Source organism: Pseudomonas sp. CCI4.2, from assembly GCF_034350045.1.
In the GTDB taxonomy this organism is placed as follows: Bacteria; Pseudomonadota; Gammaproteobacteria; order Pseudomonadales; family Pseudomonadaceae; genus Aquipseudomonas.
Window position 1 is genome coordinate 3,329,724 of the sequence record NZ_CP133781.1, and the last position, 453,631, is coordinate 3,783,354.

General features: G+C 56.6%; 425 protein-coding genes, 2 tRNA genes, 1 other RNA gene and 12 pseudogenes (1 of these 440 running past the window's edge). 202 read left to right on the forward strand and 238 right to left on the reverse strand.

The window, feature by feature from the left end:
* From RHM65_RS15075 to RHM65_RS15100, 6 genes are all read left to right on the forward strand, one after another.
* Window positions 1-33: the final stretch of a sigma-54 interaction domain-containing protein gene (locus RHM65_RS15075; RefSeq protein ID WP_322165176.1), read on the forward strand. The gene continues 1,287 nt to the left of window position 1, outside the view; 33 of the gene's 1,320 nt are visible here — the last part of the coding sequence; its start codon lies beyond the left edge, outside the window; it ends in the stop codon at window positions 31-33.
* A 166-nt stretch (window positions 34-199) separates the two neighbouring features.
* Window positions 200-376, forward strand: a complete 177-nt coding sequence (gene cydP / locus RHM65_RS15080; protein WP_322165175.1) for a cytochrome oxidase putative small subunit CydP — start codon at window positions 200-202, stop codon at window positions 374-376.
* Entirely contained in the window at window positions 373-1,944 is a 1,572-nt protein-coding gene (locus RHM65_RS15085) for a cytochrome ubiquinol oxidase subunit I (protein ID WP_322165174.1), read from the forward strand. Before cydP ends, RHM65_RS15085 begins: the two co-directional genes overlap by 4 nt.
* Window positions 1,937-3,073 carry a cytochrome d ubiquinol oxidase subunit II gene (cydB, locus tag RHM65_RS15090; protein ID WP_322165173.1) on the forward strand — a complete coding sequence of 379 codons (1,137 nt, stop codon included), beginning with the start codon at window positions 1,937-1,939 and terminating at the stop codon, window positions 3,071-3,073. The genes RHM65_RS15085 and cydB overlap by 8 nt, the downstream gene beginning before the upstream one ends.
* Window positions 3,074-3,095: 22 nt before the next feature.
* A complete protein-coding gene (cydX, locus tag RHM65_RS15095) occupies window positions 3,096-3,218 on the forward strand; it encodes a cytochrome bd-I oxidase subunit CydX (RefSeq protein ID WP_322165172.1) in 123 nt (40 codons plus the stop codon).
* The gene (locus RHM65_RS15100) at window positions 3,218-3,502 is read left to right on the forward strand and encodes a cyd operon YbgE family protein (protein ID WP_322183766.1); all 285 of its coding nucleotides are present in this window, start codon (window positions 3,218-3,220) and stop codon (window positions 3,500-3,502) included. Before cydX ends, RHM65_RS15100 begins: the two co-directional genes overlap by 1 nt.
* A 39-nt stretch (window positions 3,503-3,541) precedes the next feature.
* On the opposite strand, the pseudogene RHM65_RS15105 reads toward RHM65_RS15100, so the two are convergent.
* The 3 genes and pseudogenes from RHM65_RS15105 to RHM65_RS15115 form a co-directional block, all read right to left on the reverse strand.
* Window positions 3,542-3,628: pseudogene (locus tag RHM65_RS15105) on the reverse strand (hypothetical protein); the annotation flags it as partial.
* A gap of 195 nt (window positions 3,629-3,823) precedes the next feature.
* Window positions 3,824-5,110 carry an MFS transporter gene (locus RHM65_RS15110; protein ID WP_322165170.1) on the reverse strand — a complete coding sequence of 429 codons (1,287 nt, stop codon included), beginning with the start codon at window positions 5,108-5,110 and terminating at the stop codon, window positions 3,824-3,826.
* A gap of 84 nt (window positions 5,111-5,194) precedes the next feature.
* Window positions 5,195-6,568 (reverse strand): M20 family metallopeptidase, encoded by a 1,374-nt coding sequence (locus tag RHM65_RS15115; RefSeq protein ID WP_322165169.1) that lies wholly within the window; start codon window positions 6,566-6,568, stop codon window positions 5,195-5,197.
* A 120-nt stretch (window positions 6,569-6,688) separates the two neighbouring features.
* On the opposite strand from RHM65_RS15115, the gene RHM65_RS15120 reads away from it, so the two are divergent.
* On the forward strand, window positions 6,689-7,573 hold the full coding sequence (locus RHM65_RS15120; RefSeq protein ID WP_322165168.1) for a LysR family transcriptional regulator: 885 nt from the start codon (window positions 6,689-6,691) through the stop codon (window positions 7,571-7,573).
* 16 nt (window positions 7,574-7,589) lie between these two features.
* Here RHM65_RS15120 and RHM65_RS15125 read toward each other — a convergent pair whose 3' ends face one another.
* A complete protein-coding gene (locus RHM65_RS15125; RefSeq protein ID WP_322183768.1) occupies window positions 7,590-8,927 on the reverse strand; it encodes a Gfo/Idh/MocA family oxidoreductase in 1,338 nt (445 codons plus the stop codon).
* Between the two features lie 84 nt (window positions 8,928-9,011).
* Window positions 9,012-9,173, reverse strand: a complete 162-nt coding sequence (locus tag RHM65_RS15130; protein WP_416194709.1) for an SDR family oxidoreductase — start codon at window positions 9,171-9,173, stop codon at window positions 9,012-9,014.
* A 98-nt stretch (window positions 9,174-9,271) separates the two neighbouring features.
* On the opposite strand from RHM65_RS15130, the gene RHM65_RS15135 reads away from it, so the two are divergent.
* The 5 genes from RHM65_RS15135 to RHM65_RS15155 all read left to right on the forward strand — a co-directional run bounded on the left by RHM65_RS15135 (window position 9,272) and on the right by RHM65_RS15155 (window position 13,249).
* The gene (locus RHM65_RS15135; protein WP_322165166.1) at window positions 9,272-9,655 is read left to right on the forward strand and encodes a helix-turn-helix domain-containing protein; all 384 of its coding nucleotides are present in this window, start codon (window positions 9,272-9,274) and stop codon (window positions 9,653-9,655) included.
* Window positions 9,656-9,658: 3 nt separating this feature from the next.
* Window positions 9,659-9,988 (forward strand): hypothetical protein, encoded by a 330-nt coding sequence (locus RHM65_RS15140; protein ID WP_322165165.1) that lies wholly within the window; start codon window positions 9,659-9,661, stop codon window positions 9,986-9,988.
* A gap of 217 nt (window positions 9,989-10,205) precedes the next feature.
* Window positions 10,206-10,787, forward strand: coding sequence for a hypothetical protein (locus RHM65_RS15145; RefSeq protein WP_322165164.1), 582 nt, complete (start codon window positions 10,206-10,208; stop codon window positions 10,785-10,787).
* A gap of 174 nt (window positions 10,788-10,961) precedes the next feature.
* Entirely contained in the window at window positions 10,962-12,566 is a 1,605-nt protein-coding gene (locus RHM65_RS15150; protein ID WP_322165163.1) for a response regulator, read from the forward strand.
* Entirely contained in the window at window positions 12,563-13,249 is a 687-nt protein-coding gene (locus RHM65_RS15155) for a HAMP domain-containing sensor histidine kinase (RefSeq protein WP_322165162.1), read from the forward strand. Before RHM65_RS15150 ends, RHM65_RS15155 begins: the two co-directional genes overlap by 4 nt.
* A 69-nt stretch (window positions 13,250-13,318) precedes the next feature.
* Here the strand turns inward: RHM65_RS15155 and hypE are convergent, their stop codons facing one another.
* The 23 genes from hypE to RHM65_RS15270 all read right to left on the reverse strand — a co-directional run bounded on the left by hypE (window position 13,319) and on the right by RHM65_RS15270 (window position 36,246).
* Entirely contained in the window at window positions 13,319-14,386 is a 1,068-nt protein-coding gene (hypE, locus tag RHM65_RS15160) for a hydrogenase expression/formation protein HypE (RefSeq protein ID WP_322165161.1), read from the reverse strand.
* Window positions 14,383-15,522: a hydrogenase formation protein HypD gene (gene hypD, locus RHM65_RS15165; protein WP_322165160.1), complete on the reverse strand. Its 1,140-nt coding sequence runs from the start codon at window positions 15,520-15,522 to the stop codon at window positions 14,383-14,385. Before hypD ends, hypE begins: the two co-directional genes overlap by 4 nt.
* Window positions 15,519-15,752 (reverse strand): HypC/HybG/HupF family hydrogenase formation chaperone, encoded by a 234-nt coding sequence (locus RHM65_RS15170; protein ID WP_322165159.1) that lies wholly within the window; start codon window positions 15,750-15,752, stop codon window positions 15,519-15,521. The genes hypD and RHM65_RS15170 overlap by 4 nt, the downstream gene beginning before the upstream one ends.
* On the reverse strand, window positions 15,743-16,903 hold the full coding sequence (locus RHM65_RS15175) for a carbamoyltransferase HypF (RefSeq protein ID WP_322165158.1): 1,161 nt from the start codon (window positions 16,901-16,903) through the stop codon (window positions 15,743-15,745). The genes RHM65_RS15170 and RHM65_RS15175 overlap by 10 nt, the downstream gene beginning before the upstream one ends.
* Window position 16,904: 1 nt before the next feature.
* Window positions 16,905-17,891, reverse strand: coding sequence for a hydrogenase nickel incorporation protein HypB (gene hypB, locus RHM65_RS15180; protein WP_322165156.1), 987 nt, complete (start codon window positions 17,889-17,891; stop codon window positions 16,905-16,907).
* 35 nt (window positions 17,892-17,926) lie between these two features.
* The gene (locus RHM65_RS15185; protein ID WP_322165155.1) at window positions 17,927-18,274 is read right to left on the reverse strand and encodes a hydrogenase maturation nickel metallochaperone HypA; all 348 of its coding nucleotides are present in this window, start codon (window positions 18,272-18,274) and stop codon (window positions 17,927-17,929) included.
* A complete protein-coding gene (locus RHM65_RS15190; protein ID WP_322165154.1) occupies window positions 18,267-19,361 on the reverse strand; it encodes a nickel-dependent hydrogenase large subunit in 1,095 nt (364 codons plus the stop codon). Before RHM65_RS15190 ends, RHM65_RS15185 begins: the two co-directional genes overlap by 8 nt.
* Window positions 19,358-19,867 (reverse strand): [NiFe]-hydrogenase assembly chaperone HybE, encoded by a 510-nt coding sequence (gene hybE, locus RHM65_RS15195; RefSeq protein ID WP_322165153.1) that lies wholly within the window; start codon window positions 19,865-19,867, stop codon window positions 19,358-19,360. Before hybE ends, RHM65_RS15190 begins: the two co-directional genes overlap by 4 nt.
* Entirely contained in the window at window positions 19,854-20,084 is a 231-nt protein-coding gene (locus RHM65_RS15200) for a rubredoxin (protein ID WP_322165152.1), read from the reverse strand. The genes hybE and RHM65_RS15200 overlap by 14 nt, the downstream gene beginning before the upstream one ends.
* 1 nt (window position 20,085) lies before the next feature.
* A complete protein-coding gene (locus RHM65_RS15205) occupies window positions 20,086-20,928 on the reverse strand; it encodes a hydrogenase expression/formation protein (RefSeq protein ID WP_322165151.1) in 843 nt (280 codons plus the stop codon).
* 14 nt (window positions 20,929-20,942) lie between these two features.
* Complete coding sequence (locus tag RHM65_RS15210) at window positions 20,943-21,422, reverse strand: hydrogenase (RefSeq protein WP_322165150.1); 480 nt, start codon at window positions 21,420-21,422, stop codon at window positions 20,943-20,945.
* Window positions 21,419-21,778 (reverse strand): HypC/HybG/HupF family hydrogenase formation chaperone, encoded by a 360-nt coding sequence (locus tag RHM65_RS15215; protein ID WP_322165149.1) that lies wholly within the window; start codon window positions 21,776-21,778, stop codon window positions 21,419-21,421. The genes RHM65_RS15210 and RHM65_RS15215 overlap by 4 nt, the downstream gene beginning before the upstream one ends.
* A 1-nt stretch (window position 21,779) precedes the next feature.
* Window positions 21,780-22,415 (reverse strand): HyaD/HybD family hydrogenase maturation endopeptidase, encoded by a 636-nt coding sequence (locus RHM65_RS15220; RefSeq protein WP_322183770.1) that lies wholly within the window; start codon window positions 22,413-22,415, stop codon window positions 21,780-21,782.
* 20 nt (window positions 22,416-22,435) lie between these two features.
* Window positions 22,436-23,119: a Ni/Fe-hydrogenase, b-type cytochrome subunit gene (gene cybH / locus RHM65_RS15225; protein ID WP_322165147.1), complete on the reverse strand. Its 684-nt coding sequence runs from the start codon at window positions 23,117-23,119 to the stop codon at window positions 22,436-22,438.
* 60 nt (window positions 23,120-23,179) lie between these two features.
* The gene (locus RHM65_RS15230; protein ID WP_322165146.1) at window positions 23,180-25,036 is read right to left on the reverse strand and encodes a nickel-dependent hydrogenase large subunit; all 1,857 of its coding nucleotides are present in this window, start codon (window positions 25,034-25,036) and stop codon (window positions 23,180-23,182) included.
* Window positions 25,033-26,142 carry a hydrogenase small subunit gene (locus RHM65_RS15235; RefSeq protein WP_322165145.1) on the reverse strand — a complete coding sequence of 370 codons (1,110 nt, stop codon included), beginning with the start codon at window positions 26,140-26,142 and terminating at the stop codon, window positions 25,033-25,035. The genes RHM65_RS15230 and RHM65_RS15235 overlap by 4 nt, the downstream gene beginning before the upstream one ends.
* A 429-nt stretch (window positions 26,143-26,571) precedes the next feature.
* Window positions 26,572-27,642: a HoxN/HupN/NixA family nickel/cobalt transporter gene (locus tag RHM65_RS15240; protein WP_322165144.1), complete on the reverse strand. Its 1,071-nt coding sequence runs from the start codon at window positions 27,640-27,642 to the stop codon at window positions 26,572-26,574.
* A 611-nt stretch (window positions 27,643-28,253) separates the two neighbouring features.
* Entirely contained in the window at window positions 28,254-29,573 is a 1,320-nt protein-coding gene (locus RHM65_RS15245) for a sensor histidine kinase (RefSeq protein WP_322165143.1), read from the reverse strand.
* Between the two features lie 14 nt (window positions 29,574-29,587).
* Complete coding sequence (locus RHM65_RS15250) at window positions 29,588-31,045, reverse strand: nickel-dependent hydrogenase large subunit (protein ID WP_322165142.1); 1,458 nt, start codon at window positions 31,043-31,045, stop codon at window positions 29,588-29,590.
* Between the two features lie 9 nt (window positions 31,046-31,054).
* Window positions 31,055-32,062: a HupU protein gene (locus RHM65_RS15255; RefSeq protein WP_322165141.1), complete on the reverse strand. Its 1,008-nt coding sequence runs from the start codon at window positions 32,060-32,062 to the stop codon at window positions 31,055-31,057.
* Window positions 32,062-33,525, reverse strand: coding sequence for a sigma-54 dependent transcriptional regulator (locus tag RHM65_RS15260; RefSeq protein ID WP_322165140.1), 1,464 nt, complete (start codon window positions 33,523-33,525; stop codon window positions 32,062-32,064). Before RHM65_RS15260 ends, RHM65_RS15255 begins: the two co-directional genes overlap by 1 nt.
* Window positions 33,526-34,173: 648 nt before the next feature.
* Entirely contained in the window at window positions 34,174-34,602 is a 429-nt protein-coding gene (locus RHM65_RS15265) for a DoxX family membrane protein (RefSeq protein ID WP_322165139.1), read from the reverse strand.
* Between the two features lie 21 nt (window positions 34,603-34,623).
* Entirely contained in the window at window positions 34,624-36,246 is a 1,623-nt protein-coding gene (locus RHM65_RS15270) for an NADP-dependent glyceraldehyde-3-phosphate dehydrogenase (RefSeq protein WP_322171027.1), read from the reverse strand.
* 190 nt (window positions 36,247-36,436) lie between these two features.
* Here RHM65_RS15270 and RHM65_RS15275 point away from each other — a divergent pair, with 190 nt between their 5' ends.
* Together RHM65_RS15275 and dmeF are read left to right on the forward strand one after the other, a co-directional pair.
* A complete protein-coding gene (locus tag RHM65_RS15275; RefSeq protein ID WP_322165138.1) occupies window positions 36,437-36,712 on the forward strand; it encodes a metal/formaldehyde-sensitive transcriptional repressor in 276 nt (91 codons plus the stop codon).
* A 12-nt stretch (window positions 36,713-36,724) separates the two neighbouring features.
* Window positions 36,725-37,663, forward strand: coding sequence for a CDF family Co(II)/Ni(II) efflux transporter DmeF (gene dmeF, locus RHM65_RS15280; RefSeq protein ID WP_322165137.1), 939 nt, complete (start codon window positions 36,725-36,727; stop codon window positions 37,661-37,663).
* 14 nt (window positions 37,664-37,677) lie between these two features.
* On the opposite strand, the gene RHM65_RS15285 is transcribed toward dmeF, so the two are convergent.
* Together RHM65_RS15285 and bkdR are read right to left on the reverse strand one after the other, a co-directional pair.
* The gene (locus RHM65_RS15285; protein ID WP_322165136.1) at window positions 37,678-38,757 is read right to left on the reverse strand and encodes an FUSC family protein; all 1,080 of its coding nucleotides are present in this window, start codon (window positions 38,755-38,757) and stop codon (window positions 37,678-37,680) included.
* A 40-nt stretch (window positions 38,758-38,797) separates the two neighbouring features.
* The gene (gene bkdR / locus RHM65_RS15290) at window positions 38,798-39,286 is read right to left on the reverse strand and encodes a Bkd operon transcriptional regulator BkdR (protein WP_322165135.1); all 489 of its coding nucleotides are present in this window, start codon (window positions 39,284-39,286) and stop codon (window positions 38,798-38,800) included.
* Window positions 39,287-39,501: 215 nt separating this feature from the next.
* Here bkdR and RHM65_RS15295 point away from each other — a divergent pair, with 215 nt between their 5' ends.
* From RHM65_RS15295 to lpdA, 4 genes are read left to right on the forward strand one after another with little or no spacing between them, the layout of a single operon-like run.
* A complete protein-coding gene (locus RHM65_RS15295) occupies window positions 39,502-40,734 on the forward strand; it encodes a 3-methyl-2-oxobutanoate dehydrogenase (2-methylpropanoyl-transferring) subunit alpha (RefSeq protein ID WP_322165134.1) in 1,233 nt (410 codons plus the stop codon).
* A 1-nt stretch (window position 40,735) separates the two neighbouring features.
* Window positions 40,736-41,794 carry an alpha-ketoacid dehydrogenase subunit beta gene (locus RHM65_RS15300; RefSeq protein ID WP_322165133.1) on the forward strand — a complete coding sequence of 353 codons (1,059 nt, stop codon included), beginning with the start codon at window positions 40,736-40,738 and terminating at the stop codon, window positions 41,792-41,794.
* On the forward strand, window positions 41,795-43,063 hold the full coding sequence (locus tag RHM65_RS15305; RefSeq protein ID WP_322165132.1) for a dihydrolipoamide acetyltransferase family protein: 1,269 nt from the start codon (window positions 41,795-41,797) through the stop codon (window positions 43,061-43,063).
* A 2-nt stretch (window positions 43,064-43,065) separates the two neighbouring features.
* On the forward strand, window positions 43,066-44,463 hold the full coding sequence (lpdA, locus tag RHM65_RS15310; RefSeq protein ID WP_322165131.1) for a dihydrolipoyl dehydrogenase: 1,398 nt from the start codon (window positions 43,066-43,068) through the stop codon (window positions 44,461-44,463).
* A gap of 229 nt (window positions 44,464-44,692) precedes the next feature.
* On the opposite strand, the gene RHM65_RS15315 is transcribed toward lpdA, so the two are convergent.
* Window positions 44,693-45,904 (reverse strand): MFS transporter, encoded by a 1,212-nt coding sequence (locus RHM65_RS15315; RefSeq protein WP_322165130.1) that lies wholly within the window; start codon window positions 45,902-45,904, stop codon window positions 44,693-44,695.
* A gap of 211 nt (window positions 45,905-46,115) precedes the next feature.
* Here RHM65_RS15315 and RHM65_RS15320 point away from each other — a divergent pair, with 211 nt between their 5' ends.
* Entirely contained in the window at window positions 46,116-47,480 is a 1,365-nt protein-coding gene (locus RHM65_RS15320) for an AAA family ATPase (RefSeq protein WP_322165129.1), read from the forward strand.
* Window positions 47,473-48,114: a TIGR02646 family protein gene (locus tag RHM65_RS15325; protein WP_322165128.1), complete on the forward strand. Its 642-nt coding sequence runs from the start codon at window positions 47,473-47,475 to the stop codon at window positions 48,112-48,114. Before RHM65_RS15320 ends, RHM65_RS15325 begins: the two co-directional genes overlap by 8 nt.
* Before the next feature lie 26 nt (window positions 48,115-48,140).
* Here RHM65_RS15325 and RHM65_RS15330 read toward each other — a convergent pair whose 3' ends face one another.
* Window positions 48,141-50,045, reverse strand: a complete 1,905-nt coding sequence (locus RHM65_RS15330) for a sigma 54-interacting transcriptional regulator (RefSeq protein ID WP_322165127.1) — start codon at window positions 50,043-50,045, stop codon at window positions 48,141-48,143.
* A gap of 237 nt (window positions 50,046-50,282) precedes the next feature.
* Here RHM65_RS15330 and RHM65_RS15335 point away from each other — a divergent pair, with 237 nt between their 5' ends.
* The 11 genes and pseudogenes from RHM65_RS15335 to RHM65_RS15385 form a co-directional block, all read left to right on the forward strand.
* Window positions 50,283-50,765: an MSMEG_0572/Sll0783 family nitrogen starvation response protein gene (locus RHM65_RS15335; protein WP_297843590.1), complete on the forward strand. Its 483-nt coding sequence runs from the start codon at window positions 50,283-50,285 to the stop codon at window positions 50,763-50,765.
* Window positions 50,766-50,890: 125 nt separating this feature from the next.
* Entirely contained in the window at window positions 50,891-51,871 is a 981-nt protein-coding gene (locus tag RHM65_RS15340) for a Nit6803 family nitrilase (RefSeq protein ID WP_322165126.1), read from the forward strand.
* Window positions 51,858-52,940: an MSMEG_0568 family radical SAM protein gene (locus RHM65_RS15345; protein WP_322165125.1), complete on the forward strand. Its 1,083-nt coding sequence runs from the start codon at window positions 51,858-51,860 to the stop codon at window positions 52,938-52,940. Before RHM65_RS15340 ends, RHM65_RS15345 begins: the two co-directional genes overlap by 14 nt.
* 232 nt (window positions 52,941-53,172) lie before the next feature.
* Window positions 53,173-53,733 carry an MSMEG_0567/Sll0786 family nitrogen starvation N-acetyltransferase gene (locus tag RHM65_RS15350; protein WP_322165124.1) on the forward strand — a complete coding sequence of 187 codons (561 nt, stop codon included), beginning with the start codon at window positions 53,173-53,175 and terminating at the stop codon, window positions 53,731-53,733.
* Entirely contained in the window at window positions 53,726-54,757 is a 1,032-nt protein-coding gene (locus RHM65_RS15355) for a sll0787 family AIR synthase-like protein (protein ID WP_322165123.1), read from the forward strand. Before RHM65_RS15350 ends, RHM65_RS15355 begins: the two co-directional genes overlap by 8 nt.
* Before the next feature lies 1 nt (window position 54,758).
* The gene (locus RHM65_RS15360) at window positions 54,759-55,094 is read left to right on the forward strand and encodes an MSMEG_0570 family nitrogen starvation response protein (RefSeq protein ID WP_322165122.1); all 336 of its coding nucleotides are present in this window, start codon (window positions 54,759-54,761) and stop codon (window positions 55,092-55,094) included.
* Between the two features lie 153 nt (window positions 55,095-55,247).
* Window positions 55,248-56,543, forward strand: a complete 1,296-nt coding sequence (locus tag RHM65_RS15365; protein ID WP_322165121.1) for an MSMEG_0569 family flavin-dependent oxidoreductase — start codon at window positions 55,248-55,250, stop codon at window positions 56,541-56,543.
* 192 nt (window positions 56,544-56,735) lie between these two features.
* Window positions 56,736-57,467, forward strand: a complete 732-nt coding sequence (locus tag RHM65_RS15370; RefSeq protein ID WP_322165120.1) for a GntR family transcriptional regulator — start codon at window positions 56,736-56,738, stop codon at window positions 57,465-57,467.
* 54 nt (window positions 57,468-57,521) lie between these two features.
* Window positions 57,522-58,811, forward strand: a complete 1,290-nt coding sequence (locus RHM65_RS15375; protein WP_322165119.1) for an MFS transporter — start codon at window positions 57,522-57,524, stop codon at window positions 58,809-58,811.
* Window positions 58,812-58,867: 56 nt separating this feature from the next.
* On the forward strand, window positions 58,868-59,716 hold the full coding sequence (locus RHM65_RS15380; protein WP_322165118.1) for an amidohydrolase family protein: 849 nt from the start codon (window positions 58,868-58,870) through the stop codon (window positions 59,714-59,716).
* 264 nt (window positions 59,717-59,980) lie between these two features.
* A pseudogene (locus tag RHM65_RS15385) lies at window positions 59,981-60,247 on the forward strand (hypothetical protein); the annotation flags it as partial.
* Between the two features lie 169 nt (window positions 60,248-60,416).
* Here RHM65_RS15385 and RHM65_RS15390 read toward each other — a convergent pair.
* The 3 genes from RHM65_RS15390 to RHM65_RS15400 form a co-directional block, all read right to left on the reverse strand.
* Complete coding sequence (locus tag RHM65_RS15390) at window positions 60,417-61,814, reverse strand: HAMP domain-containing sensor histidine kinase (protein WP_322165116.1); 1,398 nt, start codon at window positions 61,812-61,814, stop codon at window positions 60,417-60,419.
* Window positions 61,792-62,475 carry a response regulator transcription factor gene (locus RHM65_RS15395; RefSeq protein WP_322165115.1) on the reverse strand — a complete coding sequence of 228 codons (684 nt, stop codon included), beginning with the start codon at window positions 62,473-62,475 and terminating at the stop codon, window positions 61,792-61,794. The genes RHM65_RS15390 and RHM65_RS15395 overlap by 23 nt, the downstream gene beginning before the upstream one ends.
* Window positions 62,476-62,626: 151 nt before the next feature.
* Window positions 62,627-63,499 (reverse strand): formate/nitrite transporter family protein, encoded by an 873-nt coding sequence (locus tag RHM65_RS15400; RefSeq protein ID WP_322165114.1) that lies wholly within the window; start codon window positions 63,497-63,499, stop codon window positions 62,627-62,629.
* A 163-nt stretch (window positions 63,500-63,662) separates the two neighbouring features.
* Here RHM65_RS15400 and RHM65_RS15405 point away from each other — a divergent pair, with 163 nt between their 5' ends.
* Window positions 63,663-64,145, forward strand: a complete 483-nt coding sequence (locus RHM65_RS15405; protein WP_322165113.1) for a GNAT family N-acetyltransferase — start codon at window positions 63,663-63,665, stop codon at window positions 64,143-64,145.
* Here the strand turns inward: RHM65_RS15405 and pncA are convergent.
* The 3 genes from pncA to RHM65_RS15420 all read right to left on the reverse strand — a co-directional run bounded on the left by pncA (window position 64,097) and on the right by RHM65_RS15420 (window position 66,980).
* Window positions 64,097-64,804 (reverse strand): bifunctional nicotinamidase/pyrazinamidase, encoded by a 708-nt coding sequence (gene pncA / locus RHM65_RS15410; protein WP_322165112.1) that lies wholly within the window; start codon window positions 64,802-64,804, stop codon window positions 64,097-64,099. The two genes, RHM65_RS15405 and pncA, sit on opposite strands and share 49 nt — an antisense overlap.
* Before the next feature lie 425 nt (window positions 64,805-65,229).
* Window positions 65,230-66,492, reverse strand: a complete 1,263-nt coding sequence (locus RHM65_RS15415; protein ID WP_322165111.1) for a M20 family metallo-hydrolase — start codon at window positions 66,490-66,492, stop codon at window positions 65,230-65,232.
* Window positions 66,489-66,980 carry an L-2-amino-thiazoline-4-carboxylic acid hydrolase gene (locus tag RHM65_RS15420; RefSeq protein WP_322165110.1) on the reverse strand — a complete coding sequence of 164 codons (492 nt, stop codon included), beginning with the start codon at window positions 66,978-66,980 and terminating at the stop codon, window positions 66,489-66,491. The genes RHM65_RS15415 and RHM65_RS15420 overlap by 4 nt, the downstream gene beginning before the upstream one ends.
* 152 nt (window positions 66,981-67,132) lie before the next feature.
* Here RHM65_RS15420 and RHM65_RS15425 point away from each other — a divergent pair, with 152 nt between their 5' ends.
* Window positions 67,133-68,038 carry a LysR substrate-binding domain-containing protein gene (locus RHM65_RS15425; protein ID WP_322165109.1) on the forward strand — a complete coding sequence of 302 codons (906 nt, stop codon included), beginning with the start codon at window positions 67,133-67,135 and terminating at the stop codon, window positions 68,036-68,038.
* A 394-nt stretch (window positions 68,039-68,432) separates the two neighbouring features.
* Here the strand turns inward: RHM65_RS15425 and RHM65_RS15430 are convergent, their stop codons facing one another.
* The 7 genes from RHM65_RS15430 to puuE all read right to left on the reverse strand — a co-directional run bounded on the left by RHM65_RS15430 (window position 68,433) and on the right by puuE (window position 75,345).
* Window positions 68,433-69,233: an outer membrane protein OmpK gene (locus RHM65_RS15430; protein WP_322165108.1), complete on the reverse strand. Its 801-nt coding sequence runs from the start codon at window positions 69,231-69,233 to the stop codon at window positions 68,433-68,435.
* Between the two features lie 156 nt (window positions 69,234-69,389).
* A complete protein-coding gene (locus RHM65_RS15435) occupies window positions 69,390-70,751 on the reverse strand; it encodes a nucleobase:cation symporter-2 family protein (RefSeq protein ID WP_322183773.1) in 1,362 nt (453 codons plus the stop codon).
* Between the two features lie 137 nt (window positions 70,752-70,888).
* The gene (locus RHM65_RS15440) at window positions 70,889-72,178 is read right to left on the reverse strand and encodes a urate hydroxylase PuuD (RefSeq protein ID WP_322165106.1); all 1,290 of its coding nucleotides are present in this window, start codon (window positions 72,176-72,178) and stop codon (window positions 70,889-70,891) included.
* A gap of 52 nt (window positions 72,179-72,230) precedes the next feature.
* Entirely contained in the window at window positions 72,231-72,731 is a 501-nt protein-coding gene (locus RHM65_RS15445; RefSeq protein WP_322165105.1) for an ureidoglycolate lyase, read from the reverse strand.
* Window positions 72,732-72,845: 114 nt separating this feature from the next.
* Window positions 72,846-73,841, reverse strand: coding sequence for an allantoicase (alc, locus tag RHM65_RS15450; RefSeq protein ID WP_322165104.1), 996 nt, complete (start codon window positions 73,839-73,841; stop codon window positions 72,846-72,848).
* Window positions 73,842-73,885: 44 nt separating this feature from the next.
* A complete protein-coding gene (gene uraD / locus RHM65_RS15455; protein WP_322165103.1) occupies window positions 73,886-74,401 on the reverse strand; it encodes a 2-oxo-4-hydroxy-4-carboxy-5-ureidoimidazoline decarboxylase in 516 nt (171 codons plus the stop codon).
* Window positions 74,398-75,345 carry an allantoinase PuuE gene (gene puuE / locus RHM65_RS15460; RefSeq protein ID WP_322165102.1) on the reverse strand — a complete coding sequence of 316 codons (948 nt, stop codon included), beginning with the start codon at window positions 75,343-75,345 and terminating at the stop codon, window positions 74,398-74,400. The genes uraD and puuE overlap by 4 nt, the downstream gene beginning before the upstream one ends.
* A gap of 382 nt (window positions 75,346-75,727) precedes the next feature.
* Here puuE and uraH point away from each other — a divergent pair, with 382 nt between their 5' ends.
* Window positions 75,728-76,081: a hydroxyisourate hydrolase gene (gene uraH, locus RHM65_RS15465; protein WP_322165101.1), complete on the forward strand. Its 354-nt coding sequence runs from the start codon at window positions 75,728-75,730 to the stop codon at window positions 76,079-76,081.
* Window positions 76,082-76,513: 432 nt separating this feature from the next.
* On the opposite strand, the gene RHM65_RS15470 is transcribed toward uraH, so the two are convergent.
* The gene (locus RHM65_RS15470; RefSeq protein ID WP_322165100.1) at window positions 76,514-77,860 is read right to left on the reverse strand and encodes an NCS2 family permease; all 1,347 of its coding nucleotides are present in this window, start codon (window positions 77,858-77,860) and stop codon (window positions 76,514-76,516) included.
* 279 nt (window positions 77,861-78,139) lie between these two features.
* Here RHM65_RS15470 and RHM65_RS15475 point away from each other — a divergent pair, with 279 nt between their 5' ends.
* On the forward strand, window positions 78,140-78,904 hold the full coding sequence (locus RHM65_RS15475) for a GntR family transcriptional regulator (protein WP_322165099.1): 765 nt from the start codon (window positions 78,140-78,142) through the stop codon (window positions 78,902-78,904).
* Window positions 78,905-79,055: 151 nt separating this feature from the next.
* Here RHM65_RS15475 and guaD read toward each other — a convergent pair whose 3' ends face one another.
* The 4 genes from guaD to xdhA form a co-directional block, all read right to left on the reverse strand.
* The gene (gene guaD, locus RHM65_RS15480; protein WP_322165098.1) at window positions 79,056-80,390 is read right to left on the reverse strand and encodes a guanine deaminase; all 1,335 of its coding nucleotides are present in this window, start codon (window positions 80,388-80,390) and stop codon (window positions 79,056-79,058) included.
* A gap of 15 nt (window positions 80,391-80,405) precedes the next feature.
* Window positions 80,406-81,248 (reverse strand): xanthine dehydrogenase accessory protein XdhC, encoded by an 843-nt coding sequence (xdhC, locus tag RHM65_RS15485; protein WP_322165097.1) that lies wholly within the window; start codon window positions 81,246-81,248, stop codon window positions 80,406-80,408.
* Between the two features lie 184 nt (window positions 81,249-81,432).
* Window positions 81,433-83,829 (reverse strand): xanthine dehydrogenase molybdopterin binding subunit, encoded by a 2,397-nt coding sequence (xdhB, locus tag RHM65_RS15490; protein ID WP_322165096.1) that lies wholly within the window; start codon window positions 83,827-83,829, stop codon window positions 81,433-81,435.
* On the reverse strand, window positions 83,822-85,279 hold the full coding sequence (xdhA, locus tag RHM65_RS15495) for a xanthine dehydrogenase small subunit (protein WP_322165095.1): 1,458 nt from the start codon (window positions 85,277-85,279) through the stop codon (window positions 83,822-83,824). The genes xdhB and xdhA overlap by 8 nt, the downstream gene beginning before the upstream one ends.
* Before the next feature lie 265 nt (window positions 85,280-85,544).
* On the opposite strand from xdhA, the gene RHM65_RS15500 reads away from it, so the two are divergent.
* From RHM65_RS15500 to RHM65_RS15520, 5 genes are all read left to right on the forward strand, one after another.
* Complete coding sequence (locus tag RHM65_RS15500; RefSeq protein WP_322165094.1) at window positions 85,545-86,204, forward strand: GntR family transcriptional regulator; 660 nt, start codon at window positions 85,545-85,547, stop codon at window positions 86,202-86,204.
* A gap of 3 nt (window positions 86,205-86,207) precedes the next feature.
* Window positions 86,208-89,696, forward strand: coding sequence for a chromosome segregation protein SMC (smc, locus tag RHM65_RS15505; RefSeq protein ID WP_322165093.1), 3,489 nt, complete (start codon window positions 86,208-86,210; stop codon window positions 89,694-89,696).
* Between the two features lie 239 nt (window positions 89,697-89,935).
* The gene (zipA, locus tag RHM65_RS15510) at window positions 89,936-90,778 is read left to right on the forward strand and encodes a cell division protein ZipA (protein WP_322165092.1); all 843 of its coding nucleotides are present in this window, start codon (window positions 89,936-89,938) and stop codon (window positions 90,776-90,778) included.
* 164 nt (window positions 90,779-90,942) lie between these two features.
* Window positions 90,943-93,303: an NAD-dependent DNA ligase LigA gene (ligA, locus tag RHM65_RS15515; protein WP_322165091.1), complete on the forward strand. Its 2,361-nt coding sequence runs from the start codon at window positions 90,943-90,945 to the stop codon at window positions 93,301-93,303.
* Between the two features lie 83 nt (window positions 93,304-93,386).
* Window positions 93,387-94,553, forward strand: a complete 1,167-nt coding sequence (locus RHM65_RS15520; protein WP_322165090.1) for a zinc-binding metallopeptidase family protein — start codon at window positions 93,387-93,389, stop codon at window positions 94,551-94,553.
* 684 nt (window positions 94,554-95,237) lie between these two features.
* Here RHM65_RS15520 and RHM65_RS15525 read toward each other — a convergent pair.
* Entirely contained in the window at window positions 95,238-95,729 is a 492-nt protein-coding gene (locus RHM65_RS15525) for a GNAT family N-acetyltransferase (protein WP_322165088.1), read from the reverse strand.
* A 215-nt stretch (window positions 95,730-95,944) separates the two neighbouring features.
* Here RHM65_RS15525 and ffs point away from each other — a divergent pair.
* Window positions 95,945-96,041, forward strand: an RNA gene (gene ffs, locus RHM65_RS15530) — signal recognition particle sRNA small type.
* 223 nt (window positions 96,042-96,264) lie between these two features.
* Here the strand turns inward: ffs and RHM65_RS15535 are convergent.
* From RHM65_RS15535 to RHM65_RS15555, 5 genes are all read right to left on the reverse strand, one after another.
* Window positions 96,265-96,804, reverse strand: a complete 540-nt coding sequence (locus RHM65_RS15535; protein WP_322165087.1) for a hypothetical protein — start codon at window positions 96,802-96,804, stop codon at window positions 96,265-96,267.
* A 4-nt stretch (window positions 96,805-96,808) separates the two neighbouring features.
* Window positions 96,809-97,498, reverse strand: a complete 690-nt coding sequence (locus RHM65_RS15540; protein WP_322165086.1) for a hypothetical protein — start codon at window positions 97,496-97,498, stop codon at window positions 96,809-96,811.
* 144 nt (window positions 97,499-97,642) lie between these two features.
* Entirely contained in the window at window positions 97,643-98,539 is an 897-nt protein-coding gene (locus RHM65_RS15545; protein ID WP_322171025.1) for a DUF2167 domain-containing protein, read from the reverse strand.
* Window positions 98,540-98,645: 106 nt separating this feature from the next.
* Entirely contained in the window at window positions 98,646-100,346 is a 1,701-nt protein-coding gene (locus RHM65_RS15550) for an acid phosphatase (protein WP_322165085.1), read from the reverse strand.
* Window positions 100,347-100,466: 120 nt separating this feature from the next.
* On the reverse strand, window positions 100,467-101,243 hold the full coding sequence (locus RHM65_RS15555) for a substrate-binding periplasmic protein (RefSeq protein WP_416194810.1): 777 nt from the start codon (window positions 101,241-101,243) through the stop codon (window positions 100,467-100,469).
* Between the two features lie 163 nt (window positions 101,244-101,406).
* Between RHM65_RS15555 and dnaX the strand changes: the two genes are divergently transcribed.
* From dnaX to recR, 4 genes are all read left to right on the forward strand, one after another.
* Window positions 101,407-103,518, forward strand: a complete 2,112-nt coding sequence (gene dnaX, locus RHM65_RS15560; RefSeq protein ID WP_322183776.1) for a DNA polymerase III subunit gamma/tau — start codon at window positions 101,407-101,409, stop codon at window positions 103,516-103,518.
* 65 nt (window positions 103,519-103,583) lie between these two features.
* Window positions 103,584-103,910, forward strand: a complete 327-nt coding sequence (locus RHM65_RS15565) for a YbaB/EbfC family nucleoid-associated protein (RefSeq protein ID WP_299831232.1) — start codon at window positions 103,584-103,586, stop codon at window positions 103,908-103,910.
* Between the two features lie 218 nt (window positions 103,911-104,128).
* Window positions 104,129-105,163, forward strand: a complete 1,035-nt coding sequence (locus RHM65_RS15570; RefSeq protein WP_322165083.1) for an NADP-dependent oxidoreductase — start codon at window positions 104,129-104,131, stop codon at window positions 105,161-105,163.
* A 62-nt stretch (window positions 105,164-105,225) separates the two neighbouring features.
* Window positions 105,226-105,828: a recombination mediator RecR gene (recR, locus tag RHM65_RS15575; RefSeq protein ID WP_322165081.1), complete on the forward strand. Its 603-nt coding sequence runs from the start codon at window positions 105,226-105,228 to the stop codon at window positions 105,826-105,828.
* 348 nt (window positions 105,829-106,176) lie between these two features.
* On the opposite strand, the gene RHM65_RS15580 is transcribed toward recR, so the two are convergent.
* From RHM65_RS15580 to ccoN (RHM65_RS15650), 15 genes are all read right to left on the reverse strand, one after another.
* Window positions 106,177-106,725 carry an adenine phosphoribosyltransferase gene (locus RHM65_RS15580; protein WP_322165080.1) on the reverse strand — a complete coding sequence of 183 codons (549 nt, stop codon included), beginning with the start codon at window positions 106,723-106,725 and terminating at the stop codon, window positions 106,177-106,179.
* A 64-nt stretch (window positions 106,726-106,789) separates the two neighbouring features.
* On the reverse strand, window positions 106,790-107,524 hold the full coding sequence (gene fnr, locus RHM65_RS15585) for a fumarate/nitrate reduction transcriptional regulator Fnr (protein WP_322165079.1): 735 nt from the start codon (window positions 107,522-107,524) through the stop codon (window positions 106,790-106,792).
* A gap of 322 nt (window positions 107,525-107,846) precedes the next feature.
* Window positions 107,847-109,229: an oxygen-independent coproporphyrinogen III oxidase gene (hemN, locus tag RHM65_RS15590; RefSeq protein WP_322165078.1), complete on the reverse strand. Its 1,383-nt coding sequence runs from the start codon at window positions 109,227-109,229 to the stop codon at window positions 107,847-107,849.
* Between the two features lie 100 nt (window positions 109,230-109,329).
* Complete coding sequence (locus RHM65_RS15595; protein WP_322165077.1) at window positions 109,330-110,013, reverse strand: sulfite exporter TauE/SafE family protein; 684 nt, start codon at window positions 110,011-110,013, stop codon at window positions 109,330-109,332.
* Complete coding sequence (gene ccoS / locus RHM65_RS15600; RefSeq protein ID WP_322165076.1) at window positions 110,006-110,245, reverse strand: cbb3-type cytochrome oxidase assembly protein CcoS; 240 nt, start codon at window positions 110,243-110,245, stop codon at window positions 110,006-110,008. The genes RHM65_RS15595 and ccoS overlap by 8 nt, the downstream gene beginning before the upstream one ends.
* Before the next feature lie 25 nt (window positions 110,246-110,270).
* Entirely contained in the window at window positions 110,271-112,721 is a 2,451-nt protein-coding gene (locus RHM65_RS15605) for a heavy metal translocating P-type ATPase (protein ID WP_322165075.1), read from the reverse strand.
* A 3-nt stretch (window positions 112,722-112,724) separates the two neighbouring features.
* The gene (locus RHM65_RS15610) at window positions 112,725-113,264 is read right to left on the reverse strand and encodes a FixH family protein (RefSeq protein ID WP_322165074.1); all 540 of its coding nucleotides are present in this window, start codon (window positions 113,262-113,264) and stop codon (window positions 112,725-112,727) included.
* Window positions 113,265-113,276: 12 nt separating this feature from the next.
* A complete protein-coding gene (gene ccoG / locus RHM65_RS15615; protein WP_322165073.1) occupies window positions 113,277-114,692 on the reverse strand; it encodes a cytochrome c oxidase accessory protein CcoG in 1,416 nt (471 codons plus the stop codon).
* Between the two features lie 352 nt (window positions 114,693-115,044).
* Window positions 115,045-116,022 carry a cytochrome-c oxidase, cbb3-type subunit III gene (gene ccoP, locus RHM65_RS15620; RefSeq protein ID WP_322165072.1) on the reverse strand — a complete coding sequence of 326 codons (978 nt, stop codon included), beginning with the start codon at window positions 116,020-116,022 and terminating at the stop codon, window positions 115,045-115,047.
* Window positions 116,019-116,210, reverse strand: coding sequence for a cbb3-type cytochrome c oxidase subunit 3 (locus RHM65_RS15625; RefSeq protein ID WP_322165071.1), 192 nt, complete (start codon window positions 116,208-116,210; stop codon window positions 116,019-116,021). The genes ccoP (RHM65_RS15620) and RHM65_RS15625 overlap by 4 nt, the downstream gene beginning before the upstream one ends.
* Before the next feature lie 5 nt (window positions 116,211-116,215).
* A complete protein-coding gene (gene ccoO, locus RHM65_RS15630) occupies window positions 116,216-116,824 on the reverse strand; it encodes a cytochrome-c oxidase, cbb3-type subunit II (protein ID WP_322165070.1) in 609 nt (202 codons plus the stop codon).
* Window positions 116,824-118,266, reverse strand: coding sequence for a cytochrome-c oxidase, cbb3-type subunit I (gene ccoN / locus RHM65_RS15635; protein WP_322165069.1), 1,443 nt, complete (start codon window positions 118,264-118,266; stop codon window positions 116,824-116,826). Before ccoN (RHM65_RS15635) ends, ccoO (RHM65_RS15630) begins: the two co-directional genes overlap by 1 nt.
* Before the next feature lie 500 nt (window positions 118,267-118,766).
* Entirely contained in the window at window positions 118,767-119,717 is a 951-nt protein-coding gene (ccoP, locus tag RHM65_RS15640) for a cytochrome-c oxidase, cbb3-type subunit III (protein ID WP_322165068.1), read from the reverse strand.
* Window positions 119,718-119,720: 3 nt separating this feature from the next.
* Window positions 119,721-120,329, reverse strand: a complete 609-nt coding sequence (ccoO, locus tag RHM65_RS15645) for a cytochrome-c oxidase, cbb3-type subunit II (protein WP_322165067.1) — start codon at window positions 120,327-120,329, stop codon at window positions 119,721-119,723.
* Window positions 120,330-120,339: 10 nt separating this feature from the next.
* Window positions 120,340-121,764 carry a cytochrome-c oxidase, cbb3-type subunit I gene (gene ccoN / locus RHM65_RS15650; RefSeq protein ID WP_322165066.1) on the reverse strand — a complete coding sequence of 475 codons (1,425 nt, stop codon included), beginning with the start codon at window positions 121,762-121,764 and terminating at the stop codon, window positions 120,340-120,342.
* Between the two features lie 100 nt (window positions 121,765-121,864).
* On the opposite strand from ccoN (RHM65_RS15650), the gene RHM65_RS15655 reads away from it, so the two are divergent.
* Window positions 121,865-122,557, forward strand: a complete 693-nt coding sequence (locus RHM65_RS15655; protein WP_322165065.1) for an alpha/beta family hydrolase — start codon at window positions 121,865-121,867, stop codon at window positions 122,555-122,557.
* Window positions 122,558-122,628: 71 nt separating this feature from the next.
* On the opposite strand, the gene RHM65_RS15660 is transcribed toward RHM65_RS15655, so the two are convergent.
* Together RHM65_RS15660 and RHM65_RS15665 are read right to left on the reverse strand one after the other, a co-directional pair.
* A complete protein-coding gene (locus tag RHM65_RS15660; protein ID WP_322165064.1) occupies window positions 122,629-125,289 on the reverse strand; it encodes a hypothetical protein in 2,661 nt (886 codons plus the stop codon).
* Between the two features lie 64 nt (window positions 125,290-125,353).
* Window positions 125,354-127,213: a hypothetical protein gene (locus tag RHM65_RS15665; protein WP_322165063.1), complete on the reverse strand. Its 1,860-nt coding sequence runs from the start codon at window positions 127,211-127,213 to the stop codon at window positions 125,354-125,356.
* 1,075 nt (window positions 127,214-128,288) lie between these two features.
* Between RHM65_RS15665 and RHM65_RS15670 the strand changes: the two genes are divergently transcribed.
* Complete coding sequence (locus RHM65_RS15670; protein ID WP_416194708.1) at window positions 128,289-129,962, forward strand: autotransporter outer membrane beta-barrel domain-containing protein; 1,674 nt, start codon at window positions 128,289-128,291, stop codon at window positions 129,960-129,962.
* 101 nt (window positions 129,963-130,063) lie between these two features.
* Here the strand turns inward: RHM65_RS15670 and RHM65_RS15675 are convergent, their stop codons facing one another.
* The 4 genes from RHM65_RS15675 to acnA all read right to left on the reverse strand — a co-directional run bounded on the left by RHM65_RS15675 (window position 130,064) and on the right by acnA (window position 136,882).
* Window positions 130,064-130,711 (reverse strand): hypothetical protein, encoded by a 648-nt coding sequence (locus RHM65_RS15675; RefSeq protein ID WP_322165062.1) that lies wholly within the window; start codon window positions 130,709-130,711, stop codon window positions 130,064-130,066.
* Window positions 130,712-131,133: 422 nt separating this feature from the next.
* A complete protein-coding gene (locus RHM65_RS15680; protein WP_322165061.1) occupies window positions 131,134-131,799 on the reverse strand; it encodes a hypothetical protein in 666 nt (221 codons plus the stop codon).
* Between the two features lie 272 nt (window positions 131,800-132,071).
* Window positions 132,072-133,637, reverse strand: a complete 1,566-nt coding sequence (locus tag RHM65_RS15685; protein ID WP_322165060.1) for a PAS domain-containing methyl-accepting chemotaxis protein — start codon at window positions 133,635-133,637, stop codon at window positions 132,072-132,074.
* 476 nt (window positions 133,638-134,113) lie between these two features.
* Complete coding sequence (gene acnA / locus RHM65_RS15690) at window positions 134,114-136,882, reverse strand: aconitate hydratase AcnA (protein WP_322165059.1); 2,769 nt, start codon at window positions 136,880-136,882, stop codon at window positions 134,114-134,116.
* Between the two features lie 233 nt (window positions 136,883-137,115).
* On the opposite strand from acnA, the gene rlmM reads away from it, so the two are divergent.
* Both rlmM and tusA read left to right on the forward strand, forming a co-directional pair.
* Window positions 137,116-138,180, forward strand: coding sequence for a 23S rRNA (cytidine(2498)-2'-O)-methyltransferase RlmM (rlmM, locus tag RHM65_RS15695; RefSeq protein ID WP_322165058.1), 1,065 nt, complete (start codon window positions 137,116-137,118; stop codon window positions 138,178-138,180).
* 75 nt (window positions 138,181-138,255) lie between these two features.
* A complete protein-coding gene (gene tusA / locus RHM65_RS15700) occupies window positions 138,256-138,510 on the forward strand; it encodes a sulfurtransferase TusA (RefSeq protein WP_322165057.1) in 255 nt (84 codons plus the stop codon).
* 144 nt (window positions 138,511-138,654) lie between these two features.
* Here tusA and RHM65_RS15705 read toward each other — a convergent pair whose 3' ends face one another.
* Complete coding sequence (locus RHM65_RS15705) at window positions 138,655-140,067, reverse strand: MATE family efflux transporter (RefSeq protein ID WP_322165056.1); 1,413 nt, start codon at window positions 140,065-140,067, stop codon at window positions 138,655-138,657.
* A 142-nt stretch (window positions 140,068-140,209) separates the two neighbouring features.
* Between RHM65_RS15705 and pdxB the strand changes: the two genes are divergently transcribed.
* Entirely contained in the window at window positions 140,210-141,352 is a 1,143-nt protein-coding gene (gene pdxB, locus RHM65_RS15710) for a 4-phosphoerythronate dehydrogenase PdxB (RefSeq protein WP_322165055.1), read from the forward strand.
* An 81-nt stretch (window positions 141,353-141,433) separates the two neighbouring features.
* On the opposite strand, the gene RHM65_RS15715 is transcribed toward pdxB, so the two are convergent.
* Entirely contained in the window at window positions 141,434-141,610 is a 177-nt protein-coding gene (locus RHM65_RS15715; RefSeq protein WP_322165054.1) for a PA1571 family protein, read from the reverse strand.
* A 288-nt stretch (window positions 141,611-141,898) separates the two neighbouring features.
* Between RHM65_RS15715 and RHM65_RS15720 the strand changes: the two genes are divergently transcribed.
* Entirely contained in the window at window positions 141,899-143,677 is a 1,779-nt protein-coding gene (locus RHM65_RS15720; RefSeq protein ID WP_322183778.1) for an ABC transporter transmembrane domain-containing protein, read from the forward strand.
* Between the two features lie 166 nt (window positions 143,678-143,843).
* On the opposite strand, the gene RHM65_RS15725 is transcribed toward RHM65_RS15720, so the two are convergent.
* Together RHM65_RS15725 and RHM65_RS15730 are read right to left on the reverse strand one after the other, a co-directional pair.
* Window positions 143,844-144,128 (reverse strand): pyrimidine/purine nucleoside phosphorylase, encoded by a 285-nt coding sequence (locus RHM65_RS15725; RefSeq protein WP_322165052.1) that lies wholly within the window; start codon window positions 144,126-144,128, stop codon window positions 143,844-143,846.
* A 98-nt stretch (window positions 144,129-144,226) separates the two neighbouring features.
* A complete protein-coding gene (locus RHM65_RS15730) occupies window positions 144,227-144,772 on the reverse strand; it encodes an exonuclease domain-containing protein (protein WP_322165051.1) in 546 nt (181 codons plus the stop codon).
* Window positions 144,773-145,204: 432 nt separating this feature from the next.
* On the opposite strand from RHM65_RS15730, the gene RHM65_RS15735 reads away from it, so the two are divergent.
* Entirely contained in the window at window positions 145,205-146,026 is an 822-nt protein-coding gene (locus RHM65_RS15735; RefSeq protein ID WP_322165050.1) for a transporter substrate-binding domain-containing protein, read from the forward strand.
* Between the two features lie 53 nt (window positions 146,027-146,079).
* Here RHM65_RS15735 and RHM65_RS15740 read toward each other — a convergent pair whose 3' ends face one another.
* Window positions 146,080-146,247 (reverse strand): DUF2897 family protein, encoded by a 168-nt coding sequence (locus RHM65_RS15740; RefSeq protein ID WP_322165049.1) that lies wholly within the window; start codon window positions 146,245-146,247, stop codon window positions 146,080-146,082.
* A 177-nt stretch (window positions 146,248-146,424) separates the two neighbouring features.
* Between RHM65_RS15740 and pyrF the strand changes: the two genes are divergently transcribed.
* Complete coding sequence (gene pyrF, locus RHM65_RS15745; RefSeq protein WP_322165048.1) at window positions 146,425-147,123, forward strand: orotidine-5'-phosphate decarboxylase; 699 nt, start codon at window positions 146,425-146,427, stop codon at window positions 147,121-147,123.
* A gap of 92 nt (window positions 147,124-147,215) precedes the next feature.
* On the opposite strand, the gene RHM65_RS15750 is transcribed toward pyrF, so the two are convergent.
* A complete protein-coding gene (locus RHM65_RS15750; protein ID WP_322183780.1) occupies window positions 147,216-148,220 on the reverse strand; it encodes an NADP-dependent oxidoreductase in 1,005 nt (334 codons plus the stop codon).
* 240 nt (window positions 148,221-148,460) lie between these two features.
* On the opposite strand from RHM65_RS15750, the gene RHM65_RS15755 reads away from it, so the two are divergent.
* A complete protein-coding gene (locus RHM65_RS15755) occupies window positions 148,461-149,222 on the forward strand; it encodes an SDR family oxidoreductase (RefSeq protein ID WP_322165046.1) in 762 nt (253 codons plus the stop codon).
* Between the two features lie 196 nt (window positions 149,223-149,418).
* Entirely contained in the window at window positions 149,419-150,876 is a 1,458-nt protein-coding gene (locus tag RHM65_RS15760; RefSeq protein WP_322165045.1) for a mechanosensitive ion channel family protein, read from the forward strand.
* 48 nt (window positions 150,877-150,924) lie between these two features.
* On the opposite strand, the gene RHM65_RS15765 is transcribed toward RHM65_RS15760, so the two are convergent.
* On the reverse strand, window positions 150,925-152,142 hold the full coding sequence (locus RHM65_RS15765; protein WP_322165044.1) for an alanine--glyoxylate aminotransferase family protein: 1,218 nt from the start codon (window positions 152,140-152,142) through the stop codon (window positions 150,925-150,927).
* Window positions 152,143-152,321: 179 nt separating this feature from the next.
* Between RHM65_RS15765 and RHM65_RS15770 the strand changes: the two genes are divergently transcribed.
* The 3 genes and pseudogenes from RHM65_RS15770 (at window position 152,322) to RHM65_RS25395 (ending at window position 155,433) form a co-directional block, all read left to right on the forward strand.
* Window positions 152,322-153,272, forward strand: coding sequence for an LD-carboxypeptidase (locus tag RHM65_RS15770; protein WP_322165043.1), 951 nt, complete (start codon window positions 152,322-152,324; stop codon window positions 153,270-153,272).
* Between the two features lie 1,075 nt (window positions 153,273-154,347).
* A pseudogene (locus RHM65_RS25390) lies at window positions 154,348-154,575 on the forward strand (HAMP domain-containing protein); the annotation flags it as partial.
* A 96-nt stretch (window positions 154,576-154,671) separates the two neighbouring features.
* A complete protein-coding gene (locus tag RHM65_RS25395) occupies window positions 154,672-155,433 on the forward strand; it encodes a methyl-accepting chemotaxis protein (protein WP_416195143.1) in 762 nt (253 codons plus the stop codon).
* A gap of 225 nt (window positions 155,434-155,658) precedes the next feature.
* Here RHM65_RS25395 and RHM65_RS15780 read toward each other — a convergent pair whose 3' ends face one another.
* Complete coding sequence (locus tag RHM65_RS15780) at window positions 155,659-156,852, reverse strand: benzoate/H(+) symporter BenE family transporter (RefSeq protein ID WP_322165041.1); 1,194 nt, start codon at window positions 156,850-156,852, stop codon at window positions 155,659-155,661.
* Between the two features lie 244 nt (window positions 156,853-157,096).
* On the opposite strand from RHM65_RS15780, the gene RHM65_RS15785 reads away from it, so the two are divergent.
* Both RHM65_RS15785 and RHM65_RS15790 read left to right on the forward strand, forming a co-directional pair.
* Complete coding sequence (locus RHM65_RS15785) at window positions 157,097-157,699, forward strand: glutathione S-transferase family protein (RefSeq protein ID WP_322165040.1); 603 nt, start codon at window positions 157,097-157,099, stop codon at window positions 157,697-157,699.
* Between the two features lie 26 nt (window positions 157,700-157,725).
* Window positions 157,726-158,115, forward strand: coding sequence for a lysozyme inhibitor LprI family protein (locus tag RHM65_RS15790; protein WP_322165039.1), 390 nt, complete (start codon window positions 157,726-157,728; stop codon window positions 158,113-158,115).
* Window positions 158,116-158,452: 337 nt separating this feature from the next.
* Here RHM65_RS15790 and RHM65_RS15795 read toward each other — a convergent pair whose 3' ends face one another.
* From RHM65_RS15795 to RHM65_RS15830, 8 genes are all read right to left on the reverse strand, one after another.
* Window positions 158,453-158,824 carry a glutathione S-transferase N-terminal domain-containing protein gene (locus tag RHM65_RS15795; RefSeq protein ID WP_322165038.1) on the reverse strand — a complete coding sequence of 124 codons (372 nt, stop codon included), beginning with the start codon at window positions 158,822-158,824 and terminating at the stop codon, window positions 158,453-158,455.
* Between the two features lie 85 nt (window positions 158,825-158,909).
* Window positions 158,910-159,455, reverse strand: a complete 546-nt coding sequence (folE, locus tag RHM65_RS15800; RefSeq protein WP_322165037.1) for a GTP cyclohydrolase I FolE — start codon at window positions 159,453-159,455, stop codon at window positions 158,910-158,912.
* A 488-nt stretch (window positions 159,456-159,943) separates the two neighbouring features.
* Window positions 159,944-165,007, reverse strand: a complete 5,064-nt coding sequence (locus RHM65_RS15805; RefSeq protein ID WP_322183782.1) for an RHS repeat-associated core domain-containing protein — start codon at window positions 165,005-165,007, stop codon at window positions 159,944-159,946.
* 22 nt (window positions 165,008-165,029) lie between these two features.
* A complete protein-coding gene (locus RHM65_RS15810; RefSeq protein ID WP_322165035.1) occupies window positions 165,030-166,094 on the reverse strand; it encodes a hypothetical protein in 1,065 nt (354 codons plus the stop codon).
* Between the two features lie 38 nt (window positions 166,095-166,132).
* Window positions 166,133-167,113 carry a hypothetical protein gene (locus RHM65_RS15815; RefSeq protein ID WP_322165034.1) on the reverse strand — a complete coding sequence of 327 codons (981 nt, stop codon included), beginning with the start codon at window positions 167,111-167,113 and terminating at the stop codon, window positions 166,133-166,135.
* A gap of 356 nt (window positions 167,114-167,469) precedes the next feature.
* Entirely contained in the window at window positions 167,470-168,027 is a 558-nt protein-coding gene (locus RHM65_RS15820; RefSeq protein WP_322165033.1) for a Smr/MutS family protein, read from the reverse strand.
* Between the two features lie 105 nt (window positions 168,028-168,132).
* Window positions 168,133-168,453: a hypothetical protein gene (locus tag RHM65_RS15825; RefSeq protein ID WP_322165032.1), complete on the reverse strand. Its 321-nt coding sequence runs from the start codon at window positions 168,451-168,453 to the stop codon at window positions 168,133-168,135.
* Between the two features lie 214 nt (window positions 168,454-168,667).
* Window positions 168,668-169,258 carry a cysteine hydrolase family protein gene (locus RHM65_RS15830; protein ID WP_322165031.1) on the reverse strand — a complete coding sequence of 197 codons (591 nt, stop codon included), beginning with the start codon at window positions 169,256-169,258 and terminating at the stop codon, window positions 168,668-168,670.
* Between the two features lie 259 nt (window positions 169,259-169,517).
* On the opposite strand from RHM65_RS15830, the gene prmB reads away from it, so the two are divergent.
* The gene (gene prmB, locus RHM65_RS15835) at window positions 169,518-170,426 is read left to right on the forward strand and encodes a 50S ribosomal protein L3 N(5)-glutamine methyltransferase (protein WP_322165030.1); all 909 of its coding nucleotides are present in this window, start codon (window positions 169,518-169,520) and stop codon (window positions 170,424-170,426) included.
* 315 nt (window positions 170,427-170,741) lie between these two features.
* Here the strand turns inward: prmB and RHM65_RS15840 are convergent, their stop codons facing one another.
* Both RHM65_RS15840 and RHM65_RS15845 read right to left on the reverse strand, forming a co-directional pair.
* Complete coding sequence (locus RHM65_RS15840) at window positions 170,742-171,551, reverse strand: hypothetical protein (protein WP_322165029.1); 810 nt, start codon at window positions 171,549-171,551, stop codon at window positions 170,742-170,744.
* A 127-nt stretch (window positions 171,552-171,678) separates the two neighbouring features.
* The gene (locus tag RHM65_RS15845) at window positions 171,679-172,674 is read right to left on the reverse strand and encodes an alpha/beta hydrolase (protein ID WP_322165028.1); all 996 of its coding nucleotides are present in this window, start codon (window positions 172,672-172,674) and stop codon (window positions 171,679-171,681) included.
* 144 nt (window positions 172,675-172,818) lie between these two features.
* Here RHM65_RS15845 and aroC point away from each other — a divergent pair, with 144 nt between their 5' ends.
* The 6 genes from aroC to RHM65_RS15875 all read left to right on the forward strand — a co-directional run bounded on the left by aroC (window position 172,819) and on the right by RHM65_RS15875 (window position 177,929).
* Window positions 172,819-173,910 carry a chorismate synthase gene (gene aroC, locus RHM65_RS15850; RefSeq protein WP_322165027.1) on the forward strand — a complete coding sequence of 364 codons (1,092 nt, stop codon included), beginning with the start codon at window positions 172,819-172,821 and terminating at the stop codon, window positions 173,908-173,910.
* A 64-nt stretch (window positions 173,911-173,974) separates the two neighbouring features.
* Entirely contained in the window at window positions 173,975-175,132 is a 1,158-nt protein-coding gene (locus RHM65_RS15855) for an MFS transporter (RefSeq protein ID WP_322165026.1), read from the forward strand.
* A complete protein-coding gene (locus RHM65_RS15860; RefSeq protein ID WP_322165025.1) occupies window positions 175,129-175,758 on the forward strand; it encodes a methylthioribulose 1-phosphate dehydratase in 630 nt (209 codons plus the stop codon). The genes RHM65_RS15855 and RHM65_RS15860 overlap by 4 nt, the downstream gene beginning before the upstream one ends.
* Window positions 175,755-176,300, forward strand: a complete 546-nt coding sequence (locus RHM65_RS15865; RefSeq protein ID WP_322165024.1) for an acireductone dioxygenase — start codon at window positions 175,755-175,757, stop codon at window positions 176,298-176,300. Before RHM65_RS15860 ends, RHM65_RS15865 begins: the two co-directional genes overlap by 4 nt.
* A gap of 16 nt (window positions 176,301-176,316) precedes the next feature.
* Entirely contained in the window at window positions 176,317-177,000 is a 684-nt protein-coding gene (mtnC, locus tag RHM65_RS15870) for an acireductone synthase (protein WP_322165023.1), read from the forward strand.
* A 206-nt stretch (window positions 177,001-177,206) separates the two neighbouring features.
* Window positions 177,207-177,929 carry a helix-turn-helix transcriptional regulator gene (locus RHM65_RS15875; RefSeq protein WP_322183784.1) on the forward strand — a complete coding sequence of 241 codons (723 nt, stop codon included), beginning with the start codon at window positions 177,207-177,209 and terminating at the stop codon, window positions 177,927-177,929.
* Here RHM65_RS15875 and RHM65_RS15880 read toward each other — a convergent pair.
* Together RHM65_RS15880 and RHM65_RS15885 are read right to left on the reverse strand one after the other, a co-directional pair.
* A complete protein-coding gene (locus RHM65_RS15880) occupies window positions 177,922-178,866 on the reverse strand; it encodes a hypothetical protein (RefSeq protein WP_322165021.1) in 945 nt (314 codons plus the stop codon). The two genes, RHM65_RS15875 and RHM65_RS15880, sit on opposite strands and share 8 nt — an antisense overlap.
* Window positions 178,867-179,260: 394 nt before the next feature.
* The gene (locus RHM65_RS15885) at window positions 179,261-179,539 is read right to left on the reverse strand and encodes a DUF3509 domain-containing protein (RefSeq protein ID WP_322165020.1); all 279 of its coding nucleotides are present in this window, start codon (window positions 179,537-179,539) and stop codon (window positions 179,261-179,263) included.
* Window positions 179,540-179,906: 367 nt separating this feature from the next.
* On the opposite strand from RHM65_RS15885, the gene RHM65_RS15890 reads away from it, so the two are divergent.
* The 14 genes and pseudogenes from RHM65_RS15890 (at window position 179,907) to RHM65_RS15955 (ending at window position 194,395) form a co-directional block, all read left to right on the forward strand.
* Window positions 179,907-180,440: an ankyrin repeat domain-containing protein gene (locus tag RHM65_RS15890; protein ID WP_322165019.1), complete on the forward strand. Its 534-nt coding sequence runs from the start codon at window positions 179,907-179,909 to the stop codon at window positions 180,438-180,440.
* A 110-nt stretch (window positions 180,441-180,550) separates the two neighbouring features.
* Window positions 180,551-181,081: a hypothetical protein gene (locus RHM65_RS15895; protein ID WP_322165018.1), complete on the forward strand. Its 531-nt coding sequence runs from the start codon at window positions 180,551-180,553 to the stop codon at window positions 181,079-181,081.
* Between the two features lie 171 nt (window positions 181,082-181,252).
* Window positions 181,253-181,444 (forward strand): PLDc N-terminal domain-containing protein, encoded by a 192-nt coding sequence (locus tag RHM65_RS15900; protein ID WP_322165017.1) that lies wholly within the window; start codon window positions 181,253-181,255, stop codon window positions 181,442-181,444.
* Between the two features lie 212 nt (window positions 181,445-181,656).
* A complete protein-coding gene (gene speE / locus RHM65_RS15905) occupies window positions 181,657-182,517 on the forward strand; it encodes a polyamine aminopropyltransferase (RefSeq protein ID WP_322165016.1) in 861 nt (286 codons plus the stop codon).
* A gap of 165 nt (window positions 182,518-182,682) precedes the next feature.
* Window positions 182,683-184,770, forward strand: a complete 2,088-nt coding sequence (locus RHM65_RS15910) for an LTA synthase family protein (RefSeq protein WP_322165015.1) — start codon at window positions 182,683-182,685, stop codon at window positions 184,768-184,770.
* A gap of 141 nt (window positions 184,771-184,911) precedes the next feature.
* Window positions 184,912-185,148 (forward strand): hypothetical protein, encoded by a 237-nt coding sequence (locus tag RHM65_RS15915; RefSeq protein WP_322165014.1) that lies wholly within the window; start codon window positions 184,912-184,914, stop codon window positions 185,146-185,148.
* A 242-nt stretch (window positions 185,149-185,390) separates the two neighbouring features.
* The gene (locus RHM65_RS15920) at window positions 185,391-185,729 is read left to right on the forward strand and encodes a ribonuclease E inhibitor RraB (protein ID WP_322165013.1); all 339 of its coding nucleotides are present in this window, start codon (window positions 185,391-185,393) and stop codon (window positions 185,727-185,729) included.
* A gap of 466 nt (window positions 185,730-186,195) precedes the next feature.
* Window positions 186,196-187,605, forward strand: a complete 1,410-nt coding sequence (locus tag RHM65_RS15925; protein ID WP_322165012.1) for a circularly permuted type 2 ATP-grasp protein — start codon at window positions 186,196-186,198, stop codon at window positions 187,603-187,605.
* Window positions 187,606-187,617: 12 nt separating this feature from the next.
* A complete protein-coding gene (locus RHM65_RS15930) occupies window positions 187,618-188,577 on the forward strand; it encodes an alpha-E domain-containing protein (RefSeq protein ID WP_322165011.1) in 960 nt (319 codons plus the stop codon).
* Window positions 188,574-189,379 (forward strand): annotated as a pseudogene (locus RHM65_RS15935) (transglutaminase family protein). Before RHM65_RS15930 ends, RHM65_RS15935 begins: the two are co-directional and overlap by 4 nt.
* Window positions 189,380-189,790: 411 nt before the next feature.
* A complete protein-coding gene (locus RHM65_RS15940) occupies window positions 189,791-190,165 on the forward strand; it encodes a hypothetical protein (RefSeq protein WP_322183786.1) in 375 nt (124 codons plus the stop codon).
* 12 nt (window positions 190,166-190,177) lie between these two features.
* Complete coding sequence (locus RHM65_RS15945; protein ID WP_322183788.1) at window positions 190,178-191,383, forward strand: acetyl-CoA C-acetyltransferase; 1,206 nt, start codon at window positions 190,178-190,180, stop codon at window positions 191,381-191,383.
* Between the two features lie 29 nt (window positions 191,384-191,412).
* Window positions 191,413-193,569: a 3-hydroxyacyl-CoA dehydrogenase NAD-binding domain-containing protein gene (locus RHM65_RS15950; protein ID WP_322183790.1), complete on the forward strand. Its 2,157-nt coding sequence runs from the start codon at window positions 191,413-191,415 to the stop codon at window positions 193,567-193,569.
* Window positions 193,570-193,666: 97 nt separating this feature from the next.
* Entirely contained in the window at window positions 193,667-194,395 is a 729-nt protein-coding gene (locus tag RHM65_RS15955) for an amidotransferase (RefSeq protein ID WP_322165007.1), read from the forward strand.
* Between the two features lie 108 nt (window positions 194,396-194,503).
* On the opposite strand, the gene RHM65_RS15960 is transcribed toward RHM65_RS15955, so the two are convergent.
* From RHM65_RS15960 to RHM65_RS15980, 5 genes are all read right to left on the reverse strand, one after another.
* A complete protein-coding gene (locus RHM65_RS15960) occupies window positions 194,504-195,475 on the reverse strand; it encodes a magnesium and cobalt transport protein CorA (protein ID WP_322165006.1) in 972 nt (323 codons plus the stop codon).
* A 140-nt stretch (window positions 195,476-195,615) separates the two neighbouring features.
* Window positions 195,616-196,311, reverse strand: a complete 696-nt coding sequence (locus tag RHM65_RS15965) for a crotonase/enoyl-CoA hydratase family protein (protein ID WP_322165005.1) — start codon at window positions 196,309-196,311, stop codon at window positions 195,616-195,618.
* 127 nt (window positions 196,312-196,438) lie between these two features.
* Window positions 196,439-196,732, reverse strand: a complete 294-nt coding sequence (locus tag RHM65_RS15970; RefSeq protein ID WP_322165004.1) for a DUF6388 family protein — start codon at window positions 196,730-196,732, stop codon at window positions 196,439-196,441.
* 552 nt (window positions 196,733-197,284) lie between these two features.
* Entirely contained in the window at window positions 197,285-197,815 is a 531-nt protein-coding gene (locus RHM65_RS15975) for a M15 family metallopeptidase (RefSeq protein ID WP_322165003.1), read from the reverse strand.
* 137 nt (window positions 197,816-197,952) lie between these two features.
* Window positions 197,953-198,849 (reverse strand): LysR family transcriptional regulator, encoded by an 897-nt coding sequence (locus RHM65_RS15980; protein WP_322165002.1) that lies wholly within the window; start codon window positions 198,847-198,849, stop codon window positions 197,953-197,955.
* Between the two features lie 99 nt (window positions 198,850-198,948).
* Between RHM65_RS15980 and RHM65_RS15985 the strand changes: the two genes are divergently transcribed.
* Window positions 198,949-199,809, forward strand: a complete 861-nt coding sequence (locus RHM65_RS15985) for an aldo/keto reductase family oxidoreductase (protein ID WP_322171016.1) — start codon at window positions 198,949-198,951, stop codon at window positions 199,807-199,809.
* Between the two features lie 65 nt (window positions 199,810-199,874).
* Here the strand turns inward: RHM65_RS15985 and RHM65_RS15990 are convergent, their stop codons facing one another.
* Window positions 199,875-200,375, reverse strand: a complete 501-nt coding sequence (locus RHM65_RS15990) for a GNAT family N-acetyltransferase (protein ID WP_322165001.1) — start codon at window positions 200,373-200,375, stop codon at window positions 199,875-199,877.
* 499 nt (window positions 200,376-200,874) lie between these two features.
* Window positions 200,875-201,465 carry an NAD(P)H-dependent oxidoreductase gene (locus tag RHM65_RS15995; RefSeq protein WP_322165000.1) on the reverse strand — a complete coding sequence of 197 codons (591 nt, stop codon included), beginning with the start codon at window positions 201,463-201,465 and terminating at the stop codon, window positions 200,875-200,877.
* A 722-nt stretch (window positions 201,466-202,187) separates the two neighbouring features.
* Between RHM65_RS15995 and RHM65_RS16000 the strand changes: the two are divergent.
* From RHM65_RS16000 to RHM65_RS16010, 3 genes and pseudogenes are all read left to right on the forward strand, one after another.
* Window positions 202,188-202,403, forward strand: a pseudogene (locus RHM65_RS16000) (VOC family protein); the annotation flags it as partial.
* A gap of 553 nt (window positions 202,404-202,956) precedes the next feature.
* Window positions 202,957-204,213, forward strand: a complete 1,257-nt coding sequence (locus tag RHM65_RS16005; protein WP_322164999.1) for a tetratricopeptide repeat-containing protein — start codon at window positions 202,957-202,959, stop codon at window positions 204,211-204,213.
* Window positions 204,185-204,619: a TIR domain-containing protein gene (locus tag RHM65_RS16010; protein WP_322164998.1), complete on the forward strand. Its 435-nt coding sequence runs from the start codon at window positions 204,185-204,187 to the stop codon at window positions 204,617-204,619. The genes RHM65_RS16005 and RHM65_RS16010 overlap by 29 nt, the downstream gene beginning before the upstream one ends.
* Before the next feature lie 172 nt (window positions 204,620-204,791).
* Here the strand turns inward: RHM65_RS16010 and RHM65_RS16015 are convergent, their stop codons facing one another.
* Both RHM65_RS16015 and RHM65_RS16020 read right to left on the reverse strand, forming a co-directional pair.
* Window positions 204,792-205,622, reverse strand: a complete 831-nt coding sequence (locus tag RHM65_RS16015; RefSeq protein ID WP_322164997.1) for a TIR domain-containing protein — start codon at window positions 205,620-205,622, stop codon at window positions 204,792-204,794.
* Window positions 205,623-205,969: 347 nt separating this feature from the next.
* Window positions 205,970-206,413 carry a PH domain-containing protein gene (locus tag RHM65_RS16020; RefSeq protein WP_322183792.1) on the reverse strand — a complete coding sequence of 148 codons (444 nt, stop codon included), beginning with the start codon at window positions 206,411-206,413 and terminating at the stop codon, window positions 205,970-205,972.
* A 608-nt stretch (window positions 206,414-207,021) separates the two neighbouring features.
* On the opposite strand from RHM65_RS16020, the pseudogene RHM65_RS16025 reads away from it, so the two are divergent.
* Window positions 207,022-207,543 (forward strand): annotated as a pseudogene (locus tag RHM65_RS16025) (GNAT family N-acetyltransferase).
* Between the two features lie 51 nt (window positions 207,544-207,594).
* Here RHM65_RS16025 and RHM65_RS16030 read toward each other — a convergent pair.
* Window positions 207,595-208,185, reverse strand: a complete 591-nt coding sequence (locus RHM65_RS16030) for an NAD-dependent epimerase/dehydratase family protein (RefSeq protein WP_322164996.1) — start codon at window positions 208,183-208,185, stop codon at window positions 207,595-207,597.
* A gap of 131 nt (window positions 208,186-208,316) precedes the next feature.
* Between RHM65_RS16030 and RHM65_RS16035 the strand changes: the two are divergent.
* Window positions 208,317-208,583, forward strand: a pseudogene (locus RHM65_RS16035) (helix-turn-helix domain-containing protein); the annotation flags it as partial.
* A gap of 150 nt (window positions 208,584-208,733) precedes the next feature.
* Here the strand turns inward: RHM65_RS16035 and RHM65_RS16040 are convergent.
* The 5 genes from RHM65_RS16040 to glcD all read right to left on the reverse strand — a co-directional run bounded on the left by RHM65_RS16040 (window position 208,734) and on the right by glcD (window position 215,239).
* Window positions 208,734-210,908 carry a malate synthase G gene (locus tag RHM65_RS16040; RefSeq protein WP_322164994.1) on the reverse strand — a complete coding sequence of 725 codons (2,175 nt, stop codon included), beginning with the start codon at window positions 210,906-210,908 and terminating at the stop codon, window positions 208,734-208,736.
* 87 nt (window positions 210,909-210,995) lie between these two features.
* The gene (locus tag RHM65_RS16045) at window positions 210,996-211,397 is read right to left on the reverse strand and encodes a heme-binding protein (RefSeq protein WP_322164993.1); all 402 of its coding nucleotides are present in this window, start codon (window positions 211,395-211,397) and stop codon (window positions 210,996-210,998) included.
* 31 nt (window positions 211,398-211,428) lie between these two features.
* Window positions 211,429-212,646, reverse strand: coding sequence for a glycolate oxidase subunit GlcF (gene glcF / locus RHM65_RS16050; RefSeq protein ID WP_322164992.1), 1,218 nt, complete (start codon window positions 212,644-212,646; stop codon window positions 211,429-211,431).
* A 2-nt stretch (window positions 212,647-212,648) separates the two neighbouring features.
* A complete protein-coding gene (glcE, locus tag RHM65_RS16055) occupies window positions 212,649-213,740 on the reverse strand; it encodes a glycolate oxidase subunit GlcE (RefSeq protein ID WP_322164991.1) in 1,092 nt (363 codons plus the stop codon).
* Entirely contained in the window at window positions 213,740-215,239 is a 1,500-nt protein-coding gene (glcD, locus tag RHM65_RS16060) for a glycolate oxidase subunit GlcD (RefSeq protein WP_322164990.1), read from the reverse strand. The genes glcE and glcD overlap by 1 nt, the downstream gene beginning before the upstream one ends.
* A 236-nt stretch (window positions 215,240-215,475) precedes the next feature.
* On the opposite strand from glcD, the gene glcC reads away from it, so the two are divergent.
* From glcC to hppD, 3 genes are all read left to right on the forward strand, one after another.
* The gene (glcC, locus tag RHM65_RS16065; protein WP_322164989.1) at window positions 215,476-216,243 is read left to right on the forward strand and encodes a transcriptional regulator GlcC; all 768 of its coding nucleotides are present in this window, start codon (window positions 215,476-215,478) and stop codon (window positions 216,241-216,243) included.
* Between the two features lie 121 nt (window positions 216,244-216,364).
* Window positions 216,365-216,997 (forward strand): maleylacetoacetate isomerase, encoded by a 633-nt coding sequence (gene maiA, locus RHM65_RS16070; protein ID WP_322164988.1) that lies wholly within the window; start codon window positions 216,365-216,367, stop codon window positions 216,995-216,997.
* A gap of 142 nt (window positions 216,998-217,139) precedes the next feature.
* Window positions 217,140-218,240, forward strand: a complete 1,101-nt coding sequence (gene hppD / locus RHM65_RS16075) for a 4-hydroxyphenylpyruvate dioxygenase (protein ID WP_322164987.1) — start codon at window positions 217,140-217,142, stop codon at window positions 218,238-218,240.
* Between the two features lie 70 nt (window positions 218,241-218,310).
* Here the strand turns inward: hppD and RHM65_RS16080 are convergent, their stop codons facing one another.
* Complete coding sequence (locus RHM65_RS16080; RefSeq protein WP_322164986.1) at window positions 218,311-219,108, reverse strand: IclR family transcriptional regulator; 798 nt, start codon at window positions 219,106-219,108, stop codon at window positions 218,311-218,313.
* Window positions 219,109-219,299: 191 nt separating this feature from the next.
* Here RHM65_RS16080 and hmgA point away from each other — a divergent pair, with 191 nt between their 5' ends.
* Window positions 219,300-220,607 (forward strand): homogentisate 1,2-dioxygenase, encoded by a 1,308-nt coding sequence (gene hmgA, locus RHM65_RS16085; protein WP_322164985.1) that lies wholly within the window; start codon window positions 219,300-219,302, stop codon window positions 220,605-220,607.
* On the forward strand, window positions 220,604-221,905 hold the full coding sequence (gene fahA / locus RHM65_RS16090; protein WP_322164984.1) for a fumarylacetoacetase: 1,302 nt from the start codon (window positions 220,604-220,606) through the stop codon (window positions 221,903-221,905). The genes hmgA and fahA overlap by 4 nt, the downstream gene beginning before the upstream one ends.
* Window positions 221,906-222,315: 410 nt before the next feature.
* Here fahA and RHM65_RS16095 read toward each other — a convergent pair whose 3' ends face one another.
* Together RHM65_RS16095 and RHM65_RS16100 are read right to left on the reverse strand one after the other, a co-directional pair.
* Window positions 222,316-223,782, reverse strand: coding sequence for a D-aminoacylase (locus RHM65_RS16095; protein WP_322164983.1), 1,467 nt, complete (start codon window positions 223,780-223,782; stop codon window positions 222,316-222,318).
* Window positions 223,764-224,765: a GlxA family transcriptional regulator gene (locus RHM65_RS16100; protein WP_322164982.1), complete on the reverse strand. Its 1,002-nt coding sequence runs from the start codon at window positions 224,763-224,765 to the stop codon at window positions 223,764-223,766. Before RHM65_RS16100 ends, RHM65_RS16095 begins: the two co-directional genes overlap by 19 nt.
* 132 nt (window positions 224,766-224,897) lie before the next feature.
* Here RHM65_RS16100 and RHM65_RS16105 point away from each other — a divergent pair, with 132 nt between their 5' ends.
* Window positions 224,898-225,584 (forward strand): DJ-1/PfpI family protein, encoded by a 687-nt coding sequence (locus RHM65_RS16105; protein ID WP_322164981.1) that lies wholly within the window; start codon window positions 224,898-224,900, stop codon window positions 225,582-225,584.
* Between the two features lie 34 nt (window positions 225,585-225,618).
* Here RHM65_RS16105 and RHM65_RS16110 read toward each other — a convergent pair whose 3' ends face one another.
* Entirely contained in the window at window positions 225,619-226,377 is a 759-nt protein-coding gene (locus RHM65_RS16110; RefSeq protein WP_322164980.1) for an SDR family NAD(P)-dependent oxidoreductase, read from the reverse strand.
* A gap of 121 nt (window positions 226,378-226,498) precedes the next feature.
* On the opposite strand from RHM65_RS16110, the gene RHM65_RS16115 reads away from it, so the two are divergent.
* Entirely contained in the window at window positions 226,499-227,404 is a 906-nt protein-coding gene (locus RHM65_RS16115; RefSeq protein ID WP_322164979.1) for a LysR family transcriptional regulator, read from the forward strand.
* 16 nt (window positions 227,405-227,420) lie between these two features.
* On the opposite strand, the gene RHM65_RS16120 is transcribed toward RHM65_RS16115, so the two are convergent.
* A complete protein-coding gene (locus RHM65_RS16120) occupies window positions 227,421-228,041 on the reverse strand; it encodes a TetR/AcrR family transcriptional regulator (RefSeq protein WP_322164978.1) in 621 nt (206 codons plus the stop codon).
* A gap of 180 nt (window positions 228,042-228,221) precedes the next feature.
* Between RHM65_RS16120 and RHM65_RS16125 the strand changes: the two genes are divergently transcribed.
* Window positions 228,222-229,301 (forward strand): MBL fold metallo-hydrolase, encoded by a 1,080-nt coding sequence (locus RHM65_RS16125; RefSeq protein WP_322164977.1) that lies wholly within the window; start codon window positions 228,222-228,224, stop codon window positions 229,299-229,301.
* A gap of 253 nt (window positions 229,302-229,554) precedes the next feature.
* On the opposite strand, the pseudogene RHM65_RS16130 reads toward RHM65_RS16125, so the two are convergent.
* The 3 genes and pseudogenes from RHM65_RS16130 to RHM65_RS16140 form a co-directional block, all read right to left on the reverse strand.
* Window positions 229,555-229,836, reverse strand: a pseudogene (locus tag RHM65_RS16130) (glutathione binding-like protein); the annotation flags it as partial.
* A 10-nt stretch (window positions 229,837-229,846) separates the two neighbouring features.
* Window positions 229,847-229,987 carry a hypothetical protein gene (locus RHM65_RS16135; RefSeq protein WP_322164976.1) on the reverse strand — a complete coding sequence of 47 codons (141 nt, stop codon included), beginning with the start codon at window positions 229,985-229,987 and terminating at the stop codon, window positions 229,847-229,849.
* Between the two features lie 21 nt (window positions 229,988-230,008).
* Window positions 230,009-231,550: an FAD-dependent oxidoreductase gene (locus RHM65_RS16140; protein ID WP_322183794.1), complete on the reverse strand. Its 1,542-nt coding sequence runs from the start codon at window positions 231,548-231,550 to the stop codon at window positions 230,009-230,011.
* 277 nt (window positions 231,551-231,827) lie between these two features.
* Here RHM65_RS16140 and RHM65_RS25400 point away from each other — a divergent pair.
* From RHM65_RS25400 to RHM65_RS16150, 3 genes and pseudogenes are all read left to right on the forward strand, one after another.
* A pseudogene (locus RHM65_RS25400) lies at window positions 231,828-232,595 on the forward strand (MCP four helix bundle domain-containing protein); the annotation flags it as partial.
* Window positions 232,590-233,453, forward strand: a complete 864-nt coding sequence (locus RHM65_RS25405; protein ID WP_416194808.1) for a methyl-accepting chemotaxis protein — start codon at window positions 232,590-232,592, stop codon at window positions 233,451-233,453. The pseudogene RHM65_RS25400 and the gene RHM65_RS25405, both read left to right, overlap by 6 nt.
* 123 nt (window positions 233,454-233,576) lie before the next feature.
* The gene (locus RHM65_RS16150) at window positions 233,577-234,821 is read left to right on the forward strand and encodes an AGE family epimerase/isomerase (RefSeq protein ID WP_322164973.1); all 1,245 of its coding nucleotides are present in this window, start codon (window positions 233,577-233,579) and stop codon (window positions 234,819-234,821) included.
* 332 nt (window positions 234,822-235,153) lie between these two features.
* Here the strand turns inward: RHM65_RS16150 and RHM65_RS16155 are convergent, their stop codons facing one another.
* Complete coding sequence (locus RHM65_RS16155) at window positions 235,154-235,939, reverse strand: exodeoxyribonuclease III (protein ID WP_322164972.1); 786 nt, start codon at window positions 235,937-235,939, stop codon at window positions 235,154-235,156.
* 56 nt (window positions 235,940-235,995) lie between these two features.
* On the reverse strand, window positions 235,996-237,096 hold the full coding sequence (locus RHM65_RS16160) for an AbrB family transcriptional regulator (RefSeq protein ID WP_322164971.1): 1,101 nt from the start codon (window positions 237,094-237,096) through the stop codon (window positions 235,996-235,998).
* 126 nt (window positions 237,097-237,222) lie between these two features.
* On the opposite strand from RHM65_RS16160, the gene RHM65_RS16165 reads away from it, so the two are divergent.
* Window positions 237,223-238,125 carry a LysR family transcriptional regulator gene (locus RHM65_RS16165; RefSeq protein WP_322164970.1) on the forward strand — a complete coding sequence of 301 codons (903 nt, stop codon included), beginning with the start codon at window positions 237,223-237,225 and terminating at the stop codon, window positions 238,123-238,125.
* 48 nt (window positions 238,126-238,173) lie between these two features.
* Window positions 238,174-238,401 (forward strand): hypothetical protein, encoded by a 228-nt coding sequence (locus RHM65_RS16170; RefSeq protein ID WP_322164969.1) that lies wholly within the window; start codon window positions 238,174-238,176, stop codon window positions 238,399-238,401.
* Between the two features lie 112 nt (window positions 238,402-238,513).
* Here the strand turns inward: RHM65_RS16170 and RHM65_RS16175 are convergent, their stop codons facing one another.
* Window positions 238,514-239,038, reverse strand: coding sequence for a nucleoside 2-deoxyribosyltransferase (locus RHM65_RS16175; RefSeq protein ID WP_322164968.1), 525 nt, complete (start codon window positions 239,036-239,038; stop codon window positions 238,514-238,516).
* Window positions 239,039-239,158: 120 nt separating this feature from the next.
* Here RHM65_RS16175 and RHM65_RS16180 point away from each other — a divergent pair, with 120 nt between their 5' ends.
* Window positions 239,159-240,835: a VRR-NUC domain-containing protein gene (locus RHM65_RS16180; RefSeq protein WP_322164967.1), complete on the forward strand. Its 1,677-nt coding sequence runs from the start codon at window positions 239,159-239,161 to the stop codon at window positions 240,833-240,835.
* A gap of 31 nt (window positions 240,836-240,866) precedes the next feature.
* On the opposite strand, the gene RHM65_RS16185 is transcribed toward RHM65_RS16180, so the two are convergent.
* Complete coding sequence (locus RHM65_RS16185) at window positions 240,867-242,300, reverse strand: PLP-dependent aminotransferase family protein (RefSeq protein ID WP_322164966.1); 1,434 nt, start codon at window positions 242,298-242,300, stop codon at window positions 240,867-240,869.
* 227 nt (window positions 242,301-242,527) lie between these two features.
* On the opposite strand from RHM65_RS16185, the gene RHM65_RS16190 reads away from it, so the two are divergent.
* Window positions 242,528-243,028, forward strand: coding sequence for a VOC family protein (locus RHM65_RS16190; protein WP_322164964.1), 501 nt, complete (start codon window positions 242,528-242,530; stop codon window positions 243,026-243,028).
* Between the two features lie 425 nt (window positions 243,029-243,453).
* Here RHM65_RS16190 and RHM65_RS16195 read toward each other — a convergent pair whose 3' ends face one another.
* Window positions 243,454-243,771, reverse strand: coding sequence for a hypothetical protein (locus tag RHM65_RS16195; protein WP_322164963.1), 318 nt, complete (start codon window positions 243,769-243,771; stop codon window positions 243,454-243,456).
* 227 nt (window positions 243,772-243,998) lie between these two features.
* Here RHM65_RS16195 and pstS point away from each other — a divergent pair, with 227 nt between their 5' ends.
* The 4 genes from pstS to pstB all read left to right on the forward strand — a co-directional run bounded on the left by pstS (window position 243,999) and on the right by pstB (window position 247,760).
* Window positions 243,999-245,018, forward strand: coding sequence for a phosphate ABC transporter substrate-binding protein PstS (gene pstS, locus RHM65_RS16200; protein ID WP_322164962.1), 1,020 nt, complete (start codon window positions 243,999-244,001; stop codon window positions 245,016-245,018).
* Window positions 245,019-245,092: 74 nt separating this feature from the next.
* Window positions 245,093-246,088, forward strand: a complete 996-nt coding sequence (gene pstC / locus RHM65_RS16205; protein WP_322164961.1) for a phosphate ABC transporter permease subunit PstC — start codon at window positions 245,093-245,095, stop codon at window positions 246,086-246,088.
* Window positions 246,085-246,981, forward strand: a complete 897-nt coding sequence (pstA, locus tag RHM65_RS16210; RefSeq protein ID WP_322183800.1) for a phosphate ABC transporter permease PstA — start codon at window positions 246,085-246,087, stop codon at window positions 246,979-246,981. Before pstC ends, pstA begins: the two co-directional genes overlap by 4 nt.
* A complete protein-coding gene (gene pstB, locus RHM65_RS16215) occupies window positions 246,981-247,760 on the forward strand; it encodes a phosphate ABC transporter ATP-binding protein PstB (protein WP_322164959.1) in 780 nt (259 codons plus the stop codon). Before pstA ends, pstB begins: the two co-directional genes overlap by 1 nt.
* Here pstB and RHM65_RS16220 read toward each other — a convergent pair.
* On the reverse strand, window positions 247,741-248,712 hold the full coding sequence (locus RHM65_RS16220; protein WP_322164958.1) for a LysR family transcriptional regulator: 972 nt from the start codon (window positions 248,710-248,712) through the stop codon (window positions 247,741-247,743). The two genes, pstB and RHM65_RS16220, sit on opposite strands and share 20 nt — an antisense overlap.
* A gap of 201 nt (window positions 248,713-248,913) precedes the next feature.
* On the opposite strand from RHM65_RS16220, the gene RHM65_RS16225 reads away from it, so the two are divergent.
* The 5 genes from RHM65_RS16225 (at window position 248,914) to RHM65_RS16245 (ending at window position 254,568) form a co-directional block, all read left to right on the forward strand.
* Window positions 248,914-249,714: a glucose 1-dehydrogenase gene (locus RHM65_RS16225; RefSeq protein WP_322164957.1), complete on the forward strand. Its 801-nt coding sequence runs from the start codon at window positions 248,914-248,916 to the stop codon at window positions 249,712-249,714.
* A complete protein-coding gene (locus RHM65_RS16230; protein WP_322183802.1) occupies window positions 249,707-251,530 on the forward strand; it encodes a glycoside hydrolase family 15 protein in 1,824 nt (607 codons plus the stop codon). The genes RHM65_RS16225 and RHM65_RS16230 overlap by 8 nt, the downstream gene beginning before the upstream one ends.
* A 34-nt stretch (window positions 251,531-251,564) precedes the next feature.
* Entirely contained in the window at window positions 251,565-251,783 is a 219-nt protein-coding gene (locus tag RHM65_RS16235; RefSeq protein ID WP_322164955.1) for a DUF2945 domain-containing protein, read from the forward strand.
* Window positions 251,784-252,621: 838 nt separating this feature from the next.
* Window positions 252,622-254,172: a nitric oxide reductase transcriptional regulator NorR gene (gene norR / locus RHM65_RS16240; protein WP_322164954.1), complete on the forward strand. Its 1,551-nt coding sequence runs from the start codon at window positions 252,622-252,624 to the stop codon at window positions 254,170-254,172.
* A 171-nt stretch (window positions 254,173-254,343) separates the two neighbouring features.
* The gene (locus tag RHM65_RS16245; RefSeq protein WP_322164953.1) at window positions 254,344-254,568 is read left to right on the forward strand and encodes a DUF6555 family protein; all 225 of its coding nucleotides are present in this window, start codon (window positions 254,344-254,346) and stop codon (window positions 254,566-254,568) included.
* A gap of 3 nt (window positions 254,569-254,571) precedes the next feature.
* Here RHM65_RS16245 and RHM65_RS16250 read toward each other — a convergent pair whose 3' ends face one another.
* Window positions 254,572-256,008 carry an MFS transporter gene (locus RHM65_RS16250; protein WP_322164952.1) on the reverse strand — a complete coding sequence of 479 codons (1,437 nt, stop codon included), beginning with the start codon at window positions 256,006-256,008 and terminating at the stop codon, window positions 254,572-254,574.
* A 108-nt stretch (window positions 256,009-256,116) separates the two neighbouring features.
* Here RHM65_RS16250 and RHM65_RS16255 point away from each other — a divergent pair, with 108 nt between their 5' ends.
* The gene (locus RHM65_RS16255; RefSeq protein WP_322164951.1) at window positions 256,117-256,968 is read left to right on the forward strand and encodes an urea carboxylase-associated family protein; all 852 of its coding nucleotides are present in this window, start codon (window positions 256,117-256,119) and stop codon (window positions 256,966-256,968) included.
* Between the two features lie 43 nt (window positions 256,969-257,011).
* Here RHM65_RS16255 and RHM65_RS16260 read toward each other — a convergent pair whose 3' ends face one another.
* From RHM65_RS16260 to RHM65_RS16280, 5 genes are all read right to left on the reverse strand, one after another.
* A complete protein-coding gene (locus tag RHM65_RS16260) occupies window positions 257,012-257,587 on the reverse strand; it encodes a nuclear transport factor 2 family protein (protein ID WP_322164950.1) in 576 nt (191 codons plus the stop codon).
* Between the two features lie 127 nt (window positions 257,588-257,714).
* Window positions 257,715-258,563, reverse strand: a complete 849-nt coding sequence (locus tag RHM65_RS16265) for an NAD-dependent protein deacetylase (RefSeq protein WP_322164949.1) — start codon at window positions 258,561-258,563, stop codon at window positions 257,715-257,717.
* A 201-nt stretch (window positions 258,564-258,764) separates the two neighbouring features.
* A complete protein-coding gene (locus RHM65_RS16270; RefSeq protein ID WP_322164948.1) occupies window positions 258,765-260,246 on the reverse strand; it encodes an NAD(P)/FAD-dependent oxidoreductase in 1,482 nt (493 codons plus the stop codon).
* A gap of 55 nt (window positions 260,247-260,301) precedes the next feature.
* Window positions 260,302-261,285, reverse strand: a complete 984-nt coding sequence (locus tag RHM65_RS16275) for a class I SAM-dependent methyltransferase (RefSeq protein WP_322164947.1) — start codon at window positions 261,283-261,285, stop codon at window positions 260,302-260,304.
* A 136-nt stretch (window positions 261,286-261,421) separates the two neighbouring features.
* Window positions 261,422-262,522, reverse strand: coding sequence for an NADH:flavin oxidoreductase/NADH oxidase (locus tag RHM65_RS16280; RefSeq protein WP_322164946.1), 1,101 nt, complete (start codon window positions 262,520-262,522; stop codon window positions 261,422-261,424).
* A gap of 426 nt (window positions 262,523-262,948) precedes the next feature.
* Here RHM65_RS16280 and RHM65_RS16285 point away from each other — a divergent pair, with 426 nt between their 5' ends.
* Together RHM65_RS16285 and RHM65_RS16290 are read left to right on the forward strand one after the other, a co-directional pair.
* Window positions 262,949-263,206, forward strand: coding sequence for a LysR family transcriptional regulator (locus RHM65_RS16285; RefSeq protein ID WP_322171010.1), 258 nt, complete (start codon window positions 262,949-262,951; stop codon window positions 263,204-263,206).
* Entirely contained in the window at window positions 263,185-263,457 is a 273-nt protein-coding gene (locus tag RHM65_RS16290; RefSeq protein ID WP_322183804.1) for a LysR substrate-binding domain-containing protein, read from the forward strand. The genes RHM65_RS16285 and RHM65_RS16290 overlap by 22 nt, the downstream gene beginning before the upstream one ends.
* A 36-nt stretch (window positions 263,458-263,493) precedes the next feature.
* Here RHM65_RS16290 and RHM65_RS16295 read toward each other — a convergent pair whose 3' ends face one another.
* Window positions 263,494-264,414, reverse strand: coding sequence for a LysR substrate-binding domain-containing protein (locus RHM65_RS16295; protein ID WP_322164944.1), 921 nt, complete (start codon window positions 264,412-264,414; stop codon window positions 263,494-263,496).
* Between the two features lie 152 nt (window positions 264,415-264,566).
* Here RHM65_RS16295 and RHM65_RS16300 point away from each other — a divergent pair, with 152 nt between their 5' ends.
* The 3 genes from RHM65_RS16300 to RHM65_RS16310 all read left to right on the forward strand — a co-directional run bounded on the left by RHM65_RS16300 (window position 264,567) and on the right by RHM65_RS16310 (window position 269,384).
* Window positions 264,567-266,096, forward strand: a complete 1,530-nt coding sequence (locus RHM65_RS16300) for a histidine ammonia-lyase (protein ID WP_322183806.1) — start codon at window positions 264,567-264,569, stop codon at window positions 266,094-266,096.
* 722 nt (window positions 266,097-266,818) lie between these two features.
* Window positions 266,819-268,246 carry a pyridine nucleotide-disulfide oxidoreductase gene (locus RHM65_RS16305; protein ID WP_322164942.1) on the forward strand — a complete coding sequence of 476 codons (1,428 nt, stop codon included), beginning with the start codon at window positions 266,819-266,821 and terminating at the stop codon, window positions 268,244-268,246.
* Window positions 268,247-268,451: 205 nt separating this feature from the next.
* Window positions 268,452-269,384, forward strand: a complete 933-nt coding sequence (locus RHM65_RS16310; RefSeq protein WP_322164941.1) for a ketopantoate reductase family protein — start codon at window positions 268,452-268,454, stop codon at window positions 269,382-269,384.
* 330 nt (window positions 269,385-269,714) lie between these two features.
* Here RHM65_RS16310 and RHM65_RS16315 read toward each other — a convergent pair whose 3' ends face one another.
* Window positions 269,715-270,953 carry a YbfB/YjiJ family MFS transporter gene (locus tag RHM65_RS16315; protein ID WP_322164940.1) on the reverse strand — a complete coding sequence of 413 codons (1,239 nt, stop codon included), beginning with the start codon at window positions 270,951-270,953 and terminating at the stop codon, window positions 269,715-269,717.
* Between the two features lie 142 nt (window positions 270,954-271,095).
* On the opposite strand from RHM65_RS16315, the gene RHM65_RS16320 reads away from it, so the two are divergent.
* The 3 genes from RHM65_RS16320 (at window position 271,096) to RHM65_RS16330 (ending at window position 273,145) form a co-directional block, all read left to right on the forward strand.
* On the forward strand, window positions 271,096-271,686 hold the full coding sequence (locus tag RHM65_RS16320) for a TetR/AcrR family transcriptional regulator (RefSeq protein ID WP_322164939.1): 591 nt from the start codon (window positions 271,096-271,098) through the stop codon (window positions 271,684-271,686).
* 140 nt (window positions 271,687-271,826) lie between these two features.
* Window positions 271,827-272,069, forward strand: a complete 243-nt coding sequence (locus RHM65_RS16325; protein ID WP_322164938.1) for a DUF465 domain-containing protein — start codon at window positions 271,827-271,829, stop codon at window positions 272,067-272,069.
* A 164-nt stretch (window positions 272,070-272,233) separates the two neighbouring features.
* Window positions 272,234-273,145: a LysR family transcriptional regulator gene (locus RHM65_RS16330; protein ID WP_322164937.1), complete on the forward strand. Its 912-nt coding sequence runs from the start codon at window positions 272,234-272,236 to the stop codon at window positions 273,143-273,145.
* Between the two features lie 95 nt (window positions 273,146-273,240).
* On the opposite strand, the gene RHM65_RS16335 is transcribed toward RHM65_RS16330, so the two are convergent.
* The 4 genes from RHM65_RS16335 to csrA form a co-directional block, all read right to left on the reverse strand.
* Window positions 273,241-274,215: a DUF3618 domain-containing protein gene (locus RHM65_RS16335; RefSeq protein ID WP_322164936.1), complete on the reverse strand. Its 975-nt coding sequence runs from the start codon at window positions 274,213-274,215 to the stop codon at window positions 273,241-273,243.
* A complete protein-coding gene (locus RHM65_RS16340; protein ID WP_322164935.1) occupies window positions 274,212-274,631 on the reverse strand; it encodes a phage holin family protein in 420 nt (139 codons plus the stop codon). Before RHM65_RS16340 ends, RHM65_RS16335 begins: the two co-directional genes overlap by 4 nt.
* Window positions 274,631-275,317 carry a hypothetical protein gene (locus tag RHM65_RS16345; RefSeq protein WP_322164934.1) on the reverse strand — a complete coding sequence of 229 codons (687 nt, stop codon included), beginning with the start codon at window positions 275,315-275,317 and terminating at the stop codon, window positions 274,631-274,633. Before RHM65_RS16345 ends, RHM65_RS16340 begins: the two co-directional genes overlap by 1 nt.
* A 267-nt stretch (window positions 275,318-275,584) precedes the next feature.
* Window positions 275,585-275,773: a carbon storage regulator CsrA gene (gene csrA / locus RHM65_RS16350; RefSeq protein ID WP_297843550.1), complete on the reverse strand. Its 189-nt coding sequence runs from the start codon at window positions 275,771-275,773 to the stop codon at window positions 275,585-275,587.
* 340 nt (window positions 275,774-276,113) lie between these two features.
* Here csrA and RHM65_RS16355 point away from each other — a divergent pair.
* The 3 genes and pseudogenes from RHM65_RS16355 to RHM65_RS16365 form a co-directional block, all read left to right on the forward strand.
* Window positions 276,114-276,303: pseudogene (locus RHM65_RS16355) on the forward strand (hypothetical protein); the annotation flags it as partial.
* The gene (locus RHM65_RS16360) at window positions 276,283-276,459 is read left to right on the forward strand and encodes a hypothetical protein (RefSeq protein WP_322185378.1); all 177 of its coding nucleotides are present in this window, start codon (window positions 276,283-276,285) and stop codon (window positions 276,457-276,459) included. The pseudogene RHM65_RS16355 and the gene RHM65_RS16360, both read left to right, overlap by 21 nt.
* Window positions 276,428-276,613 carry a hypothetical protein gene (locus RHM65_RS16365; protein ID WP_322185380.1) on the forward strand — a complete coding sequence of 62 codons (186 nt, stop codon included), beginning with the start codon at window positions 276,428-276,430 and terminating at the stop codon, window positions 276,611-276,613. The genes RHM65_RS16360 and RHM65_RS16365 overlap by 32 nt, the downstream gene beginning before the upstream one ends.
* Before the next feature lie 40 nt (window positions 276,614-276,653).
* Here the strand turns inward: RHM65_RS16365 and RHM65_RS16370 are convergent, their stop codons facing one another.
* Together RHM65_RS16370 and RHM65_RS16375 are read right to left on the reverse strand one after the other, a co-directional pair.
* Window positions 276,654-278,006: a GntP family permease gene (locus tag RHM65_RS16370; protein WP_322164932.1), complete on the reverse strand. Its 1,353-nt coding sequence runs from the start codon at window positions 278,004-278,006 to the stop codon at window positions 276,654-276,656.
* Window positions 278,007-278,044: 38 nt separating this feature from the next.
* Window positions 278,045-278,536 carry a gluconokinase gene (locus RHM65_RS16375; protein WP_322171006.1) on the reverse strand — a complete coding sequence of 164 codons (492 nt, stop codon included), beginning with the start codon at window positions 278,534-278,536 and terminating at the stop codon, window positions 278,045-278,047.
* A 270-nt stretch (window positions 278,537-278,806) separates the two neighbouring features.
* On the opposite strand from RHM65_RS16375, the gene RHM65_RS16380 reads away from it, so the two are divergent.
* Window positions 278,807-279,823: a LacI family DNA-binding transcriptional regulator gene (locus tag RHM65_RS16380; protein ID WP_322164931.1), complete on the forward strand. Its 1,017-nt coding sequence runs from the start codon at window positions 278,807-278,809 to the stop codon at window positions 279,821-279,823.
* A gap of 138 nt (window positions 279,824-279,961) precedes the next feature.
* Window positions 279,962-281,482: a xylulokinase gene (locus RHM65_RS16385; RefSeq protein ID WP_322183808.1), complete on the forward strand. Its 1,521-nt coding sequence runs from the start codon at window positions 279,962-279,964 to the stop codon at window positions 281,480-281,482.
* Between the two features lie 333 nt (window positions 281,483-281,815).
* Here RHM65_RS16385 and RHM65_RS16390 read toward each other — a convergent pair whose 3' ends face one another.
* The 5 genes from RHM65_RS16390 to RHM65_RS16410 all read right to left on the reverse strand — a co-directional run bounded on the left by RHM65_RS16390 (window position 281,816) and on the right by RHM65_RS16410 (window position 287,140).
* On the reverse strand, window positions 281,816-282,796 hold the full coding sequence (locus tag RHM65_RS16390) for a sugar-binding transcriptional regulator (RefSeq protein WP_322164928.1): 981 nt from the start codon (window positions 282,794-282,796) through the stop codon (window positions 281,816-281,818).
* Window positions 282,797-282,833: 37 nt separating this feature from the next.
* Entirely contained in the window at window positions 282,834-283,697 is an 864-nt protein-coding gene (locus tag RHM65_RS16395; RefSeq protein WP_322183810.1) for a carbohydrate ABC transporter permease, read from the reverse strand.
* 1 nt (window position 283,698) lies between these two features.
* Window positions 283,699-284,607, reverse strand: a complete 909-nt coding sequence (locus tag RHM65_RS16400) for a sugar ABC transporter permease (RefSeq protein WP_322164926.1) — start codon at window positions 284,605-284,607, stop codon at window positions 283,699-283,701.
* A gap of 81 nt (window positions 284,608-284,688) precedes the next feature.
* Window positions 284,689-286,017 carry a sugar ABC transporter substrate-binding protein gene (locus RHM65_RS16405; protein ID WP_322164925.1) on the reverse strand — a complete coding sequence of 443 codons (1,329 nt, stop codon included), beginning with the start codon at window positions 286,015-286,017 and terminating at the stop codon, window positions 284,689-284,691.
* Between the two features lie 94 nt (window positions 286,018-286,111).
* Window positions 286,112-287,140 carry a zinc-dependent alcohol dehydrogenase gene (locus tag RHM65_RS16410; RefSeq protein WP_322164924.1) on the reverse strand — a complete coding sequence of 343 codons (1,029 nt, stop codon included), beginning with the start codon at window positions 287,138-287,140 and terminating at the stop codon, window positions 286,112-286,114.
* 130 nt (window positions 287,141-287,270) lie between these two features.
* On the opposite strand from RHM65_RS16410, the gene RHM65_RS16415 reads away from it, so the two are divergent.
* Both RHM65_RS16415 and RHM65_RS16420 read left to right on the forward strand, forming a co-directional pair.
* The gene (locus RHM65_RS16415) at window positions 287,271-288,398 is read left to right on the forward strand and encodes a sn-glycerol-3-phosphate ABC transporter ATP-binding protein UgpC (protein WP_322164923.1); all 1,128 of its coding nucleotides are present in this window, start codon (window positions 287,271-287,273) and stop codon (window positions 288,396-288,398) included.
* A 62-nt stretch (window positions 288,399-288,460) separates the two neighbouring features.
* Window positions 288,461-289,153, forward strand: coding sequence for a GNAT family N-acetyltransferase (locus tag RHM65_RS16420; protein ID WP_322164922.1), 693 nt, complete (start codon window positions 288,461-288,463; stop codon window positions 289,151-289,153).
* A 170-nt stretch (window positions 289,154-289,323) separates the two neighbouring features.
* Here the strand turns inward: RHM65_RS16420 and RHM65_RS16425 are convergent, their stop codons facing one another.
* The 3 genes from RHM65_RS16425 to RHM65_RS16435 form a co-directional block, all read right to left on the reverse strand.
* Window positions 289,324-289,782 carry a metallophosphoesterase family protein gene (locus RHM65_RS16425; protein ID WP_322164921.1) on the reverse strand — a complete coding sequence of 153 codons (459 nt, stop codon included), beginning with the start codon at window positions 289,780-289,782 and terminating at the stop codon, window positions 289,324-289,326.
* A 44-nt stretch (window positions 289,783-289,826) separates the two neighbouring features.
* Window positions 289,827-290,555, reverse strand: a complete 729-nt coding sequence (locus tag RHM65_RS16430) for a TorF family putative porin (RefSeq protein ID WP_322164920.1) — start codon at window positions 290,553-290,555, stop codon at window positions 289,827-289,829.
* A gap of 230 nt (window positions 290,556-290,785) precedes the next feature.
* Window positions 290,786-291,673, reverse strand: coding sequence for a LysR family transcriptional regulator (locus RHM65_RS16435; RefSeq protein ID WP_322183811.1), 888 nt, complete (start codon window positions 291,671-291,673; stop codon window positions 290,786-290,788).
* 89 nt (window positions 291,674-291,762) lie between these two features.
* Here RHM65_RS16435 and RHM65_RS16440 point away from each other — a divergent pair, with 89 nt between their 5' ends.
* From RHM65_RS16440 to RHM65_RS16460, 5 genes are all read left to right on the forward strand, one after another.
* The gene (locus RHM65_RS16440) at window positions 291,763-292,746 is read left to right on the forward strand and encodes an NAD-dependent epimerase/dehydratase family protein (RefSeq protein ID WP_322164917.1); all 984 of its coding nucleotides are present in this window, start codon (window positions 291,763-291,765) and stop codon (window positions 292,744-292,746) included.
* Window positions 292,747-292,852: 106 nt separating this feature from the next.
* Window positions 292,853-293,587, forward strand: a complete 735-nt coding sequence (locus tag RHM65_RS16445) for an IclR family transcriptional regulator (RefSeq protein WP_322164916.1) — start codon at window positions 292,853-292,855, stop codon at window positions 293,585-293,587.
* A gap of 61 nt (window positions 293,588-293,648) precedes the next feature.
* The gene (locus RHM65_RS16450) at window positions 293,649-294,404 is read left to right on the forward strand and encodes a transporter substrate-binding domain-containing protein (RefSeq protein WP_322164915.1); all 756 of its coding nucleotides are present in this window, start codon (window positions 293,649-293,651) and stop codon (window positions 294,402-294,404) included.
* Between the two features lie 81 nt (window positions 294,405-294,485).
* Entirely contained in the window at window positions 294,486-295,151 is a 666-nt protein-coding gene (locus RHM65_RS16455) for an amino acid ABC transporter permease (RefSeq protein ID WP_322164914.1), read from the forward strand.
* Entirely contained in the window at window positions 295,151-295,924 is a 774-nt protein-coding gene (locus RHM65_RS16460) for an amino acid ABC transporter ATP-binding protein (protein ID WP_322164913.1), read from the forward strand. The genes RHM65_RS16455 and RHM65_RS16460 overlap by 1 nt, the downstream gene beginning before the upstream one ends.
* A 38-nt stretch (window positions 295,925-295,962) precedes the next feature.
* Here the strand turns inward: RHM65_RS16460 and RHM65_RS16465 are convergent, their stop codons facing one another.
* From RHM65_RS16465 to RHM65_RS16475, 3 genes are all read right to left on the reverse strand, one after another.
* Entirely contained in the window at window positions 295,963-297,306 is a 1,344-nt protein-coding gene (locus RHM65_RS16465; RefSeq protein ID WP_322164912.1) for a chloride channel protein, read from the reverse strand.
* Between the two features lie 170 nt (window positions 297,307-297,476).
* The gene (yghU, locus tag RHM65_RS16470) at window positions 297,477-298,316 is read right to left on the reverse strand and encodes a glutathione-dependent disulfide-bond oxidoreductase (RefSeq protein ID WP_322164911.1); all 840 of its coding nucleotides are present in this window, start codon (window positions 298,314-298,316) and stop codon (window positions 297,477-297,479) included.
* A 254-nt stretch (window positions 298,317-298,570) separates the two neighbouring features.
* Window positions 298,571-299,458: a LysR family transcriptional regulator gene (locus RHM65_RS16475; protein WP_322164910.1), complete on the reverse strand. Its 888-nt coding sequence runs from the start codon at window positions 299,456-299,458 to the stop codon at window positions 298,571-298,573.
* Between the two features lie 26 nt (window positions 299,459-299,484).
* Here RHM65_RS16475 and RHM65_RS16480 point away from each other — a divergent pair, with 26 nt between their 5' ends.
* The 8 genes from RHM65_RS16480 (at window position 299,485) to RHM65_RS16515 (ending at window position 305,403) form a co-directional block, all read left to right on the forward strand.
* Complete coding sequence (locus RHM65_RS16480; RefSeq protein ID WP_322164909.1) at window positions 299,485-299,634, forward strand: hypothetical protein; 150 nt, start codon at window positions 299,485-299,487, stop codon at window positions 299,632-299,634.
* Between the two features lie 30 nt (window positions 299,635-299,664).
* The gene (locus RHM65_RS16485) at window positions 299,665-300,204 is read left to right on the forward strand and encodes a carbonic anhydrase (protein WP_322164908.1); all 540 of its coding nucleotides are present in this window, start codon (window positions 299,665-299,667) and stop codon (window positions 300,202-300,204) included.
* Window positions 300,205-300,298: 94 nt separating this feature from the next.
* Window positions 300,299-301,003 carry an SDR family NAD(P)-dependent oxidoreductase gene (locus RHM65_RS16490; protein ID WP_322164907.1) on the forward strand — a complete coding sequence of 235 codons (705 nt, stop codon included), beginning with the start codon at window positions 300,299-300,301 and terminating at the stop codon, window positions 301,001-301,003.
* Window positions 301,004-301,051: 48 nt separating this feature from the next.
* Window positions 301,052-301,987 (forward strand): LysR family transcriptional regulator, encoded by a 936-nt coding sequence (locus RHM65_RS16495; RefSeq protein ID WP_322183813.1) that lies wholly within the window; start codon window positions 301,052-301,054, stop codon window positions 301,985-301,987.
* 117 nt (window positions 301,988-302,104) lie between these two features.
* Window positions 302,105-303,121, forward strand: coding sequence for a succinylglutamate desuccinylase/aspartoacylase family protein (locus RHM65_RS16500; protein ID WP_322164905.1), 1,017 nt, complete (start codon window positions 302,105-302,107; stop codon window positions 303,119-303,121).
* A gap of 28 nt (window positions 303,122-303,149) precedes the next feature.
* Window positions 303,150-303,794 (forward strand): MFS transporter, encoded by a 645-nt coding sequence (locus RHM65_RS16505; protein ID WP_322164904.1) that lies wholly within the window; start codon window positions 303,150-303,152, stop codon window positions 303,792-303,794.
* A gap of 34 nt (window positions 303,795-303,828) precedes the next feature.
* Window positions 303,829-304,503, forward strand: a complete 675-nt coding sequence (locus tag RHM65_RS25410; protein ID WP_323554591.1) for an MFS transporter — start codon at window positions 303,829-303,831, stop codon at window positions 304,501-304,503.
* A 36-nt stretch (window positions 304,504-304,539) separates the two neighbouring features.
* Window positions 304,540-305,403, forward strand: coding sequence for an MBL fold metallo-hydrolase (locus RHM65_RS16515; protein ID WP_322164902.1), 864 nt, complete (start codon window positions 304,540-304,542; stop codon window positions 305,401-305,403).
* A 124-nt stretch (window positions 305,404-305,527) separates the two neighbouring features.
* On the opposite strand, the gene RHM65_RS16520 is transcribed toward RHM65_RS16515, so the two are convergent.
* The 5 genes from RHM65_RS16520 to RHM65_RS16540 all read right to left on the reverse strand — a co-directional run bounded on the left by RHM65_RS16520 (window position 305,528) and on the right by RHM65_RS16540 (window position 311,393).
* A complete protein-coding gene (locus tag RHM65_RS16520; protein WP_322164901.1) occupies window positions 305,528-306,907 on the reverse strand; it encodes an OprD family outer membrane porin in 1,380 nt (459 codons plus the stop codon).
* A gap of 107 nt (window positions 306,908-307,014) precedes the next feature.
* Window positions 307,015-308,469 (reverse strand): D-aminoacylase, encoded by a 1,455-nt coding sequence (locus RHM65_RS16525; protein ID WP_322183815.1) that lies wholly within the window; start codon window positions 308,467-308,469, stop codon window positions 307,015-307,017.
* Window positions 308,462-309,766: an MFS transporter gene (locus RHM65_RS16530; protein WP_322164899.1), complete on the reverse strand. Its 1,305-nt coding sequence runs from the start codon at window positions 309,764-309,766 to the stop codon at window positions 308,462-308,464. Before RHM65_RS16530 ends, RHM65_RS16525 begins: the two co-directional genes overlap by 8 nt.
* Before the next feature lie 7 nt (window positions 309,767-309,773).
* Window positions 309,774-310,124: a RidA family protein gene (locus RHM65_RS16535; RefSeq protein WP_322164898.1), complete on the reverse strand. Its 351-nt coding sequence runs from the start codon at window positions 310,122-310,124 to the stop codon at window positions 309,774-309,776.
* A gap of 27 nt (window positions 310,125-310,151) precedes the next feature.
* Entirely contained in the window at window positions 310,152-311,393 is a 1,242-nt protein-coding gene (locus RHM65_RS16540; RefSeq protein WP_322164897.1) for a D-amino acid dehydrogenase, read from the reverse strand.
* Window positions 311,394-311,501: 108 nt separating this feature from the next.
* Between RHM65_RS16540 and RHM65_RS16545 the strand changes: the two genes are divergently transcribed.
* On the forward strand, window positions 311,502-312,410 hold the full coding sequence (locus RHM65_RS16545; RefSeq protein WP_322164896.1) for a LysR family transcriptional regulator: 909 nt from the start codon (window positions 311,502-311,504) through the stop codon (window positions 312,408-312,410).
* Window positions 312,411-312,446: 36 nt separating this feature from the next.
* Here the strand turns inward: RHM65_RS16545 and RHM65_RS16550 are convergent, their stop codons facing one another.
* The 3 genes from RHM65_RS16550 to RHM65_RS16560 form a co-directional block, all read right to left on the reverse strand.
* Entirely contained in the window at window positions 312,447-312,608 is a 162-nt protein-coding gene (locus RHM65_RS16550) for a DUF2986 domain-containing protein (protein ID WP_322164895.1), read from the reverse strand.
* Between the two features lie 102 nt (window positions 312,609-312,710).
* The gene (locus tag RHM65_RS16555; RefSeq protein ID WP_322164894.1) at window positions 312,711-313,409 is read right to left on the reverse strand and encodes a tRNA (adenine(22)-N(1))-methyltransferase; all 699 of its coding nucleotides are present in this window, start codon (window positions 313,407-313,409) and stop codon (window positions 312,711-312,713) included.
* Complete coding sequence (locus RHM65_RS16560; protein ID WP_322164893.1) at window positions 313,406-314,065, reverse strand: aspartate/glutamate racemase family protein; 660 nt, start codon at window positions 314,063-314,065, stop codon at window positions 313,406-313,408. The genes RHM65_RS16555 and RHM65_RS16560 overlap by 4 nt, the downstream gene beginning before the upstream one ends.
* A gap of 219 nt (window positions 314,066-314,284) precedes the next feature.
* Between RHM65_RS16560 and RHM65_RS25415 the strand changes: the two genes are divergently transcribed.
* Entirely contained in the window at window positions 314,285-314,536 is a 252-nt protein-coding gene (locus RHM65_RS25415) for a DUF4124 domain-containing protein (RefSeq protein WP_369124680.1), read from the forward strand.
* 1,703 nt (window positions 314,537-316,239) lie between these two features.
* On the opposite strand, the gene RHM65_RS16565 is transcribed toward RHM65_RS25415, so the two are convergent.
* From RHM65_RS16565 to RHM65_RS16580, 4 genes are read right to left on the reverse strand one after another with little or no spacing between them, the layout of a single operon-like run.
* Window positions 316,240-316,425 (reverse strand): hypothetical protein, encoded by a 186-nt coding sequence (locus RHM65_RS16565; RefSeq protein ID WP_322164891.1) that lies wholly within the window; start codon window positions 316,423-316,425, stop codon window positions 316,240-316,242.
* A gap of 41 nt (window positions 316,426-316,466) precedes the next feature.
* Window positions 316,467-316,937, reverse strand: a complete 471-nt coding sequence (locus RHM65_RS16570) for a RidA family protein (protein WP_322164890.1) — start codon at window positions 316,935-316,937, stop codon at window positions 316,467-316,469.
* A 14-nt stretch (window positions 316,938-316,951) separates the two neighbouring features.
* Window positions 316,952-318,223, reverse strand: coding sequence for a biotin carboxylase (locus RHM65_RS16575; RefSeq protein ID WP_322183817.1), 1,272 nt, complete (start codon window positions 318,221-318,223; stop codon window positions 316,952-316,954).
* Window positions 318,224-318,260: 37 nt separating this feature from the next.
* Window positions 318,261-319,358 carry a hypothetical protein gene (locus RHM65_RS16580; protein ID WP_322164888.1) on the reverse strand — a complete coding sequence of 366 codons (1,098 nt, stop codon included), beginning with the start codon at window positions 319,356-319,358 and terminating at the stop codon, window positions 318,261-318,263.
* Between the two features lie 170 nt (window positions 319,359-319,528).
* Here RHM65_RS16580 and RHM65_RS16585 point away from each other — a divergent pair, with 170 nt between their 5' ends.
* On the forward strand, window positions 319,529-320,947 hold the full coding sequence (locus RHM65_RS16585) for a PLP-dependent aminotransferase family protein (protein WP_322164887.1): 1,419 nt from the start codon (window positions 319,529-319,531) through the stop codon (window positions 320,945-320,947).
* 459 nt (window positions 320,948-321,406) lie between these two features.
* Window positions 321,407-322,294 carry a serine hydrolase domain-containing protein gene (locus RHM65_RS16590; protein ID WP_322171004.1) on the forward strand — a complete coding sequence of 296 codons (888 nt, stop codon included), beginning with the start codon at window positions 321,407-321,409 and terminating at the stop codon, window positions 322,292-322,294.
* 81 nt (window positions 322,295-322,375) lie between these two features.
* On the opposite strand, the gene RHM65_RS16595 is transcribed toward RHM65_RS16590, so the two are convergent.
* Window positions 322,376-322,810, reverse strand: coding sequence for a GNAT family N-acetyltransferase (locus tag RHM65_RS16595; protein WP_322164886.1), 435 nt, complete (start codon window positions 322,808-322,810; stop codon window positions 322,376-322,378).
* A 67-nt stretch (window positions 322,811-322,877) separates the two neighbouring features.
* Complete coding sequence (locus RHM65_RS16600; RefSeq protein ID WP_322164885.1) at window positions 322,878-323,288, reverse strand: ester cyclase; 411 nt, start codon at window positions 323,286-323,288, stop codon at window positions 322,878-322,880.
* Between the two features lie 389 nt (window positions 323,289-323,677).
* Between RHM65_RS16600 and katG the strand changes: the two genes are divergently transcribed.
* Complete coding sequence (katG, locus tag RHM65_RS16605; protein WP_322164884.1) at window positions 323,678-325,948, forward strand: catalase/peroxidase HPI; 2,271 nt, start codon at window positions 323,678-323,680, stop codon at window positions 325,946-325,948.
* Between the two features lie 74 nt (window positions 325,949-326,022).
* Here the strand turns inward: katG and RHM65_RS16610 are convergent, their stop codons facing one another.
* From RHM65_RS16610 to xylA, 8 genes are all read right to left on the reverse strand, one after another.
* Window positions 326,023-326,145, reverse strand: coding sequence for a hypothetical protein (locus RHM65_RS16610; protein ID WP_322164883.1), 123 nt, complete (start codon window positions 326,143-326,145; stop codon window positions 326,023-326,025).
* A 581-nt stretch (window positions 326,146-326,726) separates the two neighbouring features.
* The gene (locus RHM65_RS16615) at window positions 326,727-327,578 is read right to left on the reverse strand and encodes a CAP domain-containing protein (protein WP_322164882.1); all 852 of its coding nucleotides are present in this window, start codon (window positions 327,576-327,578) and stop codon (window positions 326,727-326,729) included.
* A gap of 61 nt (window positions 327,579-327,639) precedes the next feature.
* Entirely contained in the window at window positions 327,640-327,999 is a 360-nt protein-coding gene (locus RHM65_RS16620; protein WP_322164881.1) for a MerR family transcriptional regulator, read from the reverse strand.
* Between the two features lie 425 nt (window positions 328,000-328,424).
* On the reverse strand, window positions 328,425-328,691 hold the full coding sequence (locus tag RHM65_RS16625) for a hypothetical protein (protein WP_322164880.1): 267 nt from the start codon (window positions 328,689-328,691) through the stop codon (window positions 328,425-328,427).
* Window positions 328,692-328,706: 15 nt separating this feature from the next.
* Window positions 328,707-329,843, reverse strand: a complete 1,137-nt coding sequence (locus tag RHM65_RS16630; protein WP_322164879.1) for a sugar ABC transporter permease — start codon at window positions 329,841-329,843, stop codon at window positions 328,707-328,709.
* Window positions 329,840-331,399: a D-xylose ABC transporter ATP-binding protein gene (gene xylG, locus RHM65_RS16635; protein ID WP_322164878.1), complete on the reverse strand. Its 1,560-nt coding sequence runs from the start codon at window positions 331,397-331,399 to the stop codon at window positions 329,840-329,842. Before xylG ends, RHM65_RS16630 begins: the two co-directional genes overlap by 4 nt.
* A gap of 159 nt (window positions 331,400-331,558) precedes the next feature.
* A complete protein-coding gene (xylF, locus tag RHM65_RS16640) occupies window positions 331,559-332,560 on the reverse strand; it encodes a D-xylose ABC transporter substrate-binding protein (protein ID WP_322164877.1) in 1,002 nt (333 codons plus the stop codon).
* 69 nt (window positions 332,561-332,629) lie between these two features.
* Window positions 332,630-333,946, reverse strand: coding sequence for a xylose isomerase (gene xylA, locus RHM65_RS16645; RefSeq protein WP_322164876.1), 1,317 nt, complete (start codon window positions 333,944-333,946; stop codon window positions 332,630-332,632).
* A 165-nt stretch (window positions 333,947-334,111) separates the two neighbouring features.
* On the opposite strand from xylA, the gene RHM65_RS16650 reads away from it, so the two are divergent.
* Complete coding sequence (locus RHM65_RS16650; RefSeq protein ID WP_322164875.1) at window positions 334,112-335,311, forward strand: XylR family transcriptional regulator; 1,200 nt, start codon at window positions 334,112-334,114, stop codon at window positions 335,309-335,311.
* A gap of 82 nt (window positions 335,312-335,393) precedes the next feature.
* On the opposite strand, the gene pcsA is transcribed toward RHM65_RS16650, so the two are convergent.
* Window positions 335,394-336,113 carry a phosphatidylcholine synthase gene (gene pcsA / locus RHM65_RS16655; protein WP_322171001.1) on the reverse strand — a complete coding sequence of 240 codons (720 nt, stop codon included), beginning with the start codon at window positions 336,111-336,113 and terminating at the stop codon, window positions 335,394-335,396.
* A 232-nt stretch (window positions 336,114-336,345) separates the two neighbouring features.
* On the opposite strand from pcsA, the gene RHM65_RS16660 reads away from it, so the two are divergent.
* Together RHM65_RS16660 and RHM65_RS16665 are read left to right on the forward strand one after the other, a co-directional pair.
* On the forward strand, window positions 336,346-336,675 hold the full coding sequence (locus RHM65_RS16660; protein WP_322164874.1) for a hypothetical protein: 330 nt from the start codon (window positions 336,346-336,348) through the stop codon (window positions 336,673-336,675).
* 195 nt (window positions 336,676-336,870) lie between these two features.
* Window positions 336,871-337,491, forward strand: coding sequence for a cell wall hydrolase (locus tag RHM65_RS16665; RefSeq protein WP_322164873.1), 621 nt, complete (start codon window positions 336,871-336,873; stop codon window positions 337,489-337,491).
* A gap of 3 nt (window positions 337,492-337,494) precedes the next feature.
* On the opposite strand, the gene RHM65_RS16670 is transcribed toward RHM65_RS16665, so the two are convergent.
* Window positions 337,495-338,256, reverse strand: coding sequence for a substrate-binding domain-containing protein (locus RHM65_RS16670; RefSeq protein ID WP_322164872.1), 762 nt, complete (start codon window positions 338,254-338,256; stop codon window positions 337,495-337,497).
* A gap of 79 nt (window positions 338,257-338,335) precedes the next feature.
* Here RHM65_RS16670 and RHM65_RS16675 point away from each other — a divergent pair, with 79 nt between their 5' ends.
* Window positions 338,336-338,497, forward strand: coding sequence for a hypothetical protein (locus tag RHM65_RS16675; RefSeq protein ID WP_322164871.1), 162 nt, complete (start codon window positions 338,336-338,338; stop codon window positions 338,495-338,497).
* 480 nt (window positions 338,498-338,977) lie between these two features.
* On the opposite strand, the gene RHM65_RS16680 is transcribed toward RHM65_RS16675, so the two are convergent.
* Window positions 338,978-339,616, reverse strand: a complete 639-nt coding sequence (locus RHM65_RS16680; protein WP_322164870.1) for a TetR/AcrR family transcriptional regulator — start codon at window positions 339,614-339,616, stop codon at window positions 338,978-338,980.
* Between the two features lie 147 nt (window positions 339,617-339,763).
* On the opposite strand from RHM65_RS16680, the gene RHM65_RS16685 reads away from it, so the two are divergent.
* Complete coding sequence (locus RHM65_RS16685; RefSeq protein ID WP_322164869.1) at window positions 339,764-340,204, forward strand: hotdog fold domain-containing protein; 441 nt, start codon at window positions 339,764-339,766, stop codon at window positions 340,202-340,204.
* Between the two features lie 349 nt (window positions 340,205-340,553).
* Window positions 340,554-341,381 carry an isocitrate lyase/phosphoenolpyruvate mutase family protein gene (locus tag RHM65_RS16690; protein ID WP_322164868.1) on the forward strand — a complete coding sequence of 276 codons (828 nt, stop codon included), beginning with the start codon at window positions 340,554-340,556 and terminating at the stop codon, window positions 341,379-341,381.
* 26 nt (window positions 341,382-341,407) lie between these two features.
* On the opposite strand, the gene RHM65_RS16695 is transcribed toward RHM65_RS16690, so the two are convergent.
* On the reverse strand, window positions 341,408-341,932 hold the full coding sequence (locus RHM65_RS16695; protein ID WP_322164867.1) for a GNAT family N-acetyltransferase: 525 nt from the start codon (window positions 341,930-341,932) through the stop codon (window positions 341,408-341,410).
* Window positions 341,933-342,153: 221 nt separating this feature from the next.
* On the opposite strand from RHM65_RS16695, the gene RHM65_RS16700 reads away from it, so the two are divergent.
* Window positions 342,154-343,011, forward strand: coding sequence for an SDR family oxidoreductase (locus RHM65_RS16700; RefSeq protein ID WP_322164866.1), 858 nt, complete (start codon window positions 342,154-342,156; stop codon window positions 343,009-343,011).
* 38 nt (window positions 343,012-343,049) lie between these two features.
* Here RHM65_RS16700 and RHM65_RS16705 read toward each other — a convergent pair whose 3' ends face one another.
* The 4 genes from RHM65_RS16705 to RHM65_RS16720 form a co-directional block, all read right to left on the reverse strand.
* Window positions 343,050-343,943 (reverse strand): TIGR03915 family putative DNA repair protein, encoded by an 894-nt coding sequence (locus RHM65_RS16705; RefSeq protein WP_322164865.1) that lies wholly within the window; start codon window positions 343,941-343,943, stop codon window positions 343,050-343,052.
* Window positions 343,940-345,160, reverse strand: coding sequence for a putative DNA modification/repair radical SAM protein (locus RHM65_RS16710; protein ID WP_322164864.1), 1,221 nt, complete (start codon window positions 345,158-345,160; stop codon window positions 343,940-343,942). The genes RHM65_RS16705 and RHM65_RS16710 overlap by 4 nt, the downstream gene beginning before the upstream one ends.
* A 291-nt stretch (window positions 345,161-345,451) precedes the next feature.
* Entirely contained in the window at window positions 345,452-347,077 is a 1,626-nt protein-coding gene (locus tag RHM65_RS16715) for a phosphoethanolamine--lipid A transferase (RefSeq protein WP_322164863.1), read from the reverse strand.
* Between the two features lie 151 nt (window positions 347,078-347,228).
* A complete protein-coding gene (locus RHM65_RS16720; RefSeq protein ID WP_416194707.1) occupies window positions 347,229-347,870 on the reverse strand; it encodes a DUF5666 domain-containing protein in 642 nt (213 codons plus the stop codon).
* A gap of 235 nt (window positions 347,871-348,105) precedes the next feature.
* On the opposite strand from RHM65_RS16720, the gene RHM65_RS16725 reads away from it, so the two are divergent.
* Window positions 348,106-349,563: an MFS transporter gene (locus RHM65_RS16725; RefSeq protein WP_322183819.1), complete on the forward strand. Its 1,458-nt coding sequence runs from the start codon at window positions 348,106-348,108 to the stop codon at window positions 349,561-349,563.
* 8 nt (window positions 349,564-349,571) lie between these two features.
* Here RHM65_RS16725 and RHM65_RS16730 read toward each other — a convergent pair whose 3' ends face one another.
* The 3 genes from RHM65_RS16730 to pbpG all read right to left on the reverse strand — a co-directional run bounded on the left by RHM65_RS16730 (window position 349,572) and on the right by pbpG (window position 351,716).
* Window positions 349,572-349,991, reverse strand: coding sequence for a DUF3010 family protein (locus tag RHM65_RS16730; RefSeq protein ID WP_322164861.1), 420 nt, complete (start codon window positions 349,989-349,991; stop codon window positions 349,572-349,574).
* A 55-nt stretch (window positions 349,992-350,046) separates the two neighbouring features.
* Complete coding sequence (locus RHM65_RS16735; RefSeq protein WP_322164860.1) at window positions 350,047-350,505, reverse strand: DUF2214 family protein; 459 nt, start codon at window positions 350,503-350,505, stop codon at window positions 350,047-350,049.
* Window positions 350,506-350,780: 275 nt separating this feature from the next.
* Entirely contained in the window at window positions 350,781-351,716 is a 936-nt protein-coding gene (gene pbpG, locus RHM65_RS16740; RefSeq protein ID WP_322183821.1) for a D-alanyl-D-alanine endopeptidase, read from the reverse strand.
* Window positions 351,717-351,974: 258 nt separating this feature from the next.
* Between pbpG and RHM65_RS16745 the strand changes: the two genes are divergently transcribed.
* The gene (locus RHM65_RS16745; protein ID WP_322164858.1) at window positions 351,975-352,535 is read left to right on the forward strand and encodes a hypothetical protein; all 561 of its coding nucleotides are present in this window, start codon (window positions 351,975-351,977) and stop codon (window positions 352,533-352,535) included.
* A gap of 125 nt (window positions 352,536-352,660) precedes the next feature.
* Here the strand turns inward: RHM65_RS16745 and RHM65_RS16750 are convergent, their stop codons facing one another.
* From RHM65_RS16750 to RHM65_RS16765, 4 genes are all read right to left on the reverse strand, one after another.
* Window positions 352,661-352,843 (reverse strand): hypothetical protein, encoded by a 183-nt coding sequence (locus RHM65_RS16750; RefSeq protein ID WP_322164857.1) that lies wholly within the window; start codon window positions 352,841-352,843, stop codon window positions 352,661-352,663.
* Window positions 352,844-352,971: 128 nt separating this feature from the next.
* Window positions 352,972-353,166, reverse strand: a complete 195-nt coding sequence (locus RHM65_RS16755; protein WP_322164856.1) for a hypothetical protein — start codon at window positions 353,164-353,166, stop codon at window positions 352,972-352,974.
* Window positions 353,167-353,393: 227 nt separating this feature from the next.
* Window positions 353,394-353,744: a hypothetical protein gene (locus RHM65_RS16760; protein WP_322183823.1), complete on the reverse strand. Its 351-nt coding sequence runs from the start codon at window positions 353,742-353,744 to the stop codon at window positions 353,394-353,396.
* A gap of 208 nt (window positions 353,745-353,952) precedes the next feature.
* Window positions 353,953-354,612: a YceH family protein gene (locus RHM65_RS16765; protein ID WP_322164854.1), complete on the reverse strand. Its 660-nt coding sequence runs from the start codon at window positions 354,610-354,612 to the stop codon at window positions 353,953-353,955.
* Window positions 354,613-354,727: 115 nt separating this feature from the next.
* Here RHM65_RS16765 and RHM65_RS16770 point away from each other — a divergent pair, with 115 nt between their 5' ends.
* Together RHM65_RS16770 and RHM65_RS16775 are read left to right on the forward strand one after the other, a co-directional pair.
* Complete coding sequence (locus tag RHM65_RS16770) at window positions 354,728-355,237, forward strand: DUF1993 domain-containing protein (RefSeq protein WP_322164853.1); 510 nt, start codon at window positions 354,728-354,730, stop codon at window positions 355,235-355,237.
* Window positions 355,238-355,424: 187 nt separating this feature from the next.
* Entirely contained in the window at window positions 355,425-356,579 is a 1,155-nt protein-coding gene (locus RHM65_RS16775) for an MFS transporter (protein ID WP_322164852.1), read from the forward strand.
* Here the strand turns inward: RHM65_RS16775 and nhaR are convergent.
* Entirely contained in the window at window positions 356,576-357,478 is a 903-nt protein-coding gene (gene nhaR, locus RHM65_RS16780) for a transcriptional activator NhaR (protein WP_322183825.1), read from the reverse strand. The two genes, RHM65_RS16775 and nhaR, sit on opposite strands and share 4 nt — an antisense overlap.
* A gap of 148 nt (window positions 357,479-357,626) precedes the next feature.
* On the opposite strand from nhaR, the gene RHM65_RS16785 reads away from it, so the two are divergent.
* Together RHM65_RS16785 and RHM65_RS16790 are read left to right on the forward strand one after the other, a co-directional pair.
* Window positions 357,627-358,370, forward strand: a complete 744-nt coding sequence (locus tag RHM65_RS16785) for a TerC family protein (RefSeq protein WP_322164850.1) — start codon at window positions 357,627-357,629, stop codon at window positions 358,368-358,370.
* 388 nt (window positions 358,371-358,758) lie between these two features.
* Window positions 358,759-359,448, forward strand: a complete 690-nt coding sequence (locus RHM65_RS16790) for a peptidase C39 family protein (protein ID WP_416194706.1) — start codon at window positions 358,759-358,761, stop codon at window positions 359,446-359,448.
* Between the two features lie 54 nt (window positions 359,449-359,502).
* Here the strand turns inward: RHM65_RS16790 and RHM65_RS16795 are convergent, their stop codons facing one another.
* Window positions 359,503-360,786: an FAD-binding oxidoreductase gene (locus RHM65_RS16795; protein ID WP_322164849.1), complete on the reverse strand. Its 1,284-nt coding sequence runs from the start codon at window positions 360,784-360,786 to the stop codon at window positions 359,503-359,505.
* Between the two features lie 183 nt (window positions 360,787-360,969).
* On the opposite strand from RHM65_RS16795, the gene RHM65_RS16800 reads away from it, so the two are divergent.
* Window positions 360,970-361,046 (forward strand) — tRNA-Val (locus RHM65_RS16800).
* A 214-nt stretch (window positions 361,047-361,260) separates the two neighbouring features.
* Here RHM65_RS16800 and RHM65_RS16805 read toward each other — a convergent pair.
* Window positions 361,261-361,947 (reverse strand): SOS response-associated peptidase family protein, encoded by a 687-nt coding sequence (locus tag RHM65_RS16805; RefSeq protein WP_322183827.1) that lies wholly within the window; start codon window positions 361,945-361,947, stop codon window positions 361,261-361,263.
* A gap of 187 nt (window positions 361,948-362,134) precedes the next feature.
* Window positions 362,135-362,338, reverse strand: a complete 204-nt coding sequence (locus tag RHM65_RS16810) for a hypothetical protein (protein WP_322164847.1) — start codon at window positions 362,336-362,338, stop codon at window positions 362,135-362,137.
* A 681-nt stretch (window positions 362,339-363,019) separates the two neighbouring features.
* Here RHM65_RS16810 and RHM65_RS16815 point away from each other — a divergent pair.
* Window positions 363,020-363,286: a hypothetical protein gene (locus RHM65_RS16815; RefSeq protein ID WP_322164846.1), complete on the forward strand. Its 267-nt coding sequence runs from the start codon at window positions 363,020-363,022 to the stop codon at window positions 363,284-363,286.
* Window positions 363,287-363,849: 563 nt separating this feature from the next.
* Here the strand turns inward: RHM65_RS16815 and RHM65_RS16820 are convergent.
* The gene (locus tag RHM65_RS16820; protein WP_322164845.1) at window positions 363,850-364,080 is read right to left on the reverse strand and encodes a hypothetical protein; all 231 of its coding nucleotides are present in this window, start codon (window positions 364,078-364,080) and stop codon (window positions 363,850-363,852) included.
* A gap of 34 nt (window positions 364,081-364,114) precedes the next feature.
* Window positions 364,115-364,438 (reverse strand): helix-turn-helix transcriptional regulator, encoded by a 324-nt coding sequence (locus tag RHM65_RS16825; RefSeq protein ID WP_322164844.1) that lies wholly within the window; start codon window positions 364,436-364,438, stop codon window positions 364,115-364,117.
* 208 nt (window positions 364,439-364,646) lie between these two features.
* On the opposite strand from RHM65_RS16825, the gene RHM65_RS16830 reads away from it, so the two are divergent.
* The 8 genes from RHM65_RS16830 to map all read left to right on the forward strand — a co-directional run bounded on the left by RHM65_RS16830 (window position 364,647) and on the right by map (window position 368,593).
* Window positions 364,647-364,889: a hypothetical protein gene (locus RHM65_RS16830; protein WP_322164843.1), complete on the forward strand. Its 243-nt coding sequence runs from the start codon at window positions 364,647-364,649 to the stop codon at window positions 364,887-364,889.
* Between the two features lie 88 nt (window positions 364,890-364,977).
* Window positions 364,978-365,682 (forward strand): metallophosphoesterase, encoded by a 705-nt coding sequence (locus tag RHM65_RS16835; RefSeq protein WP_322164842.1) that lies wholly within the window; start codon window positions 364,978-364,980, stop codon window positions 365,680-365,682.
* Between the two features lie 89 nt (window positions 365,683-365,771).
* Window positions 365,772-366,017: a hypothetical protein gene (locus RHM65_RS16840; RefSeq protein ID WP_322164841.1), complete on the forward strand. Its 246-nt coding sequence runs from the start codon at window positions 365,772-365,774 to the stop codon at window positions 366,015-366,017.
* Between the two features lie 259 nt (window positions 366,018-366,276).
* Complete coding sequence (locus RHM65_RS16845; protein ID WP_322164840.1) at window positions 366,277-366,408, forward strand: hypothetical protein; 132 nt, start codon at window positions 366,277-366,279, stop codon at window positions 366,406-366,408.
* Window positions 366,409-366,481: 73 nt separating this feature from the next.
* On the forward strand, window positions 366,482-366,790 hold the full coding sequence (locus RHM65_RS16850; RefSeq protein ID WP_322185349.1) for a hypothetical protein: 309 nt from the start codon (window positions 366,482-366,484) through the stop codon (window positions 366,788-366,790).
* A 307-nt stretch (window positions 366,791-367,097) separates the two neighbouring features.
* Entirely contained in the window at window positions 367,098-367,427 is a 330-nt protein-coding gene (locus RHM65_RS16855) for a helix-turn-helix transcriptional regulator (protein ID WP_322164839.1), read from the forward strand.
* Window positions 367,428-367,550: 123 nt separating this feature from the next.
* Complete coding sequence (locus RHM65_RS16860; protein WP_322164838.1) at window positions 367,551-367,805, forward strand: ParD-like family protein; 255 nt, start codon at window positions 367,551-367,553, stop codon at window positions 367,803-367,805.
* Entirely contained in the window at window positions 367,802-368,593 is a 792-nt protein-coding gene (gene map, locus RHM65_RS16865) for a type I methionyl aminopeptidase (protein WP_322164837.1), read from the forward strand. The genes RHM65_RS16860 and map overlap by 4 nt, the downstream gene beginning before the upstream one ends.
* A gap of 6 nt (window positions 368,594-368,599) precedes the next feature.
* On the opposite strand, the gene RHM65_RS16870 is transcribed toward map, so the two are convergent.
* Window positions 368,600-368,827 carry a DUF6555 family protein gene (locus tag RHM65_RS16870; RefSeq protein ID WP_322164836.1) on the reverse strand — a complete coding sequence of 76 codons (228 nt, stop codon included), beginning with the start codon at window positions 368,825-368,827 and terminating at the stop codon, window positions 368,600-368,602.
* Between the two features lie 292 nt (window positions 368,828-369,119).
* Between RHM65_RS16870 and RHM65_RS16875 the strand changes: the two genes are divergently transcribed.
* Entirely contained in the window at window positions 369,120-369,308 is a 189-nt protein-coding gene (locus tag RHM65_RS16875; protein WP_322164835.1) for a hypothetical protein, read from the forward strand.
* A 75-nt stretch (window positions 369,309-369,383) separates the two neighbouring features.
* Here RHM65_RS16875 and RHM65_RS16880 read toward each other — a convergent pair whose 3' ends face one another.
* Together RHM65_RS16880 and RHM65_RS16885 are read right to left on the reverse strand one after the other, a co-directional pair.
* On the reverse strand, window positions 369,384-370,073 hold the full coding sequence (locus RHM65_RS16880; protein WP_322164834.1) for an endonuclease I family protein: 690 nt from the start codon (window positions 370,071-370,073) through the stop codon (window positions 369,384-369,386).
* 4 nt (window positions 370,074-370,077) lie between these two features.
* The gene (locus RHM65_RS16885; protein WP_322164833.1) at window positions 370,078-370,359 is read right to left on the reverse strand and encodes a DUF1654 domain-containing protein; all 282 of its coding nucleotides are present in this window, start codon (window positions 370,357-370,359) and stop codon (window positions 370,078-370,080) included.
* Between the two features lie 223 nt (window positions 370,360-370,582).
* On the opposite strand from RHM65_RS16885, the gene RHM65_RS16890 reads away from it, so the two are divergent.
* From RHM65_RS16890 to RHM65_RS16920, 7 genes are all read left to right on the forward strand, one after another.
* Window positions 370,583-371,539 (forward strand): sugar ABC transporter substrate-binding protein, encoded by a 957-nt coding sequence (locus tag RHM65_RS16890; protein WP_322164832.1) that lies wholly within the window; start codon window positions 370,583-370,585, stop codon window positions 371,537-371,539.
* Between the two features lie 67 nt (window positions 371,540-371,606).
* Complete coding sequence (locus RHM65_RS16895) at window positions 371,607-373,160, forward strand: sugar ABC transporter ATP-binding protein (RefSeq protein ID WP_322164831.1); 1,554 nt, start codon at window positions 371,607-371,609, stop codon at window positions 373,158-373,160.
* Complete coding sequence (locus RHM65_RS16900; RefSeq protein ID WP_322164830.1) at window positions 373,157-374,164, forward strand: ABC transporter permease; 1,008 nt, start codon at window positions 373,157-373,159, stop codon at window positions 374,162-374,164. The genes RHM65_RS16895 and RHM65_RS16900 overlap by 4 nt, the downstream gene beginning before the upstream one ends.
* Window position 374,165: 1 nt before the next feature.
* A complete protein-coding gene (locus RHM65_RS16905) occupies window positions 374,166-375,188 on the forward strand; it encodes a LacI family DNA-binding transcriptional regulator (protein ID WP_322164829.1) in 1,023 nt (340 codons plus the stop codon).
* Window positions 375,189-375,241: 53 nt separating this feature from the next.
* A complete protein-coding gene (gene rbsK / locus RHM65_RS16910) occupies window positions 375,242-376,162 on the forward strand; it encodes a ribokinase (protein WP_322164828.1) in 921 nt (306 codons plus the stop codon).
* The gene (rbsD, locus tag RHM65_RS16915; protein ID WP_322164827.1) at window positions 376,159-376,563 is read left to right on the forward strand and encodes a D-ribose pyranase; all 405 of its coding nucleotides are present in this window, start codon (window positions 376,159-376,161) and stop codon (window positions 376,561-376,563) included. Before rbsK ends, rbsD begins: the two co-directional genes overlap by 4 nt.
* A 45-nt stretch (window positions 376,564-376,608) precedes the next feature.
* Window positions 376,609-377,637, forward strand: a complete 1,029-nt coding sequence (locus tag RHM65_RS16920; protein ID WP_322164826.1) for a nucleoside hydrolase — start codon at window positions 376,609-376,611, stop codon at window positions 377,635-377,637.
* 40 nt (window positions 377,638-377,677) lie between these two features.
* Here RHM65_RS16920 and RHM65_RS16925 read toward each other — a convergent pair whose 3' ends face one another.
* The gene (locus RHM65_RS16925) at window positions 377,678-377,872 is read right to left on the reverse strand and encodes a hypothetical protein (protein WP_322164825.1); all 195 of its coding nucleotides are present in this window, start codon (window positions 377,870-377,872) and stop codon (window positions 377,678-377,680) included.
* 165 nt (window positions 377,873-378,037) lie between these two features.
* Between RHM65_RS16925 and RHM65_RS16930 the strand changes: the two genes are divergently transcribed.
* Both RHM65_RS16930 and RHM65_RS16935 read left to right on the forward strand, forming a co-directional pair.
* Complete coding sequence (locus RHM65_RS16930; RefSeq protein WP_322164823.1) at window positions 378,038-378,343, forward strand: hypothetical protein; 306 nt, start codon at window positions 378,038-378,040, stop codon at window positions 378,341-378,343.
* Between the two features lie 154 nt (window positions 378,344-378,497).
* Complete coding sequence (locus RHM65_RS16935; protein ID WP_322164821.1) at window positions 378,498-378,812, forward strand: I78 family peptidase inhibitor; 315 nt, start codon at window positions 378,498-378,500, stop codon at window positions 378,810-378,812.
* Between the two features lie 75 nt (window positions 378,813-378,887).
* Here RHM65_RS16935 and RHM65_RS16940 read toward each other — a convergent pair whose 3' ends face one another.
* On the reverse strand, window positions 378,888-379,100 hold the full coding sequence (locus RHM65_RS16940) for a cold-shock protein (protein ID WP_322164819.1): 213 nt from the start codon (window positions 379,098-379,100) through the stop codon (window positions 378,888-378,890).
* A 277-nt stretch (window positions 379,101-379,377) separates the two neighbouring features.
* A complete protein-coding gene (locus RHM65_RS16945; protein ID WP_322164817.1) occupies window positions 379,378-379,683 on the reverse strand; it encodes a hypothetical protein in 306 nt (101 codons plus the stop codon).
* 381 nt (window positions 379,684-380,064) lie between these two features.
* On the opposite strand from RHM65_RS16945, the gene thrS reads away from it, so the two are divergent.
* The 9 genes from thrS to RHM65_RS16990 all read left to right on the forward strand — a co-directional run bounded on the left by thrS (window position 380,065) and on the right by RHM65_RS16990 (window position 387,522).
* Entirely contained in the window at window positions 380,065-381,987 is a 1,923-nt protein-coding gene (gene thrS, locus RHM65_RS16950; RefSeq protein WP_322164816.1) for a threonine--tRNA ligase, read from the forward strand.
* Window positions 381,987-382,538, forward strand: a complete 552-nt coding sequence (gene infC / locus RHM65_RS16955) for a translation initiation factor IF-3 (RefSeq protein ID WP_296251578.1) — start codon at window positions 381,987-381,989, stop codon at window positions 382,536-382,538. The genes thrS and infC overlap by 1 nt, the downstream gene beginning before the upstream one ends.
* A gap of 59 nt (window positions 382,539-382,597) precedes the next feature.
* Window positions 382,598-382,792 carry a 50S ribosomal protein L35 gene (gene rpmI, locus RHM65_RS16960; protein WP_003442181.1) on the forward strand — a complete coding sequence of 65 codons (195 nt, stop codon included), beginning with the start codon at window positions 382,598-382,600 and terminating at the stop codon, window positions 382,790-382,792.
* 28 nt (window positions 382,793-382,820) lie between these two features.
* Window positions 382,821-383,177 (forward strand): 50S ribosomal protein L20, encoded by a 357-nt coding sequence (gene rplT, locus RHM65_RS16965; RefSeq protein WP_322164815.1) that lies wholly within the window; start codon window positions 382,821-382,823, stop codon window positions 383,175-383,177.
* A gap of 105 nt (window positions 383,178-383,282) precedes the next feature.
* On the forward strand, window positions 383,283-384,299 hold the full coding sequence (gene pheS / locus RHM65_RS16970; RefSeq protein WP_322164813.1) for a phenylalanine--tRNA ligase subunit alpha: 1,017 nt from the start codon (window positions 383,283-383,285) through the stop codon (window positions 384,297-384,299).
* A 36-nt stretch (window positions 384,300-384,335) separates the two neighbouring features.
* The gene (gene pheT / locus RHM65_RS16975; RefSeq protein ID WP_322183829.1) at window positions 384,336-386,714 is read left to right on the forward strand and encodes a phenylalanine--tRNA ligase subunit beta; all 2,379 of its coding nucleotides are present in this window, start codon (window positions 384,336-384,338) and stop codon (window positions 386,712-386,714) included.
* A gap of 3 nt (window positions 386,715-386,717) precedes the next feature.
* On the forward strand, window positions 386,718-387,020 hold the full coding sequence (ihfA, locus tag RHM65_RS16980) for an integration host factor subunit alpha (protein ID WP_002553164.1): 303 nt from the start codon (window positions 386,718-386,720) through the stop codon (window positions 387,018-387,020).
* Window positions 387,001-387,357, forward strand: a complete 357-nt coding sequence (locus RHM65_RS16985) for a MerR family transcriptional regulator (RefSeq protein WP_297841348.1) — start codon at window positions 387,001-387,003, stop codon at window positions 387,355-387,357. Before ihfA ends, RHM65_RS16985 begins: the two co-directional genes overlap by 20 nt.
* An 88-nt stretch (window positions 387,358-387,445) precedes the next feature.
* Window positions 387,446-387,522, forward strand: a tRNA-Pro gene (locus tag RHM65_RS16990).
* A 104-nt stretch (window positions 387,523-387,626) separates the two neighbouring features.
* On the opposite strand, the gene RHM65_RS16995 is transcribed toward RHM65_RS16990, so the two are convergent.
* Window positions 387,627-388,532: a PhzF family phenazine biosynthesis protein gene (locus RHM65_RS16995; RefSeq protein WP_322164810.1), complete on the reverse strand. Its 906-nt coding sequence runs from the start codon at window positions 388,530-388,532 to the stop codon at window positions 387,627-387,629.
* Window positions 388,533-388,563: 31 nt separating this feature from the next.
* Between RHM65_RS16995 and RHM65_RS17000 the strand changes: the two are divergent.
* A pseudogene (locus RHM65_RS17000) lies at window positions 388,564-389,126 on the forward strand (hypothetical protein).
* 100 nt (window positions 389,127-389,226) lie between these two features.
* On the opposite strand, the gene RHM65_RS17005 reads toward RHM65_RS17000, so the two are convergent.
* The gene (locus RHM65_RS17005) at window positions 389,227-389,961 is read right to left on the reverse strand and encodes a WecB/TagA/CpsF family glycosyltransferase (protein WP_322164809.1); all 735 of its coding nucleotides are present in this window, start codon (window positions 389,959-389,961) and stop codon (window positions 389,227-389,229) included.
* A 14-nt stretch (window positions 389,962-389,975) separates the two neighbouring features.
* On the opposite strand from RHM65_RS17005, the gene RHM65_RS17010 reads away from it, so the two are divergent.
* Window positions 389,976-391,052, forward strand: a complete 1,077-nt coding sequence (locus RHM65_RS17010) for a glycoside hydrolase family 5 protein (protein WP_322164807.1) — start codon at window positions 389,976-389,978, stop codon at window positions 391,050-391,052.
* Between the two features lie 24 nt (window positions 391,053-391,076).
* Here RHM65_RS17010 and RHM65_RS17015 read toward each other — a convergent pair whose 3' ends face one another.
* The 14 genes from RHM65_RS17015 to RHM65_RS17080 all read right to left on the reverse strand — a co-directional run bounded on the left by RHM65_RS17015 (window position 391,077) and on the right by RHM65_RS17080 (window position 409,510).
* Complete coding sequence (locus tag RHM65_RS17015) at window positions 391,077-392,297, reverse strand: hypothetical protein (protein ID WP_322164805.1); 1,221 nt, start codon at window positions 392,295-392,297, stop codon at window positions 391,077-391,079.
* 91 nt (window positions 392,298-392,388) lie between these two features.
* Window positions 392,389-393,330 carry a glycosyltransferase family 2 protein gene (locus RHM65_RS17020; RefSeq protein ID WP_322164803.1) on the reverse strand — a complete coding sequence of 314 codons (942 nt, stop codon included), beginning with the start codon at window positions 393,328-393,330 and terminating at the stop codon, window positions 392,389-392,391.
* A 10-nt stretch (window positions 393,331-393,340) separates the two neighbouring features.
* Complete coding sequence (gene gmd, locus RHM65_RS17025) at window positions 393,341-394,438, reverse strand: GDP-mannose 4,6-dehydratase (RefSeq protein ID WP_322164802.1); 1,098 nt, start codon at window positions 394,436-394,438, stop codon at window positions 393,341-393,343.
* A gap of 95 nt (window positions 394,439-394,533) precedes the next feature.
* On the reverse strand, window positions 394,534-395,895 hold the full coding sequence (locus RHM65_RS17030) for a lipopolysaccharide biosynthesis protein (protein WP_322164800.1): 1,362 nt from the start codon (window positions 395,893-395,895) through the stop codon (window positions 394,534-394,536).
* Between the two features lie 94 nt (window positions 395,896-395,989).
* The gene (locus RHM65_RS17035) at window positions 395,990-397,381 is read right to left on the reverse strand and encodes an undecaprenyl-phosphate glucose phosphotransferase (protein ID WP_322164798.1); all 1,392 of its coding nucleotides are present in this window, start codon (window positions 397,379-397,381) and stop codon (window positions 395,990-395,992) included.
* A gap of 74 nt (window positions 397,382-397,455) precedes the next feature.
* Window positions 397,456-399,669 (reverse strand): GumC family protein, encoded by a 2,214-nt coding sequence (locus RHM65_RS17040; protein WP_322164796.1) that lies wholly within the window; start codon window positions 399,667-399,669, stop codon window positions 397,456-397,458.
* 1 nt (window position 399,670) lies between these two features.
* Window positions 399,671-400,198 (reverse strand): polysaccharide biosynthesis/export family protein, encoded by a 528-nt coding sequence (locus RHM65_RS17045; protein ID WP_322164794.1) that lies wholly within the window; start codon window positions 400,196-400,198, stop codon window positions 399,671-399,673.
* A 120-nt stretch (window positions 400,199-400,318) separates the two neighbouring features.
* Window positions 400,319-401,473 carry an outer membrane beta-barrel protein gene (locus tag RHM65_RS17050; protein WP_322164792.1) on the reverse strand — a complete coding sequence of 385 codons (1,155 nt, stop codon included), beginning with the start codon at window positions 401,471-401,473 and terminating at the stop codon, window positions 400,319-400,321.
* An 832-nt stretch (window positions 401,474-402,305) separates the two neighbouring features.
* Window positions 402,306-403,334 carry an ABC transporter permease gene (locus RHM65_RS17055; protein WP_322164790.1) on the reverse strand — a complete coding sequence of 343 codons (1,029 nt, stop codon included), beginning with the start codon at window positions 403,332-403,334 and terminating at the stop codon, window positions 402,306-402,308.
* Entirely contained in the window at window positions 403,331-404,827 is a 1,497-nt protein-coding gene (locus RHM65_RS17060; RefSeq protein WP_322164788.1) for a sugar ABC transporter ATP-binding protein, read from the reverse strand. Before RHM65_RS17060 ends, RHM65_RS17055 begins: the two co-directional genes overlap by 4 nt.
* A complete protein-coding gene (locus RHM65_RS17065; protein WP_322164786.1) occupies window positions 404,820-405,818 on the reverse strand; it encodes a sugar-binding transcriptional regulator in 999 nt (332 codons plus the stop codon). Before RHM65_RS17065 ends, RHM65_RS17060 begins: the two co-directional genes overlap by 8 nt.
* Window positions 405,815-407,335, reverse strand: coding sequence for an FGGY-family carbohydrate kinase (locus tag RHM65_RS17070; RefSeq protein WP_322164785.1), 1,521 nt, complete (start codon window positions 407,333-407,335; stop codon window positions 405,815-405,817). Before RHM65_RS17070 ends, RHM65_RS17065 begins: the two co-directional genes overlap by 4 nt.
* 99 nt (window positions 407,336-407,434) lie before the next feature.
* The gene (locus tag RHM65_RS17075; RefSeq protein WP_322164784.1) at window positions 407,435-408,451 is read right to left on the reverse strand and encodes a galactitol-1-phosphate 5-dehydrogenase; all 1,017 of its coding nucleotides are present in this window, start codon (window positions 408,449-408,451) and stop codon (window positions 407,435-407,437) included.
* 81 nt (window positions 408,452-408,532) lie between these two features.
* Entirely contained in the window at window positions 408,533-409,510 is a 978-nt protein-coding gene (locus tag RHM65_RS17080) for a substrate-binding domain-containing protein (protein ID WP_322164783.1), read from the reverse strand.
* Between the two features lie 292 nt (window positions 409,511-409,802).
* On the opposite strand from RHM65_RS17080, the gene deoC reads away from it, so the two are divergent.
* On the forward strand, window positions 409,803-410,483 hold the full coding sequence (deoC, locus tag RHM65_RS17085) for a deoxyribose-phosphate aldolase (protein ID WP_322164781.1): 681 nt from the start codon (window positions 409,803-409,805) through the stop codon (window positions 410,481-410,483).
* Window positions 410,484-410,511: 28 nt separating this feature from the next.
* Window positions 410,512-410,868 (forward strand): hypothetical protein, encoded by a 357-nt coding sequence (locus RHM65_RS17090; protein ID WP_322164779.1) that lies wholly within the window; start codon window positions 410,512-410,514, stop codon window positions 410,866-410,868.
* 86 nt (window positions 410,869-410,954) lie between these two features.
* On the opposite strand, the gene RHM65_RS17095 is transcribed toward RHM65_RS17090, so the two are convergent.
* Window positions 410,955-413,612 carry a hypothetical protein gene (locus RHM65_RS17095; RefSeq protein ID WP_322164778.1) on the reverse strand — a complete coding sequence of 886 codons (2,658 nt, stop codon included), beginning with the start codon at window positions 413,610-413,612 and terminating at the stop codon, window positions 410,955-410,957.
* Window positions 413,613-413,809: 197 nt separating this feature from the next.
* The gene (gene ppnN, locus RHM65_RS17100) at window positions 413,810-415,183 is read right to left on the reverse strand and encodes a nucleotide 5'-monophosphate nucleosidase PpnN (protein WP_322164777.1); all 1,374 of its coding nucleotides are present in this window, start codon (window positions 415,181-415,183) and stop codon (window positions 413,810-413,812) included.
* 351 nt (window positions 415,184-415,534) lie between these two features.
* Here ppnN and RHM65_RS17105 point away from each other — a divergent pair, with 351 nt between their 5' ends.
* Window positions 415,535-416,059 carry a DUF3087 family protein gene (locus RHM65_RS17105; protein WP_322164776.1) on the forward strand — a complete coding sequence of 175 codons (525 nt, stop codon included), beginning with the start codon at window positions 415,535-415,537 and terminating at the stop codon, window positions 416,057-416,059.
* 371 nt (window positions 416,060-416,430) lie between these two features.
* Here RHM65_RS17105 and RHM65_RS17110 read toward each other — a convergent pair whose 3' ends face one another.
* From RHM65_RS17110 to gcl, 5 genes are all read right to left on the reverse strand, one after another.
* Window positions 416,431-418,950: an HWE histidine kinase domain-containing protein gene (locus tag RHM65_RS17110; protein WP_322183831.1), complete on the reverse strand. Its 2,520-nt coding sequence runs from the start codon at window positions 418,948-418,950 to the stop codon at window positions 416,431-416,433.
* A 161-nt stretch (window positions 418,951-419,111) separates the two neighbouring features.
* On the reverse strand, window positions 419,112-419,948 hold the full coding sequence (locus tag RHM65_RS17115) for an aldo/keto reductase (RefSeq protein WP_322164774.1): 837 nt from the start codon (window positions 419,946-419,948) through the stop codon (window positions 419,112-419,114).
* 160 nt (window positions 419,949-420,108) lie between these two features.
* The gene (locus RHM65_RS17120) at window positions 420,109-421,011 is read right to left on the reverse strand and encodes a 2-hydroxy-3-oxopropionate reductase (protein WP_322164773.1); all 903 of its coding nucleotides are present in this window, start codon (window positions 421,009-421,011) and stop codon (window positions 420,109-420,111) included.
* A gap of 142 nt (window positions 421,012-421,153) precedes the next feature.
* Window positions 421,154-421,936 (reverse strand): hydroxypyruvate isomerase, encoded by a 783-nt coding sequence (hyi, locus tag RHM65_RS17125; protein ID WP_322164772.1) that lies wholly within the window; start codon window positions 421,934-421,936, stop codon window positions 421,154-421,156.
* A 40-nt stretch (window positions 421,937-421,976) separates the two neighbouring features.
* Window positions 421,977-423,752 carry a glyoxylate carboligase gene (gene gcl, locus RHM65_RS17130; protein WP_322164771.1) on the reverse strand — a complete coding sequence of 592 codons (1,776 nt, stop codon included), beginning with the start codon at window positions 423,750-423,752 and terminating at the stop codon, window positions 421,977-421,979.
* Window positions 423,753-423,860: 108 nt separating this feature from the next.
* On the opposite strand from gcl, the gene RHM65_RS17135 reads away from it, so the two are divergent.
* Window positions 423,861-424,769 carry a LysR family transcriptional regulator gene (locus tag RHM65_RS17135; RefSeq protein ID WP_322164770.1) on the forward strand — a complete coding sequence of 303 codons (909 nt, stop codon included), beginning with the start codon at window positions 423,861-423,863 and terminating at the stop codon, window positions 424,767-424,769.
* Window positions 424,770-424,825: 56 nt separating this feature from the next.
* On the opposite strand, the gene RHM65_RS17140 is transcribed toward RHM65_RS17135, so the two are convergent.
* From RHM65_RS17140 to RHM65_RS17150, 3 genes are all read right to left on the reverse strand, one after another.
* Complete coding sequence (locus tag RHM65_RS17140; RefSeq protein ID WP_322164769.1) at window positions 424,826-425,590, reverse strand: 2-keto-4-pentenoate hydratase; 765 nt, start codon at window positions 425,588-425,590, stop codon at window positions 424,826-424,828.
* An 81-nt stretch (window positions 425,591-425,671) separates the two neighbouring features.
* On the reverse strand, window positions 425,672-426,979 hold the full coding sequence (locus tag RHM65_RS17145; protein WP_322164768.1) for an MFS transporter: 1,308 nt from the start codon (window positions 426,977-426,979) through the stop codon (window positions 425,672-425,674).
* A 189-nt stretch (window positions 426,980-427,168) separates the two neighbouring features.
* The gene (locus tag RHM65_RS17150; protein ID WP_322164766.1) at window positions 427,169-428,377 is read right to left on the reverse strand and encodes a pyridoxal-phosphate-dependent aminotransferase family protein; all 1,209 of its coding nucleotides are present in this window, start codon (window positions 428,375-428,377) and stop codon (window positions 427,169-427,171) included.
* Between the two features lie 153 nt (window positions 428,378-428,530).
* On the opposite strand from RHM65_RS17150, the gene RHM65_RS17155 reads away from it, so the two are divergent.
* Both RHM65_RS17155 and tam read left to right on the forward strand, forming a co-directional pair.
* Window positions 428,531-429,256 carry a GntR family transcriptional regulator gene (locus RHM65_RS17155; RefSeq protein ID WP_322164764.1) on the forward strand — a complete coding sequence of 242 codons (726 nt, stop codon included), beginning with the start codon at window positions 428,531-428,533 and terminating at the stop codon, window positions 429,254-429,256.
* 115 nt (window positions 429,257-429,371) lie between these two features.
* A complete protein-coding gene (tam, locus tag RHM65_RS17160) occupies window positions 429,372-430,136 on the forward strand; it encodes a trans-aconitate 2-methyltransferase (RefSeq protein WP_322170991.1) in 765 nt (254 codons plus the stop codon).
* Window positions 430,137-430,174: 38 nt separating this feature from the next.
* Here tam and RHM65_RS17165 read toward each other — a convergent pair whose 3' ends face one another.
* The 5 genes from RHM65_RS17165 to RHM65_RS17185 all read right to left on the reverse strand — a co-directional run bounded on the left by RHM65_RS17165 (window position 430,175) and on the right by RHM65_RS17185 (window position 437,024).
* Complete coding sequence (locus RHM65_RS17165) at window positions 430,175-432,346, reverse strand: ATP-binding protein (protein ID WP_322164762.1); 2,172 nt, start codon at window positions 432,344-432,346, stop codon at window positions 430,175-430,177.
* Between the two features lie 430 nt (window positions 432,347-432,776).
* Window positions 432,777-433,877, reverse strand: coding sequence for a catalase family protein (locus RHM65_RS17170; RefSeq protein WP_322164760.1), 1,101 nt, complete (start codon window positions 433,875-433,877; stop codon window positions 432,777-432,779).
* A 270-nt stretch (window positions 433,878-434,147) separates the two neighbouring features.
* The gene (locus tag RHM65_RS17175; protein ID WP_322164758.1) at window positions 434,148-434,477 is read right to left on the reverse strand and encodes a hypothetical protein; all 330 of its coding nucleotides are present in this window, start codon (window positions 434,475-434,477) and stop codon (window positions 434,148-434,150) included.
* 454 nt (window positions 434,478-434,931) lie between these two features.
* Window positions 434,932-435,975, reverse strand: coding sequence for a zinc-dependent alcohol dehydrogenase family protein (locus RHM65_RS17180; protein WP_322164757.1), 1,044 nt, complete (start codon window positions 435,973-435,975; stop codon window positions 434,932-434,934).
* 83 nt (window positions 435,976-436,058) lie between these two features.
* Window positions 436,059-437,024: an alpha/beta hydrolase gene (locus RHM65_RS17185; RefSeq protein WP_322164755.1), complete on the reverse strand. Its 966-nt coding sequence runs from the start codon at window positions 437,022-437,024 to the stop codon at window positions 436,059-436,061.
* 514 nt (window positions 437,025-437,538) lie between these two features.
* On the opposite strand from RHM65_RS17185, the gene ggt reads away from it, so the two are divergent.
* The 3 genes from ggt (at window position 437,539) to RHM65_RS17200 (ending at window position 440,621) form a co-directional block, all read left to right on the forward strand.
* A complete protein-coding gene (ggt, locus tag RHM65_RS17190; RefSeq protein WP_322164753.1) occupies window positions 437,539-439,266 on the forward strand; it encodes a gamma-glutamyltransferase in 1,728 nt (575 codons plus the stop codon).
* 181 nt (window positions 439,267-439,447) lie between these two features.
* Window positions 439,448-440,092 (forward strand): glutathione S-transferase, encoded by a 645-nt coding sequence (locus RHM65_RS17195; RefSeq protein ID WP_322164752.1) that lies wholly within the window; start codon window positions 439,448-439,450, stop codon window positions 440,090-440,092.
* A 172-nt stretch (window positions 440,093-440,264) separates the two neighbouring features.
* Window positions 440,265-440,621: an MFS transporter gene (locus tag RHM65_RS17200; protein WP_322164751.1), complete on the forward strand. Its 357-nt coding sequence runs from the start codon at window positions 440,265-440,267 to the stop codon at window positions 440,619-440,621.
* A 51-nt stretch (window positions 440,622-440,672) separates the two neighbouring features.
* Here RHM65_RS17200 and RHM65_RS17205 read toward each other — a convergent pair.
* Window positions 440,673-441,399: pseudogene (locus tag RHM65_RS17205) on the reverse strand (cysteine hydrolase).
* Window positions 441,400-441,545: 146 nt separating this feature from the next.
* Here RHM65_RS17205 and RHM65_RS17210 point away from each other — a divergent pair.
* Window positions 441,546-442,439 carry an AraC family transcriptional regulator gene (locus RHM65_RS17210; RefSeq protein WP_322164749.1) on the forward strand — a complete coding sequence of 298 codons (894 nt, stop codon included), beginning with the start codon at window positions 441,546-441,548 and terminating at the stop codon, window positions 442,437-442,439.
* A gap of 73 nt (window positions 442,440-442,512) precedes the next feature.
* Here RHM65_RS17210 and RHM65_RS17215 read toward each other — a convergent pair whose 3' ends face one another.
* Window positions 442,513-442,953 (reverse strand): CBS domain-containing protein, encoded by a 441-nt coding sequence (locus tag RHM65_RS17215; protein WP_322164748.1) that lies wholly within the window; start codon window positions 442,951-442,953, stop codon window positions 442,513-442,515.
* A 263-nt stretch (window positions 442,954-443,216) separates the two neighbouring features.
* Here RHM65_RS17215 and RHM65_RS17220 point away from each other — a divergent pair, with 263 nt between their 5' ends.
* From RHM65_RS17220 to RHM65_RS17230, 3 genes are all read left to right on the forward strand, one after another.
* Window positions 443,217-443,882 (forward strand): HAD family hydrolase, encoded by a 666-nt coding sequence (locus tag RHM65_RS17220; protein WP_322164747.1) that lies wholly within the window; start codon window positions 443,217-443,219, stop codon window positions 443,880-443,882.
* Between the two features lie 301 nt (window positions 443,883-444,183).
* Entirely contained in the window at window positions 444,184-445,113 is a 930-nt protein-coding gene (locus tag RHM65_RS17225) for a metallophosphoesterase (protein WP_322183833.1), read from the forward strand.
* A 67-nt stretch (window positions 445,114-445,180) separates the two neighbouring features.
* Window positions 445,181-446,641, forward strand: coding sequence for a glycosyltransferase family 39 protein (locus RHM65_RS17230; RefSeq protein WP_322164744.1), 1,461 nt, complete (start codon window positions 445,181-445,183; stop codon window positions 446,639-446,641).
* Here the strand turns inward: RHM65_RS17230 and arnT are convergent.
* From arnT to RHM65_RS17255, 5 genes are all read right to left on the reverse strand, one after another.
* Entirely contained in the window at window positions 446,623-448,290 is a 1,668-nt protein-coding gene (arnT, locus tag RHM65_RS17235) for a lipid IV(A) 4-amino-4-deoxy-L-arabinosyltransferase (RefSeq protein WP_322170988.1), read from the reverse strand. The genes RHM65_RS17230 and arnT overlap by 19 nt on opposite strands.
* A gap of 42 nt (window positions 448,291-448,332) precedes the next feature.
* Window positions 448,333-449,007 (reverse strand): histidine phosphatase family protein, encoded by a 675-nt coding sequence (locus RHM65_RS17240; RefSeq protein WP_322164742.1) that lies wholly within the window; start codon window positions 449,005-449,007, stop codon window positions 448,333-448,335.
* Between the two features lie 261 nt (window positions 449,008-449,268).
* Window positions 449,269-451,200 carry an LTA synthase family protein gene (locus RHM65_RS17245; protein ID WP_322164739.1) on the reverse strand — a complete coding sequence of 644 codons (1,932 nt, stop codon included), beginning with the start codon at window positions 451,198-451,200 and terminating at the stop codon, window positions 449,269-449,271.
* A gap of 352 nt (window positions 451,201-451,552) precedes the next feature.
* Window positions 451,553-452,914 carry a sensor histidine kinase gene (locus RHM65_RS17250; protein ID WP_322164737.1) on the reverse strand — a complete coding sequence of 454 codons (1,362 nt, stop codon included), beginning with the start codon at window positions 452,912-452,914 and terminating at the stop codon, window positions 451,553-451,555.
* Window positions 452,892-453,584, reverse strand: a complete 693-nt coding sequence (locus RHM65_RS17255) for a response regulator transcription factor (RefSeq protein ID WP_322164735.1) — start codon at window positions 453,582-453,584, stop codon at window positions 452,892-452,894. Before RHM65_RS17255 ends, RHM65_RS17250 begins: the two co-directional genes overlap by 23 nt.
* Window positions 453,585-453,631 lie beyond the last annotated feature (47 nt).

Consider the following 453,631-nt stretch of genomic DNA (forward strand, 5'->3'; position numbering starts at 1 on the left):
TATAGACGCCTGGAAGCGCAAGGACTGGCCTGACCACATGTCAGCCTATGACTGCCAATCACTGCCATCATGGCAGATTGGCAGCATATTTACCTGCCAAGGCGTCTGGTGTCTTCGCACTTAAATAGTTAAGTGCTTGTTATTAAACAATAAAAATCACATTTCCCCGCTTGGCATGGCGTGTGCTAATTGCATAGTCATGACTAATTCCGACAAACGACTGCGGCGCCATCTGCTAATAGCAGTGCTCATCAAGCTGATGGTGCTGACAGTGCTTTGGTGGTTGTTCATCCGAGATTCGCGCGTCAGCGTGGACTCGAACACCATCGGCGACAGGTTCGGCGTACCCACCTCGACTCAAGGGGCAAGCAAGTGATTTCAGAACATCTGGTGGATTTGTCACGGCTGCAGTTTGCAGCCACCGCGCTGTACCACTTTCTCTTTGTACCTCTCACTGTTGGCATGGTATGGCTGCTGGTCATTATGGAAAGCGTCTATGTGATGACGGGTAACGTCATCTGGAAAGACATGACGCGTTTCTGGGGCAAGCTATTCGGTATTAACTTTGCCTTAGGCGTGACTACCGGTATCACGCTGGAGTTTCAGTTCGGCACCAACTGGGCGTATTACTCGCATTACGTCGGCGACATCTTCGGTGCTCCACTGGCGATCGAGGGGATGATGGCGTTCTTCCTCGAATCAACAATGATTGGGCTGTTCTTCTTTGGCTGGGACCGATTAAAAAAGGAACACCATTTTCTGGTCACGCTGTTGATGGCCATTGGTACCAACCTTTCAGCGCTGTGGATTCTGATTGCCAATGGCTGGATGCAAAATCCGGTGGGTTCTGAATTCAGCTATCTCACCATGCGCATGGAAATGGTCGACTTCTGGGCTGTGGTTTTCAATCCAGTGGCACAGGCAAAGTTTGTGCACACCGTCTCGGCCGGTTACGTCACCGGTTCGATGTTTGTATTGTCGATATCGAGTTGGTATCTGCTCAAGAATCGAGATGTCGAGTTTGCAAAGCGAAGCTTTCGGGTTGCGGCAGCCTTCGGCTTGGCGTCAGTGCTGAGTGTCATCGTCTTGGGTGATGAGTCTGGTTACACAGTGGGCGAGGCCCAGCAGACTAAGATGGCGGCCATGGAGGCCATGTGGGAAACGAAACCAGCACCCGCCGGCCTGACATTGGTAGCTAGCATCAACGAAGCTGAGTCGAAGAACAATTGGGAAGTTGAAGTGCCGTGGCTGATGGGGCTGATTGGCACCCGATCAGTCAGCAAGCAAATTCCCGGTATTCATGAGATCAAGGAAAAAAACCGGGCCCGCATCCTGCGCGGTATCACCGCGGTCAATGCGTTGGAAACGTTGCGTAAGCATCGCGGTGATCCAGCTGCATTGCAGGTGTTCGAAGAATATAAGGCAGACCTCGGTTTCGGCCTGCTGCTTAAAAAGTATGTCGAGGATGTCAACCAAGCCACGCCGGCCATTATAGATAAGGCCGTCAACGATACCGTGCCACGTGTAACACCTATGTTTTGGGCATTTCGGATCATGGTAAGCCTGGGTTTTGCGATGCTGCTGCTGTTCGGGCTGGCGTTCTGGAGCACCTTGAAGTCGACTTGCACACGACGCCGTTGGTTATTGCGTTTGGCTCTGTGCATGCTGCCTGCGCCTTGGATCTCCTGCGAACTTGGCTGGTTCGTCGCCGAATACGGCCGTCAACCCTGGACCATCTATGGTGTGCTGCCAACCCACATGAGCGTATCCACGCTCGGCGTCAACAACCTGTATGGCTCGCTAGCAGGATTCATCGTCTTCTACACCGCGCTGCTGGTGGTTGAAATGTTCTTGATGGTCAAGTTCGCACGTCAAGGCCCAGGGAGTCTCGGAACCGGCCGTTATGCCTACGACGCTAATTTGAAGGATAGCCACCATGCTTGATTACTACACCCTGAAAATTATCTGGTGGGCGCTGGTTGGCGTACTGCTAATCGGCTTTGCAATCATGGACGGCCACGATATGGGGGTCGGCACCTTGCTGCCTTTCGTTGGCCGCAATGATATGGAGCGGCGCGTGGTTATAAACACCGTCGGTCCGCATTGGGATGGGAATCAAGTCTGGTTCATCACCGCTGGTGGCGCATTGTTCGCAGCATGGCCCGTGGTTTATGCGACAGCCTTCAGCGGATTTTACTGGGCAATGATATTGGTTCTATGGGCGTTGTTTTTTCGCCCGGTGGGCTTCGATTATCGCAGCAAGATCAACAATCCAGCCTGGCGCAGCACTTGGGATTGGGGACTTTTCGTAGGGGGTACGGTACCCCCACTGGTGTTCGGGATCGCGTTCGGCAACTTGCTGCAAGGCGTACCGTTCCAGTTCGACGACTATTTGGTGTCAACCTACACGGGCAGCTTCTGGCAGTTGCTGAATCCCTTCGCCCTACTGACGGGCGTCGTCAGCAGCGCAATGATCACTCTGCAGGGCGCAAGCTATCTGGCACACCGCACTGAAGGCGTTATCCAATCCAGGGCCATCAAGGGCGCGATTAGCGCAGCTATCGTGCTGATCTGCTCATTCGTAATCGCCGGAATCTGGCTACAGTCGATCGATGGCTATCGTATTACGTCGGTGATTGATACCGCTGGGTTGCCGGACATTCTCGGTAAGTCGGTTGTACGCGAAGCGGGTGCCTGGATGGCTAATTATCGCCACTACCCTTTGTTGTGGCTGTTGCCTGCGATGGGATTGGTGGGCGCGGCGGGCGCAGCCATGCTGGTGATAGTGCGCCGTACACTCTCAGCATTTGTGGCGTCATCGTTTGCTATTGTCGGTGTCATCAGCACTGCGGGTGTATCGATGTTTCCGTTCATCATGCCGTCGTCGTCAATGCCGGCTGCGAGCCTGACGGTTTGGGACAGCGTCTCAAGCCATCTTAGCCTTGCCATCATGTTCTGGGCCGCGCTGATCTTCATGCCGCTGATTATTCTGTATACCTCGTGGGCGTACCGCGTCATGCGGGGCAAGGTGACCATCGCGCATATCAAAGCCAACGACCATTCAGCTTACTAGTGCCAGCAAAGGAGTAAAAATTATGTGGTATTTCGCCTGGATGCTGGGAGTCGGTTTCGCATTGTTGCTGGCTATATTGAATGCGATGTGGGGTGAAAACGAAGCAGGCCGAGCCAAGACCGACACCGACGAGGCGCAGTCATGATGCCTCGCGTCACTAACGCCCCACCACCTTCACAAATACATGTACTGAGTTTGGTTGTCGCTGTGGCAATCATGCTCGGCTGCACTCTCTACCCCCCGTTCATCGCAACCTCTGATGGGAGAGCTGACCATGCTCTCGCTACCGCGCTGTTCGCAGCCATGAGCGTTGCCTTTGTGAACGGGGTGGGTTTTGTCCCGCGCCTGACCGTTTGGCGTTTGCTCTTCTCGGGCTGGACCTGCCTTGCGGCGCTAGGGCTCGCCGGTTGGATAAAGTTCCTACATTGAGTGCTGATGGCATGAGTGAACGATTGAGTACCCAGGGTCCCAGCGGTCGGTTCGACGGTTGGTCAACGGCGAGAGAAATTGGCTGAGCAAATAGCCGTGCGTCGCATGGATCTGCACCCATTTAAAAGCTGGGATGGGGGTCCACTTCTAAGTGGGCACCCTCGTCTGGGCTTCGGCTTATCTGCCGCGTTGGCGATTTTGAATTGAAGATCACGAGCGATGTCGTGGCGCTGGGGTTTCTCACCGTCACCGGCGTCGCCCTCTATGCCATGACGCGGCGGACTGCGTAAAAAACAGGCTCAAAACCTGGCGACGTGAAAGTTACACCAACTTTAATTTCTGCTTGGCGACTAACAAGGCACCGATGCTAAGGGCCGCCGCCACTATCAGATAAAAGCTCGGCGCCAGTAGAGAGCCTGTAAGCGCGATCAAGCCGGTCGCAATCACTGGCGCAAAACCTCCGAAGATAGTCACGGATAAGTTGTAGCTCAGAGACATGCCCGTCACCCGAGTCGGGCGTGGGAATACATCAGCCATTAACGATGCCAGGGGCGCGAAGTAAACCGCTTTGATAAGCGCCATCATCGACACGACCAATAAGAGCGAGGTTGCACTGGGCATTTTATTGAGCCAGAAAAAGGCTGGAAAAATCGCCAGGATGTAAACGATCGAGGCCCAAAGCATAATCTTGATGCGGCTGATATGACCCGTTATCCACCCGACAATCGGCGTCACCACCGTGAGGATCAGGCCCCCAGTGAGGGTGGCTAGAAAACCCGACGATTGTGGGATGTTCAAGGTGGTTGCTGCATAAGAGGGCATGTACTTGATCATGAAGTTTGATGCTGTCGATACGATGAGCACCCCCATCGCGACCAAGAGCAACGTCTTTTGCGAGAGAAGCACTTCTCTTAAAGGCTGGGCGCCGGGTTCGCTTTCCTTGAAGTCGGGGGATTCATCAACAGTGCGGCGAATGTAAAGTCCAACTGGGCCCAGGATCAAACCGAAGAAGAAAGGTACGCGCCAGCCCCAATCGAACATTTGCTGATCGTTAAGATGCATCGTCAAGAAATAGCCAAAGGTCGATGCGATGACCACGCCAAAGCCTTGGCTAGCAAACTGCAAGCTGGCGACAAAATTGCGGGTCTTTTGTGGGGCGTGCTCCATCATAAACGCTGTTGAACTACCGAACTCCCCTCCGGCGGAGAAGCCTTGCAGCAGACGCGCGAGCAAAATACCAATGGGAGCAACGATCCCTATTGCCGCGTAACCGGGGATTACTGCAATCATCGCAGTCCCGATCAACATCAGCAGTATTGATAGACTCAGCGCCTTCTTTCGCCCTTGTCTGTCGGCATATGAGCCCAGGACGGCGGCGCCCAGCGGACGGATTAGAAATGAAATGCCAAATGTAGCGAACGCCAGGAACAGCGATACGGCGGGAACCGCGGCAGGGAAAAACACCTTGCTAATGGTTAACGCAAAATAGGCATAGACCGACAGGTCAAACCACTCAAGTGTGTTTCCAATCAACGCGGCAGCCACAGGTTTCCAGATGGATTTCCCCAATTCGACCGCAGGTGTAACGGTGGATGATAACGCTGGCATTCTAGACGCTCCTGATTTTTTGTAAGTGTGTGAGCGGCAGATTCAAAAGACTCGGCATGACCCTGATTTTTATTATGTTCAGGCCTAAGCCACGTGACCCAGATCCCAGAAAAGCGCGGTCATGATTTCCAGGCCCTCAAGGATCACCGATCCCAACATATGTTCATCCGGGGCATGTTGAGAGCAACCTGGGTAGGAGTGCGGTATCCACACTGTCGGCAACCCGAGGACGTCAGAAAAAATGTCGTTGGGCAGGGTGCCTGCAAGATTGGGTAAAACGGCTAGTTGTCGAGGCGTGGTGTCGGCAATCGACTTTTTCGCGAAGCGTACCCACTGGTTGTCGGGATCCAGGCGAGTGGCAGGCGTGCAACGATCAATCACTATGTTGACCTGGTGAAAGCCTTCGGCATCCAGATGTTGACGCAGTAGGCTTTCCAGTTTCTGCCAATCAGTTCCTAACACGAACCGTAGCTGGCAATAAGCAATCGCCGACGGCGGAATGGCATTCACCGGCTTTGCAGGATTACCCGCAGTAAACGCCAGGATTTCCAGCGTGTTCCAGCCAAAAAGCTTTTCACCCAAGGTCAAACCGGGCTCGCCCCATTGAACATCCAGCGTTAACCCCAATGAATGCTCATCAACGCCCAAGTCGTGGATCGCTGCGCGCACGGAGTTGGGTATCGCGCAGGGGACAAGCCCTCGACAGCGAATACGGCCGTTTTGATCGACCAAACTCGCCAGCGCATTGCTCAAGACCACCGCGGGATTGGACATAACCCCACCCCAATTGCCTGAGTGCAATCCTTTATCGCGCGCATTGACCTGGAGAGAAAACAACGCCGAGCCTCGGGAGCCTAGAAATAGTGTGGGGCGGCTGTCGTTCAGACGTGGGCCATCCGACGCGATGAATACATCGGCTTTAAAAAGCTGCTGATGAGCCTCGCAGACTTCTCGTAGCCCGGGAGATCCGCATTCTTCGCCCGTTTCGAAGAGGACTTTTACGTTAAACCCTAAACGGCCTTCTCGTGCCTTGATGACCTGTTCGAGCGCCGTGAGGTTGATGCTGTGTTGGCCCTTGTTGTCGGCGGTGCCGCGTCCGTACCAGCGATCACCTTCAATCGTCAACGCCCAAGGGCTGAGTCCTTCTCGCCATTGCTCGTCGTAACCCAGTACGACGTCGCCATGCCCGTAGGTCAGCACCGTCGGTAAGTGTTCGCCTTCGATTCGCGAAGCGAACAGCAGCGGGCCAGCCCCTTTCGGGTTCTTAAGCGATTGGCATTCGAAGCCCATCCTCATTAGGGCAGGCGCTATCTCTTCATCGAGATACCGCGCCAGTTCTGGAGCCTGGTCAGGGTCTTGGCTTTCACTGCGAATGGCGATACGACGACGCAGGTCGGCGGCAAAATGTCCATCGGACAAGTATTGGCGAACGCTGGCGAGAGCCTGAGGCTTGGACATAACAGTTCCAGTTACGGCTGAAAGATTCAGGCCAATATAGAAGTCACGTATCGCACTGTATATTGCTGTTTTTTGACGATAGGCATCTAATTTGTAGATGCCTTATTGAAGGGTATCCTCATGGACTATCGTTACTTCCTGGCAGTAATCGACTCGGGATCGCTTGCCGCCGCCGGTGAACGCTTGCATATCGCACCCAGCGCCGTCAGCCGCCAGGTCGCACTACTGGAGGGCAGCATCGGGGTGCCGTTGTTCGAGCGTCGGCCACGCGGCATGGAACCTACCGCCGCGGGTAATGCACTGGCCCATCACGCACGACGTGTCTTGCTGGAAGAGCAAAACCTGCTGTCGGAGTTGCGAGTCGGTGACTATCCCGGCGCGAACGTCATTCGTTTGGTTTCAACGGAGGGGCTTTCACGTTATTTCCTGCCTCATGTGCTGAGCCAGCATTACCAGCAACATCCCATTTTCCAGTACGTGCTTGAAGTGACCTCACCCCAAGAATGTGTGGAAAAGGTGATGCGCGGTGACGCCGATGTAGGCTTGACCTTTAGTACCGAGCCCACTGAAGGTGTCGAGGTTCTTTACTCAGGTCGTTCGCCTATCCGAGCTGTGATGCGCGCGGGACATCCGCTCTCCCAGCACAAGCAATTGCCGCTGCGGTCTCTGTTGTCTTTTCCTCTGGCGCTCACGCCCAAAGGAACCACCCAGAGGCAGCTGTTTGACCTCGTCTGTCAAATGGAAAGTCTGAAGTTCAATCACGTGATGACCTGCAATTACTCCGGCGCTATCCATGAGTTTGTACGTCACTCCGACACGATTGCGTTTGGCGGTGCTATCAGCCAACGCGTGAATCATAGCGATGACCTTATCTCGATCCCATTATCGAATCCGCGATTCGCAGATCGGGCTATTCAAGTATTGGTCATGCCCAGGCGCTCGCTGCCAGGATCACTTCAGCTATTTACGGATACCTTGATCGAGCACTTGGAACGCGTAGGCTAACTATTTCCCCTCTCATCTACGTCTTGGACGGCGGGCTGCCGCGCAATACATCGGTGCCTTGTATCGGTGTCAGTTGCACCGGCTTGCCACTGCGCGCTGACTCATAAATGGCCTCCATGATGCGTTGGTCCTGTAAGCCTTCTTCGCCTGGCGTCCAGGGTTGCTTGCCGGTAGCAACGCATTCGGCAAAATGGTCCATCTCAAGGGCGAACTGATTATTTTTCTTGGTAGTGATCTGCTCAATACCAGGCGCAACGAAGTCACGGGTGTCCTCTGCGATGCGACTGCGTTTGAGTTGCAGCCCTTCATACGAAAAAGCCGGGTCCATATCGGCCCAGCCGGTGTCACCCAGAACGCGGTAGCGATTGGACCCGAAGGTTGCGTAGCTGGAGGTGCATTGCACACGGACCCCGCTTGGGAAACGCATCTGCCACAGCATGGCTTCCTCGACCTCCACAAAGCGCGGATCGCCTTCAGTGCTGTATTGGCTAGCCGACACTTCAACCGGTTCCTCGCCCAGTAAAAACCGCGCAGTGTTCAAACAGTAAAGGCCGATGTCCGGCAAGGCTCCGCCGCCAGCCAGGGCTTTTACATGGCGCCATTGGTGGGTGTTTTCCTTTGACTGGTTTTGGCAATTCGACATGTCAATCAGCTTGATCTTGCCCAGTACCGCGCCCTCGCGCACCCAGGCCATGACTTGGCGATGCTGCGGTTCGTACTGGATTCTGTAGGCGATCATCAACAACCGATTGGCGGCCTTGCACGCATCAATCATGGTCTGGCAATCGACGACGGAGGTTGCCATGGGTTTTTCACACAAAACGTGCTTTCCGGCCTTCGCGGCCCTGATCACGAAGTCTCGGTGCAGGGCGTTAGGTAATACGATGTACACCGCGTGCACCTCAGGGTTGTCACGCAGTTGGTCAAACGTTTCGTAGTTATAAAGGCTGGTTTCGGGCACGTCGTACATCGCCGCCACCTGTCGCGCCTTGTCAGGGTCGCCGCTGACCAGTGCCGTGACTCGGCAGCGTTTGGAAGTCGCCAGCGCCGGCATGATTTCCTCCAGACTCAACCGGCCCAAGCCCACGATGGCAAGCCCCAGGCGCCCATCGCGGCCCAATTGCACGGGCATCTCGGATTTCTCGGTTTTGTCTTCTTGCATGGGCGGGAGGCTGACTGCCTTGGGCAAATCCTTGGCGGGCTCCGCATTCATTTGCCCATCCGCGGCGGTCGCGGCTTGCGCCCAACTTGATTGGCCAGTGAGTCCAAGCACGCTGGCAGCCGCTACCGTTGAACCGGCCGTAAGCAAGAAGCGGCGACGCTCCGCAAAGGGGGCAGAAATAGTTATGTCCATTGGCGCGGTCCTGGGCAGTGGGATTTGCCTATAGAAGCCCAGGTCACGAGATCAGTTCCACGTTTCTGCCAAGCGACGTAAAGGCTATACCTGCGCCATGCCCCCATCGATACACAAACCGGCCCCGGCGATGTAGCGGCTTTCGTCGCTGGTCAGGAACAGGGCCGCAGCGGCGACTTCTTCCGGCGTGCCAATTGCGCTACTGCCGCCGGTGACGAGTGCACTCTTTCCTTCCAGTGCTGACATGGGTAGATCTCTGAATCAGGTTTACACCAAGATATATTTCATATATCTGGTGTCAATCACGCACCTGACTTAGCCTAGGCATAGCCGAGGAAACCCCAATGCCCAAAACGCAAGACACCGTCATTGTCGAAGCCGTCGCCACGCGACCCATTCTTGAGCAGATTGCTAACAAATGGTCGGTGCTTATTCTGACCGTCGTTTGCTCGGAGCCTGCGCGTTTCAACGCCATCAAACGGCGTCTGGAAGGGATTACTCACAAGGCGTTGACCGAAGCGCTTCGCCGCCTGGAGAGAAACGGGCTGGTCTCGCGGCGCGTGATTACCTCATCGCCCATTGCGGTGGAGTATTCGCTTACCGCCCTCGGACATTCACTTCGGGAACCTTTTTCAGCGCTGTATGCGTGGGCAGTTCAGCACCAGGGTGAGGTACAGACCGCTCAAGTGGCGTTCGATCAGCACAAGTTAGCCAACTACAAGGATTAATCCATGGAATCGTCATTGGAAACGGTCGCTCTTTTTTGCCTCAAGTTGGCGCACGAGAAGGACGGCGACAGTCCGATTTTGCGTAAAGACATGGTGATGGATGGTTATCAGAAAGAAGTATTCGGCTTGCTTGTGCGCAGAGGTGATGTCAAAGCGATCCAGCTTAAAGTGGCCCAATGCCTAAGCTTGGCGCAATACGCTTTAGGCGGTACCGAAACGCCGCTCGGGAAAGAGCTTTATAAATTGTCAGATAGCTTTAGTCGCGTTGAGACGATAGCCGCGTTGGATGCCCCCTTAGCGGTACTCAAGCATTATTTAAAAGACGCTCAATAGCGTGGCCAAAGGCGAAAAGCAGGAAATCGATTGACCGGTCTTTAAAGTCTGTTTGCAGCGATGGATACGCTAGTTGTTAAAATTTTTTGAGGAAAATAGGCTGGATTTAAAACAGTCTTAGCGTTGTTAAAAAATCCAAGCCAAACCGGGGGCGGCACATGGGCAACAGAGTAGGTTATGGTCAGTTGGAGAGTAGACTTCAACGGCCTCGGTACTCTTGAGTATTGTGCGACTGTGGGGCGGACTTCTGATCTTCAAGCGTTACTTGATTTCGATATTCTCAAGCAATCCAAGCAGTTTATTGAATCTTTCAAAGCCGGCTTGCGCATTCTGGGAGGTGAGCTGGTTGGATGCCGAGCAGATGCATTTTACGTTCACTGGCAGCCCAAGCATCTATCGTTATTGGGATGCAACGGAGTGCGTGGTCTTTACTTTGGAAATGGCAAAGCAAGCGCTGGAAGTCGAGTTAAGAGAAGAGACCCAATTTCTGCACCGTTTTGATGTTTTGGTAAGCGCTGTCAGTGAGAGATATGACATCCGGGGTAACGTGCTGAATAAGCCAGTGAGGCAATGCCTTGATCAAAATGGCGTCGTTTCGCAAAACCGACGAAAGCAGTACCAGGGATTTGTAGACCCCGACGTATTTGACTTTCTTGAGCAATATGCTCTGGCGTTATTGGCTGATGGCCTTATCGAACAACCAAAAGGATATAGGGCTCCTGGTTCTGATATTTCGGCCGAATCCCACAAGGTCAGTAGCCTCCTCATCGCTTTTATACCGGTGTCTGGCTACTCTTAGGTCTTGCACAGGCGATGTTTCAATCAATAGGCATAAGATCCCTGCGTAAAATCGTTTGATGGCTCATTGATGTTAGTTATGATGTGCGCGCCGTAATGGGCAGCGAAGCTGGACCCGACCTTGCATGGGTATTTGCCTTGGTACTTTTTCTTACTTTCCGTGACAGGAATCTCGATGCTGGCGTACTCCAAAAAAAGCTTCCTTATCGCCGATGATTTTTCCGACTTTCGCAGTTCGGTCAGGTCGATGCTGCGCGAGTTGGGTGTGGTGGAAGTAGACACCGCCGACACGGGTGAGCAAGCTCTGCTCATGTGCGCGCATAAGCGCTACGACTTTATCCTGCATGATTTCAACTTTGGTGACGGTAAGAAAAACGGTCAGCAGGTGCTTGAAGACTTGATGGTCGACAAGTTGATGAGCCATGAATCGGTGTTCATCATGGTCACGGCCGAGAATAGCCAGGCCATGGTGATGAGCGCGTTGGAGTGGGAGCCGGATGCCTACCTGACTAAGCCCTTCAACCGTGCCGGGCTGGCCCAGCGCCTTGAAAAACTTGACCAGCGCAAGACGCTGCTCAAGCCGATTCTTCAAGCGCTTGACCACAATAAACCTCTCGAAGTATTGGCCGCCTGCGCCAAATTGACCGAGCAGGACCAGCGCTTTGCTCCGCTCTGCTTGCGTTACAAGGCCAATGCCTTGCGCGATCTGAATCAGCACGACGCGCTGGAAAGTTTCCTTAAAGGCGTACTGGCCGACCGCGCTACGCCTTGGGCGTATGCCGGGCTTGGCAAGTTATTGTTTAAACGTGGCAAGGTCGTCGAGGCGCAAGCGATTTACGAGCGGGCAATCATTGCCTTCCCGATGATGCCAACGCTCTACGACGGTCTGGCCGATGTACTCGTGGCCCAAGGTGAGGTCAAGCGCGCTCAAGGCGTGCTTGAAAGTGCGGTGCGTCTGTCGCCTTTGGCCGTACGTCGGCAACGGCTGCTGGGCAAGCTGGCGCTGGGTAATGAAGATTTTGAAGGCGCCTCCAAGGCCTATCGCCATGCGGTGTCCCAAGGTAAGTATTCTCGCTTTAAGGACCCAGAGAGCAACCTGGGCCTGGCGCAGGCGCTGATTAACAAAAATGGCGATAACGGCCTGGATGCGCGCTCCCGGGTCGAGGTCAACCAGACATTGGGAGAGGTCGCGAAGGAGTACGGCAGCAACCAAGGGCTGCAATTGCGCACCGGTTTGATGAAAGCCACCAGCCTGAAGCGCTCAGATCCTGAAGCTGCGGCGAAATTGACCCTGGAAGCGCTGGCACACCTTGAGGGCATGGATCACTTTTTTGGCGCCGAGGCGGCGCTATTAGTTGCCTCCCAACTCCAACAACTGGGTCACCCAGACGCAGGCGCCGGGATATTGAAAAGCTGCGCAGAAATCTACGGTGATGATCCCGCGATCATGCAAGGGATTGGTCGCCTGACCGATGATCCGGCGATTCTTGGTGCGGGCAAGGCCGCGTCTGACCTCAACCTGCAGGGCGTGCGCCAATACAAGGCCGGCAATATTGCCGAAGCCCAGGCCTTCTTCCGTCAGGCACTGGCGTTGCAATCGAAGAACATCAGTATCGCGTTGAACATGGTGCAATCCTTGCTCCATGCCAAGGGAATGCCTGCAGATGCCGAAGGGCTTGAAGAGTGTCGGGTGTGCCTGAAAATGATCGGCATGATGCCTGAGACTGATCCGCGCTATGAGCGCTACCAGAAATTGCAAAGCCGGGCGTTTGGCGCATGAACGATAACGGGCTCGACTTTTCGATGGTGATTGCTTCCGTCGTACATGACATGAAAAACTCGCTGTCGACATTGATGCATGCCCACAGCCAGTGGCTGATGCAACTGACCAAAGTTCAGCAAGACGTCCCAGAACATGGGGCCATTGAATATGAGTTTGCCCACCTCAACGGGATGTTGGTGCAACTGCTCGGGTTATATAAGCTGGGCGTTAATCAGTTGCCGCTACGCCCGGACTATCATGAACTTGATGACTTTATCGAAGCCCTGTTGGCCTGCCATCAGGACGTTCTGCACAGTCACGGACTGGTCGCGAACTACGAGGTCCAGGGTTTTGATGAACTTGGCTTCTTCGACCGTGAACTGATCAGCTCGGTGGTGGCGAACATCATCATCAATGCGGTCCGTTATGCGCGCCACGCGATATTGATCACCGCCCACGAAGAGGACGGCCAGTTGGTGTTGACGGTCAATGACGACGGCCCAGGCTACCCGGCGCAAATGCTTGAGCGCCAATCGGACTATCTGCACGGAATCAATCAAAGCAGCGGCAGCACGGGGCTGGGTCTTTATTTCGCCGCGCGCATTGCTGAACGGCATGAGCGCAACGGCGTGCGTGGGCACATTGAGCTCGCCAACGGCGGAAAGTTAGGCGGCGGTAACTTCAGTCTTTACCTTCCTTAGAACGCCGCTGGCATAATGCGACGCGACCACCGGGTGGTCGCGTCATTTTCTTTCTTGGTAACCCGGGAATCAGCAGATTCTAGGCAATTGCTCCCCAGTCAACCAATCCACGATCCGCCGTCCACCAAAGCGGGTCTGCATCTGCACGAACCCATGTGAGTCATCCAGAACAGTGCCGATGCGCACTGCGTTTTGGCCCAACGGATGGTTGCGCATGGCACGCAGCAATGGTTCGGCGTCGACGTCAGAGCAAATGGCGACCAACTTGCCCTCGTTAGCAATGTACAGCGGGTCGAGCCCGAGCAGTTCACACGCGGCTTCAACCTGCGGCAGCACCGGGATCATCGCTTCGTCGAGCAACATCCCCACCCCAGATTGACCGGCAATTTCGTTCAAGGTTGTGGCCAACCCGCCCCGTGTCGGGTCGCGGAGCACGCGCAGTTCGGGAGCCGTTGCGAGCATATGGGCCACCAGTTCGTGCAACGCGATGCTGTCGGAAAGAATCTCGGTGTCGAATTCCAGCGCCTCGCGCTTGGACATGATCGCCACGCCGTGCTCACCGATGCTGCCGGAGAGCAAAATCGCGTCGCCAGGGCGAGCGCGATGGCCGCCGGTATTAACCCCCGCAGCGACTACGCCAATCCCGGTGGTGCTGATGAAGACGCCGTCGCCTTTGCCGCGCTCAACCACTTTGGTATCGCCGGTGACAATCGGTACACCGGCATCCCGGGAGGCGCGGGCCATGGACTCGACGATGCGCTTGAGGTCGGCCAAAGGATAGCCTTCCTCGATGATAAAGCTGGCGGACAGGTAGAGCGGGCGCGCGCCGGTCATGGCCACGTCGTTGACCGTGCCATGCACCGACAGGCTGCCGATGTCGCCGCCGGGAAAGAACAGCGGCGAGACCACGTGGGCGTCGGTGGCCATGACCATGCGTTCGCCGGGGGCGAGTGCCGGGCTGAAGACGGCGCCGTCGTTGCCCTCACGCAGCCAAGCATTGTCGAAGGCGGCGACGAACAGTTCTTCGATCAATTGCGCCGAAGCGCGGCCGCCCGCGCCGTGGCTCATGTCGATGCGTCCGTCGCGCAGGTTTAGGGGGCGGACATAGCCGCGCTTGACCGGGGAACGAGCGTTCATAAAGCGACCACCTCAATATCCTTGTAGCGCCCGTAGGCGTAATGCGCAGCGCACGCGCCTTCGTTGGACACCATGCACGAACCCATGGGGTTCTCCGGTGTACACACGGTGCCAAACAGGCGGCAATCGGTGGGCTTTTTCTGGCCCCGCAGAATTGCGCCGCACTCACAGGCTTTGTGGTCCGGCACCGCCTTATATTCCAGGCCAAAGCGCACTTCGGCGTCGTAGCGGGCGAAGGCCGGGCGAATACGCAGGGCGCTGAGCGGGACTTCGCCGAGACCGCGCCATTCGAAACTGGGACGTAGCTCGAACACTTCATCCATCAACGCCTGGGCACCGGTATTGCCATGGCGCCCGACTGCGCGGATGAACTCGTTCTCAACCTCGGCCCGGCCTTCGTTGACCTGGCGCACCAGCATCAAGATGGCTTGCATCACGTCCAGCGGCTCAAAACCGGCGATCACCACCGGCTTGCGGTACTGAAGGGCGAAGCCTTCATAAGGCGCCGAGCCAATGACGATGCTGACGTGCGCCGGGCCGATGAAACCGTCCAGCTCCACCGCCGACGCGGCGTCATGTTGCGGTGCGGCGAGGATGTGGGAGATCGCCGCCGGGGTCAGGACATGGCAGCAGAGCACGCTGAAGTTATCCAGATTACGTGCCGCCGCTTCGCGAATAATCAGCGCGGTGGGCGGGGTCGTGGTCTCAAAGCCAATGGCAAAGAACACCACCTGCCGTGATGGATTCGCTTCGGCAATTTTCAGCGCATCCAGCGGCGAATAGATCATGCGGATGTCAGCGCCGTGAGCCTTTGCCCGCAACAACGACAGACCTTCAGAGGCGGGCACGCGCAGGGTGTCGCCGTAGCTACAGAGGATCGCCCCGTCTTCCAGCGCCAGCTTGATCGCCAGGTCGATGCGACCAATCGGCAGCACGCAGACCGGGCAACCCGGACCGTGGATCATGCGCACGTTATCTGGCAGCAATTCGCTCACGCCATAGCGGGAAATCGCGTGGGTGTGGCCGCCGCAGAATTCCATGAACCGGTAGGCGCGGTCTGGGTGCGCTTCTTCGCGGATGCGGGCTGCGATGCGTTGCGCCAACTCGCCGTCGCGGTATTCGTCGATGTACTTCATGAGGCTTCCGATTGCGCGCGGTTCAATTCGTCGAACATTTCCAGCGTGCGCTGGGCTTCTTCTGGATCAATCAAACCCAAGGCATAGCCGACATGGATAATCACGTAATCGCCGACCTGTGCTTCAGGCACCAGCGCCAAGGAGATTTCTTTGCGGATACCGCCGAGATCGACCAGCGCTGTGTCGACACCACGCAGTTCGATGACGCGGGCGGGAATGGCTAAGCACATGGGAGTTCCTCCAGCGGCGGGGCCGCTTGGCTTTCAAATTCGGGCCAGTGGGCGGCGATCCAGCCTTGGCCGAGGGCCAGACCGGCATCGCCGCAGGACACGCTGTGCGCGCTAAACACCTGCACGCCCTCGGCGCCAAGCAGGTGAGTAAGGCGCGCACTGAGCAGGCGGTTGGCGAAGCAGCCGCCACCGAGCACCACCGGCAAATTTCCAGGTTTTTGCAGCACCCAGTCTGCCAAAGCGGCGGCCAGCGCCAGATGGAACACGGCGGCTCCTTCGGCACTGCGGCCATGATCGGCCAAATCGAACAGTCGGGAGAGTAACCGGCACAGATCCAGCACGCCGTCAGACTGAATCCGCCATAGACCGTCGACGACCGGGTCGGCGTTCAGCGCCAAGTATTCGGTGGCCACACGCTCCAGCGCGATGGCCGCTTCGGCTTCCGCTTGCTGGCGCACACTGAGGCCAAGAATGCCCGCAGCCGCGTCGAACCAGCGCCCCGCGCCGCTGCTCGGCGGGCAATTGAGCTCACGGCGGAGCATGCCGGCGACGGTGCCAGCGCTTTGCTCACCCACCAGCGGACCCAGGCGCGGGGTGATTTCCGCGTCGCGGCCCAACAGGTGCAGCGAGGCGGCGGTCAAGCGCCACGGTTCACGGGCGGCGATGTCGCCACCCGGCAACGGCAGCGGCAGCAGATGACCAAGCCGACGCCAAGCGTGAGGCCCGACCCACAGTAACTCGCCGCCCCAAGCGGCGCCGTCACTGCCCAAGCCAACACCGTCCAGTGCCAGACCCATCACCGGCCCGTCGAGCCCATGTTCGGCCATCAACGCGGCAACGTGGGCGTGGTGATGCTGAACCGCCAGCGCCGGTACATCCAGCCGCTCGGCCAGGCTCACGGCCAGTTGTGAACTGTAGAAATCCGGGTGCAGGTCATGGGCGACCGCGCACGGGGTCGTCTCGGCCAGTGTCAGCAGACGTTCCAACGACGCTTCAAGGTCCAGGCAACTTTGCGGATCGCCCAGATCACCATGGACCGGCGACCACAGCACCTGATCGTGCTGGAGTAAACACGCGGCGTTTTTCAGCCAGGCACCGCAGGCCAATACCGGTGGCCAGACGTTCATGTTCGCAAGTTTTTGGCTGCGCACGTCAGACGCCCTCGGCCGGCGCCTTTAGCGCGGCCAGTTCGGCTTCCAGCGCGGCAATGCGCGCCGCTCGGCGATCCATTTTTGGCGCGCCGGCCAGCAACCAGTCGATCCAGGCATCCAGGCCGGTGCCGTCACGGGCGCTGAGCTGAATGATCTGCAACTGCGGATTGACCTGATGGGCGTAGTCCAGGCAGCGCTGCACATCGAAGTCCAGGTGCGGCAACAGGTCGATCTTGTTGAGAATCATCAATTGCGCGGCGGCGAACATGTCCGGGTACTTGAGCGGTTTGTCCTCGCCTTCGGTGACCGACAAAATCGCGACTTTGCCGGCTTCGCCAAGGTCCCACAGTGCCGGGCACACCAAATTGCCGACGTTCTCGATGAACAAAATGCCCGCAGGCTCGCCCGGGGTTTTTGGCTGATGGTTATGCGCGTGATGATTCGTAAGCAGCGGGGCTTTGGCGTGATGATGCTCGTGGCCTGCGGCATGCAGTTCATCGTGCAGCGGCAGGCGCGCATAGGCTTGGGTGATCATCCGCGCGTCCAGGTGGCAACCCTTGCCGGTGTTGATCTGGATCGCCGCCACCCCGGTTTCGCGGATGCGCTCGGCGTCGTGACGGGTCTGTTGGTCGCCTTCGATCACCGCCAAGGGCAGCCCGGACTGGCGTGCGCGCAGGGCCAACAGCGTGGCGCACAACAGCGTGGTTTTCCCCGAGCCGGGGCTGGACACCAGGTTGAGCGCCAACACGCCATGGGCGGTGAAGTTCTGCCGATTGCGGGCGGCGTGGCGGTCGTTCTCGCCGAGCACATCTTGTTCGATGCGGATCGTGCGTGCCTGGCTCAAGCCGGGCACTGAAACCCGCGCTTCGCCCGCGCCGTAATGCAGATCGCCAGTGGCGTCTACCTGCACGTCGCTATCGGGGGCTGCTTCGTTGCTTGGGTCTTGCTCGTGTGAATGGCCGGTACCGCAGCCGCAGACGACGCACATGGCGTTTCTCCAGATTTCTAATCAGAAATCAAATGTCAGTGATCCTCGACCTGGAGGTCGAGGATGCGTAATTCGGTGCCGCCGGTAGGCTGCAACCAGAAGCCGCCGCAGGTCGGGCAAGGTGCGCCGCGTTCGACCAAGGGCACGCTGGCGGCGCAGTCCAGGCACCAGGCCTGACCGTGGGGTTCTTCGATATCGATCTGTGCGCCGGCCAACAAAGTGCCCGGCGCCAATGCTTCGAGGGCGAAACGCAGCGCATGCACTTCGACCCCGGCCAATTTTCCGGCTTCAAGGCGCAAACGGCTGACGCGCACGAACGGATCGGCCGCCGCTGCTGCTTCCACAGCACTAAGAATGCCGCCCGCCAGACTCAATTCATGCATGGCTGGGTTCCTGGGTGGTTGTCCGGTCTGTTTTCAGCCCGGTTTCCATCGTAAACGCGATGCAGGGATCGAAGGCCGCCATCAATAACTCGGCCTGGCGCTGGCTGCGTGGATCGTCACTGGGTAACGATGATAGCGCCTGGGACAGAGCGCCCTGCGGGTGCATGTTCCATTCGGTGGGCGCAACGATTTGATAGTCGCTGATCTTTACGCCGTCGCCGTGACACTCCAGACATACCCGATGCAGCAACAGACCGCGAGCGGTTTCGCTCCAGGCCAAGGCTTCGCCCGTATCCAAGGCCAGTGCGCCAAGCGCCGGGGCGCGGGCATCGGGCAGCGACAGTCGGGCCAGTTCGGCGACCCGCGCGCCCAGTCTTAGCCAGGCGGTGCTGTAGCGTTCGGGATGGGGCTCACCCAATCGTGTCCAGCTGCCAGTTTCACGGGGTTGGTTGTTGAATTCGGGGCGCAGGGCAAAATCGGCGCAACGACTCAGGCTCTCGGCCACGGCGTGCAGCGCTGGGGTGTCGTTGATCAGTTGCAGCGCCTGCACCGGTAAATTCATGGTTTGTGCGTCTTCGCGGCAGTGGGCGAGGGCGCGGCTTAGCCAGTGGTCCTTGCGCGAGGTCCATTCCAGCAACGTGCGTTGGGGATCTTCTTCCCAGTGTTCTAGCCATGCGCGTACCGGGCCGCCGAGCCACAGACTCATGGTGGCTTCGGGCGCTTGATCCCAGGCCCGCAGTTCAACCGGCGAGCAGCGTTCAGCGCTGGGGTCAAGCAGCGGCGACCAGTTCAGCACGATACGCCGTAGGTGCTCACGGCGAGTCTCGGCCAACAACGCCTGGCTTGCGCCCCAACTGGCTTGGGCTTCACCCTGCAATGCCGCGTTAACGGCCAGTTGCGCAGTCAACCCATGGGCCTGACCGCACAGGCTGTAAAGCAACGGCAGACGTTGAGCCGCGGCCTCAGGAGGTTGGCCGCGCAGTAAACGGGCGGCCAGCAGTGGGCGCCCACCGATGATCGACGGCTGCTGGCCCGGTCGGATTCTGAGTGAACCGCCGAGTCCCGACAGGTTGTTGGCTGCTGTCATTGCAGATCACCGGACAGGCGGCCGAACAGCAGCGACCGACGACTGAGCGCTGGATGCGGCTGCGGCTTCTCTTCTTCTACGGGGCCGCGCAACAGCAGTAGCACCTGTTCGGCCGTGGCACGGGCGGCCGCTTGATCCGCGAACTCAAAAACTGGCGAAAACAACGAGCAGCTTTCGTAGGTGCCGAAGTCTTCATCGACTGCACCAATGAACGTCAGGTGTTGGCCACCGAACAGATGTTCACGGGAGGCGCCTTGGGCCAAGGGTGCACTCAAGGCTGGGGCCAACCACATCAGGTTCATGAACCAGGGCGTGATCAGAATCCCGAGCACCCCGCAGGACGCGTCTTCACTGGCAATCTGCGTGGAAAAACCGACGGCCTCGACCTCCAATACCGGATTGAGAAAGGGCAGGCCGCGCATTCGAGTGTCGGCGATATCCCGGAAATGGGCGGCCAATTCCTCACCGCGCAACTGCGCTGTGTCGGGCAATTCAGTCTGCGTCATTGAGCACCATGAACTGCTCGGCGGCGCCGTCGCAGTTCGGGCAGCACCAATGGTCCGGCAAGGCGGAAAACGGCGTGCCGGGCTCAATTTGCCACACCGGATCACCGTCCTTCGGGTCGTACACCCACCAGCAGATCTTGCACTCCAGGCGAGTGTCATCGCTGATGCGAGTGGAATCGCCTCGGTAGCTGCCTTCAAAGCTGGGTCTGTCCGTCATGTCACTGCCCTTCAAACCATTGGATAACATCTTCGAAACGTTCCAGCGAATCGCTGAGGTCTTCCGGCGCTGCGCAGATCACTTCTGGCAGGTCGGTGATCTCGATGGTGTCGAGAATGAGCGCATCCTGGGAATTGAAGTACGTGACGCGCCAGCAGTTGTGGATCAGGGTGCTGCTGATCCGGCAATTGCCGTAACCACGCGCCAATGCCCGCACTGGGCCGACCGGCAAACACACGTCGAGGAAACCAATGTCTTGCTCGGACAACGGCAGCAGCGTCAGGTTGATCACATGGGCCGGGCTGCCGGGTTGCCAGTGCTGAGTCTGGTCTTCGATCTCGGTGAGAATCGCCGGAGCGTTCATCACGCCCATCGGCAGCGCAGACCGGATATCAAAGGCTGCTGGCTGGGCTGCGTTACGGGCAACGCTGCGCAGTTGTGCGGGGGCGGCACCGACCTCGACATAATCTTGGCCTTCACCATAGAGGCGCCAGACCCCAGCGAAGATCGACTCCTGAATCCGCAACGGCGGTTCCACGACCAGCATGATGCTGACTTCGCCTTCACCGAGCAGTTGATCCAGCAGCGTGCGATCACCGACTTCAAGCCCGCTCAAATCGAGGCTTTCTGTTGCTTCACCGCGGTTGCAGGCATACAGCCGGTGCAGAAGGTCTTGCAACGCCTGACGTGCGCCGGGCAATTCGTCCAATTCTTCCGGCTCGGGCAGTATCGGCGCGCTGTGGGTGTACATGCCTTGGGGCATGCTGATGTATTCGAGGACTTCCTCTTCCACTTGGGAGCCGGGACCGAGATCGACCAGCGGAATATACATTTGCGGGGCCATAGGCGTTCCTCCGTTCACTGGCAACCACCGGTAGCGCCAGGCGTTTCGGCGAACAGGGGGATGCGGGCATTGCTCTGGGCCAAGGCTTTATCAGCCAGGCTCAGGTATTCGTCCCAGTCGTGCATGCCGTCGATGGTAGTGACGTAACCGCCGTCGCGCAGCCAGACCAAGGTCGGCCAGCGGCGCAGGGCAAAACGTGCCGCGATGGCTTCTTCTTCCGCGCGATGAACGACACCCAGCCGCAAGGTGCAGCCGTGGCGGCGGGACACTTCCTGGCGCAGTTCGGGCAAGACCACCGCCACGTCCAGGGATTCAGGGTGGCGCACCGGGTCGCCACACAGCAGCAACAGACAGTTGCCGCCCAGGGCGAGCCAGGCGTCGAGGTTCTCGCAGCCAATCCAGCTGGCGTCGAATTGCTCCACCAGCCGCGTGATCAGCGCAGGGATGGCCGGCGTGACAGGGATGGGCGCCATGAAAGCGGCGGATTCACTCATGTGGATTCCTTGAGGTTGGGCCGCACGGGCGCAGCAGCGATGGGTGATTGGCCCAACAGGGTGGCGAGCTGTTCAGCGTTCATCGCTGAAGGCAGGCTGAAGCCGGGCGCGGTGTCCGGCTCCGGCGCGTTGCCGAACATGGCCGATTCAAGCATGACCAGGGTCGAGTCGATTTCTGCCGCCCGCTGTGGGTCGAGGCGTTCGCGGGCGGCGTCGAGAAAGATCAGCAACCAGTCATCGACCTCGCAGGTGCCGACCAGCGAGGTGTCAATGAGCCGGTCCCGGCCGTGGCGGTCGCGGCACACGGAAGAGCCAAGGTTGGCACTTACCACTTGCATGGGCAGTCCGATGCACATATCAAACGCGCCTGGCGAGAATGCGTTCGTCACCGATCCGGCAAGCGTTCTGCGCAGAAGGGCGTTCGCCTTCGTAGCGGTCCAACTCCAAGTGCGGCAAGGTCACTGCCTCTTCATCGGTGAGCGGCGAAGCGCGTTGACGCGGCTCGGCACGCCAGGTTTCCAGGACCCGCACCGCTTCGGTCAACGCGCCTTCCATGGCCGCCCTGACGACCGGCCGCAGGCTGCCGCCGTAATCCATCATGTGCTCCGGCTGGCAACCGATCAGCAGCACCCGTTGCGGGAAATGACCGGTTAGTTGGGCCAGCATCAGCACCTCCTGAAAACCGGTCTGGTGCAGGCTCAACTTCTTGATGCCGAGAAATTTAGGCACTTCATCGTCGGTGACGAACTTCAACTCACCGGGGGTCAGGTTGTAATCGACCGCATCGAAAATCAGCAGGTAATCGGCTTCCTGCACATGCTGGATCAAGTACAAACCCTGGGTGCCGCCATCGATCAGCGCGACGTTGTCCGCGAACTCATAGCGTTGCTGTAACGCTTCGACACAGCGCACGCCGAAGCCTTCATCGGCCCACAGCAGATTGCCAATGCCCAACACGGTGATGCGTGGACGGGGCGATGCTGAGGTTTTCATGAGTGACTCTGCTGGTGTGTTCATTTTTTGAAGGTCTTGTAGCCGGAGATCATCCCGCCGATCAGGCTGAGGCGACCGTTGATTTCTTCGCGGACGGCGGCGTACACGTGCAGCCCTATGAAGATCAGGATCACCCACATACCGAAGTGGTGCAGGGTGTGGACTTGCTGGGATTGCCCCAGCAGCGGCAGCACCCAGCCGAACATCCGTTCTTGCCACGAGCCCATTTGCGACCCTTCGCCATACAGCGCGAAACCGGTCAGGACCATGAATATCGAGGTCAGCAGGAACACGAAAAACATGGCGAAACGCGACAGCGGGTTGTGCCCGAAGGTCGGCTCCGGGATCGGCCCGGCGAACAGGTAATAACGCAGCCAGATGTAGAAATCAGCCCAGTAAGCTTTGCTCAGCACCGGAACCGAGAACAGCTCGCGGGCGTGATGATTGCCCACCAAGGCCCAGTAGGTACGGCCCAGCAGGCCAATGGCAAACACATAGCCGGCGCTAAAGTGCGCGAAGCGGATGTAGCCCATGACGAAATGGGCGCTGGCTTCACCCGGTTGGGTGGCCAGTGGGGAGCCGATTAAATACCCGGTCACCGCCAGCACTAAAATGCAGGCGGCATTGATCCAATGCCACACGCGCACCGGTGCCTCGTAAACGTACTCCGGCAGGCCCATGGGGGTTTCAGTCTGAAGGGTCATATCTTCACCTTTGGAAGGGCAGGTGCCGTATCGCACCTGCCGGATGCCTGGGTTAATTACTCAGCTCACCTTGACGGTGCTCAGCTCGGCGCCGTCCTCGCTCATCACGTGGGTGGCGCAGGCCATGCACGGGTCGAAGGAGTGCAGGGTGCGCAGGATTTCCACCGGCTGATCGGGGATGGCCACGGGGGTGTTCATCAGTGCGGCTTCAAACGCGCCGATCTGTCCCTTGGCATCACGCGGGCTGCCGTTCCAGGTGCTTGGCACCACGCACTGGTAATTCTCGATGCGCCCGTCCTTGATGCGAATCCAGTGACCCAATGCGCCACGCGGTGCGGCGACGATGCCGACACCTTTGGCTTCTTTCGGCCAGGTCGCCGGGTCCCATTTCTCCACGTTGGCGGTGGAGCGGTCGCCGTTGCGGATGTTGGTCATTAACTCGTTCCAGTCGTCGACCATCAGCTCGGCGCAGTATTCGGCTTCCAGCGCGCGGGTCAGGGTGCGGCCGATGGTGCTCGGCAGCAAAATCTTGGCGCTGTAGTCGGTCTCAACTATGCCGAGGGTTTTCGGCAGGTCGTGGTTGACCGCTTGCATCGCGCCGTCGAGCTGTTCTTTGATGCGTTGGGCGCGGGGGTTGCCTTGGACAGCATGGGCATAGCCAAGGATGTAGCGAGCCAGTGGCCCGACTTCCATGGCATGACCGCGCCAGCGAGGGGATTTGACCCACGAGTATTTCGCGCTTTCGTCGACTTCCTCAATGGCGGTGCGAGTGCCTTTGGTTTTGGCGCCCAACTCGTAGTTGGCTTCAGTGATGCCATCCCACGGGTGCAGGCCCTTGTCGTTATCCGGGTAGTTGTACCAAGAGTGGGTGACGAATTCCTGCACCTGTTCAGGGTCGCGCGGGTCAACCGGATGAATTTCGTTCCAGTTGCCGTTGAGAATCGCGCCGCCCGGCAGTTGGTTGGTGCTCTCGTCGTAATTGACCTTCGGGTAGTTGCCGTAGTCCATCACGTTGGTCGCTGCCAGCCCGCCGCCGTGCAGCCAGCCTTTCTGTTTGTAGATGGTGCCGATGGCCAACACGTCCGGTACGTAAACGTTTTTGCAGAAGGTCAGGGCTTCATCGATGCGGGCGCGAACGAAGTTCAGCCGCTCCATGTTCAGCGGCGCCCCGGCGGCCAAATCGCCGTCGATGTTAATGGCGCACGGCACGCCGCCCACCAGGTAGTTAGGGTGTGGGTTCTTGCCACCAAAGATGGTGTGAATCTTGACCCACTCTTTTTGCAGGTCGAGGGCTTCCAGGTAATGCGTGACCGCCATCAGGTTGGCTTCTGGCGGCAGCTGGTAGGCCGGGTTACCCCAGTAACCGTTCATGAACGGGCCGAGCTGGCCGCTCTCGAAAAACTTCTTCAGGCGGTTCTGCACGTCACGGAAATAGCCCGGTGACGACAGCGGGTGAGCCGGCGAAACCTGTTGCTGCAATTCCGATGTGCGCTTGGGGTCAGCCTTGAGTGCCGACACCACATCAACCCAGTCCAACGCGTGCAGGTGATAGAAGTGCACCGCGTGGTCGTGGATTTGAAGGGTCTTGGCCATCATTTCGCGGATCAAGTGAGCGTTCGGCGGGATACGAATACCCAGTGCATCTTCCACCGCACGGACCGAGGCCAGCGCGTGGCAACTGGTGCACACGCCGCAAATACGTTCGACGAACGCCCAGGCGTCGCGTGGGTCGCGGCCCTTGAGAATTACTTCGAGGCCGCGCCACATGGTGCCGGTGGAGACCGCGTTGCGAATGATGTTATTGGCGTCGAGATTGACCTCGACGCGCATGTGGCCTTCGATACGGGTCACTGGGTCAACGACGATGCGTCGGCCAGTGCTGTTCAGGTCGAAACCCTGAGTCGAATAGTTGCTCATCGTTGGTCGTCCTGTCTTGTCGCTGGAGCGTCATGCGGCGCAATCGGCGCCTTGCTGTTGCTGGCGCGCTTGAGCGCTGTCACGGCGGCGTGCGCCGTTGCTGCGGCACCGATGGTGACACCGGCAGCGAGGCCGATTTGATCGGCATTGGCTTCCACGCCAAAGGCATTGATGTCCGTCAGGTGCTGATAGAACGAGCCCTTGTCCCAGAAACCTTCCTCGGAACAACCGATGCAGCCGTGGCCGGATTGAATCGGGAAGCTGGTGCCGCCGTTCCAACGCACCGTCGAGCAGGCGTTGTAGGTGGTCGGGCCCTTGCAGCCGACTTTGTAAAGGCAGTAACCCTTACGCGCGGCGTCATCGTCCCACGCTTCAACAAACTGGCCGGCGTCGAAGTTTGGACGGCGGTAGCATTTGTCGTGGATGCGCTGGCTGTAGAACATTTTTGGCCGACCCTGACGATCCAGCTCAGGTAAGCGGTCGAAGGTCAGCATGTACGTGATGACCCCGGTCATCACTTCGGCAATCGGTGGACAGCCCGGCACTTTGATAATCGGTTTATCGAAAATCACTTTGTGGATCGGCACCGCTTGGGTCGGGTTCGGCTTGGCCGCCTGTACACAACCCCAGCTGGCGCAGGAGCCCCAGGAGATGATGGCCTTGGCATCTTTGGAGACGCGCTTCAATTGCTCAATGAACGGCTTGCCGCCAATGATGCAGCTCATGCCGTCCTGGTTCAGCGGCGGGTTACCTTCAACGGCAAGAATGTAATTGCCTTTGTATTTGGTCATGACCTCATCAAGGATCGCTTCGGCCTGATGCCCGGCAGCGGCCATTAAAGTGTCGTCGTAATCCAGCGAGATCATCGACAGCACCACGTCCTTGGCCAGCGGGTGTGCGGAGCGAATGAACGACTCAGAACAGCAGGTGCACTCCAATCCATGGAGCCAAAGCACCGGTGTACGCGGCTTGTTTTCCATCGCCCATGCGATTTTTGGCATGAACGCAGGGCCGAGCCCCAATGACGTCGCGGTCAGCGAACAGAACTTGAGAAAGCTCCGACGTGAGATGCCCTGTCTGCGCATCACTTCATAAAATGTTTCCATCACCTAATTTCTCCTCCCCAGGAATCGTCTTCTACTGAGGCTGCACGCTGTTTTTAAGTTAAAAGCCATGCGGGCCCTGTCGGACAGACGAGGAAACGTCTGCCAGCAGGCGCGAGCGTTGATTCGGGGTGTGGGTGTTGCGTGAGCGAGGGTGCAGCCGTACGCAAAGGATCAAGGTGGCTGCAATTGACATGGACGGTTCAACTACTGGAAGTAATACCTGGTAACTACAAGACCTGTGCCATTTCGTCGCGGGTTAGACTATTGGCTATGAAAATCGCTTATCTAGCTGTTTTCAAAGGGTTTTATTTTTTTGGCCAGCCAGCGCAGGTTGGCGCTGGATTGCCGTGGGCGGACACTTTGTTTCCAGTGGTCTGCTGTACTGGTAACGAGGTGACCGTTATGGGGAGGGGCGTACGCGCGATGACGCTAGGCGGCCGGATAATTGAGGTCTAGCCGGTCGTAGCCTTTGAAGCGATAGAACAGCAGGGAAAGGATCCAGGTCACGGCGAAAAGTCCGACAATCAGGTAGCCAAGCAAGCCGAAATTGTCGTTCAGCGACGCGATCACATCCCACACGCCACCTTCCAGATTCAAGTTCGACGCCAGCAGGTTCGCGACTTCCAGGCCGCCCACCAACAGCGCCACCAACACCGACACCGAGGTGATGGTCAGGTTGTAGTAAAGCTTGCGCGCCGGTTTCACCAGCGCCCAGTGATAGGCACCGGTCATCATCACGCTGTCAGCGGTGTCGACCAGCGCCATGCCCGCAGTGAACAGGGCCGGGAAGACCAGGATCGACCAGATCGGTAAGTTCTGCGACGCCTGTGCGGCGGAAATACCCAGCAAGCCGATTTCCGTGGCGGTGTCGAAGCCCAGGCCAAACAGAAAGCCCAGTGGGTAAAGGTGCCAACTGCGGCTGATCAGGCCGAACAGCGGTCGCACCAGCCGGGCAATCAGACCCCCACCAGCCAGCAGCGTATTCATTTCCAGTTCGCCGACCCGCTCGCCGCGCCGAACTCGGCGAAACGCCAGGTAAACCGAACGCAGAATCACCAGATTGATCACCGCCACCAGCAGCAGAAACAGCGCGGACACCGAGGTGCCAATCAGCCCACCGATACCGTGCAGCGCTTCGATATTGGCCTTGAAGGTCGAGGCGGTTAGGGCGATGACCAAGGTCGCGAGAATCACGATGGTGCTGTGGCCGAGGGAAAAGAACAGACCCACGGTGGCAGTGGGCTGGCCTTCTTGAATCAACTTGCGGGTGACGTTATCAATGGCGGCGATATGGTCCGCGTCCACGGCGTGACGCAACCCGAAACTGTAAGCGAGAAACGCCGTGCCCAGCAGCAGCGGAAAGTCGCGAAAAGCGATGAAGGCCCAGATCCAGACCAAAAGGTTCACGGCGAACAGCCCGACGAAAATCGCCGCAACGCTGCGCTTGAAGGTCAACGGCGTAGCGTTTTTCACGGCTCCGGCGGTGGTGGATAAAGGCATGGAGACTCCGCGAGGAAGGGTGACAGTCAGAAAATCAGAAGAAAGCATCATACAAACCCTGTGCCAGTACCGTACGGCGGCGCAGTTACGGAGGGAGCGTTATAGGCACTGGAAACTGGTTTTGCACTGATTATGGCCAAGTGAATACTTACTTTGCAGCAGATTCGCTCCGCGCTGGGGGTTGGACGCATGCAGCCATAATTCTGTGGGAGCAGGCTCGCCTGCGAAGAGGCCGGAAATCGCGCCGCTGATATTGAACCGAAACCTACGGCGCCTGAATTGACGCTTTCGTTGGCAAGCCAACTTCCCACACAGGGTGATTTGGGTTCGCACGAGCTCAGCGATGGCATCGCAGAACCGAATGTGTGGGAGCAGGCTTGCCTGCGAAGAGGCCGGAAATCGCGCCGCTGATATTGAACCGAAACCTACGGCGCCTGAATTGACGCTTTCGTTGGCAAGCCAACTTGTATGTTTAGACTTGAAGGGGTGGGAGCAGGCTTGCCTGCGAAGAGGCTGGCAATCGCGCCGCTGATATTGACCCGAAACCTACGGCGCCTGAATTGACGCTTTCATTGGCAAGCCAACACAGGAATTGGGCAGCTTCTACGAATTTAATTATGACCAGGCAGAATCAGCGTGAACTCCGCTCCACCATCCGGGTGGTTGCTGGCAATCAACCGGCCTGCGCAGCGTTCGACGATGCTGTAACTGATCGACAGCCCCAAACCGGTGCCTTTGCCAACCGGCTTGGTACTGAAAAACGGATCGAACACTTGCGTCAGATGTTCGACCGCAATGCCGCCGCCGTTATCACGCAGTCTTAATGTGACCCAATGGGGATCCTGTTCGACACTTATCCACAGTTCCGCCGTTTCCCGTCCGGCGGCTTGGGCGGCGTCGTAGGCGTTTTGCATCAGGTTCATCAGCACTTGCAGCAACTGCCCGCTGTTGCCATGTACGACCGGCTCGCCGCTGGGTTGCCAGTGAATGCGCAGGTCTGGTGCACTGCCACGGGTGATCCAGTGAATGGCCCGTTCGACCACCTCATTGAGCGCCACCTCGCCCAACGATTCGCGGTCCACCGCTGAGAACCTTTTCAGCGCGCTGACAATATCGGCGGTCCGTTGCGCGCCTTCGATGGTGCCTTCGATCAATGACGGCAAATCGGCCAGCAATGGGTCAATTCGCAGTTGTCGGCGCAGGGTTTCACGGACTTCCTGGGGTTCGTTAGTGTTGACCGCCTCCAGATAACGTTCCAAACGCTCTCGGTATCCGCCCAGCACGTGGGCATTAGCCAGCACGAAGCTGATCGGGTTGTTCAGTTCATGGGCGACCCCGGCGACCAAGCGCCCCAGCGAGGCCATTTTCTCCGCGTGGAGCAATTGTTGTTGAGTACGCTTGAGCGCCTCGTGGGCTTCATGCAATTGCCGATAGGCGTGCTTCAACTCCCCCAGCGGACGCCCGACCAGTACATGCCCGACACAACGGCCCGTGCCAACGCTACGCACGGTGCAACTGATGTCCACCGGCAGTGGCGCACCGAGGGGATCCTTGAAATTCAGTTCCAACGTGGCGCTGGTATTGGGCCGACGCAGACCGCCGAGGGTCTTGCGCAGCTGTTCTTCACTGTGGGAGTCGGCCAGCAATGCATAAACCGGGCTCCCGAGCAGCGCGCTTTCGTCACGCCCCACCAGTTTGCGCAGGGCATTGTTGGACTCTTCGATGCGCCCCTCCGGGTCGCAGGCCAATAGCACGTCAGACATGGACGACAGCAGCCCGGCGATGAACTGCTGGGACTGTTCCAGCTCGGCGTTCTTTTCTTCCAGGGCGATTTCGTCCTGCACCAGCTGCGAATAGACCTCGTCCATCTTGCCGATCACTTCGAGCCAAGCGTCCTCGTCGAGGGTGCCGGGCGGGGCTTTGCGTGCCATGGCGTTCTCCCGGTTCAATGCACTGTACACACCATGCACGGGTCGAATGAACGAACGATATGTTGCACTGCAACCGGGGTTTTTTCGCCAGGCAACACCGCCGCACCTTCCAGTGCTTGCTCAAGGGCACCGGGTCGGCCCTGGGCGTCACGCGGGGAAAAATTCCAAGTGGTCGGGGCAATGATCTGATAACTGGCAATGCGCCCTTGCTCGACCTGAAGCCAATGGCCCAAAGCACCGCGCGCCGCTTCAGTGAGGCCCACGGCGCTGCCATTGTCCGGCAGTTCCGCGGTGCGGTAGTAGGGTTCACCGGGTCGCAGGGCCTGCAACCATTGCTCCATCAGCGGCACCACGTGGGCCAGTTCCATCAGCCGCGCCAACACCCGGGTGTAAACCGTGGCCCCGCAACGGGCGGCGGCATCGCGCAACAATGGGTGTCCGGAGATCAACTGCCGGGCGAGCGCGCCGGTTTCGAGCACTGCCCCCGCCAGTCGGGGCGCTTTGTTCCAGGTATAAGCGGCAGGCTTTTCTACCAGCGGCTGAGTCTGGCCTTGGGCTGGATGCAGCGGGCCGTCGGCGTCATCCAGCCAGGCATGGGCGGCGTCTTCGCGAATATCCGACAGCTCCAGATCTTCTATCTGCTGCGTAACCCCATTCCATACACCCTGCGCAAATACCATCTGCCCATCAGGTTGCGGATAGGCGCCATAGGATAGATACAGCCCCGGCCCCGGCCCGGAATGTTCCAGACCACTGTCCAGCGCGATGTCGAGGAACTGGCGCAGGTCGCCCTGGCCCGGCGCTTCAGCCAGCCAGGCCCACAGTTCGTTTTCGCTGCCCAGCCCGATGATGCGCTCCAGAGGGGTGGCGAACAGCTCAGTTTCCAAGAACTGACGGAACTCGCGAACCCGCATCAGCAGGCGCATGCGCTCGGCAGCATCAATGGCGCGGGTCGAGCCGCCAGGCTGGATCGAGCCTGTGTGCGGCCATTTACCGCCCAGGGTGCCGATCAAATCCAGTAAGCGTTTGCGCGCGGACAGTGCCAGCCGTTGCTGGCTGCCGTGGCCCGGCGTGAAGCGCGCCTGAGCGGCGGCGTACCAGCGGCGTTCGGCATACACCGGGCGAACGAAGTCCGGCATGAAAAATAAGTAGAAATGGCTGAGATGGTCGGCCAGATTTTCCGTCGCGGCCATCAGGTTGATCGTCGCCAAGCCGTTATCCGGCGGTTGAACACCGGCCAATGAAGCCAGCGCGCGGGCGGCGGCAATCGACTGCGAGACCGAGCAAATCCCGCAGATGCGCGGCGCGTACACCAGCGCATCGAGGGGCGAGTGCTGCAACAGAATCTGCTCAAAGCCCCGAAACATCGTCGCGTTGACCTGCGCCGAACGCACGCGGCCCTCCTCGACCTCAAGTTGCACTTCGAGGTCACCTTCGACGCGATTGAACGGACCCACCACCAGACGAGACATAAAACATTCCTAGTGCCGTGGAAGACGCACGATGGGGGCGATGAGTTGATGGTCGGCCGTGGCGTTCAGCTTGACCCGTTTAGGCGTCGCCGATTTGGACAACGCAGACAGGGCGACAAACCAGGCTTTGGGCATATCAGTCGGCAAACCAACGGGAATCCCGGCCACCTTGGGCGTGAGGTTGAACGCATGCCCCGGCTCCTCGAAGCCCGGCGCCGTGCAATTGATGCAGGCATAGCCGCCACGGGTGCAGGAGCCTTCACCGTTCCAAAGGCGCGTGTTGCAATCGGCGTGGGCCTGAGTGCCGACGCAGCCGAGGTTTTCCATCATGCAGCCAATGTCCGACGGCTTCTCGGCACTGGCTTTGTATTCGTAGAATTCGTTGCGGGTGCAACCGTGATGAACCAACTGATCAGCGTAAAGGCGCGGCCGAGCGAGGATGTCCAGGTCAGACTCGACGAATAATCCCGCAGCCAAAGCCATGAGCGTATCGGTGACCCAGCCCGGATGCGTCGGGCACCCGGCAACGTTGATCACCGGCAAACCCCGACGTGAGCGGTAATCTGCGCCCAATAAGCCGCCGATTCGGTGCCCGTCGTATTGCAAGCCGCAGGCATCGGTGGGGTTGTTGCCGGCAGCGGTGATTCCGCCATATGCCGCGCACGTGCCGATGCCCAGTGTGTATTCGGCGATACCGGCCAAATCCCGGACCCAGTCGATCATCGCCCGACCGCTGCCAGCCAGCATGTGGAAACGCCCGGTGCCGTTCGGCCCGCGCAGCAAGGAGCCTTCGATGCATAACGCATCCAGGCGGGTGCGGCCCTGTAAGCAGTCGTTGAGGATGTCGAGCATTTCGTCGCCACTTTCCAGCGACAGCGAGGGATGCCAAAGCAGCTCGATTCCGGCGTTGCGCCACATGCCGGCGAAGTCTTGGGTGTCGGCGCACAGCAATGACATCGTGCAGCCGCCGCAGCCGCCCGATTGCAGCCAAAGCACGTTGAACGCTTTACCTTCCATCAAGATTCCTCCAGCCCGAAGCGACGCAGCTTCTGGCGCAACCCTACGCGGGACAGACCCAATTCACGCGCCGCGTGGGTCTTGTTCCAACGATGACGCAACAACGACTCTTTTAGCAGTGTTGCCTCAATGGCGTCGAGTTGCTCTTGCAAGGTGCCGGTCGGACTTGAAGTGGGAAGGCTGGCGGCCAGGGCAAGCCGGGCCTGACCTTGCAGCACTCGCCAGGAGAACGCACGGGCATTAATTTGTGCGCCGTCAGATAGGGCGGCGGCGCGGTAGATCTCGTTGCGCAATTCGCGAATATTGCCGGGCCAGGAGTAGCCGATCAGGCTGGCCATGGCATCGCTGGCGAACGTGAGTCCCGGCAAGTCAAGTTCCAGACGGGCGTCATCGAGCAGTTTGTTGGCAATTGGCAATATATCGGCACTGCGTTCGCGAAGCGGCGGCAGCGCCAGACTGACGCCCGCCAGCCGGTAATAAAGGTCGCTGCGAAAGCGCCCGGTGCGCACGTCTTCTTCCAGGTCGCGGTGGGTCGCGGCGATCACCCGCACATCGACCCGCACCGTGCTCGATGCGCCCACCGGGCGTAGCTCGCCTTCCTGGAGAACCCGCAGCAACTTGACCTGAAACGCCGGCGACGTATCACCGATTTCGTCGAGCAGCAGCGTGCCGCCATTCGCGCGTTGAAACAGGCCTACGTGATCCTGATGAGCGCCGGTAAAGGCGCCGCGCTTGTGCCCGAACAGCTCGGACTCCAGCAGGGTATCGGGCAACGCCGCGCAGTTTTCCATGACAAACGCGTTGGCGGCGCGGGGGCTGGCATAGTGGATGCCGCGAGCAAGCAGCTCTTTACCGGTACCCGACTCACCCAGCAGCAGCACCGACAGGTCATAGCGGGCGACCCGTGCCGCCATTTCACAGATGGCGTCGAGCGGGCCGCCGGCAGAACGCACGATGCGTGAAAAGTCGAAGGCATCCCGAACCCGTGTAAGGGCCTCTTGGCTGCGCCGACGCAATACCGGCGTCCCGGCGCGCAGCTCAAGATCAAGTCGCTGCATGTGGTTTTGCAGTGACTGGCTTTCCACCGCGCTGCGCACCGTGCTCAGCAAATGCTCCGGCAACCAGGGCTTAAGCAGGTACTGATAAATCCCTGCGTGGTTGATGCCGTTGATGATGTCTTCTGAATCGGTGTAGCCGGAAAGGACAATCCGTACCGACTCCGGCCAGCGCTCCCGGACTTCCTTGAGGAACTCAATACCACTCATGCCGGGCATGCGCTGATCACACAGAATCACCGACACCGGATGCTGTTCAAGCAGCGTGCGCGCCTCAAGCGCCGAATCGGCCAGCAGCACCTCAAACTCCTGATTCAACACCCGCGACAACGATTCTCGCGAGCGCCGTTCGTCGTCCACCACAAGAACTGTTGGCAGATCAGATGGCGTGTCAGAGGTCGAAGTCATGGGCAGACAAAGAAGAGAATAGGAAGGTTCACGACGATGCCGAGCTGTTGCGAATGAGGGGCGATAGTAGCATGGCCGTGGTCGACGGGCGGGTGGTTTGCGGGGTCATCCGATTCATCCGTGTTTTAATCTTCAGGATGTAGCAGAAACTCCGAAACGTGCCTGCTGCTGTCAGCCACATAACTCAATGACTTGAAAGTTGCGATGTTCTCGTGAAGCCGCAACGGCTCTGGGATTTCATTGTGGGAGCAGGCTTGCCTGCGAAGAAGCCCGTAGTCACGCCGCTGATATCGACCTCAAACCTTGGGTTACCTGCAATGACGCTTTCGTTGGCAAGCCAACTCCCACAGAGACTTTTGGCAGACACGGAAGAGTAGGCACTGACATCTGATCGCAGCCTTGCGCAGCTACAGAGACCTTTGCAGCGCCAGAATCCGTGGGACCGAATTCATTCGGGAAGAGGCTATGTCACTCTTTAAATCCACTCCCGAATACATTCGGTCCCACCGGGATTGGTTGTTCCTCGGTAGGAGCGAGCGTGTTCGCGAGGCGGTGTACCTGATACAACCAAATGGATTTTTCGCCAACAAGTTGGCTCCCACAGGTGTATGTCTTCGTAGCACTCGGTCCCAAATGTCGACCAACCCCTCAGCCGTCGACCTCATTTCGCCCCCTAAACGGCCAATCCACCACCGCCCCACTAAACAACGCCACCCACACCAGCACCGGCTGAAACGCCAATCTGGGGCCGTGATAACCCCAACCCAGCACCATCCCGCCAATGGGCAAATGGTCAATCGCGTGTTTGATGTTCGCCGGGAACACGCACACTGCGTACAGCGCGAGCATGATTGCGGCAAGTTTTCGAAAGCGGTGGGTCAACAAAGCGACCGCCCCGATCAGTTCACACAAACCCGTGATAATCACCGTGGCGTGCGGGTAGGGCACCCAGTCGGGCACGATGCCGACGAAACCGTCGGTGGCGTACAGGTGAAAGATGCCCGCCGTGAAGTAGAACACCGCGACCACCCAGCGCAGGATGCTGCGAGTACGCTCGCGTTTGCTGTGATCGGTCACGGTCTGCCCCCGTTCAAATGATCAGAAAATATAATCAGTGGTCAAAAAATTCGACTCGTGATTATGAATAATCTCGCTGATCAGTGCTTTGTTGCCGTCCTGGAATTTGGTCGCGACCAAGGTCCTAATTGAAAACACCCGCAACGCGTCATGGACCGATAACGTCCCTTCGGCCGAGTTTTTCCGGCCGTTGAACGGGAAGGTGTCTGGCCCGCGTTGGCATTGGGCGTTGATGTTGATGCGCCCGACCTGGTTAGCGAAGATGTCCACCAAGCGTCCGACTTCAGCCGAGTCGTTGCCGAACAGGCTCAGTTGCTGGCCGAAATCCGACTCAAGTACGTAATCGATCACGGTGTCCAGATCGCGGTAGGGGACGATGGGCACGACCGGGCCGAATTGTTCTTCGGCATAGATGCGCATCTCGGTGGTGACCGGGTATAGCACCGCCGGGTAGAAGAATGAGCTGCGAATTTCTCCGCCTTTGGCGTTAACCACCTTCGCGCCTTTACTGACAGCGTCGGCCACCACTGAACTCAGGTAATCGGTTTTGCCTTTTTCTGGCAGCGGCGTCAAAGACACGCCGGGTTCCCATGGCATGCCGGGTTTGAGGGCTTCGAGTTTGTGGTTGAATTTCTCGATGAAGCTGTCCACCACCTCTTCGTGAACGAACAAAATCTTCAGCGCGGTGCAGCGTTGGCCGTTGAACGACAACGAGCCGGTCAGGCATTCACTGACGGCGTTGTCCAGATCGACGCTTGGCAGCACGATGCCGGGGTTCTTCGCGTCCAAGCCCAACGCAGCGCGCAAACGGTGAGGTTTCGGGTGCAGTTTTTTCAGGGCGCTGGCGGCTTTGTTGGTGCCGATGAAGGCGAAGATGTCCACCTTGCCGCTGGCCATCAGCGCGCTGACGGTTTCTCGGCCGCTGCCGTAGATCACGTTGATCACCCCCGCCGGGAAGCTGTCGCGGAAGGCTTCGAGCAGCGGACGGATCAACAACACGCCCAGCTTGGCCGGTTTGAAGACCACGGTATTGCCCATGATCAGCGCCGGAATCAGCGTGGTGAAGGTTTCGTTCAATGGATAGTTATAGGGCCCCATGCACAGGGCGACGCCCATGGGCACGCGACGGATCTGGCCGAGGGTGTCTTGCTCTAGCTCGAAACGACTGGAGCGACGGTCCAATTCTTTGAGCGCATTGATGGTTTCGACGATGTAGTCACAGGTGCGGTCGAACTCTTTTTCGGAGTCCTTGAGGGTTTTGCCGATTTCCCACATCAGCAGTTTGACCACCGCCGAGCGTTGCTCGCGCATGCGCAGCAAAAACGCTTCAACGTGCTGGATTCGTTCGGCAACGCGCATCGTTGGCCAGCTTCCCTGGCCACGGGCGTAGGCGTCAACGGCGGCGTCCAGCGCGGTCAAGGCGGTGGCGGCATCCAGTAACGGCGTACTGCCGAGAATGACTTGCTCGTCGCCGTGATCAGTCGTCAGGTGAACCGGGCTATGAACACGGGCCAGCGGCCCCGGCCAGATTTCCAACACGCCGTTAACCAAATACTCGCGCTGTTCAATTTCACCGTTGAGTCGATAGATTTCCGGGATGCCGGCAGCGGCGGGAAACAGGTGGTCGAGAACGCTCGCGGTGATCATGGCTTTACCCCCAGATTGAAAATGTAACCTAAAAAATCCAGCTCAATTGCGATTCACTTTCCAACGCAAAGACACTTCTGTCCAGCACTGCCGAGCGATGGAAGTCTCACGTCTCGCGGTTTAAGACTTGCGCGACGTGGCACTTTTTGTGAATATCCCCTCCCTGTATAGGGAGGGGGGGTATGGTATGTCTCACATAATGTCTAACAAAGACGAGTTGCTGAAACGGGTGAAACGCATTGCCGGGCAAATCAACGCCGTGGAGCGCGCTCTGGAGTCCGACCAAGACTGCGCAAAGACCCTGCACTTGGTCGCGGCAACACGGGGTGCAATCAACGGCTTAATGGATGAACTCATTGAAGCCCACGCCCGCGAGCACGTGGCAAACCCTGAGTTGAGTGACGAAGAGCGCGCCATAGGCGTTGAAGAACTGCTTGAAGCCATTCGCCGCTATTCAAAATAGAAGGTCTACACGATGATGAGTTCACAGCTGAATTACACCCACGACCATGTTTTTTTGGGTGCGGCGCACGATGAAAATGCCCAGCGCACCCTATGGGTGGTAGCACTAACCGTGGTGATGATGGTCGGTGAAATTACGGCAGGTTATCTGACCGGTTCAATGGCCTTGCTCGCTGATGGTTTTCATATGGCAACGCACGCCGGGGCTTTGGGCATTGCAGCGGCGGCGTATAGCTACGCCAAGCGCAATGCAGCCAGTGCCCGGTACAGTTTCGGCACCGGAAAAGTGGGTGATTTGGGCGGGTTTGCGTCGGCGCTGATACTGGGTCTGGTGTCCATAGGGATTGGTTTCGAGTCAGTGCTGCGGTTGTTTGAACCGACCCACGTGCAATTTGGCACCGCGACGTTGATCGCAATCGTTGGTCTTGCCGTGAACATCGTCAGTGCGCTGTTGCTGTCCGGTAGCCATGGTCACTACCACCATGAGCACGGGCATGATCATGGTCATGAAACTCACGGCCACGGGGCCCATAGCCAAGACAACAACCTGCGATCAGCCTATGTCCATGTGTTGGCGGATGCACTGACCTCCATTCTTGCCATCGCGGCCTTGCTCGCCGGTCGATATTTGGGTTGGGTCTGGCTGGATCCGGCCATGGGCGTGGTCGGCGCGTTGGTGATTGCGCGCTGGGCCTGGACGCTAATGCGCGACACCGCTGGGGTATTGCTCGACAAGACCGATGACCCTGTCGCGCAAGAAATCCGCGAGATTCTTGGCGAGACCGACGACGCGACGATTACCGATCTCCACGTATGGCGTGTCGGCCCTGAAGCACGGGCGGCGATTGTCAGCGTCTTGGGCAGTCCGGCGATCAATGCTGACATCATTCGCCAGCGATTGGCGCCGGTACACGAAGTGACGCACCTGACGGTGGAGTACCGCACAGCCTAGTGTCGGACCCACCCTCAAATCGTCCATTGCCCGGAAACCTTGGCCAGCCGTTGGCGCATGTCGTCGATATTGGCCGCCAATTGCAGCGTCAATAATCGGTAGCCGTCCAGTGCCGAGTAAACCGGTGTGCCGGTCATGGGGTCTTTTTCCACTCCACTGACCGGCCGCTCAAGCCGCTCTGCGTTGCCGGTTTGCAGGGCGCGAGCCATGCCGACTAATTGCATGCGAATTTGTCGGTTTTCGGCTTGCAATGACACTTGTAGCGAGGCTATTGCCCGTCCGTCGTCGGTGGAAGGGCGGGTGCTGGCAAGGATTTCCAGAGTGCTGATGCACATCCGCAGATTGCGCTGGATCGCATCCAGTTGGCTCACCGAGATCTTCACTTCCTTGGACACCGAAGGCATTAGCGACCGCAATTGCACCATGGCGCCGTTCAAGCGGTTCATTAGCTTCAAATACTCATCGTCGGTGACCGATTGACCACTGATGATCCGGGTATGTATCGCCGCGCAATCGCGTAGAGCACTGGCCAGGTTGTAGCGCCAGGAGAACACCGCATACAGCGGCAAGGCGAAGGAAAACGCCAGGGCCAGGACGATGCCGATCAGGATGTCCACGGTGCGCCAAAGGCCATCGGCCACCGGATTGTCGCCATGCCCGGCGACGATAAACACTGTGATCGCCGACAGCAGCGCCGTGTAACCACCTTTGCCAATCGCGTGGTAGGCAAAAAAGCCGCACACCACCGAAATGCCGACGTAGGTGAGGGTCGGGCTGCCAAAAAAGGCGAACTGGGCAATAAACAGCAGGCCCACCGCTGCACCGATCAGCGTGCCGTACGCGCGTTCGGCGGCTTTTTTGCCGATGTTGCCGTGGTGTTGCAGGCCGCCAATCACCACCAACATGGTGATCGAGGCCCATTCGCCGTGGGGCAGGTTGATACCGGTGGTCAGCAAGATTGATGCGAGTAAGCCCAGCGACACGCGCACCGAGTGAATCAGCCGTGCGTGGCGGTAACGCCGATACGGGTCCAGCAACGGCCGCAAGACTTTGCGCAGCATCGACGGAAATCGCGAAGATCGGGAATATTTCATCGGATCAATCAGGCCTTATTGTAAGCGGCAATCGACCGCCTTAGAGGCCGAGGCTCAAGCCATTGGCGGGCAACGGCAACGCGGTTTTATAGCGAACCTGCTTCAGCGCGAAACTGGAGCGAATATTCGCCACGCCGGGCACTTTGGTCAGGAAGTCGAGGAGAAACCGTTCCAGTGATTGAATGGTCGGAACTAGCACCCGGAGCATGTAATCCGGATCGCCGGCCATTAAATAACACTCCATGACCTCCGGCCGGTCGGCGATGGCGTCTTCGAACACGTGCAACGCTTCTTCGACCTGCTTTTCCAAGCTGACGTGGATAAACACGTTCACGTGCAGGCCCAATAATTCGGGGTCTAGCAGGGTGACTTGTTGGCGGATAAGCCCCAATTCCTCCATCGCCTTGACCCGGTTAAAACACGGGGTAGGGGACAGGTTGACTGAGCGTGCGAGGTCCGCGTTGGTGATGCGGGCATTCTCCTGAAGGCTGTTGAGAATCCCTATATCCGTCCTATCCAGCTTCCTCATGAGACAAATACGCCTGTTTGTTGTAGTTATTTAGAATAATTGTCTTTAAATGACCGTTCGCGCAACCAACATGAGAAAAATATTCTCCACACTCAGGAATATGATTTGTGTAGGACAAGACCTGCATCGGTTTGTCCAACACATTGACACCGCTCCAACGCTTAACCTAACGCCCAATAATAAATACATGACAAGACCGAGCGTAGAGAACAGCCATGAACGAATACGAACCCCTGCGTCTGCACGTTCCTGAACCTTCCGGCCGTCCAGGCTGTAAAACCGATTTTTCCTACCTGCGGCTGACCGGCGCCGGTCTGGTGCGCAAGCCGCCGATTGACGTCGAGCCGGCAGACACCGCCGACCTCGCCAAAGGTTTGATCCGCGTTCTTGACGATCAAGGCCAAGCCTTGGGGCCTTGGGCCGAAGGCGTTCCAGTAGAAATTTTGCGCAAAGGCATGCGCGCCATGCTCAAGACGCGAATTTTCGACAACCGCATGGTGGTCGCCCAGCGTCAGAAAAAAATGTCGTTCTACATGCAGAGTCTCGGCGAAGAGGCGATTGGTAGCGCGCAAGCCCTAGCCTTGAACGTGACCGACATGTGCTTTCCGACCTACCGTCAACAAAGCATCTTGATGGCCCGTGAAGTGCCGTTGGTGGACCTGATTTGCCAACTGCTGTCCAACGAACGCGACCCGCTTAAAGGCCGTCAGTTGCCGATCATGTACTCAGTGCGCGACTACGGTTTCTTCACCATCTCCGGCAACCTCGCAACGCAATTCGTGCAAGCGGTGGGCTGGGGCATGGCTTCGGCGATCAAAGGCGACACCAAAATTGCCTCGGGCTGGATCGGTGACGGCGCCACCGCTGAATCCGACTTCCACACCGCCCTGACATTCGCCCACGTGTACCGCGCACCGGTGATCCTCAACGTGGTCAACAACCAATGGGCCATCTCTACTTTCCAAGCGATTGCCGGCGGTGAAGCGACGACCTTTGCCGGTCGTGGCGTCGGCTGCGGGATTGCCTCGTTGCGCGTGGATGGCAACGATTTTGTCGCCGTTTATGCCGCCTCGGCCTGGGCCGCTGAACGTGCGCGGCGCAATTTGGGGCCGACGCTGATCGAGTGGGTCACTTACCGCGCCGGTCCGCATTCGACCTCCGATGATCCATCGAAATACCGCCCGGCCGATGACTGGAGCCACTTCCCGTTGGGCGATCCGATTCTGCGCTTGAAGCAGCATCTGATTCACATCGGCCAATGGTCCGAGGAAGAGCACGCCGCCACCAGCGCTGAGCTCGAAGCCGAGATTATCGCTGCGCAGAAGGAAGCCGAGCGCTACGGCACGCTGGCTGGCGGACAAACGCCCAGCGCCGCAACGATGTTCGACGACGTCTATAAAGAGATGCCCGAGCACCTGCGTCGGCAACGTCAGGAACTGGGGATTTGACATGAACGACTTCAACAACGACATCCAGTTGGACACCGCCATGACCACCACCAACATGACCATGATCCAGGCGCTGCGTTCGGCCATGGACGTGATGCTTGAGCGCGACAATGACGTGGTGGTATTCGGTCAGGACGTGGGTTACTTCGGCGGTGTGTTCCGCTGCACCGAAGGGCTGCAAAGCAAATACGGCACCTCGCGGGTGTTCGACGCGCCAATCTCCGAAAGCGGGATCGTCGGCGTCGCCGTGGGCATGGGCGCCTACGGGCTGCGGCCAGTGGTCGAGATTCAGTTCGCCGATTACGTCTACCCCGCGTCGGATCAGATCATTTCCGAAGCCGCCCGCTTGCGTTATCGCTCGGCCGGAGAATTCACCGCCCCGATGACCCTGCGCATGCCCTGCGGCGGCGGCATCTACGGCGGCCAGACCCATAGCCAAAGCATCGAAGCGATGTTCACCCAAGTCTGCGGTTTGCGCACGGTGATGCCGTCGAATCCGTATGACGCCAAAGGTCTGTTGATCGCCTCCATCGAATGCGATGACCCGGTGATTTTTCTAGAACCCAAGCGCTTGTACAACGGCCCGTTCGACGGCCATCACGACCGCCCGGTAACGCCGTGGTCGAAACACCCGTCCAGCGCTGTCCCGGATGGTTATTACAAAGTGCCGCTGGATGTGGCAGCGATTGTTCGTCCCGGCAGCGACGTAACGGTGCTGACCTATGGCACCACTGTTTACGTTTCACAAGTCGCCGCCGAGGAAACCGGGGTCGATGCGGAAGTCATCGACCTGCGCAGCTTGTGGCCGCTGGACTTGGAAACCATCGTCAATTCCGTGAAAAAAACCCGCCGTTGCGTGGTAGTGCATGAGGCGACCCGGACCTGCGGCTTCGGCGCCGAGTTGGTGGCGCTGGTTCAAGAACACTGCTTCCATTACCTGGAATCACCCATTGAACGCGTTACCGGTTGGGATACCCCGTACCCGCATGCGCAAGAGTGGGCGTATTTCCCAGGTCCGTCCCGAGTGGGCGCGGCGTTGAAACGGGTTATGGAGGTCTGAATGGGCACGCATGTTATTAAAATGCCGGACATTGGCGAAGGCATCGCGCAAGTGGAATTGGTGGAGTGGTTCGTCAAGGTCGGCGACCGGGTGGTCGAAGATCAGGTCGTGGCCGATGTGATGACCGACAAGGCCACGGTGGATATTCCGTCTCCGGTGGCAGGCATTGTCATTGCCTTGGGCGGGCAGCCCGGTGAAGTCATGGCAGTTGGCAGTGAATTGATTCGGATTGAAGTGGAGGGCGAGGGCAATCACCGGGAATCAGCAGGTGTTGCCAAGACTGAGCCCGTGCAGGTAGCGACGCCCGTTGTCCAGGTAAAGGTTGAGGCGGCAGCGAAGCATTCACCTGCTGACGTTAAGCCCGCGCCACAGGCGCCTGTCTCCCGCGCACCCGATGAACGCCCTTTGGCTTCCCCGGCCGTACGCAAACGCGCACTGGACTTGGGCATCGCCTTGCGTCTGGTGCAGGGTCGCGGCCCGGCCGGGCACATTCGCCATGAAGACCTTGATGCTTATATAGAACAGCGCGACACGCCCATCCCGGCACCGACCTCCGCCTATGCTCAGCGCAACGACGAACAGCAAATTCCGGTCATCGGCCTGCGCCGCAAAATCGCCCAACGCATGCAAGACGCGACTCGCCGGGCCGCGCATTTCAGTTATGTCGAAGAAGTCGACGTCACGGCGCTGGAAGAGCTGCGGGTTCACCTCAATCACACGTGGGGCGCCAGTCGCGGCAAGTTAACCCTGTTGCCGTTTCTGGTCCGGGCGATGGTCGTGGCATTGCGTGACTTTCCGCAGATCAACGCGCGTTACGACGACGAAGCCCAAGTTATCACCCGTCACGGCGCGGTCCATGTTGGTGTCGCCACTCAAAGCGATAACGGCTTGATGGTGCCAGTGTTACGCCACGCGGAAACCCGCAGCCTGTGGTCCAATGCCGAGGAAATCTCACGCTTGGCCAACGCCGCTCGCACTGGCAAAGCCAGTCGCGATGAAATGTCCGGTTCCACCATCACTTTGACCAGTCTTGGCCCCTTGGGCGGTATCGTCAGCACCCCGGTGTTGAACCTGCCGGAAGTGGCCATCGTCGGCGTCAATCGTATTGTCGAACGGCCGATGGTGATCCACGGCCAGATTGTGATTCGGAAAATGATGAACCTCTCCAGCTCCTTCGATCACCGCGTGGTCGATGGCATGGACGCGGCGCAATTCATCCAGGCCATTCGCGGCTTGCTCGAACAACCCGCCACGCTATTTTTGGAGTAATCATGCCGCAGACGTTAAGTACCACGTTGCTGATTATCGGCGGCGGCCCTGGCGGTTACGTGGCGGCGATTCGTGCCGGTCAACTGGGCATCCCAACGATTCTGGTGGAAGGCCAGGCATTGGGCGGCACCTGTTTGAACGTCGGGTGCATTCCCTCCAAAGCGTTGATTCATGTTGCAGAGCAGTTTCACCAAACCCGTTTGTTCACCACGCCTTCTGCCTTGGGTATTAGCGTACCGTCGGCGACATTGGACATTAGCCAAAGCGTGAACTGGAAGAACGGCATCGTTGATCGCTTGACCACCGGCGTCGCGGCGCTGCTGAAGAAAAACAAGGTGCAGGTGATCCACGGCTGGGCCCGGGTCATCGATGGCAAAACCGTTGAAGTGGCCGGTGAAAAAGGCAGTCAGCGTATCCAATGCGAGCATTTGCTGCTGGCCACTGGATCGACCTCGGTCAACCTGCCGATGCTGCCGCTTGGCGGGCCGATCATATCGTCCACCGAAGCGCTGACGCCCGAGGCGATTCCCAAGCACTTGGTCGTGGTTGGCGCCGGTTATATCGGCCTGGAACTGGGCATCGCCTATCGCAAACTGGGTGCCGAGGTCAGTGTGGTCGAGGCCCGTGATCGGATCTTGCCCGCGTATGACCAGGAACTCACTCAACCGATTGCCGAGACCTTGAAACACCTGGGCGTGAAGCTGTACCTGCAACACAGCGTTCAAGGCTTCGACCCTGAAACCCGGATACTGCAAGTCCGTGATCCCGAAGGCCAGGCCTTAACCCTGACCGCTGATCAAGTGCTAGTGGCGGTGGGGCGCAAACCGAACAGCCAGGGCTGGAACCTTGAAGCGCTGGGGCTGGACATGAACGGCGCGGCGGTGAAAATCGACGACCGTTGCCAGACCAGCATGCGTAACGTCTGGGCCATCGGTGATCTGGCTGGCGAACCGATGTTGGCCCACCGCGCCATGGCCCAAGGGGAAATGGTCGCGGAATTGATCGCAGGCAACGCCCGAGAATTCAACCCGGTAGCGATTGCCGCCGTGTGTTTTACCGACCCGGAATTAGTGGTGGTCGGTAAAACCCCGGAGGAAGCAAACGCGCTGGGGTTGGATTGTCTGGTCGCGAGCTTCCCGTTTGCGGCCAATGGCCGGGCGATGACGTTGGAATCGAAAAGCGGCTTCGTGCGCGTAGTGGCCAGACGTGACAATCATTTGATTGTGGGCTGGCAGGCGGTTGGCGTCGGCGTGTCGGAGTTATCCACCGCGTTCGCCCAATCCCTGGAAATGGGCGCAAGACTGGAAGACATCGCCGGCACCATCCACGCCCACCCGACCTTGGGCGAGGCCGTGCACGAAGCCGCGCTGCGCGCGTTGGGGCATGCGTTGCATCTTTGAATTAGCCCTGAATCCTTCGCAGGCAAGCCTGCTCCCACAGGGTTTTTGCCATCCAGAAAGGCGGTATTGGATGGAGATCCTGTGGGAGGCTTGCCAACGATAGCGGTGTGTCAGTCGCCAAAAAATCAAGCAAAAGCTGATCTGATCCACGCCGCAAATTGTCGAGCCAACTTGTTGGCGAAGGATCTCCGATACACCGCCTCGCCAACAAGTTGGCTCCTACAGATAATCAATCAGTGCTCATCGCGATACGTCGCTCACTGATCGCGTTCAGCAGGAAACTGATGAGCGCGATCAACGGCAGCGCGCTACCCACCAGCACGATCCATAACCAACCGCCTTGTTCGTACAGCACACTGGCGACTGCCGAGCCAATAGCCCCGCCGATAAAGATGCTGGTCATGTACAACGCATTCAGGCGGCTGCGGCTGTTGGCATCCAGCGCGTAAACCGCGCGCTGACCCATCACCATGTTCATTTGCACGCAAAAATCGAGCACTACGCCGGTCACGGCCAACCCGACCACGCTGTACACCGGGTGAATCAGTGCCGGCAAGAAGCTCAACACGGCCAGTATCAAGGCCAGTAAACTGGCGATGCGCGTATGCCCGGCGTCAGCCAGACGACCACTGATGGGCGCGGCAATGGCGCCAATGGCCCCGACCAATGCGAACAAGGCAATTTGCGTCTGCGACAGCCCGTGATTACGCGCCAGTTCTACCGGCACCGCAGTCCAGAACAGGCTGAACGCGGCGAACATCAATCCTTGATAAAGCGCCCGCTGACGCAGCACCGGTTGAGTGCGCAATAAGGTCCACAGCGAACCCAGCAGTTGGCGATACGACGCGCTGTGGCTGGGTTGACGTTTTGGCATGGTGGTGGCGAGCACCACGCTGATCAATGTCATAACGACTGCCGCCGTGATAAACACCGCCCGCCAGCCGAAGTGGTCGGCAATCACGCTGGACAACGGTCGCGCCAGCAAAATACCCAGCAACAGTCCACCCATGATGCTGCCGACCACCCGACCTCGGGATTCCTCAGGCGCCAAATGCGCGGCCAGCGGGATCAGGATCTGCACCGACACCGAACTGAAACCCACCAGTAACGACGCCAGCAGGAATACATTCGGCTGTTGACTGAACGCCGCCCCCAACAAACTGATGATCGCCAGCAGCGCGGTCAGGATCATCAGCCGGCGGTTCTCCAAGAGGTCACCCAGCGGCACGAGGAAAAACAGGCCAATGGCGTAACCAATCTGAGTCAGCGACACGATCATGCTGGCCATGGTGCTGGACAGGCCGATGTCAGGCGCAATCAACTCGATGATCGGCTGGGCGTAATAAAGATTGCCGACGATGGCGCCACAGCAAAACGCGAACAACGTCACCCTCCCGCGCGTCATGGTGTGGGAGTGGTCGGTGTGGGTCGTAATACTCATGGACATTCTCGTTCGCGCTTTTGATAGCGCGCAGGCTAATGGTTTCGCCCGCAAGTAAAAAGGGTCGTGGCCGTGATAGCTAATATGCTTCGAAAGAATGGGGCGCTTTTTACACCGTTCATCGACCTCACGTCAGCCGTTCCATGTTGAGCAAGGAATGACATAATGCGGCCCTGTTGCTTTAGTCGGACAACCCCACAAGGGTACTTGGATGGAAATCAAAAATATCAGGCTTCGCAATGTGGGTCGTTTTGTCGATCTGCAGGTTGCCTTGGCCCCGACCCATCAGCACGCGTCCAACGTTACGGTGCTGGTAGGGAATAATGGCGCGGGAAAAACCAGTCTGCTCAAGTCTGTTGCTCTCTCGCTTAGCTGGCTGGTGGCGAGAATTCGTTCCGAGAAGGGAAGTGGAAATCGCATTGCTGAGGATGTGATTCATAACTCTGCCAGTACCGCATCGATATCCATCTCGATCCACGATACTTATGCCCGCGATGTAGAAATAGAGTTCAGTCCAGAGCGCGATAATTTCGACTGGTCGGTGACCGCTGTCCGAAAAGGTCGAAAAGCGGATGCGAACAGCCAATTGACGGATGTAAGTCATCTGGCGGACAACTATCGCGCGATGTTAGGTATCAACGATCAGGCATCGGTTCCCTTGATAGTTTTCTATCCAGTAGAGCGATCTGTGCTTGAGATACCGCTCAAGATTAAAACCCGGCACACCTTTGGTCAGTTAGATGGTTATGATAATTCGCTCAACGGCGGTGTGGATTTTCGCCGGTTTTTCGAATGGTTCAGGGAGCGTGAAGACGGGGAAAATGAAGTCGGGGTTCCCACTAACGTATTGACCGATATTTCGCGAAGGTTCGGACAAGACAGCGAGTTGTGGCATGCGCTTTCTCAGCTCAATGCATCCTCCCGTGATCGCCAACTGACGGCGGTTCGATCCGCGATTGCAGCGTTTATGCCTGGATTCAATAACCTGCGTGTCCAGCGTAAACCGCGTTTGCACATGGCCATCGATAAAGACAATGTCACGTTGAATGTCTCCCAGCTATCCCAAGGTGAAAAGTCCATGATGGCACTGGTGGGCGATATTGCGCGCCGGCTGGCCATGATGAATCCATCGTTGAAGAATCCGCTGGAGGGAGACGGTATCGTTTTGATCGATGAAGTCGATCTGCACTTACACCCCAAGTGGCAACGGACCTTGGTCAGACAATTGACCACGACGTTTCCTAACTGCCAGTTTCTCCTGACGACTCATTCCCCGTTGGTCATCAGTGATGCCAAGGATGTGTTGTGCTACGTGATGGATGACGGTGATGTCCAGGAGCAGCCGGGATTGTATGGCCTAGATGCCAATCAGGTCCTGCTGAGTGTGATGGATACCGATATTCGCAACAGTGATGTGCAACAAAAACTGGATGGTTTGCACTCATTGTTGCAGGACGGCAAGGTGGAGGAGGCTACCTCTCTCTATGCATCATTATTGGAGGAGCTGCCGGCAGGGCATCTTGAGTTAGCAAAAGCTGCACTATTGATCAGAAAACTGGGGATGCGGCGTGCGTAAGATCGAAAAAGGAGTTGAAACGTTGGAACTGAGTGCATGGAAGCGCGCAAACCCAGGCAAGCGCTATCAAGATCTCCAAGGTAACAAAGGCGTGAAGGGTTCTATTCGCAAGGCCTGTGTTTCTGAACAATTTGGGCTGTGTGCTTATTGCTGTCAGGAAGTCTCGTCTGAGGAAGTTAGCGCTCATAGTGAACATGTGGAAGCTCAGGCACGCGCTCCGCACCGCACCTTGGATTTTTCAAATATCGTTGCCAGCTGCAATCGGAAAAAACAGTGTGGGGATGCTCACGGTAGTCAAATACTGCCCCTGACACCGTTGATGGAAGAATGCGAAAGCGAGTTGATATTTGAAATGTCGGGCAAGGTTCGAGGTTTGACGGAGCGAGCACAAACCAGTATCCGAGTTCTTAATCTTGGTGATACTCAAGACGGTAATCGCGGCCTGATTGGTGCTCGAAAGGCTATGGTGGATGCATTGCTGTACAGCTACGCAGTGGACCCTACAGAACTCTGCCTGGAAGATGATCGGGTTTTGGACCTTCTACTTGAGGACTTGCTGCAACCTGACGCTGCGCATAAGTTGCAGCCGTTCTCTCCCGTGCTGGTAAACGTTATCCGTCACTTACGTTTGTGAAGTTGCAAAACGTATCAAAAAACTAATCACTCCAACTCAATGTCCAAGCGCTTCAATCTGGACGCCAAGGTCGTCGGTTTTATCCCCAATAATTCCGCCGCGCCGCCTTTGCCGAACAACTTTCCGTTGGCCGCTTTGAGCGCGGCGTGCATGTTGTTGCGCTCCAGTTCTCGCAGTTGCGCGTCGGTCATGACCGATGACGGCATGAACAGAAGGGTGGTGCTTTCGGCGCTTTTAGGTTCGTCCGGGAGGTCCATGTTCAGATCAGCACCACGGGAGGTAATCAGCGCCCGTTCGATGACGTTTTGCAGTTCGCGGATGTTGCCCGGCCATGAATAACGCTGCAAACGCTCGATGTCGCTGTTGCGCAGGCGGCGGCCGGGCATGTTCAGGCGTTGGCTGGTTTGCTTGAGAAAGTGCGCGGCCAGTGGCGGGATGTCCATGGCGCGGTCGCGCAGGGCCGGGGACTGGATCGGGAACACGTTGAGCCGGAAATACAGGTCTTCGCGAAAGCGCTTGGCCGTGACTTCCTGACGCAAGTCCCGGTTGGTGGCGGCGATGATCCGTACATCGACCTTGCGCGTGCGCTCTTCACCGACCCGTTCGAACTGGCCTTCCTGCAATACCCGCAGCAGTTTGCTTTGCAGCTCCAGGGGGATTTCGCCGATCTCGTCGAGAAACAACGTGCCGCCATCGGCCAATTCGAAACGTCCGACCCGGTCCCGAATCGCCCCGGTGAACGCGCCACGGATGTGGCCGAAGAACTCGCTTTCAAACAGTTCGGTGGGAATCGCCGCGCAGTTAACCCGAATCAACGGGCTGGCGCTGCGGCGGCTGGCTTGGTGAATGGCCCGGGCGATTAGCTCTTTGCCAGTGCCAGATTCACCGTTAATCAGCACGCTGGCGTCGGTGGGGGCAACCACGTCGATCTGTTTGATGATCTTCAGAATCGGATCGCTTTGGCCGACGATTTCGCGGAAGTTGTGCTCGATGTGGATTTCTTCCTGCAAATACGCGTTTTGCTCCTCCAGCCGCTGTTTGAGGACGTTGAGTTCTTTGAGGGCGCTTTGCAGTTGATTCTCAGTGTTGCGGCGTTCGGTGATGTCACGAAATACCACCACGGCGCCGGCGATTCGGCCATCGGAAATCACCGGGGTGCTGGTGAATTCCACCGGAAAACTGCTGCCGTCGCGGCGCCAGAACACTTCTTGGCGCCCTTCGTGAATCACGCCGTCGCGCACCGCTTTATAGATCGGGCAATCTTCCACCGGATAATGACTGCCGTCGGCGTGGGTGTGGTGATGAATGCGGTGGATATTTCTGCCGATCATGTCCTCGGGTTCCCAGCCGAGCATGCGCGCGCCCGCCGGGTTGACGAAGGTCGCCAATCCGTCGCTGTTAATGCTGTAAATGCCATCGCCCACCGAACTCAGTAGCAACTGGTTGTCGCGCTCGGACTCTTGAAACAGATTAAGAATGTTGCGCCATTCGATCAGCCCGCCACGCATGGTGCGCTCGGTGTGGGCTTGGTCGCGCTGATACTTCTGCTGACTCAGCTCACGCAGCACCAGAATCAGTTGCTGCTCGCCCTTTATTTGCAGGGTGGTGGCGGAGATTTCCAGCTCGATACGCTCACCGGTCTTGCAATTGCAGCTCAACTCATCGCTCCAGCCTTGGCCCTTGTCCAGCACCGCCTGGGTAAACACGATCAGATCTGCAAGCTGATGGCCGAACAGTTTGCTCACCGGTAGCGCCAACAACTCTTGGCGCGGATAGCCGAGCAGCTTGCAGGCAGCGACGTTCAGGTCCCCAAACCGGTCGGCGTAGGGATTGAGCAACACGATGGCTTCGGCGCAGTGTTCAAACACCATGTGCCGTGACGAATATGCCAGGTCAGCCCAGTTGCTGAGGGAGTCTGTTTCGGTGTTCATTACGAAATCTCGTGATTGACCGCTACGAATATTCGTATTTCTACGTGAATGCGTGGTTCGCCGATAGCATCAGATACGTGATAAAAAACCGTATCAGATTGGCATAATCATCTAATTCAATGACTTAAGTCAGTGCAGACATTATTTTAATTTCCTGGCACGGCATTCGCTCTCTCTCTTGCAACCCGGCAGCCACCTCAGGCCGCCGCTAAAGCAAAAAAATTGGAGAGCGACGACATGCCAACCGTGGATATTCCTCATTACAAAGACGGCGACTTTCTGGTCGATTACGAAGAAAAAGTCTTCGAAGACGTCAAAGCCGAGCCCGGCGAAAAAGTCCTGATCACCTTCCACACCATCGCTTTCGAAGGCTCCATCGGCCTGGTCAACATGCTTCAGGCCAAGCGTCTGCTGCGCAAGGGCTTTGAAACCACCATCCTCTTGTACGGCCCCGGCGTGCAGTTGGGCGTGCAGCGTGGTTTCCCAACCCTGGGTGCTGAAGCGTTCCCTGGCCATTTGGCGGTGAACAAGCAACTCATCCAGTTCATGGAAGAGGGCGGCAAAGTCTATGCCTGCCGTTTTGCTTTGCAGGCGCTGTATGGCCAGACCGAAAAAGCCTTGATCGAAGGTATCCGTCCGATCAACCCACTGGACGTGATGGACCTGCGTCTGCTGATGCGCCGTGAAGGCGCAATGATCATCGATACCTGGACTGCATAAAACAAAACGCCCCTTGTCCGTAGGAGCCAACGTGTTGGCGAGCGGCCTTCGCGGTTTGTCAGAAATGCCGCCTCGCCAACACGTTGGCTCCTACCGATATTTGTCACTCCATCAGGACCCCCATCATGCCCATCATCAAAGCTGCCGCCGTACAAATCAGTCCGGTGCTTTATAGCCGCGAAGGCACTGTGGACAAGGTCTGTCAGCAGATCATCGCCCTCGGTCAACAGGGCGTGCAGTTTGCGGTCTTTCCGGAAACGGTGGTGCCGTACTACCCCTATTTCTCCTTCGTCCAACCGCCGTTCGCCATGGGCAAGGAACACCTCAAACTGCTGGAACAATCGGTCAGCGTGCCGTCGGCCTCGACCCTGGCCATTGGCGAAGCGTGCAAGCAAGCCGGGATGGTGGTGTCCATCGGCGTCAACGAGCGCGATGGCGGCACGATCTATAACGCACAGTTGTTGTTCGACGCCGACGGCAGCCTGATTCAGCACCGACGCAAGATCACCCCGACTTATCACGAGCGGATCATCTGGGGCCAAGGCGACGGTTCTGGCTTGCGCGCAGTCGACAGCGCCGTCGGACGCATCGGCTCCCTGGCGTGTTGGGAGCATTACAACCCGCTGGCCCGCTACGCACTGATGGCAGATGGCGAGCAAATTCACGCGGCGATGTTTCCCGGCTCGCTGGTGGGCGAGGTGTTCGCTGACCAAATCGAGGTCACCATTCGCCACCACGCCTTGGAATCCGGCTGCTTCGTGGTCAACGCCACCGCATGGCTCGACGCCGATCAGCAAGGCCAGATCATGCAAGACACCGGTTGCAGCCTCGGCCCGATCTCGGGTGGCTGCTTCACCGCCATCGTCACCCCGGAAGGCAGGTTGCTCGGCGAACCGCTGCGCTCCGGCGAAGGCGCAGTGATTGCCGACTTGGACCTGGCGTTGATCGACAAGCGCAAACGAATGATGGATTCGGTGGGCCATTACAGCCGCCCGGAACTGCTCAGCCTGTTGATCGACCGCACGCCCACCGCCCATGTGCATGAACGCAGCGCCCATCACCTTGCCGTCGTGTCTACCGAGGAGCTTGATCATGCAAACCAATGAATTATTGGCTGAGCTGCAATGCCACGGCGTACGTTGGCCAGCGGCGCAAAACGGCTTGTCGCGGCAGGGCGGGGCAGGGCCGTCGGACCACAAGGCACTGAGTGTCGGCAGCCGGACCATGATGGTGCCGATCCTCAATCAGGCGTCACAGGATTCGCCGTATCAGGCGCAACCCACCGCCGACGGCAGCCAGGCACTGATTTTTCGTCAAGGCTTGCAGGTCGGTCTGGTGCAAATGCCCGGCGTGCCGAAGTTTTACGGGTTAAGCACCGCCGAGGGTATTCCGTACTGGAAAATCGCCACTTTGCACAGCAGTGACGTGCTCGCCACCACGGTGTTGCAGCACTGCATTCGCTTCAATGATCGCGCTACGTCCTGCCAGTTTTGCGCCATTGGTCAATCGTTGGCGGCGGGCAAGACCATCGCTCGCAAACGCCCTCAGCAATTGGCTGAAGTGGCCAAAGCCGCTGTCGAGTTAGACGGTGTGAAGCACATGGTCATGACCACTGGCACCCCGCAAACCGCTGACCGTGGCGCTGCGATTTTGTGTGAGTCGGCCGCCGCCGTGACCGCTGCGGTTGACCTGCCAATTCAAGCGCAATGTGAGCCGCCGGACGATGACCGCTGGTTTCAGCGCCTGGCCGACAGCGGCGTAGTGTCGCTGGGCATGCACCTGGAAGCGGTCACCGACGAAGTGCGGCAGCGGATCATGCCGGGCAAAGCCGAAGTCCCGTTGAGCCGGTATTTCGAAGCGTTCAGCGCTGCGGTCGAGGTGTTTGGTCGCGGTCAAGTCAGCACCTACATCCTCGCCGGCCTCGGTGACAGCGAAGCGGCGATCAGCGACATGAGTGAGCGTTTGTGCGCCCTGGGCGTGTACCCGTTCGTGGTGCCGTTCGTACCGATTGACGGTACACCGTTGGCCAATCACCCGAAACCCGACAGCGCAATGATGGCCCGGTTGTACCCGCAGATCGGCGCGAGCTTGCGTCGTCACGGCTTGCATTCCGATCAGATCAACGCCGGTTGCGCCAAATGCGGCGCGTGCTCGGCGCTGAAAAGTTATGAGTAATAAATGTGCGTTGGAATTTCGACGACTCGTCTCCGACGCTGCGCTGTCGCGCAGCGAATACGAACGCTGTGGGAGCAGGCTTGCCTGCGAAGAGGCCAGTGGCCGCGCCGATGATTTAAACGGGACAATTTTTACGGGGGCTGCGCTGTCCTCTTCGTTGACGAGCCAACTCCCACAGTTTAATTCGATATAAGTCAGTCAGTTACGCGTTTTTTAAGAGGAGCATCAGCTTATGCACAACCTCGCCTTTGCCTTGGTCGACAGCACCTTCGAGCCGTTTCGTGCGGGCGAGTTGCTGATTAAACCGGCGACGGAAACTTGGGAGAAACAGGCCTATTTCGCCCTGCGTCGTTCGGTGTTTTCAGATGAGCAACAACTGTTGGCGCAGGATAAGGACGGCCACGACTTCCAGGCCATTGCCATCGTCGCGTTGGCCGGCAGTTGCGGCATGGCGGATCAGGTGGTGGGTGCCGTGCGCATTTATCAACCCGAACCCGGCCTGTGGTTTGGTGGCCGGTTGTGCGTCGCCCAGGCCTATCGACGCCACAGCATGATCGGTAAAGCCTTGGTCAATGAAGCGGTGTCGCGGGCCAAAGAACTGGGTTGCGAGGTGTTTCGCGCCACGGTGCAGGCGCCGAATGAACCGTATTTCCACGGCCTGCACTGGCAGACCCTAGAGCCTCTACACCTGCTCGGTCAGCCGCATTGCCTGATGCAGGCCGACTTGTCGAGCTACCCCTTAATGCCGCGCCAAGTCTCGTTGCGCCCGCTGAAGGTGGCTCGTCATGACTGACACTCTTGATCTCGCTGCGCTGCTCGATACCCTGCGCAGCACACCGGCCATGCTTTCCAAGCAGGCGATCCAGCAACCCGCCGAGGTCATGCGCGACGCCCATCGCTCGCTGACCCGGGAACAGCTTTACGCGCTGCCGGGGGACGACACGGCCGCGATTGCCTGCGGCGACCATTTTCAGTTGCTGGCCATCGAAGGCATGCTGCCGGGCTTTGTTCAGGCGGCGCCGTGGTTTGCCGGTTGGTCGGCGGTCATGGCGAACGTCAGCGACATCACCGCCATGGGCGGTCGCGCCACCGCTGTGGTCAATGCGTATTGGCATCACGAACAGGACGCTGCAAAACAGGTCTTGGCCGGTATCCGCGCCGCCTGTGAAGCCTACGGATTGTTGCTGGCTGGGGGGCACACCAGTCTCGCCGCCGGCAACCCGACTGCGCTGGCCGTGGCCATCACCGGCATCGCCCACAAATTGTTATCGACCCTGCATGTGGCGCCGGGCCAAGTGCTCGCCATGGCTGTGGACCTCGAAGGTGACTGGCACGCCGACAGCACTTATTGGAAAGCCTTCGAAGGCGTCCCCGCCGAGCGGCTGCGCAGCAAACTCGAAGTGCTGCCGCGCCTGGCTGAAGCCGAGCTGCTGCACGCGGCCAAAGACATCAGCAACGCTGGGGTCCTGGGCAGTTTGTTGATGCTGCTGGAAACCACCGGTTGCGGCGCGACCATCGACCTTAACGCCTTGCCCTGTCCTCCCGGTGCCGACCTCGAGCGCTGGCTGCAAGTGTTTCCCAGCTACGGCTTCCTGATGACCTTGGAGCAGAGCGACTGGATCAACGTTCAGGCGGCTTTCGCTTTCGAAGGCTTGCGTTGCGAACGCATCGGCCAGGTCAACGCCAGCGGTTCGCTGGACGTTCAGGCGGGCGAGCAGCACCACACATTCTGGAACCTGCGCGAGCAGGCGTTCACCGGCTTCAGCTACCCCGATCACGACCTGAGCCCTTTAAAGCTCACCCAACAGGAGCATTGATATGCCCGCCGTCAATTTCAAAGTCCGCTGGCCTAACGGCAAAGAAGCGGCCGGTTACTCACCGTCCACCGTGATCTACGACCACTTGCAAGAAGGGGTTAGCTACCCGCTACCGGATTTTTTAAAGCGCCTGGAAAGCGCTTTGAATAACGCCTCGGAGCGGGTCAAGCAAGTCAAAGGCTTCTATTGCAGCTCGGCCATGGACACCTTGAGTTCACTCAAAGGCCAGGCCAGCGTTCTCGATGCGCTGCATTACGACACCGGACAGGTAGAAATCCTCAGCATGCGCACCGAAGGCGGTGGCCGGGTTCCTGGTGCCGGCTGGAGCTCGTTCTGACCTCTCTTTTTCTAACACTCCTGTAGGAGCCAACGTGTTGGCGAGTTTTTTGGGATGGCAGAAAGGCCCTCTCGCCAACAAGACGGTATCTACAGAGAAACCGGTTTTTATCCCTTTTTTTAACTTAATGCATCTCAGCAGCGGAGAGCCCTCATGGTCCATCTCACTTCAGTCAAACCCCCTCATCACAGCGTGATTGTCGTCGGTGGCGGTCAGGCCGGATTGTCTGCCAGTTACTACCTGCAACAGCAAGGCATCGACCATTTGTTGCTGGAAAAGCACAGCGTGACCCATGCCTGGCGCCACCAGCGTTGGGATGCATTCAGCTTGGTGACGCCCAACTGGCAATGCGCGTTGCCGGGGTATACCTACAGCGAGGAATTCAAGGGGCAGGACCCCCACGGGTTTATGAAGCGCGATGAGATTAATCTGTACCTCGCCGGCTTCGCGCAATCGGTCAACGCCCCGGTGTTGGAAGGCGTTACCGTGCAACGCGTAGTGCCTCGTGCCAACGGCGGTTATGAAATTCATACCTCTAAAGGCGAGTACACCGCCGATAAGGTCATCGTCGCTTCGGGCGGTTATCACACGCCGATCATCCCGCGTTTGGCCGAGCGTTTACCGGCAGGCATCCAGCAGATTCACTCTGAGCAATACCGCAATCCGCAGGCGTTGCCAGCGGGCAATGTACTGGTGGTTGGCTCGGGTCAATCCGGCGCGCAGATCGCTGAGGACTTGCACCTCGCCGGGCGCAAGGTTTATCTGGCAGTCGGCGATGCACCACGTTGCGCACGGTTTTATCGCGGCAAGGACGTGGTCGATTGGCTGGCTGAGATGGGCTACTACGACATCGGTGTCGACACCCATCCGCTGCGAGAGGGTGTGCGCGACAACACCAACCATTACGTCACCGGCCGTGACGGTGGACGCGACATCGACCTGCGCCAATTCGCCGTTGAAGGCATGCAATTGTTCGGTCGCCTGGACGGGTTAAAGGGCACGCGGTTGCAGTTTTCCAGCAACCTCAGCGAAAGCCTCGACAGCGCTGATGCGGTGTACAACCGGATCAATACCACCATCGATGGCTACATCGAAAAAAACGCAATCGACGCCCCGGCCGGCGAGCTTTACGCGCCAGTCTGGACGCCTGAGCAAGAACGCAGCGAACTGGACCTTGAGGCACAAGGCATCACCAGCATCATCTGGTGCATCGGCTTTACCCCTGATTTCACCTGGGTCGAAGCACCGGTGTTCAACGGTCGCGGCCATCCCGGCCATCAACGCGGTGTGACGGCGCAACCCGGTTTGTATTTCCTTGGTCTGCCGTGGTTGTACACCTGGGGTTCGGGCCGCTTTTCCGGCGTGGCTCGGGACGCGGAGTATGTGGTCGAGCACATCGCTGGGGTTGCTGAAAAAAAGCGTGAAGCGCGGCTGGCATTGGCGAGGTAGCCATTTGGCGAACCGTGTGGGGCCGAATTCATTTGGGAATGGATTTCACATCCAGCGTCGTGTGAGGCGCCTTCCCGAATGGATTCGGTCCCACAGATTCAGTGGGAGCGAAGGTGTTCGGCACTTGACGAGATTTTGTAACGGGAGAATACTGCGTCCAATATTCATCTATATGACTAGATAACTATAAAAATGAATCAATTCTCCAGCGATGCCCGTCTGCCTCTTTATCAGCGTCTGCGCGATCAACTGGCGCAGCAGATTGCCAACAACCGTTGGCGACCAGGGGAGGCGATTCCTACCGAGGCCGCGCTCTCCAGCGAATACTGTCTGTCCACCGGCACGGTGCGCAAAGCCATCGACATGCTGGTCAACGAGAACATTCTCGAACGCCAACAAGGACGCGGTACCTTCATTCGGCGTCCACAATTCCAGTCCTCGCTGTTTCGCTTCTTCCGCTTCCAGACCGTCGCTGGCGAACGCCAAGTGCCTGAAAGTCGCATCCTCTCTATCGAGCCCATGAGTGCGCCGTCGGCCGTCGCCCAAGCACTGGGGCTCGCGTCAGAATCGCCGGTCATCCGCTTGCTGCGGGTGCGGTTACTGGACGCACAACCGGTATTGGCCGAAGAAATATGGCTGCCACGGATTCAATTTCAAGCGCTTCTGGACATCGATCTCGATCAACAAGGGCCGTTGCTCTACCCGATCTACGAAGAGTTCTGCGGCCAAGTGATTGCCTATGCCGAAGAGACCCTGACCGCTGATTTGGTCAGTGAAGTTCATGCTCGATTGCTGCAGATTCCGGTTAACAGCCCGGTGGTGGTGATCGAGCGACTCGCGCGTAACTACGCCGGCCAGCCCCTGGAATGGCGCCGCTCACGCGGACATGCCAGCCACTTCCGTTACAGCGTGGAAATTCGCTGACCGCTGCGTAATTTTTTTTCTAAATAGCGTGCCTCTCTAATAAGGATAAAAATAATGTTCAAGTGGTATCGCGACATCACTGCTCGGGAGCGCAAGACATTCTGGGCTTGTTTCGGCGGCTGGTCCCTGGACGCCCTGGAAGTGCAGATGTTTGGCCTGGCGATCCCGGCGTTGATCGCCGCGTTCGCCTTGAGCAAAGGTGACGCTGGTTTAATCAGCGGCGTGACCTTGATCACCTCCGCGCTGGGTGGCTGGATCGGCGGGACGCTCTGCGACCGTTACGGCCGGGTTCGCACCCTGCAATGGATGATCCTGTGGTTTTCGATATTCACCTGTTTCTCAGCCTTCGTTACCGGCTTCAACCAGTTGCTGATCGTCAAGGCGCTGCAAGGCTTTGGGATCGGCGGCGAGTGGGCCGCGGGCGCTGTGCTGATGGCGGAAACCATCCAGCCCAAATACCGTGGAAAAGTCATGGGCACGGTGCAAAGCGCCTGGGCTGTGGGTTGGGGCATCGCGGTGGGTACGTTTGCGCTGATTTATTCCTTCGTGCCTGAAGCCATGGCCTGGCGAGTTATGTTTTTAGTAGGCTTGCTGCCCGCGTTGTTGATCATTTGGGTGCGTCGTAACGTCGAAGAGCCCGACAGTTTCCAGCGTCAGCAAAAAGGGCAAACCAAACCCCTGAGTTTCTTCAAATCCATCGCCGGGATTTTCCGTCCCCAACTGTTGCGTGTGACGTTGCTCGGTGGACTGCTGGGCCTGGGCGCGCACGGCGGTTACCACGCGGTTATGACCTGGCTGCCGACCTTTCTCAAGACCGAGCGTCATTTGTCAGTGCTCAGTTCCGGTGGCTACTTGGCGGTAATCATCGTTGCGTTCTGGTGCGGTTGCGTGGTCAGCGGTTTGTTGATCGACAAAATCGGCCGTCGCAAAAACATCATCCTGTTTGCGTTGTGCTGCGTGGTAACGGTGCAGTGCTACCTGTTCCTGCCGTTGACCAACACGCAAATGCTGTTCCTCGGTTTCCCACTGGGCTTCTTCGCTGCCGGTATTCCCGCGAGCCTGGGGGCGCTGTTCAACGAGCTGTATCCCGCCGATGTGCGCGGCGCAGGTGTGGGTTTTTGCTACAACTTTGGGCGGGTGGTGTCGGCGGTTTTTCCGTTCATGGTCGGGCATATGAGCGAGTCCATGTCGTTGGGCACGGCCATCGGTATCGACGCCGGGATTGCCTATGGCGTCGCGGTCATCGCGGCCATGTTGTTGCCGGAAACCCGAGGCCGTTCGCTGGACGCCACAGCTGCAGCTCCCCAGGTTTCGTTGAACAAAACGCAAGCCGCCCAAGCTTGATTCCATCCGCTAACGGCGCGGCGAACTCTGCCGCGCTCACTCTCTAGTTGAGTTCCATGCCTGATATTCGCGTGCCCGCAAGCCCATTTCCGATGCTCGGCGTCGACGCCCATGCCCATGTCTTCAGCCGCGCACTGACAATGGCTTCGGCGCGGCGATACAGCCCGGATTACGACGCCACGCTGGGCCAGTATCTGACGCATTTGCGTGAAAACGGCCTGAGCCATGGCGTATTGGTGCAGCCGAGCTTTCTCGGGACCGATAATCGCTACCTGTTATCGGCCTTGCGCCAGGCGCCACAATGCCTGCGCGGGGTGGCAGTGGTCGACGCCGACGTCAGCCGCGAGGCGCTGGCGGACATGGCCGAGCAGGGTGTCGTGGGCATTCGCTTAAACCTCATGGGTCAAGTGCTTCCGGACTTTACCGATGCCAAGTGGAAGTCACTGTTTACCCGGGTTTCGGCGTTGGGGTGGCACGTTGAACTGCACCGCGACGTTGAAGACTTGCCGATACTGATCAGCGCGTTGATGGCGCATGAGTGCAAGATCGTCATCGACCATTTCGGTCGCCCGGATGCATTGCTGGGCATTGAACAACCGGCGTTTGCGCAGTTATTGGAGCTGGGGTTGAGCGGGCGGGTGTGGCTGAAGGTTTCCGGTATCTACCGATTGGGCGCAGACAGCGAACAGAACATGAGTTTCGCCCGAGACGCCATGCCGCTTTTGATTCAAGCGTTTGGCAAAAAACGTTTGGTGTGGGGCAGTGATTGGCCGCACACCCAGTTTGAAGGGCAAATGGATTATGGCTCTGCGGTTGAGCAGCGGCGGCAATTGGGCTGGTCGGCGCAGGTCGAACACGCACTGTTGGTGGACGTGCCATGTGCGTTGTTTGGGTTTTTAAAGTAAAAACGGGGTGCCAGGACCCCCTAAGTCAAGGTCCAGCGCAGTGCTCGGTGGGAGTGAACGTGTTCGCGAAGGCCTAAAACCTGAACTCTCAATTCCAGGCCCATTCACTCGGCGCTTTCAGCCAGATGAATAAATGGTTAGTGAGGGGTTCAATTTCCTTTCACATGTATTCATTTGTTCATCGCGCTGTACCTCGCCAAGCTTGTAGCCATCGAAAACCCCGACCTTTCCGGGGACGGTTTCTAACGGCCGAGGTCTATCTGAATGTCATCTAAAACGCTGTTGCTCATCCCGATGCTGAGTGTGGTCGCTCTGCTCTGCGCCTGCGCCGCTGTGCCCAAGCCAGATCCGAGCGAGGCTTGGATCGGCTTACGGGAAGACCCGCAGAGCGACTTGATGGCAGAGCGCGTCGACGGCAAGCGGCTGAATGACGGTCGTTACTTCGAAGTCACCCCAGGCACTCATCGGCTGGGCATGACGTTGTTTGTCGATGCAATGAACGACAACAACCAAAACAAGCAACTGGGTAAAACCCGGGGCTTCACCTGCATGGCGGGTTAATGGGCTCACAGAAACGTTGAATATATGTGGGAGCGAATTCATTCGCGAAAGAATTCACGCGGTGTGACAGACAGACCGCTTCCCGAATAAATTCGGTCCCACAGGGTTTTCATACAAATCCTGCAGCGGGATCGTCGTTTTAGGCCAACGCGCCACCCCGGCGGCATTCAAGAGTCAAGTTGGCGCCGCCGGCAGGGCTGGTGTCGATGTGCAGTTTGAAGCCGTGCAAATTGACGATGGCGGCAACAATGGAAAGGCCCAGGCCGAAGCCACTCTGCTGGCTGCCGTCTGCGCAGCGGTAGAACCGTTGAAACACAGCGTCGCGTTCGGCGACCGGGATGCCAGGGCCGGAGTCCTGGATTTCGATGCGGGTGCCTTCGCCGTCACCGTCGCAGTAGGCGCTGAGGATGACCACCCCACCCAGAGGACTGAACTTGATGGCGTTGCTCAGCAAGTTGGCCAGTGCCTCAAACAACAACGCGCGGTCGCCCATTAACGTTGGCAAAAAGGGGGCAAGTCGTAAATCCAGGGTCAGGGCTGCCTCTTCAGCCACCGGTAGATAGAACTCGTAAAGCTCGTGCAACAACGGCCTCGGGTCGAGTTCGACGAAGCCTGAGCGGCGTTGGTGGTCTTCGAGTTCAGAAATCCGTAATAGGCCACGAAAACGCGCCATCAATGTGTCCGCTTCAGCGATAACCTGGCCCATCTGCAGCGCCTGGGTCGAGTCTTCCGGTGACTGCTGTTGAATGCGGTACAGTTGGGCGCGCAGGCGGGTCAGTGGAGTTCGTAGGTCGTGGGCGATGTTGTCGCAGACGCCTTTTACTTCGTTCATCAGCTTCTCGATGCGATCGAGCATTGCATTTACGATCACTGCCAGCATGTCAAGTTCGTCACGGCGGTCTGATACCGGTAGGCGTCGGGCCAGGTCGCCGGCAACGATGGACTCGGCGCTGGCCTGTAGGCCGCGTATTCGGCGCAACGGTCGGCGGCGCAACAAGTGCCACCCTGCAACGCCGGGAATGATGGTCAGGGACATGGCCCACAACAACGCGTGCCAAATAATAGTGGTGACGGCAAACAGCGAACCGTTGTCGCGCACCAGTATCAGCCAGCGCCCGTCATGGGTTTGGGTGGCCACTGCGTCACAGCTGTTTTGCGGCAACTGCGGGTCGTCGGAGTCGATGCAGTCGCTCAGTTCATGAATTTTCCCGTCCAGCGGCAAGTTGGCAGGGATGCTGTTGACCGGGCCACGGATGGGTCGATATTCGCTGTCAAACAGCCCGTAGGCATCCACCGCGCGCATGTCGAATTTTTCGCTGGTGTTCAGCGCATCGATCAGTTGATAACCCTGAAACCGCGCAAAGAGGTGTTGCCGTTGGGTTAGCGAGTGGCGGGCCAGGGTGCTCAGATAGCCCGTAACTTCCCAATACAGCACCCCCATGAGGATGCCGCTCCAGGCGACGAACAGAAAACTGTACAACGCCAGCAGACGGCTGCTGGATGAGCGCCAGCCTTTAGAGGGGTTCAGCAATGACATAACCCGAGCCTCGCACGGTCCGAATCAGCGGTGTCAGGCCAGGGGCATCGATCTTTTTGCGCAGACGCCCGATGTGCACGTCGATCAGGTTGGTGCCGGGGTCGAAATGGTAGCCCCAGACTTCCTCGAAAATCATCATTCGGGTAATGATTTGCCCGGTGTTGCGCATCATGAATTCCAGCAGTTTGTATTCAGTGGGCAGCAGGCTCAGGGGCTGATCGCCACGGCTGGCTTCGCGGCTGATCAGATTGAGCGCCAAGTCACCGACGTGCAACACGGTCTCGGCTTCACTGACTGGATTGTGGCGCCGCAGCAACACCTCGACCCGGGCGGCCATTTCGTCGGAAGCGAAAGGTTTGGACAAGTAGTCGTCACCCCCTGCACGCAAACCCCGCACGCGCTCGTCAACATCCGATAGCGCGCTGATCATCAGGATCGGGGTGGAAATGCCCAAGGCGCGCAAGGTGGTGACGATGGCCAGACCGTTCACTTCCGGCAACATGCGGTCCAAGGTGATCAAGTCATACCCGCCGCTCACGGCGCGTACCAAGCCTTCGCGGCCATTGTCTACCCAGTCAACATCGAGTCCATGACTGCTCAATTCGGCAACGATTTCCTGCGCCGTGACGGCATCGTCCTCGATGGTCAGAATTCGGGTCATGGGGAGAAATACCTGAAAGGTTTACGGCAGAGGGGTAGCATTTTGCCCCTAAATGTTTGGTTACTTTTTAAAAAATAGTTTAGGTGGCTGTGCAGAGACGGCTGATGTATGTGCCACTAACTGCTACAGCCCTTGTATTCAGGGTGTTTGATTACTTGTCGGCGTTCTTCTGAGCTTTTTTAGGGCCATTTGTTTTTCCGCTTTCGCTACGGATCTGCGCATGGCTGATCAGGGCGAAAATGAAGCTGCCACCGATGATATTACCCGCCAGCGTCGGGCCGGCAAACGTCAGCCAAAAGTCTTTCCAAGGCAATTGCCCGGCAAAGACCAGGTACGACACTTCTGCCGAGCCAACCACGATGTGGGTGAAATCCCCCAGTGCCATCAGATAGGTGATGAACAGGATGATCCAGATTTTCGCGCTTTCCATGGACGGAATCATCCAGACCATGGTCGCAATCATCCAACCGGAAATGATGCCCTTGGAGAACATCTGGCTCACGTCGTTCTCCATAACCTTGTGGCCGATGTCGAGAAACGCCGCATCGGTTTTCGGGTCAAAAATCGGTAAATGCAACATCACGTAAGCCACCAGCAACGTACCAGTCAAATTGCCGATCAGCACGACGCTCCATAGACGCAGCAGCCGTGCGAAGTTACGCAAGGTCGGTTTGCTCATGACGGGCAAGACGGCGGTCAGGGTGTTTTCGGTGAACAATTGCTGCCTTGCCAGAATCACCGCGAGAAAACCTGCTGAATAGCCTAGGCAAGCAATCACTTTGCTGGCTTCGCCCGCGGGTAATCGCGCATTGAACAAACCCATGGCCATTAGCGACAAACCCATCGTCAGACCGGCGGCCAGTGCCGACCACCACAGCGCGGCCACGCTGCGCTCCAATTCCTGATCGCCTTGCAAGCGGATGGTTTCATGCAGCACCGCCGCACGGGGCGGTTGGTGTTTGTCGACGTCCTTTTCTTCTTCCTCGGACAGCCCTGGGGTCTTGCCGTCTGTTTTGCTGACCATAAAAGTCCTTGGTTCGGGTGCTGAGACATTTTTAGTGCATGGAATGCTGCACGGCGCTGGTGGTTAAGACACACTCCGGTGCCGAGCGTTCGGCCCACTCTTTTATCGGGCCACGGGCGCAGGTTTTTTGCCGAGCATTACGTATTTATTCAGGAGAAACACCGTGAGTATCCACATTCGTGAAGCGACCAGAGCCGATGCCGAGGTGATCCTTGGCTTTATCACCGAACTGGCGATCTACGAAAACGCCGAACACGAAGTATTGGCCAGCGTGGCGGACATCGAACGCAGCCTGTTCGACGAGCCGTCCCCGGCGCGGGCCTTGATCTGTTTGCTGGACGATCAGCCGATTGGCTTCGCCGTGTATTTTCTCAGCTACTCCACTTGGCAGGGCCGCAAGGGGTTGTACCTGGAAGACCTGTTTGTTTCTTCGCAGCACCGGGGTGTGGGCGCCGGGAAAAAGCTGCTTCGCCATCTGGCGAAACTGGCGTACGACAGCGGCTGCGGGCGTTTTGAGTGGAGTGTGCTGGACTGGAACACCCCGGCCATCGATTTCTATAAATCCATCGGCGCGCAGCCGCAGGAAGAGTGGGTGCGTTACCGCTTGGCTGGCGACACATTGAAAGACTTCGCGCTGGGCGAGTGATCATTACGGTCACTCAATACCTCGTCGGATTCGATGCGTTGCACCCCGGCCAGCAGCATCGTTTCCCACGCGGCGTCGAGTGAGCCATTCAAGTCGATGGCGCGGCAGGCGTCGGCGATGACAAAGGTGGTAAAACCTTCGCCCCGGGCGTCTTGTGCCGACCACGCCACGCAAAAATCCAGCGCGAGGCCGACCACAAACACCGTGTGTATGCCGCGATCCTTGAGGTAGCCGGCGAGCCCGGTGCGGGTACAACGATCTGCTTCAAGAAACGCCGAATAGCTGTCGATGCACGGGTTATAGCCCTTGCGCACCACCAGTTGAGCGTTGGGCAGATCAAGGTCGGCGTGCAACTCGGCGCCTGGGCTGCCTTGTACGCAGTGGTCGGGCCACAAGGTTTGTGCGCCGTACGGCAGGTGAATACTGTCGAACGGTTTGCGCTCGGCATGGCTGGAGGCAAACGAGATATGCCCGGCAGGGTGCCAGTCCTGAGTAATGACCACGTTGCGAAAGCACGCCCCGAGTCGATTGATCAACGGCACCAAGGCATCGCCATCGGCGACCGCCAGTTGCCCACCGGGCATGAAGTCGTTCTGCATGTCGATGACTAGCAGTGCGCTAGCAGGGCTGGAGGGTAAGAAAGTGCTAGGAAAACTCATGTTCAGCTCCGCCTTGAGCATTATCCGCGGGCGCGGAAAGGTCCAGTGTGCCTGAGGCTGCGCAGAACCATAAGGCGCCGTTGAGCGCCTTAATCGATAAAGCGGCGAATTATAGTCAGTGTTGTCTGTACTGGCCTCTTTCCGAAACCGATATTCAATTCACCAACGATCTACGGGCGGGCAGCCATCTATAGAGCCAACGTGTTGGCGAAAGCCGGGACGGCTCTGGGGTTTCATTGGGACGGTTTATAGCAAGCAGCCGCAGATACTGTAGGCTTGCCTGCGAAGCGGCCCGTAGTCGCGCCGCTGATGTCGACCTGAAACCTGGGTCGCCTGCATTGACGCTTTCGTTGGCAAGCCACATAGATTTTTGGCAGACACGGAAGAGTAGGCACTGAACATCTGATCGCAGCCTTCGGCAGCGCCTACAGATCAGGCATGGAATGGTCGCCGACCTCATTCGCCTTGGCCAACATCACCAGCAACAGCACATTCGCTCCCGCTTCGGCCCAATGTGGATGGATGTGTTCAGCTTCGTTATGGCTCAGTCCGTCCACGCACGGGACGAAGATCATGGCGGTGGGCGCCACTCGGCTGAGGTAGCAGGCATCGTGCCCGGCGCCGGATATGATCGGTCGCTGGGTGTAGCCCAATGCGGTGGCCGCCTGGCTGACGTGGCGGATGCAATCGGCATCAAACTCAATCGGCGCGTATTGGAAAATCTGCTCCACCTGGTACCTGAGGCCGATTTCCAGGGCCATCCGCTTGACCGCTTCGCGCAGTTTTATGTCCAGTTCAACCAGCACCGATTCGTTCGGGTGGCGAAACTCGACGCTGAAAAAGACCCGGCCCGGCACTACGTTGCGTGAGTTCGGAAAGACGTTGGCCATGCCCACTGTTGCTCGGCCTTCATCACCTTGTTCCAACCCCAGCGAGTGAACCGCTTCCACCACTCGCGCAAAGCCGAGCAGGGCGTCGAGGCGGTGATTCATCGGCGTGGTGCCGGCGTGTGCGCTACGGCCGGTCAGTTCAACTTCGTACCAGCGCTGCCCTTGAGCACCGGTGACCACGCCAATTGTAATGTGCTCAGCCTCCAGAATCGGGCCTTGTTCGATGTGCAGTTCAAAGGCGGCATGAATGGCTCGGCCGCCCATGGGCTCTGTCCCGGCATAGCCAATCTGCTCCAGCGCCTGACCAATGCTGACGCCCGCCGCGTCGGTGCGTGACAAGCCGTAGTCGAGGTCGAACACCCCGGCGTAAACCCCGGAGGCAATCATCGCGGGCGCGAAACGCGAGCCTTCTTCGTTGGTCCAGTTGACCACTTCGATGGGGCGCTCGGTCTGGATCTCCTGATCGTTCAACGCGCGCAGTACCTCAAGGCCGGCCATTACGCCGTAGATGCCATCGAACTTGCCGCCGGTGGGTTGAGAGTCGCCATGGGACCCGGTGAGTACCGGTGCCAGTGAATTATTGCGACCGGCGCGGCGGGCGAAAATATTGCCCATGGCGTCGACGCGCACGCTGCAACCGGCTTCTGTTGCCCAGCGCACGAACAGGTCGCGGCCGACGCGATCTTCTTCGCTCAAGGCCAGACGGCAGACGCCGCCCTTGGGAATCGCGCCGATCTGCGCCATCTCCATCAACGACTCCCACAAGCGCGTGCCGTTTACCCAAGGTTGAACACTCATGCCGTGTGCTCCTGATCCTTGACCCGGTAGCGGAAATTGCAATGTGAAGCGCCGCCCATGAGGGTTTGGGTGCGCACCAATTGGACCCTGGGGTCGTAGCCGACAATGAACAGCTCATCGCGATTGCACGACAGCAAGTGTCCGATCTCACCCAGACCCATCTCGTGGTACATCTCGGCATAGCGGCAGCGTTTGACGTCATAGTCGAAATGCACGGCGTCGCTGGCGATGATTTCGACCTTCAGCGCATCGTCCTTTTCCCACAACGCTTGTAGCGCGACGAAACCCTCAAGACTTGGGCCTTGCGGTTCCCGCGCGGCGAACTGTCGGCCGGCCTCAACGGCGGCCTGCGACACCGCTTCGCCAATGACGGCAGCGGCTTTTTCTTGTCCGTAATCACGCAGCAGAATCTGGTAAATGGGCTTGATTATTTCGGCTTCGATCCGCCGTCTGGCGAGAATCCCCAGTTCGCCGTCGTGAATACTCATGTGCTGGCCCTCGGTCGATTAACGCTGATGATGCACAGTAAGTATTTATTCTGTTTTTATCAAATATCAGAACGGTCTATAGGGTAGATATCAATGTTCATTGAGTAACATAAGGCTGTTAATGAGATTGAACTAAGGTTTAAACTCAATACATGAAAAATACAGAACAGTTGGATAACGATCCACCATTGCGTGCGGTGCGTACGTTTGAAGCCTTCGCCCGTCATGGCGGTGTGAACAGTGCTGCCCGAGAACTGGATGTTTCGCCGTCTGCGGTGAGCCATCAACTGCGGCTGCTGGAGACATTTCTCCGACAGCCGTTGACTGCCCGGCAAGGACGCAATCTGATTCTGACGGACGAGGGACGTGAGTATTACCGGGCGATTCGGTCGGCGTTTGCGGTACTGCGCAGCGCCACTGACCATGTGCGGGAAAAGTCGGTCATGCGCCAGGTCACCATCAGCCTGATCCCGTTGTTTGGCATCAATCTGTTCATTCCGCGTCTGGCGGAATTTCTGCAGGAGAATCCGGGATTGGACATCAACGTGACCTACGCCAATCACCGAAGTTATCCCAGTGACGCGGCGGACATCTCGATTCGGTTTGGCACTGGGCATTGGCCGGGTTATCACAGCGAGCTGTTGATCTCCGGCGCGGTGGGCGCCTATTGCAGTCGGGATTTCGCCGAATGGCATAGCCCGATTGCGACACCCGAGGCATTGAGTGAATTGCCGTTATTGCACGACGAAGAGCGCGGCACCTGGGCGCAGTGGTTCGCCGCTGCGGAGGTCAAACACCCGGCGGCGTTGAATGGGTTGCTGTTTGAAGATGGGCAACTGGCACTGACCGCGACGTTGACCGGGCTGGGTTGCTCGCTGTTGCGCGAGCCGTTGGTGGCGCCGCATGTGGCCAGCGGGGAACTGGTCAAACTGTTTGACCTGACCGTGGATGATGGCCGCGCTTACTACCTCTGCCGTCGCGCCGACAGTGAACTGTCTCGGGAGGGGCTGAATCTGTATAGCTGGGTCAAACGCAGCCATCAATATCTCGGTGGATGACTTCTCTGTGCCTGACACACCGCATCAAGCTTAGATCGCCAACAAGTTGGCTCTACAGCGTTGGCGCTACCTTCGGCCTTAGTCTTTGCGCAATATCGGCGCGCCGAACGGTGCTTCGTCCGTGCGGCGGCCAAGCCGATCCCGCTGTTGCCTCCAGTGATCAATGCCGTTTTGTTGTTTAGGTCATGGTGATCGCCTTTTGAGAGTGGGCGCTTCGAATCAAGGGTCGATGGTGCAGTGGCTTCCGAGCGTGCGGCCAAGCGTGAGGCGTTTCAGGCGGGGAAATAAATTGATTAGATGCCGCCTGACACACCGCTTTCGTTGGCAAGCCTCCCACAGGATTGGCCTTTGACGGCGATTTGGGAGCAGGCTTGCCTGCGAAGGGTCTTTGAAATCAGAACATCACTTTAACCAGCAAACTTGCGGTGTTCTGGTTGGTGTCAAAATCCTTGCTGTTTTCGATCCCGTATTTGTTGCTCCAGTAGTCGTACTCGATACCGACGTAGAGCTGCTTCTCACCGAGGCTCATGGCCTTGCCCAAGTCATATTTGATCTGCGGGTTGAAGTGCAAGTTGGCGTGGTAAGTACCACGAGCGTTTTTGTCGTTGTCCACTACCCAATCCATGAAACCATCGATCAGGATGTCCGACCCGCGTACCGGAATCGTGTAGGACCAAACTGGGGTGATTTGCCATACGTTATTCCCTGGACGTGTGCCGTCAGGATGGCGCTGGAAGAAGTTCAGCTGGAAGTAGTCAAACCCCGGAATTGCCAGGTCGAACCCCGGACCAATCAGGTAGGACTCGACATTGCCTTCGCCAAACTCATAGGTCATCGCCAGCAGCACGTCTTTGATCGGACCCAACTCGAATTTTTGTCCAAAAATCTTGCCCAGTGACAAGCGCGGGGTGAACTCGCCATACATCCCGAAATGACCGACTTGGCTGTCCGGTTTGCCGTTGTAAAACGTGTTGTCGACAAACAGAAAGTTATCGCCGTACTTCCAGCCGTCAGCATGTTCGAAGGTGAAGGTCTGTTGTGTTTGCGGGTTGACGGCGTAGTTCTGGCCCCACAGATACGTCAGGCTGTTGCTTTGCCATTGCACAAGGTCGCCGGCCAACGTTTGGCCAGCGGCGAACAGGCTGCCGGCGGCGATTAAACTGCTGGCGACCAGGCGAGAAAAAATACGGGTCATGCGGGTTGCTCCCAGGGGTTGAGTGGCTTGGTTTTTATTAAGTAGCGCTCTGTAGCGGCGCCTTTTTTTTGCGGTGTTTCAGGGGTAGGTTTTGACGTGGCTGCGCCGTGACCGATGGACATGCGCTGTCTATCGGCCAGGATTTAAAGTGGGGAATCAGTGCGGGTGGGCGGCCTTGTTCATGGCCTCGCGTTCAGCCCCGCCGAGTACGTTGAACAGCAGGTTCAACAACACTGCGCTGAGGGTGGCGAGGGCGATGCCACTGTGGGTAATCGGCCCCATCCATAACGGCAAGTGCGCGAAAAACTCCGGCCGCACCACGGGGATCAAGCCCATGCCGATGCTGACGGCGACCAGTAATTGGTTGCGTCGGTCACCGATGTCGGCTTCCTGAAGGATTTTGATCCCCGTCGCGGCCACCATGCCGAACATGGCGATGGCCGCGCCGCCGAGCACCGCAGGCGGGATCGAAGCCACCAGAAACGCGGCTTTGGGTAGCAAACTCAAGCTGATCAGGAACCCGCCGGCGACCACCGTCACATAACGGCAGCGCACGCCAGTCATCTGAACCAGACCAATGTTTTGGGCGAACGACGAGTGGGTGAACGTGTTGAGAAAACCGGCGAGAAACGACGCCGCGGCGTCGCACATCAACCCGCGTCGGAGCATGCCGGGGGTGACTTCGCGGTCTGTGATTTTGCCCAGTGCGAGAAACATCCCGGTGGATTCGACGAAGATAATCACCACCACCAAGCACATGGACAGGATCGGCGCGAGGTGAAATTCCGGCATGCCGAAATGCAGCGGCGTGACCACTCTGACCCAAGGCGCCTGAGCCAGGCCCGTGAGGTCAACCATGCCGATCAGTCCCGACAGAACGTAACCCATGCCCATGCCGATCAGCACCGAAATGTTGACCCAAAAGCCGCGCATGAAGCGGTTGATCAACAGGATGGTCGCCAGCACCAATGCAGCGACGGCGAGGTAGATCGGCTCACCGAAACTGACAGCCTTACTGCCACCGCCACCGCCAGCCCAGTTCACCGCGACCGGGAACAGCGACAGGCCGATGGAAGTGATTACGGTGCCGGTCACCAATGGCGGAAAGAAGCGCACGATTTTCGACATGAACGGAGCGATCAGCATCCCGAAAAAACCGGCGGTAATGGTCGCGCCGAAAATCCCCGTGAGGCCAACGCCGGGCATGCCGGCCATTGCCACCATGCTGCCGACGGCGGCGAAACTGGCGCCCATCATGATCGGCATGCGAATCCCCAACGGCCCGATGCCCAGCGACTGCACCACCGTGGCGATACCGGCAACCAATAGGTCGGCGTTGATCAAAAAGGCAATTTCTTCGCGGGACAGACCGGCCGCCTGGCCGATGATCAACGGCACCGCAACAGCGCCGCCGTACATCAATAAGACGTGTTGCAAGCCCACCAGAATCATTTGCAGCAGGGGCAAAGGCTGTCGTGGCGGCGCGGTTGGAATCCGCGCGTGAGTTGACTCGGACATGCAACACCTCACATTTTGTTTTTATTGTGGTTGGAGCAGTGACGCTGACCTCTGTAGAAGCCAACGTGTTGGCGAAGCGGTGTATCAAGTAAAAACCGCATCAAGCCCATCGCCAACACGTTGGCTCCTACAGTTTTTTAGTTTGTCCTTGCTCCCTGATCGATCCACGCGCCGAGCAGATCGCGTTCTTTTTGGGTCATTTGCGTGATGTTGCCCAGCGGCATGACTTGCGAAATAACCGCCTGAGCTTGAATGCGCGGGGCCATTTGCTGGATTTGTTGTGCGGTGTCGAACATCACCCCGGCCGGTGCCGCGCTGAACAACGGGCTGGTGGGGTTGGCAGAGTGGCACACGGCACAGCGCTCTTTGATCACGCTGTGAACAGCGTTGAAATCGGGTCCAACTGCTTGGGTCGCGACGGGCGCTGCGGCGACGGCTGCAGCAGGATCGGCTCTATGGCCCCCCAACGCGGTTTCTGGCAGAGGTTGGTATTCGATTTTTGCCGGACCCGCTACGTCAGGTGCTTTCGATATCGGCGTCGGCCCCGTGACATAGGCCATGCAGATCATGCCCAGCGCCGCTACCGGCAAGGTCCAGGCAAATTTATGGCTGTTGTGACGGGTGTTGAAATAGTGACGCACCAACACCGCCATCACCGCGATACCGGCCAGGATCAACCAGTTGTACTGGCTGCCGTAGGTGCTCGGAAAGTGGTTGCTGATCATGATGAACAGCACCGGCAAGGTGAAATAGTTGTTGTGTCGAGAGCGCAGCAAACCTTTGGCTGGCAGGGCTGGATCTGGCGTGCGGTTCTCGGCGATGGCCGCGACCAATGCTCTTTGCACGGGCATGATCACCCGGAACACGTTACCGACCATGATCGTGCCGATGATGGCGCCAACGTGCAGGTATGCGCCGCGTCCGCTGAATATTTTGCTGAAGCCGAACGCAGCGGCAATCAGCAGCACGAACAGCACCAGGCCGAGCAGGGCAGGGCGTTTGCCCAAGGCCGAATCGCACAGCGCTTCATAAATGAACCAGCCCGCGATCAGCGAGCCAATGCCGATCGCCACACCTTCAACGCCGGACAGGCCGCTGCCGGGCGCCAGCAAATACAGGGTCGGGTTAGCGTAAAACACCACACAGAGCAGCGCCACACCAGACATCCAGGTGAAATACGCTTCCCATTTGAACCAGTGCAGGTTGTCCGGCATGGTCGGGGGCGCGAGTTTGTATTTTTCCAAGTGGTAGATGCCGCCACCGTGAATCGCCCACAAGTCGCCTGCCAGCCCGTCACGCGGGTTAACCCGGTTCAGGTTGTTTTCCAGCCAGACAAAATAAAACGAGGCGCCGATCCAGGCCACGCCGGTAATCATATGAATCCAGCGCACGCTCAGATTCAGCCATTCCATCAAATGTGCTTCCACGGTATCTACCTCTGAATCTTGCCGGCCACCACTACGGGTGTTCAGGCCTTTCTTATTGGTGGGCGAGGATCAATTTCTGACCCTCCTCGAAAAAATGTTCGTCGCAGTTATTACCGGTACCACTGCGATCAACCACCAGGAAGTCATCCCGCTTTTCGATCGTCAGCACCGGATGGTGCCAAACGCCGCGATGGTAATTAACGCCCTGCCTGCCATTACTGACGAAGGCGCGGACTAACTCTGATTCAGGTGCATCGCCAACCGGCGCGACCACGATCAGAAAGGGGTTGCCGAGCAGCGGTATGAACGCTTGGCTGCCCAACGGATGCCGCTCCAACATACACACGGTCAACGGCATCGGCAGCGCCTCGGCGCGGAAGATACTGATGATCGCTTTATCCTCCGGCATGGCGGTTTGGACTTCTGCCAGCCGATGAAAACGCATAGTCGAACCGTTATTGATCATGAAGTGATCGCTGCCATCGGTTTCGATGACATCGCCGAATGGGGCGAAGGCTTCTTTGGTCAGGGGCTCGATCACTAAAGTGCGCATGGTGGTTTTATCTCTGAATACGTTGTTGTCTGTTCAATTTATTCGCAGGCAAGCCTGCTCCCACAGTGTATGCATTCCCCTGTGGGAGCAGGCTTGCCTGCGAAGGGTACGACGCTATTTCGCCACTTTACCCAACACCCGCAACCGACTCACACCGCCATCCGGGAACACATTCAAGCGGATGTGGGTGATTGGGCCCAAGGCCTTGATCTGTTCGGCAAAGCTGTGTTCGGCGTGCATTTCCAGTTTCTGTGCCGGCAGCAGTTCGCGCCAGAACAAACTTTGGGTTTCGATCTGGCTGTCGGTGCCGCCTTTGACGAATGCGCCCTGAATCGAGCAGGTGTCCGGGTAATTACCCTTGAAGTGCAGGGTGTCGACGACGACGTGTTCGACGACGCCGGCATGACCCAAGGCGATGATCACCCAATCGTTGCCGGGTGTACGACGCCGGGCGGTTTCCCAACCGTCGCCCATGTTTACGCCACGGCCGGGGTTGAGAATGTTGCTCATGCGCCCGAAATGTTCATCGGAACAGGCCAAGGCGCGACCGCCATTCAATGCCGCCGCGAGGTCTATCTGTTCGCTGTCGCCGACAGTCGACCAATCCCGGAACGGCACGCCATACACCCGCAAACGCGCTACACCGCCGTCCGGGTAAATATTGAAACGCAAATGGCTGTACGCCTGATCATTGCTGATGGCGTGGTAGTGATGGCTGTCGCCTTTGAGCTCGACAGCCGGCAGCACTTCAGTCCATTGGGTGTTTTCGTCCGGATCGCCGGAGGTCAGGAAGCACGCTTCCAGAGATGCCGAGGGCGGATAGTTACCGGTGAAGAATGAGGTGTCGATGTCCACGCCTTTGATCGAGCCGGGCACACCCAAGCGAATGATCGCGGTGTCGTAACCTTCAAAGCGCTTGCGGCGTGACTCCCAGCCGTCCATCCATTTGCCGTTGTCATCGAACACGCCTTCTTTCCACACCGCAGGGGTGGGCTGGAACAAGCGGTTGGCGTCGGCGAACCAGTCATCGGTCACCGAGACAATGGTGGTGCCCAGACGGGCATCGGCCAGGTTGACGAACTTCTCGAACGGTGCGGCGTAAGCTTTCATTGATCTTGTCTGCCTTTTTTAGCATTGGCGTGGGATAGGCGCGGTCAGAGGGCTTGCAAGCGGAACATCGCGATCTTGTTGATCTCGGCCAAGGCGCAGGCGAACTCAGTCTCGACCGAGTGATGAATGCGCGTTTCGAAGGCGGCGAGGATCTGATGCCGGTCACTGCCTTTCACCGCCATGATGAAGGGGAACGCGAACGAGGCTTTGTAGGCGTCGTTCAACTCGGTGAAGCGCTGGAACTCTTCGGCCGAGCATTGGTGGATACCGGCGCCTGCTTGCTCATGGGTGCTGGCTTCGGTCAATTGGCCCTGCACGGCGGCTTTGCCGGCAAGGTCCGGGTGAGCGTTGATCAGCGCCAGTTGCCGGGCATGATCGGCGCTCAGGAGGATGTCGCTCATGCGGGCATGCAGGGTTTCGATCTGATCCAGATCGGCGTCGTGGCCCAGGTCGTAGGCCATTTCCGCAACCCACGCTGAATGCTCGTAAACGTCAGCGAAGGCTGCGACGAATTCATCGCGGCTCAGGGTCGACGGTGTCAGGGTTTGGAAGCGGCTCATTTCGCAGCTTCTCCTGTGACAGGTGCTGCCGACTGAAAAGGGTGTTCAGCGTGCCAATGGCGGGCGATGTCCACCCGGCGACTGAACCAGACCTGCTCGTGGCTTTTGGCGTACTCAAGGAAACGCTTGAGCGCACCCAAACGGGCCGGGCGCCCGATCAGGCGGCAGTGCAAACCAATCGAGAGCATCTTCGGTGCCTCGGCCCCTTCGGCGTACAGCACGTCGAACGCGTCTTTGAGGTACTGAAAAAACTGCTCGCCGTTGTTAAAGCCCTGGGCTTGGGTGAAGCGCATGTCGTTGGTGTCGAGGGTGTACGGAATCACCAAGTGCGGCTTGCCAGTGGTGTTGTTTGGTTCCCAGTAAGGCAGGTCATCGTCGTACGTGTCCGAGTCATACAAGAAGCCGCCTTCCTCCATGACCAACCGACGCGTGTTCGGTCCGGTGCGGCCGGTGTACCAGCCCAACGGACGTTCGCCGCTGATTTCGGTCAGGATACGGATCGCCTCAAGCATGTGTTCCCGCTCTTGGGCTTCGTCCATGTATTGATAGTCGATCCAGCGGTAGCCGTGGCTGCAAATCTCGTGACCCGCCGCAACCATAGCGCGGATCACCTGCGGGTGACGTTGCGCGGCCATGGCCACGGCAAACACAGTCAGCGGAATATCGAATTCCTTGAACAGCTTGAGCACGCGCCAGACACCCACGCGGCTGCCATATTCGTAGAGCGATTCCATGCTCATGTTGCGCTCGCCCTGCAACGGCTGAGCCGAGACCATTTCCGACAGGAAGGACTCGGATTCTTTATCGCCGTGCAGGATATTGCGCTCGCCGCCTTCTTCGTAATTCAGTACGAACGACAGGGCGATGCGGGCGTTGTCCGGCCAGTGGGGGTGAGGGGGGTTGTTGCCGTAACCGATAAGGTCGCGTGGATAGTCAGCACTCACTGCGCTCTTCCTTCTGTACGTGTTATCAGTGGCAGTGGTTGCCGGGTCAATCCGGGCTGGGGCCACCGCGATGGATCGATTGTATACAACTTGATGATCATTTTGTAAGCCTGATTTTTCATCTTTTTCAGAATTTTATCTCTCCAAGAAGCTTGCAAGAAACTTGCCTGATCGATCAGCTTCTCGTCTCAAGAGGCTTCAACTGCTTGATTGCGGGCATAAACGGCGACTTTCTATAAGGCCTGACAGGCTGCGCCGGATACGCGGTTTTTATTGTGTACAATTTTTATAAAAAATGTCTTAATCTCGCATCGCCGTTCCTTCTGTGCACTGAAAAGGGGCGGCACCGACTTTTCCACAGACCGCGCAGGGCAGACAAACAATGGGACGACTGACGACGCATGTACTGGACGCCGCACACGGCTGCCCCGGCAGCTCCATCAAAATTGAACTGTACCGAGTCGACGGAGACCGTCTGGAGCACCTCGCCAGCACCGTGACCAACAGCGATGGCCGCTGCGATGCGCCGCTGCTCCAAGGTAACGATTACCGCACCGGGGTTTATCAATTGCAGTTCCATGCCGGTAACTATTACCGGGCCCGAGGCACCGAGTTACCCGATCAGGCATTCCTCGACGTCGTAGTGCTGCGGTTTGGTATCGACGCTGCGCAAGATCATTACCACGTACCGCTGCTGATTTCGCCGTACAGCTATTCGACCTATCGCGGCAGCTAAACGTCGCTGGCCCAACCTGTCTCATTTCCTCTTGCCCGCCCACACTGCGGGCTTTTTTTTGCCCGGAATTCGGGAATTTCAGGTTATGCCCTGACGGGGTCCGTCAACGCGTTCTCGCAGCAAACACCGGAGAACTGTAGGAGTTGCCGAGCCGTAGATACTGTGGGAGCAGGCTTGCCAGCGAAGAGGCCGGTAATCGCGCCGCTGATGTCGACCTGAAACCTGAGTCGCCCGCATTGACGCTTTCGTTGGCAAGCCAACTTCCCACAGAGATTTTTGGCAGACACGGAAGAGTCTGCACTGAACATCTGATCGCAGCCTTCGGCCCCTCCTACAGACCCAGGTGATTCTGTGGGACCTATATCGGGAACCGTTGTCTCTGGCCCACTAAACTCCCCGCCGACACGCGGTCTTGTTCAGCCAGCGTTTTGCTTAGAGAAACACAAACTTGGCGACGAAAATCACACACAGCGCGTACAGGCTGACCGAGATTTCCTTGTGCTTACCGGTGCCGACCTTGAGCACCACGTAGGTGATAAACCCGAGCGCGATACCGTCTGCGACCGAGAACGTCAGTGGCATCATGATCACCGTGACGATAGCGGGAATGCTGTCAGTGGCTTCGTCCCAGTTGATATGAGCCATGCCGCCCATCATCAGCATTGCGACGTAGATCAGCGCACCGGCCGTGGCGTAGGCGGGAATCATCCCGGCCAAGGGTGCGAAAAACATCGCCACGATAAACAGCACGCCAACGGTCACCGCCGTAAGCCCGGTCCGTCCGCCCGCCGCAACACCGGCCGCACTTTCGACGTAGCTGGTGACGGGCGGAACACCGACCAAGGCGCCAAACACGCTGGAGGCGCTGTCCGCTTTCAATGCTTTCGACAGGTTTTCAATTTTGCCGTCAGGCTTTACCAGGCCCGCGCGCTGTGCGACGCCCATCAAGGTGCCGGCGGTGTCGAACATGTGCACAAAGAGAAACGCCAAGACCACGCTAATCATGCTGACGTTGAACACGCCCTTGACGTCCATCGCCATCCAGGTCGGCGCCAAGCTCGGTGGGGTGGAGAAAATGCCGTGGTACTGCACCAATCCAAGGCCCCAGCCGGCCAGCGTCACCGCAATAATACTGATCAGGATCGCACCGAAGATCCGGTGGTAACTCAGCACGGCAATCATCAGGAAGCAGATCGCCGCCAATAACGGCCCAGGTTCACGCAACGAGCCAAGCTTGATCAAGGTGCTGGGGCTGGCGACCACGATACCGGCGGTTTTCAAGCCGATGATGCCAAGAAACAACCCAACCCCGGCGCCCATGGCGAAACGCAAACTGATCGGAATGCTATTGAGCAGCCATTCCCGGATGCGTGAAAGGGTCAGGAACATGAAGATCAAACCGGAAATAAATACCGCGCCCAGTGCGGTTTGCCAGCTGTAGCCCATGGTGCCGACCACGGTGTAGGTAAAGAAAGCGTTCAAGCCCATGCCCGGCGCCAGACCTACAGGCCAGTTTGCGTACAGCCCCATCAACAGGCAGCCGAGGGCGGCGGCGATACAGGTGGCCACGAACGCGGCCCCATGATCGATGCCCGCGTCGGCCATGATGTTCGGGTTGACGAAGATGATGTAAGCCATGGTGATGAAGGTGGTCAGGCCCGCCAGCAGTTCGGTTCTGACGGTCGTGCCGTGCACGCTTAGCTTGAAAACACGTTCAAGCAAGCCAGTGCGTGGCGGCGTTAGATCCAGCGTCGTTGCTTCGGATTTGCGACTTTCCACAGCGGGGGTACTCCTCAAGACTTTTATTGTTTTTTCCCGCACCTGAAGCGGTGCAGTGAGGCGGTGCGTTTGAAATGATGGTTTTTGACCATTAAGTCAGGAATTTGCACGAAACCGATTATGCTTTTGTATACAAGAAAAGCAAATAATGTTTTATCTGTTGTGTGATAAATATTTTGGATTGTGTGCATAACGCCGCCCTTAAAACCGTCGCTATTCACAACCCATGCACTGTGTACAATGTCTCGGTACTTTTCTGTGACTTGCCCTCGAGAGCCCATGAACGAACAGTTGCAGCCCCTCAAAAAACAGCCGCGTATCCTCAAGACTGGCCGCACCGGAACACAGGACGATATCGTTTACGCGCATATCTTCGAGGCCATCCTGGAGCAGCGTCTGGCGCCCGGTACGAAACTGAGTGAGGAAGCGCTGGGGGAAATTTTCGGGGTCAGCCGCACGATCATTCGTCGTGCGTTGTCACGTTTGGCCCATGAAGGGGTTGTGCTGCTGCGGCCGAACCGTGGCGCAGTGGTGGCCAGCCCGAGTGTTGAAGAAGCACGCCAAGTGTTCTTTGCTCGGCGCATGGTGGAGAAGGCGATTACCGAGTTGGCGGTCGAGCACGCAACCCCGGAGCAACTCGCCGAGTTGCGGCAGATGGTCAGCGACGAGCGCGACAGTTTTTCCCGCGGGGATCGCGGCGCCGGGATTCGTTTATCGGGGGAGTTTCACTTGAAATTGGCCGTGGCAGCGAAGAATGCGCCGCTGATCAGCTTCCAGCGCAGCCTGGTGTCGCAGACCTCATTGATCATCGCGCAGTACGAAAGCGGCAATCGCTCACACTGCTCTTACGATGAACACAACCAATTGATCGATGCCATAGAAGCGCGCGACGCAGCATTGGCGGTGAACCTGATGATGCATCACATGGACCACATCGACAGCAAGCTCAACCTCGACGAAGACAGCGCCTCCGACGACCTGCACGCAGTGTTCTCGCACCTGATGCTGACCAAGAAAAAACCGGGACGGAATCAGGCGGTTTAAGTCAGGAGTTCCTGTAGGAGCCAACACGTTGGCTCTACAGATCCGCGCTGTATCAGGAGTTAGCTGAGGAATCGACCGGTTGAAATCCTGTGCGACCGAATTTATTCGGGAAGACCACGCCGCAGTCCTTCAGAAAAATCCGCGTCGGTGACTAGTCGCGCTTGTGCACTCGCTGCCCGGCCGAGTAGGTCTCCAGCACGGTTCGGTCATCCCCCAGGGTGGTCAGCACGAACAACTTCTCCTCGATGTCCTTCGCCTGTTTCAAGCGGTAGGCGAGGAGGGGGGTGGCGTTGTAATCAAGCACCACGAAATCCGCTTCGGTTCCCGGATACAACGTGCCGATCTTGTCTTCAAGACGCAATGCCCGTGCGCCGCCCAACGTCGCCAGGTACAGCGATTTGAACGGGCTGAGTTTGGCACCTTGGAGCTGCATCACCTTGTACGCCTCGTTCAGCGTGTGCAGCAGTGAAAAGCTGGTGCCCGCGCCGACGTCGGTGCCCAAACCGATGTTGAGCTTGTGCTTCTCGGCCATTGGCAAATCAAACAAACCGCTGCCGAGAAACAGGTTCGAGGTTGGGCAGAACGCCACCGCTGAACCGGTTTGCGCCAACCTTGCGCATTCGTCGTCGCACAAGTGCACGCCGTGAGCAAATACTGAGCGTTCGCCGAGCAATTTGAAGTGGTCGTACACATCCAGATAATTGCTGCGTTCAGGGAACAACGCTTTCACCCACTCAACTTCTTGCAGGTTCTCGCTGATGTGCGTCTGCATGTAAACGTCTGGGTATTCGCCGAGCAATTGCCCCGCCAGCGCCAATTGTTCCGGGGTGCTGGTCGGCGCGAAGCGCGGGGTTACGGCATAGTGCAAGCGGCCTTTGCCGTGCCAGCGCTCAATCAGCGCCTTGCTGTCGACGTAGCTGGATTCAGCGGTGTCGACCAAGTAGTCCGGCGCGTTGCGGTCCATCATCACCTTGCCCGCGATCATCCGCAGGTTGCGGGCTTGCGCGGCACTGAAAAAAGCCTCCACCGAGGCCTTGTGCACACTGCCGAACACCAGTGCGGTAGTGGTGCCGTTGCGCAGCAGTTCCTTAATGAAAATCTCTGACACTTCAGCCGAATGCGCCGGGTCGGCAAACTGCTTTTCGCAGGGGAATACGTAGGTGTTCAGCCAGTCCAGCAACTGCTCGCCATAGGACCCGACCATCCCGGTCTGCGGCAAATGGATGTGGGTATCGATGAACCCGGGGGTGATCAACGCGTCCGGGTATTGCGTGACCTCGACATCACTGCCGAGCGTGCCAAGTAAATCTGCAGCGTGCCCAAGGGCGACGATGTTGCCGTCCTCGACCACCAGCAAGCCGTCGGGAAAATACTCATAAGACGCTTCGATCACCACCTGCGCAGGATCGGCAATGCTGTGCAAAATCGCGGCGCGGTAGGCTTTCTTGGTGGTGCTTGCAAGGGTACTGACAGAAACGGAAGTCATAACACTCTCATTCATTCATTGTTGTGCTTGGCTGCGGCGGGAGACCGGCAGCAAGTGGGCAATCGGTGCAGCGTCGGCGCTGTGCTGGCCGAAATTAGCGTTGTACGTGGCGATCACTTCAGCAGCGATGGACACGGCAATTTCAATAGGCAATTTGCCTTTGACTTCGGCCAGGCCCATCGGGCAACGAATGCGGTTTAGCAAGGCCGCATCGAAGCCGCGTTCGCGCAATCGATGCTCGAATTTGACCCGTTTGGTCTTCGAGCCGATCAAGCCGAAATAGGTGAAGTCATTGCGCTTGAGAATCGCCGCTGTCAGTTCCAGATCCAACTGATGGTTGTGGGTCATGACGATGCAATAACTGCCCTTGGGCAACTGGTCGATTTCATCCACAGGCTCTTCGTTGACGATGCGTAACACGCCCTCGGGAATCTGCGCAGGGAACTCATTTTCCCGGGAATCAATCCAACGCACCCGGCACGGCAAGCTCGCCAGCAGCGGCACCAACGCGCGCCCCACATGGCCTGCACCAAACACTGCGATCTGCGCTTGTGGTTGACCCATGGGTTCAAACAACAGCACATTCACCCCGCCGCAACATTGGCCCAGACTTGCGCCGAGGCTGAAACGTTCCAGGCGGGTGTTTTGACTGCCGCTGGCGAGCATCTCGCGGGCTATTTCCATCGCCTTGTATTCCAGGTGTCCACCACCGATGGTCTCGAAGATCCGCTCGGCGCTGACCACCATCTTCGACCCGGCATTACGCGGCGTCGAACCGCGCTCGTCGATGATGGTCACCAACACGCATGGCTCGCCCTGTGTTTGCAACTCGGCAAGGGCACTGATCCAGTTGTCCATGTATCTCTCCTGATCGTCTTTCAACGCCGCCACGTCATTTATCTGTAACACCGGCACACTGTGGGAGCAGGCTTGCCTGCGAAGAGGCCGGTGGCTGCGCCGCGGATTTCAGCCCGCAACACTGTCGGTATCTGCACCGACCCCTTCGTCGGCAAGCCGACTCCCACAGGGTATTTCACCTTGGTCAAACCCATTCGTGGGCAACATCCGGCGTGCCTTGAGCCTCAAGATTCAACTTTCTCATCTGCTCACAGCCCCACAGCACCCGCTCCGGGGTCGCGGGCGCATCAATCTTTGGCTGATGCCGATAATCGGCGACGCTGGCCACGGCGTCCTTGATGGCGCACCAGGCGGCGATGCCGAGCATGAATGGCGGTTCGCCCACGGCCTTGGAGTGGAACACCGTGTCTTCCGGGTTTTTGCGGTTTTCCACCAGCTTCACCCGCAGGTCCAGCGGCATGTCGCTGACCGCCGGGACCTTGTAGCTGGCCGGGCCGTTTGTCATCAGTTTGCCCTTGGCGTTCCACACCAACTCTTCCATGGTCAACCAGCCCATGCCTTGAATGAAGCCGCCCTCTACCTGACCCATGTCGATGGCCGGGTTCAACGAGGCGCCCACGTCATGGAGGATGTCGGTGCGGAGCATTTTGTATTCGCCGGTCAAGGTGTCGATGATCACCTCGCAACAGGCCGCGCCGTAGGCAAAGTAATAGAACGGATGGCCACGGGCCTGGGTGCGGTCGTAGTAGATTTTCGGCGTTTTGTAATAGCCGGTACTCGACAGCGACACCTGACCGACCCACGCCTGCATCGCCAAGGATTCGAACGACAACACAAACTCGCCGACCCGCACATGACCGTTGCGAAACTCCACCTGGTCTTCAGCGACTTTGTACTGTTTCGCGGCAAATTCGACCAAGCGCTGCTTGAGGATTTCAGCGGCATTTTGCGCCGCCTTGCCGTTCAAGTCCGCACCGCTGGATGCGGCCGTCGGTGAAGTATTCGGCACCTTGTCGGTGTTGGTTGCGGTGATCTGAATTCGGTCGATGTCCACCTGAAACACTTCGGCCACCACTTGCGCGACCTTGATGTTCAAGCCTTGGCCCATCTCGGTGCCGCCATGGTTCAGGTGAATGCTGCCGTCGGTGTAGATATGGATCAGCGCACCGGCCTGATTGAGGAAGCTGGCGGTGAAGGAAATACCGAACTTCACCGGGGTCAGCGCCAGGCCTTTTTTCAACACCGGACTGCTGGCGTTATAGGTGCGAATCGACTGGCGGCGCTCGGCGTACTGGCAGCTTTCTTCTAGCTCGGCGGTCATCTCTTCGAGCATGTTGTGCTCGACGGTTTGGTAGTAGTGGGTGACGTTACGCTCGGTCTTGCCGTAGTAGTTAACCTTGCGCACCTCCAACGGGTCTTTGCCGAGGTGACGGGCGATGTTGTCCATGACTTCTTCGATAGCGACCATGCCTTGTGGCCCGCCGAAACCGCGATACGCGGTGTTCGACGCCGTGTTGGTCTTGCAGCGATGACCATTAATGGTGGCGTCGCCCAAGTAATAAGAATTGTCAGCATGGAACATCGCCCGGTCGACGATGGAGTTGGACAAGTCCGGCGAGCAGCCGCAGTTGCCGGCCAGCTCCAAACGAATCCCGTGCAGGCGTCCGCTGTTATCGAAGCCAACGTCGTACTCGATGTAGAACGGGTGGCGCTTACCGGTCATCAGCATGTCTTCGACCCGTGGCAGGCGCATTTTGGTCGGCTGCCCGGTCAACATCGCCACCACCGCACACAGGCATGCCGGGCTGGCGGCCTGGGTTTCCTTGCCGCCAAACCCGCCGCCCATGCGGCGCATGTCCACGACGACTTTGTTCATGGAAACGCCGAGCACTTCGGCCACCAGCTTTTGCACTTCGGTGGGGTTTTGCGTCGAGCAGTAAACGATCATGCCGCCGTCTTCAGTGGGCATCACCGACGAGATCTGGGTTTCCAGGTAAAAGTGTTCCTGGCCGCCGATGTGCAAACTGCCCTGCAAACGGTGTTCGGCGCTGTCCAACGCGGCGACTGAATCGCCGCGTTGGTGGGTGTGGCTGTCGAGGACGAAGTGTTTGTTGCGCAACGCTTCAACCACGTCCAGTACCGGCACCAGGTCTTCGTATTCGATGATCGCGGCCATCGCGGCCTTGCGGGCGGTTTCCAGATCTTTGGCGGCGACCGCCATCACCGGCTGGCCGACAAATTCAACCGTATCAATCGCCAATAGCGGGTCGCCGGGCAGCAGCGGACCAATGTCCTTGAGGCCGGGAATGTCTTCGTGGGTGATCGCTATACGTACGCCCTCGAAGGCGTAGCACGGCGCGGTGTCGATGCTGATGATCCGCGCATGGGCACGGTCAGACATCCGTGCATACACGTGCAGTTGGTTGGGGAATTCCAGGCGGTCGTCGATGTATACCGCTTCGCCCGACACATGCTTGTCGGCGCTGTCGTGCTTGACGCTGCGGCCGACGCCGGTCTTCAGATCCTGCTGAAACAGCGCGATCATTTCGGCCTGGGTTTTTTCCGGGGTGTGATTAGACATAAGAAGTCACCCGCGTTTCGATGTGAGGCGATTGCAGTTCGATGAAGTATTTACGCAGCAGGTTTTGCGCGCTGAGCAGGCGGTATTCCTTGCTGGCGCGGAAGTCTGAGAGCGGGGTGAAATCGTCCGCCAATGCCGCGCAGGCGCGTTCCACCGTGGCCGAGGTCCACGGCGCACCGATCAGTGCCTGTTCGCAGGCGGCTGCACGTTTGGGAATCGCCGCCATGCCGCCGAAGGCGACGCGCGCTTCAACGATAGCGCCGTTTTCCACCTGCAAGCGGAAGGCGGCGCAGACGGCGGAAATATCGTCGTCCAAGCGCTTCGATACTTTGTACGCGCGAAATACCTGTCGGGCGTTGGCCTTGGGCACGATGATTTTCTCGATGAATTCGCTGTCCTGCCGCGCCGTGACCCGGTAATCGATGAAGTAATCTTCCAGCGCCAGGGTTCGGCGGGTCTGGCCTTTGCACAAGACCAGTTGGGCGCCAAGGGCGATCAGCAGTGGGGGCGAATCACCAATCGGTGAAGCGTTGCCGATGTTGCCGCCGAGGGTGCCTTGATTGCGGATTTGCAGCGACGCGAAGCGCTGCAGTAGTTTGCCAAAGTCCGGGTATTCGGCACTGAGCGCGGCGTAACAGTCGGTGAGCGAGGTCGCGGCGCCGATTTCCAAACGGTCTTCGAAATGCTCTATGCGCTTCATGGCTTCAATGTTGCCGACATAGATCATTACCGGCAGCGTGCGATGGAACTGGGTCACTTCCAGCGCCAGATCAGTACCGCCCGCCAGCAAACGCGCTTGCGGGTATGAGTCATAGAGTTCAGCCAGGTCGCTGACGGTCAGCGGCACCAGGCAACGCTTGTCGCCGCTGTTGAGTTCGCCGGTTTCCTTCGGCGCAATGGCGCGTAGGCGGGCAATGGTTTGAGCCTCGCGCTGGTCGAATTGATCAGGTTGGCGTTGATCGCCGCAGGCCTGTTCGGCTGCGGCCAGAATCGGGCGATAACCGGTGCAGCGGCACAAATTGCCGGCCAGTGCTTCGTGGGCTTGATGGCCGTTGGCTTCAGTGCTGTTCTTTTGCAGCGCGAACAGCGACATCACAAATCCTGGCGTACAGAAGCCGCATTGCGAGCCGTGGCAATCGACCATGGCTTTTTGCACGCTGTGCAGTTGCCCTTGGTGTTTGAGGTCTTCCACGCTGATCAACTGTTTGCCGTGCAACGAGGCGACGAACGTCAGGCATGAGTTGAGGCTGCGATAACGCAGCTGCTCTTGGCCGTTGTCGTCGAGATTCAATTCGCCGATCACCACGGTGCACGCGCCGCAGTCGCCACTGGCGCAGCCTTCTTTGGTCCCGGGTTTACCCACATGCTCACGTAAATAATTGAGCACGGTCAGGTTCGGGTCCAGGGCGTGCTCGGTTCGCAGTTCCTGATTAAGTAAGAATTGGATCACGTAGGCCTCTCTGCACTATTTTTATAATCGGTCGCATGGAGCTGAATCTATCAGCTCTGACTTTTCGGTCAATAAATATCTGACTATTAAGTCAGGAAAAACGATTTTTTCCCAGCTTGCCGATTAACGGTGTGCCGCGTCAGCCGTAAACAGCTGACCGTTGCTTAAAGAATTGCTTATTTCGTGCCAGATTCAAGTCTTATGGCCGTGCGCCATGCGATACACTGCGCGGCTCGTAGGATTGAGCTGAAGTTGAAGGAAAATCATGACGTTCAAGGCGCCGGACAGCCTCGCCGAGCAAATCGCTCGCCACCTTGCAGAGCGAATCATTCGTGGTGAACTCAAGCCAGGGGAGCGCATTCAAGAGCAAAAGGTCACGACCTCACTGAATGTGAGCCGTGGTTCGGTGCGTGAAGCACTGCTGATTCTTGAGCGCCGCCACTTGATTGTCATCCTGCCGCGCCGGGGTGCTCAGGTGACGGAAATCACCGCGCACAACGTTCAAAGCCTCTGTACGCTGATGAGTGAGCTGTACATCCTGCTCGCCCTCGCCGTGGCGGCTCGCTGGGAAACCCAGATTGATCTAGCGCCCTTCGTGCAGATCCAGCAGCGCCTGAAGCTCAGCCTTGAACGCCAGGACGTAAAACTTTTTGTCGAAGACAGCTTTAACGTCATGCGCGCGGCGTACCCCTTCGCCAATAACCCGTACCTGCAAGAGACCGTTGAGAACCTGCAACCGTCCATGAGCCGCAACTATTACCTGGCATTGGATCAGCGTAAGGCCGAAATGGGTGAATCGCTGAAGCACTTCGGCCAGTTGCTTGACGCGGTGGTTGTGCGTGACGTCGTGCAGATTCGCGAAGTGCTGAGCAGCTACGGCGAGCGCAGCTATAAATTGGTCCTGTCCGCGCTGGCGGCTGGCTGACCCATGCGTCTCAAGTGCATCAAACTGGCCGGGTTCAAGTCCTTCGTCGACCCGACCACGGTCAGTTTTCCGAGCAACATGGCGGCGGTCGTGGGCCCTAATGGCTGCGGTAAATCCAATATCATCGATGCCGTGCGTTGGGTGATGGGCGAGAGCTCGGCGAAAAACCTGCGCGGCGAGTCGATGACCGACGTCATCTTCAATGGCTCCACCACCCGTAAACCAGTAAGCCAGGCCAGCATCGAACTGGTGTTCGATAACTCGGACGGGACCTTGGTTGGCGAATACGCCAGCTACGCAGAAATCTCCATTCGCCGCAAAGTCACCCGCGACAGCCAGACCAGCTATTACCTCAACGGTACCAAGTGCCGTCGGCGGGACATCACGGACATCTTCCTCGGCACCGGCCTTGGTCCGCGCAGTTACTCGATCATCGAGCAGGGGATGATCTCCAAGCTGATCGAGTCCAAGCCCGAAGACCTGCGCAACTTCATCGAAGAAGCCGCCGGCATTTCCAAGTACAAAGAGCGTCGGCGCGAAACTGAAAACCGCATTCGCCGTACTCACGAGAACCTAGCCCGCCTGACCGACCTGCGTGACGAGCTGGAACGCCAGCTTGATCGACTGCACCGTCAGGCCCAGGCCGCTGAGAAATATCAGGAATACAAAGGTGAGGAGCGTCAGCTCAAGGCGCAACTGTCAGCCCTGCGCTGGCAGGCGTTGAATGAGCAAGTCGGCCAACGCGAAGCCGTCATTGGCACCCAGGAAATCGGATTCGAAGCCTTGGTCGCCGAGCAACGTAACGCGGATGCCGGCATCGAACGCTTGCGCGACGGGCACCATGATCTGTCGGAACGCTTCAATGTGGTGCAAGGACGCTTCTATTCGGTGGGCGGCGACATTGCCCGCATCGAGCAGAGCATCCAGCATGGCCAGCAACGCCTGCGCCAACTGCAAGAAGATTTGCGCGAATCCGAGCGCTCGCGCCTGGAGACCGAATCGCATTTGGGCCACGACCGTACGTTGCTTGCGACCCTCGGCGAAGAGCTGGAAATGCTCGCGCCGGAGCAGGAAATGACCAGCGCTGCCGCTGAAGAGTCCGCCGCCGCGCTGGAAGAGTCCGAAAGCACCATGCACGGCTGGCAGGAAAAGTGGGACGCCTTCAACCTGGAGTCCGCCGAGCCGCGGCGTCAGGCCGAAGTGCAGCAGTCGCGCATCCAGCAGTTGGACACCAGCATGGAACGCTTGGGCGAACGGCAACGGCGACTGACCGAAGAGCGTCAATTGCTGGCAGCCGACCCGGAAGACGCAGCGATCTTGCAGCTCAGCGAAGACCTCGCCACCCGGGAAATGACCCTCGAAGAACTGCACGCCAGCGAAGAGCAACTGGTCGAACGCCTGGAGCACCTTCGCAGCGAACTGCATCGCGCCAACCAAGCGCAACAACAGGCCCAAGGTGAGCTGCAGCGTCTGAACGGGCGGCTGGCTTCCCTGGAGGCGTTGCAACAGGCGGCCCTCGATCCGGGCACCGGCACGGCTGAATGGCTGCGTGACCAGCACCTTTCTGAGCGGCCGCGTCTGGCAGAAGGTTTGCGCGTTGAACCCGGTTGGGAGTTGGCCGTAGAAACCGTGCTCGGTGCCGATCTGCAAGCGGTGTTGGTGGACAATTTTGCCGGCCTGGATTTAGCCGGGTTTGAGCAGGGCGATCTGCGCCTGATCAGCCCTTCTGCTAACGTTGCACGGATTCCCGGTAGCTTGCTGGACAAGGTTGAAGCCGCAGTTGATTTGTCCGCTTGGCTGGGTAATGTGCAGCCGGTCGAATGCCTTGAAGATGCATTGGCCTTGCGCGCGCAGCTCGGGGCAGGGCAGAGTCTTATAAGCCGCGACGGCTATTGGGTCGGGCGGCATTTCCTGCGCGTACGCCGGGCGAGTGAAGCGCAAAGCGGTGTGCTGGCCCGTGGTCAGGAATTGATTCGGCTGGGCCTTGAGCGCGATGAGCATGAAGCCACCTTGGCCGCCCTCGAAGAACAGCTCCTCACACAGCGCGAACAGCAAGTTCAGCAAGAGGACGCCCGCGAACAGTTGCGTCGTCGACTCCAGGACGAAACGCGCCAGCAAAGCGAACTCAAGGCTCAACTGTCGGCGAGCAAGGCCAAGGTCGAGCAATTGACCCTGCGCCGTACCCGCCTTGATGAAGAGCTGACTGAGCTGGGGGAGCAGCGCGCCATCGAACACGAGCAGTTGGGCGAGTCGCGCCTGCATTTGCAGGATGCGCTGGACAGCATGGCCCTGGACACCGAACAACGCGAACTGCTGCTGGCCCAACGCGACAGCCTGCGCGAGCGCCTTGATCGCGTGCGGCAGGATGCCCGGCAGCATAAAGATCACGCGCACCAACTGGCGGTGCGTCTGGGCTCGCTTAATGCGCAGCATGATTCGACGCGGCAGGCCCTTGAACGCCTGGAGTTGCAGTCTGAGCGACTTACCGAGAAGCGCGAACAACTGAACCTCAACTTGGAGGAGGGCGAAGCGCCTTTGGAGGAGCTGCGCCTCAAGCTCGAAGAGCTGCTGGAAAAACGCATGGCGGTGGACGACGAAATGCGTCTGGCCAAGCTGGCGCTGGAAGACGCGGACCGCGAACTGCGTGACGTCGAAAAACGCCGCAGCCAGGCCGAACAACAAGCGCAACTGGTGCGCGGGCAACTTGAGCAACAGCGCATGGAATGGCAGTCACTCACCGTGCGCCGCACCACTTTGCAGGACCAGTTGCTGGAAGACGGCTACGACCTGCACGGCGTGCTTGCGACACTGACCAGCGACACTAATGAAAAGGCCGCTGAAGAAGAGTTGGAACGCATCGCCGGGCGCATTCAACGCTTGGGCGCGATCAACCTGGCGGCTATTGACGAGTACCAGCAGCAATCCGAGCGCAAGCGTTATCTGGATGGTCAGAATGCCGACTTGGCGGAAGCACTGGACACGCTGGAAAACGTGATTCGCAAAATCGACAAAGAAACCCGTAACCGATTCAAAGAGACCTTCGATCAGATAAATAGCGGATTACAGGCTCTTTTCCCAAAAGTTTTCGGTGGCGGCAGCGCTTATTTGGAACTGACTGGCGAAGATCTACTCGATACAGGTGTGACAATCATGGCGCGTCCACCGGGCAAGAAAAACAGCACCATTCATTTGCTCTCCGGTGGTGAGAAAGCCCTGACCGCCTTGGCACTGGTATTTGCCATCTTCAAACTGAACCCGGCGCCGTTCTGCATGCTCGACGAAGTTGACGCGCCGCTCGACGACGCTAACGTTGGACGGTACGCCCGCCTCGTGAAGGAAATGTCCGAAACGGTGCAGTTCATCTACATCACCCACAATAAAATCGCCATGGAAATGGCCGATCAGTTGATGGGGGTGACCATGCACGAGCCGGGTTGCTCGCGCTTGGTAGCGGTAGACGTGGAGGAAGCAATGGCGTTGGTTGAAGGCTAACGATTCAGGCTAAAGCGATCATATGAGTGGCTATTTGATGGCTAGTGTTGAGCTTCATATCCGTTACAGTGGCCAAGTGGATGCAACAGACGGTGTAAAGTTATCTTTGGTCGTGCTAGCTTAGTCAACAATTTTCTATTTGCGTGGGTAAAACGCCTGTCAGAACATAGAGTTGGCGCCACGTTTTAAAGGGGTTTCGGCCCTCATTTTCAGCATTTTTATTAGAGGCACGGGATTACATGGAAATCGGTCTGCGCGAGTGGCTGATCGTCATCGGCATTATTGTCATTGCCGGTATTCTTTTTGATGGCTGGCGCCGGATGCGCGGCGGCAAAGGGAAACTGAAATTCAGGCTTGACCGAAGTTTCTCCAACGTGGCGGATGAAGACGAGGTTTCCTCTGCCGAGGTGCTGGGTCCACCGCGTGTGCTGGATCAGAAAGAACCGAAATTGGACGAGCATGATTTGCCGTCGGTGAGCATGGCGCCGCGTGATGCCAAGCGTAAGCGTAAAGACGAACCGCATCAGGGCGACCTGAACCTGGACCTTGACGGGCCAAGCCTGTTCACCGGTCGCGATGAAGACTTCGCGGACGATAAGCCGGGCCGTCGTTCGGAAGATACGGCGCGCCGTACCGAAGACCTGCCGCCGGTTGAAGAAGTGCTGGTGATCAGCGTGATCTGTCGTGACGAAAGCGGCTTCAAGGGCCCTGCGCTGTTGCAGAACATCTTGGAAAGCGGGTTGCGCTTCGGTGAGATGGATATTTTCCATCGCCACGAAAGCATGGCGGGCAACGGTGAAGTGCTGTTCTCCATGGCCAACGCGGTCAAGCCGGGTGTGTTCGATCTCGATGACATCGACCACTTCAGCACCCGTGCGGTGAGTTTCTTCCTGGGCTTGCCGGGCCCGCGTCACCCGAAACAGGCATTCGACGTCATGGTGGCCGCAGCCCGTAAACTGGCCCACGAACTGAATGGCGAATTGAAAGATGACCAGCGCAGTGTCATGACCGCGCAAACCATCGAACACTACCGCCAACGCATCGTCGAGTTCGAACGTCGTGCATTGACGCACCGCCGCTGATCGGGACGCACGATTCCTGTAGGAGCCAACGTGTTGGCGAGGCTTTTGGCGGTTTGGCTGATGCCGCCTCGCCAACACGTTGGCTCCTACAGGTTGATCGCAAAGACGCCGAACCAACATTGAGCAGCTTCGGCTGCTCTTTTGCTTTTTGAGAGAACACCCGTATGAACGCCGCCGAAACCCGCATCCTGAAACTGCGTGCCGAGCTGGATCAGCACAATTACCGTTACCACGTGCTCGATCAGCCGAGCATTCCGGACGTTGAATACGACCGCCTGTTTCATGAACTCAAGGCGCTGGAAGTCGAGAATCCGCATTTGGTCACCCCGGACTCACCGACGCAGCGGGTCGGCAGCACGGCGCTGTCCGCCTTCACCCAAGTGCGCCACGAAGTCCCCATGCTCAGCCTCGGCAACGCCTTCGAAGAAAATGACATGCGCGAATTTGACCGTCGTGTGACCGAAGGCCTGGACCTGCCTGTCGGCGATCTGTTCGGCGAAGGCGCGCAGGTGCAGTACAGCTGCGAACCGAAACTCGACGGCCTGGCCGTCAGCTTGTTGTACCGCGATGGCGCGTTGGTCCGTGGCGCGACCCGTGGCGACGGTGCCACCGGCGAAGACATCAGTGTCAACGTACGCACCGTGCGCAACATCCCGCTCAAGCTCCACGGCAGCGGCTGGCCAGCAACCCTGGAAGTGCGCGGTGAAGTGTTCATGTCCAAGGCCGGTTTCGAGCGGCTGAACGCCAGCCAACTTGAAATCGGCGGCAAGACATTCGCCAACCCACGTAATGCCGCCGCCGGCAGCTTGCGTCAGTTGGATTCGAAAATCACCGCCAACCGGCCCTTGGAATTCTGCTGCTATGGCCTGGGTCAGGTCTCGGAAGAATTCGCCGACACCCACATTGGCAACTTGGAAAAGCTCAAGCACTGGGGCATGCCGGTCAGTCGCGAATTGAAACTCGCCAATGGCATCGGTGAATGTTTGGATTACTACCATGACATCGGCGAGCGCCGCCTGTCGTTGCCCTATGAAATCGACGGCGTGGTGTTCAAAGTTAACAATTTGGCGTCCCAGCGCGAACTGGGTTTTCGGGCCCGTGAACCGCGCTGGGCCATTGCTCATAAATTCCCGGCCATGGAAGAGCTGACCGAGCTGCTCGACGTTGAGTTTCAGGTCGGGCGCACCGGGGCCGTCACCCCAGTCGCGCGCTTGAAACCGGTGAAAGTTGCCGGCGTTACGGTTGCCAACGCGACGCTGCACAACATGGACGAAGTGGCGCGTTTGGGCTTGATGATCGGCGACACGGTAATCATCCGCCGCGCCGGTGATGTGATCCCGCAAGTGGTGCAAGTGGTTCTCGAACGCCGCCCGAACAACGCTCGACCGGTGCAGATCCCGGAAAAATGCCCGGTGTGTGGCTCGCATGTCGAGCGCACGCAATTGATCAAGCGCAGTAAAGGCAAGGAAACCATCAGCGAAGGCGCGGTGTACCGCTGTGTTGGCCGATTGGCCTGCGGCGCCCAGCTCAAGCAAGCCATCATCCACTACGTCTCGCGGCGCGCGATGGACATCGAAGGCCTAGGCGACAAGAGTGTCGAGCAATTGGTCGACGAAGGGCTGGTGGCCTCTGCGGCCGACCTTTATACGCTGACCTTCGAACAGATCGTCGACCTTGAAGGGTTTGCCGAAGTCTCCAGCAACAAACTGCTCAAGGCGATCCTCGACAGCAAGCGGCCGACCTTGGCGCGCTTCATCTATGCGCTCGGTATTCCCGACGTCGGCGAAGAGACGGCCAAAGTGCTGGCGCGTTCGCTGGCTACACTGGCGCGCGTCACACAAGCGCAACCAGAAGTCCTCACCTACCTGCCGGATGTCGGGTTGGAAGTGGCTAACGAAATCCATAGCTTCTTTACCGATGCGCACAACATCACGGTCATTGAGCAACTGCTAGAGCGCGGGTTGGAGATTCAAGAACAGGGCGAGTTGGGCGCGGAGTTCGCAGCCAGCACCACCTTGGGCGGGATGATCGACAAGCTGCACATCCCGGCCATCGGCCCCGGCGCCGCGCAGAAACTGGCCGACAAATTTGGCACCTTGCAAGGCATTCTCGACGCCGACTGGCTGGACATGCGCCAGGCGTTGGCCGAGAAGCAAGCGAAAGCCGTACGTGACTTTTTCGACATCAAATCCAATGCCGAGCGAGCGCTGGAAATAGAGGCGCAGTTGAAAGCGTTCGGCATGCACTGGCACAGCGAGAAAAAGGTCGTCGAAGGCTTGCCATTGGCGGGTCAGACCTGGGTCTTGACCGGCTCGCTGGAATTGATGAGCCGCGACATCGCCAAAGAAAAACTCGAAAGCCTCGGCGCCAAAGTATCCGGCTCGGTCTCAGCAAAAACCTACTGCGTGGTCGCAGGCCCGGGTGCCGGCTCAAAGCTGACCAAGGCCAGCGAGTTGGGCCTTAAAGTAATGGATGAAGAGGCGTTTGTGGTTTTCTTGACTAACCACGGTATTGATGTGAACTGATCGGGCGCAGTGCGCCCGGTCAAATACACGGAACCCCCACAGCGACACATGATCTAGTGCTGGCACCCCACAAGGAGATCGTCATGTATCGCTTCTTTGAACAACTCAGCTCACGCATCGCTGCGCCATTCGTGGGCGAGACCAAGCGTAACAGTAAGGTTTGGCAGTGCAATTGTGGGCAGTCGATCTTCTTTGCCAATACCCAATGCCTGGCCTGCTCGGCCGCTTTGGGCTATCTGCCGGAGCAGGGCAGGTTGGTCACGCTGGAGCCCGGCCAGCAGCTCAATACCTGGCGCCTGACCGACGAGCCTCAAGCAGCGCTTTACCGACGCTGTGCCAACGTCGATACGCCGGCGGCCTGTAACTGGCTGTTCCCCGACAGTGAACCGGGCGAATTCTGCATTGCGTGCAGCCTTAACCGGACCATCCCCGATCTCTCGATCCCGGAAAACGCCGAGCGCTGGTGCAAAGTAGAAACTGCCAAACGGCGCTTGGTCGCGCAGTTGATATCGTTGGGTTTGAAAGTGATTTCGAAATCTCAAGACGAAGACACCGGCTTGGCGTTTGATTTCGTCGGCGTCGACCTTGAAGGCAAACTGCCCACCACCGGCCATGCCAACGGTCTGATCACCCTTAACATCGAAGAAGCAGACGACGCCCATCGGGAAGCCATGCGCGTTCAGTTGCACGAACCTTACCGCACGTTGCTCGGACATTTCCGTCACGAAGTTGGCCACTATTATTGGGACCGTCTGATCGCTGACACCCATTGGCAGGATAATTTCCGCAACCTGTTCGGCGATGACCGCGCCAGTTACGCTGACGCCCTTGAACATCACTACCAGAGCGGCGCCCCGGTAGGCTGGCAACAACACTACGTCAGCGCCTACGCGACCATGCACCCTTGGGAAGATTGGGCTGAAACCTGGGCGCATTACCTGCACATGATGGACGCCGTCGACACCGCACTCGGCTTCGGCATGAGCGCCCGGGACATGGACTTCGATTACCAGCCGTTCACACTCGAAACCCTCTACGACCCCCAACACCCCGGTGGTCAGGCATTCCTGTCATTCGTCAACGCCTGGATTGAACTCGCCGGCATGCTCAATGAACTCTCCCGTAGCATGGGGCAACCGGACTTCTATCCGTTCGTCCTGTCACCGGCGGTGATTACCAAACTGCATTTCATTCACTTAGTGATTCAAGAGGCCGGTGGCAAGGCGGATGAGGTGCTGCTAGCGCAGTAGAGCCTTGAAAAGGACCTGCCGCCACGACTTCGACGCCGCGCTGTCGCGCAGCAAACTGGGTGGCACTTTGTGTGGTTTGAGGTTGCAGGTGTCAGGACTGAAGCCTTCCCGAATAAATTCGGTCCCACGGTTTTTGGTGCTGCACAGATGGCCGCCCGCCCGTAGATCGTCTGTGAATTGAATATCAAATTACGGAGTGAGGTCCTGCGTGGTGGGGCAAGCCCTTTTGGCGGGACCTTTTGGCGTTTGAAAAAGGTGCCTCGCTGTAAAAGTGAAACCATAATTTGAGCAACCACAAAGGCCGGATATACACACGTAATCCAGCGCCAACCTATTGTTTTATAAATAATTAAAAAGTAGTTATAACAGCTGCCGAAGGCTGCGAAGCCGGTACGGCTCTGGGATTTCATTGACACGGTTGATAGCAAGCAGCCGCAGATGCTGTGGGAGTAGGCTTGCCTGCGAAGAGGCCGATAATCGCTCGGCTGATGTCGACCTGATACCTGGGTCGCCTGCATTGACGCTTTCGTTGGCAAAACAATTCCCACAGAGACTTTGGCGGGCACGGAATAACAGGCACTGACATCTGATCGCAGCCTTCGGCAGCGCCTGCAGAAATCTGTGCATCGCTAAAATCTGTGGGCCAAATGTCTTCGGGAAAGATCCAACGCAGTCCACCAGACCTCACCTGAAAAGCTTCAACGCCAACCGCCGTTCATAGCCAATCCGCCCCCGATACGCCTCACCGGTGTCTACCCAGCCGTGGCTCAAATACAAACCTATTGCCGTCGTATTATCTTCATCCACCGACAACATCAGTTGTTTGATATCAGGCCAAACCCGCCGCGTCGTTTTCGCAAGGGCCTGCAAACACGCCTTGCCCAACCCTTGGCCTTGCCTGCGCCGATCAATCTGCAGCGAATGCAACGTCGCCGCATCGGCCTGCGCCCAGGCTGGTAAATATATCCCGCGCTTAAGCAGCAAAAACCCCACCGGCAGCCCCTCTGTGAGCAACGCAAACCCACGAATGTCCGACGTGGCGTTGACCAGCAGCGAATTCAGCGCCCCGTAGATGTCGCCGGAAAACGACTTCTGCGCGTCCAGCACCTTGATCCGCAGTAGCTGCTTTCGCTGAATGTCGGTCAGGTCCTCATAGCAGACCAGCTCAATTGGCATCGATCGAATCCTTAAAAGCGTACCGCGTTTACACAAAGGGGGCAGTTTAACGGGATTCGTCACAAGCAGGCCGACGGCAAGGCATCCCCGTCCAACCCCGTTGTACAAGTGCTTGAGCCCCTTCATATTTTTAATCACAACCAACGGTTGTAACTTATCGCCAGACCGGTACAATGGCGCCGTTCACCGTCAGGTGAGCGTCGTTATGGTGACCCTGCCGGTCCCCCCGCAACGATTACCCGTGAACCTGGTCAGATCCGGAAGGAAGCAGCCACAGCGGGAACATTGTGTGCCGGGGTGTGGCTGGTGGGGTTGCCTCCATAACGCAACTCATTGGTCCTCAATGGGTTTTTAAAAAAATCTGTAATTCCTCGTCGAACGCCTTCAGACGTCTTTCGTATGCACTGTGGTTTTTCCGAGTGAATTCGGTCGCGCATCTAGATGTCGTCGTTCTCGCAAGCGTGTATCAGCCGAAGACTGCGATCAGTCCGAAGGACCTTCGCCAACACCTTGGCTCCCACGGATAGCCGCGCCCTTATTGATAATCCCCCTGACTCTTCCAATGCGTCGAATCCGATGGACCACTGGCGTCCAGTTCAGCAAGGCCACGGGCACCGGCTTGTATTTGCTCGCGGCGGGATTTGGCACTTAAGTCGCCAAACGTCTGAAGTGCCGAGCTGAGCAAGGTTTCGTGTTCTTCGCCGCGTAGCAGGTGTGAGGCGATATACCATTGCTGATACAACTGCTCTTCCAACGATAACGGTCCTAATTCACTGGCGTTCATCACGGCCCAAAACGCCAGCGATTCGCTGTCCTTCGGGTCCAGTTCGAACATCGCCTCCAAATCCATACCCGCCTGTTTGAACAGGTTTTGCGCCTTGTGCGTCATCCGGTAAAACTCTGTGGGAGCCAGGCCATTGTCATGCTCAGGCGAGGCGTTGTGCAAAATCGTTGTTGCTGCCCCCACCAGTGTATGGATCGCTACCGGGTCGGCGCTGGCAAATAGCAAGCGAATGGCAAGGTTCAACTGCCGATGCGCGGCGTCAAGTCTGGATACGCGGAGGGGATCGATCATGGCGTTAGCGACTACTCGTGGTGATGGGGCGGGTGTCGGCGTTTGTTCCAATCAGTTTAGGCCAGACGCGCAGATAAGGGGGGCTACCGAAAAAACCATCTGACATGTCGTCGTCCAGCCAATCGCTAAATTCTTCTATTTCCCGTTGCTCTCTAAGCCATGGCTTCAAAATTTTGGTATCTGAGAGTGTGAGGAGTTGGTTTTTCTTTAGGAGGAGGTCAGTGCGCATTGCCCGAATGGTTTTTTCGCATGTACGTAACGCGTTTTTCGGTTGTATAGGCGCGAACGGCTCCAGCAGAAATTGCATTCGAAATGACATTTTTAAGTCTTCGGTTTTACGTTCGCGTTCGGCGGTGTCAGTTTCGCGATCTGGGTGCAGAGCGCTGACCAGCTTGCGATAGATGTCGCGTATGGATTGACTGCCTTTTTCTTGTTCTTCTTGACGAACGGTTTTTGCAGGTTTCTGCCTACCGTCGTGTTTCGATTCTTGAGCGACCTCGTCTAGCTTCTCTTGGAGTCGTTGAGCCACCTCCTCGATGGAGTCCAGATCGAGATCATCGCCAAGATCGACACCGAACGTTTCTTCTATCGACGCTCTTAACAGGTCATTTTCCTGATGTCGGACAGTCTCAAAATCGTCGCCGGCGTGTTTGGTATAGACGCGCATCAGCGCTTCGTCCTGCTCTTCTTCCATCAACGTACCAGCGAGCTCGCAAATGATTTGCTGCAGCGTATAGCGGTCTTTGTTGCGACGCTAATCTCAAGAAGTTTAATAGTCATGCCACCACCAGAAACCATAAAAACGCTATTTTAAAAAGAAATGGTCAGTTCAGTTTGTTTACTTATTGCGATTGAAAAACTTGCGAACGAACGTCACTGCAACCATCAGCCCCACCAACAAGAACTTTTTCGCCGCCAGCAGCATTATCCCCAGTTTGGCGAACAGCCCAGCCTTAGCGGCTAACCCACCGGCAACCAGTGCCGCCAAGCCGTATTTGGCCAGTTTGTCTGTGCCTGGTTCGTAGTCGGCGTAGCGGTTGCCGTCGGTGAAGTTGGTGAACGCCAGGACGTGAGGCATCTCCCGTTGAATGGTTGCAAGATCGCTCATCGAAGCGACGGCATTAAGTTCCAGCACGCCTTGGCGACCGAGCACGCGGATGCTGTAGTTGAGGGTGTTTTCATCGGCGTTGTCGGCCTTCAGTTCCCGGGCCCAATACATCTTGTGGCTTTGATCGTCGTAGCGCGGCGGCTCGGCCCAGCCGACTAATTGCAGGCCGGGATAGCCTTGTTTGCGCCGCTCGTTGTTGTTCTCTACATCGTCTTCCTGCATTTGCTTGAGCATTTCGGTGTAGTCGATCTGGGCGGCGTCTTCATCGGAGACGTGCCCGTCGTCTTTGTAGCTGACCAACACTCCCCAGCCCCCGCGGGACATCGGGTTGGTGGCGTGTGGCACGATCATGCCCAACGTCTTATGGCCGGGCGGATTGCCCCAGCCGTCAACTATCAGGCGTTCGGTGTCTTGCGGCGTGAGGTAATAGAAATCGTCGTTCAGGCTGAGGGTGGCAACGCCGCCTGGCAGATTAATAGTGCCGTGCTGCGGCTTGAGCGTCGCGAAGAACTGCGCCGGCGTTTGCTGAACCTTTGCGGGGTCATGAGGCGTGGGGGTCGCAGCATCGGCAAGGGCGGTGGTGGCACACAGCACGATAGCTGCCAATAAGCAGCGCAGGCATTTCATCGCAAGCATTTAAGGGTAGCCCCGTACATTCTGAACCGATTTGGCCGGGGCAGCTTAGCGAAAAAACCGCCACGTTGGTGGCGGTTTTTGTGAGCGTTACGATGACTCAGCCAAAGAACTGCAGCGCGTTAGTCAAGTCGCCCATGGGCTCCTGGCCTCGGGTTGCCATCGCTTCGTCTCGCATCTTTAACCCGTCCAGTTTTTCAAGACCGTGCACTCGGGTGATCAAGCGCAAAATCGAAGCGGTGTCATACGTGGTGTGGTCAACCGTTTCCCGGCGGGCGAACGGCGAGACCACCAGCGCCGGAACCCGAGTGCCTGGTCCCCAGCGATCACCCTTGGGTGGCGCAACGTGGTCCCACCAGCCGCCGTTCTCGTCGACGGTGATGACAATCACCATGTTTTCCCACTGCGGACTGTTACGCAGCACTTTAATGACGCGGGTGATGTGGCGATCACCCGCAGCAACGTCGGTGTAACCGGCATGCATGTTCAGGTTGCCCTGAGGTTTATAAAACGTGACGGCGGGCAGCTTGCCGGCCTGGGCATCAGCGAGGAATTTATTGGTGCTGGACTCATCGCCGAGGCCCCCGTCACGTAGGCGCTTGTTGCGTTCGTCCGGGTTTTCCGGGCCTTGTTTCTTGAAGTAATTAAACGGCTGATGGTGATACTGGAAACTCGGGATTTTCGGAATGCCCGCCGAGTCTTTGAACTGGTCAATGGTGCTCTGCCACGCGCCGGCATACCACGCCCAATCGACGTTTTTCTTCGACAGCTTGTCGCCGATGTGGTCGTGGGTTTGCGGCACCAGCACGTTGGCCACGTCGGCTTTGGCATATTCCGGGCGGTCCGGGTCGCGAATCCAGGTCGGCCAATACGGCGGCGCCATGGTGTTGACGGCATAGCCATCGGGTGTCAGCAAACTGGGACCAAATTGTGGCGGACCGGTCATGGCGCTGGCGGGTGATTTCTCCAGTGGTTTGAGTCGTGTGTCCTGGGGGTTATCACTTTGTAGCGTGGCGATCTGCTGTTTGGCCGGGGAGTTGGCAACGTTTGGGTAGAACGGCACGGCAGCGGAAATCAGGTATTGATGGTTCAGGAACGAGCCACCGAAAGCGCCTTGAAAGAAGTTGTCACACAGGACGAATTCAGACGCCACGTCCCACAGCCGTAACGAATATTCGGTCTGCCCGTAGTGGCCCATGGTCAGGCCACCGGAATCGGCCCACGCGACGAAGCGATCGTTTTTGCCGTCGTTGATCTGCATCTGGTTTTGGTAAAACACATGCCACAGGTCCCGTGTCACCAGGCTCAGTGGCAAGTCTTCGCCATTGGGGCCTTGGAGCGCATAGGGTTGGTTGAGCAGGTGGTCTTGAAATTGGGTGCCGACGGGGTAGGTCACGCCGTCCACGGTTTGCGGCCCGAGTTGCAATACGCCGCCCCACACCGGAGGCAACTCTTCCAGCAGTTTGCCGTCTCGGTCACGCTGTTGATACTCGCTGGGGTCGAGGTCCGCCATCGGCTTTTCGACGCCAGGGAAATTGCCGAACAAGTTATTGAAGCTGCGGTTTTCGGCGTAGATCACGACCACCGTTTTTACGTTGTCGCTGAGTGCCTGGTCTAGCGCGGCGCCGGTTAACGGGGGGGCATCCAGCGCGAGGGGTTTCTCGTCGGCGCAGACGTAGGCGCTGAGGGTTGCGCCCACACCAAGCGCCGCGACGCCACCGAGAAAACGCCGTCTGCTGGCGTCAGGGGGATTGTCGCCAGCAAGTGGTTGCGAGGTTTCTTCTTCTTTTTTGTCGCTCATGACAGGTTCCCTGCGTACTTGGCTGAGATCGTTAATGCTGATTTCGAAGGAGCGTAGCGAGGCAGTGTGACGGTAATACTACAGCGCGCAGTGAAGATTTATAAACGCTCAAGCAAGGCTTCAAGGTGACGGTAACGGCTCCGGCTGTCCAATGACCACAGGCGCTGGAGGGCCGTAACGTTCCAAAATTTGCTCAATCTCGCCGGACATTTTCATTCGCAGCAAAGTTCGCAGAATCCGTTGCACGGGCACATTAGGGTCGTTGCGCACGACGCAGCCTACCGCTTGTTCCTCAATCATGGAAACCCCGCGCAGCTGTTTGTCGGGCGGCAGATTGCGATTGAACCAGTCCATCGACCATTGATTGGCCACCGCATAGCGATAGCGTCCGGCGAACAGTTTTTGCAGCACTTGATCCTGGCTGCGAGCGTCTTCGCGGACCAATTGATGGCTATCAAACAACGTTTGCAGGCTCGGGTAGACGTATCCGAGCACTGTGCCGATGTTTTGATGGGTGAGTTGTTTGAGATCAACCGGCGTCGGGTTGTCTGCGGTGCTCACCAGCAGGTCGCGCTGAGTTATCAGCGGTAAGCTCCAAATGTAGTCGCCGGACATGTTCGGCACCCAGGACTGCGCCGCGTAGCAACGAATATCGACGTCGCCGTGCTCCAACGCACTTTGCACGCGCAGGCGGGCCAACACGTGATATTCGGTGGGCAGGCCCATGTGGTGGCCAAGGCTCTCCATGATGTCGAACAGAAAACCGCCATGGGGTTTTTCGTCGTCAATCAGCACAAGGGGCATTGACCAGCCATCGGCAATCGAGAAACGTAGTGGGGGGTCCGCCGCGAAGCTTGAGCAGGACACTAGCAACAAGACACTCAACAACAGCCGGATTCGGTTCATCGGCGTGAGCATTACGGTGCTATTCAAGTCAGATCCAACTCCTGGAAGCATTCAATTGATGAGCGTAGCTATATTAGCGCCGGACACCGGATGCAATTTTGCCCCTGCTCCGCTAGCATTAGCGGTCTTCCGCTTTCAGTCGCGACGGTTATCGATGAGTTATCAGGTTCTTGCACGTAAATGGCGTCCGCGCTCGTTCCGCGAAATGGTCGGCCAGACCCATGTGCTCAAGGCCCTGATCAACGCGTTGGACAGCCAACGGTTGCATCATGCCTACTTATTTACCGGCACGCGCGGTGTGGGTAAAACCACCATCGCACGAATTATCGCGAAATGCCTGAATTGTGAAACAGGTATTACGTCGACGCCGTGTGGTACCTGTTCAGTTTGCTGTGAAATTGATGAAGGGCGGTTCGTCGATTTGATCGAAATTGACGCTGCAAGCCGGACCAAGGTCGAGGACACCCGCGAGCTGCTGGAAAGCGTCCAATACGCGCCGAGCCGCGGACGCTTCAAGGTCTACCTGATCGACGAAGTACACATGCTGTCCACCAGTTCGTTCAACGCCCTGTTGAAGACCTTGGAAGAGCCGCCGCCTTACGTCAAATTCATCCTGGCAACCACTGACCCGCAGAAGCTACCGGCAACCATCCTGTCGCGCTGTTTGCAGTTCGCCCTGAAAAACATGACGCCGGAGCGTGTGGTCGAGCATTTGGCCCATGTACTGGGTGTCGAGAATATCCCGTTTGAAACCGACGCGCTCTGGCTGCTAGGCCGCGCAGCCGATGGTTCGATGCGCGATGCCATGAGCCTGACCGATCAAGCGATAGCGTTCGGCGAAGGCAAGGTCATGGCGGAGGATGTTCGGGCGATGCTCGGCACGCTGGACCACGGGCAAGTCTATGACCTGTTGCAGGCGTTACTCGACGGCGATGCGCGCGCAATGCTCGAGGCGGTGCGCCATTTGTCCGAGCAAGGGCCTGACTGGAACGGTGTGCTGTCGGAAATTCTCAACGTGCTGCACCGCATCGCGATTGCCCAGGCCTTGCCCGAAGGGATCGATAACGGTCATGGCGACCGTGACCAGGTATTGGCACTGGCGCAGGCCTTGCCCGCCGAAGACATACAGTTTTACTACCAGATGGGCCTGATTGGTCGTCGCGATTTGCCGCTGGCACCCGACCCGCGTGGTGGCTTCGAAATGGTGCTGTTGCGGATGCTAGCCTTCCGCCCAGCAGACAGCAGTGATGCACCGAGGCAGCCGCTAAAGACAGTAGGGATCAACCCGGCCACGGTTGATTCCACACAGCCAGTGGCCGGTGCGACGCCTGTTGCACCGGTAACCGCCGAACCGGTTGCCGCTCCAGTGGTTGCGCCCGTGCCTGAGCCGGCCGTGGTGCCTTTAACCGTTGCGCCCGCCGCTGTTGCTGTTCCTGAGGTTGACCTGCCGTGGAACGAGCGTAAGCCAGAGCCGCAGGCTGCTGTCGAGCCAGAACCAGAACCAGAATACGTTGCCGAAGCGGTACCTGAGCCCATGCTCGATACCGTCGCTGAGCAACCCGATCTCACGCCAATGCCTGCTGAGGCACCGGCCAGTCCGGTCCCGGATGCGCCCGATGTGGTTGAGCCTGAGGCTGTGCCCGTCGCCGCCGTGACGCCGGCCATGCTTGAGCAGATTCCAGACGCTTCGTCGTCGGTCTCGGCACCGATGGAGCGTGACGACGAACCGCCCGACGATGACTATTTCGACGGTGAGCTTGATATCGATCCGGCGTCTTATAGCTACTTGGATGAATTGGCCCACGACAGCGTGCCTGACGTGGCCGAACCAGAGCCGTTGCCTGCTTCGATGCCGGCAACGGGCTTGGCGCTGGATTGGTTGAACCTGTTTGCGAAGCTGCCGATTTCAGGCATGACCGGCAGTATCGCCGCCAACTGTACATTGATGGCGGTAGACGGCGATCATTGGCTGCTGCACCTGGACCCGGCCCACAGCGCGTTATTCAACACGACCCAGCAACGTCGGCTCAACGACGCCCTGAATCAATACCACGGGCGCACGCTGACCCTCAGTATCGAGCTGATCAAGCCCGAACAGGAAACCCCGGCGCAGGCAGGTTCGCGCCGTCGTGCCGAACGCCAGAGCGAAGCAGAAGCGTCGATCCATTCCGATCCGTTCATCCAACAAATGTTGCAACAGTTTGGCGCGGTGATTCGAGAGGATACGATTGAACCTGTAGACGCTCCGGTGGCTCAGACCCTTTAACTAATGTGCGTGGCGCCCGCAAGGCGTTGCGCAGACCAACTCCACAACGTTCGAGGTGAATTCTCATGATGAAAGGTGGCATGGCCGGCCTGATGAAGCAGGCACAGCAGATGCAAGAAAAAATGGCCAAGGCGCAGGAAGAACTCGCCAACGCCGAAGTCACTGGCCAATCAGGCGCGGGCCTGGTCAGCGTCGTGATGACCGGTCGTCATGACGTCAAACGCATCAGCCTCGACGACAGCCTGATGCAAGAAGACAAAGAAGTCCTCGAAGACTTGATCGCCGCAGCCGTCAACGACGCCGTGCGCAAAGTCGAGCAAAACAGCCAGGAAAAAATGTCCGGCATGACCGCTGGCATGCAACTGCCTCCAGGCATGAAGCTGCCGTTCTAGGTTGCGTCGGCGGTCACGAGAAGCCAGGCCTAGTGCCTGGCTTTTTTGTTTATCCACCGTCTGTAGGAGCCAACTTGTTGGCGAGAGGTCCAACTGGGTCCGCCAGATAGACCGCCTTCGCCAACAAGTTGGCTCTACAGATCGTTCAAACCGAACCCCGAACCCGCCACACGGTCTGCTTTCTATGACCCCAATTTATTGCTGAAGGAACCGCTTCGATGCCGCCAGAACTGATCCTCAATCAACGCATTGTTCTCGCCTCGCGCCCGAAAGGCGCGCCGACGCCAGAAAACTTCCGCCTGGAGCGTGAAGCGTTGCCTGAGTTGGAGGAGGGCCAAGTGCTGCTGCGCACGCTCTATCTTTCTCTGGACCCCTATATGCGCGGGCGGATGAACGATACGCCGTCGTATGCCGAGCCGGTTCAGGTCAATAACGTCATGACCGGCGGTGCCGTCAGTCGTGTCGAGCAATCGCGCAACGTCCGCTTTAAAGTGGGTGATCTGGTGGTTGGCATGACTGGCTGGCAGACCCACAGCATCTGCGATGGTACCCAAGTGCTTGCGCTGCCTAAAGACTTGCCCAGTCCTTCCATGGCAGTGGGTGTGTTGGGCATGCCCGGCATCACGGCGTATATGGGCCTGATGGAGATTGGCAAACCCAAAGCCGGCGAAACCCTGGTGGTAGCGGCGGCTTCCGGCGCTGTGGGTTCTGTAGTGGGTCAAGTGGCGAAACTGAAGGGTCTGAGAGTAGTGGGCATTGCTGGCGGTCCCGATAAATGCCGTTACGTGGTTGACGAGTTGGGCTTCGATGCCTGCATCGATCACAAGAGCGAGCATTTTGCCGAACAGCTGGCGGATGAGTGTGGCAATGGCATCGACATCTACTTCGAGCTTGTGGGTGGCAAGGTATTCAGCGCCGTGCTGCCGCTGCTTAATGCCCGCGCCCGAATTCCGCTGTGTGGTTTGATCGCGCAATACAACGCCCAAGCGCTCCCCGAAGGCACCGATTACTTGCCGCTGCTGATGCGAACCTTACTGACCAAGCGTGCGCGGATTCAGGGGTTTATCGTGTTCGAAGAATACGGTGATCGGCATGCGGAGTTTCTCGCGGCCATGGTGCCCTTGGTGACAGAGGGCCAAATCAAGTTTCGTGAAGACGTAGTGGAAGGGCTGGAGCAAGCGCCAGAAGCGTTCATCGGCATGCTGGAAGGTCGTAACTTCGGCAAGCTGGTGGTCCGGGTCGCTGACGCTTGAATTGACGCTAACCGGAGGCGCGGGTATAAACCGCGTCTCGTTGTTTTGTCGGACCTTTCTCCATGAGCTTCAGTCCCCTGATTCGCCAATTGATCGATGCCTTGCGCACATTGCCGGGTGTGGGTCAGAAAACCGCCCAGCGTATGGCCCTGCAATTGCTGGAGCGTGACCGCAGTGGCGGTTCGCGTCTGGCGTTGGCGTTGAGCCAGGCCATGGAAGGCGTTGGCCATTGCCGATTGTGTCGCACGCTCACTGAAGATGACTTGTGCCCACAATGCTCCGATGTGCGCCGCGACGACACGATTCTGTGCGTGGTCGAAGGTCCCATGGACGTTTATGCCGTGGAGCAGACCGGTTACCGTGGCCGCTACTTTGTGCTTAAGGGGCATTTATCGCCCCTTGATGGGCTCGGTCCTGAGGCTATCGGCATACCGCAGTTGGTAGCGCGCATTGAAGAGCAGGGCTCGTTTACCGAAATCATCCTGGCCACCAACCCCACGGTGGAAGGCGAAGCCACGGCGCATTACATTGCCCAGTTGCTGAGCAACAAAGGCCTCATCACCTCGCGGATCGCACACGGCGTTCCGCTGGGCGGCGAGTTGGAATTGGTTGACGGCGGCACGTTGGCGCATTCGTTTGCCGGACGTAAGCCCATCGCGTTGTAGCTTAAGAAGGTGCCAAAGTATCGTTAGGAGCCAACGTGTTGGCGAAGCCGGCACGGCTCTGGGGTTTCATTGACATAGTTGATAGCAAACTGTGGGAGTAGGCTTGCCTGGGAAGAGTCCGCCATCGCGCCGCTGATGTCGACCTGAAGCCTGGGTCGCCTGCATCGACGCTTTCGTTGGCAAGCCACCACAGAAACTTTCGGCAAACACGGAATAGGCGGCACTGAAAAATTCTATCGCAGCCTTCGGCAGCTCCTACAGAAATTTGTGCGTCGCCAACACCCTTCGGGAAGGGGCGCTGCAACCTCAACACAAAGTGTCACTTAGCAGCGCGCAATCCCCACAGGTTTATTTGTCCGACAGCGAAAAGTTGGTCAGGCAAAACGTCGGGATGTTCATGTCTTCCAGGCGCTGTGAGCCTCCCAGTTCGGGCAAGTCGATAATCGCCGCCGCTTCATAGACATGCGCACCCATGCGTCGAATCAGGTTGGCAGCTGCAATCAAGGTGCCACCGGTAGCGATCAAGTCATCGAACATCACAATCGAGTCGCCGTCGCACAGGCTGTCTGCGTGTACTTCCAAAAAGGCTTCGCCGTATTCGGTCTGATAACCTTCGGACAGCACGTGTGCGGGCAGTTTGCCTTGCTTGCGGAACAGTATCAGTGGCTTGTTCAGTTCGTAAGCGACGATGGAGCCAATCAGAAAACCCCGTGCGTCCATCGCACCGATATGGCTGAAGTCGGCTTCGATATAACGTTGGACGAAACTGTCTATCACCAGGCGCAGGGCTTTTGGCGATTGAAACAGCGGGGTGATGTCGCGAAAGATGATGCCGGGCTTGGGAAAGTCCAGCACAGGGCGAATAAGGGATTTGAAGCTGAATTCGTCGAAAATCATCGAGAAGATCCTGGGCAGGGCGTTAGACGCTAGTCTAACGCTCAGCCGCCATGAATCCCACGTTTCAGCCTTCCAGCGAACCACCGGCCAGTGCGCAAAGCTGGATCGGATCAAGGATTTGGATTTCCTTGCCTTCGGCAGAGATCAACTCACTGCCCTGGAAGCGGGTAAACACCCTGGACACGGTCTCTACCGCTAGCCCAAGGAAGTTGCCGATTTCATTGCGCGACATGCTCAAGCGAAATTGATTGGCGGAGAAACCGCGAGCATGAAAACGCGCCGACAGGTTGACCAACAATGTGGCAATCCGCTCGTCAGCGGTCTTTTTCGACAAGAGCAACATCATTTGCTGATCGTCGCGGATTTCCCGGCTCATGATCCGCATTAATTGCCGACGCAACTGTGGCAGTTGCACCGACAGATCATCGAGACGTTCAAAGGGGATTTCGCACACGGAGGTGGTTTCCAGCGCCTGGGCCGAGACCGGATACGCCTCGGTATCCATGCCGGACAAGCCGACCAGTTCGCTTGGCAAGTGGAAGCCGGTAATTTGCTCTTCGCCGCCGTCGCTCAGGCTGAAGGTTTTTAGCGCGCCGGAGCGTACGGCGTAGACCGAACCAAAGGGATCACCCTGTCGAAACAGAAACTCACCCTTTCTCAGTGGGCGGCCTCGTTTAACGATTTCATCGAGGGCATTCATGTCTTCCATATTCAATGAAAGTGGTAGGCACAAAGGGGCGAGGCTGCAGTCCTTGCAGTGGGCCTGACTATGAGCGCGCAGTTTAACTGGCTCTGACATCGCAAAAAATCCTTTTGGGAAACACGCATTAGTTGTGAGGGTAACTCAGCGTGAGTAATTCTTGCCAGCGCAGATGTAATCTCTTGAGACAGTTAATGCGATTATTCACTTTACTTTGAATTAAGTTTCTAGAACTTCAGTCGATATACCGTAATCGCACAGTTCGTCAGGAGCATAGACAAGTACGACGCCCCCGAAGGTGCGTCGAGCCGAGCAGTGGTTGGGTAGGCCAAACGGAGGCAGCAAGGTACTGCAAACTCTGCGTCCGCTAGGGGGTGACGAAGAGGGAGGGGTGCTGCCTCGTCGTGGGCCGAGGCAGTGATTAGATCACTCTGGAGAACAATTGGCGGTTATGGGGGTTCAGGTACGCGTCGAACACCATGCACACTGAACGTACCAGCAGCCGTCCTGCAGGCAGAACGGTTATGCCCACCTCATCAATCGCGATGAGTCCGTCATTGGCCATGGCATCGAGTTGCGGCCAGACGTCCTTGAAATAACCTCTGAAATCAATATTGAACGCATATTCGATGCCCGCAAAATTCAGGCTGAAATGGCAGATCAATTGTTGAATGACCGCTCTGCGCACGCGATCGTCGGCGTTGCACAGCAAGCCGCGTTTGGTCGCCAGTTGATCGCTGCCCAATAACGTCTGGTAGTCGTTCAGATCGCTGCTGTTCTGGCTGTACAAATCGCCGATCTGACTGATAGCCGAAACGCCCAGGCCCACCAAATCACAATGACCGTGGGTGGTATAGCCCTGGAAGTTACGTTGCAGCGTCGACTCTTCTTGCGCGATGGCCAACTCGTCGTCCGGTAGGGCGAAATGGTCCATCCCAATGTAGCGATAGCCGGCGCCGGTCAACTGATCGATGGTGCGCTGAAGCATTTCCAGCTTGTGCCCGGCGGAAGGTAAGTCGTCAGCGTTTATCCGGCGTTGCGGCATAAAACGTTCTGGCAGGTGGGCGTAGTTGAAGACAGACAGGCGGTCCGGTTGCAGCGCGATGATTTCATCGACGGTGCGGGCGAAGGAGTCAGGCGTCTGTTTTGGCAAGCCGTAAATAAGATCGATGTTTACCGAGCGAAATTGCAACGTGTGCGCGGCATCGACAATGGCTCTGGTTTCTTCCAGGCTTTGCAGACGATTGACTGCGCGCTGGACGTCCGGGTCGAGGTCTTGGACACCGAGGCTGACCCGGTTGAAACCGAGTTCGCGGAGCAGGCCCATGGTTGACCAATCGGCTTCCCGTGGGTCGATCTCAATGCCGTAGTCGCCGGAGTCGTCATCGAGCAAGTTGAAGTGCTTGCGCAGATGCGCCATCACTTGACGCAATTCGTCATGGCTGAGAAACGTCGGCGTGCCGCCACCAAAATGCAGCTGTTCGACGAGCTGTCGAGGGTCAAGGTGACAGGCGATCATCTCGATCTCCTGCTCCAGGTGCTGCAAATACGGCAGTGCGCGGCCACGGTCTTTAGTGATGACTTTATTGCAGCCGCAGTAATAACAAATGTTCGCGCAAAACGGCACGTGGACATAAAGCGACAGCGGGCGCAGGGCCTTTCGGCTGTCGCGCAGGGCGTGCAGCAAATCGAAAGCGCTGACCTTTGTCTGAAATTGCACCGCGGTGGGGTAGGACGTATAGCGCGGCCCCGCCAGGTCGTAGCGGCGAATCAGATCGGAATCCCAATGGATGGCATCGAGCATGCGGACATTTCCCCGAAAAGGCTGGCAGTGTCCGAAGTCTAGGGAGGTGTCGTTTTGTTGGTGTTGATATACATCAAACAGCAGTGATTTCGTGCCTAGCCTAGTGACCCATCAACCAATGCTGATGTGGCCCCGGCAAGGTCCAGAGGCCAAACAGAATGACTAGCACGCCACCCGCCATGCGCACGCCACGTTTGCGCAAAATGGCCGTGGTGCGCTCAGCGGCCAAGCCCGTGGCGAGCAGCACCGGCCAGGTCCCGAGGCCAAAAGCAAGCATCAGCAATGCGCTATCAATCGCGTTGCCTTGGCTGGCCGACCACAACAGCGTGCTGTAGACCAACCCGCACGGCAACCAGCCCCAGAGCGCGCCCAGCAGCAAAGCACGAGGCAGGCTCGACACCGGGAGTAATCGGCTGGCAACCGGCTGTATGTAGCGCCACAGGCCGCGACCGAGGCTTTCGATACGGGTCAGGCCGCTCCACCACCCAGCAAGGTACAGGCCCATGGCAATCAGCAGCAGCGCAGCGATCACCCGCATGACCATCGCCCCGGGGCTGTTGGCGACGGCCCAGCCCGCCAGTCCGATCAGCAAACCGGCGGTGGCGTAGCTGAGGATTCGTCCGACGTTGTACGCCAGCAACAGGCGAAAGCGACGGCTGCGTTGTTCTTTGGGGATCGCCAGGGTCAGTGCGCCCATTAGACCGCCGCACATGCCCAGGCAATGACCGCCGCCGAGCAATCCAAGGATCAGCGCCGACACCAACAGGGGCGCCAGCTCAAGCATGGGGTGGTTTCTCGTCGTGGTTGTCGGCGTTTTCAGTGTCAGGTGCCGGCTTGTGGGCGTGGGCTTGTTCCATGGCGGCCAAGTGCTGTGGGTCTTGGTCGTCGAACAAAACGCTGTGGGCCGGGCCGTCGAGGTCGTCGTACTGGCCGCTGTCTACTGCCCAGAAGAAGATGTATACGGCGACCGCAACGATCAGCAGCGCCGCTGGGATCATTACATAGAGAGCCGGCATGATGCCTCCGAAGCCGGCTGCCGAATCATGTCGGCAGCGGGCGGGTTTTGAAGTGTGTTGCCTGGTCCGGCATCGCTTTTACGCGGGTCAGGCGCAAAGCATTGAGGACCACGGTCAACGAACTGATGGACATACCAATCGCTGCCCAGATTGGAGTGATCCAGCCGAGGGCGGCGAAGGGCAACATGAGGCCATTGTATAGAGTGGCCCACATCAAGTTCTCAACGATTACCCGACGAGTGCGCCGTGCCAGCGTGAACGCTTGAACCAAGACCTGCAAACGATTGGATAACAGCACCGCATCGGCGCTGGTCTTGGCCAGGTCGGTGGCCGAGCCCATGGCGACACTGATGTCGGCGGCCGCGAGCACCGGTACATCATTTACGCCGTCACCGAGCATCATCACCTTGCGGCCCTGTTGATGCAGTCCTTGCAGAATTTTGAGTTTGTCGTCTGGGCGCAGTCCGCCGTGGGCTTCGTCGATGCCCAGTTCGGCGGCAACGCTGGCGACCATGGGCGAACTGTCGCCGGACAGTAGCAAGGTTTTCCAGCCCCGTGCCCGGCACGCTTCAAGTAGCGCGGGGGCGTCAGCCCGCAAGCGGTCGTCCAGGACAAACCATGCCAGCGCACCCTGAGTGTCACCGAGCAACAGCCATTGGCCTGCGTCATTGGGCATCGCTGGAATACTGCAACCGCTGAGTTCACAGACGAATGCGGGCTGACCGATGCGCACGCGCTGTTCGCCAACCACACCTTCCAGACCCAATCCCGGTGAGCTGTGGACATCTTCTGCGGCAACCGGCGCCCGACCGAAGGCCCGGGCAATCGGATGTTCCGAGCGGTTCTCCAACGCTGCCGCCAGCCCCAGGCACAAATCGGCGTCCAAGCTTCCAAGCGGCAGTATCGTGCGCAACGCCAGGCGGCCTTCGGTGAGGGTCCCGGTTTTGTCGAAAATCACTGTGTCGATTTGATTCAGGCCTTCAAGCACATGCCCACGGGTCAACAAAAGCCCGAGCTTGTGCAATGAGCCGGTGGCGGCGGTCAGGGCAGTCGGGGTTGCCAATGACAGCGCGCAGGGACAAGTCGCGACCAGCATGGCCAGCACAATCCAGAACGCTCGCGACGGATCAAGCTCCCACCAAACCAGGCCAATGACGGCCGCTGAGAGCAATGACAACAACAGAAACCACTGGGCGGCGCGGTCGGCGATTTCCGCTAGGTGCGGTTTTTCGGCTTGGGCACGTTCCAACAAACGGACGATGGCCGAGAGCCGGGTGTCATGCCCCAACGCTAGCACCTGCACCGTCAATGCGCCCTCGACGTTGAGTGTGCCTGCGGTGACCGAATCGCCCACGCATCGCGGTTGTGGCAGGTATTCGCCGGTCAGCAGCGATTCATCAATGCTGGAAATGCCTTCGAGAATTCGCCCATCCGCCGGCAATACCGCGCCGGGGTGTACCAGTACACGGTCCTCAAGACGCAGCTCGCTGAGCAAAATGCGCTCGCTTTGCCCGTCGTCACTGAGCCTCAGGCAAGACGCCGGTAACAAATTAACCAACTGCGCGGTGGCTGCTGCGGTGCGTTCACGTGCGCGCCGCTCAAGGTAGCGCCCGGCCAGCAGGAACAGCGCAAACATACCGACGGCGTCAAAGTACAACTCGCCGACCCCGGTGATGGCAGTCCAGATCCCGGCAATGTAGGCACTGCCAATGGCCAGCGACACCGAGACATCCATGGTCAGATGCCGGGTGCGGAAATCCCTAATGGCGCCGCGAAAGAAAGGGGTGCAGCTATAGAACACGATGGGGGTTGTGAGGAACATCGCGACCCAGCGCAAGATGGTGTGCATCTGCGGGCTGAGGTCCATGTTGAATTCTGGCCAAGTGGCCATAGTCGCCATCATTGCCTGGAACCACAGCAGGCCAGCAACCCCAAGTTGGCGCAAAGCGAGGCGGTTTTCACTGGCCAGTTGCTCGGCGGCTCGGTCTGACTGATAGGGGTGCGCGGCGTAACCGATGCTGCGTAATTCACTGAGCACTTGGCTCAATGCCAGTTGGCCGTCGGTCCAGCGAACATGCAGCCGATGGTTAGATAAATTCAATCGGGCTTCAGTGACGGCCGGCAAACTGAGCAAGTGGCGCTCAATCAGCCAACCACAGGCAGCGCAACTGATGCCTTCCATGAGCAGGGTAGTTTCGACTTGCTCGCCTTCATGGCGCACGAAGGGCGCTTGAATATCGGGGCGATCATACAGGGCCAGTTCGTCGATCAATTGCACCGGCAATTCAGACGGGTTGGCCGACGCTTCGCTGCGATGGCTGTAGTAGCTTTCCAGGCCGCCCGCGACGATGGCCTCGGCCACCGCCTGGCAACCCGGACAGCAAAGTTCGCGGGTTTCCCCGAGTACAACGGCAGTGAAGCGCTTGCCGGTCGGAACCGGCAACGCGCAGTGATAGCAGGGAGTGGGGGTGGACATGGATCAGTTTTTCATGTCTTCCGCGCCTTGCAACGGTTCGTCGCCCAGCGTCAGGTCTTTGTCGTGGTTGATTTGCTCTTCTTCGAACAGGCGCCAGGTCTGACCTTGCTCTTCACCGAGCACTTCAACAAATCGCCGGCCTTCGATTTTGTCCGCCAACTGACCGATGTAGCGACCTGGCTCCGAGGCACTGCGGGTCAGGTCAACCTTGCGGTCCTTTTCAGGCTGGGTGGGCGAGATCAGGTTCAATTCCAGTTTTTCTGGTTGGCTGTTGCCGGTCAGACGCAGTACGGTTTCACCGGTCACCTCGTCAAGGTGTATCGCGGCGTGCATTTTCATGTTCTGAGCCAATATTTCACGGTCCAGTGAACGGTTGATGCCCTTGCCAGCCTCGTAATAGTTATCGTTGACCAAGTTGTCCGGATTTTTCACGGCGATGGTGACCATCGCCAATGTGAGCGTCGTGGAAAATGCAAGGATACCGATGATGATCCATGGCCAGATGTGCTTGTACCAAGGGCTAGAAGCAGTTGCTACGGGCATGACAATTGTCTCTTATCGAATTTGTGGGCCAATGAAACGGCTCTTTGCTTGAACCTGGGTGCCACTGTTGTCGGCGTCCTTGAGGGTGAAAACAACCTCGTTGGTGCTCGATGGCAGTAACTCCGGCGCGCTCGATAACTCGAACGGCATGGTGAAAATCTCACCGGCGGCCACCTTGAACTCGCGGCGACCCTGGACTTTCAAATCAGGCAACCCGGATGCGTCGAGCACATAATTATGGTCGATTTGATCCTTGTTCATGACTTTCAGGCTGTAGACGTTTTCGATCCGTCCTTCAGCATTTTCCCGGTAAAGCACGCGATCCTTGCTGACGTCAAAACCGACCAGTGATCGCATGAAGAACGCGCTGGCCAGCAACCCCATCATGATCAACAGCACCACGGCATAACCGATCAGCCGAGGTCGCACTTTATTGGTTTTTTGCCCTGACAAGTTGTGTTCAGTGGTGTAACTGATCAGCCCGCGGGGGTAGTTCATTTTATCCATGATCGTGTCGCACGCATCAATGCACGCCGCACAACCGATACATTCGAATTGCAGGCCGTCGCGGATGTCGATCCCGGTCGGGCAAACTTGTACGCACATCGTGCAATCGATGCAATCGCCCAATCCTTGCGCTTTGTAATCGACGTCCTTTTTCCGCGTGCCGCGCTTTTCACCGCGACGAGGGTCATAGGAAACGATCAGGGTGTCTTTGTCGAACATAACGCTTTGGAAGCGCGCATACGGGCACATGTAGATGCACACTTGCTCGCGCAGCCACCCAGCGTTGCCGTACGTGGCGAGGGTGAAAAACCCTACCCAGAAATACGACCAGCCTTCTGCCTGCCCCGTGAAGAACTCAATCGTGAGTTCCCGAATCGGTGCGAAATAACCGACGAAGGTCAGACCGGTAACGAAGCCAATCAACAACCAGAGGCTGTGCTTACTGGCTTTGCGCAGGAGCTTGTTGGCTGACATCGGTGCTTTATCGAGCTTGATCCGCTGGTTGCGATCACCCTCGGTAACTTTTTCACACCACATGAAGATCCAGGTCCACACGCTTTGCGGGCAGGTATAACCGCACCAGATGCGGCCGGCGAACACAGTAATGAAGAACAGACCAAACGCGCTGACGATCAAAATGCCCGAGAGCAGAATGAAGTCTTGGGGCCAGAAGGTTGCGCCGAAGATGTAGAACTTGCGCTCAGGCAAGTTCCACCAGACGGCTTGGTGGCCGCCCCAATTCAGCCAGACGGTGCCGAAATACAACAGAAACAAACCAGCGCCGCCGGCCATTCGCAAATTGCGAAAAAGACCGGTAAAAGCACGCGTGTAGATTGTTCCCCGCGAAGCATAGAGGTCGACAGAGTGGGTGTCGTTTTTAGACGGCGGAGTCACGTTGTGTACTGGAATCTGATTGCTCATTAGTGCGTCCCACGGCAGTGGAAAAATGCCTCGGCCAGTGCATGCCGGCCGCGGTCAGAAGTAGTGTCATCAAGGCGCCAATGATACGCCTGTGAACGTGGCCCAAGTGTGCGACCTTTGGTCGCGTTGGGCTAACGCGAATGTTGGTGTAGGTGATCTGGGTCAATGAATGGATGAATTATGGTCGGTTTTGGTAGGAGGGTAGGGCAGTTAGACGGAGGGCAGTGTTGGGTTCTTCGCAGGCAAGCCTGCTCCCACGGAATCGAGATCAGTCGACACATCTGTGGGCTTGCCAACGAAAACGGCCCCGCCAATTCTCACTGGCGGGGCCGTTGGGTCGTGCGTTCACGCTTTACTCGACGGTAGCAGCCTTGTCTCCATGGGAGAGGCTGTAAACGTAAGCGGCCAGCAGGTGAACTTTGTCGTTGCCTTGTAGCAATTCCTGAGCAGGCATCTGGCCCTGGCGGCCGTAACGGATGGTCTGTTGCAGTTGTGCGAAGCTCGAACCGTAGATGAACGCGGCCGGGTGCGTCAGGTTAGGAGCGCCCATGGCTGGGGTCCCTTTACCTTCTGGGCCGTGGCATGCAACACAGTTGGTGGCGAACAATTTCTGGCCAGCCACCGGGTCTGCGTTGGAATCGGCAGGCAGTTTGCGGCCATCCAGTTGTGTGGTGACGAATGCTGAAACGTCACGCACACCCTGATCGCCAATCACCGGACCCCACGCTGGCATGACCGCGTGACGGCCACCCATGATGGTGGTCTTGATGGTTTGCGGGTCGCCGCCCCAACGCCAATCTTCGTCAGTCAGGTTAGGGAAACCGTAAGCACCTTTCGCATCGGAACCGTGGCAAACCGAGCAGTTGGAGGCGAACAAGCGGCCACCCATCTTCAAGGCTTGCGGGTCTTTGGCGACTTCTTCGATGGGCATCGACGCAAACTTGGCGAAGATCGGACCAAATCGAGCATCCGACTTAGCCATTTCCTTTTCCCATTCGTGAACGCCTGTCCAGCCGGTTTGCCCGTTGGCAAATTCGGTTTTCTTGTCGTTGTCCAGGTAGCCATAACCTGGCAGCAAGCCTTTCCAGTTGCCCAAGCCTGGGTACAGCGCCAGATAGCCCAGTGCAAAAATGATGGTGCCGAGAAACAGCATGAACCACCACTTCGGCAGCGGGTTGTCGTATTCCTCGATGCCGTCGAAGGAATGGCCCACTGTTTCTTCTGTCTGTTCGCTGCGCTGCCCCTTGCGGGTCGACAACAGCAACCAGGTCAGGGCGAAAATGGTACCCAAACTGAGGACTGTGACGTACAGGCTCCAGAAAGTAGTCATTCTTTGTTACTCCTGGACGCTTGTTCTTGCTCGACGTGCTTGATGGCTTCGGGATCATCCGCGAAGGGCAGCAAGGTTGCCTCGTCAAACTCGGACTTGCGTCGTCCGCTAAATACCCACAGTGCCAGACCGATAAATGCCACCAGCACAACGACTGTGCCAAGGCCTCGAATCATCCCGATATCCATCACTATCACCGTTTGCTTTTGATGATGGTGCCAAGGCCCTGAAGGTAAGCGACCAACGCATCCATTTCAGTTTTGCCTTTGACGGCAGCGCTTGCACCGGCGATGTCTTCGTCAGTGTAAGGAACGCCGAGCGTGCGTAAGACTTCCATTTTTTTCCCGGTGTCTTTGCCATCGAGCTTGTTTTCTACCAGGAACGGGTAGGCAGGCATTTTCGACTCAGGCACAACGTTGCGAGGGTTGTATAAGTGGGCGCGGTGCCAGTCGTCAGAGTAACGCCCGCCGACACGGGCCAAATCAGGACCAGTACGCTTGGAACCCCACAGGAACGGGTGATCCCAAACGCTTTCACCGGCGACTGAATAGTGACCGTAGCGTTCTGTTTCAGCGCGGAACGGGCGAATCATCTGCGAGTGGCAGCCGACACAACCGTTGGCGATAAAGATGTCGCGGCCTTCGAGTTCCAGTGCCGGGCGCGGCTTCATGCCCTCGACTGGCTTGTTGGTTACATCCTGGAAGAACAACGGAACAATCTGGGTCAGGCCGCCGATGCTGACGGCAATGACCATGAAGAAGGCCAGTAGGCCAATGTTCTTCTCGAGAACTTCGTGTCTCATCAGTGAGCTCCAACTACAGCGATCTGAGCGGCGGCTTCAGCTTCAACCGGGTCCGAAGCGCGAACGGTGCGCAGCACGTTGTACGCCATGAACAGCATGCCGCTGGCGAAGAAAGCACCGCCAATGGCGCGGACGATGTAGCCCGGGTGGCTGGCTTGCAACGCTTCGACGAACGAGTAGGTGAGGGTGCCGTCATCGTTGATCGCACGCCACATCAGGCCCTGAGTAATACCGTTGACCCACATCGAGGCGATGTACAGAACGGTGCCGATGGTTGCCAGCCAGAAGTGCGTGTTGATCAGGCCAACACTGTGCATCTGCGGACGACCGAAGACTTTCGGGATCATGTGATACAAGGCACCGATCGAGATCATCGCCACCCAGCCAAGCGCGCCGGCGTGTACGTGGCCGATGGTCCAGTCAGTGTAGTGAGACAGCGAGTTGACGGTCTTGATGGCCATCATCGGGCCTTCGAAGGTCGACATGCCGTAGAACGCCAGGGAGACCACCAGGAAACGCAGGATCGGGTCGGTGCGCAATTTATGCCACGCCCCCGAAAGGGTCATCATCCCGTTGATCATGCCGCCCCAGCTTGGCGCCAGGAGAATGATCGACATCGCCATGCCCAACGACTGAGCCCAGTCGGGCAATGCGGTGTAGTGCAAGTGGTGCGGACCGGCCCAGATATACAGAGTGATCAGCGCCCAGAAGTGCACGATGGACAAGCGATACGAATAGATCGGACGCTCAGCCTGCTTCGGAACGAAGTAATACATCATTCCCAGGAAGCCCGTGGTGAGGAAGAACCCTACCGCGTTGTGGCCGTACCACCATTGAATCATTGCATCCGTCGCACCGGCGTACGCCGAATAGGACTTGAAGAATGAAACGGGCAGCGATGCGTGGTTAACGATGTGCAACATCGCCGTCACGAGAATAAACGCGCCGTAGAACCAGAGGCCCACGTAAATGTGTTTGGTCTTGCGCTTGACGATGGTGCCAAAAAACACAATCGCATAAGTAACCCAGACAATAGCCAACAAAATAGCGAGAGGCCATTCCAGTTCGGCGTATTCCTTGGTTGTTGTATAACCCAGCGGCAACGTGATGATTGCGCCAATGATCACTGCTTGCCATCCCCAGAAGTGGAAAGCAGCCATGCCATCGGAAATTAATCGTGTCTGGCAGGTTCGCTGCACGACGTAATAAGAAGTGGCAAACAATGCACATCCACCAAAGGCGAAAATCACCAGGTTTGTGTGCAATGGGCGTAAGCGTCCGAAAGTCGTCCACGGCAAACCCAAATTTAAATCGGGCCATACAAGCTGCGAGGCGATAAAGACACCAAGCCCCATGCCAAGGATCCCCCAGACCACCGTCATGATGGCGAACTGGCGGACTACCTTATAGTTATAAGCAGTCGGACTGATTGCTGTGCTCATTCTAAGGTTCCACGGTTGGAGTATTTTTTTGAATAAAAAAGCGGTCGCAAGTATGGAGAAAGCAGGTTTTCATTGCAACGCGACCAAAGCCTTGCAACTGCTCTCTGAAGCTGATTCTGCGGCCGTTACAGCATGGTCAGAAGGCCGTTTGGCATCCTGAAGAAATGCTGAAGTAGACATACAAAGTAACGGTTCCAAGCCGGTGAAATGTAGTGCGCAGCACGAGAAACTACAGAGCAATACCAAAGTCAACGGCGAAGAGCCGTTGTACCGGGCGTTTTGCGCGCAGTGTCGAACAATCTGCAATGCACAGGCGTATCACTTTTTTGGTGACCTACTGTTGGCGGTCCACTGTGCGACGAAGCTTAGTCCTGAATGTCTGGGGTGGGAAGCTGTTCCCATAATGGGTGCGACACTTGGTCGCGGAAAATAAGAAAACTGCCGCTCCTGTCCAGGGAGTGGCAGTTTCTTAGCCTTTAGGTGGTTCTCGTTACAAAAACCTATTTTGCCTTGGCTGTTTGTTCCCCAGTTTGAGCACTGTCTTGCGACAGGCTGTAAACATAGGCGGCCAACAACTGCACTTTGTCATTACCTAACAGGTCGGTTTGCGCAGGCATTTGGCCCTGGCGTCCGTAACGGATAGTTTGTTGCAATTGCGCCACGCTGCTGCCGTAGATGAAACCGGCGGGTTGAGTCAAGTCCGGCGCACCCATTGCTTGAGTGCCTTTACCGGCAGGGCCGTGGCAAGCAACGCAAGTGGTGTTGAACGTTTGTTGGCCCGCTTCTATGTTGGCGCTGTCGCCTGCCGAACGTGGCAAACCGGCAAGACCGTGACGAACATAAGCCGCTACGTTCTTCACGCCTTCGTCACCCAGAATCGGACCCCAGGCTGGCATCATCGCGATGCGGCCGCCCATGATGGTGGTCTTGATGGTGTCGGGACTGCCGCCCCAGCGCCAGATTTTGTCCGCCAGGTTAGGGAAGCCGTAGGCACCCTTGGCGTCCGAGCCGTGGCACACCGAACAGTTAGACGCAAACAGACGCCCGCCCATTTTCAATGCCTGTGGATCTTTGGCGACTTCTTCTACCGGCATGGCCGCGAATTTGGCGAAGATCGGTCCGAACTTGGCGTCAGCCTTGTCCATTTCCTTCTGCCATTCGTTGACCCCGGTCCAGCCATTTTCATAGCCAGGCAAGACGCCCTTCCAGTTGCCCAGGCCCGGGTAGAGGATCAGGTAACCGATTGCAAACACAATCGTCCCGGCAAACAACATGAACCACCACTGCGGCAGCGGGTTGTCATATTCCTCGATGCCGTCGAAGCTGTGCCCCATGGTCTGATCGGTGCTGCCTTTGGTTTCGCCCTTGCGGGTGCCGACCAGCAACCAAGTGAGGGCTATCAGCGTGCCAATGGTCAGCACGCAAATGTAGGTGCTCCAAAAAGTTGTCATGGCTTACCTCTTGCTCTTGATCGAAGTGCCAAGCACTTGCAGGTAGGCTACTAGCGCGTCCATCTCGGATTTGCCCTTGACGGATTCGACGGCCCCAGCGATGTCGCCATCGGTATATGGCACGCCAAAGTTACGCATGGTCTTGAGCTTGATTTCGGTGTGGCTGCTGTCGAGCGGCGTCGTTACCAACCATGGGTAGGCGGGCATTTTCGATTCCGGTACGACGTTGCGCGGATTGTACAAATGCGCACGGTGCCAATCATCCGAGTAGCGTGCGCCAACCCGTGCCAAATCCGGTCCGGTGCGCTTGGAGCCCCACAAGAACGGGTGATCCCAGACGCTTTCACCGGCTACTGAATAGTGGCCGTAGCGTTCGGTTTCAGCGCGGAACGGCCGAATCATCTGCGAGTGACAACCCACACAGCCGTTGGCGATATAAATGTCGCGACCTTCAAGTTGCAGCGCGGTGTAAGGCTTCATACCTTCCACCGGTTTGTTGGTCACATCCTGGAAGAACAGCGGCACAATTTGCGTCAGGCCACCGATGCTCACAGCCAGCACCATCAACAGCATTAACAGGCCAACGTTTTTCTCGATTACTTCGTGTTTCATGGCGAACTCCTCAGGCCATTTGCGCAGCGGCGATGGCTTCGGCAGGCACTGAAGCCCGCACGGTGCGCCATGTGTTGTAGGCCATCAGCAGCATGCCGCTGAAGAAAATTGCGCCACCAATCAGCCGCACTACATAACCAGGGTGGCTAGCGACCAGGGTTTCGACGAAGGAGTAAGTGAGCGTGCCGTCTTCGTTGACTGCGCGCCACATAAGGCCTTGAGCAATACCGTTGACCCACATCGAAGCGATGTACAACACGGTGCCGATGGTTGCCAGCCAGAAATGCGCATTGATCAAACCCATGCTGTGCATTTGTGGACGACCGAAGATCTTCGGAATCATGTGGTACAGCGCGCCAATCGAGATCATCGCTACCCAGCCAAGAGCGCCGGCGTGTACGTGGCCGATGGTCCAGTCGGTGTAGTGGGAGAGGGCGTTGACGGTCTTGATGGCCATCATCGGCCCTTCAAAGGTCGACATGCCGTAGAACGCGAGTGAGACGACCAGGAAGCGCAAGATCGGATCGCTGCGCAACTTATGCCAGGCACCTGACAACGTCATCATGCCGTTGATCATGCCGCCCCAACTTGGCGCCAGCAGAATCAGCGACATCACCATGCCCAACGACTGTGCCCAATCCGGCAGCGCGGTGTAGTGCAAGTGGTGAGGACCGGCCCAGATGTACAAGGTGATCAATGCCCAGAAGTGCACGATGGACAAACGATACGAATACACCGGACGTTCGGCTTGCTTGGGAACGAAGTAATACATCATCCCCAGGAAACCTGCAGTCAGGAAAAACCCTACTGCGTTGTGCCCGTACCACCACTGCACCATGGCGTCTGTCGCCCCGGAGTAGATCGAGTAGGACTTGGTCAGGCTGATCGGTACTTCGAGGTTGTTGACGATGTGCAACAGAGCCACGGTGAGAATGAACGCACCGAAGAACCAGTTACCGACGTAAATGTGCTTGGTGGTACGTTTCTTCAACGTGCCAAAAAACACGACGGCGTAGGCCACCCAGACAATGGTGATCAGGATGTCGATCGGCCATTCCAGTTCAGCGTATTCTTTGGAGCTGGTATAACCCAGCGGCAAAGAGATGGCAGCCAGTACGATCACTAGTTGCCAACCCCAGAACGTAAACTGCGCCAGTTTCGGCGCAAACAGTTGCGTCTGGCAGGTGCGTTGTACTGAGTAGTAAGAAGCTGCGAACAGCGCACACCCACCAAAGGCAAAAATCACGGCGTTGGTGTGCAAGGGGCGCAAGCGCCCAAACGTGGTCCACGGTAAGTCGAAGTTAAGTTCGGGCCAAACCAATTGCGCGGCGATAAATACACCGAGCCCCATTCCGACGATCCCCCACACCACCGTCATAATGGCGAATTGGCGGACCACCCGATAGTTGTAGGCGGTACTGTTCGTTGTAGTCATTTAGGTGTGTTCCTATCTTGCTTTGTTCGCAACAGAGCTCCGGAACAGAGCTCCGGGTCATAGCGCCGAGTTATTCAGATGGATCAAAAGCGAGGCAAGCATGAGCAATGGGCAAAGGGCCGGTATTGACGAGGATCAATGCGCGCAACTGATGTACGACAATGGTTGGCTATGGACGCCGGCCTTAAAGCAGGTTGAACGCCCAGCGGCGACCCTGATTTTGGCTCATGGCGCGGGGGCGCCAATGGACAGCGATTTCATGAATGGCATAGCGCAGCGCCTTGCAGCGCGGGGCGTTAACGTCGTGCGCTTTGAGTTCGCTTACATGGCTCAACGGCGTATCGATGGCCGTAAGCGCCCGCCCAATCCGCAGGCACAGTTACTCGACTGTTGGCGGCAGGTCTACACGCAGGTGCGACCACAGGTCACTGGCCGTTTGGCCATTGGCGGCAAGTCCATGGGCGGCAGGATGGCCAGTTTGTTAGCTGACGAATTGAGCGTGGATGGATTGGTGTGCTTGGGCTATCCGTTTTATGCCACCGCTAAGCCGGAAAAACCCAGGGTGGCGCACTTGGCGGCATTGAAAACGCCAACGTTAATAGTTCAGGGAGAACGGGATACGCTGGGAAATCGGCACACGGTGGAGGGGTATACAGTGTCCGATGCCATCAGCCTTTATTGGCTGGCGACCGGTGATCATGATTTGAAGCCGTTGAAGTCGTCGGGGTTTAGTCACGAGGAGCATCTGAACAGCGCGGCGCAAGCCGTTGAGACGTTCTTAAGCCACCTCTGAATACCCGGCGCTGACTGCGCAACAGGTAGACCCTTAACCAAGAGCCCACCTGTTGTTACAGCGCGTTATGCTTATTTTTTGATCCCGAAGCAGTTCAACTGAAAGTTATTCGACACCAGATCTACGCTGCCACTGTCCAGGTTAAAGGCTCGGGAGTTTCCCAGTGAGCCGCTGGAGACTTGTTCATTCGTCCACCAACCCCAGCCATTGTTCCAACCTAATAGTTGGCCTACAGCCGGACTTTCCCCGGCATACACGGCGCGAAGTTGTTTGAAGTCGTTCGCATTCATCGAGTGAACGCCTTGCTGATCGCAAAAAGCCCGATAGCCGTAGAAGTCCTTGCGTACATCCGGGAACCCTACAAACACTCGCGCGCCCGACGTTGTCAGTTGGTAACTCGCGGTCGCACCCAATGCATCCGTAGCCGTGATAGCCGTTACACCATTGCCGGCAGCGGTAACCTTGCCATCCTGATCAACGAGCGCCACCCGAGGGTCGCTTGATTGGTATTGATAAGGCGGCTGACCACCGGTGGCGGCTCGAGTGTAGATCGCACTGATCGGTGGGTTCGCGGGTGGTCGTCCTTCGAACACTACATAGCCCGCCAGCGCGAGCGCATAGTCGGCGCCGAGGTTCAAAGGTGGCGCCAACGCCTGCACTTGAAACGTCGTCGCTGTTGACTCCACGGGTGCGGCTACACCACGAGTGACGTTATACGTGACCCCGGCCGACGTACCGGCACTGCCCACGGCGACCGACTTGGGCACCGTAAACTTGATCGCCCCGGCTTCCCCCGCGTCCTGAGGCGCGGTCGTATGGGAAGAACCGCCAACCCACTTCACGATAATGCTGTCCTTGCCATCAATGCCGGTGTAGCGAGGGACCGTTACCTGTACGCCGGAATCGGGGACGTTTTCCGGGATTAAGTTGTTGTCTGAGTCCACACCGGCGACGGTGGGTTTGGGTAGCAATGTCAGGCCCGGAGCACCAACCTTCACGATTAAAACGTCCGAGAAGAGTGTTTGATTGCCTCGTTCCACCGTGTACGAAACATTCACGTTGCGGTTCAGGTTAGCGTCCACATAGGTTTTTTTGACACGAAAAACGACTTCCTTCCCGGACGTGCCGCTGTTGAGCGTAGTACTCGTGCTGTACACCCCGCCCGAGGACGTGCCATCCCAATGCAGAATGACTTTGTCCAACGGCGCCATGCTGGTAAACGGCTGAATACGTACTATGGCTTCCAGAACGAGGTCATCCGGATCGAGTACGCCATCGGCACTCAATCCATCGACATTCGCAGGTGGCAGCAGAGCGCTCCCGTCTGCGCTGACTTGAACATGCAATGACGGTGACTTGAAAAACGCCCGGGCAAAGGTAGTCACCGTGTAATACAGCTCAAGCGTGCCGCCTGCCAATGCGCTGACTTTTTCGTCAGGGATCAAAAACGCCAGCGGCACCCCAACATCGTCGCTATTGAGATTCTTGACCTCCTCATGAATTACATTGGCGCCGCTGGCCGTCTTACCCATCCATACCAACGTCACGTCGTTGCCGTCGGCCATGAAGTAATACGCCGGAACCAACGTGATGACGTTGTGTGCGGTTGGGTCAAGCACACCGTTGTTCTGCTCGGCCGCAGGCAGCTTCGGTGGCGCCAAGACTTGGGTTTCACCGACGACCGTCAAGGGCAAGCTTTTGGAACGGAGTTCTTCGCCGAACTCTTTCGTAACCTTGTACTTAAGCCGCGCGCGACCTTGGGCGATCGGCGTGAATTGCTCGTTGGGAATAAAGAACTCTACAAACCCAACAGACGTACCCACTGTTTTCGTCGAGACATAGGGTTCCAGCGCCATTCCTTCGGCAGTGTTGCGCTCGAGCGTTAGGGTGATCTCGTCTGCGGGGTTGTTGCCTGGATAAGACAGCACTAGCGCCTGAACATCGGCACCGGCCAGAAGGGTAAGGTCCAATTCCAGGTTGACCGCTTGTGGAGCGACTGGCGCGGGCAGGGTGGAATTGCCGGCTTCTACTTCGACGCAGGTGGGGAGAGACCAGCGCGACCAATTGTTTACGACGTCGCGGATTTCATACCGCACTTCCAACATGTCGGAATCGCCAGCGGCATTAACTACTTCCTCGGAAATAAGCAATACAACAGGTTTACCGATCTCTGCTGTAGATTTCAATTCGTATTTGACGAATTGACCGTTCCACGAAAGGGTAATTCTGTCGCCGACTTCCATGTGTTGATAAGGAGAAATGTTAGTAATTACGCCCTTAGGCGAGCTAATAATGCCTTGAGGTATGATGATTACTTTGGTCAGCGCTTCGTTTTCCCAAGGAGTGGCTGGGTTGGTGTCAGTACCGCCTGGAGAATTTAACTTGACCCTGATTGTGGCTGGTAAGGATGTGTTTTTTAAACCCCCGATAGGTTCGGTCACTTCGTATAATAGGATTATTTGTTCGGGGTGGATATATCGTTGCCCCAGTTCTAAAACAATATGCGACGGTGTTTCAGGAATAAGGTCTCCTTCCTTGATCGTATAATTAAAAACAAGGATGCCATCGCAGTACAGATCGATAATATGGCCCGCCGCCATGTCAGAGTATGGTCCCACCTTTACGAGCAGGGGTACGCTGGGGTCGAGTGTATCTGCATAGCCAATGCCGCTAGGATCATGAAGATTTACCATGGCCGGCGCGGGAAGTAATGCTTTGAGTGAGTTAGTCATTTAAATGTCCAAGTTTATTTATTCGTTGGAAGGCGAGTCTTTAAGACCCGCCTGGTCGATTAAATCAGCACCCTATACCAGGAATGGCCATTCGAATCAAAACCGACGCGGTTCGGGAGTTGACCGGTCCGTTAGGGCCATCCACTTTGTAATAAGCTTCTGCATGCCCGGTACAAATAAGCCGTAACTTGCTATCCGAAATGCGGAAGCTATAGCCGTTAACGATTTCATCAGCGTCTAGCGTATGCGTTTCTTCTAGACTTGCGCCCGGTACAGGCGTGCTGCCGTTGGCGGCGTTATATCCGTGAAACACAAGGGTAACGCGAGGGTAATTCTCAATGTTTTCGTAGGGAGCAATGAAAACAGGCGTGCCGTCAGGACTTAGAACTGGACTGATAGCGTTATTGTCATTGGCGCTTGTGTACACTGGTTGAAACAAGCCGGCTTCGCCGCCCGGTAAATCGCCCTCCGATCGAACTTCGACTGATTGGGAGAATGACTTAGATATGTTTGGATTGCCGTCATGGCTAACGGTGTAGTACACTTTGATCGCTTCACCAGTGCCCTCTGCAGTTATCACTGAATTGGGGATGGTTAACGTAATATCCTTGTCTAGATCGATTGTTTCGATTTGAAATGTGACTGGTATTGGTTGTGAACCCCAGTATAAGTGGATTTGGTCGCTGATTGTGAAATCGTTCTTCCAGCCAATGATGGCCTTTGCCTCAAGCAAGAAATCTTCTTCATCAATTACGTTGTCGTCGTTATTGGCACTGCTGCTGGTTCCTCTGATTATCGGTAGATCGAGATTCTCATTTTCTGGGGTTTCTGGGTCAGGATCAACGGGGCCTGGCAGTTCTAAATTAACATTTACCATCAGCTCAGTAGAACTGCCGATCAAAAAGTTACTGCGCCACACCTCATAACGAAGTGCGACCTCTCCATCCCTAGATAGCGCGATGGTAGAATAACGAACGTTGATATCAAAGATCGGATTTTGTGTTTCATCTCCGGGCTTCAATTCAGCTTCAGGCAAAGCACTATCACCCCAGTACAGGGTTACTTTGTCACCTGCTTGAGGATCAGGGTATTGAGGAACGCTCACCGCTACAATGGCGCGCGCATCCGCGTCATCAACCACACCGTCTTCGGCCTGAGGGCAAAGCGGAGCCGGGAAGTCAGTTGGTGCGGGTGTTAGAAATAGGCTAAACGTTTTTGTCTGAGATTTGATTGAAACGTTGCCTGCGCGGTCGGTCACAATATAGTAGACCGGCTCCGCAACATCACCAACGCTTTCCAAGAATGCTCGGTCAAAGTCGATCATCACCTCATCCATGGTGACTTCATCTTCTACTACAGTGTGCGTTGGGCCAGGTTTTTCGCCCCAAAATGTCTGAATGTAATCCCCCCACGCAATGCCGGTATACCCAGGCACTTCGGTGCTTATTACATCGCCCAAACCCGATAATTCGGCCGAGGTCAGCACCCCGTCATCGACGACAGACGGGAATATCAGCCCGGCTAACAACCCACCGCCTGGAGCGGTTTTGTCGACAATAATGTAAGTTGGGTCGGAGTCGTTAGTTAGACCTCCGGCGGCGTTTGTGGCCCGGTAGGCTACCTCAAATCTTCCGTCGTTAACCAAAAGAAATTCTGGAATTTCGAGAAAAATCGAAGCACCTGGTGTTTCATCGATGGCTATTTCTTTAATCTTTCCTTCAGCTTTGCCATCCCATAATAACTGATACTCATCTCCAGGTAAGGCATCGTCCCAGACGACCAAAGTTGCAATGATAGAATTCTGCAAGTCTTCAAGCGTCAGTAATCCATCGGCGGGGTCAGCTAACGGCACGATGGGAGCGTTTAACGCCCGTGGATTATTTTTTTTTCGGGTGATCAATGAGCGTGGATTTGATGTGCACATGATAATTCTCCAAAGTGAAGGTGACGTTAAAATGATTTCAACGTTCGCCGTCTTTTAATGGCAATAAGAGGTCGGTCACTTTTCCTTAGGAAAAGCTAATGAAAGGCCATCTATCGCCCAATGCTTAAGGTAGTACTGCTAGATAGATATTGCTCTATCTGCGTTTGAACTAATCGTAGGTGGGGTTTTTTGTCAATGGGTTGTGATGAATAAATATTTTATTTTTGGGGTCGAGTTTAGGCTGTACGAAATAGACTGCTTGCTTATAAGAATCGTCCTACTTTGATGTCCGCTCCTGTTCCGCGCTTATTAGGTTTCTAAATGCTCATCCTAAACGGTAGCATCTTTTTGGGCGTCAGCTGCCATCAGTTAACTGCTTAACAAATGTCTGTAGGAAAAATATTACGTTTTTAAAGACAATTCCTACGCTTCAAAGAGACCCGCCATAGGGAGCCGAAGTCGGAGATATTGCAAACTATCCATTCTTGTTGTTAGCGTGGGAGTGCGTATATTGGAACGTAATGGACGTATGAATCGTCTTAACTTCGGAGTGGCAGGGATAACCCTAGGAATGTCACTGGCTGGAGCGGCGTGGGCGGAAACAAATTATATCGTCGGGGGCATAACGGATATTAACGATTCGACTGACGATAATTATCAAGTTTCTGGAGGGGGTACTTTAAATATTAATAATGCCGATGTTGGATGGGTCAGGGCAGATAATTCATATGTAAATATCACAGGTGGATCGATTGGTCAGGGCGGCGCACATGGACTAGAATTAAGGGCAAGTGTGCTTAATGCAAGTGATGCTATTATTTCTAACTCGGCAGGTAACGGGCTTAGCCTAGTGTTCGGTGGAGGTGGAACCGTAAATGGCCCATCAAAAGCCTATGTAACTGACAGCGAGATATTTGGGGTCGGTAAGGGGGTTTTGGTGGGAAAGTCGGGTTATTTAGAGTTGCGCAATACTGACGTTACGGGGAGGCAGAACGATGAAGGTCAAGGCGTTGGGATCGATGTTAAGGGCGCTACGATAATCCTGGCACAGGATAGTTATGTTCTTGGCGACAGTGTGGGGCTTTTGGTCACTTCGGCTGGGCAGCTTCCTGGAGGTGGTGCAGATTCGAATGTAAACGCCATTATCGTCGATGGTTCTGTTGTACAGAGCTTATATGGGGCCGCTATTAAAGTTGATGAAATTATTCACTCTGGAAATGTTTCCATTGGCGGTATCGCCAATATAATTATCCAAAACGAATCTACCCTTCTGGCCGGTAACGGTAATCTGGTAGAAATCGAACACGCCAGCACCGCCAACTTCACCGTCGACAACAGCACCCTCACCGGCAACCTAGTCGCTGATGACACCAGCACTCTCGACGTAGTCCTGAAAAACAACGCCAGCCTGACTGGCGACATCACCAATGGAAACAATCTAGCCGTCAATTCTGGCGCGCAGTGGCAGATGGTTGGCGATAACTCGGTCAAATCCTTGAGCCTTGGGGGTGGCCAGGTGAGGTTCGGTCTCGACGGGTTTCATACGCTGTCCTTGGGTGAGTTGTCCGGCAGTGGCGTGTTTGGCATGAAGATCGATCTGGATGCCGGAGTGGGGGATCTGTTAAGCGTGAACGGTCAGGCCAATGGTGATTTCACGTTGAAGGTCAAAAACACCGGCACCGAGCCAGTGTCTCCCGATTTGCAACCGTTGCAGATCGTTCATACCGAAGGCGGTGATGCGCAGTTCAACCTGCTGGGCGAGAGGGTGGATTTGGGCGCCTATTCCTACGAACTGGAGAAACAGGGCAATGACTGGTTCATCGTCGGGTCTGGCAAGACCATCAGTCCGTCGACGCAAAGCGCGTTGGCGCTATTTAACGCGGCGCCGACCATTTTCATGAGCGAGATGACGACGTTGCGCAGTCGCATGGGTGAAGTGCGTGGCAGTGGCGAAGGTGGGGGATGGATGCGGGCTTATGGCAGCCGTTTCGAGGCAACCACTGGAGCCGGGGTTGGGTACAAGCAGCAACAACGCGGACTGTCGTTCGGTGCGGACGCCCCGGTTCCGGTCAGCAATGGTCAATTGTTGCTGGGTGTGCTGGGTGGCTACAGCAAATCTGATTTGGACCTGAACCGTGGGACGTCGGGCACGGTTGATAGCTACTACGCGGGTGCTTACGGCACATGGTTGTCGGAGGAGGGTTACTACGTGGATGCGGTGCTCAAGCTGAACAAGTTCCGCAATGAGTCAAAGGTGGCGATGAGTGATCAGACCAAGGCCCAGGGCGATTACAACAACTTGGCGGTCGGTGGCTCGGTGGAAGTCGGCAAACACATCAAGCTCGGAGATGACTATTTCATCGAGCCTTTCGCGCAGATGGAGGCCGTGGTGGTGCAGGGTGATCACTACCGCCTTGATAATGGTCTGGAAGCCAAGAACGATCGCACTCAATCGGTTCTGGGTAAGGTTGGCAGCTCAGTGGGTCGTAACATCGCGCTCAAGGACGGCGGGGTGCTCCAACCGTACCTTCGCGCTGCGGTGGCTCATGAGTTTGCACGCAGTAACAAGGTGACGGTCAACGACACGCGTTTCGACAATGACCTATTCGGGTCACGTGCTGAGTTGGGCGTCGGGGTGGCGGTGTCACTGTCGAAAAACCTGCAAGTACACGCTGACTTCGATTACATGAAAGGCAACAACGTCGAGCAGCCGTGGGGAGCAAATGTTGGCGTACGGCTGGCGTTTTGATGGAGTCATAAAGGCAGCTACAAGCTACAGGTTAGAAACTTGAAGCTTGAGTCTAGTCAAAAAACCCCCACCGGCCGTTGTGCCGTTGGGGGTTTCTTTATTCAGTCATCCTTTTTTTTGGGGCGGTTTTTGCGTTGGAAAGAGGTCTTCCTGCTTTTCTGTTTGTCGTTGGTTGAGTAGAAGTCCTGCAGTTTGACGTGCAGGATCGCTGAAGTGCCGATTCTCACTCCGTCACGGAACACGTCATAACAGACCTGAACCTTGCCCTGTCGGAGGAAAGAGGTCGGGCTGGAAAATAGCCACTGGGTGCCCATTATCGATTGCTTGACGTTCAGTTCATCCACGCGTTGAGCGGGATATGTCACGCCACCCCAGAGCAGATTAAATGTATCCCCTGGCCTCAGGTAGCTCGAGCTAGGTATCAGCACATTGAAACCCTTTTGCGCCTGTGCGAGCGACATTGATTCAGGATCGATGCCGTCCAGCGAGGGTGCTTTCAGGTGATCGGAGATCAGAGCCGGCATCAGATCTTCGAACGAATACTCAGCAAACGCCGCCTGCGGATAGTTGAGTGATAGCTCTTCCGTGGAGGACGGGGGGTTAGCACTGATGTGAGCGTCTGACGACAATTGAGTCCCCGCAGGAACTCCAGGTTTGGATTGACTCTCTCGTCGCGCCGGACGGCCTTCGGTGGTTATGGGGTTTTTGCCGTTGGGGGTCGCAGAGCTTTTTGGGTCGTTGTCATCCATTGAGGAATCCTTGTCTCAGGTGTTGGAGTTAAAAATAGGTCCGCACCAACTGTATAGGTCACGATGATGCGTTAATCCGACTGAATACATTGCTGTGTGTGACCAAGCGTTGAGATTGCATTCAGAGTGCACCCCGATATATGGATTCCTCTAGCTAATGTGGAAGTTACAGGGCTGTTGCGGTTGGTGAGAATATCCAAGTAGATCTAAGAATGGCTACATTTAATGCAGAGAAAGCGAATTGTCAAGGTGTGAGGCTTCATCAAAAGTGTGTGTTGCTGCTTCGTATGTGTGAGGTATAGGAAGTAACCTACAATCGTTGTTTTTTTCCTACATGCATAGAAGAAATTACTTAAAATACGCACATGCAAACCCCCGGAGCTGTACCCAGTCGGGGGGTGCATTGTTACTTAGTGTCTAGCTTAAATGGTCAGCGTTAAAGAACTCGCGTTTGAGGGTGCCGATACATTCCCGGCGCGATCCGTTACTTGGTAGTAAACGGTGATTTCATCGCTCTGCAGATTCGAAAGAAATTCTCGTTCGAATTTAATGTTAATGGGAGAGGTTGTCAGATGCTCAGGTGCAACCGTGGTTGTCGGTCCGTTCATTTCATTGCACACGGCTTGGATGACATCGCCCTGTCCCATGCCGGCATAACCGGGGATGAGACCACTGAGAGAATCGCCGAACGTTGCGCTTGGAAAGATGATGGGTGCGAGCAGGGCTGCGCCGGGCGGGGTTCGGTCGATGTGTATTGAGGTCATCGCGGAATCAGCAGACGTACCGCCGGGAAATGGAGTCGCCCGGTATCCAATGGAATAACGACCGTCTTGCCTGAGCTGGGTATTCACAGGGATTGTTAACGTCTTTACGCTTCCCTCTACCGGAACAGGATCTGGAAAACGGACCAACTCACCTACAAGCGTACCATCTACTAATAGTTGATAACTGTCTTGAGGTTTAGCCCCATACCACACCGGAAAATGAATAATAATATCGGTTTCAAGATCGACGGTTTTAATGAGGCCGTCGGTATCGGCAACCGGTACGGTAGGTGCTACTAAGCCATATTTTTTATCGTTGTTCATGTTAATCCTTAAATGCAAATGGTTTTCGAGGTTTTCAGACAGATACTCGGTCAATTGTCAGGTGCAATACATACTGATTACCTGACCTGTCTTTAAATCAACTAATAGTGTTTGAATGTTCGGGTCAAGCCTCTTGCGAGGTAAATTTGTATCATCGGAAAATAACTATCTGAATTGATCCAGTGCGAGAAATGTCCTACAAACAAAATCCCACCCAATAAAAAACCCCAACAAAAAAAGCCTGTCGGGGTTTCTTATGCAACCCTTAACAACTACCGATTAAAGCGCTCTACCAACGAGTACTGAGTGTGTGCCGTACTGGTTAACTCTCCGCTTAGTTGTGCCGAGCGGCGGGCTTCATCCGAGGTTTTGTCCGCGAGTTCAGCGATGGTGCTGATGTTGCGGCTGATTTCTTCAGCGACGGCGCTTTGCTCTTCGGTGGCGGCGGCGATTTGGGTGGTCATGTCGGTGATATGGGCCACGGCTTCGCTGATGCCCACCAACGCTTGGTCGGCTTCCATGACCCTGGCCACGCCTTCCTCTGCCTGACGGTGGCCTGCATCCATGGTTTGCACGGCGGCGCTGGCGGTGTGTTGCAGTTTGGCGATGAGGCCGTGGATTTGTCCGGTGGATTCGGTGGTGCGTTGCGCCAGTTGGCGAACCTCATCGGCGACCACTGCGAACCCTCGGCCCATTTCTCCGGCGCGGGCCGCTTCGATGGCGGCGTTCAGCGCCAACAGGTTGGTCTGATCAGCGATGCCCTTGATCACATCGACCACGCTGCCGATTTCGTTGCTGTCTTTGGCCAGCTGCGTCACGGTCAGCCCGGTTTCGCCGACGGAGGCAGAAAGGCGCTGAATAGCTGCGCGGGTTTCGCCTGCGATGTCGCGGCCTCTTCGGGTCAGTTCATTGGCTTGCTGGGTCGCTTCAGCAGTGCGTTGTACATGGCTGGCAACTTCTTGCGTAGTTGCGGCCATTTGATTAACCGCGGTGGCCACTTGTTCGGTTTCGACGCGTTGACGTTCCAGGCCTGACGAGCTGGCATGGGCGAGCGTGTCGGATTGCTTGGCTTGGTCGGTCAGTTGCTCAGCGGTGTCCTGCAAGCGTGTCAGGCAGGTTCTCAGACGCGCTTCCTGACTGAGAATCGACATTTCCAGGCGGGCCTGTGGCCCACGGCTGTCGGTGTACATTTGCGCAATCAACGGGTCAGACGTGGTTTGTTGAGCCAGCATTAACAAACGCTTGGTGCCACGCTGTTGCCAGGTCAAACCCAGCAGGCCCAGCGGCACCGATAATGCGGCCGCCAGTGCGAAGCCCCAATTGGAGTTCAACCAGGCGCCGATCAAGAAGCTAAGCTGGCTGACCATGATGAACGGCACCCAATCTTGTAGCACCGGCAGCCATTTATCGCGGTTTGGGACCGCCGATTTGCCGCGATTCACCCGCTGGTACAGCGCTTCAGCGCGACGGATTTGTTCAGCGGTAGGCTTGACCCGTACCGACTCGTACCCCACGCACTGGTTTTTTTCGAACATCGGCGTGACGTAGGCGTTTACCCAGTAGAAATCGCCGTTTTTGCAGCGATTTTTTACGATCCCCATCCAAGGCTGCGCCTGCTTGAGGGTGCTCCACATGTGGTCAAAAACGGCAGATGGTACGTCTGGGTGGCGGACGGTATTGTGCGGTGCGCCGATCAGTTCTTCGCGGGAAAAGCCGCTGATTTCAACGAACGCATCGTTGCAATAGGTGATAACGCCCTTGGCATCGGTGGTTGATATCAACCGCTGTTTTGCGGGAAGCGTCCGTTCACGTTGGGTGATGGGCTGATTGTTACGCATGGGCAGTTCGATCCGCTGGGCTATAGCGTGGGTATCGGCAAAATAACCGAAGAATTAAGCATTTTTTTCAACAATGGCCACCGGGCCCCCTCATTGTGGCGGTGGCATGGTGACATGCACCTCTTTCGAGGGCCTAAATCTCTGTGAATTGTTCGTCTGTTCAGAGATATTCATATCGATATGGTCAATCAAAAACGTGAGTGCCTGAAACTCATCCATCACCGCTGGCCTTCGTAAGTTAGCACTCAGTTAACCGGAAGGAAATTGGACTTATGGTCAGTAGGATCCATTTGGGGACTCGCTTAGGCGTTCGGCCGCAGGGTTTAACGGGCCTATGGGCGAAATTGGATATTCAGTTCACAGGTGATCTACGGACGGGCGGACATCTGTAGGAGATACCGCCCGGTTTTCGACGCCGCGCGACAACGCTTGCCGCCCGCGAAGGCGACAAGCACTGGCTATCTCAGGTGAACCGATCAGCTTGCGATGGCTTGCGGACCTCCGGTGTTGCCAATCAACTGACGCAACACATAGTGCAGAATGCCGCCCGCCTTAAAGTATTCAACTTCATTGAGGGTATCGATCCGGCACAGCACATCGACGTCTTCGCGGCTGCCGTCAGTGCGGGTGATGGTCAGTTTCAAGCTCATCCCAGGGCGTAACTCGGCATGGGTCAAACCGCGGATATCGATTTTTTCATCGCCCGTCAGGTTCAGCGTCTTGCGACTTTGGCCGTCCTTGAATTGCAGCGGCAAAACGCCCATACCCACCAGATTAGAACGGTGAATCCGCTCGAAACTTTCGGCGATAACCGCCTTGATGCCCAGTAGGTTAGTGCCCTTTGCGGCCCAGTCACGGCTAGAGCCAGTGCCATATTCCAGACCGGCAAACACCACCAGCGGCGTGCCTTCGGTCTGGTAACGCATGGCCGCGTCATAGATCGGTAGTTTTTCCTCGGTGGGAATATGGATCGTGTAGCCGCCTTCTTCGCCACCGAGCATCTCGTTGCGGATGCGGATGTTGGCGAACGTGCCGCGCATCATGACTTCATGGTTACCCCGGCGTGAGCCATAAGAGTTGAAGTCGCGGGGTTCGACGCCTTTTTGCCGCAGGTAGCGACCGGCTGGGCTGTCAGCCTTGATATTGCCGGCAGGGGAGATGTGGTCGGTGGTCACCGAGTCACCCAGCAACGCCAGGATGCTCGCACCGCCCACGTCTTCGATCACCGGCAGTGGCCCGGCAATAGTGTCGAAAAATGGCGGGTGCTGGATGTAGGTGGAGTCATCCTGCCAGACATAAGTCGCGGCTTGAGGCACTTCAATCGATTGCCATTGCGCGTCACCGGCAAACACTTCGGCGTATTCCTTGTGGAACATACCGGTGTTGACTTGGGCAACCGCGTCAGCGATTTCCTTCTGGCTCGGCCAGATATCGCGCAGGTACACCGGTTTGCCATCCAAACCGTCGCCCAGCGATTCGGTGCTGATGTCGATACGCACACTGCCCGCCAAGGCATACGCCACGACCAGCGGCGGGGAGGCGAGCCAGTTGGTCTTGACCAGTGGGTGTACGCGGCCTTCGAAGTTGCGGTTGCCAGACAGTACCGAGGCAACCGTCAAGTCCGACTGTTGGATGGCTTTCTCAATCGGCGCCTCCAACGGTCCTGAGTTGCCGATGCAGGTGGTGCAGCCGTAGCCGACCAGAGCAAAGCCCAGCGCATCAAGGTAGTGGGTCAGCCCGGCCGCTTTGTAGTAATCGGTCACCACTTTCGAGCCCGGCGCCAAGGACGTCTTGACCCACGGTTTACTTTTCAGGCCTTTCTCCACCGCTTTTTTTGCCACCAATCCCGCAGCCATCATCACGCTGGGGTTCGAGGTGTTGGTGCAGGAGGTGATGGCCGCGATGACCACCGCACCGTTTTTCAGGCGGTAGGTATGGCCGTCGTACTCGTAGTCTGCTTCACCGACCAAATCGGCGTTACCCACCGCGACACCACCGCCGCCTTCACTTTCCAGTCGACCTTCTTCTTTATGTGATGGCGCGATTTGCAGGCCCAGAAAATCGCTGAAGGCCTGTGCGACGTCGGGCAGCGAGACTCGGTCTTGCGGACGCTTGGGCCCGGCGAGACTGGCTTCAACGCTGCTCATGTCCAAGTTAAGGCTGTCAGTGAATACCGGTTCTTTACCCGGCAGGCGCCATAGGCCCTGGGCCTTGCAGTAGGCCTCTACCAGTTTTACGGTTTCGGCGGGACGCCCGGACAAGCGCAGGTAGTTCAATGTGATGTCGTCGACCGGGAAGAAGCCGCAAGTTGCGCCATATTCCGGCGCCATGTTGGCGATAGTGGCGCGATCGGCCAGTGGTAGATCGGCCAAGCCGTCGCCGTAAAACTCGACAAATTTACCGACCACGCCTTTTTTACGCAGCATCTGGGTGACGGTCAGTACCAGGTCAGTGGCGGTAATGCCTTCTTTCAACTTGCCCGTCAGCTTGAAGCCGATGACTTCAGGAATCAGCATCGACACGGGTTGCCCGAGCATCGCCGCTTCCGCCTCGATACCGCCGACGCCCCAACCGAGCACACCGAGACCATTGATCATGGTGGTGTGGGAGTCCGTGCCGACCAGGGTGTCCGGGAAGGCGTAGGTGCGGCCATCCTCGTCTTTGGTCCACACCGTGCGCCCAAGGTATTCCAGGTTGACCTGGTGACAGATCCCGGTGCCTGGGGGCACCACGCTGAAGTTATCGAAGGCGCTTTGGCCCCAGCGCAAGAACGCATAACGCTCGCCGTTGCGCTGCATTTCGATGTCGACGTTTTGGCCGAACGCGCTGGCATCGCCGAACTTGTCGACCATCACCGAGTGGTCGATTACCAGATCTACAGGCGACAGGGGGTTGATCCGTTGTGGATCGCCCCCTGCCTTGGCCACAGCGGCGCGCATGGCCGCCAGATCGACCACCGCAGGCACGCCGGTAAAGTCTTGCATCAGCACCCGAGCCGGGCGGTATTGAATTTCCCGGTCCGAACGGCGCTCGGTGAGCCAGGCGGCCAGCGCCTTGAGGTCGGTGCCGGTGACGGTCTTGTCGTCTTCCCAGCGCAGCAGGTTTTCCAGCAGCACTTTCAACGACATCGGCAGTTTGTCTAGGTCGCCCAGGGTTTTGGCGGCTTCTGGCAGGCTGAAATAATGGTAGGTCTTATTATCGATTTCTAATGTTTTGAGACTTTTCAGGCTATCGAGGGAGGGCATGACATAACTCCTTGACGAGTCCGCACGGTACGGACCTTGGGAATTGAACAGCGTCTTGAACGAGCTCTGATGCAGGTTCCTGAGTGGTTTCGGCTAAGGCTTGAGTTACTACTGGACCGCAGAACGGCGCCAGTGGTTCATGATTGGGCTATCATGCGCCGCTTTTAAGCCTTGAGGCTCACCTCAAGCGCCGCGCAGTGGCCAAATGTTTCGCCACTGCCCAGGAGAAATGAATGAACACCCTGTTTATGCACTGCCGGCCGGGCTTTGAAAGCGAAGTCTGTTCAGAGATTGCCGAGCATGCCGCTCGCCTGAACGTGGCCGGATACGCCAAAGCCAAAACCAACGCGGCCTGTGCCGAGTTCGTGTGCACCGAAGAAGACGGCGCCGCACGCTTGATGAAAGGCCAGCGCTTTGCCGAGTTGATCTTTCCTCGGCAATGGGCGCGGGGGGTGTTTCTCGATCTGCCGGAAACCGACCGTATCAGCGTGATTTTGGCGCAGCTGGCAGGTTTTCCGGTCTTCGGCAGCCTGTGGCTGGAGGTGGTCGATACCAACGACGGCAAAGAACTGTCGAACTTCTGCAAAAAATTCGAAGCGCCGTTGCGCAAGGCATTGACCACCGCGGGCAAACTGACGGAAGACGCCAGCAAACCGCGTTTGTTGCTGACTTTCAAGAGTGGGCGCGAAGTCTTCCTTGGCATGGCAGAGGCTAATAATTCGGCAATGTGGCCGATGGGCATCCCACGTTTGAAGTTCCCCCGTGAATCGCCTAGCCGCTCGACCTTGAAGTTGGAAGAGGCGTGGCACCATTTCATTCCCCGTGATCAATGGGATGAGCGCCTGTCAGGTGAGATGACCGCAGTCGACCTCGGCGCGGCGCCGGGTGGCTGGACCTATCAACTGGTGCGTCGTGGAATGTTAGTGACCGCCATCGATAACGGGCCGATGGCCGAGAGCCTGATGGACACCGGGCTGGTGCAGCATTTGATGGCCGACGGCTTTACCTTCAAGCCGCGTCATCCGGTGGATTGGATGGTGTGTGACATCGTTGAAAAACCCGCGCGCAACGCCGCCCTGTTGGAAACCTGGTTGGGTGAAGGGTTGTGCCGCGAAGCCGTGGTCAACTTGAAGTTGCCGATGAAACAGCGCTTTGCCGAAGTGCGTCGGCTGTTGTTACGGATCGAAGAAGGTTTTACTGATCGTGGGATCAACGTCAGCATTGGCTGTAAGCAGCTGTACCACGACCGCGAAGAAGTGACGTGCCATTTGCGTCGATTGGACGGTAAGCGCCGTTGATCCTGATCCACCCCACGGAATTTGGCGGCGTTCACTTAATTGGGTGACAATGCCCGCCAGTTTTTGGAGAGACGTATGACCGAACTCATCGATACTTCGCCGGTTGACGCCATCCTCGACGCCAGCGGCCTGAGCTGCCCTGAACCGGTGATGATGCTGCACCAAAAGGTGCGGGATCTGCACGCAGGCGGTCTGCTCAAAGTCATCGCCACCGACCCCTCGACCCGTCGCGATATACCCAAGTTTTGCGTGTTTCTAGGGCATGAACTGGTCGAACAACAGGCTGACGGCGGGACGTATGTGTACTGGATTCGCAAGAAGATTGATTGATTGATCAGATTCTTTAGGAGCCAACGTGTTGGCGAGACTTTCTCAGCAGCTTGTCAGGCAGGCCGCCTCGCCAACAAGTTGGCTCTCAGATTCATATACCGCGTCGTCCGCTTCCCGAATAAATTCGGTCCCACAGTGCCGGGATTACCTTGCCGCCATCCGAATCCGCTTGCGCGCGCTGCTGACCAGGCGCATCGACAGCATTAATGCTGCGCAGGTCAGGCCGACGATCAGCCCTTGCCACAGGCCGCTGGGTCCGCTGGCGGGGCCGAGCAGGTCGGTCAGGCCGAGGGTGTAGCCCACCGGCAAGCCGATGCCCCAATAGGCAAACAACGTCAGGATCATCGTCACCCGCGTGTCCTGATAGCCGCGCAATGCACCCGCTGCGGTGACCTGGATCGCGTCGGAAAACTGGAACAGCGCAGAAAACACGATCAACGAAGCCGCCATCTTTATCACCAGCGGGTCGGCGGTGTAGATCTTGGCGATGTGCTCGCGCGTCAGCAGCATCAAACTGGCCGAAAAACACGCATAGAACAACGCTGTCGCCATCCCGACGCCGGCGGTAAAACGTGCATCCCTTGGCGCGTTGCGGCCCAAAGCCTGGCCGACACGCACGGTGACCGCCATGCCCAGCGAAAACGGGATCATGAACACCAGTGAGCTGAAATTGAGGGCTATTTGATGCCCGGCCACTACGTTCGAACCGAGGCTGCCGATCAACAATGCAATCACGGCAAATATGCTGGCTTCGGCAAACACCGCAATGCCGATAGGCAAACCTATATCGATCAGGCGCTTGATCACCACCCATTGCGGCCATTCGAAGTGGCTAAAAACGGCGCTCGGTTCATAGACCGGCGCCCGACGAACCCAGGCAACCATGCCCAAAAAAATGCCCCACATCACAATGGCCGTGGCCCACCCGCAACCAACCCCGCCTAGCGCCGGCATGCCTAAGTGGCCATAGATGAAGATGTAGTTCAACGGGATATTCAACGCCAGGCCGCATAAACCCAGCACCATGCTTGGCCGGGTTCGGCCGAGGCCATCACTGAGGCAGCGTAATACGTAGAACAACGCCGTGGCAGGCATGCCGCAGGCGATGCCGCGCAGGTATCGCATGCAAGGCTCGATCAACACCGGGTCGACTTTCATCACGTGCAGCACGGGTTCAGCGCTCACCAGCAACAGCGCGGCGATGACACCTACTGTCGACGCCAACCACAATGCCTGGCGCACCACGGAGCCGATTTCCGTGGTTTGCCCTGCGCCGTGCCGCTGTGCAACTTTGGGTGTGGTCGCCAGCAAAATCCCGGTCATCAATAAATAGATCGGCACCCAGATCGAGTTCCCAAGGGCCACCGCGGCCAAGTCCCGAGGACCGACGCTACCCGCCATCACCGCGTCGACAAAGCCCATCGCGGTATAGGCCAGTTGCGCAATGATGATTGGCAATGCCAGGGCCATTAGCGAGCGAAGTTCCAGGCGCACGCGGGCCGGACGACTAAGTGGGGGTGGCGGGAGAGGGTTGGCAGGGGTCGTAGCAGAATTCACGTTCAGTCCAAAAGCGGGCACAGAAAGCCGAGCATTCTACCCGCTTGACACTTGAGTCAGGAATCCAAGTTGTGTCAGCGGTTGATCCCATGCAGGATGGCGCGCTGTGTCTACACTGCCGCCGACCCCATGGAGCCCAATCATGCGCATTGTTGCCGATGAAAATATCCCGCTGCTCGATGCTTTTTTCGCCCAACACGGTGACATCCGCCGTTTGCCGGGCCGCTCCATAGATCGCGCCGCGGTGGCCGATGCTGATGTGCTGCTGGTGCGTTCGGTGACCAACGTCAATAAGGCAATGTTGGAGGGCAGTTCCGTACGCTTTGTCGGCACCTGTACAATTGGCACTGATCACTTGGACCTGGATTACTTTAGGCAAGCCGGTATTCAGTGGTCCAGCGCCCCCGGTTGCAATGCCCGTGGGGTGGTGGATTACGTGTTGGGCAGCCTGTTGACCCTGGCTGAAATTGAAGGCGTCGAATTGACTCAGCGGACCTATGGCGTGGTCGGCGCTGGCCAAGTTGGCGGGCGTCTGATTAAAGCTTTACGAGGTCTGGGTTGGAACGTGTTGGTGTGTGATCCGCCGCGACAGTCGGCTGAGGGTGGAGATTTCGTCAGCCTCGAACAGATCATCGAGCAGTGCGACGTCATCAGCCTGCACACGCCGCTGATCAAAACCGGTGACTTGCGCACTTGGCACTTGTTCGACGAACAGCGCCTGAGTCAGCTCAAATCGGGTACGTGGTTGATCAACGCCAGCCGCGGCGCGGTGGTAGACAACGGCGCGCTGCGTGAGGTTTTGCTGCGGCGCGAAGATTTACAAGCGGTTCTCGACGTCTGGGAAGGTGAGCCGCAGGTAGACGTGGGGTTGGCCGATTTGTGCGTGCTGGCCACGCCGCACATCGCCGGCTACAGCCTAGACGGTCGACAGCGTGGAACCGCGCAAATCTACGAGGCGTTTTGTGCTCATTTCGAACGTGCGCCCACGATTAGTCTGCAGCAACTGTTACCGCAAACCTGGCTGACGCAAGTGACCCTGAACGCCAACTGCGACCCGGTTTGGGCCTTGGCCATGTTATGCCGTGGGGTGTATGACCCGCGTCGTGACGATGCAGATTTCCGACGCAGCTTAGTGGGTGATGCTGCCAGCCAACGTTTGGCCTTCGATGCGTTGCGCAAGCACTATCCTGCGCGTCGCGAGCTTGAGGGCTTGTCAGTACAGATCAATGGCGAGTCCGAGTCATTGAGGCAGTTAGTCACAGCGCTGGGGGCCGCGGTGCTTTAACCGCTGAGCAACAACTGCCTAAACACACGGCGTAAAAAACCCGGCTTTTACGCCGGGTTCAAACATATTCTTATTGCAGCATCAATCTTGTTTTTCAGGTGTGACCCAGTGTTTGTCGCATTCCTGACACGCGGTCTGCACCATTTCTTCAGTGATCAGAATCTCGCGTCCATCGTGGTCGAGAATGGCGCCGCCGACAGCAAGCGTCGGAGTGATTCGAACGACCGGTACGTGATTGGTGCTGTTTTGCAAGCTCATGGCCTGTCTCCTCATCAGGTAGTGCGCTTAAACTAATCCCGCTCTATGACCGCGCTGTGACATCCCTCAACGCCTTTTCAACGGAAGTCCAAGTCCACCAGAAATGTTTATAAACTGCCAGCGAGGCTTTAGAACGATACTGTCTAAGTGTCATTCTTACGCGTCATAAAAACCGAAACAGTTCTTATAACGGCAGGTTATTTTAATGGCCATGACAGTATCTCAAGCGTCGTTCGAGCCACGGGTGTAGGCTTTCTGGCTTAGTCTTTCCGGCAAACAGGTCTCTTCATGGTCTCAGTGTTATCCAGTCGCCAGCGCAATGCCGTTCGTCTGGCCATGCGTTACGTTGCACCGTACCGATGGCCCGCCTTGGGGGCTTTGCTGGCATTGATCGTGACCGCGGGGATCACCTTGTCCATGGGGCAGGGCATCAAAATGATGGTCGATCAGGGTTTCATGACCCAGTCCCCGGCCATGCTCAACCGTTCGATCGGGTTTTTTCTCATCTTGGTTGTCGGGCTCGCCGTGGGCACCTTTGCTCGATTTTATTTGGTGTCGTGGATTGGTGAGCGCGTGGTGGCAGACATGCGCAAACAGGTGTTCAACCATCTGATTAACTTGCATCCGGGCTTTTATGAAAATAACCGCAGTTCAGAAATTCAATCGCGGTTAACCACTGACACTACGTTGTTACAGTCAGTGATCGGCTCATCACTCTCGTTATTCCTGCGCAACTTGCTGATGGTCATCGGCGGAATTGTGTTGTTGTTTTTCACCAATCCCAAACTCACCAGTATCGTTGTCGTTGCTTTGCCGCTGGTGGTCGCGCCGATCCTGATCTTCGGCCGCCGTGTGCGCAGTCTGTCGCGCTTGAGCCAAGACCGGATTGCCGATGTCGGCAGTTATGTGGCCGAGGCGCTGGGGCAGATCAAAACTGTCCAAGCTTACAATCACCAACAGCAGGACAAAGTGCGTTTCGCCGAGACGGCGGAAGAGGCATTCGAGACGGCGCGCAAGCGTATTTTGCAGCGCTCCTGGCTGATCACGTTGGTGATCGTGTTGGTGTTGGGTGCGGTTGGGGTGATGCTGTGGGTCGGCGGGATGGACGTCATCGCCGGACATATTTCCGGTGGGGAACTGGCGGCTTTTGTGTTTTATAGCCTGATCGTGGGCAGTGCGTTTGGCACCTTGAGTGAAGTCATCGGCGAACTTCAACGTGCAGCGGGTGCTGCGGAACGCATCGCGGAGCTGCTTCAGGCAACGAGCGAAATCGAGCCGCCGACCCATGATTTGCTGCGCCTGCCGGAACGGGTCAGTGGTCAGATCACTCTGGAAGACGTCAGTTTCGCCTACCCGTCTCGCCCGGAGCGCAATGCGGTCGATGGCTTCAGCCTGACTATTCAGGCGGGCGAGACCTTGGCACTGGTCGGGCCTTCGGGCGCGGGCAAGTCAACGTTGTTCGATTTGCTGCTGCGCTTTTACGACCCGCAGCAAGGCTGTGTGCGGGTGGAAGGGTTGCCCATTACCCAGCTTGATCCGTTGGACTTGCGACGTTGTTTCGCCATGGTTTCCCAAAGCCCTGCGTTGTTTTTCGGCAGCGTCGAGGACAACATCCGCTACGGCAACCCCAACGCAACCATCGAACAGGTGCAGGCCGCCGCGCGTATCGCCCACGCGCATGAGTTCATTTTGCAAATGCCCGACGGTTATCAAACGCACTTGGGGGACGGGGGGCTTGGTTTGTCTGGCGGGCAGCGTCAACGCTTGGCAATCGCCCGAGCGTTATTGGTCGATGCGCCCATTCTGTTGCTTGACGAGGCAACCAGCGCCTTGGATGCTCAGAGCGAACACCTCATTCAGCAGGCCCTACCGAGTTTGATTAAAGGCCGCACTACGCTGGTCATCGCCCACCGCCTGGCCACCGTGCAAAACGCTGACCGCATCGCGGTGATTGATCAAGGGCGTTTGGTTGCCATTGGGACCCATCAACAATTGATTGCCAGCAACCCGTTGTATGCGCGGTTGGCGGCGTTGCAATTTAATGGGTATCAGGAAGAAGTGGTTTAAGCGCGCTTGCGTGGCTTGAGAATGCAGCGTGTCAGGAATGAAGCTTTCCCGAATGAATTCGGTCCCACGGATTCTGTCATTGCACAGGCTTCTGTAGGAGCCGCCGAAGGCTGCGATAAGGTCCGAAGGACCTTTGCCAACACGTTGGCTCCTACAGAAGGTTGGATCAGTCGCGGTATTCGCACAAGTAAGCGGTGTCTACGTCCACTATCAGTTTGAATTTGCAGTTAGCTGGCAGGTTGAACTGGGTGCCCGCTGCAAACGTTTCGAACTCATCGCTGTCCGGCAGTTTGACTTTCAATGAACCGGAGATGACGTGCATGATTTCACGCTGGCTGGTGCCAAAATCATACTTGCCTGCGGCCATTACGCCGATGGTGGCTTGGCCTTCAGCCTGGCTGAAAGCAATCGATTTGACGGTGCCGTCGAAGTACTCGTTGACTTTGAACATGGTCGATTCCTTACAAAAAGGGCTGAAAAAGGTCGTCCAGTATGCCGAACGTATAAAAGGCCGTCATCCGCTTTAAGAAAGGCGTCATCGGAAATGTTTTATCTGCCAGGAAGAATCAACGGCAGGAGCCGAGCCGTATTGCGTGCATCAATCAGCGCCCGATGTTGTTGTCCCTGAAATTGCATACCCGCCAGTTGTAACGCCCCGTTCAGGCCCAGTGGGCGCTGAAGTTGGCGGGCTTCGATGAAACGCTGCTTGAGGTTTACGTGGGGCAAGGTGCTTAGCGCGCTGACCAAGTTATGGTGCTGCCACTCTTGCTCCAGTTGCCGACGATCATATTCACCCCAACTGGCCCAGCCGGCCACACGCGCAAGGTGATGACCGAGCCAGCGCTCGAACTGCGGCCAAATAGTGGTCAAGGGCAGGGCACTGTCGATGTTGGCTTGGCTGATGTGCGTCAATTCTCGGCAGAAGTGGGTCAGTAAGGGCCGGCGCTGGGGGCGCACGAAACGCTCGAAATGATCCAGCTCGCGGCCGTTTTGGTTCACCAGGGTGACGCCGATTTCAATAATCTCCATTTCGGCCATGGGCCAGCCGCCGTCTTCCGTAGTGGCCTCCAGATCAATCACCAGCCAGTGTGGCATATCGAACTCCGGTCAAGCAGCGGTAGGGTAGGTTGAGCGTAGACACGCCCCAGCTCCCATATGTTCAATGGCGCGTGGTGGTGGGAGTGTTTGCCAATAAGCGCTTATCCGACAAGCACTGTTTTAAAGTCGGCGTGATTTATAGCGTTCCGGTTCCCCAAGCGATTGCTTGGTTGATGGCGCCGGCATAAATTGCCCGCGCCGGTAAGCTTTTTCCCGCTTTCTAACCGGCGGCTTTTCATGGACCACGACATAGTTTTGCTCAAAAGGCAGCATGACGCTGAATCAGTTGGCAGAAGAAGCGCTGATGATGGTGTCATAGGACGTCTGAATCGGCTAAATGGATGCATTGACGTCGCTTTTTTGAAAGTGTTTAACCGCTAGAAAACGGATGATTTATGTAGATAAAACTCTTGGAGGTGGGCAGTCTTGATGTCTTCGTTTGTTCGAATAGCGTTGCGAGTACCGCTGTTGGCTCTGTGTATGCTGTGGACGTTGCAAGCCAGCGCGCAGCAGTTGGTTCGGATTGGTGCTGCCCATTTCCCGCCTTACACCATCCGCCCGGAGAAAGGTGAAGACACCGGCCTGCTCCCTCAGTTGGTCGAAGCGTTGAATGCCGTACAGACAGACTTTCGGTTTGTGTTGGTACCGACCTCTATTCCCCGTCGTTTCCGGGATTTCCAGCAGGGCCGGACCGACATGGCGATTTTTGAAAACCCGAATTGGGGATGGAAAGACATACCCCATGTGAGCGTCGACATGGGGCTTGAAGACGCCGAAATTTTCGTTGCAAGGCGCGTGGACGGCCGAACCCAATCGTATTTCGATCACTTGCAGGGCAAGCGTCTGGCGCTGTTCAGCGGGTATCACTATGAATTTGCCGGTTTCAACGCTGACCCCAAATACCTGGCTGAGCATTTCGACGCGACGTTGACGTATTCCCATGATGCCAATCTGCTGATGGTTCTACGCGACCGGGCCGATATTGCCTTGGTAACGCGCTCTTACCTCAGCGATTACATGGCGCGTAACAGCGATGAGGCCAGTCAGTTATTGGTCTCTGAACGGATCGATCAGGTGTATCGGCACTTTGCCTTGTTGAGCCCCAAGGCGGGAATCACGGGGGAGCAATTCAGTGCCTTATTACAGAAAACCCGCGAAAACGGACAGATGTTCAAAATATTCCAGCCGTTGCGCATTGCGGTCTCGCCGATACCAACGCACCGCGCGGTAGCAGCAGAAGGACAGAATTAATCAGTTGATCTCAGCCTCGCCAGCTCCAACAGGACTTATGGGTACGTTCTGCGTCAACGATCCTTTGCTTCTTTGGCATCCATTTCCGCATTGCGTTGCTGGACGCGCTTGCGCTGTTCTTCAGACAGATCGACCTTGGTGGCTGTGTCGCGCAACATTAACAAACCGCCAACGACCGAGCCGATTGCGACTACTAGAATTAACCACGCATACCACGGCATAAGAACTCTCCTTGTGTTGTTGTGTTTTTAGAGCAATTTGCACTGCCACTGGTTCAATTCTAGGCGTCCATTACCCAACATGGTAATGAGTAACCATCTGGCAGATTGCGGAGTGCCGCTGTTCAGCCAGTTCGGCTACAATGCCGCGCCGATTTCGACTTGCCCGAGAGCCCACTCATGTCCGCCTGCCAGACTCCTATCATCGTCGCCCTGGATTTCCCCACCCGCGATGCCGCGTTGAAACTGGCGGATCAGTTGGACCCTAAATTGTGCCGGGTCAAAGTGGGCAAAGAGCTGTTCACCAGTTGCGCTTCGGACATCGTAGAGACCCTGCGCAACAAGGGCTTCGAGGTATTTCTGGACTTGAAATTCCACGACATCCCCAACACCACGGCCATGGCGGTCAAGGCCGCCGCGGAGATGGGCGTGTGGATGGTCAACGTGCATTGCTCGGGCGGCGTGCGCATGATGGCGGCGTGCCGTGAAGTGCTGGACCAGCGCAGCGGGCCGAAACCCTTGCTGATCGGCGTCACCGTACTGACCAGCATGGCGCGTGAAGATTTGGCCGATATCGGCCTGGACGTCGAACCGCAGGTTCAAGTGCTGCGTCTGGCAGCCTTGGCGCAACGGGCCGGTCTGGATGGTCTGGTGTGTTCCGCGCTGGAAGCTCAGGCGTTGAAGGCCGCCCATCCGTCACTGCAACTGGTGACCCCAGGCATTCGCCCTGCGGGCAGCGCGGAGGATGACCAGCGCCGCATCCTGACCCCGCGCCAAGCACTCGACGCGGGCTCCGACTACCTCGTCATCGGTCGCCCCATCAGCCTGGCAGCCGATCCAGCCAGCGCGCTGACTGAGATCGTCGCCAGCTTGGTGTAAATACCCTTGTAAGAGCCAACGTGTTGGCGAGGCGGCCTGGCCGACCGCATCAAGCGTTCGCCAACACGTTGGCTCCTACAGATTTCACCCGATCAAACCTTCAGCACCAACTTGCCGAAGTTCTCCCCTTTGAACAGCTTCAGCAAGGTTTCGGGGAAAGTCTCTAGGCCATCAACGATGTGCTCTTTGCTTTTCAGTTGACCCGACGCCAGCCATCCCGCCATTTCGTGTCCGGCGGCGGCGAATTGCGCGGCGTAGTCCATGACCACGAAGCCTTCCATGCGCGCACGGTTGACCAGCAGCGACAGGTAGTTTGCCGGTCCTTTTACCGCTTCCTTGTTGTTGTACTGGCTGATAGCGCCGCAAATAATCACGCGTGCCTTGGGTGCCAGCCGTGATAACACGGCATCGAGGATGTCGCCGCCAACGTTATCGAAATACACGTCAACGCCTTTTGGGCATTCGCGTTTCAAACCGGCGACCACGTCTTCACTTTTGTAGTCGATAACCCCGTCGAAGCCTAACTCGTCAATCAACGACTGGCATTTTTCTGCGCCGCCGGCGATGCCGATAACCTTGCAACCCTTGATTTTGGCGATTTGTCCGGCAACGCTCCCTACCGCGCCTGCTGCCCCTGAGATCACCACGGTTTCGCCGCTTTTTGGCGCGCCGACCTCGAGCAGAGCAAAATAAGCAGTCATACCGGTCATGCCCAGTGCTGACAAATAGCGTGGCAGCGGTGCCAGTTTGGGGTCGATCTTGTAGAAACCTTTGGGCTCCCCAAGAAAGTAATCTTGTACCCCCAGTGCGCCTTGGACGTAATCGCCAACGGTAAATGCCGGGTTCTCCGAGGCGAGCACTTTGCCCACTCCCAGCGCGCGCATCACGTCGCCGAGGTTGACCGGTGCGATGTAGGATTTACCTTCATTCATCCAGCCGCGCATGGCGGGGTCCAACGACAGGTACTCATTTTTGACCAAAACCTGACCGGAAGCCACGTTGCCGACAGGGACTTGTTGGTAGGTGAAATCTTCCCGTGTCGCCGCGCCGCTTGGGCGTTTCGCAAGCAGGAATTGACGATTGATCTGATCAGTCATTGCAGGTGCTCTTTTTGTAGTGGGAAGTTGGATAAGCAGCTTACGTGATAGTCGTTGGCTGGGGTTCCAGCAAGGTTTGTCCGTCTGGCGAATGCGCGTCGATCCAGCGCGGTGATGAAGCTACCCAGTGTTTAATCACGTGGACGCATAAGTCTATAACCGGGCGGGTAATAGTGCTGACGCCAGACATTGGCCACTGGCTAGACTGCCTCATTCGCCCACCGCTAGAGGACACCTACAATGACAATGACTTTTTCCGGCCAAGTGGCTCTGGTCACTGGGGCCGCCGCAGGCATTGGCCGCGCTACCGCGTTGGCGTTTGCTGCCGAGGGCCTGAAAGTGGTCGTGGCGGACCTGGACACCGAGGGCGCCCAAGGCACCGTCGAGTTGATTCATGCGGCGGGCGGCGAAGCGCTGTTCGTGCGCTGCAACGTGACGCAAGAAGCTGATGTGAAAAACATGATGGAGCAGGCAATCAGTGCCTACGGTCGGGTCGATTATGCGTTCAACAACGCCGGTATCGAGATCGAAAAAGGCCGTCTGCCTGAGGGCAGCGAAGCTGAATTCGACGCAATCATGGGCGTTAACGTAAAAGGCGTGTGGCTGTGCATGAAGTATCAGTTACCGCTGATGCTGGCTCAGGGCGGCGGAGCAATTGTTAATACCGCGTCGGTGGCGGGCTTGGGTGCCGCGCCAAAAATGAGCATTTACAGCGCCTCGAAGCACGCGGTAATCGGCCTGACGAAATCGGCCGCAATTGAGTTCGCAAAAAAGAAAATACGGGTCAATGCGGTGTGTCCGGCAGTGATCGATACCGACATGTATCGCCGTGCCCATGAAGCTGATCCGAAAAAAGCCGAGTTTGTGGCAGTCATGCACCCCATCGGACGCATCGGCACGGTCAACGAAATCGCCAGCGCGGTGCTTTACCTGTGCAGCGACGGCGCCAGCTTCACAACGGGTCATGCATTGGCCGTGGACGGCGGGGTGACTGCGATTTGATGCGGTAGGCAGTGACCCCTTCCCAGGCACGCCTGCTCCCACAGCTCCATGCCCGCCTGATATCCAGTGTGGGATGGAGATCCTGTGAGTCGGCTTGCCGACGAAGGCAACGCTCCGGCCGCGCCACCTCGCCCGCTCTGGACTGTGATCGGCTAAGCTCGCTGCTTGTGGCTGCCGATGTGTCTGGAGTGTGTCGATGGATTCCTTGTGGTTCGCTTATCCGCTGGCGAGCGCTTCGCTGTTTTTAGTGATCGATATGATTGTTTGGCAGTGGGTCGATCCTCGTTTTATGCGCCGCAAGATGGTGGTGCGGCTGGTGCTTTTTCTGTTGTTCAGTGTCGCTCTCTTGAACGGTGGTCTGAGTCCGTTATTTCCGGTCCCTGATGGCTTCACCCCGGCTCGCCATACCGTGGCGACCTTGCTGGCGATCACGTGGTGGCTGTTCGGCGCGCGAGCCTTGACCTCGTTGGCGGTGGTGGTGTTGGAGCCGCGTATCGGCGGCAAAGGGCATCTGCTTCAGGATTTGATGGGCGCCATCATTTTTCTGGTTGCGACCGTTGCGGCGGCGGCTTACGTGCTGGATTTGCCGGTCAAAGGCCTGCTCGCCACGTCCGGCGCGGTGGCAATCATTCTGGGTCTGGCCGTTCAGAGTACGTTGGGCGATGTGTTCTCCGGCATTGTCCTCAACGCCACCAAACCGTTCCGCGTTGACGACGTGATCAGTGTCGATGACGTCGAAGGCAAGGTCATCGAAATTGACTGGCGCTCGACCTATTTGCTGACGTCCGCAGGCAGCATGGTGGTCATTCCTAACGCCATGGCGGCCAAGATGCGCATCGTCAACCTCAGCCGCCCAGGTCATTTTTATTCGGTGGTGCTGACCATTGAGCTGCCGGTACGCTTGCGCCCGAGTCTGGTGCTGGATTCTCTGGAAAAAGCCCTGCAAGGCTGTCGGGAGCTGCTGGCCAAGCCTAAAGGCGGTGCGGTGGTCAAGATATCTAGCCTGCGTAGCGTGGAATATGAGATCACGGGCTATGTTAAATCCAGGGATCGCCGCGATGCAGTGCGAAATCAGCTGTATGACTTGATCTACCGTCAGCTGAATGCCTCGGAAACCATTCGCCAAAACTGGAAACAGCCGCAGCCTGCAACCCGTCAGTTGGCTGCACTCAACAGCGTCAGCGCACTGCGCGGGCTCAGCGATGAAGACCGCGCCGAGCTTGAGCAGCACATGCGTCTGAGTTCGTTTCCGGCAGGGGCAATCATTCTTCCTCAAGGCGCAGTGCCCGAGTCGCTGCTGATCATTGAATCAGGGGTGGTATCGGTCGACATCGAACGTACCGAAGTCTGGTGCGAGCTGGGCCGTATGGGGCCGGGGGAGGTGATGGGCGAAAGCGGGATTATCGACCAGTCGGCATCGGCGGTGCGTTTTACCGCGCGAACTGATTGTTTGGTCTATCTCATTGACGCGAAAGACCTGGAACCTTGGCTGGATCAACACCCCGAGCTACGGGGCGCATTGGTCGGCCTGGCGCGTTTGCGCGCGCAAGCCAGAGCGGCGATGTTGCAGCAGTACAAGCCGGTTGAAATTGCACCGGGCGGCTTCTTGCACTGGTTGCGCAAAAACGTGAACCGAACCCAACCTCCGCGCTAACGACCGTTTGGTCTGACCCGCCGCTCTGGGGCTGGTCAGACCGTCGTTTCAGTTGGCAGCCGCTGCCGTCAGGCTGTCGCGAGATAAGTAGCGTTCCAGCTCGGAAATACCGGTGGGCAGGTCCAGTGAGGCTCCGGCGTGGCGCATGCTTGAGCCCAGGGCGTGCAGGGTCCGAAACAGGTTATGCACTCGGCTTTGCTCACCCATCTGGCCGATACGCACGATGTTCAAGCCAAACGAGCCGGAAATTTCGACCCGGTGAACCGCCGTCATGTGGTCTCTGACGACATCCGCAGAAACCCCGTCTGGCACTTTGATGCCGATCACTGAATTGAGGCGTACTTCTTCGGGCACCAACAATTCGAGCCCCATCGCTTCCATGCCGGCTTGCAGTGCTTTGGAACAAAGCTCATGGCGGCGGAAACGGCGCGGCAGGGTTTCTTCGCACACCAGATGCAGCGCTTCGTGCAGCGCCAGAATCCCGGAAACCGGAGCAGTGTAGTGGTACGAGCGCTTGTTCCAGAATTTATCAGCCAAGATTGCGTCCAGGCACCAATGAGCGATGGGTTGCTTACGCGCTTCGATGCGCTCCCATGCGTAATCGGAAAACGCCAGCAGCGAGACGCCGGGAATAGACGACAAGCCTTTTTGACCACCGGTGATTACTGCATCGACTTGCCATTCGTCCATGTCGAACGGCATCGTGCTCAGCGTACACACTGCATCGACAATCACCGCGCAATCGTAGGAATGCGCCAGCCGGGAGATGGTTTCCAGCTCGCGGTTATAAACCGTGTTTGAGGTTTCACCCTGAACGATGGTCAGCGTGCGGAAATCGCCCTGTTTCAGGTACTGCTCAACAATTTCAGGATTGGCCGCCTGGTTGTCCGGCACTTCCAACACGGTGACTACGCCGCCGACGCGGGTGGACATCTCGGCCATGCGTCGGCTGAAGTAGCCATTGGTGATCGACAGCACCTTGCTGCCCGGGGTGACCAAATTACAAATCGCCATCTCCATCGCTGCCGAGCCCGGTCCAGCTACGCCCAATACGTGCTTGGACGCCGTTTGGAACACGTAGGCGCCCATGTCTTTGACCTGATCAACGACCTGGTTCATGACGTCGCCCAGGTGATTGATGACGATCGAGTTGGCGTACGCGACTTTGTGCGGCAGCGGCACAGGTCCCGCACCCATCATCAGTAGGGGTTCCTGAGGCAGAATTTGGTCAAGCGCAATGATAGAAGACGGGATTTTAATGTTCATGACGTTCTTTATTGAGCGAAAAAATAGGGGCGCTACTCAGTCAGCGGAGCGCTGTTTCAGACGTGGCTGAGCATACTCCAACTGAGCCTTGCGTTCATGCCGCGCATGGCGTGGGAGCGGAACAGCCGGGCGATTTTGTGGTTAACTGCCTCATCGAAATCTGGGGGCAGTGATAAATCATGGATTTTCATCACACTCGACTACGCACCGATCAACCGACACTTCACCCACAACGGCTACAGGTCGGAGACGCCGTTGCACTGGTTTCGCCCGCTGGGCCTGTGCCTCAGGCCCGAGTGGAAGCGGCAGTCAAGGTGCTGACCAGTTGGGGGCTGCAGCCACGCGTTTACCCGCATGCGCTGGACAAGTATTCGTTTTACGCGGGCAGCGATGAGCAGCGTGCGACAGACCTTAACGACGCCTTGGCTGATCCCGAGATTCGCGCGGTGATCTGTAACCGTGGCGGTTATGGCGTGCAGCGCATTATCGAACATTTGGATTTCGACGCTGTTCGGCGTGATCCGAAGCTGGTGCTGGGTTTTTCCGACATCACCGCGCTGCATGCGGCCCTGTGGCGCAACGCACGCCTGGCGACGATTCATGGTCCGGTGGGGGCTCAGCTCGAACGGGGCGGTCTGACCAATAGCAGCGTCAAACACACGCTGATGACCGCCGAGCCGACGCTGATCAAGGCCGATCCGACAGAGGCCACAGTGGGCGTTCGCCGCCAAGGTATCGTCAATGGCCTTTTGCTGGGCGGCAATTTGAGCCTGCTGAGCACATCGGTGGGTACGCCGTTCATGCCCGATTTGAACGGCGCGATCCTGCTGATTGAAGACGTGGGTGAATCAGCCTACCGGGTTGATCGATTGCTCACGCATCTGCGCAATTGCGGCATCCTGCAACGGGTGGCGGGTATCGCGGTGGGGCAGTTCAGCGAACCACTGGGCGTATCGGGTCAAGTCACCTTGGTGGATGTGCTCCGCGAGCGATTGTGTGATCTTGGCGTTCCGGTACTGGGCGGGTTGTCCATCGGCCATGGCGATCCGAACATCGCGGTGCCGCTGGGAACCTACGCTACGCTCGATGCCGATACGGGTACCTTGTGGGTGGCGCCCGCCTGCTATTAAGCGTCTCTGCACAGACGTTCACGGTTTGGCCGACACCCAGCATTCTAAAAACGACGGACGGCTAGCTTTTTGCCATTATTCCGGCGCCAGAGGCTTGTGCTAGGGCGGTCCCGTTGAGAATCTGCACATGCATAGAATGGCTTGATCAATAGCCTGAGCACCTTTGACATTCAAATGGGAATTGAGCGCTATGATTTCGGCCGTGCAAGCACGATTTGCCAACCTCGGAATGGCCAAGAAGCTGGGAATTGGTTTTACGCTGGTCCTGTTGTTGACCGCCGTGGTCGCGGCTATCGGAGTTTGGTCGCTGCAGACCATCGACGTGCGTTTCGATGGCCTCAAGCAGATGTCCACGCTCAATAGCGGGCTGCTCAAGGTGCGTTTGCAAGAACAGGATTACGCCCTGCACGGCGACCCGAAAGTGGTCGAAAGCCTTCACGCCGGCATCGACGCCCTGCAAGCCTTGGCCGAGCAACTCAAAGGCCAATCGACTGCCAATCAGGCCATGATGGGTCAGGTACAAATTGGGCTCACGGCGTACCGCAAATCCTTTGATCAATTCGTCAGCATCAGTCAGAGCAAAGACCTGGCACTGGAAATGGCCAGTTGGTCGGTGTCCAGCGTAGCCAACAACCTCGATGTGCTGCAAAGCGGATTGGCGGATGACGGCGCCTATGCGCTGAAAGAGTCACAAGGCAAGGACGGTGCTCAATTCCTCGATCAGGCCAGTCAGGTCAGCCAGGTTTCGCGGTTAATGCTTCAAGCCATGGACGAGGCCCGTGTGCGCCTTGATCAAAGCCGCAAGCAAGGCTCAGGAGAACCGCCTAAAGAAGGCAAGATCGAACAGGCAGACCAGGCCTTGGCCTTGGCCGAACAGCTGAAAACCGTGGTCAAGGACTCGGGTTATCTGACCGTCCTTACAGAATGCGGCACACATATCGCGAACTTCACTGAAAAATTGAACGAGTACACCGGTCTGCTTGCCAACGAAGCACAAGTCAACGTGCAGCTCGCCGACAATGCCAAGCAGGTCGTACAGCGGGTTAATGAGGCCTATGCGGCTCAAGACCTAGCGATGCAGGCGCAACTTAAAACCAACTCCATTCAGATCATTGGCTCGTCGGGGCTGGCGATTTTGGTAGGCCTGATTGCGGCGTGGATCATTACGCGATTGATCGTAGCGCCGTTGCGCAGCGTGATTCGTGCCGCACAGCAAATTGCTTCAGGCGATCTGAGCGCGACGGTCGCGGTGAGTCGTCGTGATGAGATTGGTCAACTGATGCTCGCCATGCAGCAGATGGGCGCGAGTTTGAGCGGCATTGTCAGTGGTTTGCAGGCGGGAATTGAGCAATTGGCAACGTCTGCCCATTCACTGTCGGCAGTGACCGAGCAAACCAACATGGAGGTCAATAGCCAGCGCGAAGAGACCGAGCAGGTTGCCACGGCCATGAACCAGATGACCGCCACCGTGCACGATGTGGCGCGCAACGCCGAAGAGGCCGCGCTCGCCGCGCAAACCGCGGACGACAAGGTCGAAAGTGGCCAGAAGGTGGTTCGTCAAAGCATGCAGCGGATCGAGGCGTTGGCCACTTCTTCTACCTCCGCCAGTCAAAGCATCGAGAACCTCAGCGCGGAGATCCATAACATCGGCAAGGTGCTAGGGGTGATTAAAAGCGTGGCCGAGCAGACTAATTTGTTGGCGCTTAACGCTGCCATCGAAGCCGCCCGTGCCGGTGAACAGGGACGCGGTTTCGCCGTGGTCGCTGACGAGGTGCGCGCGCTGGCCAAGCGCACCCAACAATCCACCGAAGAAATCGAACGCTTGGTTGTCAGCTTGCAAAGCGGTGCGCAATCTTCCGTTGCGCAGATTCAGAGCAGCGGTGAATTGGTGAAGATGGCCGTCAGCGACGCACTGCAAACCGAAAGCGCACTGGGCAGCATCGCCGCAGCGGTGTCGTTGATACAGCAGATGAACCAGCAAATCGCCGCAGCAGCCGAGCAGCAAAGCTCAGTCGCCGAAGAGATCAATCGCAGCGTCACCAGCATTCGCGCCAGCGCTGACCAGTCGGCCATGGCCATGCAAGGCAACGCAGCTTCCAGTATTGAACTCGCGCAGTTGGGTGCCGAGCTTAAGGGGATGGTGGGGCATTTCCGGCTTTGATGGTCTATGCACTGTAGGAGGGTCCGCCACGTCTTCGACGCCGCGCTGTCGCGCAGCAAACTGGGTGGCACTTTGTGTGGTTTGAGGTTGCAGGGTGTCAGGACTGAAGCCTTCCCGAATAAATTCGGTCCCACGGTTTTTGGCGCTACACAGATTCTGTAGGAGCTGCCGAAGGCTGCGATAAGGTCCGAAGGACCTTCGCCAACACGTTGGCTCCTAAAGATTTCAGCCCTTGTGGCTGTTCAAAATGATCAACGTCAGCACCCCGGCAACAATCCCCCAGAACGCCGAGCCAACCGAGAACAGTGTCAGGCCTGATGCGGTGACCATAAAGGTGATCAGTGCAGCTTCACGCTCTTTGGGTTCGTTCATGGCGACGGTCAGGCCGTTGATGATCGAGCCGAACAACGCCAGCGCAGCAATCGACAGCACCAGTTCTTTGGGCAAAGCAGCGAACAAAGCGGCCAGTGTCGCGCCAAACACGCCAGCAATGCCGTAGAAAATTCCGCACCAGACCGCGGCGGTATAGCGTTTGTCGCGGTCTTCATGGGCGTGCGGGCCGGTGCAGATCGCCGCGCTGATCGCCGCCAAGTTGACCCCGTGAGAGCCAAACGGTGCCAACAACAGCGACGCAACGCCGGTCACCGAAATCAGTGGCGAGGCCGGTACCGTGTAGCCGTCGGCGCGCAACACGGCGATCCCAGGCATATTTTGCGATGTCATCGCCACCACAAATAGTGGGATGCCAATGCTAATAGTGGCCGCCAGCGAGAACGACGGCGTGGTCCAAATCGGCGTGGCTACTTCCAACGCGAACCCGCTGAAATCCAACAGGCCGAGCATGCCCGACACTGCGCTGCCGACGATCAACGCGGCGAGCACGGCATAGCGCGGCGACACACGTTTGATCAGCAAGTAGCAGAAAAACATGCTCAGCACCAAGCCTGTGCGATGCTGCGCCGCGACGAAGATTTCACTGCCTATCTTGAACAGAATCCCTGCCAGCAATGCCGCCGCCAGCGACGCGGGTATGCGCTTCACCAGACGCTCGAAACTGCCAGTGACACCGCACACAATCACCAGCACGGCGCAGGTGATGAATGCACCAATGGCCTCGCCGTAGGAGACGCCGCCCAGGCTCGTGATCAGCAGTGCCGCGCCCGGCGTCGACCAAGCCACCGTGATCGGCGTGCGGTAACGCAACGACAAGCCAATACTGCAAACAGCCATGCCAATGAATAGCGCCCAGATCCAGGATGAAATCTGCGCACTGGTCAAACCGGCCGCTTGGCCCGCTTGAAACATCAGCACTAATGAGCTGGTGCAGCCGGTCATCATCGCGATGAACCCGGCGACTACAGCAGACGGCGAGCTGTCGGCAAACGGCCGCAGGCGAGCGGGGGTGGTGGCATCGGTCATACGGGTTTTCCTTAACATCGTCTGGTCATGCGTAAGCCTAAACCGTGTGGTTACCGTATGTTGCAATACAGCGAGCGGCACAATGAGCCGTACAGTCAATAAATCCGGCGACAGCGGCGTAATTGTAGTCAGCTGCTTAAAGCGGGCCGTCGCGATATACTCGCAGCCAGTTTGAATCACGTCATACGCTTGTGGTGTTCGCGTGTAATGGTGTTTATGAAAGGCACGTAGCGGGGAGAGGTCTATGTATACGGTTTATGGCGATTACAACTCAGGTAATTGCTACAAGATCAAATTGATGCTTAGCCTTTTGGGCATCGACTACCGCTGGGTGGCGGTGGACATTCTTGGCGGCGAAACAGAGACGCCGGCGTTTTTGGCGATGAATCCCAACGGCAAAATTCCGGTGCTGGAACTGGAAGACGGCACGTATTTGTGGGAATCCAACGCGATCCTGAATTTTCTTGCCGATGGCAGCCGATACCTGCCCAGTGAACCGCGCTTGCGCACTCAAGTGCTGCAATGGCAGTTTTTTGAACAGTACAGCCATGAACCGTATATCGCGGTCGCCCGGTTTATTCAGTTCTATCTGGGGCTGCCGCAAGAGCGCATGAAGGAATATCGCACCATGCAAAAAGCCGGTTATCGCGCGCTGGCGGTTATGGAACAACAACTCACCCGAACGCCGTTTCTGGTGGGCGATGCATTCTCCATCGCGGACATCGCGCTATATGCCTATACCCATGTTGCCCATCAAGGAGGCTTTGACCTTGAAACCTACCCAGCTATTCGCCATTGGCTTGTACGGGTTGCACAGCAGCCGGGTTATGTTGGGATGTTGGACTGATGCTGACATTTAAGGAGTATTCAGCAATGCGTTATTTGATAGCCGCTGTTATGACGTTGGGCATCGGCTGGGTGAACCTGCCAACCGCTATGGCGGACGACTGTGATGCCAATCAGGCAGCCATGAACGCCTGCGCCGACCGAGACTTAGCCAGTGCTGATGCTGATTTGAACCGGCAGTACCAGACGCAGATGGCGTATCTGACAACCCCAGCACGCAAACTGGCGCTGAAGAACGCGCAGATCAAGTGGATTGCTTTCCGCGACGCCGATTGCTTATACCAAGTCGGCAAGCCGGAGGACTCGGGGACCATCTGGCCACTGTTGCACGCGCAATGCATGGCTGCACTTACCCTGCAGCGGGTGGAGCAGTTGAAAGCGTATGTCTCCTGCCGAGAGGGTGGATGTCCTGATTGATTTGAGATGGGCGCCACCTGAATAACGCTAGAAGCTCAATCTGTGGGCCCGAATTAATTCATGCCCTGAGGTGGTCCGTCAACGCGTGGGAGACTGTGGGAGCAGGCTTGCCTGCGCAGAGGCCGGTAGTCACGCTGCTGATGTCGACCTTAAAACCGGGTCGCTTGCAATGACGCTTTCGTTGGCAAGCCAGCTCCCACAGAGACGTCGGCAGAAACGCAAGAGTAGGCATTGAACGTCTGATCGCAGCCTTCGGCTGTTACAGAAATTTATGTGTCGCCAGAATCCGTGGGACCGAATCATTCGGGAAGCGGTAGGTCTGGCAAACCGTGTGCGGTCAAACCGCCGCAAACCGCTGTTGCAAGTAGTCGATGATGACCTTGGATTCATACATCCAAACAGTCTGGCCGCTTTCTTCGATACGCAGGCAGGGCACTTTGATTTTGCCGCCTTCGTTCAGAAGCGTTTGACGATCCAGTTCGTTGTTTTTCGCGTCACGCAAGGCAACCGGCACGTTCAAACGGCGCAGGGTGCGGCGGGTTTTAACGCAAAACGGGCAGGCGTGGAATTGATACAGGGTCAGGTCTTGCGCGGATTGGTCGACAGACGCCTGAGCAGCGGGGGTGCGCTGTTTTTTACTCGGGCGGGTAATGAAGTCGATCAACAGTATAAGTTGGCCCAAGCCAACCCTTAAAGCCTTCATGAACACAGTGATGCCTCGCGGTAAGGGGTAAAGCGGAGATGGCGCTGTTCAGGTGCAGACGATTTTAACCGTGCGGCACCTAAACGACAGATCACTTGATCAGACTGAGGAATTCGCTGCGCGTGGCCGCATTTTCGCGAAACTCACCCAGCATCACCGACGTGATCATGGATGAGTTCTGCTTCTCGACGCCGCGCATCATCATGCACATGTGCTTGGCTTCAATGACCACTGCCACGCCCAATGCACCGGTGACCTGCTGGATTGCTTCGGCAATCTGGCGGCTGAGGTTTTCCTGGATCTGCAACCGACGTGCGTACATATCAACGATGCGTGCGACTTTCGACAGGCCAAGCACTTTGCCGTTGGGAATATAGGCGACGTGGGCCTTGCCGATAAACGGCAGCAAATGGTGCTCACACAACGAATACAGCTCAATGTCTTTGACCAAGACCATTTCACTGGCGTCGGAGCTGAAAAGGGCACCATTGGTGACTTCTTCGAGGGTTTGTTCATACCCGCGGCACAGGTACTTCATAGCCTTGGCCGCACGCTTAGGCGTATCGATCAACCCTTCGCGAGAAACGTCCTCGCCCAGTTGACCCAAAATCGCGGTGTAATTCTGTTCCAGTGTCACAGGGCTGTGTTTCCGTGTGGGTTCAATAATGGGCGACATAGTAGCGTACGTAGGCAGGCAGGTGTATTCCTGCGACGTGTAAGCCGAGGCCCGGCGCCAAGGAACAGACATTAATTGCAGTCAATTCAGATCTTTACCGAACCTTTACAGTCGTCGCTCCATCATCCTGTCAGTTGCGCTGTCTGAATTATTAGGTAACAAATACCTGCCGTGAAGAGAGTGAGTGAGATGAGCCGATTCGTAAAAGTTATGATTGTTGTAGCGGTATTTTCATCCATGTCGGGCTGTTTCTTCGGACCTTGGCATGATGGTCACTGGCATGATCACCGGTATGCTGATGGCCGCCGTTACTGATGGTCAGCCGGGCCTGGTATTTCTCAGGCCCGTTTGAGCCATCACCGGAAGGCTGCGCCTAGAGGGATTAGTCGTCGCGGCCTTCACCCCGTTTCCGCTATCGTTGATGAGACTCCTATTCCATCCGTAAGTAGCTATCTAGGGTGATAGACCGTTTGGCGCGCGAGTTTTAAATCAGGAATATTATTAAAACGGTCATACGCTTTCATGAATGGATTTGTCCGGATGGAGCGAATCTGGTTGTCCAGACCGTCTGTCATAGTCATTAATTTCTGCGTATACATGTGATCGTAAGTCAATATTGTGTGTTTATAACCGATCACGTCTCGCTTTATTACGTTTGCCACTTCTTGCGCTGCCCCCGATCGGCCTCCCCAGCACGCGGCCAGGATGAGCGGTTTATCAGTGGGGTAGCTCATGGCCGTCAACTCGGGTGCGATATCGCGAACGGCCACTTTGGTGGCCGAGGTGTATTTCCCGCTAGCGCTCAACAGGTTTGCGAACGGTTCCCCATGAGTGGTATAGGCTGCAAAGCCCCGGCCCAGAAAATCTTGTTGAAACATCACATCGCCTCCCCCGGAACTGTCGAGCCGAATAGTCCGAGTCGTTCCGGGAGTACCTGCTGCTGCTATCTTTTGGGCGCCGCGTCCTACAAAGTTGGCATAGGCCTTGGGGAGCTTCGGTATGAATCCGGTTACCGTCGAAGCAATACCAGTGCCCATGGAGACCCACCCGAGAATGCTGGTTGCCTTTTGATCTCCGCCGGTAGCCTCCAGCGTCATCGCCGCGACGCCTGTCGCCAGTGATATCACGCCGAGACCCGCCGACGCTATGGCGAAGGCTCCTCCCGCGGTGAGTGACGCCAAGCCGAGGGAAAACAGCCCTGCAATTGCTGGCGTAGCGGCTCCCAGCGATGCGACAGTTCCCGCAACGGCCAGCGCCAGCCCAATTCCGGCGATGACCCAAGTCAACCAGCCGTGCCCGTCGGGATCAATATTGTTCACGGGATCGCCACCGCAATAAGCGTATCCGTTCAAACCTCCGCGACCAAATGGGCTTTCGCTGTCAGGGCTTAAGAAACACATGAGAACGGGGTCGTAGGGCCTGTAACTTCCGGGCATGTACCATCCGGTAAACGCGTCCATTAGCTCACCCGCGAAGCCCATCCCATTTGTTGGTCGGTTCGCCTGACTCGCTCCGTGTGCTGTATAGCTAAACGTGCGTGACGTCTCATCGACTTCGAGGCAAATCGAACCTTGCGTATCGCCTCCCAGCAACATCACGTGAGCAGGGGCTATTTGCTCGTTGAGATCTGTCGCTGCATGCACAGCGTTACTCAGCCTACTGTGCGCAAACACAGCGGTTGCATTACCGACGTAGGTTACCCAACCGTCTTTGTCGTGTGTGTTAACTAACCGGTCGCCTTGGTAAAAGTGCCGTTGTGTTTCTCCGTCGAGCATACGGTCAGCTATCAGCCCCATGGGTGTGTAGCGGTAATGGCAGGCTCGGGATCCATCTATAACTGATATCAGGCGGTTTTCTGCGTCCCAGACTAGGTCTCGTCCCTGACCATCCTTCAGCACATTCCCGTGGGCGTCGTACTCCAGCTCCAACGATGACGGCCAGGACGGATGGGTATGGATTACCCGTGTAACTTTAGTGGGGTCGCTGACGCTGTAAGTGAACGATGCCTCATCGAGTTGCCCGTTAGCGTACTCAGTGACAACCTTCTCGTTGCCGTCTAAAGCATTAAGGGTAAACGTTTGCCGCTGAAGGATATTGCCGTAAGGGTCAGTCGGGGCGTCAATTCCCGATGCAGTGTACTCAATGAGCCTACTGCGGGTGTCGTATTGATACGACTCCTCACGTAGCAACTGCTGACCGTTGCTCCATGTCCGGGTGGCCACCTGATCTTTTTCCGTATAGGTCATTTTCAGGTTGAATAGTTGTGGTCCCTTATCAGTGGCGATTGAGAAGGTTCGGGTGATTTCTCTACCAAATTCGTCATAGGAAAACGCCTGAGTTATTAATCTAGTGTGGCCAGAGTCTTCAGTCCGCGTACGGTATGGTCGGGAAAATCCATCATATTCGATACTCACTGTTACCGATTGACTGTTCAGTACGGTTGGGCGCCCAACGCTATCATATTCGATAGTATGTATCGCACCGGTTACATCTGTTGTACTTTGTAAACGGCCCTCTAAACTATAGCGAGACGAGGCCGTGTACTGATCTCCCTCAATGTTCCATGTTTTAACAATAGGCTTTCCTGATTTGGCGTAGGTGGTAGTTTGCTCGCCCAATCGTCCCGATGCCCGAATCATCTGAGCGTGCAGTAGATCGTAACTATAATCGGCTCTCTCTCCATTGCCACGGGTTCCGATGAGCTTGTTGTCCAGTAATGGTTCGTACAGGTACTGAAGTATGTGCCCGCGTGCAGTCGTTTCGGATTGCGGCGGTATCAACCCTGCTACATACAGAAATGTGGTCTGGCGGCCGAAAACGTTCAAGCTGCGCTGCCTTCCTGTCCCGTCGAATGTTTGCTGCCCCACGATGATAGGTGTTCCAACCGCAGGTGAGACCGTGACTGACTCCGGATGATCCCCGTCGCTATGGGCTGCATAGGTCCAGTCCACCACCGTCCCGTCTTGTAACTTTGTCTGGGTCACTCGGCCATACACGTCATAGCCAGTATGGATCTCAGTTGGCTGGTCTTCGCTTGGCACAATCAGGCGTTGTGCGATGACACGGTCCAGCCCGTCTCTTCGGTCCTCCTGTGTGCGCAATAATTGGCATTGCAGGTCGTACTGTTGGATGCGAATCGAGCTGCCTGCGATATTGTTTAGCGACACAGTAACTGCGGCCAGTTCACCGTCGCTGCCTTCCAGCCAAGCGCGGGTTTCCAGGCTGACTGGGTCGCTGAGCGTATGTTCGGTCACCCCATCTGGCCGGTGCGCAGCACTTTGTTTACCCCAACCGTTATAGGCATAACGAGTCGTCAGACTCAGGGGAAGTAGCTGATCGGGTAGCCAGTCTAAAGTAGTCACCTCTTGTACTTGGCCGATGGCATTGTACTGGTTGCGGGAAACTTCTCGAAAAGTCCCAGGCAGGTTATCGACGTCTTCGAGCTCTTTACGTATTACCCGTCCATCGCCGTCAAGGTACAGCCGCTCCCGTGCTCCATTCACATCGGTTTTTTCGACTGAAACCAAAGAGTCTCGCAGGCGTCCCGATAACTGAAAACGGCATGTTTCTATGGCTTCATACAGCGTGCCAGGTGTGATCGTTTTACGAACGACTCGTCCTAATGAGTCATGTTCATAGAGGGCCTGCACGCCATTCTGATTTTGCTCACGTTGGGTTAAACCTGTGAATGTAGAACGGACATTGCACTCGGTGATGGAGTTTTCGGCATTTCTTTCAAAGCCAGTGACCGTTGCCCAGACAGTCAGTTGATTGTCTTTGTTTTCATATCGGTACAGCGTGGTGGTGTCTAAGTTGTTCAAAGTCGTCACGGACGAAAGGGGACGGCCATGGTGTGCTCCGCCATCACGGACATAAGTTTGTGTCGTGCAGTCTATTAACTGCTGGCCCGATACAGTCAACTGTACAGTTTGTTCTTGTTGGATGACGATGTGGGCCTTGGAATCTGTTATTAGAGAGGGCAACAGTTCATAGCGATAAAGAGTCGCCAGCGTTGGTGCTTCATCAGCTGAGCCATCTTCAACTAGGGCAGGCCTCACAGTGTATTGCTTTAGCCAGCGCGAAAAACCATAGGGGTCGGCGGGGCAACCCTCTGCCCCTGCCGCTGGATAGTATTCCCGCTCTTCGACTACCCCGGTCGCGGCGCGAAAATATAAGACATTTCCAGTTTCATCATAGCGAGTTTCGGTCAGTTCAGTTCGACGGGCAGAAGGTGACTGTGTGGTGTCCTCATACTCGGTGGTGATTTCTGTGGGCAGTTGGCACCAAGGCTTCTGATCTGGCCAAGGAATCGACGGGTCTTCATCGTAGGCCGTAGTAGTCCTGACAATGCAACCCTGTCTAATGACGGTCTCTTCAGTTTGAAGGTGGAAGCGGTTCCATGTTCGCGAGATCGTGGTCAGTTCTTCGCCTGTTAAATCCGAAACGGTCTCAGTGACCCCATAGTTATAAGACTCCCCCAATTGGTAGAGGTTATCAGTGCCGTCGGTCCAGTCGATGGGGAGAGTGGAGCCGTATCCGAAGAGGTTGTTGGAGCCTGACCATTCGTAAGAAGTCAAGGTCCCCGGCTGCTCCTGCCCGGGACTATGAACCCATGACGCCACTCGAGGAAGTGACGCCAATGGTGCGCCAGCAGGTAGCTGATGACCGTTAAGTCCGGTGGCGTAATAAATAGTGTCATGGCTGCGTAGTGGATTTTTGATGTCGCTAGGAAACAGCAAATAATCGTACTCGTCGTATATGAAATCCCAGCGGCTTTGGGCATCGTCCGAAAGAACAACAGCGTTCAGTTGGTTGTTGCCTACCAACAATTTGACGGTTGAAGACTGATCAGTTCCAGGATTGGCGACGAGGGTAACGTCATGGAGTACGAAATCATGTGTGATTTCCAGTAGAGTACGTGATTCGTACCGCACAGCTAAAAGGTAAGCGACGTCGCGGGTAGGCAGCCAATCTATAAAAACGTGATGGCCCTCTTGGGAGCGAACGCTTACTAATAGAGCAACGCCCATCTCGCTCTGATATTCCAGGGTTTCGGTTTCGCCAGACTTGTATTCGATCCTGAAACTAATGCCTTTGTCATCTTGTGAAATAACACGGAAGCTCTCGAGTTTTTTATCAAAAAATACCAATTCTCCTTCGTCGTTGAAGTTAGAGTTTTTTAGGTCAAGGCTGTACTGGTCGCCCGTAGAAAGTCGTAATAAGCCAGTATTGAAATTCAACTCAGATAACGTAAGAGCCCAGCCCCGTCCAAAACCATTATTCTTGGCTGAACCCAAAGGACTAAATGCGAGATTCGGCGATACGGACGGTCCACACATTGCGTTTGCTTCGCCCATGGGTAGCGTCAGTGCAAGTGTAAATTGACCGGTTCGGGCATCGACTCCGGTTCGAATATGGTTGATAAAGTTGCTGGCCTGAGAGTAAAGCCCACTGCCATTTTGGAGGCGAGTTAAAGAGGGCCGTGTGTGATTGTATGTGGATCCCTCTTCCATGATCTACCTCCATGAGCGCAGGTTAGTCAACCGGGTTGTCACCCAATGAGATTGTATTACCATCACCGGAGTGATTGACCCAAATGATGCTCTCGTTGCCGAAGTTGTCGATATAACCTACCTTAGCGCTGTCATGTTTTCCCCCTGCGTAGTGTGCACCGTATCTATCAATAATACGACTGGCTGACGCCTTTCCGTCACTTGCCAAAAACTCATTTACATAAAAAGTTATGCTGTAATTGTTGGTGGGTACAAACGTTTTAAAGGTGACTATCCGGCACCGGTCAGCCTTGTAAGCAGTCTGGACTTTATTGGAGTCTGATTTGTTCCAAGAGTAATGCCATGTGTCGGCTTGTACAGTGTAGTGCACGCTGTTTCTGATTTTATACTGTGGATTGATAAAATAAATATCATATAGATCTACGTCGAAATGATCATTGCCATTTGCGTCGTGGCGAAAGGCATTGAAAGCGCTCGCGCCAAACACAATAGGGGTTTGAGGTTGCACAGTCAGGGAGCTGTTGAATTTACCGCCGGTGGGCTTGCCACCACTGTCAACTTCCGGGCTGTGGGTGTGAAAAGTGTCGCCATTGGGTGAAGTGATACTGGCGGCAATGCGTACAGTGTCGGGGCTGGTTGTTGTGTACCATCTAATAATTTGTTGGCGTTGAACTGTGTTTTCCTTGCTCTTGACTTCATCAATTGGTTGAGAAGAACTGTCAGTCCTGTCGGGCTCTGAGGTATAGAGCGTTGACTCTGGATAGTAGTCATACTCCGGGTGCCGCGTTTGGCTGAGGGTCGATAACTCGATCCCGGTTTGATAGTGACAAAAAGAAATCCGCTCAAGATCCCCGTTTTCCAGAGTGACAATTTCGTTGTTAGCGTTCCTCGCTTCAATGATTACGGTTATGGGGACTTGCTGGCGCCCGTTCCTGTACACGTGGGCTGTGGAATTATCTTGTGTCCTTTGATTGTAAGTTATTTGAAACCAGCTGAGGGTCGCCCAAGAGACGCCACTTTCTTGGTTGGTCAGTGCGCCGGGTACCACCGAAGATGGTTCGTGGGTGCCATTTTTATCCTTTTTCATAAAAACTCCAACGAGTGAGGTCGGCATTAGCGGCTGAGTTATATATCTATTAGCTCAAGATTGGTTCGCGCCTCAAACCCTGACACTCCTGTAAAACTAATCCCGATAGAATGATCATTTCCGTTCATGTCTATCCCGGCCAGTCTACAGGGGCCGTTGCAGGTGTTTGCACTGGCGCTATGGTAAGGTATGTTAATGCCGCCCTGCAGGACGATGGTTAATCTGCCTGGGCTTTGATACGTGACAAACTGTAATCTTTCTGCCTCGAAAGCGGCGCCTATTACGACGTCCTCATTGTAATTAAATTCCGATTGGCTTGGGCTAGCGCAGCCGACGTTGGAGGCCCTGGTTTCAGCGGGATCTTTATCATCCCATTGAATCATACCGAGTGGGTACAGTATTGCTGACTGAAAAAATAAGTATGTAGGATGCAGTTGGTATTCATAGGCAAACTTGCCGAGCGCTTCAGATCCGCTCACGAGTCTGCGGGTAAAGGTGTAGTCGGCTGGCGCTGAGAAGTCGGGCTTCCTGACAGCTGACAGTATAACGCTGTGGTCAAGTGGAGCGATTGATTGATACGTTTCGTCCTCGCTCTTCGAGGCTTGCGCGCGCAGCTTAATCGCGGCTCCTCCAATTGCGGTAGACAGGACATAGAATACTTTCTGGAAAAAGGCTTTCGGCTGATTTGACGATTGTTCTTTATTAATAATGCGGGGCTGTTGGTCGACGGCTACGGGGTAATAATCGTATTTATCTTTTGTTTCGCTGTACCACCAGTCATTATTTAGTTGTTGTTCTGGTAAGGGTCTGTAATCACCATTACTTTGTTCCACAACGATGCGCAGCGATTTTTTCTGCGCATCAGTAAGTGGGAATTCTGCCCTGGTTTCTAAGGTAAGTGTGACTTCAACTTGTTGTCGCCCGTTGGCATATAACATCGAGCTGCCGGAAGTCGTCTCGATGTTCATATCAATCAACCATATGAGAGGGTTTCCTGCTGTGGTTCGAGCGCGTTTCATGGGCTACTTCCTGTAAGAGGAGTTTCTTCCGTCGAGCAAGTTTCTCAGCGTGGAAGGAGTGACATCGTGGCTGCATAGTATGGGACTGTGGGTGCACGCCAGGCCAGTCGGACTGGTATAAATTTAGTTGATCGATCTGAAGGGTTCAAGTGACTGTAGATGTTTGTTGATACCGTTTGGCGATTATGGCTGGTTCAATTAAATATCGTCGATTTCGATTTCGATATGTAATGCCATTAGTTGAGGGAAAGCCTGGTACCTTTTTTTCGAGATAATGTATTAACAAGGATGGAGCGAGTCATCCGCCTGTGGGCCGTGAAGCAGATGAACTCTATGTCATGACGATTGGCTTGGGATTACTCGTCGCGGCCTTCCATCATTGTGCGTTTAAGCACAACGTAAACCGCGCCTGCACCACCGTGTTTCGCCAGGCAGGAGCAAAAACCCAACACTTGAGGGTGTTGGCGTAACCACGTATTGACGTGGCTTTTGATCAGCGGTCGTTTGCCATCCAGTCGAACCGACTTGCCGTGAGTCACCCGCACACAACGGACTTCGAGTTTCGTGGCCTCCGCCAGGAATTCCCACAAGGTTTCACGCGCGACTTCTACCGTCATGCCGTGCAAGTCCAGGCTGCCCTCAAAGCTGATCTGGCCGAGCTTGAGCTTGCGCATTTGCCCTTCCTGAACCCCGTCTCGCGACCAACTGAGCTCATCTTCGGGTCCGACATCAATCACAAACTGATCTGACAGCCCATCAACCGTCACCGAATCGGTGCGAACGGTTGCGGCCTGGCGCAGTTTGGCGATGTGCTTACGGTCAGTCTTGGGTTTGCCGACGTCGGCATGGTCTTGCTTGATCGGCTTTACGCCGCGGATCTCATTCTTGAACAGGGAAAAATCGTCGTCTTGCATGTGAGCCTCCGCGCAGGAGGGATAGTTTACCCAAGTCGTGGCTTATTCGGCGCGGATAAAACGATTTTGCCCAGCGCGCAACGCTTCAGGCAGAAAGCGGCGGCTTCAATCGTGCTTCTTCATCAGGTGTGGAGACATATTAAGCGAGCCAGTGCGACGCAGGCGACGACGGCAGCGGCGCCACAACCAAACACCCACATACAACACGAACACTCCGGCAACCACTACCAGTGATGCGCCGAGAGGGCTGGCGTTGAGGTCACCCAACGCAGGGGGGTGACCAATCAAGCTGGCGATACCCGCCAACATCAGCAATACCCCGCCGGTTGCCAGCAGTGCAGCAAATGCGGCGCCAAAGCGCGTTCGCCAATTGCCAGGGCCTTTGGGGCGCAAGCGACGAGCATCGAAACCATCGGATGTTTTCATTCCGATTTTTCCTCTCAGAGTATCGGCGCTCTGACCAGTATATGACCGCCTGGTTCCCGATAAGGGGTATTCAAAGGCAAATGCAAGTGATTAATGGATGGGCGGTTAAACGGTGTAGCGGTGCTGGAACAGGTTTTCATGACGCTGGAACCGCCGAAGCGGCGAGGGCGGTTCGCACCCAGCCAAGGCCGGCTGCTGACGGATCAAGCACGTCTTAGATCAAGTCCTTGGTTAACGCGAGCGTGGCGAAGTTGTCAGCCATGATCGCCATTTCGGTTTGATGGACGACCTCGGCACTGATGACCCCCTGTTTGTTTGGCAAGTCGCGGGTGGCGCAGGCATCTTCGACCAGCGTGCACCGATAGCCGTAGTCTTTGGCCGCGCGTACCGTCGTGCTGATGCTGGAATGACTCATGAAACCGCACACGATCAGGTCAAGGTGCCCAAGTTTTTGCAGCAGATCGTCCAGTTCGGTGCCGTGGAAAGCATTCGGCAAGCGTTTCTCAACCAGGTGTTCTTCGCCTTGAGGCAGGAGCTGCGGGAGTAACTCGCCGCGTTCGCCTTGGGGATCGAACAAACCGCCAACCGTACCCAAATGGCGAATGTGCACGATAGGCCGATGGGCGGCACGCGCAGCTGCAACCAATTTACAGATATTGGCAACCGCTTCGTTGATCCCGGTCAGCGCCAAGGGGCCACTCATGTATTCTTTCTGGGCATCGATAATAATCAGCGTGGCATGACTTAAATTAGCCGGTGAATAACCACGGCCACTGAGTTGAAACATCGTTTTTGGATCGGACATCTGGGGCTCCTTCAGGTGGCGCTTTTGCGACATTCTCCTCTGGCTGAGCGGTTCTGTGAATGGCAATACTCACAAGTGGCGTGGTTATTGGCTTGCAAGCCCATTGGAGGCGGATAAAAGATGGCAATCTGCCCAAAAAAAATACAGTCAGTCGGATAATTGCGTTCAAAGCCGTGGGCATTTGGCCCTTGCCGTCGAGCATCGTTTGTTGAGCCCATGGCTGTTAGAATCGCCCGTCGTTTTTTAAGGAGTCTTGTCTGTGATCACCTCCCGCCTGCGCACCCTGCGCGACCACATCCGTTGGGCTGTCAGTCGTTTTCATGAAGAAGACCTGTTTTTCGGTCATGGCACCGACAATGCTTGGGATGAAGCCCGGCAATTGGTACTGGGTGCGTTGCATCTACCGTGGGAAATCGCGGACAGCTACCTCGATTGCCGCCTGGAAGACGATGAGCTGGTCAATTTGCAGCGCTTGCTCAAGCGCCGTATCGCCGACCGTATTCCAACTGCCTACCTGCTGGGCGAAGCGCTGTTTTGCGGGTTGTCGTTCATCGTCGACGATCGGGTGCTGATTCCTCGTTCGCCGATTGGCGAGCAGATTGAAAAACATTTTGAGCCGTGGCTGGCAAAAGATCCGGCGCGAATTCTCGATTTGTGTACCGGCTCTGGCTGTATCGGTATTGCCTGCGCGTTCGAGTTTCCTAACGCTGAGGTGGTGCTGGCTGACCTTTCCTACGAAGCACTGGAAGTGGCGAACCAGAATATCGAGCGGCATGGCGTCGATGATCGTGTCTACACCGTTCAAGGCGACGGCTTCGACGGCTTACCGGGTCAGCGCTTTGACCTGATCGTTTCCAACCCACCGTACGTTGACGCTGAAGATTTCGCTGACATGCCTGACGAATATCAGCATGAGCCAGAATTGGCGCTGGCGTGTGGCGATGACGGTTTGAACCTGGTACGACGCATGCTCAGCCAGGCGGCGGAACATCTGACCGAAAAAGGTTTGTTGATCATCGAGGTCGGCAATAGCCAGATTCACGTCGAGGCGCTGTACCCGGAAGTCGATTTTGCGTGGCTGGAGTTCGAACGGGGTGGACACGGGGTGTTCATGCTCACCGCCGAGCAATGCCGCGAGCACCAAGCGTTGTTCGCTTCGCGGGTGTGATCGCACAGCAAACTGCATGGCGTTTTTGCGTGGTTTGAAGCCACGCAGGCTCATGTAGCCGCCAAACTCTGTGGGAGCAGGCTTGCCTGCGAACAGGCCCGTAGTTACGCCGTTGATGTCGACCGGAAGCCTGGGTCGCCTGCATTGAGGCTTTCGTTGGCAAGCCAACTCCCACTGAGATTTTTGGCAGGCACTGAAAATCTGATCACAGCCTTTGGCAGCCCCTACAGAAATCTGTGCATTGCGAAATCTGTGGGACCGAATTCACTCGGGAAGGCGTCAGTCCTGCACTCTGCACAGTTTTTCCACCCGTTGTCAGCGGTGCGTTGCAATCCAGATCAGCATTGCCGCCTGGAATACTGCAAACGTCACCAGGCAGGCGATGGTGAAACGCAACCCGGTGTCTTCACGTTTGAAGCGGGTCAAGGTCACCTCATTCTGACGCAGTTTGAGGTCTTGCTCCTGCAGGTTGCTTTCCGCCTGTTCAAGCATGTTGGCGGCATCGACAATTTCCAGTAGCTGCAGCTTGTCGTTGTTCCACGTGCTATGGAGCTGCCCCATCAACACTTCTTTCACTGTGCCTTTCATGTGCTGAGCATCGGCGTACGCGACTTCAAAACCCTGTGCTTTGAGAAAGTTATCGCGGCGCAGGCGCGTGTCGTCGTTAAGGGCGTCTTTGTTGGCAAGCGTAATGCCGTCGACGGTGTAATGCGACCACCTTTTCCGAGCCCAAGACGCGGCATAGGCCGCCATATAGCGACCAATCCCACGGTTCCAGGGCTCGATCTGTAACCCTGCGTCGGGAAAGATCCTGATGCGGTGGGTGAGGTGGTCGACCCACACGTCCATATGGTTTTGTTCCTTGCGCACGCGTTGCCCGGGCAGCTGAATATCCAGGCGCAATAAGCTGATTTCCTTGCTGTGGCGTTCGACGCGCCCGAACTGCACAAAGCGCAGGGGACGTATGCCCGTGATGCGGTGAGTCGGAAGGGGAGCCAAACGCAGCATTTGAAACTGATCAGGCTGAACGTCAGCCCACGGCAACAGAATCGGTTCCGGCTCAGTGGCCGGCGTTGCGGTTGCGGTGTCGGTGGCGATGTCAGTTGAGTCTTGAGTATCGGTCATATCAGCAATCCTGCGTTTCAGGCACCAAGCAGCAATCTCAGTGTCAGCCATCTGCTATCGGCTGCTGGGTCCAAGACTGTAGGACGCTACCCGCTTTGGTGGCTTATAGCCACTGCTGAGTGGGCCATCAGGCGGCGGGCAAGGAGCCAATAAAGTGCAGAATCCGTGTCGAGAGCTCGCTGGCGAGCGGCAACTGAGGGTCTTTATAGGAGGCCATCTGGCGCTTGATGTCGTTGGGAACAATACGCATCACGTGATTCATACCGTCTATCAGCGCTAACTCGGCGTCTGGTTTCGCCGCCTGTAGCCGTTCAGCATCACCTACACCGACTTGAATATCGTGACGGCCTTGGATGATCAGCGCCGGGACGTGCAGCTTGCCGAACGCTTTGGCCGGGTCCTGACGGAACAGCGAAATCAAATACGGCTGCACGCTGGGACGGAAGATCACTTCCAGTGCCGGCGGCACGTTGTCGTCGGTGTGGCCCGCCTTAAGCGATTCGATCAGCTGGTCGCTGCGCAGGATCAACGCCGGTGGCAAACGGTATTGCAATTGTTCACGTACCACTTGATCCACCGGGCGCCCGGTACCGGCAATGGAAATCACGGCGTCAGCGCCAGCCTTTTGCGCAGCGAGGGACGCCACCAATGCGCCTTCGCTGTGGCCCATCAGAATCAAAGGCCCCAAGCGCGGATCAGCCTTTAGTTTTTGCCCCCAGGCTTCAGCGTCGGTTACATAAGCCTCAATGCTCAAATCACGCTCATCGGGGGTCGCCGCTGTGCTCGCCGCTACGCCGCGTTTGTCGTAACGCACGCTGGCAATGTTGTGCTTGGCGAGGATCTTCGCCAGGCGCTTCATGCTGTCGTTTCGTCCGCCATCGGTATTATTGCCATCGCGATCTGTCGGGCCAGAACCGGAAATCATCAATACCACCGGCACCGGGACATCCGATTTGGGCAGCACCAAGGTGCCAAACAATTCGCCGGTTCCGGTATCGAGGCTGACAGGGCGTTGCAATATCACCGTCGGCACAAGGGGCGGGGGTGAAGCGGCTTGAGCAAGTCCAGTGAGCAGCGGAAGAATCAAGGTAATAACTCGGATTACAGCGGTGACTCGTAACATCTAGAAGGCCACGTTCAGTAGAAGTGCCGATTGGACGCATCCATACGTATAAGGTTCGGTGATCGCCAGAAGGATGAACTACGCGGGCAGCCTGCGTATACTGGCGCACTTGTGATTTTGATGATTTTTCGCGGAGCGTCCTGCATGTCCGGCAATACCTACGGCAAGCTGTTCACTGTCACCACTGCCGGCGAAAGCCACGGCCCTGCACTGGTTGCAATCGTTGACGGCTGCCCGCCGGGGCTTGAACTGTCGGCGCACGACCTGCAACGCGATCTGGATCGCCGCAAGCCCGGCACCAGTCGTCACACCACCCAGCGTCAGGAAGCCGATGAAGTCGAGATTTTATCGGGGGTTTTCGAAGGCAAAACCACGGGCACTCCGATAGGCCTGTTGATTCGCAACACCGATCAGAAGTCCAAGGACTATTCAGCGATTCAGGATCTGTTTCGCCCGGCCCATGCCGATTACACCTACCACCATAAATACGGCGTGCGCGATTACCGCGGCGGCGGTCGTAGTTCTGCCCGCGAAACCGCCATGCGCGTGGCGGCCGGCGCGATTGCCAAGAAGTACCTGGCCACCCAGGGTATTCAGATTCGCGGTTACATGAGCCAGTTGGGCCCGATCGAAATCCCGTTCAAAACCTGGGAATCGGTGGAACAGAATGCGTTCTTCTGTCCTGACCCAGACAAAGTAGCGGAGCTTGAGGCCTATATGGATCAGTTGCGCCGGGACCAGGATTCGGTCGGCGCTAAAATCACCGTCGTGGCTGAAGGCGTAAGACCTGGCTTGGGCGAGCCGATTTTTGATCGTCTGGACGCTGAGCTTGCCCATGCGTTGATGAGCATCAATGCCGTCAAGGGTGTGGAAATCGGCGCCGGTTTTGCCAGCGTTGCCCAGCGTGGCACCGAACACCGTGATGAGCTGACGCCGGAAGGTTTCCTGTCGAACAATTGCGGCGGCATTTTGGGCGGCATTTCCTCCGGGCAGCCTATCGTCGCTCATCTGGCACTCAAGCCAACCTCCAGCATCACCACGCCAGGGCATTCCATCGACGTCAACGGCAATGCGGCGGATGTCATTACCAAGGGTCGCCATGACCCGTGCGTGGGTATTCGTGCAACGCCGATTGCCGAAGCCATGATGGCCATTGTTTTGATGGACCACCTGTTGCGTAATCGCGGCCAGAATGCGGATGTTCGGGTCTCGACGCCTGTTCTGGGCCAATTGTAATGCGCGATGACGGTGCAGCTGCCACGGCGCTTTAAACGTGGTAGCGCGTGCGCCGAGGTCGGCAATGCTCAAGCACGGATCGATTCCATACTGGCGGCTCTCCAGTTTCTACCTGTTCTACTTTGCGCTGCTGGGATCAACGGCGCCGTTTCTGGCGTTGTACTTTGACCATCTCGGCTTTTCCAGCGCCCGCATTGGCGAGCTGATCGCCATCCCCATGCTGATGCGCTGCATTGCGCCCAATATTTGGGGCTGGCTGGGGGATTACACCGGCCGCCGCCTGGCCATCGTGCGCCTTGGTGCCATCTGCACGCTGCTGTCCTTTTCCTTGATTCTGTTCGACAAAAGCTATGCTTGGTTGGCGATGGTCATGGCGTTGCAAGCCTTCTTCTGGCACGCCGTGTTGCCGCAGTTCGAAGTTATTACCTTGGCCCATCTGCATGGGCAAACCTCGCGCTACAGTCAAGTCCGGCTCTGGGGTTCCATCGGCTTCATCCTCGCGGTAGTGGCGCTAGGGCGCCTGTTCGAGTGGTCGAGTCTGGATGCCTACCCACAAGCGCTGCTGCTGATCATGGCGGGCATCGTCGTCAGCAGTGTGTGGGTGCCAAATGCGCAACCGATGTTCTCGGCGCAACGGCCGGAAGTCGGCGGGTTTCTCAAGCAACTGAGTCGGCCGGGTGTGTTGGCTTTTTTCGGCTGCGTGGCATTGATGCAGCTAAGCCATGGCCCCTACTACACCTTTTTGACGCTGCACCTTGAACACTTGGGCTACAGTCGCGGCCTCATCGGCTTGCTGTGGGCCTTGGGAGTTGTCGCCGAGGTCTTGATGTTTCTGTCTATGAGTCGTATTTTGCGGCGGTTTTCGGTGCGACAGGTATTGTTCGTCAGTTTTCTCCTGGCGGCGTTGCGTTGGGTGTTGTTGGGCAGTTTCGCCGAGTATTTGCCGGTATTGATCATCGCCCAGGTACTGCACGCTGCAACCTTTGGCAGCTTTCACGCGGCGGCTATCCACTTCGTGCAACGCAGCTTCGCCCCGCAACAGCAGGGGCAAGGTCAAGCCTTGTATGCTGCGTTGTCAGGGACAGGTGGCGCATTGGGTGCGTTGTATTCCGGTTACAGCTGGAACGTGTTGGGGCCAAACTGGACCTTCAGCATCGCCAGCCTTGCAGCGTTGACCGCTGCCGTCATGATTGCGACACGAATGAAAGAGGAAAGGGCATGACTCGCGAACACCTCGCCCAGCAGATTATCGACGCCGGGCACTTTCTCTACGGCAGGGGCTGGTCGCCAGCCACTAGCAGTAATTACTCGACGCGTTTATCTGCGACCACCGCCTTGTTAACCGCGTCCGGTAAGCATAAAGGGCAACTGAGTCCCGATGACATATTGGTCACGGACTTGTCTGGCAACAGCCTTGAACCCGGTAAAAAACCGTCGGCCGAGACCCTGCTGCACACCCAGCTTTACCGCTGTTACCCGCAGGTTGGCGCGGTGTTGCACACCCATTCGGTCAATGCGACGGTGCTGTCGCGCCTCACGCCGGGTGATCATTTGGTGTTCGAAGGCTACGAACTGCAAAAGGCCTTTGCCGGTGTGCAGAGCCATGAATCCCAGGTGATGGTGCCCATTTTCGATAACGATCAAGACATTGCCCGGCTGGCGGAGAAAGTGCAGCCTTGGCTCGATGCCCATCCCGACTGCCCCGGCTACCTGATTCGCGGCCATGGCCTTTACACCTGGGGCGCGCAGATGAGCGATGCCTTGCGCCAGATAGAAGCATTTGAATTTTTGTTCGAGTGCGAGCTTAAGACCCGCTCGCTACTTAACGTCAAGGAGTTGCCGCTATGAGCAGCCTGTCCGTGTATCACGTTTCTAACCCTGGTTTTCCGAACAAGGTGTTGACCCATGTTGAAGATATTGCCTCAACCTTGGCCGAGCACAATGTAGGTTTTGATCGCTGGCAAGCGTCGGCTCCGATTACCCCTGGCGCCTCGCAGGAAGACGTTATCGCGGCTTATCAAGTGCAGATCGATAAGCTGATGACTGAGCGCGGTTACGTCACCGTGGATGTGATCAGCCTTGATCGCGACCATCCGCAAAAAGCCCAATTACGCGCCAAATTTCTCGATGAGCACCAGCACGGCGAAGACGAGGTACGCTTTTTCGTTGCCGGACAGGGTTTGTTCACGCTGCACATCGACGATTACGTGTACGCGGTGCTGTGTGAGAAAAATGACCTGATAACGGTGCCAGCCGGCACGCGGCATTGGTTCGACATGGGTGAGCACCCGCATTTTGTCGCGATTCGCTTGTTCAATAACCCAGACGGTTGGGTCGCTAAGTTCACCGGCGAGCAAATCGCCAGTCAATTTCCGCGCCTTGAAGACTGATAGACCCGGAGTTCAAATGCCCATCAACGTTGTCCTGACGGACATTGAAGGCACCACCAGCGCGGTCAGTTTCGTGTTCGAGGTGTTGTTTCCGTATGCCGCCAGGCACCTCCCGGACTTTGTCCGTCAACAGGCCACTGAGTCGGCGGTAGCGTTGCAGCTACAGGCGGTGCGCGATCAGAGCGCCGAGCCTCACGCAGACATTGAACGGGTGATCGAGATTCTTCTGGAATGGATCGCCGAAGACCGTAAAGCGACACCGCTCAAGGCCTTGCAAGGCATGGTCTGGGAGCAGGGTTATCGCGCTGGACAGCTCAAGGGCCATGTTTACCCAGACGCCGTTGAAGCGCTGAAGCGCTGGCATCAGGAAGGGTACGCGTTGTATGTCTATTCTTCGGGTTCGATCCAGGCCCAGCAGCTGATTTTTGGCTGTTCCGAGGCCGGTGATCTGTCGCCATTGTTCAGCGGTTACTTTGATACCACCTCGGGGCCCAAGCGTGAGCCTGAGTCGTACCGAACTATCACCGCAGCCATCGGTTTCCCAGCCGAAGAAATCCTGTTTCTTTCGGATATCGTTGAAGAGCTGGATGCCGCTCAGCAGGCGGGCATGGCCACTTGTGGGCTGGTTCGAGGCAATGGTGAGTTGGTCGGGCATGCCAATGTTGGCAGCTTCGCAGTGATTGATCTGAGCGCATTCTGACGCCGTTCGCCCTCCCTTCGGGTGGGCGATTGACGTAGGTTATGTGTTTTTATTTTGTGGGAAGTTTCTGTTTATTTAGTAAGTAACACCTGTTTGTTAATTCGTGGATTTTTTAAAGTCTTTTACTGTGCAACTCTTGCTCCGTCGCTAAGTTATGTTTCGGCGGGCGCTAGAGCGACAAATGTCGGGGTAAAGGGAGAATAAGAATGGAACATCTAGATTCGTTGAATACCGATTTAAATCAGCTTATCCAGCAGATGGTGATCAGCATTACAGAGCTTAACGGCGACCGTGCCATTGAAAATGCCCTGGAGTGGTTGCGCCGCCAATGTTGTTGTGATCGCGCCATGTTTTATCAGTTCAAAGGTCCGGTCCTTCTGACGTGTATTACGTCGAATGTGGACAGCATCTGGCGTGACCTCTACCGCCATGCGCGATTGGCAGTGGATGATCCGGTCATTCGCGGTTTCAGGGAAGAACTGGGTTTTTTGGAGTGGGATTTGGCCTTTGCAATGCACCCGCCGACGCCCGCATTCAAAGAAGTGGTTGATGACCACTTACTGCTGCCAGGCGTTTCATACGGCTACTCCAATGAAGCGTCAGCCAGTCAGGGCGTGATTACCGTCTGTTCGTTAAATGCCATGAGCCGTCCGCTCACCGACAACGACCGGTATTTACTGAGCAGCCTGGTGCCCATTTTGCACATGGCCGGCAGAGGCCGGAAATTCCATACCAAAGCGCTGACCGAAAAAGAACTGGAAGTGCTCAAGTGGGCAAGAGCCGGAAAAACCGCTTGGGAAATCGGGGTTATTCGAGAAATTTCCGAAGCCACAGTGAAATACCACTTCAAAAGTATCTATTCCAAATTGGGCGTTTCAAACCGGGCGCAGGCGGTGGGGGAGGCGTTGTATCAAGGCATTCTCAAGTAATTAGTTGTTGGCTCGGCGCAGCCGCGACTCCCGGCATCAACAGGTCGATGTGGTAACCCTGACGGCCGTCACCCACCGCAACATGCAGGCCCTCAATACCCTCGTTGAGCTGCGAGTTGATCCGATAGTTGACGGTGTCAGCAATGCTGGCGTTGACGCCGAATGCACACTCGGTCAAACGCAGTCCGCGCGGCCCAGTGGCTTCGTTCAACAGCGCGCAGTAATCGCAGCCCGCGACGGTGAATGATCGAAGTTGACTGTCCTCAATAAGTGCAGTGGCACCGTGAAGTGCAACGCTATCGGAGAGCGTTGCCAGGGAATCGACCAGCCGGGTTGGAATCGACGGGTCATGGTAACCCCGTGCCGATAAAATGCCGGCGACTTGAAATCTGCCGTTCAACGTAAAGGGACGTGGCGCATCGGGGGCCATGTGGGTGTAATGGACTTCCAGAAGCTCCGCCAGCGGGAAGATGAACCTGTCGTTCGCGGCTTGAACGTCCTCATCAATCATTGCGTAAGGTGCCACGTCCTTGGCGATGACCAGATGACCCAGCGTGTTGGGTCCGGTAAGCACCAGCGGTTGCTGTTGGTCGAGCAATGAAAGCAGGTGTTCCTGCTTACGCATGGCCAGCTGAAAATCGGTGAGGCACATTTGTTCGAAGGTATAAATCACGCTGTTAAGTGCGGGATCGAAGGCATGGGCCTGAGTGTAGATCGCTCGCCCCGATGGGTCGGCTGCTGCGCGTTGCAACAGCGAATCGGTGCCTTCTCTGCTGAGCGTAATGCACACGCTGTTGGGCGGCATGTTCTGCAGTTCGCTAATTAAACGGGCGTTGATGTGATGGGCCTGAGCGTGGGTAATTAACTCACTGGAGTCAGTCAGTAACGTGATATCGGTTGAATTAAAAAAACGTTCAAAATGTCTAAGTGGGTTCATGTTTAATTCCATCACTTTAAAAAAATAAAACCTGCCGCAGCGATAAGCTCCGGCAAGTTTCGATTAACGCTCGACTGTTACCACTTGGTGAGTGGATAAAAGCCGAATGAATTTTGCATTGATGGTTTCACTCGATTAAGGGAGGGTTTAGTCATGATGTCGTTCTCCAAATAGGTCGGGCGAAATGCCCGACAGGGAAAACGTTAAGGCGAATGATCGTTGAATGAAACTACCCGGACAAGTAGGTGCGAAACGCCGCAAGGAGGTATTAACTGACGCGGTGGGAGACGTGCGTCGCCGCATCGCTATAGGAGCCGACTTGTTGGCGAGAGACCAGCCCCGTAAATACGAGTTCAGCGCCTCGCCAACGTTCGCTCCACAGTTACAGCTCGACCTAGCGGGTATGGTAAGTCGGCAGGTCGAACCGGTGCTGGCTTTGCAGCATGGAGATCGCTGGCAACTCACTGGCTTGCGCGGCCAGGTCACGACGAATGGCGCTGATTACCCAGTCCAGCTGGACCGGGGTGTGCAATTGAGCGTAGGTCACCGAACGGCGAATTTGTTTGCCTTCGGTGTTGCGCAGGCTGAGCAGAACGCCGCCGTCCGGACGTAACTGGGTGGTCACTTCGAATTCAGAAAATACGGAAGAAAATTTTTCTTGGATAAAAGTCATGTCAGGCGGCTCCGTTGCTCAAGGGGGTAACAAGCTTGGGAGGACTGTTGCAGTGTCTGTGCCAGCATTCTGATACAAAACATATCTATTTAAATCAGACACTTAGCTAAATCACGGATTTTGTGGCTCGTGCATATTGCATGAAAGGCCATCGGGCATCCTGCATTTTGCGGTTAAATTTCAAATTACAGTGCGGTGTGTGGAACCTTTAAATGCCAGAACACTCGACTGATTGCCGAAGCTTTGGTCGCTATTGAATTTCCCTATCGCCCATATACCTTGACCCTGAGCGGGCCGCTCTCGAAACTGCCGGCAACCCGTTCATAGCAGCAGGCTAGGTTTTAGCTTGTGTCTCAGGAGTAGCACCATGTCAGACAATTCCAAATCCGCCGCCGCCCAGCAAATGACCGATGACGAAGCTTTGGAGTTTGCCGAGCAGGTGTTCGATCTGGCGCGCAAAGGTGATGCGCGAATGTTGGGCCTATTGCTGGAAAAGGACCTGACGCCTAATTTGCGCAATCACAAAGGCGACACCTTATTGATGCTCGCGAGCTATCACGGTCACTTAGAAGCTGTTCGGGTGTTATTGGCCTTCAAGGCGGACCCTGAAATTCGTAACGACAATGGACAAAGCCCGATTGCCGGCGCCGCCTTCAAGGGTGACTTGCCGGTGGTCAGATTATTGGTTGAAGGCGGTGCGGAGGTTGAAGGCGCATCAGCGGATGGCCGGACTGCGTTGATGATGGCGGCTATGTTCAACCGTACTGAAATCGTCGATTACTTGCTGTCTCAAGGCGCCAATCCACAGGCTCAGGATGCTCGGGGCGTTACGCCGTTAGCCGCCGCACAAACTATGGGCGCAGTGGACACCGCTGAGTTGCTGAGCAAGCTCAATTCCTAACGGATGACCAACGGCTTGGCAATTAGCTGCTATCCCATAGAGGCGTGCTTGATTTCCGGCTATCCTCCGCGCCTCATTTTTTAGCTGCTAGCCGCTTGTCAGGACTTCCGATGAAAGACCAACTCATAGAATTAATCAGCAAAATCAGTTCGGGTTGCATGGAGGCAGACGAAATCGCCCAAGTGGCCGACGAGGCCGAAAAAGCCTACGCCGATCCGCAAGGATTTCTGGCCGCCAATCCTGACGTCAATTACGACGACAGCTTCCCGTTCCGGTTGGGCGAATGGATGGTGATGGGTAGCCTGCCGGATACTGTGTTGTTCCAGGCGGATAGCTATATGGATTTGTTCGCGCAGATCGTTGCTTCGTTTGGCACTGAAGTAACGTTCAACATCAAGCCCAAGCAACTGGCCAAGGTTGAACCGCTGATCGCGCTAAATCGGATTCAGATCCAACTAAGCAGCATGAACAAGGAGAAGGGCGGTTACGTGCTGCTGAACCTGAGCCAACCGCTGGACGACGATCTGCAGGCAGTGCTGGTTTTCGGCAACGATGTGGATCGCGTGATTGAATTGTGCGCAGTCGTCGGGATTACTGCTGCGCCGTCGTTGGAAGCGTTGCGGATTGCGCTTTACGTTTGATGAATGCCATCCCGGTAGTGGCCAACGTGTTGGCGAGGCGATCAAACTGACACCCCGACCACCTTCGCCAACACAGTCCCTACAGATCGACAAAATAAGACCCTGCCGAAACGGAACCCTCTGTGCGTGTAATCATCCTAAACAGGGAGTGTTCACTTAGGAGCAACAACCATGGGATCCACGTTTAACGGTCTGATTGGGCTGATCATCCTGGTTCTGGATATCTGGGCGATCATCAATGTATTGAAGAGTGGCGGGGAAGTCGGGATGAAAGTCCTATGGGTATTGCTGATTCTGTTGCTGCCGGTATTAGGCCTGATTATCTGGGCGATTGCCGGGCCACGGGGCAATGTACGCATCTGACTGGCCCTGTCTGATTCGATGCTGGACCCAGGCGTCTGACGGCTGATTGCTGTCAGGCGCCTTGTTGTTTCCGATCTCAATACCGGGGGCTGACCAATAGAGGTTCGACCTGACATCTTGCGCAACGTAGAATGTCCGCCTCTTATTAGGGGCGGTGCTTGTCTTCAAGCTGTCGCTGTCCGTTGCCACCAGCATTCACCGGGGACTTACCCATGAGCGATTATCAAGAAACGTTGTACGAAGGCTATGGCCAGCGCTTTCGTATGGAAAAATTGCTGCACGAAGTGCGTACCGAACATCAACACCTGGTGATCTTTGAAAACCCGCGCATGGGCCGGGTCATGGCGCTCGACGGCGTGATTCAGACCACCGAAGCCGATGAGTTCATCTATCACGAGATGCTCACCCACGTTCCAATTCTCGCTCACGGTTCGGCCAAGCGCGTGCTGATCATTGGCGGCGGCGACGGCGGGATGCTGCGTGAAGTGGCCAAGCATCGCAGCATCGAGCACATCACCATGGTCGAGATCGATGGCACCGTGGTCGAGATGTGCAAACAGTATTTGCCAAATCATTCCAAGGGTTCTTTCGACGATCCGCGACTGAACCTGGTCATCGACGACGGCATGCGTTTCGTCGCGACGACTCAGGAAAAGTTCGACATCATTATTTCCGACTCCACTGACCCAATCGGTCCGGGAGAGGTGCTGTTCTCTGAGAACTTTTATCAAGCCTGCCGCCGCTGCTTGAATGAAGGCGGCATTTTGGTCACCCAAAACGGTACGCCTTTCATGCAACTGACCGAAGTTCAGACCACGGCGGGTCGCTTGCGCAGCCTGTTCCCGGATTGGCATTTCTACCAGGCTGCGATTCCGACCTATATCGGCGGCGCCATGACCTTTGCCTGGGGCGCGACCAACACGGCGTATCGCAAGTTGCCGCTGGAGACCTTGCGTCAGCGTTTTGCGGGCAGCGGTATTATCACGCGCTACTACAATCCCGAAATTCATATTGGCGCATTTGCCATGCCGCAATATGTTTTGCACGCTGTGAACAAGCCAAGTAACGACTAATTACGGTTTAGGCGCCAGGCTGAAAGGATTTTTTACATTTCAGCCCTAGGGTGCTACATAAATTTCACAGCCTTTCGAAGAAGATCGTGCCCGCTTAGTTGCTTAACGGGCTGGGCACATTTGCCTTCAACCTTCTCCCTCGAATTCAACGGATCTTAGAACACCATGGCCAAAACGGACGCACTGAGTCATCAGCCCGCCTCGTCGCGCTCGCTACAACCTTCCGTCAAATCGCACCTGGCTTACACCCTGCTGAGCGGCGTGGTGCTGATGGTGATGTACAGCCTGCTGCGCGTCGCGTTGCTGGTCTATAACCGTCAAATGATCGGCACGACGCCGGCTTCGACCTTTATAGAAGCCATGGGCAATGGCCTGCGTTTTGACTTGCGCCTGACGGTCTACTTGCTGATCCCATTGTTGCTGGCACTGCTCAGCGCCCGAACGATGAATTGGCGGGGTCTGTTCCGTTTCTGGCTGACCTTGGGCGCCAGCATCACGCTGTTCCTGGGCTTGATGGAGATGGACTTCTACCGTGAGTTTCACCAGCGCCTCAATGGCTTGGTGTTCCAATACGTCAAAGAAGACCCGAAAACCGTGCTGAGCATGCTTTGGTACGGTTTCCCGGTAGCGCGCTATCTGCTGGTGTGGGCCGCTGTGACTTGGCTGCTGAGCCTGGTGTTCAAAGGCATCGATCGTTTGACGCGACCACAGCGCCTAACGAGCGTCAGCGCCAGTAGCATCCGTTCGGTGGCGCCGTGGTACACGCGCATTGTCGTATTGCTGCTGTGTATGGTGGTGGCGGTGATTGCGTCCCGTGGCACTTTGCGTCAAGGCCCGCCGCTGAGATGGGGTGATGCTTACACCACGGATTCGAACTTCGCCAACCAGTTGGGTCTCAATGGCACCTTGTCGCTGATCGAAGCGGCTAAAGCTTTGGGTTCGAGCCAGCGCGCCAACATCTGGAAATCAACCATGCCGGATGCGCAGGCGCAGAAGGTCACTCGTGACATGCTGCTGACCGCCAATGACACCTTGGTTGACGCCGACGTGGCCGCCGTGCGCCGTGACACCGTCCCGCCGGTCGAAAACACGCTGCCGATTCGCAACGTGGTGGTGATCCTGATGGAAAGCTTCGCCGGTCACTCGGTGGGCGCTTTGGGCAGCGACGCCAATATCACGCCGAACTTCGACAAGCTGTCGAAAGAAGGCTTGTTGTTTGACCGCTTCTTTTCCAACGGCACCCACACCCACCAGGGCATGTTCGCCACCATGGCGTGTTTCCCTAACTTGCCTGGGTTCGAATACCTGATGCAGACGCCGGAAGGCAGTAACAAACTGTCCGGCCTGCCGCAGTTGCTCAGCGCCCGTGGCTACGACGACGTGTATGTCTATAACGGCGATTTCGCCTGGGACAACCAGTCGGGGTTTTTCAGCAATCAGGGAATGACCACGTTTATCGGTCGTAACGATTTCGTCAATCCGGTGTTCTCCGACCCAACTTGGGGCGTATCCGACCAGGATATGTTTGACCGTGGCGCTCAAGAGCTGAAAGCTCGCGAAGGCAAAAAACCGTTCTATGCGCTGTTGCAAACGCTATCGAACCACACGCCTTACGCGCTTCCCGCCAACTTGCCCGTTGAACGCGTTACCGGCCACGGCACGTTGGACGAACACTTGACTGCCATGCGCTATGCCGACTGGGCACTGGGGCAGTTTTTTGAGAAAGCGAAAAAAGAACCTTACTTCAAGGACACCTTGTTCGTGATCGTTGGCGACCACGGCTTCGGCAATGACAAGCAACTCACTGAGTTGGACTTGGGGCGCTTTAACGTGCCGTTGCTGTTGATTGGCCCTGGAATTCAGGAAAAGTTCGGTAAGCGCAGCAGTACCGTCGGCACTCAAATCGACATTGTGCCGACCATCATGGGCCGTTTGGGCGGTGAGTCGCGTAACCAGTGCTGGGGCCGCGACCTGCTCAACCTGCCTGAGGGCGACAAGGGTTTCGGTGTTATCAAACCCTCGGGTGGCGAGTTGACCGTGGGTTATGTCACGGGTGACCGCATTCTGGTCGAGCCCAAAGGCATGGAGCCGCTGCTGTATCAATACCAGTTGGGCGCTAAACCCCATGCTGAATTGATGACTGATCAACCTGATCAGGCACAGCTCAAGGAAAGGCTGGAAGCGTTCATACAAACGGCGACCAAAAGTTTGATGGGCAACACGGCAGGTGTGAGCGGCGGTACAAAGCGCTGACAGCGACCTGATCGGAAAAAAGGGGCCTTGATTGGCCTCTTTTTTTGCCTGTTTTTTAGCGTGCATCGCGGTGGAACGAATGGGGAAAGCACAAGGTCCAGATTGGGTGAGCCGCTTTTCGGCTTGGCCAAGGAGACATCGATGAAACAGTGGACCATTACGTATGTCGATAAAGACGGTGTGAAGCAGAGCCTTGAGCTTGAACGTGAGCAGCGCCCGAGTAATGAAGACGCAGCAGATTACCTGCGTGAAGTGTTGTTTCCTATCGCCGATAAGCTTGATTTGAACGACCTCGATGGTCGAGCGCCCGAGCCGACCGTAAAGTCTCTGAAAGCCATGCACAGCGTGCAAATTCTCACCGTCACCGAGGCGTCCTGAGCGCTCGTTCGTTAATCCTGTTTTGCCATTGGCACAGGCGGTCGATAGGACTACTCTGCAAATGAGGCCGGCGCAGAATTGCTCCGGCCTCTACATGTCGACGCCAGGTTTTTCACCACTTGGCCTTGTCAGCTACATGCTTGATTCCCCGGTGGCAGAGTATCTGTCGCTGAGCGGCCACTGTTCAGTGGTCGTGTCGGGAAAGTTGAAACTCTATCTATCGTTGCATAGGAGGACGTTTCATGAGCACAGCCTATCAAGAGGACATCAGCAGTAACGTACTGCGCCGCATGAAAGAGGGCGGTTTTGATTTCGCCAGCATCCATCCCATCGAGTTTTACGCCGTCTTCCCGGACGAGGACCGGGCACGGCAGGCTGCAGGGCAGTTTCGCGGAGAATCCCTGAACGCGCAGGTCAGCGCGCGTGATGACGGGGCATGGCATCTTCAGTTGAGTAAATTGATGTACGCCACGTATGGTGGCATCGGTGATTTTGAACAGGACTTTCAAACGATGATCACGCCTCTGGATGGCGAGGTCGAGGGTTGGGGAGTCACTCAAGTGATCAAAGGCCTCCACTAACCACGGGCGCCTGTGCCACACATTGGTTTGCTTCATCCTTACCGGCTGACGCTTCGTCAGTCGGTTCCACCCGTGCCGCTTGACCCATGCCCTATTTAGCGATGGGGTTTCGTAGCCGGCAGGCAAAAAAAAGCCACTCATAGAGTGGCTCAAAGGGAAGTTCAGTTAAGCGTTCGATAAAAACTCAATCCCGATGAATGGATTCAGCCCATGGTTCGCTTGAATGCTGGCGATTATGGGGAAACAAACTCCCCTCGTGAAATCAACTCTGACTATGCTGTTGATAGCCAATAGCGATGAAAGATGCTTCCGAATGAGGCGTAGGAGATTTTTCTGGGGCGGTTACTGCACAAGAAGGGTGCACCCTGTGGGAAGTATTTATCCAACTGCTTGATAAATAAGCGTTTATGCCGATGGCACGGGCCTTGCGAAGGCCTTTGGTGTCCGTGGTGACAAGGAGTACGGCATGATCCGCACCTTTTATGATGAGATGTACGATGCTGGTGGCCTGGTCCGCCCGCATTATCGGGAATTCGCCCGTTGGCTGGGTGAAACACCGCCCGAGTTATTGGCTCAGCGCAGGCGTGAAGCCGATCTGTTGTTTCATCGTGCGGGGATCACATTCACCCTGTATGGCGACGATCAAGGCACTGAGCGACTGATCCCGTTCGACACCATTCCACGCAGCATTCCTGCCAGTGAATGGCGCTTCGTCGAACGTGGCTGTATTCAGCGGGTCAAGGCGTTGAATATGTTCCTCGCCGACCTGTATCACGATCAGCGAATTATCAAGGCCGGGATCATTCCCGCCGAACAGGTGCTGGCCAACGAGCAATACCAGTTGGCGATGCAAGGCCTGAATTTGCACCGCGACATCTACTCGCACGTTTCTGGCGTCGACTTGGTGCGTGATGGCGACGGCACTTATTACGTGCTCGAAGACAATTTGCGGACGCCGAGCGGCGTGAGCTACATGCTCGAAGACCGCAAGATGATGATGCGTCTGTTCCCGGAACTGTTTGCGGCGCAGCGTATTGCGCCCATCGATCACTACCCGAACATGCTCCTCGATACGTTGAAAAGCTCCAGCCCCATTGATAACCCGAGCGTTGTGGTCCTGACGCCGGGCCGCTTCAACAGCGCCTTTTTCGAGCACGCCTTTTTGGCGCGGGAGATGGGTGTTGAGTTGGTGGAAGGTGCTGACTTGTTCGTGCGCGATGACCGTGTGTTCATGCGCACCACCGATGGCCCGAAAGCCGTCGACGTCATTTACCGCCGTCTGGACGATGCGTTTCTCGATCCGCTGGCGTTTAACCCTGATTCGATGCTCGGCGTGCCGGGTCTGTTGTCAGCCTATCGCTCCGGCAACGTGGTGCTGGCTAACGCCATCGGCACAGGAGTGGCGGACGATAAATCGATTTACCCGTACGTCACGGACATGATTCGTTTCTACTTGGACGAAGAGCCACTGCTGCAAAACGTTCCGACTTGGCAATGCCGCAAACCGGAAGAGTTATCCCACGTGCTGGCGCATTTGCCAGAACTCGTGGTCAAGGAAACCCAAGGATCGGGCGGTTACGGGATGCTGGTGGGTCCGGCGGCCACGGCCGCAGAGATCGAGTCGTTTCGAGCTCGGCTCAAGGCCAAACCGCACGCTTATATCGCACAACCCACCTTATGCTTGTCGACCTGTCCGACATTTGTCGAGAACGGCATCGCCCCGCGCCACATCGACTTGCGCCCGTTTGTTCTTTCCGGCCGTGAAACCCGGGTTGTTCCCGGTGGCCTTACCCGAGTGGCGCTGCGTGAAGGCTCCCTCGTCGTAAACTCGTCCCAGGGCGGTGGAACCAAGGACACTTGGGTGGTTGAGGATTAAGGAAGCCTGCCAATGCTAAGTAGAACTGCCTCGGATTTGTATTGGATGTCGCGTTACCTGGAACGAGCGGAAAACCTCGCCCGGATGCTCGACGTCAGTTATTCGCTGTCGCTCATGCCACAGGACGGGCAAGACGACGGTTTGCATGAAATTGCCATGCCGCTGCTGATCACCGGAACGCTGGACGACTACGTCGAACGCCACGGTGAACTGCACGCTGAACGCTTGTTGCACTTCTTCGCCCTTGACGCGAACAACCCGGCCAGCATCTACAGCTGCCTGGGTGCAGCGAGGGCCAGCGCCCATGCGGTACGTGGCCGAATTACGGCGGACATGTGGGAAAACATTAACGCCACGTGGCTGGAGATTCGCGGTATCGCTGATCAGGGCCTGAGCCGTTACGGCATCAGCCGTTTCTGCGAATGGGTCAAGGAGCGTTCGCACCTGTTTCGCGGCGCCACCCTCGGCACCATCATGCGCCATGATGCATTCCGCTTTATTCGGTTAGGGACGTTCATCGAGCGCGCGGACAATACCTTGCGTTTACTGGACGCCCGCTACGAGATGCTTGAGTTACGCGGCCACGATACCGAAGTGGTTGCAGACACCACGGCCCATGGTTATTACCAGTGGAGTGCGTTGTTGCGGGCACTGTCGTCGTTCGAAGCCTATACCGAGCTGTATCGGGACGCGCCGGGTGCGCGCCATGTCGCTGAGTTACTGCTGTTGCGTGCCGACATTCCACGTTCGTTGCGCGCCTGCATGGAAGAAATTGACGAAACGCTAGCCAGCTTGTCTGGGGCCAATGGTCGTCCGGCACAACGCTTGGCCGCGCAGTTGGACGCGCGTCTGCGTTACACCGGCATCGATGAAATTCTCGATGAGGGTTTGCATAAGTGGTTGAACGAATTCATTCCGTTGGTAGCCCAATTGGGTAACGCTATTCACACTTCGTACCTGGAGGCTGCATGAGACTCTCAATTAGCCACGAAACCACGTATCACTATGAAGACCAGGTCCGTGCCAGTATCCAATACCTGCGGCTGACGCCGCATGACAGTGAACGCCAGCATGTGCTCAGCTGGCAGTTGACGTTGCCGCGTCCAGTGCGCGCGCAAATTGATCCGTTCGGCAACATTCTCCACGTGCTAACGCTAGATGAGCCCCACGAAGCGATTATTATTGGCGCCCGTGGTCAGGTTGAAATCGACGAGAAAACTGAATCCGAGCACGAAAGCCAATCAGCGCTGCCGTTCTTGCGGTTCACCCGTCTGACCGAACCTGACGAAGCCATACGCGCGTTCGCTGCCCTTCAGTGTCAACAGCGCAAAGACCGCACCGCGCTGATTGATTTGATGCACGGCTTGAACCAGCACATGACCTATATACCCGGTTCGACTGAAGTCGACACCAGCGCTGCCGAGGCATTCGCGGGTAAAGCAGGCGTGTGTCAGGACCATACCCACGCGTTTCTGGCCTGCGCCCGAAGCCTGGGCGTTCCTGCGCGGTATGTGTCGGGCTACTTGTACAGCGAAGACAGCGAACACTTGGCCAGTCATGCCTGGGCAGAAGCCTGGATTGACGATGCTTGGTACAGCTTTGACGTCACCAACCAACTCTCGCGACCTGAGCGTCACTTGAAATTGGCCGTGGGCCTGGATTACCTGGACGCCTGTCCGGTACGTGGCATGCGTCGCGGGGGGGATGCGAACAAATGCATGCCAAGGTATCGGTCTCGCCGATCCGCGCTACGCAGACGCAAGAGCAAAGCTGATAAGCGGTGCGCTATGGCGCACCCTCTCCGCTAACATCACCCCCTTGCCTGTAGGAGAGAACTTGTTCGCGAAGCAGTACGCTTGATGCACACGGGCTATTTCTCGCCAACAAGTTGGCTCTTACAGAGATTGTGTTTGTTGCAGATGAGCGGGATCTCCTGCCGTCCCTGCATTCATCCAGCTTTACTTCTGATTTACCCAAATACCAGGTGCAGACCTGCCGAAACCGGACTCATCATGAATCCGCTTCAGAACAGCCAAACAATTAACCGAACAGACGGGTCATGTTTGGCAAGATCAATACCAGGGTAGTGACGACGACGATAAGTCCCGCCTGACGAATTTTCGAATATTTGAACATGGCTAATGCCTTTTGTTGTTATTCCTGAGCTACAAAAGCTCGCCGATTATTGAGCAGTTCATTAATCGGGCAGCTGGCAAAGGGGGTGCTGCTGATCAGGTGTCCCGGAAAACCCGGCTACTCAAACGCCTATTTTCTTTTTTTAGCGTTTGCCTGTCATAAAGATAACTTTAGAGCCCGCGTGTCACTTGGCTTAGATCCATTTGGTTCGAAGTTTATTTTTTTCATCAAGAAAAGAAATGAAGCTCATTGCCACCTTCCTTTTCCGCCCTTGCTAGACACGTTTAACATCTTCCCAGCCTATTTGATAGTGACCTACCGTTCGTCCGAGTGGGGTCAGTCAAGTGTAATGAGCGCTTCGGTCATTGATTCAATGAAGACCCCGTTTATGGTGTCGGTACAGAAATCCATTTTCTTACCGTGATCCGAGGCTGTCATGACAGAAGCGTTGATTTTCGATGCGGTGCGCACGCCCCGTGGCAAAGGCAAGCCGGACGGTGCGCTGTACAGCGTCAAACCGGTGAATTTGATGGCCGGCCTGCTTACCGCCCTGCAACAGCGCAACCAGCTCGATACGCGGCATGTGGACGACATTGTTCTGGGTTGCGTCACCCCCGTCGGTGATCAGGGCGCAGACATTGCTAGAACCGCCGCGCTGGTAGCGGACTGGGACGTTAGCGTCGCCGGCGTGCAGATCAACCGCTTTTGTGCGTCGGGGCTGGAGGCAGTGAACCTCGGCGCCATGAAAATCCGCTCGGGTTTCGAAGACCTGGTTGTTGTCGGCGGCGTCGAATCCATGTCACGCGTACCCATGGGCAGTGACGGTGGTGCCTGGGTGCTGGACCCGCAAACCAATCTGCAGTGCCACTTCACGCCGCAAGGCATCGGTGCCGATCTGATCGCGACCCTGGAGGGCTTCAGTCGTCACGATGTCGATGCCTACGCGCTGCATTCGCAGCAAAAAGCGTTGCGAGCACGGGGCGATGGGTCGTTCAGTAAGTCCTTGATTCCGGTATGGGATCAGAACGGCATCGTGCTGCTCGACCACGATGAGTTCATTCGCGGTGATTCCACGCTGGAAGGCTTGGGCAAACTCAAACCCAGTTTTGAGACGATCGGCCAGATGGGGTTCGACGCCACCGCGTTACGGGTCTATAGCCAGGTTGAGCGGATTCATCACGTCCACACACCTGGCAACAGCTCGGGCATCGTCGACGGTGCTGCGGCCATGCTGATTGGCTCCGAGGCCAAGGGCCTGGCGCTGGGATTGCGTCCGCGAGGGCGAATCGTCGCAACGGCGGTCACCGGCACCGATCCGACCATCATGCTCACCGGCCCGGCGCCCGCCACCCGCAAGGCACTGAGTCGTGCCGGACTCAGGGTTGAAGACATCGACCTGTTCGAAGTCAACGAAGCGTTCGCCTCGGTAGTGCTCAAGTTCATCAAGGACATGGGCATCGATGCCGGCAAGGTCAACGTCAACGGCGGGTCCATCGCCATGGGTCATCCACTGGGGGCCACCGGTTGCGCGATTCTAGGTGCGTTGCTCGACGAGTTGGAGGTGCGTCAATTGCGCTATGGCCTCGCGACCTTGTGCGTCGGCGGCGGTATGGGCATTGCCACCATCATCGAACGTTACTAAGCCCGTTCACAGCTCATCAGGATTTCTTCATGACCATCACCGCCGACGCTGCCATCCACTATGAAAAGGGCCAGGACCAGATTGTGGTTCTGACTATCGATATGCCCGGCCAGACGGCCAATACCCTGAATGCGCTGTACCGCGACGCCATGGCCGATACGGTGTCCCGGCTGATGGCAGAAAAAGACGCCATCGTTGGGGTGATCATCACGTCGGGGAAAAAGACGTTTTTCGCCGGAGGCGATCTCAACGAGCTGATTCAAGTCGATAAGCCGCGAGCCCAGTGGTTTTACCAGATGGTGTTGGGCCTCAAGGCTCAGTTGCGTTTACTTGAAACCTTGGGCAAGCCGGTGGTGGCCGCGATCAACGGCGCTGCGCTTGGGGGTGGCTGGGAAATTTGCCTGGCGTGCCATCATCGCATCGCGCTGGACGATCCCCGCGTACAGATCGGATTGCCAGAAGTGACCCTTGGCCTGTTGCCGGGCGGTGGAGGCGTGGTGCGGATGGTGCGCATGCTCGGGCTCGAGAAAGCCTTGCCGTTTCTCCTGGAAGGTAAAAAGGTCAACCCGCAGCAAGCGCTAGACGCCGGCTTGATTGATCAACTCGCCACGGACCGTGACGACATGCTCGCCAAGGCCCGGGCCTGGATCATGGCCAATCCGGCGGCCAAGCAGCGCTGGGACATGGCCGGATACCAGATTCCGGGTGGCTTACCCTCACACCCAAAAGTTGCGCAGATGCTCGCCATTGCGCCGTCGATTTTACGCGCTCGAACCCAAGGCTGTTTTCCTGCACCGGAGAAAATCCTGTGCGCGGCGGTGGAGGGCGCCCAGGTCGATTTCGCCACCGCGCAGATTATTGAAACTCGTTACTTCACCGAACTGACCACTGGCCAAGTGGCGAAAAACATGATCGGGGCCTTCTGGTTCCAACTCAATGAAATCAACGCCGGTGGTTCGCGTCCCAAAGGGATTCCCGTTCAAGTGACGAAAAAACTCGGCGTGCTGGGCGCTGGGATGATGGGTGCCGGTATTGCGTACGCGAGTGCCTCAGCCGGGATTGAGGTGGTGCTCAAAGACATCAGCCAAGCCGCCGCTGAAAAGGGCAAGCATCACGCGGTCAAACTGCTGGAGAAACAGGTCTCTAGCGGCCGGATGGATGAACAACAGCGGGACGCAATTCTCGCGCGGATCACTCCCACCGAGCAGGACAGTGATCTGCATGGCTGCGACCTGATCATTGAAGCGGTGTTTGAAGACCGTGAGCTCAAACGCACCGTCACTGCGGCTGCCGAACGGCTGGCTTTGCCGGATGCGGTCATCGCTTCCAACACCTCGACCCTGCCGATTAGCGGCCTGGCGACCGCGATTGCGCAACAAAATCGGTTCATTGGCCTGCATTTTTTCAGCCCGGTGGACAAAATGCAGTTGGTTGAAATCATCAAAGGCGCCCACACCAGTGACGCTACGCTGGCCCGTGGTTTCGACTTCGTACTGCACATCAAGAAAATCCCGATTGTGGTCAACGACAGCCGCGGCTTCTTCACCTCGCGGGTGTTCGCGACATTTACCAGCGAAGGCATCGCCATGCTCGGTGAAGGCCTGTCGGCGGCGATGATTGAAACCCAAGCGCGCAAGGCGGGCATGCCCGTGGGACCGCTGGCGGTCTCGGATGAGGTGTCGTTGAGCTTGATGAGCCATATTCGCCAGCAGGCGCGCAAGGATTTGCAGGCCGAGGGCAAACCGATACCCGAGCACCCTTCGTTTGCAGTCGTCGATCTTTTTGTGAATGAATACAAACGCGCCGGTAAGGCCGCCGGGGCGGGCTTTTACGACTATCCGGCAGGTGCGCCCAAGCACCTGTGGCCGGAGCTGAAAAGCCGTTTTGAAAACCCCGACCGGCAAATCGCCGCGCAAGACATACGTGATCGGTTGCTGTTTATTCAAGCCATGGAAACCGTGCGCTGTGTGGAGGAGGGCGTGCTGATGTCCACGGCTGACGCCAATATCGGTTCGATCTTTGGTATTGGCTTCGCGGGCTGGACCGGTGGCGCGTTGCAGTTCATCAATCAATACGGCCTCAACGACTTCATCGCCCGCGCGCAGTATTTGGCCGAGCAATACGGCGAGCGTTTTGAACCGCCGGCCTTGTTGCTGGAAAAGGCGAGCAAGGGTCTGACGTTTTAGCACGAGACAAATCGACAGCATTCGGGTCTTGCCTTGGGGTGGTTATCCGAGGCAGGCTCTGTGGTGCGCTATTGCCTTTACCGTTTGGGAATTTTTTATGTCGTTACGCATCTGCATTTTGGAAACCGATGTCCTGCGGCCAGAACTGGTCGATCAATTTCAGGGTTATGGGCAGATGTTTGAGCGGTTGTTTTCACGGCAACCGATTGCTGCGCAATTCAGCATCTACAACGTCATGCACGGTGTTTATCCGGCGGACGACGAGCAGTTCGATGCGTACCTGGTGACCGGCAGCAAGGCTGATTCATTTGGCAGCGAGCCGTGGATTCAAACGCTAAAAACCTATCTGCTGCAACGCTTCGAGCGCGGCGACAAATTGCTCGGCATCTGCTTCGGCCATCAGTTATTGGCGCTGCTGCTGGGCGGTAAAACTGAACGTGCGACGCAGGGCTGGGGCGTTGGCACCCATCGCTACACGCTGGCGCCCGCTGCACCCTGGATGACACCGGCCATTGATAACCTGACGTTATTGATCAGCCATCAAGATCAAGTGACGGCACTCCCGGACAACGCCACCGTTATCGCGTCCAGTGAGTTTTGTCCGTTTGCCGCGTACCACATCAACCATCAGGTGTTGTGCTTCCAAGGACATCCTGAATTTATCCATGACTACTCCCGCGCTTTGCTGGACATTCGCCAACAAGCGCTTGGCGACGATATTTACAGCAATGCCATCGCCAGCCTGGAACACGAGCATCAAGGCACAACCGTAGCGGAATGGATGATGCGGTTTGTGGCGCACAAGGTTGAGGTTGAAGAGGTCTGAGGCAAAGACCTCTGTAGGAGCCAACGTGGTGGCGAGAGGTCCGACGCCGTGGATACAGGTTCAGCGCCTCGCCAACACGTTGGCTCTACAAGGTGTATGTCACCCGAATTACAACCAACCCGACCGTTTGAAGCTGGCATACAAACCGACGCATCCCGCGACGATAAACCCAAGCACGGCGAAGTAGCCGTAGTGCCAGCTCAGTTCCGGCATGTTCTGGAAGTTCATCCCGTAGATCCCGGCAATCGCCGTTGGGAACGCCAATATGGCGGCCCAGGCGGCGAACTTGCGTTGCACGATGCTTTGTCGGGAGGATTCCAGCAGCAGACCAATTTCGATGGTTTGGCTGGCGATGTCCCGCAGGTTGGCCAAGTCTTCCATCTGCCGCGTGACGTGAATTTCCACATCGCGAAAGTACGGGCGCATGTTTTTGTCGATGAACGGAAAGGCCAGTTTCTGCAGCTCTTCGCCGATTTCCACCATCGGCGCGACGTAGCGCCGTAGCCGCAGGACATCGCGACGCAGGCTGTGAATGCTCAGGATATCGGCCTCCATCAGTACCCCGCCCAACACACCACCCTCAAGCTCGTCGAGTTCGGCATGGATGGCCTCGGTCACTGGTTGATAGCACTCGGTGACGAAATCCAGCAGCGCGTACAACACGAAGTCTTCGCCATGTTCCAGGAGCAACGGCCGTGCTTCACAGCGCTGACGCACCAATCCGTAGGATTTAGAATGGCCGTTGCGCGAGGTGATGACATAGCCTTTGCCAGCGAAAATATGCGTCTCGATAAACTCGAGTTTGCCGTTCTCGCGAATCGGCGAATACGTCACGATAAACAGCGCATCGCCGAAGGTTTCCAACTTGGGCCGGCTGTGCTTTTCCAAGGCGTCTTCGATGGCCAGTTCATGCAAATGAAACTGGCGTTGCAGGATGGCCAGTTCATCCGCGTTAGGCTGCTCTAACCCAATCCAAACGAAATGTCCGGGCTTGGCCGCCCATTCGGCGCCCTCATCAATGGAGATATTGGCAACTTTCTTTCCGGCGCTGTAAACCGCAGCAGCAACGACTCGACCCATGGTGGTATCGCTTCTTCTTTAAGGTGGCAGTTCACGAAGCGCGCAGCTTAACGTGGTCTTCCTGATCAGAGTCGGCAAAGTTTTGCGAGTTCACAGGCAATAAAAAGCCCGGCAGACGCCAGGCATTTTCAATCAGGACGTTATCCGACCACTGAGTGTTGCTGATCCAGCATGATCGACTCGTCAAGGGCGTCCAGCAGGGCTTTGCGTACCTTCAATTTGGTGTTTTTGTGAGCAACCATATTGATCTTCTTCAACTGCGCTGCAGCGGCGCGTGCAGCACTTTGCAAGTCTTCGGCGCTGACCACTTTGTCGAGGAAACCCGCATCCACGGCGCCTTTTGGGTCGAACATCTCGCCATTGATCACCGAGCGATGCAGCGCGGATTTACTCAGACGGTCACGCGCCAACTCAATCCCGGCGTGGTGCATGGTCATGCCAATCTGAACTTCATTCAAACCAATGCTGAACGGCCCATCGACGCCGATGCGGTAGTCCACTGACAACAACAGGAACGCGCCTTTAGCGACGGCGTGGCCGGGGCAAGCAATAACCACCGGGAACGGGTGCGCCAATAGGCGGCGGGCCAAGGTCGAACCGGCCGTGACCAAATTGATCGCGTTTACCGGGCCCGTCATCATGACCTTGAGGTCATAACCCCCAGAAAAAATGCCCGGTTGACCGGTAATGATCACCACCGCGCGGTCTTGCTCGGCTTGGTCCAGCGCCGAGTTGAAGGCCGTGATCACCTCCGGGGAAATTGCATTGACCTTGCCATTACTCAAGGTCAGGGTGGCGATGCCGTCTTCCAGGCTGTACGAAATCAACTCACTCATGACGCGAATCCTTGTGTTGAAGACGGCAGACGTTACCCACCCGAAGCGCCAAGGTAAAGCGCTATGACTGACTGGTGAGTCAGGGTTTGAACCGATGTCGTTGAATCTAAACGACAGCGTTAATGACTCATTCCTGAATGTCATTCAACTCGCAGTATTCGGCCCAGTCCATACCCAAGGTTTCGGCCACTTGGTGATGCGCTTCGAGGCGCATGGTTTTCAATTGCTCAGGGTTTTCCGCGACCAGTTGCAACGCCAACTCCCAGGGTTCGATGCCTTGATCTTCGGCTTCATCTTCGAACGCCCATTGCGTCTGCTGCTTTTGCTCCTCCGGGCTGAGGTCTTTTATCTCATCCAGCAGGCCAGGGTTGGTGGTGATGTATTTCGCCAGTGCGGCTTCATTCAAGTCTAATGCGTCCATCTTATTTTCCTTTATGCACATTAACGTCGAGCCAAACGGCAACCGGGGCGTAGGTTACACCTCAAAGGGGGCGGCTGAAACGTGGATGGAGACGAGGGGTGTGTGCAGGCGTTGCTATCGAAAGTATTAATCCTGTTTGGGTATTTGAACGGGATAGACATCGCCATAAACTGAATCAGTGAGTGGAGGACCTGTGATGACAAATCAAGAATATGTCGCACTGTTTTCTGGCTTGGCAGTCATTTGGCTCACAATGGCGTGGGTAGTAACCGATAGGGTTTCCGCCGTTTAAGCCGATGCAGGGGTTTACCCTGGAAAGTTGAAAACCCTGGTCTCTTCTTTGAAGGTCCAGGGTTTTTGCTATGGGACATGACCGACATCATTGGATCAGATCAGCTTGCACGCGATGGAGCGCGAAGCGGTCCCGCAGATGAGCTCCACGCGGGCGGCGTTTCTGTAGATACCAACGTGTTGGCGAAGGTCCTTCGGGCTTATCGCAGCCTTCGGCAGCTCCTACAAAAACGTGTGCATTACCCAAATGTGGGACCGAATTCATTCGAAGTCAGATCTAACTCGCCAATGCCACGGCTCATAGGCGTAGCCGGTGGGATTGTTGAGCGGGTAAGACATCTGGAAACCGAATGATTCCGCGTTTTCTGCCAGCCACTCAAACGCCAATGTATCTTCAAACTCGCGTTCGAGGGCAGCGCAGCCTGGCGTGCCTATATCGACGGCACATCCCGTGTGGTGTTCGCTGAAGAATGGAGGCGCCGAGACCCTAAGAATGTTTTCAATACTCAAGCCCGAGTCCAGTTTTCTTTTGATGATTGCCGCTTGCCGCTCAACACTTCTGAAAGCCGAAACAATGTAAATCTCCACCCCTTGCTCACTGGCGGAAACTTTCAACTGTCGCCACGCCTGGGCAGCAACAGATGTCAGCCAGTGCTCTCTTCCGTTTGCGTCAACCTCAGCAAGCTCCAAGCCGTTCGCCTCAACGAACTCTTGCAGATTGCGATCCATTACGGAGCTTAACGGAATGCCTAGTTCATCTAGCATGCGCAGGGCTGTGGGCGTGTAGCTCATCTTGCGAACCAAGGGACAGGATTGGTGGAATAGCCTACCAGAGCGCGGTGCTCAGATTAGTAACGATCCCTGTGGGACCGAATTTATTCGGGAAGCGTTGCGTTTGCCACCATCGATCAACTACCCATCAACCCCTCTCAACCCGCCTTAATAAAGTCCACGAATGCCCTCAGAGGCGAGGGGACATAGCGGCGCCCTGGGTAATACAAAAACGGTCCAGTAAACTTCTGCCACCAAGGTTCAAGTACCGGTTCTAGTGCGCCGCTGTCCAAGTAAGGACGCAACCAGTCCTCGAACAAGTAAACAATACCCAAGCCATCTATCGCCGCTTGTACTGCCAAGTCCACGGCGCCTCCGACCCTGACGATCAACGGACCCGTCGGGTCGACGCGCAGGGTTTCGCCATCACGTTCGTATTCCCAAGGTGGCATCGAGCCGCTAGGAAATTTGCCGCGCAGGCAGGCATGTTCGAGCAGGTCTCTCGGGTGTTCGGGCCGACCTCTGGCGTTCAAATAGGCCGGCGATGCGGCGGTGGCAAAGCGTTGAAACCGAGGGCCGATGGGCACGGCGATCATGTCCTGTTCAAGTCGCTCATCATAGCGAATGCCGGCGTCACAACCCGCCGCCAGCATATCGACGAAGCTCTCTTCGACGATCACTTCCAGGCGGATGTCGGGGTAGGCGTTCAGGAACGGCGTGATGATCGCGGGAAGTACCAACCGTGCGGCGCTGACCGGCACGTTCAATTTGAGCGTGCCCGAAGGCCGGTCGCGAAAGTCGTTGACCACATCCAACGCCGACTCGACTTCGCCCAGTGCGGGTACGATGCGCTCCATCAACCGGGCGCCGGCCTCGGTTGGCGCCACGCTGCGGGTGGTGCGATTGAGCAAACGCACGCCCAACCGGGTTTCTATGCGTCGGACCGCGTCGCTGAGGCTTGAGGCCGATTTCCCGCTTGCACGGGCGCCCTCGCGAAATCCGCCTGCGTTGACCACGGCCACAAAGGCCAGCAAGTCCTGAATATCTGTCGCCATTGTTCGCTGCTCCGTACAACCCGTGCCGATTGCACCTGATTATCAATGGAGTGGTCAATGACTATAGTGGGTCTACACCCATCGACAGAGGCACACCAGATGAGCGACGCCAGCAAAGCAGGAACCTTTTTACTGGGCGGTCGGACAGTTAACCGAATGGGCTACGGCGCCATGCAGTTAGCGGGTCCCGGGGTATTTGGTCCACCCAAAGACCCGAAAGCGGCAATCGCAGTACTGCGCGAAGCGCTAGCGGCCGGGGTGAACCACTTTGATACGGCCGATTTTTACGGTCCGCATGTCACCAACCAGCTCATCCGCGAAGCCTTGCACCCCTACGCTGAAGATCTGGTAATCGTGACCAAAGTCGGCGCCCAGCGCGGAGCTGACGCTTCATGGACCCCGGCCCAAACTCCAGCCGAACTAACCCGTGCCGTGCATGACAACCTGCACAACCTGGGTCTAGACGTACTGGAAGTGGTGAACTTTCGGGCCTGGGGAAACATGCATTCACCCAACGAAGACTCCATTGAAGAACAATTCACCGCCCTCGCTGAACTGCAACGCCAAGGCCTCATTCGCCATTTGGGGCTGAGCAACGTCACGGCAACACAGGTTAAGCAAGCGCAGGCAATCGCCGACATCGTTTGCGTCCAGAACCACTACAACCTGTCCCACCGGGCTGACGAACAACTGATTGCCGAGTTGGGTGCCCAGGGCATTGCCTATGTGCCGTTCTTCCCCATGGGCGGGTTTACGCCGCTGCAGTCGGACGTTCTTTCGAGCGTCGCGGTGAAGTTGGATGCTTCGCCGCTGCGTGTCGCGCTGGCTTGGTTGCTGCAACGGGCGCCAAATATTTTATTGATTCCGGGGACTTCGTCCGTGGCGCACTTGCGGGAGAATTTGTCGGCGAGTGAGCTGGTGATTGGGGTTGAGTTGTTGGGTGAGTTAGAAGGGGTTTAGGGGGAAAGGTACTTGGGAGTTAACGCGGCCCAACTAAAAGGCAAACCCTGGACAATCATTCACGTCTAAATCGAAAGGCTAAACCGACAATCGTGCTCTGTGCCTTCTAACCGAGAGGTATGTCCAATCAAGAAGCCACAACGCTTGAGCACTTTTGCCGAGCCGATATTTCCGGCATATACGTTGGCAACCAGTTGTTTAAGGTTCCAATGTAACTGCGCCTCTTGAACCAGATGCCTCACCGCCATTGTTGCCAGCCCCTGTCCGCAAGCGGTTTGAGCAATCCGATAACCGACTTCTGCCGACCGCTCGGCCATGTCGATGTCTTTCAGATTCGCTCGCCCCACTATGTTTCCGCCAAAATCTTCGATGACAAAGGGGTGCCAGGTTCCGGCGGCAAAACTGGATAAGTAATCCGCAATATGGTCAGTGACGCCCTGCACCGAGTAAAAAGCAGAACCGCGCGCGTCAATGTAGCGCTCGAACCATTCGCGATTGTCCACTTCAAAAGTCAGCAACGCCTCAGCGTCATTACTTTGCAGCATACGAATTCTGATGGGGCTCATAAGATCGATTCCTCTTTCTGGTACATGCTGCGTTCACCTGCTGGCGCTACTGGAAACCTGATGTCGAAAATCACGCTCAAAATAGATTAACGTCTTCATAATCACCCCAATCAAAACGTCTTCTCTAAAAACTGATCCACAGCACAATCGTTGGGCTTTGGTGGCAGCTTGGCCAGATGAAGTCGGGCACCGGTATCTGGTCAAAGATACCAATCTGGCAAGTGCCGGGATACTGAGCGTCGTCGGTGATACCGCCCCTGATTACATAGCGGGCACCAGGGGTGAACTCACTGACGAAATCGATCTTGCAAAAGCGGTCCCTATTAACCCTGCCCAACACCATTAACGGGATTGGTTTGCCCGCTTCATGACGCGAAAGCCGTCGGGTTTCGATATCTTGTTACTGACCGATAACAGTTCCCGACCTTGAGCCGACACCGACAACCTGCCGAACTTGCAGCAGGAGCGAGCCTAGGTACAGCTGTTTCATGTCGTGCATTCAATAAGGCACCCCATCCGCTCGTTGACGTCTCAAAGCCTGCGCATACCACTCAAACTCATCCAGGAATCTGTTCATCTGTTTGGTGGTGTGCTCTTCCTTGGGCTGTCCATCATTGGCCAAGGCATCGCCGATATACGGAATGGAAAACAGGCTGGGAATGCTCGGCATGCCCAATTCTCCCAGAATCATGCGCAGTTGCATGGCGGCCCGCACGCCGCCAAACCCTCCGGCGGAATAACAGGTGATCGCGGAAGGGCGCCACATGTATTCCTCAAGAAAGTGGTCGAGCAGATTTTTCAACGCTGGCGGAACCCCGTGATTGTATTCCGCGCTCACCAGCAGGAAGCCATCGGCGCGGCGGTAAAGCGTGGCGAGTTGCTCTAGTTCAGCCGGTGCCGAGCCTTTTGGGTATTCCTTATACATGCGGTCCAACAGAGGCAAGCGAGTCACCATGGGATCGACGAGGACCGCCTCGTGTCCCCGCTTTTCAAGCGCAGTCAAAAGTAAGCGAGCGGCTTTGATGCCTTGACGGTCGGAACGCACGGAGCCCAGCAATACAGCGATGGTCAGGCGCGAGGTGTCGGTCATGGTGTGGGCTCCTGGATAAGTGAATCGTGCTACGCAATCGATCCACTATAGGCCCTATGGTGCAGCGTGGTATTGAGGGGGGCCGTAGCGCCTGCTCGCCAACAAGTTAACTCTCATCAAACACGGCATAACCCATTGAACTACGAATATTAATTGTAGGAGCTGGCTTGCTCGTGATAGAGCGCGAAGCGGTCATAATGGGTTGTCTCGGTCTCAATTGAAAGAACTGAGTCGCTGATTTTACGACTGCTGCGCAGCCGATCGCGAGCAAGCCCGCTCCTACAGTTGCCCGGTGTTTGCTGCGCGACAGCGCGGCGTCTGGACGACGGGCTCCCTATTATCAAACTACTTTTTAATTTTTTATAAACAAAGGTTGGCGCTGGGTTTCATACGTATATTAGGCCTCAGTGTTGCTGAAAAAAATGGTTCGCTTTTACAGCGAGGCACCTTTTTAACATCGGAGCGCCGAACCGCAAAAAAGACAACCCAAAACGCTTGCCCCGTCATGCGGGCCCTCGCTTAGGTCACTCCGGCGTTGCTCTGGGGGGCGCCATGAGCGGCCACTTCTGGCCGCGCACGGCATCCTTGCATCCTTGCATCGTTAACCCTGCGCAACGTTGCGTTCGGTCGCATGGTTTCACGAGGCCTCTTTCCGAAATTTGATATTCAATTCACAGGCGATCTATTGGCGGGCGATCATCTGTAAGAGCCAGGCCGCCCGCGACCTCGACGGCGTCGGCGCCAATGGCCGGATTTTTTTGTTGCGTTAGGGTGTCGTGGAAGGGCGGGCGGTTCATGAGAGTTGTCGCGAGCAGCAAGGCTGAGGTCGATAGAGCGAATGCCGCAGCGATGAAAAGTGGGGCTACCGACGATGGAACTCCTGGGGCGCGTCTGCAGTATGATCCTAACTATTCGCCGCCAATGTCCTTGATCCCTAAGGTTACATCCCTGAGATTGCCTACAAGAATTGGCGGCGCGGAGTGAATAATGTATGGCTTGAAGTGATTTTACAGCCGGTACTCCTAAAGTACCCTGTGTTTGGTGAACGACAGCGCAGCGTCGGATGGGAAGGTATCTCTTAAAGAAGTCTCGATGTTTGGCAATCTTATGAAATAGTGTCCACGCATAACTCGGTGAAACGCCCAGTAAGCTTTCACCTGATATCTAAAGGAAATGTCCATAAACCAAGCAGCAATTGTCAGTACTGACGTAGAAAATGTGTGCTTTCATGTAGTTGCTCACGATAGCAAAGATTCTTAACCACTATCTACAAACTATCGCAACGCGGTGCTGGCTTTTTGATATTCTCAGGCCTATGCTGCCTCCACAGACTTAGCAGTAAGCTGTAGAGTTCGAAATTAATGCATTTTGTCGGATTTATTATGCTGATGGTTCGGATCACTGACTTTGTCGAAGATGTTAAGTACTGCCTATCTTGTGCTATATCAATGCATTCTTTTGGCGTAATTGCTAATGCGTAAAGAGTTTAATATGGATATTTTATCTGATACACCACAGAAAAAAATCTGCTTTGTGGTTATGGGTTTCGGTAAAAAGACAGATCACAAAACGGGTAGATTGTTAAATCTAGATGCAACCTATCATGAGATAATAAAACCAGCCGTTGAAGAACTAGGCATAAAATGTATTAGAGCTGATGAAATTAATCACTCAGGTGTTATAGATAAAGAAATGTACGGCCTTTTGCTTTCTGCCGATGTCGTCATAGCAGATATTTCAACGAGCAATTCAAACGCGATATACGAATTGGGTGTTCGACATGCGTTAAAGAAAAACACTACAATAATAATGTCTGAAAAGTCTGGAATTCTGCATTTTGATTTGAATCACATAGCTACTATTCAATACGAGCATTTAGGTGAGGATATAGGATGCTCGGAAGCTAGAAAGGTTAAGCTTCGATTAGTAGAGTTATTAAAAACTACATTGACTTCTAATGAGGTGGATAGTCCTGTCTATACTTACATTCCCAATCTTCGCGTGCCTCAACTAACTAGTGAAGAGGTAGTACGATTAGTTGAATACTCCATCGAAGCAGAAAAAGATTGGCGTCGCATTTTTGGGAGTGCGGAGGCCGCCCTCACAAATGGCGAGTTTAATGAAGCCAAGAACCTATATCAGGCAGCGCTTTCGCTAAGGCCAAAAGATGAATACCTGATACAACGGTTGACGCTTTGTACTTATAAAGCGGAGATGCCTAGTGTGACAATGGCATGTATGAATGCCATGATCATATTGTCTGATTTAAACCCGGATGAAAGTAATGATCCCGAAACCACGGGGCTTGCTGGAGCAATTCATAAAAATATTTGGCGAGAAACCAACAAGGTGGAGTTTTTGGATGGAGCAATAGCGTTCTATAATCGGGGTTTTACGATTAAGAAAGATTATTATAATGGAGAGAATCTCGCAATTTGTTATTTGGAGAAAGCTAGCTTCTTGAAATTGAAAGATCTGTCAGACAAAGATTACTATGTTTATGAGTATTCTGCAAAAAAGACTTTTGAGGCTGTCTTCGAAATCGTTCGTAGGATAATTGAGTCAGAAAATTTTATTGAGAGAAATGATAAAAAATGGGTCTATGCGAGCGCAGCAAAATCCTCAGAATTTTTGGGGTATACGGAACAGCATATTTTATATACTGAGAAATTTAAGTCATTGTCTGATAACGCTTGGGACTTAGAAACATTTAATAAAAATGCTATCGTTAGTAAGGTCATTGAATAAAGTGAGTAAAAATTATAGTGTTTTTATTAGTCATCGATGGGATTATGGCAATCAATTAATTTCTTTAAAAAATCTCCTGAATAAGGAGGAGGGCTTGATTGCATCCTATGAAGAGGTGACGGTAGAACAGCCTATAAACTCAGAAAATTCCAGCTATATAAAAGGGGTTTTAAAAGGGAAAATACTCAACTCGGACGTTTTTATTGTAGTTGCGGGTATGTATACAGCTTACAGCGATTGGATGGAGTGGGAAATAAATACGGCTGTGAAAAATAATATTCCTGTTCTAGGTATCAAACCAAGATCTGCAAAGCGAATACCGTCGTTAGTTTCAAATAACGCTACAGAAATCGTAGGTTGGTATACGCCGTCTATAGTGTTTGCTATCAGAAAGTTAGCAAAGTAAATGTACTTTTAAGGCTGGTATACTATGCGGATCTTTAGCTATCTGGGACTTTACTTAGTTTGGCTTGGCAGTTGAGCATGACGCTTGTGCAAGTATGTATTTTTGAATACTATTCATACACGACTGTATTTGCGTCTAACGCCAATACAGTCATGGTGATTGTTGGCTCATTTTAGAACGGTATATCTTCATCTATGTGGGCATTTGCAGAGCTATCAATGACCTCGTAAGTAAGCTCTTCAAGTTCATCAAGTAATGTAGTCATGGAGGTCGATGTGCCCCGATACCTTTTAGCAATAAATTTTATCGGACTTGACATGTCTTTCATTATGTCCAGTGATTCCTGGTAGCCCCCGATAGTATTTGCGTCGTTATAATGTAACTTTATAAACGTTTCAAGAATACTTTCTATCACTTTAGGTGGGAATGGTTGACCCGTTTGTCTTGATGCAGCGCGCGATAAAAGTAGTATTTCATCTAACACTTCTCTATCAGCTCTCACTGGTCCATCAATTATTGTAATAGAGGAAAGAATTTCACTGATTTTTTCTTCAAGGTCCGGCCACCATTTGTCAAATACAACGTCAAGCGTTTTCGTCGGGAGTTTTTGATCGCCCAGTCTGCTATTAATAACGGTTATTAGTTTGTGGAAATCTAACCTAGTAAATTCTGTCGTCTGAAATTGCTTCAATGGACCTGCGAGGTCAGTATTGTTTATGCCGAATAAGATAGGGCATACAAAAGACTTATCTAAACTTTTGGATAACGCTCCTGCTTCAAAAAGCAACCAATCACTGTGGATGTTATCCCTCGTTACGCATAAAATTCCTAGCTCGGCGCTTGAAAGTTCTTTGGCGATGTCGCTTGCCCAGCGGCCACCTTTTTCAATATCCGAAGGCGTAAAATATGGCGTCACCAACTGTAGTACTCCAGGAAGCCAGTCTCGGATAGATTCTCCTAGGCGCTTGCTAACGGGGCCGGACCAACTGATAAATACCTTCATGAATTATTCCGCGGTGAAATTTCTAGTCGATGGTAGATGGTCGGCTTAATTTTTAGAAAGTTTGACTCTTTAGTAGTTGGGGAAAATAAGCCGCTATTCTGTTGTTGCCCGTCAAGACGTATACGGCGATCACCAGTTTATTCTAATATCTAAGTGTTACCTAAATGCAGCGTTTGCTTTATAGTCTTTAGTTTCTGAGTTATAGCTGAATTGACCTTGAGAACTTCTGCTAGAGACTTATAGTAGTGTGGTTTCGGATCCTTGTATTGATACAGTTAATGCCTTGATTTTGGTTAGCAAGGCATTCATTTGTTGTTTCGGGATTCGAGCGGATGTCTGCCGTTACTCTATTTCACTTTGTCTTGATACTCCATAAATGCTCGGCGAAACATCATGGGATTCGAAATTCCTGGAATAGGTGCCTGAGGGTTTCCGGCGCCAGATATTATGAGTGTTCCAAAATCAAACAGTCTGCCTAGTATTCCTTGGTTCACCTGAAGGCTTTCCACTTTAGATATAGTCAGTTCTATTGATTTTCTGCGTATGAAACCGAATTTGGCAATTACTCTTTTGTTGGTAAAAGCTAGCTCCGTCGATAGGTACCGAACTATTGCGACAATCCAAAGTAAAACCCCCACAAATGCAAATGGAAGTAGAATCAGACCCATAATGAATAGTGGCGACAGAGACCATAAGCTAATTTTCCCTGTGTAAATCACCAATTCATCTTTTATCAACGTGTTTTTAATGTAGCTTGACATAAAATCCCTTTCTCGCTGGTTGTGCTGCATGATTACAGTGGTCGATAAATATGCGGTCTAGTGTAAGGCAGAATTCTGCAAAATGATCCTCTGCGCAAAGCTGAGGTGCATTAGTTATGAAGGCAGAAGCTAAAGTCACGTTTATTTGCTAGTGGCGCAAAGCTACTATACTTTATGAGTTTTGGCTACTGGCCGATTGGGTGGATTAAGTTCAGCGATTGCCGTGTGTTCCAAACTCTTCGCCCGTTCCAACATTCCCTACCGCATCGGGCACCAACCTCAGCCCATGTAGGAGAGCGTCGTCATACATCGTGCGAAAGAGATCCAACCAGCAGCGGTCTTTGCCGGGCATAGTTTGGGCTAGCACCTCTTGGGACTACCGCTGATCGAAAGATCAGGAACACGCTTGCCCGCATGATCGTGAAGTGGGCCCAATGGCTGCTTCGGGTCCCACGGAAATATTGGGTTGCTGTTATTACGACTGCGGTGCAGGACCAGACGCGAGCAAGTTCGCACAATTGCATTGTGTTATCGGCCCAACAGCTTATCGTCGGAGAAGGGGCGGAATGTCCTACAGGAAGGGGGTGAGGTGTAAATTGTTGCCTAGTTAAACTAGGCTCACGCCCTGCTATATCAACATGTATGTAGCCGGTTTTTTGAACGCACACATTCCATCCGCCATCGAGATTCATCGCTTCGAACAGCCCGATCAACAGGCCGTGATTGACGTCATTCTGACCATTCAACGCGAAAAGTTTGGCATTCCGATCACGGTCGATGATCAGCCAGACTTGAAAGCCATTCCCGAGTTTTACCAATCTGGAACGGATGATTTTTGGGTCGCAAAAGCAAACGGCATTGTCGTCGGCACAATAGGGTTGAAGGACATCGGTTCTGGCCAGACGGCGTTGCGCAAGATGTTTGTCGCGACACCGTTTCGCTGGCGTGAGTACGGTGTCGCTGCGTTGTTGTTACAGCGGCTTTTGGCCGATTCCTATGACAACGGTGTGCGAAATATTTTCCTCGGTACAACGGCGAAATTTCTCGCGGCGCATCGTTTTTATGAGTAGCACGGTTTCAGCGAAATCAGCAAAGAGGACTTGCCCGCGAGCGTTCCGCTGATGGTTGTTGATACGCGCTTTTACAGCCTGAAACGCTAGCCAGTCGCCCCACCCATTACGAAAAATAACCAGGCTGGTCAATATCAGCGATCAGTCCGTGATGTGTTGGCTTCCACTCCAGCAGTGTTTGGGTGTGTTGGCTTGAGGTCGGGCTGTCCATGCCTGCGCACACCTTGAACCAACCAAAATGCTCGGCGGCTTCATCGGGAGGTTGCTGACGACGGGCTGTTTCAGACGTCGACCAATCACCTCGGCGATGTCTTTGAATGGCACGCCTTCTTCGCCGATAGCGCGGTAGCGGGCTCCGGCGGCACCGTGTTCGATGGCTAGCCGGTAGAGGTTCGCCGCGTCGAGGCGATGCACGGCGGGCCAGCGGTTGAGCCCGTCGCCGATGTAGCACGCAGCAACGGTTTTCCGGGCAAGCGCAATCAACAGCGGGATAAACCCGTGATCGCCTTCGCCGTGCGCCGTATGGATCACCGCCTCGCAGGCCGCCGCACCGTCGCGAAGGCGTTGCACATCCTCCAGCGAGCCATGCTGGATGTCAGTACCCATCGCGTTGAGTGCGGCGGCGCCCGCCTCTGATCGCGTCAGCCCCATTACGCGGTGACCCGCTTTAAGAAGCTGTTGCACCACCGCAGATCCGACAAAACCCGTTGCTCCAGTCACAAGGATACGCATCGCTAATCCCCTTGGTTAATGATGACCGATGCTCAAGTCTAGGCGCGGGATTGCGAACGAACTATGCGGTATCGTTCGTTTTATCTTTGTGATCGTTCGGAATTAATCATGGACCCGCTCTCAGACGTACTCTAGCCAGTATGTCGCGCACCAGCTTCACCCTGAAATTCAAGGAGAAGGTCGCGGTCTTTGCCATTGAATACCTGACGCGTTGGCGCATGACGGTGGCGGGGGACAGGTTGGTCAATTCCAGCACCTCGGTGTCCGCCATCGCGCGCTCGCTGGGGTATGAATCACAAAGCGCTTTCAGTGCGGCGTTCAAGCGGGTGAAGGGCTGTTCGCCACGTCAGTATGGGCCGGATGGGCAATCTGTTGGCGGTGCAGCGTTGGTGAATTAATACCGCCCCACGCCGGCCAGGCCTCCGCCAACACGTTGGCTACACGGATATTAAAAGGCGGCGCGAGGTATGAACTATCGCGGCGCGCCCTTCCCGAATAATCCGATCCCCCAATTAATCCACGATCCCTGCCGAGACAACGCCAGCCCGTTACAGTTGTTTGAACGCCAACCGGAACTCATGCAGCAACGGTTCGGTGTAGCCGCTCGGTTGTTCGCGGCCTTTGAACACCAGGGCGCACGCTGCCTGGAACGCTACTGAACCGTCGAAATCCGCCGCCATGGGTGTGTACAACGAATCCCCGGCGTTTTGCTGATCGACCACTGCCGCCATGCGCTTGAGGGTGTCCAGGGCTTGCGCTTCGCTGATCACGCCGTGGCGTATCCAGTTGGCCATGTGTTGGCTAGAGATTCGCAGCGTCGCTCGGTCTTCCATCAGGCCGACGTTATGGATGTCCGGCACCTTGGAGCAACCCACGCCTTGTTCTACCCAGCGCACCACATAACCCAGCAGGCCTTGGGCGTTGTTTTCAACTTCTTCACGAATCTGCTCAGGCGTCCATTTGGCGTCTGGCGATACCGGGATCGTCAGCAGGTCGTTGAGGATTTGCTCGCTCTCACCGGCCAGATCGACTTTTTCCAGTTCTTCCTGAATCGCCCGTACGTCAACCTTGTGGTAATGCAGCGCGTGCAACGTAGCGGCAGTAGGTGAGGGCACCCACGCGGTGTTGGCACCGGCTTTCGGGTGGCCGATTTTCTGTACAAGCATGTCAGCCATCAGGTCCGGCATTGCCCACATGCCTTTGCCGATCTGTGCCCGGCCGCGTAAACCGCACGCCAGACCAACCAGCACGTTGCTGCGCTCGTAGGCCTTGATCCACGGGGTGTTTTTCATTTCGCCTTTGCGCAGCATCGCGCCGGCTTCCATGGAGCTGTGCATCTCGTCGCCAGTGCGGTCAAGGAAGCCGGTGTTGATGAACGCAACCCGCGCCGACGCTTGCGCGATACTGGCTTTCAGGTTAACGCTGGTACGCCGTTCTTCGTCCATGATCCCCATTTTCAGGGTGTTGCGCGGCAGCTTGAGCAGGTCTTCGACACGGCTGAATATCTGCGCGGCGAATGCGATTTCGGCCGGGCCGTGCATTTTCGGTTTGACGATATAGACGCTGCCAGTGCGCGAGTTGCCGCGACGGGACAGGTCATGCAAGGCGATGAGGCTGGTGATCACGCCATCGAGAATACCTTCGGGAATCTGATGACCTTCGCCGTCGACAATCGCCGGGTTGGTCATCAAGTGGCCCACGTTACGGATCAACAGTAACGAACGGCCGTGAAGCTTCAGTGGGCTGCCGTCTGCGGCGATGTATTGGCGGTCAGCATTCAGGCGGCGAGTGATGGTTTTGCCACCTTTGACCAGGTCTTCAGTCAGGTCTCCCTTCATCAGGCCGAGCCAGTTGCGATACACCGAGACCTTATCGTCGGCATCAACGGCTGCCACCGAATCCTCGCAGTCGATGATGGTCGACACGGCGGCTTCCAGCAGTAAATCCTTCACGCCTGCTGCATCTGTCTTGCCAATGGCGCTGGTGGCGTCGAATTGAATTTCGACGTGCAGGCCGTGGTTTTTCAGGAGGATGGCGACAGGTTGAAACGCCTCACCTTGATAGCCGATGTATTTTTCCGGCTGCTTGAGGTGGGTTTGGCTGCCATCGGCCAGGGTAATCAGAAGCTTTCCAGAATCTATAGCGTAGCGCTGGGCGTCCAAGTGGGAGCCGCTGGCCAAGGGAGCTGCTTCGTCTAGAAAAGCGCGAGCGAAGGCCACGACCTTGGCTCCGCGTGCCGGGTTGTAACCGCTGCCTTTTTCCGCACCGTCGGTTTCAGCGATGGCGTCGGTGCCGTACAGCGCGTCATACAGCGAGCCCCAACGGGCGTTGGCCGCATTCAGCGCGTAGCGGGCGTTGACCGCAGGCACGACCAATTGCGGGCCGGCCTGGCTGCTGATTTCGATATCAACGTTGGAAGTGCTGGCCTGCACCTGTGCCGGTTGCGGCTGCAAATAGCCAATGGACGTCAGAAAAGCGCGATAGGCTGGCATGTCGCTGATCGGACCAGGGTGAGCCCGATGCCATGTGTCCAATTCGGTCTGCAAGCGATCACGCTCGGCCAGCAGCGCACGGTTCAGCGGCGCCAGTTCGTGCACCAACGCATCGAACCCGGTCCAGAAGGCGTCACGGTCCAGGCCTGTACCCGGCAGCACTTCGTCATCGACAAAGCGTTGCAGGTTGGCCGCCACTTTCAGGCGTTGGCAGTTCACAAAATCGGTCATGTCGGGCTCTCTTATTCAATTCGTAAAATAACCCCTGTAGTCGCTGCCACATGCTGCGTTCGCTAGCGCCTACAGGTTAAGCGACGATTACTTCAGGCAATCAGCACCGGCTTTAGCCACTTGAGCGTCCTGGTCAGCTTTGACCCCGGACACGCCGACGGCACCAATCACCTGGCCATCAACGATCACCGGCACGCCACCTTCGAGTGAGGTCAGCAATGGCGCGGACAGGAACGCATTGCGGCCGCCGTTGACCATGTCTTCGTAGCCTTTGGATTCGCGACGGCCCAGCGCTGAGGTGCGGGCTTTTTCCATTGCGATGTAGGCGCCAATCGGTGCGCAGCCGTCCAAACGTTCCATGGCCAATGGGTGACCGCCGTCGTCAACCACGGCAATCGAGACCGCCCAGTTGTTTTTCAGTGCTTCGGCACGGGCGGCAGCGAGGATTTGGCCAACTTCAGTCTGGCTCAATACGGCTTTGGTTTTCATCTGAATCTCCAAGAAAAACGTTATTAATCGATTAATGCAGCGCGTCTTCGACCAGTTCAATCCAGTGCCTGACCGGGGTTCGGCCAGCGCTGTCCAAATGGGTCTGGCAGCCGATGTTAGCAGTGACGATCATGTCTGGCTTACCGCTTTCCAGTGCGTTCATCTTGTTGTCGCGCAATTGCTTCGACAGCTCGGGCTGGGTAATGGAATAGGTGCCGGCTGAACCGCAGCACAAATGCCCGTCGGGCACGGCGGTCAGGTTAAAACCGAGTCGGGTCAGCACGCTTTCTACCGCGCCGCCCAATTTCTGCGCGTGTTGCAACGTGCAGGGGCAATGAAACGCCAGGCGCACATCGCTGCTTACACCAAGCTTCTCCAGTGGTTCATCGCGCAGCACTTCCACCAAGTCTTTGGTCAGGGCGCTGATTTTCAGTGCCTTGGCGGCGTAGGCCGGGTCTTCTCGAAGCAGGTGCCCGTAGTCTTTAACGAACGCGCCACAACCACTGGCGGTCTGGACGATGGCTTCGGCGCCGTTTTCAACGCTGGGCCACCAGGCATCGATGTTGCGCCGGGCGCGGTTCAAGCCGGCTTCTTGGGCATTCAAGTGGTAGTCCACCGCGCCGCAGCAACCGGCTTGGGCGATGGGCGTGACGCTGATGCCCAAACGATCCAGCACCCGAGCCGTGGCAGCGTTGGTGTTGGGTGACAAACCCGGTTGCACGCAGCCTTCGAGCATCAACACCCGACGTGCATGCTGTGAAGTCGGTCGCGGTCGGGCCGGGTGAATGTCCTTGGGCAGCTTGGCCTTGAGGGCGCTTGGCATCAGCGGACGAAAGGCCCGTCCTAGCTGAATCAGGGTTTTAAACAGCGCCGCGTTTGGGACCACGGCGCGTAGCCCGGTGCGCAGGAGCCGCTGGTTCAGCGGACGCGGCACGGCCTGGTCAACCACGGCGCGGCCGATGTCCAGCAGGTTGTGATAATTGACCCCGGACGGGCAGGTGGTTTCGCAGTTGCGGCAGGACAAGCAGCGGTCCAGGTGCAGTTGGGTTTTTGCGGTGACCTCGTTTCCTTCCAGCACTTGCTTGATCAGGTAAATACGGCCGCGCGGGCCGTCTAGCTCATCGCCCAGCAGTTGGTACGTCGGGCAGGTGGCGTTGCAAAAACCGCAATGCACGCAGCTGCGCAGAATGCTTTCGGCCTCTTCAGCGCGGGGCAGCTGTTTGGCTTTTTCGCTCAGGGTAGTTTGCATGGTCAGATCTCTGCGTACATTCGGCCCGGATTGAAAATCCCCTTAGGGTCGAGTTGAGCTTTTAACTGGCGATGGTAATGCAACAACGGCGTGGCCAGCGGCTGGAACGGGCTGTCGATAGCCCCGTGGCTGTAGCAGATTGCATGACCCCCGTTTTCGCTGACAACGGCGCGAATGTGCTCGGCGTCGGCATCGGATTTCAACCAGCGCTGAGCGCCGCCCCAATCGATCAACTGTTCGCCGGGCACTACCAACTCACCGGTATTGTTCGGCAGCGACAGGCGCCACAGGGTTTGCCCTTCGTCAAAAAAGCTCAGGCGCTGTTCGTTTAGGTCGCTCCAATACTGGGTGTCGAGCAATTCGCCGCCGAGGCGATCATGGGCAGCGGCCACCGAACCTTCGCCACCTTCCAGTCGCAGCCTGAGCACGCGGCCGTCATGGCTGGCGGCGCTTATGGGAATCGGTTGCTGGCCCCATTCGGCGAGCCTGAGCAGGGCGTGTTCGGTGTCCATTTCCAAGGCGATGCTGATGCATTTTCGCGGCTTGGGCAGGACCTTTAGCGAGACTTCGGTCAGCAGGCCCAGGCAGCCATAACTGCCGGTCAACAGCCGTGAAAGGTCGTAGCCGGCCACGTTTTTCATCACTTCGCCGCCGAAGCGCAAGTGCTTGCCCAACCCAGTAATCACCCGGGTGCCCAGCACAAAGTCACGCACCGAGCCTGACCACGGACGGCGAGGCCCGCTAAGCCCAGCAGCGACCATGCCACCCACCGTCGCGTCGTCGATGCCGTTTTGGCTGAAGCTCGGCGGCTCGCACGGCAGCATTTGTCCAGCCGCTTCCAGCGCGGCGTTCAGTTCGTGCAGCGGTGTGCCGGCGCGGGCGGTGATCACCAATTCAGTCGGGTCGTAGGTCACGATGCCGCGATGGGCGCGGGTGTCAAGGATTTCTCCGAACACTTCGCGACCCAAGAATGATTTGCTATTGCCGCCCTGAATCCGCAGCGGTGTGCCGTTTTGATAGGCCTGATTGACTTGTTCCAGCAGCGTGGCGCTGGCGTCGACATCGGACTTAGCGTGATCTTTATGAGCGAGCATTAAAAACGCTCCAGTTCGGGGAAGGGCAACTGACCCAAATGCACGTGCATGGCGCCGAATTCAGCGCAGCGGTGCAGGGTCGGTATGTTCTTGCCGGGGTTGAGCAGGCCGCTAGGGTCAAACGCTGCTTTCACTGCATGGAATAAGGTCAATTCGTCACTGTTGAACTGTGCGCACATCTGGTTGATTTTTTCGCGGCCAACCCCGTGCTCGCCGGTGATGCTGCCGCCAACTTTGACGCACAGCTCAAGAATTTTGCCGCCCAACGCTTCGGCGCGGTCCAGCTCACCGGGTTGGTTGGCATCGAACAGAATCAGCGGGTGCATATTGCCGTCGCCCGCGTGGAATACGTTGGCCACTCGCAGCCCATATTCTTCGGACAGCGCAGTGATGCCTCTGAGCACGCCGGGCAATGCACGGCGCGGAATCGTGCCGTCCATGCAGTAATAATCCGGCGACAAACGCCCGACTGCCGGGAACGCATTTTTGCGTCCCGCCCAAAACCGCACGCGTTCGGCTTCATCACGGGCCAGGCGCACTTCGGTGGCACCAGCGTTTTCCAGGACTCGGCGAACCCGCTCGCAATCGTCATGGACATCGGCTTCAACGCCGTCCAGTTCGCACAGCAGAATGGCTTCGGCGTCCACCGGGTAGCCGGCGTGAATAAAGTCTTCAGCCGCGCGGATCGCCAGGTTGTCCATCATCTCCAGGCCGCCGGGGATAATGCCTTCGGCGATAATATCGCCCACCGCACGGCCGGCTTTTTCCACCGAATCAAACGCGGCCAGCAGCACCCGGGCAACTTGCGGTTTGGGCAGTAACTTAACCGTGACTTCGGTGATGATGCCGAGCATGCCTTCGGAACCGGTGAACAGCGCCAGCAGGTCAAAACCCGGCGAGTCCAAGGCTTCTGAGCCCAGGGTCAGGCGCTCACCTTCCACCGTAAGGATTTCAACCTTGAGCAGGTTATGTACGGTCAGGCCGTATTTCAGGCAATGCACGCCCCCGGCGTTCTCGGCGACGTTGCCGCCGATGGAGCAGGCGATCTGCGAGGACGGGTCTGGCGCGTAATAAAGGTCAAACGGCGCCGCCGCCTGGGAGATCGCCAGGTTGCGCACGCCGGGCTGGACACGGGCGAAGCGCGCAGCCGGGTTGATTTCCAGAATTTGGTTGAAGCGCGCCATCACCAGCAACACGCCTTTTTCCAACGGCAACGCGCCCCCGGACAAACCAGTGCCAGCGCCACGGGCCACAACAGGGACCTGACGTTCGTGGCACAGCTTGAGCAGGGTTTGTACTTGCTCGATGCGCTGGGGCAAGACCACCAGCATCGGCAGGGTGCGATAGGCAGACAAACCGTCGCATTCGTAGGGTTTGAGTTCTTCCTCGCGATGGAGGATATCGAGGTCGGGCAGTTGCTCACGCAACGCCAGGTACAGACCGGCCTTATCAGAAGGGGGCAATACACCGTCGACGCGTTCGTCGTAAAGGATGTTCATGGTGGGCTGACAACCCTGCGTTGTTTTTTTATTGGAGATCGTATAGCTGATCCACTGACTTGCATCATTGGCTGTCAGCGCAGTACTGTCCATGACTTACGGGAGTGGTCGAACCAGTTTTTTTCACTCGATAATCATTGTTAATTTAAAAAATTGTTTTATTTCATGTAGTTAAATCTATTAACCGATTAAGGCGTTGTGATGTTTACGACTGGTCATACCAGTGGAGAGCCAGCATGAATACGTCCTCTGTGCCCCGTGCACCGCAGGTGGCCGATGTTGTGTGTGAGCGTATCGAACGCTTGATCGTCGACGGCGTGTTGAAAACCGGGCAGATTCTTCCTTCCGAACGGCGTCTGACGGAGAAACTCGGTGTGTCCCGAACGGCGCTGCGTGAAGGCCTGAAGTTGCTCCGCGCGCGGGGGATTATTGACACCGAGCAGGGTAAAGGTTCGTTCGTCGCGCAGTTGTCGGGCCATACCGCCACCTCACCGCTGATGCACCTGTTCGGTTCGCAGCCGCGCACGCTGTACGACTTGTTTGAAGTGCGCAGCCTACTGGAAGGGGAGTCCGCACGCTTGGCGGCCTTGCGCGGCACCGATGCTGATTTTGTGCTGATCACCCGCAGCTACGAAGCGTTGATCGCCGCCCACGGCCAACCGCTGGAAGCGTCGGGGCATGCGCGACTGGATCACGCGTTTCACCTGGCGATTTGTGAAGCGTCACACAATCCGGTGCTGGTACAGACCCTGCGTTCGCTGACCGACCTGCTGCTGAATACGGTATTCGCATCGGTCAACAACCTCTATCACCGCGAACCGCAGAAACGCCAAATCGACCGCCAGCATGCGCGGCTGTACAACGCGGTGACTGGACGGCTGCCAGAGCAAGCGCGCAAGGCGGCGATTGCGCACATCCAAAGCATCAGCGAAAACCTAAAGGAAATCGAGAACGAAGAGGACCGGTTGGTACGCTCGACGCTACGGCTGGAAGGCTGGACGTGATCGGCGCTTCTAGAATAGTCGGCGTTCTTCAACTTGACATTCCCCCTCCCTCTCCCGCAACTTACGCAATGCGTAATTAAATTACGAACATAAAAAAACGCGCAACGATGCAGGCAGCCCCGTGGACTTATTTACCTACTACCGCTCAACCTCCAGCTATCGGGTGCGAATCGCGTTGGCATTGAAGGGCCTGACGTACCGCTCGATTCCGGTGAACCTAATCCGCGACGGCGGTGAGCAGTTGGCGCCGGATTACCTCGCCATTGACCCCCAAGGCCGAGTGCCAGCGTTGCGGCTGGACAGCGGCGACGTGATCATTCAGTCATCAGCCATCATTGAATACCTCGAAGAGTGCTATCCGCAGCCGGCCTTGTTGCCAGCAGACTTGATCCAGCGCGCGCAACAACGAGCCGTTTCGGCCCTGATCGGCTGTGATATCCATCCGCTTCATAATGTCTCGGTACTGAAGCGTTTGCGCGAGCTGGGCAGTCCTGAGCCGGAGGTTATTGCCTGGATCGACCATTGGATTACCGAGGGTTTCAATGCCGTCGAAGCCCTTATCGGTGACGAAGGATTTTGCTTCGGTGAGCCGGGCCTGGCCGACGTGTTTCTGCTGCCGCAGCTGTATGCAGCTCGGCGTTTCAACGTCGACTTGACCGGCTATCCGAAGATCCGCCGAGTCGAGCACTTGGCGTTGCAACATACTGCTTTCCAGTCCGCGCACCCCGATGCGCAATCCGACAAGCCAGAGTGATCCCTTCAGCATGAGAATCCTGGGCTTACAGCTGATCTTCGGCGATTTCCTTGCCCGCAGCGTGCGTGGCATCCCTTGTGCGCCACCGTTGTAGAGAACGGCCTGTTTGCGTCTTTCATTCTCTACTGCAAGGAGCCATGTCATGGCTGATTCCCGCACCGATGTTCACGCTGATGTTTACGAGAACCCAATGGGCCTGATGGGCTTTGAGTTCATCGAATTTGCTTCGCCGATTCCCAACGTCCTGGAGCCCGTGTTCCAGATCATGGGCTTCACCAAGGTCGCCAATCACCGCTCCAAAAACGTGTCGCTCTACCGTCAGGGCGAGATCAACATCATCCTCAACAACGAGCCCCACAGCGTCGCGTCGTACTTTGCGGCCGAGCATGGCCCGTCGGTGTGTGGCATGGCGTTTCGGGTCAAGGATGCGCAACTGGCCTACAACCGTGCGCTGGAACTGGGCGCCCAACCGGTGGAAATCGCCACCGGGCCAATGGAACTGAGACTGCCCGCGATCAAGGGCATTGGCGGCGCGCCGTTGTACTTGATCGACCGCTTTGGCGAAGGCACTTCGATTTACGACATCGACTTCAATTTCATTGAAGGCGTGGAACGGCACCCGATCGGTGCCGGATTGAAATTCATCGACCACCTGACGCACAACGTCTATCGCGGGCGCATGGCCTATTGGGCGAACTTCTACGAGAAGCTGTTTAACTTCCGCGAGCTGCGTTATTTCGACATCAAAGGCGAGTACACCGGCCTGACCTCAAAAGCCATGAGCGCGCCGGATGGCATGATCCGTATCCCGTTGAACGAAGAGTCGTCGAAGGGCGCCGGTCAAATCGAAGAGTTTCTGATGCAGTTCAACGGCGAAGGCATTCAGCACGTCGCGTTCTTCACCGACGACCTGATCAAAACTTGGGACGCGCTGAAAACCATGGGTATGCGCTTCATGACCGCGCCGCCGGCCACCTATTACGAGATGCTCGAAGGGCGTTTACCGAATCACGGCGAGCCGCAGGACGAACTGCAAGCCCGAGGGATACTGCTGGACGGCTCGTCAGACGGCAGTGAGCGCCGATTGCTGTTGCAGATATTCTCGGAAACCCTCATGGGGCCGGTGTTCTTCGAATTCATCCAGCGCAAGGGCGATGATGGTTTCGGCGAAGGCAACTTCAAGGCGTTGTTTGAATCCATTGAGCGCGATCAGGTGCGGCGTGGGGTGTTGACGGCTGATTGAGCCTGCTAAAAAACCTGTAGGAGCCACCGTGTTGGCGAAGCGTTCTTCAAACCTCGCCAACAAGTTGGCTCTACAGATTTAAACGCTGAAAACTGCCGCCCATCCTCAGGCTTATATCCTGGGCGGTTTTCAGCAGTTTCTGCGCGGCCTGATCTTGTGCCTCGCCGTTGAACCCCGACGCCGATCCCACCACCGTTACCACCCCCGCCAGCCTATTGCCCATGGCGAAAACTGGTGACGACACGGCATTCACCCCCGCCATCAACATCCCGTGAATCTGATGCACCCCAGTGCTGCGGATGTCCTTGAGGTGTTTCTCAACGTCTTTCAATTGCCGGGCGTTCAGTTGGGCTGACTCCAGCTCACGCAACGCCGCTGTTTCATTGGCCGGTAGAAAACTGTTGAACACCAACCCGGTGGAAGAGCTGAGCAGTGGCAGCACCGAGCCGATCTGCGTCACCAGCGTCACCGCACCGATGGATTGTTCGACGTAGACCACGGTCGGTCCTTTATTGCCCCACACCGCGAGAAAACAGGTCTCGTTAAGGTCGTCACGCAGCGCAGACAGGTGCGGCGCAGCGGTTTTCAAGACGTCCAGTTGTCCGAGGGCCGCAAGCCCCACCAGTAAGGCTTCACGCCCCAAGCCATAGTGATTGGTGACGACGTTTTGTTCGGCGAAACCACTGGCGACCAACGCTTGCAGGTAGCGGTGAACCTTGCTGGCCGGCATGCCCACATGCTCAGCCAATTTCGACAACGAGGTCGCCGGCGCCAGCTCAGCCAGTGCTTTGAGAATGCCAACCCCGACTTCAGCCGCCTGGACTTTTTGCTGACGTGCGCCTGCTGGGCTTTCGATTTCCGCTGTCATGAACAAGTGTGCGCCGGTCTGGGAAGGCTGCTTTATAGCTTGACCTCGTCACAAACTCAAATTACGTTATGCGTAATCAGATTACGAAATGCCTGTAGGAGCCAACGTGTTGGCGAGGCTGCTTACGGGTTGCTCTGCATCGGGCGCTTCGCCAACACGTTGGCTCCTACAGAATTCAAACAGAGGTCGAGATGTTCACAGCCCACTCTATTGATTCCTTGGCCTACCAAAATGGCTTCGGTAACGAGTTCAGCAGCGAAGCCGTGCCGGGTGCGTTGCCCCTTGGGCAGAACTCGCCGCAGCAACATTCCCATGGCCTGTACACCGAGCAATTTTCTGGTACGGCGTTCACCGTGCCGCGTGCCGAGGCCCGTCGCACTTGGTTGTACCGAATAAAGCCGTCGGCGGCGCACCCTCGTTTCGAGCGGTTGTCGCGGCAGATCGTGGGGCAAGAGATTGGCCCGATTACGCCCAACCGGTTGCGCTGGGATGCGTTTGATATTCCATCAACGCCCACTGATTTCCTCGACGGCTTAATCAACCTTGCCAGCACGGCCGCTGCGGATCAGGCGGAGGGCGTCAGTGTGTACGTCTACTGCGCCAACCGCTCGATGGACCGGGCATTTTTCAACGCCGACGGTGAGTGGCTGATCGTCCCCCAATCGGGCCGATTACGCGTGATCACTGAGTTAGGCGTGTTGGACATCGAGCCGCAAGAAATCCTCGTGCTACCACGTGGGCTGAAATTCAGCGTTCAATTGCTGGACGCCAGCGCCCGCGGTTATGTCTGCGAGAACCATGGCTGCGCCTTGCGCCTGCCGGATTTGGGGCCGATTGGCAGTAACGGGTTGGCCAACCCTCGGGATTTTTTGACGCCAGTTGCTTACTTCGAAGACCGGGATGAGCCGGTGCAGTTGGTACAGAAATTTCTCGGTGAACTGTGGTCCACACGGCTTGATCACTCGCCATTCGATGTGGTGGCGTGGCACGGCAATAACGTGCCGTATAAATACGATTTGCGTCGTTTCAATACCGTGGGTTCAGTGAGTTTCGACCACCCGGACCCGTCGATTTTTACCGTGTTGACTGCGCCCGGTGCGGTTCAAGGCCAGGCCAATGTCGACTTCGTGATTTTTCCGCCGCGTTGGATGGTAGCCGAAAAGACCTTCCGGCCACCGTGGTTTCATCGCAATGTGATGAACGAGTTCATGGGGTTGATCGACGGTGCTTACGATGCCAAGGCCGAGGGCTTCGTGCCCGGTGGCGTGTCGTTGCACACTTGCATGAGCGCTCATGGGCCGGACAATGCCACGGCAGAAAAAGCCATCGCCGCCGAGTTGAAACCGCAGAAAATCGACAACACCATGGCGTTCATGTTTGAGACCGGCAAAGTGCTGCGCCCCAGCCGCCATGCCCTCGACTGCCCACAACTGCAAACTGATTACGATGCCTGCTGGTCAGGCATGGCCAAAACCTTTGATTCGGGAACCCAAGCATGACGCCTTCATTGAATACCCTTAGCTGGGTCACCAGCGCCAACGGTCACAGCGATTTCCCGTTGCACAACTTGCCGGTGGGTGTGTTCAGCCGAAACGGGTTAACCAAGCGCGGCGGCGTGGCCATCGGCGAGATGATTTTCGACCTGCGGGCGGCGCTGGAGGCGGGGTTTTTCAACGGTGCTGCGCGTGACGCTGCCGAAGCGGCCAGTCGTGATCAGTTGAATGACTTCTTCGCCTTGGGCTCGCCTGCTCGGCGGGCGTTGCGCACTGAGCTGTTGCACTTGCTGGATCATGCGAGCCCGCAGCTTTCACGTTTGCAGCCCTTAGCTGAAACCCTGCTGCACCCCATGGCCGACTGCGTGATGCATGTGCCAGCGCGCATCGGTGATTACACCGATTTTTACGTCGGGATCCATCATGCGATGAACGTCGGCAAGCTGTTTCGCCCGGATAACCCGTTGCTGCCCAACTACAAATATGTGCCCATCGGCTACCACGGTCGTGCCTCGACCATTTGTATTTCCGACACGCCGGTCAAACGTCCTAACGGCCAGACCTTGGCCCCCGGCGCTACGGTTCCCGAGTTTGGTCCGACTAAACGCCTGGATTACGAACTGGAAATGGGCGTGTGGATTGGTCCGGGTAACGCCATGGGCGAGGCGATTGCCATCGGCGACGCGGCCGAACACATTGCCGGTTTTTGTCTGCTCAATGATTGGTCCGCGCGGGATTTACAGGCGTGGGAATACCAGCCATTGGGGCCGTTCTTGTCCAAGAGCTTTGCCACCAGCATTTCCGCCTGGGTCGTGACGGCCGAAGCCTTGGCGCCGTTTCGCATGGCGCAACCGTTACGGCCAGTGGGCGACCCGCAACCCTTGCCGTATCTGTTCGATGCCGGCGATCAACAAGGCGGTGCGTTGGATATAGAACTGGAAGTGCTGCTGCTCACGCAGACGATGAAAGGGCAGGGTATGGCGCCGCAGCGTCTGGCGTTGAGCAACACGCAAAACATGTACTGGACCGTCGCGCAAATGGTCGCCCACCACAGCGTCAATGGCTGCAAATTACAGCCGGGAGATTTGTTGGGTACCGGGACCTTGTCCGGACCGCACACGGGGCAATTTGGTAGCTTGTTGGAAATCAGTGACGGCGGAAAAACTGCGCTGACACTGCCCAATGGCGAATCGCGACGCTTCCTGGAAACCGGTGATGAAGTGATCTTTCGCGCTCGCTGCCAGCGTGAAGGCTATGCCTCGATTGGGTTTGGCGAATGCAGAGGTGTCGTGCTTGGCGCTTGATTTTGGTGCCGTTCGAAACCGTTTTCGCAGGCAAGCCTGCTCCCACAGAGAAAGTGTTCCAAACAAAAACCGTCGGCAACGAGTAATCCTGTGGGAGCAGGCAAGCTTGCTCCCGCAGAGAAAGTGTTCCAAACAAAAACCGTCGGCAACCAGTAATCCTGTGGGAGCAGGCAAGCTTGCTTCCACAGAGGAAGTGTTCCAAACAAAAATCGTCGGCAACCAGTAATCCTGTGGGAGCAGGCAAGCTTGCTCCCGCAGAGAAAGTGTTCCAAACAAAAACCGTCGGCAACCAGTAATCCTGTGTGAGCAGGCAAGCCTGCTCCCGCAGAGAAAGTGTTCCAAACAAAAACCGTCGGCAACCAGTAATCCTGTGGGAGCAGGCTTGCCTGCGAAGGGGCCGAGCAGGTAGATCAAAATTCGCGGTTAAACCCATCCTTCAACGACCCGCTGCGCGGCAAAAAGCGCCCATGCCGATTGCCTTGGACTTGCCCGTCGGCATAGCTCAATTGCCCGTTGACCCACACGCCGTCAATGCCCTCGGCGGCGCGTTGTGGGTCGTTGAAGTCGGCGACGTCACGGATGCGCGCTGGGTCAAACAGCGTCAGATCCGCCCAGTACCCTTCGCGAATTTCCCCGCGTTCATGCAAACCAAAACGCGCCGCTGAAAGCCCGGTCATTTTGTGCACGGCGGTGTGCAACGGGAACAGGCCAAGGTCGCGGCTAAAGTGCCCCAACACCCTTGGAAATGCACCCCACAAACGCGGATGCGGAAACGGGTCTTCCGGCAAACCGTCAGAGCCGATCATCGATAACGGATGTGCCAGAATCCGCTGCACGTCGCTTTCGTCCATGCCGTAATACACCGCGCCCGCAGGCTGTAATGCGCGTGCGGTGTCCAACAATGACAGCCCCCACTCAGCGGCGATGTCGATCAAGTCCCGACCGCCTTGATCAGGATGCGGCGTCGACCAAGTAATGGTAATGCGGAACGCGTCGGTGACTTGCTTGAGGTCAAGTGTCGAGGAACTGGCGGCATACGGGTAACAATCGCAGCCCACCGGATGGGTGTGCGCAGCGCTTTCCAACGCCGCGAGCAGTTGCGGGCTGCGGCCCCAATTGCCGGCGCCAGCGCATTTCAGGTGGGAGATCACCACCGGTGCTTGGGCGTGACGCGCAATGCGGAACGCTTCGTCCATCGCCTCCAACACCGGCTCGAATTCACTGCGTAAATGGGTGGTATACAGCGCACCAAACGCCGTCAGTTCTTCGGCCAGTTGCAGCACTTCGTCGGTGTTGGCTGAAAACGCCGAGGCGTAGGCCAATCCAGTAGAAAGCCCCAACGCACCGGCCTCAAGGCTTTCGCGCAACTGGGTACGCATGGCAGCGATTTGCGCCGGGGTGGCGGTGCGGTGCAGATCATCCAGATGGTTGCTGCGCAAGGCGGTATGACCGATCAGCGCCGCGACGTTAACGGCGGGGCGGGCGGCGTCTACTGCCGCGCGGTAATCGTTGAAGCGCGGGTAAACAAACGCAGCGGCAGTGCCCAGCAGGTTCATCGGGTCCGGTGGCTCGGCCAACAAGCTCACGGGCGAAGCACTGATTCCGCAGTTGCCGACGATCACCGTGGTTACGCCCTGGCTGATTTTCGGCAGCATTTCGGGTGTGCGAATGACCACGGTGTCGTCGTGGGTGTGGACGTCGATAAAACCTGGCGCCAACACCCGGCCCTTGGCATCGACTTCTTCGCTGGCCGACACGTCATCAAGCTTGCCGATCCGTTGGATTCGACCTTGATGGACAGCCACATCAGCAGGGTAGGCCGGGCGGTTGCTGCCGTCGATGATCAGGGCGTTGCGGATCAATAAGTCATAGAGCATGTCAGTCTCTCTGTGGTCGAAAACCGTTCACGATACGCCTGCGGTGTCACCGCGATGGCCCTTAAAAAGCTGCGGCGCAAGGTTTCTTCCGTGCCAAAACCACAGCGGCTTGCGACGCGCTTGATGGGCAGAGTGGTGTCACCCAACAGCCGTCGTGCCGCTTCCACGCGAAGGTGTTCAATAGCCCGCGCTGGGGTGCTTGCGGTTTCAGCGCGGTAGTGACGGACGAAACTGCGCTCACTCATGCCGACCCGCTCGGCAAGCACGGCAACCGATAAATCCACGCTGAGGTTGTCAGCGATCCAGGCATGCAGTTCGGCGAAGCGCCCGGCGCTTTTCTGTAAAGCGAGGGTCGCGCTGAACTGTGATTGCCCACCGGAACGTTTGAGGAATACCACCAAATGGCGAGCGATCGCCAATGCCAGTTCATGGCCCAGGTCCTCTTCCACCAGCGCCAACGCCAGATCGATACCTGCCGTCACCCCTGCTGAGGTCCAGACCGCGCCGTCGTTGATGAAAATAGGATCGGGCTCTACCCGCAGCGTTGGATAGCGCAGTGCCAGTTCCTCGCAACGGCTCCAATGCGTCACCACCCGCCGTCCATCCAGCATTCCGCCCGCCGCCAGCAAAAACGCACCGCTGCACACCGACGCCAGTCGCCTTGCCGTTGTCGCTTGCCCACGTAACCAGCTCAGCAACTCAACGTTTTCAGCCGCCGCATTAACGCCCCGACCGCCCGCAATGATCAATGTATCGGAGGGGTCGTCAGCACCAGGTAACGGCGCGGTCAGCAATCCCAAGCCTGCCGATGAAACCACCGAATTCGGTTCGGCGGCGATCACCTGAGGCGCGTAAACCACCCCACGGCCTTGCTTGCGCATTAAATCGTTGGCCGTGGCAAATACTTGCAGCGGGCCGGAAATGTCCAGCAATTGCACGTCGGGAAAGGCCAATAGATGCACGGTTTTAAGTGGGGTGGTCATGGGCCGGCTCTGCGCTTGCGAAGCATATTGGCGGAAAATGTGGGGTATCTGGCGTATCTGCCAAAGGCTAGCGGACTATATTGATTTCGTCCATCGCCCACACCACGGCGTACTCAGAGAAGGAGGCATCGCATGGCGCTTCACATTGGTTTACTGGTATTTCCCAACGTGCAACAGCTGGACCTGACTGGGCCTTATGAAGTGTTCGCCTCGTTGCCTGAGGTGACCGTGCATCTGGTTTGGAAGACGCTTGCGCCGATTCGCTCCAGCACCGGACTGACCCTCACGCCCGATACTGTTTTTGAAAGCTGTCCGCCTCTGGACGTGATTTGTATTCCTGGGGGGAAGGGTGTCGATGCGTTGATGGAGGACGCCGAGACGCTGGCGTTCATTCAACGTCAGGCGCAGGGTGCGCGCTTTGTGACCTCGGTCTGCACTGGCGCATTGGTGTTGGGAGCGGCGGGTTTGTTGCGGGGCCGGCGCGCGACCACGCATTGGGCGTCACACGGATTGCTCGAAGCGCTCGGGGCGATTCCGGTGCAGGCGCGGGTGGTTCGCGATGGCAACCTGATGACAGGCGGAAGGGTCACGGCGGGGATTGATTTCGCGCTGACCTTGGCCGGGGAATTGTTCGGTGCGCTGGAAGCCCAAGCCACTCAATTGCAACTCGAATATGCGCCTGCGCCGCCGTTTAATGCAGGGCATCCCGAGACGGCGCCCGCTGAGGTACTAGCGTTGGCCGTCAAACGCGGTGCGGCGTCGCTGGCCAACCGTCAGCAGTTGATAGTGCGGGTTGCTGCCAGACTGCACAGCGCCTGAGCCTTCAGGCGCTGCCGGGCTCAAGAACACTCAATTAAAGGAAAACGCCACCGGAGGCTTCGATGCGCTGACCATTGACCCAGCCGTTGCCATCGGCCAATAGCATGGAAATCGCACCGCCAATATCGTCGGGTAAACCCACCCGGCCTAACGCGGTGCCGGAAGCGATGTGTTGATTGACCTGTGGGTTGTCACGCACCAGCCCGCCGCCGAAATCGGTGGCGATAGCGCCCGGCGCCAAGGTGTTGACCCGAATACCCCGTGGCCCCAGTTCTTGCGCCTGATAGCGGGTCAGCACTTCGATGCCGCCTTTCATCATTGCGTAGGCCGCTTTACCGATCATGGAAAAGCGGGTCAGGCCTGAGGAAATATTCACAATCCGGCCCTGATCAGCAATCAGCGGCAGCAGACGTTGGGTCAGGAAAAACGGACCTTTGAGGTGAATGTTCATCATCTGGTCGAACTGCTCTTCACTGGTCTCGGCAAAGCTGGCGTCCATGCCGGTGCCGGCGTTGTTAACCAAAAAGTCGAATGAATCCCGGGAAAAGCTGTTCTTCAGTGCATTGCTGACCGATGAGCCAAACGCGGCAAACGAACTGCTGTCGCCGACGTCCAGTTGCAGCATGACGGCGCGGCTGCCGAGGCCCTCGATTTCGCTGGCGACGGCTTGGGATTCGGCGCTGTTGCTGTGAAATGTGCCAATGATGTCGATGCCTTGGGCGGCGAGGTGCAGGGCGGTGCTTTTGCCCAGGCCGCGGCTGGCGCCGGTGATGAGTGCGATTTTACGGGTCATTGTGCGTTCCTTTTGCTGAAGGGTGATGCGGTGGACGTAGTGTATTTGTCCGCCGCTGCATGATAAACAGGGCTAGATCGGAATCACTGATCGGATAATTCGAACAATCCAAGGGCTGGCGATGAACAAACTTGAGTTATTGAAAACATTCGTCAGGGTCACCGAGCTGTCGAGTTTTACTCAAGCGGGGGAAAGCCTTGGCCTGCCGCGATCAACGGTTTCCGAACACGTGCAAGCGCTGGAAGTCTTGATGGGCACGCAGTTATTGCACCGCACCACCCGCAAAGTGCAGGTCACCCAAGACGGCTTGGTATTGTATGACCGTAGCAAAAGTTTGCTGTCGAGCATGGACGAACTCGAAGGTTTATTTCGGCAGGAGGGCGCGGTATTGGCCGGACGTTTGCGGGTGGACATGCCCAGCTCATTGGCGCGCAAATTATTTATGCCGCGGCTGCCTGAGTTCGTTGCCCGTCATCCGCAAATCGATTTGGAAATCAGCAGCACCGATCGGCGGGTTGATCTGGTGCGGGAAGGGTTTGATTGTGTGTTGAGAGTGGGTGCACAACCGGATCAATCGGTTATCGCACGGTCGATTGGGCGGGTCACGATGATCAATTGCGCGAGCCCAAGCTATTTGCGTAGGTATGGGGTGCCGCACACCCTCGACGACTTGGCCCGGCATCGCTTGGTGCATTACGTGGGGGTCTTGGGCGCCCGCTCAGATGGATTTGAATACCTGCACAACGGCAAGGTGCGGCGAGTGCCGATGGCGGGCTGTATCACGGTCAATAACACCGAGACCTACGAATCTGCCTGCCGTGCGGGCCTTGGTCTGGTGCAGGTTCCACGGATGGGCGCGCGTGAGTTTCTGGCCAGCGGCGAATTCGTGTCGGTATTACCTGATTACGTGCCCGCGCCAATGGAGGTGTCGCTGCTCTACGCCCGGCAACAGCACATACCGGAGCGGCTCAGGGTGTTCATGCAATGGCTGGAGGTATTGTTTCGCGAGCACGCGCAGGATGCCTGAGCGTTTATGCCTATTTTTAGGCGGCTGTCGGGATTTCGTACCAGCCCAGGAACAGGTCCAGGGTGGATTCAATCACCGAGCCCTGAACCCCTGGAACCAACGTTTCGGCGCCCAGGGTGATCTGCGGCCAAAACGCGAACGCTTTCATCAACGCGTGAATCTGAGTCGCGGCGAAACTGGGATCAACTGCTTTGAAACGGCCGTCCAGTTGCGCGGCGCGAATCCAGGCGTTGAAGCTTTCTTCGCGCTCATTTAACCGCGAGACCATGTTCTGCGCGCGCTCCGGGGAGTGAATCGTGGCGGCAATGGCCACCCGGGCCAGGTCGATGAAGTTGCTGTCAGCCAGCGTCCGCATTTTCGACTCCAGCAGGGCCTTAAGCTGATCGCGCAGAGGGAGCTCAGGGTGGTAAGTCATGTCTTGCAGCTCAGTGCTGCTGGTCCACAACTGCTGAAGGATTTCGGAAAACAATTCCTCTTTGCTTGGAAAGTGGTTGTACACCGTACGTTTGGACACCTCCGCTAACGCGGCGATTTTGTCCATGCTGGTGACTTCAAACCCATTGACGCGAAATTCGGCAATGGCCGCCTGAACAATGGCTTCGCGTTTTCGGTCGGTCAGGCGTAGGGGCGCTTTCATAAAAATTCGCTTCAGACGGGCGGATTGAAAAAATTACACTTGGTAGTTTACTTGTCACCAGAGATGTCGCAAGCTTAAAACTACACTGTGTAGTGTAGTTCTGCACCTGAAACGTTCTACCGGTCATCCTCGTTCATCAAGATCCAGGAACCTCATCCTGCTCCTTGGAGTCAGCTTTTCATGACTAATACATTGCATTCCGCTAAAGCCGCCGCTCCGGTGATGGATTCTTTGCAGCAAGAAGGGCGCTACCGCAATCACGCACCGACGCACCGACTGGGGTTTCTAAAAACCTTGCGCGTGTTCTGGATGGCGTTCTTCGGCAAGCCCGCACACACCCGTCCAGCAGGCGACATCCCGGTGCAGCCGCTGTCCCGTCAGCAGTTGCTCGCGGCGCCCAATAACAGCGTATTCCGCTTGGGGCACTCGACCATATTGCTCAAACTGCGCGATCAATTTTGGTTGACCGACCCGGTGTTTGCCGAGCGCGCCTCTCCGGTGCAATGGGCCGGGCCGCAGCGATTCCATCAGCCGCCCATCAGCCTCGAGGAACTGCCGCCGATCAAAGCCGTGATTCTTTCGCACAACCATTACGACCACCTCGATCACATGGCGATCAAGGCGTTGATCCACAAGACCGAACATTTTCTGGCGCCCACTGGGGTGGGGGACACCTTGATCGAATGGGGCGTGCCGGCAGAAAAAGTACGGCAGCTGGACTGGTGGCAGTCCACTGAAATTGGCGGTTTAACCTTTGTCGCTACACCGTCGCAGCACTTTTCCGGGCGTACGTTACTCGACGGCAACAAGACGCTGTGGGCGTCGTGGGTGATGATTGATAACGGTCAGAAAATTTTCTTCAGTGGCGACAGCGGGTATTTCAAAGGTTTCAAACAGATCGGTGACCGCTTTGGGCCGTTCGACCTGACGCTGATGGAAACCGGCGCGTACAACGTCGATTGGCCTGACGTGCACATGCAGCCCGAGCATACCCTGCAAGCACACATCGACCTGCGCGGCCGCTGGCTATTGCCGATCCATAACGGCACCTTCGACTTGGCCATGCATGCCTGGCACGAACCTTTCGATCGTATTCTCGCACTGGCTTGGGAAAAGAATATCGCTATCAGCACGCCGCAGATGGGCCAACCGTTCTACCTGGACTACCCCACCCGCGGGCATGCCTGGTGGTTAGGGGTTAAAGGGGTGGTTGAGACAAGTGCGGGCGATGGTGAGGCTCACGGGGTTCGAGGGCTGTAGGGGATGTTTTTGTGTGGGTCGAGGTTGCAGCGTGTCAGGACGGAAGCCTTCCCGAATAAATTCGGTCCCACAGTTTTGGTGCTGCACAGATTCTGTAAGAGCTGCCGAAGGCTGCGATAAGGTCCGAAGGACCTTCGCCAACAAGTTGGCTCCTACAGATAGTTGCCCGCCCATCAATCTCCTGCGAATTGAGTATCAAATTGCGGAAAGCGAAACCATAAGTTCAGCAACCACAAAGGCCGGATATACACCCTCACGCCATCCCATTCCGGCCATAGGTCATGAACGCCGGCCGTTGACTCAAACGTTCGTAATACGCACGAACCGCCGGAAATTCCGCGTGTTGCAATGGGGTTTCGTACCAGCGATTCACCGACAACCCCAGCAGGATGTCGGCCAGGGAAAATTGCTCGCCCGTGATGTAACCCCCCGTGGCTTCCAGCGCCTGATTGAGAATTGCGATCTGCCTGGCCCAATCGCGGCAGGATTCGGCGATGGCGTTTGGATCTTGAGACGTCGGCATATTTCGCACCAAACCCGCATTATTACGAAAGATCCTTGGGATCGGGTGGGGTGGTGGGGCGCGGTTTTTCGCCCTCTTGGTTGAGTTTTTTATTGCGCTCGCCCACATCACCGACTTCTTTAGGCGTTTGAGCAGCGTCACTGCGTGTGGTGTTTTGAGTCATGGTGAATGTCTCCTCGATTAATCACTGGCTGATGGAGCGAATCAACCGCCGAGCTTCGTCTACCGCCAGCGGCTGCTTCATTCGTTCTGCAAATAACGCCATCGCCCGTTGGTATTGGCAGGCGACGATGGCGGCGACCATGCCGTTTTGACTCAACAGGGCAATGAAATTGTAGTGTTCTGGCGAGCCTTCAAAAACGATGTTGTCCCAGGTTTCAGCGTGGCCCAGGTAATCAAAGCGTTTGCCAAAGTGGTAAGTCCAGAAGAACGGCACGTCAGCGTATTGTTCATGCGCCCCGAGCATGTTGTGCGCTGCGACCCGGGCCTGTTGTTGGGCCAGCCGCCAATGTTCGATGCGATGCGGTTTGCCCGACAACGGAAAGGTAACGATGTCGCCCGCCGCCCATAAGCCCTCGGCAACCTGCATGCCCGCGTCCACCCGCAATGAGCCGTCGTGCTCGCGGTTGACGCCCTCGACCCATTCGATTGCCGGGCTGACACCGATGCCAATCAACGCTAATTCAGCGTCAAGCCGCTCGCCGGTATTCAGCACCACCGTCTCAAGATTCCCGGTGCCTTCAAAACGCGCCACATCAACATGGCTGCGAAACAGCACGCCGTTTTGCTCGTGCAGGTGACGAATAGCGCGGCCGATGCGGTCGCCAAACTGCGCAATGAACGGCGCTTCATGGCGCGCCAGCACCGTCACCGACATTCCGCGTTTGCGCAACGCCGAGGCGGCTTCGAGCCCTATAAAGCTGTCGCCGATAATCACCGCTTGAGCGGAGGGCGGCGCCGCTTGCAGAATCCACTCGGCGTCTTGCCGGGTGCGCAGCAACAACACTTCTGGCAAATCGGCGCCGGGCACGTCCAGCGAATGGGGTTTTCCGCCGGTGACCAGTAGCGCCGCGTGGTACTCGATAGGCTGCTCGTCAGCCTCGTTGACACGCACGGTCAGGCGTTTGGCTGAAACTTCCAGCCGCGTGACCTCGCCGTGAATTCGCTCGATACGCTGCTGGCGGTAAAACGCTTCATCGCGCAGTGGAGGGATTTTGTCCGGTTTCATGTCGCCGGCGATGACAAATTTGCTCAGCGCGGTACGGTCGTAACCGGGCTGGAACTCACGGTCGATCAACAGTAGACGACCCCCAAAGCCTTTAGCCCGTAACGCGGCAGCGGCTGCAGTTCCGGCAGCTCCGGCACCGATGATCGCAAAGCAACGCTCATCGTTCACCACGGCAGCGGACGTGGGCAGGGGCCGGTCGTCTATTCGCACTTCGCCGTCCACGACGTACGCCGGGTAGCGCAACAGGTTATCCAGCGCGGGCGGTTCGCACAACGTGCCGTCCTCAATCGAAAACGCGCCTTTATGCCACGGGCAAATCAGCCTGCCGTTGCACACCGCGCCATCAGCGAGCGGCGCGCCAGCGTGGGGGCAGCTCGCTTGATAAGCACGGACCTGGTTGCCCATCCTCAGCAACAGAAATGTTTGCTCGCCAATTTCAACCTGGGTGCCCCGGTCATGACGCAGGTCGGCGAAACGGGCGACTGGATGTATGGCCATGGACGTTCTCCAGACAGGCTATTTCCCTTATGAGTCAGCGTGTTTAGTGAGGTTCAGTGCAAATGAGCGCTGCCGGCCTGCAACTTGGCTACGTTCGTCGGAGAAGTGCCACATTCGTTTGGAGGGAAGCCAAGGCGTACCTGATCTCAAGGGGTTTTAGGGTCAGGTATTCACGGATTTCCCCTAAAGATGCATTGAGCTCAGTCGATAGCTCGTTAGCTGTCGTACGACATCCTAGGTCAGCGTCCTACCTCCCAAAAACAAAGAGTCTACGGTCATGAACCTTCGCAATTTGACCATCGCCCGCCGCGCGGGCCTTGGTTTCGCTTTGATTTCCCTGCTGGTTGCGCTGCTTGGTTGGTTTGCGTTGATGCAAATGTCGACGATTCGTCAGAGTGAAGTCGCGGTTGAAAGCAAATGGATGCCGAGCATCCGGGTGGTGAATGACATCCGTGAATTGATGCTGCGCATTCGGACTATTTCTCTGCGCATGGCGTTAGACCCTGACCCTGGTCACCTCAGCGAATACCGCAGCCAAATGGACGTGCGCAATCAGGACCTGGCAAAAAAACTCGACACCTTCGCGGCCTTCGTCAGCGCTCCGCAAGAGCGGCAACTGACGGATCAATTCAAGCTGACGTTGGCCGATTATCAGCGCGGCATTGCTCAGTCTTTTGCCTTGGCCCAACAAAATAATCCACCGGCGCTGATCAAGTTGCTGTTGGTCGACATGAAGCAAATCGTCGATGGCTCCGGCAAACAGCTCAGCGACTTGAGTGACTTCTACGCCAAACAGGTCGATCTGGAAGGCGTTAACGCTCAGGCGCAATACAGCCATTCAAGCAACGTAGTGCTGATTTTTGTGGTTGGCGTTGCGTTGGGCACGATTGTATTGGCTTGGTTGCTGACCCGCAGCATCGTCGGGCCGCTGGAAGAGGCGGTTATCGCCGCCGAGCACGTGCCCAAAGGCGACCTGACCCAGCGCATTCGCATCGTCGGTAAAGACGAGGTAACCCGGTTATTGCAGGCGCTGGAGCAGATGCAAAGCAATTTACGCACGACGCTGCGTCAGATCGGCAATTCAGCCACGCAGTTGGCGTCGGCCTCCACTGAACTGAACTCGGTGACCGAGAACAGCAACCGTGGCCTACAGCAGCAAAATGCTGAAATCGAACAGGCGGCGACGGCGGTCAACCAGATGACCTCGGCGGTTGAAGAGGTGGCGCGCAACGCCGTCTCGACCTCCGAAGCCTCCACCCAGTCCAACAACTCGGCCATGGCCGGGCAAGCGCGGGTCCTCGACACGGTGCAGGCCATCGAAGCCCTGGCCAGCAACGTAGAAAACACCTCGACGCTGGTGCAGAGCCTGGCCGATCAATCCCAGGACATCGGCAAAGTCCTCGACGTCATCCGCTCGATTGCCGACCAGACCAACTTGCTGGCCTTGAATGCGGCCATTGAAGCAGCGCGGGCGGGTGAATCGGGTCGTGGTTTCGCGGTGGTGGCCGATGAAGTGCGGGCCTTGGCGCACCGCACCCAGCAATCAACCCTTGAGATCGACAAAATGGTCACCGCCATGCGCAGCGGTTCGGCGCAGGCGTTGGAGTCGATGCACACCAGCCGCGAGCGGGCCGGGTCAACCTTGCAACTGGCAAAAGGCGCGGGGGAATCGCTGACTGACATCACCCACTCCATCAACCAGATCTCCGAGCGAAATATGGTGATCGCCAGTGCCGCCGAAGAGCAGGCGCAAGTGGCTCGGGAAGTGGACCGCAACATCGTCAATATTCGCGACCTGTCGATGCAGTCCGCTACGGGTGCACATCAGATCAGCGTTGCCGGTAACGAGCTGTCGCGTTTGGCTGCCGAACTGAATCAAGTGGTAACACGCTTCCACGTCTGACCGGTGACGCTGGGTGACATTCCTGTGCTTGCACCCGGCAAGCCTCAGCACGCATGATCTGGCCTTTGCTGACGGCGTCACGGTCAGCGGCCGAATCGGTTTGTCACGGAGGCTCTGTCGTCGATGGAAGAGGTAAATCACGGTTTTAGCAGTTGGTTGCAGGCCCCGGGGCATGCGGCGTGGTTGGCGCAGGAAGGCATTCGATTGTTGGCGTTCGCCAAGGCCGCAAAATTACCCCAAGGCTTCGGCAATCTGGACGATGAAGGGCATCTGCCCGAGCACGCTCGAGCTGAAACCATGAACACTGCGCGCATGACCCACAGTTTTGCCTTGGCGCACATCGCCGGTATTCCGGGCTGTTCGGCGCTGATCGATCATGGGATTGCGGCGCTCCGTGGTCCGTTACGCGACGCCGAGCATGGCGGCTGGTTTGCCACGGCGCTGGCGCAAGGCACTGACGACGGGAAAGCTGCCTACCTGCATGCCTTCGTCGCACTGGCAGCCAGTTCAGCGGTTGTTGCCGACCGACCCGGTGCAAGCGAGTTATTGGCGGACGCCATCGACGTTCTGGAAACCCATTTCTGGAGCGCCGAAGAAGGCGCGTTGCGCGAATCCTTCGCCCGGGACTGGAGTCATGAGGAAGCCTATCGCGGCGCCAACAGCAACATGCACGGCACCGAAGCCTTTCTGGCACTGGCGGATGTCACCGGCGACAGCAAATGGCTGGACCGCGCGCTGAGCATTGTCGAGCGGGTGATTCATACCCATGCCGCCACCAATGGCTTTCAGGTGGTGGAGCATTTCAGCCTGGATTGGCAGGCCTTGCCGGACTACAACCAAGACAATCCTGCGGACGGCTTTCGACCTTTTGGCACCACGCCGGGCCATGCCTTCGAATGGTCGCGGTTGCTGCTGCACCTCGAAGCGGCACGCCGCCAGGCGCAACTGCCCACACCGGATTGGTTACTGGAAGACGCCACATTATTGTTCGACGGCGCCTGTCGGTATGGCTGGAACGTCGATAACGCCCCTGGAATTGTCTACACGCTGGACTGGCAAAACCGTCCGGTGGTCGGTCACCGTCTGCACTGGACCCACGCCGAAGCCTGCGCGTCGTCAGCGGCGTTGTTGCAACGCACCGGCGAAAAGCAGTACGAGGACTGGTATCGGTTGTTTTGGGAATTCAACGAAACCTACTTCATCGACCGCATTCACGGCAGCTGGCGTCACGAGCTAAACCCACAAAACCAGCCCAGCGCCGATATCTGGCCCGGCAAACCGGACCTGTATCACGCCTACCAAGCGACGCTTTTGCCGTTGTTGCCGTTGGCGCCGAGTTTGGCCACGGGGCTTGCTCGGTTGGGGTGAGACCTGAGATCGACGGCCGCGCTGTCGCACAGCAAACAACTGTAGGCGCGCGCTTGCCCGCGATCGACTGCGCAGCGGTCGTAAATCAGGCAACTCGGTTGTTTCAGTGAAATCGAATCAGCCCGTTGGGACCGCTTCGCGATCCATCGCAGCCTTCGGCACCTCCTACAGAAATCTGTGCAGCGCCAAAAACCGTGGGACCGAATTTATTCGGGAAGGCTTCAGTCGTGACACGCTGCAACCTCAAACCACACAAAGTGCCAACCAGTTTGCTGCGCGACAGCGCAGCGTCGACGACGTGGCGGACCCTCCTACAGAACATCCGCCAGTGCTCACTCAATCGCCAATTCAACCCACGTCGGCGCATGGTCGCTGGCGTGGGGCAGGTCGCGGGGCCAGCGGTCGACGCCGGCGTTTTTCAAGCGGGGCGCAAGTTCGGCGTTGAGCAGCAGATGGTCGATGCGCAGGCCAGAGTTGGTCTCCCAGTGCTTGCGAAAGTAATCCCAGAAGGTATAGATCCGCTCATCCGGGTAGCGGGCGCGCAAAGCGTCGGTCCAGCCCTGAGCCAGCAGGCGCTGAAAGCACTCGCGGCTTTCGGGCTGTAACAGCGCGTCTTTCAGCCATGAACGGGTGTTGTAAATATCTTCGTCGGTGGGAATCACGTTGTAGTCACCGGCCAGCACTACCGGGTGGCCGCTGTCATACAAGCCCGCAGCGTGCTCGATCAACTTTTCAAACCATGCCAGTTTGTACTCGAATTTCGGCCCCGGCTGCGGATTGCCGTTGGGCAGATACAAACAACCCACGATGACCCCATGCACGGTGGCTTCCAGATACCGGCTGTGGGTGTCTTTTTCATTGCCCGGCAACCCGCGACGAATCTCCAGCGGGTCCATGCCTTTGGCCAGGATCGCCACGCCATTCCACGATGATTGCCCGTGCCAAATCGCCCCGTAACCCGCTTCACGAATGTCATCAATGGGGAAGGCCAAATCGGTCGCCTTCAGTTCCTGCAAACACACCACGTCTGGTGCTTCACGCGCCAGCCACGCCAATAGAATGGGCAGCCGTGCGCGAATGCCGTTGATATTAAACGTAGCAATCTTGAGCAGATTCATTGGCGGCGTCTCAGTGGGCGGATCTCAGTGATTTGAGGGGCACCGCCGCGAGAGATTCAATGTGTCACGCTGACCGCGGCGGTCTTTTTTTCCGTCAGCCGAATGATCTGCCGGGCAAAGAAGCCGCCGCTGACGATAACCCCAAACAGCCGCAAGGTTTGCATCGCCAGCACAAAACCAACGTCCGAGTGGGTGTCCATGGCGATGATCGCCATAGAGTCCAGACCACCGGGGCTGGTGGCGAGGTAAACCGAGAGAAAGTCTTTGTTCATCCATTCGGCAAGCAGCCAGGCCGACAGCGAACACAGCAGGATCAACAGCAGCGAGCCGAGAATCATCGCGGGTAAACGTCGCCACACATACAGCACGGCGGGCCGGTCAAACCGCAGGCCGATGTAGCAACCAATGGCGCCGTAAGCAAAGGCGAGCAGCCAATGCGGCAAGTTGATTTGCAGCAATCCGCTGAGCTGCAGCGCGCTGCCGATCAACAGCGGCAGCAGCAGCGCCCCCGCCGGGATTCTGGAACTCAGCCCGACACCGACCACAATCGCCAGCACGCTAAGGGCAATACTGAGCCAGTCGGAACCGTGGGAGACCGCCGCGCTGGCCTGCGCCACTGCGACGCCAGTGTCTGCACCGATCAAGTGGCTGACCAATGCGCCCAGCATCACCACGCACACCACTCGCACGTACTGCATGGTCGCGACCACCCGGGAATCAGCGCCGGACTCTTCGGACATGGCGACCATCGCCGACGCCGCGCCAGGCGATGTACCCCAGGCGGCGGTGCTACCGTCGAAGCCTGCATAACGCACCAAAACCAAACCGACGACGCTACTCAGCAGAATCGTTAGCACCGTGGCAAATAGCATGAAGTGCCACGAGTGAGCGACGGTCGCCAGTACCGAAACGGTCATGGCATGCGCCACCAGCATGCCCACGAAGCCTTGGCCTATGCGAAATGCCTGCTTATGAAGACGGATGGACGCGCCACAAACACCGAACGCGATGGCAACCAGCATGGGCCCGAGAAATAGCGCGGCGGGGATATTCCAATATTTGAGGAGTTGGCCAGAAGCGCCAGCCAGTGAGATCAAACCAAGCCACTGAACGTAAATCGGTTGGGTATGCAGCGAAAAATCTGACACGCGAGACACAGAGTTTCTCCAGAGCATCGGTTTTCCTCGTGGAATATTTACCAACGCAGCGCATGCAGTATCGACAGCTCAACCGATCAAGTCTATTTTCTAATAGTCATGAATCGATAACTTTGGTTGATCAATATGGACCTGCGAGACCTCACGTATTTTGAAACCATTGCCGAGTTGGGGCACTTGGGACGCGCGGCGCAGAAGCTCAACCGCAGCCAACCGGCACTGACCAAAAGCATTCAGCGATTGGAAGAATCGTTCGGCACCAAACTGTTCCAGCGCGATGGTCGACGGATCAAGCTGACGCCGGTGGGGGAGTTGCTCCAGGCGCGGGGCAAACAGTTGCAACAAAGCATCGCCGAGACCCAACGCGAAGTGCGCGATTTCGCCAGCGGCGTTGTAGGTAACATTCGCCTGGGTTGCGCGGCGACCATGGCCGAATACCTGCTGCCTGAACTGACGGCGACGCTGTTGCAGCGTGCTCCGGACATCACGCTGAAACTGGTGATTGGCCAAGATGACTTGTTAAGTGACCTGCTTCGCTCCGGGCAACTGGACATGATCATTTGTCCGTTGATCACCCGCGACGAACAATTCGTCAGTTTTCCGGTATTGGAAGATGAAGCAGTAGTAGTGGCCAGTCACAACCATCCGATTTTCGCGACCCAGATTCAGATGAGCGATTTGTGCAATTACCGATGGATATTGCCGCCTATGAGCGTGTCGTCACGGCAGTGGGTGGACGCGGCGTTTCGCGCTAATCAGCTGCCGGTGCCGTCGGTCCAGGTTGAAACTAATTCGATTTCGCTGCTGCCACGGCTGATCGCTCAAACCAATCTGTTGAGTTTCATCGCACGGGAGACGCTGGAATTCGGTGCGGGCATGAAGCATTTACGCGAAGTACCGCTGGCGCAAACCACGATGAAACGCACCATTGGCCTGACATTGCGCCTTGGCGGCTATTTGTCACCGGCGGCGCACTCCATGGTTCAGATGCTGCGCGACAGCAATGGGCACTTTTTTAACGCCGACTGATGGGGTTAACCTGTAGTCAAACCTCTGTGAGCCAGGGAGACACACCTGATGAATACAAACACCTACTTGAGCACGCACACTCAGGCGTTACCTTTTATGTTTGGCGGCGATCAATCGCCGCTCAACGATTCCGACGCCGATGAAGACGACACTTATGGCGGCTACGGCGGTGACGTCGATATCGATCTGGAAGACCTGAGGCTTGAAGAGTTCAGCGACTCAGACAAACTCGACTCCACCCATGGCGGCGACGTCGGGTCTTCTTCACTGAGCTGAAGCCATGGGTCTTGACACCCTTCGGCAGCGCCTACAAGCCCGGCGCTTGCGCGGCTGCTCCCACAGGATTTTCGGCTGTTTGCGTTCGTCTGCGTCAATGAGGTCCCAGATATTACAAGGGTTGGGCGCCACCCTCAGCAGCCAAATACCGCGCCATTTCAACCACCGCTTCTTCGGCCGTTGCGCTTGCGCCTGCCCAGCTACAGGCCAGCATCAAATTACGCGGCAGGCCGAAGTCTTCCACCATGAGCCCATTCGCATCAAACCCTTCTTGATCATGACTCACCAATTCGCGCAGCGAACCGATTGGGTCGAAATAAGCCCACACTGGTTTGCCCAACGCCACGGCCATGCCGACTTCGAACACCGTGCCAGAGTCCGGTTCCAGGCCACGAAACACATTCAAATTAGCCAACACCCCGGTGCAGCGCCGGAGCATGACGATGTTCATTGCGCAGATCTGTTGCGCCGTCGCTTCTGGCGTTCGATCTTCGGTGACGTCGTTGTCGAACGGATACAAACCTTCAAGCCCATGGTCCGCGCACAGCGCCTTGAGGTAGCGGCCGTGCTCAATGGCGTCCGGCCGAAAAACGTCGAAACCTGCCAAATAAACCTGCGGTGCAGAGAATTTTTTCATAGTAAGTTCCCTTGGTTTTTGCCATGCGTCGATTCTAGCTTGCCTGTGTGAACCTGCGCTGGTATCTGTACGGATAACCAGTGCTCATCAATGTGCCATCAGCTTATGTGAATAAAATCTGTGAACAGCAGTCCCCTCGACAACCCGTTTTATTACCTCGTTAATTTCCAGCATGTGCTGGAGTGGATTGCCGAGCGTTATACCGATGTGCTCGACCGCACTGAGCGTCAGTTCATCAATGACTTTATTGACCTGCCCCAGACCGCTCAAGGCCTGCTGGTACGTATGGTCATGCGCAAGGGCACGTTGTTTCGCGCCAGCAAATTGAGCTACGCGGAAATAGGCGATCCGGCATCAGCGGTCCAACCGTTGCTGAAAAAAGGCTGGGTGGACCCACGACCAGCAATCAGCCTGGACGAGCTATTCGGGCTGCTGCGCAAGGCCGAGGTCGTTACGTGTTTCACATCCCATGGAATTAAAATCGCGGATAAAAAGACCGCGATGTTTGAACGGTTGCACGCGCTTTACCCCGAGCCGCAGCCCATCGATCAGTGGCACCGTGGATTCGATGAACCGGTGTATGGCCTTACCGTCATGGCTCTTTGCGAGCGGTTGCGGCTGCTGTATTTCGGCAACCTGCATCAAGAATGGTCCGAGTTTGTGCTCGCAGATTTGGGCGTCTACCGCTACGAAAAGGTCGAATTTACTGCCGAGTCTCGCGGTATCAATGAGCGCGCGGACATCGACACCTGTTTGCAGCTGCACCGTTGTCGGCAAGCGTTGGAGCTGCCAAACACGCTCCAAGCACTGACGGCATTGGCGCAGCAAGCGCTTGTGGTCGAGAGTCGCAGTCCGTGGCTGAACATGCGTCGAGCCAAGCTGCTGTTTCAGATCGGTCAACAGGCTGAACGGTTGCAGGAGTGGTCTTTAGCGCTGGCGGTGTATGAGCAGGGCGAGTACCCCGGTGCGCGCTTGCGGCGGATTCGGGTGTTGGAGCGCAGCGCTGACTACTCAGCGGCCATGGTCTTGCTCGAAAGTGCGCAAACGGCGCCTGAAAATGCCGCCGAAGCCCAAGGCTTGATGCGCATCTTGCCGCGTCTGCAACGCAAACTGGGTTTGCCGGCCGAGCGTCGGCGCAGTGCCAACGTCCTCAGTCGCCTCGATATAACAGTTTCCCAAGCCCTGGACCTGAGCGTGGAGCAGATGATTCAGCGGCATTTGGCCGATGACGTCGGACCGGTTTACTACGTCGAAAATACGCTGATCAACTCACTGTTCGGTTTGCTCTGTTGGCCGGCGATTTTTGCGCCGCTGCCGGGGGCTTTTTTTCACCCATTTCACAGCGCCCCCAGCGACCTTTACAGCCCGGACTTCTATCAGCGTCGAGCGGCTTTATTTGATGATTGTCTGCAACAGCTGGATTCCCAGGCGTACCAAACCACTGTTCGCCAGCACTTTAAAACCAAACAAGGCCTGCAATCGCCGTTTGTCTTTTGGGGCACATTGACCGAGGAGTTATTGGAGCATGCGCTGCACTGCTTGCCCGCCGATCACCTGCGCCACTGGTTTCGCCGGCTGTTGTTGGACATCAAGGCCAATCGCAGCGGCATGCCCGACCTGATCCAGTTTTACCCAGCCGAGCAGCGCTATCGAATGATCGAAGTCAAAGGCCCCGGCGACCGTCTACAGGACAACCAATTGCGCTGGCTGGATTTTTGCGCCGAGCACGGCATGCCAGTGGTGGTGTGTTACGTGCAGTGGTCGGCGGAGCTGCCAGTCATTTGCCCAGCGGCGTGAATCCGGCCAAGGTCAGTAGGCCAGTCTCGACTCAGGCCATGGCCTCCAGCAACGACTTTAGCCGGTCCAGGGAGGGGTCGATGTCCAGGGTTTCAATGGCGCCGAAACCCATTAGCAAGCCGGGTTTTTCTTCGGTGGCGTAGAAGAACGGCGCCAAGGAATACAGGCCGATGTCGGCCTTCTTCGCTCGCTCAATCAGCCGCGCAATGTCTATTGGCACCTTGCACAGCAGCGCCATGTGAAACCCTGCCATGGAGGGCACGGCTACAAACCAAGGCGCCAGGTCGCTATGGACGCGGGACAGAAGGCGTTCGCGGCGCCCCGCATAAATTCCATGACAACGGCGTATGTGCTTGAGCAGGTAGCCGTCTGAAATGAACTTGGCCAACGCCCACTGAGGCAACGTCGAGGTGTGCCAGTCGGTGAGCTGTTTGGCAATGATGACCGCTTCGATAATCGCCGGAGGCAGCACCGCATAGCCAAGGCGCAACTGGGGCAGCAGGGTTTTCGAGAAGGTTCCGACATACGCCACGATTCCGAGTTCGTCCATGCTCTGCAGGGAATCGGTCGGGCGCCCCTCGTAACGGAATTCGCTGTCGTAGTCGTCCTCTATGATCACCGCACCCAGTTCGCGCGCGCGTTCCAACAGGGCTTCCCGGCGTGCCTGACTCATGGGCATGCCCAGCGGGAACTGATGCGAAGGCGTGACATAAATCAGCCGTGTGCCGTCAGGAATCAGCTCGACACAGATGCCCTCGCTGTCCACGGGTATCCCCACTACGTTTGCGCCCTGGGCTGAAAACAACAGGCGTGCCGGTGTGTAACCGGGGTCTTCCATGGCGACGATATTGCCGGGCTGAATCAACACCCGTGAAATCAGGTCCAGCGCTTGTTGGGCGCCGTTGCACACCACGATATCGTTATCGACGCAGACAACGCCGCGGGAAAACGAAACGTGCTGGGCAATAGCTTCGCGCAACGCCGGCAAGCCTTCGGGCTGGCTATAAAAGCCCGGTGAACGAGCAATCTGCCGCAGGGCGTATTGCGTGCAGCGGCGCCACTCTTGTTCGGGGAACTGGAGTCTGTTCGTTGCCCCACCAATGAAATCGCAACGGGAGGTGCCCATCATCGCCGGGTGGCGGATCGGGGATTGCAGGTCTTGCCAGTGTTGAATCAGTTCGGCGCTGGCGAAATCCGATCGGCTTTGCTTGGGGCGTTTTGTCGCTAGGCGAGCGTTGACAAAGGTACCGCTGCCGATTTTACCCACCAGGTAGTTTTCGTACGTCAGTAGGGAGTAGGTGTCGGAAACGGTTTTGCGTGAAATACCCAGTTGTTCCGCCAGCAAACGGCTGGGGGGGAGTCGGGCGCCAGTGGCCAATCTGCCGGACTCAATTGCCTCACGTAGCTGCTGATAGAGCTGGCTCGCCAAGTCCTTGCGCCCTTTGATTACAACGTGCAGTTCCATAGGTGAGGCCTCTTAATCCACGTGCCCGATAAACCGTTGGATCAGCCAGCTGGCAAAGGGCCCTGGCGGGGTGTCGGTGCGGTAGATGAGGTCGACGTTATACGGGCTACTGCTGATTTTAGGTAGTTGAAGCTGCACCAGCCGACAGCTGTCGAATTTTGTGTGGCGCAATCGACTAAGGGTAATCGTGGCCGGATCTGGCCGCGAATCCACTCAGGAGATACGCCATGCACGTCATCCAGAAACTATCCCCATGTTTGTGGTTTGCTGAGGAGGCTGAGGAGGCGGTCGAATTTTATACCGGCATCTTCAAGGACTCGCGCATCCTTGGTCTTACGCGTTACAGCAAGGTGGGATTTGAGATGCATCACCGGCCTGCTGGTTCAGTGATGTCGATTATGTTTGAGCTGGAAGGGCAGCGCTTCACCGCCCTCAACGGCGGCCCGTTGTTCACGTTCACTGAGGCGGTTTCGCTGCAAATCTACTGCAAGACCCAAGCTGAAATTGATCATTACTGGAACGCGCTAACGGTTGGCGCAGATGTTAGCGCCCAGCAGTGTGGTTGGCTAAAAGATAAATTCGGGCTGTCGTGGCAAGTGGTGCCGGAGTTGCTGGCTGAGATGATCAATCAAACCGATCCGCAGGTCACAGACAGGGTCATGAGCGCCATTATGGAGATGAAAAAACTTGATCTGAACGCGTTGCAGCAAGCAGTTGACGGCGTGTAAAAACACCCTCTACGAGTCTAGGAACCAACGTGTTCGCGATGTAGCGGCGACGCGGTGTGTCTTGCCCCACCATGCGGAACCTCGCTTAGGCTCGGTCTTCCCTCACTCCGGCCGCATGGTTTCGCGGGGCCTCTTTGCGTAATTTGATAGTCAATTCACCGGCGATCTATAGGCGGGCGACTATCTGTAGGAGCCAACGTGTTGGCGAAGGTCCTTAGGACCTATCGCAGCCTTCGGCAGCTCCTACAGAACCTGTACATCGCCAACATCTGTGGGACCGAATTTATTCAGGAAGGCTTCAGTCCTGACACCCTGCAACCTCAAACCACACAAAGTGCCAGACAGTTTGCTTCGCGACAGCACGGCGTCGAAGACGTGGCGGACCCTCCTACAGATCCAGTGAATATATTTCAAAATCAGGACAATCACTTGCTCCCGCTGCCGCCTGCACCGCCCGCGCCGCCACCCGCACCGGCGCCACCGCCTCCGCTGCCACCCATGCCGCTGCCGTTACTTGCGCCGCCGCCCTCGGCTCCGCCGCCGTTGCCTTTCATGGTTCCGGCCCCGTTGGCGTTTGCGCCACCGGACGTACCGTTGGGCATGTTGCCGTTTTCCATCGACGCCGGGGTTCGAGGTGCGTTGTCTTCGGGGTCGGTAGTGCCGGTGGAAGAGCTGGTGGCAGCCACTGCGGCGGTGGAGAGCAGCGCTGCCAAGGCCAGAACGGTCATTTTTGTAGTGATCATGATTGAACATCTCCTGGGGGATAGGTCGATACAAAACGTTGGTCCTTCCCCCCAATTGATAGGTGCCGGTAGGCCGACAAATGGTTGTCGATGGCGTAGGCAGGGTCCTACAGGTATTTCGCAATATCCCGAATTACTGTCATCAAGCGGAAATATTTAAAGCATTAAATCGTCACGGCTACTTCCTTGTGGGCTAACCACAAAATCCCCCTTTCTGAGGTGTTGCCGTGATGTTGCTGACTAAAAACCGTCTGTCGCTTTTGCTGGCCACGTTGTGCCTGAGCGGCATGGCACACGCGACTGATGTAACCGGTGCAGGCTCGAGTTTTGTATTCCCAGTGCTGGCGAAGTGGTCCCAGGACTACGGTAAAACTTCCCCGGATCGCATCAACTACCAGTCGATTGGTTCGGGCGGCGGCATTGCTCAGATCAAAGCAGCAACCGTTGATTTCGGTGCTTCCGATGCACCGTTGTCTGCCGAAGACCTTCAGGCTGCTGGCCTTGGTCAATTTCCAAGCGTGATCGGCGGCATCGTGCCGGTGTTCAACGTTGAAGGCATCGACGCTGGCAAGCTCAAGCTTGACGGCGAAACGTTGGCCAAGATCTTCATGGGTACCGTTAAAACCTGGAATGACCCAGCCATTGCTGCGTTGAACACAGGTCTGACGCTCCCGGCCGCTGCCATCACCGTGGTACACCGTTCGGACGGCTCGGGCACTTCGTTCAACTTCACCAACTACCTGGCCAAAGTCAGCCCTGAGTGGAAAGCCGGCCCAGGTTTCGGCACTGCAGTGCCATGGCCGGTCGGTGTGGGCGGCAAGGGTAACGAGGGTGTTGCTGCCTACGTGAAGCAGATCAAAGGTTCTATCGGTTACGTTGAATACGCTTACGCATTGACCAACAAAATGAACGCCGCTCAGTTGAAAAACGCCGCAGGCAAGTTTGTTGAGCCTAACGCAAAGGCATTCCAGGCCGCTGCTGACACTGCCGATTGGGCCAGTGCCAAAGACTTCAACCTGATCATGACCAACGCACCGGGCGAAAACGCGTGGCCGATCACTGCGACCACCTGGATCATCATGTACAAAAAAGCGAAGAACGCCGAGCAAAGCAAAGCGGCGTTCGACTTCTTCAAATGGTCTCTGGAGCACGGCCAACAACAAGCCGCTGCTCTGGATTACGTTGCGCTGCCAGGCTCGTTGGTTCAACGGATTGAAGGCTACTGGAAATCTGACTTCAACCATTGATTTGAAGCCTTTGGCTCCCTCTCGTCCCGCCATTAAGGTGGGATGACAGGGAGCATTCTTGCGAGTGGACCTTGATGACTGAACACACCCAAACCCTGTCCACGACACACTCCAGCGTCGACAGTCTTGGCGACAAACGCGCTGCTCGGGATCAACGTCACGATCTGTGGTTTCGACGTTCGATGATGGGCGCTGCACTGCTGGTCCTGTTTTTGCTGATCAGCATTGCCGGGTCCACCTTGTGGGGCGGTAGTCTGGCGTTTAGAACGTTCGGCCTGGATTTCCTGACCAGCACCGAATGGGATGCGGTAAACGGTCACTTCGGTGCCGTGGTACCGATCTACGGCACGCTGGTTACCTCGTTTCTGGCGTTGCTGATCGCGGTGCCCGTTAGCTTCGGTATCGCTATTTTCCTGACGGAAGTTGCACCCCCTTGGCTGCGGATGCCGATTGCTTCGGCCGTCGAACTGCTGGCCGGGATTCCCTCGATTATTTACGGCATGTGGGGGCTGTTTGTGTTCGGCCCGTTCATGGCGCAGTACCTGTCGCCCTGGATCAATGACTACCTCGGTGCATTGCCGTTGATTGGTTCGTTGTTCCAGGGACCGCCACTGGGGATTGGCATGCTGACCGCGGGCATCGTCCTGGCGATCATGATCATGCCGTTCATTACCTCGGTAATGCATGAAGTGTTCCGCAGCGTACCCACCACGCTCAAAGAGTCCGCGTATGCCCTTGGCAGCACGACTTGGGAAGTGGTCTGGGACATCGTTCTGCCCTACACCCGATCAGCCGTCGTCGGCGGTGTTTTTTTGGGGTTGGGCCGGGCACTTGGTGAAACCATGGCGGTAACATTCGTGTTGGGCAACGCCCAACAGTTTTCGGCGTCATTGCTGATGCCCAGCAGCTCGATCGCCTCGGTGATCGCCAACGAGTTCAGCGAGGCATACACCGACCTGCACCGCTCGGCGTTGATTGCCCTGGGCTTCTTGCTGTTCGTTGTGACCTTCATCGTGCTGGCCTTGGCGCGACTGATGTTGATGCGCCTTTCGCGTAAGGAGGGGCTATGACAGATGCAACTGATTCTCATAAAGTCAGCAACGAGCGCCTTTACCGGCGTCGCAATATAAAGAACTGGCTGGCCATGAGCTTGAGCTGTGGCGCCACCTTGTTCGGATTGTTGTGGTTGGTCTGGATTCTGCTCACTACCGTTATCAACGGATTCCAGGCGCTGAACCTGCGGTTGTTCACTGAGATGACCCCCCCGCCGGGTACTGAAGGCGGTTTGGCCAACGCGTTTTACGGCAGCGCGTTGATGTCTGGCATCGCGCTGGTGATCGGTACGCCGATTGGTTTGATGGCTGGCATCTGGCTGGCGGAATTTGCGCGGTATACCCGACTGGGCACCACCATTCGTTTCATCAACGACATCTTGCTGTCGGCGCCGTCTATCGTGCTGGGCCTGTTCATCTACACCGGGGTCATCCTGCCGCTGAACCTGCTGACTAACCATCAAGTCAGCTTTTCGGCCCTTGCCGGCGCCTTGGCCCTGGCCCTGTTGGTGATCCCGGTGGTGGTGCGTACCACCGATGAAATGCTTCAGTTGCAACCCTCGACCATGCGCGAAGCCGCCTTGGCCCTGGGCGTACCGCAATGGAAGTTGACCCTGCAAATCGTTCTGCGTGCGGCCAAGGCCGGAGTTGTCACGGGTGTGCTGCTGGCCCTGGCGCGGATTACCGGCGAAACCGCGCCGTTATTGTTTACTGCATTTGGTAATCAGTTCTGGAGCAGCAACCTGCTCAAGCCGATTGCCAGCGTACCGGTGGTGATCTTCCAGTACGCCATGAGCCCCTTTGACGACTGGCATTCCTTGGCTTGGGCGGGCGCGTTGATCCTGACGCTGTTCGTGCTGATCCTCAGCTTGCTGTCCCGTTTGATCCTTTTGCGCAATAGGTTGACCTGATGAATAACCTCGCCCTAGCCAATGAAAGAACCAAAATTCGCGTGCGCGACCTGGAGTTCTTCTACAACGACCAACGCTCGCTGAAGTCCATCAATATGGACATTCCTGAAAAGCGCATCACTGCAATCATCGGGCCTTCGGGCTGTGGGAAGTCAACGCTGCTGCGGGTGTTCAACCGTATTTACGCGATGTACCCCAAGCAGGAAGCCAAGGGTGAAGTGTTGCTCAATGGCGAAAATATTTTGGCGCCGGGCTATTCGATGAACCGGCTGCGCAGCCACGTCGGCATGGTCTTCCAGAAGCCGGTGCCGTTCCCGATGTCGATTTTCGACAACATTGCTTACGCCGTACGGCACCATGAAAAACTCTCGCGTCGGGAGATGGAAGACCGCGTAGAGCAAGCGCTGCATGGCGCCGCGTTGTGGGATGAGGTCAAAGACAAACTCAAGCACAGCGCGCAAAGCCTGTCCGGTGGCCAACAACAACGCCTGTGTATTGCCCGGACCATCGCCTTACGCCCACAAGTGTTGCTGCTCGACGAACCAACCTCGGCCCTCGACCCGATTTCCACCGGCCGCATCGAGCAATTGATCACCGACCTCAAAGAGCAGTTCACGGTGATCATCGTCACCCACAACATGCAACAAGCGGCACGGGTCTCGGATTACACCGCGTTCATGTTCATGGGTGAACTGATCGAACATGGCGACACCGATACCATTTTTACCAAACCGAGTAAAACCCAGACCGAAGACTACATCACAGGGCGATTCGGCTAAGCGCGGTATTCACCTTCGTCTCGACAACGGGGGTGGGGTCCTGCGGCCGGTCGCTCATGAATGCTTCGAGCCTGCCGCGCAGCCAGCGCTCAGCAGGGTCGGTGTCACTGAGGCTGAGCCAAACCATCGACAGCTCCATGGTGGGTGTGACGAAGGGTAGGGGTTCGGCGGTCAGTGTTCTAGATGCTGCGGCCATGGCAATCGCCGTGTAATCGGGCAAGCTCGCCAGCAGGTCGGTGCCGGCCATCAGCGCCGGCAACGTGCTGTATTGTGGAATCGACAGCACCACATGGCGTTTACGACCGATTGCCCGCAGCCACTCGTCCGAGAAGCTACTGACGTTGGCTGTGTGCGAGACCACCACGTGGGGGCGTGAGCAGTACTCGTCAAGGGTCAGCGGTGTCGAGGAGGCATCGGCTCGCAGCACGTTCGGGTACATGTTTCTGAGGGTTTTACGCTTGGCGTTGGCCGGCAAGTCTTCAGTGCGGCTAATGCCCACGGTGATTTCACCGGACATCAGCAGTTCCGACATATTCCAATGATCAACGTGCTTGACCACGATCACGATCATCGGTGCTTCTATGCGGATCGCGCGTAATAACGCAGGCAACAGGCCGTATTCAACGTCGTCGGACAACCCGATGCGGAACGTCATGTTGCTGTCGGCGGGGATAAAGTCACGCGTCAGGCTCAGCGCCGTGGACATCGCGTCCAGCGCAGGCGACAGGTGCTGGATGATTTCCAAGGCCCTGGCGGTCGGCTCCATTCGGTGACCGACTCGAACAAACAATGGGTCATTGAGAAGCGTGCGCAGGCGGTTTAATGCAGCGCTGATAGTGGGCTGGCCGAGGAACAGCTTTTCGGCGGCACGGGTTACGTTGCGCTCTTGCATGAGTGTTTCGAAAACCACCATCAAATTGATGTCAGCTTTGCGCAATTCGTTGCGATTCATCTGTTGCCGTCCCCTGTACATCCACATATGGCCGAACGGCCAAAAACACGCGCGCGCGAAAACAGCCGACAGTTTAGGAAGCTGGTTGTCCTACCGTCTACCTCGGCTTTAGTCCGGTATCCCTCAAGTAATAGCAGGAAATGAACTTAGGGGTATCTGCACCAGTCAGTTTTTACAGGCTAACCGAGAGGCTGAATTCCCATGTATATCTCACTGAAACAGCAAGTCGCTTTGGTCACGGGTGCCAGTTCCGGGCTCGGGGCAGGAGCAGCGCGGGCCCTTGCGGCTGCGGGTGCGGCGGTGGTGATCAACTACAATTCGCATCCCGAACCGGCCGAGCAATTGGCCAATGAAATTCGCGCCGCCGGAGGCCAGGCCATCGCCATCGGTGCGGATGTGTCGAAGGAAGACCAGGTCGAGCACCTGTTTGCCGAGGCGATCAAAGCCTTTGGTTATATCGATATTTTGGTGGCCAATTCCGGTTTGCAGAAGGATTCACCTATTGCCGAAATGAGCCTGGCGGACTGGAACACGGTGATAGAGGTCAACCTGACGGGTCAGTTTCTCTGCGCACGGGCGGCTTTACGCCAATTTGCCAAACAAGGAGACCGGACTGGCGTCTCCCGCGCGGCGGGTAAAATTATTCACATGAGTTCGGTGCACCAGCTTATCCCTTGGGCCGGGCATGCCAATTACGCCGCCTCTAAAGGCGGAGTGGATATGCTGATGCGCACCATTGCGCAAGAGGTCGGGCAGCAGCGAATTCGGGTCAACAGCATTGCGCCGGGCGCCATACGTACCGCGATCAATGAGGCCGCGACCCACGGCGCGGCGGCGGAAAAACTGCTTAAGCTGATCCCTTATGGCCGAATCGGTGACGCCGAGGATGTGGCCAATGCGGTGGTGTGGCTGGCTTCGGACGCCTCTGATTATGTCCACGGCACCACGCTGTTCATCGACGGTGGCATGAGCTTGTACCCGGAGTTTCGCGACAATGGTTGATCGACACGAAGCGCAAAACCCTATCGAGAACCACGGCATCATCGGCGACATGCGCGGCGCTGCTCTGGTGGCCGACACCGGCAGCATCGACTTTTGCTGCTGGCCGGACTTCGACAGCCCGTCGATTTTTACCGCGCTGCTCGACACACCGCAGGCAGGTATCTTTCAACTGGCACCGGACCTCCCTGATGCCCGTCGCCAGCAAATCTACCTGCCCAACACCAATATCCTGCAAACCCGCTGGATTGCTGAAGAGGCGGTGATCGAAGTCACGGACCTGATGCCCATCACCCACAGCGAAGATGATTTGCCGAGAATCGTCCGTCGGGTCAATGTTCGCTATGGCCGCGCCATGATTCATATGCGCTGCGCTGTACGTCTGGACTACAGCCGCGCGAACACCCAAGCGCAGATGGACGGCGAAGACGTGTGCTTTTCCGCGCCCGGCCAACCGGGCATGCGGTTGTCCGGCACCCAGCCGCTGCAGCTTGACGGTCAGGCCGCCACGGCCGAGTTTGAGCTGAAGCAGGGGGAATTCGTCGAATTCATTTTGGGCGCAGTCGACGATTCGCAAGTCGACGCTGGTAAATGCCAACGCTACATGGATGAAACCCTGAGCTTTTGGCGTACCTGGAGCGCCAAGTCCAACTACCGTGGCCGCTGGCGCGAGACGGTCCATCGCTCGGCGTTGGCCTTGAAGCTATTAACGTCACGCAAGCACGGCGCAATCATCGCCGCCGCCACCTTCGGCTTGCCGGAGGCCACAGCGGGTACCCGCAATTGGGATTATCGATACACCTGGATCCGCGACGCCTCGTTTACCGTCTACGCGTTCATGCGTTTGGGCCATATCGACGAAGCCAACGCGTTCATGCGCTGGGTGCGGGGCCGCATGGGCGATTGCTGTGATGACTCGCAAAACCTCGGGATTCTTTACGCGTTGGACGGTCGCGAAGAGCTGCCCGAAGAAGAACTCTCGCACCTGTCCGGTTTCGGCGGTGCCAGCCCGGTACGCATTGGCAACGAGGCGTATCAGCAGACCCAGTTGGACATTTACGGCGAACTGATGGACGCGGTGTATTTGGCCAACAAGTACGGCGAGGCGATTTCCTACGACGGCTGGAAACACGCGACGCGCTTGGTGGACCAAGTGTGTGAGAAATGGCGAGACAAGGATGTCGGGATCTGGGAAATGCGCGGTCAGGATCAGCACTTTTTGCATTCGCGGCTGATGTGCTGGGTGGCTTTGGACCGCGCCTTGCGCCTGGCTTTCAAGCGTTCGCTGCCTGCACCGTTTGATCGTTGGGACAAAGAGCGCCAAGCGATTCACGACGATATCTGGAGCCACTTTTGGGACAAGGACCTCGGGCATTTTGTGCAGCACATCGGCAGCCGTAATTTAGATGCCTCCATGTTGTTAATGCCGTTGGTGCGCTTTGTCGGGGCCAGCGACCCCCGTTGGCTGTCGACCCTGGAGGCCATTGAACGTCACTTGGTTCGCGATGGCATGGTCTACCGTTACCGCAACGACGATGCCAACGGTGATGGGTTGGAAGGGGATGAAGGCGCCTTCACCGCGTGTTCGTTCTGGTACGTCGAATGCCTGTCCCGCGCTGGCCGAGTGGACCAAGCCCATCTGGAGTTTGAACAGTTGCTGCGCTACGCGAATCCGTTGGGACTATACGCCGAAGAGTTCGACACCCACGGTCGCCATCTGGGCAATACCCCCCAAGCGTTGAGCCACTTGGCGTTGATCAGCGCAGCCAGCTTCCTTGACCGAAAACTGGACCATGACGACACGCAGTGGCAGCCCTGAGCGGTCCTATTAACAACATAAAAAGGAGTGTGTCATGAGCCATGTTTTCAAAGTGGGTGATCACGTTCGCTGGAATTCAGAGGCCGGACATATCATCGGCAAAGTCACCAAAGTGCATGTGCAAGAAGTTGAATTCATGGGCAAAACCCGGCATGCCACTGAAGAACAACCGCAATACGAAGTGAAAAGTGACAAGACCGGGCACCTGGCGATGCACAAAGAAGAAGCGTTAGAGCGGGTGGCGAATAGTTGATTGGGACGGTGGGGCTCGTGTGTGTATCCGGGCGGGCAGCCATCTGTGGAGCCCGTGTTGGCGAAGGTCCTTCGGACCCTATCGCAGCCTTCGACACCTACAGAAGTCTGTGCACCACCTGAATCGGTGGGACCGAATCCATTCATGCCCTGAGGTGGTCCTTCAGCGCGTTGTAGCAGCAAACACCAAGGTTCTGTAGGAGGTGCCGAAGGCTGCGAGGCCGATACGGCTCTGCGGTTGCATTGACACGGTTAATAGCAAGCAGCCACAAATCCTGTGGGAGTAGGCTTGCCTGCGAAGAGGCCGATAATCGCGCCGCTGATATCGACTTGAAACCTGGGTCGCTTGCAATGACGCTTTCGTTGGCAAGCCGACTCCCACAGAAACATAGGCCTCAACGCGTTGAAGCAGCAAACGCCAAGGTTCTGTAGGCGTGCCGAAGCTGCGAGGCCGATACGGCTCTGCGGTTGCATTGACACGGTTAATAGCAAGCAGCCACAAATCCTGTGGGAGTAGGCTTGCCTGCGAAGAGGCCCGCCATCGCGCCGCTGATGTGGACCTGAACCTGGGTCGCTTGCAATGACGCTTTCGTTGGCAAGCCAATTCCCACAGCGACTTTTGACAAACACGGAGTAGTCGGCACTGAAATCTGATCGCAGCCTTCGCAGCGCCTACGGAAATGTGTGCATCGCCAGTCTGTGGGACCGAATGTATTCGGGAAGGCGTCCGTCCTGGCACTCTGCAACCTCAAGCCACGTCTCCCACAGCTTTGTTGCAATTTGTACGAGTCATTTTGATAATGCGATGCGGTCCTGATGACCGCATTCATGGAGTCACAATGACTAACCCTCTGCTGCTCGCGCTGGTGCCTTTGGTGGCCGATTTGTCACGGGAATTACCGGATGATGAGCGCTATCGACGGCTGCTGCATGCGCTGCGTCAGTTGTTACCATGCGATGCGGTGGCGTTGCTCAAGCTTGAGGGCGATGTGCTGATTCCGTTGTCGGTAGAAGGGCTGAGTCCAGATACCCTGGGCCGACGCTTTAAGGTCGAAGAGCATCCCCGTCTAAAAATCCTTCTGGAAAACCGCAGCCCGACTCGGTTCTCAATGGATTGCGCATTGCCCGACCCCTACGATGGCTTGGTCGAAGGCCACCACGGGCACCTTGAAGTTCACGACTGCCTCGGCTGCCCTTTGTATTTACAGGACAAGCCCTGGGGCCTGATCACCCTCGACGCGCTGGATCCCTCAACCTTTGGCCGGGTCGATCTCGACACCCTTGAAGCGTTCGTCAGTCTGGCCGCCGCCACGGTAATGGCCAGCGAACGCATCAACCAGCTGGCGCGCAACGTTGAGGATCAACGCCAACTGGCCGAGGTGTATAAGCGCGCAGCGGGCGGGCGCGGGCCGCGAGAGTTGATGGGTCAGAGCCCCATTCACAAACGCCTGCAACAAGAAATTGAACTGGTCGGCAATAGCGCGTTATCGGTGTTGATCACCGGCGAAACCGGTGTTGGCAAAGAATTGGTCGCCGAAGCGCTGCACCTTCAATCACCGCGGGCGCAGAAACCGCTGATCAGCCTTAATTGCGCCGCGTTGCCGGAGCTACTGGTAGAGAGCGAGCTTTTCGGCCACGTCAAAGGCGCGTTCTCCGGCGCAGTGAGCGGACGCAGCGGCAAGTTTGAACTGGCCGACGGCGGTACGATTTTTCTCGATGAGGTCGGTGAGATGCCGCTGGCGGTTCAGGCGAAACTGTTGCGGGTATTGCAAAGCGGCCAATTGCAACGGGTGGGATCCGACCAGGAACACCATGTCGATGTACGGATCATCGCAGCAACCAACCGCGACCTCGCCGAAGAGGTGCGCGCCGGGCGTTTTCGGCCGGACCTTTACCATCGATTGAGCGTCTACCCGCTGCGCGTACCGCCGTTGCGTGAGCGCGGCCGAGATGTGTTGCTGCTGGCTGGTTTTTTCCTTGAAGAAAATCGTGCGCGAATGGGCCTGCGCAGTTTGCGTTTAAACCCGGACGCGCAAAAGTTGCTGGTGGGTTATGCGTGGCCCGGCAACGTTCGTGAGCTGGAACACCTGATCAGTCGCGCCACCCTCAAAGCGCTTGCGAGCCATGCCGAGCGGCCGCGTATTCTAACCATTGAGGCGCAGCACCTTGGGATGGACGAACAAGCATCGCGAGCAGAACCCGAGGCCACGAGCGAAGTAACCCGACTCAATCAAGGCGAGGGTTTAAAAGAGGCTGTGGATGCTTATCAACACACGTTGATCAAAGATGCATTGTCCCGTCATCAGGGGAAATGGGTCGACGTAGCCCGGGAGTTAGGAGTAGATCGCGCTAACTTGAGTCGTCTGGCGAAGCGCCTGGGTATCCGTTGAGGGGTAGGTGCTGGCAAACTGGCATGTTTTATTCATCCATTTGATTGCACTCTGTAACCAACTGTATCCGCTTGCGTTGTTGTTATACCGCTCGGAACTAAGCACGGAATTTTTCTTAATAGCGGCGTGTCATCTGATTCTCTAGGATTGAGTTGATGAGGCCGCCAGTAGATGAACCATTCCAAACATTACAGAATCGATTACTTGCTTAATGGCAGTTTCAAATCGTTCTATATCAGCGCTGAATTCATGGACAACACCGAAGCATGGCACCACGCAAGTGTCGATGCGGGCATTGGCCGGATTCCTAAGTACCGGCTGGAAAGAGTGCCTCGGGTGTCGCGCCCGTACGCCGAACATTTCGGCATTACGGACGTTGAGTGGGCACAGGGCTGACGGCTAGTGGGCAATGTTCTCCAGTGCCAGGTTGCGCGTGCGTGGCCCGAAACGACCGATGGTGATCATTACGATCAACATGCTGCTAACGATAAATGCCAACACGCCGGGTGTGCCGAAGTGATCGAGAAAGACCCCTATCAATAGACTGCTGAAGACGGTCGATAAACGGCTGAACGAATAACAGAACCCCACCGCCCGCGCGCGAATATTGGTCGGGAACAGTTCGCTTTGATAAGAGTGGTACGCGAAACTTAGCCAAGCGTTGCAGAAGGTAATCATGATGCCGCACACCATCAGCCCCACTGCGGATGTTTGCAGTGCGAACAGTGTTCCAAAGATCATGCTTCCCAGCGCCGAACCGACAATTTGCCATTTGTTTTCGAACCGGTTGGCAAACTTGACGAACAGCAACGGCCCGAGCGGATAAGCGAGGGTAATAACAAAGGCGTACATCAAACTGTGAGTGACACTGACACCTTGGCCGGACAGCAACGCAGGCAACCAATTGCCGAAACCGAAAAAACCGATGGCCTGGAATACATGAAACACGATCAGCATCAGTGAACGCCTGCGGTAAGGCGGTTGCCACATGTCGGCAAAGCGTCCTACACCCTCAACCGCAACTGTCTTTGGCTCCGGCTGCTCCAACGCTTTGCCATGATCGCTTAGGCAGCGCGCTTCAAGGTTGTCCATGATCTGCTCGGCTTCTTCGAACCGACCTTGCTGCGCTAGCCAGCGCGGCGACTCCGGTAAACGCGAACGCAACCACCAGATGAACAACGCGAACCCAGCACTGGCGAGTACCACCCAGCGCCAGCCGGAGACCCCGAACGGGTCTTGGGGCACTAGCCACCAGGACATTAACGCCACCGCCGGCACCGACAAGAACTGCACGAAGAACGCAAAGGCGAAGGCCGAGCTGCGCATGCGTTTGGGCACCAACTCCGACAGGTAGGCGTCAATCGTGACCAGCTCCACACCGAGCCCGATGCCAACCAGAAAGCGCATGCCGATGATGCCCAGCGCCGAACTTTGTACGCCCATCAGCACGGTCGCGACTGTGTACCAGATCAACGCCACGGTAAAGATCGCACGCCGCCCAAACCGGTCGGCAATCGGGCTGAGCAGGCTGGCGCCGAGAAACAACCCAAGAAAAGTTGCTGAGGCAAAAGCCGCCTGGTCGGAGAAGCCAAACACCCCCAGATTGCCGGTGGCGAAAATCCCGTCACGGATCAGCCCTGGGCTGATGTAGGCAGTCTGAAACAAGTCATACAGCTCGAAAAATCCGCCAATCGACAGCAAGGCCACCAGCCGCCATAACGTTGCGACCGTGGGTAGCCGGTCGATGCGCGCCGAAATAAAGGCGGCGCGAATCGGGTCGACGCCATCGGTAATAGTGGCACTGTCGGGGGTGGCGGCGGGGGAGGGCGTGGACATGCGGGCTTTCCAAATCCAAGGGCAGAAGGTGCGTTTTTTGTGCGATAAATTGTTACATTCATTCGGCCGAATGTGTCAGCCCTTTTTCCAGCGAGAGGCCATTGCCCCATGTACAAAGATTACCCTGCGGCTTATCAGGTCAGTAAAGGCTCGGCGCTCAACGTCGATAAAGCCTTTTATCAACGCATCCGCGAACAGACGGGCGCCCGCACCCTGGTTGAGCAGTTCGAAGTGCCGATCCGCACCGGGCGCGCCTGGAAAGTCTCGGCGGGGCAGGTGTTTCGAGTCACAACCCCGGTCGGCCCGCAGGTGGGGGATTTCAATATCTGGAACGCCCACGACCCCCGCGAACGGATGTGGGCCGCACGCACCCGGCAACTCCAGGGCGCCCACGTCAGCACCTATGATCGGCTCTGGTCGAACCTACCGTTTCTGCGGCCAATGGCGACCATCACCGACGACAGCCTGGCCGGTTACGGTATCGATGAACATGGCGGCCGTCTGCACGATCTGCTCGGCACCCGTTGCGATCCCTATGTGAACAAGATGCTGACCGGCGAAGACTTCCATCATCACTGCCACTCAAACCTGACGCGCGCGGTATTGCCTCACGGGCTGACCGAATTCGATGTGCATGATGTGTTGAACATCTTTCAATGCACCGGCCTGAACCACGACGACATGTACTTCATGAAAGCCTGTCCGGCGAAGAAGGGCGATTACCTTGAGTTTTTCGCGGAAATCGACGTGTTGTGCGCGCTGTCGACCTGTCCGGGAGGTGACTTGTCCTTGGCCATGTGGGGGCCTGACGCGCAAGACCCATTGACCGTTTGCCGGCCGCTGGGGGTGGAAATTTATCAACTCGATGACAGCCTGCTGGAAGGCTGGAAACAACCGGAACGCGCGGCCTATAAAGGCTTGCACGGCTTGGAAATTGCCAAGGCTGAGTGGGAAAAATAGCACGTATGGGGTTGCCCTCTGGCAGCCCCTTTGCGAACGGGTGTCAGCGAGCCAGCCACGCCAGCCCGGCGGTTTTCATGTCGGTTTCCATCTGGCTGCCTTTGGTGGCGAACACCCGTGTCACCGGGAAGCCGCTTTTTTCCAGCACGTAGGCCAGCGGCGCGTATTCCCGGGGATAACGCTGCAGGGACTCGGCGTCGATGTCGACCAACCCCTGAGGAAAGGTGAACGACCCCATGTCGTAGATGCTCTGGCGTTTGATGATTTTCCAGACACCGTTGCGTTGCTCAACCCAGTCATAAAAACGATTGTGAACGCTGCATCCCAGCCCTAGGGTGACGTTTTCGCCGACGATGATCGCGTTGGTTTCAACGATGGCCCGGCACGCGTTGAACGTGACCATGGGCGCGGCAATAAAGTGCTTGGTGCGTAAATCCGAGCTGCCCATATGCATCGACGCGTCGACGAACTCACTGAACAGGCCTTCAAACCAGGTCACCTCAATGGTGCCCTCGGGGTGAAACAATTCGCGCAGACTGTCCCATTGCGCCAGATCTCGATAAATCCAGCCGTTAATCAAATCCGCAATGGTCATTCGATCTACAAGGTATTCGTACATGTCCAGCCCCTGTGTGTGCACAACGGTGCCCGAGATGATGCCGAGCTACTCAATCTGACACGCAAAAGCAGAGATTGATCAGTTTTCTTGGGGGGTGCGCTGCCTTGTCGCATCAGCGCCGAGAGGTTTACTCGAAGGTGCCCAGCCGCTCAGCGATCAACGGCAGCAGCAGCTCACAGGAAGCTTCGATTTTCAAATCGAGAAATTCATCCGCGCGGGTTTTGCCGAAGTTGATGGCGATCAGCGGTTTTTTTTGATCGGCCATGGCTCGGCACAAACGGAACGCAGAAAATGCCATCAGCGATGAACCCACCACCAACAGCCCTTGGGCCTGCTCAACGCTGTGCATGGCTTTGACGGCAGTGACCTGGGCAACGTTTTCGCCGAAAAAAACCACGTCCGGTTTCAAGCGATCGCCCTGACAGTGCGGGCAGTGCGGCACTTGGAAACGCGCTTCGAACGCCGGATCAAGCAACGTATCGCCGTCGGGTGCCTGTACCGCATCGACTCCCGATAAGTAGGGGTTTTGGGTTTCCAGGATCACTTGGACTGCATCGCGATCGGTGCGCTGCCCGCAGTCGAGACAGACCACCCGGTGCAGGCTGCCGTGGAGTTCAATGACATCGCGGCTGCCGGCTTGGTCGTGCAGCGTGTCGACGTTTTGCGTGATGACCCCGTTGATCAATTGCCGCGCCTGTAACTCCGCCAAAGCATCATGCGCCGCATTGGGTCGGGCCAGGCGAATACGTGGCCAGCCGAGCATCGCCCGTGCCCAGTAGCGCTGGCGTGCGGTGGGCGCATTGATAAAGTCCTGATACATCATCGGCGCTTTGCCCCGGCGAACTCCGTCTTTATCCCGGTAGTCCGGAATCCCGGAGGACGTGCTGATCCCGGCCCCGGTCAGCACTAGAAACGGCCGTTCGTCCATTAACTGGCACAAAGTCTCCACGCCGTCGCGGGTCAGGCTGTCGATCATCGGGGAAGCTCCGTTGCAAGGCGCCGGGGGGGGCTGGGCAGGTGGGTAACGATAGTCTGCTTTTGAGGTTTTATGTCAAGCCGGAGCCCTCCGTTTGGCGAGGCGACTGATGGGGAGTATCAGGTAGAACGCTTCCCGAATAAATTCGGTCCCACCGGTTTCTCGTGTGATGCGAAAAACCGGAGATCAGTGGGACCGAATTCATTCGGGAAGGTCGCGCCGCGATGTTTCAGACAGAAACCGGATAACCCCGTCCTCCACCCGGCCATACCTGAGCGCCACCAGGTCTTTCAGGTAATTCTGTGGCAAATGCCAAGGTTTCTTAGAGCCCTGTTTCGGCAGTGCGTTGGTCGCACGAAGGACATAGCCGGAGGAGATGTTCAGCAACGGACGAGCCTCAACGCTGCTGTCGTCGCACACCGGCATGGCGGTCTTGAAGCCATATTTGTCCATGTGATTAATCAGCCGACACACATACATCGACGACAAATCCGCGCGCAGTGTCCACGAAGCGTTGGTGTAGCCCACGCACAGGGCGAAATTCGGAATACCGCTCAGCAGTGCGCCTTTGTAGACAAAGGTGTCGGCCAGTTCAACGTTTTGCCCATCCATGACGAGCCGCATCCCGCCGCAGGCTTGCAGTTTCAAGCCGGTGGCGGTCACCACGATGTCCGCCGCCAACTCCCGACCGGACTTGAGCCTGATGCCGCTGGCAGTAAACGTATCAATTTCATCGGTGACCATTGAGGCAGTGCCGCAAGACAGGGCGTTGAACAAATCCGCATTGGGCACCAGGCACAACCGTTGATCCCAAGGTTGATAGCGTGGCTTGAAATGCTTATCCACGGCAAACCCCTTGGGCAGCTTGCTCATCACCCCAAGTCTCAGGAGTTTTCTGGCCAGCACCGGCATGCCTCGACAAAACTGGTAAAGACCGAGGGCGAGGAGGATGTTTTTCCAACGTGCAATCCGGTGGGCTGCGTGTTCCGGCAAGGTGCGCCTTAAAAAGTCGGCAATGGGATCAGTGTTTGGTAACGAGGCGACATAACTTGGCGAGCGCTGCAACAAGGTCACATGCCCTGCCTTGGCTGCCAGCGCCGGTACCAGGGTGACGGCAGTGGCGCCACTGCCAATCACGACGATTTGTTTGCCCGCGTAGTCGAGGCCCTCCGGCCAGCGTTGAGGATGGATCAGCCTACCGGTGAACCCCTCGCTGCCCGGAAACTCAGGGCTGTAGCCCCCGGCGTAATCGTAGTAGCCGCTGCACACGTACAAAAAGTTGCAGCGGTATGGCAGCGTTTCTTGCGTGCCCGTGTTCACCGTGTCGACGGTCCATTGGGAATCTTCAGAAGACCATTGTGCAGACCGCACCTGATGCCCGAAGCGGATGTGCTGATCAATACCAAACGCATGGGCCGTGTCGCGCAGGTATTGCAAAATCGCCGCGCCATCGGCAATGGCGTGAGTGCCTTTCCAGGGTCGGAAGGGGTAGCTCAAGGTAAACATGTCCGAGTCCGAACGCATGCCTGGATAGCGAAATAAATCCCAAGTGCCGCCACTTTCGGCGCGGCCCTCCAGAATGGCGTAACGCTTGCCGGGGCAGCGTGTCTGCAACCGATACGCCGCACCAATCCCCGACAGCCCAGCGCCGATGATCAGAACATCAAAATGGGGGGTCGCCATCACATGCCCTCCGGGTAGTGCGGACCTTAACCCACAGCGTAGTTGTTCGCGTTAGTTACTGCTCGCGTGGAGCGGTACTGTCTTCGCCCATGAGACTCGGTGTATCCAGCAAAAAAATCAACGCCTTCAATCCACCTCCAGCCTGTTCATCGGCGAACTCAGGCGGGTTTTCCAGGCGGTATTGAAAACTCAGGCGGGACGCTTCGATGGCCATGTTATCGATGAGGAATTCGGCGCCGATGCTCGGGTCGTTGTGGCACGCCAGTACAGTGCCCTGGGGGTTGAGCAGGTCGGGTAGGCGGCGGAGGATTTTTTGGTAATCCTTGGTCAACACAAAGCTGCCTTTCTGGAACGACGGCGGGTCGATGATGATCAGGTCGTAAGGGCCGTCCCGTTTGACCCGAGCCCAGGATTTGAACAGGTCGTGCCCCAGGAAGCTGACGCGGCTCAGGTCGTGCTGGTTGAGCCGATGGTTTTCTCGCCCACGATTAAGGGCGGCTTTGGACATGTCGAGGTTGACCACCTGTCCCGCGTCACCGGCAATCGCGGCCACGGAAAAACCGCAGGTGTAGGCGAACAGATTAAGCACCCGCTTGCCTTGGGAGTGGGCCTTAACCCAGTTGCGCCCATAACGCATGTCGAGGAACAAACCGGTGTTTTGATTGCGGCCAAAATCCAGCTTGTAGTGCAGGCCGTGCTCGGTGATAACGCCGTTATCAACCGGCTCGCCCAACAACCACTCGGTGCTGCTGTCTTGCAGGTAGCGGTGCTGCAGCAACAGCGCGTGCGCACCGGAGTTGAGCCACGTCGGCGATTGGCTCAGTGCCTCAAGTATTTCGCGCAATCCAGTCATTTCGGTCGCGTCGGGCTCTTTGAACAGCGACACCAGCACTGCACCGTTCAACCAGTCGATGGTCACCTGTTCCAGGCCCTGCCAACGTCGGCCCCGGCCATGGAACAGGCGCCGTGCTTCGTCGGGGGGACTGCTCAAGGCATCGAGCAAGTGGGCGTGCAGCAGAGACAATGCATCTGAATTCATAGCGAAAAAGGTCGGTCATTCATGAGCGCGCAGTTTAAGCGCAATGGCCTGAACGCCGAGGGCCTTTCTCAGGGCTCAACGCAAAAAAAGGAGGCATCCGCCACTGCGGATGCTTCCTTGCTTACCCCGTTATCGATCACGCGACGCTGTAACGCTCCAACCAATGGGCGTACGGCGCAGGCAAGACCCAGGACGGGTTTTCGACGCCTAACTTACGGGCTGCATGCAGCGGCCAGTGCGGGTTGTCGAGCATGGCGCGGCCGAAGCTCACCAGATCGAGCTGGCCTTCAGCGAGGGCGCTTTCTGCCAGCTCTGGCGTGCCGATGCCCCAAGACGCGGTGACTGGCAAACCGACTTCGCGACGCAAACGTTGGGCAATAGGCGCAAGAAACGCTGGCGTGCCCCAAGGTACGTCGGGAGTGGCGGTAGAGAAGCCCATGCTGACGTCGAGTAAATCAACCCCAATCGCCTTGAGCTGCTTGGCCAGTTCGATGGACTCCAACAGGTGCTCTTCGTCCTGTCCGTCGTATTCAATGACGCCCAAACGAACGGCAAGCGGCAAGTGCTGCGGCCAGACTTCCCGGACGGCGGCGAGGGTTTCGAGCATGAATCGCGTGCGGTTTTCGAAGCTGCCGCCGTATTCGTCGATGCGCTGGTTAGAGTGTTTCGACAGGAAACCCATCGCCAGATAACCGTGGGCGAAGTGCAGTTCAAGCCATTCGAAACCGACATCACGGGCACGTATGGCTGCCGCCACGTGGTCTGCTTTCACCTTGGCGATGTCGTCGAGGGTCATGGCCCGAGGCACTCTTCGCAGTCCGCCGCCGAGGGCGATGGCCGAGGCCGACAGGGGTTGCCAGCTGCGCGGATCGTCTTCAGCCATGTGGTCGTCACCTTCCCAAGGCCGGTTGGCGCTGGCTTTACGGCCGGCGTGACCCAGTTGGATCCCCGGCACGGCGCCGGCCTGTTTGATCGACTCAACGATGGGCCGCAGCGCTTGGGCTTGTTCGTCATTCCATAGACCGACGTCACCTATGCTGATCCGCGCTTCGGGCGAAACTGAGGTTCCTTCAACGGTCACCAGCGCGGCGCCGCCTCGGGCCAAGCCTGCGTAATGAACGTGGTGCCATTCTTGGGTCACGCCGTCGATGGCTGAGTATTGGCACATCGGCGACACAATGATGCGATTGCGCAGCGTCACGCTTTTAAGGGTGAACGGCTGGAAGAGAGCTGACATGTTCAGAATTCCTGAGGGTGGATTTCGCACTGGCTGCGATGACATGGGACATGTAGGAGCGCGCTTGCCCGCGATCGGCTGCGCAGCAGTCGAAATCAAGCAGCTCGACTCTCCCAATTGGAACTGGAAGAGCCGTAGGGACCGCTTCGCGCTCCATCGCGGGCAAGCGCGCTCCTACAATGTGTTATGCGTTAATTAGAAGAGGGACAGGGCAATCAACTGACCTTGCTGCGCAGCAGTTCCAGGGTCGCAAATACTTCCGATGGCTCTGGGCGCAGCGTGTAGTCAGTGTTGACCTCGGGCATCGAGTTTGGCTTGAAGCGTCATGCTGATTTCCTTGCACTGGGGAGTGGATGGGTCAACTATCGCCCATGCAAAAAATCCGAACTAGACCCTAAACCTGAGTATCAGTTATTCAAATCTGCCATGAGTGATCATCTGTTTTCTCTGCGATTGTTCGTCCGCGTCGCACGCAAAGGCAGCTTTTCGGCGGCGGGGCGCGACCTGAATATTCCGCAGCCCACCGTCTCGCGTCTGGTATCCGCCTTGGAAAAAGAAGGTGGGCGCGGCGCTGCTGATTCGCACCACCCGTGCCGTCAGCCTGACCGAAGCGGGGGCAGAATTTCTTGCTCGGCTGAAAAGGTAAAGCGGTCTCAGTGCGGGTGGACGCGCAACGGACGGTGAAGGTGAATGAAGTATCAACCGCAGCAGCGGTCGTTGGGTTGGGGATCTCAATGATCCAGGGCGGCTGCTGGAATGAAATCCACTCAGGTACGTTGGTGCAGATGCTCCCGGAATGGAACATGGGCATGATTGACGTACATGCAGTGTTTGCGGCCGGTCGGGCAGCCAAACCATCAGCCCGAACGTTTGCGGATTTCCTTATTGCCGAGTTGGACGAGACGACCCTTCAGCGAGCCAAACAGCCTGACTGATACACCGCGTGAAAGCCCTTCGCCAACAAGTTGGCTCTACAGGGGGGAAGAAACAGCATCCAACAACCACTCCCGCAGCGCCCGTATCTTTGGCAATTGCGCCCGTGAAGCCGGGTAGATCAGGTAATAACCAATGCCTTGATTAAGCTCCGTTTTAAACGGCGCCACTAACACCCCGTCTTTCAAACTTTCTCGCACCAGGTTCAGGTCGCCCAAGGCAATTCCCTGTCCACGGGTTGCAGCCGACAACGCCAGGTCCAGGGTGTCGAACGTCTGTCCGCGATGGGAGGCGATGCTTGCGACCCCGGCCGCTTCCAGCCAGCGGCGCCAGCCATTGGCCGGTATGCAATGCAGCAGCGGCATCGACTTCAGGTCGGCGGGTTGTGTCAGGCGCTTGGCCATTTCCGGCGAGCACACTGGCGTGAGTCGCTCGGCCATCAACGGAATCGCGTCGACGCCTTTCCAATCGCCGCGGCCGTGAATAATTGCCGCATCAATGTCGCTGTCCTCGAAGCGCGGCTCCCACGCATCGTAGGTGGTGACGCGCACGTCCACGTCGGGCATTAACACCCGAAGGCTAGGCAGCAGTGGCAGAAACCAGCGGGTGGCCAAGGTGGGCGGCATGCGCAAGGTCAATACCTGGCTGGCGGTGCGCAGGTTGTTGCACATGTTAGTCAGGCGTGCGAAAGCGTCATCGACCACCGGCAGTAACGCCTCCGCTTCCGGTGTCATCCGCAGGCCGGTTTTGTGGCGGATAAACAGGATTACCCCCAGGTGCTCTTCCAACTGTTGAATCTGTCGGCTGATCGCGCTCTGGGTGACAAATAACGCCTTGGCGGCACGGCTAAATGTGCCGTAACGCGCCGCCGCGGCGAACACTTCCAGGCCCCGCAGCGGTGGCAGTCGCGATTGAAAATCCGGGTTGTCCGATACATGAGCTGTAGGCATGGATTGCATGAGAATTCACCGCGTTTACTCCTGAGTACAGCGAGCTTAACGTAATTCGTCTCGCTTCCATAAAACCCTCTCACGCATGGATGCCCCTGGCTTCGTGAGTGCTGAAGACACCGTTGTGGGCCACGAACCTTGAATTCATCTGGAGTAGTTGTATGAAGCGCGTAATCCTCGATCAGTCGTTGCTTTGGGCACAGGTAGTTGACGTTGCGAAGGAAGACGCTTTCCTGGAGTTGTCCTCATCCGCTAAAGCACGGATTGGAGCGGCCAATACCATCGTGCGCACGGTGGTGGAAAAGAATATTCGCGCCTATGGCGTCAATACCGGGGTTGGCGCGCTTTCCAATACCGTGGTCGCGCCCGCGCAGCAAAGTGCGCTGTCGCGCAATATCTTGATGAGCCACGCGGTGGGGTTGGGCACGCCGTTATCGGTACACGAAACCCGAGCAATCATGGTCTGCGCTATCAATAACTTTGCTCACGGGTATTCCGGGCTGCGCCTGCAATTGGTGGAGCGTCTCGTCGCGCTGCTAAATGCCCGGTGTACGCCGGAAGTCCCGCATCAGGGATCGGTGGGTTACATCAGCCACATGGCACATATCGGCCTGGTGATGATTGGTCAGGGTTATTGCCGGCTCGGCAATGAGCGCTTAACCGCCGCCGCCGCGTTACACCGGCTCCGGCTCGAGCCGTTTGTTTTGCAGGCCAAAGAAGGCTTGTGCCTGGTCAATGGTTCGCCGTGTGTTACCGGTCTTGGCTGCCTGTTGTTGGACCGTTCCCTGCAGTTGATGAACTGGGCCGATGCTATTTCAGCCATGAGTTTTGAGACCCAGCGCTGTCAGATCCGCGCAGTCCATTCGGCACCCATGGCGCTGCGAGCGTCGCCGGGGCAAAGGTACGTGGCTGAGCGTTTGAACCATTGGCTTGACGGTTCGCAAATTCTGGCCGCTGCTGCCGGGCGACAAACTCAAGACGCCCTGAGTTTGCGCAGTATTCCCCACGTCCACGGCGCGGTTCGCGATGCCTGGGCTCAGGTTGCGGTGGTGATTGATCAAGAGTTGGCCAGCGTCACCGATAACCCGGTGGTATGCGGCACCCCTCAGGCGCCGGAAATTTACTCTCAAGCCCATGCGGTCAGCGCTGGCATTGGTTTGGCCATGGATCAATTGGGTATCGCCATGGCGCAGCTGGGGTCAATCTCCGAGCGAAGGATTGATCGCATGGTCAACCCGTTGGTCAACAACCTGCCGGCTTTTCTCGCCGGGGAAAGTGGGGTGGAGTCGGGCTTCATGATTGCCCAATACACCGCCGTGTCGTTGGTGGCGCATAACCGGCGTCTGGCGGCACCGGCAAGTCTCGACGGTGGCGTGACTTCAGGTTTGCAGGAAGACATTCTCTGTCACGCAACGCCCGCTGCCCTTAAAGCCCAATTGATTCTCGACAATCTGGAACATGTGTTCGGTATCGAACTGCTGGCCGCTAGCCAAAGTTACGATCTATTGAACAGCACATTGAATCCAGCCCGCCGAACAGCCGCACTGTATCGGGCGCTGCGCAGGGAGATAGCGGTGTATGCCGATGACCGGCCCTTGGGTGAAGACATCGCCAACGCGGCTTCGTTTATTCGCAGCAACAGTCCTGATAGCATTTTTATTGCGATTAGAGATGAATTGAAGTGCGGCTAAAACAGTAAGTTTTATGATTGAACGTTTAAGTGGGTGCTGGGTTGGCAGTTGCCGCTGCTTGCACGTGTCCACTTTTTTTACATGCCCGTGTCCATACCGGTTTGCTAGTACAGCCGAACACGTTCTTCAAATCGATTATTAAAAATAAACTTATCGTTGGCGAGCGTTTATTTTTCGACGTCAAAAAAATTACATGATAATTATCAATAGATTAGCGATTTTTTATGTTTGATTATGGCATTTCTCGAAAATTTGACACTTTTCGTTAACTTTGAAATTATCAATCCATTGCTGGCAGTTGGTATCACTTCGTCCAATGCTTTCTGGTGAGCGGGTGCTGGCGCTGCCCTCATTCGATCCGATTCGGATCGGGCGGCGATTCATTCTCAGTTACGCTTCATGTTAACTATTTAACAGGGTATCCGTTCGGAACCGTGCGGTAGCGTTGGCGTTAATAAGCGTGAGGCGAGTTTGGTTTAATGGTCGCCGCCGTTAACAGCGTCAATGCTGACGTTAGGCTTGATGCGGTAGCCATGCCTGAAATTGGGCAGTACTTAATCCCCTCGTGGTTATTTACCTTTACGTTGCTTTAAGTGCCCCTGTTTATAACTTTAGCCTGACATCAAAATGCTCTCCGGCAGTCTTTTGCTGTGAACCAACGTGCGTTGTCGATAACAAAAAAATCAAGACTATCAGCCCCTTTCAATGCGGAGCACGACATCATGTTAGGAAACCAACTGGAAACGCTGTGCGGTTGTGTAATAGGTGGCGCGGGCCCTGCGGGTATGGGGTTGATATTTAACGCGTTGAAAAGCGGCAGTCTGCCGGAGATGGCTCGGCATGGCCTGATCATTGTCGACGCCAGTCCACTTCCAGGTATCGGGCGACTTGGGGACTACCGAATTACGGCGAACTCGGTCGGCGATGTTTTTCTCGATTGCCTGCGTGACCCGGCGTTGCGGGATGTGTTCGAACCGCTGGAGCGCAGCCCGGCGTATTGGCGCATTCGCAACCAGGCGTTTGTTGCGCCGTTATTGTCGGACGTCGGTGAGTTATTAGCCGAAGCGTCTAAGTTGGTGCTGGACCATCTTGTCGAACATTTCGCCGTAGAAGTATGGAGCAGCACGACGATTTCCGAAGTCGTCAGCAGCGCAGATGAATATCAAGTGTGGGTTGAGCACAAGGGTCGCTCCCAAGTGATTCGCTGCCGCTCGTTAGTGCTTAATCTGGGCGGTCATCAGGATCCTCAGCATTTGCTCAAGGCGTTGGCTGATCAAGGGCTGGCATTACCGCCAGCCACCAGCGTGCAGAGCGCTGACACGCTGTTGCGCATGAGTGCCCAGGATTTGCGTGCTCATTTCGCGCCGACGCTTGCCAAGGGCGGACGTCTGACGGTGGTGGGTGGATCACACAGCGCCTTCTCAATGCTCGAAAACCTCGGCACAGCCTTGCAAAGCGTGGGGCTTGAAGAGTTGACCCTGGTACATCGGTCTCAGATCCGCTTGTTCTATGAAAGTGTTGAACAGGCACTGGCTAGCGGTTATGTGTTCGACCCGGTAAACGATGTATGCCCGGTGTCGGGCCGGGTGAATCGCTCTGGCGGCTTGCGTTACAGTGCGCTGGAGGTCGGTCGCAATATTCTCCAATACGGCCGTATCAGTCCAAATGGCGTGCGTGTTCGTTTGTTGCAATCCGGTCCCGGTGTGGGCCAACAGTACGGGCTCGCCAGCCAGGCCTTGGCCGACTCAAGTGTCGTGGTGCAATGCACGGGCTATCAACCGCGGCTTCCTGCGATGAAATATGCCGATGGCAGCCCGATTAAACTGCGTGAGGTGAAGGGCGGGCTTGATTCGGACCCGTCCGGCTGCCCGCTGGATTCCATCGGTCAGCGCATGCACGGCTTGTATCTATTTGGGCTGGGCTCGGGTCTGGGTATAGACCCGCGCTTGGGCAGCGAGCCATCGTTTGATGGACGGATCTATGGGGTCTGGCAATTCCATAACGATGCTAGCCGCGTCGCGATAGAGTCGGTTTCGGCGCGACTCAGCGTAGCCGTCGCTGAAACAGTGGTGCCTGATCGTCGACGCCAGGCGCGGGTGCAAGATGATCGTCCGTTTTTCTGGCCGAGCATGGCCTCTGCGAAGTTCTAAGCGGCATCGAGCGTAACGCTATCAAAATCCCGAGTGGCCCAGACTGCTCGGGATTTTTTTTGTTTTTTTTGCGTCATTCCGTTAAAAGATGATGAGGTTCATTTAACGTTGAATAGCGTGTTTGCGTCCTCTATTCTCTCGGCTCAGATCATTTCGCTTGCGCTCAGGCGAAGCCTTTCAGTCGTTCAGTAGGAGGTCGGCAGCGATGCGTATTTTGATTGTTGGAGCCGGTGCGATAGGTGGTTATTTCGGTGGGCGGTTGTTGGAGGCCGCGCGGGACGTGACGTTCTTGGTCAGGCCCGGCCGCGCTCAAGAACTCGACCGTGATGGCTTGGTGGTGCGCAGTCCATTGGGCAATATCGACTATCCCGCGCCCCCTCATATTGCGAGCCAAGAGCTGAACGGTCCCTATGACCTGATCCTCCTGAGCTGCAAAGCCTACGATCTTGATGCAGCAATGGATTCATTCGCCGCAGCGGTGGGCCCCGACACCGCCATCCTGCCGCTGCTCAATGGCATGGCGCATGTTGATCGCTTGGCTGCACGTTTCAGCAAGGTCAATGTGTTGGGCGGTCAATGCCTGATCTCTGTGGATCGCGACGCGTCGGGCACCATCGTGCACCTGAACGACACCCATCAACTGACCTTTGGTGAGTTGGACGGTCAATCAACAGCCCGGGCCCAGCAAATCGCGAGCGCGCTGAGCGGCGCCGGGTTTGAGGCCAAGCTCAGCTTGAGCATTGTTCAGGAAATGTGGGAAAAGTGGTGCTTCATCGCGACGGGCGCGGGCATCACCGGCTCCATGCGCTCGGCCATCGGCGATGTGCTGATCGCCGGGGGGGAGTGTTTGATTCTTAGATTGTTGGAGGAGTGCGCGCAGGTCGCCGACAAAGCGGGATATCCGATACGCCCCGAGGTGCACCAACGCTTCGTGAAAATGCTGACCCTGCCGGGCTCCAAAATGACCGCTTCAATGCTGCGTGATGTAGAGCGCGGCGCGGCGATCGAGGTTGAACATGTGTTGGGTGATCTCGTGGCGCGTCGGGATGCAGAAGCACTTGGAACGGCTGACTTGTCGGTGCTGGGGTTTGCGTATACCCACCTGAAAGCGTACGAGGCACGGCGTTTGCGGGGGTAGATATAAATATTCATGAACCGCATTGAAGTCTTCCCGAATGAATTCGGTCCCACAGAGGTGACTGATCTGACACGATGCATCAATCGCCTCGCCAACAAGTTGGCTCCAGATAGTCGCCCGCCTATAGATCGCCGGTGAATTGAATATCAAATTACCGAAAGAGGCCCCGCATGGTGGGGCAAGCCCTTTTGGCGGGACCTTTTTGCGGTTCGGCGCCCCGACGTTTGAAAAAGGTTCCTCGCTGTAAAAGCGAAACCATAAGATCAGCTACCACAAAGGCCGGATATACATACGAAACAAGCGTCAACCCATTGTTTATAAACATAAATATTATGTTCGCTCCCGCCGCTCCAACACTCGGAAATACCCCAGCACCAGCACTTCAATCAGCATAGCCACACCCAATGCCCCAACACTGATCAAAAACAATAGCCGATGATTTCCGCCGCTGGCGTTGAACAGCATTGAATACCCATACCCGGACAACGCCTGAAACAAGGCGAATGCCGTGGTGGCGCGGGTCCAGGCGGCGCCTTGGGCGAGGGGGTCATTGGGTAGCAGTTGATGGATACGCGCCATCATCAACGGCACGATGCCGGGTGGAAAGGTGCCGATCACGACGGTCAGCGCACCGATCAGAATGGCGTTGTGCGATGTATACAACGTCGCAACTACCGCCGCTTGTACCAGCAAGACCCAACGAATACCCCGCACCGGGCCCAGGTAATCGGCCAGCGCGCTATAAAGTATCGGGCCGATCAACGCGCCTACACCGTATAAAATCCAGTACAGCGCGCCAATGTGAGCGCCTTTGCCCAAGCCACGGGCAACGAAATCCACCAAAAACACCATCAAGGGCACCAGCGCCACTGCCATAAACCCAAACTGCACATAAATCGACTTCAAAAGCAGTGAGTGACCTTTAGCGCGATGGCTTGCCGGCACCGGCGCTTGAGCCGTGACGGACACTGGCAACGCTGCCGGCCAGCCCAGCCAACTGATGGCGGTCAAGAGCGCAGAGAATACGCTTAGGCCAATCCAGGTCTGGCGTAAACCCTGCTCGAGCAAGATCGGAATTAAGGTGCCGGACGCCGCGATGCCCAACCCCAGCCCTAAAAATATTGCGCCGGTGGCAAATCCCTTACGTGCGCTCGGAATATGCGGCAGTACGGTGGAGGCGACGACGACCATGATGGCGCCACCCGCGACGCCGGAGACCAACCGCCAGCCGAAAAACCAACTGAACGATAAGGGCAACGCACAGGCCGCAAACGACAGGGTGACCATCAGCATCATCAGACGCAGGGTGTTGCGGTTACTTAACTGCCTTGCAATTGGCCGACCCACCAATGCGCCGACGAAATACCCTGCCAGGTTGGCGGCGCTGAGGTAAACGATGTCGGAGGTGGCGAACCAATGCGCTTGAATAAGTGACGGGATAAGGGGGGTGTAGGCAAAGCGAGCCAGGCCAATTCCGACAAGGTTGGCGCACATGCCGGCAATGATGGCGTGCCAAGGCATCGACGTAGCGGGCGTCGCACGGGGTGAAGCCGTCAATTCGGTCTGCATGGTCGTGCACTCTGAGTGATCTTTGACAGTGGTGTCATGTTTGACAGGGTAGTCAATATTGACAGTACTGACAAGAATGATGTCCACTCTCTTATCAGTTTTGTTCAGACACTTTTTCGCGGGCCCTTGGAGGGCTTGAATCATGGCGGGTATCAGGCAGTTCGATGAAGACAAAACCCTTGACGTGGCGTTAGGGGTTTTCTGGCAAAAAGGACTAGGTGCTACGTCGATGCAGGATTTGGCGCAAGCGACCGGCGTGCAACGTGGGTCGTTGTATAACGCTTATCAGAGCAAGGAATGCTTGTTTCTGCGGGTGTTCGATGGCTACAAAGCCAAGATGCTCGGCGACATGGGCGCTTCCCTCAACCACCCTTCAATCGACGTGGCGTTGCGAAATTTTCTGGCGTTCAGCATTAGCTCAATGACCCAGGGCTCGCCTACGCGGGGTTGCCTGTCGACCAAAACGGCGGTTGACGAACACAACGCTGATCTCGACACGGTGCGCTCCGCTTTGCAGGGTTTTCTTAATGAAATGGAGGGCCTACTGACTGCCCGGTTCGAGGCCGAGGAGGCGCGGTCAAAATTGGCCATCGCGCCGGTAGACGCGGCCCGGGTGATCGTGACGTTCACCCGGGGGATTGTCGTGCTGGAGCGCATTTACCAAGACGTGGAACGGCTGAGGAAAAACGCTGATTTGATCGTTCAACTGCTGCTTCCCTCCCGCGCTAACTAGCGCAACGCCTCCTGCGCACTACAATCTGCAGAGGGTCTGGTTCTCGGTGAGCAGGAAAAGGTGTGCGTTGACGCCTAACTCTTCCCAAGAACCTGTCTCATATTCTTACGACTTGCCACAGGTTCAGAAGAGGTGAAGACATGCCGGTTAAACACGATTTGTTCAAGGATCTAAACGTCACAAAGGAAGAAATCGCCGCGCTTAGTAGCAAAGATGAAAGGCTCAGCCAATTGCTTGATTCCTACGGCGTCGCGGACGCCGAGGTGGTTGAGGCCGAGTCGGGATCATCGGGAAATATCACCGATGATCAACTTAAAAAGCTCAAGGAAAAACGCCTGTCGGTAAAGGACAAAATCGTCCAGCGCCTGACCCTCTCCGACTGATTACTCGCAACCTGTTTAGGCGCTGCTAGAGGCTGCTATAGGCTGCGGGTGAACGGTTCCCAGACAGATTGCAGCCTTCGGCAGTTCCTACCATTGCAACGCCCCAAGCCAGTTGAATCACTACGGAAATGGACGATGTGAATCGTAGTGATAAGGGAGTAATCATGGACTCTATCCAGTCAATGCGGGTTGTGCTTGGGATTGTCGATCATGGCAGCCTCACAGCTGCGGCAGAAAAACTTGAGGTATCGCTGCCTACGGTGGTCAGGGTATTGGCGTCCATCGAACACCATTTGGGCGTGCGCCTGTTCGAGCGCACCACCCGACAGGTACGACTTACCGAAGAAGGGCGCTTGTACGCCGAGGTTTGCCGCACGGTGATTCGTGAGATTGGGCACATCGAGGATGTGTTTCACGAAAAGGAAAGTGAGCCCAGCGGGGCGTTGAACATTACGGCCCCGGTATTGTTCGGCCGCCTGCATGTGGCGCCCATGCTGAACGGTTTTATGACCCGTTTCCCCAACGTCACCGTGACCCTGAACCTGATTGATCGGGTGACCGATTTGCTGGAGGAGGGGATAGACATCGCGGTGCGCATCGGTCATGTCACGGCACCGGATCTGGTCGTCGCGAAAGTGGGCCAAGTGCGCCGTTACCTGTGTGCAAGCCCGGCCTTGCTGGCGGTGCTAAAAACCATCAAGACCCCGGCTGACCTTGGCTGCGCCCCGTTTATTCGCATGGGTGGTGGGGTGCCTGGCGCGCAGTTGACGCTCCAGGAACACGGCAAACCGCTGACGGTGAAAATGAGCAACATCAAGATGACCACTAACAATGCGGACGCAGCTATCTCGGCGTGCCTGTCCGGTGTCGGCGTGGGGTTTTTCCTGTCTTATCAGGTTCAGGCATTGCTTGACGATGGAGCGCTGCAACGGCTGCTGATCGATTACCAGCCTGAGCCGTTGCCGGTATCGTTGGTGTACCTGCCGGCGCGGCGGGTGTCGATTTGTTCACGGGCCTTTATCAGCTGGGCCAAGGAAAAACTCGGCGAACGCTTGGTTCGTTTCGAGAGCCCCTAGCGCTTGTGATTTACCAGGTGTGAACCGCGACGATAAAAAAGGCCCTGTCGTTCACAGGGCCTTTCATGTGCCGCGCTATGCATCAGTGCAACTGACTACCCCAGCCCATGAGTTGAGCCTGGGTTGCTCGGCGCGTTGCTCGATTGCCCGCCCTCTGGTGGCTGCCCGCTAAAGGCTTGATGGTCTGAAGATGCGCCATTGTGCGGCGTATCCTTGTCCGCATCGGCGAGGGGCTTCTTCACTTCATTGGCCATGTCCTTACCGATTTCGGTGGCCTTGTCGTAGCCTTCGCTGGCCATTTGTTTCGCCTTGTCCGTCAGCGAATCGCTGGCGTGGCCCATCATCTGATTTTCCTTATCAGTGATGGGCAATGCAGCACCGGCCATCGCGCCCAGTGCAATACCAATGGCCGCCAGTGCCAAGGGTTGCTCATTGAGCAAGTAGTTGAAGCTGGATTTCACTTTCTCGGACTGTTGGCGCAGGGCGTGGGTCGCGTCGTGCGAACCCCTGTTCATCTGCTGCCCGGTCGAGGACATTTTATCCGTGACACTGTCAGTCAGGTGGCCGGCCTTGTCCTTGAGGCGGCTCGCGCCATCCTGGAGGTCATGAGCCTTGTCCTGCACTTTCGCTTTGACGTTGCCCAAGGTGTCAGAGACCTTGTCGGCCATGTCGCTGATGCGGTTACCCAAGCTGTCGAACATCGACGGACCCGACGACCCGGTGGAGTAGTTCGGGCTTTTATTGGAACCCATCATCAACCACAGTACGCCGATCGACGTGAGCAGCGTCGGCACCGGATTGGCCTTAATGGTTTTACCGAGATTGTTGAAAAACTCACCGCCATTACCGCGCGTGAACGACATCACTTGGTCAACCAACTGGCCGGGAGACAGTTTGCTTTCCAGGGCGTCGACAATGCTGCCGATACTCGACCGTTGCGCGTCGATTTCTCGCTCCAGGGATTCCGGGCTTTTCTGGGACTCGACGTCCAGACTGCTGGCACCCGGAGGGCTGGTTTGGTAACCGGTGTTGTCATACCGATTGTCTTCAAAACTGCTGTCAGTACTCATGAGACTTTCCTCTGAATGGCTTCCTTATCCTTTTGCAAGGAGTTCACCGTGCGCTCGGGCGTGAAGCGGGTGGCATCGAACGATTTTTTGCCGGCTTGCAGCATGATTACGCCGATGACCATGACCACCACGCCGACAATCAGCGCGGCTAGCCACGGGGCCATCAGCATTGCCAGCGCATACACCGCTGACATCAGCAAGATGATCAGCCCGGCGAACAGCACCATGGCGCCCCCCGCAACGGCGGCGATGCCAGCCTTGGTGGAGTTGATCGATTCGTTGATTTCGGCTTTGGCCAAGGCCAGCTCTTTGGTGACCAGCGCCGGTACTTCGTGGGCCAACTGGCGAATCAGGCCGATGATCGACGTTTCGTTTTCAGGTATGCCGCTCGGCGGCGTCTGTGGACTGATGGCCATCACACCTCTCCTTTGGACAGACCGTCGCTGGGCAGGTCTTCAGATGAGTGCCCGGGGCCAAAGGCTTTCTCGCTGAGCGGCGGCGGTGAAAAGCTGTCAGGCACCCCAGGCCGTGCGCTGTGGTAAACGTCGTCGGTGTTCGGCGGTGGGGTTGGAGAACCCTGAGCCATGCCAGAGGAAGACGGCTCGGTTTTGTAGCCGGATCTGCTGTGCGTATCAGCGGTTGGAGACGGTGTTTTCGAGGCTCCCATCCCCGATGAAGCGCCCGAGCTTGAGGCTTTCAAAAACCGCGACAGGCCAAACCCGACGGCGACGCTGCCGGTCAGGAACAACGCTGGATTGTCTCGGGCCAGTTGACCGGCCTGGCGTAACAGTTCATCGGCACTTTTACCGCGCAAATTGTCCGCCAGGCTAGTCATGCCTTGGGCGATATCAGTGACGTAATGGGACAAGCCCAACGTGTCGTTTTCTTGAAATTGTTCCGCTGCCGATTTGGCGGTTTGCGCCAAATTATTGATTTGGTCGGCCGCCGTATCCCGGTACTGCTCGAACTGAGCTGCACCGTGTTCCTTGGCGCCCTGAAGCGCGGCTTTTGCGTCGTCTTGCAACGTCTGCAAGTGCTCCGCAGCGCCCGGCTTATCGCCTTGGTCGCTACCGCTGGTTGAGTTCTCGTAGGTCGTGGCCATCGTCATTCACCGTCGTTTATGCCCTTAAAAGTAAAGGAGAACGTTCCGCTCACAGTAACTTCGAGCAGCGCGTCTTCTGGCTTACAAAAGGTGGACTGAGGGATTTCCGGCGGAGTTCGAGGCGGCAGACAAATGGTATTGCGTGGCAAAACGATGGCGAAACCGAGGGAGAAAAACGAGGCAAAAAAAACGGCGTCATCAAGACGCCGGATTGCCTATCTCACACAGCGTCAGACAGCTCAGAAGGGGGTGTACGCAGTTACGAATTCATTGTGGATCTTGCTGTGGAGCAATCTCGGCCTGGATACGTTTATAAATCTCTTCGCGATGCACAGAAACATTTTTAGGTGCGTTGATGCCTAGCCGGACCTGAAGGCCCTGAACGCCAAGAATCGTGACGGTGATCTCGTCACCAATGTTTATGCTTTCGCCTACTTTTCGGGTGAGTATCAACATAATCTTTTCCTTGATGGCCTCTTGAAGCGCCTCTACCAAAAGGCTGGCGTGTGCCGTGCGGGGGTGATTGTTGCCGAGTACGTCCAAATGAGTCCATCAATAAGACGTCATAAGGGCATATTTAATTCCTTTGAACGCTTTATCTGCCATCAAGTCGTGGTTTCGGTGCTTAAAGAAGCTTACGCAGGTCAGACTTTTTTTTGAACCTCGGCGTTCGCTTATCCCGTTAATTGTCAGGTAATTGTCAGGTTAGTGACGGCAGGTGCTAACGCTCTGAACTAATTCCGCCAACTTTTGCTCTATTAGTGCAGGGTCTTAACACCTCGGAATCGGACTATCCATGAGCACTTCCCTCGACCACTACCAGCGCGAGCGTGATTTCGAAGCGACCCCCGGAACCGTCCGGCGCGCCCCGTGGAAAACGTTCAGGCCCACGTAAAAAAATAGCTCACGCCTTACAGTTCTGTATCCAAAAGCATGATGCCACCCGTCTGCATTATGACTTTCGCTTGGAAATCGACGGGACGCTGTTTTACCTGTTTTACCTGTTTTACCTGTTCGACATGCCGTACTTGAACGGCATGGACGTGCGCGACGTGCCGGTGGAACAGCGGCGAGCGGCGTTGTCGGCGCTCGGCACGCACCCGCGAGGGATTGCCGATTTCAGTGCCGGTGTACCGCGATGAGGTCGCTGAACGCAAGGGCGCCGATGGCTGGAATATCCATCACTTCATGGAGCGCATGGCTGATCAGGAGCAATACCCGTGGGCCGAGTATTGGAATACCCGGCAAACCATCACCGCAGACATGCGTAAACGGCTCGGGTTGAAGCGAGGCTGACGATCGTGCCTAGGGGCGCAGGCACGATCGATCAGGTGCGTCAGACGAAGTGGGACAAGAGCAAAATGAACCCCAGCGCGACCACCGACAGAATGGTTTCCATCGCGGTCCAGGTTTTGAAGGTTTCAGCGACGGTCATGTTGAAGTACTGCTTCACCAACCAGAAACCTGCATCGTTAACGTGCGACAAAATCAACGAACCGGCGCCAGTGGCCAATACCAGCAGTTCGCGGTTAACCCCAGGAACCAAGCCCACCACCGGTGCAGCAATACCGGCGCCGGTAATGATCGCGACGGTGGCAGAGCCTGTGGCAACTCGTACCACTGCTGCCACCAGCCACGCCAATAGAATCGGCGAGATTTCAGCGCGAACGGCCATGTGGCCGATCACATCACCGACACCGCTGGCCACCAGCATTTGTTTGAAACCACCACCGGCACCCACGATCATCACGATGGCAGCAACCGGTGCCAAGCTCTGGTCCAATAGCTTCAAGATTTCCTGACGGGAGAAACCGCGCGCCGCGCCGAAGGTGTAAAACGCCAGCAGCAGGGCGGCCAGCAGGGCGGTGATCGGGTGACCGATCAAGTCCATCCACACGCGGATCGAGCTGTTGTCTGCCAAGGTGATGTCGGACAGCGTTTTGAGCAGCATCAAAAACACCGGCAACAGAATCGTTACCACGGTGATGGTGAAACTCGGCAGGTTTTCAGATTTCGACTCTTGTGCAATCTGGTCCATCAACGCTTGGTTTGGCGTTCCTGGCACGTACTTGGAAATCCATGTGCCGTAGATCGGACCGGCGATCATTGCGGTCGGCAATGCCACGATCAGGCCATAGAAAATGGTTTTGCCGATGTCGGCGTTGTACACCCCAATTGCCAACAACGGGCCAGGATGCGGCGGTACCAAACCGTGCACGGCAGACAGGCCAGCGAGCAACGGAATGCCGATTTTGACGATGGACAGGCCGGTGCGCCGTGCAACGATGAACACCAGCGGGATCAGCAGCACAAAGCCGATTTCGAAGAACAGCGGGATGCCCACCAGAAACGCGGAAAACATCATCGCCCAATGCACACGATTCTTGCCGAACACCCGAACCAGGGTTTGCGCGATTTGATCGGCGCCGCCGGAGTCAGCCATCAGCTTGCCGAGCATTGTGCCCAGCGCCAGTAAGATGCCGACGAAGCCGAGCACGCCACCGAAGCCGTCCTGGAAGGACTTCATCACCTTGTCCACCGGCATGCCCGAGGTCAACCCAAGGAAGCCCGAAGCGAGGGTCAGTGCAACGAATGGGTGGACTTTAAACCGGGTGATCAACAGCACAAGGGCGATGATGGTCACCAGTGCATCGACGAGCAAGTACGTCTCTTGGGTCATACCGAACATGGGGTGCCTCTCCAATTGTCTTTGTTTTTATGGCGGCGTTATGGCTGCCGCGAGGCTTTCCACCAGGCCGCAGCTTGTTCGCCCAATGTATCGATGGGAAGCGTAGCGTCAACGGCCAGGGTCAGGGGTTCGCCATTAGGCGGCTCAAGGGTCGCGAACTGGCTGTCGACCAGACTCGCAGGCATGAAGTGACCAGGGCGGTGTTCGCATCGTTCAATCGCGACTTCCTTGGTCAACTCAAGAAACACGAAGCCCAGCGCCGGTACCGCATGGCGCAGGGTTTCACGGTAACTGTGTTTGAGTGCGGAGCAGGTCAGCACCGGGAGTTCGCCGTTCTGCACGGCAGTCGCCAGCTCTTGGCCCAAACGGGTCAGCCACCCGGCACGGTCTTCGTCATTGAGGGGGATGCCGGCGCTCATCTTTTCGATGTTAGCGGCAGGGTGAAAGGCATCGCCTTCAATCAGGCGGCCGCCGCTGCGTGCGGCAATAGCGGCACCGACCACGCTTTTGCCGCAGCCGGAAACACCCATCACCACGAGGGCGGAAATAGCAGTATTCATAATCACCTCAGCTGAAGACAGCGCTATCTTTGGCGGCTTGAATAAAAGCCTGGCCAGGCTGCTTCCAGTTCTTGTCATTGTTTTGGGTAGATCAAATTGATCGTCAGGCGCTGCATACATTGCTCGTACCCGTTTCGGTGCGAATAAGTAGCGAGGAAAACATTGCGAGGGTTCGCGAGACAGCGCTACCTTAGAGCCCCTTGGTAACATTTTGCAACCCCTCTGAATTATTGGCAGCGCATGACACGCATTGGTTCCCGTTCCACCGGCCGTCCGACCCTCAATGAGGTCGCTCGGCTGGCCGCCGTTTCGCCCATTACCGCCTCGCGAGCATTGCGGGGCGTGACCACGGTGGCGCCCGAGCTGGTAGAAAAAGTCCGTGCTGCGGCGCTGAACCTGGGCTATGTCGCCAACCCGGCGGCGCGGGCACTGGCGTCGTCGCAAAGTCAGACGGTGGTGGTGCTGGTACCGTCGTTGTCTAACCAGCTGTTCATCGAAACCCTCGAAGCGATTCAAGGTGTACTGCGCACGCGGGGGCTGGAAGTGGTGATCGGTAACTATCACTACTCGCCTATCGAAGAAGAGGGCTTGCTGCGCAACTATTTGGCGAACCGCCCGCGTGGGCTATTGCTGACCGGTTTCGACCACACCCCAGCCGTACGTGAACTGCTCGCGGCCAGCGGCGTGCCGTGCGTACACATGATGGAACTGGACACCGTGCGCGGCGCGTATTGCGTGGGGTTTTCCCAAGAGCAGGCGGGGGCCGAAGCCGCTCGGCATTTACTGGCGCGCGGTCGCCGTCGATTGGCCTATATGTCGGCGCAACTCGACCCACGGGTGTTGCAGCGAGGCGAAGGTTTTCGTCGTGTGCTGCTTGACGCGGGCTTGTACGACCCGGCGCTGGAGGTGAGATCGCCGCTGCCGTCGTCCATTGGGTTAGGGGGAGAGTTATTCGCGAAATTGCTGGAAGAGCACCCGGACGTGGATGCGGTGTTCTTCTGCAACGACGACCTGGCCCAGGGCGCAACGCTGGAGGCGCTGAGGCGGGGTATCAAAATTCCGCAGCAAGTCTCGCTGATTGGTTTCAATGATCTGCCGGGTTCGGCACACATGGTCCCGCGCCTGACGTCGATTCGCACCCCAAGAGAGGCCGTCGGCCAACGCGCGGCGCAGTTGCTGTTGGGATTGATCGAAGGCATCGCCCAAGAAACCCAAGTGGATTTGGGGTTTGAATTGGTCGTGCGGGAGAGCACCTGATGACACACCGCATTGATCGCCTTGCCTTTAGAGCCAACTGGTTGGCGAGACGTCCTCCCTGGGAATGAATTCAGCCCTGGAGATTTCGACTAACCTTGCACCCAACCCCAGCTGACTCGCAGAGTGGGGAGGTGAATGATGAAGACACTCGTCATTGGCATTGATCTGAGTACCACGACGTGCAAGGCGATTGCCTGGGCGTCGGATGGAACCTTGGTGGCCCAGGGCAGGGCGGCGCTTAGCCTTGAGCGACCGGGTCCGAATGCCTATGAGCAAGATCCCGAGCAATGGTGGACGGCGGCTCAGGCAGCATTGAAAGCCTTGGCGCCGCAGATTGCCGGGCAGGCCATCGCAGCGGTGGCGATAGTGAGTCAGCGTGAAACGCTGACAGTGACTGACGCAGAAAATCGTCTGTTGCGGCCGGCGATTCTTTGGCTGGATGAGCGGCGCAAAAACGAGGTCGAGGCGCTTACCGAGCATATTGGCAGCGAACGCCTGCACGCGATCACCGGCAAGCCGCGCGATTGGTCGCCGGCCATTTATAGCTTGGCGTGGATGGCGAGGGCCGAGCCGGAACTGTTCCGCCGCATCCGCCATGTGTACGACCCTCACGCTTGGTTGGTGCGCAAGCTGACGGGGGAATTCGCCACCAGTTGGGCCAGCGCCGATCCGTTTGGCGCGTTCGACATCACTCATCATTGTTGGTCCGACGAGGTGCTCCACGCGTTGCCGTTGACACTGGACGCCGCGTGTTTTCCCGAGGCGGCGGCGCCGGGCAGCGTGATCGGTCGTGTCACGCAGGGGGCAGCGGAGTTGACCGGGCTGCCGGTGGGGATTCCGGTGGTTGCGGGGGGTGGAGATGGTCAAGCGGGCGGGCTCGGGGTGGGGGTGGTCAGCGCTGGCGCGGCGTATCTGAACCTCGGGACGGCGCTTGTCTCGGGGGTTTATGCCCGTGAGCCCAGGGTGAACATGGCGTTTCGCACGATGTGTGCGCTTGACCGCCAAGGCTATGTGCTTGAAACCTCATTGCGTTCCGGCACGCTGCTGATCAACAGCCTGGTGCGACAGTTCTTCGGCATGGATCCGGTCACCCAGCCTGAGTGTTTGATCCAACTCGACGCCCAAGCCTCTAGTGTCGCCCACGGCAGTGCCGGGCTGCTGCTATTGCCGTACTGGAACGGGGTGATGAATCCGTACTGGGATCAGGACGCGCGCGGTTGTGTACTGGGCTTGTCGCCGGATCATGGCCGGGCTAAAATTTATCGCGCTTTATTGGAAGGCCTCGCACTGGAACAGGCCCTCGCCACGCAGCGAATGGTCGAGGCCACCGGCGAGCCAGTCACCGCCTTCATCGCCATCGGCGGCGGGGCTTCCAGTCGGCTGTGGTGCCAGATCATTGCCGACATTACTGATCGCCCGGTGGTGCGGGCGATCACCCAAGAAGCATCGAGTTTAGGCGCGGGCATCGCAGCGGCAGTGGGCGCAGGGTGGTATGCGAATTTTGCTGACGCCGCCAGCGCCATGACCCAAGGTGGCGAGACCTTGCTGCCGGCCCCTGAACACCGCGAGTTTCACCATGAATTGTTTGAGTTGTATGTCGACCTTTATCCGCGCCTACGGGATTTATACCCACGGCTAGCAAAACTAAATCGTCGTTAAGGTCAGCCTCGCTTTAGGGGGTGTCAGGACTAACGCCTTCCCGAATGAATTCGGTCCCACAGTTGAAATGCGATTCCCTGTGGGATCAAACTCATTCATGCCCTGAGGTGCTGCTCTGGGATTTCATCCTGCGAAGAGGCAGGTAATCACATCCGCTGATGTCGACCTGAAACCCGGGTCGCTTGCACTGACGCTTTCGTTGGCAAGCCCCACAGAGGCTTTGGCAGACACGGAATAGTAGGCGCTGAACATCTGATCGCAGCCTTCGGCAGGTCCTACAGAAATGTGTGCATCGCCAACATCCGTGGGACCGAATTCACTCGGGAAACGATCTCAGATACCCCGCTCAAGCAACTGCTGTGCGGTGGTCTCGTCGATGACCAATTCATGCACGAAGTTGCGCAGCAGCACGGCGCGGATGATGTCGGATTTGTAAGGGCCGCCAGAAACCAGCACCACTTTTTTGATGCGTTTGAGGTCTTCCAACTCAAGGGAAATCGCCCGCCGATTCAGCGGATGGTTGACCTCTACGCCGTCGCGGTCGAGCCAGCGCCCCAGCAGGTCGCCCACCGCACCGGCGGCTTGCAAGGTTCGGGCGTTGTCGGGGCTGACCATGCCGAGTTCGAACATCAATGATCGCTCGGTCAGGTCGCCCACCGTGACCAGCGCCAAGTCGGCATTTTTGGCTTTCCCAAGCACGTCTTGCACCGAGGCTTCGGCCAGGATCATGTCGCGGTATTGGGCCGACGGCGCGTAGACCGGCGCCGCCAAATAGAAATGGGAGCCGCCGAATAGCCCGGCGAAACTGGACGCGATCTCCACGGTGTTGTTGGCCGAGCCGTAATGCAGGCCACCCAGCAGTGACACCACGGTCATGCCTTGCAGCGCCCGACTTTGGGTCTCCAGCACCGCTTGGTGCAGGGTGCGGCCCCAGCCGACGGCGACGGTGCAGCCATCAAACAGCTGCTCATTGATCGTCGGTGCAACACCGACACCCAGCACCCGAAAAATCATGCGCGGGTCTTCCGGGGTCGGGACCACCGTCACCCGGTCCAGGCCGAACAGTTCTTGCAGGCCGTACTCCAGCTCAATGCAGGAGGCGAGTTTCGAGTTGATGCGGATTTGCACCACGCCGGTCTCGCGGCTGCTGGCCAACGCTTTGTTGACCCGAACCCGTGTGATGCCGAATCGGTCGGCGATTTGCTGCTGGGTCATGTTGTTGACGTAGTAGTACCAGGCGATACGGATGATCAACTGGTGCTCGGCGTTGACCCGTTCAGCGTCGAGATCAAAGTCTGGATGGGGGTCTTGCACGGCCTTTTCCCTTCTCATTCGTTGAGGTGTGCGGCGCCTACTTCACGGCGCCCATGGTCAGTCCTTGTACCAGATGCTTGGAAACCATCAACGCAAAAATAATCACCGGAAACACGATCAAGGTGCCAGTGGCCATGATTTCTCCCCACGGTAAGTCGTAACCGCTCATGAAACTGGTCGCCGTCACCGGGGCCGTGCGCGCGACGTTGCGGGTAAGCACCAAGGCATACAGCAGTTCGTTCCAGGAAAAGATGAACGAGAAAATCGCCGACACCGCGACCCCTGGCATCGCCAACGGCAGGGCAATTCGCCAAAAGATCGTGAATCGCGAAGCCCCGGAAAGTCGCGCTGCTTCATCAAGGTCTTTCGGTACGCCGCGAAACTGGTCGGTGCAGATCCACACCACAATCGGCAGGTTGAACGTCAAATACACCAAGATCAGTACCAACCGTGTGTCGATCAACCCCAAGGTGCGGCCCATCAGGAAAATCGGCAGTGCTACGACGATGGGGCTGAGCATGCGGTTGGTGATGAACCAGAACCACAGGTCTTCCTTGCCCTTGAATTCAAACCGCGCCAACGCATACGCGGCCGGTGTACCCAGTCCGACGGCCAATGCGGTGGTGCTGACGGCAACGATCAGCGAATTGGCCAGGCTTGACAGTACGTCGCGGTGAAACAGAACCTGAACGTAGTTGTCCAGGCGCGGGGTGAACAGCCAGATCGGCGGGGAAGATAGGGCTTCGGCTTGGGTTTTCATGCTGGTCGCCACCATCCAATAGAACGGAAAGATGGCGAACAGAAAGATCGCCAGCAGCCCGACCAAATGCCAACCGTTAACTCGCCTGCTCGGTTTTGCGATGGCCGGAGCCGCGACGGCGGTAGCGCTCAACGTGTCCATGTCAGATCTCCTGGTAAACGAATTTGATGTACAGGCGCGCCAGCACGATGGTCAGAATCAGCAGCAAAATCGCTTGGGCCGACGCCACGCCTTGGTCGAACACGCGAAAGCCGATTCGCTGGATGTAGACGCTGACCAATTCGGTGGCGGCCCCCGGTCCGCCGCGGGTCATGGTGAACACCGTGTCGAACATCTTCAGCACGTCGGCGGTTCGCAGGATCAGGATCACCGTCACGCTGGGCAGCAAAAACGGCAGTTGCACGTGGCGGATGATTTGCCAGCGGCTGCGGGTTTCCAGCCTTGCGGCTTCTTCAATTTCGGTGGGAACCATGGTCAGGCCCGCGAGCAGCACCAGCGCGCAGAACGGCGTCCATTGCCAAACATCCATCAGCGCCACGGCGATGAATGCGTTGGTGGTGTCGCCCAACCATTCCACCGGGCCGGCATTCACCATGGCGAGCAAGGCGTTGGCGACACCGAAGTCACGGTTGAAAATCAAACGGCCAATCAAACCGGCCACGGCGGGGGCGGTGGCCAACGGAATCACCAAGCTCATGCGCGCCAGTAGTTTGAAACCGGATAACCCCGGTTTGTGCAGCAGCAGGGCAATGATCAACCCCAGCGCCAATTGAATCGGCACCACAGCGGCCAGAAACACGAAGGTGCGGCCCAACGCGGCCCAGAACGACGGGTCATGGAACACGCTGACGTAGTTATCAAACCCAATGAACGGCGTCGGGTCGCGCGGGCGTGACAGGTTGTACTGACGGAACGAGTTAACCAAGGCGAACACCGTCGGGAATATCCCGATCAGTGCCAAGGCCACGGTGGCGGGCGCGAGGAAGGCCAGGGCCGCCCGGGTGTTGTTCCAGAGGGTCGGAAAGACCGCCGGCTTTTTATCCCTCGACATGGGCAAGACACTCCTCGGGGCAACGCACGTTCAAGAGGCGGCTGCCGTGCCAAAAACAAGTCTGCACGGCACCCGAGTCGGTCATTTCAACAGTGGTTTTTTACCGTCGTAGTAACCGGCTTTGCCTAGTATCTCTTCAACCCGCGTGCCAATGGTCTTGGCCCCGTCCGCGACGCTGACCTTGCCGAGCATGATGGCCGTGCCGTTCTCGCCAACGATTTCGGAAATCTCAGGCCATTCGGCAAAGCGTGGGCGGAAGTCCGGCACGCCGCCTTCCCACGAGGTCACCATGGGCTGCACAAACGGGTAGCGCTTCTGAATGTCCGGGTCTTTGTAAACCGCGCTGCGTCCGCTGACGCCACCGGCTTCGATATACGGCTTGGCCATGGCTTCGGAGGTGACCCACTGAATGAACAGCCAGGCGGCGGCTTTCTTCTCAGCCGGAGCATTGGCGTTCACCCCGAGGGAGAAACCACCCAAGGCCGGTTTCAGCCCCGCTGGACCCTTGGGCTCGGTCGCCACGGCCAGGCAATCGGTGATCTTGGATTTGCTCGGGTCGGCCAAGGTGCTGTAGAACGCCGACCATTCAGTGATCATCGCCACGTTGCCTTGGGCCAGTGCGTTGACCGCTTCGTTGTGGTCATAGTCGACGATGCCCGGTGGCATGAACTTCATCAAATCCTGACGGAACTGCAAGCCGGTCTGGGATTCTTTCGAGTTCAGGTTGGACTTGAATTTAGCGTCCAACAGCGAGCCACCAAACGGCCACAGAAAACGCATGAAACTGTCCGCCGACTGGGTTTCGCCGCGCCGTGATTGCAGTGCATAAGCGTATTTACCGTTGGCCGTCAGTTTCGGTGCGTAAACCTTGAGCAGGTCATCCCAAGTCGCTGGCGGTTTGTCGAAACCGGCGTCTTTGAGCATGCATTTGTTGTAATACAGCAGGCCCGAATAGTTATCGAACGGCAGTCCGTAGACTTGCTTGTCCCAGGTGCCGAACGATTCCAACAGGATCGGGAAGAACCCTGCGAGTTTCAGGTCCGGGTCAGCCAGTTTCTTGTCGTCGGTGAAGGTCTTGACCGGTTCGAGCCAGCCGTTGCCAGCGAACTCGCCGATCCACACCACGTCGGTCAGCACCACATCGTTTTCGTTGCCCGCGGTGAAATCCAGCACTTGGCGTTCACGGCTGTTTTCATAGGGAACGGTTTCGTAGCTGACCTTGATCCCGGTTCTTTTTTCGAAGTCGGGCAGTAGCTTGATGGCGGCGGCGTAACCGGGGCGGTCGAGGAAGATCGCCTTGATCGTCGTGCCTTTGTAGGGCGCGGCGGCTTCCTCCAGAGTCCAAGCGTGCGCAGCCCCGGAGGCGAGGGCAACTGACAGTGCAATAGCATTCCATACCAGCGTTTTCATTACGTGACCTCATTTTTTGTTGTTGGTGAGGAGTACGTCGTTTTAGGCGCGCAGTTGCGCGCCGGGTTTTAGGGGTTTCGCTTAAGGGCTCCTTTTACGGGCTAGGCAAAATCACCGTCTTCAAGGCACCGTCGATGAACTCAGCGGGGTAACTGAACGCATGGGAGGCTTGGCTGAGGTCGAAGCGATGGGTTACCAGACACTCGACGTCCACCAGCCCCTGGGCAACCAGCTTGATCGCGCGATCATAGACATGCCCCATGCGCCGGGACATGCGAACGTCCAGGCCTTTACGGCGTAACAACGAGGCACTCAGTGGCGCGTATTGATCGCCGTCGGGAATGCCCACTAACACCACCCGACCGCCAATGCGCGCCGTTTGCGCAGCGATCTGAAATCCCTGTGGAGAGTTGGTGGCTTCAAGCACCAGGTCCACGCCGCGACCGTACGTCCATTCGGCGATGGACGCATGGTCATTGGAGACCTTGTCGGCGCCCAGTTGCAGGGCCATGTCGGTGCGGTAGGCAATCGGGTCGATGGCGTAAACCACGTCTTTGCACATAAGCCGTGCTAATTGCAGCAGGCACAGGCCGATGGGGCCGCAGCCGATAATCGCGACGCTTTCAAACACCCTTTTTGACCCGGCAAGGTCCATGGCATGGATCGCCACGCCAAGGGGTTCGAGCATCACCGCCTGCACCGGGGTGAAACCGCTGGGTACCGGATAGATCTGGCTAGGAGACACCGAAATAAATTCAGTCATGGCGCCGTGGGTATCAGGCGGCGACCCGAGGAATACCACGTGCGGGCAGAGGTTAACGTGGCCGCGCCGGCACCATTCACAGTGGCCGCAGGGTTTGGCCGGATCCACCGCCACCAACTGTCCGGCAGTCAGGCCCAGCGCGGGATGGTTGTCGACCACGTAGCCAGCGAACTCATGCCCAGCGATGAACGGTTTGGTGATTCGGGCATGCCCGATAGCCCCTTCTTTGTAGTAGTGCAGGTCACTGCCGCAGACCCCAACCGCGCTAACACGCAGCAGAACCTCATCGCCCACGGGCGTCGGCATCGGTTTGTCGCCGATGCGCACGTCGTGGATGCCGTGGATATAGGCAGCCCGCATACAACCTCCACCTTGACATTTGTAATTGTTGAATTACAAATGATCGTAGAAGGAAAATTCTGACTGTCAAGCGTCCGAATTCCTGCTTTGCTTCACTCGTCACCCACAACAATAATCAAGGGGAACGATTTTGACTGAGCTCAAATTGCGCGGCGTCGAAAAGGCCTATGGCGACATCAAAGTCCTGCATGACATCGAACTGGACATCGAAAGCCGCGAGTTCGTGGTGTTCGTCGGGCCTTCGGGTTGTGGCAAATCGACCCTGCTGCGCTCCATTGCCGGGCTGGAAAGCATCACCCAAGGGCAAATTCGTATCGGCTCCCGTGACGTGACCTACCTGGAACCGGCCGATCGCGGCGTGGCGATGGTGTTTCAGTCCTACGCGCTGTACCCGCACATGTCGGTCTACGACAACATCGCCTTCGGCCTGAAAATGCAAAAACTGCCCAAGGCCGAGATCGAGGCCAAGGTCCGCAATGCCGCGCGCATTCTGCAACTCGACGCCTTGCTCGACCGCAAGCCCAAAGCCCTGTCGGGCGGTCAACGACAGCGGGTCGCAATTGGCCGCGCCATCGTCCATGAGCCGGAAGTCTTCCTGTTCGACGAACCACTCTCCAACCTTGACGCGTCGCTTCGGGTACAGATGCGCATTGAGATCGCCAAGCTGCATGCAGAACTGCAAGCGACGATGATTTACGTCACCCACGATCAGGTCGAAGCCATGACCCTGGCCGACAAGATTGTGGTGCTGAACAAGGGCCGAATCGAGCAGGTGGGTTCGCCGCTGGAGTTGTACCACCACCCGCGCAACCGCTTCGTCGCCGGCTTTATTGGCTCGCCGCAGATGAGTTTCGTCTCGGTCCAGGCCTTGGCGGTCAGCGCCGAAGGGGTGCAGATCAGCCTGCCGGGCGGCGAATCGCTGTGGGTCCCGGTCAACGCCGCAGGTGTGGCTGCGGGCTCGACGCTGACATTGGGCCTGCGGCCGGAACACGTGTCGGAGCGCGGGCAGGGTGAGGCGCGGATACTGGCAACAGCGTTGCTGGTTGAACATTTGGGAGGCGAAACCTTCACCCACGCGCAAACGACGGACGGCCATGACGTGATGGTCAAAGGCGAAGGGCATTCGCAGGTCAAGACCGGACAAAGTTTGGCGATTGGAGTGACCGGCGCACGTTGCCATCTGTTCGACGAGCAGGGCCATGCGTTGGCTCATCTGACCCACTACACCGAGGTGGCGCAGCGCCAAGAAGCGTTATGATGGCGCCGCCCAACGCTGACCCCTAAGCCGTGGGGCGTTTTTTTCTCGGAGCCAGAGACTTGATGTCCACGATCACCCTGTTTCAAACCCCGCCGCCAGAACTGATCAAAAGCCAGATCCTGCAGATGGTCGTCGATTACCTGACCGACATCAGCATGGTGGCCATCGCTCCGAGCAATCCGCTGTACAACCTGTATCAATACGGCATCGGCTTCGAGGTCCATCTTTACCTGGACGCGATGGATGGCTCTAAAGGCATCCCCGTCGAATTGATCGTGGCGCTGGATGCCGAAGATGATTCTACGGTGGTAGGGTTTTTGCTGTATCTGCCGGTGAAAGACGATCCCGACGCCTGCTCTGTGCCCTACATGGCGGTGCGCGCGACCCATCGGCGTCAAGGCATCGCTCGGGCGATGCTCCAGCAAATGCGGGGTCGATACCCCCATGCCGAATTGGCCTGCACTGTTGCCAAAGTGCCGTTTTTTGAGTCGATGGGTTTCCAGGTATTAAGCGCGCGCGGTCCCCAGGTCGTGATGAATACGCGTGATCACGGCACGGACGGATTGCTAGCGGTACTGGACGTCGCCCCGATTTATAGCTCGCTGGAAGTGCGGCAGATTCACCTGTATCTGCTTAAGCAACACGGGAAAAAAGCGATGCAAGACGCCGAAAAGAAACGTGACCGGCACCTTGATCAGATGACCCGTCAGGCGAAAGCGTTTGTGTTGGAACGCCACGCAGGTCGGCCTCTGTAGGCGCCAACGTGTTGGCTCCTTTTAGGTGAGGGTGCGCTTAATCGGTCATTGAGCCGTGCAGCCTGTGAACTGACCCCCAAAAGTCAGGTGGATGTCCAACTTTTGAGGTCAGTTCACCTGCGTGGGACCGAATTCATTCGGGAAAGCTTCAGTCCTGACACGCTTCAATCTCAAACCAGCAACGAAATCAAACGTGGCTCAATCGAGCTCGACAGCACTTCAATCAAAGCCAGCGTCACCGGCAGTTTGAAACGCCGACGGCCCGCGCTGCCGGGATTGAGGTACAGCTGCTCGCCGTGCCATTCGATGCGTGGCTTGTGGGAATGGCCGGTGATCACCAGTTTTATGCCTGCATCAAGCACCGCTGGAACATCGGCGATGTCGTGCACCAGTAGGGTCTGCCATCCGTTGAGGTCAAAACACAAACGGTCAGCGATATGCTCAGCCCACGGGGCGTTTAGATCATTGTTCCCGCGGACGACGTGCAGCGGGGCAATCGACGCCAGTTGATCAAGGATCTGGGGACTGCCGATGTCACCCGCGTGAATGATCTGTTCACAACCCTGCAAAGCAGCAATGGCTTCGGCGCGGAGCAGGCCATGGGTATCGGAAATCACACCAACTTTCATGCAGCGCTCCAGGCACGCTCAACAATGGGAACCCAGGCAGCTCATCAAAAAAACGCGCGCACTACCTTGAGCGTGACGGTGGTTTCGCACTCGCTGTTGTGGCCGCTGTACGCACTGCAATCGGTCCCGGTGAGGCTTGAGCCGCTGTACATCAGATTCATGTCCATGCCCATAAAGGGGCGCGAGACATTAAACGACCAGTCTTTGTAGGCGCTGACCATGCTGCCGCCTTCAATCAAAGTGGGTGTGTCGAGCTGGTGATCCGCGTACTGCATGCGCACATCGACTCCCAGCGGAACGATGCCACCCAGATCGAGAAACAGCGTACTGTCCTGGCGTCCAGCGTCGTTGCTGAACGCAGTACCGATGCGGGAATCGAAAATCCGGAAGCCGGCATACAGTTCGTGGCTATCGATCTGGTCAGCGTTGGCGTAGCTGTAGCGGATGACGCCCAATTCGTAACCCAGTGTCTTGTCGAACGGCTTTCTAAAACCCATGTAGGAATCGACTTCGAGCGTACTGTCAGCTGCGATGCCCGCATCGGGTGACCACTGACCCACGTAAAAGCCGCTGTTATGCGTCAGGTCCAGACCGCCATGGAAAGTTGAACCGTCGCTGGTGGACGTGACTAGGCCTTGAGCCATACTGCGGCTGGGCGTGGTTCCGAGCTTGAGGCTGAAATCGCCGAGTTCTCGGTCGATGACCTGCGCCGAGACGGTCTGGCAAATGAACACGGTGCTGGCAATGAGCACGTAGTAGCGAACATGACGCATGCCTCCCTCCTTGGGTTTACTGAGGAGTGGAGTCGGTGGTGTCTAATCGATGTGGCCGGTAGCCTGATAAGAACCGCGAGCTAGAGCTACGCAGGATACCGGCGAATGAGCGGGGGATTCGACCGCTGGTCGATTGTGTACAAAAAATGTGAACGTCGTGGTCAGTCGTTGGCTGAAATGAGGGGTGGGTCTGTTCAGCGTACGGTAGAAGCGTCCTCCCTTCCCACGCTTCAAGAAACATAGTGCTGAAGCCCTTCCAGAAGCGCATCAAAAGTAACCTTACAGCGCGGGCTATGCCTTAGGTCCTCGTGCATGGCCAGCCAGGTATCCAACTTGAACACAAAGTGTTCGGCAAGCAGGTGCACCAGATTCGGGTCACGCTTGGCCAGTGTGATCTGGCAAATACCGATACCGGCACCGGCGCGGATCATTGCAAGTTGTGCGAGATCGCTGTCGCTTCGAAGCGCGAAATTGTCTCGACCCCATGCCGGCAATGCCTTGCTGGCCGCGCGCAGGAAGGGTGTTTCTTCATCGAAACCGATCAGCGCGTGATCAGCCAGGTCGGCCAAGGTACGGGGTGTGCCACGGTCTTGCAGATAGGCTTGATGCGCATGGAAGCCAAGTTCGATATTCCCCACGTTTCGCGCGATAAGTGATTCTTGCTTGGGCGGTGTCATGCGAACCGCAATATCGGCTTCCCTGACCAGTAAGTCCTGCACCTGGTTGGACAGCGCCAGTTCGACTCTCAACTCAGGCCATTGGCGCTGCAATCGCGTAATGATGGGCGGCAGCACCTCGGCTCCGATGATTTCGCTGGCCGTGATACGCACCACGCCTTTAATGCCGTGCCCCTGGCTTTCGGCTGCCCGGGCCATGGCGGCGGCACTGGCCCTCATCGATTCAGCATAGGGCCTCAGCGCCAGCGCGGCGTCGGTGGGCAGCAGTCCTAACTGTGAACGGGTAAACAGCTTCATGCCGAGCTGTTCTTCGAGCATGGCAATATGCCGCCCGACCGTCGGTTGTGCCACCCCCATTGAACGCGCTGCGCCGGACAAGGATCCGTGTTGCAGGACGCTGAGGTATGAGCGGTAGAGTTCCCAGCTGATGGTGTAGGTCATGCATAAATGTATAGCGGATGCAGAAATTAAGGGCGTTTTATTTAGTCGTTGGCCACGTCAGACTTTCGTCATCACTAAGGGGAGTTGAGATGGCGGCTAATAACACGGTGTTGGTTTTAGGTGCTACTGGCGGTATCGGTGGCGAAGTGGCGCGGCAGCTGCGTGATGAAGGGTGGACCGTTCACGCGCTTCGACGCGGTAACCACCTAGCACCGGGATTGAAAGATGGCATCACTTGGATAGAAGGGGATGCGTCGAATCATGACGATGTAATGGCTGCTGCCCAGGGGTGCTCGGTGATCGTTCATGCGGTCAATCCTGCGGGATACCGACGCTGGGCGACGCTGGTTTTGCCGATGCTCGACAACACGATTGCAGCGGCAAAAGCGCACCAAGCGACCATCGTGCTGCCGGGCACGGTGTACAACTTTGGCCCCGACGCATTTCCAATAATTCGAGAAGATTCGCCCCAAGATCCTGCTACCGGAAAAGGCAAAATCCGCGTTGAAATGGAACGACGCCTGCGAGCTGCAAGCACCCAGGGAAGCCGTGTGATTATCGTGCGGGCGGGTGACTTTTTCGGTCCCGCAGCGGGCAGTAGTTGGTTCTCCCAAGGCTTGGTCAAACCGGGCACGGCGGTGACGAAAGTGAATCTACCCGGCGCTCCGGGGGTGGGTCACCAATGGTCTTATATACCCGACGTGGCACGGACGATGGTCAGTCTGATAGAACGGCGAGCAACACTGGCGCCCTTTGCGGTGTTTCACATGAACGGCCATTGGGATAACGATGGCCTGCAAATGGCCGGGGCGATCCAACGCATCGTCGCAGCCCGAGGCAGTAAGCCGCCTACATTGCAGCCATTCCCTTGGTGGATGATCATGCTGATCTCACCGTTCAAGGAGACGTTTCGCGAGGTGCTTGAGATGCGCTACCTGTGGCGCACTCCGGTTCGAATGAACAACGCGCACCTTCAAGCGACCCTGGGCGAAGAACCCCATACGCCTCTGGATCAGGCCATTGAAGCGACGCTCCAAGGGCTGGGTTGCCTGCCATCGGCCACCCGGTCTTAACAGGTAGCGGCGATACGGTAAAATCGACGACTTTCTAATGTTCCCTATTTTCTCACCCCATGAGAATCAGCCTCCCAAATCGAGAATTGTCTCTTATAGTGCAGGCATGAACGATTCCGTAACCAAAAGCCTCGCCGACCGTGTTCTCCAGGTATTGGCCTGTGTGGCCAAGGCCGGGCAGCCGATTGGCGCAAAGCGTATCGCCGCCCACGTCGGGATACCGCTGAGTACGGTGTATCGACACTTGGCCGCGCTGAAAAAGTGGGGCTTGTTACAGGAACACATGACCACCGGCCTTTATGAACCCGGCGCGACCGGGGTGCAACTGGCCTGGGGTTTCGACCAGACGTCGAACCTGGTTAACCAGAGCCGCGATGAAATCAGCGCGTTGGTGGAGCGCACGGGCGAGAGCGTCGGGCTGCTGGTGCATAGCAATGGGCAAATGGTCTGCATCGCCATGGAAGAAAGCAGCAACTCCCTGCGGTGTTCGTTCACCAAAGGCCGCGCCCATTCCATGATGCAAGGTGCGTCAGCCAAGAGCCTGTTGGCGTTCCTGCCCGAGCAGACCCGACGGCGGATTATTGCCAAGCAGTTGGGCGATTCTCCCCAGAGCGAGACGCTTGAAAAAGAAATTGCCGAGATCCGCACTAACGGTTTTGCTACCAGCGACAGCGAGGTAGACCTGGGTGTATGGGGCGTCAGTGTCCCGTTGATTTCACAGGATGAAACCCTTGAAGGCACCATCACCTTAATGGCGCCCTCACTGCGCGTTGGCCCACGGGAGGCGGAGTTGATCAGCCTCACCAGAAAAGCAGCCAGCCGTATCTGCAACCGCTTCTAACCTGCCGGTTAACCACCTGCTCTGAACAGATCAGGACTCACTCTCGCCGAAGGAATTTGTGATGAAAGCGTTGAAGTTGTTTAGTCCACTTGTTGCGGCATTCGCGCTGGTCACGTTGATCTGCGCGCCGGTCCAGGCCGCCGATGATGTGATCCGTGTGGGCACTGATGCCACTTTCCCACCCATGGAGTTCGTTAAGGACGATAAACGTACGGGCTTTGACGTCGAGTTGATCGAAGCCATCGGCAAGCAGTTGGGCAAGAAAGTGGAATGGGTCGACATTGGTTTCAAAGGCCTGATCCCGGGCCTTATTGCCAATCGATTCGACGTGGCCGCCTCGGCGATCTACATGACCGAAGAGCGCCGCAAGGTCGTCAACTTCACCGACTCTTACTACCGTGGAGGCTTGGCGGTGCTGGTGCTTAAGGATGACACCAGCATCAAGGTTCCCGCTGATCTAGTGGCCGGCAAAAAAGTCTCGGCGCAGGTGGGCACCAAGTCCATCGAGTTTCTGAAGACCAACTACCCGGCGGTCGAGGTCGTTGAGGTGGAGAAAAACCAGGCGATGTTCGACCTGCTCACGATTGGCCGAGTCAATGCGGCGGTTACCGGTCGCCCGGCGGCGGTGGAATTCGCCAAGTCCCAGCCCAAAGTCCGGGTGCTCGATCAAGGCCTGACCACCGAACTTTATGGTTTCGCCGTCCGCAAAGATGAGGGCGAACTGCAGAAGCAAATGAACCAGGCGCTGCAAACCCTGCGCAGCAACGGCGAGTACGCTGCACTGACGCAAAAATGGTTTGGCACCACCGTAGAATAATCAGCCGATAGGTGTCCGGCGCCTGTGTGCCGGACACTGTTTGCCGATTGCCTTTAGCCGTCTACCTCTGCGGAGTACACCATGGACCTCGATTTTTCCCCGGTCTGGGACGGCTGGCGCGACCTCGCGTCCGGCACCCTGGTCACCCTCGAAATCACACTCGCCGCGCTGGTATTGAGTTGTGCGCTGGGGTTGTTGATCGGAATGGGCCGCTTGAACCCTAAACGCAGGCTGATCTATGGTTTTTGCACCACTTACCTGACCTTAGTGCGGGGCACGCCGCTGCTGGTGCAGTTGTTTATCCTATTCTTTGGCCTGCCGCACTTTGGTATTCAGTTGCCCGCTTACGTGTGCGGTATCTTTGGCTTGGGCATTTACAGCGCGGCCTACGTCTCGGAAGTCGTACGCGGGTCGATTCAGTCGGTGGAAAAAGGCCAGATGGAAGCCGCCCGCTCGTTGGGTCTGCCGTACAAGATGGCGATGCGCAAGGTCATCCTGCCCCAAGCCTTCGTGCGCATGATTCCAGCATTGGGTAATGAGTTTATTGCCCTGATCAAGAACTCCGCACTGGTGTCCCTGCTGACCATCGCCGACGTGATGCACGAGGGCGAGAAGATCATCAGCGTGTCCTATCGCTCGCTGGAAGTGTACTTGGCCATTGCGTTCATCTACCTGGTACTGACCACTACCACGACATTGATCCTGCGCCGAACCGAAAAAATGCTGCGCGCGGACGGGAGAGTGTGATGACTACGACCATTATCGACATCAAGAATCTGAGCAAATCCTTCGGCACTCACCAAGTGCTGCACAACATCGACTTCAGCGTGGAAACCAGCCAGGTGGTGGTGGTCATCGGCCCCAGTGGTTCCGGCAAGAGTACGTTTTTGCGTTGCATGAATGGCCTGGAAACCGCAGAAGGCGGCACGCTGCATGTCTGTGGTCACACCGTGGTCGAACAAGGCCGCATGATGTCCGAAGCAAAGCTTGACGCGCTGCGCAGCGAAGTCGGCATGGTCTTTCAGTCGTTCAACCTGTTCCCCCACCTCACGGTTTTGGACAACATCACCCTGGCGCCCATGGCGTTACGCAGCACCCCGCGCAAAGAGGCTGAGGAGCAAGGCTTGCGCCTGCTTGAAAAGGTCGGCCTACAGCATAAGGCCAAGGTCTTCCCCGGCACGTTGTCTGGTGGGCAGAAGCAGCGCGTGGCGATTGCCCGAGCCTTGGCCATGGACCCGAAAGTGATGCTGTTCGACGAGCCGACCTCGGCCCTCGACCCCGAGCTGGTGGGCGAGGTATTGCAGGTCATAAAAACCCTGGCCGCAGAGGGCATGACGATGATCATCGTGACCCATGAAATGGGTTTTGCCCGGGAAGTGGCCGACATCGTGGTGGTAATGGACGAAGGCGCAATCGTCGAAGCAGGCCCGCCGGCGGCGTTATTCACCGCACCCAAGGAGGCCCGCACCCGCAGCTTTCTACACAGTGTTTTAGCGCGCGATTCCTCACCGGTGTTGTGATCGCAGTGATTGACCCTTCGCCTGGAGGTCCTTAAGGGCTACCTAAGGGTACCCTCGTGAGCGGCATTGACCTTCGGTGCCGCATTTTCACGTTGAGAGGCTTGCAGGAAGCCTAATGCTAGTTGCTGATACAACTCTGGGCCAAACCGCGAGCTGACGGCCCTGGAAATAAGTGCGATGCCCATCAGGCTGATGACCATGCCGTGACTGTCGATCATTTCCATCACAATGATCGCCGAGGTGATGGGCGATTGAGTGACGGCGGCAAGGAACCCAGCCATGCACAACGCAATAATGGGTTGTGGGGCCAGCTTGAAAAGCTCGGCAACGTTTGCTCCCAACGAAGCCCCTACTGCGAGAGACGGTGCAAAGATGCCGCCAGGAATACCGGAAAAATAGGTGGCCAGGGTGGCCAAAAACCGAGTAACAGCGGCGTACCAGGGAATGCTTTGTCCATGGTTAATGATCTGAGTAGCGACGCCATAACCGCTGCCGAAAGAAAGGCCTCCACTGGCCCATCCCAGTGACGCAACCACCAGGCCGCAAGCACCTGCGAACCAGATAGGGTGCAGGGTTCTCCATCTCCAGACCGCGTTGTTTGGCATTCGCTGAGGCAGCAGCAACAAGCGACTGAACAGCCCTCCTAATAAACCGCAGAGCACCCCCAAGCCCAGTACCGGCACGATGATCTGTCGCGTTACGGCGTCGACATCCAATCGGCCAAAATAGTTGTAGTTCCCCTGCAAGCCAATGGCGATCATCCCGGACAGGATAATCGTGCTTAGAAGCACCCCACTGGTGCGTGTTTCCAGCTTGCGGCCCAACTCTTCCACCGCAAAGGCGATACCCGCCAATGGCGTGTTGAATGCGGCAGCAATGCCCGCTGCACCCCCGGCGAGAATCAAGTCTTGGACCCTGATCACCCGAGAGTGAGGCAAGAAGCGGTGCGCCGCGTGCATGATGGAGGCGGCCACCTGCACCGAGGGGCCTTCTCGGCCGGCCGAAAATCCCCCCGTCAGCGCCAACGTACCAAGACCAATCTTGCCCAGGGCGATACGCAACGAAATCAGTTTGTTGATCGGTTTTCCGTTTGCTACCAAACGCGTTGCCGCGATCACCTGAGGAATACCGCTGCCTTGGCTGCCCGGAAAAAAGCGTTGAGTGAGAAATACCACCAACATGCCGAGTAGAGGTGTCAGCAGAAAGGGAAGCCAACTGCGACCAGTGGTAACGGTGGCAAAGAGAGCCAACGCCTGATCTGCAAGCTTGGCGAAGAGAACCACCGACAAGCCGGCTATCGTGGCGGCGGTCCAAAGCGTCAATCGAGTTCGCCAACGGGCAGACGTAAAACGTCCGCGCAACGGTGCAAATATATGTTTCATTGATGCACCTGCTGGCTTAATTGCGATCAGGCTAACACACGGTTTGAATCAAATCGGCGATAGGGTACTAAAGAGGGGGGCACCACCGTCAAATGGCATAAATTGTCCCCCGGGCTCAAGCTAACGCGACTCTGTTCCCCCAAACCATGTTCCTGCCTGGAAGATCGGCATCAGCCCAAATCTTCAGCCTGATGCCGCTCTGGCACTTGGCTTGCTTCATCGCCCCACGGCCGGTTGACTCGACAGCCACGGATAACCGCAGGCCGGTTGGCGATTTCTTCTGCCCAGCGTTGCAGATGGGTGTACGCCTGCACAGATAGAAACTCGGCCGCCGAGTACAAATTGCCCCGCACCAATTGTCCGTACCAGGACCAGACCGCGATATCGGCGATGGTGTAGGCATCACCCGCCAGGTAGGGGCTCTCGCCAAGGCGGCGGTCGAGGACATCCAACTGACGCTTGGTCTCCATGCTGAAACGGTTGATGGGGTACTCGAGCTTTTCCGGCGCATACGCGTAGAAATGCCCAAAGCCGCCGCCCAGGTATGGGGCTGCGCCCATTTGCCAGAAAAGCCAGTTCAGGGTTTCCGTGCGCCCGGCCACATCGGTGGGCAGGAAGGCACCGAATTTTTCCGCCAGGTAAAGCAAAATCGACCCAGACTCAAAGACTCGAATCGCCGGCTCCACGCTGTGATCCAGCAAGGCCGGGATTTTTGAGTTGGGGTTGATGGCGACAAAACCGCTGGAGAACTGGTCGCCGTCGTTAATACGGATCAGCCACGCATCGTACTCGGCGTCGGTGTGCCCAAGCGCCAGTAGCTCTTCCAGCAGGATCGTCACCTTCACCCCATTGGGCGTGGCCAGTGAATAGAGCTGCAATGGGTGTTTGCCAACGGGCAACACCTTGTCGTGGGTCGGTCCTGCAACCGGGCGGTTGATGCTGGCGAACTGGCCGCCAGACGGAGCATCATCTTTCCAGACCTTCGGCGGAACATAGGACGCTTTGCTCATGAGACGAACCTCGTGGTTTCTTTTGGCGATTAGAGAGCCTACCCGGTTTGGTCGTCAACTATGGCTCTGAAATCCATTCCCGAATAAATTCGGTCCCACTGGACTCCCAACAAACATCTGTTCAACGCCAAAAACGGTGGGACCGAATTTATTCGCGAAGGCGTGCGTCCTGACACGCTGCAAATCTTAACCAGCACAACGTGCCACCCAGTTTGCTGCGCGACAGCGCGGCGTCGAAGCCGAGGCGGCCCCTCCTACAGACTTACAAAATGCCGGGTATCGCTGGCGAGGGTGGTGGCCAGAAAGTCAGCAAACGCGCGCGCTGCCAGGCGCGTGGTCCGACCCATCGGAAAGTACGCGTGGACGGGCAGTTCGGCCATTTTCCATTCTGGAAATAGGTGCACCAAGGCTCCGCTTTCTAACTCCAATGCGCAGGCCCACGACGTGGTGGATGTAATCCCCAAGCCTCCTGTTGCTGCCGCTAGCGCCCCTGCGGTGTCATTGATCGAGAGTTGGGGGTTAAGCGTGATAGATGAAACCTTGCCGTCGCGCTCAAATTGCCACGAAGAGATTTGTGCACCGGCCGGGCCGCCGATGATTCGATGGTGCTCGATGTCGGCTGGGGTGTCCGGTGTGCCGTGGCGCGCGAGGTAGCCGGGAGAGGCCACGATCACACGACGCATCGTTCCAATCTGCCGGGCGGTACCGGCCAAGTCCGGCAAGTTGCCCACGCGGATGCCGACGTCGACAGCTTCCTTGACCATGTCCTGCCACTGATCTTCAAGCAGCAGCTCGATGTGCAGCAGCGGATGACGTTCAGTAAATGCAGACAACTTGGGCAGCACGACGCGGATACCCATTGTTGACGGCATCCCGATGCGGAGCAGGCCACGCAGCTCTCCGGTTTCCCGCACGCTGTTCTCCGCGTCATCGACGGCCGCAAGAATCGGTTCCATGCGCGTCAGAAATTCGATGCCCGCTTCGGTCGGAACCACGGTTCGGGTGGTGCGTGAAAGCAGCCGCGCACCAAGGCCCGCTTCCAGCTCCGCAATCATCCGGGAGACCTGAGACTGCGCAAGCCCGCTCTCGCGGGCGGCTGTCGAGAAACTCCCAAGGCGGGCCACGCGGGTATAAAGCCGCAACGTGAGGATATCTCAGCCGAGTTGAAGTGGTCACTGACACGCTGGACGCCCTTGAAGCGGGCACCAACGATGAAGTTATCGCCGGCGCCCAGTCGCGTGGCATTCACGATGCATTCACTGCCGACCCGAAAAAGGTGCAGGCAATGATGTCGACCAAACTTCCCCAGCGCGTTTGATTACCTAACTGACTTAACGACGAGGCCATCATGGACTTTCTTCAGACGTTGACCCAACGCAATACTGAATTCGCAGAGACCGGTTACTCTGCTGACCTCAAGATTATTCCTTCACGCAAAACCATGATCATCGGCTGCGTCGACCCTCGGGTCGACCCCATGGACGTGCTCAAACTCGCGCCCGGCGAGGCCGCCGTTATCCGCAACGTGGGCGGCCGCGTGAACCCGGCGCTGTTCGGAACGATGGCCATTCTTGGCACCGTCTCGCGGGTTGCTGGCGCGCAGGTGGGTCATGGCTGGAACCTGATCGTCTTGCACCACACCGACTGCGGCATATCCGGTTGCTATCACCACGCCCCTGAGTTGTTGGCGAAATACATGGGCGTCGAAGAACACCAGCTTGAGGCGCTGCAGATCGACGATCCGTATAAAGCGGTCGAGATAGACGTCGCCGCACTGAAGGCCAACCCGAATTTGCCGGGTGGAATTACCGTGACAGGGCTTGTTTACGACGTGGCTACCGGACGAATTGATACGGTGGTGCCTGCGGGGTTGCTTCGGGTGGAGTAGGGTTGTTGTCTTGATCTGTAATTCCGCTCGATGTGTCGGGCGGAGTTACAACCGCGCCCACGCTCAATCAGGTTTCACATAAAGGAAGCCATCAATGCAAAACCCAAATGTGAAAAAAACCATCCTCCTCATCGGTGCATCCCGTGGCCTTGGTTTCGCCATGGTCGAGGAATACCTCAAACGCGGCTGGCAGGTGATCGCTACCGGGAGAGAGGGCGCGACGGAAAAACTTATTCAGTTGGCCAAAACCGCCGACGGCGCGCTCGATGTCGAAACAGTCGACATCACCATTGAGTCGCAAATTGCTGCGCTACGGGTTCGTCTCGACGCTCGGCGACTGGATGTGCTCTTCGTAAACGCGGGCGTCAAAAACGACGACCGCGAAACCATCGCGGACGTCTCCACCGAGGAATTTGTGCGCGTCATGGTGACCAACTCACTGAGCCCGATGAGAGTCATCGAGGCGCTCCAGGACCTTGTTCAGCCAACCGGAACCCTCGGCGTCATGTCGTCCGGGCAGGGCAGCCTGACCAATAACACTAACGGAAATTATGAGGTCTACCGGGGCAGTAAAGCCGCACTTAACATGTTCATGCGCAGCTTTGCCGCGCGCCACCAAGAGGACGCAAAAACCTTGTTACTCATGGCGCCAGGATGGGTTCGCACAGACATGGGTGGGCCTGAAGCGCGTTTGAGTATTGGAGAAAGTATCCCGAACTTGGTGAATACGATTGAGGCTCATGAAGGGCGTTCCGGTTTGCATTATTTGGACTATCTTGGGCGGATCGTTCCTTGGTGAGTGGTTCCTTGGTAAGTGGTTCCTTGGTAAGTGATTCCGTGGTGAGTTGTGGGCAATACGTTGGGTGAGTCATCTAACAAAGGAAAAATAATGGAACTGCGTCACCTGCGTTATTTTATTGCCGTTGCGGAGCATAAGAGTATTCGGCTCGCCTCGGAGCGTATTCACGTCACGCAGCCCGCTGTTTCGCGTCAGATCCATGATCTTGAGAAAGAGCTTGGGCTAGCACTGTTCGACCGGCATCCTCGTGGTTTGACGCTGACTACTGCGGGCCAGTCCTTCTTGGTTGATGTCCGCAAGCTGATGACGGATTTGGAGGCTGCAGCGCGCAAGGCAAAGCAAATTTCTACGGGGTGGGCAGGCAGGTTGCGACTCGGGTTCGTAGAAAACAGCAGTTGGGATGGCATCGTTCCTAAAGCACTGAGAAACTTTCAGGTCGCGACGCCGAGTGCCAGTCTGGAGCTTAGCCCGCTTAATACGCCTGAGCAGATCCAGCGAATCGAAGATGGGCTGATCGACGGCGGGTTTGTTTACCAATACCGGCCGTTTTCTGAGGGGTTGAGCACGCTCCGATTGGACCAACACGATCTGTTGTTAGCCATCCCCGTTGATTGGAATCTCAGCGGTGATCACATCACGCTAAAAGAGGTCGCCGAGCGTCCCTTCATCACATTCCCGCGTTGGGTGTATCCGGTCTACTACGACCACCTGATGGCGGCCTGTGTCGAGCGCGGGATCACCCTTAATGTGGTGCAAGAGGAGCAAACCGAGTCGGCCATTCTTGCGCTGGTGGGGTCAGGCATAGGTGCCGCGTTGGTGAACTCGGCAAACCTGGGCCGACCGCCAGCGTCTGTCAGGTTCCTCAAGCTCGCGGACTTGTCGCTGGCCATGCCGCTGGTTTTTGCTTACCGAAGCGACAACGACAGCCCGATGCTTTTAAGGTTTGTAGAAGCACTCACTGATACCCTGCACGGAAATAAGTAGAGCGATGCCTCCTAAGCATCACTGACCTCATAAAACGGCAATTTTCTTGCTTAACACCCTGAAGGATAGTGGGGGACGTTGGCTATTTCGCCCACGTCTCAGTTTCAGGAGTGTCGTATGAATAACAACAACCAAGCATCACTCATTGCGTGTACCGTCGATTTCTCACAGGAAGGATTTCAAAAGGGCGCACTGATGCTGCCTTATTCCCAAGACCGCTCGGCCTACGGCCGCATCCCCATACCCGTCGTCGTCCTGAAGAAGGGCGTAGGTCCGACGGTTCTTCTTACCGGGGGCAATCATGGCGATGAGCTTGAAGGCCCCATCGCGCTAATGAAGCTCATACAGCGCATGAGTTCTCTTGAAATCAACGGACGCTTGATCGTCATTCCAGGGCTGAATTTTCCTGCGTTTGAAAACGGCACCCGCACGTCTCCCATCGACAAAGGAAATCTGAACCGTCTTTTCCCTGGCAATCGCAGTGGAAGCCTGACTGAGATGATTGCCCACTACGTCAATACCGAGCTATTCCCCATTTCGGACGTGATACTCGATTTGCATGCGGGCGGAGCCTCGTTCCAGCACGCGCCAGCGTTGCTGGCCTCGTTGCCCGCTAATCGAGAACAGCACGATGACTATTTGCGGCTTGTCTATGCGTTCGCTGCGCCGACAACCATGGTCATGAATCTGCTGGGGGAGGATCGTACCTACGGCGCGGCCGCCGAGCGGCAAGGAAAGCTGTTTTTGTGCGGGGAATTTGGAGGCGGGGCATCGTGCAGTCCCGGCAACCTGAAGATTGTTGAGGACGGGTTGCACCGGGTTTTGCACAGCCTTGGTGTTCTCAACGAAGTCCCCCCTACGCCCGTGCAAAAGACCCGTCTGGTTAAAGTCGAGGATTCAGGCCATTACCTGTTCGCCACCGCTCGCGGGGTGTTTGAACCGTGTTTTTCCTTAGGCGATCGGGTCACTAAAGGGCAATTGGCGGGGCGCTTATTTGACATCGATGCCCCTTGGAAACCCGCCGAAGAATTGCACTTTGCAAAAGAGGGGGAAGTGATGGTCCAGCGCACCTTTGCCCACGTAGCTGCCGGCGATTGCATTGCCGTATTGGCTTGTCCGGCTACTTGGCAGTGAATGCCTGTCCACCTCTGGAGTGTGTGTTATGAACGTATTCCGTTCTGCGGGGACTGCTTGCGAAGACAATCGAGGCTCGGCCTACAGCGTGGGTTTGTTTCTGCTCTGTTTTGCTTTTTCTTACCTGGACCGACAGATCGTCAGCATTCTGGTGCAGCCGCTTAAAGCAACGCTGAACTTGACGGATAGCCAAATCGGGATGCTGCAAGGTTTCTCATTCACCCTGTGTTATGCGACCGCTGGCGTGGTTGTCGCGCGGTTGGTGGATCGGTCAAACAGGGTGAACATCATTGCCATCTGTGTGGCGATTTGGGCGTGTTCAACGGCACTTTGCGCCACAGCTGGCAGCTTTACCGAACTGTTGGTGTACCGAGGGGGTACCGCGATTGCGGAAGCAGCGCTTAGCCCGGCGGTCTTGTCGTTGTTCGCTGATCTGTACGCGCCACGTCGATTGAGCCGTGCCACCGGTATTTTCATGCTCGGCCCCTATATCGGAAGCGGAGCTGCGCTGATGGGCGGAGGGGCGTTACTCGGGTGGCTGAATCAACCGGGTAATGACGTTCTTAGCAGTACGTCTTTGCAGGCCTGGCAGGTGGTTTTTCTCTGCGTGGGTTTGCCCGGTTTTATATTGGCGGCGCTGGTGTTCTTCACGCTAAGAACCTCCACGGCGTGATGCCGCTGGAGACGTCTATGCCGTTGATTGCGAAGTGGCGCCTCCCTTCAATGAAGTACTGAAGGAGCTGTTTGTTCGAAACAGGTTCTGCCTGCCGTACTTTTTTGGTTACGCCTGTCTGATCATGTTGTTTTACTCATTTACGGCCTGGTTTCCCACGGTATTAATCCGGCATTTTGCCCTGGAGCCGAGTTACGTCGGGAAAGTCACCGGTCCCCTTTACATGCTTGGCGGAGTACTTGGTGTACTGACCTCCGGACTATTAGTTCGGCGAGCGAAGGATGCACAAGCGTTAGGCATGGCACTCAAGGTGGCGGCGTACGCCTGCACCCTGTTGATCCCTTTAGCGATAATTGCACCGTTGGCCCCTTTCAGTATCGCCGTCACGTTTTACGGCTTGTGTGCTTTTGCCGCGAGCATCGTAATGGCGTTAGCGCCCATGCCACTGCAAATCGCTATTCCAAATCGAATGCGCGGACGTTCTATCGCCCTTCTCGTGTTCATGACCAACGTGATCGGCGGCGGGATCGGGCCATTCGCGGTGGGTTACATCAGCCAATCATTGGCTGACGAGCAAAACGGCCTGGGAATAGCGTTGGCTATTGTCGGGAGCGTTTCGGCGGTTCTCGCTGCGATCCTTTATAGCTACGCGACGTTAGCCGTTTCTCGGCCTGGGGCGATGAAACCGAACGCCGTCCCATCCCGTTAAACCGCCTTATGACGTTGCTATGAACAGGAAGGTGCCATGAAAAATACTAATGTTTATCGCGTTGGTGATCTTCGAATAACGAAAATCACCGAACAAATAATTCGCACGCTAACGGCCCGTCAACTTTATCCAGATGCCACTGCGGCGTTGTTAAAGTCGTTAACCGGTGTCGCTGAGGTGACACAATACAGTGCGGTTGAAATGAGCGTTCACAGTTGGCTGGTGGAAACGCCGCACTACCGACTGTTGATCGATACCGCTACGGGCAATGGCAAAGAACGCCCCTTCAGCAACCTGTTTCATCACTTAAACAGCCCATGGATGGAAAACCTGACCTTGGCAGGTGTTCGTCCGTCCGAGATTGATTATGTCCTGCACACGCATTTGCACGTTGATCATGTTGGCTGGAATACCGTTCGAAGCGGTGACCTCTGGGTGCCTACGTTCGTTAATGCGACTTACGTGTGCTCCAACGCGGAAATGGAATTTTACGAGTCGCCGGCGGCTGCATCTCGCATGATGATTTTTGAGGACAGTGTTCGCCCGGTGCGTGATGCAGGTCAGTTAGAGGTGATCGATGATCAGGGTGGAGAATACTTGCCCGGGATTAAATTTCATCCCACGCCGGGGCATAGCGCTGGGCACATGAGCATCAGCATCGAATCAGGCAATGAGATCGCCTTGTTCTGTGGAGACGTTATGCACAGCCCCTTGCAAGTGGCATTTCCTGATTGGAATTCGATGTTTTGCGGGGAGCAGTTGGTCGCGCGTCAATCGCGTAAACGGTTGCTGGATCAGGCGTGCATAGACCGTACAACGGTGTTCACCAGCCACTTCAACGAGTCCTCAGTGGGACGTGTTACTGAGGCTGAGGGGCGTTACAGCTGGGAATTTATCTAATGCAGTCGACACCGGCGTAGGTGATTTTTTCGCCATCCTAATGCCGCCGGTTATAGCCAGCAGGACAGTCGAACTGTCCTGCTTACCCATGCTCTCGCCAAGCCTTTCGACGGTTTAACCTTTCTCAGAACACATTGAACGGCACAGTGCTAACGACTCTTAGCTCGTCAACGTTTCCATCAATCTGGCCGACACTGGCGCGGTGAAGGGTATAGGTCGCCCTGAGAGAAGTTTTCCTCAGCGCGCCGCTTTGCACGACATAAGAGACCCCTAGACCATATTCGTTATGACTGGCGTCTTGCAGGTTGCGCACGTTATACGCCGTGCCTTGATAGTGGCTGCCGTCGATGCCCCAGCCTCGTGCGGTGTAGGTGTTGAGCTTCAGACCCGGAACACCGTAGCCCGCCATATCGACGTTGTAGCCCACGCGAAAGGATTTCTCATTGGGGCCGTTGAAGTCTGAATACAGGGCGTTGGCCAAGTAGTTGGCGCCCGACTCATTAAGGTAATCAAAGTATTCATTGCCGTTTACCTGTTGCCAGGCGATTGCCACCGCATGGATGTTGTAAGTGGCGGTGAGCGCCAGGCTGTAGGCCTGGTTATCTATTTCACCCAGTTTCCGACTGCCAGTGTCCTGAGTGTTGTAGTAGTTAAAGGCTGTATTAAAGGCAAGTTCGTTTGGGTTACCCCAATCGATGACGGAACCCAGGTAGTACTGGGTCCAGAAATCTTTTACTGAGGACACATAGGCCGAGGTTTTTACGCCTTTCATTGGCTGAAAGTCGACGCCGCCAAGGCTTACATTATCGGACTCGAACGCCTTGGACGCATACTTCGCTTGAAAGTGCGTCTCGCTTTGTTCGGTACGAGGGGACACACGGTCAAACGCTCCCGCTTTGAAACTGAGGGTGCTGAGTTCTTCACTGACAAGTCCGACACCCTCGAAACTTGAGGGCAGGGCGCGGTTGTTATACACCGCCAGCACTGGGGTATTGAATGCCTGGCGTCCAGCGGTGATCGTGGTATCCGAGATCCTGGCTTTAAGATTTGCCAAACCCAACTTGCTCCATTGCGCCTCTACGTTGCCTCGGCTGTCAGTCAGCGTCCGGTTGTTGGGACCGGCAACGGCGGCCTTACCTTGCTCTAGGGCGACGGTGTCATAGGCGGCGATTTCGATACCCAAACCGAGGGCACCTTTAGTAAAGCCCGACGTGTAGTCAATGACGGTTGCCTGCACCCAGTTGGTTCGGTTTGAAGTCGCAACTTTACGTCCATCGTCTTTGTAGTAACTCCACAGCGGGCCACTCGTTGCACGTTCGCTAGAATACCAATTACGGGTAAAGCCGCTCAGGCTTTGTCCCTCGATAAATCCCCCGGCGTTAGACTGGGTGCTGGTGATTTTAGGTTTCACAGGCAGCAACGTGAATGTGCTGTCGTCAGCCCGGACTGCGTAGGGTAAACCGATACTGGCCAACGCCAATGCCGTGGTTAATATTAATTTCATAGAAAGCTCCAGCTTCGTTTTCGAACGAACGAATGCCTCAAGTTCCGGTTCGGGACCTTGATAGTTGTTAAAAGGATGTTGCTAAAGTAAGGGGGTAAACCGGTCCTTTATCCGTTCATTGCGCGGGTTATGACTTGGCCGGCTCGGGTGCCCAAATGCGTGCCGTGAAGCCAACTAACTTCACCGTTCACAATGACCACTTCTATGCCTTTGGCGGGGGCGGTCGAGTTCTCGTAGTCGGCCGCGTCGCGTACCGTCAACGGATCGAAAATCACGATGTCGGCGTAGTTGCCGATCACCAGCGTCCCTCGTTGGGGGAGGTTGAAGTTGCGCGCCGTCAGCCCGGTCATCTTCCATACGGCGGTCTCCAGGGGAAACAGCTTCAGGTCTCGGCTGTAATGGCCTAGGACTCTAGGGAACGTGCCCCAAAGGCGGGGATGAGGCTTTTCACCCGAGGGGATACCGTCAGAGCCAATCATGGTTTCGTCGAACGCCAAGATGTTTTGCACGTCGGCTTCGTCCATACCGAAATAAATCGCACTGGCCGGTTGTAAACGTCTTGCGGCGTCTACCTTGTCGATGGCCCATTCGGCCGCGATGTCATCCAGGTCGCGTCCGGCTTGTTCGGGATGGGGCTCGCTGGATGAAATCAATATGCGGCCTTGTAAGCGATTGGGATCGGTATGCAGCATGGTTGAGCTGGCGTTATAGGGGTAACAGTCCAGCGAAATACATTGGCATTTCATGGCTTTTTGAATGATCGGCAAGGTGATGGCCGACTTGCCGAAGTTCTGTGGGCGCATGAGTTTGTGGTGCGATATGACCACCGGACTGTTCAGCTCTCTACCGATAAAGAAAGTTTCTTCAAGCGAGGTCAAGGTGTTGTCCGCCTCGTCACGCATGTGGGTGACGTACAAGGCGCCGCTGCCTTTGAGTGGCTGACAGACATCAATGATTTCTTGAGTCGGGGCGTGGGCGGCGGGTGGGTAATAGGTGCCGGTGGAAATACCGATAGCACCGGCGGCCAGTGCCTCGTCGAGCAACCGCGACATGGCGATAATTTCAGCAGGGTCTGCTGCTCGCTCTAATGAACTCATGGTCATTACGCGCAGTGTCGAATGGCCCACCATCGCCGCGACATTGACCGCCGACGGCGACTGGCGCAACGCATCCAAATAGTCTTTGAAGGTGGAGAAACGCGGGTTCTGCGTGTCCTCCAGCAGATTAAGCGGGGAGGGTAGGTCGCTGTCGGGGCGTAATGGCGCAATGCTGATGCCGCAGTTTCCCGTGACTACCGTGGTGACACCCTGTGAAATCTTGAAGGTCATGTCCGGTTTGGACAGCACAGCTTGGTCGTCGTGGGTGTGGGAGTCGATGAATCCCGGCGCCACGACCTTGCCGTGGGCGTTGATACGTTGAGCGGCATCGCAAGCGGATAAATCGCCAATCGCACCGATTTTCCCTTCGCGGATGCCCACATCGGCCATGAAACGCGGGGCCTTACTGCCGTCTATGACCGTGCCCCCTTCAATGATGATGTCGAACGCCAAGTGGTTATGCATGTGCTGGTCCTTGTTGTTGGAGGGGTGGAACAGGGTTTCGCCAGGTTAATGACAGGAGGAATGCCGCCAGTGCAGCGCCGACGAGAAACCAGAACGCTGAAAGGTAAGAGCCGCCGAACGCGACAATCAAAGAGCCCATGACGACGGGTGCCACAGCCCCGGCTATTTGTCCGCCGAAGTTCATCAGTCCCGTTGCACTGCCGATCAGATTTGACCGAAAGCGTTTGAGCGGAACTGAAAAAACCGTGGCGTAAATGAAATTGAAGGACAACAGACACAAGGTCCAATACACCACCAGCAAGGTGATTGAGGTGGTGGTAATCATCAATGACAGGAACGCGGCGCAGCCTAGGGAACCGCCCATCAAGAAATGCTTTTCGCGGTCCTGACCGACCTTGTCCAACAGCCAGCCCACCCCGTTAGTGCCCAGAAACGCGATGAGGTAGGGAATCGCCGAGGCCAAACCGATGTGCAGCAGATCAACCTGATAGTGCTTCATCAGGTAGGACGGCATCCAAGAGATCATCCCGATGTACAAGATGCTGGAGCAGAACCAAATAGCCGTGAGTTTCAGGGCTGCGGGGTCTCGAATCAGCGCGCCTAACTGATTACTCTCACGCGGCTCTGTGCGAACTCTTTGTTGGGCTATACCGCTTCTAAGCGCATACCAAAGGACCGCTGAAACCAACAGTCCAACCACCGCCAGAATGTGAAAAGCGCCGCGCCAGCCGAGATACACCACAGTCAACGCCACCAAGCCTGAACCGACAGCGTTGCCCAGGAAAACCGTGGAAATCAGGAACGCCTTGGCTCGGGCGCGCTCTTGCTTGGGGAACACTTCGGCCACTGTCACCGAGCTTGCGGGCGAGAAACAGCCTTCGCCCACGCCAAACAGAAAACGGATGACCAACAGGGAGGTGAACGACCACGCGACGCTGGTCAGTGCCGTGAAAATAGACCAGGCGACGACACACGCCACCACCACAACTCGCGACCCATAGCGGTCGGACATCAAACCACCCAACAGCTGCATGATTGCGTAGCTGACATAAAAGGCGCTCAACACCATCCCTGCCTGCTGTGCATCGAGAGCGAACTCCTTGCCGATGGGGATGATCGCCGTACTCATCACGATCCGGTCCGCATAACCCACTGCCCACGCCAGAAACAGTGCGGATAGACAGATTGTCTTCTGGGCTCTACTTCGTGTTTGCGCGACGCTTGTCATTGACGGTTCTCTCTTTTTAAACGTTATTGTTGAGAGGCAGTAATCTAAAAAACGATGGGCAGAGCCCATTACAGACTCAAGGTCTAACGGCGATCACGGTAATTTCGACGAGCACCGTCGGACGTGCCAACTCGGCCTGCAATGCCGTGCGCGCGGGTGCTTTTCCAGGCGAAAGCCAAGCTGACCACACGCGGTTCATGGCGTCGAAATCACGTTCTATGTTTTTGAGGTAGAGAGTGGCGCTCAGTATCGAGTCTTTATGTGCGCCGGTTTCGAGTAGCAATGCGTCGATTTTTTCCAGCACTTGTCGGGTTTGGGATTCGATGTCGGTTGCGTCCCCCGGCACTTGGCCTGAGAGGAAAATCAGCGAGTCAAACAGGACGGCTGCGCTCAGTCGTTCATTGGTGTGCAAGCGCTCGATAGTCATAAGTGTTCCTTAAAAAATAGCGTCAGTTCAGGCTGCTCGAGGAGCGAACCCCTGTAGGTTTATCGTCGGAATTCGGCCGGCGATCTCTTGGGACAGCAGGTCGGCGCTGGCGCACGCCAAGGTAAACCCCAGCGCGCCGTGCCCGCCGTTAATCCATAAGTTTTGGTAAGGCGTCGCGCCAATGATTGGAACGCCGGTGGGAGTTGCCGGCCTCATGCCTGCCCACTCGACGGCGTTTTGATAATCGCCACCGTTGGGGAACAGCGCTTGCGCGGCTTCACGCATTGAAGTGATGCGACGCTGGTCGATTGACGTATCAAAGCCCACGATGTCGACCATGGCGGCTATTCGCAGTTGCTCGCCCAGGCGTGCATACACCACCTTGCGGTCGTAGTCGGTGATGCTGATGTCTGGGGGGAGATGACCGGCTTCAATCGGCACGGTCAGGCTGTAGCCCTTCAGCGGGTAGATCGGCAGGTGCAGGCCGGGAAGTGTCAATGACACGCTCCGGTAGCCTGCGCAAAGCACCAGATGATCGACCGCATAAACGTCGCCGCCCAGCTCCACGGACTGCACGACGCCATTGGACTGGTTAATTCGGGTGACCGGGCGGCCGAGCATGAAATTGCAGCGTCCGGATGCACGTAGCCTGGAAGCCAAAGAAAGACAAAAACGGTGGCAATCGCCGACTTCTTCGTCCGGGGTGAAGATGGCGCCCACAAACGAGGACCCCGCCAACGTTGGCTCGACAGTCACCAGTTCTGTGGCGCCGAGGACCTGTTGCGTTTTCGGGTCGCAAAGGTAACTCCGACTTCGATTGAAGCTTGAGGCGGAGCGGAAGGTGACCAGTTTGCCGTTACGCCGCCAGCCGAAATCGTCCAACCTGTCGCTTTCGCGCCACTTTTCGAGGGTGTCGCGGCTGTGCATTGCCAAGCGTAAAAGCTTTTCAGCATTGCGCCGGTTAACCGAACCCCGGCAAGCCCAGAGGAAGGCGCTAATCCAACGCCATTGGCGAATATCCAATGTTGGCCGGAGCTTAAGCGGGGAGTCGCCCCGTAACATCCATGCCAACGCTTGAACCGGAACACCGGCATCGGCAAGCGGCGACACGTAGCGGTAGGACAATTGTCCGCCGTTGGCAAAACTGGCCTGACTGGCCAGCTCCGCATGGGCATCAATCAGGTCTACCTCAAATCCTTCGCGCACAAGGGCGTAGGCTGTTGTCAGACCGATTACTCCAGCGCCGATGATGCTTACACGTCGAGCCATTTTTTAACGATCCTGATGTGTTGAAACTGTCGTTAAAGTAATGGGGATGACAGCGCAGCGATAATGAATAAAGATCGGTCGGGTATAGACAAAGGTTATGGGCTGGTTATGCGACTTAGACACATTGAAATTTTCCAAGCCATTCGCCAGGCCGGCTCCATCAGTGGCGCTGCACAGCTGTTGCATGTCAGCCAGCCTTCGGTCACCAAAGTGCTTCAGCACGCCGAAGCACAGTTGGGGTTTGCGCTGTTCCAGCGGATCAAAGGCAAACTGGTCATCACCCCCGAAGCCTTGGCGCTGGAGCGTGAGGTAAGCAAGGTCACGGTCAGTCTTGACGGCGTGAGGCGATTGGCCGAGAGCTTGCGTCGCGAGCCTGGGCAGACATTGCGCATCGGTGCGACACCGACCTTGGCCTCTTCACTGCTGCCCGCACTGATAGGGGAGTGGTGTCGTCGTTTTCCTGATACGTCGTGTGAACTGGCCAGCCTGCACAGCCATGAGCTGGTGCAAAATTTATTCATGCGCGAGATCGATGTTGCGCTGACATTCCAGCACCCGGAACATCCAGGGCTCGAAGTTCGCCCCGTGGCCCAGAGCTTTTTGGTGGTTTTAGCCCCAAAGGACTACTGGCCATCGCCTGAAATCGACCGTCCATTGATGATTGACGCGCTGGCCGATGCCCCCCTGATCGGGCTGTCGCACACAGACCCGTTGTTCGCCCAGTTGGACCTGTACCTCGCCGGCATCAACCCACCCCCGCGCACCGCCATCAGGGTTCAGACCTACTCCCTGGCGCGTGCGTTGGTAGAGTCTGGCGCGGGATTGGCAATCGTCGACCCATTTACCGCGTTGGAAGGCTCTCCAGAGCGTAAAACCATTCGCAAGCTGGTACCGCCCTTGCCAGTAACCTTGTACATGATGACCAGGGCCAATGAGCCAAATCCCCATATCCTCGAGAGTTTGAACACCCTGTTGAAACAACAGGTGCTCCAACTATTGGCGACGATAAAACAATGAGCCCACGATAAATGCCGTTAGTGCTAGAGAGACAGATCAGCTCTCAGCGGCAATGATTGGCTCAAGACTGGATTCAGCCGCCAATTTCAATCGGTCAGCTTTACTGACGTAGGTAGACCGATTTGACGGTGCCAATTTGGAACTGGCCTTTTTAGCTTTGGCCTTGAATAACTGCTGTAGTTTTTTTTGACGATTCATAGTGTTCTGCTCAGCGTGTAAGTGCTTGAAGGGTATCAGCTTAACTATTGCCCCGATGCTTGTCAGGCTCCGACGCGCGCTCGGATAGCCGCTCGGCACCGTTCAACAAGCCAGCAGTTCGGTTATCCACCGGGCCTGTTGGGCGACGTCCTGCACCTTGTCTTCGGACAAAGCCTGCCGCGCCTTGGCAAAGTGGATCAAGGTCTTCTGCTTCTGACGCAGTATGCGCTGCCACTTGAGCAAAAACGCCGGGCTACGCGTCTGCATCTGCAGCGGGCCGAAGTACAACTCCTCGGCGGTATACATCACCGGACCGGCGCGTTCAGCCACGATAATTTCATAGTCGAAGCGGTTTTCCCGCAGCACTTCCTCGCAGAGAATTTGGTAGCCATTGTCCATCAGCCATTGGCGCAAAGGCTGCTCACCGCCGTTGGGCTGCAGAATCAGCCGCTCTTGGCCGCTCAAGCGCGCCTTGCCGCTGTCAAGAATGTCGCGAATCGTCTCGCCGCCCATGCCGCACATACTGATCGCCGTGATCCCGTCTTCCGGCTCAATCGCCTCCAGGCCACTGGCCAACCGCACGGTGATCCGCTGCTCCAGATCACTCTCGCGCACCGTGCGTTCGGCCGAGCGGAACGGCGTCAACGCCACCTCACCGGCCACCGCCGTCGAGATCGCGCCACGGCGCATTAACGCCACCGGCAAATAGCCGTGATCCGAGCCAATATCCGCCAGCCGTGCACCCGCTGGCACATTCGCCGCCACACGCTCCAGGCGCATGGACAAAGTGTGTTCGTTCAACTGCGGTCCTTTTTTTCGACTTCCAGTGCGGCCCTCAAACCTGCCGTTGCGCTGGTGAGTGGGGGTGGGCCAGCGGTCACAAGCGAAGCGGCCCCACTCATTGATGCTTGTGCCAGTGCAACTACTGACGCGCCGTCGATATAGGCAGCGTCTGCCGCTTTCGCAATGGCCGCTAAGTATCCCCCAAGGTCGCCAGACTTGAACAATGCCCAAGCGCCGGAAACAAGCTGCACCTCGACCAATGCGTTTGATCCCTGCGCAGCATGAAGGAACAGACGAGAGGTGGGGTCGAGTGTGGTTTCGACCGCGCACAAGACTACGATTTTGCCACCCGCAGAACCGGCATGAACGGCAGCCGAGGCCAGCGCTTCATCGACTCTCAAAATCGGCGACTGAGCATTTACAATGCCTTCGATAGCGGGGCCCAAGGTCGAACAGGTAAGCACAACGGCGTCAGCGTGCTGAGCGAGTGAAAACAGCACTAGTTGCGTTGCATTCGATAGGTCAGCCGTCAGTCCACCGGCACGCTCGGCCGCAGCCAAGAGGTCCGCTCGAACTTCATGCCGCAAAACATCGGGCCCGATACCCAGCTCCTTTGCGGCCAAGTCAAAGACCGCTATGTTGCTCTCAGCCGTGTGTAGGCAGGTGATACGCATCACTCAATCTCTTTCTCTCAGGTTTTATGAATGCTGTTGTCAGGTCGCATTTCACCCTAACAGTTTCCTGGACCCCACAGGGTATCGGAGACCATTCAACCCGCCGGCTTGGATTACACTGCGGATGGAGTTCACGGCGATATTTTTGAAACGCCCTAAGCCACCGACAGGTACAGCGTGAGTAAAACTAACCTCCTTTCCCCAATCATCGTGTGTGCAATGCTCTTGGCAGGTGCAAGCACTGCGAGCGCCGGTGCTGTCTATAAATGCACGAATCCAGACGGCAAAAGCATTTTTCAGCAGACACCGTGTAGCGTTGACTCGCTCAATGCATCAACGTCATATACGTCTCAACGGCAAGAAGCCGTCCTCCAAGCCGCAGCGGCTGACTACGCTAAGCGGATTAAAGAGGTGGAAGTATTGATGGAGAATGACGAGAAATTGAATGAGGTGTTGGAGCGGAAACGGTAGAGAGGTTTGTGGTAGGCGGGTATTAGGGGGTGGTGGGCTTTTGGGCGATTGTGGGTTGGTGGTGGTTGAAATCGACCCGAAGATGACGGTGGTGACGGGCAGAGATCGGCCAGGAGCGGTCATTTCGCATCGCTCTGATATGCTTCATCTCCGGTCAATAAATCCGCTGTATCCTTTAGCCTGCCACTGTGCGGGCTGAGTCCGTAGGAGAGGGACGCTTTTGCTCCTCAAGGGCAAGCCGGAGAATGGATGAAAGCTGATATCAGCGATGCTCCCGAACGAGTCATCGGAAGACGTCACAAAAGTAGCGTTTTCTACATAGTCCTCAGTCTGGCGATTGGAAGCATAGCCACGATAGCTGCACTGCAGTTTATAAGCCGAGCCCCTAGCATCAACTCAGCATACAAAAGGTCGATGAGTTCAACCGGGGGAAAAGAGGGGCTGATTAGCGCAAGTGAGATACCGCCGCGGCAAGATCTCGACTCCTCGCGGCCTCAAGCATCATCGAACATACTTCTGCCAGCCAACACGACTCGGCAAACCGTCTTTAACGATCAGAACTTCATTTCCAAAGGTGCTGACAACGTAGTTACCCTTCGCGTTGGCGATGATGCTTTCCCACGGAAAGAGTTCTCAAAGAAAGTAAAGCTAACCATCGTCAGGCAATCGCCCAGTATGAAAGAGCGTGCGTGCTGGCCCTATAAGCAGGGAAGTATCGAATCCCGAAACTGTCACGCTTTGATCGGCCTCAAGCATCGAGACTAGGCTTGAGCTAGTCACAGCAAAACCATGGTCACCACCTATGTGGCGAGTACGCATATACGCATAAGAGAAAGACATGCGCCTTACCGGCCATTACCGGCTGGGAGTCACTTAGCGATGCTGGCGGTAACGGGCACAAATCGGCCAAAACCTGGCGGTCGGAATGCCCACCAAGTTACCCGACAACAGCCGTTGAAGACTTGATTTGAAGGCTGGCGACAGTGCGTGAAAGTTCGATCCCGGCGTCAACTCGGTTCGGCTAACGCCATCCGTTTGCGCCAATTTATCCAGCCGATCACACATGACCATGTCGCCACAACGAGCGGTGGCATAGCGTGCCCCTATTCGCCGTGGATGATGACGGTCGCGAGGGCGGCAAACATGACAGTGCAGCCCAGAGCCGAGCCTAACAGGCGACTCGGGGCCCGGAAAAGCAAAATAGCAGCAGCGAGTTCCAGGGATCCGGTCACATAATGGAACCAGCAGAGTACCCCCATTTAAGGTATTCCTCGTAGATAGATCCCAGGGCGAAGATGTTGCTAAGCAAACCCACCACGAAGAAAGCGGCGAGAGCCAAGGGTAAGACTTGGCGCCAAGAGATTTTAGACATTTGTCCGACCTTAGATGATGAGTTTGAAAGAATACGTTCCGAAAGCCGTATCCGTCCGCAGACCCGCGGACCTACGCTGTAGCGGCCTTATGGGTCGCCGCGAAGACGTCGCGGGCGGACGTTGTGCCAGGGACATGCTCCGAACCCTCCACCCCTAGGTCCATCCAGCCTGAGTTGCCAGGATTGATCTGGACCGCCTGCTAATCACCGATCACCGATCACGACCTGACCGCAGCCTTTCTGAATGATGAACAGTGCCACCAAGAGTGACTGTGACCTTTGACGGTGTCGCCGGGCTTGAGCCATTGCATTGAAACCACCATGGCCGGGATCAGTTCACAGCCATCCAACCTTTGCTCGGAAGCAAGCGCCACGATGTCGACACCACAGTCTCCATCAATTGATCACGTGTCTGGCCCATGGCTGTGGCATTCCATACCCGTGCAGGGGTTGGGCTCTGTTTGAGGCTTTCGCGAAAATGCTGGTAGTTGAAAAACGCGCCTTGAATAGCGATCACAGAGTTCCTCTTGAGTCATACCGAAAAATAATGATCGTGCGTTAAACCACCGCCGCAATCAGGTCTATTTCGACGGGCGCGTTCTTAGGCAGCTGATAAACGCCCACCGAAGTGCGGGTATGAAGACCAGCCTCTCCCAGTACGCTGTGTAAGATGTGTGATGCGCCGTTAGCTACCTCACTCTGTTGGGTGAAGCCGTCGGCTGAATTGACGAAAACGGTCATTCGCAATATGGCCTCGATGCCGTCCAGCGACCCGATTTTTTGCCGTATCAGCGCAAGGCAGCGCAGCGCGCTGATTTGGGCGGCGTGCTGCGCTTCAGCAAGGCTGACCTGCGCGCCCACTCGGCCAGGATAAACCACCTGTTCGTCTACACGAGGCACCTGCCCACTGATGTAGAGGTGACTCCCGTGTTGTACGGCCGGGGCATAGTCCCCGCCCAATTTCAGACCGGAGTTAAATGAACAGCCCAGTTGCTTAAGAGCTGCTGCAAATCGTTGTTCACGGGACATGTTTATCTCCTTCATCAAGCCTCCCTCGCAAGAAACTGCTGGCCAATACTTATGTTGGCCTGGACGCTTTCCGCCAATTGCAGAAGCTGCGTCTGCAAGCGCTTGGCGTCGGTATCAAACACGATGACATGGCCGATGAAGCCCATGTTGTCGACCACCACGGTAGAAACGCTGTCACCCGGCTCTTTGGTGTAGGCCGAATCTATAATTTCGATATCCAACGCATGTGCCAAGTGGGCGATGTTCGGCAAGGAAATCAGCACACCATCTTCGGTCGCGCTGAGCAGCCTTATTCCGCAGTAGCCCCGGGCAATCAGTGGTCGATGATCCCGATAGCCTTCCACTGCCCATCGGACCCAGGTCTGCCAAGGGTCAAAGTCAGTGAAGGCATGTCGTGCCAGATCCCAGATATGCATTCCAGCAGGTCGCATATTTGTTTCCACTGCACTAGTACGACGGTCGTCTTTGAAGAAAATCTCGTTGTGGTAGGCACCGTTGCATGGAGCGACTATGCAACGGATATGCTCGCCTGCCACCTCGACACGCTGGGCATCACTGCGCGCAAGGGGGGCCGGTACTATCTGTTGAATCTCTGCCCGATACGCGCCTTCAGTGGTGGTTTTTTCGGTGATCCAGCTGCGTCCCGCAACATAGTCCCAGCTGTACTCGCGAGCATCGGTTACTAAAGTTTCTACGATAATCCCACTGGCGTGATAGGGCTCAAGAGCGTTCCAGGCGCTAGCGCACCGCTCTACCCTTTCGATCACCTGGCAACCGCGGCTTGCGCCTTCGCAAGTCGGTTTTATAAAAGCGCGCCCGCCCATCCCTTTTACGCGCTGAATCAGATTTTCTAGGTTATCTACGGGATAGGAAAGCACCGAATCATAGGTAGCAGGTGCCTCAGCATGGCTAATTTCGAGACTTCTGAGAACCTGCTTGTCGAGCCCGGCCCGCGCTTCAGCCGGTGTGATGCCGGGGAGGCTAAAGAGGGTTGCAAGCGCCGCACCCAGCAAGACGCCTCGGTCAGAGAACGGCAATACGCCGATGATCTGAGGGCCATCGGACAGATGTTCCTGCATTTGCTTAACGGCGCTATCCAGCTCCGAGGGCGCGAATGATATCTGCACAACTTGGTCAGCCACCAGATGATCGCGGTGGCTCAGGGTTTCAACCAGCAGGATCAACTGGGCGTCATAGCGCGCTGAGGCAATGCTGCGCAGTTTTGCAATGTCCATGACTCGGCTGCCGTTGTAGCCCACCACGATGATGCTTTTGAGTTTGTTCATGAGTGCTCCGTGCCTCGCAGCAAGAATGGACGCTGGCCTATTGAGCCATGGCTGCCGAGTGTTTGCGGTTCATCAGGTACCAAGTCACTATTCCAACGATGCCCAGACAGCCTAGAAACAGAGCGTTGTAGGACGGAGGCACTACACGCATCACTAGCACGGTCAGTCCAGCGCCGACGCCTAGGGCGACTTCCTTAGCGAACATGCCGTTTTGCTTGACTGAGAAATAGTCCAGGTAGCTGAATGCACACTCAGCCAAGGACAGCAACGCTACCCATACCAGAGCCCCTACAAGGGTTTGCACATGGAAAGCTGCGGGTATTGCCAGTACCACGAACCCCGCGGCAATGATGCCGATTACGGTAAATATCTTGAGGCTTCCGGTTTTTTCGATCAGACGCATGATGGGCACTTGCATGAAAACCACCACTGCGCTGTTGAGGATCAACATTCCCCCGTACCAGTAGGGCAATGCGCCCGACTCAAGCAGGATGGCCTGAGGCAGAATCGAAAAAACCCCGAATAGCTTGATACCCATGATGGTACCGGCAATCACCCATGGCAGCTGATTACGCCACTGCGCAGAGGCTGACGATTTGGGTATGGAAGGTAATGCCTCGTGCTTAACGCCCATGGCAATGGGCAGGCAGAGCAATACGAACAATGCGGCGCCCGTGAAAAAGACAGTCGGCGTCAACTCGGGTGTCAGCAGGATAAGTCCCGCGATCAGGCTTCCCGTGTTCATCGCGACACGGTTGTACGCGGCGCCTTCCTTGGTTTGTGCGGCCTCGCTTTTAATGAGGTAACCAGCAATGGCGATGCCATAAGCGAAGAGCATCGCGGCAAGCATGCCCAAGGTGGCCTGCTTACTCAGCGCCAGCAATGCCAAGCCCGCTGCCGCGCACAATAAGCTTGCACTGAGTGCCTTGCGGCCGAAAAACAGCAGGGTCAGCGGCAATAGTAATAACAGTGCCCGGTAGCCCAGTGCCAGAATGCTGTTGGTGGCGGTGTCCAGCCAAACGTTGGCTTTACCCAGCACGGCGAACAACGACACGGCCGTGATGATCCGGATCAAGAACAGGCGGACATTAACAGCAGGTTTTGCGGCCTGGGTGGCAGAAAGGTCAAGGCTCATAGTGGCTCTCTTCTGATTACGTAGCACACCCTAAAGGCGAGCGACATGTGACTGGCGATGCAGTCTTGGCGAAAATAGGATGCTCATGCATAGTAGATAGGCGATGACGGTTTGGTCAGAGCAACCAAGCTTTAAAACCTCTGAACTTTATTGCTGGAGCCACCAGTACAATGCAACGACAGCGTGCGGTCATTGCCGCCATCGAGTTCCAGCCCGGTCAGCCACTGGTACAGCAGATTGCCGACCACTTTACTCAGGTCATCGGCTTGGGCCACTTACAGCCGGGTACGCGGCTGCCGCCCATTCGTGAATTGACCAGTTTACTGAGCGTGGGGAAGTCGACCGTGGTCGATGCGCTGGATCGCCTGCGTGCTGCAGGACTTGTCGCCTCAAGGCAAGGGGCGGGGCACTATGTAACGCGTGATGCACTGGCCACACAAATCCATGTAGCACGGGACCTGTTACCCCAAGACACGCTGAGCGTATTACGCCACGCCTTGCTATTGGACAACGGTTCTCTGCGACCCGGTTGCGGATTTCTGCCCTCTTCGTGGTTACCCACAGACGACCTAATGAAGGCCATGCGGGGCACTCTTCGCGCGACTTCGTTGCGCATGGGAGAATATGGCGCTGCAGCCGGTTATCTGCCGTTGCGCCAGTGGTTGCGGGTCAAGCTCAATACCTTAGGCATCGATGTGCCAGTGGAGCAAATTGTCACCACTGCCAATACCGTGCATGGGATAGACATGTTGCTGCGCATGTTACTGGCGCGCGGCGACCGGGTGCTGGTAGACGACCCTTGTTACTTCAATTTTCGGGCGAACCTGGCCTACCACGGTGCTACCCCAGTGGCCGTGGCCCGCAGTGTCGATGGCGTTGATTTCGACGCCTTAGAACACCTGTTGATCACCCAACGACCCAAGGTGTATCTGACCAACAGCGCCCTGCACAACCCCACCGGCCATTCGTTCTCAGCGGCGCAGGTCTATCGTTTGCTGGAGTTGTGCCATCGTTACGGCGTGCACATCATTGAGGACGATCTGTACTGCGACATCCAGCACAAGCGCACGCCTCGCCTGGCCGCCGCTGGCGGTCTGAAGTCGGTGAGCTACATTTCCGGCTTCTCAAAAACTCTAACGGCTAACAGCCGAGTCAGTTATGCGGTACTCAATGCTGAACTAGCTGGTCGCATGACGTCACTGAAGATGACAAGCGGGGGCGTAACCTCTGAGCTGACCGAACAGATCATTCACCGGATGCTGAGTGAAGGCAGCTATGAGCGTCATACCCGACGTATTGTTGACCGGCTCTGCGAATCGAGCGCTAGGGTGGCCAGTTGGCTGCGCGAATCTGGGTGCGAAGTCGCATCTAAGCAGGGCGAGGGCCTTTTCCTTTGGACCCAGTTGCCTACCGGAGTCGACGCGCAAGCCTTGGCTCGGCAGGGGTTGCAGCACGAATTGGTCTTGGCCCCAGGCGCTTTGCTAAGTACACAGGCCGACGCTTGGCGTTACATGCGTTTCAACGTCGGCCACAGCGACAGCCAAGTGGTTCGCAACAGTTTTTTCCGCCTGTTGGATAGCCAAGCCTGACAACAGTATTACTGTCCGTTTAATAAACACTCAAGCGGGTGGAGCCTAAATTCAGGCAACTTTTCAGCGATCATCTCCGCTGCGGCAGGCATTGACGGGTCCTGCTCGATAATCTGGCGGCGACTGCAACCGAGCAGCATCATTGGTTTATATGACGCACTGGCGAGAATACTTTCCGCTACTTGGCAAGTGTTTGCAGTAGCCCACGGAGCCGTCTTCTGATTCTAGACTTCTCGTGTTCGAAGTGGCCCTTACCAACGCGCAAATTCTGCCAATGAACAACCAACGAAGTGTCCAAACGTACGCAAGCCCTAAGCGTTCTGGTCTCGGTGCGCAGTAGACAAAATGTCCGCTTCTGGCCGAAAACTGCCCTATCCCAAAAGGCAACCCTTGCCTGCCGCCCCATCATCCGGCCTACTCCAGCGCTGGTCTTTCAGCCTCATACAGAGCATCCCCAAAATGCTTTTTTCCACACTATTAAACGGTAAGCCGCTGGAGTCTGATCAATCCGAGGTCATCGTCCCTTGGTGGAGCTTTACCAAAACAGTGCTCGCATTAGCGGCGCTTTCATTGGTTCGAGACGGTTTGATTGAGCTGGATGCGTCTTTGTCGGAGGGTCAATTTACTCTGCGGCAACTGCTCAAGCACCAAGCGGGGCTGGCTGACTATGGAGAGCTGAAGGAATACCACGCGGCGGTTGCCGGAGGCGACGTCCCATGGTCAACGAAAGAAATGATGCAGCGTCTCGATGCTTCCAAGTTGCGTTGCGCGCCGGGCGCTGGCTGGCGGTATTCCAACGTGGGTTATATGTTCGTGGGAAGACTGATTGAGCGGGTGACGGGGCTTAGCCTTGGCGATGCCTTAGTTGAGCGCGTGTTTTCGCCCTTCGGTTTGTCCAACGTACGACTAGCAAAAACGCCAGAGGATTTGCTGGGTGTCTATCTCGGCTCTGCGTCGACTTATCACCCCGGTTGGGTCTATCACGGTCTGTTGGTCGGCCCACTTAATCAAACGACTGTTCTGCTGGACCAACTGCTGAATGGGTCATTCCTCTCATCTTTTTTGCAGAACGAGATGCTAGATGCAATCGTGCTCGGCGGACCGATGCCAGGACGGCCCTGGATTACTCCAGGCTATGGTCTCGGTCTTATGATTGGCGGCGTGAGTACCGGACAGACTCTTATCGGGCATACCGGCGCGGGGCCGGGCGGGGTTATTGCGGTGTATCACTGTTCAAATGGAACAAGCACAGCCACCTGTTCAGTGTTCAGTGAAGGCAATGACGAAGGGAGCGTCGAAATGGAGGCATCGAGGCGGCTTTTGGCTGCTGTCCAGACAATGTGCTAGCGGCGATACAGACCACTTCAAGTGAAAGCTAGGTTCGTCGATAACAATGTGCATTTACAGCGCGAAACAACAACAGCCCACTCAAACATTCCCACCCCCCAACCGCGAAAACGAATACCGGTCAATATCAGTCCTTAACTGCCAACCCTGACTGTTCCAATAATCCGCCGCTGCCGTATTGGTCTTGATCACGTCGAGATGGCATTTAAGTATTCCGTGTTCCTCAAGCGTGGAAAGGCAGCGGTCCACCAACGCATTGGCGATGCCTTGCCGCCGATATTCGGGTGAGACGACCAAGTGCTGCAAATACCCTCGGCGGCCATCGTGGCCGGACATGATGCAGCCGCAGAGGACCGTTCCGTCTTCGGCGATGAAGCTCATTCCGGGGTTCCGTTCTAGATAGCGTGAGGTCGATTCACGGGAGTCGGCATCGCGGAAGGTGACGCCCGGAGTGGAGCGCATGAGGGCGATGACCGAGTCGTAATCGTCTAGGGTCATGACGCGCAGCGTGAACATGGTTTGAGCCTGGCTTTGTCGGCGGTCGGGCTCGGCAGCCTAGCAGATCCCTTGAGCGCGCCGCAGGTCAGCGGGAATAATCGTTGTTACCCACTAGCTGCGCTTCGATAGCCGCTTTGTCGATGACCGACCAGACCTGTTCGATCTTTTCGCCGTTGAATCGGTAGAAGACGTTTTCGGTGAAGAACACTTTCTTTCCGTTCACCGGCAGGCCGAGAAATAGAGCTTTTGGGGTACACACGAAGTTTAGGCGAGCGGCTATGTAGTCCGATTCGGCAATCAGCAGCTGGATGTTGAAATGCAGGTCCGGGATTTGATCGAAGTCTCTTTCCAGCATTTCGCGGTAGCCGATGAGTCCGATACGGCGATCGTTGTAGTACACGTCCTCATGCACAAAGGTGTCGAGCGCTGGCCAGTTTTGCTCGTTCAGGCAGGCGATGTAGCCGCGGTACAGGTTGGGAAGGTCGGTTTTGGTCATGGCTGTCACCTTGGTTTTCATCGGGTACGTTTGAAAATAGTTGATCACGAGCGCCGTCGGCATAGGGTTGCTTGGTTTTTTGTAGGGAATGATGCCTGATCTCTGAGGTCGAATTGTCGAGCGGCTATTGGGACCGCTTCTCGGTTCATCGTGGGCAAGCACGCTCCTGCAGGTAATCTTTGTCATTCAATAAGTTATGCAGTTTTTGGACGCGCGTTTCTTCGTTGGTAACAGAGAATACCTATCGAGCGCCTATGCTCTCTCTATTAGAACTCTCCCGGAAGGGGTCTAGTCTTGACCTAGCGTCGGCGTAAGCCGGCCCGCTGAAACCTGATAGGGAGATGCTCAACGCTTCGTGAGCCGATGAAAACGACAAAGGTAGATCAAACATGTCAACTGAATCGAAATGCCCATTCAACCAAGCCGCCGGTGGTGGCACCACGAATCGGGACTGGTGGCCTAACCAACTCAATTTGAAGATCCTGCACCAGCATTCGTCCTTGTCTGATCCCATGGGGGAGGGCTTCAACTACGCCGAAGAATTCAAGAGCCTCGACTTGGCCGCGGTCAAGAATGACCTGCGAGCGCTGATGACCGACTCTCAAGAATGGTGGCCTGCTGACTTTGGTCACTACGGACCTTTTTTCATTCGCATGGCCTGGCACAGTGCCGGGACTTACCGCACGGCTGATGGCCGTGGTGGCGCGGGTGCTGGCCAGCAGCGTTTTGCGCCGCTCAATAGCTGGCCAGATAACGTCAGCCTCGACAAAGCGCGTCGGCTGATTTGGCCGATCAAGCAAAAATATGGCCGTAAAATTTCCTGGGCTGACCTGATCATTCTCACGGGCAACGTCGCCCTGGAGTCCATGGACTTCAAAACCTTCGGTTACTCCGGTGGGCGCGAGGATGTCTGGGAGCCGGAAGAAGACGTGTACTGGGGTTCTGAAACCACCTGGTTGGGCGGTGACAGTCGCTACGGCAATACCAAGGCAATGCAGGAGCCGGGCGAAGGGGTATTGGTTGCCGAGCCGGAGATGCATCCTGTTGAAGAAAGCCGGACCGACAGCCAAGGTCGCAACTTGGAAAACCCGCTCGCCGCCGTGCAGATGGGCCTGATCTATGTGAACCCGGAAGGTCCCGAGGGCAACCCGGACCCGGTCGCGTCAGGGAAGGACATTCGCGAGACGTTCGGTCGCATGGCGATGAACGACGAGGAAACCGTGGCCCTGATCGCTGGCGGCCACGCCTTCGGCAAGACCCACGGCGCCGGGCCTGCCACCAACGTAGGGGCTGAGCCCGAAGCCGCTGACCTTGAAGACCAAGGCTTTGGCTGGAAGAACAGCTTCGGCACCGGCAAAGGTGGTGACACGATCACCAGCGGTCTGGAAGTGACCTGGACCTCCACGCCCACCAAGTGGAGCAATCAGTACCTGGAGAACCTGTTCGGCTTCGAATGGGAGCTGACGAAAAGCCCGGCGGGCGCCCATCAGTGGACGCCTAAAGATGGCGGTGGTGCCAACACTGTTCCCGATGCCCACGACCGGTCCATGCGTCGCGCCCCGTCCATGTTGACCTCGGACCTCGCCCTGCGCTTCGACCCGGCTTATGAAAAAATCTCACGGCGCTTTCTGGAGAATCCTGAGCAGCTAACGGATGCCTTCGCCCGCGCGTGGTTCAAGCTGACCCACCGTGACATGGGGCCGCTCGCGCGTTACCTCGGCCCGGAAATGCCGGCTGAAGAGTTGCTCTGGCAAGACCCGATTCCAGAGGTCGATCATCCGCTGGTAGAAGAAGCTGACATCGCGGCGCTCAAGAGCAAAGTCCTGGCCTCGGGCCTGTCGGTCTCGCAACTGGTCTCGACCGCTTGGGCAGCAGCTTCGACCTTTCGTGGTTCTGACAAACGGGGTGGCGCCAACGGCGGACGCCTGCGTCTGGTTCCGCAGAAGTATTGGCAGGCCAACCAACCGGAGCAGTTGGCGAACGTGCTCAATATCCTCGAAGGTATCCAGGGCGAGTTCAACAGTGCGCAGGCGGGGGGTAAGAAGATCTCGCTGGCCGACCTGATTGTGTTGGCCGGTGGTGCTGGGATCGAACAAGCCGCGAAAAATGCCGGTCACGCCGTCACAGTGCCTTTTGCGCCGGGACGCATGGATGCTTCGCAGGAGCAGACGGACGTGGAGTCTTCGGCTTTTCTGGAGCCTATCGCTGATGGTTTCCGTAACTACGCTAAGGGTAAATACAATGTATCGGCTGAGGCGTTGTTGGTTGACAAGGCGCAGTTACTGACCCTGACGGCACCAGAAATGACGGTGCTCGTCGGCGGCCTGCGTGTGTTGAACACCAACGTCGGCCAAACTCGGCACGGGGTTTTTACCCAGCGGCCGGAGACGTTGACCAACGACTTCTTCGTCAATCTGCTCGACATGGGCGTGGCGTGGAACGCGGTCTCGGACGCCAAGGATACGTTCGAAGCACGCGATCGAAAGACCGGCGCGGTCAAGTGGACCGGTACTCGGGTCGATCTGGTCTTCGGTTCACACGCCCAACTGCGGGCCTTGGCTGAGGTCTATGCCAGCGCGGATGCGCAAGAGAAGTTTGTTAAGGACTTCGTAGCCGCCTGGACCAAAGTGATGAACCTGGACCGCTTCGATCTAGCGTGAAACCTGCGTTGGACCGTTGCCTCTGAAAACCTGCAACGCCTCCCGTGTGGAGGCGTTGTGGTTTTTGAGGCCATTCAAACGCCGAAATCAGTATCAACTGTCGCAGCGCGAACCAGGTCAATCATCTTGTAGACGGCGTTAACGACGTAAAGCGTCATGGCGCTGAGCAATACAACATTGATGGCGTGGAAGATCATGGTCGTAGTCCCGGTCAGGTTTGGATGGCGCCATTGTTACTGGCGAGGCTTCAAACCAGAAAGTGTCTGTGTCCATGGTGTTCATCGATGGGAATGATGGTTGAAGTCGCTATCCCCCAATCTGAGAGCCAACTTGTTGGCATTTGGTAGACAGCGCGTATTTCTGAAGCACGATCAGATGTTCAGTGCCTACTATTCCGGTCTGCCAAAGCCTCTGTGGGAGTTCGCTTGCCAACGAAAGCAGCAATACAGGCGACCCAAGTTTCAAGTCGACATCAGCGGCGCGATGACCGGCTTCTTCGCAGGCAAGCCTGCTCCCACAGTTCATCTCTACGGCTGCTTGCTATCAACTGTATCAATGAAATCTGAGCCAACTTGTTGGCGAAGGTCCTTTAGACCTTATCGCAGCCTTCGGCAGATCCTACAAAAATCTGTGCAGCGCCAACATCTGTGGGACCGAATTTATTCGGGAAGGCGTCAGCCCTGACACGCTGCAACCTCGAACTTTGTAGGAGCCAACTTGTTGGCGAGGCGGCGTTTCAGGCTTCCACACTTCTCGCCAACAAGTTGGCTCCACAGATTTACTGCACCCCAAACATCGCGGTCCAGTAAATCCCCGCATCGCTCTTTGGATCTACTGCATAGGCTGCGCCCAGCTCACGAAATTGTGGGTTCATTACGTTGGCGCAGTGGCCTGGACTGGTGAGCCAGCCATCCACCACTTTGCGACCGGAGTCTTGCCCAGCGGCAATGTTTTCGCCGATTTCACGGCCGATGTAGCCTGCCAGTTCGGCTCGATCACCCGGTGTGTGGTCATCGCGGTCTTTGTGACCGAAGTAGTTGTTGTTGGCCATGTCTCGGGAGTGGGTATCCGTCGCGGTGGCCAGCATGGCGTTCCAGGTCAGCGGCGCCGTGGCGACAAAGGACTGCGTGCCGCATTGGCGCGGCTGGGCGCGGGCAGCATTGAGCATGACGAGGAGTTTCTGGCCTTCCGCTTGGGAAGTGCCTAGGCGGGCAGTCAACAGCGGACGCGCCAGCACAATGCGCCAATCACGTCCCTCTCGGCTGACACCGATATCAACGTATTGTGGGTCCAACACCACTTTGCAGAAGCTCTCTTGCACCATCTGCAGAGCCGCCTGTGCATCGCGCGGCCCAGACAACGTGATGGCCTGCACGTGGACCATGGGGTACGCCGCACTTGCCATCGCTTGTTTCAAGTCCGTATTACCTGTGGCGGGAAGGATCAGACGCGGATCCGCCGTCAACGGTGGCAACTCGTGGGACACCCCTTCAGCGCAACGCTGCGGTTGGCTGCGGTAGGCGTTGATGGAGTCAACCAGTTGGATTTCCTCGGTCGCCATCGCCGAAGCGGCAGAAAAAAGGCCTAACGACAACACAACAAGATGGATAACGGACAATACGACGCGCATAAAACTCTCCCTTGATATGACTGCGGCCATCATGCGCGATATCACTCGAGTGCTGCCAGAGCTATGGCAGCCGCAGCAACGGACATACCTGTTTTGCTCGTTCAGCCAAGGCCGCTCTAAGCACCTGCATCTGAATGATTCGCTGATCAATGATCTGAATTTTTTCCACAAAAATAGCGGCCAACAGTTCAGCCGATGCGGTGGTTGAAGACCAGAGTTCAGGTAGGTTTTCGCCAATTTCAGCGAGAGAAAAACCCAGTTGCTGCGCCAGTTTTATGTAGTCGACCAATTGCACCGCCTCTGCGGTGTAGCAGCGATAACCGTTGGCACTGCGTGTCGATTGGATAAGGCCCTTGTCTTCGTAAAATCGCAGAGCGTCCGGGCTGACACCGGTGAGTTTTGCCACTTCGCCTATTTTCATCGTTTCTCTCATGGAAATGCTTTCATCAAACACCGCATAACCTGTTGAATTGTAGATATTAAATTGTAGGAGCGCGCTTGCCCGCGATGGGCCCGGGGTCGCGCTCGACCGAAGCGGTCCCAAATGCCCAGCCAACTGCAACAACCCAGCGGCCTGGTTTTACGACGGCTGCGCAGCCGATCGCGGTCAAGCGCGCCCCTACAATAGCGGCGGCATCTCCTACAGAGAATTCGCGTTGCTGCGCTTGACTCTGGACCTAGGTCAAGGCTTTAGGCTGATGGCTCTGACAATGAGGGAACGCGATGATCGACTCAAGACTGAATCTGAAAATTGTGCGGGCCAGCGCTGGGTATGACCTGGTTGCCACGGCGGGTTTTATGACCCCCTGGACGGCCACCTTGCTGTTGGGTGGGCTCACGGGCTTGTCAGCTCAATTGGGATTGGAACGAGCGATTCCAGTAATCGACAGCACTGCGATGTTGTTTGCCAATTTGCTCGGCAGCATCGTGGTGGTCTGGTCGATGTGGCGATTGCGCCACGCCAGTCAGCGGGTTGGACGCTACGATGCCTGCGCGAGGGGGCTTTTTGCGCTGTGGCAACTGTATGCCGTAAGCCAAGGTGCAAGCGTGTTGATCCTGGCGTTCACCGTCATGGAATTGGTATTTGCCGTGGCCCAGAGTTTGCCGGTGCACGCGCCGAATCGTCACCTAACGCCGACTCCCACGCGTACTCACGTCCACCCACACCGCCAGCACCAGAATGCTGCCTTTGACGATCATCTGCCAGTAGCTGTCGACATCGAGCATCGACATGCCGTTGTCGAGGCTGGTGATGACCAGGGCGCCGAGCAGGGCGCCGTACACCGTGCCTGAACCGCCGCGCATGGAGGTGCCGCCGATGAAGCACGCGGCGATGGCGTCCAGTTCGCCCATGTTGCCAGCGGAGGGTGAGCCCGCCGCCAGCCGTGCAGTGTTAACCAGGCCGGCGAGGGCGCACATCACCCCCATGATCCCGAAAATCCAGAGCTTGATGGCTTGCACGTTGATGCCGGACAGCCGCGTGGCTTCCATGTTGCTGCCGACCGAATAGATCCGCCGCCCGAACACCGTCTGGCTGGTCACATAGCTGAACACGCCGAGCAAGGTCAGCAGGAGCAGCACCGGAACCGGAATGCCGTCGTAGCTGTTGAGGGTGTAGACAAAACCTGCCAACACCGCGCCGATCAGCACCACGCGCAGGGTGTCGCGCAGCATGGAGGGCACCGACAACCCGTGCAGCGCGCGGTTGTGGCGTTGGCGCCAGGTCAGGAACAACGTCAGGCCGAACAGCAGCACGCCGAGAACCACCCCGACCAGCGGCGGCAGATAGCCTTGGCCGATGTAGACCAAATCGGCCGAGACCGGTGCAATCGTAGTACCGCCGGTGATCCCCAGCAGCACACCACGAAACGCCAGCATGCCGCCCAGCCCGACGATGAAGGAGGGGATGCGCAGGTACGCGGTCATGTAGCCATTGCCAAGGCCGATCAACAGCCCGCAGACCGCAACGATGGCGAGGTTAAGCGGTAGCGGCAGGTGATAAACCACATCGAGAATCGCTGCCACGCCGCCGAGCAGGCCCAGCATCGAACCCACCGACAAATCGATCTCGCCACTGATGATCACCAGCACCATGCCGCAGGCGAGTATCCCGGTGATGGACATTTGCCGAAGCAGGTTCGACAGGTTGCGTGGCGTGATGAAACCGCCTTCGGTCTGCCAACTGAAGAACAGCCAGATAATCACCACAGCGATCAATAGGGCGAGCATTTTGTAGCGGGTAAACAGCTGTTTGAGCTGATTCATTTAGACGGATTTCCGCTCAATAGTGGCGTGCCGATCGGCTGGCTGAGCGCGGCAGCGAGCACCCGCTCCTGAGTCAATTCCTGGTTGATGAAGTCGCCACGCAACTGGCCGTCGCCAATCACCAACACGCGGTCGGACACGCCCAGCACTTCGGCCAACTCCGACGAGACCATGATGATCGACACCCCTTCGGCCGCCAGCACCCCCATCAATTTGTAGATCTCGTATTTGGCACCCACATCGACCCCGCGCGTGGGTTCGTCGAGAATTAGCACTCGGGGCTTGGTCAGCAGCATTTTGGCCAGTACCGCTTTTTGTTGATTGCCGCCCGACAGGCTGGTGATCGGCAGAAAAGGGTTGGCGGTTTTCAGGTGCATGCGGGCGATTTCCTGATGGACGCTGCCCAGCTCGGCCTCGGCGTCGATTCGGGTCAGCCGGGAGAAGGTGTCCAGCACCGCCAGCGTGATGTTTTGCCCGACGGCCAGGTCTGGCACGATGCCTTGACGCTTGCGGTCTTCAGGCACCATGCCCAGGCCGGCGTGAATCGACTTTTGCGGGGTGCGGGTGTCGATTCTCTTGCCGTCCAGCCAGACCTCGCCTTCAAATCGACCGGGATAGGAGCCGAACAATGCGGAGACCAATTCCGTGCGGCCTGCTCCGACCAATCCGGCGATGCCGAGGATTTCCCCACGGCGCAGGGAGAACGATATATCGTCAACCCGTTTGCGCCTGGGGTTGTCCACGTCGTAACAGGTGATGTGTCGGGCTTCGAACAACACCTCGCCGACTGCGTGCGGCTCGGTGGGGTAGAGGTTGCTGATTTCGCGGCCGACCATTTGCGTGATGATCCGGGTGACGTCCATGTCGGCCATGGACGTGGTAGCGATGTGTTTGCCGTCGCGAATCACTGAAACGGTGTCGCAGATCGCCGACACTTCGTCGAGCTTGTGCGAGATGTAAACGCAAGCGACGCCCTTGGCTTTGAGGCCACGGATGATGTCCAGCAGCACGTCGATCTCCGAACGGGTCAACGAAGACGAGGGTTCGTCGAGGATCAGCAACCGAGCCTTCTTGTTCAGCGCTTTGGCGATTTCCACCAGTTGCTGATAACCGCCGCCGTATTGCGAGACCGGCAGGGCGACGTTCATGTCCGGCACTTTCAGCTCACGCATCAGGGCTTCAGCGCGGTGCATCATGGCCGGGTAGTTCATTCGTCCGCCCGGCAGGGTCAGTTCATGGCCCATGAAGATGTTTTCCGCGACCGAGAGGTCGGGAACCAGGGTCAACTCTTGGTGGATGATGACGATCCCGGCGGCTTCGGTTTCGGCAATGGAGTGCGCCGTCAGCGGCTTGCCGTCCCAGATGATTTCACCTTCCCAGCTGCCGTAGGGGTAGACCGCCGACAACACTTTCATCAGCGTCGATTTACCCGCGCCGTTTTCGCCGCACAATCCCACGCATTCGCCGGGCTTGACCTTGATGTCGATGCCATTCAGCGCCCGGACGCCACCGAAGGCTTTGACGATGCCATTCATTTCCAGCAGATAGTCGGACATTGCGAGCACTCATTGCGCAGCGAAAAGGCAACCAAATCTGCCGGACCCCTAGGGGACCGAATTCATTCGGGAAAAGGCCGGTACATCCGACACAAATGTATGGCTGCGCTTGACCCTTCCCGAATGAATTTGGTCCTACAGATTTCTATCGCAAACAGCTTAACTCCCGGCGATCTGCGCTTTGGTATAGAACCCGTCGTCTATCAGCACGTTGATGTTGTCCTTGGTCAGCGGGGTCGGTTTGAGGAGGATGCTGTCGACCTTTTTGCTGCCGTTATCGTATTGCGAGTTGTAGGTGGGCTTCTCGTTGCGCACCAATTGCACCGAGAGTTTGGCGGCTTCGGAGGCGAGCAGTTTCAGGGGTTTGTAGACGGTCATGGTCTGGGTCCCGGCGACAACCCGTTTGATCGCGGCCAAGTCGGCGTCTTGACCCGAGATCGGCACTTTACCGGCCAGTTTCTGCGCGGCGAGGGCTTGAATAGCGCCGCCAGCGGTGGCGTCGTTGGAGGCGACGATGCCGTCAATTTTGTTGTTATTGGCGGTCAAGGCGTTCTCGATGATGCTTAGCGCCTCCGTCGGGTTCCATTCTTTCACCCATTGCTGCCCGACAATCTTGATGTCGCCCCTGTCGATGGCCGGTTGCAGGATTTTCATCTGGCCTTCGCGCAAGATTTTCGCGTTGTTATCGGTAGGCGCGCCGCCGAGCAGGAAGTAATTGCCTTTGGGTTGAGCATTCAACACGCCACTGGCCTGCATCTCGCCGACCTTCTCGTTATCGAAGGAAATATAGGCGTCGATATCGGCGTTCAGAATCAGCCGGTCGTACGACAGCACCTTGACCCCGGCCTTCTTCGCTTCGGCCACCACGTTGTTCAACACCGTCGCATTGAACGGCACGATAACGATCACGTCGACGCCGCGCGAAATCAGGTTTTCGATCTGGGAAATCTGCCGTTGCTCGTTGGCGTCGGCAGACTGCACGTAGACCTTGGCGCCTAACTGCTCGGCCGCTGCGGTGAAGTAGTCACGGTCCCGCGCCCAGCGCTCAAGGCGCAAGTCATCAATGGAGAAACCGATTTTCGGGTGGGCCGCGTCGGCCATGGCCGAGTTGGCGAGCAGGGCCAGAACGCTGGCAAGTACGACGGGTTTAAGATTTTTCATGGTGAGTCCTCTTATTGTTGTTTAGACGCACTTCAAGACCGGGAACGAGGTCCTCCGATAACGGCTGATTTAAGGGTAAATAAAACGATTCACGACGCCTTCAAGCATCTCTTGGCGGCCGCTGACCGGTTGCGGGTTCAGGTCGTTGTTAAACGCGTGCTGAGCGAGGGTTTCCAGGCTGAAATCCCCGGCAAGCACGGCACGACCGAACGGCTGACTCCAGCCCGCGTAGCGTTGAGTTTTGAATTGTTCGATCAAGTCGTTCTGGATCATAGACGCTGCACGCTCTAACGCTAGGGCGAGCACATCCATTGCGGCGACATGACCGTGAAACAGATCGACTTCTTCCAGGCTCTGGCGGCGCAGCTTGGAATCGAAGTTGAAGCCACCGCGGGTGAATCCGCCGGCCTTGAGAATCTCGTAGGTGGCCAGGGTCATTTCTTCAACGCTGTTTGGAAATTGGTCGGTGTCCCAGCCGTTCTGCGGATCGCCTCGGTTGGCGTCGATGCTGCCGAAGATGCCGAGGGATGCCGCTGTGGCAATTTCGTGCTGAAAACTGTGGCCGGCCAGGGTTGCATGATTGGCCTCGATATTGAGCTTGATCTCTTTTTCCAGCCCGAACTCATGAAGGAAGCCAAACACCGTGGCGCTGTCGTAATCGTACTGATGCTTGGTGGGCTCTTGCGGTTTGGGTTCGATCAGCAGGTCGCCGGTGAAACCAATCTGGTATTTATGCTCGACCACCATCCGCATGAAACGCCCGAGTTGCTCGCGCTCGCGCTTGAGGTCGGTGTTGAGCAGGGTCTCGTAGCCTTCACGACCGCCCCACAACACGTAGTTGGCGCCCTTGAGTCGCAGCGTGGCGTTCATCGCGCTAAACACTTGGGCCGCCGCGTACGCAAAGACTTCGGGGTTTGGGTTGCTCGCTGCACCTGCGGCAAAGCGTGGGTTGCTGAAACAGTTGGCGGTGCCCCACAGCAACTGAATGCCGGTTTCTTCTTGATGACGTTCGAGCTGGTCGACCATCTGCGCGAAGTTCTCGCGGTACTCTTTCAGGCTTGCACCTTCGGGGGCGACGTCGGTGTCGTGAAAGCTGTAGTAATCGATGCCCAACTTGGAGAAGAATTCGAACGCCGCTTCGGACTTGGCGCGGGCCATGTGCATCGGGTCGGCGGGTTGTTGCCACGGGCGTTTGAAGGTGCCGACGCCGAACATGTCGCTGCCGGGCCAGACGAAGCTGTGCCAGTAGCAGGCCGCCATCCGCAGGTGCTCGCGCATGGGTTTGCCGAGGACGATTTTGTTGGCATCGTAATGACGAAAAGCGAGGGGGGAGTCGCTATTTGGGCCTTCGTAATGAATTTTTTCGACCGCCGGAAAGTAGGGCATTGCGATTTCCTTAGTTGTTTTTAGAAGGAAGATGACCGTACTTCGAGCGTAGCAACCTCCCCGCGCCTGATGATTATGAAAATCACCAAACCGGGGTTCGATTTTAGTTATTGAGGCGGGCTGCGGGTGGGCATAGTCTGTGGCGATTGGATCGGAGGAAGCACCGTGAAGACCGTCCCGCCCGTGCACCGCATTGCTCTTTTGTTCAACGGCAACAAGATTTACGACCGTGGCATCATCAGCGGGATTGGTAACTACTTGAGCAGCACCCGAGCGTCCTGGGACCTGTTTCTTGAAGAGGACTTTCTCTGCCGGCTCAAAGGCATCGAGCGCTGGCACGGCGACGGCATCATCGCGGATTTCGACGACCCGACCATGGGCGCGGCGCTGGCGGGGATTGATTTGCCAGTGGTGGCGGTGGGCGGCTCGTACGAGGATGAGGGCGCTTACCCGCGCAATATTCCTTACGTGGCCACCGACAATTTCGCACTGATCAAACTGGCCTATGAACACTTGATCGACGCCGGTCTGACACGCTTTGCCTGTTTCAGTTTGCCCCAAGCGCAGATTAATCGCTGGGCCCAAGAGCGGGAAAAAGCCTTTCGCCGACTGCTCCAGCGCGATGGCGTAACGGTGGAGATTTATCGGGGCCTGGAAACCAGCGCGCCGCTCTGGGACAGCGCCGTGGAACAGCAAATTGCCTGGCTACACAGCCTGCCCAAACCCATCGGCATCATCGCGGTCAGCGACGCGCGTGCCCGACAATTGCTGCAAGCCTGCCTGACCGCCGGCATTGCGGTGCCAGAACAGGTGGCGTTGATTGGCATCGACAACGACCCGCTGACCCGAACCCTGACCCGGGTGCCACTTAGCTCGGTAATCCAGGGCACTGAAAGCATGGGGCGCACCGCCGCGCGGTTGTTGCATCAGATGCTGCACGGCATGCCATCGACCGGCAGCCAGATTCTGGTGCCACCCGAAGCAATCAACGTGCAGACCTCAAGCCTGCACCAGCCATTGGGTGATACCTACGTCATGCAAGGCCTGCATTTTATTCGTCAGTACGCATGCCAAGGGATCAAAACGGCGCAGGTAGCGAACTACGTCGGCGTCTCGCGCTCGTCCTTGGAAGCTCACTTTCGCAGCGAATTGGGCCGCAGCGTCCATGACGAAATCCTCCGATTCAAACTGGCGGCGGCCGCGACCCGTTTGGACACCACCACCGTGGGCATCGCCGACATCGCCCGAGATTGCGGCTTCAAATCAGCGCAATACCTGCACACCGTGTTCAAACGCGAATTCGGCTGCACACCCCGTGAATATCAGGGTAAAGGTGTGGACGTAAGCCGCCATGCGAACAATTGACCTGTGTGAGCCAACGTGTTGGCGAAGGGTATGTCAGGTAAACCGCTTCGCCAACACGTTGGCTCCTACAGAAATCGGTACATTAGGCCCGCGATCGATCAAGGCGGTCGGCCAGTGTGCGCCATGCGCAGATGCCCAGAAAATACGCCGACATCAACAGCCACAGGCCCATCACCATGGGATTGATGTCGGGATGGTTGACCACCAGCGACAGACTGCACAGCAGCCACACGGACGTAACCGCAATATTGATCGGCATGAACTGACGGACGCGGAAGGGGTGAAGAAACTTTATCCGGGTCACGGTCAGCAGTGAAAAGCCGACAACAGTGACCAGCGTTAACCAAGACGGCGGGGAGATGATGTAAATGCACAGCGCAACGACGTTCCACGCGGCCGGAAAACCCTGGAAATAGTTGTCCTTGCTCTTCATGTTCACGTTGCAAAAGCAGAACAGCGACGAGACCAGAATCAAAGACACCGTCAGCAGCAGCGTGTAAGCCGGCAACGGAATATAGCGATAGATGAACAGCGCCGGGATGAATACATAGGTCAAGTAGTCGATAACCAAGTCCAGAATCGACCCGTCGAAATTGGGCAATACCGATGAAACATTGACCTTGCGTGCCAGCGCTCCGTCCAGTCCATCCACGATCAGAGCAACCCCCAACCACAGTAGGCAGGCTTTGGGCTGACCGTCGAATAACGCAATCGTCGCCAAAAACGCCGTGACTACGCCCGTCGCGGTAAAACCATGGGCGCCCCATGCTTTGAGCCTGGCAATGCTTAAACTAGATATCACCGCATCGCTCTCCAGAAAGTTAAGCATGCAAGTTACCACCGTCCAAAGGAAACTGGAAAAACTTGCCAAGTGGCAACTATCGACCGGGTGGCCAACCCGAAGGTTCATCGAATCATGGGTGCGAGTTGACGGCGGGTAAGCACGCCGAACGAAGGTTTGCGGGCCATCAGGGCTTGCCAAATGGCCTCGACGTGGTGAAGATCCCGGCTCTTATCTGAGTAACGAGAAGTCCATGAGCGCAGAACTGAGTGAGGAAGAGATGCGCGAAGCGCTATTCGGCCCTTCGAACACGCCTGATCCCGAGCCGCCAGCGGTGATACCCGAGCCGGAAATTGTCATAAAACCCAAGCCTAGCCCGAAAGCCCGTTCGGTTTCAAAACCGCTTTCGCCCAAGCTTAGGGTGACGTTGCACGTCACGAATGAGTTCGAAGGCGAGGAAGAAGTGTTTATTTATGATGCGAACACTTTGAGCACTTTCGTCGCCGAGCAAGAAGCGAAGAATGAAGCGAAAAAGAAGAAGTTCAAGTATTTCGAAGTGATTTCGGTCAAGCCTATCGTTTAACCGCACAGGATTACCGGCGCTTGATGCGCAGAATTTCGCAGACTGTTGGAATGATTTGAACAGTGGCGTGTCGACTCTTTACCGCCAGATTTTAGTGCGAATGTCTCTTTCACCCCATGACTGACTGGCCTTAATCCGTAGGTTAATCATGGCGTGATTGCAGGATCAATTTTGCCTCAATCATCAGGGTCGACCATGCGCCTCATTTGGATAGCAACGTGCTGGGCAATTGTTGTTTTCGGGGGGCAGGCGAGCGGGGCGCAGAAAGATCCCAGCACGGAAGTCGCGGTGGTCAAAGCGCAGGTCCTTGAGCAGAAAGCGGCCGACAAGGAAAGCATTGCGCCTTTGCCTCAGGCCGCGACCATCACCAAATCTGAAATTCAGGCGGTTGACCCCGCAGGCGCAGCGCCGGTGGACGATGCGATCACGTGCTTGTCTCGGACGATTTACTGGGAAGCCAAGGGCGGAACATCGACTGACATGGAAGATGTCGCCAATGTGATCTTGAATCGGATCGGCCACGACGGCTTTCCGGGTACGATTTGTGAAGTGGTCAAGCAAGGGGCTGAAAAGAAGGTATGTCAGTTCTCATGGTGGTGTGACGGGCGTTCCGATCAGGTAGACGAGGACGACCGTTACACGGCTGCCAAGGAAATAGCGCGCAAAGCCCTCAACCAACAACTCAAGGATCGAACCGGTGGCGCCATGTATTTTCACGACAAAAAAGTGAACCCCAGTTGGGCAAAGGAATACATCAAGACCACTGAGACCGACACGTTCCTGTTCTACAAACCTCACGACGGCAAGGCGAAGTAAGGTTTACAGCGGGTCAGGTGAACCCATTCCTTTTTTTTGAAGAAGGCGCAACGTCTGTTTATCAGCGAGCGCTTTCATCAGGATCGCGGCATCAGCAGCGTGGCTGGAGTCGTTGGCGATACCGGCGGCATAACGGGTGTAGCTCTGTATTGCCTTCGGCAACGGCCCGACGTACTGGATGTTTTTAACTGCGAACAGCTCGCTGATTTGATGGATCGCCAAGGTTGCTTTGCCATCCACCAGCGTGGTGCCCACTAAACCGCCGTTGACCAGTACTGCTTTGTTCGCGATGTCATCCGCAATCCCCAGTCGGCTAAACAGCGCAGAAAGATAAACTCCCGATGAACCCCCTGATGAAGGACTGATATACGCCACCCGTTGCTGCGAGAGCAGGGTGTTTTTGAACCGGTCTACAGTTGATATATCGGGTTTCGGCGCGCCTAAGGGCACGGCGACCCCAATGCCCACCTTGGCCACGTTTCTAACTGAGCCCTGCGCCAGTTTGCCGGAGCGTTCTAATGTCGACGCCAGGGTGTCCGTCAGGATCGCTACGTCGAAGGACTCTCCCGCGTCGATCCGTTTGCTCAACTCGCCAGCCGTTGCGTTGGAAATAATCAGGTTGATATGGGCTGATGTTTTGAGCCTCGGCGCCATCGCTACAAGGATTGGCTTGAACGCGCCTGCGGTCAGGACGTTCAAATCTCCAGCCTGCGCGTTGCTGAAAGCGGCTGACGTTATCAGCATGAACAGAAGCGTTAATCTCATTTTCCGCACCGTATCGGTTGGTCTTAAGGTGTCTGTTTGAGGATGCGCTCAACGTTAAACGGTCTACAGGGGGAATTCCATGACGCACCCGACTGTTTTCACCCGACGGAAAATACTGACACTGGCTGCCGGTGCTTCTGCGGTTTTAATCTTCGATTCGTCCCCCCGCCGCGCTACATGGCCGAAAACGCCGGTGCTGACCGAGGCGCAGCGGCAACAGTTGATTGAGTGGGTGGCTTGAGTTAGCAACTCATGCGGTGTGTCAAATACAAAGGCCTCTCGAATGAATTCGGTCTCACACAGGCTGTGTGAAAACTACTGCGCTCGGCATTACTGCGTTAAAAACAGGCGTTTTCACACGGCCTGCACAGATAATCCGAGATTCCGTGTGGGTTCTATAGGCGCTGCCGAAGGCTGCGAGGTCGGCACGGCTCTGGGGTTTCGTTGACACGGTTGATAGCGAGCAGCCGTGGATACTGTGGGAGCAGGCTTGCCTGCGAAGGGGCCGTGTAATCGCGCCGCTGATGTCGAGCTGAAACCTGGGTCGCTTGCAATGATGTTTTCGTTGGCAAGCCAATCTCCCACAGAGACATCGGCAGACACGAAGTAGTAGGCACTGAAAATCGGATCGCAGCCTTAGCGCCTACAGAAATTTATGTGTCGCCAGAATCCGTAGGACCGAATTCATTCGTATCGGGGGGAATGCGACGCGGTGTTTCCGTCATACCGTAGCCCGACTTACTTCACTCAACCCCACCGAACTCCAGGCGGCTTCAGCGAGTTCTTCCCGGTAGGTCATGGGGCTGTGTTTCACGCGTCCGGACAGCCAGGCCCGGCAGTAATTTTCGGCCTGACCAATGATCAAAGACGGCACCAACTCCATGGGCAGTGCTTTTAGTTCGCGACTGTGGAGAGGGTCTTTTAACCAAACGGACAGTTTTGAATGACGCGACTTATTGGCCAGCACCAGTTGCTCATTGAAAGGACCTTTGGTCACCGCATGCCGCGCGTGGTACTGAAACCTTGCCCAGTCGGGTTGGCTTTCCACCCAGTCGACGTAGCTGTAGACCAGCGCGTGCACCCATTCCCTAGAGGTTGTAGCTTCGGCCAGAAAGCTGTCACGCAAGCGCGTCTGGTCCTCAATGGCGGTAAGAAACAGCGCGGCGACTACCCCATCTTTGTTGCCAAAGTGATGATAAATTGCGCCGACGCTGGTCTCGCACGCGACCCGAAGGGTGTCGATGGTCGTGGCCTCTATCCCGTGCTCATTGAACAGTGACAGGGCTGTTTTAAGAATCGAGCGTTTCAGCTCGGCTCTTCTGCCGGGATAGCAGCGGTCGAGCAAGTCTAGGGTTTCCATGCTGTTTGCCAGGCCAAAGGTTGCGATAGTAAGGCAGATCACGGCAGCGGGGGAATGCGCCGGATTGACAGGTGTGGAGTTTACGGAATATTGTTCCTTTACGGAATAATATTCTGTAATTATTCCACTCCCACATCGAGGTGCGCTATGAGCCAAACCCTTAGTCTTTACAACAGCGTCGGCCCTGCTGCATTCAGCAACATGGCCTGCACAATGGCCCCCTATTTCAGCTCCATTACCCCCGAAATCACCGAGCTCCGGCCGGGTTATTCGGTGGTGACAGCGCCGTTCCGCAAGGAAATTACCAACCATTTGGGCACGGTGCATGCGATAGCACTGTGCAACGCCGCCGAGCTGGCCGGCGGCACGATGACCGACGTATCGATCCCGGAAGGCGCACGCTGGATTCCCAAGGGCATGACCGTCGAATACCTGGCGAAAGCCAAAACCAACATTCGCGCCGTAGCGGACGGCAGTGCCATCGACTGGGCGACAGCAGGGGACAAAATCGTTCCCGTGGACATCTTCGATGAGGACGGGGTCAAAGTGTTTACGGCGAAAATCACCATGAACGTGAAATTCGGGTGATCCCACAGTATCTGCGCCCTATCACCGACATGTTTCTGGCCGATCGCTTGTAAGCTTTGAAGTCTATGAACACCCGCAACTTGAGAGCAGGGTGCTTGTCCGGGGGCCACATGATCTTGAAGGTGCCGGATGCAGAACAGCCGGGAAGGATTCGGACCCGCTTGCCGCAGTCCAACCCTTCGCGGCTTCGAGAGTGTTGCAGACCATGGAGATCGGCAGTTGCAGATCAATCTCCTGCTGATCATTGCGCAGCGGCCAGACCTGTAACTTACGGGTGTTGGGGAAGCGAAATTGGATGCAGGCATGCTGCAACAGCCGTGGCAGAACTTTTGAAAAAACAGGATGGCATATGTCTACCACCGAAAAAGCACTGATATTCCAGCGTTGTCACAGACGGAACCAGCCGTTAATTGTTCCCAATCCTTGGGATGCAGGCAGCGCTAAGGTACTGGCGGCGCTTGGGTTTGAAGCGTTGGCCACCACCAGCGCGGGCTTGGCCTTCAGCTTGGGGAAAAAAGATGCTGAAGGAGCTCTATCGCGTGATGAGGTGCTTGAGAATGCACGGTGCATAGTTGAAGCAACTGATTTGCCGGTAAGCGCAGACCTAGAAAATGGATTTGGGGACTCGCCCGAAGAGGTGGCTTACACCATCCATGCCGCTGCGAAAGTCGGGCTTGTTGGGGGTTCAATCGAAGATGCAACCGGTCAGTTGAACCGTCCCCTCTATGATTTCAATCATGCCGTAGAGCGCGTTGCCGCGGGCGTCGAGGCAGCACGAAGTCTTCCGTTTCCTTTCGTCTTCGTGGCGCGCGCCGAAAATTACATCTGTGGTCGGCCTGACCTGGACGATACGCTTCGCCGGCTAATCGCTTTTCAAGAGGCGGGTGCCGATGTTTTGTTCGCACCTGGGTTACCTGATTTGGAAACCATTCGACTTGTCTGCGATGCGTTGGAAAAACCCGTCAATGTTGTGATGGGGTTGAGCGGTTGTGCATTTACTGTCGATGAACTCGCTCACGCTGGGGTCCAGAGAATAAGTCTTGGCAGCTCGCTCGCAAGGGCTGCGCTGGGGGCGTTTATCCGCGCCGCCGAAGAGGTAAAAAACAACGGCACGTTTAGTTTTGCAGGCAGCGCTATAAGCTTTGCTGACGCGAACCGGTTAATGACTCGCCGCTGATATAACCTGCAGTCAGGGATCTTGATTCAGGCAATACCGGAGGTCCGATAAACCAGGCTGCTTTCTTTACCCGGAACGTCGTCTAACGTTCCGTACAACTGCATGCCACTTTTTTGGAGAACATGTATCGACGCCAGATTGCTCGGCCTGACTAAGCCAAACACATACTCGCCGGGGTGGATGAGGGCGGCTTGCTGCAGGGCTGTCAGCGCAATCTCGGTTGCGAACCCTTTGCCCCACGCCTCAAAAGCTAATCGGTACCCTACATTCAGCCTGGTTGTTTCGTTGTAGGGATGAAAGGTAAGCCCTCCAAACCCCAGCGGCACGTCCGGTTCGTCCCTAGAAAGAATCGCCCACTGCCCAAACCCATGTTCATCCCAATGACCAATCAGCTTACTCAGTGCCTGGTAGGCCGCCGCTTCATCCAGGATCGGGCCGGCGGGGTTGAATTGTTGGGTCCTGGGGTCACCAAATATCGTGAAGAACGTCGTTAAATCGCTGATTTCCGGGCGCCGAAAGATGAGCCTTTTAGAGATTGTTAGTTCAGTCATTTCGAATCCTTTGCTTTTCTTTCTCGGCTTTTAGAGTTTTACGGTGTTTTTTATACGGCGACCATTTTGTTTGGCGTCCTCAAAACACCAGTCAGCAATTGCTGTGAACCTGCACACACTCACTGGGTCGGAAAAATAAGCACGCCTGCCGGAAGCGTCTTAGCAGTGAATCGACGTTTTTGATGGGCGAAATGTCCGCTTATCGAATCGGAGAGTTACCCATGAAATCGTACCCACGGCCGCCATTTGCCGATCAACATCAGAGCGTTCCAGGTGATCAACAACGGATGAACCCAGTGCCTGACTGTGGCGAGGAGAGCTACAAAGGTTCAGGGCGTTTGGCCAACAAAGTTGCGCTGATCACCGGCGCAGACAGCGGTATTGGTCGGGCGGTGGCGATCGCGTTTGCCCGTGAAGGCGCAGACATTGCCCTTTCTTATCTGGATGAACACGAAGACGCCCAAGCCACTGCGCAACTGATCGAACAGGCGGGCCGTCAATGCTTGCTGATGCCCGGCGACCTTGCCCAACGCTCGCAGTGCCTGAGCATTGTCGATCAGACGGTGGAACGTTTCGGGCGTATCGACATTTTGGTCAATAACGCCGCCTTTCAAATGACCTATCAAAGCCTCGAAGAGATTCCGGACGAGGAGTGGGTGCGGACCTTTGATGTGAACATCACCGCCATGTTTCGCATCACTCAGGCGGCGCTTAAATACATGGACAAGGGCAGCTCGATCATCAACACCAGCTCGGTCAATTCCGACATGCCGAAGCCAACCTTACTCGCCTATGCTGCGACCAAAGGCGCCATCGCCAATTTCAGCGCCGGGCTCGCCGAATTGTTGGGCCAGAGAGGCATTAGGGTCAACAGTGTGGCGCCGGGCCCGATTTGGACGCCGCTGATTGTCTCGACCATGACCTCCGAGGACATCACTTCGTTCGGATCGCAGACGCCGTTGGGTCGGCCTGGCCAACCCGCAGAGCTGGCGCCGCTTTACGTGTTACTGGCGTCAGACGAATCCAGCTACATCTCTGGATCGAGGATCGGTGTTACGGGCGGTAAACCCATTCTTTGACGCCGCGATGGCCGTCGGTTTAAAGAGTAAGCGCGCACCTAGCGTTGCAGCGGGTCGCGCTTTTCAAGGGTAAGGGAAATACGTTTTCCCGGTTTTGAGGCGATTTTGCTGGCTTGCCCATCCCTTTGCTTGCCGGTACGGGCCTCGCTGATCAGCGCGGGAATCAACATGCCTTCAGGTAAATTCTTCCAGAAGCGCGCAGGCAGGTGCCCTTGCATGACTTTGGGGTTCAAGCGCGCCGGGTTGAAGATGTGGCTGTAATACGTCAGCCATAAATCGCCGCACGGATCGTCAATGTTTTGCGCCAAATGCTGCCAGTTGAGGGGGCAGTGGCGGTGATGAATCAACTGCTGGCCGTCGTAATAAACCCCGTCCTGCGGCGTGGCTATCATCCAGCGCTGTTGCCCCATGCGACCGATGAAGTGGGCGCTGGCGCTGTGCAAAATGTCGTGCGCCGGTTCGTGCCAGGCAACGTACTGAGGCAGTTCGGCGGATTGGATAGGTTTGTCGGTCGCGGGGTGTTTGTCGTCCGAAATCTGATATGGCACCGCGACAAAACGCACAAACGCGTGCAGATGATGCGCTTCTCGCTCCACTGTTTTGATCCGGCGGTGCAACTCGCTGCCCAGCTTGTCGCCGGCCAGCATGGCGGTGCGGTCACCATGACTGACCCGCCATAACACTTCATACAGCAAACTCCAGCGCTGATCACCACGGTAGCGCGCGGCGTTTTCCATGAGGGCCAGCAACGTCAGGGGAATACGCGCCTGGAACGGTCCTTGGTGCTCGGAAATCGGTTCGTCGGTGGCAAACAGGTCGGCCGCACTGTGCCGCGACCAGCTCACGCGGGCGGGGTCGATCTGATGGCTGAGTAGCCAACGGGCTTGCTGTCGCCAGGTGCTGAACAGATCGTCGCAATCGAGGCTGATCATCCCCATAAGCCCATTTGTTGCGGTTGTGGCCGATCCTGCAATTGCTGACGCAACGACTGGCTGCTGCTGTCTGCTTGCCGAGGGTGGTAATCGCAAGTAATGAAGAATGGCTTGGCTTTGGCTAACACACAGCGCAAGCGGGTCAGGTCTTCGTAACGAATGCGCCGTTGGCGACGCAGTTCTACCAAGCGTTTGGTGGTGCGGATGCCGATGCCGGGGATGCGCGCGATCAATGCGGGTTCGGCGCGGTTCAAGTCCAACGGAAAGACCTCGCGGTTCGCCAGTGCCCAAGCCAGTTTCGGGTCCATGTCCAGCGCCAGATCGCCGGGGCCTTGAAACAGTTCGCCGGCAGTGAAACCGTACGCACGCAGCAGAAAGTCAGCTTGATATAAGCGGTGTTCGCGCATCAGCGGCGGGGCGGCCAAGGGCACGCTTTTTGGGCTGTTGGGTATCGGGCTGAAAGCTGAGTAATAGACGCGACGCAAGCGGAAATGACCGTACAGCGATTCAGCAGTGTGCAGGATGGTGCTGTCGTCGGTGTCATCGGCGCCGACTATCATCTGCGTGCTTTGCCCGGCGGGAGCGAAACGTGGCGCGCGCGGTTCGTTACGCATGGTTTGTTCGCCGGTGTAGATCGTCTGCATGGCACGTTTGATCGACGCGACGTCTTTTTCCGGCGCAAGGGTCTTGAGGCCGAGGTCAGTGGGTAACTCGATGTTGACGCTTAGCCGGTCTGCATAGCGCCCGGCTTCTTCGATCAATAATGGGTCGGCGTCGGGGATGGTCTTTAGATGAATGTAGCCGCGAAATTCGTGTTCTTCGCGCAGGAGTTTTGCGACCCGAATCAGCTGTTCCATGGTGTAGTCCGCTGAACGAATGATCCCGGAGCTCAGGAACAAACCGCTCACGCAATTGCGCCGATAAAAGTCCAGGGTCAACGTCACCACTTCCTCCGGCGTAAAGCGCGCGCGGGGCACGTCGCTGGAGCGGCGGTTGACGCAGTATTGGCAGTCGTACAAGCAGAAGTTGGTCAGCAGGATTTTCAGCAGTGAGACGCAGCGGCCATCGGGCGTGTAGCTGTGGCAAATGCCCATGCCATCGGTGGCCCCAAGCCCGGTCTTACCTTGCGAACTGCGCTTGGGCGCGCCGCTGCTGGCGCAAGAAGCGTCGTACTTGGCAGCGTCAGCAAGGATGCTCAGCTTTTCGATGAGTTGCATGGTCGGCTCTTATACTGGTTTTATGTACAGTACAAGGTCCCGAGGGATCGCTCAAGGGCCTGAGGATACCGATGGTCTGGCGCTCCGATTTCATTAGATAGTGTGGGAGCAGGCTTGCCTGCGAAGAGGCCAATGCCCCCCCCCGCTGATTTTGAGCAGAAACCTGGGTCGCAGGCACTGATGCTTTCGTTGGCAAGCCATCTACCACAGAACTTGGGCAGATCCAGAATAGTAGGCACCGAACGCCTATCGCAGCCTTCGGCAGCGCCTACACAAATCGATAACGATGACTTAGGTGCCGGAGTGGCAGCTGTGGAAAATGTCCAGTGCGGGTTTATAAACGCCGGTCTGTACGCCGAACATACCCAGTACCGAATGGAACATGTTGTCGTGGCTCAAGTCCGTATTGTCACGCTTGGCGGCCAGGCATTTGCGGTCGACGGCGGCGTCGCTGAGGGTGCTGTTGCCGAACCACATGACCATCGGGATGTGGGTTTGCGCGACCGGGGCGATGGCGTAAGGGGCGGCGTGCAGGTACACGCCGTTCTCGCCCAGCGATTCGCCGTGGTCCGACACGTAGATCATTGAGGTGTCGTATTTGTCCTGATTTTTGCCCAGCAAATCGACCACTTTGGCGAGGAAGTGGTCGGTGTAAAGGATGGTGTTGTCGTAGACATTGATCAGCTCGTCCGAGCTGCAACTGCCCAACTGGTTGGTGTGGCAAACCGGGGCGAAGCGCTCAAGGCTTTTCGGGTAGCGCTCGTAATATTCCGGGCCATGACTGCCGTCGGCATGGAGCACGATGATTGCGTTGCCCTTGAGGCTGTCAATGTAGTCTTGAAGTCCGACCAGCAGGGATTCATCCAGGCAGGTGTTACCGTCGCAAAACGGGCTGGGCTGATTCTTTGGAATGTCCTTGTGCGGCACGCGCAGGCAAGTGCCTTTGCAGTCGCTGTTGTTGTCCAGCCACAAGACTTGCACGCCTGCACGTTGCAGGATATCGAGCATTCCTTCGTAGGTTTTACCCTTTTTATCGCTGTAATCAGTGCGCGGGAACATCGAGAACATGCACGGCACCGACACCGCGGTCGAGGTGCCGCACGAGCTGACTTGGGTGAAGTTGAGAATGTCGAGCTTCGACAGTTCTGGATTGGTGTCGCGTGGATAGCCATTGAGCGAAAAGTGGTCGGCGCGGGCGGTTTCACCGACAACGAAAATCATCAGGCTCTTTTTGCTACGTTGCTGGGCGGCGGTGCTTAAGGTCGCGTCTTCACCCACGGTCTGGATTTTTAAATTTTGTTTGATTGCAAAGCGGTCTTTGGTCAACTTGCCAACCGCGTACACGTAGTTAGTCGGGTTGATGAAGTGGGTCAGCTCGTCTTGTTTACGGAAGATCGGTGCGTAGGTGGAATAGAACGCGCCCACCGAGACTGCGATTATGATCACGCAACCGATCATGGCGAGAATCTTGTTCAGCAGCCCTGGCAGCACTTTGCGGTAAACGACCGGTACCCGCCAGATCACGATAATCGGCAGCAGCCCGAGCACGGCCAGGTACACGAACAGCTTGGCGCTCACCAGCGCAGTGGCTTCGGCGGGGTTGGTTTCCACGACGTTTTGGATCATCACCGTGTCGATGGAGATGCCGTAGTCGTTCATGAAATAAGCCGCAGACGCCGAGCAGAGGGCGATCAGGCTCAATATCGGTTTGAGCGTCGGTTTGAACGAGAACGGTAGTAATAGGAGGGTGAAGGCGGCCCACAGAAAAAATCCGAACGACAGCTCGAACAGCAGCGCCTTGAGGCCCTGCAACTGGGTAAGGCTGATCAACGCCTTCCAGGTGGCAAGGTTGTAAAACACCACCAGCGCCAACGAAAACAGGATGACTAACCGTGTAGAACTGACGCGCTTGAGCATGAACCCACCGAGGTCGACAAAAAGAGTGGCGCGATTCTCGCAGCTCCTTTCGTTTTGTTCACGGTGCTTTTTCAAGAACGGTACAGAAAAGCGGTTCAGCTTTTTTTAGGTGCCGAACGTCCTGCACGGCCAATCCCTGTGCAAACACTCGTTACATCGGTGGCGTAATACCGTTTTCTCCAGCTGAAACCGACAACGCGGTCATGCTGTTATCGGCCGCCTTTTGCGCGAACAAAACGATTTTGACGCCGGGTTTGAGCAAGCTACGGTCGCCGGGCACCAGGTTGACGATAGGGACGTCATCCGGTACGACCACGGTCTTTTCACCGCCTTTGTATTTCACGGTCATGGTGCGGCCGTTGCTGGTGACCAAATCACCGACGCTGCCATTGGTCATGGTGCTGTCTTTGGTCAGATCAAAAGCGCGGTGCCCGTCCCCGGTACCTGCCATTGATGGCGGGAAAACGTGTACTTCGAGGGCTTTCAAGGTTCCATCCGGCAACGGGACCGCGGCGGTGCCCACGTAGCTGCCGGGTTTAATGTCGGATATTTTCGCCAAGGTCACGCCGCGTACTTGGGTGTCTTTGGTCAAGTTGATGACTAAGTCTTCACCACGGGTGGCGTGGACTTTCATGGCGTCACCGTCGAGCGCTGTGATCGCACCACGTACGCCGATTCGTGGCGCCGGCACCGCATCTTGAGCCTGTACGAAGCCTGCGGTCATGAGCGTTGCCGCGACAATTGTCGAGGCCAATACGCGGTTGCGCAGGCGCGTGCCGAAAATGAAATTCATGTCGGTAATTTCCTTTGCTGGGACTAGGATTTTTCTTGAGGCCTGAGCTTATACCGATTATTGGAGGCGGGCGTTTTTTGCAGGGGCTGAACTCATCGGTGCTGAGGGGACTCACAATCCGTGTGTCCGCCAATGCATAAACTTTTACTATTAAAGGGTAGGAGCGCGCTCCCACAGCTATGCACGCGCGGAACTTTCTACACGCGTGGATTTTTAAATTCCTGCGGGGCATCGTATGACAGCAGCTAATCAGCAGTCGCGCCTTTACCAAACCGATCTGCCTGCGCGTTTGGATCGATTGCCGTGGGGGCGGTTTCATACCTTGCTGGTAATAGCTCTGGGCATCACTTGGCTGTTGGACGGCTTGGAAGTGACATTAGCGGGCTCGGTGTCAGGGGCCTTGAAAAACAGCCCGTTGTTGCATTTGTCCAACAGCGATATTGGCTTGGCCGGCGGGGCGTATCTGACCGGTGCGGTGGTGGGGGCGCTGTTCTTCGGATGGTTAACCGACCGTTTAGGGCGTCGAAAACTATTTTTCATCACGCTGTTCATTTACGTCAGTGCAACCGCCGCCACGGCGTTTTCCTTCAGCCTGTGGAGCTTCGTGCTGTTCCGCTTTCTGACCGGGATGGGCATCGGTGGCGAGTACACGGCGATCAATTCAACGATTCAGGAATTCACCCCAGCGAGGTTCCGCGGCTGGGTTGATTTGACCATCAACGGCACCTTCTGGCTGGGTGCTGCGCTGGGCGCGGGTGGCTCCATCGTCTTGCTCAATCCGAATATCGTCGGTGGCGATCTTGGCTGGCGTTTGTGCTTTGGGATCGGTGCGTTACTGGGGCTGGTGATATTGCTCATGCGCTTGTGGGTGCCCGAGAGCCCTCGGTGGTTGCTGATCCACAATCAGCCGGAGGAAGCGAAAAGGATTGTCGAAACCATCGAAGCGCGCTTTCGCGAACAAGGGCGCGAGTTGCAACCGTCTACGGCGCCGCCGTTGCGCTTGCTGTCCCGTGATCACACGCCGTTGCGGGAAGTCTTCGAGACGTTGTTCGTGACCTATCGTCGTCGCGCCCTGGTGGGACTGACGTTGCTCAGTGCCCAGGCGTTCTTTTATAACGCGATCTTCTTAACCTATGCGCTGGTGCTCACCGACTTTTACGACGTGCCCTATGAGCGTATCGGTTGGTATGTACTGCCATTGGCGTTGGGCAATTTCTGTGGTCCGTTGCTGTTGGGACGCTTATTCGATGTGATCGGTCGCCGGGTGATGATCAGCCTGACGTATGGGGTGTCAGGGGTGCTGCTGGCCATCAGTGGCTATCTGTTTCAGCAGGGCTTGTTCACGGTCACGCAGCAGGCCGTGGCCTGGATGGTCATTTTCTTTTTCGCCTCGGCAGCGGCCAGTTCTGCGTACCTGACCATCGCAGAAACCTTCCCGCTGGAAATCCGGGCATTGGCCATCGCTGTGTTCTACGCGTTTGGCACCGGGTTGGGAGGTATTGTCGGGCCGACGTTGTTTGGCCATCTGATCGAAACCCATAACCGCAGCAATGTGCTCATCGGTTATCTGATCGGCGCCGGGTTGATGCTGCTGGCCGCCATTGTTCAGGCGCTGTGGGGCGTTGCAGCGGAGCGCCAGTCGTTGGAGTCAGTGGCTCGGCCGCTTTCCCAGGCGCACGACGGTAACGTCTGAACGCGCATTCAGGACGCTTTCATCAACGCTGAACAGGCGGTTTTATAGGCTTCGTGCTGGTACTTGTTCAATGACGCAGCCAGTGTGAAGTCGTGCTTCTTGTGCTGGGCACTGACTGTCTGCGGCGACACCAAGGTCACGCTGCACTGGTTGAGCAATTGCAGAACGCCTTCGATTTTGAACGTGGTGGGCCCGCCCGCGAATTCACCTTTTTTGCTGCGCTTCTTGATTGCCAGATGCTCGATGCCATTGTCACGGACGAAGGCCTCGATAAGCGCCGCGAACGCTTTGACGTTCGATGACTCGTCATCGTCCTCAAGGGCAATTTTTTTGATGGGCAACGGCAGGTGTTCGAGGGTGTGGTCGCGCAGTGTAGCGACAGCGAAAATGGCTTCGCTGCCCTTGATTTCGATACCGCAGATTTTCATGTGAGAGCCGTATAAAAGAGAAGGTCGCTATTTTCTTCTCTTTTGCCTGCGATGGCTAACTGATAAACATCCCACGTGCCATGCCGGACGCGGCGACCAGGATGACAATGATCAGCCCTACCTGAATGTGGCTGATCCTTGAGTAGAGCAGGGCACGATGGGTGTCGATGGGTGCGCCCACCTTGAACGCGTTACGCCATTTAATCAGCGTCACCATCGGTGCGATTTCCAGCAGGATGATTGCGACAAACGCGGCCATCTTCAGATGAAACAGCGGTTGATGAAGATAATAGAACGTGCCTTTTTCAAATCCTCCGAACGCGCGCATAGCCCCGGTTACAAGTAGTACGGCGGCAGCAATGCCCCAGAAGTTATCGGCGACGAAGACGTCCCGAAGTTTGGAAGGGTTGGTTCTGTTCAACCGCCGTAGAGACCGCCCACGACTCAACACTGCCCCGAGTGCAACCCCATATGCCAAGAGATGCAATGTTGCCAGGAACCATTTGAAGTACATGGTTTTTCATCTCCATTCATTAACGAAAAGCACATCACCCACCGACTGGCGGATAACTGAGTATTAGCTCACCGTGTGAGTTTTGCCTGAGTCAGGTCTCACAAAGCGTTAATTTTTCGACACAGTTGGATGACTAATCAAACCGTTTGAAAGTTCATCCGATGCGTAAGCACCGTCAGGGCCGATCAAGTACAGAGGCCCAATAAGGCCTAGGACGGTGCGCGGAACGCATCGCCCAGGGCTTATAAAGCAGGGCTTGTCAGGTGGTCAGGCAACTATTCCTTGGCCTGGATCCCGATCTGCTGCATGGTCATGTTTTTCTCGTTCTTGTACAGCACTGCAACCTGTGGAGCCGGGCCGCTTTTACCGGTTTCCATCCAATTGCGCAGGCGGCCTGCATCGGCGAAGTGCGTGTATTTGCCGAAGGCGTCCAGAATCACTACCGATACCTGCCGGTTAGCCATGGTGGTCAGCAGCACCAAGCAGTGACCGGCCTGATTGGTGAATCCGGTTTTGGTGAGTTTGATGTCCCAGTTGGATTTTTTGATCAGGTGATCGGTGTTGTTGAATACCAAGCTGTAGGTCGGTTTGTGAAAGGTGACGGTTTTATCGGGGGTGGTGCTCAGTTCGCTCAACATCGGGTATTGGCGCGCCGCGAGTGCCAGCTTGCTCAGGTCGCGGGCGGTGGAAACGTTGTAGACCGACAAGCCGGTAGGCTCTACATATACCGTGTGCTTCATGCCCAGCGATTTGGCTTTGGCGTTCATCGCGATGATAAAAGCGCTATAGCCGCCCGGGTAGCTGTGGGCCAGGCTCGCGGCGGCACGGTTTTCAGACGACATCAGGGCAATCTGCAGCATGGTTTTGCGATCTAGCTCGCTGCCGATTTTGACGCGGGAAAACACACCTTTCATTTCCTTGGTGTCGACAATGGACACCGGAATCATTTCATTCATTGGCAGCTTGGCATCAAGCACTACTATTGCCGTCATCAACTTGGTAACTGAAGCGATGGGTACGACGACATCTGGATTGTTGGCAAACAGCACGTTGTTGGTTTTCAGGTCAACCACCATGGCGCTGCCGGAGGCCAGGTGAAGTTGTGAAGGGTCGCGATTAAACGGAGCGGGTTCGTTTGCTGAAGCACTGTCGGTCAGTGCGGCGCCTGTACATACAAATAATAGGCTCAGAAGGGAATGACGAATTTTCACGAGCGAGGCTCACTAATAATGGATATGCCGTTTAGCACGGGGTTTTCTATGAAATCTGTTGCAGTTTATTAGCAGCTCCTTGCGCTGTCGATATGTGTTGTGAGTTGAATCATGGTTAAACGCAGCTATGCGCTTTTATGGACGAAAAAGCCACAATTGCCGAGCAGATTAGCAATATCCGTGGTGTCTGAAGAGCGCAGCGATTAGCATCCTTCGCCATTGATACCAACACGCTCTCAACAATTGAGGAGTCAAACAATGCCCAAGGGTTTTATCAGCAAGGATTACGTCGTACTGGTGACCGTTGCGGTTCTGGTTGCGGTGCTTTTACTTGGGATTGGCGCGTTTCAGAAGCCCGCAGACTGGGCTGGCTGGATTCAGGCCATCGGTTTAATCGTCGGTTTGATGATGGCGATCTCAATCCCGGCGATTCAGAAAAAGCAGCATGCGGGCACCCAGCACACCCAACTACGTGAGCGGGAAATAGGCTTTTCACGCCGAATGCAGTACCTGTGTGCCGAGTTGACCGAGTTACTGACAAAGATCAATGCCAATCTGGTCCACCTGCGTGCTACGGATCGGCACCGCTTGCAACACAACCTTCAAGACTATCTGCATCGTTTGTTTGAATCTCACAAGCAAGACTTGAACGATGATCGCGTTGTAATTGCCCATGAACTGCGGCAAGTGGTGAACGAACTGGTCGATGAACTTGAAAGCGGTCGATCGGACCGCGGCGTGTTGATGAACCTGGACAAGCGTTTGCAGAAGCTGGTGCACAAGACTCAAGTCAACGCGACGATGGCTGAGCGTCTCTGATCCCACGTGCTTTCTGCGGCGCAAAAAAAACCCGCATCAGGGATGCGGGTAAGGGATGTGCGGAGCAACGCACGATACTGGGTCAAGCATGATCGTTAAAAACTGGGCTTAAACGCGAAAACTGTTCAGGCGCTCAATCGGTGCGCCTCAAACGTTGCTGACAGCGCTTGCGCTGCTGGCAGTGATGTAAAGGGGCCGCAGACTGGCTCGCCGTTTTGTACCAAGTACCAGCAAGCCAACAAACCTGACGCTCTGAGCGGGGCTGGGACTGCGCTACCAATGACCGACATAACTTGGACCTGGTTCATAAGTGCCTCCATCAATCTATGGCGCTACTCTACGGCGCCAGGGGAGGCAGGGATAATCACCCCTCTCGATAGTGGACATTGACGGTAGCGAGATTCTTGATCGAGAACGACTGTACTGCCGCAGTCGATCAATCAACCACTTGGTCAAGCATGTTCATGACTTCGTGGTCGCTGATGATCCCTTTCTCAACCAGGTTTTGCGCAAGCAACGATAGAAATTTTGCGCTGCGATGACCTTCCAGGCTCTTGAGTTCGGTGAGTGCGCAATACACTTTGTTCGATGTGCACAAGCCCGCCGCGCGGTAGGGGTGTTGAGTTGGCATTGGGGACGTCCTTATTGTTAGGGAGGTGAAAAAGTTGATCGGTATTAACGAGCCAATGTTTGGCTGTGACGTTGTGACTGTTTTGATCGGTTAACAATTCATTGCGCGATTAGAAATGATGCCTGACTCCGCTAAAAAACGCTGTCTTGCCAGCGACCTCCAGCACACTAATATGTACACAAAAAAAAGCCCCGCCCTTTTCAGGGGCGAGGCCAGAGTCGGGGCTGTTAGTAGTGGCCGTAACCACCGCCGTAATAACCATGCGGGTGACCATAATAGCCGCGGGGCGGGCCGTAATACCCCGGGCGATAGTAACCAGGGCCAGGCGCTACAACCACCGGTTGGTAATAAACCGGAGGCGGTGGAGCTTGGTAATAAACCGGCTGCGGCGCATATACCGGTTGTGGTTGGACATACACAGTCCGCGGTTGAGAGGCTACAACGCTACCGACAACAGCACCGACAACAGCGCCTACCGCAAGACCCGGACCCCAACCTCCGCCACCGTGGGCTGACGCCTGGGTTGCGATAGCTAGGGCACCTATTAAAAGGGCAACCTTGGGGATTTGACGAATCATGACTATTCCTCGACTTTCAATCCCGTTGTCGCGAGCTTGCGTTACTCTCAAGCACTGCCACGGGATACTTCTAAGACAGCGGTTTTGCAGCAATCTGCGAAACGCGTGAGTAAATATTGTGTAAGTGTGTCTGGGCACTCAGGGCACCATTATCGCCCACCCAGTGGCGTAAGCAATGGGAAGCGGACCAGCCGCTTACCCACAAGACTTATTCCAGCTTCGCCAATCGCTCTTCCAAGGCGGCAATCCTGGCTTCCAGCTCATCAAAACGTTCGGCGGACGCGGCGTTGGCTACGCCTCCCGTGCGTTCAGGCTGAGTGCTTCGCGCCGCAAGAATCAAATCGATATCGCCAGGGTCTCCCAGCGAATGTACATAGCGATCTTCCCGCTGACCGGGTTGACGCGGCAACAGCACCGCCAGTCCCCGAGCGATCAAGCGTTCCAATTGATGAACGACTTGCTCAACGTCTTCGAACTCATGCATGCGGTTGCTGCGGGTCAGCAGTTCATTGACGGTTTGCGGCCCGCGCAAGAACAACAATCCGCTCAGGATCACCTGAGCCGGGACCAACTCTAGCGCTCGGTCGACGCGGTGCTCCCAGCGGTCGGCTCGGCTGCCCATGACTAACCGGGTCAAGCCTTGACCTTCAAGTGCGCGAAGGCTTTGGCCGACTTGGCCTTGGGTCAGGCTCATCACCGGTTCGCGGCTGGTTTTCTGATTACAGGCAGTGACCAACGCATTGAGCGTGAGGGGATAGGTCTCGGGGTTGGTGGCCTTCTTTTCGATAAGGCAGCCCAGGATGCGGATTTCCGCACTGTTGAGTTGCAGTTTATCGGCAGAGTCGGTGGACACGGGCTCAGTAGACATAGTGCGTTCCCTAGGCGTTCAAAGGCCACTAGCCTAGGGGCTCGGCGACATAAAAGACAAGCCGCTTCGCTGCCCGCCATGACTATAATCACTCACCTTAAACCCAGGACCTGCCATGACTATCTCCCTGTACGCCACCTCCATTCCGGTTTTCAAGCAAATGCTCTCCGCGTTGAGCGACGTTCTGGCCAAGGCCGACGCGCATGCCACTGCCAAATCTATTGAGCCTGACGCACTGCTGCAAGCGCGCCTGTTCCCGGACATGTTCCAGCTGGTTCGCCAAGTGCAAATCGCTGTTGATTTCGCCAAAGGCGTCTCGTCTCGCTTGGCCGGCATTGATGCACCGAAGTACGACGACTCGGAAAAAACCTTTGCCGAGCTGCACGCTTTGATCGCCAAGACCCTGGCGTTCATCGCCACTATTCAACCCGAGCAGATTAACGGCCAGGAAGATCGCGAAATCATCACCCGTCCGGGCACGCCAAAAGAAAAGCGCTTCGACGCTCAGACCTACTTGCTGGGGTATGGCCTGCCGCAGTTTTTCTTCCACGTCACCACGGCCTACGCGATCCTTCGCCACAACGGTGTTGAAGTCGGCAAGCGCGATTTCATGGGCTCGTATTGATTCACCTCGTACTGATGCATTGATCACGCTGCATCATTGACACCCAACCGCTGCCTGAGCCGTTTTCAGGCAGCGGTTTTTTTGCGCGCTTTAGCCTTGCGACAGTCTGTTACTATTCATTTTCCCCTGCGTATTCCCCTACAGATCTTTCCTGTGGATTGATCCGTGTCGTCGTTCTGGAGTTTTCATGTTGTTCCCCATTTTGCTGTTGTCGGCTGCCGGTTTTACCGTACTGACCACAGAGTTCGTCATCGTCGGTCTATTGCCTGCCATCGCCCGTGACCTGGAGGTCAGCGTGTCGCAAGCGGGCCTGCTGGTGACGTTGTTCGCGTTCACCGTAGCGACATTCGGGCCATTTCTGACTGCTTACTTTTCGCGTTTTGAGCGCAAGCGTCTGTTCGTCACCATTCTGATCATGTTCGGCCTGTCCAACGTGCTGGCAGCACTGGCGCCCAACATCGAGGTGATGGCCTGTGCCCGGTTGCTTCCTGCGTTGGGGTTGCCGGTGTTCTGGGCGCTGGCCAGTGAAACGGCGGTCGATATTGTCGGCCCGGAGTACGCCGGACGGGCTATTGCCAAAATCGGTTTCGGTATTGTCTGCGCGACGGTGTTTGGCATTCCGGTCGGCACCTTGATCTCCGATGCATTTGGCTGGCGCAGCGCCTTTGCGATCCTGGCGGTCGTGGCGTTTGCCAAGGCGCTATTGCTATGGATTTACCTGCCGGTGACTCACAAGCATGTTGCGCCAGCGTCCTTTTGGACTCAGTTCAAGATTCTGCGCAGTTCTTTGATGCTTGGGCATGTGTTGCTGTCGGTGCTGGTGTTCAGCGGCATGTTCACGGCCTACACCTACTTGGCGGACATGCTCGAACGCTTGGCTGGCTTCAACGGCACCTTGGTGGGCTGGTGTTTGATGGGCTTCGGCGCTGTCGGCTTGCTGGGTAATTCGTTGGGCGGGCGCATGGTGGATCATCACCCGTTGATTGCCAGCCTGGTGTTTAGCGTGTTCATGGTCACCGGAATGGTGGCGGTTGTGCCGAGCATGCATTCAGCGTTGGGCCTGGCGTTGGCCTTGGGGGTGTGGGGTATTACTCAAGCGGCGCTGTTTTTGGTCAGTCACGTAAGACTGATGAAGGCCGCGCCCCACGCGCCAGCCTTTGCGGCGTCGTTGAACATCGCTGGCGCCAATTTGGGCATCGGCGTGGGGGCGATTATCGGCGGCCGTGTGATTGACCATCTCGGGCTGGGCAGTCTGGGGTTTGCCGCCGCCGGTATCATCGTGCTGTCGATTCTGTTGGCACTGTGGATGATGTTTTTCAAGCCGGTGCCGGTTTGCACTTAATCGGGCACCGTGAATAACTCGCGTCTAGCGCCTTCGGTGATGGCGACAATGCCGGGGTGTTTCACCTTGCGCTCAACGGAAATCGCGTAGAAAGACTCGGTGACTGCGTCGGTGTGGCCGATCAACTGCACGCCGTATTGGGACTGCACTTCGTCTGCGATCACGCTGGGCGCAATGAAAATTCCGCTGCCGGATTTGCCGAATGCTTTCATCAGTGCACTGTCATCGAACTCGCCCACGATGCGCGGCCGAATATTGTGCTCAGCGAACCAGCGCATCAGACGACTGCGCACTACCGTGTCTTGCCCCGGCACCAACAGCGGCGCGCCTTGCAAACCGGCGGGAAAGTCAGCGCCGTAGCGCTCGGCCAGCGCTTTGGTCGCGAAAAAGCTGATGCCACATTGGCCCAGCTTCTGGCTGTAGCCTTTTATGTCTAGGTGCGAAGGCATGGGACTGTCGGAAATCACCAGATCGAGTCGCTGGATCGCCAAGTCAGCCAGCAAGCGCTCCAGTGTGTCTTCGCGGCAGGTAATGCGAATCGGCTCGGCCAACTCCATGGTGGGTGCAATCAGCCGGTACACGATGGATTTAGGTACGACGTCTGCAACGCCGATGCGAAACAGAAGCTGTTGTTCATCTGGCTGCGCGCGGAGCAGGGCTTCCAGCTCGCCGCCTAGCTGAAACATTTGTTCGGCGTAGGGCAGGGCAAGGCGCCCGGCTTCGGTCAACTCCAACTGCCGACCCACCCGGCGAAACAAATCCATGCCATAAGTCTGTTCCAGCAGGCTGATCTGTCCGCTGATGGTCTGCGGCGTCAGGTTTAACTGTTCCGACGCGCGCGCCACGCTGCCGGTTTTCGCCACCACCCAGAAGTAGTGCAGTTGTCGATAATTGAGCATGAGAATCGCCGATTCGTAAAAACCGAAGTATACACGGTGAAAATACGAATTTTCCTGATGTGTCGGTCTGCCTAGAATGCGCGCTGTTGTTACGCCTTATGTCCAGGCACTCACTTAAATGCTTCACGCTGAATCAGGGTTCTCACACATGGAATATCTTTTACAACTGGCTGCCAGCCCCACCGCGTGGATTGCGTTGGCGACACTGGTGGTGATGGAAATCGTACTGGGTATCGACAACCTGATTTTTATCTCGATTCTGACCAACAAATTACCCGAGCATCAGCGCGCCAGAACGCGGCGTATCGGGATCAGCATGGCGCTGATTCTGCGGCTGGCCTTGCTCAGCACTGCGGCGTACATCGTGCGGTTGACTGAGCCGGTGATTGACGTGTTCGGCCAGGTATTTTCCTGGAAAGACATGATCCTGATCGCGGGCGGTTTGTTCCTGTTATGGAAAGCCACGACGGAGATTCACCACAGTGTCGCCCGCAAAACAGAGGAAGAAACAGTCACCACGTCGGGTGTGTCCCTTGGGTTCGCTGCGGCCATCGGCCAGATTCTATTGCTGGACATGGTGTTTTCCATCGACAGCATCATCACCGCCGTCGGCATGACCGAGCATTTACCGATCATGATGATTGCTGTGATCGCCGCCGTGGTGGTGATGTTGGTGGCGGCAGAACCCCTGGCGAAATTCATCAACGACAACCCGACCATCGTGATGCTGGCGTTGGGTTTCTTGATCATGATTGGTATGACGTTGATCGCCGATGGTTTTGGCGTGCACATACCCAAAGGCTACATCTATGCCGCCATGACGTTCTCGGCAGCGATCGAATGCTTGAACATGCTGTCGCGCAAGGCGAAGCGGCATAGAACCGTGAATTAATGCGAAGCGACGGGGCGATTATGTCCGGCTGAGGTTTGTTCCGTAGGCGTGGGTTGTGCGTGCAGATGATGGTGGCGAGAAACGCGCATGACTCCCCATAGCATGGCTGATGCTACGGCTAACCAAGCCGAAACTAGCATTACGATTGTCAGTCCCAGGTTCATACATCCCCCCCGATGTGGTGACGGTCTGCGTCTTACTAATCGACAGTCTAGACCACGCTATGTTTCCGTCTGTTGACCAATGGTCTAAGGCGTATGACAGATTTGCTCTATTCAGAGCTGAAAACTGGCGTAAATGGAGCTATACCGCAGACGGGCAGCATCCTATGATCTGCGTTCAAGCGGGGTCGCGGGTTGCCCGGCGCTAGTCTTTTAAGCGAGTGAACATGCTGCTGGCCTTACCACTATTTCATTCCGTTCAATCCAGGCGAATCGGTTTGGTGTTGGCGTTTATTCTGTCCCTGACAGCCTGTGCTAGCGGCGTGACGCCGGCGATGAAGCGCTTGCCAGACAGGGTCGAACTCAATTCGGTGCCGTTCTTTAGGGGCAACGTTTATCAAAGCGGGCCGGGAACCTTGGCCGCCATGCTGTCGCAGCAGGGTGTGATCATTACCCCTGGCCTGTTGGACAAACCGCTGCAATTACCGGGTAGGGAAGCCAACCTCGAACAAAACATGCAAAACCTGGCGCGTGAATACGGCTTTATGGTCTATCCGCTGGACGGCGAGTTGGACGCGCTGTTGACTCAGGTCTCCGCTGGATTCCCTGTCATGCTGCGTATCACCGAGGGTTCCGCATGGTGGTCCAAGCCTCGGTACGCCCTGCTGATTGGCTATAACCGCAACAAACAGACGGTTTTGCTGCACGCGGGCATGGACCGTCGAGTGTTGATGAGCTTCAGCAGCTTCACCTCGGCCTGGAAAGACGCTGGCCACTGGGCGGTGCTGATTCAAGGGCCACGGCAGCTTCCAGCGCAAGTCGATCAGCAACGCTGGTTGAATGCGGCTAAGGAGTTGGCTCAGGCCGGACAAGAACAGGCAGCAGGCGAAGCGACCAAGGCGTTGAAGGCGCAATAGTGTTTCTCGCTGAAAGAGAAAACGGCGCACTGGGCGCCGTTTTTTTGTACCTGATCAGACCCCCAATTTATCCCGCAGTGAGTAATACAACGCACCTAAGGCTGTAAGCGGCGTGCGCAACAATTGGCCGCCGGGAAACGGATAGTGGGGCAGGCCGGCAAACGCATCGAACCGTTCTGCTTGACCGCGCAATGCTTCGGCCAATACCTTGCCAGCCAGATGGGTGTACGTCACCCCGTGACCGCTACAGCCCTGAGAATAGTAAATGTTGTCGCCCAGCCGCCCGACTTGGGGTAGGCGAGACAGGGTGAGCAGGAAGTTTCCGGTCCATGTGTAATCGATCTTTACGTTCTTGAGCTGCGCAAAGGCTTTCAACATTTTCGGCCGGATAACCGCTTCAATATCCGCTGGGTCCTTGGCGCCATAGACCACACCGCCGCCGAAAATCAGGCGCTTGTCGGCCGAGAGGCGGTAATAGTCCAGCAGGTAATTACAGTCTTCGACGCAGTAGTCCTGCGGCAACAAACTGTGCGCCAGCTCGTCACTCAGCGGCTCGGTAGTGATCACTTGGCTGCCGCACGGCATCGATTTGGCCGCCAGCTCCGGCACCAGATTGCCCAAATAAGCGTTGCCGGCGACGATGATAAAGCTTGCCCGAACCCTGCCGTGTTCCGTGTGAACCACAGGCTGCGAGCCGCGTTCGATCCGAATCGCCGCGGATTGTTCGTGAATGACACCCCCCAATGACTCAACCGCCGCCGCTTCACCAAGGGCCAGGTTGAGTGGGTGAATATGCCCGCCGCTCATATCAAGCAAACCGCCGACGTACAACTCGCTACCAATAACCTGACCGATACGACGCTTGTCCATCAATTTCAGCTGGGTATGCCCGTAGCGCTCCCAGAGTTTTTGTTGCCCTTCCAAATGCACCATTTGCTTAGCCGTGACCGCCGCAAAGACACTGCCGTCTTTTAGATCGCAATCAATCTGGTACTTGGCCACCCGCTCACGAATAATCGCGCCGCCCTCAAACGCCATGCGCCCGAGCAACTGAGCCTGCTTTGGGCCTACTGTGCGCTCAATCACATCGATGTCACGGCTGTAGCTGTTAACTATCTGACCGCCGTTGCGCCCCGATGCACCGAAGCCGACTTTCGCGGCCTCCAGCACAGTGACCCGAAAACCGTGCTCCAGCAAAAACAACGCACTGGAAAGCCCGGTGTACCCGGCGCCGATGATGCAAACATCCGTTTCGACATCACCCTCCAATCGAGGGCGCACTGGGGCGTCGTTTGCCGACGCGGCGTAGTAAGACTGTGGATAAGGAGTGTTCGTCATCCTGCAACCTCTGTTTTATATTTTTTACGGATGACCAGATCCTACCTCAGAAGAAAAACCGTCACCAGCGAGGGGTGAAATCAGCTTCGTAGAGGCGGTTAAAAAAAATACGCATATTCAGGGAGTTAGCGTAAAAAAGAGGTTGACACACATTTGGATTTCCGTAGAATGCCGACCCACAGCAGGCGCGTAGCTCAGTTGGTTAGAGCACCACCTTGACATGGTGGGGGTCGCTGGTTCGAGTCCAGTCGCGCCTACCACATAAAATCCGCTCCCTGCTGGGCGGTCTAGAAGGGGTTCACCGAAAGGTGGGCCCCTTTTTTGTTGTTTGCGGTTTGCAAAACGTTTGCAAGTCACCCCGCCTCAAAATGCCAAATTGGCACCCACCTCGACGTACTGAATTTCTTTCGACTCGGGGCTTGTAGTGGATTAGGTAGGGCGACCGGATCGGCGACTTAATGCATTCCGTTGCCTTCAGTTGCGAGCCAATTCAATGTTTTCGATTAGCTCCACCCCCTGACTCCGCACATTCCCAATAGCAGCCGACACCCGGAACCACTCAAACGTTTCTGTCGGCTCGCCCTTCAACAAGGCCATCTGTTCCGCGCGCTCTTTCGGCGTGGCCGGGTCAAGCCATTCCCTTGCCAGTTCTGGCGACATCACAACCGGTCTACGGTCATGCACATCCACCATTCCCCCTTCGCTGTCGGCTGTAATAATCACAAACCCATCATCGTCGCGCGCCTCCTCTGCGGGAAATTGCCCGATAGATGCGCAGAAGATCGGTGCCCCATCCCTGCGCTGGATCAAATACGGCTGCTTCTTCGGCCCACCTTCGTCGACCCACTCGAACCAGCTGTCGATTGGCGTAATGGCTCGGTACGGCCAGACATTGCGGAAGAAAGGCCCGTGGGCGACTTTCTCGACGCGGGCATTGATCGGTGCCGCACGATCCTTCGCCCAGAACGGACGCCATCCCCAGCGCACGCGATCCGCTCTCAATGTCTCGCCGTCCATATGGAGCAAGGCCACTTGAGTGGCCGGTGCCACGTTGTAACGCTCAAACGGCAGATCGCCCGTTGTGTTGATCATCGGGTTCGGCATGCTCAGGGCTGCAACGAAATCGTGAATGCCCCGGTACTGGGTCAGTCTTCCGCACATTTCAAATCTCCGCTTGGGTGGCCCGGCGCCCGTATTTTGTAGATTTGGTCACACACTTCTCGTAAGAGAATGCTTACAAAAACACCCTACAAATTCCGGCCACGCCACCTACTCAGCCTTGGCTCGCACAATCCTCCCAGCCCGCACCTCACCTCATAACCCTTCAGCCGCCAGCTAATTTGTACCTTCAATGGAGAATTCTTCGACTCTCTCCAATTCTGATTCGATCAAGCGCCCGGTTTAACGCGTCCAAGGCATTGAGGAGAGCTTTCGCCTCAGCCTCTCGACCCTCTCCCCAAAGGCGTTCCGCCATTTTGTTCAGGGTCTGGATAGAGCGCTCAATTTCAGCAGCAGTCGCTGCAACTTTACTTTCCGGTTGTTTCTTCGGCATTCAGTTACCCTTCTGCAGGGTATTGCTTTGTCTTTCAATTTTTAGCACGAGTGCGTCGTCCGCCAAAATACTTGGGCTAGTATCGCGAGTTATTCAGCCTTCCCCGCGCAATCCTTCCCGCCTTAACCTCGTCCGCATAAGTAGCTAGACAATCAATATCCTCATCACGGCGATTCACCAAGTGGAAAAAAATTGCGACGGCATGCTCTGCGTCAGCCCGAGAAGTCAGTCTCAGAGCGTCAATCGCCGTCTGCTCAGGGTTTAACGAAACATTTTTCAGGTTGCGCCGCAACTCTTGATTCGGTTTTTAAGGCCCATAACTGCCTCCATCTAAACGTTACAGATATCCGCCACGTCTGATCTGCTAGCCAACGCTACGGCCACGCCAAACAACACGTCTTCGCCAGGCGATGGCTAAATGCATAGCGCTCCAGACTAGGGCACATCGCCACCCCTATGCAACCGCTGTCGGCCAAGCATTAAATTTATGACGGCTCAATTGAGCTCATCAAATTGCCAGAGGTCAGACGGCTGACGGGAGTCAGTACGTCGACCATTTCCCAGTAACGCTTAGATGTATTCGTCTGGGAACTTTTGCCGTCCGTCCAACTATGGGCACTTGCTACATCGCCATCTCTCAAATTAAAGCACGGATATCCCGGGCTTTAACGGAGACCCATTATGGACATCAATGAAAATGCGCCAGGGAACATATCTCAAAGGGGCGTAACGAGCGGTACAGATAACGAAACAGGATTTGACCCTAGGTCGGATGAAGCCAAGTCGTCGCTAGACGAGGACGAATTGCGTGAGCGGCAAGAGCGAGGCCGCGAGGTGCTGACCGGTAACGAAAGTGAAATGCCTCTGGCTCGCGACGACGAAGCATCCGTCGATGAGGATATGTCGGATGTCGAGGTCAACAATTCGGTGTCGGATGAAGCCTCCTGACTCGCTACAAATGCTGTGTTGAGGAACCCGGTAATTGAGCCGGGTTTCTGTTGTCATTTCTTTAGCTACTTTATGTCCAATCGTTCTTGAAAGTGATTGTCACTCCAAAGGCGACAGGTCTTTTATATTGATTCTATTTGAGTAGGGCGTAATTGAGTGGTTTTGGTCCAGACACCACTGTGGTTATGTCAGCCAAGCGTCCCTAATATGCCTGAGCATCCATTGGAATGGACTAGATTCACGAATTTTATAGTTACGGTGTTTCCGCGTTGGGAGTCGGACTCGGACGTTAATCTGCCCCCCGCTTTCGCCGTGCCAGTAACAGCAGTGGGAACAGTTAATCAATCGTGAAGTTGCCTGTTTTTTTGTTGCTGGCGCGATATTGAACACAACGGTAACATCCGAGGCGATAGGGCCGATTTTACATCGCCCTCCGCTATTTTCATTAGCTATGGTCCAGATCCAACGTCTTGCATGGCTTTCGTTAGAGTAATTTCACTGGGTTGAGCTGTTTGCTGGAATAGTCTTCTAGACGCGTTGTTTGAGAGAAAAACGGCAACCCCCTACCTCAACAACGCCATCTTCCGATCAGTCGCCTTACCAAACAATCTTTCTAGCTCATCAAGGTGCTGAGGACTCACGGCCTTTAAACAGTCCAGCCCGAGCACAAACCCTTCAGCGACCCCTCCGGCCATGGTCGCATCGAGCATTCCTGTGGCGTCTTCGATGCGCTCGATGATGTCGGCGGCGGCGCGTTTGATTTCTGTGGGGATGTTCATTTCTTCGAGGGTCACGGCAGCTCCGGATAATTTAGTCGCGCTTTGCGCCTCAGTCAGATTTAAACAGTGTAGTAATCAGTTGCTTGATGTCTGTCTGAACATCTTTTGGCAGGCTGTCCAGTTCGCGCAAGACCTTGGTTTCTATGGCCGATATCCCGTCAGAAGCCTGCACTTTTTTCACGCCAGTAATGACATACAGAATGTCGACCCCGGAATCAGCGATTGACGAAAGGTAGGTGGCATTGGGAAAGCGTTGGCCTCGTTCATACATCCCTTGAGAATTGGGCTCAATTCCACCAATCGCCCCCAGCTTTGTCTGCGATAGACCGAGCCGTTTGCGTTCTTCCTTTAAACGAGTACCGATACCATTCATTTGAGCTCCGCAGGAATTTTTTTAAATCCGTTCGAGGTTAAAATTACACCTCGTGGTGAGTGATTAGTATTTTATCTGACAGTGACCGTCGGAAAAATTCATCAATTGGCCAGTTAAAAGCACCAATCGTCTCCGCTACCGAACCGCAAGTCGTTGCTGACCCTCCAATAGTTAGTGCTTGGTTTCCAAGCCTGACTGGAGGTTCGCCATGAATAACGAAATCAGCTCGCCAGACGACGAGACCCCGGAATACCCGTTGCCATCGCCGACTAATCCTCTGAGCCCAGGTCTGGCGACGGTTAATCCGGACGATGAGGAGGGTATAGAACCGCTATCGGACGTTGAGGGCGAGGGGGCTTTTGAGCCGGATGACGATAGCGGCGTCGACCCCGAGCGTACCCGTGAACAAACGGACACTGCCGTGCTGGATGGCGAACCCGATCCTCTTTGATCCGCCGGTGTGAATCAAACCTCACAACTCGCGCGCGCCGGGTGGTCTGTGCCACGATGGGGGTGTTCGGCGCGCAAGGAGATTGGTCGTGAGCAAGTTCCAGCACTGTGAACGAAATATGAATGGCCGCGACTTTGCTGTCGGTGACATTCATGGACACTTCACCCGGCTGCGCGGCGCATTGAACGCTATTAGTTTTGATTCGGCAGTGGATCGCTTGTTTAGCGTCGGTGATATTGTCGATCGGGGGCCAGAAAGTAAGGATTCGCTTGAATGGTTGGCGCAACCGTGGTTTTTTGCGGTTCAGGGTAACCATGAGGCGCTGGCCATTCAGCATGTGCGGCAGCAAAGTCTCGACTATCAGATGTATCGCGCCAGCGGAGGCACTTGGTTTCTAAAGCTTTCACCCGGCTATCAGCGGCAATTCGCAGCTCGCTTCGCAGACATGCCGATTGCGATTGAGGTGGAAACGTCAGCGGGGCTTGTCGGAATCGTCCATGCGGATTGTCCGTCACCGACATGGCAACGGCTCAGGGAAACATTGAGCGGACAGTTTTCGGGTCAACAGCAGGTCGAGCAATACTGCCAATGGTCACGTGAGCGTCTTCAGGATAGAAATTCGGCCGGCATTCCAGATATTCGTGCTTTGCTGGTTGGACATAGTCCTTTACGTAAGGCTGAGTGGCTGGGTAATGTCTTGTATATCGACACTGGCGGCTGGCGTTCGGATGGCAGCGGGTATTTCACGCTGGTGGACCTTGCGACGTTGGAGCCGGTTGCGATCACGGTGTAGGCGTTAGAGGGGAAGTCGCTCTGAATGGCAGGTCCTATTCAGTTAAATTGCTGACTACAGTTCAGGTGTCATAAATTAAGGATTGGGGTATGAATTGCTTGATTTGTAATGCCGCAGCGCAGCGCATCAAAACCATGGGTGATTGGGTTGAGCTTGATTGCCCGGAGTGTGGGCATTTTCGAGTCAGCGGCGCACTGTTTGCCGAGATGAAAGCCAAAGGGCAGGCCTTCAACGTCGAGAAGTCGCGTAGGTTGCTTAGCCACCAACGTGGGGAGGTCAAGGGTGATCACTCTCCTTTGATTGATAGCTCGGACAGTCATTTGGTGATTTCGTAGCTTCACTTCCCCTAACAACCCATAGCCTATTGATGCAAAAATTAACGTTGTATGAGCGGCGCGGAGGGGTTGCTTTTCGCTCGAGATAGCCCGCGATTAACGACAAGATGTCCGATGTGTGTGCCGACGTGGATCATTTTTCTTTGAGTCAAATTCGTTTGTACTGCCCACCTAGGCAAATGAAACGAAATCTGAATCTGCCGAAAAATTCAAACGTCTTTAGCGCTCTGCGCTTTTAACCCATTACGTCGAGGTCATTATGTCCAAACTCATGTCCGCCGTTAACGTCGGCCCCTACTCGTTTTCCCATCGCGTGGTGCTCGCTCCGCGCTTTATCACGCCGGTCGCCAATCCCATGCCGACGTTCAACCGCAGGGTGTTCAACCTGTAGGTCCGTCTGCAGTCCCTCACGGCGGCGTGGCTTATACCGCTACCTTGCGTATATCCACCTGATTGAGCCGCGTATTTTAGGCAACGTCGATGACGACACCAAGGATCAAAACCCGGTAGCTGCACAACTGATTCGCAAGCACTACAAGGGCATCATTATCGCGGCGGGTGGCTTCAAGGGCGACACAGCCCAAGCCATCATCAACGCTGGCGATGCAGACATGGTGGCTTTCGGGCGCGACTTCATCGCCAACCCGGACCCGCCTGAGCGCATTCGTAACAAGCAACCATTGAACCTTTACGACCGCCCGAGTTTTTTTGGCGGGACGGAAATCGGCTACACGGATTACTCATTCTTTCGCGCACAGGAAATGACTGTTTAGGTCCGATCATCTGACGTCACCGATCGCCGAGGCTCATGCCTCGGCTTTTTGTTGTGTGTTTTGTCCTAAACGGTCGGCGGATGGGGTTCCTTCGGTCAGACCGTGCAATTAAATTTTCGTTGAAATAAATGCGCCAATCGATGCCATTAAGCCCCATACATAAGGCCTGTGGAGCCGTTTGCCCAGCGCCGCGCGGCGATTTGACAACTCAAACCGCCACCTTATCCAGACGCTGATTTGATTGTTCAACCCCGTAAGCAAAGTGCGCGTATGGTTATGAGTGATATTACTCTTTAGGTAAACCCAAATGAATCATCTCGGTTCGCGGTTGAAAGAAGAGCGCAAGACGCTGGGGCTCTCTCAACATGATTTCGCCGCGATCGGCGGCGTCGAAGCCAACGCGCAGGGTAAATATGAAAGTGGCCAGCGCACGCCGCGCTCCGATTACCTGGCGGCCTTGAGTTTCAAGGGCGTTGACGTGCTTTATTTGCTGTCTGGCCATCGAACGCCGCTGCGTATCGAAAGTCTGACCGAGGCCGAACGAATCGTCATCCTTCATTACCGCGCGCTCACGGGAGTCGATCAAGACGCGATCGGTCAGCTCGCGCTGTCGCTTTCAGAATGTCTGACTGATTAATGCGATACCCCACCACCCTGATTTCTGCGCTTTCTTGATTATCCGCTTCAATTCCATCCCTCCCTGTTGATCATTTATAAATGAAACGTATATGCTTCGTATATTGATTGCGAGGTGTTAGAGATGGGGCTGGTAAAAATATCGGAACAAATGCATGCCAATGCGCGCGCTGCTAGCGCGGCGCTGAGTCGTTCTATCAATGCACAAGCCGAGCATTGGATGAAGGTCGGGATGATGGCGGAACTGCATCCTGCGTTGAATTACAGCGACATCTGCCAACTGCTCATTCGTGCCGAACACGCGGGTGGCAGTGTCTTATCGGCGACTCCATTTGACCTATCGGCTCAGACTGGCCAATCCCAGGAAGCGTTGCAATGAGCCCGAGCATCAGTATCAAGACCGAAGCCGATCTGGTTCAACTGCGAATCGCCGGCAGATTGGCCGCAGATGTACTGGCGATGATAGGTCCTCATGTAAAAGCCGGGATCAGCACCGAAGCGCTGGACGATATCTGCAACGATTACATCGTGAACGAGCTGAAAGTCATTCCGGCCAACGTGGGCTATCACGGTTTTACAAAAACCACCTGTATCTCTCCGAACACGGTGGTGTGCCACGGTATTCCGTCGCCAACAGACATCCTCAGGGATGGTGACATCATCAACATCGATGTGGCAGTGATCAAAGACGGTTGGTTTGGCGACACTAGCCGCATGTATTTTGTGGGTGAAGTCAGCCCATTGGCACGGCGCCTGGTGGAGACCACGTATGAAGCCACCCGCGCCGGCATCCTCGCCGTTCGCCCCGGGGCAACGCTGGGCGATATCGGTTATGCCATTCAGAGCGTTGCCCATCGCGAAGGCTTTAGCGTGGTGCGCGAATACTGTGGGCACGGCATCGGCCGCGCCTACCACGAAGACCCGCAAGTGCTGCATTACGGCAGTGCCGGGCAGGGAATGAAATTGAAAATCGGCATGGTGTTCACCATTGAGCCGATGATCAACGCGGGGAAACCCGGCACCAAGGTATTACCCGATGGCTGGACGGTTCTGACCCGCGATCAATCCCTGTCTGCTCAGTGGGAGCACATGGTAGCGGTCACCGCTACCGGCTTTGAACTCTTGACGCCTTGGCCGGAAGGTACGGGTGAGTACCCCGCCATCTAAGAAGCTTTAACTCGATCGTTTCCACTGCACTTCAGTAATGCCGAGCCCTTCGGCTTGCTGGAGTGCCAATCGAAGCGGGCCTGCGGCCACCTGCGCATGGGTGCTCACAATCCCTGCGTGAAGGGTGGCCATGTGCAGCGCTTCACTTTCACACAAATGAGCGGCGTTATGAGCAAAGTGACGCTGCTCTCCGTTGAACTGATAACAAATTTCAAATCCTATTTGCTGGTCCATCAATGCGCCTCCGCCAGTTAACGTAAAAATGCGGCATGTCGATCACTTCAAGCAGCTACGGCGCAAGAGCTGTCGCTCGAAAAAACGTTTCTACAAAGCCTCTCTTTCGGACTTCTCACTGTCGAAGAAATTGCACCTTTTTGAACGACATTGGACGATCTTCCGATGAGTGGAAACACGCAAAAATTGTAAAGGGCGCGCTTCAAGAATTGGCCTGTTTTCGGAACTGACTTACAACGTCCGGCGACGTCCGGTGTTACAGTGCCGTCTCTATTTAGACGAGGAAGTACGCATGTCACTGCTAGATGATGAACAAGACATTTGGGATATGTTTGCAGCCTCGGCCTTGACCGGTTTGATCGGCCGCGGCGCGATCGAGCCCGTCGACGCTGCCGAATTGGCCGCTGATTACGCGTCGGAGTTGATGATCCAGCGCTCCCTGCGTATCCAGGCTGAAGAGGATGCAGCCGACGCGTCATAAGACGTCGTCCGGCTTCATCAAAAAGCCCGGCACTTTCGCAAGTGTCGGGCTTTTTTGCGTCGATTGTTTCGCTAGTCAGCTGCAGGACTTAAGATTCACCGGGCCGACAAACTCATTGCCTCGACCCATCACGCAGGCCACCCGCTGATTGCGTTGACTTTCCCACGGCTCTACCGGGTACGTCTTGTTCCAGGCTTCGTACAACTGGCGGTCTTGTTTCGACAGGGGCAGGGCGTATTGCTTGCTCATATAAAAATAGGTCCGGGCGATCATTCCGCGAATCGATGGGCGTGGCATGACCTTCTTGGCTTTGAAATCGACTTGAGTCAGGCAAGAACCGTATTGCCCTGACCGGACGGGAAGCCAGCCAAAACTGAAGTTGCTTCGGTCACCGTTGACCTCCCCAATACTCGGCACCAGATTGTGCAAGTCGGCTTCGGCGTGCTGGTACATCGAATCGTTCTTGGTGCAGTTCTTACGTCCACCGTTTTGCCAACATTGGCGCAAATGGCCGATCTGCCAGGCCGGCATGATGTGCTCCCATTCAATGCGCTGGGCGCGGCTGGCACTTTTGCGTGGGACATACCCGCATCCGGCGATATCGACCCGGTGTCCGCTGTATTTGCAGCCGCAATAAAACTCGGTCGATTGCGGCGCATAGAGACCCCACGCGATTTTTTTGGCTTCACTGAAGGTGCGGGGTGCATCAGCATGGGCAGTGATGGAAAAGCTCAATGCTAGCAAGGCGATTATTCGTACAAACACTGCCTCAATCTTCCTTCGGTACGGTCCAGAAAATCTGCACGCCGCCGTCGTCACGGTAGGCGAGGGTGACGTTATCGTTTTCTGCTATTTCGCCCAGTAGTTGATTCCACTCATCTTCCAGCTCTTCTGGAAGACGCATAATCAGCGCGGTTCTCGATTTCTGTGCGTGAGTGGAATTGATGATCTTTTGAATCCGCACGCCAAGTAGTTCGTAGGAACTAGGGGCCTTGGGTGTCGCTGCAGTCGTCTTTGCCACGGAGGAATCCTTGGTTTGCTGTATGTGCATACAGTATTTCACTGTGGGAATTTTCGCAACCGACGGATTGATCAAATTCTAGGACCGACGTGATGGCGCCGTTAAGCAAACTCAATAAGTCACCGCGTTGCTCGTCAGGAGGCGTGAGTGGAGAGTTGACAAATCATTGCGTCGTTCTATAGTCCCCTTCACGCAAACGTTTGCGCCTCCTCGCATTCGATGCTAAAAATAATCATAAGATCGGAGTGAACCCATGAAGCTGCCATTCGCTGCTCGTCTTCTCGCTGTCGCTATGCTCACCGCCGCCTCGGCCATCCTTCCGCTGTCCGCAGCGCATGCTCAGACCCCTGAAAAACCAAAAGTTGCGTTGGTGATGAAGTCACTGGCCAATGAGTTTTTCCTGACCATGGAAGACGGCGCCAAGGCCTACCAAAAAGAACATTCGGCTGATTTCGACTTGATCTCTAACGGCATCAAGGACGAGTCCGACACCACTGCGCAAATCTCCATCGTCAACCAAATGATCGTGCAGAAAGTCAACGCACTGGTCATTGCCCCCGCCGACTCTAAAGCATTGGTGGCGGTGATCAAGAAGGCTCAAGACGCCGGTATCACGGTCATCAACATCGACAACCAACTTGACCCGGACGTGCTGAAAAGCAAGGGCATGAGTGTGCCATTCGTAGGCCCTGACAACCGCAAAGGCGCGCGTATTGTAGGTGACTACTTGGCCAAGCAGTTGAAGTCTGGCGATGAGGTTGGAATCATCGAAGGGGTGTCAACCACCACCAATGCTCAGCAACGTACCGCCGGTTTTAAAGACGCCATGGACGCTGCCGGGATGAAAATCGTCTCCACGCAGTCGGGTAATTGGGAAATCGATAAAGGCAACGCTGTAGCGTCGGCCATCCTCAACGAGTACCCGAACGTCAAGGCACTCTTGGCCGGTAACGACAGCATGGCATTGGGCGCTGTATCGGCCGTGCGCGCTGCGGGCAAGGCTGGCAAAGTGCAAGTGGTCGGCTATGACAACATCAACGCGATCAAGCCGATGCTCAAAGACGGCCGAGTGCTGGCGACTGCCGATCAGTTCGCTGCCAAGCAAGCGGTGTTCGGTATCGAAGCCGCGCTGAAAATCATCAAAGACGGTAAGGCCGACAGCGCCAGCGACCGGATTGAAACGCCCGTCGAGCTGGTTACTAAACCGTAATACTCGGCAATAGTCGTTCTTCTGCAATAAGAGCGCCCGCTATCGCGGCGGGCGCCTGGAGATTCTCATGTCAGCGTCTGCTCAGGCGACGGTTCTATCGGTCAGCGGTATCGGCAAAACCTACGCTCAACCTGTGCTCGGCAACATCGACCTGACGCTATCGCGCGGTGAAGTGTTGGCTTTGACCGGTGAAAATGGTGCCGGTAAAAGTACGCTGTCGAAAATTATTGGTGGGCTGGTTACGCCAACCACGGGGCAGATGAAGTTTCAGGGTCAAGCTTACGCGCCCACCAGTCGAACCCAGGCCGAGCAGCTCGGGATCCGCATGGTCATGCAAGAGCTGAACCTGCTGCCAACGTTATCTGTGGCGGAAAACCTGTTCCTCGATAACTTGCCCAATCGTGGCGGCTGGATCAATCGCAAGCAATTGCGCGCTGACGCCATTCAGGCCATGGCTCAGGTCGGACTGGATGCTATCGATCCAGACACCTTGGTCAGCGAGTTGGGGATAGGCCATCAACAGATGGTCGAGATAGCCCGCAACTTGATTGGCGATTGCCATGTACTGATTCTCGACGAACCGACGGCGATGCTGACGTCCCGTGAAGTCGAAATGCTTTTTGAACAGATCACCCGCCTGCAAGCACGCGGCGTGTCGATCATTTATATTTCCCACCGGCTGGAAGAGCTGGCCCGTGTCGCACAACGGATTGCGGTGCTGCGTGACGGTCAGTTGGTCTGCGTCGAGCCAATGGCCGATTACAACAGTGAGCAACTGGTCACGTTGATGGTCGGGCGCGAGCTGGGTGAGCATATTGACCTGGGCCCGCGCCAGATAGGCGAGGTGGCCTTGTCGGTCAAAGGACTGGGCCGCTCGAACAAGGTGATGGACGTGTCGTTCGAGGTCCGAAGTGGCGAGATTTTCGGCATTTCCGGGTTGATCGGCGCCGGTCGCACTGAGCTGTTACGGTTGATTTATGGTGCTGACATCGCGGACACCGGCACTATTGCGTTGGGGTTTCCTTCACGGCCGGTAACCATTCGCTCTCCGGTCGACGCGGTTAAAGAGGGCATCGCGTTGATCACCGAAGACCGCAAGGGTGAAGGCTTGTTGCTGACGCAATCGATCAGCGCCAACATCGCGCTGGGTAACATGCCGTCGATCTCCAAAGGCGGTGTGGTTAACGGCCGCGATGAAATGCAACTGGCCCAACGTCAAGTCGATGCCATGCGCATCCGCAGTTCCAGCCCGACCCAATTAGTCTCCGAGCTGTCGGGTGGCAATCAACAGAAGGTCGTGATCGGTCGTTGGTTGGAGCGCGAGAGTACAGTGATGCTGTTCGACGAGCCGACTCGTGGTATCGATGTCGGCGCCAAGTTTGATATCTATGCGCTATTGGGCGAATTGACCCGCCAGGGCAGGGCGCTGGTCGTGGTCTCCAGTGATCTGCGTGAGTTGATGCTGATCTGTGATCGTATCGGCGTGCTGTCCGCTGGCCGCCTGATCGATACCTTCGAACGGGAGACCTGGACCCAGGACGAACTGCTTGCCGCCGCGTTTGCCGGCTATCAAAAACGTGATGCGCTGCTGACTGAAGCCGCGCCCAGGAACGACTTATGAAACCCTCTACCACCACGACCCCGTCAAACCAGGCCGTGCCATCGCCCGGAAAACGCAGCGGTAACTATTATGGCCTTGGCACTTACTTGGGCCTGGCGGGCGCATTGGCCGCGATGATTGTGCTGTTTTCCGCACTCAGCGATCACTTCTTGTCGTACGAAACATTCAGCACCTTGGCCAACCAGATCCCCGACTTGATGGTGCTGGCGGTGGGCATGACATTCGTCCTGATCATCGGCGGCATCGACTTGTCGATCGGCTCAGTCCTGGCCTTGGCCGCGTCCGCCGTTAGCGTTGCCATCCTTGGATGGGGCTGGGGCGTTGTGCCTGCCGCGTTGTTGGGAATGGTTTGCGCTGCAATTGCCGGGACGATTACCGGCTCGATCACCGTGGCCTGGAAAATTCCGTCGTTTATCGTGTCCCTCGGTGTTCTGGAGATGGCCCGTGGCGTCGCCTACCAGATGACTGGCTCGCGTACTGCGTATATCGGCGATGCGTTCGCCTGGCTGTCGAACCCGATTGCGTTTGGGATTTCGCCTTCGTTCATCATTGCGCTGGCCGTGATCTTCATTGCCCAGGCCGTGCTGACCCGTACCGTTTTTGGCCGGTATCTGATCGGAATCGGTACCAACGAAGAGGCGGTGCGTCTGGCGGGGATTAATCCAAAACCCTACAAGATTCTGGTGTTTTCGCTGATGGGCCTGCTAGCCGGCGTTGCGGCGCTGTTCCAGATTTCACGCCTGGAAGCCGCCGATCCAAACGCGGGGTCTGGCTTAGAGTTGCAAGTGATTGCCGCCGTTGTCATCGGGGGCACCAGTTTGATGGGTGGCCGTGGATCGGTGATCAGCACGTTCTTCGGTGTCTTGATTATCTCGGTGCTGGCCGCCGGGTTGGCGCAAATCGGCGCAACTGAACCGACCAAACGCATTATTACCGGCGCGGTGATTGTCGTCGCGGTGGTGCTGGATACCTACCGCAGCAACCGCGCACGTCGGCAGGCTTGATATGTCGACCATCAAGGATGTAGCTGCGCTGGCGGGGATTTCCTACACAACGGTGTCCCACGTTCTGAACAAAACCAGGCCCGTTAGTGACGAAGTAAGGATCAAGGTCGAGGCGGCCATCATTACCCTCGACTACGTACCCAGCGCCGTCGCCCGGTCGCTCAAGGCCAAGGCGACCTCGACCATTGGCTTGCTGATTCCCAATGGCAGCAACCCGTATTTCGCTGAACTAGCGCGGGGCATTGAGGACTATTGCGAGCGCAACGGGTTTTGCGTGATTTTGTGCAACGCCGACGATAACCCAGACAAGCAACGCAGTTACTTGCGCGTACTGCTGGAAAAACGCGTCGACGGTTTGATCGTCTCCTCTGTGGGCGGCGGCATCGGCATGGACGAAGGCCTGTCAGCGGTGCGTACGCCCATGGTGGTGGTCGACCGTGATCTGGAGGGCATCGTTGCTGATCTGGTGCGAATCGACCACGAATTGGGGGCTTATCTGGCCACCTGTCATCTGCTGGAGCTGGGGCATAGGCATATAGCCTGCATCTGCGGGCCTGCCAAAACCAGTGTCGCGCAGATGCGTCTGGCCGGTTATCGCCGGGCCATGTTTGAAGCTAAGGTGGTCGTGCCGGAAGAGTGGGTGGTGGAGAGCGATTTTACCAGTCCGGGCGGCTACCAGGCGGCGGTTGGCTTGTTAGACCACAACCCGCCAACGGCCATCTTTGCCGGTAACGACATGATAGGTATCGGCGTATTACGGGCGGCTGCCGAGCGCAATGTGCGGGTGCCCGGCGACCTGTCGGTGATTGGTTTTGATGACATCCAAATGAGCCGCTTTGTTTACCCGGCGCTGACCACGGTCGGCCAGTCAATTTTGCAACTAGGTGAAATGGCTGCTGAGGTGCTGCTTCGGCGCATCTCTGCCCCAACCGACACCGCCATTGAGCAGCGCATCGTGGCGCCGAGTATCGTTATCCGGGAGTCCACGGCGCCGCCAACCACTGTTTTCAACGCCTTTCGTTGAAACAGATAGCCGTAAACAGATAGCCGTTAAGACGGATCAAAGAGTGCTGACGCATGCAAGCAAACGTAGTGGTAGTGGGCAGCTTAAACATGGATTTGGTCACTCGGGCGCAACGCCTGCCGCGTGCAGGTGAAACCTTGGCCGGTGAATCGTTTACCACCGTGCCGGGCGGTAAAGGTGCCAATCAAGCGGTGGCTGCGGCACGGCTGGGCGCCCACGTCGCGATGGTGGGTTGCGTCGGGGACGACGCGTATGGTGAACAGCTGCGTGCCGCATTGTTGACTGAACAGATTGATTGTGAGGCGGTGACCATCGCGACAGGTGTTTCCAGCGGCGTCGCGCTCATCGTGGTGGATGCCAGCAGCCAGAACGCGATTGTCATCGTGGCGGGTGGCAACCGGCGGTTAACCCCTGAGGTATTAGCAGGCTTTGACACCAAACTGGCTCAGGCCGACGTGATCATCTGCCAGCTTGAAGTCCCGATGGACACCGTCGCGTACACCCTCAAGCGCGGTCGTGAATTGGGCAAGGTTGTCATCCTTAACCCGGCACCGGCCACGGGTCCATTGCCGAGCGCCTGGTTGCCGATGATCGATTATTTGATTCCTAATGAAAGCGAGGCCGCTGCATTGAGCGGGCTGGCGGTGGACTCTCTGGCATCCGCCGAAAAAGCCGCGAACAAGCTGCTCGAAGCGGGCGTCGCAAAAGTCATCATCACCTTGGGCGCTCAGGGGTCGCTGTTCGCCGACGGTCAAGGTGTTCAGCATTTTCCGGCGCCCAAGGTCCAGCCGGTTGACACCACTGCGGCGGGCGACACCTTCGTCGGTGGTTTTGCCGCGGCATTGGCGCAGGGCAAGAGCGAGGCTCAGGCCATCCAGTTTGGTCAGATTGCTGCGGCCTTGTCGGTCACGCGGGCGGGAGCACAACCTTCCATCCCCCACTTCAATGACGTTCAGAGTTTTCATCAACCATGAAAAAGACACCGCTGCTCAATATCGCTTTGTCGCGGGTTATCGCTTCGTTGGGCCATGGCGACATCTTGATGATCGTCGATGCCGGGATGCCGGTGCCGCCGGGTGTCGAGCTTATCGATTTGGCGCTGACCCCAGGCATTCCCGATTTCGCCAGCGTGTTGCGGATCGTCCTGACAGAAATGCAGGTCGAGAGCCATGTGATTGCCGAGGAGATGTTTGATAAACAACCTCCGGCATTGGTTGTCGTTGAAGGCCTGCACCTCCAGGGTGGCTTGGGCCGGCAGTGTTCGGTCAGTCATGATGAGCTAAAAAAACTGAGCCGTTCGGCACGAGCCATCGTGCGCACGGGTGAATGCCAGCCGTATACCAATATCGCTCTTGTCGCAGGCGTCACCTTCTAAAAGGCGATGCTCAAGTAGTAAGCGCGTTTGAATAGGGAACTTCACATGTCACGCTATACCCACTACCTGCAACAACTTGTTCGGAGTGTCCTGCTTTTGTCCTTACTCAGTGTTAGCGCTGTGCAGGCCGCCGAAAAACGCGACCTGATCATCGATACCGATCCGGGCGCAGACGATGTGGTGGCGCTGCTGTTGGCATTGGCGTCGCCTGAAGAGTTGAATGTGCTGGCCATCACCACCGTGGCCGGTAATGTGCGGTTGGATAAGACCTCACGCAATGCCCGGTTGGCCCGGGAATGGGCGGGGCGCGAAGAAGTGCCTGTCTACGCAGGCGCACCCAAACCTTTAGTGCGCACGCCGATTTACGCCGAAAACATCCATGGTCAAGAAGGCCTGCCCGGTGTCGCGGTGCATGAGCCCAAAGTGGGGTTGGCCAAAGGTAATGCGGTGGATTACCTGATTGAAACCTTGAGCAAAGCGCCGCCGCACAGTATTACCCTAGCGTTACTCGGCCCAGAGACCAATCTGGCACTGGCGCTGATACAAGCGCCGCACATCACTCAGGGCATTAAAGAAGTCATCGTCATGGGCGGCGCGCACTTCAACGGTGGCAATATCACGCCCGTCGCGGAATTCAACATGTTTGCCGACCCGCACGCCGCGCAGGTGGTGCTGGCCAGCGGCGTGAAACTGACGTACATCCCATTGGACGTTACTCATAAAATCCTAACCAGCGAGGCGCGACTCAAACAGATTGAGGCGCTAAACAATCAAGCGGGTAAGTTGGTCGGCGATATTCTTAACGAATACGTCAAGGCCGACATGGTGCATTACGGTCTGCCGGGTGGCCCGGTACATGACGCCAGCGTCATTGCTTACTTACTTAAACCAGAGCTGTTTTCCGGCAAGCAAGTCAACCTGGCGATAGACACTCGCGAGGGCATTACTTTCGGCCAGACCGTGGTTGATTGGTACGACACGCTCAAGCAAGACAAGAACGTATTCTGGGTTGAAAACGGCGATGCCCAAGGGTTCTTTGACCTGCTGACCGCGCGGCTGGGTCGCTTGAAGTAACTCGGTCATACGCCCTACGAAACCCTTATTGGGTGCTGCGTTACTCGCCGGCCTGTCCCGTAGGGTATTTCTCGAAAACCTGGCTGACAAACGCTTGGGCGCCTTCGGTGCCCAACTCTTTAACCAGCAAGTCTATGCCGATAATCGCCATTTCTTCAGCGCTGCCCGGGCTATACGAGCACTGTCCCTGAGGCCACTTGGCCTTAATGTCCGCGTCAATTGATACAATTGCCATTTCGATCTCATCTGGTCCAAAAAAAGGCCCGGGTGCCTCTACTTCGCTGCAACCCTGCGCGCTAAAGCGGGTCAGTAAACCATCTTGGCCAGCATTTGGCACTCAGACTTAGGCATGACGAGAGGCTCATGCCAAACTTGTCGATACATTTACGAGGATGCCGCCGTGCACATTGATTTGAACAACGCTGCTAGTTTCACGTTAGATGCCGTGCGCCAACTCATTGCCTCGGGCAACGATGAGGTACATAACCAATTGCGCGTGACCACGGCCGGTAACGCTTATATCTCGTCGTCGGCAGTGGGCGGGGTCGACATCGACGGCTTGCTGTTTCGTCTCGAAACCTGGTCTGCAGGTTCCGGCTGTGTAGGGCCTATTCCAGCCAGTGATGCGGTGTGGGTCATGCAGATATTCAATGCGCTAAAGGATAACTGGGCTAATCCGCGATTTGATTATGTGGATGTGTACTGAACACGTTTTGACACGATTGGGCTGCGCGCCCGATTACCGGCTGAGGCAGACTTCCCGGCTTCGAAGGCGGAGCTCAGCAGTGACAGCCTTTGCAGCAGAACCTTTTGGACGCTGTCGCAGGACGGCTCGATACCGTTATTTGAAAGGAGGTTGTATGCCTTGGAAGTTTGCATCGTTTGGTGTTGTGGTCGCAGCAGCCTTACTGGCTGGGTGTGGCACGAAACCAATGCCCGCCCAGGACCCGGGAGTCACGGAGGAGGGGCGCAGCAGTTGCAACGCTGCCGCCGCTAATTTCGCCGTGGGTAAGAAAGCATCACCCGAACTGTTGGAGCAAGCTCGGATCAAGGCCGGCGCCTGGAGCGTTCGACTGCTTAAGCCCGATACTATCGTGACGCTCGAATACCGTTCAGATCGCCTGAATGTTAATGCGGATGATTCGGCGACGATCACTCGCGTCAATTGCGGCTAATGGCGGGCAGGGCGCTTTTGTTCGCCCATAAAAAACCCCGTCACGTGGACGGGGTTTTTTTAGTTCGAGGGGAAATTACTCGCTGCGAACCTGAGCAGCTTGCATGCCCTTCTGGCCTTTCTCAGCCACGAACGAAACAGTCTGGCCTTCTTTCAGGCTTTTGAAACCGTCGCTTTCGATAGCTTTGAAGTGTACGAACAGGTCGTCACCGCCACCCTGAGGAGTGATAAAGCCGAAGCCTTTTTCATCGTTGAACCATTTTACGGTGCCGGTTTGGCGATTAGACATGGTGTATCTCCAAGAACATAATTTTTCAGTAGTACTGTGCTGCTCAGGCCAACTGGGCACACCGAGCTATCATAGTCGAAATGTTTGGATGTAGAGCGCTTTCGCAGCACTGTTTACACACGCAATACACCTCAGGTACGTGGTTAGATGGTTAAAAGCCCCGTTCTACGGGGCCTTCGCTCAATTTAGACTGTTTAAAAAAATCCACTTTTATCGTAAAAAAAGTGGAAAAAGCTGAAGTTCGGGCGAGTAATGCCCCATTCACCGATTGAATAATCTATTTTCTCGGGCATGCAGTATCGACTTCTTTGAGTAACTTCGCACGTGCAGCTCGGCCGATGTCCGTTTGGTCATCAAGCACCTTCATTTCGGCGGGGCTGAGTTTTTTCTCTGCGGTATCCGCACCGCAATCACAATGCGCCTGAGCCGACGCCTGACCAAGATTCTTGCTGGCGATGCTCACGCAGTCGTTGACGAACTCAGCGCGTCCACCACCTGGCCAAACGGCTTGAGCAGCCTGTGCGCCGAAAGGCAGCAGCATCGCGAGGGAAGCGGCGAGAGTGAATAAGCGATAAACACGCATGCTTGAATACTCCTTGTGATGAGGGGTTTGTGTCACAACGTTCACCCAACATCTGAGGGTCGTTTCTTTCTTCTAGTTCAGTGTAAGGCTCTTTTTTGGTTGTCTTTGCGGATTTGAGTCATGTCGCGGCGTCCTTCGTGAACATGTGTGGTAGCATGCGCGCCTGAATATCCGCGGGTGGCCGAGCAACTGCTCAGTTGGTCGTTGTAATCGCTTTATTTGCTGCACACCTGTTTGTTCCACTCCAGTCACTCTGGTTCGGTTAAACGGTTGGCCTTCGGGCTCCTGCCACTGTGAGGCAGGCATACCGCCGGATCTTGTACTGGCTCATCCCAACCCACGTGACCTTTGGTAGGGGTCACCACTAGGAGAGGAGGCGCCATGCCCACCATTACTCTTCCCGACGGCAGTCAGCGTTCGTTCGATCATCCGGTTTCCGTAGCCGAGGTAGCACTGTCGATCGGTGCCGGCCTGGCCAAAGCCACCGTGGCCGGCAAGGTCAACGGTCAACTGGTCGACGCCAGCGATCTCATCGAGGGCGATGTCAGCCTGCAAATCATCACGCCCAAGGATCAAGAGGGGCTGGAGATCATTCGCCACTCTTGCGCTCACTTGGTAGGGCACGCAGTCAAGCAACTGTATCCGACGGCCAAAATGGTTATCGGCCCCGTGATCGATGACGGCTTCTATTACGATATCGCGTACGAGCGTCCGTTCACGCCAGACGATATGGCTGCAATCGAATTGCGTATGCAGCAGCTGATCGAAAAAGATTACGACGTCATCAAGAAGGTTACGCCGCGAGCAGAAGTCATCGAGGTTTTCACGGCTCGCCATGAAGACTATAAGCTGCGCTTGGTTGAAGACATGCCCGAGCAACAGACCATGGGCCTGTATTACCACGAAGAATACGTCGACATGTGTCGCGGCCCCCACGTGCCGAACACACGCTTTCTCAAGTCGTTCAAGTTGACCAAGCTGTCTGGCGCCTACTGGCGTGGTGACGCGAAGAACGAACAGCTGCAACGGATTTACGGCACTGCGTGGGCAGACAAGAAACAATTGGCTGCTTATATCCTGCGGATCGAAGAAGCTGAAAAGCGCGATCACCGCAAGATTGGCAAGCGTCTTGGGTTGTTTCACACCCAGGAAGAAGCGCCGGGCATGGTCTTCTGGCACCCGAATGGCTGGACCCTGTACCAAGTGCTTGAGCAGTACATGCGTAAAGTACAGCGCGAAAACGGTTATCTGGAGATTAAAACGCCACAGGTGGTCGATCGTTCCCTTTGGGAAAAGTCTGGTCACTGGGCTAACTACGCCGAAAACATGTTTACCACGCAGTCCGAGAACCGCGACTATGCCATCAAGCCGATGAACTGCCCGTGCCATGTGCAGGTGTTCAATCAAGGCCTGAAAAGCTACCGCGAACTGCCAATGCGTCTGGCTGAGTTTGGTGCTTGCCACCGCAATGAGCCGTCAGGTGCGTTGCACGGCATCATGCGCGTACGTGGTTTCACACAGGACGATGCGCACATCTTCTGTACTGAAGAGCAAATGCAGGCTGAGTCCGCCGCGTTCATCAAATTGACGCTGGATGTCTACGCTGACTTCGGCTTCAAGGATATCGAACTGAAGCTGTCGACTCGCCCTGAAAAGCGCGTTGGTTCGGATGATTTGTGGGATCGTGCAGAAAATGCATTGGCAGCTGCACTCGACATCGCTGGTTTGCCGTATGATCTGCAACCCGGCGAGGGAGCCTTTTACGGCCCCAAGATTGAATTTTCGTTGAAGGATTGTCTGGGTCGGGTCTGGCAATGCGGCACATTGCAGCTCGATTTCAACCTGCCAATCCGCTTGGGCGCCGAGTATGTTTCGGAAGATAACAGCCGCAAGCACCCGGTCATGCTGCACCGTGCGATTCTCGGTTCCTTCGAGCGTTTCATCGGTATTTTGATCGAGCACTACGAAGGCGCTTTCCCGGCCTGGTTGGCACCTACTCAGGCAGTGATCCTCAATATCACTGATAAACAGGCAGATTTTGCCCTTGAAGTAGAAAAAACCCTGTCTGAAAGCGGGTTTCGTGCCAAGTCTGACTTGAGAAATGAAAAGATCGGCTTTAAAATCCGCGAGCATACTTTGCTCAAGGTTCCTTATCTCTTGGTTATTGGAGATCGGGAAGTCGAAATGCAAACTGTCGCTGTGCGGACACGTGAAGGCGTAGACCTGGGTTCAATGCCGGTCGCGCAATTCGCTGAATTTCTCGCTCAAGCGGTTTCCCGGCGTGGTCGCCATGATTCGGAGTAATTATTATTAAGCGTGAAATGAGACAAGATAAACGAGCTGCACCGAAGGCCCCGATCAACGAGAATATCTCGGCACGCGAGGTTCGGTTAATTGGCGCTGACGGCGAGCAGATTGGCATCGTCTCGATTGATGAAGCGCTTCGTATTGCTGAAGAAGCCAAGCTCGATCTGGTAGAGATTTCTGCCGACGCAGTACCTCCAGTTTGCCGCGTGATGGATTACGGCAAATCGATCTTTGAAAAGAAGAAGCAGGTTGCTGCAGCGAAGAAGAACCAGAAGCAGGTTCAGGTAAAAGAAATCAAGTTTCGTCCAGGGACGGAGGAAGGGGATTACCAGGTAAAACTGCGCAACCTGGTACGTTTCCTGAGTGATGGGGACAGGGCCAAGGTGTCGTTAAGATTCCGTGGTCGTGAGATGGCCCACCAGGAGCTGGGGATGGAATTGTTGAAGCGGGTTGAAGGTGACTTGCTTGAATACGGTTCGGTCGAACAGCATCCTAAGATGGAAGGACGCCAACTGATTATGGTCATCGCCCCGAAAAAGAAGAAGTAACCACCAGGGCACGGCAGGCCTTACGGTTATGTTTATCAACTGAATGCGGAGTACCGAACATGCCAAAGATGAAAACGAAAAGTGGTGCAGCTAAGCGGTTTTTGAAAACTGCTAATGGCATCAAGCACAAACACGCTTTTAAGAGCCACATTCTGACCAAGATGTCCACTAAGCGTAAACGTCAATTGCGCGGTAGCAGCTTGCTGCATCCGTCCGACGTCGCGAAAGTGAAGCGCATGCTGCGTCTTTGCTAATCCTGGTCAAGAATAGAGGAAGTAACTCATGGCTCGTGTAAAGCGTGGCGTTGTCGCCCGTAAACGTCACAAAAAGATTCTGAAACTTGCTAAAGGCTACTACGGCGCGCGCTCACGCGTATTCCGTGTTGCCAAACAAGCGGTAATCAAGGCAGGTCAATACGCCTACCGTGACCGTCGTCAGAAAAAACGTCAGTTCCGCGCTCTGTGGATCGCTCGTATCAACGCTGGTGCTCGTGTTAACGGTCTGTCCTACAGCCGTTTCATTGCCGGTCTGAAAAAAGCTTTCATCGAGATCGACCGTAAGGTTCTGGCTGATCTGGCTGTGAACGAAAAAGCTGCGTTTGCTGCGATTGTCGAGAAAGCTAAAGCCACTTTGGCCTAAGTCCCCGACAATCACTGGGCTCGGTTTTCGAGCTCGGTGTTGAACGTCATAAATAGGGGAAGAGCCTTTTAAGCTCTTCCCCTATTTCGTATCTGGAGTCTGTACATGGAAAACCTGGATGCGCTGGTCTCTCAAGCACTTGAGGCCGTGCAACACGCTGAAGACATTAATGCCCTGGAGCTAATTCGGGTTCAGTTCCTTGGCAAGAAAGGCGAGTTGACTCAGGTGATGAAGACCCTGGGGAATTTGCCGGCTGAAGAGCGTCCACAATTCGGTGCGTTGATCAACGTCGCCAAGGAGCGCGTTACAGAGGTTCTCAATGCGCGTAAAGCGTCGTTGGAGCAAGCGGAACTGTCCGCCAAGCTCGCGGCTGAGTGCATTGATGTGACCCTGCCGGGCCGCGGCCAAACCTCTGGAGGTTTGCACCCAATTACCCGAACGCTGGAGCGGATCGAGCAATTCTTCACTCATATTGGCTACGGCATTGCTGAAGGTCCTGAGGTCGAAGACGATCACCACAATTTCGAGGCGCTCAACATCCCCGGCCACCACCCGGCGCGGGCAATGCATGACACCTTCTATTTCAATGCGAACATGCTCTTGCGCACCCACACCTCCCCGGTGCAAGTGCGGACCATGGAAACGCAGCAACCGCCTATTCGCATCGTTTGCCCAGGTCGGGTTTATCGCTGCGATTCGGATATCACCCATTCGCCGATGTTCCACCAGGTTGAAGGGTTGCTGATTGACCGCGATATCAATTTCGCGGACCTGAAAGGCACCATCGAGGAATTCCTGCGGGTGTTCTTCGAAAAAGAACTGGCGGTGCGTTTTCGCCCCTCGTTTTTCCCATTCACTGAACCGTCGGCAGAAGTCGATATTCAATGCGTGATGTGCAGCGGCAAAGGTTGCCGTGTGTGCAAGCAAACCGGCTGGCTGGAAGTTTTGGGTTGCGGCATGGTCCATCCGAACGTACTGCGGATGTCCGGCATTGATCCCGAAGAGTTTCAGGGCTTTGCATTCGGCATGGGCGTTGAGCGTTTGGCCATGCTGCGTTACGGCGTGAATGACTTGCGTCTGTTCTTCGACAACGACTTGCGGTTCCTCGCGCAATTTCGCTAGGTCGCACGTTCGTAACGAATCTTTCAGGAGAGCAGGATGAAATTCAGTGAACAATGGCTGCGTGGCTGGGTAAGCCCGCAAGTATCCCGCGACGAACTGGTTGCGCGTCTATCGATGGCCGGTCTTGAGGTCGACAGCGTTACGTTGGCCGCCGGCGAGTTTACCGGCGTGGTAGTCGGCGAGGTGTTGAGCACCGAGCCGCACCCGGATGCCGACAAATTGCGCGTGTGCCAAGTCAGCAATGGCGCCGAAACCTTTCAAATCGTGTGTGGCGCGCCGAACGTGCGCCCTGGCTTGAAAATTCCGTTCGCCATGATTGGGGCTGAACTGCCCGGCGACTTCAAAATCAAAAAGGCCAAGCTGCGGGGCGTGGAGTCCAACGGCATGTTGTGTTCCGCTGCCGAGCTGCAAGTAGGCGAGGGCAACGATGGTTTGATGGAGCTGCCCGCCGATGCGCCAGTAGGGCAGGACGTCCGCGTCTACCTTGAACTGGACGATGCGAGCATTGAAGTTGACCTCACCCCTAACCGTGGCGATTGCCTGTCGGTGGCGGGTTTGGCGCGTGAAGTTGGCGCATTGTATGCCGCTGAGGTCAAGCGCCCAATAGTGGCTGCGGTGCCTGCTGTAAACGATGAAGTGCGTCCAATAGAAGTGTTGGCCACTGCCGCGTGCCCTCGTTACTTGGGGCGAGTAGTACGTAATGTCGATCTGTCGCGCCCAACGCCGTTGTGGATGGTCGAGCGCCTGCGCCGATCAGACGTGCGCAGCATCGATGCCGCAGTCGATATCACTAACTATGTGATGCTTGAGCTGGGTCAGCCGTTGCACGCATTCGACCTCGCCGAAATTAACGGCGGCATTCGTGTGCGAATGGCCGAAGAGGGCGAGAAGCTGGTTCTGCTGGATGGTCAGGAAGTCAGCTTGCGGGCAGACACACTGGTCATTGCCGACCACGACCGCGCCTTGGCCATTGCCGGCATCATGGGCGGCGAGCACAGCGGTGTCAGTGCCAAGACAAAAGATGTATTCCTGGAAGCTGCGTTTTTCGATCCGATCATGGTCGCGGGCAAAGCTCGTTCCTACGGCCTGCACACCGATGCTTCGCACCGCTACGAGCGTGGCGTTGACTGGCAATTGGCCCGCGAGGCAATGGAGCGCGCAACAGGCCTGTTGCTGGAAATCGTTGGCGGTGAGCCAGGCCCGATCATTGAGGCGGTCAGCGAGAAAGACCTGCCATCGATCGCCCCTGTTGTCCTACGTGCCGACCGTATTACCCAGATGCTCGGTATGGAAATGGACCCGGTTGAAGTCGAGCGTTTGCTCGTCGGCCTGGACCTGAGCGTGTCCCCCTGCATCGCGGGTCAATGGCTCGTTAAGGTTCCTAGTCACCGCTTCGACATCAGTCTGGAAGTGGACCTGATCGAAGAGTTGGCCCGTTTGTATGGTTACAACCGTCTGCCGGTTCGTTATCCGCAGGCGCGTTTGGCGCCACAAGCCAAAGCTGAAGCGCAGGCGGATCTGCCGCTTTTGCGTCGTTTATTGGTCGCACGTGGTTATCAGGAAGCGATCACTTACAGCTTCATCGATCCCAAGTGGTTCGAGCTGTTCAACCCTGGCGTCGAACCCTTGTTGCTGGCCAACCCGATTTCGGTCGACATGGCTGCCATGCGGTCCTCGTTGTGGCCAGGTCTGGTCAAAGCCTTGCAGCACAACCTCAACCGTCAGCAAGACCGCGTGCGCATGTTCGAAAGCGGCCTGCGGTTTGTCGGTCAGTTGGACGGTTTGAAGCAAGAACCCATGCTTGCTGGCGTCATCTGCGGCAGCCGCCTGCCTGAAGGCTGGGCGCAAGGTCGGGATACCGTCGATTTCTTCGACATTAAAGCGGATGTTGAAGCAGTGCTCGGCTTTGCTGGTGCCCTTGACGCCTTCACTTTCACATCAGGTCAGCACCCTGCGCTGCATCCTGGGCAGACCGCCCGGATTGAACGTGACGGTCGCGAAGTCGGGTTTATCGGCGCGCTGCACCCTGAGTTGACGAAAGCTTTGGGTCTTGATCGCACCGTGTTTGTCTTCGAATTGCTGCTGGCTGAAGTCGCCTTGGGTCATCTGCCGAAATTCCAGGAGCTTTCACGCTTCCCGGAAGTGCGTCGTGATCTCGCGTTAGTTGCTGATAGCGACGTCGCTGCCAGCGCAGTATTGGATGTAATCCGTGAAAATGCAGGCGAATGGCTCACAGACCTCAGGCTATTTGACGTCTATCAGGGTAAAGGTGTTGATCCACATAGAAAAAGTCTTGCAGTCGGCTTGACCTGGCAGCATCCATCACGCACTCTTAATGACGATGAGGTGAATGCGACAACGCATAATATCCTCACCTCTCTCGAGGAAAGGTTAAACGCCACGTTAAGGAAGTAGCGTATGGGGGCTCTGACTAAAGCTGAGATGGCCGAACGCTTGTATGAAGAGCTAGGCCTGAACAAACGGGAAGCCAAGGAACTGGTTGAGCTGTTCTTTGAGGAAATCAGGCACGCGTTGGAAGACAACGAGCAGGTTAAATTGTCCGGTTTCGGCAATTTCGATCTGCGCGATAAACGCCAGCGGCCTGGTCGAAATCCAAAGACGGGAGAAGAAATCCCGATTACGGCTCGCCGTGTGGTCACCTTTCGTCCAGGGCAGAAGTTGAAGGCCCGAGTTGAGGCTTATGCTGGAACCAAGTCATAACGACGAGCTACCGCCCATTCCAGGCAAACGCTACTTCACTATTGGTGAAGTCAGCGAGCTCTGTGCGGTCAAACCGCATGTCTTGCGTTATTGGGAACAGGAATTTCCTCAGCTCAATCCGGTCAAACGGCGTGGAAATCGCCGGTATTATCAGCGACAAGACGTGCTGATGATCCGGCAGATCCGCGCCTTGCTCTACGACCAAGGTTTCACCATTGGCGGTGCGCGCTTGCGTATGTCCAGTGATGAGGCCAAGGACGACACGACCCAGTACAAACAAATGATCCGCCAGATGATTTCAGAGCTGGAAGACGTACTGGGTGTGCTGCGCAAGTAATTGGTCAGCCCATACTTTATTAATTCAAACGCTTAGGCTATATTCCTGATCCTCTTTCGCAGACGCGAATAAAAGATTCACGCCTAGTCGGGGCGTAGCGCAGTCCGGTAGCGCACTAGCATGGGGTGCTAGGGGTCGAGTGTTCGAATCACTCCGTCCCGACCATATTTTTCAATGACTTAGCTCAATGTTCACAGCATTGGGCTTTTTCATGTGCGTGAGTATTGCGTCATCCGTCGACTTCTAAAGCCTTCTCCTTCGCAATTTTCCTATTCACCCTCCAAAAAAAACACCCCCTCCATCATCCTCACACATTCCCCTCCAAGCCTGACGAACGCGCCTTTCGCGGTTGTTTGGACCGCCGTGCGCAGCAGGCTGGGTCGGCCAATATCTGTACCTTGGGCAATCATCAACTCCAGATCGTCCACGCCTTGAACCTTGGACAGCAATGCGGCGAGTGCGGCTGCTGCGCCCCCAGTTGCGGGGTCCTCTGTCATTCGAATGGTAAACATCCGGGCTTCTATTTCGCAGGCTGACGCCGAGTCCTGAACTGCTCGCGTGTAGGCATAAACAGCAGTAGCGCCATCTAAGGGGAACAGCGATTTGAACGCACTCAGGTTGGGTACACAGGCTCGCAACGCATTTCTCGACATCAGTTCCATGATCAAGAACGGCATGCCGACTGACGCGATTTGAGGGGTGTGGATGTGAGTCAGGACATCGTTCACGCTGAGCGACAAGCACAGCGCGGCATTTTGTGCAGATACGGTTGAAAGCGATATGAATGGCGTCGGAGTGACAAGCTCAGCCCCGACGACGTTGTTGCCTTGTCTGAGAAACCTAAGGGGCACTTCACCTGCGATTTGTTCAAGAGTGATGCTGTCCGGCAACGAACGCCCCTCTTTTTCCGCCTGATGTGCCAGCACATACGCGGTGCCTATATTCGGATGGCCCGCGAAGGGCATTTCCCGAACCGGGGTGAAAATTCTGATACGCGCCGTATTTTTTGCGGCTGTAGGCGGCAGCACAAAAGTGGTTTCCGCGTAGTTGAATTCGGCAGCAACGGTTTGCATTTGGCGCGTGGACAACCCCTCAGCGTCCAACACCACTGCGAGTGGATTGCCATGGAACCGCGTATCCGTAAATACATCTGCGGTCACGTAACGACGATTCATCGACTGTTCCTTTTTTTGTATGTTGATCTAAATCCTATTGTGTTGTGCGCCAGGGATCAACAAAGGCACTGTTGTAAAGGTCGTCGCCAAGATTCTTGAACTCGGTGAAAAGGGCGTTCAGTTCGCCGTTTTCCCGGAAACCATCGTTGCGTACTACCCGTACTTCTCTTTCGTGCAGACGCCGTTTGAAATAGGCTCTGAGCACTACAGGTTGCTGGACCAAGCCGTAGTCGTGCCGTCCGCCCCTACGGATGATCGTTCGCCGGCGACCTGTTCACCCGTCAAATGGAAGTCAGCATCCGGTTGCGCCATCGGTCCAATCTCCGGGTGTTGCTACACCACGATCATCGACCCACAAGGCGAAGTTGTCGGTTCGATAACCGAGGGCGAAGGTGAGGTGATCGCGGACATCGACTTTTTTGAAATTGAAAACGCAAACGCCAGATGGATAGTCGCGGTCACTACAGCCGTCCGCAAATGTTAAGCCTGAACATTGATCGCACGTCTCATCGTCATGTTCATGAACGCAACGATCAGCCGAAAATTGCTGCACCTAAAATGCTGACTGAAGAAACCGCTAACCCCGTAATTTAACTGGGCACTTATGCTGTTTTTGCACGTGAACCAAGGCGAAATCGTTCCGCGTTATCGACAGCTTTCCGTGCAAAAACCAGTAGCCGTTCTACACTCAGCCTTACCTATCCCAATGATGCTTTCGCAACTGCCGCGCGATGATCGGCAGTATCCGGTAGGCATCGACTGCGTAACGTCCGGCCAAACGCTTGGGCTCGGTGCACATCCGATGCAACCATTCCAACGACAACCGTTGTACCCAATTCGGTGCACGTTTGACTTTGCCAGACAAGAACGTCAGCGACGCACCCACGCACAATCCAAAGCCCATGGCACCGCCCCGCGCCAGCACTTCAGCGGCAACTATTTCCTGGCGAGGCGAGCCAACGGACAACACCGTCATATGCGCTTCGTGGTGTCGGATGAAGGCCACGCAGCGCTCGACTTCGAGCGGATCATCAATAAAGCCCATGGGCGGGTTGAAGTGATAAAACGTGATCGACGGGTACTTGATTTTCAGTGTCGCAATAACGTCGTCTTCGCAGCCGAGCACCGTGACCGTCCAACGTCGATCCTGCGCGATGGACATCATCGATCGGGTGAGTGTGCTGCCGGGGATCGGCTCGGCAACTTCAGCTTTGAAACGTCGCAATAACGGAAACAAAACGCGGCTGTCACAGATTCGATGCCTGGCATGCTGGTACGCATCGCGAAACCGCTCGTCATGATCGAGCAGCACGATGTGGTTGACGTTGGCGGTCACCATATAACTGAAAGGTGCGCGACTCAGGATGATTAGCTCTTCGATGAGTTGTTGCCGTTGTCCGTGATAGAACTCAATTCCAAACACGTTCATAGGATGGCTCCTTAATGAAAAGTCAGGCACACCGTCATTCATCGCCGACGATGGGCGCTGTAACGGCTTTTGCGCTGATGTGGACTCTTGTTCACGGGGCGCTTGCGCGTGCCGAGACGGCCTCGCTGCCCATGGTGTTAATCAATGTTTCGGGGGCCGAGTTTGCGGACGGGGTGTGGCCTGGAAAAAACGGCACCAACTATTCTTTCCCTTCTGAGGGGTTCTTCGCCCATTGGAAAGCCAAGGGCATTCGCAGGGTGCGCTTCCCGGTGAAATGGGAGCGCCTGCAACCTACTCTGGGCGGCGAGTTGGACGGCACTTATGCCAGTTTGATTGACCGAATGCTTGACCAGGCCGGCCAGCAGGGCGTGGACGTCATTCTTGATGTGCATAATTCCGCGCGTTACAAAAACCAGGTCATCGGTGGGCCCGTGGTCACTGTCGACCACTATCGACAATTGATGCAGCACATCGCCCAGCGCTGGCATTCCAATCCGGCGCTGTATGCGTATGACCTGATGAACGAGCCCCACGATGAGTCCGACGCGATTTGGCCTGAAGCGGCGCAGGCGGGCATTGATGCTATTCGCACGGTGGACCCACGGCGATTGATCATTGTTGAAGGCCGATCATGGTCCAGCGCCTCACGCTGGCCGCAATACAACGATGAATTACTGGCACTGAAAGACCCGGCCAATCACCTAGTGTTCTCGGCGCATTTGTACATGGACGAAGACGCAGGCGGTGACTACAAAAAGCGCAAAGACCCGCACATCGACCCCGATGTCGGGGTCAAGCGGGTCAAACCCTTTATTGCGTGGCTGCAAAAGAATGGCCGTCGTGGCCAGATTGGCGAAATGGGCATTCCCGACGATGACCCGCGCTGGCTCGAGGCGACGGATCGCTTGCTCGGCTTCCTGCGTAGCCAGTGCGTGCCAGTGGCCTATTGGTCAGCGGGCGAGGCATGGGGTGAATACAGGCTGGCCGTCGAGCCAATAAATGGCCGCGACCGCCCGCAATGGCCGGTGCTCGCCAAATACCTTGAAGCCCCGAAGTGTACTGATTACGGTCCTGCCCCAAACCCTCTGTAGATTCGGTCCCACAGGGAACCGACTTCATGGGCTTATAGGTTGCCACGCAGGAGAAGTCTCTACCCGCTCCTGCGCCACGGATACCTGGGCAAAGTAAACGAAACCGGCAATCGCCAACCCCGCCATCTCGCCGCCATACATGATCGATGCCGAGAGAAAGAAGTTAATGCAGTTGAACGCGAAGTCCAGTTGCAATGCACTCAATAGATCAGCTTTGTTGCGGCATTGACGCATGATTCGCCAATAGCCGATGTAGTAAATCAACGCAATGATCGGTGCGAGGAAACCATAGCGGTAGTACACACCCAACAGGCCCACATCGGACAGGTAGAAGTACGAGCTGTAGATCCGTGCAAAGCCGTTCTGCCATTGCAACGACAAGGCGCCCATGCCCATGTAAAAGTTCTGAGCTACTTCCCCAAGCACGATGTGCGCCGTGGTGCTGCGCACGCCGCCGTCACTGGTTGCTTCCGCTAACAGCGCGTTGAATTTGGCATATTGTTCGGTAAAAAAGGCCTCCGGCAGGATCAAATAGGCCACCAGTAAAATCCCGATCACTGCGATGCCCACTTTGAGCAGCACGCCCCACTGGCTTCGGAAAATCCACACCCCCGCCAACGCCCAAATCACCATGGTGTTGCGAGTCTGAATAACCAACCACAAGTAAGAGACAAACAGCAGCAGTAACAACACCGTCATCAGCGAGAAGCGGCGTTTGAGGCGGTACATCAACATAAAGGCACAGGCGCTGACGTAAGGCGCGCCGATGCCGAACCGATTGGGCCGCAGAGGATCAAGCCCATAGTCTTTCTCGTCGACCGTAAAGGCAAAGTCGTTATTCTCTGGAATCACACCGACGTAATACAGATAACCGACGACGACACACGCCAACCCGCAGCACAAAAAGAACCGTTCCAGTTCTTCCTGAGTAGGCCGGGCCTTGATCATCAAATACAAGGCCGGGAAGAACAGCAGGTAGAGAAAACTGCGACGCTCTTCGAGTAAGCCAAAGATCAGGGGCTGCCCGAACTTGATGTTGGCCAGCAGTGCCGATAAGGCCGGTAACAGCAATCCGAAACACAACACCCATAAACTGGCCCGCGACTGTTGTGCGCGTTTCCAGATCACGAGCAGGATAAAGGCGGACGCCACAATGGCGACGATAAATACCTCACGCAAATAGGGCACCCCGGCTTTCTTGTTCTCGGTCAAAAACAAACACGCCGAGTTCAGAAACAGCAGCATGAATAAGAGGGTTCGGTAGGAGAACAGCGTCCGGATCACAGCCTTATACCTTCGTGGATAAACCCGTGGGGGAGGGGCCGGGTATTCATCATCAGCGCCAGGAAAAAGTCAGTCCTTCGCTGATGCCCTTTAGGCCATAGTGAATATTTTTCAGGCTTCCACGGTTTTGCAGCACCGTGATTGATGCCAGCGCCAGCGATGACACAATGCAACAGGTCATGGAATGGAATTTGCGGTTATACATAATCGCGGCGCGGTTTCGATAAAAGTGAAAAAGGTGGCTCTTACCCTGAGTGCTACCACTGTCTGCGTGACGCGCAAAACTGCGCAGTGACACCTGACAACCAATGCCTTCTACCGCTGCCCGGCGTTGCCAGTCGACTTCTTCGCTATACATGAAATAACGCTCGTCCATGAGCCCCACGCGCTGAACAACCTCGCGCGCGACCATCATCGACGCCCCCATTAAATAGTCCGGCGTGGGTAATAAGGCCTGTTCCAGTCGCGAGCGATCCAAATTCTTACCGATCAACTTAGTCTTGCCCAACCACGGATACACCGTTCCCCCGCCCACACATTGAACACTGTTCGGGTTGTCGGCATAGACCAACACCGAAGCACTAAACCCACACGACGGGTTACTTTTCATCGTCTCAAGCAGCGCTTCAAGTGCGCCTGCTTCTACCGTGACGTCGTTGTTCAAGACCCAGAAGTAGTCATAACCGGCTCGATACGCGTAATCAATGCCAACGTTATTGCCGCCTGCATACCCCGCGTTACGGTTGTTCTTGATCAGGCAGCGTGAATAGGTGCGGTCGAGGTGTTTGATTTCTTCTTGAGTGGTAATCAGCGCCCGTTGAGGATCTTGCCCGGTCATATAGGCCACCAGCTTTTGATAGTCTTCGGGCTGCGAATCGTTGTCGATGATGACGATGGGAATCGAACTGCAGGCCTCTAGAGACTGGACGCACCTTAGGGTCTGCTCAGCGCCGTTCCAGTTGAGAACAATAGCGCACACGGTGTTAATGTTCATGGTGAATGCCTCAAAGACCGGAGTTCTTGAGCATGACAGTACGCCTGGCGGCATTGAGGTCCTCATGCATCATCTCGGCGCACATTTCTTGAGCGCTGATCTCTGGAACCCAACCCAACTTGATTGCGGCTTTTGTTGCGTCGCCCAATAACGACTCGACTTCGGCCGGACGGAAATACCGTGCATCAACGCGTACGATCACATCGCCGACGTCTATCGCCGGCGCCAGGTCGCCCTCAATCGTTACCACGATGGCGTGTTCGTCCACGCCTTCGCCCTCAAAGCGCAGACGAACACCCATAGCCGCAGCCGACCAAGTAATGAATTCGCGAACCGAATGCTGCACGCCAGTGGCGATCACGAAATCTTCCGGTTGCTCCTGCTGCAGCATCATCCACTGCATGCGCACGTAGTCCTTGGCATGCCCCCAGTCACGCATTGAATTCAGGTTGCCCAAGGTCAGGCAGGCTTGCAGGCCGAACGCAATATTGGCCAGGCCAAGGGTGATTTTCCGGGTGACGAAGGTCTCTCCGCGCCGGGGGGACTCGTGATTGAACAAAATTCCGTTGCACGCATACATGCCATAGGATTCGCGGTAATTGATCGTGATCCAGTAGCCATAAAGCTTGGCCACGGCGTAGGGCGAACGTGGATGGAACGGGGTGGACTCAGTTTGCGGCACTTGCTGCGCCAAGCCGTACAGTTCGGAAGTGGACGCTTGATAGAAGCGGGTTGTGTGTTCAAGCCCTAGCTCGCGGATCGCCGTCAACAGTCGCATCGTGCCCATGCCGTCGATATCGGAGGTGTATTCCGGCAATTCGAAACTGACGCCAACGTGCGACTGGGCGGCAAGGTTATACACCTCGTCGGGCTGCACGTGGTTCATGATTCGAATCACACTGGACGTGTCGCTGAGGTCGCCGTCGTGCAGGAAAAACCGATCAACCAACTCCGGATTTCGATGCAAGTGATCAATGCGCTGAATGTTGGAGAACGAGGTGCGGCGCTTGATGCCATGCACCTCGTAGTCTTTCTCTAACAACAACTCAGCCAGGTAAGAGCCGTCCTGACCGGTGATGCCCGTGATCAATGCGCGCTTTCTTTCCATGTCATTAATACCTGCTCAGTCACGTGTTGAGGGGAACTGATAACGTGTCGAACACCGAGGGGATCGACACACCGCCGATGCGGAAATACGAGTGTTCAGGCGATTTGGCGGCGATACCCGCGATGCCCCTCAAACAGCACAATGGCGATCATCGACAGGTTGATGACGACGTTCGCGGCGGCAAACGCCATGACCACCGCCAGCGCTTCTTTAAAGAACAACGCGCCGGTAAACACCGCTGAAATTCGAAGGCTGGTGCTGACGATCTCGAACACCAAAAAGCGCTTCTGCAACGACAACGCGGGAATGGCTACCTGACAAGGACCACCGATAAACCCTGCAAATTCGGACAGCGCCAGCCAACGCGCGTACTCGCCGGCGGGTTCCCATTGCGCACCAAACGCCAAGCCAAACAGCCACGGCCCGGCGATAGCCAAGGTGGCGAAGGGCACCAACCCGGCCAGCGCCATGCCTGCCACTCCTCGTGCCAACAAGCGGGTCACCGGTTCGTGGGCGTGGGTCGCCTGAGTGATGCGCGGGTAATAAACGCTGCCCACGGCCTTGCCAATAAAATTACTCGGCATCGCCAGCACTTGCAGGCACAACGCAAAGAAGCCTGCGGGCACTGCGCCGAAAGCAGACGCCAGGACCAGCGTCGGCATGTGCACCGACAGCGCATTGATCAATACTTGTGGCGCGCGGTAAACCGGGAAGTCTCGGTAGTCCAATGCCAGTTGCCGCAGGCTTTTGCGCTGTCCGACGTCCGACGGGTGGGCATTTGACAAAGGGATCTGATCGCCACCCAAACGGATGCCGATCAGTAACAGAGAACTGTGAATGACGTAGTAAAGCGCGCTGGTCACCACCAGCACCGGGGCCGACGACTGGATCAAGCCCGCGAGGCTGCGGGTAGCGTTGTAGAGCAGGGCATGAAGGGTCGCAGCTCGGGCTGTCAGGCTGAAACGCTGGGTTCGGTAAAGCCACTGTTGCGTGATCTCCAGCACCGCGGAACTGAACATGACGATGGGAAGCAGCATCAGGTACGGGGTCAGGATGTCGATGCCCAGTGACGCGGCGAACTGCGCGCCGTAGCCATAAAGCAACAGAGCCGACGCCGCGCAAACCGTGGCCGCTATCAGCAGCGACAACCGGATTAATCCTCGGGCATCGTCGTCGCGTACGGGAAGCACAATTGCCATGGGGTAAGTCAATGCGCACCACGGAATCAGAATAATGATCAGGCTCTGGAAGGTCCCGACTACCCCGAATGCGTCCGGACCATAGATGCGCATGATCACGGGAATCAGCGCCAAGTTGATTGCTTGGGCTCCCGCGCTGCCGGAAATGGTCGTCAGAATGTTGCGCACCAGGCGGCCCCGGTAAAACTGCTGCAGCCCGGCGCGCCATCCTACCCTGCGTGATTGCGGTGCCGAGGCGCTTAATTGGGGGTCTATCATTACCTTCTCCGCGCCGGTCAAACGCTTCAAAACTACTCCGCGCGGGTGCGCAATAAACACCGTGTTCGCTCCTACAGGCTTTTACAGATACCGTTTAATAGATATTCCGCGAGAACAAGGTGAACGGCGTTTTGAGCAGAATTTTGATGTCCAGCCAAAGCGACCAGTGATTGATATATGCCAAGTCCTGTTCGACCCGGCGTTGCATTTTTTCCAGGGTCTCGGTCTCACCTCGATAGCCGTTGACTTGCGCCAATCCGGTGATGCCGGGTTTGATCCGGTGCCGGGCCATGTAGGCCAGAATTTTGTCGCCGTAATAGTTGTTGTGGGTGATCGCATGCGGGCGTGGACCTACCAGCGCCATTTCGCCGCGCAGTACGTTGATCAGTTGCGGCAGTTCGTCCATTGAGCTGCGCCGCAAAAACGCGCCGACACGGGTAACGCGTGGATCGCCTTGGGTCGCCTGTTTGACGGCCTCGTCATCGTGCTGGCGCATGGAGCGAAACTTCCACACTTGAATCACGGTGCCGTTGCAGCCATGACGCGGCTGGCGGAAAAACACCGGGCCGGGGGACGACAGTTTCACGGCAATCGCTACGGCCAGCAGCACCGGGAACAAGATAATCAGCGTGATCAAGGCCACCACGCGATCAAATAATTCTTTGCCGAAGGCTGACGCCGGATGAGAACTAAGTGGCGTTTCATTGAGGTAAATGGCGGGGAATTGTTCTATCTGCGAGAAGGAGGGATTAAGCAGTGTCATGCCGCTGAAGTCCGGCACCCAGACGACATCGACGTTCAGGTCGAGCAGCTCGCGGTACAGCGCCTCGATTCGAGCTGACTCACTCAGTGAGAGGGCGATATACACCCGCCGAACCTTACCGCTTTTGACCAAATCGGTCAGCGTTGGCAATCCAACCAGAATGGGCAAATTAGCGTCGAGCTGCACGTCCTCGGCATGGGCGTCGGTCGATACTAGTCCCACAATTGGAACGCGCTTGCGCAGCCTTTTGGCCAGGGTATACGCCAGCACACTGGTGCCAATGATCACCGACGTGCGCTCGAAACGTAGCCGCCGCGCGTGCAGGTTCATCAGGCAGTGCAGCGGCACAAACGTGAAGGCCTGCGCCAAAAAACCCAGTAACGCGGCTTTCGCCAGCAACCGGTAGTCAAGGCCGGTGTAGACCTTGCACAACCGTAACATTCCAATCAAAGCGACCATCAGTACCGCCCAGCCAATCAGCAACCGCAACAGCCCCGAGCCATAGCCGAAGCGCTTGTGGTACACGTGCAACGCGCTGTAGATCGGCACCGAACACAGCACGCCGAGTACCACCAGCACCCGGTAGGACGGGGGGATATAGCCAAACGTGAAGAACACCAAGAGGCAAAAGGCGAGGCTGGACGCTCCCGTTGCGCAAAACCACTGGCTCCAGAACGTCAGGCCGCGCCGATTGACCGAAGGGTGTAGGCGTCGAGCAATCATGCTCGTAGCTCCCAGTGATCGCCGCATGCCTGTAAATCCCCGCCCAGGCCGGTGCTATTGATTGCGGTAACGGTCTAAGTTGTCTCGCCGGGCAAATAGCCGTAATACCCTTGATGGCCATACCGAGCGTTGGTCGCAGAGACTTGGTTGAGCACCACGCCAGTCACGGGCGCCCCATTGCGCAACAACTCACCCACCCCGCGCTGGACCTGTGGCGCAGAGGTGCTGTCGGATTTGACGACGTAAAGCACGGCATCCGCCATTGCACATAACAGTGCCGCGTCACTGACGGACTGACTGGCGGGAGAGTCGATGATAATTCGGTCATAACGTTGTTTGGCCCATTCCAGAAAACTGCTGAAGCGTGGCGATGCAAGCAGCTCCAGCGGATTGGACGGCACCTCTCCAGCGGGCAGAACGTCGATACCACTGACCCGCTTAATACACTCTTCACTGCGGGCACTGCCGCTGATCAAGTCCGCCAAGCCCACTTTCTCATTATTCAGACCAACGTTTCGGGCCAGGGTCGGCCGCCGTAAATCGGCTTCAATCAACAGCACCCGTTCCAGGCGTCCCAACGCGCAGGCAAGATTAACGGCGACTGCGCTTTTACCTTCGCCGGGCACCGAAGAAGTAACCACCACCACCCGGCGTCGGTTTTCGATGTCGCTGAGCATCACACCCGTTCGCAAGGTTCGAATCGCCTCATTGAAGCCCGCGTTGTCGTTGCGCTCGAATTGACGAGCAATGCGTGCGCGGTTTTTCTTTTGCAGCAACGGCACCACACCCAGCACCGGCAAGCGCAGTTTCTTCTCAACCTCATCGCTGGATTTGAAGGTGTTTTTCATGGCGTCGCGCAGTAGCGCCAAGGCGCAGCCGACGCCTAATGCCAATACCGCCACAATCGACAGCATCAAGGATTTACGCGGTGTATTGGGCTGCTGCGGCACGATGGCTTCGTCGACAATGCGGGCGTTGCTTAGCCCGATATCGGCGGTCGCCGTGGTCTCGCGCAGGCGGGTGAGAAAGGTGTCGTACAACGAGCGATTGCTTTCTACATCGCGCTGCAATTCACGCAGCTTGAACTCTTTACGCGAAATGTCTTGAATTTGCGCGCGGCTGCTATTGACCGACGCGCGCAATGAGTCCTCGTTGGCCTGGGCCAACTGATAATTACGCTTGAGCCCGGCCACCACTTGGTTGACCTGGATGCGCATGCTCGCCTGAGCGGCCGCAAGATCAGAGCGTGCCGCGAGCATTTTCGGGTGGCGGTCGCCATAGCGCCGCGACAGCTCATCGACCTTGGCTTGGGCCCGCGCTTCGTCGGCCTGGAACTGCTGAATGACCGGGTTGTTGATCACTGCCGGGATGCTCGACATCTGATCCGAGCCTTTAGAGCCCATGCCCTGCACTTGTTGGTATTGGCTCTGCGCCTCAGCCCGCTCGCGCCTCGCCGCGACCATGTTATCGCTGTTTTTCGACAGCTCGTTGGCGCTGATGGTCACCACGCCGTCAACGTCCACGAGTCCTTCAGCATCGCGGTAGCTTTGCAGTTTGTTTTCGGACTGTTGCAACTGGGTGCGCAACTCAACCAAACGTGTGTTCATCCAACGGCTGGCGGTCAACGAGTCGCTAATTTGCGCGTCGAGGCGGCTGTCCAGATAGCCTTGGGCCAAGGCGTTGGCGGCAAGCGCAGCGGTCTCTTTGTCGTTGAGCGTCACGCCGATAGTCACCACCTGGCTTTTACCCACGGATGACACCGAAGTGTGTTCCATCAATTCCAGCACGGTACCATCGAACACTTCAGTCGGCGTCAGCGGCGGGTTCTGGCTCCAGCTGGGTGGGAACCATTCGGGTTGTATACGCGCCATCAGCATTTTAATGCGCGGCATAAGGTACAGCCGTTGACGCGGGTCGAACTCAGGGTGCTCGGTAAGGTTCAACTGGCGCACCGCGCGCTCGGCCACGGCCCGGCTCTGGATCAGGCTGATCTGGGTTTGCAGGTAATCGTTGGTTGGATTATTCGGGTCGGCGGTTTGCTGGAATGAAATAAGCATCGCGCCCTTGGGTTCGATGACCAGCGACGCCACAGCGCGATAATCCGGCGTGATCGATTGCATAAGGACCGCCGCCAGCATCGTGGCCAAGATAGCGAGGGCCAGAATGCTCCACTTGCGGCCCCACAGCGTATGCCCGATTTTGCGCGAGTCGATGAAGTCCCTGTCATCTTCCAGCGGCGCCATGTAACGCTTTGGCACGTCACGTCTGCTGATGCTGATCTGGCCCATGTCAAAAGAACCCCTGTTCAATGGTGATGGTGTCACCCGGTTCGACCAACGTGTTCAAGCTCGCTTTGAGGCTTCTACGGGTCGGGTCAGTGCCGCGCACAATACTGATGCGCTTATCCGACGCACGCTCTGTCAGCCCACCGGCTACTGCGATGGCGCGGTCCAGGGTCAACCCCGGCTGGAACGGATAGCCACCCGGTAACTTGACCTCACCGCTGATGTAAAACTGTCGATACGTGAGCACGCTGACTGAAACCCGCGGGGCGACTAAATAGCCGTCCTTGAGTTTGTCGGTGATCAGCTTTTCCACCTCGGTGGGGGTTAAGCCCTTGGCGTTGATTTCGCCAATGAACGGATAGGAAAACGTCCCGGCGTCGGTTAGTCGGATCTCTTTGAAACTGAGGTCGGATTCGCCGAAGACGTTGATATTGATCACATCGCCGGAACTGAGCTGATACTGAGCCGCCGCAAAAATCGGCAGGCTGCACACCATCAGCAACGCCGCGATAACGAATTGACGGATGAACATAAGGGATACCTCTTATCAAGCACCGCGTAACCTGTTGAATTGAATATTTAACAATTGCCCGGTGTTGCTGCGCGACAGCACGGCGTCGAAGACGGGGACGTGTTCTGGCGCCCAGCTAAATCAAAGACTCAACGCAATACTCAACATAAATACGTTGCGGGTGTAGGTCTGGTCGCTGAAGTTCGAGTCGTTTTCCCAACGCTGGTAGCCCAGGGTGATGTCAGCCCAGCGGGTGGCTGAGTAAATCAGTGAAGCGCCGTAGGTGTTGAGTTTGTCGTCGCGCCCGATACCCAGGTATTGAAGGTCTGCATAACGGTAATCGATCTCCGACGCGATCCACGGCGACCAGGTATGTCGCCAACCCAGACGGGTGCTGGTGTCGTGGACGGTGTAGGAACCGTCGTCGCCTTCTTCGTATTTTTTGCTTGCATTCAGAGAGAACGTGGAATAGGTGCGCGGCTTCCAGTCCACGCCGACTTCCCACGTTGGGCTGCTGTAATCATTGGCCACGCCCTCGAAGTCTTTGCGTTCATAACCTACCCGCACGCTGCCACTGACTTTGGCGCTGACGTCCCGTGTAACGCCGACTAACGCAGCATCGCCGGTACTGTTTCGGGTGCTGTCGTGGAGCAAATAATCAAAATCACTGTGGCGCACTTCAACCAACGCGCGGGTGCTACCGCCGAGGCGGTGAAACCAAGTCGCGACGAGGATGGTGGTGTTGTGTTCCTTGTCATCATTGATTCCATCGCTGTTGCGGTAACGTAGCTGTTGATATTCGGCCAACAGATCAATTTGGTTCATGCCACTGAGCACGCCGAAACTGTAGCCCAAATCAGCGTTCTTCAAGGTGTACTTGTCGTTCTCCCGCGGCTGGGCGGTTTGCACTGTGTTTTCGGCGCGGCGATAGCCCAGCTCCCAGTTCAGACGATTACGCGAATCAAACTCTACGATGCTTTTGGCCATGACGTGCTGATCAACATGGTCGGCGTCGGCATGGTCTTGGTACGTCAGGCTGTCGACGTCGTACTCAAGTTGATAGCCACTGGTGCGGGTTTGCGTTTCCAACACAAACGTTGGACGCACGGATGTAATCCAGGAGGATTCAACCTGATTGGGCAATGTTCGGAAGTTATCGTCATAACGCTCGCCGATTTTCAGCGTCGGCGTGAAATCAAAGCCACCCAGTTCCACACTTTGCGGTTCATCCGCCATAGCGATCATCGGGAAAGGCACAAGTACGAGTAACGTCAACAAACGTTGCCTGTCATTCATCAAGGATCCTTTCTCGCAGTGCGATAGAAGCAGCGTGGTAAAAAATACTCGGCTCAACCCCCTCCAGAACAACCTGGAACGTGTCGGTGGTAAACATCCATGAAGGTTTTATGCCGGTCAGTGCCCGTGAAAGTCTTCAGGGCAACGCGGCGGACTGCGCGTGCAATCACGACGACTGTTGGCAGGGTGCGAGAAGGAAAAAAACAATGCTACCGCCCAAGCCATGCTCGGGAGCACAAGCTGCATGTTTATTACATCAACTATGCGTAATGCGGCATAGACAGCCGATGACTGCGGTACTCCCTTCGCGAACGAACGTCGCGTTCAGGGAAACTACAAAGGGACACTTCGGCGACCCTCGAATGGCCTCGGTTCAGACTATTGTCCGCCACCGACCGAATCGCTCGAAGGCTTGATTATGAGTGGAAGTTTTTGACTTTGGTGTGTTGGACGACAAACGGACAGCGACAGGCAGTTCTGCGGCGACATACGGTCTTACCTTGGAATGGCCAAAGCGCCGGTAGCCGGCGTGTTGGCGATGAAGCAAGCGACGCCGGAGTGAGGGAAGACCGAGCCTAAGCGAGGTTCTGCATGGTGGGGCAAGCGTTTTGGGGGACCTTTTTGCGGTTCGGCGTTCCGACGTTTGAAAAAGGTGCCTCGCTGTAAAAGCGAAACCATAATTTCATCCCCCCACAAATGCTGGATGTACACACAAAACTCAGCGCCAACCCATTGCTTTTAACAGATTAAAAAGTAGTTTTATAAGAGGTGCCGAAGGCGTCCAGCAGCAAGCCGTCCATGTCGAAGATCACTGCGGCCATCGCGTGGCGGCTCACGTGCGGCCCGCGTAGTGGTCGATCAGGCGATTCAACAGAATGGCCAGGACGATGATCACCCCGGTAATCGCCATTTGATAAAACGAACCCAGCCCCAGCAAGTTGAAAATATTGCGCAGCACTTGCAGCAGCATTACGGCCACTGCCGTACCTACCACGCTGCCGCGTCCGCCGAACAGGCTGGTGCCGCCCAATACCACGGCGGCAATCGCATCCAGTTCCAACCCTTGGGCGGCCGTGGGTTGGCCCACGTGTAAGCGCGAGGTCAGGAGCATGCCGGCGAAGGCCGCGAGCCCGCCGCAAATGGCAAACACCGCAATGGTCACGGTGCGCACCGGAACTCCGGATAAGCGCGCAGCTTCCAGATTGCCGCCCGTGGCCAGTACGTATTCACCGAACACGGTGTAACGCAGCACCAACCAGGCGACGGCGGTGATCACAATGAAGATCAAACCCAATACCGGAAACACAATGCCTTGGCTGGGCAGGATGTCGATCATCGCTGAGCCAATCCGGGTAAAACCTGCGGGCAAGTTACCGATGGGCGCGCCGTCCGACGCTAAAAAGGTTGCGCCCCGCAGCGACACTAATCCCGCCAACGTCACGATGAAACTCGGGACTTTGCCGAACACGGTGATGCCGCCCATAAAGGTGCCGATAAGCACGCCGACGACTAAAGTCGCCGGTACCGCGAGCCAACTGCCGATCTGTTGTTGCAGCATCACCGAGACCACGATCCCGCCGAAGGCGCAGACACTGCCCACCGACAGATCAATGTTGGCTGTCAGGATCACGAAGGTCATGCCGATGGCAACGATGCCGACGATGGCGCCTTGTTGAAACAGGTTGGCGATGTTGCCGAAGGTCAGGAAGTCATCGGACAGAAACGTAGCGACCACCACCGCCAACAGAAAAATGAACACGAAGTTATAACGCATGACCCAGTCGAGGGCTGCGCTTCTGCGCGGGGGACCGCAGACAGACACTTTTTCGAAAGCAGGCAGTGGGTTGCTAGTCGTCGTCATGATGTGTGCACTCGTTTACCGGTCAGGATGGCGTGCTCGATGTGATCGCGAGGAGTGGTCAATGGATCGAAACACTCCGCATTGCGGCCTTCATGCATCACCCAGATGCGGTCGCAGTTGACATACAACTCATCCAGTTCGCTGCTGGCGACCAGCACTGCCGAGCCTTCCTGCGCCAGGCTGCGGGCCAAGGCGTACAAGTCGGCCTTGGCGCCCACATCAAGGCCACGGCTCGGTTCGTCCAACAGCAACAAGCGCGTGCCTTCGATGACCCACTTGGCCATGACCACTTTCTGTTGATTGCCGCCGGACAATTGCCGCACCGGCTGGTCCAGGTTGTCGAACTTGGTTTGCAGGCGTTTGAGTACCGGCTCCGTGCGCTGCTTGGCCTGCCAATGAGAAAACCAGGTCAAGCGATGGGTGTGCACCAGCGTGGCGTTGCGGTAGATCGGCGCATCCAGCATCAAGCCCTCGGTTTTGCGACTTTCCGGGACCAGACCCACCCCCAGGCGAATGGCATCGCGTGGGGTGTTGGGTTTATAGGCGTGCCCGAACAGTTGGATGTTGCCGGTGAATCGCCCGGAGCCGAACAAGGCTTTAAGCAGGCTGCTGCGCCCGGCGCCGTTGAGCCCGGCCAGGCCGACGATTTCGCCCTGACGCACTTCAAGGCCATGAACGTCCAGCCCTTGGGCACCGTGCAAATTATCGACCTTCAGCGCCAGCTCGGCGCGGGGCGGGGTGCGGGCGCTGCGTTCCAGCAACGCCCGGTGTTCGCCGACCACAGCGTTGATCAAGGCTTGGTCGTCGACGTCACTCAATTCACGGGTTTCCAACGTGCAGCCGCCACGCAGCACCGTCACCCGATGGCCAATTTCGCGAATCTCGTGCAAGCGGTGGCTGACGTACAAAACGGCGACGCCCGCGGCGGTGATTTCACGGATCACCTGGAACACCCGTTTCAACTCAGTTTCATTGAGCGCGGCAGACGGTTCATCCATCACCACCAGCTTGGCGTCGCAAGTCAATGCCCTGGCGATGGCCGTCAGTTGTTGATTGGCGATAGACAGGGTTTCGACCCGCGCCGTGGCGCTGAAGTGGGCGCCGACCCGTTTCAAGGCTAGCGCTGCCCGGGCGCTGCGTTTGGCCCGGGAAATGACCCCGAAGCGGCTGGGGGTGTAGCCGAGCATCAGGTTTTCTTCGACGGTCATTTGCCCGATCAGGTCCAGTTCCTGATAGATCATTACGATCCCGGCTTCACGGGCTTGCTGCGGACTTTTCAGCTCGACCTGCCGACCACCGACGAGCATTTCGCCGCCGTCGGGCCGATGGGCGCCAGCGACGATTTTCAATAACGTACTTTTTCCGGCGCCATTCGCGCCGAGCAAACAATGGACTTCACCGGGGCGCACAGTCAGTGACGCGTCGGTCAGCGCGATGACGTTAGGCGGAAAGCGTTTAGCGAGGTGACGAATCTCGAGCGCCAATTCATTCATGGTCCTGCTCCAACAAGAAACGGGCGGTGGCTTCGTCAGTGGCGAGTACGTTGACGTACCCGGCGCGGACACAGGCTTTGGCGATCTGGTGCTTGTGCGTGCCGACACAGACGGCAATCGACCAGGCTTTGTCGCGCAGTGCCTGAGGGCGCAGGCCCAGGGTTCGGTCATCCAGTTCCGGCATCACCACTTGGCCATCGGCGCCAATGAAGCGGCCCATAATGTCGCCCACTGCGCCGCGCCGCTCCAGCTCGGCCAACAGTGCGGCGTCTATATAACCGGATTCCATCAGCACCGAATGCGCGGTTAGTTCACCGAGGCTGAAGCACGCAACGGAAGCCTGTTCACCCAAGCGCAATACGGCCGCGATGATCGGGTCCTGTTCCAGCGCCTCGCGGGTTCGTGCATTGCCGAGAATCGCCGGCACTGGCAATAAAGTGGCTTGGCCGCGTGCTGCATGGGCGAAACGCTCGGCGACGTTATGGCTGGGCTCGCCCACTGAGCGGGTATTGATGGCGCCATTGAGCAACACCACGTTGACCGACTCGTTCCAGCGCGGCACCAACCACTGGGCCATTTTGGTCAGGGTTCGGCCCCACGACACGCCGATCAAATCCGGTGCCGGTTGCAGGCTACACACATAGCGCGCCGCAGCTTGAGTCACCGCATTCAGCCCGCTGTCATCGCCGACTACGCCCAGCACCAAGGCTTCGCGCAGGCCGAAACGCCGCTGTAACGCAGCCTCCAACTCGGGCAAGCGCGAGGAGCGCGGGATGATTTCGATTCTGACCACACCGGTTTCACGGGCTTCACGCAACAAACGGCTGACTTGCCAGCGGGTCAGCCCGGTTTCTTTGGAAATATCGCTTTGGGTCTTTTCCAGGTCGTAATACAGCTTGGCCACTTGGACCATTAAATCCTCGCGCTGGGCATCGGAAGACAGCCGGGCGGGCAAGGTTTCCGGGATCTTTGAATCGGTCAGGTTGCTCATGCGATGGGCCTTACGCCGCTCAAGGGGGCGAGTGCAGGTTTGCAACTGATGGGCGCCACGCTGTCGGTGGCGGCGCGATAGCGGCCTAACAGCTCAACGTATTGCTCGTGGGCTTGGGCGTCCGGTTCGATGAGGGTGCCACGGGTGGTGAAGTTGTCGGCCGCTTCCTGCAGATGGCCGAACTCGCCCAGTGCGCAGGCGGCAGCGGCGGCGGTGCCAATCAGGGTCAAATTATCATGGGCAACCATTTCGAACGGCACGCCGGTGGCATCAATGGTTGCTTGCAGCCACAACGGATTTTTCTGAAAACCACCGGCCGCCACCACCCGCGTGATCTCGATGCCTTGGGAGCGCCAGGTGTGAAAAATATTCGCCGAGCCGAGGGCAATCGCTTCCACCGAGGCGCGGTATAAATCGTGCCGGTCATGATTGAGGGATAAACCCAGAATCGCCCCGCGCATATCCGGCGAGCGATACGGCGTGCGGTTGCCCATCCAGTAATCGAGCACCAGCAAGCCGGTGGAACCCGGTTGTAGCTGGGCCGCTTTTTGAATCATCTGCTGATGTTCGGCGGCGTTGAGGCCAAATATCTTTTGCGCCAACCAGTTGAGAATCGAACCGGCTGAGACCTGGCCGCCTTCCATCAACCATTGGCCTTCAAGCAGCGCGCCGGGGTAGGGGCCCCAGATGCCGGGTACGTCGATGCGTTGCGGGGTGTGCATCAACTGCACCACCGATGTGCCGCCAATAAACAGCAATTCTCCGGCCCCGGTCGTCCCGGCGCTGAGCATCGCCATGTGCGCATCGATTCCGCCTTGGGCCACCAGCGTGTCGCGGCTCAGTCCTAAATGGTTGGCGGCGTTGGCGCTTAGTTGACCGATGCGACCACCTACCGGGATCACCTCACGGGGGAGCTTTTCGGCCAGTTCTGGCACCCCGAGTTCTGCATACAAATCCACCGGAAAACATTGATTCAGGGTGTCGTAGTTCCATTTGCAGCTGGCGTTCAATTGCGAGGCGACCCAGCGACCGGTCAGTTGATAATTGATCCAGTCCACCGCTTCGCAAATGCGATCCGCTTGGGCATAGACCTGAGGTTCGTGGTGCGCCAGCCACATGGCTTTGGGGATCAGCCATTCCACGGCATCGCCACCGGCGTTCATCATCGGGTGCGTCACGCGGGCGGTGTGGGCGGATTGTTCGGTGGCGCGGCAGTCCATCCATAACAACGCCGGGCGTAACGGCTCACCATTGCTGCGGGCTGCGACCACCGTGGAGGCGGTGGTCGCCACGCACACGGCGGCTACATGCGGGTGCCCGGCCTGGATCATCAAGGTTCGGCACGCGCTGCCCAATGCCGACCACCATTCCAGCGGCGATTGCTCGGCCCAGCCCAACTGCGGATAGTCAGTGGCGTAAGGCGCCTCGGCGACCTGCACCAGCTTGTGGCTGTGGAGGTCATATAAGCCGGCCCGGACACCACCCGTTCCGAAATCCAGTCCCAGCAACAGGGTCATTGTTGTTCTCCTGCGTCTCTGGCGACGCTTCTTGTTTTATTGGTTTGCGTTGCATCTGACCGGTGGCCAGCGGTTTAGGTCGCCAGCCACGTCACGCGCTCAGGGCCGGAAGATCACTTTCGCTGCGATCTCCTTGCGTTCTGCATAGCGCTTGAACATGTCCGGTAAGTCCGACAGTGGCAGGTCATGGGTAATCATGAACTTCCACTGCAATTCGCCGCTGGCCAATTTGTCGATGGCGGCGGTCCATTCGTCGCCAGGGAAAGGCGCGGAAAACGAATTCCAAGCGCCGTGCAGGGAGATTTCCTGACGCAAAAAATGCGAGAAGGTTGCGGTGCTGATCGGGACGTCGTTCACCGGAATGCCGATGAACACCACGTGCCCGCCGGCTTTGGCCAGTTGCACCGCCTGGTTGATAGAGCTCGGGTGGCCAGCGGCTTCGATCACCAGTTGGCAGCGCGGCAGTTCGGCATCAGGTGCGCCACTGAGCAGGGTCTGGGTGGCGCCGGCTTCACGGGCCATAGCGAGTTTTTCTTCGGCGATGTCGATGGCGACGATGTCTTTGGCGCCCATCAATTTCAGCCACTGGATGGCGAACAAACCAATGGGGCCGCAACCCACCACCGCGCCGGTTTGGCCCGCCTTGAAATCGGCTTTCCAGATGGCGTGTAGGGCAATCGCCGCCGGGTCGACCAGAGAGGCGGCAATCGGGTCCATGCCCGCCGGGACTTTGATCAGGTTAGTGAGCGGCACGTTGACGAACTCGGCATACGCGCCATCGCGGCGGCTGCCAAAGTAGTCATAGTTTTCCGAACGCGATGGGAAACCACGCTGGTATTGGTCGCTGCTGACGTCGGGAATCATCGGCGGCACGGTGACCAGCTCGCCGAGGGCATAGCCTTCTACGCCGTCGCCAATCTCTTCAATGAAACCGGCAAACTCATGGCCGCAAATCAGCGGCATGCGGTGCGCGCCTTTGCTCAGCATGCGCGGAATATCCGAACCGCATACCCCGCACGCGGCAACACGTACCAAAGCATGGCCGGCTTTGACCGTAGGTTTTTCGACTTCCTCGACCCGGATATCCCCCGGTTTGTACATGACGGCTGCTTTCACGATGACATCCTCTTGGTGAATGACGTGCAGGGGCAGACTTCTCGTGAGAGGCGCCCAAAACGTTCATGAATCAAATAAGGCTTATTGCGCGCCGGGGCGGTACTCACCGAAGGTCGCGTCGTGCTTGACCTGAGCCGCGTTGGCCTTGGTCACGGCCTCGGTACCGGCGTCGACAAACGTATCCACGGTTTTGCCGGTGGCCAATTTGCGTGCGGCGTCGATGGCGATTTCGCCCAAATAGCGCGGGTCGTTCAACGCGGTGGCCACGTACTGGTCACCGTTTTCGATGGCGCTAATGGCTTCGGACAAGCCGTCGACGCCGGCCACCAGCACCGTCGTCAAACCGCGCTCTTTAAGAACCTGCAACGCACCCATGGCCATGTCGTCGTTGTGGGCGAACACGGCTTTGACGTCAGGGTTGGCTTGCAGCAAATCCTGCATGGCGGTTACGGCGTTGGCGCGGATGTATTCGCTGTAGGGGCCATCGATGATTTTGAAATCGCTACCTTTAAAAGCAGCGTGGAAGCCGGCACGGCGCTGCTTCATTACCGTGCCGCCGGCATCGCCCTGAATCTCGATGACTTTGCCTTTGGTCACGCCTTTGGCTTTCAGGGCGGCAAGCAACGCACTGCCGGACAGTTCACCCATCTTCTGGTTATTGCGCCCGATGCTGGCCGCGACCTCGCCGTTGATCGCTCTGTCCACGGCAATCACCGGCACCTTGGCGGCCTTGGCCGCGTCTAGCGCCGCACCGACGGAGTCAGGGTTGACCGGGTTGATAATCAGCACATCGACCTTCTGCGTCAGCAAGTCTTGAATGTCGTTGTTTTGTTTGCTGATGTCGCCGTTGGCATCCAGGAAGATCAGCGTGTCGCCGTCTTTGGCGGCCGCTTCTTTGGCACCGTCGCGCAGTTGCACGTAGAAAGGCGATTGCAGGGTGACTTGGCTGAAGCCAATTTTCAGGTCGTTGGCGTAGGCGGGCATGCCGGTCAGCACGGCAGCGCTGATGGCAAGGGCCAGGGAAAAAGCATGAACAGGTGTGCGGGCTATCTGCAACATGGCGATTCCTATTTTTATTGTTGTTGGAGTCAAGCGCCGCCCTCATTGGGGTGTCGCTCACAAATGTGATGAGTCATCACATTTGAAAATCTGGACCCCAAGTCGTCATGTGTCAAGGCGATTTTGTTATAGTTCTAACAAAATGAGAAAAAATTACCGCACCTTGGTGGTCTAGATACTAGGCGAAGCGGGGGGGTGAAAAAAATATTTACAATGTGAAAATATTAACATTTAATGATCGAAAGGTAACATTCAGCAGCCGCCTCGCTGCGCCCTTGGAAAGGACATCGTCATGCCAGCCTCCGCCTCAGTTTTTGCTGCCTACATCGACCACACGCTGCTTGCCGCTGACGCCTCGCAAGCCGCCATTCGGCGCCTGTGCGAAGAAGCCATCGAGCATGGTTTCAAATCGGTGTGTGTCAACAGCGCCAACGTGCCACTGGCCGCTCAGTGCTTGCGCGATGCATCGCCATTGGTGTGCGCGGTGATCGGGTTTCCGTTAGGGGCGGGGTTGAGTGTCGCCAAAGCGTTTGAAGCCCGTGCGGCCATTGAGGCCGGCGCCGGCGAAATCGACATGGTGCTCAATATTGGTTGGCTCAAGGACGGTCTACTGGACCAAGTGCGTGACGACATCGCTCAGGTGTTGAGCGCCTGCCAAGGGACCACGCTTAAGGTGATTCTTGAAACCGGTTTGCTTAACGACGCGGAGAAAATTCACGCTTGCGAAATCTGTCGCGACTTGAACGTCGGCTTCGTCAAAACCTCCACCGGCTTCGGGCATGGCGGCGCAACCTTGGATGACGTGCTGCTGATGCGCCGAGTGGTCGGACCGAATATCGGCGTCAAGGCGTCGGGTGGCGTAAGGGATGCAGCAACCGCCCAAGCGATGCTCGACGCAGGCGCCACTCGCCTTGGCACCAGTTCCGGGATTTCCATCGTCAGCAACGGCAAGGTTGCGGCAAAGGCGTATTGATTTTGCGACACTCTCTGTAGGAGCGATGGTGCATTACGTCAGTCACTCGTTGGAGGAAGTCAGCCGCTTGGCAGACCACATGCTCTACGTGGAAAACGGCCAACTGCGCGCCGCCGGACCGCGGAACCAACTGTTGACCCGTGCCGATCTGCCGTTGGCACATCTGGATGAAGCTGAAACCGCGCTGGAAGGCGTGCTCGACGCCCATGACGAAATCTTCCGCCTGAGTCGTGTATGCGTGCCGGGCGGTTGGCTATTTTTGCCGTTGAGCGAACTGCCGTTGGGCCAACGCGTGCGCGTTAGTATCAAGGCCCGGGACGTCAGCCTGGCGCTGGAGAACCGCAACGCAGCAGCATCCTTAATATGCTACAAAGCGAAATCCTGAACCTTATAGACGACCCGCTGAGCCCACAGGCACAAGTTTGATAAAGACTCCGGATTTTGTGCCTGTTGAGCAGGGCACTGTTTTCTTCAACCGGTGATATCGCTTTGCTCAGACCATAAATAGGACCAGAGGGCTTGCGCCACTTTCGATTTACCAGACTCGGCATGACCGAACAGCAATTGGCCAATGGTCAATCCTAGCTGGCGATAGCTCTCAAACTGTGCCTCGTTGAAAAACTGATCTGCGGTGCTTTCGTTGGGGAATTTCGGATTCTGTACGGCGTAGTTTGATACGTCCGCAGACACGCCAACGATCACTCGCGGTTTTAAGACTAGGATCCGGCTTTGTAAGTCGCGTTGGCAGTCTTTTTTGAAGACATTGAGCAATAAGGCGCAGCGCTGGTCGGCTTCTTTCTGGGGGCTGAAATCGCCGACGTCGCCGAAAATAGAGCCAAGGATGGGGTGCTTCAGAATCTCGGTATCGACTTCTATTTCCAGCGATTGATCAATCCTGGCAAGGCGAGTGAGATTGGCTAAGTCGTCAAACTCATAGTTAACATCGCAACCGCTGTCACATAACACAATGAGTTCAATATCACGTTCCTTGCGGATCAACTCGTAAGCGGCAGTGTTCTCGAAGTGCCCTCCGTCAGAGAGGTACTGAAATTCGCGCCGCAACCCGTGGAAGCGAGCCGTCAATTCGTAGAGCAGATAGGCCTGAATGGGGAAGACTTTTTGGTAGATGGACTGGGTTAGACTTTTTGAATCAAAGTTGCACGGCCACCACGTCCCTAAACGCACGTTAGCCAGACCGAGCGCCATGGACGTTCCCAAGGAGGTTGCGCGGCCTAGACCGGTGGTCAAGGCCGCACCAGAAGTCGCAATCCAGTAGGACACGGACAGCGGCTGGTTAATCTCGCTTTTGCGCGAGCATTTGTTCTGCTGCGCGCGTAATTCTCCATCAAGTATGAAGCTGACTTTGCTTGAGCTTTTAGCATCGCCAGGGGCAATACACAGCGGCTTGCCTTTGCGATCCCGCTGAACCAGTTGTTCAGCAGGGTCCACGGTCAGGTTCATGGTCACGTTGATCAAATGAATGGGCGCGCAGACGCTTGCGTAATAGTCCCCTAGTTGGAGGTCGTCGCCTGCCATCGCATCAGCAACGCTTAAGCGCGACCGTTGAGACTGGATATTAGTATCAAACGTAAAGCGCTGACCGTTTGAGGCGCCGAGGTAGGCTCGGGCGAGGCGGCTAGAGTAAAAGGCTTGTAACGAGGAGAGGTTGATAAAGCCGATGAACTGACCGGATGATAACGTCAGCCCCAGCGCCGCTGCTGACAAGATCACTAACCCATAGTAGGCGGAACTGTTCGTTAGGCTGATGAGTGACACATCGTCGCGCACCCACGCTACGAGCAAACCCCACAGCACGGTGATAGAGAGCAGGATCGAAAACCCGACAATACCGGCCAGAATGTCTGTCGGCAGTTTGCTGAGCCAGCCCGGTACCGATTTATCATCCAGAAACTTTGAAAATAGACGTACCAGTGCGATGAGAGCGGGCGGGGTGGCAACGGCGATACTGGACCAAGGGTGTTCGTGCAACTGGCCATATACCCACTCGGTCAGACTGGTAACGATTGCAATGAATACCATGGCAATGACGGCAATCAACTGTTGAGAAAGTAACCGCGTGATGAGAACTCGGTAATTGCGCACGCTGTTAAATGGGCCGGTGAAGGTGGTGCTTGTGCTGTTGAGGTACATAAAAAAAATGAGGGTCAGGAACACCAACAGCATGGTTCCGATTTCGAACGCCCCCAACAAAAAGATGGCGGTCAAGTTTGCTGGTAGGGCCATCTTCAATGCGGCGCCAGCAAACGCGATACCCACAATGCTCATGATGACGCTACACCAACTGATCGCCTCCACCTTTTCATCTTGGCTATTGACTGAATAGACCATCCAGAACGCGAGCACCAGTGGCCCTCCGGCCGCGACTAACCACAACAGGGGTAGCCACCAGAGCGATGTGCAAAGCAGCATCCCCACTCCACTTTCAGGGTCGACGATGCCGGGTGCACAATACAGCGCATTGACATAAAGCCGCACCATTGCCAGTAACGAAAGAATCAGTAGCACCGGCATACCGATCACAAACTGCACCGACAGCAGATTTCGCAGCGTCAGCGCCATCGCATAGAAAAAGTCTCCAGAACCGGACGGCAGTAAGTAGCGGCCGTTTTCTCGAAGCCACGCCATGGCCGCTTCGCCGCGGTTTTCACTGTAATCGCGTGTGGTATGAATGCGCCCAGGGGGCTCCAAGCGAAGTGCCGCGTAGGCATTTTCAGCTGCGGCAAAGTGTCCCTCAAGAGACGGAGACGACGAAGGTGATGGGTTGCCGGTAAGTCGGCCCGGTACAAACAAACTAATGAAGAACGAACCTATATAGCCGCCGCCGCTGACCGTGGACAAGTAATCGAAATGGGGTAATAAGTAATCGCTTTGCTGCGATGGCTTGCGGCAAGGTTTGATCGGCAGGGCCGGTGCCCGTGCCATCGCTTGCAACACGCCAAGGGCGAACGTCGCGCTACGAATACCTCCGCCGGATAACGCAATACCCCAATGGCGCGGATGATCGGGTCGCTGATCGATATCGAGAGCTTTGCGTCGCTCCGTAATACGGTGCAGTTCAATATCGGACTGCGCAGACTTGATAGGATCTTTCGAGTCTAGTTTGCCCATGGCATGTCCTGCCCGTGTTGGCAGTCGTTTTATTTGAACTTAGCCTAGCCGCGGGTGGTTACTTTGCAACCCTCTCATCAAACACCGCGTAATCCATTTAATTTCCTCGTTTTTGCTGCGCGACAGCGCTGCGTCTCCTACAAAACGCGATGGTTTTAATGCCGGACACGAGTGTCCGGCAGGAAATATGAAGCCTCTTACGTCACCACGCGATAACACGGCACATACGCCGCGCCGCCGGGAAGTTTCATCCGGTGTTGCGCGACAAAGGCTTGCAGTAAGTGGTCCAGCGGTTCCATCACGGCAGCGTCACCGTGAATTTCATACGGGCCATGTTCTTCGATCAGGCGAATGCCCTTGTCTTTGACATTGCCCGCCACGATCCCAGAGAACGCCCGGCGCAGATTAGCCGCCAGTTCGTGAGGTGGCAGGTCGCGGCTCAATTTTAAATTAGCCATGTTCTCGTGTGTCGGATCAAACGGACGCTGAAAACCTTCGTCGATTCTTAGCAGCCAGTTGAAGTGAAACGCGTCGTTGCGCTCGCGACGGAACTGTTTGACCTCTTTGAGCCCGGCGCTCATTTCCCGTGCGACCTGAACCGGATCGTCGATGATGATCTGGTAGCGACGCTGTGCAGCTTCGCCCAGGGTGGCGCCGACGAAGTTGTGCAGTTGTTGCAGGTACGGCGCCGCATGTTTCGGCCCGGTCAGAATCACCGGGAACGGTAAGTTCTGGTTGTCCGGGTGCATCAAGATGCCGAGCAGATAAAGGAACTCTTCGGCGGTGCCTGCGCCACCTGGGAAGATAATGATCCCGTGGCCAACCCGGACGAAGGCTTCCAGACGTTTCTCGATGTCCGGCAGAATCACCAGCTCGTTTACGATGGGGTTCGGCGCTTCGGCCGCAATGATGCCCGGCTCAGTCAGGCCCAGGTAGCGGCCGCCGCTGATGCGTTGTTTGGCGTGGGCAATGGTTGCGCCCTTCATCGGACCTTTCATGACGCCAGGGCCACAGCCGGTGCAGATGTCCAGGCTGCGCAGGCCCAGTTCGTGGCCGACTTTTTTGGTGTATTTGTATTCTTCAGTGTTGATCGAGTGACCGCCCCAGCACACGACGATCTTCGGCTCTACCGCAGGACGCAAGGTGCGGGCGTTGCGCAATAGATGGAACACGTAATCGGTGATGCCTTGAGAGCTTTCGAGGTCTATACGTGGGCTGTCCAACTCGTTTTCGGTGTAGACGATATCGCGCAGGGCGCAGAACAACATTTCGCGGGTGCTGGCGATCATCTCTCCGTCGACGAAGGCGTCGGCCGGGGCGTTGAGCAATTCCAGGCGCACACCACGGTCTTGCTGATGGATGCGAACTTCAAAGCTTTCATACGCCTCAAGAATGGTCTTGGCGTTATCAACGTGGGCGCCGGTGTTGAGGATTGCCAGGGCGCATTGGCGGAATAATTTATAAATACTGCCTGACCCGGCTTCGCTCAATTGTTGAACTTCGCGTTGGGACAATGTTTCAAGGCTGCCCTTTGGGCTGACCGAAGCGTTAATTACGTGTCTTAAAGCCATTCTGAATTCCTGAAAACGAGGCAACCACGCCAGAAGGGGAGCAGTTGCCTCAAAATAAGTGAGCGCCGCAGATGATCGCGCGGCGGGCATTTTCTCCGGCGACCGGGCACGAATGCAAATGGTGTGTGGGGACCATCGGTGGCGAGCTGTCTCGCGGCGCAGCAGAGAGCGGCAGTTAAAGATCTATGAGCCAATAAACAGTGGAAAGCGAGTGGTTTTCGTATCTTACTCCGGCACTCAGATCAAATGGCATGCCCCGGAAAACTGATTAACTGTGTGTGTGACCCTTTCTACGGGCGATAATGCCCTGTCATTTTGTAATCAACTCACCCTTGGAGTTCGGCAGCAGTCATGTTCGAGATAAAACACCTGAATCCTGAAACCTATCGCCGACAAACCCGGCGCAGTACGTTGATTATTGCCCTGACGTTCGCGGTGTTGGCGGTCGTGTTGTCCGGCGTCGCGGTCAAGCTGTTTGGCGAAGCAGGCGGGGATAATTTTTGGTTGAATGCAGCCGGCGTTGTGATTGGCCTGTTACTGACGGTCGCGTTGGTGCGGTTTAAATTTTGGTCACAAGGCTGGATGGCACCCGCTGTGTACGGTTGGCAGCTAAAACGTAACTTGATGAAAGTTACCAACGTGATGCATTACGTGACCGCTGGTGTGGAGGTTAACGATCCAACGGCCATGAAGTTGCTGCGCTTTTACCATCTGGGCATTAGCGAAATGCATCAGCTGGATGCCAACTCCAGTGCTCACCTGCAAATGATCCAAGAAATAGATCAACACCGGGTGCGGATGACCCAGCTAGGGATCGACACCGATCAGGCTCGATTTGACCCTGCGTGGATCAATGCCGTCAAAGCTCGCGTCTAAGCGAATTCTAATAACCGTTACTATGTCCTGAAAAGTGGTGTCTTTGACATTTGAGTCGTATCGTTCTGACGGTAAGCTTTTCCTCATTGAACCCAAACGCTCAATGGGGAATGTTGTCGACGTCGTTGGCAAGCCAACGCCCACAGAGACTTAGGCAGCTCCTATAGATTCCATCACCGTCAGGTCATACGGGCGTCCACTGCCATGCAAGATATCGGACTCATTCTTTTATCCCGAATTCCAAGTGCTTGGGCTTGCGATATGCGCGACGTTCGAGTTCGTCAACGTAGTCGCGGGCAAACCGATTTACAGCATTACGCTGCTGTCAGAGCACGGCGGGCCGGTGCGGACATCCGAAAATCGCAGCTGATTTACTCAACGGAGGGCTTTGAAACCAGAAAAGATTCCACGCCGTAGGGCTTTTTGATGATGGCGACGCCAGCGAGTTCGGCCGGCACACGAAGCTCATTTCCATAGCCTGTAGCAAACGCAAAGGGAATTTTTTTCTGCTTGAGACTCAGCGCTACCGGCAAGCTGGTTTCGCTTCCCAAGTTAAAATCGAGCAACGCGAAGCTCGGTGGCGTTTGGTCAATGATGCGCAGCGCATCAATCACCCTGGACGTAATGTCGACCTCCTGCGCGCCGAGCTTGAGCAGAATATCCTCGGCCTCAAGCGCAATAATGATGTTGTCTTCGAGAACCAACACCCGTCCATGATACGTGGACGGCCAGGCTGTTTGAGCCGCTGCTTTTGCTAACGGTCGGGTGCTGGCCAGTTTTACAAAGGCCGACGGAATGACAAAGCTCGCTTCAAGACCATGCCGCGCATAAAGCACCTCGGCAGTGCCTTTTAGATCAAAGGGTATCGAGCGCTCGACGATGGTGCTACCAAAGCCGCGACGGCTGGGCGGCGTGACTGCCGGCCCCCCATGCTCTTTCCAGGACAGCGTCAGCCGCCCGGCCAGGTCAAGGCGCCAGTCAATGTTGATTCCCCCTTGGGCGTTTGACAGCGCGCCATGCTTGGTCGAGTTGGTCATCAGTTCATGAACCACCAGCGCAACCGTGGAAAATGCCTGGGGGTCCAGTAGCACATCGGGGCCATCAATCTTGAGTCGTTCATGACCTTGAGACAGGTAGGCTTTGCCTTCGGCGTCGATGAGGGCGCGCAGGGGCGCGGCACTCCACTGATCGGCGGTGATTTGATCGTGGGCCAGGGACAGTGCCTGGATCCGTCCGCTGACTGATTGAATAAATTGTTCAAGTGTCGTTTCGGTGTCTCGGCTTTGGCCCACAACGGCTCGAATCAGGGTCAAGATGTTGCGCACCCGATGGTTGAGTTCGGCCACCAGCAATTCCCGTTTTTCATCGGCTTGTTGACGCTCGATGCTGCTGGGGTCTTTTACTCGCAGAATAACTTCCAAAAGCGCGGTGCGCAGGTGCCGGGCGACTGCATGATCACCGTCGGTCCACGGGCGGCTCTGTCCCTCGACCTGTTCGCTCCACACTGCAAAACTTTTGCGCGGTGTCAGTCGTTCGCCGTCATCTGTCGCCACGACGCTCTTGTCGGGGTTACCCGCCCAATTCACTGAATGGCGCCATTGGCGACGGAAAAAGACCAGGTAATCGCCAGGGGTGAGCGACAGCGGGATCGCCAGCACCCCGGCGGCAGCCTCGACGAACTTATCGCCTACGGGGTAAACACTTGCCAGTGCGCAAGTAGAAAACCCGTCAGCGGTTGCGGCATGGTTGAGGAAGCCGGTCATGGCGTAAAACGCCTGTTCGTCAGGTGTATAGCCGCTGATGCGAACCCTGCCGTCGATACACAACCCAACGCCATCGCAATCAATCAGCCCGGCGAAATCGTCGAGGGCGTTGCCAAGACCTTTAAATATCGGCGTGACCGTACTCAGTCTTGCGATTAACTGATCATGTAATGCGCGCTTGTAGAGCGATTGTTTAAGTTCGGTATCCCGCTCGCGGCTTTCAAGCATCAGGGAAAACATCTGCCCGAATAACTCGGCCGTCGTACGAATTTCCAATGACAGCGGGCCCGATACACCGTGATGGCAGGCGATAAGGCCCCACAGTTGTCCCTGGTGAATAATCGAAATCGATAATGAGGCTGCGACACCCATGTTGCTCAGGTATTCCAAATGAACGGGCGAGACTGAGCGCAGGACGCTGAGTGACAGGTCGAGCGTAGGGTTTACGGGGTCTTGCAGGATGATTGCACCCCAATCACTGACGTCCGCGATGATACGCAGGCTGTTGCGCACATACAGCGCGCGGGCTTGTTGCGGAATATCGCCAGCGGGGTAGCGCAGGCCCAGAAACGCCGTCATCCCCGTGGCCGCCTTCTCGGCAATGACTTCTCCGGTCCCGTCCTGCTCGAATCGGTACACCATCACCCGGTCATAACCGGTCAACGCCCTTATCTGGCGAACGGCTTCTTTGCACAGCGTCAGTAAGTCTCCTGGTCGCTGTAGCCGCATGATCATGGCGCGAAGCGTGGGCGCCGAGTCTGCTCGGTGAACCGTTGCTGCGGGTTCGGCTTCAATCACAATGCTTGAGCCGCTGTAATGAATGGCGAAGTCAAACAGTTGATCGGGCAACAACGGCTCACCGAAGACCCGTTCTACCGAGTCTGCAGAGGCCATGAACTGCAGTCCGTTGCGCAGTGCGTGAAGGGTTGGCAACGGAACAATGTCGCCCAACGGTTTTCCGATCACCGATTCCGCAGAAAAGGGCAGGAAGTTGCTGAGATTGGCGGAGACGTGCGTTATCAGCCAGTCATGGGACACCCCGATTAGAAACCCAAATGTCTGAACCCGGGCAAGCCGATGGATCGGTTCGCGATCGCACTCATTAAGATTATTGTTGGTGCGGGGCATCGGGTGAATTACCGGAAATATAGGCGCTTAGAGTGGAGCGGGCCGGAGGGTGCGGCTCGCTTGCCGTGTTCGGTTCAGGGTAGTACACGCCTGTGCGATGCATACTACCTGAGAAAGCGCTTACTACCTCGTTTGAGTGGTGCTTGGGCTATCAGGTGACATTAAGCCCCCAAATTAAATGTGGCCGGGTCAGGGCCCAGGCGTTTGGCCTGCTCAATGCTGGCTATCGCGGCCATGTCTTGAGCACTCAATTCAAAATCAAACACGCTGAAATTTTGGACAATTCGCCCTGGGTTGCTGGAGCGCGGTATGACAATGCGTCCGGTCTGTAAGTGCCAGCGCAGAATCACTTGCGCCGCGGTGCGGCCGTGGCCGGCAGCGATACCTTTTAATACCGGCTGGTTGAGCAACTCACCACCTTGGCCCAGCGGGCTCCAGGATTCAGTATGAATGCCTTGGGATTGGCAAAACTGGAGTAACTCCTGTTGCACGAAATCCGGATGGATCTCAATTTGGTTGACCGACGGTTTTACACCGGTATCACCGATGATTCTTTCAAGATGATCCGCGTTGAAATGGGACACCCCAATCGAGCGAATACGGCCTTCTTTTTGCAGTTGTACCAAGGCACGCCAACTGGCGGCGTACGCATTTTTGGCCGGCAGCGGCCAGTGGATCAGGTACAAATCAACCTTTTCCAGCCCGAGCAGCTTGAGGCTAGCGTCGTACGCCCGCAGCGTCTTGTCGAAGCCGTGGTCGGCGTTCCATAGTTTGGTGGTGATGAAGATATCCTCACGCGGCACGTCACTCTCAGCCACGGCGCGACCCACACCGGCCTCATTGCCATAGATCATTGCAGTGTCGATATGCCGGTAGCCAGCGGCAAGCGCGGCCGTAGATGAGTCGAAGGCTTGCTCATCGGTGAGCTGCCAGACGCCCAACCCTAACTGAGGAATTTGCACACCATCATTGAGCGTTATCAGCGGAGCTTGTGACATTGATAATAATCCTGCGTCAGCGAGCGAAAGCGCATGAACGCAGCATACGCCCAACAGCGACAGAGTTTTCTGTAGGCGCAAGCTGCCGAAGGCTGCGATAAGGTCCGAAGGACCTTCGCCAATACGTTGGCTCCTACCGATTTGCGTAAAGGTTATGGCCTCATGCTTTAGGTTCTGCACCACGTATAGAAAAATTCGCCATGTGTTCAAGGCCTTTGATCAGCGCTGAGTGGTCCCACTGGCTGCCACCGATGGCGGCGCAGGTGCTGAACACTTGCTGGGCATTGGCGGTGTTGGGCAGGTTGAGGTTCAGTTCGCGAGCGCCTTCGAGTGCCAGGTTCAGGTCTTTCTGGTGCAGCGCGATACGGAAGCCGGGGTTGAACGTGCCTTTGATCATCCGCTCACCGTGTACTTCGAGGATTTTCGAGCCTGCAAAACCGCCCATGAGTGCCTCACGGACCTTAGCGGGATCAGCACCGTTTTTAGCGGCGAACAGCAGCGCTTCAGCCACCGCCTGAATGTTCAGGGCGACGATGATCTGGTTAGCGACTTTCGCGGTTTGACCGTCGCCATTGCCACCCACGAGAGTGATGTTTTTACCCATGGTTTGCAGCAGCGGCAGGGCGCGGTCGAAGGTGGCCTGGTTGCCGCCGACCATGATGCTCAACGTGGCTGCTTTGGCGCCGACCTCACCACCAGACACCGGCGCGTCAAGGTATTGCGCGCCGGTGGCGTTGATTTTCTCGGCAAAGACTTTGGTGGCAGACGGGGAGATCGAACTCATGTCGATAACGACCTTGCCCTCTGATACACCCTCGGCGATGCCGTTTTCGCCAAACAGCACGGCGTCGACGTACGGGGTGTCGGGCAGCATAACGATGATGAACTCTGAGGCTTCTGCGACGGCTTTCGGGCTGTGCAACACCTGTGCGCCGCCCTCGGACAGCGAGCCGGGTGGGGTGCTGTGATGGTCTGACAGAATCAGCGTATGGCCTGCCTTGAGCAGGTTTTGAGCCATGGGCAGACCCATGATGCCGGTTCCGATAAATCCGATTGTTGCCATGGTTGTGATCCTTTTGTAGTCGGTTGCCTGAATTCAACGAACGCATTCAGGCGAATGGGAATTCTGTGGGAGCAGGCTTGCCTGCGAACGCTGCACTGCGGTTTATCTGATGAACCGAGTTGCCTGGTTCACAGGCAAGTTGTTAAATCACGTTATACGTTTTCAGCCAGCCCAATCCTGCTTCGGTGCTGGTCAGCGGTTTGTATTCGCAGCCGACCCAGCCCTGGTAGCCGATGCGGTCCAGGTGTTCGAACAGAAAGTGATAGTTGATCTCCCCGGTGCCGGGCTCATGGCGGCCAGGGTTATCGGCCAACTGCACGTGCTGGATCACCTGCAGGTGGGTCTCTAGCGTGCGAGCCAGGTCACCTTCCATGATTTGCATGTGGTAGATGTCGTATTGCAGCGCCAGGTTTTTGCTGCCGACCTTGTCGCGAATGTCCAGTGCCTGGCGAGTGGTGTTCAAGTAAAAGCCTGGAATGTCCAAGGTGTTGATCATTTCCATGATCAACCGAATACCCACGGCTTCAAGTTTGTCGGCGGCGTATTTGAGGTTGGCAATGAAGGTGTTTTCGATCAGCTCATCGCTGCCCTCAGCCGGACGAATCCCCGCTAGGCAGTTGATTTGCGTGTTGCCCAAAACCTGGGCGTAGGCGATGGCCAGATCGACCCCGCCGCGAAACTCTTCGACGCGGTCCGGGTGACAGGCGATGCCGCGTTCGCCGTTGGCCCAGTCGCCCGCAGGTAGATTGAACAGCACCTGGGTCAGCCCGTTCGCATCCAGCCGCTCCTTGATTTGCGCCGAGTTGAACTCGTAAGGGAACAGGTATTCAACCCCGGTGAAACCCGCCGCCGCGGCGGCGTCGAAGCGGTGCAGAAAGTCATGTTCGGTGAACAGCATGGACAGGTTGGCGCATAAGCGTGGCATGGTGGGCTCCTCAGTCGAAACGGTTGTCAGTCAATCAGGTTTAGTCCATCAAGCTGACAGATGTAGGGGCGTCGGCGCGGGACTCTGCCAGCGCTTCGAATTCATTAATGGCGTTGATCTCTGTACCCATGGAAATGTTAGTCACTCGTTCCAGAATCACTTCGACGACCACCGGAACGCGGTATTGCTGCATCAGGGAGCTGGCTTCAGCGAACGCTGCCTGCAGGTGGGCCGGATCGGTGACGCGAATCGCTTTGCAGCCCAAGCCCTCAGCCACCGCGACGTGGTCCACCCCATACCCTTCCAGTTCCGGTGCATTGATGTTGTCGAAGGCCAATTGCACGCAGAAGTCCATGTCAAAACCGCGCTGCGCCTGACGTATCAAGCCCAAGTACGAGTTGTTCACTACGACGTGAATATAGGGCAGTTTGAACTGCGCACCCACGGCCAATTCTTCGATCATGAACTGGAAATCATAGTCCCCGGACAGCGCAACAACCTGGCGGCCAGGATCAGCTTTGGCCACACCCAGTGCTGCTGGAATTGTCCAGCCCAGCGGCCCGGCCTGGCCGCAATTGATCCAGTGGCGTGGTTTGTAAACGTGCAGGAATTGCGCCCCGGCAATTTGCGACAGCCCGATGGTGGTGACGTAGCAGGTGTCCTTGCCAAAGTAACGATTCATTTCTTCGTACACCCGTTGCGGCTTGACCGGCACGTTGTCGAAATGGGTTTTACGTTGCAGGGTGCGTTTGCGCTCCTGGCAACTGTGCAGCCAGGCGCTGCGGTTTTTGAGCGTTCCGGCGACGTGCATTTCCCTAGCGACTTCGAGGAACATCTCCAAAGCAGCGCCCGCATCGGAGACGATGCCCAAGTCTGGCATCAACACCCGACCTATCTGCGTCGGTTCAATGTCGATATGGATGAATTTACGGCCTTCGCTGTACACCGAAACAGTGCCGGTGTGGCGGTTGGCCCAACGATTGCCGATCCCCAGCACCAGGTCCGATTCAAGCATCGTGGCGTTGCCGTATCGGTGGGACGTTTGCAGCCCGACCATGCCCGCCATTTGGGGGTGATCGTCAGGAATAGTGCCCCAGCCCATCAGCGTTGGAATCACCGGAATACCGGTCAGCTCGGCGAACTCAACCAAAGCTGCCGAAGCGTCGGCGTTGATGATGCCGCCACCGGCCACAATCAGCGGGCGCTCGGACTGATTGAGCATCGCCAAGGCTTTTTCTACCTGCTTGCGGCTGGCCTTGGGTTTGACGATGGGCAGCGGTTCGTAGGCGTCGATGTCAAATTCGATGTCGGCCATTTGCACGTCGAACGGCAGGTCGATGAGCACAGGACCAGGCCGTCCGCTGCGCATCAGTTGAAACGCTTTCTGAAACACATACGGCACCTGCCCCGGTTCCATTACCGTCGTCGCCCATTTGCACACCGGTGCCGCGATGCTGGCGATGTCTACTGCCTGGAAGTCTTCTTTGTGCAGGCGGGCGCGGGGCGCTTGTCCGGTGATGCACAAGATCGGAATCGAATCTGCCGAGGCTGAGTACAGGCCGGTGATCATGTCGGTGCCGGCCGGGCCTGAGGTGCCGATGCACACCCCAATATTGCCTGCGACCGCGCGGGTGTAACCCTCTGCCATGTGCGAAGCGCCTTCGACGTGACGTGCCAGCACGTGATCAATGCCGCCGAGCTTCTTCAGGGCTGCGTACAACGGATTGATGGCTGCACCGGGAATCCCGAACGCGGTGTCGATTCCCTCACGTTGCATCACCAGAACGGCCGCTTCGATAGCGCGCATGACAGTCATTTGGTAGTCTCCTGAAGTCGATAGTTTGAGTACCTGACTATCCTGCTTCTTCAAGATAACGTTGAGAATTGCTGCTTTAATCCTTTCTATCGGTATCAGGAGTATCGAATGGACCGCTACACCGAATTGCACAGTTATGTGCTGGTCGCCGCCAAAGGCAGCTTCGCGGCGGCGGCGCTGGTTGAAGGGGTGACGCCGGTCATCATGGGTCGCCGTCTCACTGCACTTGAGGACCGACTGGGCATTAAGCTGATCCATCGTTCCACCCGGGGCCTGACCTTGACCGAATTGGGTGAGTCCTACCTGGAGAGCGCCAAAGCGCTGTTGCGTACGTTCGAAGAACTCGACGCCAGCGTCAGCGAGAACCAAAGTGCGGTACGCGGCCATCTGATGGTGTCGGCACCCGCTGGTTTTGGCAGACGCCACGTAGCGCCTCACGCGCCGGAATTTCAGGCGCGGTTCCCAGAGCTTAATTTGTCGTTTGATTTGACCGACAACGTGATCGATCTGGTCCGTGAGGGCTACGACTTGTCGATTCGCATTGGCGAGGTGCTGGACCCCAATTACGTGGCGATCAAATTGTTTTCCAACCAACGGGTGGTGTGCGGTGCGCCGCAATACTTTGAGACCCATGGCTACCCGCACACCTTGGAAGACCTGGCGAAGCACAACTGTTTGACGTTCAACCTGCAGGGCGGACAGCACCGGGGCTGGACCTTTCAGCGTGACGGGCGACAGGTCGCGGTCAAGGTCGCGGGCAATCTGTACTGCAACGACGGTGAGCTGTTGTTTGACTGGGCCAAGCGCGGTCTTGGCGTCAGCTGGCGCTCGGTCTGGGAAATCCAAAGCGCGCTGGAAAGCGGCGAACTGGTGACGGTTCTGGATACCTTCGCGTTGCCCAGTTACGACATCCAAGGGGTTTACCCGCAACAGCATTATCTGCCCGCCAAAGTCCGGTTTTTTATTGCGTTCTTGAAGGAGGTCTATAATCGCCCGAATTACTGGGTCCAATCCTGATCGGCGGCGGCGGCGGCGGCGGCGGTTCGCGGAGCGCTCGCGAACCGCCCGATGTTTCAGAAAAGACTCAGCGACACAGCAGGTAAACCTGTGATTTCACCGCAGGCCAAACCTGGGCCTTTGACGATATACATACCGGTAAAGGAACCTGCAGTGATCACGGTGTCCTTGCTCAGCGTCAATCCCTGGCCGGTGTGGTGGTTGACCAGCCAGGCCAGCAACCGACGGGGATCCCCGGCTGGATTGGCGGCTTTACCCGGCACGATGTTTTGGCCGGCGTAGGTGAAGGTCATCTCGGGTTCGGCAAACGGGAAATTCTCCCTGTACTCGACAAATTCGCCCACGATCAACGCACCGTGGTTCAGCAAGTCGCCCAGTTGCAACAGCGGCTCGACCTTTGGCCAGACCGCAAATCGGCTGGCAACCAGTTCGATAGTCGCCGCCATATAACCGATGCCCTGGCGTACTTCTTCATCCGAGTAGGCGTCGGCGCGGGGTGCGAAGTCGCGGTTGAAACGAAAGGCGATTTCCAACTCCAGGCCCGGCGGAAAATACGCGGCTCGTTCGAGGTTGGCGCCGCTGGGCAACAAGCATTCAGTGGGGAGCGGGGCGCCCTGAACCGGGCCGGTGTGGGACTTTGAACCGATTTTCCAGCCGCCGACGGTGCAACCCCGTAGCCGCAGAATGTCTTGCTGTAACGCATAGGCCCCAGCGGCGTCGACCGGCACCTGGTCTGCCGATAACTGCGCGATGGGCTGGCGATGACGTCCGGCGTCGACAATCAGTTGGGCGATGTTGGACGTGTGAGCGGTGTCAGTCATGGGGCAGTTCCTTTGAATATTTTGAAGGTGAAACCCGCGCCGGTTCAGTCAATGGCTGCGCGGGGAATGAAGCAATCGAGATCATTTGCCGACAATAACCGAAGGCCGTTGCGGGTGCTGCTCGTCTACCTCGGAAGGCAGGTTAGTCACGCATTCGAACTTGTTCTCGGGCTTCATGCGAAACGCCAGAATAACGCCGATGGCCATCAGCAGCATGCTGCCGACAAAGGGCAAATCCCAGCTGCCATAGCGGTCGATCAAATAGCCGGAAACCACTGGTGAAAGGATTGCGGCGGCGGCAGAGCCGGTGCTCATGATGCCGCTCGCGGTGCCGCTGAACTCCGGCGCGATGTCCATCGGGATCGCCCACATTGGACCAATCATCATTTCGGCGAAGAAGAAACCACCCGCCAGGCAGGCCATTGAGATGTACATGTTGTGGTTGAACATCACGGGCATCAGGCACGCCAACGTCAGGAACATGCAGATCGCAACCATCCAACTGCGGGACTTCTTCAGCGACCCGGTTTTGATCAACAGCTTGTCCGTAATGACGCCACCCACCGTATCGCCGATCACACCGGCGAAGAATACTGCCGATGCAAACACCGCCGATTTCTTCAAGTCCATGTTGTAGCTGTGCAAAAAGTACTGAGGGATCCACGACAGAAATAACCAGAGCGTCCAGCCATAGCAGAAGTAAACAATGGTCACCGGTGCCATGCGTTTAAACAGGGCTTTCCACGGCACTTTAGGTGCAGGGCCTTTTGGTGCTGGCAGCACTGCCAGTTCTGCTTGGGTGATCAGTGGGTGATCTTTAGGGTGTTCGGTAAATACGAAAGCCCAGACCACTACCCAGATCAAGCTGATGGCGCCACACACATAGAACGCCATGCGCCAGTTATACGTGGCCATCACGGCAACGATGACCGTTGGTGCAACCGCGTTGCCAATACGGGCTGCCGAATGGGTAATGCCTTGAGCAAAACCGCGTTTTTCTTTAGCCACCCAGCGCGACATCGCGGCGGTAGCGGCAGGGAAGGTTGCACCTTCGCCCAGACCCAATAGCAAGCGCGCGGCGAGCATGGAATACAGGCCGCCAGCAAAACCGGTAAGAATGGTCGCTACGCCCCACAACGCTCCGCAGAAAATCAGCGTGCGCCGAGCGCCATATTTGTCGCTGATCCACCCGCCGATGACCTGAAACACCAGGTAAGGGTAAGCGAAGGCAGAAAAAACCAGACCGATTTGGGTGTTTGACAGGCCGAATTCGGCACCGAAACCCGAGGCCGCCGTGCTGACGTTAACGCGGTCAAGGTAGGTGATGAAGTACATGACGCAGAGCATGAGCAACACCATGCTCGTTGGGCGTAAGCGGAACCGTTTCATGACGCTATCTCCAGTTTCTTATTGTTCGTGCAACGACGCACGATAGGTCGGGATAGATCTTTATTGTTCTACTGATTACGGGAATTAACATCCTGTAGGAGCCAACGTGTTGGCGAGGCGATCAATCAGGCAATTGATAACAGACCTCTCGCCAGCACGTTGGCTCCTACAGGTTTTTGGTGGGTTTCATTACCGGCGCAGCGGGACATCCTGGGCGCCGAGGAAGTCCATCGCCGCAACTACACCGCTGCCGTTGAGCTTCACACCCGCCATTTTCAGGCCCATCTCGCAGCCGGTCAGGGTTGCCATCAGCGTCAGGTCGTTGCAATCGCCCAAGTGGCCAATGCGGAACATACGGCCTTTCATTTTGCCCAGGCCGGTACCCAGCGACATGTCGAAGCGTTCGTAGATGATCTTGCGCACCTGATCGGCATCGACGCCATCAGGGGTCATGACACCGGTCAATACCGGGCTGTAGACGCTCGGGTCGGCGCACTGGATATTCAGGCCCCACGCGGTGACAGCGATTCGGCAGGCCTCGGCCAGGCGATTGTGTCGGGCAAACACGTGGTCCAGGCCTTCGCCGAGAATCATGTCCAATGCTTCGCTAAGGCCATACAGCAAATTGGTGCTTGGCGTGTACGGCCAGTAACCGGTCTTGTTCATTTCGATAATTTCGTCCCACGCCCAGAAACTGCGTGGTAAACCGGCGGTTTTGCTGGCGGCGATGGCCTTGGGCGAGACCGCGTTAAAGCTGATGCCGGGTGGCAGCATTAAGCCTTTCTGCGAACCGGAAATAGTGACGTCCACGCCCCATTCATCGTGGCGATAATCGGCTGAGGCCAGGCCGGAAATAGTATCGACCAGCAACAGGGCAGGGTGGCCGGCAGCGTCGATAGCTTTACGCACGGCGGCGATGTCTGAGGTAACGCCGGTACTGGTTTCATTATGTACAACACAGACGGCTTTGATGCTGTGGTTTGAGTCTTGGCGCAGACGCGCTTCGATCATCTCGGGCTTGAGTCCCTGACGCCATCCTTCAACACCGGGCAAGCCGATGAACTCAGGTTTCAGGCCAAGGCTTTCGGCCATTTTTTTCCAGAGAGTGGCGAAATGACCGGTTTCAAACATCAACACGCTGTCGCCGGAACTCAGGGTATTGCACAACGCGGCTTCCCAGGCGCCGGTGCCTGAGGCTGGGTAAATGATCACCGGTTGGTTGGTTTTGAAAATTTGCTTGATGCCGTCAATCACCTTCAAACCGAGTTCTGCGAACTCAGGACCTCGGTGATCAATGGTCGGGTAACTCATGGCACGGAGGATGCGGTCGGGAACCGGGCTTGGGCCGGGAATCTGTAAAAAGTGGCGGCCGGCTGGGTGAAAATCGAGCTTTACCATGGTCGTTTTCCTTGTTGTTGTATTTTGAATTCAAAATACCATAGCAGGACTCCGCGCCACGTCAACCTGAATAAAATTGTTGTTTAGCCCCTATCCATTGGGCTTAAACGCTGAAAATGAATTAAGATCCTTTCAGCCATTTGAGGACTTTGTATGCAAGATTCAGATTTCATTACGGAAAAGGACGCCGTTCGACAATTACCCAAAGTAGAACGCCAACGTTTGCATGACACCGTCGTTGAGCACCTGCGCAGCTTCATTATCGAAGGTGTGCTGGAAGCTGGCAGGAAACTGAACGAGCGAGAACTGTGCGAAACCCTCGGCATTTCCAGAACGCCGTTGCGGGAAGCATTGAAGGTATTGGCAGCGGAAGGCTTGATTGAAATATCGCCCAATCGCGGCGCCAGCGTCGCACGCATGTCTGAGCTGGAAATCCGCGAAGCCTTCGAATTGATGAGCGGTTTGGAAGGGTTTTCCGGAGAGCTGGCCTGCGAGCGAATCACTGACGAGGAACTGGCGCAAATCAGGGCGCTGCATTACGCCATGGTCGTGTGCAAGAACCAAAACGACTTGCCCGGTTACTACCAGCGCAACCGCGCCATTCACGATCTGATCAATCAGGCCGCGCGCAATTCGGCGCTGTGTCAGGCCTATCAATCGCTTAACTTCAGGTTGCAGGCGCTGCGGTTTCGGTCAAATTTTCAGGCCCCGAAATGGGACCGGGCGGTGCATGATCATGAGCAAATGATCGAAGCGCTGGAAGCCCGTGACGGCAAGCGTTTGAGCGCGATCCTGCGCCATCACTTGCTGGAAAAACGCGATGCGTTGATGTTGATGGTTCGCCAGGACGACGAGCACGCGAGGTCGATTCGCAGCTGATTGGCTGGCAACGAGGCGCCTCAGATGAATTATTCAGACATATATTCATGCCTCATGATTGATGCGCAATTAAGGGTACCCTTGCCGGCAATCATCCGCACATAAGGACATCATGATGACGTGGTCAGCCAAGCAATATTCTGCCTTTGAAAACGAACGTACCCGCCCCGTGCGGGATCTTGTTGGCGCCATTGCGCAGCATGAAGTACGCGTTGCCATCGACTTGGGCTGCGGTCCGGGGAACTCCACTGAAGTCCTTGCCGAGCGCTACCCCGATGCCGTCGTGAGTGGCATCGACAGCTCTGAAGACATGGTTGCCGCTGCCAATAAACGACTGCCCTCCATGCAGTTTGAGGTCAGCGACATCGCTGGCTGGAAGCCGACCAAGCAGTACGACGTGATCCTGGCGAACGCCTCGTTGCAGTGGGTGCCGGACCATGAACGGTTGTACCCGTTTTTAGTGAAGCAGCTTGCACCGGGTGGCAGTCTCGCGATCCAGACCCCTGATAACCTGGAAGAGCCGGCTCACCGGATGGCGCGTAAGATTGCCGCGAACGGGCCGTGGGCCAATAAAATCGGCGGCCAACTGCATCCGCCGCGCCATAGCGCTGACTATTATTACGACCTGCTGAGCCATCATTGCAGCAAGGTTGATGTGTGGCGAACCACGTATTACCACCCATTGGCGGGTGGTGCGCAAGCGGTAGTCGAATGGTTCAAGGGATCGGCATTACGCCCGTACCTCGGTCCGCTAGACGATGCCGAAAAAGCGGCGTTCCTTGCGCAATACCTGGCAGCCATGAAAGAAGCCTACCCGGTATCAGCGCACGGCAAAGTGCTGTTGCCGTTTCCACGATTATTTATCGTGGCCAGTCGATAGGATTTGCCTTGATTCCAAGGCCCCTGGCCTGAGACCGCTTAGTCTTCGCCAAGAATTAAGCGGATGCGCTCACTAAAATCGCTGATGCTGAACGGCTTGGCCAAAACCCGGGTGGCCGGTTTGGCGTTTTCATCGATCTGCAGGTTTTTCGCAAACCCGGTGATGAACAGCACTTTTAGCTGCGGGTGCTGAACCCGCAGGAGGGCGGCGAGTTGCTGCCCGTCCAGCCCGCCTGGCAGACCGATGTCGGTGACCAACAAATCGATATGTTCGAGCTTTTCTGCGCGACTGAGTGCTGACCGGCCGTCAATCGCTTCAGGCACGGTGTATCCCAAATCGGTCAGCAATTCGATCATCACGTGGCGAACCACCATTTCATCGTCCACCAACAGAACGGTTTCACCCGACGCCCTCGGCAACGCCTTGACGGCACTGGTCATCAAGCTGGACTCGTCGACCACTTCGCTGTGCAGCGGAAAGCTAAGCGCGATCGAGGTGCCGTGGCCCATCTCGCTGCTGATCTGCGTATGCCCACCGGATTGCTGGACGAAGCCGTAAATCATCGACAGACCCAATCCGGTGCCTTCCCCCGATTGCTTGGTGGTGAAAAATGGATCGAAGGCCCGCTCCATGACCTCGGGTGTCATGCCGGTGCCAGAATCCGTCACCGTGATAGTCACGTAATCGTTGACGGCGAAATCCCGACCTTGGACCACCGGCCGCTCGGCTGGAGTTCGACCGGTTCTTATCGACAGTGATCCCCCGTTGGGCATGGCATCCCGAGCGTTGATCGCCAAATTCAGGATTGCGTTTTCAAGTTGGTTTGGATCACACCGGATCGCGCTGTTGGCGGCCAAGGTGGTTTCGAGATCAATGCCGGGGCCTACGGTCCTTCGCAGCAAGTCTTCGAGGCCGGCGACGAGTTTATTCGGGTGGATGACTTTGGGTTCAAGCGTTTGCTGCCTGGAAAACGCCAACAACCGATGGGTCAATGCCGCCGCACGTTGCACCGTCGACTTGGCCAAATCGATGTAGGAAGGCAGCTTGTCGACCTTGCCTTGTGCGAGCCTGAGCTGCATTAGCTCAAGACTGCCCAAGGCGCCGGCCAGCATGTTGTTGAAGTCATGGGCCAAGCCCCCGGTCAATTGCCCGACAGCCTCCATTTTTTGGCTCTGCCGAAGTTTCTCTTCGGTGGCTTCACGCTCGCCCTGCTCCTTGACCAACGCGAGCGTGCGCTCAGCCACCCGCTCTTCCAGGGTTTCATTCCAGTCACGCAGGGCCGATTCGAGTCGAACGCGCTCCTCGATGTCTTCGATGGTTCCGTACCACTGAAGGCAGGCGCCTTGGCTATCGAGCTGCGGAAAGGCGCGCATCCGAAACCAGCCATAATCGCCCCCGGTTTTGCGCAACGTGGCGCTGACGTCATAGGGCACTTTGGTGCGTATCGAGTAGGCCCAGGCGTCGGCAATCTTCTGCTCGTGGTCGTGGTGGCAAACCTGCAGCCAGCCTTGATCCAGCGCCTGCTCCTGACTGAGGCCGGTCAGTTTCAGCCAACGTTGATCAAACGAGGTCACGCGACCTTCCGCGTCGGCGGTCCAGATAATTTGCGGATTGAGTTCCACGGCCACGCGGAAGTGTTCTTCGCTGCTGCGCAGCGCACGTTCGGAGGCTCTGATTTCATCCAGCGATCTAAAACGCTCCACGGCACCCGCGATAAAATTCGCGTAGGTGCGCAACAGGTCGATATCGCGATCCGTAAAATTTCTGGGCTTTTTGCTGTCGACTTCGAAAATCCCGAACGGGGACTTTCCTTCCACCCCCAAGATCGGGACATTGACCAGTGCCTGAACGCCGTGATCGAGCAAAAACGGCGCATAACGAAAGCGTTTTTCCAGGCTGACGTCGGTGGAGATGACCGGGTATTTCGAGCCAAAGGCGTAGCCCTCCGAGACGTCCTTTTTGATCGGTACTGTCACGTTGTCGACCACGTTTGGTTGCCATCCCACCCCGCTGCGAACCTTCAGGAAGCGACCGTCGTCGCACAGCATCATGATTTTCGCAAAGTCAGTACCCAACGCCTCGCGCACCAGTGCGCAGGCCTGTTGCAGGATCTCGTCAAGGCTCGGTGATTTCAGCGCAAGTTCACCAAACTGGGCCAAAGCGTTGAGGCGCCTTAACTGCGCAGGCTGGAGGTCATGAAGATCGGTCACGGTGTGCTAGTCCATTGTTTCGCCCAACTTTTCGGGCCCGTTAACCATTGGTGATTTGAATCTCAATAAATGTTCAACTCCGTTCAATGCCACCGGTCAGGGCGCTCGATCCGGTGAGCGCACCATCGATGTCGCCGCGCTTGTACGCCGCTGAATGTGCGTCGGGCTCAGGTTGACCACTTCCGGAACTGGCAAATTTTTGTAGAGCCGGCTATAGCGAAAGGCTTACACGACGAAGGGTAACTTCGCTCTATGCGGGGGGCTGCTGTCAGCGATATTCTTGATCCATCAACGCAGGCGCTTGGAGCGCCAGCGGATCAAGGATGATCGACCATGGCCCGGATGGCCACCGACAGGGTGTTGGAATGGTCTTGGAAAAACCCGCTTCGGCGGGTTTTTTATTGTCTATAGAAAACCTCACGAAATTGAATCAATTTTCGTTGAGTTCACGGGGTTCATGAATGGGGCAGCCGTTGCGTTGACTCCGAAAACGCGATGACAATTCATACGACGGTTTGCGCGCCCGCATGATGCCGCCCAATGGACGATGAGCCTCCAAACCATGCCATGGGCTGAAGGCCATGCCTTCATCTATGTCCGCTTCACGACGTTTAGACCATGACTGTTGTTTCGGAACGTCGATTCGAGCGACGGCTATAAACGGACTGACGTCTTCTGGCCATTGGACTGACGCGTCTTCAATCGGCATCTTCTCTAAATTCGTGGCCAACTGAATCCGTACTTCCCAGGTTCCTCCGTTGCTCGAAAAGAAATCCTGAACCGCTTCGCGCAGGCCATCGGGCTTGTCTGCGACGTCGACTTCTTTGTCGGTCAATGCAGTCAGCTCGGGCGATACCGGAACGATGCTTAATTTTGCGTAATACGCACCGTACAAAAACGGCACCACGCTGTAATACGTTTCGCCCAAGAGATTGGTAATGGGGTGACCGCCCAAGCTTTTGAGTGTGCCGCTCTCACCACCTACCGCTTCGACGATACTTTCCACGCCCCTGAGCAAGGCGGAAAAGGCCTTTTTTGACTCCGGTGCCTTGTCGGTGGTTGCGGCCAACATTTTCAAGGTTCTCAGGAATGCCTTGGGGTCAGCGGCGGTGAAGGCCTTGGCGTTTTGCAGCACAAAGTCCTGAGTAATATCACCCTCGCTGTCGGGCAGACGGCTGCCTTCTACGCCGATCATTTTGATCGCCAGGCCACGGGGCGCCGATACTTTGTCATCGAGAATATCGCCGGGATTGGTTGAGAAACGCAAAACCACCGGCAGTTTGACGGGGTTGGCAAATGCGCCTTGGGCCAGTGCTGCAGGCAAGCCGTCGAGAATCTGAATTTCCCCATACAACAACCCATGGGCTTTGGCATGCACGCCGCGCACGGCGTGGCCGTAGTCGTGATAAGTGGTTTCCAGAATGGAGCGCATGGTTTCGGCCAACGCTTGGCTGGTCTGTGATTCGTCTTCCGGTATTTGCTCAAAAGAAGGTTCAAACGGTAACGGCTGAACGTTAAGAAGCGTTGTCATCAGGTTTCTCCGGTCAGATTAGGGCAGAGGCGTAATTCGGTCCGCAGCCTGCGCTCTTGGATTCTTGGCTATTGGCTCGGGGACTTAATCAACCTGACCGGCGTTGTCCACGGCGGTTCAACACTGCGGACCGGCTGCCCAAATGCAGGCCAGCGCTTGAGCGCGAGCTTGAAATCGGGGATGTAGTGTTATTTCAGGCGGGGTATCAAAACCAAAAAAAAACGTCGCCGGTAAGCGCTTGGGGCGCTTACCGGCGACGCGGTTAAAGCATTAGCAGTAGCTGTCTACAACACGAACTTCTGCGGTTTTACCGAGGGACTGCCATTCACGTGTCAGGGTTTGCAGTACCTGACCCATGAAGTTCTCGTCAGCGGCGGCTTTCTTACCAACATAACCCTGGCCCCTGCGGTACATCTTCAGCCTGGCCCGCATGCTCGGGTTGCATTGCTCGAATTCGCCTTCCCCTGCGTTGCTCGACAGCCGGTCGATGTGAACGTCTCCGGCTTCGCCCACCCAGAGGATGTGGCTGTCGAGACTGTCCTTTTGTGAAGCGAACAGTCGGGCAAGTTGGTCAACAGTAGGCTGATTGTTCAAGTTCATCGGTATTCCCCTAGACCATTCGTTGATCTGTTTAGTGGTTAGTTCAATGGACCCAATGGTCGATCGAATGCACATCAGGCAGGGGTTTGATGAGGGTAGGAGGACAAGCGAACGGATCAAAAATACGAAGGGCGACGTTAATGCGGTCAACCACAAGCATCATGAGAACGTTTCGCCAGCTTTCTCGTCCTTGCGGAACGATCCTGCCAGTCAACTTCATCAATCTGCCTTGTGGGCAGTACACATCCGCTAACGACTCGACGGCTCGTCGAGTGTGTTTGGAATACCTTTGCCGGCGCTCCCGATCGGGGAGACAGGGCCATCATGCCGGGACGAATAGGGGGCGTCAACCGTTATGTAGTGTTTTTTTAAAGGCACTACATAATTTTACAATCAGTCGGTGAGCGGCCAGGAGGCCGAGCTAGACGCCCCCTCGCCGAACGGGGTTGGTGGGCTATGAGTTTTCGCGCGGCGCGGGTTGGTAACCTGAATTGAAAAATTCCAACAGTGGTTTGCCTTCCCGGGCGCTGCTTCCGGCGTCAATCAATGCCTGGCGGATGTCGTTGATCGAGTGACGTTTCGCCGCTGGCAGTTCAAGACGACCGGTGGCCATTCGATTGAGCACGTCTTCAAGCAGTGAGCGGGTGTCTTCGAGGGGCGCGACCGCCAACCAATGGAACAGATACCAGCCTTCAACCGTGATGCTCTTGTAGATGAGTTGCGGCGTGAAGAGCGGTAATTGAAAGGCGCTGGGCTCAGTCTGCCGGTGCGATGACAGTGCACCGTAGACCAGCATATGACCGCCTGCCGCCATGTTGCGGGCGATGGTTGCACCGACCGATCCGGCCACGGAGTCGATCGCGAATGAAGCGCCTTTGCCGTCGGTAGCCGCTAGCAATTGCTGTGGCCAATTGTCGTCATCGGTACAAATCACCACGTCGCCGCCCAGCGCAATTATTTCGGCCATTTGCTCTTCGCGTCGGACTAGGTTGATGGTACGAAAACCTTCGCTGCGCGCCAGTTGTAAAATCAGGCGTCCCACGGTGGAGCCCGCAGCGGTTTGCACCAGCCAATCGTTGGCCTTCAGACCGCGTAAATGCCGAGTCAATGCCAGCGCAGTAAAGGGATTGATCATGGCCTGCGCCGCGTCGTTGTCCGAAATCGTGTCGGGCACAACCACAAGCCGATCCGCCGGTACGACGATGAATACTTGCCACGTGCCAGGCACGTTGAGCGGTATCACCCGAGTACCGATTGCTGGGCTAACAACACCGGCGCCGAGGGCGTCAACAGTGCCCATGCATTCCAGCCCTGGACTCGCAGGAAGCACGGGTTGGCGTCCGAACTTACCTCGCAACACATGCAAATCGCCGGGATGAACCGGCGCCAAATGCACGCGTACCCGAACCTCGCCGGGCCCCGGAAGCGCAAGCGGAACCTCTTCAAGCGCAAGGACTTCGGACGGTTCACCGGTGGCGCGGAAAACAAAGCTCTTCATTGGATTTCCTTGATCAAAAACAAAAACCTGCTGTCATTGATTAATGGCAGCAGGGCGGTTGCGGAACGGGTGTCCTGCTGCCGTTAGTTGGACTGGTTCAGGAACGTGGTGACGTTTGCCAAAAACAGTTCCGGGTACTGGTACAGCGAACCGTGGTTGGAATCAGGGTAGATGATCAGTTCGGCGTTCGGCAGATTCTGTTGCAGGGTGAACGAGTTAACCGGGTAGTGAATGATGTCGTTGCTGCCGCTGACGACCAACACCGGTTGTTTGATCGATTTCAGGTAGGGAAGTGCGTCAGGACTTGGCTTGCCCCAGGCAGCAAACGCTGCGATCTGAGCCGGTGCGACTTTTTCGTTGATGTTGACATCGCGGTCTACAGTGCGGGCATGCAGGCGTTCAAGAAAGGCGTGTCCGGCTTTTTGACTGGCAGGGGATGCGGTGAAGAATGCATCCAGCAGCAAGGTTTCCGGCACTTCACGTTTCTTCGCGATCACCGCTTGAAACTCTGGAGTCAGCGGGGTCATGCCGACTGCTGCGCGGGGCGCGCTGCCTACCAAGACCAAGCGACGAACCAGGTCAGGACGCTCGAAGGTAACCTCTTGTGCGACCAGACTGCCCATGGAGAAGCCGAGCAAATCTGCCTTGCTGATGTTTAATGCTTTCAGCAGATCAATGGCGTATTTGGCCATGCCTTCGATGTTGGTAGGCACTTCGCCGCCCGAGCCAGCAACGCCAGCGTTGTCGAACAGAATCACCACACGGTGGTGTGCAAATCCGTCGATGACTTTAGGGTCCCAGCTGTCGAGGTTGCCAACGAAGTGCTGGAAGAACACCAAGGGAATCCCTTCATGTTTACCGAACCGACGATAAGCCAAACGATCGCCATCGACTTCGATGAACCGGGTTTTAGCGGTGGTAAAGGTGACGGCGCTGATGGACGTTGGCGCTTTAACCGCGGCAGTGGCAGGCAGGGCTGTAAACGCTGTGGCAAAAGCGGCGACGAGCAATGCCTGCCGAAACGCTGATTGCAGGGGGGAACGACTCATGGTGATGCTCCAAGTTCAAAGGCTACAAAAGTGGGATTGAGATCCAGTGCTCGGGCGGTTTAACTGACCTGCGATGCTCTGCCTACCTACCGATAGGCGCAGATTAGGTTCCGGTAGTGGATGCTGTCAACGACTATCTACTGATAGGGAGAATTATTGTGTGCACGGTTTACGATCGCCGGGCTTTCGGCCAGCGAATTGAGGGCTTGTAGGCGCTGTCGAAAGAAATTGTAGGAGCGCGCTTGCCCGCGATGTAACGCGAAGCGGTCCAATGGACTCACTCGGTTCAACTGAAAAGAACTGAGTCGTTGATTTACGACTGCTTCGCAGCCGATCGCGGGCGGTCTCCTACCTGCCCGTGCTTACGGATCGCTGAAATCGGTCAGTTCTCCGAATGGGGACTGTCTTCAACGTCGAAGAGCCGCTACTTTGAAGTGGGTGCCGTAGGCACCTTTCATCGCACGTCATGAACTGCCCGCACGACTACTCCTTTCAAAACAAGAGAATCGACTTCATGAAATTTGAGCCCTTTGCCAAATCCCTTATCGCGACGGCACTCGCTGTTTGTTACACCTGCGCGCAAGCAGCCTCGCAAGCCCCGGTTGCCGCTGAAAATGGCATGGTGGTCACGGCCCAGCACTTGGCGACCCATGTAGGGGTTGATGTGCTGAAGGACGGTGGCAACGCAATTGATGCCGCAGTGGCGGTTGGTTATGCGCTGGCGGTGGTTTATCCCGCAGCAGGTAACCTTGGTGGCGGCGGGTTCATGACCGTACAGCTGGCCGATGGCCGCAAGACATTTTTGGATTTCCGTGAAAAAGCGCCGTTGGCGGCCACCGCCGACATGTACCTCGATAAAGACGGCAACGTGATCCCTGATTTGAGCACCAAGGGTTACTTGGCCGTTGGGGTTCCCGGCACGGTGTCCGGCATGGAGTTGGCCCTGAAGAAATACGGCACCATGAAGCGCGAACAGGTTATCGCGCCCGCCATCAAGTACGCCGATGAAGGTTTCATTCTCGAACAGGGTGATGTCGACCTGCTGGATACGGCGACCGCCGAATTCAAAAAAGACATGCATGACTCGGGCGCCATCTTCCTGGACAAAGGAGAACCGCTGAAGGTAGGTCAAAAGCTGGTGCAAAAAGACCTGGCCAGGACGCTGCGGGAAATCTCCAGCAAAGGCACCGATGGCTTCTATAAAGGCTGGGTGGCGAACTCCATTGTGTCTTCAAGCTACGCCGGTAGAGGCCTGATTACTCAGGCAGACCTGGATAAATACCAGACCCGTGAACTCGCGCCGATTGAGTGCGATTACCGCGGCTATCACGTGGTCTCGGCGCCGCCTCCAAGCTCGGGCGGGGTCGTCATCTGCGAGATCATGAACATCCTCGAAGGCTATCCAATGCCGGATCTGGGTTTCCGCTCAGCCCAAGGCATGCAGTATCAGATCGAAGCCATGCGTCATGCGTATGTCGATCGCAACAGCTATTTGGGTGACCCGGATTTCGTCAAGAACCCGGTGGCTCATTTGCTCGATAAAGACTACGCAGCGAAAATTCGGGCCGCCATCGACCCGCACAAAGCCGGTGTTTCCCGGGACATCAAGCCTGGCGTTGCGCCGCACGAAGGCAACAACACCACTCACTATTCCATCGTGGACAAGTGGGGCAACGCCGTCTCGGTGACCTACACGCTGAACGACTGGTTTGGGGCCGGGGTGATGGCCAGCCGGACCGGGGTCATGCTGAACGACGAAATGGACGATTTCACTTCCAAGATCGGTGTTCCCAACATGTACGGTCTGGTGCAGGGAGAAGCCAACGCCATTGCCCCAGGGAAAACCCCGCTGTCTTCGATGAGCCCAACCATTGTCACCAAAGACGGCAAAACGGTCATGGTGGTCGGTACGCCGGGCGGCAGCCGGATTATCACGGCGACGCTGGAAACAATGCTCAACGTGATCGACTACGGGATGAACATTCAGGAAGCCGTCGATGCCCCCCGGTTCCATCAGCAGTGGTTGCCTGAAACAACCAACCTGGAGAAATTCGCGATCAGCCCGGACACCCAGAAGATCCTCGAAAGTTGGGGGCAGAAATTTGCCGGCGCACAGCCCTCTAACCACTTGGCTGCAATTTTAGTCGGAGCGCCTTCCCTTGGCGGCAAACCGGTGGGTGACAATCGCTTCTATGGCGCAAATGACCCGCGTCGTAATACCGGGCTTTCTCTCGGTTATTGAGTCCGTGAGCGAAGCCCTGGTGCAGGGCTTCGCTATTGGCGCCTTTTACGGGGTGAAGGTTAAAACCGTCCCGGATGACCACTGATAGAAAAACCTACCTAGTGATAGATAATCGTTGACAGGGGTATGTGACGCTCTCTAGTATCTATCACTCGATAGGTAGACAACAACTGGTGCTCACATGAAGATTTATGATATCCCTGGCTTCCCTAGTCCTTTGCGTATCCGTGTTGTCTTGGCCGAAAAAGGTCTGGCTTCGCAGGTCGAATTCATCAACATCGATCTGCCGGGCGCTGAACATAAGCAGCCGGCTTTCTTGGCGATGAATCCGGCCGGTACTGTCCCAGTACTTGAACTTGACGACGGTTTCTACCTGTCGGAATGCACCGCCATCACTGAATACCTCGACAACCTGGATGGCAAGCCAACGCTCACCGGCACCACGCCGAAAGAGAAGGGTATCATTCACATGATGCAGAAGCGCGCGGATGACCAACTCATCGACGCCATCGGCATCTACTTCCATCACGCCACCGACGGCCTTGGCGCTGGTTTAAAACCGTACAAAAGTCCTGAGTGGACTGATCGCACTGTCTGGGGCGAAATGCACCGTGACAAGGCCATCAAAGGCATGAAGTACTTTGATTCGGTGCTGAAAACCCAGCCCTACGTGGCTGGCGAACAGTTCTCCATGGCGGACATCACTGTCTGGGCGGGCTTGATCTTCGCCGGTTACGCGCAGATCAAAGTGCCGGAAGAATGCACGGCCCTGATCGCCTGGAATGCCAAAGTCGGCGAACGTCCAAGCGTGAAAACCCCTGCCTGAAACTGACTGAATTTCTCAGCGCCCCGGCCGATCACATCGGCCGGGGCGTCTGCGTTGGGTCCTCGGTAAATTCCAGCGACGTGTAGAACCAGTTGCGGTGTTATGTGGCTTTGGCGCGGCGACTCCGCCGTTGCTCAGGTCATGGCGGCCAGCAGTAACGGCAGTGCTGGGGATGGCGAGCATTTCGCTAGGGTTGTTGATTCTTCTGCTGTCGTTGGCGACGCACTCGGTTGAGCTGTTTTTCATTGGCGCAGCGATAGCCGGCATAGGATCGGGCGCCGCATTCTCAGCGCTGGTGCAAACCCTCGCGCCATTGGCGGATGAGCACGAGCGCGCCGAGCTGTTCGCGGCGATCTTCGTGGCCTCGTATTTGTCGTTGAGCCTTGCGCCGGTTGTGGCGGGGTTTTTGATTGCGCCGTTTGGCCTTCTGCAAACCGCGCAGGGGTATCTTGCCGTGCTGTTGGTAGTTTCGGTGCTGGCGACCTGGACCCATTGGCGGGCATTGCGACGGCCTGCTGCGGTGATTTAAGCAAAAAAAATCACGCGGGGTTGAACCCGCGTGATTTTTGTTTCGCGAAGATCAGTCCACCGCGCCAAGGCGTGCGACCGTCTCTTGGGTGGTCCACAACGCATTGGCGAGGAAACGGAAGTTGATCAGTGCGGCCAGATAGCCGTCGCCATCGGGAATAATCGGCGCGGCGGTGGCGTCACGTACGACGGCCACTTCGAAGCCTTGCTCCAGCAACTCACGCAGGTGAGATTCAACGCAAAGATTCGCCGCCATGCCCGCCAGAATGATCTGCGACACACCGTGTTTGCGCAGCTGCAGGGCCAGGTCGTTACTCTCCGGCCCGTAGACTTTGTGTGGTGACGCAATGATGGTTTTGCCGTCAAGAATGTACTGCTTGTACTCAGGCAGGGTCAGCACCAGAGTTTTCGAAGCCTTCCAGGGTCAATGGACCCTTGCGGTCGAACATGCCGATGTCGTGCATCACATGTTCCAGTGGGCCGCCGAAGTGCCAGCCGTGGTCACATGGATAATAGTAGTGCGCAGACACGGCGACAGTAATCCCGGCCTGTTTTGCGGCGGCGAACAATTGGCCGATGTGCTTGACCGTATCGTTCTCAGTCACGCTCTTGCCCACCAACGCCCAGCTCACGCCTTCGGGGCTGAGGAAGTCGTTTTGCGGATCAATGATCACCAACGCGGTTTTGCTCAGGTCGAGCTTCATGACCGAGCCCGGCAGCGCAGGTGTGTCCGTGTCGGCGTAAGGGTTTGCAGAGGGACGGGTTGTCTCGGGGCTCATGGTAAAAGGCCTCCAACGGCTAAGGGTTCATTCCCGCCTGGGCATTCCGGTCGACCGGTGTATTGTGCCCAGCGAAGACTTCATCCTAGGCCGAAATTTTTTGCGCTTTTCCCTGGGCGTACGCAACCTTTGACCGGTTATCCCCAATGGACATTCTTTCCGAGTTTTTTGAGCGAACCCACCTGCAAGGGCGGCTGTTTTTTGCTGGCCGGGTGGACGGCACGCTGGTGTTGGACAAACCGCCTGGCATGGCGTTTGTCCATGTGATTGAAAATGGTGGCATCGATCTGGTCAGACCCGGCGTGCCGAAGATCGCCATCGATGAACCCAGCGTGTTGTTTTGTCCGAGCAGTTGCCAATATCAGCTGCGTTCAACGGCTTCGCCAGGGGCCGATATCATTTGCGCGTCGTTTCAGTTTGGCCAGCAAGCGCGCTACGTTTTGCCGCTGGGATTGACCGAAACCCTGGTCTTTCCGTTGGAAGCTTTTGAGCACATTGTCCCCGCCATTTCATCGCTGACCAGAGAATTTCGCGATGACGCACCGGGCAGGGGTAAAGCACTGAATCTGTTATTCGAATACGTGTTTATTTTGCTGGTGCGCCAAGCGGTGCAACAAAAGAAAATCACCAGCGGTTTGCTGTTCGCCCTGCAAGATGGACGCCTCGGGGAGGTATTGCGCACCATTCATCGCGAGCCGGAAGCCGACTGGAGCGTGGAACAACTGGCGGCGTTGGCGAACATGTCGCGGTCGAAGTTTTCCGCCTATTTTTCGAGAATCATGAACGTGTCGCCCATCGTCTACCTGACCCATTGGCGCATGCGGGTAGCGCAAGACATGCTCCGCGACGGGGTTCAGATCAAAATCATTGCCGCCTCAGTGGGCTACAGCTCCCAGGCCTCGTTTTCGCGGACCTTCATGAGCATCATCGGCGTGCCGCCAGCAGAATGGATAAAGCGCGTTAACCAACAGACGCACGACGATGACCGCGCCGCTTCGCATCGTATGGACGGGGCCACTCTGGAGCCAACTTGTCGGTGAAGGTTTGATGCGGTATGTCGCGCACGCCGCTTCGCGAACAAGTTTGCTCCTACAGATTTTGAACAAGAACGTCCTACTCACCCCGAATGTATTGTTCCAACTGCCGAATCAAATCAGCCTGTTCGGCAATGGCTTCTTTCACCAAGTCACCAATCGACAACAACCCCATCAGTTGCCCGTCTTTGACCACCGGCAAATGGCGCAGATGGCTGTCGGTCATGATGCTCATGCATTTTTCGACGCTTTCGCTGGGGCTCACCGTGATAATGCGCTCGCTCATGATGGTGCTAACCAGTGTGTCCGCAGACGAGCGGCCCTTCAGCGCGACCTTGCGCGCATAGTCTCGCTCGCTGATGACCCCAATCACGTGGCCATTCTCGACGACCGGCAACGCGCCGACGTTTTTCTCTGCCATCAGGCTAAGCGCCGTCAATACTGTCTGGTCGGGAGCGATGGTATGGACCTGCCGGTGGTCATCGGCTTTTGTATTGAGTAGTTGTGCGACGGTCTTCATTAGGGTCTCTCCAGGCAGGATTCTAAGGGGCGAGCGCGAATCGCCCTAATTGCCCCTACAGAGTCGTAGAGTATGGCCAATTGGGCAAGGTCGAAACGAATGCATAGGGGATAGAAAAATCTGATTGGACGTTTATATGGCAGTCGGATGTCGTTCTGACTTTCAAATGCCTAGCGACGCTCGATGCTAGACAAATGACGGGCCTTAAGGTTTATTGGCGCGATCCCCGAATCGGCCCAACGCTCGCTGGAAGGAACTGAACCTTGTCTGCTCGCTCATCAGTGTTTAACGGTCATTACAATGGGTTTCTATTCGACATGGACGGCACCCTGATTAATTCCATCGCGGCGGCCGAACGTATTTGGGCGACGTGGGCGAGGGCGCACGGAGTTGAAGTCGATACCTTCCTGCCGACCATACACGGTGCGCGCGCTGTCGATACGATCAAGCGATTGGGGCTTGTCGGGGTAGATCCAGAACTCGAGGCGCTGGCCATTACTGAAGCTGAAATAGCTGACCTCGCCGGAATTGTCGAAGTGGCCGGCGCTGCTGCGTTTGTTAAATCGCTTCCGGCAAACAAATGGGCCATCGTCACCTCGGCGCCAAAAGAGTTGGCCATCCGGCGCCTGGAGGTCGCGGGAATTCCCCTTCCTGCTGTGTTCATAACCTCCGAAGACGTCAGCCATGGCAAACCGAACCCCGATTGCTACCTACTGGCGGCGCAACAGTTGGGGGTGAACGCGTCTGATTGTTTGGTCTTCGAAGATGCGCCCGTCGGCATTCTTGCGGGCGAAGCGGCGGGCGCCGCTGTGATGGTGGTGACCGCCACCCATGTTGATCCGATGGACACGTCGCACGCGTCGATCATGGATTACCAGCGAACCGTTGTCCGGGTTGACGAAAACGGGGTAATGCGACTTGAGGCGTAAGCCACTTGATCAGCGGCCTTCACATGGCCTTCACCTGTTTTTCACACAGGCGTCCCTAGGATAGAATTGTACGTACCCACATGCTGATTGATCTGCACACACAAGTGCTGTTTACGGAAGGTTGGAGAGTCCTTCCGTATTACTTGTCACGCGATAAGTTTCCATTGCGCGATATCGGATGACACCTATAAATGCCTGGCACTGCATCGCTTAAAAATCCTGCCCCCCCCACTTTTCACGACGCACCCGGCGCTGGACACTGGTCGGATTGGCCATTCTGCTGTTTTGCGCATTAACAGTAATGGGTTTTATTTATTTACCACCGACGCCTTATACGCCCATGACCGGTCTGAATCCGACCCATGTGTCGCTCATTGCAATGGGCGACCAAGGCAGCGGAAACTTCCAGCAGTGGGCCGTCGCCTATGCCATGGAAAAAGTCGCGGAGAAAGATGGCCGACTGGACATGGTGGTGTTGTTGGGCGACAACTTCTACGGCAAGTCGCTGACCGGCACCGCTGACCTGAGCTGGCGGACCAGGTTTGAGAGTGTTTATTGGGGCCGCTGGTTAAGCCACGTGCCGTTTTATGCAGTGCTGGGTAATCACGATTATCCCGACTCGCAACGGGTGGAAATTGAATACAGCCGCCGGCATAAAGGCTCGGGCCGCTGGCAAATGCCCGACCACACCTACACCCGAGACTTCGGCAGCGATGAGGGCCGTCCGCTGGTGCGCATGGTGTTCATCGACACGTCGGTGCCCGACAGTCAACTGTCGGCGCAAATCGCGATTTTAGAGCAGGCGTTTATGCAGCCCGGTCCCGAGCCTATCTGGCGTGTGGTGGCGGCTCATCACCCGGTACGGAATGTGGGAGAGCACAATCAAAACTCCCTTTTGGTAACCGAGTTGCTGCCGGTTCTCAAGCGTCTTAAAGTGGACCTTTATTTGTCCGGGCATGACCACAACCAACAACTGATCCTCAATGAAGGCGAGCCGGCCTGGGTCATCTCCGGTGGCGGCGGAAAAACGCTGTCTGCGATATCGGCGAAACATTCCCCGGTCAATTTTGCTAAGTCTGAAGCTGGTTTCGCCAAACTCGACTTCACCTCTACCCAACTTAAACTGGCCTACTACACCGAAAGCTCAGGCGCGGCTGCGCGCTATGAATGGAATCGGGCGTGCCCCTGGATGGCGAAAGGTTGCCTTGTGGGGTCAATGATGTCGCCTTGATCTGTCTACTCTGCGTTACGCTTGCCGCCTTTCCGTCGCTGATTACCCTTGTGAGTCGCACACGCTTATGTCAACTCGTCCCGTCTTCCTGTTGTTCGTACTCGGTTGTCTATTGTTCTTCGTCGGATTGGGTAACCACCAATTGCAAGGTTCCACTGAGCCCCGCGTGGCTGGGATCGCCATGGAGATGCACTTGGATAACGACTGGGTGACGCCCAAGCTCAACGGCCAACCCTTTCTGGAAAAACCACCCTTGAGTTTATGGCTGGACGCGGGCGCCATAAGGGTATTTGGCGCGAACACTTGGTCAGTCAGGTTGGCCTCTGCGCTGGCCGGGTTGTTGAGCATGCTGACGCTATATGGTGCCCTGCGTAAATTGGGACGTCCGGTGATGATCGCGGTCGCAGCAGCGGTGTTCCTGGCGACTACGGCCAGTTACTGGAGCAACGTTCGGCAGGTCGGGGAAGATTCGTTACTCTCGTTGGGCGTAACCTTGGCGCTGCTGGGGTTCTTTCTCGCCAGCCAGCATTGGGTGTTGCAGCGTCGTCGTTCGGTCGGGCTCTGGTCGATGTTTGCCCTGGGTATCGTCATCGCCACCCTGAGTAAAGGCGTGCTGGGGTTGGCACTGCCGGGGGCGGTGATTTTTGCGTTTCTGATTGCGCAAAGCCTGATCGAAAAACGCTTTGTGCTAGCCGATTGGGTGTGGCCGGCGGCGCTGACCTTGGTCGCTTTGCTGCCATTGGCAGTGTGGCTCGGGTTTCTGTATCAGGCAGGCGGTGGGTCCGCGATTAACGAGGTGCTGTGGGCCAACAGCGTAGGGCGTTTCAGCGGTGGCTTCTCAGAGGCCGGGCATTTCGAGCCGTTTTACTATTACCTGGCGAAGTTGCCGCAGGCGTTTTTACCTTGGAATATTCTGGTTTATGTCGGCCTGTGGCATTTTTGCAAAAAACTGCGCGCCAGTCCGTACCTACTTTTTTTCAGCCTGTGGTTGTTGGCGCAACTGACCTTGTTGACGCTTGCGTCCAGCAAACGCATGGTCTACCTGATGTCGATGACCCCGGCTGCTGCGGTCATCGCCGCCGAGTACGGGGCGCTGCTGCTGGAGCGCCTGCGTGAGCGATCAGCCACGTCGGTGTGGGCGCAGAGGCTCGTTCGTCACCAACGAGCATCGATCTTCGGTGTGGTGGGCCTGTTCGTAATCAGCTACTTGGCGGTGGCGATCTGGGTCATTCCGAGGGAAGACCGCCAACAAGCTTTTACCCCGCTTACCGAACAGATTCGCGCGTTACAGCAAAACGGCCAACGGGTTGTGTTGTTCACGCCCAGCGAACGACTCGCCGGAGCGGGAGTGTTCTACACCCAAAGCTTGTTGGTGGCCCTTCAATCCGAGGAACAGCTAAACAGCTTCCTCAGTGAATCGCCCACCAACGTTGCGGTGATGGAGCGTCAGACTGACCCGGTCGCGCCACTCAAAGTCTTGAAGAAAATCATTGTGGGCGACCGAGCGTATTACTTTATGGAGATGTGATTGGGTTCAGTTTGCGTGTAGAGCAAGATCACCTCGCTGCCACGGTCATACCGCGTTGCGTCAGTGGGCAACTGTTCAAGCTCACGCCGTTCATCGTCACTCTTGACCCGCATCACCACGCCCACCGACCCCTCACGGCGTGCCTGGGCCAGCCATTGCTGAACATTGGCGGTCTTGACGGTTCGGTCCGTGACGTCCGGGTAGGCGAGCCCATATTTGGCCTCGCCTACGGTGTTGTAGAGGGTTACTTCAGGGTTCGCTGTCTTCCACGCCAGTGCCGACGCAACCGCCAGATCGTTGCTCATCAATGCATGGCTTTGGCGAAGTGCCTGGGCATGCTCGGCTATAAACCTGCCAGGCGTCTTGTTTTCGACTACGTTGTCCGGCAACGCCGCAGGCAATAGCGCCACCATCAGCCACATACCCAAGGCCGGGGCGAGGTAGAACATCTGCGGTTTGCTGAGCTGCAACGCATTGGCCAAAATCCAACTTGCCAGGGCGACGATCAACAAGGCCATATGCAGCGGTTCATGGTCGAAGATGGGATGCTTGATTTGCAGGTAAATCACCGCCATCAGTCCAACGGCGCCGGCCACGATATTGAAGGCGGCATTACTGCGGATGGCCAAGGTCTTGGCCTGTTCGAGCCGATTGATCAACGCATCGCCTAGCAACAGCGCCAATGGCAACATGCACGGAAGTATGTAGGGGGGAAGTTTGCCTTTGCTCAGGCTAAAAAAAGCCAGCGGCAGGCACAGCCACAGCAGCAGAAAAGCAGTGTTCTGTTGTTTGCGGTTTTGCCAGGCATGCTTCAACGCAGTTGGCAACAACAGCGCCCACGGCACGCTGGAGCCGATCAGCAACGGCAAATAGAACCACCAGGGCTCAGCATGCTGTGCGTCATCGCCGGCGAAACGGCGAATGTGTTCATGCCAGAAAAAGAATCGCCAAAAGTCGGGCTCGCGCACCTGAATGGTCAATACCCACGGCAGCGAGATCAAGGTGGCAACCAGCACTGCGATACCGCCGTACCGCACCAGTTCTTTGAAGCGCCGCTGCCAGATCATGTAGGGCAGGGCGATGAGTACCGGCAACAACAGCGCAAGAAACCCCTTGGTCATGAAACCCATGCCACAGGCCAATCCCAAAACGGCCCACGCGATGACTTTTGCTCGGTGTGTCGTACTGTCGACGGCATACCACAGCGCAACGATGCTCAGGTTGACCCATAAGGTAAATTGCGGATCGAGGTTGGCATAGCCAGCCTGGCCGATGATCAGGCCAAAACTCATGTAAACCGTCGCACACGCCAGGCTTCTGCGCGGCGAATTCCACAATCGCCGGGCGATCAGGTAGGCGAGCACAGTGCTCAGTCCCAAGCTCAGCGCCGAAGCAATGCGAACGCCGAACAGGTTGTCGCCAAACAGGGCTTGGCCGAGGGCAATCATCCAGTAGCCAAGCGCAGGCTTTTCGAAGTAACGCAGGCCCATCAAATGAGGGGCGGCCCACTTACCGGTTAGCAGCATCTCCTGACTGACCTGCGCGTAGCGGGTTTCGTCTGGAACCCAGAGGCCATGAGTGGTTAGGGGCAGCAAATAAAAAATAACAAAGGCCAGTAACAAAAACAGCAGGGCCCAAGGTTTCGCCATAAGGTTTGGCATTCGTCGTGCTCAATAGTGATCAATGGAGACTTACGGTTTCTTGTCCAGGGTCGATGCCCAGTCCTGGTAGTTAATGAAACCCAGCACTTTCGGGCGGCCGTCAGCGCCAATGGAAACAAGGAACGTGCTGGCGTATTCGCTGGTTTTGGCATGGGGAAATCCCAGCTCTTTTTCCAAGGCACTCATGCACCCACTGTGGGTGACTAACACCATGTTGCGATGAGCGGTCTTGTGGGTCAGTACGTTGTCGAGCATGGCGTGCTCGCAGTTGACCAGCCACTCTTGATTAGGGCTGGCTTTGCCAAACATGGCGAACGAGGTTTGCGCGGTACGATGAAGGGGGCTGCTCATGACGTCGGTGTTACTCATGCCCAGTCTGTTGAACGCCTTGCCCACTAGAACCGCGGTGTCGCTGCCTGCCTGGGTGATACCGTCTGCCGGACCCAGGCACGGATTGCTCGACCGATCACAGCGTTCGGCGTGCCGCACGAGGGCAACAATGTCACCTTGTTGCCAGTGGCTATAGACACCTGCAGTGATCATGTTTTCGTGTTTGCCCAAGTCTGTCAGCGACTTTGGCCACCATACAAACCCCATGACTAACACGATGCAAAGCACCAGCACTGTTGCGAACACAGCTTTTTTAAGGGTGTTCGCGTTTGGCGTTTTTAATGACGGTGTTGAAACGTCAGTTGAGGTTTTCACCTGCTTAGTGCTCCGAGATGACGAATTTTCGATGCGCGATTCCCGCAACCTTAAAAGCTTGCTAGTCAGCTTTAAGAGGAAGTGGTGTGCAATCGTTATACAGTTGATAGTAAGGGAGGGGGCGTAGTTTGACGGTAAAAAAGATGTGAAAATTTAGCGAAGACCGATCAGTCAGCCAAGCATCTATTGGGTTAATGGCTGCAGACAAGATGAAAAAAAGCCGACGCCACGGGTTTATTAGTGGCGTCGGCATTCTAGGTATTACTGAGCGGTGTTACCGGGTACCCAGTTCAGCAAACGCTGCTTGTAGTCGTAGCTGGCGCCCTGGTAATAGCTGATGGCGCGAATAATCAATGGGTCGGTGTCGTTAACCCGTGACTCACGGCTCTCACCCAGTGCCTGGTCATGACGGCGCAGCAATTTTTGCGGGCTGAGAATGGCCAGGTTGGTGCCGTCGAACAACCCCAAGTGCTGATAGTTACCCACCAGTACGCGAGGGGGCAGCGGATTGTCCTGTAACAAGTTACGGCCAAAAAACGTTGACTGATAACTCTGGTTTAACAGTCCAAGCAGCGTCGGAGCCAAGTCGATCTGGCTCGCCAGTTGGGATGACTCCCGCGCTTCAATCAGGGTCGGCGCATAGATAAACAACGGAATTTGATAGTTGGTAATCGGCAAGTCTTCTCGGCCTGCGCTCCCCGCCGTGTGGTCGGCCACAAACACAAAGATCGTGTTGCTGAACCAAGGTTTCTGTCGTGCGTCGTTGAGGAATTTACCGATGGCCCAATCCGTGTACTTCACCGAACCGTTGCGGCCATCACCCGATTTAATGTCGATCCGACCTTCGGGGTAGGTGTAAGGACGGTGGTTTGAAGTGGTCATCAATTGTAAGAAAAACGGTGTGTGTTTGGCGAAGACGGCATCCGCCTCATTCAGTGATTGCTGGAAAAGATCTTCGTCGGCAATGCCCCAGGCATTTTTGAAGTGGATGTCTGCTTCCTTGATGCTGCTCTGGTCAACAATGCGATAACCGTTGCCGCTAAAAAAAGCGTTCATATTGTCGAAGTAACCACGGCCTCCATACATGAACACGCTGTCGTATCCCACGGCGTTCAATTGTTGGCCCAGGCTACCGTAACCACTTTCACGACCAATACGCTTGACGATTGAGCGCCCCGGCGTCGGCGGAATCGACAAGGTGATGGCCTCCAACCCGCGATCCGTGCGAGTGCCGGTGGCGTAGAAGTTGTTGAAGTAAAGGCTGTGCTTGCGCAGTTCGTCGAGATTGGGGGTCAAGTTGTGTGGGTCGCCGTTGCTGCCCATGTACTTGGCGCTAAGGCTTTCGATGGTGACCAAGATAATGTTTGGGGTCCGGGGTGTGCCGGGGTTCGCAATGTTGCGACGAACGTCCTGCGGGTCTTTGCCGACGAACGTGGCATTGGGCTCGGCCAATTCCGCACGCAATTGATGGGCGACTTCTTCGTTCGGCAGGCTGGCAAAGAACTGCTTGTAATCGAGTTCGTTATTCCTGAACGCCGCGAAGAACTGAAACGGTCCGTTAGTGCCCAACTCATGCTGGTACGCGTTGCCACCTTCTCCCCGTGGGGTTTCTTGATCGATGAACTGCATGTCCAGCCCGGCGAGTACCAGCAATACGGCAAAGCTGATCAGTCGCAGCCGTGCTTTGGGCAAGGGCGCATTTACCGCAGACTTGACCGGCTTGTACAGCACAACACTCAGGCCGATGGCGGCCACGGCCAAAATGCCCAGCAAGGCTCCAATAGGGTAAGACTCAAGGATGTTGTTCAGTACTTCTTTGGAATAGACCAGATAGTCCACGGCGATGAAGTTGAAGCGCACGCCGAACTCATCCCAGAACAACCATTCAGCGACGGACACAAACAGCATGATGAAAATACTGACCGTCATGACCCCGTGCAAAAACCAACGGTGGCCGCGCGTGCGCCAAAGGGCTGGCGGGCAGAACAGCACGTAGAAGGCCAAGGGCAACGCGGCGTATATCAGGAACGCTATGTCATAAATAGCGCCGATCCCGAAAATGGACAAAAACCCATGGCCTGCTTCGTGTAAATGCGTGGCCAAGAGCACAGCGCGGGTGATTAAAAAAATCGCGAACCAGGTACCGGTCAATAAAAGTAGATAGCGAACGGGCGCTGTTTGAGGAGCACGCATTATTATTTCCTTACGCATGGCGTTGATGGTGTGCAACGTCAGGGGTGTTTCGAATAAGCAATTCGAAGGGGACGTTTTATGGGTGCAGCGTCAGCTTGATGTAATTCGATGACATAAAAAGGGTGGTGCGGAGTGGATAGAAATCAGCCTAACGATTTCTTGCGAACGTCCATCGTCAATCAACAAGCCATTTGGCCCAGTAAATTGTCAGGAGATACTCGGACTAGAGCCTTCACGCGGAATATGCGAATGAAAAAGACAGCCCAGCTATTAATCGTGCGCGCAACTATCCCTTAGTCTTTGTCAAAAATATGTAGAGAGCAAGTGAAAAAAACGGCGTGAGCGAAACGCGTTAACGACTGGCGCTCCTCAATACGATCTGACACCCCGGTTCAGCGTCACACACTTCCAAGGTCATATCGTGCAGGCGGGCCACGGCCGCCACCATGCTCAGCCCCAAACCATTGCCCGGCGTATGTCGGCTGGATTCAGAACGGTACAACCGTCGAAAAACGGCTTCGCGTTCGATTTCCGGAATGCCGGGACCGTTGTCGCTGACCATCAAGCACGGACCGTCCGCGCCACCGGCCACCGTGACCCGAATGCGGCTGTTGTCCGGTGAAAACTTGATGGCGTTGTCCAACAAATTACACGCCGCATCGAACAGCAGTTGCGCGTCCCCCGCCAGAATCGCAGGCGTCGGCGCGGGCTCGAAGGTCAGGGTCATGCCACGCTCTTCGGCCAAAGGCTCAAAGAACTCGGCTGCATCAGCACCGATGCGGTTTAGATCGACCTCGGCGAAACTACTGCGGCGTGCGCTGTCTTCAATTTCAGAAATTCGCAGCAACGCGCGGAAGGTCAGCAGCAAGCCTCGAGCCTCGTTAAGTGCCGAGTCCACGGTCAGGGCGTAATCTTCTTCCAGCAGGCCGCGTCGTTGTGCGCGTTCCAGGCCCGCAATCAGCCGGGTCAGGGGCGTGCGCAGGTCATGGGCGATGTCATCGCAGACACCCTTGACCTCGCTCATGAGTCGTTCAAGTTCGTCCAGCATGCCGTTGACCACATTGGCCAGACGGTCGATGTCGTCGCGATTGCCCCGTGTCGGCAAGCGTCGGCTGAGGTCGCCTTCGACGATCTGTTTGATCGAGGTGCTCAAGGTGTCGAGCCTGCGTCGGGCCAAATACCCCAGTCCTATTGAGCCGATCAAACCCACCACCAGTAACAGGCAGCCACCGGACACCAGCGCATTGACCAGCAACTCGTCGAACTCATGAATGTCATGCATGTCCTGAGCGACCAGCAACGTATTGCCGTCGTCCAGTTTGTGCACCATGAAGCGGATGGGGCGCGTGCGGCCGTTGGGATTTTCCCAGCGAAATTCGTCAGGCTGGTCGTAGGCTTTGAACGCGGGCAGTGTGTCGATGGGGCCAACGATGAGCTTGCCATGCTCATCGAACAGCGAGTGGGGGAGCCGCCCGTCAACGTCCTGCAGGTCGTGTTTGCGGATTTCCTGCTCGCGCAATTCGGGTGTCTGGTGACTGCGATTATCAACCTGACGTTGCAGGGCAGTGTCCGCTTCGGCCTTGAGATAAACCGCTGTTTGCCAATAGATATAGCCAAACAGCGCGAGGAACGAAAAGCCGAATAAGCCGAGGAACATCAGCCCAGTGCGAAAGCTGATGGTGCGTGGGATTTCACTCAGGTGAACGGAGAACATAGCCGGCTCCACGTACGGTGTGAATCATCGGGTCTTCGCCCTCGCCATCGACTTTGCGACGCAAACGACCGATGTGCACTTCGATGACATTGGTGCGTTCGTCGTAACTGTAATTCCACACCGCCTCGAACAGCATGGTGCGGGTGATGACCTGGCCGGCGTGACGCATCAGGTGTTCAAGCAACGCATACTCGCGCGGCAGCAGGTCGATGGTTCGCTCGCCACGCCGTACGGTGCGGGCTAACAGGTCGACGTCAAGCTGACCGACCTTCAACCGGCTTTCCCGTTCCTGGCTTGGCGGCGAGACCCGACGGCGGATCAGCGCATCGAGGCGCGCGGTGAGTTCGATGAACTCGAAAGGCTTGGTCAGGTAATCATCGCCGCCCGCCCGCAACCCTCTCACACGTTCATCGAGCGCGCTCAAGGCGCTCAAGATCAACACCGGTGTGGCAATGCCAGCGGCGCGCAAGGCGGTTAGCACGCCCAGCCCATCCACCGCGCCAGGCAACATTCGGTCCAGCACAATGATGTCGAAATCGCCGCTAAACGCGTTCATTAGTCCGTCACGACCGTTGTCAACGCAGGTCACCTCGAAACCGTGGTCTTGCAGCGCGGCTTTGATTTCATTGGCAGTGGGCGCGTCATCCTCGACGATGAGTACGTGGGTCATGGGGCGATGCCGTCCTCGATGAATGAGAGCCAAGGACCGGGTACAGT

Excerpts from the sequence above, each read along its gene's own strand:
- RHM65_RS15500 (WP_322165094.1), top strand. The coding sequence starts at position 85,545 with ATGACGTTCAAGGCGCCGGACAGCCTCGCCGAGCAAATCGCTCGCCAC.
- RHM65_RS15685 (WP_322165060.1), bottom strand. The coding sequence starts at position 133,637 with ATGCGTAACAATCAGCCCATCACCCAACGTGAACGGACGCTTCCCGCA.
- RHM65_RS16485 (WP_322164908.1), top strand. The coding sequence starts at position 299,665 with ATGGACTTTCTTCAGACGTTGACCCAACGCAATACTGAATTCGCAGAG.
- RHM65_RS15570 (WP_322165083.1), top strand. The coding sequence starts at position 104,129 with ATGCCGCCAGAACTGATCCTCAATCAACGCATTGTTCTCGCCTCGCGC.
- RHM65_RS16080 (WP_322164986.1), bottom strand. The coding sequence starts at position 219,108 with ATGACAGCGGAAATCGAAAGCCCAGCAGGCGCACGTCAGCAAAAAGTC.
- RHM65_RS16920 (WP_322164826.1), top strand. The coding sequence starts at position 376,609 with ATGTCACGCTATACCCACTACCTGCAACAACTTGTTCGGAGTGTCCTG.
- RHM65_RS16560 (WP_322164893.1), bottom strand. The coding sequence starts at position 314,065 with ATGCGTATCACCTGCCTACACACGGCTGAGAGCAACATAGCGGTCTTT.
- RHM65_RS17040 (WP_322164796.1), bottom strand. The coding sequence starts at position 399,669 with ATGGGCCAGATCAGCATCAGCAGACGTGACGTGCCAAAGCGTTACATG.
- ccoP (WP_322165068.1), bottom strand. The coding sequence starts at position 119,717 with ATGACAACTTTTTGGAGCACCTACATTTGCGTGCTGACCATTGGCACG.
- RHM65_RS16620 (WP_322164881.1), bottom strand. The coding sequence starts at position 327,999 with ATGAAAATAGGCGAAGTGGCAAAACTCACCGGTGTCAGCCCGGACGCT.
- RHM65_RS16575 (WP_322183817.1), bottom strand. The coding sequence starts at position 318,223 with ATGAACAAACTCAAAAGCATCATCGTGGTGGGCTACAACGGCAGCCGA.
- RHM65_RS16695 (WP_322164867.1), bottom strand. The coding sequence starts at position 341,932 with ATGACTGAACTAACAATCTCTAAAAGGCTCATCTTTCGGCGCCCGGAA.
- RHM65_RS16140 (WP_322183794.1), bottom strand. The coding sequence starts at position 231,550 with ATGGCCATACATCCAGTCGCCCGTTTCGCCGACCTGCGTCATGACCGG.
- RHM65_RS16760 (WP_322183823.1), bottom strand. The coding sequence starts at position 353,744 with ATGATTCGTCAAATCCCCAAGGTTGCCCTTTTAATAGGTGCCCTAGCT.
- RHM65_RS17015 (WP_322164805.1), bottom strand. The coding sequence starts at position 392,297 with ATGCTGCTGTTTCTGAACTCGGCGTGTTTGTTTTTGACCGAGAACAAG.
- cydX (WP_322165172.1), top strand. The coding sequence starts at position 3,096 with ATGTGGTATTTCGCCTGGATGCTGGGAGTCGGTTTCGCATTGTTGCTG.
- RHM65_RS16530 (WP_322164899.1), bottom strand. The coding sequence starts at position 309,766 with ATGGGCTCTGCCCATCGTTTTTTAGATTACTGCCTCTCAACAATAACG.
- RHM65_RS15750 (WP_322183780.1), bottom strand. The coding sequence starts at position 148,220 with ATGACTGATCAGATCAATCGTCAATTCCTGCTTGCGAAACGCCCAAGC.
- RHM65_RS15895 (WP_322165018.1), top strand. The coding sequence starts at position 180,551 with ATGAAAGACCAACTCATAGAATTAATCAGCAAAATCAGTTCGGGTTGC.
- hmgA (WP_322164985.1), top strand. The coding sequence starts at position 219,300 with ATGTTCACAGCCCACTCTATTGATTCCTTGGCCTACCAAAATGGCTTC.
- RHM65_RS15740 (WP_322165049.1), bottom strand. The coding sequence starts at position 146,247 with ATGCCGTGGTATGCGTGGTTAATTCTAGTAGTCGCAATCGGCTCGGTC.
- RHM65_RS16615 (WP_322164882.1), bottom strand. The coding sequence starts at position 327,578 with ATGCGCGTCGTATTGTCCGTTATCCATCTTGTTGTGTTGTCGTTAGGC.
- RHM65_RS15345 (WP_322165125.1), top strand. The coding sequence starts at position 51,858 with ATGCAAACCAATGAATTATTGGCTGAGCTGCAATGCCACGGCGTACGT.
- RHM65_RS15625 (WP_322165071.1), bottom strand. The coding sequence starts at position 116,210 with ATGGATATCGGGATGATTCGAGGCCTTGGCACAGTCGTTGTGCTGGTG.
- RHM65_RS15520 (WP_322165090.1), top strand. The coding sequence starts at position 93,387 with ATGTATCGCTTCTTTGAACAACTCAGCTCACGCATCGCTGCGCCATTC.
- RHM65_RS17180 (WP_322164757.1), bottom strand. The coding sequence starts at position 435,975 with ATGAAGAGCTTTGTTTTCCGCGCCACCGGTGAACCGTCCGAAGTCCTT.
- RHM65_RS16250 (WP_322164952.1), bottom strand. The coding sequence starts at position 256,008 with ATGTCCACGCCCTCCCCCGCCGCCACCCCCGACAGTGCCACTATTACC.
- RHM65_RS15525 (WP_322165088.1), bottom strand. The coding sequence starts at position 95,729 with ATGCCAATTGAGCTGGTCTGCTATGAGGACCTGACCGACATTCAGCGA.
- RHM65_RS16600 (WP_322164885.1), bottom strand. The coding sequence starts at position 323,288 with ATGACCAAAACCGACCTTCCCAACCTGTACCGCGGCTACATCGCCTGC.
- RHM65_RS16455 (WP_322164914.1), top strand. The coding sequence starts at position 294,486 with ATGGACCTCGATTTTTCCCCGGTCTGGGACGGCTGGCGCGACCTCGCG.
- RHM65_RS16100 (WP_322164982.1), bottom strand. The coding sequence starts at position 224,765 with ATGACCACCCCACTTAAAACCGTGCATCTATTGGCCTTTCCCGACGTG.
- RHM65_RS15990 (WP_322165001.1), bottom strand. The coding sequence starts at position 200,375 with ATGAGCCCCATCAGAATTCGTATGCTGCAAAGTAATGACGCTGAGGCG.
- RHM65_RS16500 (WP_322164905.1), top strand. The coding sequence starts at position 302,105 with ATGAATAACAACAACCAAGCATCACTCATTGCGTGTACCGTCGATTTC.
- cybH (WP_322165147.1), bottom strand. The coding sequence starts at position 23,119 with ATGACCCTTCAGACTGAAACCCCCATGGGCCTGCCGGAGTACGTTTAC.
- RHM65_RS15320 (WP_322165129.1), top strand. The coding sequence starts at position 46,116 with ATGGAAATCAAAAATATCAGGCTTCGCAATGTGGGTCGTTTTGTCGAT.
- RHM65_RS17135 (WP_322164770.1), top strand. The coding sequence starts at position 423,861 with ATGGACCGCTACACCGAATTGCACAGTTATGTGCTGGTCGCCGCCAAA.
- glcD (WP_322164990.1), bottom strand. The coding sequence starts at position 215,239 with ATGAACATCCTTTACGACGAACGCGTCGACGGTGTATTGCCCCCTTCT.
- RHM65_RS17195 (WP_322164752.1), top strand. The coding sequence starts at position 439,448 with ATGAAGATTTATGATATCCCTGGCTTCCCTAGTCCTTTGCGTATCCGT.
- RHM65_RS15130 (WP_416194709.1), bottom strand. The coding sequence starts at position 9,173 with ATGTCAGCACTGGAAGGAAAGAGTGCACTCGTCACCGGCGGCAGTAGC.
- RHM65_RS16900 (WP_322164830.1), top strand. The coding sequence starts at position 373,157 with ATGAAACCCTCTACCACCACGACCCCGTCAAACCAGGCCGTGCCATCG.
- RHM65_RS15755 (WP_322165046.1), top strand. The coding sequence starts at position 148,461 with ATGACAATGACTTTTTCCGGCCAAGTGGCTCTGGTCACTGGGGCCGCC.
- RHM65_RS15770 (WP_322165043.1), top strand. The coding sequence starts at position 152,322 with ATGGATTTTCATCACACTCGACTACGCACCGATCAACCGACACTTCAC.
- RHM65_RS16795 (WP_322164849.1), bottom strand. The coding sequence starts at position 360,786 with ATGACGAACACTCCTTATCCACAGTCTTACTACGCCGCGTCGGCAAAC.
- RHM65_RS15110 (WP_322165170.1), bottom strand. The coding sequence starts at position 5,110 with ATGCCAGCGTTATCATCCACCGTTACACCTGCGGTCGAATTGGGGAAA.
- RHM65_RS16320 (WP_322164939.1), top strand. The coding sequence starts at position 271,096 with ATGGCGGGTATCAGGCAGTTCGATGAAGACAAAACCCTTGACGTGGCG.
- RHM65_RS16165 (WP_322164970.1), top strand. The coding sequence starts at position 237,223 with ATGGACCTGCGAGACCTCACGTATTTTGAAACCATTGCCGAGTTGGGG.
- RHM65_RS16845 (WP_322164840.1), top strand. The coding sequence starts at position 366,277 with ATGTCCAAACTCATGTCCGCCGTTAACGTCGGCCCCTACTCGTTTTCC.
- RHM65_RS16940 (WP_322164819.1), bottom strand. The coding sequence starts at position 379,100 with ATGTCTAATCGCCAAACCGGCACCGTAAAATGGTTCAACGATGAAAAA.
- RHM65_RS15120 (WP_322165168.1), top strand. The coding sequence starts at position 6,689 with ATGGACTATCGTTACTTCCTGGCAGTAATCGACTCGGGATCGCTTGCC.
- RHM65_RS15305 (WP_322165132.1), top strand. The coding sequence starts at position 41,795 with ATGGGCACGCATGTTATTAAAATGCCGGACATTGGCGAAGGCATCGCG.
- ccoO (WP_322165067.1), bottom strand. The coding sequence starts at position 120,329 with ATGAAACACGAAGTAATCGAGAAAAACGTTGGCCTGTTAATGCTGTTG.
- RHM65_RS17060 (WP_322164788.1), bottom strand. The coding sequence starts at position 404,827 with ATGAATGAATTGGCGCTCGAGATTCGTCACCTCGCTAAACGCTTTCCG.
- RHM65_RS16595 (WP_322164886.1), bottom strand. The coding sequence starts at position 322,810 with ATGTTCACGCTGCGCGTCATGACCCTAGACGATTACGACTCGGTCATC.
- RHM65_RS17050 (WP_322164792.1), bottom strand. The coding sequence starts at position 401,473 with ATGAATGACAGGCAACGTTTGTTGACGTTACTCGTACTTGTGCCTTTC.
- RHM65_RS15540 (WP_322165086.1), bottom strand. The coding sequence starts at position 97,498 with ATGGAAGAAGAGCAGGACGAAGCGCTGATGCGCGTCTATACCAAACAC.
- RHM65_RS17010 (WP_322164807.1), top strand. The coding sequence starts at position 389,976 with ATGAAAAGTCAGGCACACCGTCATTCATCGCCGACGATGGGCGCTGTA.
- gmd (WP_322164802.1), bottom strand. The coding sequence starts at position 394,438 with ATGGAAAGAAAGCGCGCATTGATCACGGGCATCACCGGTCAGGACGGC.
- RHM65_RS15380 (WP_322165118.1), top strand. The coding sequence starts at position 58,868 with ATGCCTGATATTCGCGTGCCCGCAAGCCCATTTCCGATGCTCGGCGTC.
- RHM65_RS15205 (WP_322165151.1), bottom strand. The coding sequence starts at position 20,928 with ATGGCCCCGCAAATGTATATTCCGCTGGTCGATCTCGGTCCCGGCTCC.
- RHM65_RS16120 (WP_322164978.1), bottom strand. The coding sequence starts at position 228,041 with ATGAAAGCGCCCCTACGCCTGACCGACCGAAAACGCGAAGCCATTGTT.
- RHM65_RS15825 (WP_322165032.1), bottom strand. The coding sequence starts at position 168,453 with ATGAAAACATCCGATGGTTTCGATGCTCGTCGCTTGCGCCCCAAAGGC.
- RHM65_RS15230 (WP_322165146.1), bottom strand. The coding sequence starts at position 25,036 with ATGAGCAACTATTCGACTCAGGGTTTCGACCTGAACAGCACTGGCCGA.
- RHM65_RS15720 (WP_322183778.1), top strand. The coding sequence starts at position 141,899 with ATGGTCTCAGTGTTATCCAGTCGCCAGCGCAATGCCGTTCGTCTGGCC.
- RHM65_RS25395 (WP_416195143.1), top strand. The coding sequence starts at position 154,672 with ATGGAGGTCAATAGCCAGCGCGAAGAGACCGAGCAGGTTGCCACGGCC.
- tusA (WP_322165057.1), top strand. The coding sequence starts at position 138,256 with ATGACCGAACTCATCGATACTTCGCCGGTTGACGCCATCCTCGACGCC.
- RHM65_RS16170 (WP_322164969.1), top strand. The coding sequence starts at position 238,174 with ATGAATACAAACACCTACTTGAGCACGCACACTCAGGCGTTACCTTTT.
- fahA (WP_322164984.1), top strand. The coding sequence starts at position 220,604 with ATGACGCCTTCATTGAATACCCTTAGCTGGGTCACCAGCGCCAACGGT.
- RHM65_RS16115 (WP_322164979.1), top strand. The coding sequence starts at position 226,499 with ATGAACAAACTTGAGTTATTGAAAACATTCGTCAGGGTCACCGAGCTG.
- RHM65_RS16030 (WP_322164996.1), bottom strand. The coding sequence starts at position 208,185 with ATGCGTATCCTTGTGACTGGAGCAACGGGTTTTGTCGGATCTGCGGTG.
- pheS (WP_322164813.1), top strand. The coding sequence starts at position 383,283 with ATGGAAAACCTGGATGCGCTGGTCTCTCAAGCACTTGAGGCCGTGCAA.
- RHM65_RS15260 (WP_322165140.1), bottom strand. The coding sequence starts at position 33,525 with ATGACTTCGACCTCTGACACGCCATCTGATCTGCCAACAGTTCTTGTG.
- RHM65_RS15235 (WP_322165145.1), bottom strand. The coding sequence starts at position 26,142 with ATGGAAACATTTTATGAAGTGATGCGCAGACAGGGCATCTCACGTCGG.
- RHM65_RS16020 (WP_322183792.1), bottom strand. The coding sequence starts at position 206,413 with ATGCAGCACAACCAGCGAGAAAGGGATTTTATGTCAAGCTACATTAAA.
- glcE (WP_322164991.1), bottom strand. The coding sequence starts at position 213,740 with ATGCTCGCTCATAAAGATCACGCTAAGTCCGATGTCGACGCCAGCGCC.
- RHM65_RS17145 (WP_322164768.1), bottom strand. The coding sequence starts at position 426,979 with ATGAAACGGTTCCGCTTACGCCCAACGAGCATGGTGTTGCTCATGCTC.
- RHM65_RS15355 (WP_322165123.1), top strand. The coding sequence starts at position 53,726 with ATGACTGACACTCTTGATCTCGCTGCGCTGCTCGATACCCTGCGCAGC.
- RHM65_RS16330 (WP_322164937.1), top strand. The coding sequence starts at position 272,234 with ATGGACTCTATCCAGTCAATGCGGGTTGTGCTTGGGATTGTCGATCAT.
- RHM65_RS16345 (WP_322164934.1), bottom strand. The coding sequence starts at position 275,317 with ATGGCCACGACCTACGAGAACTCAACCAGCGGTAGCGACCAAGGCGAT.
- RHM65_RS16725 (WP_322183819.1), top strand. The coding sequence starts at position 348,106 with ATGACAGCAGCTAATCAGCAGTCGCGCCTTTACCAAACCGATCTGCCT.
- cydB (WP_322165173.1), top strand. The coding sequence starts at position 1,937 with ATGCTTGATTACTACACCCTGAAAATTATCTGGTGGGCGCTGGTTGGC.
- hybE (WP_322165153.1), bottom strand. The coding sequence starts at position 19,867 with ATGACGCAGACTGAATTGCCCGACACAGCGCAGTTGCGCGGTGAGGAA.
- RHM65_RS17080 (WP_322164783.1), bottom strand. The coding sequence starts at position 409,510 with ATGTTGCAGATAGCCCGCACACCTGTTCATGCTTTTTCCCTGGCCCTT.
- RHM65_RS15655 (WP_322165065.1), top strand. The coding sequence starts at position 121,865 with ATGAGCAATGGGCAAAGGGCCGGTATTGACGAGGATCAATGCGCGCAA.
- RHM65_RS15970 (WP_322165004.1), bottom strand. The coding sequence starts at position 196,732 with ATGGACGCATTAGACTTGAATGAAGCCGCACTGGCGAAATACATCACC.
- RHM65_RS17005 (WP_322164809.1), bottom strand. The coding sequence starts at position 389,961 with ATGAACGTGTTTGGAATTGAGTTCTATCACGGACAACGGCAACAACTC.
- rbsK (WP_322164828.1), top strand. The coding sequence starts at position 375,242 with ATGCAAGCAAACGTAGTGGTAGTGGGCAGCTTAAACATGGATTTGGTC.
- xylG (WP_322164878.1), bottom strand. The coding sequence starts at position 331,399 with ATGTCCGACTATCTGCTGGAAATGAATGGCATCGTCAAAGCCTTCGGT.
- RHM65_RS15565 (WP_299831232.1), top strand. The coding sequence starts at position 103,584 with ATGATGAAAGGTGGCATGGCCGGCCTGATGAAGCAGGCACAGCAGATG.
- thrS (WP_322164816.1), top strand. The coding sequence starts at position 380,065 with ATGCCCACCATTACTCTTCCCGACGGCAGTCAGCGTTCGTTCGATCAT.
- RHM65_RS17255 (WP_322164735.1), bottom strand. The coding sequence starts at position 453,584 with ATGACCCACGTACTCATCGTCGAGGATGACGCGCCCACTGCCAATGAA.
- RHM65_RS16175 (WP_322164968.1), bottom strand. The coding sequence starts at position 239,038 with ATGAAAAAATTCTCTGCACCGCAGGTTTATTTGGCAGGTTTCGACGTT.
- RHM65_RS16630 (WP_322164879.1), bottom strand. The coding sequence starts at position 329,843 with ATGAATCAGCTCAAACAGCTGTTTACCCGCTACAAAATGCTCGCCCTA.
- hypB (WP_322165156.1), bottom strand. The coding sequence starts at position 17,891 with ATGTGCGTCGTCTGCGGCTGCGGTACCGGCCATTCACACGAGCAAGAC.
- RHM65_RS15885 (WP_322165020.1), bottom strand. The coding sequence starts at position 179,539 with ATGACTTTTATCCAAGAAAAATTTTCTTCCGTATTTTCTGAATTCGAA.
- RHM65_RS15430 (WP_322165108.1), bottom strand. The coding sequence starts at position 69,233 with ATGACCCGTATTTTTTCTCGCCTGGTCGCCAGCAGTTTAATCGCCGCC.
- recR (WP_322165081.1), top strand. The coding sequence starts at position 105,226 with ATGAGCTTCAGTCCCCTGATTCGCCAATTGATCGATGCCTTGCGCACA.
- RHM65_RS15945 (WP_322183788.1), top strand. The coding sequence starts at position 190,178 with ATGACAGAAGCGTTGATTTTCGATGCGGTGCGCACGCCCCGTGGCAAA.
- RHM65_RS15890 (WP_322165019.1), top strand. The coding sequence starts at position 179,907 with ATGTCAGACAATTCCAAATCCGCCGCCGCCCAGCAAATGACCGATGAC.
- RHM65_RS16580 (WP_322164888.1), bottom strand. The coding sequence starts at position 319,358 with ATGAGCCTTGACCTTTCTGCCACCCAGGCCGCAAAACCTGCTGTTAAT.
- RHM65_RS16190 (WP_322164964.1), top strand. The coding sequence starts at position 242,528 with ATGCACGTCATCCAGAAACTATCCCCATGTTTGTGGTTTGCTGAGGAG.
- RHM65_RS17110 (WP_322183831.1), bottom strand. The coding sequence starts at position 418,950 with ATGCCCCGCACCAACAATAATCTTAATGAGTGCGATCGCGAACCGATC.
- RHM65_RS15760 (WP_322165045.1), top strand. The coding sequence starts at position 149,419 with ATGGATTCCTTGTGGTTCGCTTATCCGCTGGCGAGCGCTTCGCTGTTT.
- RHM65_RS16125 (WP_322164977.1), top strand. The coding sequence starts at position 228,222 with ATGACTAATACATTGCATTCCGCTAAAGCCGCCGCTCCGGTGATGGAT.
- RHM65_RS15955 (WP_322165007.1), top strand. The coding sequence starts at position 193,667 with ATGTCGTTACGCATCTGCATTTTGGAAACCGATGTCCTGCGGCCAGAA.
- ihfA (WP_002553164.1), top strand. The coding sequence starts at position 386,718 with ATGGGGGCTCTGACTAAAGCTGAGATGGCCGAACGCTTGTATGAAGAG.
- deoC (WP_322164781.1), top strand. The coding sequence starts at position 409,803 with ATGCCAGCCTCCGCCTCAGTTTTTGCTGCCTACATCGACCACACGCTG.
- RHM65_RS16775 (WP_322164852.1), top strand. The coding sequence starts at position 355,425 with ATGTTGTTCCCCATTTTGCTGTTGTCGGCTGCCGGTTTTACCGTACTG.
- RHM65_RS15820 (WP_322165033.1), bottom strand. The coding sequence starts at position 168,027 with ATGCAAGACGACGATTTTTCCCTGTTCAAGAATGAGATCCGCGGCGTA.
- lpdA (WP_322165131.1), top strand. The coding sequence starts at position 43,066 with ATGCCGCAGACGTTAAGTACCACGTTGCTGATTATCGGCGGCGGCCCT.
- RHM65_RS15840 (WP_322165029.1), bottom strand. The coding sequence starts at position 171,551 with ATGACCGATACTCAAGACTCAACTGACATCGCCACCGACACCGCAACC.
- RHM65_RS15295 (WP_322165134.1), top strand. The coding sequence starts at position 39,502 with ATGAACGAATACGAACCCCTGCGTCTGCACGTTCCTGAACCTTCCGGC.
- RHM65_RS16045 (WP_322164993.1), bottom strand. The coding sequence starts at position 211,397 with ATGAAAACCAAAGCCGTATTGAGCCAGACTGAAGTTGGCCAAATCCTC.
- RHM65_RS15665 (WP_322165063.1), bottom strand. The coding sequence starts at position 127,213 with ATGTGCACATCAAATCCACGCTCATTGATCACCCGAAAAAAAAATAAT.
- RHM65_RS15930 (WP_322165011.1), top strand. The coding sequence starts at position 187,618 with ATGCTAAGTAGAACTGCCTCGGATTTGTATTGGATGTCGCGTTACCTG.
- RHM65_RS16925 (WP_322164825.1), bottom strand. The coding sequence starts at position 377,872 with ATGGCAATTGTATCAATTGACGCGGACATTAAGGCCAAGTGGCCTCAG.
- RHM65_RS17185 (WP_322164755.1), bottom strand. The coding sequence starts at position 437,024 with ATGAGTCGTTCCCCCCTGCAATCAGCGTTTCGGCAGGCATTGCTCGTC.
- RHM65_RS16370 (WP_322164932.1), bottom strand. The coding sequence starts at position 278,006 with ATGTTCGGTATGACCCAAGAGACGTACTTGCTCGTCGATGCACTGGTG.
- RHM65_RS16745 (WP_322164858.1), top strand. The coding sequence starts at position 351,975 with ATGCCCAAGGGTTTTATCAGCAAGGATTACGTCGTACTGGTGACCGTT.
- RHM65_RS16905 (WP_322164829.1), top strand. The coding sequence starts at position 374,166 with ATGTCGACCATCAAGGATGTAGCTGCGCTGGCGGGGATTTCCTACACA.
- ccoP (WP_322165072.1), bottom strand. The coding sequence starts at position 116,022 with ATGACTACTTTCTGGAGCCTGTACGTCACAGTCCTCAGTTTGGGTACC.
- RHM65_RS15915 (WP_322165014.1), top strand. The coding sequence starts at position 184,912 with ATGAAACAGTGGACCATTACGTATGTCGATAAAGACGGTGTGAAGCAG.
- RHM65_RS15155 (WP_322165162.1), top strand. The coding sequence starts at position 12,563 with ATGAACGATAACGGGCTCGACTTTTCGATGGTGATTGCTTCCGTCGTA.
- RHM65_RS16585 (WP_322164887.1), top strand. The coding sequence starts at position 319,529 with ATGCAACGACAGCGTGCGGTCATTGCCGCCATCGAGTTCCAGCCCGGT.
- csrA (WP_297843550.1), bottom strand. The coding sequence starts at position 275,773 with ATGTTGATACTCACCCGAAAAGTAGGCGAAAGCATAAACATTGGTGAC.
- RHM65_RS17200 (WP_322164751.1), top strand. The coding sequence starts at position 440,265 with ATGGCGAGCATTTCGCTAGGGTTGTTGATTCTTCTGCTGTCGTTGGCG.
- RHM65_RS15425 (WP_322165109.1), top strand. The coding sequence starts at position 67,133 with ATGAAAAATACAGAACAGTTGGATAACGATCCACCATTGCGTGCGGTG.
- RHM65_RS15275 (WP_322165138.1), top strand. The coding sequence starts at position 36,437 with ATGTCTCACATAATGTCTAACAAAGACGAGTTGCTGAAACGGGTGAAA.
- RHM65_RS16885 (WP_322164833.1), bottom strand. The coding sequence starts at position 370,359 with ATGCACATACAGCAAACCAAGGATTCCTCCGTGGCAAAGACGACTGCA.
- xdhB (WP_322165096.1), bottom strand. The coding sequence starts at position 83,829 with ATGTCTAATCACACCCCGGAAAAAACCCAGGCCGAAATGATCGCGCTG.
- RHM65_RS16300 (WP_322183806.1), top strand. The coding sequence starts at position 264,567 with ATGAAGCGCGTAATCCTCGATCAGTCGTTGCTTTGGGCACAGGTAGTT.
- katG (WP_322164884.1), top strand. The coding sequence starts at position 323,678 with ATGTCAACTGAATCGAAATGCCCATTCAACCAAGCCGCCGGTGGTGGC.
- RHM65_RS16405 (WP_322164925.1), bottom strand. The coding sequence starts at position 286,017 with ATGAAAACGCTGGTATGGAATGCTATTGCACTGTCAGTTGCCCTCGCC.
- arnT (WP_322170988.1), bottom strand. The coding sequence starts at position 448,290 with ATGGCGAAACCTTGGGCCCTGCTGTTTTTGTTACTGGCCTTTGTTATT.
- RHM65_RS15535 (WP_322165087.1), bottom strand. The coding sequence starts at position 96,804 with ATGATCGATCCCCTCCGCGTATCCAGACTTGACGCCGCGCATCGGCAG.
- RHM65_RS16285 (WP_322171010.1), top strand. The coding sequence starts at position 262,949 with ATGAGTGATCATCTGTTTTCTCTGCGATTGTTCGTCCGCGTCGCACGC.
- RHM65_RS16270 (WP_322164948.1), bottom strand. The coding sequence starts at position 260,246 with ATGGCGACCCCCCATTTTGATGTTCTGATCATCGGCGCTGGGCTGTCG.
- RHM65_RS16255 (WP_322164951.1), top strand. The coding sequence starts at position 256,117 with ATGTACAAAGATTACCCTGCGGCTTATCAGGTCAGTAAAGGCTCGGCG.
- RHM65_RS16690 (WP_322164868.1), top strand. The coding sequence starts at position 340,554 with ATGTCTACCACCGAAAAAGCACTGATATTCCAGCGTTGTCACAGACGG.
- rpmI (WP_003442181.1), top strand. The coding sequence starts at position 382,598 with ATGCCAAAGATGAAAACGAAAAGTGGTGCAGCTAAGCGGTTTTTGAAA.
- RHM65_RS16155 (WP_322164972.1), bottom strand. The coding sequence starts at position 235,939 with ATGAATCTGCTCAAGATTGCTACGTTTAATATCAACGGCATTCGCGCA.
- RHM65_RS16590 (WP_322171004.1), top strand. The coding sequence starts at position 321,407 with ATGCTTTTTTCCACACTATTAAACGGTAAGCCGCTGGAGTCTGATCAA.
- RHM65_RS16450 (WP_322164915.1), top strand. The coding sequence starts at position 293,649 with ATGAAAGCGTTGAAGTTGTTTAGTCCACTTGTTGCGGCATTCGCGCTG.
- hypE (WP_322165161.1), bottom strand. The coding sequence starts at position 14,386 with ATGAACGCTCGTTCCCCGGTCAAGCGCGGCTATGTCCGCCCCCTAAAC.
- RHM65_RS15150 (WP_322165163.1), top strand. The coding sequence starts at position 10,962 with ATGCTGGCGTACTCCAAAAAAAGCTTCCTTATCGCCGATGATTTTTCC.
- RHM65_RS16195 (WP_322164963.1), bottom strand. The coding sequence starts at position 243,771 with ATGATCACTACAAAAATGACCGTTCTGGCCTTGGCAGCGCTGCTCTCC.
- map (WP_322164837.1), top strand. The coding sequence starts at position 367,802 with ATGAGCCCGAGCATCAGTATCAAGACCGAAGCCGATCTGGTTCAACTG.
- RHM65_RS16430 (WP_322164920.1), bottom strand. The coding sequence starts at position 290,555 with ATGCGTCATGTTCGCTACTACGTGCTCATTGCCAGCACCGTGTTCATT.
- RHM65_RS16770 (WP_322164853.1), top strand. The coding sequence starts at position 354,728 with ATGACTATCTCCCTGTACGCCACCTCCATTCCGGTTTTCAAGCAAATG.
- RHM65_RS16110 (WP_322164980.1), bottom strand. The coding sequence starts at position 226,377 with ATGACCCGTAAAATCGCACTCATCACCGGCGCCAGCCGCGGCCTGGGC.
- RHM65_RS15595 (WP_322165077.1), bottom strand. The coding sequence starts at position 110,013 with ATGCTTGAGCTGGCGCCCCTGTTGGTGTCGGCGCTGATCCTTGGATTG.
- RHM65_RS17095 (WP_322164778.1), bottom strand. The coding sequence starts at position 413,612 with ATGGGCAAACTAGACTCGAAAGATCCTATCAAGTCTGCGCAGTCCGAT.
- RHM65_RS16855 (WP_322164839.1), top strand. The coding sequence starts at position 367,098 with ATGAATCATCTCGGTTCGCGGTTGAAAGAAGAGCGCAAGACGCTGGGG.
- RHM65_RS16490 (WP_322164907.1), top strand. The coding sequence starts at position 300,299 with ATGCAAAACCCAAATGTGAAAAAAACCATCCTCCTCATCGGTGCATCC.
- RHM65_RS16425 (WP_322164921.1), bottom strand. The coding sequence starts at position 289,782 with ATGAAAGTTGGTGTGATTTCCGATACCCATGGCCTGCTCCGCGCCGAA.
- pstA (WP_322183800.1), top strand. The coding sequence starts at position 246,085 with ATGACAGATGCAACTGATTCTCATAAAGTCAGCAACGAGCGCCTTTAC.
- RHM65_RS17175 (WP_322164758.1), bottom strand. The coding sequence starts at position 434,477 with ATGAACTTGAACAATCAGCCTACTGTTGACCAACTTGCCCGACTGTTC.
- RHM65_RS16535 (WP_322164898.1), bottom strand. The coding sequence starts at position 310,124 with ATGACTATCGAGCGCTTGCACACCAATGAACGACTGAGCGCAGCCGTC.
- ggt (WP_322164753.1), top strand. The coding sequence starts at position 437,539 with ATGAAATTTGAGCCCTTTGCCAAATCCCTTATCGCGACGGCACTCGCT.
- pdxB (WP_322165055.1), top strand. The coding sequence starts at position 140,210 with ATGCGCATTGTTGCCGATGAAAATATCCCGCTGCTCGATGCTTTTTTC.
- RHM65_RS15185 (WP_322165155.1), bottom strand. The coding sequence starts at position 18,274 with ATGCATGAATTGAGTCTGGCGGGCGGCATTCTTAGTGCTGTGGAAGCA.
- RHM65_RS16375 (WP_322171006.1), bottom strand. The coding sequence starts at position 278,536 with ATGGGTGTTTCCGGCTGCGGCAAAAGCGTGGTCGGTGCCGCTATTGCC.
- RHM65_RS16685 (WP_322164869.1), top strand. The coding sequence starts at position 339,764 with ATGAGCCAAACCCTTAGTCTTTACAACAGCGTCGGCCCTGCTGCATTC.
- yghU (WP_322164911.1), bottom strand. The coding sequence starts at position 298,316 with ATGAGCAAAGCGTCCTATGTTCCGCCGAAGGTCTGGAAAGATGATGCT.
- RHM65_RS17035 (WP_322164798.1), bottom strand. The coding sequence starts at position 397,381 with ATGATTGCTCGACGCCTACACCCTTCGGTCAATCGGCGCGGCCTGACG.
- RHM65_RS15675 (WP_322165062.1), bottom strand. The coding sequence starts at position 130,711 with ATGGATGACAACGACCCAAAAAGCTCTGCGACCCCCAACGGCAAAAAC.
- RHM65_RS16440 (WP_322164917.1), top strand. The coding sequence starts at position 291,763 with ATGGCGGCTAATAACACGGTGTTGGTTTTAGGTGCTACTGGCGGTATC.
- ccoN (WP_322165069.1), bottom strand. The coding sequence starts at position 118,266 with ATGAGCACAGCAATCAGTCCGACTGCTTATAACTATAAGGTAGTCCGC.
- RHM65_RS17225 (WP_322183833.1), top strand. The coding sequence starts at position 444,184 with ATGGGTTTTATTTATTTACCACCGACGCCTTATACGCCCATGACCGGT.
- gcl (WP_322164771.1), bottom strand. The coding sequence starts at position 423,752 with ATGACTGTCATGCGCGCTATCGAAGCGGCCGTTCTGGTGATGCAACGT.
- RHM65_RS15125 (WP_322183768.1), bottom strand. The coding sequence starts at position 8,927 with ATGGACATAACTATTTCTGCCCCCTTTGCGGAGCGTCGCCGCTTCTTG.
- RHM65_RS15715 (WP_322165054.1), bottom strand. The coding sequence starts at position 141,610 with ATGAGCTTGCAAAACAGCACCAATCACGTACCGGTCGTTCGAATCACT.
- RHM65_RS16735 (WP_322164860.1), bottom strand. The coding sequence starts at position 350,505 with ATGTACTTCAAATGGTTCCTGGCAACATTGCATCTCTTGGCATATGGG.
- RHM65_RS15190 (WP_322165154.1), bottom strand. The coding sequence starts at position 19,361 with ATGACAGCAGCCAACAACCTGTCGGGACTCGGCGGTTCACTCAGAATC.
- RHM65_RS16785 (WP_322164850.1), top strand. The coding sequence starts at position 357,627 with ATGGAATATCTTTTACAACTGGCTGCCAGCCCCACCGCGTGGATTGCG.
- RHM65_RS17155 (WP_322164764.1), top strand. The coding sequence starts at position 428,531 with ATGCAAGATTCAGATTTCATTACGGAAAAGGACGCCGTTCGACAATTA.
- RHM65_RS16380 (WP_322164931.1), top strand. The coding sequence starts at position 278,807 with ATGACACGCATTGGTTCCCGTTCCACCGGCCGTCCGACCCTCAATGAG.
- zipA (WP_322165092.1), top strand. The coding sequence starts at position 89,936 with ATGGAAATCGGTCTGCGCGAGTGGCTGATCGTCATCGGCATTATTGTC.
- RHM65_RS15400 (WP_322165114.1), bottom strand. The coding sequence starts at position 63,499 with ATGGTCAGCAAAACAGACGGCAAGACCCCAGGGCTGTCCGAGGAAGAA.
- pyrF (WP_322165048.1), top strand. The coding sequence starts at position 146,425 with ATGTCCGCCTGCCAGACTCCTATCATCGTCGCCCTGGATTTCCCCACC.
- acnA (WP_322165059.1), bottom strand. The coding sequence starts at position 136,882 with ATGCCCTCCCTCGATAGCCTGAAAAGTCTCAAAACATTAGAAATCGAT.
- RHM65_RS16945 (WP_322164817.1), bottom strand. The coding sequence starts at position 379,683 with ATGCGTGTTTATCGCTTATTCACTCTCGCCGCTTCCCTCGCGATGCTG.
- RHM65_RS15200 (WP_322165152.1), bottom strand. The coding sequence starts at position 20,084 with ATGACGGACAGACCCAGCTTTGAAGGCAGCTACCGAGGCGATTCCACT.
- RHM65_RS15335 (WP_297843590.1), top strand. The coding sequence starts at position 50,283 with ATGCCAACCGTGGATATTCCTCATTACAAAGACGGCGACTTTCTGGTC.
- RHM65_RS15855 (WP_322165026.1), top strand. The coding sequence starts at position 173,975 with ATGCTCAAGCACGGATCGATTCCATACTGGCGGCTCTCCAGTTTCTAC.
- RHM65_RS16765 (WP_322164854.1), bottom strand. The coding sequence starts at position 354,612 with ATGTCTACTGAGCCCGTGTCCACCGACTCTGCCGATAAACTGCAACTC.
- RHM65_RS15435 (WP_322183773.1), bottom strand. The coding sequence starts at position 70,751 with ATGTCCGAGTCAACTCACGCGCGGATTCCAACCGCGCCGCCACGACAG.
- RHM65_RS16335 (WP_322164936.1), bottom strand. The coding sequence starts at position 274,215 with ATGAGTACTGACAGCAGTTTTGAAGACAATCGGTATGACAACACCGGT.
- RHM65_RS15300 (WP_322165133.1), top strand. The coding sequence starts at position 40,736 with ATGAACGACTTCAACAACGACATCCAGTTGGACACCGCCATGACCACC.
- RHM65_RS15880 (WP_322165021.1), bottom strand. The coding sequence starts at position 178,866 with ATGAACCCACTTAGACATTTTGAACGTTTTTTTAATTCAACCGATATC.
- RHM65_RS15900 (WP_322165017.1), top strand. The coding sequence starts at position 181,253 with ATGGGATCCACGTTTAACGGTCTGATTGGGCTGATCATCCTGGTTCTG.
- RHM65_RS16875 (WP_322164835.1), top strand. The coding sequence starts at position 369,120 with ATGTCACTGCTAGATGATGAACAAGACATTTGGGATATGTTTGCAGCC.
- cydP (WP_322165175.1), top strand. The coding sequence starts at position 200 with ATGACTAATTCCGACAAACGACTGCGGCGCCATCTGCTAATAGCAGTG.
- RHM65_RS15735 (WP_322165050.1), top strand. The coding sequence starts at position 145,205 with ATGTCTTCGTTTGTTCGAATAGCGTTGCGAGTACCGCTGTTGGCTCTG.
- nhaR (WP_322183825.1), bottom strand. The coding sequence starts at position 357,478 with ATGCTCAATTATCGACAACTGCACTACTTCTGGGTGGTGGCGAAAACC.
- alc (WP_322165104.1), bottom strand. The coding sequence starts at position 73,841 with ATGAAAGCTTACGCCGCACCGTTCGAGAAGTTCGTCAACCTGGCCGAT.
- RHM65_RS16680 (WP_322164870.1), bottom strand. The coding sequence starts at position 339,616 with ATGGAAACCCTAGACTTGCTCGACCGCTGCTATCCCGGCAGAAGAGCC.
- ccoO (WP_322165070.1), bottom strand. The coding sequence starts at position 116,824 with ATGAGACACGAAGTTCTCGAGAAGAACATTGGCCTACTGGCCTTCTTC.
- RHM65_RS15445 (WP_322165105.1), bottom strand. The coding sequence starts at position 72,731 with ATGCGCACTTTAGTGATCGAGCCCCTGACCAAAGAAGCCTTCGCCCCA.
- RHM65_RS17215 (WP_322164748.1), bottom strand. The coding sequence starts at position 442,953 with ATGAAGACCGTCGCACAACTACTCAATACAAAAGCCGATGACCACCGG.
- RHM65_RS15135 (WP_322165166.1), top strand. The coding sequence starts at position 9,272 with ATGCCCAAAACGCAAGACACCGTCATTGTCGAAGCCGTCGCCACGCGA.
- pstC (WP_322164961.1), top strand. The coding sequence starts at position 245,093 with ATGACTGAACACACCCAAACCCTGTCCACGACACACTCCAGCGTCGAC.
- xylF (WP_322164877.1), bottom strand. The coding sequence starts at position 332,560 with ATGAAAAATCTTAAACCCGTCGTACTTGCCAGCGTTCTGGCCCTGCTC.
- RHM65_RS16985 (WP_297841348.1), top strand. The coding sequence starts at position 387,001 with ATGCTGGAACCAAGTCATAACGACGAGCTACCGCCCATTCCAGGCAAA.
- RHM65_RS16395 (WP_322183810.1), bottom strand. The coding sequence starts at position 283,697 with ATGGACACGTTGAGCGCTACCGCCGTCGCGGCTCCGGCCATCGCAAAA.
- RHM65_RS16275 (WP_322164947.1), bottom strand. The coding sequence starts at position 261,285 with ATGAATTCAGATGCATTGTCTCTGCTGCACGCCCACTTGCTCGATGCC.
- glcF (WP_322164992.1), bottom strand. The coding sequence starts at position 212,646 with ATGCAAACTACCCTGAGCGAAAAAGCCAAACAGCTGCCCCGCGCTGAA.
- RHM65_RS16295 (WP_322164944.1), bottom strand. The coding sequence starts at position 264,414 with ATGCAATCCATGCCTACAGCTCATGTATCGGACAACCCGGATTTTCAA.
- RHM65_RS15765 (WP_322165044.1), bottom strand. The coding sequence starts at position 152,142 with ATGAACATTAAAATCCCGTCTTCTATCATTGCGCTTGACCAAATTCTG.
- RHM65_RS15330 (WP_322165127.1), bottom strand. The coding sequence starts at position 50,045 with ATGAACACCGAAACAGACTCCCTCAGCAACTGGGCTGACCTGGCATAT.
- RHM65_RS16675 (WP_322164871.1), top strand. The coding sequence starts at position 338,336 with ATGACGCACCCGACTGTTTTCACCCGACGGAAAATACTGACACTGGCT.
- RHM65_RS15115 (WP_322165169.1), bottom strand. The coding sequence starts at position 6,568 with ATGTCCAAGCCTCAGGCTCTCGCCAGCGTTCGCCAATACTTGTCCGAT.
- RHM65_RS16750 (WP_322164857.1), bottom strand. The coding sequence starts at position 352,843 with ATGAACCAGGTCCAAGTTATGTCGGTCATTGGTAGCGCAGTCCCAGCC.
- RHM65_RS15250 (WP_322165142.1), bottom strand. The coding sequence starts at position 31,045 with ATGTCTCGTCTGGTGGTGGGTCCGTTCAATCGCGTCGAAGGTGACCTC.
- RHM65_RS15725 (WP_322165052.1), bottom strand. The coding sequence starts at position 144,128 with ATGTTCAAAGTCAACGAGTACTTCGACGGCACCGTCAAATCGATTGCT.
- RHM65_RS17020 (WP_322164803.1), bottom strand. The coding sequence starts at position 393,330 with ATGAACATTAACACCGTGTGCGCTATTGTTCTCAACTGGAACGGCGCT.
- RHM65_RS15395 (WP_322165115.1), bottom strand. The coding sequence starts at position 62,475 with ATGACCCGAATTCTGACCATCGAGGACGATGCCGTCACGGCGCAGGAA.
- RHM65_RS16015 (WP_322164997.1), bottom strand. The coding sequence starts at position 205,622 with ATGAAGGTATTTATCAGTTGGTCCGGCCCCGTTAGCAAGCGCCTAGGA.
- RHM65_RS15680 (WP_322165061.1), bottom strand. The coding sequence starts at position 131,799 with ATGAACAACGATAAAAAATATGGCTTAGTAGCACCTACCGTACCGGTT.
- guaD (WP_322165098.1), bottom strand. The coding sequence starts at position 80,390 with ATGACTTCCGTTTCTGTCAGTACCCTTGCAAGCACCACCAAGAAAGCC.
- RHM65_RS17120 (WP_322164773.1), bottom strand. The coding sequence starts at position 421,011 with ATGGCAACAATCGGATTTATCGGAACCGGCATCATGGGTCTGCCCATG.
- RHM65_RS17230 (WP_322164744.1), top strand. The coding sequence starts at position 445,181 with ATGTCAACTCGTCCCGTCTTCCTGTTGTTCGTACTCGGTTGTCTATTG.
- RHM65_RS16230 (WP_322183802.1), top strand. The coding sequence starts at position 249,707 with ATGGTTGATCGACACGAAGCGCAAAACCCTATCGAGAACCACGGCATC.
- hypD (WP_322165160.1), bottom strand. The coding sequence starts at position 15,522 with ATGAAGTACATCGACGAATACCGCGACGGCGAGTTGGCGCAACGCATC.
- speE (WP_322165016.1), top strand. The coding sequence starts at position 181,657 with ATGAGCGATTATCAAGAAACGTTGTACGAAGGCTATGGCCAGCGCTTT.
- ccoN (WP_322165066.1), bottom strand. The coding sequence starts at position 121,764 with ATGACTACAACGAACAGTACCGCCTACAACTATCGGGTGGTCCGCCAA.
- RHM65_RS16995 (WP_322164810.1), bottom strand. The coding sequence starts at position 388,532 with ATGAATCGTCGTTACGTGACCGCAGATGTATTTACGGATACGCGGTTC.
- smc (WP_322165093.1), top strand. The coding sequence starts at position 86,208 with ATGCGTCTCAAGTGCATCAAACTGGCCGGGTTCAAGTCCTTCGTCGAC.
- RHM65_RS15965 (WP_322165005.1), bottom strand. The coding sequence starts at position 196,311 with ATGAGTGAGTTGATTTCGTACAGCCTGGAAGACGGCATCGCCACCCTG.
- RHM65_RS15960 (WP_322165006.1), bottom strand. The coding sequence starts at position 195,475 with ATGGGTCGAGTCGTTGCTGCTGCGGTTTACAGCGCCGGAAAGAAAGTT.
- ppnN (WP_322164777.1), bottom strand. The coding sequence starts at position 415,183 with ATGGCTTTAAGACACGTAATTAACGCTTCGGTCAGCCCAAAGGGCAGC.
- RHM65_RS17210 (WP_322164749.1), top strand. The coding sequence starts at position 441,546 with ATGGACATTCTTTCCGAGTTTTTTGAGCGAACCCACCTGCAAGGGCGG.
- hyi (WP_322164772.1), bottom strand. The coding sequence starts at position 421,936 with ATGCCACGCTTATGCGCCAACCTGTCCATGCTGTTCACCGAACATGAC.
- RHM65_RS16860 (WP_322164838.1), top strand. The coding sequence starts at position 367,551 with ATGGGGCTGGTAAAAATATCGGAACAAATGCATGCCAATGCGCGCGCT.
- RHM65_RS16815 (WP_322164846.1), top strand. The coding sequence starts at position 363,020 with ATGGACATCAATGAAAATGCGCCAGGGAACATATCTCAAAGGGGCGTA.
- RHM65_RS15220 (WP_322183770.1), bottom strand. The coding sequence starts at position 22,415 with ATGAAAACCTCAGCATCGCCCCGTCCACGCATCACCGTGTTGGGCATT.
- uraH (WP_322165101.1), top strand. The coding sequence starts at position 75,728 with ATGGGACGACTGACGACGCATGTACTGGACGCCGCACACGGCTGCCCC.
- RHM65_RS16520 (WP_322164901.1), bottom strand. The coding sequence starts at position 306,907 with ATGAAATTAATATTAACCACGGCATTGGCGTTGGCCAGTATCGGTTTA.
- RHM65_RS15730 (WP_322165051.1), bottom strand. The coding sequence starts at position 144,772 with ATGCCACACTGGCTGGTGATTGATCTGGAGGCCACTACGGAAGACGGC.
- RHM65_RS15170 (WP_322165159.1), bottom strand. The coding sequence starts at position 15,752 with ATGTGCTTAGCCATTCCCGCCCGCGTCATCGAACTGCGTGGTGTCGAC.
- RHM65_RS17105 (WP_322164776.1), top strand. The coding sequence starts at position 415,535 with ATGTTCGAGATAAAACACCTGAATCCTGAAACCTATCGCCGACAAACC.
- RHM65_RS15545 (WP_322171025.1), bottom strand. The coding sequence starts at position 98,539 with ATGAAATGCCTGCGCTGCTTATTGGCAGCTATCGTGCTGTGTGCCACC.
- RHM65_RS15790 (WP_322165039.1), top strand. The coding sequence starts at position 157,726 with ATGCGTTATTTGATAGCCGCTGTTATGACGTTGGGCATCGGCTGGGTG.
- RHM65_RS15365 (WP_322165121.1), top strand. The coding sequence starts at position 55,248 with ATGGTCCATCTCACTTCAGTCAAACCCCCTCATCACAGCGTGATTGTC.
- RHM65_RS15925 (WP_322165012.1), top strand. The coding sequence starts at position 186,196 with ATGATCCGCACCTTTTATGATGAGATGTACGATGCTGGTGGCCTGGTC.
- hppD (WP_322164987.1), top strand. The coding sequence starts at position 217,140 with ATGGCTGATTCCCGCACCGATGTTCACGCTGATGTTTACGAGAACCCA.
- RHM65_RS16095 (WP_322164983.1), bottom strand. The coding sequence starts at position 223,782 with ATGCTCTATGACTTATTGATCCGCAACGCCCTGATCATCGACGGCAGC.
- RHM65_RS16305 (WP_322164942.1), top strand. The coding sequence starts at position 266,819 with ATGTTAGGAAACCAACTGGAAACGCTGTGCGGTTGTGTAATAGGTGGC.
- RHM65_RS16340 (WP_322164935.1), bottom strand. The coding sequence starts at position 274,631 with ATGGCCATCAGTCCACAGACGCCGCCGAGCGGCATACCTGAAAACGAA.
- RHM65_RS16545 (WP_322164896.1), top strand. The coding sequence starts at position 311,502 with ATGCGACTTAGACACATTGAAATTTTCCAAGCCATTCGCCAGGCCGGC.
- RHM65_RS16420 (WP_322164922.1), top strand. The coding sequence starts at position 288,461 with ATGTCCACGATCACCCTGTTTCAAACCCCGCCGCCAGAACTGATCAAA.
- RHM65_RS16315 (WP_322164940.1), bottom strand. The coding sequence starts at position 270,953 with ATGCAGACCGAATTGACGGCTTCACCCCGTGCGACGCCCGCTACGTCG.
- fnr (WP_322165079.1), bottom strand. The coding sequence starts at position 107,524 with ATGTCAGAGCCAGTTAAACTGCGCGCTCATAGTCAGGCCCACTGCAAG.
- RHM65_RS16400 (WP_322164926.1), bottom strand. The coding sequence starts at position 284,607 with ATGTCGAGGGATAAAAAGCCGGCGGTCTTTCCGACCCTCTGGAACAAC.
- RHM65_RS15865 (WP_322165024.1), top strand. The coding sequence starts at position 175,755 with ATGAGCAGCCTGTCCGTGTATCACGTTTCTAACCCTGGTTTTCCGAAC.
- RHM65_RS16245 (WP_322164953.1), top strand. The coding sequence starts at position 254,344 with ATGAACCATTCCAAACATTACAGAATCGATTACTTGCTTAATGGCAGT.
- RHM65_RS17250 (WP_322164737.1), bottom strand. The coding sequence starts at position 452,914 with ATGTTCTCCGTTCACCTGAGTGAAATCCCACGCACCATCAGCTTTCGC.
- norR (WP_322164954.1), top strand. The coding sequence starts at position 252,622 with ATGACTAACCCTCTGCTGCTCGCGCTGGTGCCTTTGGTGGCCGATTTG.
- RHM65_RS15910 (WP_322165015.1), top strand. The coding sequence starts at position 182,683 with ATGGCCAAAACGGACGCACTGAGTCATCAGCCCGCCTCGTCGCGCTCG.
- RHM65_RS17140 (WP_322164769.1), bottom strand. The coding sequence starts at position 425,590 with ATGACTGACACCGCTCACACGTCCAACATCGCCCAACTGATTGTCGAC.
- RHM65_RS16825 (WP_322164844.1), bottom strand. The coding sequence starts at position 364,438 with ATGAATGGTATCGGTACTCGTTTAAAGGAAGAACGCAAACGGCTCGGT.
- RHM65_RS25405 (WP_416194808.1), top strand. The coding sequence starts at position 232,590 with ATGCAAAGCAATTTACGCACGACGCTGCGTCAGATCGGCAATTCAGCC.
- RHM65_RS16830 (WP_322164843.1), top strand. The coding sequence starts at position 364,647 with ATGAATAACGAAATCAGCTCGCCAGACGACGAGACCCCGGAATACCCG.
- mtnC (WP_322165023.1), top strand. The coding sequence starts at position 176,317 with ATGCCCATCAACGTTGTCCTGACGGACATTGAAGGCACCACCAGCGCG.
- RHM65_RS16755 (WP_322164856.1), bottom strand. The coding sequence starts at position 353,166 with ATGCCAACTCAACACCCCTACCGCGCGGCGGGCTTGTGCACATCGAAC.
- RHM65_RS15140 (WP_322165165.1), top strand. The coding sequence starts at position 9,659 with ATGGAATCGTCATTGGAAACGGTCGCTCTTTTTTGCCTCAAGTTGGCG.
- pncA (WP_322165112.1), bottom strand. The coding sequence starts at position 64,804 with ATGAGTTTTCCTAGCACTTTCTTACCCTCCAGCCCTGCTAGCGCACTG.
- RHM65_RS15830 (WP_322165031.1), bottom strand. The coding sequence starts at position 169,258 with ATGTCCGATCCAAAAACGATGTTTCAACTCAGTGGCCGTGGTTATTCA.
- RHM65_RS16935 (WP_322164821.1), top strand. The coding sequence starts at position 378,498 with ATGCCTTGGAAGTTTGCATCGTTTGGTGTTGTGGTCGCAGCAGCCTTA.
- RHM65_RS25415 (WP_369124680.1), top strand. The coding sequence starts at position 314,285 with ATGCTCTTGGCAGGTGCAAGCACTGCGAGCGCCGGTGCTGTCTATAAA.
- RHM65_RS15985 (WP_322171016.1), top strand. The coding sequence starts at position 198,949 with ATGAGCGACGCCAGCAAAGCAGGAACCTTTTTACTGGGCGGTCGGACA.
- RHM65_RS16150 (WP_322164973.1), top strand. The coding sequence starts at position 233,577 with ATGGAAGAGGTAAATCACGGTTTTAGCAGTTGGTTGCAGGCCCCGGGG.
- RHM65_RS16515 (WP_322164902.1), top strand. The coding sequence starts at position 304,540 with ATGAAAAATACTAATGTTTATCGCGTTGGTGATCTTCGAATAACGAAA.
- RHM65_RS16805 (WP_322183827.1), bottom strand. The coding sequence starts at position 361,947 with ATGTGCGGAAGACTGACCCAGTACCGGGGCATTCACGATTTCGTTGCA.
- RHM65_RS16710 (WP_322164864.1), bottom strand. The coding sequence starts at position 345,160 with ATGCAACTCATCGAAAAGCTGAGCATCCTTGCTGACGCTGCCAAGTAC.
- RHM65_RS15210 (WP_322165150.1), bottom strand. The coding sequence starts at position 21,422 with ATGAGTGAATCCGCCGCTTTCATGGCGCCCATCCCTGTCACGCCGGCC.
- RHM65_RS16010 (WP_322164998.1), top strand. The coding sequence starts at position 204,185 with ATGCTATCGTTAGTAAGGTCATTGAATAAAGTGAGTAAAAATTATAGT.
- RHM65_RS15340 (WP_322165126.1), top strand. The coding sequence starts at position 50,891 with ATGCCCATCATCAAAGCTGCCGCCGTACAAATCAGTCCGGTGCTTTAT.
- RHM65_RS17070 (WP_322164785.1), bottom strand. The coding sequence starts at position 407,335 with ATGACCCTGTTGCTGGGACTGGATTTCGGAACGGGTGGTGTCCGGGCC.
- RHM65_RS16540 (WP_322164897.1), bottom strand. The coding sequence starts at position 311,393 with ATGGCTCGACGTGTAAGCATCATCGGCGCTGGAGTAATCGGTCTGACA.
- RHM65_RS15420 (WP_322165110.1), bottom strand. The coding sequence starts at position 66,980 with ATGAGTATTCACGACGGCGAACTGGGGATTCTCGCCAGACGGCGGATC.
- RHM65_RS16040 (WP_322164994.1), bottom strand. The coding sequence starts at position 210,908 with ATGACCGATTTTGTGAACTGCCAACGCCTGAAAGTGGCGGCCAACCTG.
- RHM65_RS17115 (WP_322164774.1), bottom strand. The coding sequence starts at position 419,948 with ATGTCACAAGCTCCGCTGATAACGCTCAATGATGGTGTGCAAATTCCT.
- RHM65_RS15285 (WP_322165136.1), bottom strand. The coding sequence starts at position 38,757 with ATGAAATATTCCCGATCTTCGCGATTTCCGTCGATGCTGCGCAAAGTC.
- RHM65_RS16005 (WP_322164999.1), top strand. The coding sequence starts at position 202,957 with ATGGATATTTTATCTGATACACCACAGAAAAAAATCTGCTTTGTGGTT.
- rplT (WP_322164815.1), top strand. The coding sequence starts at position 382,821 with ATGGCTCGTGTAAAGCGTGGCGTTGTCGCCCGTAAACGTCACAAAAAG.
- dmeF (WP_322165137.1), top strand. The coding sequence starts at position 36,725 with ATGATGAGTTCACAGCTGAATTACACCCACGACCATGTTTTTTTGGGT.
- RHM65_RS17055 (WP_322164790.1), bottom strand. The coding sequence starts at position 403,334 with ATGACGACGACTAGCAACCCACTGCCTGCTTTCGAAAAAGTGTCTGTC.
- RHM65_RS16670 (WP_322164872.1), bottom strand. The coding sequence starts at position 338,256 with ATGAGATTAACGCTTCTGTTCATGCTGATAACGTCAGCCGCTTTCAGC.
- RHM65_RS16610 (WP_322164883.1), bottom strand. The coding sequence starts at position 326,145 with ATGATCTTCCACGCCATCAATGTTGTATTGCTCAGCGCCATGACGCTT.
- RHM65_RS16460 (WP_322164913.1), top strand. The coding sequence starts at position 295,151 with ATGACTACGACCATTATCGACATCAAGAATCTGAGCAAATCCTTCGGC.
- RHM65_RS16700 (WP_322164866.1), top strand. The coding sequence starts at position 342,154 with ATGAAATCGTACCCACGGCCGCCATTTGCCGATCAACATCAGAGCGTT.
- RHM65_RS15390 (WP_322165116.1), bottom strand. The coding sequence starts at position 61,814 with ATGTCATTGCTGAACCCCTCTAAAGGCTGGCGCTCATCCAGCAGCCGT.
- RHM65_RS15660 (WP_322165064.1), bottom strand. The coding sequence starts at position 125,289 with ATGACTAACTCACTCAAAGCATTACTTCCCGCGCCGGCCATGGTAAAT.
- hemN (WP_322165078.1), bottom strand. The coding sequence starts at position 109,229 with ATGCTCGATGCCATCCATTGGGATTCCGATCTGATTCGCCGCTACGAC.
- RHM65_RS16185 (WP_322164966.1), bottom strand. The coding sequence starts at position 242,300 with ATGGAACTGCACGTTGTAATCAAAGGGCGCAAGGACTTGGCGAGCCAG.
- RHM65_RS16705 (WP_322164865.1), bottom strand. The coding sequence starts at position 343,943 with ATGATCAGCCTCGATTGCGACGATCTGTTCAGCACCTGGCGACAGCAA.
- rlmM (WP_322165058.1), top strand. The coding sequence starts at position 137,116 with ATGAACACCCTGTTTATGCACTGCCGGCCGGGCTTTGAAAGCGAAGTC.
- RHM65_RS16465 (WP_322164912.1), bottom strand. The coding sequence starts at position 297,306 with ATGAAACATATATTTGCACCGTTGCGCGGACGTTTTACGTCTGCCCGT.
- RHM65_RS15780 (WP_322165041.1), bottom strand. The coding sequence starts at position 156,852 with ATGACCGATGCCACCACCCCCGCTCGCCTGCGGCCGTTTGCCGACAGC.
- RHM65_RS15785 (WP_322165040.1), top strand. The coding sequence starts at position 157,097 with ATGTATACGGTTTATGGCGATTACAACTCAGGTAATTGCTACAAGATC.
- RHM65_RS16325 (WP_322164938.1), top strand. The coding sequence starts at position 271,827 with ATGCCGGTTAAACACGATTTGTTCAAGGATCTAAACGTCACAAAGGAA.
- xylA (WP_322164876.1), bottom strand. The coding sequence starts at position 333,946 with ATGCCCTACTTTCCGGCGGTCGAAAAAATTCATTACGAAGGCCCAAAT.
- RHM65_RS15605 (WP_322165075.1), bottom strand. The coding sequence starts at position 112,721 with ATGTCCACCCCCACTCCCTGCTATCACTGCGCGTTGCCGGTTCCGACC.
- RHM65_RS15375 (WP_322165119.1), top strand. The coding sequence starts at position 57,522 with ATGTTCAAGTGGTATCGCGACATCACTGCTCGGGAGCGCAAGACATTC.
- ligA (WP_322165091.1), top strand. The coding sequence starts at position 90,943 with ATGAACGCCGCCGAAACCCGCATCCTGAAACTGCGTGCCGAGCTGGAT.
- RHM65_RS16790 (WP_416194706.1), top strand. The coding sequence starts at position 358,759 with ATGCTGCTGGCCTTACCACTATTTCATTCCGTTCAATCCAGGCGAATC.
- RHM65_RS15370 (WP_322165120.1), top strand. The coding sequence starts at position 56,736 with ATGAATCAATTCTCCAGCGATGCCCGTCTGCCTCTTTATCAGCGTCTG.
- RHM65_RS16310 (WP_322164941.1), top strand. The coding sequence starts at position 268,452 with ATGCGTATTTTGATTGTTGGAGCCGGTGCGATAGGTGGTTATTTCGGT.
- ccoG (WP_322165073.1), bottom strand. The coding sequence starts at position 114,692 with ATGAGCAATCAGATTCCAGTACACAACGTGACTCCGCCGTCTAAAAAC.
- glcC (WP_322164989.1), top strand. The coding sequence starts at position 215,476 with ATGAATACGTCCTCTGTGCCCCGTGCACCGCAGGTGGCCGATGTTGTG.
- RHM65_RS15610 (WP_322165074.1), bottom strand. The coding sequence starts at position 113,264 with ATGCCCGTAGCAACTGCTTCTAGCCCTTGGTACAAGCACATCTGGCCA.
- RHM65_RS15415 (WP_322165111.1), bottom strand. The coding sequence starts at position 66,492 with ATGAGTGTTCAACCTTGGGTAAACGGCACGCGCTTGTGGGAGTCGTTG.
- RHM65_RS15550 (WP_322165085.1), bottom strand. The coding sequence starts at position 100,346 with ATGAGCGACAAAAAAGAAGAAGAAACCTCGCAACCACTTGCTGGCGAC.
- RHM65_RS16840 (WP_322164841.1), top strand. The coding sequence starts at position 365,772 with ATGAATTGCTTGATTTGTAATGCCGCAGCGCAGCGCATCAAAACCATG.
- RHM65_RS15810 (WP_322165035.1), bottom strand. The coding sequence starts at position 166,094 with ATGAAAAAGGATAAAAATGGCACCCACGAACCATCTTCGGTGGTACCC.
- RHM65_RS16570 (WP_322164890.1), bottom strand. The coding sequence starts at position 316,937 with ATGTCCCGTGAACAACGATTTGCAGCAGCTCTTAAGCAACTGGGCTGT.
- RHM65_RS17150 (WP_322164766.1), bottom strand. The coding sequence starts at position 428,377 with ATGGTAAAGCTCGATTTTCACCCAGCCGGCCGCCACTTTTTACAGATT.
- RHM65_RS15475 (WP_322165099.1), top strand. The coding sequence starts at position 78,140 with ATGAACGAACAGTTGCAGCCCCTCAAAAAACAGCCGCGTATCCTCAAG.
- RHM65_RS16410 (WP_322164924.1), bottom strand. The coding sequence starts at position 287,140 with ATGCGGGCTGCCTATATCCACGGCATCCACGACGTGCGCATCGGCGAC.
- RHM65_RS16260 (WP_322164950.1), bottom strand. The coding sequence starts at position 257,587 with ATGTACGAATACCTTGTAGATCGAATGACCATTGCGGATTTGATTAAC.
- RHM65_RS15805 (WP_322183782.1), bottom strand. The coding sequence starts at position 165,007 with ATGGAAGAGGGATCCACATACAATCACACACGGCCCTCTTTAACTCGC.
- RHM65_RS15815 (WP_322165034.1), bottom strand. The coding sequence starts at position 167,113 with ATGAAACGCGCTCGAACCACAGCAGGAAACCCTCTCATATGGTTGATT.
- RHM65_RS16550 (WP_322164895.1), bottom strand. The coding sequence starts at position 312,608 with ATGAATCGTCAAAAAAAACTACAGCAGTTATTCAAGGCCAAAGCTAAA.
- RHM65_RS16720 (WP_416194707.1), bottom strand. The coding sequence starts at position 347,870 with ATGAATTTCATTTTCGGCACGCGCCTGCGCAACCGCGTATTGGCCTCG.
- ccoS (WP_322165076.1), bottom strand. The coding sequence starts at position 110,245 with ATGCCGGCTCTCTATGTAATGATCCCAGCGGCGCTGCTGATCGTTGCG.
- aroC (WP_322165027.1), top strand. The coding sequence starts at position 172,819 with ATGTCCGGCAATACCTACGGCAAGCTGTTCACTGTCACCACTGCCGGC.
- RHM65_RS15845 (WP_322165028.1), bottom strand. The coding sequence starts at position 172,674 with ATGTTACGAGTCACCGCTGTAATCCGAGTTATTACCTTGATTCTTCCG.
- RHM65_RS16660 (WP_322164874.1), top strand. The coding sequence starts at position 336,346 with ATGAGCGCAGAACTGAGTGAGGAAGAGATGCGCGAAGCGCTATTCGGC.
- uraD (WP_322165103.1), bottom strand. The coding sequence starts at position 74,401 with ATGAGCCGCTTCCAAACCCTGACACCGTCGACCCTGAGCCGCGATGAA.
- RHM65_RS15360 (WP_322165122.1), top strand. The coding sequence starts at position 54,759 with ATGCCCGCCGTCAATTTCAAAGTCCGCTGGCCTAACGGCAAAGAAGCG.
- RHM65_RS17065 (WP_322164786.1), bottom strand. The coding sequence starts at position 405,818 with ATGAGCAACCTGACCGATTCAAAGATCCCGGAAACCTTGCCCGCCCGG.
- RHM65_RS16385 (WP_322183808.1), top strand. The coding sequence starts at position 279,962 with ATGAAGACACTCGTCATTGGCATTGATCTGAGTACCACGACGTGCAAG.
- dnaX (WP_322183776.1), top strand. The coding sequence starts at position 101,407 with ATGAGTTATCAGGTTCTTGCACGTAAATGGCGTCCGCGCTCGTTCCGC.
- pheT (WP_322183829.1), top strand. The coding sequence starts at position 384,336 with ATGAAATTCAGTGAACAATGGCTGCGTGGCTGGGTAAGCCCGCAAGTA.
- RHM65_RS16525 (WP_322183815.1), bottom strand. The coding sequence starts at position 308,469 with ATGCATAACCACTTGGCGTTCGACATCATCATTGAAGGGGGCACGGTC.
- RHM65_RS15980 (WP_322165002.1), bottom strand. The coding sequence starts at position 198,849 with ATGGCGACAGATATTCAGGACTTGCTGGCCTTTGTGGCCGTGGTCAAC.
- RHM65_RS15240 (WP_322165144.1), bottom strand. The coding sequence starts at position 27,642 with ATGCCTTTATCCACCACCGCCGGAGCCGTGAAAAACGCTACGCCGTTG.
- RHM65_RS16265 (WP_322164949.1), bottom strand. The coding sequence starts at position 258,563 with ATGATCGACAGCCTGACCCGCGACGGCGTGGAGACTTTGTGCCAGTTA.
- xdhC (WP_322165097.1), bottom strand. The coding sequence starts at position 81,248 with ATGGACAACTGGATCAGTGCCCTTGCCGAGTTGCAAACACAGGGCGAG.
- RHM65_RS16810 (WP_322164847.1), bottom strand. The coding sequence starts at position 362,338 with ATGCCGAAGAAACAACCGGAAAGTAAAGTTGCAGCGACTGCTGCTGAA.
- RHM65_RS16135 (WP_322164976.1), bottom strand. The coding sequence starts at position 229,987 with ATGACTCAAAACACCACACGCAGTGACGCTGCTCAAACGCCTAAAGAA.
- RHM65_RS16895 (WP_322164831.1), top strand. The coding sequence starts at position 371,607 with ATGTCAGCGTCTGCTCAGGCGACGGTTCTATCGGTCAGCGGTATCGGC.
- RHM65_RS17045 (WP_322164794.1), bottom strand. The coding sequence starts at position 400,198 with ATGTTCATCCGTCAATTCGTTATCGCGGCGTTGCTGATGGTGTGCAGC.
- RHM65_RS15975 (WP_322165003.1), bottom strand. The coding sequence starts at position 197,815 with ATGAGCTACACGCCCACAGCCCTGCGCATGCTAGATGAACTAGGCATT.
- RHM65_RS16105 (WP_322164981.1), top strand. The coding sequence starts at position 224,898 with ATGGCGCTTCACATTGGTTTACTGGTATTTCCCAACGTGCAACAGCTG.
- RHM65_RS15100 (WP_322183766.1), top strand. The coding sequence starts at position 3,218 with ATGCCTCGCGTCACTAACGCCCCACCACCTTCACAAATACATGTACTG.
- RHM65_RS16730 (WP_322164861.1), bottom strand. The coding sequence starts at position 349,991 with ATGAAAATCTGCGGTATCGAAATCAAGGGCAGCGAAGCCATTTTCGCT.
- RHM65_RS15860 (WP_322165025.1), top strand. The coding sequence starts at position 175,129 with ATGACTCGCGAACACCTCGCCCAGCAGATTATCGACGCCGGGCACTTT.
- RHM65_RS15350 (WP_322165124.1), top strand. The coding sequence starts at position 53,173 with ATGCACAACCTCGCCTTTGCCTTGGTCGACAGCACCTTCGAGCCGTTT.
- rbsD (WP_322164827.1), top strand. The coding sequence starts at position 376,159 with ATGAAAAAGACACCGCTGCTCAATATCGCTTTGTCGCGGGTTATCGCT.
- RHM65_RS15255 (WP_322165141.1), bottom strand. The coding sequence starts at position 32,062 with ATGGAAGGTAAAGCGTTCAACGTGCTTTGGCTGCAATCGGGCGGCTGC.
- RHM65_RS16445 (WP_322164916.1), top strand. The coding sequence starts at position 292,853 with ATGAACGATTCCGTAACCAAAAGCCTCGCCGACCGTGTTCTCCAGGTA.
- RHM65_RS16870 (WP_322164836.1), bottom strand. The coding sequence starts at position 368,827 with ATGGACCAGCAAATAGGATTTGAAATTTGTTATCAGTTCAACGGAGAG.
- RHM65_RS15580 (WP_322165080.1), bottom strand. The coding sequence starts at position 106,725 with ATGATTTTCGACGAATTCAGCTTCAAATCCCTTATTCGCCCTGTGCTG.
- bkdR (WP_322165135.1), bottom strand. The coding sequence starts at position 39,286 with ATGAGGAAGCTGGATAGGACGGATATAGGGATTCTCAACAGCCTTCAG.
- RHM65_RS16505 (WP_322164904.1), top strand. The coding sequence starts at position 303,150 with ATGAACGTATTCCGTTCTGCGGGGACTGCTTGCGAAGACAATCGAGGC.
- RHM65_RS15920 (WP_322165013.1), top strand. The coding sequence starts at position 185,391 with ATGAGCACAGCCTATCAAGAGGACATCAGCAGTAACGTACTGCGCCGC.
- tam (WP_322170991.1), top strand. The coding sequence starts at position 429,372 with ATGACGTGGTCAGCCAAGCAATATTCTGCCTTTGAAAACGAACGTACC.
- RHM65_RS15215 (WP_322165149.1), bottom strand. The coding sequence starts at position 21,778 with ATGTGCATCGGACTGCCCATGCAAGTGGTAAGTGCCAACCTTGGCTCT.
- RHM65_RS15995 (WP_322165000.1), bottom strand. The coding sequence starts at position 201,465 with ATGACCGACACCTCGCGCCTGACCATCGCTGTATTGCTGGGCTCCGTG.
- RHM65_RS16715 (WP_322164863.1), bottom strand. The coding sequence starts at position 347,077 with ATGCTCAAGCGCGTCAGTTCTACACGGTTAGTCATCCTGTTTTCGTTG.
- RHM65_RS16225 (WP_322164957.1), top strand. The coding sequence starts at position 248,914 with ATGTATATCTCACTGAAACAGCAAGTCGCTTTGGTCACGGGTGCCAGT.
- RHM65_RS17030 (WP_322164800.1), bottom strand. The coding sequence starts at position 395,895 with ATGATAGACCCCCAATTAAGCGCCTCGGCACCGCAATCACGCAGGGTA.
- RHM65_RS16665 (WP_322164873.1), top strand. The coding sequence starts at position 336,871 with ATGCGCCTCATTTGGATAGCAACGTGCTGGGCAATTGTTGTTTTCGGG.
- RHM65_RS15875 (WP_322183784.1), top strand. The coding sequence starts at position 177,207 with ATGGAACATCTAGATTCGTTGAATACCGATTTAAATCAGCTTATCCAG.
- RHM65_RS17170 (WP_322164760.1), bottom strand. The coding sequence starts at position 433,877 with ATGACAACGCTTCTTAACGTTCAGCCGTTACCGTTTGAACCTTCTTTT.
- RHM65_RS16435 (WP_322183811.1), bottom strand. The coding sequence starts at position 291,673 with ATGACCTACACCATCAGCTGGGAACTCTACCGCTCATACCTCAGCGTC.
- RHM65_RS15950 (WP_322183790.1), top strand. The coding sequence starts at position 191,413 with ATGACCATCACCGCCGACGCTGCCATCCACTATGAAAAGGGCCAGGAC.
- RHM65_RS16220 (WP_322164958.1), bottom strand. The coding sequence starts at position 248,712 with ATGAATCGCAACGAATTGCGCAAAGCTGACATCAATTTGATGGTGGTT.
- RHM65_RS17245 (WP_322164739.1), bottom strand. The coding sequence starts at position 451,200 with ATGCGTGCTCCTCAAACAGCGCCCGTTCGCTATCTACTTTTATTGACC.
- RHM65_RS16280 (WP_322164946.1), bottom strand. The coding sequence starts at position 262,522 with ATGTCAGCTCTCTTCCAGCCGTTCACCCTTAAAAGCGTGACGCTGCGC.
- RHM65_RS15315 (WP_322165130.1), bottom strand. The coding sequence starts at position 45,904 with ATGAGTATTACGACCCACACCGACCACTCCCACACCATGACGCGCGGG.
- RHM65_RS15245 (WP_322165143.1), bottom strand. The coding sequence starts at position 29,573 with ATGGCACGCAAAGCCCCGCCCGGCACCCTCGACGAGGACGCTTGGCTC.
- pstB (WP_322164959.1), top strand. The coding sequence starts at position 246,981 with ATGAATAACCTCGCCCTAGCCAATGAAAGAACCAAAATTCGCGTGCGC.
- RHM65_RS16235 (WP_322164955.1), top strand. The coding sequence starts at position 251,565 with ATGAGCCATGTTTTCAAAGTGGGTGATCACGTTCGCTGGAATTCAGAG.
- RHM65_RS16890 (WP_322164832.1), top strand. The coding sequence starts at position 370,583 with ATGAAGCTGCCATTCGCTGCTCGTCTTCTCGCTGTCGCTATGCTCACC.